At 56.7% G+C, this 461,373-nt stretch carries 381 protein-coding genes, 4 tRNA genes, 4 pseudogenes and 1 riboswitch (1 of these 390 only partly in view); of the genes and pseudogenes, 187 read left to right on the forward strand and 202 right to left on the reverse strand.

Annotated features, from left to right (window positions below):
• The first annotated feature begins 211 nt into the window (after nt 1-211).
• From JF535_RS11020 to JF535_RS11040, 5 genes are all read left to right on the forward strand, one after another.
• Nucleotides 212-862: a YiaD family glycine zipper/OmpA-like lipoprotein gene (locus tag JF535_RS11020; RefSeq protein ID WP_066964819.1), complete on the forward strand. Its 651-nt coding sequence runs from the start codon at nt 212-214 to the stop codon at nt 860-862.
• A 185-nt stretch (nt 863-1,047) separates the two neighbouring features.
• Complete coding sequence (locus JF535_RS11025) at nt 1,048-1,458, forward strand: hypothetical protein (RefSeq protein WP_207002038.1); 411 nt, start codon at nt 1,048-1,050, stop codon at nt 1,456-1,458.
• Between the two features lie 351 nt (nt 1,459-1,809).
• Nucleotides 1,810-2,235, forward strand: coding sequence for a hypothetical protein (locus JF535_RS11030; protein WP_207002040.1), 426 nt, complete (start codon nt 1,810-1,812; stop codon nt 2,233-2,235).
• 104 nt (nt 2,236-2,339) lie between these two features.
• Nucleotides 2,340-2,708, forward strand: coding sequence for a SpoIIAA family protein (locus JF535_RS11035; RefSeq protein WP_207002042.1), 369 nt, complete (start codon nt 2,340-2,342; stop codon nt 2,706-2,708).
• Between the two features lie 35 nt (nt 2,709-2,743).
• Nucleotides 2,744-3,559: a class I SAM-dependent methyltransferase gene (locus tag JF535_RS11040; protein ID WP_207003744.1), complete on the forward strand. Its 816-nt coding sequence runs from the start codon at nt 2,744-2,746 to the stop codon at nt 3,557-3,559.
• Between the two features lie 30 nt (nt 3,560-3,589).
• Here the strand turns inward: JF535_RS11040 and JF535_RS11045 are convergent, their stop codons facing one another.
• From JF535_RS11045 to JF535_RS11060, 4 genes are all read right to left on the reverse strand, one after another.
• Nucleotides 3,590-4,975, reverse strand: a complete 1,386-nt coding sequence (locus JF535_RS11045; RefSeq protein ID WP_207002045.1) for an L-serine ammonia-lyase — start codon at nt 4,973-4,975, stop codon at nt 3,590-3,592.
• A 318-nt stretch (nt 4,976-5,293) separates the two neighbouring features.
• Entirely contained in the window at nt 5,294-6,271 is a 978-nt protein-coding gene (gene cmoB, locus JF535_RS11050; protein WP_207002054.1) for a tRNA 5-methoxyuridine(34)/uridine 5-oxyacetic acid(34) synthase CmoB, read from the reverse strand.
• A gap of 12 nt (nt 6,272-6,283) precedes the next feature.
• Nucleotides 6,284-7,024 carry a carboxy-S-adenosyl-L-methionine synthase CmoA gene (cmoA, locus tag JF535_RS11055; protein WP_207002056.1) on the reverse strand — a complete coding sequence of 247 codons (741 nt, stop codon included), beginning with the start codon at nt 7,022-7,024 and terminating at the stop codon, nt 6,284-6,286.
• A gap of 23 nt (nt 7,025-7,047) precedes the next feature.
• Complete coding sequence (locus JF535_RS11060; RefSeq protein ID WP_207002058.1) at nt 7,048-9,960, reverse strand: insulinase family protein; 2,913 nt, start codon at nt 9,958-9,960, stop codon at nt 7,048-7,050.
• 96 nt (nt 9,961-10,056) lie between these two features.
• On the opposite strand from JF535_RS11060, the gene JF535_RS16875 reads away from it, so the two are divergent.
• The 3 genes from JF535_RS16875 to JF535_RS11070 are packed head-to-tail and all read left to right on the forward strand — an operon-like array spanning nt 10,057 to nt 11,743.
• Nucleotides 10,057-10,188 (forward strand): hypothetical protein, encoded by a 132-nt coding sequence (locus JF535_RS16875; RefSeq protein WP_277987242.1) that lies wholly within the window; start codon nt 10,057-10,059, stop codon nt 10,186-10,188.
• A gap of 33 nt (nt 10,189-10,221) precedes the next feature.
• Nucleotides 10,222-10,926, forward strand: coding sequence for a DUF599 domain-containing protein (locus tag JF535_RS11065; protein ID WP_207003745.1), 705 nt, complete (start codon nt 10,222-10,224; stop codon nt 10,924-10,926).
• 34 nt (nt 10,927-10,960) lie between these two features.
• Nucleotides 10,961-11,743, forward strand: a complete 783-nt coding sequence (locus tag JF535_RS11070; protein ID WP_207002061.1) for a methyltransferase — start codon at nt 10,961-10,963, stop codon at nt 11,741-11,743.
• 6 nt (nt 11,744-11,749) lie between these two features.
• Here the strand turns inward: JF535_RS11070 and JF535_RS11075 are convergent, their stop codons facing one another.
• On the reverse strand, nt 11,750-12,280 hold the full coding sequence (locus tag JF535_RS11075; protein WP_242523965.1) for a J domain-containing protein: 531 nt from the start codon (nt 12,278-12,280) through the stop codon (nt 11,750-11,752).
• 49 nt (nt 12,281-12,329) lie between these two features.
• Nucleotides 12,330-13,595 carry a porin gene (locus JF535_RS11080; RefSeq protein WP_207002065.1) on the reverse strand — a complete coding sequence of 422 codons (1,266 nt, stop codon included), beginning with the start codon at nt 13,593-13,595 and terminating at the stop codon, nt 12,330-12,332.
• Nucleotides 13,596-13,879: 284 nt separating this feature from the next.
• Here JF535_RS11080 and JF535_RS11085 point away from each other — a divergent pair, with 284 nt between their 5' ends.
• Together JF535_RS11085 and msrA are read left to right on the forward strand one after the other, a co-directional pair.
• Complete coding sequence (locus tag JF535_RS11085) at nt 13,880-14,497, forward strand: class I SAM-dependent methyltransferase (protein WP_207002067.1); 618 nt, start codon at nt 13,880-13,882, stop codon at nt 14,495-14,497.
• Nucleotides 14,498-14,529: 32 nt separating this feature from the next.
• A complete protein-coding gene (msrA, locus tag JF535_RS11090) occupies nt 14,530-15,159 on the forward strand; it encodes a peptide-methionine (S)-S-oxide reductase MsrA (protein WP_207002069.1) in 630 nt (209 codons plus the stop codon).
• A gap of 21 nt (nt 15,160-15,180) precedes the next feature.
• Here the strand turns inward: msrA and JF535_RS11095 are convergent, their stop codons facing one another.
• The 4 genes from JF535_RS11095 to JF535_RS11110 all read right to left on the reverse strand — a co-directional run bounded on the left by JF535_RS11095 (nt 15,181) and on the right by JF535_RS11110 (nt 19,737).
• Nucleotides 15,181-16,035 (reverse strand): sulfurtransferase, encoded by an 855-nt coding sequence (locus tag JF535_RS11095; RefSeq protein WP_207002071.1) that lies wholly within the window; start codon nt 16,033-16,035, stop codon nt 15,181-15,183.
• A gap of 64 nt (nt 16,036-16,099) precedes the next feature.
• Nucleotides 16,100-17,812 (reverse strand): alpha/beta fold hydrolase, encoded by a 1,713-nt coding sequence (locus tag JF535_RS11100; protein WP_242523799.1) that lies wholly within the window; start codon nt 17,810-17,812, stop codon nt 16,100-16,102.
• 33 nt (nt 17,813-17,845) lie between these two features.
• Complete coding sequence (locus JF535_RS11105) at nt 17,846-18,466, reverse strand: trimeric intracellular cation channel family protein (RefSeq protein WP_207002073.1); 621 nt, start codon at nt 18,464-18,466, stop codon at nt 17,846-17,848.
• Nucleotides 18,467-18,549: 83 nt separating this feature from the next.
• Complete coding sequence (locus JF535_RS11110; RefSeq protein ID WP_207002075.1) at nt 18,550-19,737, reverse strand: acyl-CoA dehydrogenase; 1,188 nt, start codon at nt 19,735-19,737, stop codon at nt 18,550-18,552.
• Between the two features lie 969 nt (nt 19,738-20,706).
• On the opposite strand from JF535_RS11110, the gene JF535_RS11115 reads away from it, so the two are divergent.
• The gene (locus JF535_RS11115; RefSeq protein ID WP_207002078.1) at nt 20,707-21,195 is read left to right on the forward strand and encodes a hypothetical protein; all 489 of its coding nucleotides are present in this window, start codon (nt 20,707-20,709) and stop codon (nt 21,193-21,195) included.
• Between the two features lie 389 nt (nt 21,196-21,584).
• A complete protein-coding gene (locus JF535_RS11120) occupies nt 21,585-22,418 on the forward strand; it encodes a LytTR family transcriptional regulator DNA-binding domain-containing protein (RefSeq protein ID WP_207002080.1) in 834 nt (277 codons plus the stop codon).
• A 107-nt stretch (nt 22,419-22,525) separates the two neighbouring features.
• Here the strand turns inward: JF535_RS11120 and JF535_RS11125 are convergent, their stop codons facing one another.
• On the reverse strand, nt 22,526-23,263 hold the full coding sequence (locus JF535_RS11125) for a CPBP family intramembrane glutamic endopeptidase (protein ID WP_207002082.1): 738 nt from the start codon (nt 23,261-23,263) through the stop codon (nt 22,526-22,528).
• Nucleotides 23,264-23,821: 558 nt separating this feature from the next.
• Between JF535_RS11125 and JF535_RS16990 the strand changes: the two are divergent.
• The 3 genes and pseudogenes from JF535_RS16990 to JF535_RS11140 all read left to right on the forward strand — a co-directional run bounded on the left by JF535_RS16990 (nt 23,822) and on the right by JF535_RS11140 (nt 25,572).
• Nucleotides 23,822-24,222 (forward strand): annotated as a pseudogene (locus JF535_RS16990) (GFA family protein).
• A 130-nt stretch (nt 24,223-24,352) separates the two neighbouring features.
• On the forward strand, nt 24,353-24,799 hold the full coding sequence (locus JF535_RS11135) for a DUF2846 domain-containing protein (RefSeq protein ID WP_207002086.1): 447 nt from the start codon (nt 24,353-24,355) through the stop codon (nt 24,797-24,799).
• 188 nt (nt 24,800-24,987) lie between these two features.
• Nucleotides 24,988-25,572: a hypothetical protein gene (locus JF535_RS11140; RefSeq protein ID WP_207002088.1), complete on the forward strand. Its 585-nt coding sequence runs from the start codon at nt 24,988-24,990 to the stop codon at nt 25,570-25,572.
• Nucleotides 25,573-25,651: 79 nt separating this feature from the next.
• Here JF535_RS11140 and JF535_RS11145 read toward each other — a convergent pair whose 3' ends face one another.
• The 4 genes from JF535_RS11145 to phhA all read right to left on the reverse strand — a co-directional run bounded on the left by JF535_RS11145 (nt 25,652) and on the right by phhA (nt 30,242).
• Nucleotides 25,652-26,821: a cation:proton antiporter domain-containing protein gene (locus JF535_RS11145; protein WP_207002090.1), complete on the reverse strand. Its 1,170-nt coding sequence runs from the start codon at nt 26,819-26,821 to the stop codon at nt 25,652-25,654.
• A gap of 117 nt (nt 26,822-26,938) precedes the next feature.
• On the reverse strand, nt 26,939-28,606 hold the full coding sequence (locus JF535_RS11150) for an aminotransferase class V-fold PLP-dependent enzyme (protein ID WP_207002092.1): 1,668 nt from the start codon (nt 28,604-28,606) through the stop codon (nt 26,939-26,941).
• A gap of 70 nt (nt 28,607-28,676) precedes the next feature.
• Complete coding sequence (locus tag JF535_RS11155) at nt 28,677-29,147, reverse strand: Lrp/AsnC family transcriptional regulator (RefSeq protein WP_066964756.1); 471 nt, start codon at nt 29,145-29,147, stop codon at nt 28,677-28,679.
• 294 nt (nt 29,148-29,441) lie between these two features.
• Complete coding sequence (phhA, locus tag JF535_RS11160) at nt 29,442-30,242, reverse strand: phenylalanine 4-monooxygenase (protein ID WP_207002094.1); 801 nt, start codon at nt 30,240-30,242, stop codon at nt 29,442-29,444.
• A 218-nt stretch (nt 30,243-30,460) separates the two neighbouring features.
• On the opposite strand from phhA, the gene JF535_RS11165 reads away from it, so the two are divergent.
• The gene (locus tag JF535_RS11165; RefSeq protein WP_207002096.1) at nt 30,461-31,846 is read left to right on the forward strand and encodes a TyrR/PhhR family helix-turn-helix DNA-binding protein; all 1,386 of its coding nucleotides are present in this window, start codon (nt 30,461-30,463) and stop codon (nt 31,844-31,846) included.
• Here the strand turns inward: JF535_RS11165 and JF535_RS11170 are convergent.
• Nucleotides 31,843-32,178, reverse strand: coding sequence for an Mpo1-like protein (locus JF535_RS11170; protein WP_207002099.1), 336 nt, complete (start codon nt 32,176-32,178; stop codon nt 31,843-31,845). The two genes, JF535_RS11165 and JF535_RS11170, sit on opposite strands and share 4 nt — an antisense overlap.
• A gap of 195 nt (nt 32,179-32,373) precedes the next feature.
• Here JF535_RS11170 and JF535_RS11175 point away from each other — a divergent pair, with 195 nt between their 5' ends.
• Nucleotides 32,374-33,597 (forward strand): CaiB/BaiF CoA transferase family protein, encoded by a 1,224-nt coding sequence (locus tag JF535_RS11175; protein WP_207002101.1) that lies wholly within the window; start codon nt 32,374-32,376, stop codon nt 33,595-33,597.
• A 264-nt stretch (nt 33,598-33,861) separates the two neighbouring features.
• Here the strand turns inward: JF535_RS11175 and JF535_RS11180 are convergent, their stop codons facing one another.
• Together JF535_RS11180 and JF535_RS11185 are read right to left on the reverse strand one after the other, a co-directional pair.
• On the reverse strand, nt 33,862-34,431 hold the full coding sequence (locus JF535_RS11180) for a DUF934 domain-containing protein (protein ID WP_207002104.1): 570 nt from the start codon (nt 34,429-34,431) through the stop codon (nt 33,862-33,864).
• Complete coding sequence (locus tag JF535_RS11185; RefSeq protein WP_207002106.1) at nt 34,415-36,079, reverse strand: nitrite/sulfite reductase; 1,665 nt, start codon at nt 36,077-36,079, stop codon at nt 34,415-34,417. The genes JF535_RS11180 and JF535_RS11185 overlap by 17 nt, the downstream gene beginning before the upstream one ends.
• A gap of 293 nt (nt 36,080-36,372) precedes the next feature.
• On the opposite strand from JF535_RS11185, the gene JF535_RS16880 reads away from it, so the two are divergent.
• Nucleotides 36,373-36,507, forward strand: coding sequence for a hypothetical protein (locus JF535_RS16880; protein WP_277987243.1), 135 nt, complete (start codon nt 36,373-36,375; stop codon nt 36,505-36,507).
• A gap of 73 nt (nt 36,508-36,580) precedes the next feature.
• Here the strand turns inward: JF535_RS16880 and JF535_RS11190 are convergent, their stop codons facing one another.
• Together JF535_RS11190 and metH are read right to left on the reverse strand one after the other, a co-directional pair.
• On the reverse strand, nt 36,581-36,793 hold the full coding sequence (locus JF535_RS11190) for a DUF2970 domain-containing protein (protein ID WP_066967939.1): 213 nt from the start codon (nt 36,791-36,793) through the stop codon (nt 36,581-36,583).
• 114 nt (nt 36,794-36,907) lie between these two features.
• Entirely contained in the window at nt 36,908-40,615 is a 3,708-nt protein-coding gene (metH, locus tag JF535_RS11195; RefSeq protein WP_422880009.1) for a methionine synthase, read from the reverse strand.
• Between the two features lie 322 nt (nt 40,616-40,937).
• On the opposite strand from metH, the gene JF535_RS11200 reads away from it, so the two are divergent.
• The gene (locus JF535_RS11200) at nt 40,938-41,615 is read left to right on the forward strand and encodes a type 1 glutamine amidotransferase domain-containing protein (protein WP_207002108.1); all 678 of its coding nucleotides are present in this window, start codon (nt 40,938-40,940) and stop codon (nt 41,613-41,615) included.
• Nucleotides 41,616-41,729: 114 nt separating this feature from the next.
• Nucleotides 41,730-42,332, forward strand: a complete 603-nt coding sequence (gene nfuA / locus JF535_RS11205) for a Fe-S biogenesis protein NfuA (protein WP_066964704.1) — start codon at nt 41,730-41,732, stop codon at nt 42,330-42,332.
• Between the two features lie 52 nt (nt 42,333-42,384).
• Here nfuA and hrpB read toward each other — a convergent pair whose 3' ends face one another.
• Nucleotides 42,385-44,943: an ATP-dependent helicase HrpB gene (hrpB, locus tag JF535_RS11210; RefSeq protein WP_207002110.1), complete on the reverse strand. Its 2,559-nt coding sequence runs from the start codon at nt 44,941-44,943 to the stop codon at nt 42,385-42,387.
• Nucleotides 44,944-45,112: 169 nt separating this feature from the next.
• Between hrpB and tmpT the strand changes: the two genes are divergently transcribed.
• On the forward strand, nt 45,113-45,760 hold the full coding sequence (gene tmpT / locus JF535_RS11215) for a thiopurine S-methyltransferase (protein ID WP_207002112.1): 648 nt from the start codon (nt 45,113-45,115) through the stop codon (nt 45,758-45,760).
• A 15-nt stretch (nt 45,761-45,775) separates the two neighbouring features.
• Here the strand turns inward: tmpT and trxC are convergent, their stop codons facing one another.
• Nucleotides 45,776-46,225, reverse strand: coding sequence for a thioredoxin TrxC (gene trxC / locus JF535_RS11220; RefSeq protein WP_207002114.1), 450 nt, complete (start codon nt 46,223-46,225; stop codon nt 45,776-45,778).
• A gap of 200 nt (nt 46,226-46,425) precedes the next feature.
• On the opposite strand from trxC, the gene JF535_RS11225 reads away from it, so the two are divergent.
• Nucleotides 46,426-46,575 carry a hypothetical protein gene (locus JF535_RS11225; RefSeq protein WP_207002116.1) on the forward strand — a complete coding sequence of 50 codons (150 nt, stop codon included), beginning with the start codon at nt 46,426-46,428 and terminating at the stop codon, nt 46,573-46,575.
• 28 nt (nt 46,576-46,603) lie between these two features.
• Here the strand turns inward: JF535_RS11225 and JF535_RS11230 are convergent, their stop codons facing one another.
• Entirely contained in the window at nt 46,604-46,990 is a 387-nt protein-coding gene (locus tag JF535_RS11230; protein ID WP_207002118.1) for a DUF6632 domain-containing protein, read from the reverse strand.
• 123 nt (nt 46,991-47,113) lie between these two features.
• Between JF535_RS11230 and JF535_RS11235 the strand changes: the two genes are divergently transcribed.
• Entirely contained in the window at nt 47,114-47,623 is a 510-nt protein-coding gene (locus JF535_RS11235) for a nuclear transport factor 2 family protein (protein WP_207002120.1), read from the forward strand.
• Nucleotides 47,624-47,801: 178 nt separating this feature from the next.
• Here JF535_RS11235 and JF535_RS11240 read toward each other — a convergent pair whose 3' ends face one another.
• The 10 genes from JF535_RS11240 to murI all read right to left on the reverse strand — a co-directional run bounded on the left by JF535_RS11240 (nt 47,802) and on the right by murI (nt 64,778).
• On the reverse strand, nt 47,802-48,275 hold the full coding sequence (locus JF535_RS11240; protein ID WP_207002121.1) for a DUF2269 family protein: 474 nt from the start codon (nt 48,273-48,275) through the stop codon (nt 47,802-47,804).
• Between the two features lie 202 nt (nt 48,276-48,477).
• Complete coding sequence (locus JF535_RS11245; RefSeq protein WP_207002123.1) at nt 48,478-48,681, reverse strand: hypothetical protein; 204 nt, start codon at nt 48,679-48,681, stop codon at nt 48,478-48,480.
• 154 nt (nt 48,682-48,835) lie between these two features.
• Complete coding sequence (locus tag JF535_RS11250) at nt 48,836-50,923, reverse strand: extracellular catalytic domain type 1 short-chain-length polyhydroxyalkanoate depolymerase (RefSeq protein WP_242523800.1); 2,088 nt, start codon at nt 50,921-50,923, stop codon at nt 48,836-48,838.
• Between the two features lie 257 nt (nt 50,924-51,180).
• On the reverse strand, nt 51,181-53,598 hold the full coding sequence (locus tag JF535_RS11255; RefSeq protein WP_207002126.1) for a YbcC family protein: 2,418 nt from the start codon (nt 53,596-53,598) through the stop codon (nt 51,181-51,183).
• Nucleotides 53,598-55,178 (reverse strand): NADH-quinone oxidoreductase subunit L, encoded by a 1,581-nt coding sequence (locus JF535_RS11260; RefSeq protein WP_207002129.1) that lies wholly within the window; start codon nt 55,176-55,178, stop codon nt 53,598-53,600. Before JF535_RS11260 ends, JF535_RS11255 begins: the two co-directional genes overlap by 1 nt.
• A 192-nt stretch (nt 55,179-55,370) precedes the next feature.
• Complete coding sequence (locus JF535_RS11265) at nt 55,371-56,258, reverse strand: LysR family transcriptional regulator (protein WP_207002131.1); 888 nt, start codon at nt 56,256-56,258, stop codon at nt 55,371-55,373.
• Nucleotides 56,259-56,390: 132 nt separating this feature from the next.
• A complete protein-coding gene (locus tag JF535_RS11270) occupies nt 56,391-57,464 on the reverse strand; it encodes a 3-deoxy-7-phosphoheptulonate synthase (protein WP_207002133.1) in 1,074 nt (357 codons plus the stop codon).
• Between the two features lie 278 nt (nt 57,465-57,742).
• Nucleotides 57,743-61,183 carry a UvrD-helicase domain-containing protein gene (locus tag JF535_RS11275; protein WP_207002134.1) on the reverse strand — a complete coding sequence of 1,147 codons (3,441 nt, stop codon included), beginning with the start codon at nt 61,181-61,183 and terminating at the stop codon, nt 57,743-57,745.
• A gap of 4 nt (nt 61,184-61,187) precedes the next feature.
• A complete protein-coding gene (locus JF535_RS11280; RefSeq protein ID WP_207002136.1) occupies nt 61,188-63,890 on the reverse strand; it encodes a PD-(D/E)XK nuclease family protein in 2,703 nt (900 codons plus the stop codon).
• A 51-nt stretch (nt 63,891-63,941) separates the two neighbouring features.
• On the reverse strand, nt 63,942-64,778 hold the full coding sequence (murI, locus tag JF535_RS11285) for a glutamate racemase (RefSeq protein WP_207002138.1): 837 nt from the start codon (nt 64,776-64,778) through the stop codon (nt 63,942-63,944).
• Nucleotides 64,779-64,861: 83 nt separating this feature from the next.
• Here murI and JF535_RS11290 point away from each other — a divergent pair, with 83 nt between their 5' ends.
• Genes JF535_RS11290 through JF535_RS11300 form a run of 3 tightly spaced genes read left to right on the forward strand, consistent with a single transcriptional unit; the run spans nt 64,862 to nt 67,677 of the window.
• Nucleotides 64,862-66,268, forward strand: a complete 1,407-nt coding sequence (locus tag JF535_RS11290) for a DNA recombination protein RmuC (RefSeq protein WP_207002140.1) — start codon at nt 64,862-64,864, stop codon at nt 66,266-66,268.
• A 3-nt stretch (nt 66,269-66,271) separates the two neighbouring features.
• On the forward strand, nt 66,272-67,216 hold the full coding sequence (locus JF535_RS11295; protein WP_207002142.1) for an AEC family transporter: 945 nt from the start codon (nt 66,272-66,274) through the stop codon (nt 67,214-67,216).
• Nucleotides 67,213-67,677, forward strand: coding sequence for a DUF2489 domain-containing protein (locus tag JF535_RS11300; protein WP_207002144.1), 465 nt, complete (start codon nt 67,213-67,215; stop codon nt 67,675-67,677). The genes JF535_RS11295 and JF535_RS11300 overlap by 4 nt, the downstream gene beginning before the upstream one ends.
• Before the next feature lie 9 nt (nt 67,678-67,686).
• Here the strand turns inward: JF535_RS11300 and trmA are convergent, their stop codons facing one another.
• Nucleotides 67,687-68,775: a tRNA (uridine(54)-C5)-methyltransferase TrmA gene (gene trmA, locus JF535_RS11305; RefSeq protein WP_207002146.1), complete on the reverse strand. Its 1,089-nt coding sequence runs from the start codon at nt 68,773-68,775 to the stop codon at nt 67,687-67,689.
• Nucleotides 68,776-68,845: 70 nt separating this feature from the next.
• Between trmA and JF535_RS11310 the strand changes: the two genes are divergently transcribed.
• From JF535_RS11310 to JF535_RS11325, 4 genes are all read left to right on the forward strand, one after another.
• Entirely contained in the window at nt 68,846-69,229 is a 384-nt protein-coding gene (locus JF535_RS11310; protein WP_207002148.1) for a secondary thiamine-phosphate synthase enzyme YjbQ, read from the forward strand.
• Between the two features lie 39 nt (nt 69,230-69,268).
• Complete coding sequence (locus tag JF535_RS11315) at nt 69,269-70,498, forward strand: tyrosine-type recombinase/integrase (RefSeq protein WP_207002150.1); 1,230 nt, start codon at nt 69,269-69,271, stop codon at nt 70,496-70,498.
• Nucleotides 70,491-72,101, forward strand: coding sequence for a phage integrase SAM-like domain-containing protein (locus JF535_RS11320; protein WP_207002152.1), 1,611 nt, complete (start codon nt 70,491-70,493; stop codon nt 72,099-72,101). The genes JF535_RS11315 and JF535_RS11320 overlap by 8 nt, the downstream gene beginning before the upstream one ends.
• A gap of 451 nt (nt 72,102-72,552) precedes the next feature.
• Complete coding sequence (locus tag JF535_RS11325) at nt 72,553-73,932, forward strand: tyrosine-type recombinase/integrase (RefSeq protein ID WP_207002154.1); 1,380 nt, start codon at nt 72,553-72,555, stop codon at nt 73,930-73,932.
• Between the two features lie 102 nt (nt 73,933-74,034).
• On the opposite strand, the gene JF535_RS11330 is transcribed toward JF535_RS11325, so the two are convergent.
• Nucleotides 74,035-74,295, reverse strand: coding sequence for a helix-turn-helix domain-containing protein (locus JF535_RS11330; RefSeq protein ID WP_207002156.1), 261 nt, complete (start codon nt 74,293-74,295; stop codon nt 74,035-74,037).
• 58 nt (nt 74,296-74,353) lie between these two features.
• Here JF535_RS11330 and JF535_RS11335 point away from each other — a divergent pair, with 58 nt between their 5' ends.
• Complete coding sequence (locus JF535_RS11335) at nt 74,354-74,890, forward strand: hypothetical protein (protein WP_207002158.1); 537 nt, start codon at nt 74,354-74,356, stop codon at nt 74,888-74,890.
• 5 nt (nt 74,891-74,895) lie between these two features.
• On the forward strand, nt 74,896-76,344 hold the full coding sequence (locus tag JF535_RS11340) for a DEAD/DEAH box helicase (RefSeq protein WP_207002159.1): 1,449 nt from the start codon (nt 74,896-74,898) through the stop codon (nt 76,342-76,344).
• Between the two features lie 334 nt (nt 76,345-76,678).
• Here the strand turns inward: JF535_RS11340 and JF535_RS11345 are convergent, their stop codons facing one another.
• The 4 genes from JF535_RS11345 to JF535_RS11360 form a co-directional block, all read right to left on the reverse strand.
• Nucleotides 76,679-77,176 carry an RES family NAD+ phosphorylase gene (locus JF535_RS11345; protein WP_207002161.1) on the reverse strand — a complete coding sequence of 166 codons (498 nt, stop codon included), beginning with the start codon at nt 77,174-77,176 and terminating at the stop codon, nt 76,679-76,681.
• Between the two features lie 63 nt (nt 77,177-77,239).
• Nucleotides 77,240-77,638, reverse strand: a complete 399-nt coding sequence (locus JF535_RS11350; protein ID WP_207002163.1) for a hypothetical protein — start codon at nt 77,636-77,638, stop codon at nt 77,240-77,242.
• Between the two features lie 427 nt (nt 77,639-78,065).
• Complete coding sequence (locus JF535_RS11355) at nt 78,066-79,334, reverse strand: hypothetical protein (RefSeq protein ID WP_207002165.1); 1,269 nt, start codon at nt 79,332-79,334, stop codon at nt 78,066-78,068.
• A gap of 77 nt (nt 79,335-79,411) precedes the next feature.
• Nucleotides 79,412-79,987: a HEPN domain-containing protein gene (locus JF535_RS11360; protein WP_207002167.1), complete on the reverse strand. Its 576-nt coding sequence runs from the start codon at nt 79,985-79,987 to the stop codon at nt 79,412-79,414.
• A 712-nt stretch (nt 79,988-80,699) separates the two neighbouring features.
• Between JF535_RS11360 and JF535_RS11365 the strand changes: the two genes are divergently transcribed.
• The 10 genes from JF535_RS11365 to JF535_RS11410 all read left to right on the forward strand — a co-directional run bounded on the left by JF535_RS11365 (nt 80,700) and on the right by JF535_RS11410 (nt 102,480).
• Nucleotides 80,700-80,912, forward strand: coding sequence for a helix-turn-helix domain-containing protein (locus JF535_RS11365; protein ID WP_207002168.1), 213 nt, complete (start codon nt 80,700-80,702; stop codon nt 80,910-80,912).
• Nucleotides 80,912-85,090, forward strand: coding sequence for a BREX system serine/threonine kinase PglW (gene pglW, locus JF535_RS11370; RefSeq protein ID WP_207002170.1), 4,179 nt, complete (start codon nt 80,912-80,914; stop codon nt 85,088-85,090). Before JF535_RS11365 ends, pglW begins: the two co-directional genes overlap by 1 nt.
• Before the next feature lie 68 nt (nt 85,091-85,158).
• A complete protein-coding gene (gene pglX, locus JF535_RS11375; RefSeq protein WP_207002180.1) occupies nt 85,159-88,848 on the forward strand; it encodes a BREX-2 system adenine-specific DNA-methyltransferase PglX in 3,690 nt (1,229 codons plus the stop codon).
• A gap of 24 nt (nt 88,849-88,872) precedes the next feature.
• A complete protein-coding gene (locus tag JF535_RS11380) occupies nt 88,873-92,544 on the forward strand; it encodes a BREX-2 system ATPase PglY family protein (protein WP_207002182.1) in 3,672 nt (1,223 codons plus the stop codon).
• Nucleotides 92,545-92,548: 4 nt separating this feature from the next.
• Complete coding sequence (gene pglZ / locus JF535_RS11385; RefSeq protein ID WP_207002184.1) at nt 92,549-95,323, forward strand: BREX-2 system phosphatase PglZ; 2,775 nt, start codon at nt 92,549-92,551, stop codon at nt 95,321-95,323.
• Between the two features lie 43 nt (nt 95,324-95,366).
• The gene (gene brxD / locus JF535_RS11390) at nt 95,367-96,686 is read left to right on the forward strand and encodes a BREX system ATP-binding protein BrxD (RefSeq protein WP_207002186.1); all 1,320 of its coding nucleotides are present in this window, start codon (nt 95,367-95,369) and stop codon (nt 96,684-96,686) included.
• Between the two features lie 23 nt (nt 96,687-96,709).
• Nucleotides 96,710-98,815, forward strand: coding sequence for a DEAD/DEAH box helicase (locus tag JF535_RS11395; protein WP_207002188.1), 2,106 nt, complete (start codon nt 96,710-96,712; stop codon nt 98,813-98,815).
• Nucleotides 98,816-99,335: 520 nt separating this feature from the next.
• A complete protein-coding gene (locus tag JF535_RS11400; RefSeq protein ID WP_207002190.1) occupies nt 99,336-100,922 on the forward strand; it encodes an AAA family ATPase in 1,587 nt (528 codons plus the stop codon).
• Nucleotides 100,919-101,779, forward strand: coding sequence for an HNH endonuclease (locus tag JF535_RS11405; protein WP_207002192.1), 861 nt, complete (start codon nt 100,919-100,921; stop codon nt 101,777-101,779). Before JF535_RS11400 ends, JF535_RS11405 begins: the two co-directional genes overlap by 4 nt.
• A gap of 431 nt (nt 101,780-102,210) precedes the next feature.
• The gene (locus JF535_RS11410) at nt 102,211-102,480 is read left to right on the forward strand and encodes a hypothetical protein (RefSeq protein ID WP_207002193.1); all 270 of its coding nucleotides are present in this window, start codon (nt 102,211-102,213) and stop codon (nt 102,478-102,480) included.
• A 193-nt stretch (nt 102,481-102,673) separates the two neighbouring features.
• Here the strand turns inward: JF535_RS11410 and JF535_RS11415 are convergent, their stop codons facing one another.
• The 5 genes from JF535_RS11415 to JF535_RS11435 form a co-directional block, all read right to left on the reverse strand.
• On the reverse strand, nt 102,674-103,009 hold the full coding sequence (locus tag JF535_RS11415; RefSeq protein WP_207002195.1) for a TusE/DsrC/DsvC family sulfur relay protein: 336 nt from the start codon (nt 103,007-103,009) through the stop codon (nt 102,674-102,676).
• A gap of 18 nt (nt 103,010-103,027) precedes the next feature.
• Nucleotides 103,028-103,303 carry a sulfurtransferase complex subunit TusB gene (gene tusB, locus JF535_RS11420; RefSeq protein WP_207002197.1) on the reverse strand — a complete coding sequence of 92 codons (276 nt, stop codon included), beginning with the start codon at nt 103,301-103,303 and terminating at the stop codon, nt 103,028-103,030.
• Between the two features lies 1 nt (nt 103,304).
• A complete protein-coding gene (gene tusC / locus JF535_RS11425) occupies nt 103,305-103,670 on the reverse strand; it encodes a sulfurtransferase complex subunit TusC (protein ID WP_207002199.1) in 366 nt (121 codons plus the stop codon).
• Nucleotides 103,671-103,674: 4 nt separating this feature from the next.
• Complete coding sequence (gene tusD / locus JF535_RS11430; protein WP_207002201.1) at nt 103,675-104,067, reverse strand: sulfurtransferase complex subunit TusD; 393 nt, start codon at nt 104,065-104,067, stop codon at nt 103,675-103,677.
• A 65-nt stretch (nt 104,068-104,132) separates the two neighbouring features.
• Complete coding sequence (locus JF535_RS11435; protein WP_207002203.1) at nt 104,133-104,816, reverse strand: Bax inhibitor-1/YccA family protein; 684 nt, start codon at nt 104,814-104,816, stop codon at nt 104,133-104,135.
• Between the two features lie 132 nt (nt 104,817-104,948).
• Here JF535_RS11435 and JF535_RS11440 point away from each other — a divergent pair, with 132 nt between their 5' ends.
• A complete protein-coding gene (locus JF535_RS11440; protein ID WP_207002205.1) occupies nt 104,949-105,479 on the forward strand; it encodes a protein tyrosine phosphatase family protein in 531 nt (176 codons plus the stop codon).
• A gap of 19 nt (nt 105,480-105,498) precedes the next feature.
• On the opposite strand, the gene JF535_RS11445 is transcribed toward JF535_RS11440, so the two are convergent.
• The 7 genes from JF535_RS11445 to rne all read right to left on the reverse strand — a co-directional run bounded on the left by JF535_RS11445 (nt 105,499) and on the right by rne (nt 117,411).
• Nucleotides 105,499-108,072: an endonuclease/exonuclease/phosphatase family protein gene (locus tag JF535_RS11445; RefSeq protein WP_207002208.1), complete on the reverse strand. Its 2,574-nt coding sequence runs from the start codon at nt 108,070-108,072 to the stop codon at nt 105,499-105,501.
• A 38-nt stretch (nt 108,073-108,110) separates the two neighbouring features.
• On the reverse strand, nt 108,111-109,397 hold the full coding sequence (locus tag JF535_RS11450; protein ID WP_207002210.1) for a glycosyltransferase: 1,287 nt from the start codon (nt 109,395-109,397) through the stop codon (nt 108,111-108,113).
• Nucleotides 109,394-111,637 (reverse strand): hypothetical protein, encoded by a 2,244-nt coding sequence (locus JF535_RS11455; protein ID WP_207002212.1) that lies wholly within the window; start codon nt 111,635-111,637, stop codon nt 109,394-109,396. The genes JF535_RS11450 and JF535_RS11455 overlap by 4 nt, the downstream gene beginning before the upstream one ends.
• Nucleotides 111,637-112,341 carry a TVP38/TMEM64 family protein gene (locus JF535_RS11460; RefSeq protein ID WP_340674167.1) on the reverse strand — a complete coding sequence of 235 codons (705 nt, stop codon included), beginning with the start codon at nt 112,339-112,341 and terminating at the stop codon, nt 111,637-111,639. The genes JF535_RS11455 and JF535_RS11460 overlap by 1 nt, the downstream gene beginning before the upstream one ends.
• Nucleotides 112,342-112,514: 173 nt before the next feature.
• On the reverse strand, nt 112,515-113,798 hold the full coding sequence (locus JF535_RS11465) for an MgtC/SapB family protein (protein WP_207002214.1): 1,284 nt from the start codon (nt 113,796-113,798) through the stop codon (nt 112,515-112,517).
• Between the two features lie 216 nt (nt 113,799-114,014).
• Nucleotides 114,015-114,102, reverse strand: a tRNA-Ser gene (locus JF535_RS11470).
• 123 nt (nt 114,103-114,225) lie between these two features.
• Entirely contained in the window at nt 114,226-117,411 is a 3,186-nt protein-coding gene (rne, locus tag JF535_RS11475) for a ribonuclease E (RefSeq protein WP_207002216.1), read from the reverse strand.
• A gap of 861 nt (nt 117,412-118,272) precedes the next feature.
• Here rne and rluC point away from each other — a divergent pair.
• Both rluC and JF535_RS11485 read left to right on the forward strand, forming a co-directional pair.
• Entirely contained in the window at nt 118,273-119,208 is a 936-nt protein-coding gene (gene rluC, locus JF535_RS11480) for a 23S rRNA pseudouridine(955/2504/2580) synthase RluC (protein ID WP_242523970.1), read from the forward strand.
• A 47-nt stretch (nt 119,209-119,255) separates the two neighbouring features.
• Nucleotides 119,256-119,900 carry an HAD-IA family hydrolase gene (locus tag JF535_RS11485; protein ID WP_207002220.1) on the forward strand — a complete coding sequence of 215 codons (645 nt, stop codon included), beginning with the start codon at nt 119,256-119,258 and terminating at the stop codon, nt 119,898-119,900.
• A 24-nt stretch (nt 119,901-119,924) separates the two neighbouring features.
• Here the strand turns inward: JF535_RS11485 and JF535_RS11490 are convergent, their stop codons facing one another.
• Entirely contained in the window at nt 119,925-120,512 is a 588-nt protein-coding gene (locus tag JF535_RS11490) for a Maf family protein (protein ID WP_207002222.1), read from the reverse strand.
• A gap of 112 nt (nt 120,513-120,624) precedes the next feature.
• Here JF535_RS11490 and JF535_RS11495 point away from each other — a divergent pair, with 112 nt between their 5' ends.
• The 15 genes from JF535_RS11495 to JF535_RS11565 all read left to right on the forward strand — a co-directional run bounded on the left by JF535_RS11495 (nt 120,625) and on the right by JF535_RS11565 (nt 133,287).
• Nucleotides 120,625-121,167 carry a YceD family protein gene (locus JF535_RS11495; RefSeq protein ID WP_207002224.1) on the forward strand — a complete coding sequence of 181 codons (543 nt, stop codon included), beginning with the start codon at nt 120,625-120,627 and terminating at the stop codon, nt 121,165-121,167.
• A gap of 79 nt (nt 121,168-121,246) precedes the next feature.
• Nucleotides 121,247-121,438 carry a 50S ribosomal protein L32 gene (gene rpmF / locus JF535_RS11500; protein WP_066964610.1) on the forward strand — a complete coding sequence of 64 codons (192 nt, stop codon included), beginning with the start codon at nt 121,247-121,249 and terminating at the stop codon, nt 121,436-121,438.
• Nucleotides 121,439-121,441: 3 nt separating this feature from the next.
• Nucleotides 121,442-122,476 carry a phosphate acyltransferase PlsX gene (plsX, locus tag JF535_RS11505; RefSeq protein WP_207002227.1) on the forward strand — a complete coding sequence of 345 codons (1,035 nt, stop codon included), beginning with the start codon at nt 121,442-121,444 and terminating at the stop codon, nt 122,474-122,476.
• Nucleotides 122,477-122,561: 85 nt separating this feature from the next.
• Nucleotides 122,562-123,506: an ACP S-malonyltransferase gene (fabD, locus tag JF535_RS11510; RefSeq protein WP_207002229.1), complete on the forward strand. Its 945-nt coding sequence runs from the start codon at nt 122,562-122,564 to the stop codon at nt 123,504-123,506.
• Between the two features lie 52 nt (nt 123,507-123,558).
• Nucleotides 123,559-124,314 carry a 3-oxoacyl-ACP reductase FabG gene (fabG, locus tag JF535_RS11515; RefSeq protein ID WP_207002231.1) on the forward strand — a complete coding sequence of 252 codons (756 nt, stop codon included), beginning with the start codon at nt 123,559-123,561 and terminating at the stop codon, nt 124,312-124,314.
• Between the two features lie 224 nt (nt 124,315-124,538).
• Nucleotides 124,539-124,775 carry an acyl carrier protein gene (gene acpP / locus JF535_RS11520; RefSeq protein WP_010130751.1) on the forward strand — a complete coding sequence of 79 codons (237 nt, stop codon included), beginning with the start codon at nt 124,539-124,541 and terminating at the stop codon, nt 124,773-124,775.
• Between the two features lie 170 nt (nt 124,776-124,945).
• A complete protein-coding gene (gene fabF / locus JF535_RS11525; RefSeq protein WP_207002233.1) occupies nt 124,946-126,187 on the forward strand; it encodes a beta-ketoacyl-ACP synthase II in 1,242 nt (413 codons plus the stop codon).
• Between the two features lie 63 nt (nt 126,188-126,250).
• The gene (locus tag JF535_RS11530) at nt 126,251-127,156 is read left to right on the forward strand and encodes an aminotransferase class IV (RefSeq protein WP_340674168.1); all 906 of its coding nucleotides are present in this window, start codon (nt 126,251-126,253) and stop codon (nt 127,154-127,156) included.
• A 78-nt stretch (nt 127,157-127,234) separates the two neighbouring features.
• Nucleotides 127,235-128,350: an endolytic transglycosylase MltG gene (gene mltG, locus JF535_RS11535; protein WP_340674169.1), complete on the forward strand. Its 1,116-nt coding sequence runs from the start codon at nt 127,235-127,237 to the stop codon at nt 128,348-128,350.
• 60 nt (nt 128,351-128,410) lie between these two features.
• Nucleotides 128,411-129,049 carry a dTMP kinase gene (tmk, locus tag JF535_RS11540; protein WP_207002237.1) on the forward strand — a complete coding sequence of 213 codons (639 nt, stop codon included), beginning with the start codon at nt 128,411-128,413 and terminating at the stop codon, nt 129,047-129,049.
• Nucleotides 129,046-130,089 (forward strand): DNA polymerase III subunit delta', encoded by a 1,044-nt coding sequence (locus JF535_RS11545; protein WP_207002239.1) that lies wholly within the window; start codon nt 129,046-129,048, stop codon nt 130,087-130,089. Before tmk ends, JF535_RS11545 begins: the two co-directional genes overlap by 4 nt.
• A 173-nt stretch (nt 130,090-130,262) precedes the next feature.
• The gene (locus tag JF535_RS11550; protein ID WP_181253231.1) at nt 130,263-130,616 is read left to right on the forward strand and encodes a PilZ domain-containing protein; all 354 of its coding nucleotides are present in this window, start codon (nt 130,263-130,265) and stop codon (nt 130,614-130,616) included.
• A 174-nt stretch (nt 130,617-130,790) separates the two neighbouring features.
• A complete protein-coding gene (locus tag JF535_RS11555; protein ID WP_207002241.1) occupies nt 130,791-131,567 on the forward strand; it encodes a TatD family hydrolase in 777 nt (258 codons plus the stop codon).
• Between the two features lie 28 nt (nt 131,568-131,595).
• Entirely contained in the window at nt 131,596-132,228 is a 633-nt protein-coding gene (locus JF535_RS11560) for a dUTP diphosphatase (protein WP_193754325.1), read from the forward strand.
• Nucleotides 132,229-132,306: 78 nt separating this feature from the next.
• On the forward strand, nt 132,307-133,287 hold the full coding sequence (locus JF535_RS11565) for a malate dehydrogenase (protein ID WP_207002243.1): 981 nt from the start codon (nt 132,307-132,309) through the stop codon (nt 133,285-133,287).
• A gap of 183 nt (nt 133,288-133,470) precedes the next feature.
• On the opposite strand, the gene asnS is transcribed toward JF535_RS11565, so the two are convergent.
• Complete coding sequence (gene asnS, locus JF535_RS11570; protein ID WP_153039208.1) at nt 133,471-134,871, reverse strand: asparagine--tRNA ligase; 1,401 nt, start codon at nt 134,869-134,871, stop codon at nt 133,471-133,473.
• 306 nt (nt 134,872-135,177) lie between these two features.
• Between asnS and JF535_RS11575 the strand changes: the two genes are divergently transcribed.
• The 6 genes from JF535_RS11575 (at nt 135,178) to JF535_RS11600 (ending at nt 140,968) form a co-directional block, all read left to right on the forward strand.
• Nucleotides 135,178-135,744, forward strand: a complete 567-nt coding sequence (locus tag JF535_RS11575) for a DUF2244 domain-containing protein (RefSeq protein WP_340674170.1) — start codon at nt 135,178-135,180, stop codon at nt 135,742-135,744.
• Between the two features lie 164 nt (nt 135,745-135,908).
• Nucleotides 135,909-136,385, forward strand: coding sequence for a thioredoxin-dependent thiol peroxidase (gene bcp / locus JF535_RS11580; RefSeq protein WP_207002245.1), 477 nt, complete (start codon nt 135,909-135,911; stop codon nt 136,383-136,385).
• A gap of 478 nt (nt 136,386-136,863) precedes the next feature.
• Nucleotides 136,864-137,310 carry a helix-turn-helix domain-containing protein gene (locus JF535_RS11585; protein WP_066964560.1) on the forward strand — a complete coding sequence of 149 codons (447 nt, stop codon included), beginning with the start codon at nt 136,864-136,866 and terminating at the stop codon, nt 137,308-137,310.
• A 134-nt stretch (nt 137,311-137,444) separates the two neighbouring features.
• A complete protein-coding gene (gene yajC / locus JF535_RS11590) occupies nt 137,445-137,777 on the forward strand; it encodes a preprotein translocase subunit YajC (protein ID WP_207002247.1) in 333 nt (110 codons plus the stop codon).
• A 132-nt stretch (nt 137,778-137,909) separates the two neighbouring features.
• Entirely contained in the window at nt 137,910-138,965 is a 1,056-nt protein-coding gene (locus JF535_RS11595; RefSeq protein WP_207002249.1) for a D-cysteine desulfhydrase family protein, read from the forward strand.
• A 341-nt stretch (nt 138,966-139,306) separates the two neighbouring features.
• Nucleotides 139,307-140,968, forward strand: a complete 1,662-nt coding sequence (locus tag JF535_RS11600) for an alanine/glycine:cation symporter family protein (protein ID WP_242523802.1) — start codon at nt 139,307-139,309, stop codon at nt 140,966-140,968.
• A 67-nt stretch (nt 140,969-141,035) separates the two neighbouring features.
• Here JF535_RS11600 and JF535_RS11605 read toward each other — a convergent pair whose 3' ends face one another.
• On the reverse strand, nt 141,036-142,370 hold the full coding sequence (locus JF535_RS11605) for a glutamine synthetase family protein (protein WP_207002252.1): 1,335 nt from the start codon (nt 142,368-142,370) through the stop codon (nt 141,036-141,038).
• Between the two features lie 276 nt (nt 142,371-142,646).
• Here JF535_RS11605 and JF535_RS11610 point away from each other — a divergent pair, with 276 nt between their 5' ends.
• From JF535_RS11610 to cysB, 5 genes are all read left to right on the forward strand, one after another.
• Entirely contained in the window at nt 142,647-143,954 is a 1,308-nt protein-coding gene (locus tag JF535_RS11610; RefSeq protein WP_207002254.1) for an NAD(P)/FAD-dependent oxidoreductase, read from the forward strand.
• Between the two features lie 170 nt (nt 143,955-144,124).
• Nucleotides 144,125-146,491 carry a TonB-dependent receptor gene (locus tag JF535_RS11615; protein WP_207002256.1) on the forward strand — a complete coding sequence of 789 codons (2,367 nt, stop codon included), beginning with the start codon at nt 144,125-144,127 and terminating at the stop codon, nt 146,489-146,491.
• A gap of 119 nt (nt 146,492-146,610) precedes the next feature.
• Nucleotides 146,611-147,291: a TetR family transcriptional regulator gene (locus JF535_RS11620; protein ID WP_207002258.1), complete on the forward strand. Its 681-nt coding sequence runs from the start codon at nt 146,611-146,613 to the stop codon at nt 147,289-147,291.
• A gap of 14 nt (nt 147,292-147,305) precedes the next feature.
• Entirely contained in the window at nt 147,306-148,223 is a 918-nt protein-coding gene (locus JF535_RS11625) for a 5'-nucleotidase (protein ID WP_207002260.1), read from the forward strand.
• Nucleotides 148,224-148,451: 228 nt separating this feature from the next.
• On the forward strand, nt 148,452-149,426 hold the full coding sequence (cysB, locus tag JF535_RS11630; RefSeq protein ID WP_207002271.1) for an HTH-type transcriptional regulator CysB: 975 nt from the start codon (nt 148,452-148,454) through the stop codon (nt 149,424-149,426).
• Between the two features lie 93 nt (nt 149,427-149,519).
• Here the strand turns inward: cysB and JF535_RS11635 are convergent, their stop codons facing one another.
• The 3 genes from JF535_RS11635 to ppsR form a co-directional block, all read right to left on the reverse strand.
• Nucleotides 149,520-149,798, reverse strand: coding sequence for a hypothetical protein (locus tag JF535_RS11635; protein ID WP_207002273.1), 279 nt, complete (start codon nt 149,796-149,798; stop codon nt 149,520-149,522).
• Between the two features lie 160 nt (nt 149,799-149,958).
• Nucleotides 149,959-151,290, reverse strand: a complete 1,332-nt coding sequence (pabB, locus tag JF535_RS11640; RefSeq protein WP_242523803.1) for an aminodeoxychorismate synthase component I — start codon at nt 151,288-151,290, stop codon at nt 149,959-149,961.
• 184 nt (nt 151,291-151,474) lie between these two features.
• Nucleotides 151,475-152,338: a posphoenolpyruvate synthetase regulatory kinase/phosphorylase PpsR gene (ppsR, locus tag JF535_RS11645; RefSeq protein WP_242523804.1), complete on the reverse strand. Its 864-nt coding sequence runs from the start codon at nt 152,336-152,338 to the stop codon at nt 151,475-151,477.
• Nucleotides 152,339-152,563: 225 nt separating this feature from the next.
• On the opposite strand from ppsR, the gene ppsA reads away from it, so the two are divergent.
• The 6 genes from ppsA (at nt 152,564) to JF535_RS11675 (ending at nt 162,281) form a co-directional block, all read left to right on the forward strand.
• On the forward strand, nt 152,564-154,927 hold the full coding sequence (ppsA, locus tag JF535_RS11650; RefSeq protein WP_207002277.1) for a phosphoenolpyruvate synthase: 2,364 nt from the start codon (nt 152,564-152,566) through the stop codon (nt 154,925-154,927).
• A 531-nt stretch (nt 154,928-155,458) separates the two neighbouring features.
• Nucleotides 155,459-156,031 carry a L,D-transpeptidase gene (locus tag JF535_RS11655; RefSeq protein WP_242523805.1) on the forward strand — a complete coding sequence of 191 codons (573 nt, stop codon included), beginning with the start codon at nt 155,459-155,461 and terminating at the stop codon, nt 156,029-156,031.
• A gap of 210 nt (nt 156,032-156,241) precedes the next feature.
• Nucleotides 156,242-156,730, forward strand: a complete 489-nt coding sequence (gene rraA, locus JF535_RS11660) for a ribonuclease E activity regulator RraA (RefSeq protein WP_207002279.1) — start codon at nt 156,242-156,244, stop codon at nt 156,728-156,730.
• A gap of 73 nt (nt 156,731-156,803) precedes the next feature.
• Entirely contained in the window at nt 156,804-157,574 is a 771-nt protein-coding gene (locus JF535_RS16960; RefSeq protein WP_207002281.1) for a DMT family transporter, read from the forward strand.
• 124 nt (nt 157,575-157,698) lie between these two features.
• Nucleotides 157,699-159,951, forward strand: coding sequence for an acyl-CoA dehydrogenase (locus JF535_RS11670; RefSeq protein WP_207002283.1), 2,253 nt, complete (start codon nt 157,699-157,701; stop codon nt 159,949-159,951).
• A gap of 98 nt (nt 159,952-160,049) precedes the next feature.
• Nucleotides 160,050-162,281: an acetyl-CoA hydrolase/transferase C-terminal domain-containing protein gene (locus tag JF535_RS11675; protein ID WP_207002285.1), complete on the forward strand. Its 2,232-nt coding sequence runs from the start codon at nt 160,050-160,052 to the stop codon at nt 162,279-162,281.
• 13 nt (nt 162,282-162,294) lie between these two features.
• Here the strand turns inward: JF535_RS11675 and pta are convergent, their stop codons facing one another.
• The 3 genes from pta to JF535_RS11690 all read right to left on the reverse strand — a co-directional run bounded on the left by pta (nt 162,295) and on the right by JF535_RS11690 (nt 167,465).
• On the reverse strand, nt 162,295-164,433 hold the full coding sequence (gene pta / locus JF535_RS11680) for a phosphate acetyltransferase (protein ID WP_207002287.1): 2,139 nt from the start codon (nt 164,431-164,433) through the stop codon (nt 162,295-162,297).
• 3 nt (nt 164,434-164,436) lie between these two features.
• On the reverse strand, nt 164,437-165,702 hold the full coding sequence (locus tag JF535_RS11685) for an acetate kinase (protein WP_340674173.1): 1,266 nt from the start codon (nt 165,700-165,702) through the stop codon (nt 164,437-164,439).
• Nucleotides 165,703-165,866: 164 nt separating this feature from the next.
• Nucleotides 165,867-167,465, reverse strand: a complete 1,599-nt coding sequence (locus tag JF535_RS11690) for an isocitrate lyase (protein WP_207002290.1) — start codon at nt 167,463-167,465, stop codon at nt 165,867-165,869.
• A gap of 206 nt (nt 167,466-167,671) precedes the next feature.
• Here JF535_RS11690 and JF535_RS11695 point away from each other — a divergent pair, with 206 nt between their 5' ends.
• From JF535_RS11695 to JF535_RS11715, 5 genes are all read left to right on the forward strand, one after another.
• Nucleotides 167,672-168,607, forward strand: coding sequence for a LysR family transcriptional regulator (locus tag JF535_RS11695; RefSeq protein WP_207002292.1), 936 nt, complete (start codon nt 167,672-167,674; stop codon nt 168,605-168,607).
• 159 nt (nt 168,608-168,766) lie between these two features.
• Nucleotides 168,767-170,941: a malate synthase G gene (locus tag JF535_RS11700; protein ID WP_207002294.1), complete on the forward strand. Its 2,175-nt coding sequence runs from the start codon at nt 168,767-168,769 to the stop codon at nt 170,939-170,941.
• 116 nt (nt 170,942-171,057) lie between these two features.
• Nucleotides 171,058-171,378 carry a heavy metal-binding domain-containing protein gene (locus JF535_RS11705; RefSeq protein WP_066964503.1) on the forward strand — a complete coding sequence of 107 codons (321 nt, stop codon included), beginning with the start codon at nt 171,058-171,060 and terminating at the stop codon, nt 171,376-171,378.
• Nucleotides 171,379-171,414: 36 nt separating this feature from the next.
• Nucleotides 171,415-172,347, forward strand: coding sequence for a formate dehydrogenase accessory sulfurtransferase FdhD (locus JF535_RS11710; RefSeq protein ID WP_207002296.1), 933 nt, complete (start codon nt 171,415-171,417; stop codon nt 172,345-172,347).
• Complete coding sequence (locus JF535_RS11715; protein ID WP_207002298.1) at nt 172,344-174,683, forward strand: FdhF/YdeP family oxidoreductase; 2,340 nt, start codon at nt 172,344-172,346, stop codon at nt 174,681-174,683. The genes JF535_RS11710 and JF535_RS11715 overlap by 4 nt, the downstream gene beginning before the upstream one ends.
• Before the next feature lie 35 nt (nt 174,684-174,718).
• Here JF535_RS11715 and JF535_RS11720 read toward each other — a convergent pair whose 3' ends face one another.
• The 7 genes from JF535_RS11720 to JF535_RS11750 all read right to left on the reverse strand — a co-directional run bounded on the left by JF535_RS11720 (nt 174,719) and on the right by JF535_RS11750 (nt 181,139).
• Nucleotides 174,719-175,234: a DUF7931 domain-containing protein gene (locus tag JF535_RS11720; RefSeq protein ID WP_207002300.1), complete on the reverse strand. Its 516-nt coding sequence runs from the start codon at nt 175,232-175,234 to the stop codon at nt 174,719-174,721.
• On the reverse strand, nt 175,212-175,673 hold the full coding sequence (locus JF535_RS11725) for a GNAT family N-acetyltransferase (RefSeq protein ID WP_066964493.1): 462 nt from the start codon (nt 175,671-175,673) through the stop codon (nt 175,212-175,214). The genes JF535_RS11720 and JF535_RS11725 overlap by 23 nt, the downstream gene beginning before the upstream one ends.
• Before the next feature lie 18 nt (nt 175,674-175,691).
• On the reverse strand, nt 175,692-176,900 hold the full coding sequence (locus tag JF535_RS11730; protein ID WP_207002302.1) for a cupin domain-containing protein: 1,209 nt from the start codon (nt 176,898-176,900) through the stop codon (nt 175,692-175,694).
• Between the two features lie 37 nt (nt 176,901-176,937).
• The gene (purB, locus tag JF535_RS11735) at nt 176,938-178,311 is read right to left on the reverse strand and encodes an adenylosuccinate lyase (RefSeq protein ID WP_207002304.1); all 1,374 of its coding nucleotides are present in this window, start codon (nt 178,309-178,311) and stop codon (nt 176,938-176,940) included.
• 68 nt (nt 178,312-178,379) lie between these two features.
• Nucleotides 178,380-179,015, reverse strand: coding sequence for a high frequency lysogenization protein HflD (gene hflD, locus JF535_RS11740; RefSeq protein ID WP_207002306.1), 636 nt, complete (start codon nt 179,013-179,015; stop codon nt 178,380-178,382).
• Nucleotides 179,012-180,229, reverse strand: a complete 1,218-nt coding sequence (gene mnmA / locus JF535_RS11745) for a tRNA 2-thiouridine(34) synthase MnmA (protein WP_422880010.1) — start codon at nt 180,227-180,229, stop codon at nt 179,012-179,014. Before mnmA ends, hflD begins: the two co-directional genes overlap by 4 nt.
• Before the next feature lie 247 nt (nt 180,230-180,476).
• On the reverse strand, nt 180,477-181,139 hold the full coding sequence (locus JF535_RS11750; protein WP_207002308.1) for a pseudouridine synthase: 663 nt from the start codon (nt 181,137-181,139) through the stop codon (nt 180,477-180,479).
• Between the two features lie 220 nt (nt 181,140-181,359).
• Here JF535_RS11750 and icd point away from each other — a divergent pair, with 220 nt between their 5' ends.
• Nucleotides 181,360-182,610 carry an NADP-dependent isocitrate dehydrogenase gene (gene icd, locus JF535_RS11755; protein WP_207002310.1) on the forward strand — a complete coding sequence of 417 codons (1,251 nt, stop codon included), beginning with the start codon at nt 181,360-181,362 and terminating at the stop codon, nt 182,608-182,610.
• Between the two features lie 261 nt (nt 182,611-182,871).
• Here icd and cspD read toward each other — a convergent pair whose 3' ends face one another.
• Nucleotides 182,872-183,174 carry a cold shock domain-containing protein CspD gene (gene cspD / locus JF535_RS16885; protein ID WP_207002312.1) on the reverse strand — a complete coding sequence of 101 codons (303 nt, stop codon included), beginning with the start codon at nt 183,172-183,174 and terminating at the stop codon, nt 182,872-182,874.
• Between the two features lie 352 nt (nt 183,175-183,526).
• Between cspD and clpS the strand changes: the two genes are divergently transcribed.
• Nucleotides 183,527-183,922: an ATP-dependent Clp protease adapter ClpS gene (gene clpS, locus JF535_RS11765; protein WP_207002314.1), complete on the forward strand. Its 396-nt coding sequence runs from the start codon at nt 183,527-183,529 to the stop codon at nt 183,920-183,922.
• Between the two features lie 131 nt (nt 183,923-184,053).
• Nucleotides 184,054-186,336 (forward strand): ATP-dependent Clp protease ATP-binding subunit ClpA, encoded by a 2,283-nt coding sequence (gene clpA, locus JF535_RS11770; protein ID WP_207002315.1) that lies wholly within the window; start codon nt 184,054-184,056, stop codon nt 186,334-186,336.
• A gap of 126 nt (nt 186,337-186,462) precedes the next feature.
• Here the strand turns inward: clpA and infA are convergent, their stop codons facing one another.
• The 4 genes from infA to trxB form a co-directional block, all read right to left on the reverse strand.
• Nucleotides 186,463-186,681, reverse strand: coding sequence for a translation initiation factor IF-1 (gene infA, locus JF535_RS11775; protein ID WP_010130378.1), 219 nt, complete (start codon nt 186,679-186,681; stop codon nt 186,463-186,465).
• Nucleotides 186,682-186,868: 187 nt separating this feature from the next.
• A complete protein-coding gene (locus JF535_RS11780) occupies nt 186,869-187,588 on the reverse strand; it encodes an arginyltransferase (RefSeq protein ID WP_207002317.1) in 720 nt (239 codons plus the stop codon).
• Between the two features lie 225 nt (nt 187,589-187,813).
• Nucleotides 187,814-188,548 (reverse strand): leucyl/phenylalanyl-tRNA--protein transferase, encoded by a 735-nt coding sequence (aat, locus tag JF535_RS11785; protein WP_242523806.1) that lies wholly within the window; start codon nt 188,546-188,548, stop codon nt 187,814-187,816.
• Between the two features lie 89 nt (nt 188,549-188,637).
• Complete coding sequence (gene trxB / locus JF535_RS11790) at nt 188,638-189,579, reverse strand: thioredoxin-disulfide reductase (RefSeq protein ID WP_207002320.1); 942 nt, start codon at nt 189,577-189,579, stop codon at nt 188,638-188,640.
• A gap of 569 nt (nt 189,580-190,148) precedes the next feature.
• On the opposite strand from trxB, the gene JF535_RS11795 reads away from it, so the two are divergent.
• The 7 genes from JF535_RS11795 (at nt 190,149) to JF535_RS11825 (ending at nt 198,024) form a co-directional block, all read left to right on the forward strand.
• The gene (locus JF535_RS11795) at nt 190,149-192,473 is read left to right on the forward strand and encodes a DNA translocase FtsK (RefSeq protein WP_207002328.1); all 2,325 of its coding nucleotides are present in this window, start codon (nt 190,149-190,151) and stop codon (nt 192,471-192,473) included.
• A gap of 104 nt (nt 192,474-192,577) precedes the next feature.
• A complete protein-coding gene (gene lolA / locus JF535_RS11800; RefSeq protein ID WP_066964476.1) occupies nt 192,578-193,195 on the forward strand; it encodes an outer membrane lipoprotein periplasmic chaperone LolA in 618 nt (205 codons plus the stop codon).
• Nucleotides 193,188-194,552: a replication-associated recombination protein A gene (locus JF535_RS11805; protein ID WP_207002330.1), complete on the forward strand. Its 1,365-nt coding sequence runs from the start codon at nt 193,188-193,190 to the stop codon at nt 194,550-194,552. Before lolA ends, JF535_RS11805 begins: the two co-directional genes overlap by 8 nt.
• 41 nt (nt 194,553-194,593) lie before the next feature.
• Nucleotides 194,594-194,968, forward strand: coding sequence for a fluoride efflux transporter CrcB (gene crcB, locus JF535_RS11810; protein ID WP_207002332.1), 375 nt, complete (start codon nt 194,594-194,596; stop codon nt 194,966-194,968).
• 18 nt (nt 194,969-194,986) lie between these two features.
• Nucleotides 194,987-196,264: a serine--tRNA ligase gene (gene serS, locus JF535_RS11815; protein WP_207002334.1), complete on the forward strand. Its 1,278-nt coding sequence runs from the start codon at nt 194,987-194,989 to the stop codon at nt 196,262-196,264.
• An 18-nt stretch (nt 196,265-196,282) separates the two neighbouring features.
• Nucleotides 196,283-197,662: a siroheme synthase CysG gene (cysG, locus tag JF535_RS11820; protein ID WP_207002336.1), complete on the forward strand. Its 1,380-nt coding sequence runs from the start codon at nt 196,283-196,285 to the stop codon at nt 197,660-197,662.
• Nucleotides 197,663-197,760: 98 nt separating this feature from the next.
• Nucleotides 197,761-198,024, forward strand: coding sequence for a hypothetical protein (locus tag JF535_RS11825; protein ID WP_207002338.1), 264 nt, complete (start codon nt 197,761-197,763; stop codon nt 198,022-198,024).
• A gap of 142 nt (nt 198,025-198,166) precedes the next feature.
• Here JF535_RS11825 and JF535_RS11830 read toward each other — a convergent pair whose 3' ends face one another.
• The gene (locus tag JF535_RS11830; protein WP_207002340.1) at nt 198,167-198,772 is read right to left on the reverse strand and encodes an FMN-dependent NADH-azoreductase; all 606 of its coding nucleotides are present in this window, start codon (nt 198,770-198,772) and stop codon (nt 198,167-198,169) included.
• Between the two features lie 266 nt (nt 198,773-199,038).
• Complete coding sequence (locus JF535_RS11835; protein WP_242523807.1) at nt 199,039-201,396, reverse strand: penicillin acylase family protein; 2,358 nt, start codon at nt 201,394-201,396, stop codon at nt 199,039-199,041.
• A gap of 332 nt (nt 201,397-201,728) precedes the next feature.
• On the opposite strand from JF535_RS11835, the gene JF535_RS11840 reads away from it, so the two are divergent.
• From JF535_RS11840 to JF535_RS11910, 15 genes are all read left to right on the forward strand, one after another.
• The gene (locus JF535_RS11840; protein ID WP_242523808.1) at nt 201,729-204,338 is read left to right on the forward strand and encodes a TonB-dependent receptor; all 2,610 of its coding nucleotides are present in this window, start codon (nt 201,729-201,731) and stop codon (nt 204,336-204,338) included.
• 182 nt (nt 204,339-204,520) lie between these two features.
• Complete coding sequence (egtB, locus tag JF535_RS11845; RefSeq protein ID WP_207002342.1) at nt 204,521-205,933, forward strand: ergothioneine biosynthesis protein EgtB; 1,413 nt, start codon at nt 204,521-204,523, stop codon at nt 205,931-205,933.
• A gap of 5 nt (nt 205,934-205,938) precedes the next feature.
• Entirely contained in the window at nt 205,939-206,925 is a 987-nt protein-coding gene (egtD, locus tag JF535_RS11850) for an L-histidine N(alpha)-methyltransferase (protein WP_207003771.1), read from the forward strand.
• On the forward strand, nt 206,909-207,424 hold the full coding sequence (locus tag JF535_RS11855) for a DUF411 domain-containing protein (protein ID WP_207002344.1): 516 nt from the start codon (nt 206,909-206,911) through the stop codon (nt 207,422-207,424). Before egtD ends, JF535_RS11855 begins: the two co-directional genes overlap by 17 nt.
• Nucleotides 207,425-207,507: 83 nt before the next feature.
• A complete protein-coding gene (locus tag JF535_RS11860) occupies nt 207,508-208,515 on the forward strand; it encodes a hydrolase (protein WP_242523809.1) in 1,008 nt (335 codons plus the stop codon).
• A riboswitch (cobalamin riboswitch) is annotated at nt 208,516-208,689 on the forward strand.
• Between the two features lie 103 nt (nt 208,690-208,792).
• A complete protein-coding gene (locus JF535_RS11865) occupies nt 208,793-210,652 on the forward strand; it encodes a TonB-dependent receptor plug domain-containing protein (protein WP_207002346.1) in 1,860 nt (619 codons plus the stop codon).
• Between the two features lie 36 nt (nt 210,653-210,688).
• Complete coding sequence (cobO, locus tag JF535_RS11870; RefSeq protein WP_207002348.1) at nt 210,689-211,303, forward strand: cob(I)yrinic acid a,c-diamide adenosyltransferase; 615 nt, start codon at nt 210,689-210,691, stop codon at nt 211,301-211,303.
• A gap of 15 nt (nt 211,304-211,318) precedes the next feature.
• A complete protein-coding gene (locus JF535_RS11875) occupies nt 211,319-212,806 on the forward strand; it encodes a cobyric acid synthase (RefSeq protein WP_207002349.1) in 1,488 nt (495 codons plus the stop codon).
• Nucleotides 212,803-213,825 (forward strand): FecCD family ABC transporter permease, encoded by a 1,023-nt coding sequence (locus tag JF535_RS11880; protein ID WP_066964448.1) that lies wholly within the window; start codon nt 212,803-212,805, stop codon nt 213,823-213,825. The genes JF535_RS11875 and JF535_RS11880 overlap by 4 nt, the downstream gene beginning before the upstream one ends.
• Nucleotides 213,825-214,607, forward strand: coding sequence for a heme ABC transporter ATP-binding protein (locus JF535_RS11885; RefSeq protein ID WP_207002352.1), 783 nt, complete (start codon nt 213,825-213,827; stop codon nt 214,605-214,607). Before JF535_RS11880 ends, JF535_RS11885 begins: the two co-directional genes overlap by 1 nt.
• Complete coding sequence (gene cobU, locus JF535_RS11890; protein WP_207002354.1) at nt 214,600-215,175, forward strand: bifunctional adenosylcobinamide kinase/adenosylcobinamide-phosphate guanylyltransferase; 576 nt, start codon at nt 214,600-214,602, stop codon at nt 215,173-215,175. Before JF535_RS11885 ends, cobU begins: the two co-directional genes overlap by 8 nt.
• Nucleotides 215,176-215,199: 24 nt before the next feature.
• On the forward strand, nt 215,200-216,240 hold the full coding sequence (cobT, locus tag JF535_RS11895; RefSeq protein WP_207002355.1) for a nicotinate-nucleotide--dimethylbenzimidazole phosphoribosyltransferase: 1,041 nt from the start codon (nt 215,200-215,202) through the stop codon (nt 216,238-216,240).
• On the forward strand, nt 216,230-216,835 hold the full coding sequence (locus JF535_RS11900; protein WP_207002357.1) for a histidine phosphatase family protein: 606 nt from the start codon (nt 216,230-216,232) through the stop codon (nt 216,833-216,835). The genes cobT and JF535_RS11900 overlap by 11 nt, the downstream gene beginning before the upstream one ends.
• Entirely contained in the window at nt 216,819-217,658 is an 840-nt protein-coding gene (cobS, locus tag JF535_RS11905; RefSeq protein WP_207002359.1) for an adenosylcobinamide-GDP ribazoletransferase, read from the forward strand. Before JF535_RS11900 ends, cobS begins: the two co-directional genes overlap by 17 nt.
• 61 nt (nt 217,659-217,719) lie before the next feature.
• Nucleotides 217,720-218,643, forward strand: a complete 924-nt coding sequence (locus JF535_RS11910; protein WP_207002361.1) for a cobalamin-binding protein — start codon at nt 217,720-217,722, stop codon at nt 218,641-218,643.
• 474 nt (nt 218,644-219,117) lie between these two features.
• Here the strand turns inward: JF535_RS11910 and JF535_RS11915 are convergent, their stop codons facing one another.
• A complete protein-coding gene (locus JF535_RS11915; RefSeq protein WP_207002363.1) occupies nt 219,118-219,342 on the reverse strand; it encodes a hypothetical protein in 225 nt (74 codons plus the stop codon).
• A gap of 444 nt (nt 219,343-219,786) precedes the next feature.
• Here JF535_RS11915 and JF535_RS11920 point away from each other — a divergent pair, with 444 nt between their 5' ends.
• From JF535_RS11920 to JF535_RS11940, 5 genes are all read left to right on the forward strand, one after another.
• A complete protein-coding gene (locus tag JF535_RS11920) occupies nt 219,787-220,893 on the forward strand; it encodes an ATP-binding protein (RefSeq protein ID WP_207002365.1) in 1,107 nt (368 codons plus the stop codon).
• 44 nt (nt 220,894-220,937) lie between these two features.
• Nucleotides 220,938-221,486, forward strand: coding sequence for a MarR family transcriptional regulator (locus JF535_RS11925; protein ID WP_207002367.1), 549 nt, complete (start codon nt 220,938-220,940; stop codon nt 221,484-221,486).
• Nucleotides 221,487-221,902: 416 nt separating this feature from the next.
• A complete protein-coding gene (locus JF535_RS11930) occupies nt 221,903-222,370 on the forward strand; it encodes a TIR domain-containing protein (RefSeq protein ID WP_207002369.1) in 468 nt (155 codons plus the stop codon).
• Nucleotides 222,334-223,794, forward strand: coding sequence for an SIR2 family protein (locus JF535_RS11935; protein WP_207002371.1), 1,461 nt, complete (start codon nt 222,334-222,336; stop codon nt 223,792-223,794). The genes JF535_RS11930 and JF535_RS11935 overlap by 37 nt, the downstream gene beginning before the upstream one ends.
• A gap of 8 nt (nt 223,795-223,802) precedes the next feature.
• On the forward strand, nt 223,803-224,387 hold the full coding sequence (locus tag JF535_RS11940; RefSeq protein WP_207002372.1) for a toll/interleukin-1 receptor domain-containing protein: 585 nt from the start codon (nt 223,803-223,805) through the stop codon (nt 224,385-224,387).
• Between the two features lie 1,405 nt (nt 224,388-225,792).
• Here JF535_RS11940 and JF535_RS16890 read toward each other — a convergent pair.
• Complete coding sequence (locus JF535_RS16890) at nt 225,793-226,074, reverse strand: ATP-binding protein (RefSeq protein ID WP_277987244.1); 282 nt, start codon at nt 226,072-226,074, stop codon at nt 225,793-225,795.
• A gap of 711 nt (nt 226,075-226,785) precedes the next feature.
• Here JF535_RS16890 and JF535_RS11950 point away from each other — a divergent pair.
• The 3 genes from JF535_RS11950 (at nt 226,786) to JF535_RS17005 (ending at nt 229,550) form a co-directional block, all read left to right on the forward strand.
• On the forward strand, nt 226,786-228,501 hold the full coding sequence (locus tag JF535_RS11950) for a DUF8213 domain-containing protein (RefSeq protein ID WP_207002374.1): 1,716 nt from the start codon (nt 226,786-226,788) through the stop codon (nt 228,499-228,501).
• 32 nt (nt 228,502-228,533) lie between these two features.
• A complete protein-coding gene (locus JF535_RS17000; RefSeq protein ID WP_207002376.1) occupies nt 228,534-228,854 on the forward strand; it encodes a YceK/YidQ family lipoprotein in 321 nt (106 codons plus the stop codon).
• Nucleotides 228,855-229,064: 210 nt separating this feature from the next.
• The gene (locus tag JF535_RS17005; RefSeq protein WP_207002378.1) at nt 229,065-229,550 is read left to right on the forward strand and encodes an MbcA/ParS/Xre antitoxin family protein; all 486 of its coding nucleotides are present in this window, start codon (nt 229,065-229,067) and stop codon (nt 229,548-229,550) included.
• A gap of 154 nt (nt 229,551-229,704) precedes the next feature.
• Here JF535_RS17005 and JF535_RS11965 read toward each other — a convergent pair whose 3' ends face one another.
• The 3 genes from JF535_RS11965 to JF535_RS11975 form a co-directional block, all read right to left on the reverse strand.
• Entirely contained in the window at nt 229,705-230,529 is an 825-nt protein-coding gene (locus JF535_RS11965) for a metallophosphoesterase (protein ID WP_207002380.1), read from the reverse strand.
• Between the two features lie 117 nt (nt 230,530-230,646).
• Nucleotides 230,647-232,092, reverse strand: a complete 1,446-nt coding sequence (locus JF535_RS11970; RefSeq protein WP_207002382.1) for a DEAD/DEAH box helicase — start codon at nt 232,090-232,092, stop codon at nt 230,647-230,649.
• Between the two features lie 3 nt (nt 232,093-232,095).
• On the reverse strand, nt 232,096-232,623 hold the full coding sequence (locus JF535_RS11975; protein ID WP_207002384.1) for a hypothetical protein: 528 nt from the start codon (nt 232,621-232,623) through the stop codon (nt 232,096-232,098).
• Nucleotides 232,624-232,748: 125 nt separating this feature from the next.
• On the opposite strand from JF535_RS11975, the gene JF535_RS11980 reads away from it, so the two are divergent.
• A complete protein-coding gene (locus JF535_RS11980) occupies nt 232,749-233,069 on the forward strand; it encodes a helix-turn-helix domain-containing protein (protein WP_207002386.1) in 321 nt (106 codons plus the stop codon).
• 85 nt (nt 233,070-233,154) lie between these two features.
• On the opposite strand, the gene JF535_RS11985 is transcribed toward JF535_RS11980, so the two are convergent.
• On the reverse strand, nt 233,155-234,117 hold the full coding sequence (locus tag JF535_RS11985) for a site-specific integrase (protein WP_207002388.1): 963 nt from the start codon (nt 234,115-234,117) through the stop codon (nt 233,155-233,157).
• A 221-nt stretch (nt 234,118-234,338) separates the two neighbouring features.
• Here JF535_RS11985 and JF535_RS11990 point away from each other — a divergent pair, with 221 nt between their 5' ends.
• The 11 genes from JF535_RS11990 to JF535_RS12040 all read left to right on the forward strand — a co-directional run bounded on the left by JF535_RS11990 (nt 234,339) and on the right by JF535_RS12040 (nt 247,725).
• On the forward strand, nt 234,339-235,367 hold the full coding sequence (locus tag JF535_RS11990; protein ID WP_207002390.1) for a DNA-binding protein: 1,029 nt from the start codon (nt 234,339-234,341) through the stop codon (nt 235,365-235,367).
• Between the two features lie 264 nt (nt 235,368-235,631).
• Nucleotides 235,632-236,018, forward strand: coding sequence for a BlaI/MecI/CopY family transcriptional regulator (locus JF535_RS11995; protein ID WP_207002392.1), 387 nt, complete (start codon nt 235,632-235,634; stop codon nt 236,016-236,018).
• A complete protein-coding gene (locus JF535_RS12000) occupies nt 236,015-236,980 on the forward strand; it encodes a M56 family metallopeptidase (protein ID WP_207002394.1) in 966 nt (321 codons plus the stop codon). Before JF535_RS11995 ends, JF535_RS12000 begins: the two co-directional genes overlap by 4 nt.
• 87 nt (nt 236,981-237,067) lie before the next feature.
• A complete protein-coding gene (locus JF535_RS12005; protein WP_207002396.1) occupies nt 237,068-238,315 on the forward strand; it encodes a TolC family protein in 1,248 nt (415 codons plus the stop codon).
• The gene (locus tag JF535_RS12010; RefSeq protein ID WP_207002398.1) at nt 238,312-239,550 is read left to right on the forward strand and encodes an efflux RND transporter periplasmic adaptor subunit; all 1,239 of its coding nucleotides are present in this window, start codon (nt 238,312-238,314) and stop codon (nt 239,548-239,550) included. Before JF535_RS12005 ends, JF535_RS12010 begins: the two co-directional genes overlap by 4 nt.
• Nucleotides 239,551-239,559: 9 nt before the next feature.
• A complete protein-coding gene (locus JF535_RS12015; RefSeq protein ID WP_207002400.1) occupies nt 239,560-242,715 on the forward strand; it encodes an efflux RND transporter permease subunit in 3,156 nt (1,051 codons plus the stop codon).
• Nucleotides 242,716-242,753: 38 nt separating this feature from the next.
• A complete protein-coding gene (locus JF535_RS12020; protein WP_207002402.1) occupies nt 242,754-243,464 on the forward strand; it encodes a HupE/UreJ family protein in 711 nt (236 codons plus the stop codon).
• A 46-nt stretch (nt 243,465-243,510) separates the two neighbouring features.
• Nucleotides 243,511-244,059, forward strand: a complete 549-nt coding sequence (locus tag JF535_RS12025; protein WP_207002404.1) for a hypothetical protein — start codon at nt 243,511-243,513, stop codon at nt 244,057-244,059.
• Between the two features lie 46 nt (nt 244,060-244,105).
• Complete coding sequence (locus tag JF535_RS12030) at nt 244,106-244,438, forward strand: DUF6488 family protein (protein WP_207002406.1); 333 nt, start codon at nt 244,106-244,108, stop codon at nt 244,436-244,438.
• A 696-nt stretch (nt 244,439-245,134) separates the two neighbouring features.
• Nucleotides 245,135-247,369: a heavy metal translocating P-type ATPase gene (locus JF535_RS12035; protein ID WP_207002408.1), complete on the forward strand. Its 2,235-nt coding sequence runs from the start codon at nt 245,135-245,137 to the stop codon at nt 247,367-247,369.
• Nucleotides 247,366-247,725, forward strand: coding sequence for a cupredoxin domain-containing protein (locus tag JF535_RS12040; protein ID WP_207002410.1), 360 nt, complete (start codon nt 247,366-247,368; stop codon nt 247,723-247,725). Before JF535_RS12035 ends, JF535_RS12040 begins: the two co-directional genes overlap by 4 nt.
• A gap of 299 nt (nt 247,726-248,024) precedes the next feature.
• On the opposite strand, the gene JF535_RS12045 is transcribed toward JF535_RS12040, so the two are convergent.
• The 10 genes from JF535_RS12045 to JF535_RS12090 all read right to left on the reverse strand — a co-directional run bounded on the left by JF535_RS12045 (nt 248,025) and on the right by JF535_RS12090 (nt 259,496).
• Nucleotides 248,025-248,558, reverse strand: a complete 534-nt coding sequence (locus JF535_RS12045) for a c-type cytochrome (protein WP_242523810.1) — start codon at nt 248,556-248,558, stop codon at nt 248,025-248,027.
• A 42-nt stretch (nt 248,559-248,600) separates the two neighbouring features.
• Nucleotides 248,601-248,894, reverse strand: a complete 294-nt coding sequence (locus JF535_RS12050; RefSeq protein WP_207002412.1) for a hypothetical protein — start codon at nt 248,892-248,894, stop codon at nt 248,601-248,603.
• Nucleotides 248,895-249,014: 120 nt separating this feature from the next.
• Entirely contained in the window at nt 249,015-249,854 is an 840-nt protein-coding gene (locus tag JF535_RS12055; protein WP_242523811.1) for a copper resistance protein B, read from the reverse strand.
• 11 nt (nt 249,855-249,865) lie between these two features.
• Complete coding sequence (locus tag JF535_RS12060; protein ID WP_207002414.1) at nt 249,866-251,827, reverse strand: copper resistance system multicopper oxidase; 1,962 nt, start codon at nt 251,825-251,827, stop codon at nt 249,866-249,868.
• 7 nt (nt 251,828-251,834) lie between these two features.
• Nucleotides 251,835-252,374: a DUF411 domain-containing protein gene (locus JF535_RS12065; protein ID WP_207002415.1), complete on the reverse strand. Its 540-nt coding sequence runs from the start codon at nt 252,372-252,374 to the stop codon at nt 251,835-251,837.
• A gap of 190 nt (nt 252,375-252,564) precedes the next feature.
• Nucleotides 252,565-252,975: a hypothetical protein gene (locus JF535_RS12070; RefSeq protein WP_207002417.1), complete on the reverse strand. Its 411-nt coding sequence runs from the start codon at nt 252,973-252,975 to the stop codon at nt 252,565-252,567.
• Nucleotides 252,976-253,117: 142 nt separating this feature from the next.
• Nucleotides 253,118-254,980: an NADH:ubiquinone reductase (Na(+)-transporting) subunit F gene (gene nqrF / locus JF535_RS12075; protein ID WP_207002419.1), complete on the reverse strand. Its 1,863-nt coding sequence runs from the start codon at nt 254,978-254,980 to the stop codon at nt 253,118-253,120.
• Nucleotides 254,977-255,708, reverse strand: coding sequence for a hypothetical protein (locus tag JF535_RS12080; RefSeq protein ID WP_207002421.1), 732 nt, complete (start codon nt 255,706-255,708; stop codon nt 254,977-254,979). The genes nqrF (JF535_RS12075) and JF535_RS12080 overlap by 4 nt, the downstream gene beginning before the upstream one ends.
• Before the next feature lie 96 nt (nt 255,709-255,804).
• Nucleotides 255,805-258,528: a TonB-dependent receptor domain-containing protein gene (locus JF535_RS12085; protein ID WP_207002424.1), complete on the reverse strand. Its 2,724-nt coding sequence runs from the start codon at nt 258,526-258,528 to the stop codon at nt 255,805-255,807.
• Nucleotides 258,529-259,349: 821 nt separating this feature from the next.
• Nucleotides 259,350-259,496 carry a hypothetical protein gene (locus JF535_RS12090; RefSeq protein ID WP_207002426.1) on the reverse strand — a complete coding sequence of 49 codons (147 nt, stop codon included), beginning with the start codon at nt 259,494-259,496 and terminating at the stop codon, nt 259,350-259,352.
• Between the two features lie 135 nt (nt 259,497-259,631).
• On the opposite strand from JF535_RS12090, the pseudogene JF535_RS16765 reads away from it, so the two are divergent.
• Nucleotides 259,632-260,060: pseudogene (locus JF535_RS16765) on the forward strand (DDE-type integrase/transposase/recombinase); the annotation flags it as partial.
• A gap of 179 nt (nt 260,061-260,239) precedes the next feature.
• On the opposite strand, the gene JF535_RS12100 reads toward JF535_RS16765, so the two are convergent.
• Nucleotides 260,240-260,575 (reverse strand): YnfA family protein, encoded by a 336-nt coding sequence (locus tag JF535_RS12100; RefSeq protein ID WP_422880015.1) that lies wholly within the window; start codon nt 260,573-260,575, stop codon nt 260,240-260,242.
• Between the two features lie 248 nt (nt 260,576-260,823).
• On the opposite strand from JF535_RS12100, the gene JF535_RS12105 reads away from it, so the two are divergent.
• The gene (locus tag JF535_RS12105) at nt 260,824-261,399 is read left to right on the forward strand and encodes a DUF6351 family protein (RefSeq protein WP_242523980.1); all 576 of its coding nucleotides are present in this window, start codon (nt 260,824-260,826) and stop codon (nt 261,397-261,399) included.
• Nucleotides 261,400-261,673: 274 nt separating this feature from the next.
• Nucleotides 261,674-262,705 (forward strand): annotated as a pseudogene (locus JF535_RS12110) (IS481 family transposase).
• 93 nt (nt 262,706-262,798) lie between these two features.
• On the opposite strand, the gene JF535_RS12115 reads toward JF535_RS12110, so the two are convergent.
• Nucleotides 262,799-264,982 (reverse strand): heavy metal translocating P-type ATPase, encoded by a 2,184-nt coding sequence (locus JF535_RS12115; RefSeq protein WP_207002430.1) that lies wholly within the window; start codon nt 264,980-264,982, stop codon nt 262,799-262,801.
• A 73-nt stretch (nt 264,983-265,055) separates the two neighbouring features.
• Between JF535_RS12115 and cadR the strand changes: the two genes are divergently transcribed.
• The 6 genes from cadR (at nt 265,056) to JF535_RS12145 (ending at nt 273,844) form a co-directional block, all read left to right on the forward strand.
• Entirely contained in the window at nt 265,056-265,478 is a 423-nt protein-coding gene (gene cadR / locus JF535_RS12120) for a Cd(II)/Pb(II)-responsive transcriptional regulator (protein ID WP_207002432.1), read from the forward strand.
• A gap of 71 nt (nt 265,479-265,549) precedes the next feature.
• Nucleotides 265,550-265,921, forward strand: a complete 372-nt coding sequence (locus tag JF535_RS12125) for a hypothetical protein (RefSeq protein ID WP_207002434.1) — start codon at nt 265,550-265,552, stop codon at nt 265,919-265,921.
• Between the two features lie 75 nt (nt 265,922-265,996).
• Nucleotides 265,997-267,295 (forward strand): TolC family protein, encoded by a 1,299-nt coding sequence (locus JF535_RS12130; RefSeq protein WP_242523813.1) that lies wholly within the window; start codon nt 265,997-265,999, stop codon nt 267,293-267,295.
• Nucleotides 267,296-267,312: 17 nt separating this feature from the next.
• Nucleotides 267,313-268,578: an efflux RND transporter periplasmic adaptor subunit gene (locus JF535_RS12135; protein WP_207002436.1), complete on the forward strand. Its 1,266-nt coding sequence runs from the start codon at nt 267,313-267,315 to the stop codon at nt 268,576-268,578.
• A 12-nt stretch (nt 268,579-268,590) separates the two neighbouring features.
• Nucleotides 268,591-271,740: an efflux RND transporter permease subunit gene (locus JF535_RS12140; RefSeq protein WP_207002438.1), complete on the forward strand. Its 3,150-nt coding sequence runs from the start codon at nt 268,591-268,593 to the stop codon at nt 271,738-271,740.
• A gap of 859 nt (nt 271,741-272,599) precedes the next feature.
• Nucleotides 272,600-273,844, forward strand: coding sequence for a tyrosine-type recombinase/integrase (locus JF535_RS12145; RefSeq protein WP_207002440.1), 1,245 nt, complete (start codon nt 272,600-272,602; stop codon nt 273,842-273,844).
• Nucleotides 273,845-273,988: 144 nt separating this feature from the next.
• On the opposite strand, the gene JF535_RS12150 is transcribed toward JF535_RS12145, so the two are convergent.
• The 17 genes from JF535_RS12150 to JF535_RS12230 all read right to left on the reverse strand — a co-directional run bounded on the left by JF535_RS12150 (nt 273,989) and on the right by JF535_RS12230 (nt 294,340).
• Complete coding sequence (locus JF535_RS12150) at nt 273,989-274,441, reverse strand: hypothetical protein (RefSeq protein WP_207002442.1); 453 nt, start codon at nt 274,439-274,441, stop codon at nt 273,989-273,991.
• A complete protein-coding gene (locus JF535_RS12155; protein WP_207002444.1) occupies nt 274,438-276,783 on the reverse strand; it encodes a hypothetical protein in 2,346 nt (781 codons plus the stop codon). Before JF535_RS12155 ends, JF535_RS12150 begins: the two co-directional genes overlap by 4 nt.
• On the reverse strand, nt 276,780-278,294 hold the full coding sequence (locus JF535_RS12160; protein WP_207002446.1) for a tyrosine-type recombinase/integrase: 1,515 nt from the start codon (nt 278,292-278,294) through the stop codon (nt 276,780-276,782). Before JF535_RS12160 ends, JF535_RS12155 begins: the two co-directional genes overlap by 4 nt.
• Nucleotides 278,291-279,292, reverse strand: coding sequence for a tyrosine-type recombinase/integrase (locus JF535_RS12165; protein ID WP_207002448.1), 1,002 nt, complete (start codon nt 279,290-279,292; stop codon nt 278,291-278,293). Before JF535_RS12165 ends, JF535_RS12160 begins: the two co-directional genes overlap by 4 nt.
• Nucleotides 279,293-279,779: 487 nt before the next feature.
• Nucleotides 279,780-280,058 (reverse strand): hypothetical protein, encoded by a 279-nt coding sequence (locus tag JF535_RS16770; protein WP_340674198.1) that lies wholly within the window; start codon nt 280,056-280,058, stop codon nt 279,780-279,782.
• Between the two features lie 1,268 nt (nt 280,059-281,326).
• The gene (gene hypE, locus JF535_RS12175) at nt 281,327-282,391 is read right to left on the reverse strand and encodes a hydrogenase expression/formation protein HypE (protein WP_242523814.1); all 1,065 of its coding nucleotides are present in this window, start codon (nt 282,389-282,391) and stop codon (nt 281,327-281,329) included.
• Nucleotides 282,381-283,538, reverse strand: a complete 1,158-nt coding sequence (gene hypD / locus JF535_RS12180; protein WP_207002450.1) for a hydrogenase formation protein HypD — start codon at nt 283,536-283,538, stop codon at nt 282,381-282,383. Before hypD ends, hypE begins: the two co-directional genes overlap by 11 nt.
• A 13-nt stretch (nt 283,539-283,551) precedes the next feature.
• The gene (locus tag JF535_RS12185) at nt 283,552-283,827 is read right to left on the reverse strand and encodes a HypC/HybG/HupF family hydrogenase formation chaperone (protein WP_207002452.1); all 276 of its coding nucleotides are present in this window, start codon (nt 283,825-283,827) and stop codon (nt 283,552-283,554) included.
• A 34-nt stretch (nt 283,828-283,861) separates the two neighbouring features.
• Nucleotides 283,862-286,273, reverse strand: a complete 2,412-nt coding sequence (gene hypF, locus JF535_RS12190) for a carbamoyltransferase HypF (RefSeq protein WP_207002454.1) — start codon at nt 286,271-286,273, stop codon at nt 283,862-283,864.
• A complete protein-coding gene (locus JF535_RS12195; protein ID WP_207002456.1) occupies nt 286,254-286,535 on the reverse strand; it encodes a hydrogenase/urease maturation nickel metallochaperone HypA in 282 nt (93 codons plus the stop codon). The genes hypF and JF535_RS12195 overlap by 20 nt, the downstream gene beginning before the upstream one ends.
• Nucleotides 286,535-287,002: a hydrogenase maturation protease gene (locus JF535_RS12200; RefSeq protein WP_207002458.1), complete on the reverse strand. Its 468-nt coding sequence runs from the start codon at nt 287,000-287,002 to the stop codon at nt 286,535-286,537. The genes JF535_RS12195 and JF535_RS12200 overlap by 1 nt, the downstream gene beginning before the upstream one ends.
• Nucleotides 286,999-288,315, reverse strand: coding sequence for a Ni/Fe hydrogenase subunit alpha (locus tag JF535_RS12205; protein WP_207002460.1), 1,317 nt, complete (start codon nt 288,313-288,315; stop codon nt 286,999-287,001). Before JF535_RS12205 ends, JF535_RS12200 begins: the two co-directional genes overlap by 4 nt.
• On the reverse strand, nt 288,308-289,123 hold the full coding sequence (locus JF535_RS12210) for an NADH-quinone oxidoreductase subunit B family protein (RefSeq protein ID WP_207002463.1): 816 nt from the start codon (nt 289,121-289,123) through the stop codon (nt 288,308-288,310). The genes JF535_RS12205 and JF535_RS12210 overlap by 8 nt, the downstream gene beginning before the upstream one ends.
• Nucleotides 289,099-289,908 (reverse strand): FAD/NAD(P)-binding protein, encoded by an 810-nt coding sequence (locus tag JF535_RS12215; RefSeq protein WP_207002465.1) that lies wholly within the window; start codon nt 289,906-289,908, stop codon nt 289,099-289,101. The genes JF535_RS12210 and JF535_RS12215 overlap by 25 nt, the downstream gene beginning before the upstream one ends.
• Entirely contained in the window at nt 289,905-290,387 is a 483-nt protein-coding gene (locus JF535_RS12220) for a cyclic nucleotide-binding domain-containing protein (RefSeq protein WP_207002467.1), read from the reverse strand. The genes JF535_RS12215 and JF535_RS12220 overlap by 4 nt, the downstream gene beginning before the upstream one ends.
• Complete coding sequence (locus JF535_RS12225; RefSeq protein ID WP_207002469.1) at nt 290,384-291,511, reverse strand: 4Fe-4S dicluster domain-containing protein; 1,128 nt, start codon at nt 291,509-291,511, stop codon at nt 290,384-290,386. The genes JF535_RS12220 and JF535_RS12225 overlap by 4 nt, the downstream gene beginning before the upstream one ends.
• A gap of 141 nt (nt 291,512-291,652) precedes the next feature.
• A complete protein-coding gene (locus JF535_RS12230) occupies nt 291,653-294,340 on the reverse strand; it encodes a cation-translocating P-type ATPase (protein ID WP_207002471.1) in 2,688 nt (895 codons plus the stop codon).
• 236 nt (nt 294,341-294,576) lie between these two features.
• Between JF535_RS12230 and JF535_RS12235 the strand changes: the two genes are divergently transcribed.
• The 5 genes from JF535_RS12235 (at nt 294,577) to JF535_RS12255 (ending at nt 301,320) form a co-directional block, all read left to right on the forward strand.
• Entirely contained in the window at nt 294,577-295,716 is a 1,140-nt protein-coding gene (locus JF535_RS12235; RefSeq protein ID WP_207002473.1) for a glutaredoxin family protein, read from the forward strand.
• A 44-nt stretch (nt 295,717-295,760) separates the two neighbouring features.
• A complete protein-coding gene (locus JF535_RS12240) occupies nt 295,761-296,477 on the forward strand; it encodes an ABC transporter ATP-binding protein (protein ID WP_207002475.1) in 717 nt (238 codons plus the stop codon).
• A 6-nt stretch (nt 296,478-296,483) separates the two neighbouring features.
• Nucleotides 296,484-298,880 (forward strand): FtsX-like permease family protein, encoded by a 2,397-nt coding sequence (locus JF535_RS12245; RefSeq protein WP_207002477.1) that lies wholly within the window; start codon nt 296,484-296,486, stop codon nt 298,878-298,880.
• An 83-nt stretch (nt 298,881-298,963) separates the two neighbouring features.
• On the forward strand, nt 298,964-300,190 hold the full coding sequence (locus JF535_RS12250) for an efflux RND transporter periplasmic adaptor subunit (RefSeq protein ID WP_207002479.1): 1,227 nt from the start codon (nt 298,964-298,966) through the stop codon (nt 300,188-300,190).
• A 266-nt stretch (nt 300,191-300,456) separates the two neighbouring features.
• Nucleotides 300,457-301,320, forward strand: coding sequence for a mechanosensitive ion channel family protein (locus tag JF535_RS12255; RefSeq protein WP_207002481.1), 864 nt, complete (start codon nt 300,457-300,459; stop codon nt 301,318-301,320).
• Nucleotides 301,321-301,342: 22 nt separating this feature from the next.
• Here JF535_RS12255 and JF535_RS12260 read toward each other — a convergent pair whose 3' ends face one another.
• Complete coding sequence (locus JF535_RS12260; protein WP_242523815.1) at nt 301,343-301,546, reverse strand: zf-HC2 domain-containing protein; 204 nt, start codon at nt 301,544-301,546, stop codon at nt 301,343-301,345.
• The gene (locus JF535_RS12265; protein ID WP_207002485.1) at nt 301,546-302,271 is read right to left on the reverse strand and encodes an RNA polymerase factor sigma-70; all 726 of its coding nucleotides are present in this window, start codon (nt 302,269-302,271) and stop codon (nt 301,546-301,548) included. The genes JF535_RS12260 and JF535_RS12265 overlap by 1 nt, the downstream gene beginning before the upstream one ends.
• A 301-nt stretch (nt 302,272-302,572) precedes the next feature.
• Between JF535_RS12265 and modA the strand changes: the two genes are divergently transcribed.
• The 9 genes from modA to arsH all read left to right on the forward strand — a co-directional run bounded on the left by modA (nt 302,573) and on the right by arsH (nt 311,475).
• Nucleotides 302,573-303,427, forward strand: a complete 855-nt coding sequence (modA, locus tag JF535_RS12270; protein ID WP_242523816.1) for a molybdate ABC transporter substrate-binding protein — start codon at nt 302,573-302,575, stop codon at nt 303,425-303,427.
• Nucleotides 303,417-304,109, forward strand: a complete 693-nt coding sequence (gene modB, locus JF535_RS12275; protein ID WP_207002488.1) for a molybdate ABC transporter permease subunit — start codon at nt 303,417-303,419, stop codon at nt 304,107-304,109. The genes modA and modB overlap by 11 nt, the downstream gene beginning before the upstream one ends.
• Complete coding sequence (gene modC / locus JF535_RS12280; RefSeq protein WP_207002489.1) at nt 304,099-305,250, forward strand: molybdenum ABC transporter ATP-binding protein; 1,152 nt, start codon at nt 304,099-304,101, stop codon at nt 305,248-305,250. Before modB ends, modC begins: the two co-directional genes overlap by 11 nt.
• Before the next feature lie 386 nt (nt 305,251-305,636).
• Nucleotides 305,637-307,739, forward strand: coding sequence for a carboxy terminal-processing peptidase (locus tag JF535_RS12285; RefSeq protein WP_207002490.1), 2,103 nt, complete (start codon nt 305,637-305,639; stop codon nt 307,737-307,739).
• A gap of 118 nt (nt 307,740-307,857) precedes the next feature.
• Entirely contained in the window at nt 307,858-308,673 is an 816-nt protein-coding gene (gene xthA / locus JF535_RS12290) for an exodeoxyribonuclease III (protein ID WP_207002499.1), read from the forward strand.
• A gap of 194 nt (nt 308,674-308,867) precedes the next feature.
• A complete protein-coding gene (locus tag JF535_RS12295) occupies nt 308,868-309,233 on the forward strand; it encodes a metalloregulator ArsR/SmtB family transcription factor (protein WP_207002503.1) in 366 nt (121 codons plus the stop codon).
• A gap of 13 nt (nt 309,234-309,246) precedes the next feature.
• Nucleotides 309,247-309,723 carry an arsenate reductase ArsC gene (locus JF535_RS12300; protein ID WP_207002504.1) on the forward strand — a complete coding sequence of 159 codons (477 nt, stop codon included), beginning with the start codon at nt 309,247-309,249 and terminating at the stop codon, nt 309,721-309,723.
• 2 nt (nt 309,724-309,725) lie between these two features.
• Nucleotides 309,726-310,766 (forward strand): ACR3 family arsenite efflux transporter, encoded by a 1,041-nt coding sequence (gene arsB / locus JF535_RS12305; protein WP_207002505.1) that lies wholly within the window; start codon nt 309,726-309,728, stop codon nt 310,764-310,766.
• Nucleotides 310,756-311,475: an arsenical resistance protein ArsH gene (gene arsH / locus JF535_RS12310; RefSeq protein ID WP_277987245.1), complete on the forward strand. Its 720-nt coding sequence runs from the start codon at nt 310,756-310,758 to the stop codon at nt 311,473-311,475. Before arsB ends, arsH begins: the two co-directional genes overlap by 11 nt.
• 67 nt (nt 311,476-311,542) lie before the next feature.
• Here arsH and JF535_RS12315 read toward each other — a convergent pair whose 3' ends face one another.
• From JF535_RS12315 to JF535_RS12390, 16 genes are all read right to left on the reverse strand, one after another.
• Nucleotides 311,543-313,747, reverse strand: a complete 2,205-nt coding sequence (locus JF535_RS12315) for a hybrid sensor histidine kinase/response regulator (protein WP_207002506.1) — start codon at nt 313,745-313,747, stop codon at nt 311,543-311,545.
• A gap of 56 nt (nt 313,748-313,803) precedes the next feature.
• Nucleotides 313,804-314,010, reverse strand: coding sequence for a DUF2788 domain-containing protein (locus JF535_RS12320; protein ID WP_066964366.1), 207 nt, complete (start codon nt 314,008-314,010; stop codon nt 313,804-313,806).
• A gap of 191 nt (nt 314,011-314,201) precedes the next feature.
• Nucleotides 314,202-314,471: an acetyltransferase gene (locus JF535_RS12325; RefSeq protein ID WP_066964363.1), complete on the reverse strand. Its 270-nt coding sequence runs from the start codon at nt 314,469-314,471 to the stop codon at nt 314,202-314,204.
• A gap of 267 nt (nt 314,472-314,738) precedes the next feature.
• A complete protein-coding gene (gene gspM, locus JF535_RS12330; protein WP_207002507.1) occupies nt 314,739-315,227 on the reverse strand; it encodes a type II secretion system protein GspM in 489 nt (162 codons plus the stop codon).
• Between the two features lie 56 nt (nt 315,228-315,283).
• On the reverse strand, nt 315,284-316,633 hold the full coding sequence (gene gspL, locus JF535_RS12335; RefSeq protein ID WP_207002508.1) for a type II secretion system protein GspL: 1,350 nt from the start codon (nt 316,631-316,633) through the stop codon (nt 315,284-315,286).
• Nucleotides 316,634-317,599, reverse strand: a complete 966-nt coding sequence (gene gspK / locus JF535_RS12340) for a type II secretion system minor pseudopilin GspK (RefSeq protein WP_340674175.1) — start codon at nt 317,597-317,599, stop codon at nt 316,634-316,636.
• A 29-nt stretch (nt 317,600-317,628) separates the two neighbouring features.
• Entirely contained in the window at nt 317,629-318,450 is an 822-nt protein-coding gene (gene gspJ, locus JF535_RS12345) for a type II secretion system minor pseudopilin GspJ (protein ID WP_207002511.1), read from the reverse strand.
• On the reverse strand, nt 318,447-318,872 hold the full coding sequence (gene gspI, locus JF535_RS12350) for a type II secretion system minor pseudopilin GspI (RefSeq protein ID WP_207002513.1): 426 nt from the start codon (nt 318,870-318,872) through the stop codon (nt 318,447-318,449). The genes gspJ and gspI overlap by 4 nt, the downstream gene beginning before the upstream one ends.
• Nucleotides 318,862-319,491 carry a type II secretion system protein gene (locus JF535_RS12355; protein WP_207002514.1) on the reverse strand — a complete coding sequence of 210 codons (630 nt, stop codon included), beginning with the start codon at nt 319,489-319,491 and terminating at the stop codon, nt 318,862-318,864. The genes gspI and JF535_RS12355 overlap by 11 nt, the downstream gene beginning before the upstream one ends.
• Before the next feature lie 23 nt (nt 319,492-319,514).
• On the reverse strand, nt 319,515-319,943 hold the full coding sequence (gspG, locus tag JF535_RS12360; protein ID WP_066964344.1) for a type II secretion system major pseudopilin GspG: 429 nt from the start codon (nt 319,941-319,943) through the stop codon (nt 319,515-319,517).
• Between the two features lie 60 nt (nt 319,944-320,003).
• Nucleotides 320,004-321,221 carry a type II secretion system inner membrane protein GspF gene (gene gspF / locus JF535_RS12365; RefSeq protein ID WP_207002516.1) on the reverse strand — a complete coding sequence of 406 codons (1,218 nt, stop codon included), beginning with the start codon at nt 321,219-321,221 and terminating at the stop codon, nt 320,004-320,006.
• Nucleotide 321,222: 1 nt separating this feature from the next.
• Nucleotides 321,223-322,701, reverse strand: a complete 1,479-nt coding sequence (gene gspE / locus JF535_RS12370) for a type II secretion system ATPase GspE (RefSeq protein ID WP_207003791.1) — start codon at nt 322,699-322,701, stop codon at nt 321,223-321,225.
• Nucleotides 322,701-324,665, reverse strand: coding sequence for a type II secretion system secretin GspD (gene gspD, locus JF535_RS12375; RefSeq protein WP_207002518.1), 1,965 nt, complete (start codon nt 324,663-324,665; stop codon nt 322,701-322,703). Before gspD ends, gspE begins: the two co-directional genes overlap by 1 nt.
• 88 nt (nt 324,666-324,753) lie before the next feature.
• A complete protein-coding gene (locus JF535_RS12380) occupies nt 324,754-325,437 on the reverse strand; it encodes a type II secretion system protein N (RefSeq protein WP_207002520.1) in 684 nt (227 codons plus the stop codon).
• Nucleotides 325,438-325,653: 216 nt separating this feature from the next.
• Nucleotides 325,654-326,583: an electron transfer flavoprotein subunit alpha/FixB family protein gene (locus tag JF535_RS12385; RefSeq protein WP_207002522.1), complete on the reverse strand. Its 930-nt coding sequence runs from the start codon at nt 326,581-326,583 to the stop codon at nt 325,654-325,656.
• Nucleotides 326,583-327,332: an electron transfer flavoprotein subunit beta/FixA family protein gene (locus tag JF535_RS12390; RefSeq protein ID WP_207002524.1), complete on the reverse strand. Its 750-nt coding sequence runs from the start codon at nt 327,330-327,332 to the stop codon at nt 326,583-326,585. Before JF535_RS12390 ends, JF535_RS12385 begins: the two co-directional genes overlap by 1 nt.
• Before the next feature lie 221 nt (nt 327,333-327,553).
• Here JF535_RS12390 and JF535_RS12395 point away from each other — a divergent pair, with 221 nt between their 5' ends.
• On the forward strand, nt 327,554-327,733 hold the full coding sequence (locus JF535_RS12395; protein ID WP_207002526.1) for a hypothetical protein: 180 nt from the start codon (nt 327,554-327,556) through the stop codon (nt 327,731-327,733).
• A 56-nt stretch (nt 327,734-327,789) separates the two neighbouring features.
• Nucleotides 327,790-329,412, forward strand: coding sequence for an electron transfer flavoprotein-ubiquinone oxidoreductase (locus tag JF535_RS12400; RefSeq protein ID WP_207003793.1), 1,623 nt, complete (start codon nt 327,790-327,792; stop codon nt 329,410-329,412).
• 166 nt (nt 329,413-329,578) lie between these two features.
• Here JF535_RS12400 and JF535_RS12405 read toward each other — a convergent pair whose 3' ends face one another.
• The 4 genes from JF535_RS12405 to JF535_RS12420 form a co-directional block, all read right to left on the reverse strand.
• On the reverse strand, nt 329,579-332,302 hold the full coding sequence (locus JF535_RS12405) for a TonB-dependent receptor domain-containing protein (protein ID WP_207002529.1): 2,724 nt from the start codon (nt 332,300-332,302) through the stop codon (nt 329,579-329,581).
• Between the two features lie 110 nt (nt 332,303-332,412).
• Complete coding sequence (locus tag JF535_RS12410; protein WP_207002532.1) at nt 332,413-334,065, reverse strand: serine/threonine protein kinase; 1,653 nt, start codon at nt 334,063-334,065, stop codon at nt 332,413-332,415.
• Between the two features lie 341 nt (nt 334,066-334,406).
• Nucleotides 334,407-334,961 (reverse strand): DUF1285 domain-containing protein, encoded by a 555-nt coding sequence (locus JF535_RS12415; RefSeq protein WP_207002534.1) that lies wholly within the window; start codon nt 334,959-334,961, stop codon nt 334,407-334,409.
• Nucleotides 334,954-335,652 carry a TetR/AcrR family transcriptional regulator gene (locus JF535_RS12420; protein WP_242523817.1) on the reverse strand — a complete coding sequence of 233 codons (699 nt, stop codon included), beginning with the start codon at nt 335,650-335,652 and terminating at the stop codon, nt 334,954-334,956. Before JF535_RS12420 ends, JF535_RS12415 begins: the two co-directional genes overlap by 8 nt.
• 723 nt (nt 335,653-336,375) lie before the next feature.
• On the opposite strand from JF535_RS12420, the gene JF535_RS12425 reads away from it, so the two are divergent.
• Together JF535_RS12425 and JF535_RS12430 are read left to right on the forward strand one after the other, a co-directional pair.
• Nucleotides 336,376-338,676: a M9 family metallopeptidase gene (locus tag JF535_RS12425; protein ID WP_207002545.1), complete on the forward strand. Its 2,301-nt coding sequence runs from the start codon at nt 336,376-336,378 to the stop codon at nt 338,674-338,676.
• 156 nt (nt 338,677-338,832) lie between these two features.
• On the forward strand, nt 338,833-340,638 hold the full coding sequence (locus JF535_RS12430) for a collagenase (RefSeq protein WP_207002556.1): 1,806 nt from the start codon (nt 338,833-338,835) through the stop codon (nt 340,636-340,638).
• A 94-nt stretch (nt 340,639-340,732) separates the two neighbouring features.
• Here the strand turns inward: JF535_RS12430 and JF535_RS12435 are convergent, their stop codons facing one another.
• Entirely contained in the window at nt 340,733-343,687 is a 2,955-nt protein-coding gene (locus tag JF535_RS12435; protein ID WP_207002559.1) for a TonB-dependent receptor, read from the reverse strand.
• Between the two features lie 142 nt (nt 343,688-343,829).
• Between JF535_RS12435 and JF535_RS12440 the strand changes: the two genes are divergently transcribed.
• Both JF535_RS12440 and JF535_RS12445 read left to right on the forward strand, forming a co-directional pair.
• Nucleotides 343,830-345,260 (forward strand): MFS transporter, encoded by a 1,431-nt coding sequence (locus tag JF535_RS12440; RefSeq protein ID WP_207002561.1) that lies wholly within the window; start codon nt 343,830-343,832, stop codon nt 345,258-345,260.
• A 27-nt stretch (nt 345,261-345,287) separates the two neighbouring features.
• On the forward strand, nt 345,288-346,385 hold the full coding sequence (locus JF535_RS12445; protein WP_207002563.1) for a M24 family metallopeptidase: 1,098 nt from the start codon (nt 345,288-345,290) through the stop codon (nt 346,383-346,385).
• Here JF535_RS12445 and JF535_RS12450 read toward each other — a convergent pair.
• Both JF535_RS12450 and pepQ read right to left on the reverse strand, forming a co-directional pair.
• Complete coding sequence (locus tag JF535_RS12450) at nt 346,369-347,634, reverse strand: NAD(P)/FAD-dependent oxidoreductase (protein ID WP_207002565.1); 1,266 nt, start codon at nt 347,632-347,634, stop codon at nt 346,369-346,371. The two genes, JF535_RS12445 and JF535_RS12450, sit on opposite strands and share 17 nt — an antisense overlap.
• A 102-nt stretch (nt 347,635-347,736) precedes the next feature.
• Nucleotides 347,737-349,119 carry a Xaa-Pro dipeptidase gene (pepQ, locus tag JF535_RS12455; protein ID WP_207002567.1) on the reverse strand — a complete coding sequence of 461 codons (1,383 nt, stop codon included), beginning with the start codon at nt 349,117-349,119 and terminating at the stop codon, nt 347,737-347,739.
• Nucleotides 349,120-349,323: 204 nt separating this feature from the next.
• On the opposite strand from pepQ, the gene JF535_RS12460 reads away from it, so the two are divergent.
• The 3 genes from JF535_RS12460 to JF535_RS12470 all read left to right on the forward strand — a co-directional run bounded on the left by JF535_RS12460 (nt 349,324) and on the right by JF535_RS12470 (nt 352,864).
• Entirely contained in the window at nt 349,324-350,223 is a 900-nt protein-coding gene (locus JF535_RS12460) for a dihydrodipicolinate synthase family protein (protein ID WP_066964294.1), read from the forward strand.
• A gap of 4 nt (nt 350,224-350,227) precedes the next feature.
• Nucleotides 350,228-351,823 carry an aldehyde dehydrogenase (NADP(+)) gene (locus JF535_RS12465; RefSeq protein WP_207002569.1) on the forward strand — a complete coding sequence of 532 codons (1,596 nt, stop codon included), beginning with the start codon at nt 350,228-350,230 and terminating at the stop codon, nt 351,821-351,823.
• Nucleotides 351,824-351,892: 69 nt separating this feature from the next.
• Nucleotides 351,893-352,864 (forward strand): proline racemase family protein, encoded by a 972-nt coding sequence (locus JF535_RS12470; RefSeq protein ID WP_207002580.1) that lies wholly within the window; start codon nt 351,893-351,895, stop codon nt 352,862-352,864.
• Between the two features lie 55 nt (nt 352,865-352,919).
• Here the strand turns inward: JF535_RS12470 and JF535_RS12475 are convergent, their stop codons facing one another.
• Complete coding sequence (locus JF535_RS12475) at nt 352,920-353,792, reverse strand: GntR family transcriptional regulator (RefSeq protein WP_207002582.1); 873 nt, start codon at nt 353,790-353,792, stop codon at nt 352,920-352,922.
• A 103-nt stretch (nt 353,793-353,895) separates the two neighbouring features.
• On the opposite strand from JF535_RS12475, the gene JF535_RS12480 reads away from it, so the two are divergent.
• Complete coding sequence (locus JF535_RS12480) at nt 353,896-354,744, forward strand: acyl-CoA thioesterase (protein WP_207002584.1); 849 nt, start codon at nt 353,896-353,898, stop codon at nt 354,742-354,744.
• Nucleotides 354,745-354,899: 155 nt separating this feature from the next.
• Nucleotides 354,900-354,976: transfer RNA gene (locus tag JF535_RS12485), tRNA-Pro, on the forward strand.
• A 72-nt stretch (nt 354,977-355,048) separates the two neighbouring features.
• On the opposite strand, the gene JF535_RS12490 is transcribed toward JF535_RS12485, so the two are convergent.
• Both JF535_RS12490 and JF535_RS12495 read right to left on the reverse strand, forming a co-directional pair.
• Nucleotides 355,049-356,623 (reverse strand): DUF1254 domain-containing protein, encoded by a 1,575-nt coding sequence (locus JF535_RS12490; protein WP_207002586.1) that lies wholly within the window; start codon nt 356,621-356,623, stop codon nt 355,049-355,051.
• Between the two features lie 39 nt (nt 356,624-356,662).
• Complete coding sequence (locus JF535_RS12495; protein ID WP_207002588.1) at nt 356,663-358,033, reverse strand: DUF1254 domain-containing protein; 1,371 nt, start codon at nt 358,031-358,033, stop codon at nt 356,663-356,665.
• 179 nt (nt 358,034-358,212) lie between these two features.
• Here JF535_RS12495 and JF535_RS12500 point away from each other — a divergent pair, with 179 nt between their 5' ends.
• The 6 genes and pseudogenes from JF535_RS12500 (at nt 358,213) to JF535_RS12520 (ending at nt 362,790) form a co-directional block, all read left to right on the forward strand.
• Nucleotides 358,213-359,142: an HAD family hydrolase gene (locus JF535_RS12500; RefSeq protein WP_207002590.1), complete on the forward strand. Its 930-nt coding sequence runs from the start codon at nt 358,213-358,215 to the stop codon at nt 359,140-359,142.
• Nucleotides 359,143-359,180: 38 nt separating this feature from the next.
• A pseudogene (locus JF535_RS16775) lies at nt 359,181-359,418 on the forward strand (IS3 family transposase); the annotation flags it as partial.
• A 313-nt stretch (nt 359,419-359,731) separates the two neighbouring features.
• Nucleotides 359,732-360,709, forward strand: a complete 978-nt coding sequence (gene lhpI / locus JF535_RS12505; RefSeq protein ID WP_207002592.1) for a bifunctional Delta(1)-pyrroline-2-carboxylate/Delta(1)-piperideine-2-carboxylate reductase — start codon at nt 359,732-359,734, stop codon at nt 360,707-360,709.
• A gap of 125 nt (nt 360,710-360,834) precedes the next feature.
• Complete coding sequence (locus JF535_RS12510) at nt 360,835-362,103, forward strand: hypothetical protein (RefSeq protein WP_207002594.1); 1,269 nt, start codon at nt 360,835-360,837, stop codon at nt 362,101-362,103.
• A 454-nt stretch (nt 362,104-362,557) separates the two neighbouring features.
• Nucleotides 362,558-362,631: transfer RNA gene (locus tag JF535_RS12515), tRNA-Cys, on the forward strand.
• Between the two features lie 72 nt (nt 362,632-362,703).
• A tRNA-Leu gene (locus JF535_RS12520) sits at nt 362,704-362,790 on the forward strand.
• 148 nt (nt 362,791-362,938) lie between these two features.
• Here the strand turns inward: JF535_RS12520 and JF535_RS16780 are convergent.
• Nucleotides 362,939-363,535, reverse strand: a complete 597-nt coding sequence (locus tag JF535_RS16780) for an HNH endonuclease family protein (RefSeq protein WP_340674176.1) — start codon at nt 363,533-363,535, stop codon at nt 362,939-362,941.
• Between the two features lie 433 nt (nt 363,536-363,968).
• Here JF535_RS16780 and JF535_RS12530 point away from each other — a divergent pair, with 433 nt between their 5' ends.
• Nucleotides 363,969-365,297: a S8 family peptidase gene (locus tag JF535_RS12530; protein ID WP_207002596.1), complete on the forward strand. Its 1,329-nt coding sequence runs from the start codon at nt 363,969-363,971 to the stop codon at nt 365,295-365,297.
• Between the two features lie 125 nt (nt 365,298-365,422).
• Here JF535_RS12530 and pgsA read toward each other — a convergent pair whose 3' ends face one another.
• The 12 genes from pgsA to JF535_RS12590 all read right to left on the reverse strand — a co-directional run bounded on the left by pgsA (nt 365,423) and on the right by JF535_RS12590 (nt 379,764).
• Complete coding sequence (pgsA, locus tag JF535_RS12535) at nt 365,423-365,995, reverse strand: CDP-diacylglycerol--glycerol-3-phosphate 3-phosphatidyltransferase (protein WP_207002598.1); 573 nt, start codon at nt 365,993-365,995, stop codon at nt 365,423-365,425.
• Nucleotides 365,996-366,093: 98 nt separating this feature from the next.
• Nucleotides 366,094-367,908 (reverse strand): excinuclease ABC subunit UvrC, encoded by a 1,815-nt coding sequence (gene uvrC / locus JF535_RS12540; protein WP_207002601.1) that lies wholly within the window; start codon nt 367,906-367,908, stop codon nt 366,094-366,096.
• A gap of 126 nt (nt 367,909-368,034) precedes the next feature.
• Nucleotides 368,035-368,694, reverse strand: a complete 660-nt coding sequence (locus JF535_RS12545) for a response regulator (protein WP_479724306.1) — start codon at nt 368,692-368,694, stop codon at nt 368,035-368,037.
• 412 nt (nt 368,695-369,106) lie between these two features.
• Nucleotides 369,107-370,123, reverse strand: a complete 1,017-nt coding sequence (gene murB / locus JF535_RS12550) for a UDP-N-acetylmuramate dehydrogenase (RefSeq protein ID WP_207002613.1) — start codon at nt 370,121-370,123, stop codon at nt 369,107-369,109.
• A 93-nt stretch (nt 370,124-370,216) separates the two neighbouring features.
• Nucleotides 370,217-370,972: a 3-deoxy-manno-octulosonate cytidylyltransferase gene (gene kdsB / locus JF535_RS12555; protein WP_207003797.1), complete on the reverse strand. Its 756-nt coding sequence runs from the start codon at nt 370,970-370,972 to the stop codon at nt 370,217-370,219.
• Nucleotides 370,973-370,986: 14 nt separating this feature from the next.
• The gene (gene lpxK, locus JF535_RS12560; protein ID WP_207002615.1) at nt 370,987-372,018 is read right to left on the reverse strand and encodes a tetraacyldisaccharide 4'-kinase; all 1,032 of its coding nucleotides are present in this window, start codon (nt 372,016-372,018) and stop codon (nt 370,987-370,989) included.
• 50 nt (nt 372,019-372,068) lie between these two features.
• Nucleotides 372,069-373,907, reverse strand: coding sequence for a lipid A export permease/ATP-binding protein MsbA (msbA, locus tag JF535_RS12565; protein ID WP_207002618.1), 1,839 nt, complete (start codon nt 373,905-373,907; stop codon nt 372,069-372,071).
• Nucleotides 373,908-374,021: 114 nt separating this feature from the next.
• Nucleotides 374,022-374,441 (reverse strand): ExbD/TolR family protein, encoded by a 420-nt coding sequence (locus JF535_RS12570; protein ID WP_207002620.1) that lies wholly within the window; start codon nt 374,439-374,441, stop codon nt 374,022-374,024.
• A gap of 31 nt (nt 374,442-374,472) precedes the next feature.
• Nucleotides 374,473-375,096, reverse strand: a complete 624-nt coding sequence (locus JF535_RS12575; protein ID WP_207002622.1) for a MotA/TolQ/ExbB proton channel family protein — start codon at nt 375,094-375,096, stop codon at nt 374,473-374,475.
• 238 nt (nt 375,097-375,334) lie between these two features.
• A complete protein-coding gene (locus tag JF535_RS12580) occupies nt 375,335-376,066 on the reverse strand; it encodes a hypothetical protein (protein WP_207002623.1) in 732 nt (243 codons plus the stop codon).
• An 89-nt stretch (nt 376,067-376,155) separates the two neighbouring features.
• Nucleotides 376,156-376,986 (reverse strand): hypothetical protein, encoded by an 831-nt coding sequence (locus tag JF535_RS12585; protein ID WP_207002641.1) that lies wholly within the window; start codon nt 376,984-376,986, stop codon nt 376,156-376,158.
• Nucleotides 376,987-377,160: 174 nt separating this feature from the next.
• Nucleotides 377,161-379,764, reverse strand: coding sequence for a DNA internalization-related competence protein ComEC/Rec2 (locus JF535_RS12590; protein WP_207002643.1), 2,604 nt, complete (start codon nt 379,762-379,764; stop codon nt 377,161-377,163).
• 230 nt (nt 379,765-379,994) lie between these two features.
• Here JF535_RS12590 and JF535_RS12595 point away from each other — a divergent pair, with 230 nt between their 5' ends.
• Nucleotides 379,995-380,927: a porin gene (locus tag JF535_RS12595; protein ID WP_207002645.1), complete on the forward strand. Its 933-nt coding sequence runs from the start codon at nt 379,995-379,997 to the stop codon at nt 380,925-380,927.
• Nucleotides 380,928-381,116: 189 nt separating this feature from the next.
• Nucleotides 381,117-384,053: a M16 family metallopeptidase gene (locus JF535_RS12600; protein ID WP_207002647.1), complete on the forward strand. Its 2,937-nt coding sequence runs from the start codon at nt 381,117-381,119 to the stop codon at nt 384,051-384,053.
• A gap of 84 nt (nt 384,054-384,137) precedes the next feature.
• Here JF535_RS12600 and JF535_RS12605 read toward each other — a convergent pair whose 3' ends face one another.
• On the reverse strand, nt 384,138-386,372 hold the full coding sequence (locus tag JF535_RS12605) for an OsmC domain/YcaO domain-containing protein (RefSeq protein WP_207002649.1): 2,235 nt from the start codon (nt 386,370-386,372) through the stop codon (nt 384,138-384,140).
• Between the two features lie 229 nt (nt 386,373-386,601).
• On the opposite strand from JF535_RS12605, the gene JF535_RS12610 reads away from it, so the two are divergent.
• Complete coding sequence (locus tag JF535_RS12610) at nt 386,602-388,785, forward strand: S9 family peptidase (RefSeq protein WP_242523819.1); 2,184 nt, start codon at nt 386,602-386,604, stop codon at nt 388,783-388,785.
• 135 nt (nt 388,786-388,920) lie between these two features.
• Nucleotides 388,921-389,361, forward strand: a complete 441-nt coding sequence (locus JF535_RS12615) for a hypothetical protein (protein ID WP_207002651.1) — start codon at nt 388,921-388,923, stop codon at nt 389,359-389,361.
• Between the two features lie 67 nt (nt 389,362-389,428).
• Here the strand turns inward: JF535_RS12615 and JF535_RS12620 are convergent, their stop codons facing one another.
• From JF535_RS12620 to JF535_RS12650, 7 genes are all read right to left on the reverse strand, one after another.
• Nucleotides 389,429-390,517, reverse strand: coding sequence for a lipocalin-like domain-containing protein (locus JF535_RS12620; RefSeq protein WP_207002653.1), 1,089 nt, complete (start codon nt 390,515-390,517; stop codon nt 389,429-389,431).
• Entirely contained in the window at nt 390,510-392,903 is a 2,394-nt protein-coding gene (locus tag JF535_RS12625) for an FtsX-like permease family protein (RefSeq protein WP_207002655.1), read from the reverse strand. The genes JF535_RS12620 and JF535_RS12625 overlap by 8 nt, the downstream gene beginning before the upstream one ends.
• Nucleotides 392,879-393,604: an ABC transporter ATP-binding protein gene (locus JF535_RS12630; protein WP_242523820.1), complete on the reverse strand. Its 726-nt coding sequence runs from the start codon at nt 393,602-393,604 to the stop codon at nt 392,879-392,881. The genes JF535_RS12625 and JF535_RS12630 overlap by 25 nt, the downstream gene beginning before the upstream one ends.
• Nucleotides 393,605-393,697: 93 nt before the next feature.
• Nucleotides 393,698-395,209, reverse strand: coding sequence for a dipeptidase (locus JF535_RS12635; RefSeq protein ID WP_340674177.1), 1,512 nt, complete (start codon nt 395,207-395,209; stop codon nt 393,698-393,700).
• 56 nt (nt 395,210-395,265) lie between these two features.
• Complete coding sequence (gene dbpA / locus JF535_RS12640) at nt 395,266-396,669, reverse strand: ATP-dependent RNA helicase DbpA (protein ID WP_340674178.1); 1,404 nt, start codon at nt 396,667-396,669, stop codon at nt 395,266-395,268.
• Nucleotides 396,670-396,797: 128 nt separating this feature from the next.
• Complete coding sequence (locus tag JF535_RS12645) at nt 396,798-397,277, reverse strand: GNAT family N-acetyltransferase (protein WP_207002659.1); 480 nt, start codon at nt 397,275-397,277, stop codon at nt 396,798-396,800.
• A gap of 34 nt (nt 397,278-397,311) precedes the next feature.
• Nucleotides 397,312-397,884, reverse strand: a complete 573-nt coding sequence (locus JF535_RS12650) for a tRNA-uridine aminocarboxypropyltransferase (protein WP_207002661.1) — start codon at nt 397,882-397,884, stop codon at nt 397,312-397,314.
• A gap of 9 nt (nt 397,885-397,893) precedes the next feature.
• Between JF535_RS12650 and JF535_RS12655 the strand changes: the two genes are divergently transcribed.
• From JF535_RS12655 to JF535_RS12670, 4 genes are all read left to right on the forward strand, one after another.
• Nucleotides 397,894-398,343 (forward strand): GNAT family N-acetyltransferase, encoded by a 450-nt coding sequence (locus tag JF535_RS12655; RefSeq protein ID WP_066964219.1) that lies wholly within the window; start codon nt 397,894-397,896, stop codon nt 398,341-398,343.
• A gap of 152 nt (nt 398,344-398,495) precedes the next feature.
• Nucleotides 398,496-398,930, forward strand: a complete 435-nt coding sequence (locus JF535_RS12660) for an OsmC family protein (RefSeq protein ID WP_207002663.1) — start codon at nt 398,496-398,498, stop codon at nt 398,928-398,930.
• A gap of 139 nt (nt 398,931-399,069) precedes the next feature.
• Nucleotides 399,070-400,023 (forward strand): MlaD family protein, encoded by a 954-nt coding sequence (locus JF535_RS12665; protein ID WP_207002671.1) that lies wholly within the window; start codon nt 399,070-399,072, stop codon nt 400,021-400,023.
• Nucleotides 400,020-400,658 carry an ABC-type transport auxiliary lipoprotein family protein gene (locus JF535_RS12670; RefSeq protein ID WP_207002673.1) on the forward strand — a complete coding sequence of 213 codons (639 nt, stop codon included), beginning with the start codon at nt 400,020-400,022 and terminating at the stop codon, nt 400,656-400,658. The genes JF535_RS12665 and JF535_RS12670 overlap by 4 nt, the downstream gene beginning before the upstream one ends.
• An 8-nt stretch (nt 400,659-400,666) precedes the next feature.
• Here JF535_RS12670 and JF535_RS12675 read toward each other — a convergent pair whose 3' ends face one another.
• From JF535_RS12675 to JF535_RS12705, 7 genes are all read right to left on the reverse strand, one after another.
• Nucleotides 400,667-401,215: a cytochrome b gene (locus JF535_RS12675; protein ID WP_207002676.1), complete on the reverse strand. Its 549-nt coding sequence runs from the start codon at nt 401,213-401,215 to the stop codon at nt 400,667-400,669.
• A gap of 60 nt (nt 401,216-401,275) precedes the next feature.
• Entirely contained in the window at nt 401,276-402,304 is a 1,029-nt protein-coding gene (locus JF535_RS12680; protein WP_207002678.1) for a DUF1254 domain-containing protein, read from the reverse strand.
• A gap of 139 nt (nt 402,305-402,443) precedes the next feature.
• Complete coding sequence (locus JF535_RS12685) at nt 402,444-402,590, reverse strand: hypothetical protein (RefSeq protein WP_207002680.1); 147 nt, start codon at nt 402,588-402,590, stop codon at nt 402,444-402,446.
• Between the two features lie 81 nt (nt 402,591-402,671).
• Entirely contained in the window at nt 402,672-403,517 is an 846-nt protein-coding gene (locus JF535_RS12690) for a PA4780 family RIO1-like protein kinase (RefSeq protein ID WP_207002682.1), read from the reverse strand.
• Between the two features lie 65 nt (nt 403,518-403,582).
• Complete coding sequence (locus JF535_RS12695) at nt 403,583-404,506, reverse strand: M14 family metallopeptidase (protein WP_207002684.1); 924 nt, start codon at nt 404,504-404,506, stop codon at nt 403,583-403,585.
• 82 nt (nt 404,507-404,588) lie between these two features.
• Nucleotides 404,589-405,167, reverse strand: coding sequence for a cation efflux transmembrane domain-containing protein (locus tag JF535_RS12700; RefSeq protein WP_207003805.1), 579 nt, complete (start codon nt 405,165-405,167; stop codon nt 404,589-404,591).
• Nucleotides 405,167-407,557 (reverse strand): DNA polymerase II, encoded by a 2,391-nt coding sequence (locus tag JF535_RS12705; protein ID WP_207002686.1) that lies wholly within the window; start codon nt 407,555-407,557, stop codon nt 405,167-405,169. Before JF535_RS12705 ends, JF535_RS12700 begins: the two co-directional genes overlap by 1 nt.
• 731 nt (nt 407,558-408,288) lie before the next feature.
• On the opposite strand from JF535_RS12705, the gene JF535_RS12710 reads away from it, so the two are divergent.
• Complete coding sequence (locus tag JF535_RS12710) at nt 408,289-409,536, forward strand: hypothetical protein (protein ID WP_207002688.1); 1,248 nt, start codon at nt 408,289-408,291, stop codon at nt 409,534-409,536.
• A gap of 336 nt (nt 409,537-409,872) precedes the next feature.
• Here JF535_RS12710 and crtB read toward each other — a convergent pair whose 3' ends face one another.
• Genes crtB through JF535_RS12750 form a run of 8 tightly spaced genes read right to left on the reverse strand, consistent with a single transcriptional unit; the run spans nt 409,873 to nt 418,241 of the window.
• On the reverse strand, nt 409,873-410,835 hold the full coding sequence (gene crtB / locus JF535_RS12715) for a 15-cis-phytoene synthase CrtB (protein WP_207002690.1): 963 nt from the start codon (nt 410,833-410,835) through the stop codon (nt 409,873-409,875).
• Nucleotides 410,825-412,330, reverse strand: coding sequence for a phytoene desaturase (locus JF535_RS12720; RefSeq protein ID WP_207002692.1), 1,506 nt, complete (start codon nt 412,328-412,330; stop codon nt 410,825-410,827). Before JF535_RS12720 ends, crtB begins: the two co-directional genes overlap by 11 nt.
• Nucleotides 412,327-413,517 carry a lycopene beta-cyclase CrtY gene (crtY, locus tag JF535_RS12725; protein ID WP_207002700.1) on the reverse strand — a complete coding sequence of 397 codons (1,191 nt, stop codon included), beginning with the start codon at nt 413,515-413,517 and terminating at the stop codon, nt 412,327-412,329. Before crtY ends, JF535_RS12720 begins: the two co-directional genes overlap by 4 nt.
• Nucleotides 413,518-413,541: 24 nt before the next feature.
• Entirely contained in the window at nt 413,542-414,603 is a 1,062-nt protein-coding gene (gene fni, locus JF535_RS12730) for a type 2 isopentenyl-diphosphate Delta-isomerase (protein WP_207002702.1), read from the reverse strand.
• Nucleotides 414,593-415,117 carry a sterol desaturase family protein gene (locus JF535_RS12735; protein WP_207002710.1) on the reverse strand — a complete coding sequence of 175 codons (525 nt, stop codon included), beginning with the start codon at nt 415,115-415,117 and terminating at the stop codon, nt 414,593-414,595. Before JF535_RS12735 ends, fni begins: the two co-directional genes overlap by 11 nt.
• Before the next feature lie 14 nt (nt 415,118-415,131).
• The gene (locus JF535_RS12740) at nt 415,132-416,340 is read right to left on the reverse strand and encodes an ABC transporter permease (RefSeq protein WP_207002712.1); all 1,209 of its coding nucleotides are present in this window, start codon (nt 416,338-416,340) and stop codon (nt 415,132-415,134) included.
• Complete coding sequence (locus JF535_RS12745; RefSeq protein WP_207002714.1) at nt 416,337-417,350, reverse strand: ABC transporter ATP-binding protein; 1,014 nt, start codon at nt 417,348-417,350, stop codon at nt 416,337-416,339. Before JF535_RS12745 ends, JF535_RS12740 begins: the two co-directional genes overlap by 4 nt.
• A gap of 9 nt (nt 417,351-417,359) precedes the next feature.
• Nucleotides 417,360-418,241 (reverse strand): polyprenyl synthetase family protein, encoded by an 882-nt coding sequence (locus tag JF535_RS12750; protein WP_207002717.1) that lies wholly within the window; start codon nt 418,239-418,241, stop codon nt 417,360-417,362.
• Nucleotides 418,242-418,724: 483 nt separating this feature from the next.
• On the opposite strand from JF535_RS12750, the gene JF535_RS12755 reads away from it, so the two are divergent.
• Nucleotides 418,725-419,507, forward strand: coding sequence for an OmpW/AlkL family protein (locus JF535_RS12755; protein ID WP_207002718.1), 783 nt, complete (start codon nt 418,725-418,727; stop codon nt 419,505-419,507).
• 57 nt (nt 419,508-419,564) lie between these two features.
• On the opposite strand, the gene JF535_RS12760 is transcribed toward JF535_RS12755, so the two are convergent.
• On the reverse strand, nt 419,565-420,596 hold the full coding sequence (locus JF535_RS12760; protein ID WP_207002720.1) for a hypothetical protein: 1,032 nt from the start codon (nt 420,594-420,596) through the stop codon (nt 419,565-419,567).
• Between the two features lie 126 nt (nt 420,597-420,722).
• Nucleotides 420,723-421,391 (reverse strand): DUF998 domain-containing protein, encoded by a 669-nt coding sequence (locus JF535_RS12765; protein WP_207002722.1) that lies wholly within the window; start codon nt 421,389-421,391, stop codon nt 420,723-420,725.
• A gap of 373 nt (nt 421,392-421,764) precedes the next feature.
• On the opposite strand from JF535_RS12765, the gene JF535_RS12770 reads away from it, so the two are divergent.
• A complete protein-coding gene (locus JF535_RS12770) occupies nt 421,765-422,364 on the forward strand; it encodes a hypothetical protein (RefSeq protein ID WP_207002724.1) in 600 nt (199 codons plus the stop codon).
• Nucleotides 422,365-422,663: 299 nt separating this feature from the next.
• Here JF535_RS12770 and JF535_RS12775 read toward each other — a convergent pair whose 3' ends face one another.
• The gene (locus JF535_RS12775; protein WP_207002726.1) at nt 422,664-423,131 is read right to left on the reverse strand and encodes an Lrp/AsnC family transcriptional regulator; all 468 of its coding nucleotides are present in this window, start codon (nt 423,129-423,131) and stop codon (nt 422,664-422,666) included.
• A gap of 135 nt (nt 423,132-423,266) precedes the next feature.
• Here JF535_RS12775 and JF535_RS12780 point away from each other — a divergent pair, with 135 nt between their 5' ends.
• Entirely contained in the window at nt 423,267-423,863 is a 597-nt protein-coding gene (locus JF535_RS12780) for an OsmC family protein (RefSeq protein WP_207002728.1), read from the forward strand.
• Nucleotides 423,864-424,021: 158 nt separating this feature from the next.
• Here JF535_RS12780 and prpF read toward each other — a convergent pair whose 3' ends face one another.
• The 5 genes from prpF to JF535_RS12805 all read right to left on the reverse strand — a co-directional run bounded on the left by prpF (nt 424,022) and on the right by JF535_RS12805 (nt 431,122).
• A complete protein-coding gene (gene prpF / locus JF535_RS12785; RefSeq protein ID WP_207002730.1) occupies nt 424,022-425,215 on the reverse strand; it encodes a 2-methylaconitate cis-trans isomerase PrpF in 1,194 nt (397 codons plus the stop codon).
• Between the two features lie 145 nt (nt 425,216-425,360).
• Nucleotides 425,361-427,970, reverse strand: a complete 2,610-nt coding sequence (acnD, locus tag JF535_RS12790) for a Fe/S-dependent 2-methylisocitrate dehydratase AcnD (RefSeq protein WP_207002731.1) — start codon at nt 427,968-427,970, stop codon at nt 425,361-425,363.
• A 194-nt stretch (nt 427,971-428,164) separates the two neighbouring features.
• Nucleotides 428,165-429,292 carry a bifunctional 2-methylcitrate synthase/citrate synthase gene (prpC, locus tag JF535_RS12795; protein WP_207002733.1) on the reverse strand — a complete coding sequence of 376 codons (1,128 nt, stop codon included), beginning with the start codon at nt 429,290-429,292 and terminating at the stop codon, nt 428,165-428,167.
• Between the two features lie 174 nt (nt 429,293-429,466).
• Nucleotides 429,467-430,345 (reverse strand): methylisocitrate lyase, encoded by an 879-nt coding sequence (gene prpB, locus JF535_RS12800; RefSeq protein WP_207002735.1) that lies wholly within the window; start codon nt 430,343-430,345, stop codon nt 429,467-429,469.
• Nucleotides 430,346-430,366: 21 nt separating this feature from the next.
• Nucleotides 430,367-431,122 carry a GntR family transcriptional regulator gene (locus JF535_RS12805; RefSeq protein ID WP_207002737.1) on the reverse strand — a complete coding sequence of 252 codons (756 nt, stop codon included), beginning with the start codon at nt 431,120-431,122 and terminating at the stop codon, nt 430,367-430,369.
• Nucleotides 431,123-431,546: 424 nt separating this feature from the next.
• On the opposite strand from JF535_RS12805, the gene JF535_RS12810 reads away from it, so the two are divergent.
• Entirely contained in the window at nt 431,547-432,083 is a 537-nt protein-coding gene (locus JF535_RS12810; RefSeq protein WP_207002739.1) for a DUF2062 domain-containing protein, read from the forward strand.
• Nucleotides 432,084-432,103: 20 nt separating this feature from the next.
• On the opposite strand, the gene JF535_RS12815 is transcribed toward JF535_RS12810, so the two are convergent.
• The 4 genes from JF535_RS12815 to JF535_RS12830 form a co-directional block, all read right to left on the reverse strand.
• The gene (locus JF535_RS12815; protein ID WP_207002747.1) at nt 432,104-433,372 is read right to left on the reverse strand and encodes a lipoprotein-releasing ABC transporter permease subunit; all 1,269 of its coding nucleotides are present in this window, start codon (nt 433,370-433,372) and stop codon (nt 432,104-432,106) included.
• 8 nt (nt 433,373-433,380) lie between these two features.
• On the reverse strand, nt 433,381-434,130 hold the full coding sequence (lolD, locus tag JF535_RS12820) for a lipoprotein-releasing ABC transporter ATP-binding protein LolD (RefSeq protein WP_207002750.1): 750 nt from the start codon (nt 434,128-434,130) through the stop codon (nt 433,381-433,383).
• Nucleotides 434,131-434,188: 58 nt separating this feature from the next.
• Nucleotides 434,189-435,430 (reverse strand): lipoprotein-releasing ABC transporter permease subunit, encoded by a 1,242-nt coding sequence (locus JF535_RS12825; protein WP_207002760.1) that lies wholly within the window; start codon nt 435,428-435,430, stop codon nt 434,189-434,191.
• An 84-nt stretch (nt 435,431-435,514) separates the two neighbouring features.
• Nucleotides 435,515-437,146 (reverse strand): alpha/beta hydrolase, encoded by a 1,632-nt coding sequence (locus JF535_RS12830; protein WP_207002762.1) that lies wholly within the window; start codon nt 437,144-437,146, stop codon nt 435,515-435,517.
• A gap of 198 nt (nt 437,147-437,344) precedes the next feature.
• Here JF535_RS12830 and JF535_RS12835 point away from each other — a divergent pair, with 198 nt between their 5' ends.
• On the forward strand, nt 437,345-437,653 hold the full coding sequence (locus tag JF535_RS12835) for a hypothetical protein (protein WP_207002764.1): 309 nt from the start codon (nt 437,345-437,347) through the stop codon (nt 437,651-437,653).
• 74 nt (nt 437,654-437,727) lie between these two features.
• Here JF535_RS12835 and JF535_RS12840 read toward each other — a convergent pair whose 3' ends face one another.
• The 11 genes from JF535_RS12840 to JF535_RS12890 form a co-directional block, all read right to left on the reverse strand.
• Nucleotides 437,728-438,195: a thioesterase family protein gene (locus JF535_RS12840; protein WP_207002766.1), complete on the reverse strand. Its 468-nt coding sequence runs from the start codon at nt 438,193-438,195 to the stop codon at nt 437,728-437,730.
• Nucleotides 438,192-439,589, reverse strand: a complete 1,398-nt coding sequence (sthA, locus tag JF535_RS12845) for a Si-specific NAD(P)(+) transhydrogenase (RefSeq protein ID WP_207002768.1) — start codon at nt 439,587-439,589, stop codon at nt 438,192-438,194. Before sthA ends, JF535_RS12840 begins: the two co-directional genes overlap by 4 nt.
• Nucleotides 439,590-439,634: 45 nt before the next feature.
• On the reverse strand, nt 439,635-439,901 hold the full coding sequence (gene nqrM / locus JF535_RS12850; RefSeq protein ID WP_207002770.1) for a (Na+)-NQR maturation NqrM: 267 nt from the start codon (nt 439,899-439,901) through the stop codon (nt 439,635-439,637).
• 2 nt (nt 439,902-439,903) lie between these two features.
• Nucleotides 439,904-440,920, reverse strand: a complete 1,017-nt coding sequence (locus tag JF535_RS12855) for an FAD:protein FMN transferase (RefSeq protein ID WP_242523822.1) — start codon at nt 440,918-440,920, stop codon at nt 439,904-439,906.
• Nucleotides 440,921-441,010: 90 nt separating this feature from the next.
• Complete coding sequence (nqrF, locus tag JF535_RS12860; RefSeq protein ID WP_207002774.1) at nt 441,011-442,234, reverse strand: NADH:ubiquinone reductase (Na(+)-transporting) subunit F; 1,224 nt, start codon at nt 442,232-442,234, stop codon at nt 441,011-441,013.
• Nucleotides 442,235-442,251: 17 nt separating this feature from the next.
• On the reverse strand, nt 442,252-442,860 hold the full coding sequence (gene nqrE, locus JF535_RS12865) for an NADH:ubiquinone reductase (Na(+)-transporting) subunit E (protein WP_066964100.1): 609 nt from the start codon (nt 442,858-442,860) through the stop codon (nt 442,252-442,254).
• A gap of 3 nt (nt 442,861-442,863) precedes the next feature.
• Nucleotides 442,864-443,532, reverse strand: coding sequence for an NADH:ubiquinone reductase (Na(+)-transporting) subunit D (locus tag JF535_RS12870; protein ID WP_066964097.1), 669 nt, complete (start codon nt 443,530-443,532; stop codon nt 442,864-442,866).
• 4 nt (nt 443,533-443,536) lie between these two features.
• A complete protein-coding gene (locus tag JF535_RS12875; protein WP_207002776.1) occupies nt 443,537-444,319 on the reverse strand; it encodes a Na(+)-translocating NADH-quinone reductase subunit C in 783 nt (260 codons plus the stop codon).
• Nucleotides 444,312-445,523 (reverse strand): NADH:ubiquinone reductase (Na(+)-transporting) subunit B, encoded by a 1,212-nt coding sequence (locus tag JF535_RS12880; protein ID WP_207002778.1) that lies wholly within the window; start codon nt 445,521-445,523, stop codon nt 444,312-444,314. Before JF535_RS12880 ends, JF535_RS12875 begins: the two co-directional genes overlap by 8 nt.
• Nucleotides 445,524-445,525: 2 nt before the next feature.
• Entirely contained in the window at nt 445,526-446,866 is a 1,341-nt protein-coding gene (locus tag JF535_RS12885) for a Na(+)-translocating NADH-quinone reductase subunit A (protein ID WP_207002780.1), read from the reverse strand.
• Nucleotides 446,867-447,375: 509 nt separating this feature from the next.
• The gene (locus JF535_RS12890) at nt 447,376-448,833 is read right to left on the reverse strand and encodes a glyceraldehyde-3-phosphate dehydrogenase (protein WP_207002783.1); all 1,458 of its coding nucleotides are present in this window, start codon (nt 448,831-448,833) and stop codon (nt 447,376-447,378) included.
• A 331-nt stretch (nt 448,834-449,164) separates the two neighbouring features.
• Between JF535_RS12890 and mfd the strand changes: the two genes are divergently transcribed.
• The 3 genes from mfd (at nt 449,165) to JF535_RS12905 (ending at nt 455,128) form a co-directional block, all read left to right on the forward strand.
• Nucleotides 449,165-452,650 carry a transcription-repair coupling factor gene (gene mfd, locus JF535_RS12895; protein WP_207002785.1) on the forward strand — a complete coding sequence of 1,162 codons (3,486 nt, stop codon included), beginning with the start codon at nt 449,165-449,167 and terminating at the stop codon, nt 452,648-452,650.
• Between the two features lie 172 nt (nt 452,651-452,822).
• A complete protein-coding gene (locus JF535_RS12900; protein WP_207002787.1) occupies nt 452,823-453,794 on the forward strand; it encodes a CsiV family protein in 972 nt (323 codons plus the stop codon).
• A 98-nt stretch (nt 453,795-453,892) separates the two neighbouring features.
• Nucleotides 453,893-455,128, forward strand: coding sequence for a DUF819 family protein (locus JF535_RS12905; protein ID WP_242523823.1), 1,236 nt, complete (start codon nt 453,893-453,895; stop codon nt 455,126-455,128).
• A 252-nt stretch (nt 455,129-455,380) separates the two neighbouring features.
• On the opposite strand, the gene JF535_RS12910 is transcribed toward JF535_RS12905, so the two are convergent.
• The 4 genes from JF535_RS12910 to JF535_RS12925 form a co-directional block, all read right to left on the reverse strand.
• Nucleotides 455,381-455,596 carry a cold-shock protein gene (locus tag JF535_RS12910; protein ID WP_066964075.1) on the reverse strand — a complete coding sequence of 72 codons (216 nt, stop codon included), beginning with the start codon at nt 455,594-455,596 and terminating at the stop codon, nt 455,381-455,383.
• A 290-nt stretch (nt 455,597-455,886) separates the two neighbouring features.
• The gene (locus JF535_RS12915; RefSeq protein WP_207002789.1) at nt 455,887-457,005 is read right to left on the reverse strand and encodes a mechanosensitive ion channel domain-containing protein; all 1,119 of its coding nucleotides are present in this window, start codon (nt 457,003-457,005) and stop codon (nt 455,887-455,889) included.
• A gap of 98 nt (nt 457,006-457,103) precedes the next feature.
• The gene (nagZ, locus tag JF535_RS12920; protein WP_207002791.1) at nt 457,104-458,117 is read right to left on the reverse strand and encodes a beta-N-acetylhexosaminidase; all 1,014 of its coding nucleotides are present in this window, start codon (nt 458,115-458,117) and stop codon (nt 457,104-457,106) included.
• Nucleotides 458,118-458,219: 102 nt separating this feature from the next.
• On the reverse strand, nt 458,220-458,876 hold the full coding sequence (locus JF535_RS12925) for a TetR/AcrR family transcriptional regulator (protein ID WP_207002794.1): 657 nt from the start codon (nt 458,874-458,876) through the stop codon (nt 458,220-458,222).
• 270 nt (nt 458,877-459,146) lie between these two features.
• Here JF535_RS12925 and JF535_RS12930 point away from each other — a divergent pair, with 270 nt between their 5' ends.
• Nucleotides 459,147-459,479, forward strand: coding sequence for a DUF6763 family protein (locus JF535_RS12930; RefSeq protein ID WP_207002796.1), 333 nt, complete (start codon nt 459,147-459,149; stop codon nt 459,477-459,479).
• A gap of 93 nt (nt 459,480-459,572) precedes the next feature.
• Here JF535_RS12930 and JF535_RS12935 read toward each other — a convergent pair whose 3' ends face one another.
• Nucleotides 459,573-460,223, reverse strand: a complete 651-nt coding sequence (locus JF535_RS12935; protein ID WP_207002798.1) for an LOG family protein — start codon at nt 460,221-460,223, stop codon at nt 459,573-459,575.
• A 215-nt stretch (nt 460,224-460,438) separates the two neighbouring features.
• Between JF535_RS12935 and lexA the strand changes: the two genes are divergently transcribed.
• Nucleotides 460,439-461,047 (forward strand): transcriptional repressor LexA, encoded by a 609-nt coding sequence (lexA, locus tag JF535_RS12940; protein WP_066964056.1) that lies wholly within the window; start codon nt 460,439-460,441, stop codon nt 461,045-461,047.
• An 86-nt stretch (nt 461,048-461,133) separates the two neighbouring features.
• On the opposite strand, the gene JF535_RS12945 is transcribed toward lexA, so the two are convergent.
• A protein-coding gene (locus JF535_RS12945; RefSeq protein WP_066964054.1) for a hypothetical protein crosses the window boundary here: on the reverse strand, nt 461,134-461,373 show its 3' portion. Its footprint extends 15 nt past the window's final position; the window shows 240 of its 255 coding nt (coding positions 16-255); the start codon falls outside the window, past its right edge; the stop codon is at nt 461,134-461,136.

Raw genomic sequence — 461,373 nt, forward strand, 5'->3', positions numbered from 1 at the left:
CGTCACTGGCGGTCATCTCTGCACAGAAAATCGACGCTAAATGTCGTTAGCGTCAATTTTGGGAAATCGGCGGTAGACCTGTAGTGACTTTGCGCATAGTCTTCGTGGCCATGACGCCTGTGGTTCAGCTTGCAGTCAGCTGCTGAGAGCGATACTGCACGGGTTCGTCGATTTTCACTCGTGATGATTAAAAGCGTTAGGAGAAGCGTAAATGAAAAAATGGGTAGCAATTCTTGCCCTCGGTTCACTGGTTGGTTGTACCACCCTGGATCCTTACACCCAGGAAAGCAAAACCAGCAACGCGGCCAAAGGTGCCGGTGCAGGTGCTGTCGCTGGTGCGATCATCGGTGCTGCCACTGCGAGCAAGAATGACCGCAAAAAGGGCGTGATTACCGGTGCACTGGGTGGCGCGGCCATCGGCGGCGGTGTTGGCTACTACATGGACCGCCAGGAAATGGCGCTGCGCCAGCGTCTGGAAGGCTCGGGCGTGCGTGTGCAGCGTGAAGGTGACAATATTCGCCTGATCATGCCGGGCAACATTACCTTTGCGACCAACCGCTTTGAGATTCGCAGCGATTTCTACGACACCCTGGACTCTGTTGTCCTGGTACTGAAGGAATTCGATAAAACGGCGATTCGTGTCAGTGGCCATACCGACAGCACGGGCTCGGATGTTACCAACCAGACCCTGAGTGAGCGCCGCGCGGAATCCGTTGCCGGTTTCTTCACCACTCGTGGCGTGGCTGCCGGTCGCGTGCAGGCGGTGGGTTACGGTGAGCGTTATCCGATCGCGAGCAACGACTCCGACGCGGGGCGTCAGGCCAACCGTCGCGTAGAGCTGGAATTACTTCCGCTCCAGTAGCAAGATAAGAGGGCGCTTCGGCGCCCTTTTTTGTTGCCGATAATAATGATGACAGGTACAGAGATATGGCAGGGATGTCTGCTCAAGCACCAACGGCCCGGGATACTGGGTTTGTCCAAAAGGTTGTCGTTCTTTTTACACTACTTTGTTTGCCCGCCTTGGCGGCCCATGGCGCAGAGGAGCCGATGGCCGCGGTACCCATTCCTCCCCACAGTCCTGTGCACAGCCCTCCCCACAGCCTGGACAAGGCAACCCATCAGCGTATTCAGCGTGCAGAACTTGTCGCCAGGGTAAAGATTTCCAGTGTGCACCGGTTAATCGATAGTGCGTTGTCCGAACCGGGCATGTCCGCAATTCTCGGATACGTATACACCGGCGTTGCGGAAAATGTCTGGAAGGGTAAGCCCGGTGGTTTGGTGGCGTTCCGGTTGAACCTGAAAGACTGCGAGCAAAAACTGAAGCGGGGTGCCCAGTACCTGATTTTTGCCGAGTCCGACGCTCTGGGCCGCTTGCAGCTGGCGGATTGTGATGCCGCCATTGAAGAGGCCGATGCGAGCACCCTGCTGGCGCAACTTGACCAGTTCTACCAGGGGTAAGCGGCCAGCACCGATCCGCGGTCACGGCGTGATGGTGGACCAGTTTTCGGCGCGCGTATGTCCCTTTAGATGCTGCCCTAATATATGTGTGCGTTTTTATAATCAATAAGCCTTGAAAGCTGGAACATTGTTCCTTGAAGTGTGCGGATTGGGGATTATTCTTATCAGTATTGGCGCCGTCTTCTTCCGTTGATTGTGGGCTTGCGAGCCAGGTGATGGGGCCAACCGGTTACGACAGAACCAACGAATGGCTGGGCCGGGCATGTGGAGTGCCAAAGTATTTTACAGCCAGGCAACCAGTTGCTCTGATCGTTCTGAATTCTCTAACGTTGACCAGGGGTCATTAGGTTTATGACGAAGCTACTACTGCCACTGATTATTTTGCTGTTGATCATCGGTTATTTCATGGCGCAGCGCTCGGACGACTCCGTGGGCGATGCCTACGACAAGATGGAGACACCGCCGGCGGAAAGCACCACGCCACCGGATATGGACTCCGACCCGACGATGCCGCAAGAGAGTGATGATGTTGCGCCCACCACGGACGATCCGCAGTCCTCGGGCCGCACTCTCCTGGATGATACCGAGGAGGCCGCCCGTGACGCGGGCGAAGCGATAAAGGACACTGCAGAAGATGCAGGTGATGCTATCAAAGATGCCGCAGAAGACGCGGGTGATGCGCTGAAGGACGCCGGTGAGGCGACCAAAGACGCGGCAGACGATGCCATGGATAAACTCCGTGGCGAGGACGAAAAAAAGGAAGGCGAGCCGCAATAACGGCTGGCTGAGTGTCTTTGGCACTACTGTGAGAAAGGCTGCGACTGGTTCGCGGCCTTTTTCTTTTCTACGCTATATAGGTAGTTACGGAATTGTGTCAGGCCATGATCGAGCACTGTTGGCATCACGACCACGATATTCTGGAAATCCGCCCTGTGGCAGAGCTCCGGCCAGCGGAGTTCCGTGCATTGGCGGCACAGGTTGACCCGGTTATCTGTGAGCACGGCTACTTGCAGGGGTTGTTGATTGACGCCCGCCACTATCGCGGCTGGCAGAATTTCGCCGCACAGGTGCCAAACTGTGTGTTTACCCGCAATCAGCATCGCCATTTCCACCGCATAGCGGTGCTTTCCGACAATGCATTACTGGGCTTTATGCCCCAGTTGCTGAATCACTTTGTTGCGGCCGAGGTGCGCCCGTTTCCTCTCGATGAGGAGGACGCGGCACTGGAATGGTTGCGCTATCCCGGTTAAATTCCCTCGCTTTACGCGACGGATAATCCTTGAACATGCCTTCCACCCAGCAGCTCGCGGTGACCGCGGCGGCATCCGAATTCTGTGTGTCAGCGGAAGCTCTGGCGGAGCGTCTGGCATTGCCGTGCCTCGGTGAAGCCCAGGAAAAATTGATCGACCGTGATGCCGTGCCCTTCGTCCTGAAGTGCGGCGAACGCTTGCAGCTGTGTGCCACCGGGCGCAAGGCGCCGGGCTCTGTGGAAGTGGACTTTGTCACCGGTGCCGTGGCGCATCGGCGCAAGTTTGGCGGCGGCAAGGGGCAGCAGATTGCCAAGGCCGTGGGCGTGCGCAGCGGTTTTTATCCGCAGGTGCTCGATGCCACCGCAGGCCTGGGGCGGGATGCGTTCGTGCTGGCCTCATTGGGCTGTGCAGTGCGTATGCTGGAGCGAAACCCGGTGGTGTATGCCTTGCTGGAAGATGGTGTCAAACGGCTGCGGGAGGCTGCGCTCAGTGATCGGGAACTGGCCGCCATTGCCGCGCGCCTGCACCTGGAGCCGGCGGTGACCAGTGCTGCGGGCTGGCTGGCGGAGCAGGGCGCAGAGTCCATTCCGGTGATTTATCTGGACCCAATGTTTCCCAGCCGCGACAAAAGCGCGAAAGTGAAAAAAGAGATGGTGGCGTTTCACCAGATAGTGGGCAGCGACGAAGATGCGGACAGCCTGCTGCCGCCTGCACTGGAAGCATGCTACTACCGAACCGTGGTCAAGCGCCCGCGGCTGGCGCCCCATTTGAACGGGGTAAAGCCGAGCCTGTGCTTCGAAGGTAAATCGGGTCGATTTGATGTGTACACCCGGCACGGGGTACCGGGATGATTGTGTGCGGCCTTCCTGAACGGTGGCCGTTCAGCAGTTCACTGCGTTAACCGCCAGCCCGCCGAGCGAGGTTTCCTTGTATTTGCTCTGCATGTCGATGCCGGTCTGGCGCATGGTCTCAATCACGCTGTCGAGAGGCACGATATGCGCGCCAGTGCCGCGCAGGGCCAGGCGTGCGGCATTGATGGCTTTTACGGCACCCATGGTATTGCGCTCGATACAGGGCACCTGTACCAGGCCGCCGATGGGATCGCAGGTCAGCCCCAGGTTGTGCTCCATGCCGATTTCTGCGGCATTCTCGATCTGCTGATTGGTGCCACCCTGAACCGCAGCCAGCCCCGCGGATGCCATAGAGCAGGCCACGCCAATTTCGCCCTGGCAGCCCACTTCGGCGGCGGAAATGGATGCGTTTTTCTTGAACAGCATGCCGATCGCGCCCGCGGTGAGCATGAATTCCACCACCTGGTCTTTCAGGTCTCCGTGCTCCACCGGGTCGTGGACGAAGTGCACGTAATACGCAATGGTAGCTGGAATCACGCCAGCGGCACCATTGGTGGGGGCGGTAACAATCCGGCCGCGGGCCGCGTTTTCCTCATTCACTGCCAACGCAAACAGGCTCACCCAGTCGAGAATTGACAGCCCCTTGCGGCGCTCTTCATCGCTTTGTTTGGAGAGTTCCCGGTAGTGTTCGTCGGCGCGTCGACGCACACCGAGTCCACCTGGCAGCACACCACTCTGGTGACAGCCTCGCTGGATGGAGGCATCCATGACTTCCCAGATGTGCCACAGGGCATCTTTTACTTCCTGCTCACTGCGAAAGGCTTTTTCGTTTTCCATCGCCAGCTCGGCAATGGTCCAGCCGTGACGTTCGCACAGTGCCATGAGTTCTTCTGCGGAGCTGAAGTCATAAGGGAGCAGGGTGGCGATCTGCTCGCGATGGCGGAAGTCTTCCTCGGACAATACGAAGCCGCCGCCGATAGAGAAGTAGCTGCGTTCAAACAGGCAGTCATCACCCGCGAACGCCTTGCAGGTCATGCCGTTGGAGTGCTGGGGTAAAAACTCTTCTTTGTGGAACAGCAGGTCCCGCGCGCGCTCGAAGTGAATGGCGCGCAGACCGTTGAGGATGAGTTGCTGGTGTTTCTCGATACCTGCCAGCCGCCCGTCGATGGCGTCGACATCAATACTGTCGGGGGCTTCACCTTCGAGCCCCATCAGAACGGCCATGTCGGTACCGTGGCCGATACCGGTGAGCGCCAGCGAGCCGTACAGGTGCACTTCCACTCGCTCGGTCTTGCTCAGTAGCCCCTGTTGCTCCAGGTCGCAGACAAACTGGCGTGCAGCAACCATGGGGCCCACGGTGTGCGAGCTGGATGGGCCTACGCCGATTTTGAACAGTTCGAAAACGCTGATGCTCATGGGGTTCCTGAGGCTATCTCGTCATAGGTACCGGCGGCGCAACATCGCCTGCCGATCATGCGGTTAAGTGTAGTTAGGGTGCCTGATGATCCCTGTGGGATCTGCAGGGCAAACGGCGGCATACACATTCGCTGAATGGGTTTTTACACGCAATACAGGTGACTGAAATCGAGAGGAAATTTGGCGATTGCCGCGCGCCATGCGACAAACCACTGGTTTGCCCCGGCCCAACGTGGGAAAAATTGGGAATCCGGGGGTGCTATCGGTCGCGAAAGCTCTCAGTGGCGATGTGCGGGTAGCCGGGCGGGTAAACCGGGTTCAGGGCGCTGTGGCGGTCAGGGTGGCACGGAGTGGCGCGGGGTGCCCCTCGATGGTCTTGTGCGGGTTGTCCGGATCCAGGAAGTCGGCCAGGGATTCAAACGTCATCCAGTCGGTGCTGCGTTGTTCTTCCACGGTGGTGCGATCGATATCGACGGTTTTTACGTCCGTAAAACCGGTTTTGCGCAGCCAGCCTTCCAGTGTCGCGGTGCTGGGGAAGAACCACACATTGCGCATTTTTGCGTAGCGCCCTTCGGGTACCAGGCACTCCCCAGGGCCGCCATGGATAACCAGGGTCTCCAGCAGCAGCTGGCCGCCCGGGCGCAGGGTTTCCCGGAGTTCGCGCAGGTGATCCAGCGGCGAGCGCCGGTGGTACAGCACCCCCATGGAAAGCGTGGTGTCGAAGGCTCGCAGGCTTTCTGGCAGCGCTTCGATACCCAGCGGCAGCACATCGACGGGCCGGTTAAGGCCCAGATACTTTTTCAGCGCGTAAAACTGCGCAACAAACTTTGCCGAAGGATCGATACCGATCACGCGCCGCGCGCCGGCGCCATACTGCCGCCAGCAGTGGTAGCCACTGCCGCAGCCTACATCCAGCACCAGTCGGTTGTTCAGGTCGTCCAGGTGGGGGGCAACCCGGTCCCATTTCCAGTCAGAGCGCCACTCGGTGTCGATGAATGTATCGAATACGGTCCATGGCCCCTTGCGCCAGGGGTGAAGTTTGCGCAGCTGGTTTTCCAGCAGTGCGCTTTGCGCGTCGGTGATATCTTCGGCGCAGCCGATACGCACCCCGGTGCCAGTCTCGATGGAGGAGGGCGTGATGTCGGGCAGTGCCGCCAGAGCGGCTTCCCATTCTGGTAAATCGCCCCAGCGCGCGGGGCTAAGCCCATCGGCGATTTGCTGGGGGAGTGTGGCGAGCCAGCCGCGCAGCTCCGGGATATGCTGCAGGCCTGTGTAGAGCGGGGTGTAATCAATCATCGTGGTTGCCGCTCAGCCATCTCGCTGTTTGATGGCGATCAGTGAGGCGAAATTGAAGCATTGGAACCACACATCCACGCTGTGGAAACCGACGTTTTTCAAGCGTGTGCGGTGGTCGTACAGGGTTTCAGGTAACAGCACATTTTCCAGCGCGCTGCGTTTCTGGGCGATTTCCAGTGCGCTGTAGCCGTTGGCGGCCTTGAAGGAGTGGTGCAGGTCGATCATCAGTTCCTGGTGATCGTGATCGGAAAACGCGACTTTTTCGGAAAGAATCAGCACGCCACCGGGGCGCAGGCCGCGGTAAATTTTTTGCAGAATCGTTTCCCGCTCCTGTGTGGCAATAAACTGCAGGGTAAAGTTGAGTACCACCACAGACGCGTTTTCGATAGTGACGTTCTGCAAATCATCGCACACCAGCTGCACCGGAATCTGGCCGCTGTCGGCGGCCAGGACTGTGCGCGCGCGCTCCACCATGGCCGGGGAATTGTCCACGGCGATAATCTCGCAATCCGCGGCGGGAATGCGGTGACGCATGGCCAGGGTCGCTGCGCACAGGGAGCTGCCGAGGTCGTAGCAACGGCTCCCCGCCTGGGCATAGCGCTCGGCGAGGGTGCCGATCATGGCCACGATGGTGGTATAGCCCGGCACCGACCGCTGGATCATATCCGGAAAGACTTCCACCACCGACTGGTCAAAACTGAAGCCTGCCACTTCGCCCAGGGGCTGGGAGAAAATCGTGTCTTTCTTGTTCACCGCGCGTTACCCACCCGTTTCCGTTACAACGTTTCTTCGTGCAGGTCTAACGCCAGCCCGGCTTCAAGCCCCTGGCTGCCGGTCACTACAGCTGTACTGGCTTTTTCCGGTTGCAGGTAGGTTCTGCCCACCCGCTGCAGGTCGTCCAGTGTCACCTCGGTGACCTTGCGTCGGAACTCCTGGCGCACCGCGTGCGTGCGGCCGTACAGGTTGGAGTGGAAGGCTTTTTTCGCTTCCCCCGCCGGTGATCCCGGCTTGTCCATGCCGCCGACCACACCGAGCACCGCTTCTTCCACCTGAGCGTCCTCGTGGGATTCGTTCAGCAGCCAGTCCACGGATGCATCGAAATCCTTGAGAGTCTCTGCCATGCGCGGGTCGCGGTAGGAGTAAAAGCGGAACGCGCCGATGTTCACATCGTGGCTGGCACCGCCGCCATAAGCGCCGCCCTGTTCACGGATAGTGCGGTGCAGGAATCCGTTGCGCAGGAAGCCGCCGAGCACGGCCAGGGCCGGCGCATCGGGGTGAGACATGGGGACGGTGGGGTAGGCTTTTGCACAGAAGTTCACCTGGCTATTGGCCACCCAGACCTCTTCCACTTTGCGTGGGGTGAAGGGTGCCTCCGGCTGTGCCAGTGTCTGCTCCGCGTTATTGGCAAGCTGGCCCAGCGTCGCGGTGAAATCCGACAACCGCTCTTCCTCGCCCACTACCAGGAACTGGCGTTTGGCATTGAGTATTTTCTGGTGGATGCCACTGAACTTACCGGCGAGGGTTTCCAGTCCCGCGTCGCTGTCGAGGGTTTGCATGAGGGCCTTGAGTTGGCGCAGGCCGAGCAGGCCGCCGGATTCGTGGCCCTCTGCTGCCGCACGGTTAAAGCCGGCGCTGGCAGCTGCCATGGCCAGTGCGTGGCCACTGCCGACCACGGATTGTTCCCGTCGTGCCAGTGTCTGCAGCAGTAATTCCTTGATGCGTGGCAGCTCATCAAAGCGCACCTGCTCCATGGTGGCCTGCATCAGTTCGGTGAGCGCCGCCTGGTTGGCCGCCAGCGCCTTGCCGGAAAGTATGAAGTGCCCGCTCTGGCTGCTCAGGTCGTCCAGTCGCGTGCGATGACTGGTGAATCCGTGCAGGGAACCCGCCACCGCCGCTTGCCACTGCTGTACCTCAAGATAGTTTTTGTCGCCGAGCCCCAGCTCGCTCAAAACCTGGCAGTAGTAGGGCACCAGAATGCGTTCTTCATCGGTGAAGTCGGGCAGCGTGGCGACCAGTTGCTGGTAGACCAGGCCGTTGGTGCCGGCGCTGTAGCGGGTCACCTTGGCGTTATTGACATTTACTTCCTCGCCCTCGACCTTGGGGAGCTCCGGCGGAATATCCTCGACGCCTACTTTGGGCAGGATGGACTCGTCATCCTTGCGCACCTGGCGCTCTGCCAGCGCCTTGGCGGTCTGCACGATCTGCTGCTTTTCGCCGTCGGTGAGGCGCTGTTTGATCTGTGCCAGGCGCGACTTTTCCGCCTGCTCCGCGCGGTTCGCCATGTCGGCATCCGGCGACAGTACCAGGCGTACCCGGTGCGAATTATCCAGCAGCAATTGGCGGGCGGCATTGGCGATGAATTTCGGGTCCTGTATCTGTGCGCGCAGTTTTTCCAGCGCGGCGTCGATATTGAGCAGGCCAATGGCATCACCGCGGTGGGTGGCGCCGGTGAGGGCGGTCAGGATCAGTTGCAGGCCGTAGGGATAGCCGTCACCGCCGATTTCTCGCTGTTGCAGCTCCAGCTGGTGCAGAGCGGCGGAAACCTGCTCGTAGGGGACGCCGTTTTCCGCCACATCCTGAATCACATCCAGCACCTGTTTTTCCAGGGCATCTGCGCGGTCGCGCTCGCTGCCCTCGATACCGCATACGAAAACCAGCTCGCGCTGCGAGTCGTCAAGGCCGCACAGTGGCGAAGGGGATTGGCCCAGCTCGGTGGTTTCCAGCAGGTGCATCAGGGGCGAGGCACTGTTGTCGAGCAGCACACCAGACAGCAGGTGGGCGGTCAGCGCCTGCTCCAGATCGGTAACGTCACCGAGCAGCCAGCCCAGTACGATATGGGTTTTCTCATCCAGGTTTTTTTCGCCTGAGAGTGGGTATTGTTCTTCCACCCGCACCGGTGCCACGTACAGTTTTTCGCGGCCTACCTCAATGGTCTTGTACTCTTGTTCGAATTTATGCAGGGCTTTTTCTTCGAACACCGCCTGATGTTCTGCCGCTTCGATATCACCGAAGGTCATGAAGATGGCGTTACTGGGGTGGTAGTGGCTGCGGTAGAAGCTCACCAGCTGCTCATAGGTGAGGTCGGGAATATCCGCGGGCTCACCGCCAGAATTGAAGTGGTAGGTGGTGGTGGGGAAAAGATATTTACTCAGTGTCTGCCACAATTGGGAGGTGACCGAGCTCATTGCGCCCTTCATTTCATTGAAGACCACGCCCTTGAACACCAGTTCGCTCTCGGGGTTTTCGGCTTCCGCAAACTCCAGGCGGTGGCCTTCCTGGGCGAAATCCAGCGGGTCCAGCTTGGCGAAGAACACCGCGTCGAGGTACACGTCCAGCAGGTTGTCGAAATCCTTGCGGTTCTGGCTGGCAAACGGGTAGGCGGTCCAGTCGGAGCTGGTGAAGGCATTCATGAAGGTGTTCAGCGAGCGCCGTATCATCATGAAGAAGGGGTCGCGCACCGGGTATTTGTCACTGCCGCACAGGGCAGTGTGTTCGAGAATGTGCGCAACGCCGGTGGAGTCTTCCGGCACGGTACGCAGGGCCACGAGGAAAACGTTTTCCGGGTTATCGGCGGCAATGTGCAGGTGCTGGGCGCCGGTACGGCGGTGGCGATACTCTTCCACGCGAACGCCGAGGGATTCGATTTCGGCACTGGTTACAGGTTCGAATGCGGGATGTGCGTTGCTCAAAAGACAGCTCCAATGGGTAGTTTGCGGTTGCCGGGGCGGATCAATCCTCCGGGCCCGACAAAATCGGCGGCCATTTTAGCGCTCCGGGCGGTGAAAATGACAGGGTTGACAGGCACCTGTGGCGTTACTGGTGCACTGTCGGTGCCGGTCATTGATGCGATACGCCACGTCGGTGTTGACACCCGCGTCACCGGTGCGAAACTTCAGCCTTATTATCTAGCGCCATAAATGTAGTAGATGGGGGACCGTGCGTTGAACTGGATGGATTTTGCGAGCCTTGCCGGCTTTGGCCTGACGTGGGCCGGGTATACGGTGTTCGCGCGCAGGAAAGCGAAAACCGCCTGGTGCCTGGCGTCCTCTATGCAGTGGTACCGGGTTGAATGGATGCTGCGGATGCTGGAGCGGGATATGCGCATGCCGGATGCGGCCATTCTCAGCAACCTGGAACGGGTGATCGGCTTTTTCGCTTCCACCAGCATCCTGATTCTGGCGGGTTTGGTAACGGCGATGTCTGCAAATACGGCGGCAGTGGAGGTACTGAGCAGCCTGCCATTTGCACAGACGACCACTGTCGAGCAATTCGAGATCAAGGTCATGGTACTGATCGTGATCTATATCTTCGCCTTCTTTAACTTTACCTGGTCGTTGCGCCAGTACTCGTTCGCCAATGTATTGCTCGGCGCCGCGCCGGCTGTGGATGAGGAAGAGGTCACCCGCGAGGAGCGTCGACGCTATGCCATCAGCGCCGCCAAGGTGATCGACCAGGCGGGGCACAGCTACAACTATGGCCTGCGTTCTTTCTACTTCTCGATGGCGGTCATGGGCTGGTTTGTGCACCCGGTACTGTTTGTAGGCGGGTACCTGGCGGTGATCTGGGTGTTGTATATGCGGGAGTTCCGCTCGCGCACCCTGCAGGTGATTCTGGCCGCCGAGGGCCGTTCCCTCGATCAGGTCAGGGACAAGTAAGTGATCGACACACTGGAAATCGGGCGCTACCGCCGTGGCTGACCGCAATTTTGACGATCTGGCGCAACGCTTCCGCAAGCGGATTTACGGCGGTTTGAAGGGCGATATCCGTCTGGCGGTGCTGAACCGGGACCTTGCGCCGGTGCTGGCTACCGCAGACGCCCGCACGCTCAAGGTGGTGGATGCCGGCGGCGGGCAGGGGCAGTTTGCGCTGGATCTTGCCGGGGCCGGGCACCGTGTCTGGATTACGGATATTTCCGAGGCCATGTTGGCGCTGGCCCGGGAGCAGGTTACCGCACTGGGGGTTGCAGACCGCGTGCAGGCACTGCAGCTGCCATTGCAGGCATTGTCCGCGGATGCTCGTATTCCCCAGGCTGACCTGCTGCTCTGCCATGCGGTGCTCGAATGGCTGGATCAGCCACAGCAGGCGCTGGTGCACCTCGCCGAAACCCTTGCCCCGGGTGGCTATCTTTCCCTGACCTTTTACAACCGGCGTGCGCTGGAGTTCCGCCTGCTGCAGCGTGGCAGTTTGCGGCAGCTTGATCGCAACCGCAGCAGTGGTGACTGGGGCGGGCACCCGGGCAGTCTGACACCGCGCAACCCGCTGCTACCGGAAGAGGTGATGGGGTGGATACCCCAGGCGGGGCTCTCGGTGATTGCCCACAGCGGTATTCGCTGCTTTCATGATTTCATGACGCCGGAGATGCGTGACAAGCTACCGGCGGCGGCGATTGTAGAGAAAGAGCTCGACTACTCGCGCATCGACCCCTATCGACAATTGGCCCGCTACGTACATCTGTTGTGCCGACGGGCCTGAGCGGGCTTACTGATCGAACTGCTTGAGCAGCAGGGCCTTGGCCGCATTGATGCGGGAGGCGAGGTAGTCGTTGCCTCCGCGGTCCGGGTGGAATTTCTGGATGAGTTTGCGGTGAGCGCCAATGATTTCTTCTTTGCTGGCATCGGCGGAAACACACAATATCTTGCGCGCTTCGGCCACCGTCAGCGGCGGCTCGCTGGGGCGCTGCGCTTTGTGCCCAGACGCCTGCTCCTCAGTATTGGCCTTTTTGGCTCTCTCTTTTTCCGCCTTTGCCTGGGCGTGTTTGGCGATCAGTGGCGCAATCCACGGCAGGTGCCGGCCAAAGGTTCGCCACAGGCGGTTGATCAGGGGCAGCACCACGGCCACCGCGGCCCCCACCCAGTGCAGTCGCCCGGTCACCGCCAGCAGAACCGCGGCCAGTGCCAGTGCGATCAGCAGGTATTGCAATATCAGTTTGCGCCGGCGCTCTGGCGGGGTGTATTTGAACTGTTGGACTGCCAGCCAGGCAAAAATGCCCACGGCAATCAGCAAAATCATGCGGCCCAAGGTGCGGTGCTCCCGGTAAAAGTGCGAGTCCGGAAGAGTATCAGATGTCGATGCGAATGCCGATGGCGTTAAAGTTGTCGTAATCCGGCGCAGCCACCACATTGCTGCTATCAAACGCATTTTCGAAGTAAATGCGCACCCGCTCGTTCCAGCGGTACTGGAAGCCTAGATAGTACTGCTCCAGCCGGTATTTATCGCCATCGACGAGTGCCGCATCGAATTCGGGGTCGTCGGATTCCAGGTAGTTGTGTCCGCCGTAAAAGGAGTAGCAGTTGTCGGCACCCCAGGTGTAACTGAGGAAAGACTCCGAGCCACGCGCATCAAAAAAATTGGTGATTCCCTGTACTGAGCCGATCGGCGCCAACTGGTTGTTCTGGGAGCGTTGGTACACAAAGGCACCGTAGAAGCCCTTGGCAAACGCCTCCTTGCCGTAATAGGTGCCGACGGCGGTGCTCCAGGTGTTGCTGCTGGCATTGAATGCGAAGTCGTCCTGAATCAGCACAGGTTCCCTACCGGACGTGTCGAAAATCAGACCGTCCTGGCTGGCGATATCCAGTTTCACGCGGTTGTACGCAGCGCCGATAAAAAATCCGTCGCCAATATCGGCCCGGTACACCGCAGAGATACCGTGACTGATGCCGTATTCGCAATCGCCCCGGGGGCATACCAGGCGGGTGTCGGGGCCGGCAATATCATCGACGCTGATCGCGAGGTCGGCCACATGGGAGGCGTATTGCAGGCCAATTTTGAATTCCCCCGCGTCAAATTCCCACTTCTTGCGCCAGGCCAGGGCGCTGTCGGCACGGCCCGTACCCGTTGGGCCGCCATCGGTGTTGAGGCCGTAGGTGCCACTGGCGAGACCGCCGGAGACGTTGTACCAATCGGTGATATAGGTTACTTCGTAATACACCCCCCACTGTTTACCGGCGGAAAAGTCGCCCCACGTGGGATGCTTGGCAAACGCGTGTCCCTGGCGCAGGTAGAAAGACTGATTGCGCTCGGAGGGGGAGACTTGCTGGTCACCTTGTATCAGAAGGTCTTGCGCCGAAGAAATGGCGGCGATGCCCCATTCGACATTGAAACCGGTATCCCACAGATCGTAGGCGGGAACGTTCAGGCCAAATCGTATGCGCGAGGCGCCGTCTTGCATCTGCGTGTCGCCAAAGGTGTTGACCATGTGCGCGGTAAAATAGCCCTCCATGTAGAGGGTGACCTGATTGGACTGATATATCGGTACCGCATAGGCACTGGACGTTGCGGCCGCAGTGACAGCCAGTAACAGTGATTTGCGGAGTTTCTTATTCATGCTCTGCTCTCTTGTCTGCAAGAACGATTTCATCGGACAGCGAAATCTGTCGTCGGCGGATAAAGCTGGCAACGGCTCCTTTGCAAAAGTAGACCAGATGGATGAACAGGCCGGTTTGAAGGGGCAGGCCTCGCATAAATGGCAGCAACTGCGTTATTTTTGTGGAAGCCGCCGCACATGGGATGGTGCAGGCACGGTGGCGCATTGGTTGAAACCTGCCCTCGGGCCACCATATAACCTACGACCTGGTCGGAGCATAACGGTGAATACGAAAGGGGAGTTCCTTGTCTGAAAGTCATTCTCTCAGCCGCATGATGTTTGGTTTGACCGTGCGCAAGAACGCGCACCCGGATATGCGCAGGTTGCGCCGGGAAGCGGGAGACGCAAGCCTGCACGGAAACAAGTTCTGGAAAAGCTCCTGCCTGACGATGGATTACCTGAAAAAGCATCCGCTGAAAAAAGGTGCACGGGTGCTGGACCTTGGTTGTGGTTGGGGGCTGGGCGGAATTTTTTGTGCCAAGACGTTCGATGCGCGGGTGACCTCCCTGGATGCGGACCCCAGTGTATTTCCGTTTGCGGAATATCACGCGGCGCTGAACAGCGTAGAGATCAAAACCTGGCGCTGCCGCTATGAGAAGGTCACGCAGGCAGCGCTTACAGAGTTTGATGCGGTGATCGGCACAGATATCTGCTTCTGGGATCAGCTGGAAGCACCACTGTTCAATTTAACCCGCCGTGCCCTGCGCGCTGGTGTGGGGCGGGTAATGCTGGTTGACCCAGGGCGCTCGCCATTTCGGCGCCTGGCGGAGCGGGCAGAGGAAAAACTCGACGCCCGGTATTTCGAATGGCAGACTCAGCGCCCGATGAAAGCCACCGGCTGTATTATGCTTGCGGGCGAATAGCGCGGCCGTTTCAGTGACAAGAGGTCAATCCCATGGATTACGATAAAACCCAGATGCCTTCGCGCGACCAGGCGCTTCCTGGCCGCTCTGAAGCCATGCCGATCAGCGGGAAACATTTTGTATCGGGTCATGCCATGCGGCCGCCATTCCCGGAAGGCCTGCAACAGGCTGTTTTCGGAATGGGCTGTTTCTGGGGCGCGGAGCGATTGTTCTGGGAAATCGACGGTGTTTATGTCACCGCGGTCGGCTACGCCGGGGGGCATACACCCAACCCCAATTATCAGGAAGTGTGCAGCGGCGGTACCGGGCACGCGGAAGTGGTGCTGGTGGTATTTGACCCGGAGAAGGTCAGTTACGAGGAGTTGCTTCGCCGTTTCTGGGAAGAGCATGACCCCACTCAGGGCATGCGCCAGGGCAACGACCTGGGCACCCAGTATCGTTCTTGTATCTACACCTACGGGGATGAGCAGTTGGCGCAGGCCAAGGCCTCCGAGCGCGATTTCCAGCGGGCGCTGGCGGACAAGGGCTTTGGTGCCATTACCACCGAAATCGAGCCTGCGCCCACGTTCTACTACGCCGAAGAAGATCACCAGCAATACCTGGCGAAGAATCCCGGTGGCTATTGCGGTCTTGCCGGAACCGGCGCCTGCCTGTTGCGCTAGTGCGCCTGGATTGGTGGCCGGTTACGCCGGCTCGGTGCGCGGATGCAGAATGTGCGCGCACCAGTCGCTCCAGCTGCCGGGGTAGAGCTGTGCCTTGCGCCCGATCAGGTGCAGGGACAATAGATTCACGCACGCGGTAACGCCCGATCCGCAATAACACACAATATCGTCATCGGCAGGAATGGTCTGCCAATGCTCGCGCAGCGTGGCGATGGGCTTGATCATGCCCTGGTCGTCGGTAATGTCCTGCCAGGGTTTGTTGACCGCGCCGGGGATGTGCCCCGCGACGGGGTCGATGGGCTCCTCGTTACCGAGAAAGCGTTTGGGTTCGCGTGCATCCACCAGCTGCCAGGGCGGGGTTTGCAGATGCGGGTAGAGGTCATCGTAGTGCACTAGCTCGGCGGCATTGGCCGAGGCCGTGAAGCTGCCCGCAGCGGGGGCGCTGGTACGATCCGCCGTAGTCGGCAGGCCGGCCTTTTTCCAGGCCTGCAGGCCGCCGTTCAGAACAGCAACCTGCGCGTGCCCGAAATGGCGAAACAGCCACCAGGCGCGCGCGGCAAAGGCAAAGCGCTGGTCATCGTAGACCACCACTTGTGTCTCTTCAGATACGCCCACTGAGCGGGCGAATTCGGAAAACGGATGGGCTGAGGGTAGGGGGTGGCGGCCACCGTAGCGTTCGCAGGCACCCGAGAGATCCTGATGCAGGCTGGCGTAGTGGGCGCCCGGGATATGCTCGCTGAGATACGCCTGCTCGCCGGCCTGCTTGTCGGCCAGATTGTAGCGGCAATCCAGAATCACCAGTTGACCAGCGTTGCGATCCCGTTGATCCACAAGTTCGGCCAGCTCGGTAACTTCAATCACACCCTGATATGTCATAGCTACTGCGTTTTATAGTCGTTATTGACACCAAATTAAGCCTGATCGGCTGATTTGTCCAGCGTCAGTGTGCTTCCGAATAGCGGTTGCCGGCGGGTAGGGTATGGCTGCGTTGTTTTTCCACCTCGCCAGCGCCACGCGCGCTCTCGCCGTCGGGTTTTGCCGCAGCTCCGTTCGCGGGTTCCTGCGTCGGTTCCCGCTCCATATCGGCTATTTTTTTCTCCAGCTCTGCCATCCGCGCCAGTTCCTCTTTACGACAGCTGGCGGCTACTTCAGTAACGGGCTGTTGCGGGTCGTCCAGGAAGCGGGCGGCAGCCTGCTCGGCGCATTCACTGGCGGAAATCACATCGTGCGCCAGTTGTGGGAACAGTAACCACTGGTGATTCGGCAGCTTCTTGCGAGCCCGGTCTGCATCCCTGGCAGCAAGCACCGGGTCCAGAGCACCGTGCATGACCAGCGTGGGCAGTGGTGTTTTGACCGCCCGAGATTCCAGCACGGGCGCGGAGGGGATGGCCCATATGCGGCATTGCAGCTGCATCATGCTGATGTCAGAGCGTACCGATCCGCCGAGAATGCCGCTGTTCGATGCCGATAGCCGGGCCTTGTCGAAATCCACAAAGGGCGCTTCCTCGTAACAGAAATGGCTGATGCCTGCCGCATCGCCGAAATTGGGGTCGAGCACCAGTCCCATAAAGCTGGCGATGGCGGGCTTTAGCTGTTCCGCTTGATCGGACTCGAGTTCCTCAATGATCGCGGGCAGCTCCTTGTAAAAGCGCTCGTCATACAGCGCCTGAAACAGTACGCGCAGCAGGCGCTGGCCGGTCAGCAGGAAAGGGTAACGCTCGCCCGGATGAATGTTGCCGGTTTCCACGGTGAGTGGCGCTTCGTCGAGCTCCTCCACCAGGGCTTCCAGGCGGCGTTTGAGATCGGGATACTGTTTTTTGCACGCCGCATCCTGGCTGCAGTAATCCAGCCCACGCTGGTAGGCGGCAATGACATCCTCCGGCAGTTGCTGGGTGTAGATGATTTCCGGGAAGACCGCGCTGTTGAGCACCAGGGCGCGTACAGATTCTGGAAAATCCCGCGCAATGGTCAGCGCATAGCGGCTTGCATAGGAGACCCCGTACAGGTTCAGCTTGGGAATGCCCAGCGCCTGGCGCAGCGCCTCAACATCGCGGGCGACGGTGGCGCTGTTGTAGTGGGCCAGATCGGCGGTGGCGCTCAGGCGGGTATAGCAGCGCTCCATGCTGTAGGTGAAAACACGGGACTCTTCGTCGGTGCTCAGGTTGCGGGTAAAGGCGAGGTTCGCATCCTTGATGAATTCATCGCACGCGAGTTTCGGGCGGGCCATACCGGTACCGCGAGGGTCGATGACAATCAAGTCGCGCCCGTTCTCGACGGTCATGCCTGCGTAGTTGACCCACAGCCAGTCGCTGGCGTTTTCGGGCTCAAGGCCCATGCTGGCCCCGGGGCCACCGGCGCCGAGGTGGAGCAGGGGCTCCTTGTCGGGGTCGCGGATTTCCGCAAAAAAGCGCACCACCGGAAACTGGATTTTCCTGCCCGCCGGTTTGTCGTGGTTTTCCGGCACTTCCATCATGTAACACTGGGTGGTGGGCCAGCTTGCTTCTGTGGCAAACCAGCACGGCTTGGCAATCAAGCGGCTGGCCGGGGCCGCTTCCGTGGGCTCGTTCTTTGTGCAGCCGACGGTAACCAGTGCGAGTATTGGCACCACCAGCAGCCTGCGGATGCCGGTGAGAGAAATACGTAAGGACATCATGTTTCCGTCTTCAGTCAAATTTTGGCGCGAGTGTCAGGTTTCCGGGCGAATACGTGCAATGGGCGCGGACAGGTTCCAGCGCAGGGCAGCGAGTCGAATCCCGAGGGTCACCAGTATTGCAATGGCCACGACCACCTCGCCGGGCAAACCCTGAATGTCGTCCAGTATCACCAGAGCGGCGGCGCCACTCAAGGCCGCGGTGGCATATATTTCCCGTCGCAGGAGCAGTGGTATATCGCCGCAAAGAACATCCCGGATAAGGCCGCCGAAGGTGCCGGTGATCACACCCATCACAATGGCGATGGCGGGGGTATGTCCGAGACTGAGCACTTTCTGGGTGCCAATCACCACAAATACCGCCAACCCGGCGGCATCGGCGATCATCAGCAGGCGCATTGGGACTTGCAGGTAACGGATAAGGTAGAAGCTGATGACGCCAGTGGCGGCGGCGATCCACAGGTAGTAGCTGTCAGCGAGCCAGAATACGGGGACGTTGAGGATCATGTCCCGGGTGGTGCCGCCGCCAGTGGCTGTCACGCAGGCCAGGACGACCGCGCCGAACAGATCCATTTGCTTGTGACCGGCGGCCAAAACCCCGGTAAAGGCGAAGACGACGATGCCGATCAGGTCGCACCAGAAAAGCAGTTGTTCCATGGATTCCCGTCTGCCGCGTTGTGTTGGGGGAGGCGGGAATTATGGAGCCCCGCAGGGCTCCGGTACAACCTGAATAACCGAGGTTAGAAAAACGCCTGCAGGCCGGTTTGGGCGCGGCCGAGGATCAGTGCGTGCACGTCGTGGGTACCTTCATAGGTATTGACGGCCTCCAGGTTCATCACATGGCGAATGACATGGAACTCGTCAGCGACGCCATTACCGCCGTGCATGTCCCGCGCGGTGCGTGCGATGTCCAGGGCCTTGCCGCAGTTGTTGCGTTTGACCAGAGAGATCATGGTCGGGTCAAAATGGCTCTTCTGCTCATCCATCAAACGACCCACGCGCAACGATCCCTGCAGGCCGAGGGTGATTTCGGTCTGCATGTCAGCGAGCTTTTTCTGGAACAGCTGAGTCTGGGCCAGGGGCTTGTTGAACTGTTTGCGGTCGAGGCCGTACTGACGGGCCGCGTGCCAGCAGAATTCCGCCGCGCCCATGGCGCCCCAGGAAATGCCGTAGCGGGCGCGGTTCAGGCAGCCGAAGGGGCCGCTCAGGCCTTTGATATTGGGGAATCGGTTTTCTTCCGGCACAAACACATTGTCCATCACGATCTCGCCGGTGATGGACGCGCGCAGGGAGAATTTACCCTCGATTTTCGGTGCGCTGAGGCCTTCCATCCCCTTTTCCAGCACAAAGCCGCGGATATCACCTTCATCGTCTTTGGCCCAAACCACAAAGACATCAGCGATTGGGCTGTTGGTGATCCACATCTTGGCACCGCTGATGCGGTAGCCGCCGTCCACTTTCTTCGCGCGGGTTTTCATGCCGCCCGGGTCGGAGCCTGCATCGGGCTCGGTGAGGCCGAAACAGCCCACCCATTCGCCGCTGGCGAGCTTGGGCAGGTACTTCTCTTTCTGCGCTTCGCTGCCGTAGGCATATATAGGGTGCATGACCAGGCTGGACTGCACACTCATGGCGGAGCGGTAGCCGGAATCGACGCGTTCTACTTCGCGTGCCACCAGTCCGTAGGAGACGTAGTTCAGGCCGGCACAGTCATAGCCCTCAATGGTGGAACCGAGCAGACCCAGTTCGCCCATTTCACGCATGATATCGCGGTCGAAAATTTCGTTGCGGTTGGCTTCAAGTACCCGCGGCATCAATTTTGACTGGCAGTATTCACGGGCGGCGTCGCGGATCATCCGCTCTTCATCGGTCAGCTGGCGGTCCAGCAGGAGAATGTCGTCCCAGTGTGCCAAAGGCTGGTTTTTGCTCATGGTATGGTCCGTGCGATAGGTGGTTCCGGTATTCGGTGTCAGACTTCGCATTCCGCGCAGAGGGGCTTGCTACAAACCGCCTGCTGATTGGCCCGAGGTGCATTCCTCGCTGGGCTCAAGTGGTGCGAATCTATACCGCCAATGATAACGAACCTCCGTTGAGACTTCACTATTTGTGATCACATTTTTCGACGGAATGGTCAAAGGATCTTCGCGTAGCCGCGATTCAGCCGTTTCTGTATGACAGACGTTTCGATTTTGCTCGGGAGCAGGGGTGTCGGGCCGAGCGATTGCCGGCTTTGTGCTAAGAATGGAAACTCACCGGTCGCGGCGCTCGGTTAAAAGACCGTAACCGCCGATGCAGAGCCCGCCGACCAGGCGGCTCTGGTGATGATCGAATGCCGCAAACGCCTGCGCGCTCACGGCATGCCCATGCCTGCCTCCCATCAAGACGGCCGCCGCAGGGCGATTCCGCCCGCTTGTACTCATGTACGGTGGCCTCGTTTTGTGGCCTGATGCCGCTGGCAATCTCACCGGGCTATGGAATTCTGCCTGTGACGACGATTTCCCTTTAACTGGTGCCGTGCCTTTATTGGGATAGTGCATCACTGAGCGGAATGCTAAGGAGCCGGACAGCTGCGCGGCTCCGAGCCTGGTATAGACCCACGTATTTACGCGGAAAGCACCGAAACCCTCTCGATAATTCGGTCGCGAAGACTGTTATCTATTTACAAGATGCATAATTTCGGGAAATTTTTATTTAAAACAAAGATTTAGGGCGTTAGGGATAAACCGGGGATAGCAGTCGCGATGAATGTATCGTTGGCGTTCAAAAAAATAATCGAATCTGCTAAGCCTTTGAATTACCTAAAGCTTTCGCATATCCCGAGACACTTTTCTATCGCAATAGAAACGCAGTGATAGTAGTCTTTGGGGCTACGATATAAATGTTATGGTTCCCAAGAGCCCATGAAGAATTTCATACTTTTGCTTGCTGTCTTCCCAATGTTTGCAGCAGCTTATGACACAACCAAATTGCATTCTCATCATGTCTATGTAGAGGGAGTTCTTCCTGAGCCATATAAAAATGTTTCTGTGAAGATAGATCTAGATCCGGAAAATGATGATCTAAGAAATATTTCTATGTATATAGATGGAAAGCCCGTCAGCTTCTCTGAGTCGGAGAAGGCAAAGCTTACTGATCTTGATTTGCAAACAATGGAAATTGAGCACGGCATATTTAGTGCCCATGATATCGAGATGGGTGATGTTCTTTATATCAAAATTGCAAAAGGAAAGAGAAAGTCAATGAAATGCAATTTTGATAAAGAGGAACTAAACCACGGGATCTACGATGTTGCATTAATCCAGTATAACTTCGAAGACTCACCGATTGTGCGGTTGGACAATCCCTACAAGTACTATCGGAACCGTTACCTGTGGTGCTTCGAGGGGTGAAAAACCATAACAAGCAGCGGCAGAGCGACAGCCAACGCTACGCGCCTTTTGTGTTACTCGCTGTCGCTCAAACATTAACAAAAAGGCGCTCCGCGTTGGCTGCGCCTGTGCTGGGCGTTAGGCAAAAGGTCTTCGTGAGCATGCTGGTTACTCGTTTTTGTTGATGGTTGTTATTATTTTAGCAATAGTGATTTCTTGTCCGGCCTTTCTATCTTAAAGAAGATATTAAAAAGTTTGGATTGTCTCGGTGTGTGTACACCAATCTGGGCAATATAGGCATATCCCTATATCATTGCTCCTCATAAGAACGAACATATAGCGCTGGTAGCTACTGTTTCGTCAGTCGTGACTAAACCTTTATAAATGAGTCTATAAAAGTAGGTTTCCCATTGATCTATCAAAAAGTGACAACCATAAGCCCATCTAAGCTGCTGACCCACAATACTCCTCTCCTAAAAAATATGCTGACAATCGCTTTCATTGGGGTTGTCTTAGGGCTATTAGGACCTTTTGGAAGTCATGAAATTCCCCGCATCACATCCATCGGTTATTGGGTGACGAGCTGCTTTGTTGGTTTTGCGATTTATTCACCTATGATCACCTTATGTCATCAAAAGCTCTCTTTCCGCGTGACACGGGAATGGCAAAGGGTCGCATTGGCGTGTATTCCGGCCGGCTTGCTTATGTCTGGCGTAGTTATGATGCTCGGCCAGTTATTTTTCGGAAGCCATGTGCTTAACGGAGTAAGTTTCCGGGTCATCTTGGTTAATACAGGGTGTCTTGGGCTAGTGATTACCGCTATTGCTTTGTATAGAGAGGCATTTGAGGAGAGAGGGCATCAACTGGAGCAGGCCACAAGAAATTTAGATGCCCTCACCGAGCAAAAAAAAGCAGAACTGAATCAAGGTTATCAAGAGTTTATGGCCAATCTTCCCGTTGAAAAGCGCGGCGCGTTACTGTGTTTGGAAATGGCCGATCATTATTTGACGGTGCATACCGATAAAGGGTTTCATATGATGTTGATGCGCTTAAAAGATGCGACGGCCCTGTTGAGTCGGTATCCTGGGCTGCAAACACATCGTTCTTGGTGGGTCGCTCACGACGCGGTGGTTAAGGTGGTGAAAGACGGTCGAAAACTGCACCTGCAGCTTAGTAATGATGTAAACGTTCCAGTGTCGCGAAGTTTTATCGATAATGTTAAAGCTGCAGGATTTGGTGGGTAAGCGAGCGAGTCGGCGTTACCACCTGCTCTGAGAAACAATCCGATGGCAATCGGCACCCGTGTTTGGTTCGGGTGCCTTATACATTTCCGGCTGGAGCTGGTTATCGCTTAGGGTGCCAACGCTAAACTAGCGTTGATGAAAAAATGTACCACAATCAACAGTTCAAGGCGTTTAAGTTTAAACAAAATAAACGATATCCCAAAGGCACATCCACCGATGATGTAATGCAACGATCTCCCCAGATTGTCAGGCTGACCATGGATCAGTAAAAAAGACACCAAGGTGATGGGCAAAATCAACCATGGGTTATTAATTAACCGTTTTAAGCGTGTAAAAGCAAAGCCTCGAAATAACACTTCTTCTGTGACGCCGGTTGTAATCGCCATAACGATCATGAAGAGGCGCTCATTCGTCGATATCGGTGCGAAGTATATGGTTTGTGAATGCTGTGGTAGGTTGTCGCCATAGTAGATATCCGGAAGAACAAACGCAGCCACAACCAGCGCTACAATCACCCCAGTGATCGAATATTTCCGCTTGGCATACCAAGCTAGGCTAACCCCGATACTCTCCCAGGTTTCCTTGTTCTTATATAAGCAGAGCCAGACAAACAGAGCGGGAACCCAGTGATAAAAGAAGTTGCCCGTCCAAAACCACCACCACCCCGACCGAGCGTCCTCCTCAAAGACGTTGTAAGGCCAACCTTCTGCCGCCAGGGGGAAAATAAATTCCGAAAAAAAATCTAGGCTATACAGTAGTGGATAAAGAATAAGCGATACGACCAGCGCCAACACCGTGTACTTATCCAATTTAGTTTTAACTCCAATTATCGTTTCTTGTGTCATGGCCTCTTCACAACCTCACATCAAATCAACTTGTTAAAGTGATCAACGACCCCTCAGCCAAGTGACTGTCCGGCCGCCTCCGTTTGATGGTTACCAGTAAAACGTATGGAGTTAATCCAGGCTATCGTGGCTTCGTAACCCGTGGCAGAATCTTCGTGAATGAGCCCGTTGAGGCCGACGCCCTGTTGGCGAATCGTGAAATGACAACGATAAATCAATTGCTTACGGAGCAAAGGGGCAAGTTGTTATTTGCGTATTCACTCCCTGCGCTGCTTGGTAAACTCATCTTTAGCGAAAGAAATGACCTGCCCCCATTCTTTTAATTTATTGGGTAGTCAGGGTAAGCTCACCTTTGTTGTGTTGATTTGCCTCGTAATTTTTACGGATTTGGTTGGGTAAGCTGTTGCAGTTTCAAGCCTTTCGTCTGGCTGTTTGTTTGGCGATGCTTCGGTGGTACCGGGTTCTCGCCTAAGAAGCAAAGGCAGCATCGCCCTGCAGGCTGGACGCGCTAACGCGCGCTGCTGCTTTGGGCGCTAGGCAACCAGTGGAAAATTCAGAATGACAAACGGTGAATGTAACTGCGGTGAAGTTGCCTACGAAGTTCAGAAAGAGCTATCGGATGTTTACATCTGTCATTGTTCTATCTGTCGCCGCGCAACTGGAAGTGGTGGAATTGTAGTGGCAATAGTGTCAAAAGATAAATTTCGCTGGACTAAGGCGAGACGAATGTCAAGTACTGGGCAAAGCCCGGCCATGATTGGCACACAAATTTTTGCGGTAATTGCGGATCTACCTTGCCAGGAGAGAATGATCCTTCAAATATTTATGTTCCAGTAGGTACTCTAAGCAATGGGCATGAAAGATTGAAGGTGGCTCACCATATGTGGGTAGATTCAAAAGGTAGTTGGGAGGAGATCGGAGATTTGGGCAAGCCGCATACCGAGGGTTGTGGCTCGTAGATTTGCCTAACAAAGCGCAGCAAAGGGACAGTGATCTTCCCCCGCTTTAACGGACACCAAGAAATGTGACTTCGCCACTGGCTGCCAGTTATTGGCACCTTATGTGATTTTATTACGAGATGGTACAAAAATGAGAAATTTTATTATTTTATTTGGGTTGGTCTTATTCATCTCTGGCTGCGCAAACGTACCGCAATATCAAGAGAATTCGGATTGGAGCCACTCTGAGGTTGCTCATTTGCATTTTTATAGGACTAAGAGGATGTTTCATGCGCTTAATCCCGAGAAACCATTCTTTTTCGTAGATGACAAGATGGCAGGAAGCCTGGGTACAGGTGAAACTTTCACCGTGCGAGTTTTACCCGGAACACATACGCTTTCGGTACGTGAGCCATTTATGTTCTCACCTGGCTATGAAAGTGGGCGCTTCGAAATTGAAGTAGAGGCTTCAAAGCACTATTACATTCGTTACTCTATGGACGCATCCGGGGTTTACGCTTATGGATCAACCGCGGGTGTCTATGGAACTGCAAAGTTTGGCACCGCCGACAAAGAATCGTTCGACAATCGTGAGTAGTGATATAACATCGCCCTGTAGTGGCACACTGAATTTGGCCGCCTGGGTTTGAGTGATATTGTCTTGCTCAACGCTTTGCTTCACTTTTATGTTGCTCTCCGGGCTCGCAAATTAATACAAAAGTGTGCGTGCTCGCCTGGTGCGCCTTATCCGGCGCTAGAAGCGCCTTTCAAAATGCTGGGGGAAAAATGAAAAAATTTAAAGCTCTACTTGCGTCTGTGTTCGCGTTGCTTCTTGGTGGTTGTGTCAATAATGTCACTTATGACTTGTCCTCTTATATGCCTGAAGATTCCGTTGGGGTACGTGATGCCAGGGAGATTAAGCGGCTAGAAACAACAGAAGTAGATGGCATAAAGCATGCACTGTATATCGGGGAAAATAACCTAGTTCCGGGCCCGGAGGTTCTGGTGGGCTCTAAGCTAGGATCTATAAAGGAGCGCGCAGGAATCAACGACCTCCAGGAGGTAGCTCTTCTTGAGTTTGATTTAGTTTTGTGGTTTCCCCGGCACAGAGCTCTTCTTGCCGGCGCGGCCATGGCGGGTGGAGGTTACGCGCTTGGGATTGCGGGTCAGGCTATGTTATCGGACGGTGAGCTCAATTCAGACGGTGTTATAGCCAAAATATCTTTAGAAGCAGCAGGATCTCAATATAGCTGTTCTGCATTTGTTGACGACTATGATGCGGTCGGTGCGTTAATGGGTTATCGGGTGAGTGGTGTGGAGTTACAGTCAACCTTCAATCGGGCAATTGAAGAATGCATCAAAAAGCTGTGAGTATCGAACTCCGATTTTGCCGTTTCTAACACATGAATGAAGGGCGGCGGGAACCTAACCGTCGCGCCTCTGTGGCAATTTAGTCCCGTCGCAGCTCGTCTTTAATTGCAATCGGGTTCGGGAAGTTCAGCACCACGATATAGGAAGACACCAGGAAGGTCAGAATCGCGGTGGCCTGGATCAGGTGTGAGGCTTTACTGCCGATCAGCTGCTGGCTGACCGCCAGGAATGCGATCAGCAGCGAGAACTCGCTGATTTGCCCGAGGCGGAAGCCGATATCCCACGCCAATATCTTGCGCTCACTCTGCTGCCCGAGCAGGTAGCGAAAAATCACTGGTTTGATGGTCAGTACCGCAATCGCGGCCACCACTGCGGGTAGGGCGATTTCCGGCACCATATCCAGGTGGAACTGGGCCCCAAGGCTGAAGAAAAACAGAATCAGGAAGAAATCCCGCAGCGGTTTCAGGCTGATGGCAATGTATTGGGCGATGGGGCTGGTGGCGAGGGTAATCCCAGCGATAAAGGCACCGATTTCCCGCGACAGACCGACGACTTCCGCGAGCTCGGCAAGGCCCATGCACCAGCCCAGGGCGAGCAGAAAGACGTATTCGTGGAAGCGGTCAAACTTGCTGAGCAGCGGCTGCAGAACGTAGCGCACGGCAGCCCAGGCAAAACCGATGAGCAGTGGCAGGGCGGCGAAGGAAGTGCCCAGCTGCGCAAAGTCGACGGAGCCGGTGCTGCCGCTCAGCAGGATCATCAGGCAGGTGATGGCGACGAAGTCCTGGAACAACAGTAGGCCGACCATCATCTCGCCGAGATGTTTGTGGTGCAGCACGGTGGTGGGCAGTAACTTGATGCCGATAATGGTGCTGGAGAACATCATCGCCATACCAATGACCCAGCTTTCCGTGTCGGTAAAGCCGAACAGCCGGCCAATGCCGTAGCCCATGGCGAGGAATACGCCGCAACTGATGACGCCCACAAAGGTCGCTTTGCGCAGTACCGCAATGAGTGCCTTGGGCTGCATATCGAGCCCCAGCAGGAACAGCAGGAAGATGATGCCGATGCTGGACATTTCCGCCATCAGGTTGACGTTGTCGATTACGGCCAGGCCGGAGGGACCGAGTAGGCAACCGAGCGCAATGTAGGCGACGAGTAGAGGCTGGCGGCCCCAAAGTGCCAGTGACGCAACGATGGCGGCACCGGTAAAGATCAGGAAGAACGACTGGAATAGCGAGGCTTCAGGCACTGCGCATCCTTGTAGCAGACTAAGCGGTTCGGGTTGTGTGCATTATCGGCTCTGAATGCGCACGTTTTCAATGGCTGTGATGACGCAGCGACGTCCCTGTCGCCGATAGGTCGCGTCTCAGAGTTTGAACCAGCGCAAGTTTTCTCCCTCCGGGGAGAGCACCGGCTGCGCGCATTTTTCCCCTGGCGGGTTCGCCAAAATGGAGCGCGCCTGCTGGATAAATTCCTGCAGGGGCATCGCCAGCACTTGTGGCGCTGCGTCTTCACCATCGAATGTCAGGGTAAGCGGTGCGTCACCCTCGATGCCCTGGTAACGCCAGACGCCGTTTCCGGTATCGTACTGATAATAGGGCAGCATACGCGCGCCATATTCCGCGATCAGTTCAATGGCGTCGATCAGGTAATCGACGGTTTCCTCGTCGAGGAAATAATTGAAGTTCAGGCGAACCCAACCGGGCTTGAGAATGCTTTCGCCCTCACTCACCAGCTTTTCAATGGCGGTGCTCTGCGCGTCGGTGAGATGCAGCAGGTGGTGGCCATAGGGGCCGGCACAGGAGCAGCCACCGCGCACCTGAATACCGAACAGATCGTTCAGCAGGGCGACCACGAAGCCGTGATGCAGCGGTTTGCCGTCGTGCAGCAGGTGCAGCGATACGATGCTGACCCGTTCTGCCGCGGTTCCGCCGAGTATCTCGATGTTTTCGTTAGTCGACCAGCGCGCGAAGGCGCGTGTAATCCAGGCCGCCTCGCGGGCTTCGATGGTGTCTGCGCCCACCTGGTCCTTGAGCGCAAAGGCCATGCCTGCGCGCACGGATTCAACGATGGCGGGGGTGCCCGCTTCCTCGCGGCGTTCGCCGGCGGGCAGGTAGGTGTGGCGTCCGGGGCTTACCCAGGACACAGTGCCGCCGCCGGTCACCGCCGGTTGAGATTCCGGCAGCAGGTTTTTGCGCACCACGAGGATGCCCGGCGTACCGGGGCCGCCCACAAATTTATGCGGAGAGAGGAACAGTGCGTCTTTACTGGCGAGATCGTCCTCGCCCTGCACATTGATGCCCACGTAGGGGCCGGCGGCGGCGTAATCCCAGAAAGACAGGGCGCCGTTCTGGTGGAGCAGTCGGGTCACCGCTTCGACGTCGGTGCGTATGCCGGTCACGTTGGAGGCAGCGGAAAAACTGCCGATTTTCATGGGGCGCGCCGCGTACTTATCGAGTGCGGCCTGCAGGGCTTGCAGGTCGACGCCCCCCGCGTCGTTTTGCGGAATGGTCACCACCTCGGCGACGGATTCCCGCCACGGCAGGTCATTGGAGTGGTGCTCGTAGGGGCCGATAAACACCACCGGGCGCTTTTCTTCGGGGATACTGCCCGGCTCGCCGCCCAGGCGCTGGTAACTGTCTGCACGGAGGCCCAGGCAATCCACCAGACGGTTGACGGCGGCGGTGGCACCGGCGCCGCAGAAGATGATGGCGTGGTCGTCGCCGGCGTTCACGGATTTGCGAATCGCAGCCCGCGCCTGCTCGCGGAACGCGGTGGTCTGGCGGCCAGTGGCGGAGGTTTCGGTGTGGGTGTTGGCGTACCACGGCAGCACACGGTTGCGGATCGCATCCTCAATAAAGCGCAGTGCGCGGCCGGAGGCGGTGTAATCGGCATAAATCAGCGGGCGCTGTCCGAAGGGTGTTTCCATTGGCATGCGTTCGCCAATGACATTGTTGCGGATGCGTTGCAGCAGGGATTCAGTGTCGGTGTCAGGTGCGTCGGGAACAGACGCGGCTTGTGCATGGCTGTGCATGGCTACCTCAATATACTGCGCCCGCGGGGATCGCCCGCAGGCTTTACGTTAAACAGTAATTGAGCTGGGGTTATTCTCCCGGCGGTATGGGCAGCTGCGTGGTGCTCTTGATCTGCTCCATGGCGAAATTGGAGGCGACATCGGAGATCCCCGAGTGCGCGATCAGCTTTTTATAAAAGCGATCATAGGCGGCCACATCGCTGACCACGATTCTCAGAATGTAGTCGTAGTCTCCCGCCATGCGGTAGCAATCGACTACCTCGGGCAAGTCCGCCATCGCGTCGGAAAAAGACTCCGCCCACTCTGCGCTGTGCTGGTTGGTTTTTACCTGGGCAAAAACCGAGACCGGCAGGCCGAGTACCTCGGCGTCCAGCAGTGCCACCTTGCGGCGAATGATGCCGCTTTTCTCCAGTTTCTGTATCCGGCGCCAGCACGGGGTTTTGGTAAGCCCTACGCGCTCGGCCAGCTCTTCGATGGAGAGACTAACATCAGATTGAAGGATGGCAAGAAGTTGTCGATCAATCGCGTCGAGTGAGGACATAGTGCTACATATCTCCCTAAAACGCGGGGGTGTGTTTCATGTGGGGCGCCCAGAAAGCGGCCTTTAGCAACAAAATACCCCGGTGGTTTTGGTGGGCTCAGCGAGATCCGACGTCAGTTACCTGCAGAAGAACCCTTTGCTGTGCCCCTTGTCTTGCCGATAACGATAATCTCAGTTCCGGGGTGTCAGTAGTGGAATTTTTCTCAGCGTGCGGAGCCGCCGGCGGGAAATACAAAAAAGCCGGGCAATGCCCGGCCAAACAACAGGAATTTGTTGGAAAATTGTGCTGAAGCGTTATGCGGCTTCCTTGGGTGGGAACAACGGCTCGAAGAGTCCTGCAGCCATCGCTTCGCGCACCCGCGCCATCAGGTCGATCTCAGTGAGCTGCTGCAGGGTTTCCAGGCTGTCCAGCACATAGTAGATGGGTTGCACGATGTCGATGCGGTAAGGGGTGCGCAGAGCATCGACCACTTCAAAGTCGGCGCGCGCGGGGGCGTTGCTCAGTGCGTACAGGGTTTCCTTGGGCGATGACAGGATGCCGCCGCCGTAGATGCGCAGGCCGTCGTCGGTCTTCATCAGGCCGAATTCCACCGTGAACCAGTACAGTCGCGCCAGGTACGCGCGCTCCTTGGGGGAGGCATTGAGGCCCAGTTCGCCGTATTTCTGCGTGAAATTCGCAAACGCCGGGTTGGTGAGCATGGCGCAGTGGCCAAAGATCTCGTGGAAAATATCCGGTTCCTGCAGGTAGTCGAATTCTTCCGGGGTGCGAATAAAGGTGGCCACCGGAAACTTGCGTTCGGACAGCAGGCGGAAGAAGGTTTCGAATCCGATCAGGGCGGGCACTCGAGCGCATTCCCAGCCGGTCTCGCGGCGCAGCACGTCGCTGACCTCGGCCAGCTGGGGAATGCGGTCGTGGGGCAGGTCAAGCAGATCCAGCCCGTGCAGGTACTCGTCACACGCACGGCCGGGAATCACGGCCAACTGGCGCTCGATCAATTGCCGCCAGGTGTCGTGCTCCAGTGCCGTGTACTCGATGAAGCCGTTGGCGTCTGGCTCCCGGGCAACGTACTTGCTGGGTTTTTTGCCACTGCTCATGCTGATCTCCTGAGTGTGCGCGCGGTCGGTTGCCGCTGCGTCTGTTGTTATCGTCTCTCTATTCTTAGACAGCCGATGACCGCGAGGGCAGGGGAGGGGGTGTTGAAAATGCGCTAAAGCCGGTGCGCGGACTACACTTTTTGTAAACTAATGTTTACAGTTGGGCCATGAGAATCGAAATAACCTGTTCCGATCGCGTGGGTATATTGCAAGAAATAATGTCAATATTCTCCGATTATCGGGTGAATGTCCGGTCTGGTGAAATTGGTGGTGACAGTGGAGACAAGGTCTACCTGTCGGCGCCGGGTCTGCTGGTAGCCCAGTACCAGTCCATTGAAAAGTCCCTGCACCGGGTACGCGGTGTGCGCCAGGTGCGGCGCATCGAGCTGATTCCCTCGGAGCGGCGTCATTTTGAGCTGGATACCCTGCTGCGCCATGTAAAGGACCCGGTTCTGTCGGTGGATCGTGAGGGGCGCATCGTGGCGGCCAACCAGGCGGCCGCGCGCGCCTTCGGCATCAGTCATAGCCAGGTTGCCGGTATGTCGCTACAGCGGTTTTTACCCAGGTTGCAGTTGGCGGAGCTGCTGCGCGGGATTACGGCGCCACGCTACGGCTTTCCCGTCACCGTGCGCGGCCAGGCGTTCACACTGGATTGGTCGCCGATTGCGCTGGCGGAAGCGCCCGGTGCGGTGGCGTCTCTGGCCGGTGCGGTGCTTACTCTGCAGCCGCGTGAAGGGGCGCAGGAACTAGCGGTGCCATTGCCGCAGGTACTGTGGGACCTCGACAAGCGCCGCGAGAGCTGTTTGCGCCTGCAGCAGATGGCGCCACTGCGGGAGCCGCTGTTGATCTGCGGTGAGCGAGGAACCGGCAAATCCACGTTCATGCGGGCGGCTTACTACCTCAGCCCGCTGGCGGAGCAGGGACAGGTGCGCGTGTTCTCCGGCGCGGTCTTTGGCGAACCACAGCTGGCGGAAGTGAAGGGCCTGTTCAGTGACACCATGGTGTTGCTGGACGACGCGGATACCGTTGCGATGCGCGTGCAGCAGGCACTGGCGGAGGCGCTGTTAAAAGGTTCTATCCGCGCTCGGCTGGTGCTGTCTGCGCATGCGCTTGAAACTCTGGCAGTCCCTCTGCAGCAGCTACTGGAGCCGCAGTGTGTTTATTTGCCGCCGCTTCGGGCCATGCGTCCGGCGCTGGGCGGATTTGCGGAAAAATTGCTTGAAAACACCGCTGCCGAGCTTTCCGCCAGCGCCAGGGAGGCACTGATGCTGCGCGATTGGCCGACAAACCTGTCAGGCTTGAGCGACTGCCTGATGGCGGCCGCAGCCCACACTGCGGCGCGCGGTGCACCGGTGGTGGAGCTGGCTGATTTGCCGAGCGTTAACGCGCGCGAAATCTTGCCCTGGCAGGAGTGGGGGCGAGGGCTGACACTGAAGCAGCAGATGGAAAAGGTGGAGCGTTCGATTCTGCAGGAGCAGCTCGCCTCACACAGTGGCGGCAGCCACTCCACCCGGGACCTGGCTGGGCGGCTGGGTATCTCTCATACTGCGATTGCCAACAAGTTGCGCAAGTACGGCCTGGTGCCTGAAGCGTCGGGCGATTAACGCTGGATGTTGCCCAGCAGAATGTCCTTGAACATGACGAAGTCCCCCCACAGGGAGTAGAGCGGGTTCTTGAAGGTGGCCGGGCGGTTGTGCTCGAAAAAGAAGTGCCCCGCCCAGGCAAATCCGTAACCGGCGACCGGCAGCGCAGCGAGCAGCTTCCAGTTTTGTGTGGCCAGCGCGGCGATGAACAGGCCGATGACCAGTGCGGTACCCACAAAATGCAGCCGGCGACAGGTCAGGTTGCGGTGCTCGCTCAGGTAGTAGGGATAAAACTCCCTGAACGAGTTAAAGCGGGGTGCGGGTTTGTCTTGGTTGACAGGGGTTCCAGCCATTGCGCGAATCTCTTTTCGGTCGTCTTATTGTTTGATTGCCGTGATTTTACGGGGTCCGGTGGGCCAGCACTGGTTTACTCAGGACAGCCTTGTTCCCCAGTGTATGGCGGTGCGGGATTTAGACCAATCGATTCCAAATCTGTTAATGTTCACGCCTTCAAAATTGTGATCACGTTTTAATTCCAGGGTAAATCTATGGCCGGCCCACTCGCTCACCTCAAAGTTCTTGATCTCAGCCGGATTCTGGCGGGCCCTTGGGCCAGCCAGGTTTTGGCGGACTTCGGTGCCGAAGTTATCAAGGTGGAGCGGCCGGGCAAGGGCGACGATACCCGACAGTGGGGGCCTCCGTACCTGCAGGATGCAGCAGGGCAGGACACTGCCGATGCGGCCTACTATCTGAGCGCCAACCGCGGCAAGAAGTCCATTACCGTGGATATCACTCACCCGCGTGGCCAGGCGTTGCTCAGGGAGCTGGTCAAACAGTGCGACATCGTGCTGGAAAATTACAAAGTGGGTGGTTTGGAAAAGTACGGCCTCGATTACGCATCCATCAAGGCCATTCACCCGGGCATCATTTACTGCTCCATTACCGGATTCGGGCAGACCGGGCCCTACGCACAGCGTGCGGGGTACGATGCCATGATTCAGGGCATGGGGGGCTTGATGAGCCTCACCGGGGTGCCAGAAGGGCAGCCCGGGGCCGGGCCACAGAAAGTGGGCGTGGCGGTGGCGGACCTGATGACGGGCATGTACGCGGTGGCCGGCGTACTGGCGGCCGTGATTCACCGGGACCGAACGGGCGAAGGGCAGCAGATCGACCTCGCGCTGCTGGATACCCAGGTGGCCTGGCTCGCCAATCAGGCACAAAACTTCCTCACCTCCGGCAAGAGCCCTGAGCGCCAGGGCACGGCGCACCCGAATATCGTGCCGTACCAGGCGGTGCCCGCCAGCGATGGCTACTTCATGCTTGCCGTGGGCAATGACAGTCAGTTTAAAAAGTTTTGCGAAATCGCCGGCTTGTCCGCGCTGGCCACCGATCCGGCCTACGCCACCAACAGTGCCCGGGTGCAGGCCCGCGACCAGCTGATACCGGTGATCGAGCGTGCAACCCGCGAGCGGGCGTCGTCGTGGTGGCTGGAGAAACTGAGCGCCGCACATGTGCCCTGTGGCCCAATCAATACGCTTGAGCAGGTGTTTGCCGACCCTCAGGTGCAGGCGCGTGGCATGGTGTTGGAGCAGGATCATCCCGCTGCGGGCAAGGTGAAGACTGTGCGCAACCCGCTGGGCTTTTCCGCGTCGCCGCTGGATTACTCCCAGGCACCGCCGACCCTGGGGCAGCACACCGACGAAGTTCTGTCGCAACAGCTTTGCCTCGACGATGATGAGATCGCCGCTCTGCACAGTGACGGCGTGGTGTAATCGGCGGTGAGTGGGCCCGGAAGTGAATTCGGCGTCAATTGTGTAGAAACACACGCAGCACGCCACGAAGAATACGGTGACTACGCTAGTATCAATGCCTAGTATCAATACAGGGCTTTGAGGATGAGGGGATGGAACCTGCTCAGAAACGACGTTTGCCAAAAAATCTGCAGCTGGTCTTTCGTCGCATAGGCGAGCAATTACAGGCCCGTTACCAAGCTCGCTCTCGTTGTGCGCTGGCAGCTTCCCTCAGCGAGCGCCAGATCAGTCCAGCGCACGGCGGCGGAATATTGGCAGAGGCTGATCCACTGCCGCCTGATAGCTGTCGTTGAAGTCGCGCATGGAGCCCAGCAGGTTTTCGAGCGGTTCATCGCCCTGGTAGGCAAAGGCATTGAAGCCGCAGCGGGTCAGGTAAGTGAGCTGGTCGCGAATGAAGTTGCCCACTGCCCGCAGTTCACCCGTGTATCCGTAGCGCTCGCGCAACAGGCGGCCCAAGGTGAAGCCGCGGCCGTCTGTGAACGCGGGGAAGTGTGCCGCGATCAGTGGCAGCGCCTTGGCGTCGTCACCGAGCAGGTCCGCGGTCTCGTCGCTGTCCAGCCAGACCCCAATTTCCTCACGACGATCGTGCAGTTGTTCGCGCAACTCGAGCCACAGGCTGAGCGGCAGAATCACCTTACCGGGTGCCAGGCTGTCGGCGGTGATCTGTGCTTCACCGCCCAGTGGCAGCAGGTTCCATTGGTTGGATGCCACGGCACCATCCAGGATCAGCTGGGCAGGGTTTTCCGGTTGTTCTCCCACGGGCTTTTTCACGGCGGGCTCAGCTGGCTTTGGCATACACGCGCTCCTTGAATGGCTGCAGCCCAATACGGTTGTAGGTGTCGATGAAAAACTCTTCCGGCTGACGATTCTCGACAAACACATCGAGAATTTTTTCGATGGTTTCAGGCATTTCGTCGCGGGAGAAGCTGGGGCCCAGGACTTTGCCAAGGCTGGCTTTCTTGGTCGAATTACCGCCCAGCTGGATCTGGTAAAACTCTTCGCCTTTTTTGTCCACACCGAGGATGCCGATATGGCCGATGTGGTGATGGCCACAGGCGTTCATGCACCCGGAGATGTTCAGATCCAGGTCCCCCAAGTCATAGAGGTAATCCAGGTCGTCAAACTTGCGCTGGATTGCCTCCGCCACCGGAATGGATTTGGCGTTGGCCAGTGAGCAGTAATCGCCGCCGGGGCAGCAGATCATATCGGTGAGGGTCCCAATGTTCGGGGTGGCGAAGCCATGCTTGCGGGCCTCCTGCCACAGTGCGAACAGTTGTTCCTGCTCCACGTCGGCGAGCACCACGTTCTGTTCGTGGGTGACACGAACTTCGCCAAAGCTGTATTTATCGGCCAGCTCAGCGATGGCCTCCAGCTGGCGGTCGGTTACGTCACCGGGTGGAATACCGGTGGGCTTGGTGCTCAGGGTCACGGACTGATAGCCATTTACCCGGTGGGGGAAGGTATTGCGCTCCAGCCAGCGGGCGAAGGCTTTGTCTTCACCAGCCTGGTCGCGCAGCACCGCGTCACCGTGGCCATCGGTAAACGACTTGTATGCGGGTTCGGGGAAGAACCGCTTGGCCCACGTAATGGCTTCTGGCGTCAGTTGGTCGGCACCGTCCTTTATCTGTTCCCACTCGGCTTCAACGTGGCGAGCGAAGGCTTCCGACCCCATCGCTTTTACCAGGATCTTGATGCGCGCCTTGAACTTGTTGTCGCGACGGCCCAGCTGGTTGTAGACACGCACGATGGCTTCCAGATAGGACAGCAGGTCGGTCTCGGGCAGGAAGTCGCGAATCGCAGCGCCGAGGATGGGTGTGCGGCCGAGGCCACCACCGACAAACACCTGAAAACCGGTCTCTCCCTGCGCGTTTTTCACGATCTGAAGGCCAATATCGTGCGCGCGGATGGCGGCGCGGTCTTCATTGGCGCCGCAGACTGCGATTTTGAATTTCCGTGGCAGGAAGGCAAATTCCGGGTGGAAGGTGGACCACTGGCGGATCAGTTCGCAGTAGGGGCGTGGATCTACCAACTCATCCCGGGCAACGCCGGCAAACTGGTCGGTGGTGGTGTTGCGGATACAGTTGCCGCTGGTTTGTACCGCGTGCATCTCAACCTCGGCCAGTTCGGCGAGGATGTCCGGTACATCTTCCAGGTTCGGCCAGTTCAGCTGTACGTTCTGACGGGTGGTGAAATGGGCATAGCCCTTGTCGTACTTGCGGGTTATATGGGCCAGGCGGCGCAGCTGCGCGCTGTTCATCAGGCCATAAGGCACGGCAATACGCAGCATCGGCGCCAACCGCTGTACATACAGGCCGTTCTGCAGGCGCAGCGGCAAAAATTCTTCTTCTTTCAGCTCACCGGCGAGATAACGTTCGGTCTGCCCGCGAAACTGGGCCACCCGTTGCCGGACCAACGCGTGGTCCTGTTCGTCGTATCGATACATAAGAGCTTGATTCCATTACTTTTTTACGCCTGTGCCCGGCGCCCGTAGGGTATTGCGGACCCTACCTGTGAGCCTGAGTGGCGCATAACATACCAGCCGCCTTATACAAAAAATAACAATTTTTTTCGCTACCTTAGTAACCGGAGGTTATAAGAGGCAGGTCGAGGCGGTAGCGGCGCGCAGTACACTGGTTGCGCCGCCTGCGGGGATTTGATCTACTTGAGAAACCGCGTTGCACGCGGTGCTGCTACCTTAAAAAACAATAATGATTTCTTGAGTGACGGAGTATTCCGATGAACGATCAAGTGGCACGAGAAGTAGTAGTTGTATCCGATGATAGCGATAACGTAGTGGACGCCATTGCGGCGGTTGCCTTGGTGGGCATTTTCGTTGCCACCTGCATTTACTGGGTAGCCTCTCAGGGCTAAAGACTGGCCTCCGGGCCAAAGCGGAGAGGGTTGTCGAAAGTGCGTTTGCCCGGGTTCTTGCGGAAGCCGGGCACTATCCCATATTGCTCAACACCATCTTCACCACCAGCACCAGGGTGAGCACAAACAGGGCGGTGAAAATCAGCCCAGCGGCCACGTACGCCTTGATGCTGCCACCTTTGAAATCCCTCTCGCGGTTTTTGTCTGACTGAACGCCGATTGCTGCGGCGAGAGTACTCAATACCACCTGCCCGAACGACGGTTTTTGCCCGTTGTCTTGTCGCATGACCAAATTCTCCTCGAGAAGCCTGCACTGCAAACGCACACCTTGGACATTGAGTGAACCCGATTCGGGGTTTGGCCGCAAGGTGCGTTTGTCAGGTGGAGCAAGGGCCGGGGATCAGTCTTCCAGGTTGGGGCGCAACCAGCGCTCCAGTGCCTGCTCCGTCATTCCCTTGCGCTCGGCCAGGCTGGCGAGCTGATCGCGGCTGATTTTGCCTACATTAAAGTACTTCGACTCCGGGTGCGCGAAATACCAGCCACTTACCGCCGCGGCCGGCATCATGGCAAAACTGGAGGTCAGTTGGATACCCGCATTCTGTTCGGCATTGAGCAGCTTGAACAGCGTGGCCTTTTCGGTGTGATCGGGGCAGGCAGGGTAGCCGGGTGCCGGCCGAATGCCGGTGTAGGCCTCTTTGATCAGGTCTTCGTTGCTCAGGGTCTCGTCCGGCTGATAGCCCCAGTAGTCTTTGCGGACTTCTCTGTGCAGGTGCTCCGCAAATGACTCCGCGAGGCGATCGGCGAGCGCCTTGACCATGATCGCACTGTAGTCATCGTGCTTTGCTTCATACTCCGCCGCCAGTTCGTCCGCGCCGATACCGGTGGTTACCGCAAAACCACCGATATAGTCCGCCACACCGGAGCCCACCGGGGCGATAAAGTCCGCAAGAGAGCGGCAGTAACCGTCACCACCGCGTTTTTGTATTTGCTGGCGCATCTGGTGCAAGCGCGCCAGTTCTTCGCTGCGGCTTTCGTCGCTGTACACGATGATGTCGTCGCCGTCGGAATTGGCCGGCCACAGTCCCAATACCGCCCGCGCGGTCAGGCGCTTGTTGTCGATGATGTCCGCGAGCATGGCCTGGGCATTCTTGAACAGGTCGGTGGCCGCTTCGCCCACGACTTCATCATTGAGAATGGCCGGGTATTTACCCGCGAGATCCCAGGAGATGAAGAAGGGCGTCCAGTCGATGGTGTCGACGAGCTTTTCCAGCGGGAAGTCGTCCAGAACCGTCAGGCCCGGATGATTCGGCACTTTGGGCTGGAATTGTTCCCAGTCCAGTTTTGGCCCGGCCTGCAGGGCCTGTTCATAGCTGAGGCGGGGGTCATTGCGCTTGCGATTGGCGGTGCGCACCCGCACCTTTTCGTACTCTTCCTGAATGCCTTTTACGAAGGCGGGGCGCAGCTCGTCTGACAGCAGATTGCTCGCCACGCCCACTGCGCGCGAGGCATCGGCGACGTACACGGTCTGGTTGCGGTTGAACTGCGGATCAATTTTGACCGCGGTGTGTGCCTTGGAGGTGGTGGCGCCGCCGATCATCAGCGGGATATCAAAACCTTGTCGCTCCATTTCTGCAGCGACATGCACCATTTCATCCAGGGAGGGGGTGATCAGGCCGGAAAGGCCGATGATATCGCAGTCGTTGTCTTTCGCTGCCTGCAGAATGGTTTCCGCCGGCACCATCACGCCGAGGTCGATCACCTCAAAGTTGTTACACGCCAGTACCACGCCGACAATGTTCTTGCCGATGTCGTGGACATCGCCTTTTACCGTAGCCATCAGGATGCGGCCGTTCGGTTTGCTGTCGACGGTTTTCTCCGCCTCGATATACGGCTGCAGGTAAGCCACGGCCTGTTTCATCACGCGCGCGGACTTCACCACCTGCGGCAGGAACATTTTGCCTTCGCCAAACAGGTCGCCGACGATATTCATACCGTCCATCAACGGGCCTTCGATGACATCCAGCGGACGTTTCGACGCTGCACGGGCCTCCTCGGTATCCTGCTCGATGTAGTTGTTGATGCCCTTCACCAGCGAGTGTGCCAGGCGCTCCCGGATGGGCAGCTGGCGCCAGGCCAGGTCTTCCTTGCGCTCGGCAGCGGCGCCATCACCGCGGTATTTCTCGGCAATATCCAGCAGCGCTTCGGTGGCGTCGTCGCTGCGGTTGAGGATGACGTCCTCGACTTTCTCCCGCAGTTCTTCCGGCAGGTCATCGTAAACCGCGAGCTGGCCCGCGTTGACGATCCCCATGTTCAACCCCGCCTTGATGGCGTAGTACAGGAAAACCGAGTGAATGGCCTCGCGCACCGGGTTGTTGCCGCGGAACGAGAAAGAAACGTTGGAAACACCACCGGAGACATTCGCCCCTGGCAGGTTCTGACGAATCCACTGGGTGGCCTCGATAAAGTCCACCGCGTAGTTGTTGTGTTCTTCGATGCCGGTGGCAACCGCGAAAATATTCGGGTCAAAAATGATATCGGAGGGGTTGAAACCGACCTTGTCGACAAGGATATCGTAACTGCGTTTACAGATTTCCGTCTTGCGCGCGAAGGTGTCCGCCTGACCCTTTTCGTCAAAGGCCATCACCACAACCGCCGCGCCATACATCAGGCAGGAGCGCGCCTTATCAACAAAATCCTCTTCGCCTTCCTTGAGGCTGATGGAATTCACGATGGGCTTGCCCTGGATGCACTGCAGGCCCGCCTCGATCACCTCCCACTTGGAGGAGTCCACCATGAAAGGCACTTTTGAAATGTCTGGCTCGGTGGCGCAGAGGTTGAGAAAGCGGCGCATGGCGGCGACGGAATCCAGCATCGCCTCGTCCATGTTGAAGTCGATGACCTGGGCACCGTCTTCTACCTGGGCAGCGGCTACCTGCAGCGCGGTGTCGTAGTCCTCTTCCATGATCAGGCGCTTGAAGCGCGCAGAACCGGTGACATTGCAGCGCTCGCCCACATTCACGAACAGGGCATGTTCATCCACTACGTAGGGCTCGAGGCCGGACAGACGCAGGGCGGGTTTCAGTTCCGGCAACTTGCGTGGCGGGATATCGGCCACCGCATCGGCGATCGCGCGGATATGTTCCGGGGTGGTACCACAGCAGCCACCGAGGATGTTGAGGAAGCCACTCTGGGCAAACTCCGCCACGATGGCGGCGGTCTGCTGCGGGGTTTCATCGTATTCGCCAAACTCGTTTGGCAGGCCCGCATTAGGGTGTGCCGAGACGTGGGAGCTGCACACGCTGGAAAGTGCTTCCACGTAAGGGCGCAGCTCGGTTGCACCCAGGGCGCAGTTGAGGCCGACAGAGATGGGGTTGGCGTGCGCGACGGAATAGTAAAACGCTTCCGTGGTCTGGCCCGACAGGGTGCGGCCGGAGGCATCGGTAATGGTGCCGGAAATCATGATCGGCAGCTCGTAGCCGCGCGCCTGGAATACCTTTTTCAGCGCATAAATCGCCGCCTTGGCGTTCAGCGTATCGAAAATGGTCTCAATCAGGATCAGGTCGGAACCGCCGTCGATCAGGGCATTGGCGGATTCGACATAGTTGTCCACCAGCTGCTCGAAGGTGACGTTGCGTGCGCCCGGGTCATTCACGTCCGGCGAGATACTCGCGGTGCGGGATGTTGGGCCCAAAACCCCGGCGACAAAGCGGGGCTTTTCCGGTGTGGACAGGGCGTCGGCCGCGCGCCGGGCCACCTGTGCGGCAACCAGATTCAGCTCCGGCACCAGGTCTTCCAGGTCGTAGTCTGACTGGGACAGGCGGGTGGCATTGAAGGTATTGGTTTCGATGATGTCGGCGCCGGCTTCCAGGTACTCCCGGTGCAGGCGTTCGATCAGCTCCGGTTGGGTCAGCACCAGCAGGTCATTGTTGCCCTTGAGGTCGGAGGGGTAGTCGGCAAAGCGCGCGCCCCGGTAATCCGCTTCCCCCAGCTTCTCCTGTTGAATCATGGTGCCCATGCCGCCGTCGAGAATCACAATACGCTCGGCGAGCGCGTCGTGAAGCTGTTGCAGACGCTGGTCACGAGACTGCTGAGACCGATTTTCCGACATGGTCATTTCCTTGTTACCGACTGGCATGTTACCGACTGAATAGTTCCGACTGGTCCGGACTGGCCGGACTGATCCCGACTAAATGGTACCGGGTGATCAAAAAAGGTCGGCAATCTTAGCACAAACAGGCGCCACGGCAGGCCCTCTGCGGGGTACGGCAGGGCACCGGAAAGATCGTGTGCGCATATCCATGTAACCAATCGTTCTACCGGCATTCGCCCGCGCGGGGTGGAAATTTGCCTAACCGATCACCAGTGTGGAGCCTAGAGTTATGGCGTTGCCATATGACCGAGCTATTGCTGACCAATGTTAAGGAGGTCCGATGAAGATCCTGATGGTACTGACATCCCACGACGAACTGGGGGATACGGGCGAGAAAACCGGCTTCTGGCTGGAAGAGTTTGCCGCCCCGTATTACGTATTCGTGGACGCCGGTGCAGAAGTGACCCTGGCATCGCCCAAGGGTGGCCAGCCGCCCCTGGACCCCAAAAGTGACAGCGACGATGCGCAGACGCCGGCGACACACCGCTTTCGCAGCGACCCTCTTGCACAGCAGGCCCTCGCCAACACCAAGACACTGGATGATGTGGACACTGAAGGGTTCGACGCGCTGTTTTACCCCGGGGGCCACGGCCCGCTGTGGGATCTGGCCGAAGATCAGCGGTCTATCGCCCTTATCCACGGGTTCTATCGGTCCGAGAAACCGGTCGCGGCGGTGTGTCACGCGCCGGGGGTTTTCCGCCACACCGTGGATGAAAACGGGGAGCCACTGGTGCAGGGCCGCCAGGTCACTGGCTTCAGCAACAGTGAGGAGGAGGCGGTGCAACTGACCGACGTGGTGCCGTTTCTGGTGGAAGATATGCTCAAGGAGCGCGGCGGCAAATACTCCAAGGGGGACGACTGGCAGAGCCATGTTTGCACCGACGGTTTATTGATCACCGGCCAGAATCCGGCCTCATCCGAAGCGACGGCCCGGGCACTGCTGGGCGCCTTGTCCTGACTGCCGGTTTTACTTGGGCGCGGTTGCGCGTAAAATACCCGACCACACAACTAGGTTATTTGCAGCCCGGTTGCGCCAACCCGGTACGATCGCCCGGTAAATCAGAGAAGGTTTATGTCAGAACAACCGCAAGAATTGAACGTCACAATCACCGACTCCGCCCAGGAGTACCTGCGCGACCTGCTGGCCAAGCAGGACTGCGAGGGCATCGCCATCCGCATGTTCGTCTCCAACCCGGGGACGCCGAATGCGGAAACCTGTATCGCCTACAGCCGTCCCGGCGAGGAGAAAGAGGGTGATCTGGAGATGCAGCTGAACGGCTTCAAAGCCTACTTTGAAGGCCGCAGTATCCCGTATCTGGACGAAGCGCGGGTGGATTACTCCTCAGACAAAATGGGCGGCCAGCTCACTATCCGTGCGCCCAATTCGCGGATGCCCAAGGTCACCGATGACAGCCCGATTGAAGACCGCATCAACTACGTCCTGTACAGCGATGTTAATCCCGGCCTTGCGTCCCACGGTGGCCAGGTGAGCCTGGTGGAAGTCACCGAGGATCACTATGCGGTGCTGAAGTTTGGCGGTGGCTGCCAGGGCTGCGGCATGGTGGACATGACCCTGAAAGAGGGTGTGGAGAAAACCCTGAAAGAAAAGATTCCGGAACTGGCTGGAGTCAAAGACATTACCGACCACTCGGATAAGTCTCAAGCCTACTACTGAGGTGGGCTGGTGCAGAAAACGCGGCAATGCCGCGTTTTTTTATGCCTGCGATTCAATCATTCATGCGCTTCTTGGTCTTGCTGGTGGCCTGTGCCGTCGCCGGGTCGTCGGGCCAAAAATGCTTCTGGTATTTGATGCGCAATTCTTTTTTCACCTCGTGGTAGGTGTTTGCCCAGAAACTGGCCAGATCGCGAGTGACCTGCACCGGGCGTCGCGCCGGTGACAGCAGGTGGATCATCAGCGGGTAGCGGCCATTCAGTATGCTGGGGGTCTGGGCGAGGCCGAACATCTCCTGCAGGCGCACGGCGAGCACCGGGGGGCACTCGTTGTAGTGGATGGCAATGCGTGAGCCGCTGGGCACCTGAATCGTTGCAGGGGCCAGGGCATCCAGCCGTTGCTGTGTGGGCCAGTCGAGCTGGGTGAGCAACAGGCTTTTGAGATCCAGCTGCCTGAGTTGCTCGAGTTTGTTCAGGCCGTGCAGGTGTGGCAGCAACCATGCCTCCATCGATGCCAGCAGCGCGTCCTCGCTCCAGTCCGGTAGCATGACGTCATCGAGCAGGTCGGCAAATTCCGTTTTGTGCGCAGCCAGAAAGCGCACCCGCTCGATCAGGGTTTCCGCTTCCCGGGTCCACGGCAGGGTGCGCAATCCTCGCTGGCGGATGGCGTCGAGCAGGGCCTGGCTGAGCAACTGGGGGGAAAGATCCCTGGCCGGTTGCTCGTCCAGCACCAGCTTGCCGAGCAGAGTCTGCTGGCTGGCGACCGCGCGACCGGCAGCATCATCCCAGCGCACGGTGGTTTGCCGAGCGATCTGTTGGTCGAAGTATTCGTACAGTGCATCCCTGGAGATGCGCGCGGCCAGCTGGATACGGGCATCGCGCCCCTGGCCATCGAGGTCGGCGACAACCAGGTAATCGACATGGGCCAGTTCGTCGTCGTGGGAGAAATGCGCACCGCGACCGTTGGACAGCAGGAAGCGCCGCTCGCGGTCGTGGCGATTTTTTCCGATACGGTCGGGATAGGCGTACCCCAGCAGTACCCCGGTGATGTCGAACGGGTCTGGTGTCTGCGGCCGGGGGCTGTCGATCTGCGGCAGCTGGGCCCGCCAGATTTTGGCCTGCTGGCGAATACGGTGTACCGCACCCTGATCAACGCCGCTGCCCTTGTGGCTTCCGCCGAGGGCTTCCAGACGCTTGTGGAGATCTCTGTCCCAGCGCAGGTCACCGCGGAAAATATCCCGTTCGGAAAGCAGGGCAGCCAGCCTGCAGGCCTGCTCCGCCAGACCAAGGCGGTTGCCCAGCAGCATCATGTGCGCCAGCCGCGGGTGACAGCCCAGGCGCAGCATGGCGTGCCCGTGGTCCGTGATACGGTTTTCCCTATCCAGGGCGCCCAGCGACTGTAACAGCGCCCGCGCCTGCGCCGTCGGCCCAGGAGGCGGAAGGTCCAGCCAGCGCAGTTCATCGACTTCGGTCACACCCCACTGGGCCAAATCCAGCATCACGGGCGCCAAATCACTCAGAAGAATTTCCGGCGTGTTTTTCGCGGCCATACCTCGCTGTGTGGCCTCACTCCACAAACGCAGGCAGCGCCCCGGGCTGAGGCGTCCGGCGCGTCCGGTGCGTTGAGTGGCGGATGCCTGGGAGATCTGCGTGGTGACCAGACGATTCATTCCGCTATTCGGATCAAACCGGGACTCGCGCATCAGGCCAGCGTCTACCACCAGCCGAATACCCTCAATGGTGATAGAGGTTTCGGCCACGTTGGTGGCGAGCACGACTTTGCGCCTGCCATGGGCACAGGGTGCGATGGCGGCTTCCTGTTGCTGCTTGTTGAGGTCGCCATAAAGTGGCGCAATGACGATATCGGTGCGGCCGCCAAGTCGTTCCCGCAAGCTGGTTTCCACCGCGCGTATCTCGCGCACACCCGGCAAAAACGCCAGTAGGCTGCCTTCCTCGTTCGTCATTAATGCTTCAATTTTGCGGCTGACCAGTGCCGTGAGCTGGCGAGTGTCTTCCGGCACCTCCCGGTGGGGTAGATAGTCCACTTCCACCGGAAAGGCGCGGCCCTCGCTGGTGACGACGGGGGCATCGCCCAGCAGGGTGGCGACGGTGTCCGCATCCAGTGTCGCTGACATGACGAGCAGCTTCAGATCGTCTCGTAACACCTCCTGCGACTGCAGGCACAACGCCAGTGCGAGATCCCCCTGCAGGTTGCGCTCATGGAACTCATCAAAGATCACCAGGGCGGTTGCGGCGAGCTCCGGATCTGACTGCAGCAGGCGGGTCAGGATGCCCTCGGTCACCACAAGAATGCGGGTTTGCGCGCTCGACTTGCGCTCGGCCCGGATCTGGTAACCCACGGTTTTTCCTACCGGCTCCCCCAGCAGGTCGGCCATACGCGCGGCCGCTGAACGGGCAGCAAGGCGGCGTGGTTCCAGCATGATGATGTTGCGCTTTCCCAACCAGGGGCTATCGAGCAGCGCCAGCGGCACCGTCGTGGTTTTACCGGCACCCGGCGGTGCCTGCAGTACCACGTTGTTACCCTGCTGCAATGCATCGCACAGTTCGGGCAGGGTTGGGGTGATGGGAAGAGGGGGGAGGGTGAAATCTGGCATGGCGGGGATTATAGCGATGCGCGCCAATAACAGACAGGGGAGCGACCGGTGAGAGAGGGCAGCAAAGCCCGGGTGCAGCCTTGCCAAGGGGGCGTGTGTCTCTGATGATATTCGCTGGGCAATCTCCATAATGGCCCAGTGAAAGTACAAATAGTCAGAAGGAAAACACATGGAACCTGAGTTCTGGCACGACAAGTGGCGTCGCAACGAGATTGGCTTCCACAATAGCGAGCCACACCCGCTACTGGTTCAGCATTTTGGCGCGTTGGTGCTGGAGAAGAATTCGCGCATATTTCTGCCGCTGTGTGGCAAAACGCTGGATATTCCCTGGCTGGGACAGCAGGGGTTTCAGGTTGCCGGTGTTGAGCTCAGCGAGCTGGCGGTGCAACAACTGTTCGCGAATCTGGCGCTCGAGCCGGAGGTCGAGGACCTGGGGCCAGTGAAACTCTACCGCACAGAAGGCATTGATATTTTCGTGGGGGATGTGTTCGAGTTGACCCGGGAGGTGCTGGGAACTGTGGCCGCCATCTACGACCGCGCCGCGCTGGTCGCACTGCCCGAAGATGTGCGCAGGCGATACACCGCGCATTTACAGAACATCACCGGTTGCGTGCCGCAGCTGCTGATTACCTTCGAATACGATCAGCGCCTTTTGCCCGGACCACCGTTCTGTGTCAGTAGTGACGAGGTGGCGCAGCACTATCAAGGTCAATACAGGTTGACCCTGCTGGATCGCGTGCCTGTTCCGGGCGGGTTGAAAGGGAAGTGTGCGGCGGACGAGCTGGTGTGGCTGCTCGGTACGCCCTCTGCTGCCTGATTGAGCACCGCAGGCTCAGTTTGAAGGAAGGTTCTGCTGCAACCACTGCACAAACTGTGATCGCGGCAGCGCGCCGGAAAGGCGGGCGACTTCCCGGCCGCGATGAAACAGCATCAGCGTCGGGATGGAGCGAATCTGGTAGCTGGATGCCGTCTGCTGGTTGGCCTCAGTGTCCAGTTTTACAAACATCGCCTGTGTGGCCAGTTCCGCGGCTACCTGGCTGAACACGGGGGCAAATTGCTGGCAGGGGCCGCACCAGCTCGCCCAGAAATCCACCACCACAGGCAGGTCGCTTTTTTGGATCATGCGCTGGAAGTTGCGGTCTGTACCGTTGATCGGCTGGCCGGTAATCAGGGGCTCGCGGCATTTTCCACACCGGGGCCCATCCCCCAGCCGGTGCCCTGGAACCCGGTTAACGGCTGCACAGGCGGGACACAGGATTTGTATCGGATTGGAATTTGTCATTTTGATCTCAGGAAGCAACTCACAATTTAGAAACCGGCACTTATTGTTCTGACCAGGCATTTTAGATACATAGGTTTCAAAGTAGCAGCGGGAGTAACAAAATAATATTCAACAACGGTGTGTAATCTCTGTCAGTACCTGTAGCCACGGTCTATCGAGGCGCGCTACCGCTGGCCGGGCTGTCGGGTGTGGGCCCTGCCGTGGCGTCAGTGCTGAATGCAGACCTCTACGCGAGTGCCATTCGCCATCGCTCGCGCGAGGCAGCCCGGTGTAACTGGTACCGGCGCAGTATCTGGCTCCTGCTTTGGTTCCTGGCTCTGCTGGTACTGCTGGTGCTCATCGGTAGCTAACGAAAAAGCGCTGTTGAGCGACTTTACATCATGCGTGCCGAGCGGAACGCGGCATCAGGCACCAGAGCACCGCCGCCACCAGGAACAGGGCGGGGACATCACCGAGCAGGTTGGCCCGTTCAGTTTCGTCGACAATCGCCTGCACCAGCATAATCCCGCCGTGAACAATACTCGACCATACCGTAAACCAGATAAGGCTGGCATTGGCCATGGGGTCTTTTGCTGCGCGGATTAAAAATACACCGAGGGTCGCATACATCCCCATAATCATCTGCTCGTATTCCGGTTGGCGCGGTGTCCAGCCCCAGCCGGACGGCCACACCCACATCATCATGGCGTAGATCCCGAAGATAAAAAAGATCCCGAAGGCGACAAGGGCCACTTTCAGGTACTGGAGTTTCTGTGCATCGTTCACGGCAGGGTCCTCACGCAGCACCGTTGATGTCGTCCTCGGTATAGCATTGATGACCTGACTAAGTATTAAATATGGCGACGAAGACACGACATATGCGGTGATTAATTAGTGAGAGGGTTTTTTATGACAAGCAAAGCAGCATGGTGGCTGAAGGCTTGGGTATTGTGCTGGGCGGTTTTCGCCCAGGCAGTGTGGGCCAGCTCGGGTTCAGCCGTCGAGCAGGCAGAGAAGGTAGTTGGGGCGCAACTGGATGCATTTCACCGGGCTGCTGCGGAAGCGGACTTTGATACCTACTTCAATATCTTGAGTAGCGACGGTGTATTTATCGGTACCGATGCGACAGAGCGCTGGCCCGCAGCCGAATTCAAGAAATTTGTCCGGCCCTATTTCAGTCAGGGCAAGGGCTGGACCTATGTGCCCAGGGACAGAACCATTGTGCTGCACAACGACGTTGCCTGGTTTGACGAGCTGCTCGATAGTGAAGCCTACGGAGAGTGCCGTGGGAGTGGTGTCCTGGTGAAAAAGGACGGGCAGTGGAAGATAGCCCAGTACAATTTACATTTTCCGGTACCCAATGATCTCGCCAAATCGATTACCCAAATGATCAAGGCACATCAATCGAAAGATGGGTAGAAAGCCCGGAATCGCAATATGCATTAATAATGCGCCAGACCTGTGCCCGATAACCTGGAGGCAACAGGGGGTTCGCTTCAGTATTCCTGCGGCGAATCCTGATTCGGCTTGGCCGGGCTTACAGAGAAAACTGAGACTAAGTCTTGCGGCAGTTGGTGGTGGGAGGGCATGGGGAAATCTAAACAACCGGAAGCGGCTTGAACACCATCAGCCAAAAAATAACCAAAATTGCGGTGAATGCCGGTACGCCCAATACAACCCAATACTGCATTAACTTCTTGAAGTCTTGATGTAGCTTGCCAGAGGCCAGTGATGTCTCTGCAAGTGACTTCAGCGTATATTGAATCTTGAGCACCGGAAGCCAGCAGATGCCAACAAACAAAAACAACGTAATAACCGCATAAAACCACGTGGATGAAAATGAGTATCCAAGTTTGTGCATCAGTAATACGCCGGTCACAAATTGGATGATCACAGCCGGTGCGGTAAATAACCAGTCAGCTATTACAACATGCCGCGCCGTAACTGCAATTGCAGCAATGTTTGAGGAGCGGTTTGCCATATACATGAAAAAGGCAATCCCGGTGCCTGTCCCCGCGATGACTACAGCACTGAGAATATGTACCATTTTCAGCAAAAAATAATTTTCCAATTTTATCTTTCCAGCTTATGCAGAGTACCGGAGGGCGAGCTTCTCTGTGCAGATGGTACAACGATTCGAGTTCCAGGCAGGGCGCGGTGGTCAACTGTCTTGAAGCACGGGGTACTCACGCGTGATGTTAATTGTATTAGATCAACTCAAATACACCGGGCGAGCAAACTTCTATTGCGGAGCAAGGCTTCGCTATTTGATGTTACTCCGAAACTGGCTTGTGGCCCAGTACGCGCGCGGGCAGCATCAGCACTGCGCGCAAGAAGGCAAAAAGGGCCTCGAAGGTAATACCGATAAGCCGGAAGGGGAGCGAAATAAGCCACACGAATGGCCAGATTAGAAGTGCGAGTAACGCGAGTGGCCAGCAGAGCACAAAGAGCAGCAGCCAGAGCAGAAATTGAAGCATTGGATGTCCTTATCGGCAGTAGCAGTGCGAAGCAGGCTTTTCTGACGTTCCGTCACTTGTGTTGTGCCCGCCCGGCAATCGCATGGGGCGAGAGCTGGGCGGGCCAATAGTTTACGGCCGATTGGGTTTTACTGCACCTCAATCAGGGATAGAGCTAGGGGCAGTTACCCTGCACATAGTAACCCGCAGCCGTTTCCGCAAGTGTGCTGGTCACAAACAGATTGTACAGACCCAGGTTGTCACCGGAGCCGACCGCGTAGGCGTAACTGCCGTCGGTGGTGGCACGGCCTGCCTGTACGTGGTTGTAGTTGTTGGCGGTGTATTCGGTGCACGCTACATCGCCGTCCGGGGTGCTGTCGCAGGCGTTGCCGATACCGTCATTGTCGTTATCCAGCTGGTCCGCATTGGCGATAGCGGGGCAGTTGTCCACGGCATCGGTTACGCCGTCGCCATCCGTATCCACTGGCTCGCCGTCCGGGGTGCTGTCACAGGCATTACCGATACCATCGTTGTCGTTGTCTGCCTGATCGGCGTTGGCGGTGTTGGGGCAGTTGTCCAGTGTGTCTTCCACACCATCTCCATCGGTGTCGGTCGTCGGCTCGCCGCCGCCAGTAGAGCAGGCTTGCACCGGGCCGGCGCAACTGCTGTCGCCATCGGCAATCCACTGGCAGTCGCTGCCGGAAGGATACTCGCGCATGGTGAACGGGCTGGTGCCAAATGCCAGGTAGCAGGCCGAGTAACCCACGCCCCAGGTGATATGGCCGGCACTGATGTGGAAGTTGTAGTCACCGGTCTGGCCTGCATCGATGGTGAAACTCACGCTGTCCTGACTGGAGAGTGGGGTGGTGTCAGTGGCGGTTACGGTGGCCGTGTTTTCGCCCCCGGGGAGGTTGCAGCCCTCGGCCGAGTAACTGTTGCCAGAGATGCTGGCGTTGACGCTACCGCTGGCAAATGCGACCACCACGGTGTCCAGGTTCTGGTTTGCGTCTACCACGGTGCCGGTGACCGTGGCGCACTGCCCGCTAACACTGGCAGCTGTGTCGCTGAGTACCGGTGCTGTTGCCGGGGGTTCCGGGCCTATGCGGGAGGTAATGCTCACCGCATCACCCTCTGCGCCTTCATTGTCGGTGGCAACGGCGCGTACTTCGTAGAGCCCGTCCGCCAGTGTGGAACTGGTTGCGGTGAAGAAGCCCGCAGCATCCACGGACGGGACACTCAGTGTTTCGACCAGCACCGGGGAGCCACCGTCGATATTGCTGACGGTGATGACGACACTTGCCACGCTACCCTCTGCATCCAGTGCATTGCCACTGATGGTGAGCAGGCCGTTGTTGTCGCTGGTCGCCAGGTTTTCGATGACAGGGCCGGTATTGCGGTCTACCCGCTGGTTGTTGGCGCTGAAGTACTGGCCAAGGTAGGCGGCGTAGTTGATGCTGTTCGGTGAAATGTAACCACCGGAGGCACCTTCGCCGCCCGACCAGGCATGATCCACATCGTTCAGCCACAGCATGGAAACCCGTCCGTCTTTCCACAGGGTTTCCTCCGCGGTCCGGCTGCTGCCCTCACTCACGGTATTGGTACCGGATAATTTTTCGACCCCGTACACCCCGGCCATGCCGTCGGAGTTCTGCTGGTTGTAGCACTGGTTGACCGTGGTGTCCGCATCGCCGTGGGCGATGGAGGCGATTTGCGTAGCAAAGTGACTTTTATAGCTACCCGCGTAGCTGTTACAGCGTGCGGTGACGTCTGCCTGCTCGCAGGGGCCCAGGGCGCCATTGGAGGAGGTGCCGATGCTCGGTCCCGCGCTGATCCCCATACCGGCAAACACATCCGGCGCCAGGCAGGCGGTGGTATTGGCAAAGGCGGCACCGGAAGACAGGCCGGCGATATACACCTGGTCCGGATCGATATTGCGGGCTGAATCGCCACTCATGGCGTTGGCCAGTGAAATCAGGTTTTTGTAATCGCCCGACGAGCGCGACTTGGTACCCTGCCAGTACGACCAGCAGCTAAATCCGGCCTTGTTCATGGCGTCCGGTACGGCGATCACCATACCGTACTGCTCCGCCGCCACTTCCAGATTCGCGGTGAGAAAGTTGTTGATCGGCTGCGAGCATCCGTGCAGCACAATCAGCAGCGCCCGGCCGTTGCCAATCCCGGAGACCGAGTCCGGCGTATATACGTGCACCGCATTAAAGCCGCCGATAGACTGGTTTTGTTGCCAGCTGCCTGCGCTGCTCATGGCAGCGGATAGCGCGCAAAATAAAAAAACAATTAGGCTAAGGACGCCCGCATTGGACGCTCGTTTATGATTCATCGCTAGTACCTTCTTTATTGGAATTATGTTCTGACTGCACAAACGATATACGCGAGCGTGAGTGAGCAAATCGCGCAGAAGACGTTTGCTCACCCAGCTTAGGCGACCATTTCGCGATGGCCACTAGACCAAGGTCGTAGAGTGGTTACAGGGCGATCCGGTCGCGGAGGGGCTGTAAGGTTTTACATGCAATGCCCTGCAGACTGATGCCAGGCACCTTGGTAGTAGCGATCAATGGTGCCGTGTTGTTTCCAGCTGAACAGGTACAGCCAGTCGTTGTCGATCAGGTTTCTCAGCATGTCATGTTTGGCGACCACCTCGGCAATGGCCTGGCGTGGCGCAGCGATGTAGACACTCAACCGCTCCGGGATGTGCATCCACTGTTCGCCGTTATGCAGAGACTGTTTGGAAAGCCCGATGCGCAGGTCTCCGCTGTTTCCTTCAAATACACCAATGTTGTTGCCTACGGCGTTGTGCAGGACTTTATTGCCACTACCAAACTTGGTGTTGTCGGTCACCGAGGCGTTGTATTGCATATTGATCCAGTTGGTGACGATCATCGGCGCCGTCATCAGCTGCTCCAGCACCTTGCGCTCATCATCTTGTTGCCAGATGTAGTCGTGCAGGAAGCAGCGCCCATCCAGGTCGATACCCCGTGTCCACGCGCGCGGTGCCATGATCAGCGCGCGGTTGCCGGCCAAACCCCATTCGGGCTGAACCTGCGACCAGTCTCTGCCGCGACGCTTGAACAGGCGGTTGCGTTTTTTATCGGACTCCAGCGCAAGGCCCCCGGGAAAGTGTCGCGCACGCTCGCTTTGCGCCGCGCTGCGGGCACTGGTCAGCCAGTGCTGGAGTTTGCCCGGCAGTGTGTCGTCAAAGCAGGTCACATCGTCGGTAGTGGTGTTGTGCAATCCAGGAATGAAGCGTGTGTTGGCGGGAATATTGAAGCCCTGATCATTCAGCTGTACGCGGATGTCCTCGCGGTTCAACAGTGTGGCCAATACCCGCACATTCACTTCACCGGACTGGCCGCCACAGGCCCCACATTCCAGCCCGGCTGCGTGCAGATTGTTGGCCGTTTCACTGGTGTGCCCGATCAACAGTACCGTCGGCGCAAAGTGTTTGATGCCGATGGTGCGCAAAGCGCCGGCGGCCAGCGCCGTGCAGTGGTCGAGGTCGAGCGGGTTGCCATTCTCGTTCAGTACCCAGTCGTGGTGGTGGCTAAGGCGATTCATGGGCTGTTCCGAGGGGGAGGGTAGCCACATGTTTTTCAGCATCTTGAAGGCATACCACCAGCCGGCGGACTCCACCATGGAGAAACCGCCAATAGGGGACTGGCTCCAGCTTTTCCACGCCGCGCCCTGCTGGTAGGGGCGGATGCGGGTCGGCGACGTTTGACGTTCGCTGACAGTAATACCCGTGGTAATCAGGCCTGGCATTTGTGGCCGCTGGACGCTTGTGTGCTCAGGCTGGTAATGGATGGGCATGCCGAAGAAGCCCGCATAGCCCAGAGTCTGGATGGTCGGGCTCTGTGACTCCAGTGCCCGGCGGACAACTTCCGAACGCACATCGATACAAAACAGCGCCTGCACCTCCACCTCTGAAGTGACCGGGGTGGTCTTGCCTTGCAGCAGCAGGGATTGCATGCGCTGTTGCTGCTTGTATTCAAATGCCTCGAAGCAAATCCACAGCAGGGTTTCATGGTCGTAATGTTGCTGGATTTTTTGCTCGAGCTGCAGGCGCTCGGTTTGCCACCGCAAGCGCACTTGCGCGGCGATGTCCGGTTGATGCTTTTCCGCGTACTGCCAGATGATCCATTCCCACGCCAGCGTGATCGCCAGCAGCCCCTGCATTTCATCGGTCGCCTGATGCCAGGATCGGTACGCGAGATAAGACGCCCAGCCGTTGATGCCAAATAGCAGAGACTGGAAATAGCACTCCGCATTGTCGGCCTCGATGCCCAGCGCGTCCGTGGCCTGCTCGATCAACGCTTCCATGGAGTCGGGGAGAGCCTGCAAGATGGGTTTCAGGCTCCGCGTACCCATGAGAATGCCGATACCGGCATCGCGATTAATTGCCAGCCGCCAGCTGCGAAACAGCGCTTCGCCTGCACTGGCATTCTCGACGCGCTCAACCGGACTGTCGGACTGAAAATAGGCCGCGCAGAACTGGCTGGCTTGATACAGCAGCTCGTCACGCCAGCACATTTGGGATTCGTCGCGGTGCTGATCGAACAGCGCGGCCAGTGTTTGCCACTGCGCCGGCCGCGCAGGCGGGTCCTCCAGGAGTGCCACACATTGCGCTGGCGACATTGCCAGTTTGCGTCGCTGAATAACCGCTTTCAGTGCCTGATCGGTGATCTCCCCTTTGCGGTAGAGCGTCAGCCAGTGCGTGTGGGGCATCACCGAGCGGATACCCGACAGGGCGGCAAGTTTGGCCGAGGTTTCGCTAAATGGCGCGTGTATCTGTTGCCAGTATGGATTGACCGCGATCATCTGATCGAGGGGCCAGCTGGGTGCCACGGATGCACAGGCACTTTTGACGGCCTGTGCAACCGGATTCGTAGAAGAGGTTCGAGAAATGAGACTGACAACGGACATTATCGGCTCCCGATAGTAGTGACGGAGGCTTTCGCGGCATTGGTTGGTGTGCTTTCACGCAGGTAGACGGGCCAGAGCTTCAGGGTTGCCCGGGTAAACCATTCATCAAGATATAAGCCCGCAAACAGTGTTTGCTTGAGTTTCTGTACCCATGACCGGTGGGCCTGCAGTTTGAGCAGCCAGGATACGGCGAACAACAGAACAAACAGGGCGGAGATCCAGAGATCCATTGCGGACAGGCCGGCTACGGGCGCGGGGAGTTCTTCCACCAGATAGGTGCCTGCAAGGGTCTTGGCAATGACATAGCTGGCGGCGAGGCCCAGCGTGACCGTGATTGCGGACATGAGCGCGGAACGAGAGGGTTGCACGGTGCCGATTGCGAGCAGCGATACCAGAGACAGGGTCAGGAGCACCCAGGGGGCGATGGGGGACTGCCAGTCGATCAGCCAGATCGCCGCGCCGGCACCGAGTGCGGTGACTAGTGCGCTCGCCAGTAGCATCTTGCCCCGTGGCAATTCCATCCCGGCAATGCTGGAGGCAACCTGCTCGCTGACGGCGCTGCCACTGTTCAGGAAGGCGAAGGCCTTGTACAGCGCGTGTGCGACGAGGTGGACCAGCGCCAGTGCGTAAAGCCCCAGTGCGCACTCGATTAACATGAGCCCCATCTGCGACGATGTAGACCAGGCGAGCCGAACTTTAACGCTGACCCGGGTGCTCATGATGAGCGCGGCAAAAATTGTGCTGAGTCCGGCACAAACGAGGATCAGCCACTGCGCGCTGGGGAACAGGGCAATCAGCGGGGCAAAAGCCAGCAGCAGGTAGCCCCCCAGGTTGATCACACCAGCATGCAGCAGGGCGCTGACCGGAGTCGGCGCCTCCACCACGTTGATCAGCCAGCCGTGAAAAGGCAGTTGCGCACACTTCAGGATGGCTGCGCTCGCCAGCAGGATTGCGGCGGCCTCAACCAGCTGGCGCTGCTGCTGCGGCAGCGTATCAATTTGTGCGAGGGAAACGAGTAGATCGTCAATGTAGGGGGTCTGGAAAACCCAGTAGAGCAGGGCAAATCCTGCGAGCATGAGCGTTTCGGACAGGCGCGCGACGAAAAACTTTTTGTGCGCACCCAGCACCGCCCGCGGTCGATCCGGGTAGAGCACCAGTAAACGGTGTAGCGACAAACTCACGCAGAGCCAGCCCAGCCAGAAGACGGCGAGATGATTGGCCATCAACGTGACGACCACGGCGGCCAATGTGAGCTTCATCCAGCGAAAAAATGCCGGGTAACATGCCTCACCCGTCATGTAGTTCCGCGAATAGCGCACGATAACGCCACCAATCAACACCACGACCGTGATTACCGCCGTGTTGATGGGTGTGAGCTTGAACAGGAGCTCTCCGGTAAGCGGCGGTTGCACCCAGAAAATCGCCAGCAGCAGTGCCAGCAGGGTTAACGATCCGACGATGGAAAGCCGAGACAACAGCCAGTTCCGTTTTGCGAAGGATGTTTTATTGCCAAAACGGGCAAGAACCAGCCAGAACAGTGGTAGCGAGATAAGTGACAGTGTGAATGGCAAAGATGACATGGCGTCCCCCTGAGTGAGTGGGCGCAAGTAGATCACCTTTGGAAAAATCTATAAAATCGAAAAAATATTAAGTTAGCTTAAATAAAATAGATGATTGCGGAATATCTTGGCTTGTTTTCGCCGATCGTTCTATTTTTGTTAAGTTGATGTTCAAAAATATGCAGTAAACATCGGTTTGGCGCGCAGCGCCGGTCAGCGTTGTGTGCGCACCTTTTCGATCAAATTCTGCACGTTTTCCGGAATCGCCTTGCTGGCCAGGGTCACTGCGTAAAAGTGTTCATAGGCATCCGGGAGGCTCTGATGGACATGCAGGGTGCCCTGGGCGATTTCATCGCGGACCACAACTTCAGGCAGCACCGAGTAGGCGCCGCTATCCCGGGCCAGCAGGCGCAGCATGGCCATATCGTCTGTTTCTGCCTTTATGCTGGGGTGGTACTGGTGCTTGGCACAGAGCACCGTAAATGCGGAACGGACTTCGCTGTTTTTGGAGGGCAAAACCCAGTGGGCATTGCGATAACTGTCGGGAAAGCTGCGCCGGCGGGGTGGCTTGGAGGAGGAAACCACCGCGATGGCCTGGCGCGAGAGCAGCTCACTGCGCCACATGGGCTCCTGTAACCCCACCTCTACATTGTGGTTGGTGAGAATCACATTGTACTGGTAGTTTTCGAGCCCGTTCAACAGATTGGGCATGGTGCTGGTGTGCAGCGAAAACGTGGTTTCTGCATCCTCCAGCAGGGGCAGGATAAAACTCTCGACAAAATTCCGCGAAAGGTTGTTCAGAACACCGATTGAGACATGTTGCCCGGTGGGTGCGAAGCCCTGTGCGATGAGCTGCTCCAGCTCCTCGCCCTTGGCGAAAATCTGATTTGCATAGTCGAGTACTTTCCGGCCCTCGCCGGTGAGCACCAGCTTCCGGCCCTGGCGCTCGAACAGGTCCACCCCCAGATTGTGCTGAAATTGCTTGAGCTGTGCAGAGATCGCCGATTGCGACAGGTGGATGTCCTTGGCTACTTGTGTGAGATTTTCTGCACACGCAACCCGCCAGAAGTAATACAGGTGGTGATAGTTGATTCTGGACATGCTGGTAGCCCGCACCTTGTGTCAAACGCGATAGTCAGAATCTTACAGCATATCCAACGGCGGGGAAGCGCTACGGCGGAAACACAAAGGGCCAGCATTGCTGGCCCTTTGTTGGATGGCAAATTCTGCGGCTTAGCCTTGTCTGGCCTTGAGGGGAGCACGCAGCTGTTCCGCCATTTTCAGCAGCAGCGCTTCCGTGGTTTCCCAATCGATGCATTTGTCGGTGACCGAAACGCCGTATTCCATCTGGCTGCGGTCGCTGCTGATTTTCTGGTTGCCGGCCTTCAGGTTGCTCTCAACCATGATGCCAATAATGGAATTGTTGCCGTCGAGAATCTGGTGAGTGACGTTGTCGACCACCAGCGGCTGCAGCTCGTGATTTTTATTGGAGTTGGCATGGCTGCAATCCACCATGATGTTGGGTACCAGTCCGGCCGCCTCCAGTTCTTTCTCACACATGGCCACACTGACGGAGTCGTAATTGGGCTTTTCGTTGCCGCCACGCAATACCACATGGCCGTACTTGTTGCCGGCGGTGTGGATAATGGCCACCTGGCCTTTTTTGTTGATTCCCAGGAAGCGGTGCGGGTTCGCGGTGGACTGAAGCGCGTTGATGGCGACTTCCAGGCTGCCGTCGGTGCCGTTCTTGAAGCCCACGGCAGAGGACAGGCCGCTGGCCATTTCCCGGTGGGTCTGGGATTCGGTGGTGCGTGCGCCGATGGCGGACCAGGAGATCAGGTCCTGCAGATACTGGGGCGAAATGGGGTCCAGTGCTTCCGTGGAGGTGGGCAGGCCCAGCTCGGCAATATCCAGCAGCAATTTGCGGCCGATGTGCAGTCCGTCTTCGATCTTGAAGGAGTCGTCTAGATGCGGGTCGTTGATCAGGCCTTTCCAGCCTACGGTGGTGCGGGGCTTTTCAAAGTACACGCGCATGACGATCAGCAGGGTATCGGACACCTTGTCGGCCAGCGTCTTGAGGCGCTTGGCATAATCAATGGCCGCGTCCACATCGTGAACGGAGCATGGGCCGATCACCACCATCAGGCGGTGGTCTTTGCGGTCCAGAATATCGCGCACCGCGGCGCGACCGGCGGCGACCGAGGCTTCGGCAACCTCGCTGACGGGCAGTTCCGATTTCAGCGCTTCCGGTGTGATCAGGACATCCTGGGAGACGACATTCAGGTCGTCGAACTGCTGCGTGGTCATGGTTGAATCACTACTTTTCAAAAATTTAATGGCTTCCGTGCCCACAGCCCTTGTGCTGCGGGGGGCTAATGCTAACCAGTGGCGGGGGAGAGGGCTAGGGTTTCATTTGAAACAGTTTTAGGTGTCACCGGTTTGTTGTTGGCGCGAAACATTTGTCCGTGGAAAAGGTGTCTCGCAGGGATGTTATTGCGCACTGGTAGTGCAATGAGGCTCGGCGGGGGATGGGCAGTTTCCTGCTTGCCCATCCCCGGGGCTGTCAAACGGGCGGTGTTTCGCGGTCAGTTGGGCAGTTCCGCCATGTGCTGCAATAGCGGGAAGTAGAGCGCACAGCGTACAGACTTTTCGCCGCGCTGGTAAAACAGCCGGCGGTAGTTTTCCAGCTGATGGCGGTATTGCTCCAGCTGGTTGGCCAAAAACGTCTCCACAGACTCGGCAGCGGCGGGTTCTGCCGTTTTGTAATCGATGATCCAGCGGCTGCCCTTTGCATCGATAAACGTACGGTCGATGATGCTGCGCCTGAGCTCGCGTCCACCACTGTGTAGTTCGAGTTCTGCGGCGCTATCAGCGTGCTTGGAATCCAGTAGCCAGCGCCCGGTTTCGCAGTCCAGCGTACGCACAATGGCCTGTTCCACTTTCTCCTGTGCCTTTTCCAGGCTCCTGCCATTCAGCCCGAGTTGGCCAAGGCGCAGTTGCCACAGCGGGCGCAATTCCTCGATGAGCTGCTGCGCGGGTGTCGCAAGGCGCGCGGGAGATTCGGTGAGCGTGGCCAGGGTTTCGTGGGCGACGGTACCCGCGTGGCGGAACCAGCGTTGTTGCACCTGTCCGAGTTCCGGCAGGTTGGCCTCTTCACTGTCATCGCGCTGGAAGTCGCCCATGCGGTAGCGGGCGAGATAGTCCTCGCGCGGGAGAGCGGACGGCTGCCAGTCCTCGGGCAGGTGCAGCAGATAGCTGTGATCCCGGTATTCCGGTTGTTGGGTCGGGGCCTCGTTCTCCAGCCAGTGGCACCAGGGGCTGTCCTGGTTGTCGCTTAGCGTCGGCCAGATACAGGCCAGCAGTGAAGCGGCGCTGGGTGCCTTGTAGTCTTCGTTTTTCTTGTCAGAGGATTTTACGCAGGCCAGCAGGTGCAGGCTGTGAATGGCGCGGGTGCAGCCTACATAAAGCAGGCGTGTGCCCTCCAGACGTTCGCGTTCACTGTTGTCGTGCTTGACGTAGCTATACAGCGGATCTTTGCCGCTGTGCGGGCTTTTCGGCGCGAGCAGGAAGCGGGTGTGGGCCTCGCTGTTGAGCCAGCTGCACCAGCGCAGCAGCTGGTCGCTGCCACCCGCACCACCGGACTTGTCCAGCCCGGGAATCAGCACATGCTCGAACTCCAGCCCCTTGGATTTGTGAATGGTCATAACCTGCACCCGCGCTTCCTGTGCCGGGCGGGCGAAGAGTTTTTCCAGCGCCTGCTCGAACGCGGGCCAGTCGGCGATACCGCCGCCGTGGTCATGCTTCTCAAGCAGCTGGAAGAAGTCGGCGGCGTTACTCAGCTCACGCCGGTCGGCAACAGTAGCGGGACCCCCGAGGGAGAGCCACAGGCCTTCTAGCCACACGCGCAGCGGCTTGCGCCCCCGTTGCTGCCAGCTTTCCTGCAACTGCGGCAGGCAGCGCTCCAGCCGTGCGCGGCCCTCGCTGCTCAGTGCCGCAAGGGCTTGCGGATTACTGAGCGTATTGATAATGGGGGTTACCCGGGGATCGCGGGGGCCCATTTCGCCCGCATCGAAATTGGCGAGTGTAAACAGGTCCGGTAATGCCAGCCCGCACCAGGGCGCGCGCAGTACGGCCAACCAGCTGGTGCGGTCGCTGGGATCCTGTAGCGCGCGCGTGAGGCTCAGGAGGTCGAGTACGACCATTTTACTGGCGAGGGGGGCCAGGTCCTGGGCCTGATAGGCGATGCCGGCGCGGGTCAGTGCGGGCAGAATCTGTTGCAGGTGTTTTTTATTGCGCACCAGTATTGCTATGCGATCTTCCGGTGCCCGGGACTGCAGGTCTTGCACAATAGCAACCGCCTGTTCGGCTTCCTGCAAGCGGTCTTCGTCGTCCACGCAACCGTAGAAGTTTACCGGTTCGTCTTCCCATACCCGGGGTTTGAAGGCCACCGAATCCAGGTAGCGCACCGCGCCGCGGCTGATATTGTCCTGAGGGGGGAACGCGCGGACAAACGTGCGGTTGACCCAGTCCACCACCGCATTGCTGGAGCGGAAGTTCACCTGCAGGTTGAGTGGCGTCAACGGCAATTCGCCGATGCCGTCATTGCGCGCATCGAGAAAAATACCCACGTTGGCATTGCGGAATCCGTAACAGGACTGCATGCCGTCGCCCACGATAAACAGGCTGCGGCCGTCGTCGGGTTCCCAGCCGGCGGTGAGTTTCTGCAGCAGTTCCAGCTGCAGCTGCGAGGTATCCTGAAACTCGTCCACCAGAATGTGGCGGATCTGTACGTCCAGTTTCAGCGCGACATCGGTGGGGGAATCACTGTCGCCCAGCGCTGCCAGTGCCGCCTGCGCCACCTCGGTAAAGTCGGTGCTCCCCAGTTGTTGAAATACCAGCTTGAGTTCCGCCACCAGCAGCGGCAGCACCCGCGCCATGGCGCGCAGTATCTGCCACTGGCTGTCGTCCATGCCGGCGGGCAGGGTGCGCACTTCGGTGATGACATTGAGTACTTCGGGCACATCCCGCATGGCTTCCAGCAGGGCAGTCATGCGTTCTTTGTACGCTTTCGCCCGCTCGGGGTCGGGAGACTTTTTGTCGGCGGTGGGGAAGCCGATGGTCTTGTTCACGGACTTGCGCAGGGTGCCCGTGCCTGTTGCCAGTAGCTCTGCCAGTGCCAGCCACTGTGTCAGGCCAGTGTCGTCGCAGGGGGGCAGCGCGCTGATACCGGCGAGGTTGCCGACAATATGCCCGGGCTTCTCTTGCTGCAGGTTGCTGCCGGCGTAATCCGCCAGCTGCAGCAGCTCGCCGGCGAAGCTGCCAAGGCAGTTCTTGAAAGCAACCAGTTGCCCGTTGATCAGCTCCTTGATCACCTGGGTGAAATAATCTTCGGCGACTTCATCGTGTACCGAGAGCAACGGCTCCAGCCATTGTTCCCGTTTCTCCAGCAGGGTTTTCAGCATATCGCTGACTTGCGGAAGGTTATTGTCCAGATGCAGTAACAGTCGGCCCAGGTCCTCGTCGAGTTCTTCCCGTTCGAGTTTTTTGAGCAGGTTGGCGATGGCCATCTCGTAGGCGATCGCCGGCTGATCCAGTGGTTCACCGGGCGCGCCGAGGCCGCTGTCGATAGGCAGCTGGCTGGCAATATTGCGGCACAGGCCGTCGATGGTCTGGATGCGCAGGCGCTGCGGGCTTTGCAGCAGGTGCCACCCCTGTTGCTGGTCGTGGGCCAGGAGGTTCCGCGCCAGTTGCCAGGTGATTTTGCCGTGGGGGTTTTCCGGTTCCGGATTGTCACGGGCATCCAGCAGTGCGTCCAGCAGGCGCTCGCGCATTTCGCCGGCGGCTTTGCGGGTGAAGGTGATGGCGAGCACTTCTTCGGGCTGCTGACAGGCGCCGAGCAGTTTCAGCAGGCGCTGGGTGAGCAGGCCGGTCTTGCCGGAGCCGGCGGGCGCCGACACCGCAAAGCTCTCGGTGATCTCGAGGGCTTGCGCGCGCTCGTGGGCATCTACGGGTACAGGCGTTGTCATGGTGTTATTGCTGTCGTTCCGGCCAGCGATTCAGTGGCCACAGGGATTTCTGGTTGTCGTTGTCTGCCGGGCGATCGAACGCGAGGATCGCGTGGCCGGTTTTGTATTCTTCCGCGAGGCCTTCCAGCGCCTGTTGCCAGTGTTGCTTGAGCTGGTCCCAGTGGATCAGATCGGGCTCTTTTTCCATTTGGCTATCCGCTACGGATTTGATGCCGTTGATGGGATGGGTGAGCTCGCCACAGCCCTGATATTTGCAACTGCCATTTTTCACCGCGCCGAAGGCGACGGCTTTGGCCTGCGGGTGGAACAGGGCGTAGAGCGGCAGCTGGGGCTCTCGTACACGCTCCTGCAGCCAGTCGCTCACGGAGGTCTGCCCGGTTTTGTAGTCGATCACCAGTTGCTCGCCGTCAACGAGGCTGTCCAGACGATCCAGGCGCAGGGTAAACGTGAGGCCCTGCAGGGTCACCGTGAGGGCGGTCTCCACCTGTTCCACGGTAAAAACCGGCCGCTCCTGTTCGAGGGGCAGCCACTGCTCAAAAATATCCTGCAGGCGGACCTGCTCCAGCTCCCAGAACTTGGGCGGCAGTTCCGGGTGCTTGCGGTTCAGGCGAGCGATGGCGGTGTCGATACTGGATCGGATCTGCAGCGCCAGCTGCTCCGGCGTCATGGCCGCGAGCTGCTGTGAACTTTTACACTGAATCCAGAAGGCGGCGAGCATTTCGTGGATCAGGTTGCCGCGCTCAGCAGCGCTCAGCCCGAGCCCGGGTTCCGCGTATTCCTCGGCACCCAGTCGATAGCGCAACTGGGCGTTCAGCGGGCAGAGTGCCTGGGCCTTGAGCACCCCGGCACCGCCGCGCACCTGGGCGCAGTCTTCCGCGCTCAGGGGAGGCAGGGCGGCATCCGGCATTTTTGCCAGCGCGGGAGCCCCTTCGAGAGTCTGGTAGTGGGCAGCGAGTGAATCCTGCGCGAAGGATTCTGCCGGTTGTGGAGACCCGAACAGGGCGCTGAGCGATTGGCCCACGCCGTCTTCCTCGCAGGCGTAGCTGACCACGATATCGTCACTGCCGTTGAGCAGGTCGGCGGTCAGCTGCTGGGCAAGTTCCAACTCGCGCTCGGCACTGGCGCGCGGCATTTTCCATTCTTTCTGCCAGAGGACCGGCAGCATCGGGTTGGGAGAGGGGGGCGGCGGCCACTGCTGCTGGCCGAAGCCCACCAGCCGCAAATGATCGAACGCGAGACCGCCGGCTTCGAGAACGCCGAGAATCTGCAGCGGACCATCGCGGGTTTCTGCCTGGAAGGGCGTGCGGCTGGCAATTTGCCGCAACAGTTGCAGCGCTTTGCTGAGCGGCTGGGCTCCGCCGAATTCGGTAAGGCCGGCGAAATTTTCCAGCGCCTGTTCCCACAGCATCAGCTGCTGGTACTCCTGGCTGTTGGGGTTGCGGTTTCCCGGCCACTGCAGGCGGGTGAGAAGTTCAGAAAACCGCTGTGCCCACACTTCGGCGGGGGCGCGCTGCCAGCGGCGGGCCCACTCCCCCAGCTGGTTCAGCTGGGCCGGCAGCAGGCTCTCTGGGGCCAGTTCAGCGGCGAGCTTTTCTGCCCAGGTGCGCAGCACATTGCCCGGTATCTCGCGCAGCTCCAGTTTCTGCAGTCGCCGGAACAGGGTGCTGCGCAGATGCAGTTCTACGGGGTCTTGCGCACCCCAGAATGGTGAGAACAAAAGGTTGCGCAGCGCGCTGTAATCAAAAGTGTCGCGCAGGGTTTCCAGCAGCTGCAGGGTGGCTGCGCCGACCGGTGTTTTTGCCAGTGGTGTACCGGCAGAAAAGTTGAACGGCAGGGTGTAGGCGGGTTGCGCGGGATCGAGCCACTGGGGCTCAAGCACGCGGGCAAACACCCGCTCCACCAGCGGGCGACACTGGCCGAGATTGTTGACCACGACCCCGATACTGCTGTCCGGATTCTGGCGCAACTTTTCCGCGGACCAGCGGGCGGCCTGCACCAGTTCTTCTTCCAGGTTGTGGCACTGCGCCACCCGCACGCTGGCATCGGTGTTGTCGGGGATCGGGAAATTCTGCCGCGTGTCACTGGCGCGCTGGAAGAGCTGCTCCACCAGCGGTGAGTGCTGGACGAATCCGGCGAGAGAAATCTGCGGCAGTTTCGGCAGCTGATTCTCCGCGAAGGCGCGGCTGATCCGCTGGTCCCGTTGATCCGGCGTAATGGCATTGCGCTGCTGCAACTGCTGGTGAAACAGCGGCAGTACCTTGAACAGCGCGTAATCATCCGGCAACAGCCCGGTCTTTTCCCAGTGCGGTGCCAGTGCCGATTCGATTGCGTCGAGCGTATCGATGCGTTGCCACTGGATCAGCTGGGCGAGGGCGGTATCGCAGTTGGCCGCCAGTTGCTGGGTGTTGATCAGCCCCTTGTCGAGGGTCTGCTCCACACACTGCTGCCACAGCAGTTGGCGCTGTTCCTTATTGAGCACCCGGCACATGGCGGGCGGCCACTGCATTTGCTGCAGTTGAAACCAGAGTTTGTCGAGCCAGCCTTGCAGCGACTCGACGGCGGGCGGTGCCCAGTTTTTACTGGCCTGCTGGCCGATACCGTACACCTGCTGGCAGCGGTTGCGCAGGCGGTTGGTCGGAGTGAGCAGCAGGCCACCTTCGGGCAGCTGATCCAGGATCTGCAGCAGGGGGAATGCGGGTTGCAGCATGAAAAACGCTTATTGATTTATCGAATTTGAGGTTGCCGCGGGTGCGCGGACTTACAGTCTAACCGGGATGGCGGTAGCGCGGTATTCCGGGGCGAACTCGGCGAAGGCGCGCAGCATGGCGCTCTGGTTGTCGGCGCTGGTAGTGAGCAGCAGGCTGGGCGCCGGTGTTTCCGGCAGGGGAATGTTGAGTTCCTCCAGCCACCAGCGCACGCGCCGGGCGATGGCGTCCCCGGAATCCAGCCAGGTCAGGGGGCGCGGCGCGGCCGCGGCGAGTTCATCCCGGAGCAGGGGAAAGTGGGTACAGGCGAGTACCGCGGTGTCGACGGTGTCGCCATCCGGCCCGGCAAAGATGCGCTCGATCACGGGCGCCAGGTCGGCCGCCGCAATCGGCTCGCCGCGCAGCTTGGCCTCGGCCAGGGCCACGAGTTCCGGTGCGGGTACATTGATGACCCGGTTGCTGGGGGCAAATTCCTCGATCAGTTCGCGGGTGTAGTGGCGGTTGACCGTGCCCTCGGTCGCAATGAGGGCAATGGTGCCGGAGCGGCTGGCGGCAGCGGCGGGCTTGATCGCGGGCACAACGCCCACCACAGGCTGCGCCAGAACGTCGCGCAGGGAGGGCAGGGCCAGGGTGCTGGCGGTATTGCAGCCCACCACGAGGATGTCCGCGTTGCAGGCGGCCATCATATGGCTGGCGACCTCGACGATGCGCGGCCGAAGCACTTCTTCTGACTTGTTGCCGTAGGGGTAGAACGCATTGTCGATCCCGAAATGCAGGGTCAGGCCGGGTATCTGGCGACGGATCTCCCGCGCGATACTGATGGCGCCGACGCCGGAATCGAATATCAATGCACTGGGCGCCTTGTTAGAATGGCCGCTTCCTTTAGGCATGTAAAAACCTGTCTCCCGATACGGACTGCTGGCCGGCAAGAATACCTCAGCCGGTGCCCTGTAATAAGTTTAAGTGATTTTCTATGACCTGGTTTCCCCTGCAACTCTCCCTCGAACAGGCCATTCTCGCCGGTGTGGCCGTGCTGGTACTGGTGTTGCTGGTGTTCTGGGCGGGCAGGTCCCGTCTGCTCAGTCAGCTGCATCAGTTGCGCAGTGAGCAGCAGGTGCTGGCCGCCCAACACGTGGCGGGCCGTGAGCGCGAGACCCAGCAGGGCTTGGAAATCCAGCAACTGCGAGACGAGCTGGCGAGCAAATCCCAGCAACTGGCGCGCTACCAGGTACTGGTGGAGAGAAGCGAGGTGGCGCTGGCGGAACAGAAACAGCAGCTGGAGCAGACCCGCGCATCCATGACCCAGCAGTTCGAAAACCTGGCGAACCGCATTTTCGAAGAAAAGCAGCAGATGTTCGTGCGCCGCAGTGAAGACAGCCTGCGCAAGAGCCTCGACCCGCTGGAGCGCCAGCTGGGTGACTTCCGCAAGCGGGTGGAGCATGTCTACGACCGTGAGAACGCCGAGCGCAACAGCCTGCTGGGCCAGATCAAGGCGCTGCGGGAGCAGACCCAGCGCATCAGCGACGAGGCCCTGAACCTGACCTCCGCACTCAAGGGCGACCGCAAGATCCAGGGCAACTGGGGCGAAGTGGTGCTGGAGCGCCTGCTGGAGGAATCCGGCCTGCAGAAAGGGCGCGAATACGAAACCCAGGTTTCCCTGAAAGACAGTACCGCCGATGGCCGCCGTCGCCAGCCCGACGTGATTGTGCGCCTGCCGGAAAACAAGGACCTGATCATCGATTCCAAGGTCTCCCTGGTGGATTACGAGCGCTACGCGTCTGCAGAAACCGACGAGGAGCGGAGTCAGGCGCTCAAGCAGCACGTCAACTCCCTGCGCGCGCACATTACCGGCCTGAACAAGAAGGCCTATGAACAGCTCGAAGGTGTGCGCACCCTCGATTTTGTTTTTATCTTCGTGCCCATTGAGGCGGCCTACATGCTGGCCATGCAGGCCGACCCGGAAATGTTCCGCTTTGCCTACGAGCGCCAGATCGTGTTGGTGAGCCCCACCAGCCTGATGGCCACCCTGCGCACGGTAGAGAACATCTGGCGTTACGAGAAACAAAACAAGAATGCGGAAAAAATTGCCGACGAGGCGGGCAAACTGCACGACCAGTTTGCGCTGGTGCTCGAGTCCCTCGACAACCTGGGCGGACGTATCCGCCAGGCCGACGAGGCGTTCCAGGAAACTTACAAGCGGCTGGCCACGGGCCGCGGCAACGCGGTGAAGCGTATCGATAGCCTGCGCAAGCTGGGGGCCAAGACCCGCAAGCAGATTGCCGCTGACCTGCGAGAGAAAGCGGAGGACAGCCACAAGCTGCCAGCCCCGCAGCCAGAACCAGCGGAAGATTCCGCCGTTGTGGAAACGGAAGCGGAATAACCCTTGGATACCATCGCCACAACCTTCTCCTTTGCGCTTTCCGTCACCGCGCCGATTTTTCTGACATTGCTGGTGGGTTACGGGCTGGCGCGGGTGAAGCTGCTGAGTGAATCCTTTGTCGATGACGCCTCCAGGCTGGTGTTTCTGGTAACGCTGCCGGCGCTATTGTTTTTTAATATTTTCGGCTCGGATGCCCGCCTCGGCGATGAGTGGCCCCTGTTGCTGGCAGGGTTGATCGGCACCGTATTAACGGTGCCGTTGGCGTGGCTTGCGGCGCGCTCGCTGGCGCACGGCGACCGCAGCGCGTTTATCCAGGGCGCCTTTCGTGGCAACCTCGGGATTATCGGCCTGGCTTGGGCGGCAAATGCCTACGGTGCTTCTGGTCTGGCGCAGGCAGCGTTGTTGATGGCCGTGATCACCATCTTCTACAACATCGCCGCGGTGGCCTTGTTTGCGGTGTACAGCCAGAAAGCGAAGTTCAGCTGGATAAAACTGGGCAAGGATATTCTGCGCAACCCGCTCATTGTGGCCATTGTGCTGGCCCTGCTGGCAAAGTCTGTGGGGCTCAGGTTGCCCGAGATGATTGTGCAGACCGGTGATTATCTTGCGTCTGTCACCTTGCCGCTGGCGCTGTTGTGCATTGGCGCGAGCCTGGATTTGAGCATGTTGCGGCGCAGTTCGTTCGGCGCGTTTGCGGCCAGTGGATTCAAGTTGCTGGTGGTCCCGGTGATACTGGTGGGTGTCGGCTTATTGTTTGGCCTGCACGGACAGGGTCTGGCGATCCTGTTTCTGCTCGCGGCCGCGCCTACTGCTTCGGCGTCTTTTATTATGGCCCGCGCGCTCGGCGGCAATAGCCAGCTGGCGGCGAATATTATTGCGATCAGTACATTATTTTCTGTGGTTACCGCGAGCCTCGGGCTTGCGCTTTTGAAGGTATATCTCCCATGACTGAAGTACCTGTATGGATACTGGTAATTGCCGGCTTGATCATTTTCGGTTTGTCGGCGGTGGCTACCTATTACTGTCTGGAATTGCGCAAGGCGCGTAAACGCCAGACCCAACAGCTGCAGGAGATTGAAGCCGCCGCAGAGGCGCAGCGCGACCGGGTCAATACCAGCATCCAGATTATCGCCAAAACGCTGCTCGACGAGGGGGTGGGTCTGACGGAGGCATCGCTGCGTATCCGGGTTTTACTGGATTCCTTGCAAGTGGAGCCAGCGGTGAAAGAGGAGTTTGTGGCGTTTTATCAGGTGTCTGACCAGACCAGCCACATCCCGATTCTGGAAGACTGGAAGAAGCTTTCCCGCAAGGAAAAATTTGCTTTTGAGAAAGAGATGGCGCGGGTGGAATCCGAGTACCGCGATTTCGCACTGGACGCGGCCAAGCGTATTCTTGGCCGCAATTTCTAATACCCGACTCTATTTCTTGACCAGAAGTACACCGGACTCGGTGTGATCGGTATAGGGGAACTGGTCGAAAATCGCAAAGCGCGCAACCTTGTGGGTTTTGCTCAGTGCCTTGAGGTTTTCCAGCTGGGTTTCCGGGTTGCATGAGATGTACAGGATGCGCGGATAGCGGGCGACCATCGCACAGGTATCCGCATCCAGCCCGGCGCGAGGTGGGTCCACCAGCACCGTTGAGAAGTCGTAGCTGTCCAGATCAAAGTCCTTCAGGCGACGGAAGGGGCGCACCTTGTCGATGGCCTGGGTGAATTCCTCGCTGGACAGGCGCACGATATCCAGATTCTCTACTCCGTTCGCGGCAATGTTTTCCTGAGCAGCGTTTACGGACACTTTGGAAATTTCAGTCGCCAGTACCTTGCGGAACTTTTCTGCCAGGGGAATGGTGAAGTTGCCATTGCCACAGTAGAGCTCCAGAAGATCGCCGCTGTTGTCGTCACAGCAGCTTCTCGCCCAATGGATCATGGCGCGGCAGATGTCACCATTGGGTTGCGTGAAGCTGCCCTCGACTTGCTTGTACTGATATGTGCGCCCATCGATCTCCAACTGTTCGATTACGTAGTCCCGCTCCAATACCAGCTTTTGCTTGCGTGATCGCCCCAGGATGGGAACACCGAGGGAGGCCTGCAACGCGCGCGCCTCTTGCTCCCACACTTCATCCAGCGGCTTGTGATAGATCAGGGTGATCAGGGCATCGCCGCTCAGGGTGGTGAGGAATTCAGTGCAGAACAACCGTTTGCGCAGAATCTCGCTCTGGTTAATGGCCTCGAGCAGTGGCGGCATCAATGCGTTGATCCGGCGGGAGCCGACGGTAAACTCGTCGATCACAAACGGCTTTTTGTATTCACCTTGCTTGTACATGGCGTAGTCGACACGGCCGCCTTCCTGCCACATTTTGAACTCCGCGCGCAGACGGTAGTGGCTGGGCGGCGACGGAAATACCTCGGGTTCCAGATCGGTGAACGGGGCGAAATCCGCCCGCAGGCGGTCCACCTTCTGGTCCAGTTGCTGCTGGTAGTTGTCAGTATTTACGCGGTGAAGAGCCATGAAAAAGAGCCGTATCTGGTGAAATCAATCGGGCGCGGATTATACGCGAAAGTGATACAGGAGTAGGACAATGGCCGTGGGGCAGTTGGAAATTGTAGTGCGCGGGCAGGGGCTGCACGAGTTTACCGCCGATGTGGCCCATTGGCTGGCGGGTCAAAGCTATGGTGGTGATGGGCTGTGCACGCTGTTCATCCAGCACACGTCCGCCAGCCTGTTGATTCAGGAAAACGCCGATCCCAGCGCCCGAGTGGACCTGGAGCGCTGGCTGAACCGGTTGGTGCCGGAAAATGATCCGCTGTATACGCACACGCTGGAGGGGCCGGACGATATGCCCGCGCATATCAAGTCGGCGCTCACCGCCAGCAGCCTGAGTATCCCGGTGATCGGCGGGCGCCTCGCGCTGGGCACCTGGCAGGGGATTTACCTGTGTTTAATTGGGGGCTTTTTCGTATAAAAGGATTGACCGCCCAGGTTTCCGCAGTAATGTGGTGGTATGAAGAAGATCATTTCCACCAAAGAATTTCTGATCAACGGGACCCCATATCCTGGATTCCCCTTGTTCTACGATAATGAACATAGGCTTGTTAAAGACGTTCACAGGTACTTGGTTAAGCGGTGCATCATTAATGGTAGAGTTAAAGAGACTTCATGGGGGCAATACGGCCATAGCCTTTATGATTACTTCGATTGGCTAGAGGCAAACTTCGTAGAAGTCGAGGGTGGTATATCAATAGGTGATGCCTGGAAGCTAGGTTGTGGTTCTGACGACAGTCCGGAACGCTCTGTTTTGGCGCAGTACCGAGATTGGTTGCTTAGACCACTGAATCATCCAACTCATCCTGGCTGTGGTCTTGCTATTTCTACTGTTAATGATCGCTTGGGCGAAGTTATCCGGTTCTATAGATACGCTTTGCGTGAGCGTTTAATCGGCCGACCGCCGTTTGATCTTGACGAAATCAAAGTCAGAAGGCCGACTGGGTTTCTAGGCCATACTGATGCATCACAAGGGGTTGTCCATTCGCCTAACGTTCTTCTTCGCAATCGTCGAGCACTAATCAAGGTTCTCTCGAAACACCAAATTAGAGAGTTTTTAGAATGCATTACGAATAATAAACACAAGATCTTTGCGCGCCTTGCACTGGGCTCAGGAATGCGTAGAGAAGAGCTTAATACGTTTCCTCTAAAGTACGTTGTCAATACTGCGTATCTACCAAAAGAAAAACATTGGGTACGTGTGTATCTTGATCCTAGGGACATGCGTATCAAAGGAGAGCAGCCACGAAGTATCCTGATTAGTCGTGCGCTTATGGCCGATCTTTGGCTGTACGTAATTCACGAACGACCAGTGGAGGAAGTGCGCTCAGGTAAGAAACAATTAGTGTTGTTTCTGAATCAGCAAGGTAAGCCATATGATGTCGACCATTCAAGTATTGCTGAAGGATGGAAGAAATTTGGTCTAACTTACCCGGTAAACCTTCACACACACAGACACACCTACGCGACACACACGCTGTATAGTCTGAACAGACTCAAGGCTATGGGGAAGTACAAAGGTGATCCCATACTTTTTGTCAAGAATCGATTGGGGCATGCTTCAATTCATACAACGATGAAATATCTACATGTGCTGGATGATTTGGATGTGGAGGACTTGCAGTTTAACCATGATCTGGATCTAGAAGAGCTTACCATGGACGATGAGATAGTGGGGGAAGATGGCTAAACGAAAGAGTCGAAAAGATTCCTCGGTTATCGATGTAGCTACTTTCCAAGAGAGAGATAACTCGACAACTAACACTCAAGAAACATTGCCTATCGCTACGGCAATTGAGCTTCCCAAAAGCACAAGCGTATCTTTGAGACAGCTCAAATTCGATGATTTATATGGAATTGGCTGTGACGATATTATCGCTCGCGCTCAATGCAAGCTTAAGAAGCTAGTGGATGAACATGTTGATACACGAGGAAAGTCACTATCACTCAAGACTATCCGCAGCTATCACAGCGCTCTTAGGGTATTTGGGAGATTTTGCCAGATAGAAGCTAAATCTAGAGATGCAGAGTTATTATTCAGTGATATTAACGAAATTCTCATACAGCATTTTTTAAATTATCTTTATGAGCTCGGAGTAGGAAGGACTCACTTTAGCAACGTCAAACAACTGCTCGTTCGATGCGGGATTGGCAAGTCTTTTTTTCCAAAGAATCCGTATCCGAATAGTAATCGGAAAATGAAGGGTCAAAAAAAGCTGTCCAAAGACGAACGTGCCCTGGTTGCGCGCGCCGTAAAAAAAGATTGGAGCGCTATTCGGCAGAGCAGTGGCGAATTGACTACCCAACAATTGGTCTCCTGCATTGTAGGAATTGCCCTGCGTACCGGCATGAATCCGACGCCTCTAGTTGAGTTGCGGACAGATTGCCTTCTGCCACACCCTCTGAAGGATGATCGTATGGTGATCGTGTCTTACAAACGTCGGGGTAATCAGATCAATGTGACTCCGGCCAAGAAGCACCTAAATGGCGCTACGTTTAAAACGGCGCTACCTGACGTAATAGAAATTGTTAAGCTAATTGAGGAGCGCAATGCGAAGGTTCGATCAAATTCTGAGTATCCAGACCGTCTGTTTGTTGGTTCCGCCAGAAAAAGTAACCACCAGCATCAGTTAGGCGATCCGATAGTTGTGACGGCAGATATGCTAAATCAACGGAATGGCTTAGCCGGATTTGTGAGGCGGAATGAGCTTTATGACGGATTTGATAATCTGCTACAACTGAACACCATGCGGCTCAGGAAGAGTTTTGAGAATCGTATCTGGGAGCTTTCAGGAGGAGACCCGTTTATGACGGCAGCAGCAGGGAATCACTCGGTGAGAGTGTCTGATACTCACTACTTAGAAGTACCTGAAGATGCCGATGAGAGATTGCAATTTATCGGTGAAACTTTCGTGAATAAATTGTTGGCCTCTGACGCAGAGTCCACGCCGGTTGCGCACTGTAAAGATTCTCTAGATGGCCACCGAGCGCCAAAAAACGGAAATTACTGTGATGCGTTCCTAGCGTGCTTTCGATGTAAAAGTTTTGTTGTTACCGAGGATGATTTACATAAGCTATTTAGCCTTTATTGGATGCTGGTGCGGGAGCGAGATGTCATGAGTACGCGTGCTTGGTCAAGGCACTTTCGTCATATTCTACGTACTATCGACGATAATATTGCCCCTCAGTTTGATATTTCGAAAGTGCAGTCGATGCGCGAACATGCGAAACATAATCCTCATCCTTATTGGCAAACTCTCGACCAACTTGGAGGCCTCGAAAGTGTCTACTAAGCCGAGGCATGTCATCCAGTTGAACGAGGCAGTGCAAGCGATTAGAGAGCGTCAAGAGGTCGATCGTACGCTGTTTATCACGACACACAGTAGGTACGGTGACGAAGTTATTAAATTGCCGCTTAGCTGGTTCCCGGTAGATACAAGAAAAAACAATCAACAACTTAATTTCTTGACCGTGCCCGAGTGCTGGCGCGAGCCAATCCGCCAAGCGGTTACTCGTTTGCTGTCGCGTGTTGGCCCAAAAGGCACCAATAAACGAGGGGGTACTATTGTAAGCCTTTTTCGGCATATGCGCTCATTCGCAAAGTGGTGTTCAGGTGTGGGGTATGGTCCTGAGTCGTTGAGTGAAGATGCATACTCATCTTATTACCATCGTTGCAAGGTACTCCCTGGGCAAAAGCCTGGCACTAGGCTGGGCGCTGGAGCGATAAAGCATCGACTTTCCGCAGTGGAATCCCTTTTTAGCCTTCTCAAGGGAACGAGTTTTGAAGTTCCTGAGCCTTGGCCTGAGACCAGCGCGTATGCATTATCTGGCGTAGCGAAGGAAAGAGGCGCAATCCTGGCCGGAAAAACGATATTAATGACAGAGGACGTCGTAACGAAGATTTTCCAAGCGGCGGTGTCAGTGATGGACGGTGCGGATAACTTGTTTACGGTTGAGGCAAAGCTAACTAATGTTGTGCGCACAGCTCCAGAGGGGGTTACTCGAAAAGCTTTAGAGAAGAGGCTGGCGCAAGTTTCGCGTAATGCCGGCTTTAAACGTAAGCGAGAAGTTAATGAAGCGCGTTCTCGCTTGCGCGATGCTTGCGCTATCGTGATCTTGATCACTGTGGGTATGCGTATCAGTGAATTGGTGAGCATTAAGGCCGGAGGCTACCGACATGAAAGCCGCGAAGACATCACACTTTACTTTATTGAAGCCCATGTAGCCAAAACAGGAGATGGTCTATCTGAATTTGTCGCCCCAGAGATCGCTATACGTGCCTTTAGAGTCCTGGAACAATTGTCTGTCGATCTGAGAGCTAGGCATATGGAATTACTCGACGCGACACGAATCTCTGGTGATTCGCATAAATACGCAGAATTAATAGCTCACGAACAAGGGTTATTCCTCGCCAAGAGCAATAAGAATGGCACGATTTCGACTCACACCGGTATGAATGTTAGGCTGAAAGCTTTCGTTGCTGGGTTAGGGATTGATTGGGATTTTAATAGCCACCAGGCTCGCCGAACTTTTGCAGTCAACGTAGCAAGGTCCAGTCGTGGAGATCTGATGCTACTGAAAGAGCATTTTAAGCATTGGTCATTAGATATGACGGTATTGTATGCCGCGCATGAATCAGCTGATGAGGAATTATGGGACTGCGTATATGACGCAGTAAGTAATTTGCGAGTGGAAACAATTGGGCGCTGGTTAGGTGGAAATGCTTTACTCGCTGGCGGGCTAGCTCACAGAATGATGACCTTAAGAGCTAATGATGAAGATGTGAAGGTTTATGGTTCACGCGAGAAGCTGATCGAAGTCGTGTCCGAGACCGTCAATATCCGTAGTACAGGTGTGGCCTGGTGCACTGCAGCTGACATCAATTGCGGTGGCGGCTATGGAATGGAAAGAACGCGATGCGCTGATTGCTCTAGCTCAGTGATTGAGGCTAGTCCACACCAGGCGAAGTGGGAAGCAATGCTGATTCAACAGTTGGAGCTGAAGGAATTGAGCGATATTGGTGTTGCGGCGAAAGAAAGAGCAGAGAGAGACTACCAGCACTGCAGGCAGGTTTTGACTGACTTGGGTTGCGATGTCGATGCATTAGAGGCTGAGCCTATTTAGTGAAAGCACTTGAATAAAGTTTGCACACTGTGGGTAATTTGTGCGTGACTGATTCTCGAAGAAACCGCCAGTAGTGTTTAGTAGACAAGGATAGAAGTCGGACTATTTTCCTCTTTTGCTTCGTTGCAGAGCATTAATCAGCACGTCTAATCCTTCATGGGGGTCTGCCTGCAGGGTTTCGCAGTACTCTACAAACTCTGCAATGTCAATACGCTTTCGCTCCTGCTCGATCTTACCAATAATCGAGTGATGCCGACCAAACAGTTCGGCTGCTGCACGAATAGACAAGCCGCGCTCCTCCCGCTTCTGTTTAAGCCATTGGCGGAGCTTTTCGTGTTCGTATGAGTATGGGGTTCGCTTCATTGTCTCGATGTTAGAGACGAAGTACAATGGCGCGAAATTCGAGACAAGCAGATGTACTATGAAGCCGTTAAAGGTGAAGCCTGAGTTGGCCTCCTTATTGAAGAGTGGCCAATTTGAGACCTTTTCTGTACCCCGTATTAGAGATGCATATCAGAGCCTGACAGGTACTGGTGATAAGCCCAAAAAGGTAGTCAGTCAGTTAGTTAAGAGACACCTGCGTAAGCTTGAAGAGTGTGGTGTCTTGAGGAGGAGAAATACTGATAGGCTTCATCCAATTGAGTATCAGTTGGTTGACGTATCTCGATTACATCGATCAGGAACGGTTGATCTTGAACTTTCTGCAGTAGCTGAAGTGGGATCAGAGCCATTTCCCGCTGAGGTCATTCAAGGCCTTAAGGCGAAATTGAATAAATATCGAACAGAAATGCTCTCTGCTATGGGGGCCCTCGAAGAGTACGAGGCAATAGTCCAAGCCAGCCCCTATCTCAAAAATACTATTCAATCAAAGTATGACCAAACACGAGAGGACTACGCCAAAACCCTAGGAAAGGTAAAGGCTCTAGAGTCTCTTATTGTTCTCACTCCAAACGCATAACCTATATGAACTTACGCCTTTGGCAGGCCGAATGCATCTCATTGGCCTACGAGCAGTATTGCTCAAATATTCGCCATTTTATGTGTCTTGCGACCCCAGGTGCTGGAAAGACAGTAATGGCTTCAGTACTTGCAAAACGCCTGTTCGATATGGGCATGATCGATATGGTGATGTGTTTCTCGCCCTCAATCTTGGTGGCAGACGACTTCCGTAAAGAGCTTGAAGCTCAGACTGGGAGGCGATTGACCGGCCAATTAGGTGCTCATGGTTTCTCAATTACATATCAATCTATGAGTTCAATGAGCCCAGATTTCTGGGAAATCTTAGAAAATTTTCGTGTATTTGTAATATTTGATGAAATTCACCATTGCGCTGCCACCGAAGTGGGTAAAAGCAACAGTTGGGGGGAAACCATTCATCGCTACATCCGTGGCAAGACAGCCTACACGCTTGCCTTGACGGGCACGCCATGGAGATCGGACAGTATTCCCATAGTGCTTGCTGACTACTGTAAAAATTCGGGGAGTGTGCAATGTGATTTCCGCTATGGCCTCGCTGCAGCAATTGCTGATGAAGTCTGCAGAACACCAAGAATTACCGCGGTCGACAATTCCCAAATTTGCGTCACGGCAGGTCAAGAGTCTTATCGTTACTCTTCTTTTCGAGAATTGCTCTCGCAGTCGGATTGTAGTTATCAGGATCTATTAGATGATGAGGTTCTAATCATTGAGATCTTGCGTCTAGCTGCCGCTAAGTTGGACAGCTTGAGAAGAAAAACCCCAAATGCTGGCGGACTCATTGTTGCAACTTCTGTTAGTCATGCACGCAAAATCGCCCGCCTCTTGTACGGTGAACTAAACGAAACAGCGGAAATAGCCACTTATGTGGACGAAAAGCCAATGGCGACCATTCGTAAGTTCCGTAATAGCTCCAGAAAATGGATTATTTCCGTTGGTATGATCAGTGAGGGCACTAACCTCCCGCGGCTGAAGGTTTGCTGTTATCTGACTCGTGTCAAGACAGAACTCTATTTTCGACAAGTTTTGGGTAGAATCCTTCGCTCTACGGGCCAGTTAGGTGAGAGCGGTTACTTATTTATGCCCGCGGAACCGACATTAGTCGAGTATGGACAGCGAGTCTCAGAAGATATTCCAGAATCTAACATTCTAACTTTCGAAAAGGCTGTTTCGAGTGTCCGAGTTGATATTTCTCAGGATTCTTTATGTTGCGGGGATGAGGGGGAAGGGAACACCACAGCGACAGAGCACGAAATGTTCACCTTTGATGAGGCACTAGTAGTATCTTTAGAGCCTTCCGATTCGCTGTTGACGCTAGCAGAATCCTATGAGGCTTGCGTCAAGATTTCCGGAGATTTCGTTCAGAGACTGCTAGAGATAAGTGGAGCTGAGTTTGAAATTTCTGGTAATCCTCCTGCCGGCCAATTGCCTCAATAGTGAAACTACAAATTCAGTTTTTTCCGGTGTATCAAAATCGAGTACCAACATATGATTGCAGATCTTAACTGGCTGCCAGTTTGAAATCACTATCATCCTCTTCCTGAATACAGGAAACACCCCTGACACGATGGTAACGAAGTGAATCTGGCACATAAAATATGGACACGGTTGATGAGTGCTCCTCAGAAAATACATCATTATCTATTAGCGCGCACATTGGTTCCTCAGAAACCTTGCTTGCCTCAGGGAATAGTGCAAAACAGGAGCCGGCTTGATCCTGCTGAACAGAACTATAGAGTATTCCATCCGCAAAATCCCTAAACTTGACCCTTCAATATTCAAAGATAAACTGAGTTGATAGATATGGGTTGCTCTCTGCACGCCGTGCAGGTCTCGACATACTGAAAACCAATTCTTTAAAGAAGGATCTTGCATGGGAATGTCGGAGAACGTCATCGTGGTAAATGTCATCTACAGCAGAGCAGTCTGGTAGCTTATTTAGATCTATTAGATTCAATTTCGACAGCGCACGGAACTCCGCTGAAACCGCAAGGTCGCCCACAATTGGACGAATTTCACTAATGCATGTGCTCCTATTAAAAGCACCATAAAACACTGATATTCCTGACGGGCTCATTCGCTGATCTGATGCCAACTGGGGTGGTGTCGGCCCTAGCTCACTACACGGCTCAGCCTGCATTTTCTTTAGAGCATTTATTGATGAGGCTATTCTTGCTCTATATAGTGGAATTTGATAGTCAATTACTTTGATAACGTTCTTGCTTTCTAAATCAAGATCATCAGTTAGGATATGAAAAAGATCATCCAAGAACTCCTTCGCGTCTCGATTGAAAAACCGATGACCACTTGCAATACTTCGAAGAAAATCTCTCTATCCAACAGTAAACTCGTTATCGGTTAAATTTACATCATTTATCATAAAGCATTGATCAATCAATTGCAGGGCATTTGGATCAACAAACTCCAGTTCCAGGGCCTCACATAATTGACTATTAAATCTCTCTGACTTTGAGGGTGGGTGGAAGTCGAGGCGATCGAAAATTTCTCGGATAGGAAGATCGGCACCACAATCAATGTCCACCTTGGTCATCTGCGGCAAAGCATCAAAAGGAACAAGAGTGCTTTCAAATAGCGCAACAATATGCTCCACTACTATCATTTCATCGACACCTGTCGCCTCATTACCGCAGTGCGCACATTGCTCCAATAAACCGCGCCCGATTACAAAGTGCTTCAAAGCTGGGCTAATCATACATTCTTCGTAAATCATAGAATAAGTCTCAATTTCCCGTCAGCTTCCCATGCCTAATATGGATCATAACTTATGCGCGCTTACTAAATAGCAGTCCCAGCGAGTTTTCACTCTTCACTGGACAAGAATACCGGTGTTGGGTGTTTCGGTCGACAGGAGACAGTAGGCATTCGGACAAAGCTTCTGCGCCAAGCCGAACGGGTGATACTTGGGCGGGGGAGGCGGAACCTTCGATTTTCATGGCAAAGGTTCAACACTGCCAATTGCGAGATGGCCGTGCAATTGTGGGTCGCGTTAGCCACTTGCAGAAGCGTGATATGTTGACAGGAATTGGTCTGGTAAAGTTCGAGGTGCCGACGAGCGTGCACAAAATGAATTGCTGTTACATTGCTAGCTATTGAATTGGGGGTATCCCCCGCTCTCATTAAAAGAGCGGGGGAAGGGTTTAGTATCTACATTTAGTAACAACGCCTGCTTCGACGCACGTGATCTGATTGTTGCCAGAGGGGGTCAGCGGAACAATTTGTGGAGCAGGCTGGTTCATTATGCTCTGCTGCATCTGCCAATTAAACTGACTTAAGCTATTTATAGTTTGTTGTAAAGCGTGCTGGGATTGTTGTTGATGCTGCAACTGCTGTTGACGAGCCAGCTGTTGCTGTAATTGTCGTTGCTGTTCTGCCGTTTCTGCCTGTTGCATCAAATTCTCAAGGTTCTCCTTGTATGCCGCAAGTGCGCGTTGATAGGGTTCATTAAATTGATCGCGCCAATTACAAATCTTAGTTGCAACTTCCTCATCAAGGCCGTCGATATGATGCTTTCCATTGCATGCCATATATAAATACTCACGCTCTATTTTTCTAGCTTTTTCAATATTTGCATTTGCAATAGCTTGAGCGCTTAAGATCGATTTATATTTCTCGTTCAAATGTGACAAGTATTCTTCAGGCAGCACTATCGGCTCTGGTTGGACTCCATCCAGTTTAAGATGTCGCACCTGTCCGTTTCCGTAGCGGGCAACTGCGACTCCTCCTGGCTGGCCCGTCATAGGATCCAAAATTTCAGCGGAAAAGGTTATTGCTGAAGGGTTTATGACTGGACTAGTTGAGTTGTCTATAAATCTGTAGACGATATTTTTTTCATTATTGATGAATGCTCGAGTGGGGTTAAATGGGGAGGTTTGTACATATTGTGATTTCCCATCGACTTCTTCTATGCCCATAATATAGGTAATGTTGAATCCATTAATATCGTTAGCTATTTGCTCGCTATAACGGCTATAGCTAAGATCCCCCTGATTGGCTACGCGGTAATGGATAGCATTATTTACAAAATCATAGAGGATGGCCGGGGATTTTGAGTTATCTCCAGTACCATCGTGAATGGTAATTTCCTCTAGATGGTGAGTGTCGGACATTGCGATATCGCGTCCGATTCCATATGCGTATCCATTTTTACACTGACCATCCCAGTAGGTACGAAAGTTGTTGCGTATCATTTGGTCGCGGGATGTTGGTAGCTGGCAAGGCTCCATTTTATTCACAGGTTGGATATAGAGCTTTTCATGCTCTAGCTGAGTGGGCGTTTCTCTTGACCGTAAGGCTTGTTCAAAAGCGGATGCATCGCTATAGCTGAGAGAATTGAGTTGTTGTGTACTGGAGCAGCCAGCGATAAAAGTGACAAGTGAAATTCCAGTTATTAATGTTTTTTTATCCATTGTATTATTTCTTATTCCTATAGATTATTTGGTTGTTTGTGGCAGAGTGCGCTCTTTACGTTATATGTATTATGTATCTAGCAGGGTTCGGTCTCGAAGTGGACGTTAGATTTACTTTCGATAAAAATATCTGTGGCTTTCACGAGCTCTTTGATAAAGTGAATATGTTTTCGAAGGTCATCTCTTGTGACGGCGTGCTGCGTCGGCTGCCCAGGTAGGGGACGTTGCGACCGATGCGCTATATCTCCTCGCTTTTTTGCGAGTCGATTAAGTTCAGTTTTCGCCTTTTTGGAATCGTAATGGTTCCACACCCATCCTTCAGTTACATCGTAGCCAAGAAATTTCTTGAAAATTGGTTTTACACGGTCGGTGCTGGGCGTGTGGAAGGTTTTCAATTCTGTCTCTAAAGATGCTCTGAAAAACTCGGATAATGTGTCTTTAGCCTCCTTGCGCTTACAGATGGCATTCACCGACTCAGTGAGTCGTTCTTCAAAGTAGGTTTCCAGTGCGGTTAACGCCATAACAAGACTTGCGCGTTTTAGGACCTCTATCTCTGGGGGAGGTGGCGCTGTATTGAGTGCATCAAAGTGCTTCAAAAGATCAACCGCATCCTGAATCGCATGGTCAAATGTCAGCAGTGCTTGTGAGGGCATTTCAATCCTTGATTAAGTCTTACCAGATGATTCGCTATAGCCCGGCGGAATGTCCAAGCGAGTATCGCCTCCAGGAGGCTCAAAAGACTGATAGTAAACCTTTCGTTTGGCAAATCAATTAGTTAGCTCTGCCTGTGCTGTTCAGAGTTTTCACAATTCAATGTTAAATGCCATTACTGTCAATACGCGATTTTGACTCGTCATCAGGGTTCAGTTGGGATGCCAAACAACTAAACCTGTTTGTTTTCCAACCAAGTATCTACCGATGGTGTGTATACGCACTTTCCAGAATTGGCAGGCCGAGAGTAAGAATAGAAGGAAATGGCTCAGAGACTGGCAACGGGAAGCTAAGCCTCATTTCCACCGACGCGGGTCATTCCAGTAGCTCTGATCGAGGGGGCGTTTCCACGTGGTTTCCGTATCTACTCCCTAAAAGGCGTGGCCTTCCCACAGCCAATACCAAGTGCATGCGCTGAGGAACCAGAGTGGACTGGCTGGGCCTCATGGCAAAGCCTTGGTTTACTAGCTCCTATCCTGGGTTTTCCCTCATCGTGTGGTTGTTTTTTGATCAGTGGAGCGCGGGGCCACCTCTGTATCCTACAGATTCCATCGCTTTTTCTTGCTATCCAGCACAGCAAGATGCAATCTAGCGTATCAATGTGCCGCTCCCGGCAGGGAAGTGGCTGGCCATAACATTCCAAGTGTCGATGCCATGATCAGATGCCATCTCTCCCGGTATATGGGTGAGCAAAAAATGAACATCTCTGATGTAGCTAGGTTAAGCGGTCTCAACCGCAGCACCATCTCGCTGCTGTACCACGAGACCGCTACGCGGGTAGAGCTGGAGGCAGTGGAGAAGCTCTGTCGGCTGTTCAGCTGCGATGTTGGCGATATGTTTGAGCTGGGCGATAAGGATGTTACGTAATGGATAACTTCTGGAAGCAGATAACCCCGTCCGATTATGCTTGGGAACGTGAGGCCTTAGCCTATGCGAAGGAGCTGTTGCCCGATCACGACCCCTATCGTGCCTGGGCCAACTTTGAGTTTATCGCGCTCGACGGGTCGATCAATGAAGTCGATTTGATGGTGCTGACTCCGAAGGGTATGTACGTCATTGAGATCAAGTCCCATCCCGGCGTGATTGGTGGCGATGCATCCAACTGGGTTTGGGAAAAGCCTGAAGGTGGCCGGCCCAAAATCTTTGATAACCCGCGCCTTCTGACCCGTCGAAAGGCTCAGAAACTAGCGTCGTTGCTGAAGACTCAGCCTTCATTCCGTCGCAGCAAAGAATCAGTGCCTTTCATCGAGGCTCTGGTATTTCTCTCTGCCGAGAACCTGATCATTCGCCTTGAAGGCAATGCCAGGCAGGGTGTGGTTAACCGCGAAGAGCTGATCCCCGCAATCACTGAAATCGACGAGAACTGGAACCACAAGCAGATATCCGCTTACGCAGCGAAAACCGTTTCTCGCGCGGTGGAAGAGGCTGGAATAAAAGAATCGGTCCGTATGCGAAGGGTCGGTAGCTATGAGCTGACCAAGTTACTGGATGAATCAGACCACTTCCAGGAATGGCAGGCCTCTAACCCTGAATTAGGTGTCGAGCGTAAAGTCCGCATCTATCTGACTCAGGGGAAGCCAGCAGAAGAAGTAAAGCGCCTCGAAAAGGCAGCCAGGCTCGAGTTCCGGATGCTCGAAGGTATTGAGCACCCGGGTATCCTGCGGGCTAAAGAGTACCAGCACCACGATAATGGCCCGGCTCTCGTATACGAGTACGATTCCACAGCCTTCCGGCTCGATCATCTATTGATGAACCTGGGGCAGTCCCGTCGGCTAGATACGGATAGTGCACTACAACTGCTTCGGCTAATTGCGGAAACGGTGCAATATGCCCATGGACAAAAGCTGTATCACCGGGCTCTGAGCCCGCTGAGTGTTTGGGTGAAAGCGCAGGGCGACGAGAAATTCGCCATCAAAATTAGTAACTGGGCTACAGCTGAGCGGATTTACGAAAACGAAACTCGGCATATCAGTGCGCTCAGCCACATGAGTCGCTTGATCCAGGAAGAAGCGGGTCCATACGTCGCGCTAGAAGCCCACAGCGGAGAAGCAGATGGCGTGCACATGGATGTCTTCTCGCTTGGAGCCATTGCGTATCATCTGTTTACCGGAAAAAGGCCGTCGGAAAGTGATATAGAACTCCTCGATAAGCTCCGTCGTGGCAATGGTCTTCAGGTAACCGACGAGATCAATGGTGCCAGCGAAACCATGCAATACCTGGTGCAGTATGCGACGCATCCAGATGTAGGCAATCGACTGGAGTCTGTTTCCGAATTCATCCGTTATTTGGATGAACTGGAAGATGAAATTAGCCAGCCCGAAAATCTCCGGAGTTCCAACCCCACTGAAGCCCGTAAGGGCGATACATTCCCCGGCGGTATAACGGTTGTTCGGCCGCTTGGTAAAGGAGCGTGTTCGGTTGTGTTTCTGGTGGACTATCAGGGCCAGGAGCGCGTGCTCAAGGTGGCATCTAGCCCGGATCACAATAACCGCCTAATTAAAGAGGGTGAGGTACTTAAAGCTCTACGGCACCAGGCCATTGTTGGGTATCACAGCTCGCTGGAAATCGGCGGCCATACTGCGCTTATGATCGACTTTGCTTCTGAGGGCACATTGTCACAGCGGCTGCGTCAAGTAGGTGCGATTCAGCTGGAACTGTTAGAGCGATTCGGTGACGATCTGCTTAGCGCCGTCGTACATCTCGAAGACAAAACGCTCGTCCATCGAGATATCAAACCGGAAAATATCGGTCTGATGATGCAAGGAAGTAGCCTGCATCTGGTGCTGTTCGATTTCTCTCTGTCCAATGTTGCGCCGGAGAATATAACCGCGGGTACATTGGCCTATATGGACCCCTTCATCCGTGACCCAGGTCGGCGTCGCTGGGATGACCATGCGGAGCGTTTTTCCGCAGCCCTCACACTCTATGAAATGGCCGCTGGCGCACTGCCTAACTGGGCATCGGCCGAAGGCCTGCCAGTACAGATTGAGGGCGAGCTAGAGATCGATCGCACGGTGTTCGACCCCAGTGTTCGCGATCGTATGGTGGCTTTTTTCCGTCGGGCGCTCATACGTGATGTGGGGCAACGATTTGCCAGTGCAGGTGAAATGCTGCGCGAATGGCGAAAGGTCTTCCACGAGGCGCGTACAGACACTCAACACTCCACGCTGCACCCAGCGGAACGCACCTGCCCGGTGGCCGAAGCTCAGCTGGATACCCAGATCGGCCTGCTGGAATTGAGCCCCCAGGCTCTGGATACCCTGAGCCGCCGCAATATCAACACTGTCGCCGATCTAATCAAGCTTAACCGTGCACGAGTTCGTGTATGGACCGGTGTGGGGGTAAAAACGCGTAATGAGCTGTCCGAGATTATTGGCCAATTGCAGGCGCGCCTGCTGGAAGGACAGCAGGTGCAGCAACTTCAAACTGGTGACACTAGTGTTGTTAGTGTCGACCGTTTGTTCCAGCAAATCATGCCGAAATCCATAAAGGCGACGGATCCAACCAAGGTGCGCTTCCTGAACGAATACTTAGGTAGGCTGGATGACGATGCACCAAAAGGCACTCACAACGTTCATTGGCCGACTCCAGCTGCAATCAGTGGCCATTTAGGTATTGAAACCCTGTTGGTTCGAGAGCTAATTGATAAGGTCCTTGCGCAGTGGAGTAAAACCAAGGTTGTTACCGATCTAAGAGACGAGATCGTGACCCTGCTTGAGGACAACGGTGGGGTGATGACCGCGGTTGAGCTGGCAGATGCTACATTGCTTCGCCGTGGCTCAGTACAAGACAGTCCAATACGTGAGCGTTGGTCCTACGCGGTGGTGCGCTCAGCAGTCGAAACCGAGCTTAGTAAGCAAGAGCCGCGTTGGCTATTACGTCGCTCTGGCAATGGTTTTTTGATCGCAGATAACCGTCAGTCCCAAGGTGAGGAGCTGGCTGATTACGCCTGTGACCTGGGTGCATTGGCCGACGAATGTGCTCAGGCTAGCCCATTGCTCTCACCTGTTCGTACCCTCGAACGCGTACGAGCTGTACCCGCACCAGACTCGTTTGCGGGCCTCAGCAATCACCGATTGTTGCGCCTTGCGGCCGCAGCATCACAGACCGCGGCGTTGTCGAGTCGAGCAGAGTTTTATCCCCGTGGTATGCCGGCAAAGCAGGCGCTAGAACTCGCACAGGGTGCGCTGTTGGGCAGTAAGGCGCTGACGGTTAAAGATATACAGTCTCGCGTGTCTGGGCGTTATCCGGCAGCACAAGAGTTACCTGGCCGCCCTCAACTGGATGAGTTGATTTCGTCCCTTGATATTGGGTTTCGCTGGGATGGTGTCTTCGAGTTCGCCAATGGCAGCAAAGGCGGATATTGCCTCCCCACTGCCGGGCTGACCAGCTTGGCCAGCACTACAACGAGCATAATGCAGAGCACTCATTTGGGAGAGGATGACACTGCATTACTGCGAGACGTTCAACACCTGCAAAAGAGATTGGATCAGGTGGCGAAAGACTCTCATTTCCTGGCTTTAACAGTAAGACCATCACTGTGGCATAGAGCCCAAGAAAAGCTTTGTAGTCAATTCCCATTCGAGCGTATCAGTTTTGATGACCTGCTTCTGCGGCATGTCAACCAAGTTTGTGAAGCTATGCCCAAGGCGCCTGATTGGCAAGTGATTCTGCGGGCCGATGCCGCAGACAAAAATTCACGAGATTGGCAGAACTTACAACGTTTAGTGCATCGGGCGCTACCTTCGATGGCTCGAGAAATCTTAGCGACTGAGCAATCTGTGCTGCTTACCGACCCAGGGTTGCTAGCCCGTTATGAGCTTGTTTCCAGCTGGTTATCGGATTTGCGCCGACAACTTATGGAAACCAGTAATCGAGATGGTGGGAAACTACATGGTTTAGCCCTATTGATCGCCGCAGATGCACAGCATAGCGCGGCCATGATTGACAAAACACTGGTCCCGACTGGGGCAGGCAGTAAGGAGTTTGCGCGAATTCCAGCATGTTGGCTCGAAATAGATGAGCAGAATATCGGCGCCGCATAAGGTGCTTGAAAATAAATATTATAAAGCCCCAAAAGAAACTGGGGCTGAATAGAGTAGAGTACATTACCTTGATTAATCGCACCGAATTGCTGAAAAACCTTCAGGGCCTTTTGCCACATATCGAAAAGGACATTCTCGCTTACAGCGAGGAAAATCAAGATCTGAATCAGCATCTCAAAGAAGAGTACCAGGCGGCATTGGAGGCCGAGCGCACGGCGGAGCACTTCGTTGCATGGCGTGAAGCCCAGATCACCCAAGCAGCCGTTGCCTGGGTGTTGACCTGTGTGTTTGTACGATTTCTTGAAGACAATGGACTGTTGGCCGAGCCGGTGTTGGCAGGCCCAGTAAAAAATGCCAAAGGAGAGAATGCTCTTCAGCAGGCCAAAGAACGGATGGTCGCATACTTTAACGAGCACCCAACACACGAAGAGCGCCATTATCTTCTCGACTTGTTTGATGAGCTCGAGCGATTCCCTGTAATTGCAGAACTGCTCGACCACCGCCATAACCCGCTGTGGCTGATTCCAGTTTCTGCCGATGGTGCTAAGCGTCTAATTGACTTTTTTCAAAGGCTTAATCCGGGCACAGGAGATATTCAGCACGATTTTACTGATACCGATTGGGATACTCGTTTCCTTGGCGACCTGTACCAGGACCTATCGGAATCCGTGCGTAAACGCTATGCACTACTGCAGACCCCGGAGTTTGTGGAAAGTTTTATTCTCGATTACACATTGGAACCTGCTATCAGTGAGTTTGGCCTACCGGGCTTGCGTTTGATTGATCCGACATGTGGTTCTGGCCACTTTCTGCTGACTACATTTGAGCGAGTTTTTGAACGGTGGCTGAAGCGTGAGCCAGGTATCAATACGCGAGTATTGGCGCAGCGCGCGCTTGATGTGGTGCATGGCACCGATATCAACCCATATGCCATTGCCATCTGTCGTTTCCGCCTGTTGATTGCGGCGATGAAAGCGGCTGGTGCAGATAAGATAAATCAAGCACCAGATTTTCACTTCAATCTTGCCTGTGGCGACTCTTTATTACATGGTCGTCGATTTGAGTGGGAGGGGCAGGGAATTCAAACTGAGCTTTTAGAGGTTGAAAAGCAGCATGCATATGAAGTAGAGGACCAGAAAAGACTAAATGAAATCCTTGGCCAGCGCTATCACGTGGTAGTGGGTAATCCACCTTACATCACGGTAAGTGATAAAGCCTTAAATCAGGCTTATCGGGACAAATATCCGACTTGTTACCGAAAGTATTCACTGGGTGCTCCTTTTACCGAGCGCTTCTTTGATTTAACCCTGTGGCCGGAGGGAAATAAATCGGCGGGATATCTGGGCATGATAACTGCGAATAGTTTTATGAAGCGTGAGTTTGGGAAAAAGCTAATTGAGGACTACCTTCCGCGCAAAGATTTAACTCATGTAATTGATACCTCCGTGGCGTATATCCCGGGGCATGGAACTCCAACGGTAATAATTTTCGCACGTAATCAGGCGCCTAATCCAGGGGCTATCCGTGCCGTAATGGGGATTCGTGGTGAGTCGGCTGTGCCAGATGTCCCGGCTCAGGGAAGGGCGTGGACATCGATCGTTTCTATGACACCCAAGGCAGGCTCTGAGAATGAATATATAAGTGTTTCAGATAAAGAGCGATCGATTTTCTCAAAGCATCCCTGGAGTATCTCCGGTGGTGGTGCTTCAGAACTGAAGGACTTGATCGAGCGAGGGCGTGAGCGACTCCTTTCAAGAATAGATATAAATGGATTTGGAGCAATCCTCGGTGAAGATGAAGCTTTTGCCGTGCCCAGCAATAAGCTGTCGTCATGCAGGTTTCCCAAGAAATATCGTCTCTTGGTTGAAGGCGATCAGGTTCGAGATTGGTCTCTGAACGCATCAAAAGCAGTATTCTTTCCATATGACTCAGAGATCTTATTTTCGATTTCCAGAGAACAGGAGAGGTATGCCTGGCCTTTGCGAACAATATTGTGGGCGAGGAATACTTTTGGCAAAAAAACTTACAAAGCGTCAGGGCGTCATTTTGCGGAATATCACCAAATACCAAGAGAGAGAAACAAAACTTCTTTGTGTATTACGTTTGCGCACGTAGCTACACACAATCATTTTGTTCTTGCTCGTGGTGGCAAAATTTTTAACCGTTCAGCTCCAATCATTACTTTGCCGAAAGGGAGTTCCGAAGCAGACCACTTCCCCTTGCTTGGCCTCCTTAATAGTTCAACAGGATGTTTTTGGATGAAGCAAGTGTTCTATCCAAAAGGTGGGGATCATGTTGGTAGTGAAGGTGCTAGGGTTAGGAAGACGCTTTGGGATGAACGATATGATCATGCTGGGACTGGGCTAATGGAGTTCCCCATTCCGAATGACTCCAGTTTAAAAGCAAGCACATTTGCGAAACGTCTCGATTCTCTTGCTATGAGATTGAAAGAAGTTTCACCAAAAGCAGTTGTCGAGAATGAAAACAAATTAATGACCGAAGGTCTCGAAAGGGCCAAAAAGGAGGAGGCTGATATATGGTCGAAAATGATTTCGCTACAGGAAGAGCTGGATTGGCATGTTTACTTCCTTTACAACCTTACTGATGAGCCCGTTTGCTACGATGGGGAGGTTCCTGAAGTGCAATTGGGTGAGCGTGCTTTTGAAATACTGCTTGCCCGAAAGTTAGCTTCAGGTGAGGTTGAATCTACATGGTTTGATCGTCACGGAAGTATTCCGACGGTTGAGTTGCCATCTCATTGGCCCGACGACTACCGTGCGTTGGTGCAGCGTCGATTAAGAATAATGGAAGAAAATCGAAGCCTGAAGCTTATTGAGCAGCCCGAATACAAGCGCCGCTGGAATCGTGACAGTTGGGAAGATCGATTGAAGAGCGAGGCCAAGGAATGGCTACTCAATAGGCTTGTGAGAAATAGCCAATCTGTTGAGCTGCAGACCTGTGCTCAATTAGCCGATCGCATGCGTAAAGAGGCCATTTTTTTGCGAGTCGCTGAAGTGTATTGCGATAGCGATCTAGTGGATCTCCAAGCGTTAGTCTGTGAGCTCGTGGATGGTGAAAGCGTTCCGCAAATGGCTGCTGCGCGCTTGAAATCAACTTCAATGCCGAAGTTTAGAGCCTGGCAAGAAGTATGGGGTAAGCAGCGAGAAGAGGATGCCATTGATGCTAAATACGGTGTTGATGAAGATTTACCTGCAAAGGATAGGGAAGATTCTGATAAACGTGCATCATATGATTTAGCTCGCGAAGCAGCTGCACGCGAAAAGGAACGTCAAGTGGGTGAGATCCCTGCGCCACCTCAATACAAGCAGGCAGATTTCCTCAAAGTCAGCTACTGGAGGCTTCGTGGTAAGTTGGATGTCCAGAAAGAGCGATTCTTTTCCCTACCAGGCTGTGAAAAAGATGGTGATGGCACCCTAGTAATCGGCTGGGCAGGTCTAGATCATTTGCAGCGAGCAACAGCTATCGCATCCTGGTACCTAGAACGGAAGGAGAGTGAAGGATGGAGCGCTAATCGTCTTATTCCAATTTTGGTGGCTTTGGACGAGTTGATCCCTTGGTTGAAGCAATGGCATAACGAAATTGATCCAGAGTTCGGCGAGCGCATGGGTGACTACTACGAGGCTTTCCTGATGGAGGAGTTACGATTGCTGGATATACCACACTCGTCTCTATTCGAATGGGCGCCGCCTGCTGTCGCATCAAGGCGCAGTGGACGTAAGAAAAAGTCACCCATGTAAAATGGATTCCAACAGGATACAAAGATGACTCTAATCAAAGATCTGATCGAAATTCCAGAGAAAGTTCAGCGTGGGGATTTTGTATTAAATCTATCCTCTGGCCTCGCCGATGAATCCATCAACCAGACACTGTCGCAATACGTGGTGACCCCACAGTTGCAGAAGTCTTTTGATGATGCATTGAGCTTTATAAAAAGTACCGTGGTAGGTACTCAGAACCGCCAAAAGGGCGCCTATTTGCACGGCAGTTTTGGTAGCGGTAAGTCACACTTTATGGCGGTACTCAATCTTTTGCTGCAGGGCAATGCTCAGGCTCGCGCCATTAACGAACTGGCACCCGCGGTGGCCAAGCACGATGAGTGGCTTCAACAAGCCAATATTTTACTGGTTCCATATCACATGATCGGTGCAGCGAGTATTGAGGCGGGTGTGTTAGGCGGGTACGCCCGTCACATAAAACACCTGCATCCGGAAGCACCTATCCCCGGATTCTACCTGAGTGATCGTCTTTTCCGCGATGCTCGCCAAATGCGCAGCAATATGGGTGATGAGCTATTTTTTGATTCGCTCAATAAGAAGGCGGCTGCGGCGGAAGACGATGGTTGGGGAGATCTGTCTGCAGGATGGGACGGAGCCAGTTTCGATGCTGTATTAAATGACCAGGCCAGTGGCGATGATAAGTCACGTCTCGTCGGTGACCTTATAGGAGCTTTCTTCAGCTCCATGCAGGATATGGCCAATACCGAGTCCGGTGGTTACGTCGATTTCGACGAAGGTTTGCGCATCATGACTGAGCACGCCAAAGCGCTTGGTTATGATGCCATTATCCTCTTCCTTGATGAGCTGATCCTGTGGTTGGCCAGCCATTTATCGGATCAGCGATTTATCGGCAATAACATTCAAAAAGTGGTCAAACTGGTGGAGGCTAGTGAGGCCCGCGCATTACCTGTGGCGAGCTTTATTGCCCGCCAGCGGGATTTGCGGGAATTTGTGGGTGATCAATACACAGGAGCCCAGCAGGAGGCCTTGAGTGATTCGCTGAAATACTGGGAAGGACGCTTCCACACCATAACCCTGGAAGACCGAAACCTGCCGGTTATTGCTGAACGTCGGGTATTGAAGCCTATCAATGCGGCGGCAAAAGAGGAGATTGATTCATCTTTCGGGCGTATGGATCAGAGTTTGCGTGCTGAAGTCCAGGATATTTTGCTCACCAACAGCGGTGATCGTGAAATGTTCCGCTCGCTCTATCCATTTAGCCCAGCTCTGGTGCAGGCCTTGGTGGCCCTGTCGTCTGCTCTGCAAAGAGAGCGTACAGCGCTGAAGGTTATGTTGATGCTGCTGGTTGATCAGCGAGAGACCCTGGAGCTTGGCAATTGTATCCCAGTTGGGGATTTATACGATGTGATTGCCTCTGATGCCGAACCCTTTTCGGAGGCAATGCGCTTACATTTCGACAATGCAAAACAACTATTCGCTCGTAAATTGCTACCGCTGCTTGAGGAAGAACACAGCCTTAAGTACGAACAGTTGGAGTCCTTGGATTATAGTGATCCTAAACGCAAAGCATTCAATAATGATCTAAGGCTTATTAAAACACTGCTTCTCTCTGCATTGGTGCCTGAAGTGGACTGTTTCAAGCAGCTCACGGCTAATAAACTAGCGGCTTTAAATCATGGAACGATCAAAGCACCAATTCCAGGGCGTGAAGCGCAGACCGTATTGCAGAAATGCCGCAAGTGGGCCGGTCGCGTAGGTGAAATCAAGATCAGTGATGACACTAATCCACTGATTGCGATTCAGCTTTCTGGAGTCGATACGGAGAGTATTCTCGATCAAGCTAAGATCAACGATACGGATGGCGCCCGTCGCCTATTGATCAAGGATTTACTTTTTGAAGCATTCGGAGTGCAGGACGAAAGTCAGCTGTATATTGAACGAGTATTCCTCTGGCGTGGTACGCGCCGAACAGTAGAGGTCGACTTCCAGAATATTCGCGAGATTACCGACAATACTCGCTTTGAAGCTCGAGGCGAAGATTGGAAAGTTATTGTGGACTTCCCTTTCGACCAGGGAAACCACTCTCCAGCTGACGATAAAGCAAGAATCCAAGAGTTTGAGGCTAACGGAAGTAGTACTCGGACTTTGTGCTGGCTACCGTATTTTTTTAGTCAAAATGCGCAAAAAGACTTGGGCACATTGGTTGTATTGGAGTATGTGCTTAAGACCGAAGATCGGTTCACCTCATTCACACGACATCTACAGCCGCAGGAGCGAGGTCAGGCTCGCACGCTGCTCGGGAACCAGCGGAGCCAGTTGCGTCAACGAATGAGAGAATATTTGATGGGTGCTTATGGAGCTGCCGCGCCCATACCTGGATCTCTGGATGATTCGACGTCCCTAGATACTCAAGTGTACTCGCTGGAGACTGGGTTCACGCCAAATGTTCCCATAGGCACGAACCTGAAAGATGCGTTTGAGCAGTTACTTGATCAAGCTTTAAGGTTTCAATATCCGGATCATCCGGAGTTTGAGGGTGAGGTCAAACTGGCTGATTTAGGTAAGGTGATGGAGCAATTGCGTCGAGCGATTCACGCTACTAACGGTCGAATAGATATTGATAGCCCATTGCGACCATTGATGCGGACGATAGCGCAGCCATTGAAGCTAGGCGAGATGCATGAACGCCACTTCATTTTCAAAGATGATTGGCCCAACCACCTGACGCGTGAACTCGCAAAGGATGAGTTTGTCGGTGATCCTGTGAGTGTAAAACGTCTCCGCAGTGCTATGGATTTGCCCGCGCCAAGAGGGTTGCCCGAAATAGTGCAAAACCTCCTGGTTATGGTGTTTGCCGAGCATGGCCAGTATGCATTTACCTTGCATGGCAATGACTATGATCCAACACTGAAAGATATGCCGGATAATTTGGTATTGGTGAAGCACGATCTTGCTGAACCGGCAACCTGGAAACGCGGGGTCGATCATGCCGCCACGATTTTCGGTTTGACGATCAATTCGCTGAGGACAGCCAATCACCAAAATACTCTGGAGAAGGAGGTTCAAGCAGAGGTCAAACGCTACCTATCTGCCTGTGATGGCCTGGTGGGCACACTCAAGAAAGCGCTGGACAGAATGAACCTCCCAATGCACTGCAACCGGTTGTCGAATGCGGAGTACGCTGCAAAGCTCTTATTAGAGCTTCAAGGAAAGCAGGGTGCTGCGCTGGTCGAGGCACTGGCGAATGCGCATTGGGTGACGAGTGCCAATGCATTGGCCAAGAGTATCAGTAGTGCTGCTAGCGTGGTCCAAGCGATTGAAAGCAATAACTGGGATCTTTTGGATTTGGCGTGGAAGAAACCGGGTGCTGAGGCTGAGGCTATTCGTAACCGGCTGAATAGTGCTCTGCAGGCGGATGAGCTCGTAACATCCCTGCAGGAAGCATTACGTCAAGGGCAACTTGATGCCACAGCACTCCTGAGTGAAAAGCCGTCACAAATTGAACCGCCGCATACTGAGCCTCACAAGAAGCCTACTCCTGGCAGCCGTGTAGTTGTCGAATCGCAGAAAACTGGGTTAACGCGGCAGCAGGCGAAAAGCTTGTTTGCAGATATAGAGAGTAAGTTAGAAGAAGGATGTGTATTGGATGTGACTTATACCATTACTCAACCTGATTTCGAGGGCGACGGGGAGTAAAGGCATGAGAAACTCGCAAAGTGGTGCTGTGTTGCCGATGCCCGTTGTTACTCAAATTCAGGCTGTGTTTCAGCGCGATGGTGCTGCCGACTGCATTGCTTTCGTATGGCCAGATCCACTTCCAGTTTCCGAATTTGAAGCTGAGATTGAAGGCAATACACTGCAAGTGGTGTACTGTGTGTCAGAGCTCGCTATCCGGGAGGCGTTGGTTAAACATGGTGTTCAGCGTGAAACTGGTCGACGCCTAGTTCTTTTATCGGCACTGGATATATTGAGGCTTGGACAAGATGTACTTGCTCGTCTCTGGCGTAACGAGCCGCAGCGCATCAGTCCGTGGAAAACACTCCAACAACTCATTAAGGTGCGAGATATCGATCCTCGGCTGATTCGTAAGCATGGTCGTTGGATGGCGGAAGCTATGCTGAGCGGCTTTGATAGGTTTGATAAAAAGCTCAGTTTTGGTGAAGTCTTGGATCTGGAAGGGGCCTGGCGTGCTATTGCGATCGGGCACTTGCAGTACGCCGACGCTGATATCGACCTAGAGTCATTGCTGGATTGGAGCACTAGGCTGGATGTCAGTAGCGTAATTGAACAAGCACCTAAAGACGTGCGTGATAACCTTTCGGATTGGCTTGCGCCAGGTCTTCCAGATACCCATGAGATAATTTCCACCATCTTGCTAAATGGGCAAGGTAGTGACCTTCTACCTTTGGCGCTCGCATGCTCTGTTTTGTTTTCCGGAGATGTTGAACGCGCGAATGGAATAGACATGTCTCAGTTGTACGTGAGCAGAGGCATATTCACAGAGCGCTATTTAAGTGCGAAAAAGTTTCCGAGCACATCATTTTGGGCGATTGGTGATGCTGCAGTTTCACTAATCAAGCGTTGGGTCGGATCTCAACCCTATCAAAGATATGCAGGTTGCTTAGCCAAGGCCGAGCAGGTTCTCGCAAGCGTGGACATGACCCTGGCTGCGGAATTGTCTGATTTGATGCCTTGTGCGGTACAGGCCAGGCTTACCCATTTTTCTGGTGCGCTGGACGTTGCCCTGAAGAATGCTGATCTTGAGCAAGCTGAGATTGCATTTAAACACCTGTCTAGTCATGCACTTAGTGGATTGCCCCTCTATCGAGAAGCGGTAGAACGAGCTCAGATGGCATTGCGGCTTACCCGCTGGCTGGCTAAAAGTTCTCGAAGTCCCGGCACAGCAGCTGAATTAATGCTGGACTATGCGGCTGAGGGGGGATTTTGTGATTGGGCTCGCACGGAAATCTGGGCGGGAGATGCGCACGACACTCTTAATCAGGTCTACCAGAAGTTATCAGCAAAGGTTAGGCAGGTCAGAGAAAATCAAAATCAGGCCTTTGGTCAGCAGCTGATGAGTGTCGCTAGAGGTGACAAGCTGCCGAGCGATATTGTTCCGGTGGAAAGAGCTATCGACGAACTGGTTGTTCCATTGGCTGAAAATCAGCCAGTATTGCTACTAGTTCTAGACGGCATGAGCGAGGCAGTGTATCGCCAGCTGGGCGAGGATCTCAGCCACCACAATTGGCTGGAGCTTCAGCCAGAAGGCCAGGATAGCAGTAGTTGCCTGATGGCAGCACTGCCAACGGTCACTCAGGTAAGCCGTTGTTCACTATTATCGGGTGGCCTCAGTGAGGGTAGTGCAGCGGACGAGAAACGAGCATTTTCAGCGCATCCTGCGTTGAAGAAAATTGCTTCAACCAAGTTCCCACCTCAAGTATTCCATAAGCAAGATCTGTCTCAGCCAGGCTCGGGAAGCCTTCACAGTCACATTCGCGGGGTTATTGCTGGCAAAGAACACCGAGTACTTGCGGTGGTAATCAATGCCATTGATGACCAGCTTTCAAGCAGTTCTCAAGTTGCTGTGGACTGGTCCTTTGAGTCGATTGCACTGTTACGACAAGTCATGGAGGCCGCCCGAGAGGCAGGCCGAATCATTATCATGACTAGTGATCATGGTCATGTACTCGATCATGATTCAGTTTTTCAGCAGTCAGCAGAGGAAAATGGTGAACGCTATCAACCGGCGGGTAAAGAAAGTGAACCTTCAGACCTTGAAGTAAAGGTGGTGGGTGATCGAGTCATTACGGACAATAACGTAGTCATTTTACCTTGGTCAGAACGGTTGCGTTATGTCCGCAAAAAAAATCATGGCTACCATGGTGGCGGATCCTTACAGGAGGTTGTAATTCCTCTGGGTATCTACTCGAGTGCTAGTAATCATCAACTACCGAATGGATGGCGGGAAGTACCCAGACGGTTCCCCGATTGGTGGTTTTCGGCATCGGAAGCAGACAAGGTGGCCGACAGCGCAGCAGCCTACAGTTCAGAGCCTAGTGTAAAACCGGCAAAGAAAGTAACCCGCGGGAAGCGTGCTGCGGTTGCGGAAGTAGTGGAGGACATGTTTGCCACTCCCGCGCCAAGTTCAATTCCCGAGCAATCGAGCGGCGATTGGATTAGCGACCTGTTTGCCTCAGACGTATACCTTAAGTTGCGTGATCGTGCAGGGCGGACTGCAGTTTCAGATAAGGATCTTTCTGCATTGTTACGCCTTCTTCAAAAGCATCAATGGCAGGTGATGGAAGCAACTCTTTGTCGCGAGCTTCTCATCCCAAAATTGCGCTTGCGAGGCTTTTTGTCTAATGCTCAGCGATTACTAAACGTGGATGGTTACTCCATTCTATCTGCGGATCGTGAATCTCAGACCATCCGCTTAAGTGTTTCTGATCTCAAGAAGCAGTTTGAAATAGAGTAAACAGCTTTATTGTTCGTATTTATTGGCATTGCAAGGTAAGTCTATGACTATTAGCCAACAGCGGCGTCAGGATATTTTAGACGCACTTCGCCGGGGCACGGTACCTCAGTATGGTTTGGATGCCCTTGCAGTGGGCCTTCAGCCATTTGAAGCCGCACTTGATGAGGAGCTGGATAAAGTTCGCCGAAGTGGTGCTGTATTTAAAGCGATTCGCGGTGAGTACGGTAGTGGTAAGACCTTCGCATCTCGGTGGTTGCGAGAAAAGGCCCATCGACTTGGGTTCGCATGCTCTGAAGTTCAGATATCAGAAACCGAAACACCCCTACACCGGCTTGAAACGGTGTATCGCCGGTTGATGGAGCGGCTGACTACACCTAATACCCCCTCAGGGGCGTTTCAGAATGTCGTTGAGTCTTGGTTCTACACGCTTGAAGAAGATGTCCTGGCACAGCAATCCATTGATCCAGACGATGCCGAAGCACTTGTTAATGCGACTGACATATTGATGGAGAAGAGGCTCGGGGAAGTTGTAAGGTCTGCCCCTGCATTCGCATTGACTTTAAGAGCGTATCGTAAGGCTTTGTTGGAGGGAGAGGATGAGATTGCTGACGGTCTACTGGCCTGGATGGCGGGGCAGCCGAATATATCAGCGGCGGTCAAGCGCTATGCCAAGATCAAGGGCGATATCGACCATTTTGGGGCACTGAGCTTTCTCCAGGGCGTACTGACGATTTTAAAAGATTCAGGTCACCCTGGATTATTACTCGTACTCGACGAGGTCGAGACGCTGCAACGGATGCGCGGAGATGTACGTGATAAAAGTCTAAATGCCTTGCGCCAATTGATGGATGAAGTGGATTCCGGTCGCTTTCCAGGTTTGTACTTGGTGATCACTGGAACCCCAGCCTTTTATGATGGGCCAATGGGAGTTCAAAGGCTCCCGCCACTGGCTCAACGGCTGGCAGTCGACTTTACAACCGATGCACGATTCGATAACCCTAGGGCAGTGCAGATTCGGCTCCGGGGATTCGATATGGAATCCTTGAAGGAAGTCGGTTGTAAGGTTCGCGATCTATTTGCACAAAACAGTAAGGCTTCCGCACGTATCACTGCCATGGCAGATGATGCCTACATCGCTGACCTGTCGCAGGCAGTCACGGGTAAACTTGGTGGAAAAGTTGGGATTGCGCCCAGAATCTTTCTGAAAAAACTGGTTGGCGAGGTTTTGGACCGAATCGACCAATTCGATGATTTCGACCCTCGCCAGCACTATGCCTTAACGATCTCAGATATGGAACTTAGCCCAGTGGAACGTGCCAGTACTTCGGCGGGATCTGTGAATGATATTGAATTGGATCTTTAACTGGGACTAAGGGAGTTTTGTTGATGAGTGAGTTCGACAAGCTCCATCCAGCAGTTCAACACCATATCGTGAATAGCCTTGGCTGGTCTGGTTTACGCCCATTGCAAGAGGCTACTATTGGGCCAGTGTTGAATGGTGAGCACGCCATTCTATTAGCGCCTACGGCCGGTGGAAAAACAGAGGCTGCCAGCTTTCCTATTTTTTCACGTATGCTTTCTGAGAATTGGCAAGGGCTGTCAGTCCTTTACATCTGTCCTATCAAAGCGCTTCTTAACAACCTTGAACAGCGACTTAGTCATTACGGTCATCTACTTGGGCGCACCGTCGCGCTGTGGCACGGAGATATCAGAACATCAAGAAAAGAGAAGATCATTTCGTCCCCGCCGGACATATTGCTGACGACACCTGAATCATTAGAAGTCATGCTCGTGTCGAGCAAAGTCGATCACCAACAGCTATTTGCGGATGTCCGTAGCGTTATTATTGATGAAGTGCACGCATTTGCTGGCGATGACCGAGGCTGGCACCTGTTGGCGGTGTTGGAGCGTATATGCGTGTTGGCTGGGCGTGAACTACAACGGCTAGGTCTGTCAGCTACTGTCGGGAATCCCGAACTACTGTGTGATTGGCTTGCAGGTAATTGCGAGGCGCATTGCAGTGTCATCAATCCTCCGGCTGAAAGCAACATCATTCCAGATGTACAAGTGGACTGGGTCGGATCTCTGCGAAATGCTGCCATAGTGATTTCTCGACTTCACAAAGGTGAAAAGAGACTGGTATTTGTAGATAGCCGCTCCAAAGTGGAGGAGTTGGCCGTTGAACTACGGAGCCTTGGAGTTTCGACGTTTATCTCTCATAGCTCGTTGAGCTTAGAGGAACGACGTTCCGCTGAAGAAGCGTTCTCCCAAAGCCGGGACTGTGTAATCGTTGCGACGTCGACACTTGAGCTAGGAATCGATGTGGGTGATTTGGATCGAGTGATACAGATAGACGCACCCTATACGGTGGCGTCATTTCTACAGCGAATCGGTAGAACGGGACGACGACACGGGTCTTCTCGAAATTGTCTGTTCTTGGCAACGAAAGAAGACGCATTTCTTCGGGCGGTTGCACTCTTGAATCTGTGGCGGGATGGATATGTTGAGCCAATAGAGCCGCCGCCACGGCCTTCCCATATATACGCACAGCAGATTATGGCTCTGAGTCTGCAACAGGGCGGAATAGTAGCTCCAGAGATAGATGGCTGGGTCTCTCGGATGCCTGGCTTTTCAACGATTTCGGAGAATGATCGGGCCGAGATTGTTAGATTCATGCTGGATGCCGGAATCCTCCATTCGGACCAAGGTGTGATTGGAATCGGAAGTACAGGTGAACGTAGTTTCGGCCCGAAGAACTTCATGGAACTGTTTTCTGTATTTACAACACCTCCTATGGTGAAAGTATTCTGGGGTAAGCAAGAGCTTGGTGAAGTACATCAGCTGACCTTCGCCGTCCGTGATGAAGGCCCATCACTACTTACTCTGGGTGGGCGCTCCTGGCAGACAAAATATGTGGACTGGGGACGTAAGAAAGCTTACGTAGAACCTTCTGAGGTTCGGGGGCGCTCGCAGTGGGTGAGTGATGTTCAACCAATGCAATACGAACTGTGCAGAGCGTTGGCAGATGTGTTGATGCGAGAAGATATTCCTGAGGGAATATCCTCCAGAGGGCAGTCTCTCCTATCTGAAATGCGCGAGTCTTACGATTGGCTTGAGCTGGGAAAGACTACCCTGATAATGGACGAGGATAAAAATGCAAGCTGGTGGAATTTTTCAGGAAAACTGCTGAATTCTGCTATCCAGCAATCGCTTGCCGATCAGGCTGATAAAGTTATTGCGGGCAATATGTGTGTCGAATTTAAGCATGTTTACTCTATGGACGAGTTAGTCAGAGCGATTACAGAGATCCTTGCTGGTGATGGCAAGTCGCTTTCTGTTGCTATTGATGAGGATTTTGTTCAAGAGTTGAAGTTCAGCGAGTGCTTGTCCCAACTTGAAGTTAATCGAGAGCTTGCTTGTCGCTTTAGTATCGAGAAGGACTTTTCAAGAGTTAGTGAAATGGGGCTAAGTGTTATAAAGATTGTAGAGTAGTGGCCCATGATTTAATTTTTGCAATTGAGTCGGCACCTGGTTGAGGATACGCGCATTTCAATTATTGGTAGAGTAACGTGATAACGAGCGTGAACATTTTATTTCTTTGTACCGCCAACGAAAATCGCTCCCGTACTGCAGAATTCTACTTTCAGCAGCAATATCAGTTGTGCACAATTCGATCAGCGGGTTTGAATGCCAGATTATGCCGACGTATTGGTAGCCGCCTGTGTACTAACGAATTGTTAGATTGGGCTGATCATGTTTTTGTCATGGAGGAACATCATAAGGTAAGGATACAGCGATATAGTGGCGATAATCATCTTGATAAGATCAAAGTGCTTGACATTGAAGATAAGTATAAGTTTATGCAGGAAGATTTGGTGAAAAAATTAATAACCGCCACTCGTGAGTTTTTCAGAATCTGTAATTGTGAATGATCAATTTCACCTAACGTATTCATTTAATCGGGCTGCGCGTAAGCGAAAGTAATGACGATAGATTTATTCGGAGAATTATAATGGCTCTAACATTGCACGTGCTCCCACCTGGCCATCACTGTCCAAGTCAAGGTAATTCTGTTGCGTACCTCGAATACGACAATTGGGATGATTATGGCCATAAAACACTGTTTAGCTTAACGGTCTTTGATGAGCACGGAGAGCAGCATGAGATTGGTAATGTCAAAATTACCTTTTTGGGACAGGAGTACGGTAAGACAATTGAGCGTATCCCTGCTGACGTAAGGAACTCACTACCTGAAGAGTTTTACTCGCTGGGGCAAGACGCCGATTACTATATAAACCTAGTAGAGAAACTATCAAGTGAAGATAGGGTTTTCCTATTGAATGCGCTCGGTGATGTTGTATTCGATGAGTCAAAGTTGCAAACGGCTCGCGATGAGGAGGCCTTTCGAACATCGCTTCTACGAAGCGTAAGCAATTCATCTATCGAGCAGCAGTTTTCTAGGATTTTAAGGGGTGAGGCGCCGCTTACGGAGTATGATTTCTTTTATGAGAGGGCTAAGGGAGACCAATACTCAGGTATCAAAGTGGAATTTTCTGTGGCGCCAAATAGAAAGCCATCATCAAATATCCATATTTTGATCGGTCGTAATGGTGTCGGCAAGACGACATTGCTCAATAATATGGTAGATGCCCTTCTCCCTGGCAGAGGTACCGTTGAAGAAACTGGCCGTTTTGCTACAAATACTGGCTGGGGGGATGCTTTTGATTTGGAAGCCGACTATTTCGCTGGTGTCGTATCAGTTTCATTTAGTTCTTTTGATCCCTTCAAACCACCTCGTGATCAGCTAGATGCTAATGTCGGAATGAAGTTTTCATATGTTGGTCTTAAAAAAAGGCTGATTCATGAAGGGGAAGAGATTTGGGTTCAAAAAGATGATGAGGGCCTGTGTGAAGATTTGGTCCTAAGTCTGAATACTTGTTTTTCATTAGTAGCCAAAAAAGATAGATGGATTTCTGCGGTTAAAACTCTAGAGTCTGACCATAATTTTGCTGAAATGGACCTGTGTTATCTTGTCCGTATTTACGAGCAGGATTTACATGATGGCAAGCAGAACTTTTCTAACGTCGTTTCATCTTTGTTTTCTCGTATGAGTTCTGGGCATGGAATTGTCTTGTTGACAATTACAAAATTAATCGAGACTGTCGAAGAAAAAACGCTTGTGCTATTGGATGAACCTGAAAGTCACCTTCATCCGCCTTTATTGTCGGCTTTTACTAGAGCTCTATCGGATCTACTTGTCAACCGAAATGGTGTGGCAATTATTGCCACTCATTCGCCGGTTGTTTTACAGGAAGTTCCCATGTCCTGTGTTTCAATTATTCGAAGAACAAGACTGGATGCTGTAGTTGATAGGCCTGAAATCGAGACTTTTGCAGAAAATGTTGGCATCTTAACCAGGGAGGTCTTCGGTCTAGAAGTTACAAAGTCGGGATTCCATAAGCTTTTGGCAGCGTCCGTAGCGACAGGTAAAAGCTATGAAGAAATTGAGCGCGATTATGGTCACCGACTTGGCTTTGAGGGTAAGACCATTTTGCGGTCTATGATTACGGTTCGTGATTTAAGTGGGGTGGGTGAATGAGAGCTATGACTGCCCCGGGTTACTGTCCCCGGGAGGTGTATCAGGCATGTACCAATAGTGTTTCTGATCCTGGCTTACGTTTTCGATTGAATGCAGTTGTCGAAAGTATCGTGCAATCGGGGGAAGAGTATCTGGATAAAGGGCCGACTGGTCAACTATATAGCATTGCTTCAAATGAATGCGATAACGATACTGTTGTAACCGGTCATGTTACAAAGAAGGAACTTAAAGATGTTTATAGTTTTCACATGGTTCCCAGAACTAAGCCGGCACGATCGATTTATGATTCACTAGTAGCTAGTGCGCCATTCGGGCGCTGTCCGTTTTGTGGTTTCGGTCATGCAACGACACTGGATCATTATCTCCCTAAGTCAAAGTTTCCCAAATTATCGGTTATGCCTTTAAATTTAGTTCCGAGCTGCAAGGACTGCAACTCTGGAAAACAAGCGCGCACACCAACGACCGAGGAGGAGCAGAGTCTTCATCCATATTTTGACCAATCCCACTTTGTTGAGTGCCAATGGTTGTTCGCTAGGGTTCTCCAAACATCCCCTGTAACGTTGCAGTTTTTTGTTAGTCCACCTAATGACTGGAGTGAAACATCAAAAAGTAGAGTACATGCACATTTTGATGAATTTAGGTTGGCTGCGCGCTATGCAGTCGAGTCGAGTAGTCAGTTGGCATGTCTTAGGGATACGTTGGCAATACATCGGGAAATTAATGGTGCTGAGGCTGTGAAGCAGCATTTGAATATTGAGGCTCGATCAAGCTCTTTGCAGTATAGGAATTCATGGCAAACTGCAATGTTTCAAGCTTTAGCAAATAGCGATTGGTATTGCAATGGTGGATTCTTGTAGGTAAGTAATCTGGTTGATTACGTACTTGCACTCATAACTTGAATAGTTGTTGGGCGCTCGTTGCTGTCAAGTTACTTTTTTTTAATACGTAAAATCCAATGTTTATCTTGTTGATGGTGCCAGTAAAACTTTGTTACTGGAGTCTTCTCACATCCGCCTGTTGTTCTAGGTCGCATGGTTTCTTGGCCTCGACTCTTGCAGATTTACTATCTGTTAGGACTTTGAGAGAGGTTTTCTGAGTAGCAACAGTTTGGCACCAATTCGTTTGAGGCTATGCCGTGAACAAAAATGTATCTAAACGAACTCGACGCACCTACGAGCAAGGGGCAAAGGAGATTAGACAAGCGAGGCTTCGAATCCAAAAGGGTAGGCCCAGGATTGTTGAAAAGGGTCGCAAGCTTTCCATAGCCTCCGTTGCTGAAGAAGCTGGGATGTCTGAAGCCAATATCCGCAATAACTACCCGGAGGAAGCAGACAAAATCAGGGGCGAAAACAAGAAAGACCTAAAGCAGCAGCGAGACAGTAAGCAGCAACTTGTTGCGAAGCTAAGGGCGCAATTAAAAGAGGCGCGTGAAGAGATCAAGGATCTTGAAAGACGACTTCAGATAGCTACATCTCACAACGCTACTCTAGAGGGGCTAGTTGAATCACTAAAGAAAGGGGCTGCGAGGTCTAATGTTCGGTCTTTTCCTGAAAAATAGCCCAGAAAACGTACTAAGTATTGCAAAAAAGTTCGAAACCCGTACTAAGTAATTTCTATATATAAATCAATCATTTACGTTAATATACGCCGTATGAACCCAATTAAATTTCTGGGAACACCGCCATCACTCGGGTAAGCGCCGGGTGATCGCGCATCTCGGTAACTGACGACAGGCTGATGTCCAGGTGGGGCTACAGGCAGTTGGTGGGCTTGGGCAATCCGGCGATCTTACTGCCTATTTTAGCCGGGCTCGGCGGGAACAGTTGCATCAGGAAAATGCTGCGTCCCTTGTCTGGCCCCAGGTGTTGGCCGACATACTTTACTAGCGGGCGCATGGCGGGGGAGAGTTCAAACTCCCGGTAAAATGCCTGAAGCAGGCGTATTACATCCCAGTGATCGTCGGTTAATACGATGTTTTCCTGGCTTGCCAGTGCTTCCGCCACCGCCGGGCTCCAGTCGTCCAGATTGCGCAGGAAGCCTTCCTTATCCAGCGCGATTTCTTTTCCGTCGATGATCAGATCAGGCATCAGCGTGACTCACCTCTACTACTTGAACCAGCTCACGATGGGCGTGTGCTCGGTACACAGCGATACCCAGTGTGCTTCATCGACTGCCTGGATTGTCCCGGCGATAGTGACACCACGCGCGGCGGCGTCTGCACTCAGGCAATAGGTGTTTTTTTCCGGCAGTCCATGCTGGCCGGTTGCCCCGTATACACCATCTTCGATGAGTAATACCGCATCGCCTTCGGCAAATGCATCGAGACAGTCGCGCAAAGCGCTACCGGCGTGGGGCGATTGACTGACAATATGCAGGGTCATGCTAAAAACTCAGCACATGCTGGAAGTTACGGATAAAAGCGCCGGTGTCGGTTACCAGCTTCAGCTCTGCCCCGGGGATGTCAAGTTGCTCGGCAGAGAGGCCACGCTGCGCGAGACTTTCACTGCAGACATGTAATGCCTCGACGCCAAACATCGGCAGTGCCTGCAGGTTGCGGCGCAGGTTCTTTTCGCCGATGACTTCAGGGTTCTGCTCGAGTAGCTGGAACACCCCATCGTTGATAAACAGCACCTCTGGCACCTGGTCCATGGCGGCGCAGGCAAGAATGGCTTCCAGCCCCTCGCGGGCGAGACTGCTGCCGTAGGGCGCATGCCGGCACAGGGCGAGTACCGTGTTGCGTGAGACCATAGTGTCAGCCTCCAAAGGTCACAATGCGGTCGCTGATCGCCGTGGCCTCAGCCAGCTGGCCTAGCCCCGCCAGTTCAAACCCGGTGGCCAGATTGGCGGAGGGCCTTTCCAGGCGCGACGCTTCACTGCTGCTGAGTACACCGCGGCGTTGGGCAGCGGCGATACAGATGCACAGGTCCAGCTTGTGGCAACTTTGCAGTTCCTGCCACTGAGACAGCAGGTCCTGTTCATCCTGTGGCGGCGCCGCCAGCGCACTGCCGTTTTGGACGCCGTCGTTATAAAAAAACACCCGGTAGAGGCTATGGCCAGACTGCAACAGTGCACGGGCGAAGCGCAGGGCGGTGGCGGCCCCTTCAGACGCATGGGGCGCACCGTAAACGACAAGGGTGAATTGCATCTTATACACCGATAAAAAAATGCCCCGCAGAGCGGGGCACCGTTTGATTCTGGCGAGCGCGCTGATCAATCGTCGGAGGCGAAGCCGAAGATGTGCAGCAGGCTGGTGAACAGGTTCAGGATGTTCAGGTACAGCGAGGTGGTGGCCATGATGTAGTTGGTCTCACCACCATTTACGATGCGGCTGGTGTCATACAGGATGAACCCGGAGAACAGCAGGGCAATCGCGCCGCTCAGCGCAACGCTGGCCAGCGGCAGGTGTACGCCGAAGAAGCTGGCAACGATGAGGCCCAGGGCACACACCAGTACCGCGATCAGGCCAACGAACAGGAAGCCACCCATGAAGCTGAAATCCTTGCGGGTCGTCAGCACGTAGGCGGACAGCGCGAAGAAGATCAGGGCGGTGGTGCCCAGCGCCTGCATGACGATCTGGCTACCACCGGACAGGCTCAGGTAGTGGTTCAGCATGGGGCCGATGGAGGCACCCAGCAGGCCGGTAAACGCAAATACAACACCGATACCCTTGGCGGAGTTGGCGGTGCGCGGAAGAACAAACCAGACCAGCACGATCGCCGCGATTGAGCAGAGCAGGCTCATGCCGCGGCCCATGCCAATCGCCATGGATACACCGGCGGTGACTGCACTAAACAATACAGTCATTGCCAGCAGCGCATAGGTGTTGCGCAGCACTTTGGCAGATTCTGAGCGATCCAGCGCTCCGGCGGACTGTGTATAGACTTCTTGGCGCATTAGCGTCTCCTGGAAGTGAATATGAAATCTGTCGGGATCATATAACCAGCGCCTTTGACCTTCAAGTGGGCACTGAGTTCGACGATCTTACGTTGTTTGGTGCAAAATAGCGTAAAAACTGGAGAACAGAAAATGAAATTGCCGAATTTACTGCTCGCACTGTCCTTGCTGACCATCACTGTGGTATCGCCCGTGGCGCTGGCGGAAGAGCCGGCGCAGGTTCCCTTTGGAGACAAGATGGGGGCAGAGGTGGTGAATTACAATCGCCTTCGCCCGCATCTCGCTACCGGTGGCAGTATTGATCTCACCGCGGTGGATTCCCTTAAGGCGAAGGGCTTCCGCACAATCATCGATTTGCGCACCCCGGAAGAGGGTACCGCCGAGGAGCGTGCGGCGGTAGAGGCGACCGGTATGACCTACGTGAACCTGCCGATCGCCAAGGGCGCGCCCAGTGACGCGCAGATTGCACGGTTGACGGAGTTGCTCGAGGACGCGAGCGCCGCGCCAGTGTTACTGCATTGTGGCAGCGGCAATCGCGTGGGTGCCGCCTGGGCGATCTATCGTGCGCGCAAGGGCATCCCGTTGGAGATTGCCATCGAAGAAGGGCGCACCGCCGGCATGCGCCCGTCCAGAGAGGCCCAGGTGCGCGCGCTGTTCGAGTAAGCTTTTTTTGAGTAAGTAGTCAGCGATTGCCGGGGCGCGGAATCTTCAGGTCAGCGATCAGCGGCAGGTGATCCGAGGCCAGCCGGGTAAGCTCACTGCGCGGCACGTGGATGTCGTTCACCTGCACCGCCTGGTCGACAAATATGTAATCGATGCGGGCCTTGGGCAGGCGGCTGAAAAAGGTGCCGCGGGGCTTGTGACCGGGCAGTTTTATCTGGGTGTCATCCAGGATGCCGGTCAGTTGCTTGATTTCGGCGGAGCCCGGTAGCGCATTGAAGTCCCCCACCAGAATGCGTGGACGCGGGCAGTGCGGGCTGCCCATCCATTCTTCGCCCATCAGCGCGTCGATCTGGCGCAGGCGCTCGCCCTTGGACAGGCCAAGGTGGGTGTTGAATATCTGCACGGCAATCCCGTGAAAGTCCACTTCCATCCATAGTGCACCCCGCGGTTCCGCGCTCTGATAGTGGCGGGAGCTTTCCTCTGGGCCAGGCAGGATACCCTTGTGAATCAGGCGCAGTGGGTGTGGCGACAGGATGGCATCGCCGTAGCGCTCGTCCTCGACATGCATGGCCGGCTGGAAGTGGCAGTCCATCGATAATAATTGGGATATTTGATGGGCCTGATCGATGCCGCCCGTGCGCTTGCGACGCACATCGACCTCTTGCAGGGCGACGATGTCCGGTGAATACCGTGCGATCACGCGCGCAATGCGCTCCGGTGAGATTTTGCCATCCATCCCTTTGCAGATATGCACGTTGTAGGTCATGACCCGCATGTTGATGCCGGCCTCATGGCCGGTCTCGGATGCCGGCGGGTGGTCGTGTGCGGGTTGCCTGGGTTCCGCTGGCGGCGGGGCACTTGCCTGGGTAGGAGCGGGGCATTCATCGGACATACCGCCCGCAACGGAGACCGCCGGTGGTGATTTCAGTTGCTGCGCGGGTTGCGCCTCCAGGAACGCGAGGGCGGCGTTGCGTATATCTTTTGGCCGCCAGTGCGGGCGGCCGTCGTCGGGAAAATGAATATCCCCCGGCATCAGGGCGAAGGCGTGGGTCTCGTTGGGACCCGCGCCGCCATGGCTGCCAGATTCAATGGCGAAGGACAGACTCTGGTGGCCGGCGCACCAACCACTGACCACAAAATCGCCCGCATCCGGGTGGCGGCACAAGTTTGCCAGGTCTTCTACTGCCTCATCCACAAAAGGGTGATCGTCCCCCATAACCTTGTGGCCATCTTCTGGCAGCGCGAAAGCGCCATGTCGCCACCAGCCGCGGACTTTGGTTTGCTTTTCGCCGTCTGGCCCCACCTCGAAACTGTGCTTGTCTTCGTAAAGCACCATCGGAGCCTGGGTCTTTTCCACAATCAGCCGTGCGATGACGTCGGCCGCGGTACCCTTGCAATGAATGTTATAGAGCAGCGCCAGTGGCCCCATGGCTGAAAGCGCCATGGGCGTTTCGCCTTCGCGTCGCTTTTCCGGGTTTTCGATGGGGAAAAGTTTCTGCACCCACTGTCCGCCAAACAGACGTACCCGCTGCAGTTGTACGCCACCATTACTGTTGGAGCGGTATCCCTTCGGGTTTTCCGGTAGTTCCGACAGAGCATCGCTGACGGCATCGGCAAAGCTGCGTCCGTGCAGCACCTCATACGGCGTGCTGTCTTCCTGACCGTGGTCTGAATAAATCCACACATCGTAGTGACGGCGTGACGAGCGGTGTGCGGCCCGCCAGATACGGGCGATCGCGTCGTCGATACCCTTGAGTGTCCAGTGCGCAAACTTGGAGCTGGGCCCGCGCCGATGGGCCTGTTCGTCGTAGCCGAGCAAATTGATGTAAATGACCGGGAGACCGCGGGCAATATCGATTTTGACGCCCACGGTGGAGAGTTCCCGCATCAATATCGTGATGGCAATACGGGTCGGGATGAACATCAGCTCGCGCAGAAGATCCTGACCGCTGACCAGGCCGCGAAAAAAATCCACCAGGGACAACACAAATTCAAGTAACAGCAGACCGAGTGTGCGTATCACGCTCCACAGGTTTGCCAGTAACATCACGATCAGCGCCAGCGGCCCGGCTTCTTTCAGGGATGGCCCCCAGCCTTGTGACGCCGGGCAAAAATGCGCTTCGTCATGCTCCGCACCGGCGCGGAACACGCTGACATAGCAGCTGCCGTGTTTCAGCAGCGGTTCGTGGCCGGCATCGGTGAGGCGCTTTTCGATTTTGTTGGCGGCGTTGGACTCGTACATACGCAGCATTTCCTGCGAGTCCGTTGACATAAAGCCAAACGCGGGCACCGCAGCCTTCACGCCGTAAAAAATCTCTGCCTGTACCGCGGGTGTGGTGGCGGGGACGCCGGAGTACATATGGTCGAGGTGATAGTGCTCGTGCTCGATCAGCCTTTTCAGGAATGGCATTTTGCCGTCTGCCAGCGCCTTGTCGAGTTGCGGGCGCGCGAGGCCATCAATTTGGACCAACACCAGTGCAGGCGCATCCGGCTCCCGCTCGTTGATCTGTAGCTTGAGCATCCGCGCCAGCCACTCGCTGCGGCTGATACGGCGGCGCCAGCGGCGCAGCGTGCTCTCGATACGGGTCATCATGGGCCTGGATCCCTTTCGGTTCTAGCGCTCGGCATCATTCACGAGCTGCTCTTTCCGGAGTGGTCCGGGTCGAAGGCGGCGGTGGCAGCACTGGTGACGCCCTCGAGGATTTCCCACTGCGCGCCGATGGTGTTGCGCAAGCGCATCCACTGGGCGTAGAGGGAATCGTCCAGTGGCCAGTGCTGATGCACCAGGGATTCGTAGTGGCTGATGGCGGACGCCGCGCAGTTCTCCATCGAAAAGCGCTCCGCCGTTGCCAGGGCGGCTTCGCTGAGTGCCTTGTATTCTGCAGGCGGAAGCTCGTACAGCCACTGCAGGGCGGCGATCAGGTCCCGTTCGCTGTGCTTGAGGACCAGGCGCCCGTTGATTCTGTCTTCTACGACTTCCCGGCAGCCGCTGGCATCCAGCGCGACAACCGGCACGCCGGCGGCCATCGCTTCCGTTAGCACCATACCCTGGGTTTCGCTGGTTGAGGAGAAGGCAAACACCTGCATTGCGCTGTAGGCATCGCGCTGGGCTTCGCCCTGTAGCGTGCCAGTCAGGTGCAGGCGCTCTCCGAGGTTGTGATCATCGAACAGCTGTTTTATTTGCGCCTGCATGGGCCCGGCGCCAACGACCAGGAAGTGGACATCGGCATTGCGCGCCATGAATTCCAGAACCGCCTGCGACAGAAAGCCCAGGTTTTTTTCTTCTGCCAGGCGCCCCAGGTGGCCAACCACAAAAGCCTGTTCGGGAATGCCGTACAGGGCGCGCGCGGCGTGACCATCCCCGTCCCGATAATTTTCCAGTTTAACGCCAGTAGGCACTATGCGAATCGGTGATTTGACGCCGCGATCCTGCAACAGCGCGGCAACACTTTCGCTGGGGGCAAACACCATGCTGGCGAGGTTGGCGTAGCGGGTGGCCAACTCGATCACAAACCGTTTAAGTGCCTCGGAGTCTGCGGGCACATAGTGGGTGTAGCGTTCGTACAGTGTGTGATGGGTAAATACCAGTGGCAGTTCGCGGCTGCGCGCAATGCGCAGGGCGCTCATTCCCAGTAAAAAGGGGTGGTGGGAATGTACGATATCCGGCTCGAAAAAGTCGAGTTGCTCGGTCAGTTCACCGGAAAGCGGGAGCGCGACCGAAAAATCACTGCCGTTGAAATTCTGAATGGCCGGAATACGCACCACATCTTTTTCATTCTCAATTTTTTCGGAAAATTCCGGTGCGACGATCAACACCTGGTGCCCACGCTTGCGGTATTCCTGGCAGAAGGCATCTACCGAGCGCGCCACCCCTCCCACGTGTGGGAGGTAGGTGTTGGTGAGCATGACGATGTTCACGTGGGTTGTAACTCCAGCATTTCGACTCCGGGCTCCGCCACCACAGGCTGGTAACCGAATGCGCGAATCTCAATCGGTGGTGCGGCATCGTGCCACTTGCCAGACCAGGATACACGGGGCTTTGCCCCGGGGGTAATCTCCAGTGAAATGGTGCCAAAGAGTGTGGGCGCGGGGCCGAATCGAATCGGCTTCTGGGCACTTTCGTTGCTGAGCCATTCCGGCGGCAACCCGGACGCGAGTATCAGGGTGTCGCCTTCCTCCCGTACAAAGCAATTGCGCTGCATGGTTACCCATTCTGCCGCTGCCCACGCGTGTTGGCCATCCCCCATGCAGCCTCCGAACGAGTGCGGGTGAATGGCTTCAGGCCACTGACCCGTGGGGGACGCGAGCTTGGCCACGTTGCGCATCAGGTCAATGCAGCGTGGATCGCCCGCACGCAGTAATACCTGGGCAACATGGATGGTGAGATAGGCGTTGATACCGGAGTGGATCATATCCTGGAAAAAGCCGCCGGATACAAAACAGTTTTCCAGCAGAAACTCCACAAGATCGAGCAGGCGAGGGTCGTCTTCGGGGTAAAGCTTGAGCGGGTAGCCCGCGGCAATCGAGCCGATGGCGCCGGCATCCAGACGCCGCTTGGGCGATGCCGGCATCGCGGGCCGGTTGAGTCGTTCCGCGCATTTGGCGAGCGCGGCGTCCACGGTCAACATGAAGTCGTCGGCCTGGCGCTGGAAGGTGTCGGCATCCTGCGTGTGGCCTTCCCGTCGGCACATGGCGACGGCTGCGCGCTGCCCACCAATGCCCCAGAAGTCATCCCAGAAATAGCAGTCATTTGGCCCCAGGTGCTCAGCACTGAATCCTGCCGGCAGCAGGCCGCCGGTGAGGCTGCCATCTTTGGGGAGTCGCTTGTTATCGATCCATTGGGTGCCGCGCAGAACCGGGTCCAGCCACTCCGGTTTGAGTTTGGTGCCGGTGATCTGGCAGTACTGGTCGATAATCCAAAGCGCCTCGCCGTTGGAGTCCCACTCGCCGTCCTGGGAGTGGAAATAGCCGTTGCTCTTCTGACGCGATGGGAAGCGCTCCAGCGCGCGTGCGGCGCGATCCAGCAGCCCGGCGTGCAGCAGCGACTGGATCATGAACGCGGCATCGCGAAACCAGAAGCGCTTGTAGGTGTACGGGCCTGGATACACATCGTGGGGAGAATGCAGAATCAGGGTGCGAATTGCGGAGTCGTACAGAAACTGCATTTCTTCGTCGGGTACCGACATGGTGCAGTGGCGGTCAAGGTTCTCTTGCCAGGTGGATGTGGCGTTGCGTTTGTTCAGTTTGCACGCTTGTGGAATCGTCAGTAGCGTGTCGACCGTTTCGCCCGGATCGAGACGGAAGAGGGCGGCCGCGGTCGCCATGCCCACATCGCACTCCGCGTGGCTTTCATTGCCTTCATCGCGCAGGTACAGCGCGATATCCCCGCGGTGATAATCGGAGGCGTGGTGGCGGTCCACCGGCCGGTCAAACAGGATTTTGTGTTTGCCATCGACCAGCCAGCGATCGCGGTTGGTGTGCAGGGTGACCTTGTTAATGAAGGCAACCCCTTCCGGGTTACAGGGGCGCAAGGCAACCACCAGCCAGCCGCCGGTGTTGTGTCGCGCCCGCACCCGCATGTGGCAGTTGTTGTGGGCATCGTCGAGTTCTGCCCAGACCCGGTTGTGCAGTTCCGCCTGGTCATCGCGGGACTCGGTCTCAATGGCAATGCCGCCCTTCAGATCCAGCTTTTGTATGACATCGTCGTGCTGGGAGGGGTAGAGGTCCTGGCCGTCGTCGCCGATGATCCAGCTATCGATCGACCAGCCGTCGTAATGCGGTGTGAGCAGCCCACGGGGGTCGACAATGGGCATTTCCTCGCTGCCCGGCACCCCAACGGCCGTCCAGTTGCGGTGACTCAGGTTGCAGTGGGTAATGGAGAATGCACGCGGAATGAACGAGACGTCCGCTGGGTCGAACTGCCGCTCGATCCAGTAGGGCCAGACCCAGTCGAGGTTGTGCTGGATGACCTTGCTGTTCATCAGCGCCCGCGCGTGGAATATGACCCCCGCACGCAGCAGCTCGATGGGCTCGCTCACTTCGGAAGGTTCGGCGAAACGTTGCAGTCGCGCCATCACCGCCAGAGGGTCGAGAAATCCGTGGGCGGTGGCGAACTTGCGTACGAAGAACCGCCAGGGAAGCCATTTCATCCAGGGCATCAGAGTTCTCCTTGATCGATTTTCTGATTGAGTGCCCGCCGCGCCATGCGGGTCAGACCAATGATTGCGATGATGGCCAGGCAAAAGCCCAGGCCGTACAGGGTCCACTCGGTGGGCGTGCGGGTGCTGCGTTCGGTGCCGATACTGGCAAGGTCCGCGGCAATGGAGCCCACGTACACATTGTTGACGGTGATGGGGATAACGCCGAAGAAGTTCCCGATGCAGAAATCGCGAAACCGGAGCGGCGTCAGACCAAAAAAGTAATTCGACAGCTTGAACGGGAACAGCGGCACCATGCGCGTGAACATAACCATGCGCCAGCCTTCATCGCGCAGGATTTCACCCAGATTGGCCGGCTTGACCTTCGACATCAGCCAGTTGGACGGGCGCTCCCCAAGCAGGTAACGGGAGATCAGGAAGGCAATCGCCGCACCCAGCACCGTGCCCAGCACCACATAGATGGTGCCTTTTACCACCCCAAACACAAAGCCTGCGCCCATGGTGAACACCACGCCGGGAAACAGCAGGACGATGGCCAGCGCAATCACCAGTGTGAACCAGACGCCCGCCTGCCAGCCCAGCGTGTCCATCCACTGCATCAGCTCGATGAGGCGGTCATCCAGGTCAAAATAATGCAGGATGGAGAGCATCGCCCCCACCGTGAGGGTGCAGATGATAATCAGCCAGATAGGTGAAAACTTCACGCCATAGTGTTCCGCTGGATCCGCGCGCTTGTTGGCCGGCTTGCATCAAGCCGATGGGGATCGATTGGTTTTTACTCTTTATAGACTAGCCAACCCCGCGGCGGAGGTGTCTACCCGATACACCGGTTATCTCCGAGCGTGATGAGCGACAGCAGGCGCTATCAGAAATCCTGCTAAGGCCACCACCAGAGCACCGCCAGTCCGGTGAAAAAAGGCATTGCAAACAGCGGCAGCACTCTGCGCAGCAGGGCCTGGCCACCGAGAAAACCAGCGACACAGCCCTTGAAAGCCAGGTTTGCCAGGCTGGCGATCACCATTGCGCGCCAGGCCGTACTGACCGCCATGGATCCCGAGCCCGCGAGACTGGCGCTGGACAGGGTGATGGCATCCACATCGGTAAACCCCGAAATCAGCGCGACCACATAAATGCCGCGGCTTCCGAAATAGTCGCTGGCAGCAGCGATGGCCAATAGAATCAGCGCATACAGCGCGCCAAAAACAAGTGCCGGCTTCAACTCCGCCGGGTTCCCGGGTTCCGGCATGGTGTTTTCGCGGTGCTGAATACGTAAATAGGCAAGAGCGCAGACGACCAGGCTGACGGCAAACGGAATCAGCAATGGCGGTAGAAACGCAGCGAGTTTTCGCGGCGCGACCACCGCGATCTCCACAAACATGCGGATATACATGCTGGTAGACGCGATCAGGATTACCAGAGCCGCGAGCCCGGCTGCTTTCTGCTGCGTACGCGCCATACGCGCATAGGTCACGGTTGTGGCGGTGGATGAGATGAGGCCGCCGATGAGCCCGCTCAGCAGTGTCCCGGCCCTGGCGCCAACGATCTTGTACGCGGCGTAACCTCCGAGACCAATCCCCACAATCAATACGACCAGTAGCCAGATCGCGAAGGGGTTCAGCACATCGTAGGGGCCGAAGGTACGGTTGGGCAGAACCGGCAGAATAATCAGCGACAGCACCGCAAACTGCATGATCGACCGGAGATCTTTGTCGGACAGTTTTTCCGCGAAGGCATGCATGCCGGGCTTGAAGTGCAACAGCACCGCGATGGTGCCGCCGACGGCAACGGCGACGGCTTTATCACCCAGGACCAAATAGGCCCCGAGCAGAAAAACAAGCAGCGCACTTACCTCGGTTGTCACGCCAATGTGATCGCTCTTGCCGCGCAATCGGTAGAGGTTGCCGAGCAGAATCAGCACGGTCATCGCCAGCAGCCCGGTCAGCATCAGCCATTCCATTCGAGGATTGCGGCTCAGTTGCGCAGTGAGGGCACCAAACAGGGCGATCAGGGGGAAGGTGCGGATACCACCGAGGCGATCGGTGGTGCGCTCACGTTGCAGGCCGATCAGCAAGCCGAGGCCGAGGGCGATGGCGAACGCGATGATGCTTTCTGCGTCGAGCAGGGGAGCGGTTGTGGCGGTGGCTTCCTCAGGCGCTGGCATAGGGGATGTGATTTCGGGCGATCACATCAGTCTAGCTGAGGGATTGGTTTTGTTGTGCGGGCAGGCTTGGGTGGATGGCAGCGGTGGGGAAGGGATGAGCTTCGCTGCGCTCGTTGGTCTCCGCGGGCTCTGTCCGCGTTGGATCGAACGGGGTTCTCATTCAAATGACCCCCAACGCCAAACAAAAAAGCCCGGCATAAGCCGGGCTCTTTTATATGGCGGTGGGGCAGGGATTTGAACCCTGGGACCTGTTACAGTCAACGGTTTTCAAGACCGCCGCTTTCGACCACTCAGCCACCCCACCAAATTGTGCTGCGCATTATACCGAGCTGTTTTGCGGGTACAAGTGCGCAGGAACTTTTTTTAGGAACTTCAATGGGTTAGCTGCATTTTTGAGCAGCTAACCCGTTGGTTTCCTGGTTGCAGCTCAGCTCACTTCCGCGGAATCTGAGTTGCTTTCTGCGCTTGCGCCGCCTTTTACCCGCGGGTCGTTGGCGGGGCGTGGCAGGGCGCGAGGGCTGTGCTCGATATTGGCCGGCTGGGCGGTATCGAGCGGACGCAGTTCGCCAACTTCCGGGCGCGCCGTGACGACTTTGAAATCAACCACCGGCTTCGGGTTGATACGTGGGTCGTTGCTGGCTCGACCAGGGGTGCGAGGCTTGGCTGCTTGCGCCGAAGCTACCGCTTCTGCCGCTTCCTCAGACTCTTCCGTCGCAGCCGACGTGTCTTCCACAGTCGCGGTTTCTTGCTCGGCAGTGACGCTGGCGTCTGCCTTCGTGGCGGATTCTTCCGCTGGGGCTGAAGCCGCCGCTATATTGGCCGGCGTTTCTTCCGCAGACGCTGCGAGGAGGTCGCCTTCCGCGTGAGTCGTCGGCACCGCTGGGTCCTGTTCCGCTTTCTCCGGTTCAGGCGCTTCGACGGCAGCGGTCTCTGCAGCTGCTGCGGGCTCCTTGCGCTCCTCTGGCAACTCAGGGGCCTGCTTGGCGGCCTGCGTTTCGCTGGCGTCTGCAGGTGTCGATCCCGCTACGGTTTCCGACTGGCTTGCGGCAGGCGCAGGCTTGCCGGCAGCGGGCGTCGCAGTTTGCTGCTCGGCTTCGGCGGGTGCGTCGGAAACCTTGGCCTCTGTGCGGACCTGAGCATCGGCCCAGGGCTGCTTCACTTCAGGCTCGGCTTGCGGTGTGTCAGCGTGCTGTTCCGCTTGTCTTTCTGCGCGCTCTTCGGTTTTCGCCGGCTTGTCTTCACGCTTGGCGCGGGGTTTGCGCTGTTGCGGTTCGGCAGCTTGCTCGGCTTTTGCGGTTACTTCGTTTGTGTCGCTGTCCTGGGCCTTGCGGGCTTCCTGCTGCTCGGTCGCGCTGGTGTTTTCCTCAGCGTTGTCGCCACCGCGGCGTCCGCGACGTCGGGGCTGCGGGCGTCCACGTACATTGCTGGGGCGACGCGCGGGGCGCTGTTGGTCGTCATCGTTGCCGGAGGCTTCCACGGTCGTGTCGAGGTTGGTGCTTTCAACGTCTGCCGGAGTGCTTTGCGGCTCGTTGCGGCGGTCGCCTCCACGGCGTCTGCGACTGCGGCGCTGGCCTTCACGCTGACCTTCGCGTTGTCCTTCACGATTGCTGTCGCGAGCGCTATCACGGTTGTTGTCGCGCGCACTTTCACGGGTGGCGTCGCGGCCACTGCTGCGATTGTCGCTGCGGCGGTCGGCGCTGTCGCTGTCGTCGCGGCGCTTGTCGCCACGCTTGGAGCGGGTGTCTTCCTTGCGGTCATCGCCGCGCTGGTCGTCACGACGGCCACCGCGATTACCGCGGGCGCGTCCGCGACCGCCGCGCTGGTTGCGATTGCGCTGCTGGTAGTTTTTGCCGCGGCCACCGGATTTCTTGTGTTTCTTGTCGCTTTCTTCTTCCTCACCGCTGAACAGGGCGGAAATCGCACCGATCAGGCGGCTGAAGAGTCCGGGCTTAGGTTCTTCCTTTGTCTTGGATTTAGCCTTGGCTTTGGGCTTGGCCACCGGTGTCGGCGCGGGCGCGGTGTGGGCGATCTGCTGCACAGCGGGCTGGGCCGGCGCGCGCATGGGCTCATCTTCCTTGCTTTTCTCGACGGTCTCTTCAATGGTGCCGGAGATCTTGTAGGAGGTCTCCAGGGTGGTCTCGTCGTCGCGCAGGCGCAGTACTTCGAAGTGCGGAGTTTCCAGGTCGGCATTAGGCACCACGACCACACGGGTGTTGTTGCGGGCCTCGATGTTGGAAATCGCCTTGCGCTTTTCATTGAGCAGATAGGTGGCGACATTCACCGGGGTGATTGCGCGAATCTCTGCACTGCGCTCTTTCTTCGCTTCTTCTTCCACCAGACGCAGGATGGAGAGGGAGAGGGACTTGGTGCCGCGAATGGTGCCCTGGCCACTACAGCGGGGGCAGACGCGGAAGGTCGTTTCCCCCAACGACGGACGCAGGCGCTGGCGGGACATTTCCAGCAGGCCAAAGCGGGAGATGCGTCCCACCTGTACCCGGGCGCGGTCCATGCCAAGTGCCTTTTCCATGCGCTTTTCAACTTCGCGCTGGCTGGACTTGTTCTGCATGTCGATGAAGTCGATGACTACCAGGCCACCCATATCGCGCAGGCGCAGCTGACGAGCGATCTCGTCCGCGGCTTCCAGGTTAATGGTGCGCGCGGTTTCTTCGATGTCGCCGCCCTTGGTGGCGCGAGAGGAGTTGATGTCGATGGACACCAGTGCTTCGGTAACATCGATCACGATGGAGCCGCCGGATGGCAGTTTCACTTCGCGTTCGAAGGCGGTCTCGATCTGGCTTTCAATCTGGTAGCGATTGAACAGGGGAATGTTGTCGTCGTAGAACTTCACCTTGTTGGCGTAGTTCGGCATCACCTGGCGGGCAAACTCGGCCGCTAGCTGGTATGCACCATTCTCGTCAACAATGACTTCGCCGATATCGTCGCGCATGTAGTCGCGAATCGCGCGGATGATGACGTTACTTTCCTGGAACAGGAAGTGGGGGGCTCTGGAGTCGTCCGCCTCTTTTTTGATGGCGTCCCATAGTTGCATCAGGTAGTTCAGGTCCCACTGCAGCTCTTCGCCGCTGCGGCCGACGCCCGCGGTGCGCACGATGATGCCCATACCGGAGGGGACTTCGACGCTGGAGAGTGCGTCGCGCAGTTCGCTGCGCTCATCGCCTTCAATGCGACGGGAGATGCCGCCCGCACGGGGATTGTTCGGCATGAGTACCAGATAGCGGCCCGCCAAGCTGATGAAGGTGGTGAGGGCGGCGCCTTTGTTGCCGCGCTCTTCCTTATCGACCTGCACGATAACTTCCATGCCTTCTTTCACCACATCCTTGATCTTGATGCGGCCTTCGAGTTCTTTCGGCTGTTTCAGAAAGTATTCGCGGGAAATTTCTTTCAGGGGCAGGAAGCCGTGGCGATCAGCGCCGTAATCGACAAAAGCGGCTTCAAGAGAGGGTTCTACGCGGGTGATTTTGCCTTTGTAGATGTTGGCTTTTTTCTGTTCGCGGGTGCGATTTTCGATGTCCAGGTCGTACAGCCATTGGCCGTCGACCAGTGCAACACGCAGCTCTTCGGGCTGGGTCGCATTGATCAGCATTCTCTTCATGCGTCTGTTTTTTCCTTGCGTTGCGCAAAAGTAAAAACACCGCTGAAGCTCGCAGGCTTTGGGTGGAAACGGGGCAGAAGAGGGCGTGGCCTGATATCTGTCGCCGTTTTGTAGGCACTCTCCACAGGGGCGCCAGTCGCACCTGTGTCGTACCTACATTATTAACTCTGGATACCACTTCTCAGTTCAGGTATCCGATTCCTGTCAGGCCGGCTCCGCAAAGATCCCGGGCGGGTCCTGACTGCCACCCGTTTTGGGGTGGCATGGGTTACATCTCATTCGGCTCCGGGGCCGGCTCGTGGCTGGGCCCTCGTGTCGTGTCTAGTTGTTACCGGCGGTGCGAGCGTGCCATTTTGCATCACTCTCAGGGGCCGGGGGCCAGTTCGGTCGCTGGCGAAAAATCACGGAGCGAGATGTAACGAGTAGAGTCTGTTCCAAGCGCTGCGAGCATCAGCCCGTCTTACCTTCGCAAAAATCCCGTTGGTACGGGGTCAGGTCGGCGAGAGCTTCGGGACTGACCTTTGGTCTGTATCCCTGGGCACCATCTTGCGACGCGCTCTTGAAGAGTCTCACCGACAAAGTTTTGTTGATAACGCGGCCATTGCGCGCACCGTCCTGACTGGCGGTATTTTCTCAAGAGTGGCACCTGGGTTTTTGTATAGCAGAAAAACCGTGCACCACCGAAAACCAGCCCCAATTCAGGCGGGCCGAATATACCACGGTGCATGTGGAGCATCAATCAATCGCTTCAAATGGCCCGCCCTTGGGGCTATTATGCGCTCCATGCGAAGTAGCCCCCCAAACAATCCCCCCAAGTCTGCCGATTCCCGCCGCGATGGTGCCTCTGGTGCCTCCGAGCGACTGGGAAGTGGCGTGCAATTTCTTACTGTGCCCGAGGAGTTGGCCGGTCAGCGGATCGACAACTTTCTGCAGGCGCGCCTCAAGGGTGTGCCGCGCTCCAGAATTTACCGGATTCTGCGCAAAGGCGAGGTGCGGGTGAACAAGGGGCGGGTGAAGGCCGAGTATCGCCTGAAAGGCGGTGACCAGGTGCGCGTGCCGCCTATTCGGGTGTCCGAGGAGTCTACGCCGCCGGTGGCGGGAGAGTCTCTGCGGCGGACGCTTGAGGCGGCCATACTCTATGACGAGGGCGGCCTGCTGGTGGTGAATAAGCCCGCGGGGCTCGCGGTGCACGGCGGCAGCGGCGTTCGCCTCGGCCTGATTGAGGCGCTCCGCCAGATGTACCCGAACAGCCCCTTTATGGAATTGGTGCACCGGCTGGATCGCGATACCAGCGGCGCCATCCTGGTGGCGCGCAAGCGCGCCGTGCTGCTGCATGTTCAGTCGGAGCTGCGTGCCGGCAAGCTTGGGAAGTCTTATCTGGCGCTGGCGGCGGGGAAGTGGCCTCGCGGTCAAAAAGTGGTGGAGGCGCCGCTGCGCAAGAACACCCTGAAGAGTGGTGAGCGGATTGTGACGGTAGAGGGTGATGGCAAGCCCTCCACGACGCGTTTTCGCGTTGAGGAGCGCTTCAAGGGGGCAACCCTGCTGGCGGCAGAGCCGGTTACTGGTCGAACTCATCAGATTCGTGTGCACGCCCAGTTTGTCGGGTGTCCACTGGCGGGTGACCCCAAGTACGCCACTGATGAAATCAATGGCGCCTTTCGCGGGTATGGCCTCAAGCGCCTGTTTCTGCATTCCGCCGGTGTGCGCTGCACCTTGCCAGACGGTGTGCGCGTGGACGTGAAGGCGCCGCTTCCCGCAGAGCTGGAATCGGTATTGAGTGCCCTGAGGGGCGAGTGATTCAACGCCCTGCGTGCTGGACCGGGTAAAGAGGGAGAAGGTTGGTCATGCTGGTGATCCTCGATTGGGACGGGACCCTGTGCAATTCCCAGGCGCGCATCATTTCCTGCATGCAGCGGGCGGCGGATCGAGTTGGTCTGCCTGTGCTGGAGCCTGCTGCCATCGGTAATTATATCGGGCTGGGTTTGCCTGAGGTCATTGGTGCGCTGTTTCCTGAGGCCCATAGTGAGCAGCGCGCCCGGCTGGGGACTTATTATTCCGAGGAGTGGCTGGCCGCGCGCAATGAGCCGCTGCCCCTGTTCGATGGTGTGCTGGAGACGCTGGATCAGCTATTGGGAGCGGGGCACCAGCTGGCGGTGGCGACCGGTAAGAGTCGTCGAGGGCTGGATCGCGAATTTGAAGATCACGGCTTGGGGCATCTTTTCCCGGTAAGCCGCTGCGCGGACGAAACCGCCTCCAAGCCGAACCCCGTCATGTTGCGTGAAATCCTGGCTGAAACCGGGGTTGATGTGACGGACGCGGTGATGGTGGGAGATACCGAGTACGACCTCAAGATGGCGTCCGCAATCAGCATGCCGTCGGTTGGCGTGAGTTACGGCGTGCACAGCCGCGAGCGTCTGGATCGGTGCGGGCCGCACCGGATTATCGACCACTTCACTGAGTTGCTGCAGTGGCCGCCGCTGGTTCCCTGATGCAGTAATCGCGTGCGGGGTGGATTATTTCCGGCGAAGGGGGTCGAGGCCGAGAGGCTTTAGAAGTTCGATTAGCCGGATTAATGGGAGTCCAATGAGCGTATTGTGGTCATTCCCTTCCATTTTTTCGAACAAGGCGATCCCCAAGCCTTCGGCTTTGAAGGATCCTGCACAGTCGAGCGGCTGATCCAGTTCTACGTAGCGGCTGGCTGCCGCCGCATCCAGTGGCCGAAAGTGCACACGGAATGGCTCGCAGATTGTTGTGTGCGTGCCCGCGCCACTATCCATGACACACAGTCCTGTGTGGAATGTGACTGTTTGCCCGGCACAAAACAGGAGCTGCTCAATCGCGTTTTCCTGTGATCCCGGCTTGCCTAATTGCTTCCCCCTGCATTCGGCTACCTGATCTGAGCCGATAATGATGGCGTCCGGGTACTGCGCACACAGGGCCCGCGCTTTTTCCGTGGCGAGCCGGCTGGCCAGGTCGGGCGCTGATTCACCGGGCAATGCTTCTTCATTTATATGGGGGCTTGCGGATTCGAACGGCAGTTGCAGTTTCTCGAGAATGCTGCGGCGGTAGGGTGAGCTGGAGGCTAGAATCAGTTGACGCATGGGTCCTGGCTTCCTGGTTTGAAGGGTTGCCCCGGTGGGGCTGGGGTCGCTGATCATGCGGCGGTTGAATTGTTTTGACAAGGCTCAGGTGAGTCCATAGAATTGCGCGCTTATGTCGATACCCCCCCAGAAATCCGCGCTTCCGCGACGCATTGATGCACGAAAATTGGTGCAGCGCGAGCAGCAACTGGACGGTACCGTGCCGCAAAGCGAGCTTTTGCGGCTGGTAGCGTCTACCGAGTCGGTACATGGTGATGTGGCAGTGACTCTGGCCTTTGCCAGAGATCTGCAGCGACACCAGGTGGCGACCGGGCATTTCCAGTTGGAGGTGGAGCTGTTGTGTCAGCGCTGCCTGCAGCCGGTCAGCGAGCAGATTGAAGCTGACATTGCTTGGGGCTTTGTGTGGTCGGAAGAGCAGGGCAAGTCATTGCCGAAATCTCTCGACCCGGTGATACAGGACGGCGATGAGCTGGATCTGTATCAGGTATTGGAAGATGAGATTTTGCTCAATCTGCCAATGGTGGCTTTCCACGATGAGGAGTGTGTCTCCAGAGAGACATTCCAGAGTGGGGGAAAGGAGCCGGAAGCGGTAGAGCAACAGGAAAACCCCTTTAAAGTACTGGAACAGTTGAAGGGTTCGTCAAACAAGTCTTGAGAATTGTTTGAAGGGTTTGGGCTCGCCGGTAGGCGCCCCGGTTCCGGTGTTAACTGTTAGTTATGTTTAGGAGCACCAAATGGCTGTTCAGCAGAACAAAAAAACCCGTTCCCGTCGCGGTATGCGTCGTTCTCACGACGCTCTGAGCGGACCGACTCTGTCCGTTGACCCGACTACCGGTGAGAAGCACCACCGTCACCACGTGACCAAAGACGGTTTCTACCGCGGTCGCAAAGTGATTGACGTTGGTACCTCTTCCGAAGAAGAGTAAGTTTTGTCCAGCCAATTACGATTGGCCGTGGATGCGATGGGCGGGGACTTAGGTCCCCGCTCTGTCGTTCCGGCCTGTGCAAGATTTCTTTTCCGCTATCCCCAGGCAGAACTCAAACTGTTCGGCCCTCGCTCTCAACTGCAATCCCTTCTGATCAAACAGCCTCCCTCGGTGCGTGAGCGTATCGAACTGGTGGACTGTGCCCAGGTGATTACCCAGGGCTGTAATCCCGTGCAGGCGTTGCGACGCAAGCGGGAGTCCTCCATGGCGCTTGCTCTGAAAGCGGTCAAGGATGGCGAGTGTGACGCAATGGTTACCTCCGGTAATACCGGCGCTTTGCTGGCGCTCAGTCGCAGCATCCTGGGAACCGTTGAGGGGGTTCGGCGCCCGGCGCTCGGCAAATCCTTGCCCACGGCGGACGGTTCCTGTTTTCTGTTGGATCTGGGGGCGAACATCGACTGCAGCGCCGAAGACCTGGTCCTGTTTGCCCGTCTGGGGCAGGAGGCGCAGCGTGTGTTTTCGGGTAAATCCGATCTTGCCGTCGCGCTGCTCAATATCGGCGCTGAAGAGCACAAGGGGACCGAGGAAATTCGCCGTGCTGGCAAGATGCTGCAGGCGGATCCGCTGGTGCACTATGTGGGATTTGTAGAAGGGCACGACATTTTCACCGGCATCGTGGATGTGGTGGTGTGCAATGGCCTGATGGGCAATGTGGCCATGAAATCTGCAGAAGGTGTGATTCGACTCATAGGTCAAAAGACGTTTACGATTGATAAGAAGGCGCCGATAAAGCGCTTTTTTGGCCAATTAGCCATAAATCTGTTGCGAAAATGGCGCGCACAGCTAGAACCCGGTCGCTATAATGGCGCCAGCTTTTTGGGGCTGAAAGGCAACGTCATCAAGAGCCATGGCGGTGCCAGTAGCGAAGCGTTTTACCGCGCGATGCTGACCGCAAAAGAATGTGCCGAAGCCGACCTGTCCCTTCAATTGGGCAGGGCTATGGCTTTGCAGGCGCAACCGCCGACAGGGTGCGATTAGCCGGCCCCTGATCCGGCAGCGGTCTACGACGTTCAGCCAGGCCCTTATTTCCTAAGGCTTCACCCACTTGGTTAAAGGATGTTCCATGACCAACCCAGTTTTGGCGTTTGTGTTTCCCGGCCAGGGCTCCCAGCAGATTGGTATGCTGGCTGAAGCCGCTCAGGCATTCCCGGAAATCAGCGCAACGTTTTCGCAGGCCTCTGCCGTGCTTGGCTACGACCTTTGGGAGCTTTGCCAAAATGGCGCTCAAGAGGATATCAACCTTACCGAGAGAACCCAGCCGCTGTTGCTGACCGCCAGCGTTGCCCTTTACCGCGCCTGGCAGGCGCAGGGCGGGGTTGCTCCTGCGCGCATGGCCGGTCACAGCCTTGGTGAATGGTCGGCACTGGTATGTGCGGGTGTGCTGCGGTTCGAAGATGCGGTGCGCCTGGTGCGTGAGCGCGGTCGACTCATGCAGGAAGCGGTTCCCGCGGGCGAGGGTGCGATGGCCGCTGTCATCGGACTCGACGATGACGCTGTAGAAGCCGCCTGTGCTGCTGCGGCGGAAGGCGCTGTGGTGAATGCGGTCAATTACAATTCGCCGGGTCAGGTGGTGATTGCCGGCAGTGCACCAGCGGTGGCGCGGGCGATCGAGGCCTGTAAAGCAGCGGGTGCAAAACGCGCGCTGCCATTGCCGGTGAGTGCACCCTTCCATACCGAGCTGATGCGCCCTGCGGCGGAAAAGCTGGCGCCACAAATTGAGGCGACGGAGTTTTCTGCGCCCCAGGTGCCGGTTATCCATAATGTGCATGCCCAGGCGGAGACCGACCCGGCTGCCATCAAGGCGCTCATGGTTGAGCAGATCTACAGTCCGGTGCGCTGGACGGAGTGTGTTCAGGCGATGGCCGCAGCGGGTACCCAGCAGCTGGTCGAGTGTGGCCCGGGGAAAGTGCTCGCGGGGCTTGCCAAGCGCATTGATCGTGGCCTGACAGCGCACAATATTGAAACGCCGGCACAATTGTCGGACGCCGTTAAATCCACCGCACAATAAATACGAAGCCTCGACCCTGGTGTTGTGCGCAGGCGAGGTATCGGGAGAAATTATGACTGTTTCAACTTCACTGGAAGGGAAGGTGGCGCTGGTTACCGGCGCGAGCCGCGGCATTGGCGCGGCTATTGCAGATTTACTGGGCGCCCAGGGCGCCATTGTTATTGGCACCGCGACTAGCGCTGCAGGCGCAGAAAAAATTTCAGCGCGTTTTGCTGAAAAAGGCATCCAGGGGGCGGGTAAAGAGCTGAATGTTACCAGCCTGGAGAGCATCGCTGCGGTGCTTGAGGCGGTCAAGGCGGAGTTTGGCGCGCCCACCATTTTGGTGAACAACGCCGGCATCACCAAAGACAATCTTCTGATGCGTATGAAAGATGACGAATGGGAAGATGTGCTGAATACCAACCTGACGGCGGTCTACCGTGTGAGCAAAAGCTGTCTGCGCGATATGACCAAAGCCCGTTGGGGTCGCATTATCAATATCAGCTCCGTTGTGGGTAGCATGGGTAACGCGGGTCAGAGCAACTATGCGGCCACCAAGGCTGGTGTTGGCGGCTTTGCGCGTGCACTGGCTGCCGAGGTCGGTTCCCGTGGTATCACCGTGAATACCGTCGCTCCCGGCTTTATCGATACCGACATGACCAAGGTGTTGCCAGAGGCGCAGCGCGAGGCGTTGATGAGTAAAATTCCCCTGGGTCGCCTGGGTGCGCCCGAAGAGATTGCGTCCGTCGTCGCATTTTTGGCCAGTGATGCTGGCGGTTATGTGACCGGAGAGACCATTCATGTGAACGGCGGCATGTATATGGGCTGATTTTCTTTCGAGAGAATCACCGTAAGTGATTGATTGGTAAGTTAATTTTTATCATTCATCGGTTGCTGAGAGGCGGTGCATTACATCCCGAAAAAATCAGGGTACAATGCCGCCTCGCATTAACCACAAGCTGTGTTAGCCGGTTACTGAAACACCACATATCGTGGGCAAAATTTAAACAGTGACCAAAACAGATTTTTATCCACTAGGAGTTAAATTGAATCATGAGCAGCATTGAAGAGCGCGTAAAAAAGATCGTTGCTGAACAACTGGGCGTGAAGGAAGAAGATGTAAAACCTGAAGCATCCTTTGTTGAAGATCTGGGCGCTGACTCCCTCGACACAGTTGAGCTGGTAATGGCTTTGGAAGAGGAATTCGAAACTGAGATTCCTGACGAAGAAGCAGAAAAAATTACCACTGTTCAGCTGGCCATCGATTACATCAACCAGAACCTCGGTTGATTCCTGCTGGATAGTTTAAGTAAAGGGTAAGTGTTGCCCCTTACTGTTGTACTGCGAGAGCCGTTCTATGTTGCATAGCGCGGCTCTCCGTCTATTTGAACCTTGTGAAAAGCGACCGGTTGACGTTATCTGGTTACCGGCGTGTGAGATTGATTTCGGGGGAGGCGCAAGTGACGCGTAGAAGAGTCGTTATTACCGGAATGGGCACAGTGAGCCCGCTGGGAAATACCCTGGAAGATACCTGGCCTGCACTGTTGGCGGGGAAAAGTGGTGTCGTTCCAATCGAGTCATTCGATGTCTCGGCTTTTAGCACCCGCTTCGCCGCGACCGTGAAAAATTTTGACCCCGAGCCCCACATTGCGCAAAAAGAAGCGCGCAAGATGGATGTCTTCCTGCAGTATGGCCTGAGCGCTGGTATCCAGGCAGTGGAAGACAGTGGCCTCGAGGTCACCGAAGAAAACGCACCGCGTGTTGGCGCCTGCATCGGCTCTGGTATGGGTGGCATCGCTGCCATCGAAAACAATGCCATGCTGATCGCAGAAAAGGGCCCGCGCCGGGTTTCACCTTTCTTTGTTCCCGGTGCCATCATCAATATGGTCTCCGGCAACCTGTCGATTAAGTACGGCATGAAAGGCCCGAACCTTTCCACGACCACGGCGTGTACCACCGGCACCCATGCCATTGGCCTCGGTATGCGCACTATTCAATATGGCGATGCCGACGTAATGGTGTGCGGTGGTGCGGAAATGGTGACCACGCCGGTTGGTCTTGGTGGTTTCTGTGCGGCACGTGCGCTGTCGACACGCAATGATGATCCGCAGGCAGCCAGTCGCCCGTGGGACAAAGACCGTGACGGTTTTGTGCTGGGTGAAGGTGCCGGTGTGCTGGTGCTGGAAGAGTACGAACACGCCAAGGCTCGCGGTGCAAAAATATACGCCGAACTCAGCGGTTTTGGCATGAGCGGTGACGCGCACCATATGACTTCTCCGCCCGAAGACGGCGCCGGCGCGGCGCTGTCCATGCAAAATGCGCTGAAGGATGCGGGTCTTGAAGCGTCTGCGGTTCAGTACATTAACGCGCACGGCACCTCCACACCTCTGGGTGATAAAGCAGAAATTGCCGCGGTACGTACGATCTTTGGCGGCAGCCTGGATCAGATTGCCGTCAGCTCTACCAAGTCCATGACCGGGCACCTGCTGGGTGCTGCCGGCGCCATTGAAGCCATTTTCTCCGTTATGGCGATCCGCGACCAGGTGGCTCCGCCCACGGTCAACCTCGACAATGTGGATGAAAACTGTACCGGTGTTAACCTGGTGCCACACAAGGCGCAGGAAATGAACATCGACGCGGTATTGTCCAATTCGTTTGGCTTTGGCGGCACCAACGGCTCGCTGATATTTCAGCGGGTTTAATGCCGTGGAAAGCACTGGTCGTGAAGTATGTGCATTCTTCGCGACCGGTGCTGATCGCTCCCTGTGAATTCTCCTGACCCCTTTTTTTATTCCTCTTCCGGCCTCTGTGCCTCCTTGCCCGCGGACGAGGCCTTTTCCTATGGCGTACTGGAGACTATGCGTGCGGTTGGTGGCAGGATTCCGCTGCTGGCACAGCACCTTGCTCGTCTCGCTCGTGCCGCCCACCCCGCCTCAGCAATAATCGCGTGTATCGAAACTGCAGCCGTGGCGATTGCCCGGGAAACTGCGCACTGGCCATCTGGCGCCAGAGTTCGGCTCCGCTATGGCGCCCTGTATGGCGAGCGGACGTGGGACTTTTCTGCGGTGCCGCTGGATGCAAATTCTCCGTGGGAGAATGGGGTGGCACTGGTTCGCTGCAGGACCAGGATCACACCGGAGGCCTCGCACTCGCCATTTTCTCCCGAGAGGGTGCGCTATTCGTCAGACGCCAACGATGTTTTGCAAGATGATCACCCGCAGGGCTGTAAGCTGTTGCGTCGGGATACCTACCGACGCGGAGAAGCCGAGCTGGGACAATATACGGCGTGGCTGCGCCCGGATCTGTTTTGCGAAGGCCTGATGCTGGATGCGTGCGGACACGTGGTGGAAGGATTGCACAGTAACCTGTTGGTCTGCCAGAACGGCCACTGGCGTACCCCCAGCCTGCGTACTTGTGGCGTGCGGGGGGTGATGCTGGGGTGGCTGGCGAGTCACGCCGAAATCAGGGAAGATGAGCTCTCGCTTGCGGATCTCGAGGACGCTGATGAGATAGCGGTTTGCAATGCAGTGCGCGGCGTTGTGCCGGTAGCACAGATGCTTCTCGGCGGAGCAGGAAGTGATGGGCCAGAAACCGCAGTAGACGTGCGCAATTTAACGCGCGGGGAATCCACAGCAGCGCTTCAGGCGTTGGTTGCCAGCGCGCTCAGGTGACGGTATTTCGCGGGGGTAAATCTCGGCGTTCATGTTTAAAGTATACTGCCGCGGCAGTATTTACGGGTTGTAGTTAACGTGGCAAAAAATAACGGCAAAGCCGGCAATAAAAAAACACTGAAGCGCACACCGGCAAGTCGCGGCAGCCGCTTCGGCATGTGGTTGCGTGGATTGCTGCTGCTGTTCGTGGTGGCTGTGGTCTCCGGTGGGGTAGCTTTCTGGTCTGCGCAGAATGCGTTGGTAAAGCCGCTCACACTGCCAGTGGACGGATTGCGCATGGATGTCGAAAGTGGCAGCAATCTCTCACGGATACTCTTGCGCCTTGAATCCGAGGGGGTACTGCGCTCGCCCCGCTGGGTGCGCTTGTACGCACGGATCAAAAGCCAGAGCAGTATTCATCCCGGTGAATATTTGATCCCTGCCGGCAGCAACGCGATGGACCTGGTGGGCAGGCTCAATCGTGGGGATGTTACACGCTACCGGGTGACCCTGGTCGAAGGCTGGACCTTTCAGCAGGCGCTGTCACAAATACGCCATTCCAATAAAATTCGGCAGACGGCAGCGGGAGAATCGATTGCCGCTGCGGCGCAGGCACTGGGTATCGAGGGTAACCCTGAGGGCCGAATTTTTCCCGATACCTATGTCTATCGCTCCGGTGCCTCCGATCTGGATCTTTTGCGGCAGGCGTTTGAGCGCATGGACACTGTACTGGCCGAGGAGTGGCAGCAGCGAGGGGAAAACCTGCCCTATAAAGACGCCTATGAGGCGCTGATCATGGCGTCGATTGTCGAGAAGGAAACCGGGGTACCCTGGGAGCGCGATGAGATTGCCGGTGTGTTTGTACGGAGACTGCAGCGCGGTATGCGTTTGCAGACGGATCCCACGGTAATTTACGGGCTTGGCGATCAATACGATGGCAATCTGCGCCGAGCAGACCTGCGCAATGCGACCCCGTACAATACCTATGTGATTGGTGGCATGCCGCCCACGCCGATTGCGTTGCCGGGCCGTGAAGCCATCCATGCCGCGCTGCACCCGAAAGATGGAAACAGCCTTTACTTTGTAGCGAAGGGCGATGGTTCCCATCACTTTTCCTCGACGCTGAATGAACACAACCGCGCAGTGCGGGAGTACCAATTGAAGCGTCGTTCCGATTACCGCTCCAGTCCGGCAAACAATACAAAAAACGATTAACGCCTTTGGCAATATTGGCAATCAAGGTACTGGGCGCAGCTCCGAGTCAGCAGAGAATTCATGTCACAACAATCTTCAGGCAAGTTTATTACCCTTGAGGGGGGAGAGGGGGTCGGCAAGTCGACCAACCTCCAATTTATCACCGGTTGGCTGGAACATCGCGGCATCGATTACGTGCAGACGCGGGAGCCCGGGGGGACACCCCTCGCGGAGCAGTTGCGAACGCTATTGCTGGAAAAGCGAGAGGAGGCCGTCGATCCCACCGCAGAACTCTTGATGGTGTTTGCTGCGCGTGCGCAACATTTAAACACCGTCATCAAGCCTGCACTCGCCGCCGGCAAGTGGGTGGTGTGTGACCGTTTTACCGATGCCACTTACGCATATCAGGGGGGAGGCCGCGGGCTCGATCGTGCGCTGATTGCACAGCTGGAGCAAACCGTGCAGGGCGCACTGCGTCCGGACCGGGTTCTCCTGCTCGATCTCGACCCTGAGATCGGCCTGCAGCGCGCGGCCTCCACGGGCGCCGCGGACCGTTTTGAAAGTGAGCAGGCGGCATTTTTTCGCAAGGTGCGCGCGGCTTACCGGGCGCGCGCGGATGTCGCTCCCGAGCGCTACGCGGTGATAGATGCTGCACAGCCTCTGGCAGGTGTGCAGGCTCAGCTGGCGCGTGAGCTGGAAACCATTGCGAGCAACCAATGAGCAAAGCATCCGCTAAACCGGAAGTCCAGCCCGTGACGCCAGTTGCGATACCGTCGCCGCTGCCGTGGCAGGCGGCGCAATGGCAGCGCCTTGGCGCCCAGTGGACGGCAGGACGTTGCCCGCATGCATTGCTAGTGAGCGGCCAGCCTGGACTGGGCAAACGGCGGTTTGCCGATGCCTTTGCCGCCTTGCTGTTGTGCGATCAACCACGGCACGGGCTGGCCTGTGGCGAGTGCCGTGGCTGCCAGCTGCGTATCGCCGGTTCTCATCCTGACTTCATTCGAGTGGTGCCGGAGAAAGCGCAGGGGCCGCTCAAGGTTGAGCAGATCCGCGAGCTGGGGGAGTTCGTCGGCCGCACGAGTGCACGGGAAGGGGCGCGCGTGGTGTGGCTGGCGCCCGCCGAGTCGATGAATATCAATGCGGCGAACGCGCTGCTAAAAAACCTGGAAGAGCCCTCCGCTTCAGTGATTTTCCTGCTCGTCACCGATAACCCCTCCGGTCTGCTGCCCACGATTCGCAGCCGCTGCCAGACCATCGCGTTCCCGGTGCCCCCGCAACAGTCTGCGTTGCGCTGGTTGAGTGATAGCGGAGTAGAGGGGGAGCTTGCCAGTAGCGCGCTGACACTTGCCGGAGGGGCGCCTTTGTTGGCCGCGAGGCTGATGGAGCCGGAGGCCAAGGAAGTGCGTGATCAGTTTCTCGCCGATATAACAGCGCTCACACGCGGCGATGAAAACCCGGTCACCCTCGCTGCACGCTGGGAGTCACCGGGGGAGGGGGCCGACCTCAATCTGCTCCTGCAATTCTGGCAGAGCTGGATCGGTCAGATGTTGAGAGTACGTAGCACCGATCAGGCGGCGGATGCGCCGGTGATGGCCTTGCTGCAGCGATTGCCGGGCGCCGGGCCGGAGAGTCAGCGTCCCCTGTTTGCCTTCTACGACCATCTTCTGAAGGCCCGAGGATTGCTCTCGGGTAGTGGAAACCCGAACAAGCGCCTGCTGATGGAAGAGTTGTTGATCCGTTGGGCTGGGCTTTTTCGCTAGTATCGCTTACAGGGTGCTGTGCTAGCATCTCGCTAGACAGGCTGTGCATTGGCGGGTAAGTTAGCCGACGGGGTGAGCGGTGAGGTTGCGCTCTTTTCGGGATGCTGGCTTTGCATGAAAACGACAGTGCTGAACCAGAATAAAGAACGGATGTTTTCTAAACGGGGTTAGTTATGAAAGGTATGGGGGGCGGTGCCCGCAACGGTATCCTGTCACTGAAGATTCAGGACAAATCCGTGTTGTATGCGGCCTATATGCCATTCGTCAAAAATGGTGGCCTGTTCATTAATACCGACAAAAGTTATAGCCTCGGCGATGAGGTTTTCCTGCTGTTGAGCCTGATGGATGAACCAGAAAAACTACCGGTGGCCGGAAAAGTAGTATGGATTACCCCGGGTGGCGCCCAGGGCAACCGAACACCGGGTATCGGCATCCAATTCAGTGACAAGGAAAACACCGCGCAAAGCAAAATAGAAACACTGCTTGCCGGCTCCCTGGAATCCAGTCGACCGACGCACACCCTGTAATCCGCGCCCTTTGGGGCGGTGGCGCCCCATAAAGCCTGGTGTCGAACCGCGCACGCCGGGCGGTGTGTCTGTATAATTCCCCTCGTTCATTTTCTGGCCGTTTTATTCGCGCCCTCGTGGCCCGGACCAACAGGCCGAATACCAACTGAACCGAACACCAACTGAAAAAGTATCATGCTGGTAGATTCTCACTGTCACCTCGACAGGCTCAAACTGGATAAATTTGACGGCGACCTGGACGACGTGCTGGCGCTCGCGCGCAGTCGTGGCGTGGGCAAGTTCCTCTGTGTCGGTATCAGCCTCGACAATGTGGACGATGTGGTCGATATCGCGGCGCGGTATGACGATGTGGTCTGCTCTGTGGGCGTGCACCCACTGGATGTGGACTCCGGGCTGGCGGATGTCGAAAAGTTGAAGTCGCTTGCCTCTCGCCCGCATGTGGTGGCACTGGGGGAGACCGGGCTGGATTACTATTACAGTACCGAGACCAAAGAGGTGCAGCAGCAGAGCTTCATCGCGCACCTGCAGGCCGCTGCGGAGGTGTCGTTGCCGGTGATTGTGCATACCCGGGATGCGCGCCAAGATACCATTGACCTGATTCGCGAACACGGTAGCCGGGAGCATGCGGGTGTACTGCACTGTTTTACCGAAAGCTGGGATATGGCGAAGGCCGCCCTGGATCTGAATTACTACATTTCCCTGTCGGGCATCGTTACCTTCAAGAATGCAGAAGAGCTGCGCGAGGTAGCCAGGCAGGTGCCTCTGGATCGGTTACTCGTGGAAACCGACTCGCCCTACCTGGCGCCGGTGCCGTATCGGGGCAAGCCAAACATTCCCGCCTACGTGCGCGAGGTGGCCGAGTTTATTGCCGAGCAGCGTGGCATTTCCTATGAGGAGCTTGCTGCGGCCACTACCGAGAACTTTTTCCGACTCTTTCCCCGCGCCGCCTGAAAAGGCGCGGCTTAATCAGGAAGTATTTATGTTGCAACAGCAATTGCAGACCATGCTGGCGCTGCAGGACGAGATCAATACGCTGGTGAATGATCGCTGGCGGGAGCAGAATTTTGCGTGGTATCGGGCGATCTGGGTCGAAAGTGCAGAGCTACTGGATCACTACGGCTGGAAGTGGTGGAAAAAGCAACAGCCTGAGATGGAGCAGGTCAAACTGGAGCTGGTGGACATCTGGCACTTTGGGCTGAGTCTCGAGCTTCAACAGGGCAGCCCGGAGGCCGTTGCCGAGAAGATGCAGCAGCAACTCTCTGCCGAGCAACCGGTTGCCGGTGACTTCCGCGAGAATCTGGAAGCCTTCACGCTGAATACCCTCTCCAGTAAGCAATTTGATCTGGTGGGCTTTGCACAACTGCTGGCCGATTGCGCAATGCCGTTTGAGGATTTGTATCGCCGCTATGTGGGCAAGAATGTACTTAACCGGTTCCGCCAGGATCACGGTTACAAAGAGGGAACTTACGAGAAGCTGTGGGCGGGCAGGGAAGACAATGAGCACCTGGCGGAGATTGCCGAATCTTTAGACAGTGCAGAAGAAAATTTCAGCAGTCAGCTCTATTCAGCGCTGAAACAGCGTTATCCGGGTCCGCAGAAAGATTTGGCCTGACAACTTGCGACCAAAGGATAATGAAATTAATTTGTCAGGCCCTATAATGCGGGCGCCTGAAAACAACGGAGATACATCGTGAAAGCACCTGTTCGTGTTGCAGTTACCGGCGCTGCCGGTCAGATCAGCTACTCGCTGCTGTTCCGCATCGCTTCCGGCGAAATGCTGGGCAAGGATCAACCAGTTATTCTTCAGCTGCTGGAAATCACTCCCGCACTGGAAGCGCTGAAGGGCGTTGCCATGGAGCTCGAAGACTGTGCCTTCCCGCTGCTGGCAGGAATCGTGCAGAGCGACGACGCGACCGTTGCCTTCAAAGACGCCGAATACGCCCTGCTGGTTGGCGCGCGTCCGCGTGGCCCGGGCATGGAGCGTAAAGACCTGCTGGAAGCCAATGCGGCTATTTTCTCCGCTCAGGGTAAAGCCCTGAACGATGTTGCTGCGCGCAACGTCAAGGTGCTGGTTGTCGGCAACCCCGCCAACACCAACGCGCTGATCGCCCAGCGCAATGCGCCGGACCTGGATCCGCGTAACTTCACCGCCATGACCCGCCTGGACCACAATCGCGCGCTGACCCAGCTGGCGAACAAGACTGGTTCTACCGTAAATGACATCACCCACATGACCATCTGGGGCAACCACTCGGCGACCCAGTACCCGGACCTGCACCAGGCCAAGGTCAATGGTGAAGATGCCATGGGCAAAGTCGAGCAGGAGTGGTACGAGAGCGACTTCATCCCGACCGTTCAGCAGCGCGGCGCGGCCATCATCAAGGCTCGTGGTGCTTCTTCTGCGGCGTCTGCTGCCAATGCGGCCATCGATCACATGCGTGACTGGGCGCTGGGTTCCGCCGAAGGCGACTGGACCAGCATGGGCGTCTACAGCGACGGCTCTTACGGCATCCAGAAAGGTCTGATCTACTCCTTCCCGGTTGTGTGCAAGAACGGCGACTGGCAAATCGTTCAGGGCGTCGACATCAATGATTTCTCTCGCGAGAAGATGACGGCGACCGAGACTGAGCTGGCCGAAGAGCGCGACGCGGTTGCGCACCTGCTGCCATAAGCTTTTTACTTTTTAATAAGTTAAAAGCCAAAAAAACCCGCATCTGGTTTCAGGTGCGGGTTTTTTGCATTTTGGGTCGGTTGTATCTGGTGGATGCGCCTTCGGCTTATCTACCCTACGGGTATGTGGTTGCCCGTTGCGCGTAGGGTGGATAAGCGCAGCGCATCCACCAACAACCGAACCTCAGAACCTCACATTGCGCGGTGTGCGCGGGAAGGGGATCACATCGCGGATGTTGCCCATGCCGGTGACGTAAGACACGATGCGGTCGAACCCGAGACCGAATCCACCGTGAGGCACGGTGCCGTAGCGACGCAGGTCGCGGTACCAGTCAAGGTGCTCTTTGGGGATATCCATTTCGTCCATGCGCGCATCCAGCTTGTCGAGGCGCTCTTCACGCTGGGATCCACCAATGATTTCGCCAATGCCCGGTGCCAGTACATCCATTGCTGCCACGGTCTTGCCGTCGTCGTTCATGCGCATGTAGAACGCCTTGATGTCCTTCGGGTAGTTGAGCACGATCACGGGCTTCTTGAAGTGCTTCTCCGCCAGGTAGCGCTCGTGCTCCGAGGCCAGGTCGATGCCCCAGGATACCGGGAATTCGAATTTCTCTTTGCAGTTCTCCAGAATCTCGATGGCTTCGCAGTAATTGATGCGCGCGAAGTCGTTGTCGATGATGTTTTCCAGGCGGCTGATGGCTTCTTTGTCGATGCGCTGAGCGAAGAACGCCATGTCATCCGGGCGCTCCTCAAGCACCGCGCGGAATACATACTTCAGCATTTCTTCCGCCAGGTTGGCGCAATCCGCCAGGTCGGCGAAGGCGATCTCCGGCTCCACCATCCAGAACTCTGCCAGGTGGCGCGTGGTATTGGAGTTTTCTGCACGGAAGGTGGGACCAAAGGTGTACACCTTGGACAGTGCCAGGCAATAGCTTTCCACGTTGAGCTGGCCGGACACGGTCAGGAAGGTCTCTTCGCCGAAGAAGTCTTCGCTGTAGTCCACTTCACCCTTGTCCGTCAGGGGCAGGTTGGCCTGATCCAGGGTGCTGACGCGGAACATTTCACCGGCGCCCTCACAGTCGGAAGCAGTGATGATTGGGGTATGCACGTAGTTGAAGCCGCGCTCGTGGAAGAAGCGGTGGACGGCCTGGGCGATGCAGTTGCGCACACGTGCCACGGCACCACTGACATTGGTGCGCGGGCGCAGATGGGCATGCTCGCGCAGATGCTCCATGGTGTGGCGCTTGGGGGACATGGGGTAAGTGTCGGGGTCCTCGACCCATCCCACTACAGTGACACTGCTGGCGAGCAGTTCAATGGCCTGCCCCTTGCCCTCGGAAGGCTTGATGGTGCCCTCGATATCCACCGCGCAGCCGGTAGTCAGGCGCAATATTTCCGACTGGTAGTTATTGATGGACGACTCCACCACCACCTGAATCGGGTCAAAGCAGCTGCCGTCGTGAACGGCGAGGAACGACAGGCCCGCCTTGGAATCGCGACGGGTACGAATCCAGCCCTGGACGCGGGCGGTCTCGCCCTCGCGCTGGCTGGACTTGAGGAGGGTATCAATGGATTCAACGTGCATGATGGTGCTCTTGTTGTTCGCGTTTGCTGGTGTGGCCTTCCCCAGGGCGCCCGTTGGGTGGCCTGGGTACTTACACGCGGCTATTTATGCAGGTCGTAAACGCGGCTTGTGGTCGCGTACGTCAATGAACGCCGGCATCTTGCCCCCTGTGCGCGGGAAAATCCAGTCCCAGGAGCGGTGCAACGGCGGGGCTGTTGTGACCGGTGAGTACGCAATTCGCCTCTGATTGTAGCTGAACACCGCCGGAGGCGGGACAGGGTCTGGGGGCCACAAACCGCATAAAACCGTGACGCTTGGTTCCGTGAAGTGCTGTCCTACACTAAAAACATCACAGTGATGGATGAAGTACTCATGGTCAAAGAAGTTGGCGGCGCGCGCGGGCGCCGGGCCTGTATCCTCCTCGCACCCAATCAATCCCTGTCGATGGCCGGGAATCTGTGGGTGTTCATTTCCCTTGTCGCGGTATCGCTCGGCATCAGCGTGGCGTTTGCACTGGCCGGTGCGTGGATGGTCATCCCCTTTGCCGGGCTTGAGGTGCTGCTGCTCGGCGTGTTGTTCGGGTACGTGTACATGGAAGGCACTCGCCGCGAAGTGATCCAGATCAGCGACGAGCGCGTAGTGCTGGACACGAGCCGAGGCAGCCTCAAACGACCGGTTTACCATACAGAATTTGACCGAGATAGCCTTTCGGTATTGGTGCGTATGGGCCCGACCCCGACAGAGCCGTCGAGCGTGACGTTCGCGGGGCCTGAAGGTTGCCTGGAAGTCGGTGAATTTCTCACCGATGCGGAAAAGGCGGCGCTGGTGGAAAAGCTTGGCCATTGTGGTCTGCGCGCGCGCAAGGAGCAGAGTTTTACACTTCAGGATTTTTGACCGGGATTTCTGATCCGCCGGTTGAAAATATCCGTCGCAATGCGCTGCTGCGGTTGCACATCAATTGGATATAATGTGCGGGGCTCGCTTCGGCTTTGGTTGAAGCGAGCCTTTTCATTAACACGCTTTAATCAGAACGCTGAATTCTTAGCAGGGGAGAGACCATGGCGCATCCTAAAATCGGCAACCTGGCACCGGTATTTACGCTCAATAACCAGAACGGTGAGAAGGTGGCCCTGAAGGATTTCCGGGGCGAGAAAAATGTTGTGCTGTACTTTTATCCCAAAGCGCTGACGCCCGGTTGTACTACACAGGCGTGTGGCATTCGAGATATTGCCGATGAACTCGCCAAGCGCGATACCGTCGTATTTGGTTTGAGCCCGGACCCGGAAGCCAAACTGCAAAAGTTCATGGAGAAGCATGCGCTCAACTTTGACCTTTTGGCCGATGAGGATCACAAGGTAGCCGATAAATACGGTTGTTGGGGCCTTAAAAAATTCATGGGCAAAGAATACATGGGGCTGATCCGTACCACCTTTATTGTCGATAAAGAGGGGCGCCTGCAGCATGTTATGGACAAATTCAAAACCAAGACCCACCACGAAGACCTGCTGAACTGGTTGGATGAACACCTGGTGTAAAGCCGTTCGTTTTTCTGGACTGTGTCGGTTCGGCCCGGGTTCGCCCGCAGTGCCATGACCAGTGGCGTGTTTTTGACCACACGGAGGTGGAAGGTCTTAAGAGAAAAGTCGCGCCCCGTGACAGTATTGGCAGGATGGGCATAAATGCCGAGCTGGCGGCGATCTCTTTTTGTACGAGGCTTAAAAAAATTTTGTTGTCGTCCCTTGCATTATCCCGATATGGTCTATACTGGCTTGTGTAAAGGAGCGCCGCTCAACCGTTTGGCCCAGAGCGATTGGGTGTGGTGCGAGGAAGTAGTACATAAAACACTCAATCTGGGTAGGCTTCGATGCCTGTTTTCAGGTGCGCCCCCGCACTCAGGTAGTAGTCAGTAGTAACGTGCACGCATGGTATTGCTGGCAGTGGTAAATAGGGACTCGCAGGAAGCGGGCGTAGAACAATAACCGCGGCTCAAGGAACCCATCAAGGAGCAGCTCAATGAACCATATTCAGCCAGACCCGGCTTCGCTCTCAGAAGACAAACCCCTGCAGCAGGCAAGACTGTCCGGAGATCCGAACATTCTCGACCAGCTGCTGGCGCCACCGGAAGCAACCAGCTTCGGTATCGCCGCTCGCGTCATTGATGTGCTGGAACAACGGATTGGAAAGGCATCTCTGGCAATTCGCCCGGTGGCATCTGATCTCAGTATGTCGACTCGTACCCTGCAGCGCCGGTTGCAGGAACATAACCTGAGCTTTGCCTCATTACGCGATCACGTGCGTTTCCGTCACGCGGTACACTTTTTGAAAGATACTGCGTTGAGCGTAGATGGCATTTCCCGCATTCTCGACTTCTCTGACAGAACCAGCTTCACCAGTGCGTTCAAGCGCTGGACCGGCATGTCCCCAACGGGCTACCGGCGGCAGGTTCGCCAGCGTTACTAAGAAGTCTTCACAACACCCCTCGCATCACGTAATCCAGAGTTCCGGTTAACACCGGTGCTCTGGATTGCCTCATCCTGACAAAGCCGTTAGAGTTGGCCACAGAATTTTTTGTTGACTCTATCGAGGTTTAGATCATGGATTTCTTTATTCCTGCTGCAATGGCGCAAGAGGCTGCCCCGGCTCCTCAGGGCAACCCGCTGATTACCCTGTTGATGTTTGGTGGCCTGTTTGTATTCATGTGGCTGTTTATTATTCGTCCGCAGCGCAAGCGTCAGAAAGAGCACCAGGAACTGGTGGGCGGCCTGAAAAAGGGTGATGAAGTGGTAATGACCAGCGGTATGCTGGGCCGTGTAGAAAAAGTAGACGACGACTACCTGATCCTGGAAGTGGCTGACAACATGAAGCTTAAGTTCCAGAAGGTTGCTGTACACGCTGTCTTGCCCAAAGGCACCATCAAGAACATTTGATTCTGCATCAGTGCGAACCCGCGGTGCGTGGTTTACTGGTTGTGCAGCTGGCGGCTTGCCTGAACAGGCAGGTGCGACCAGACGCGAAACCCGGCAATTGCCGGGTTTTTTGTTGAGAGAATAGCTGACCCCATGGCGGGGCAATCGGGAGGCAGAGTGAAGATTCAATATCCAGCGCGTGTGCGGTTAGCGCAACTTCCCACACCGCTACAGCCATTGGATAACATCACTGCGCACTATTCTGTGCCTTACGGTGGCCCCAAGATCTGGATCAAGCGGGATGATCTCACCGAGAGTGCCATGTCTGGCAACAAGCTGCGGAAGCTTGAGTTTATCCTCGCAGAGGCCCGTGCCCGCGGCTGCAACACATTGATTACCTGTGGCGGCGAGCAGTCGAACCATTGCCGTGCGACGGCACTGGCGGCGGCCAAGGCCGGACTACAGGCGCACTTGATCTTGCGCAAGGAAACCGCTGGCAAGCCCGAGGCGGATGCGGTGCCCGATGGGAATCTCCTGGTGGACTATCTGGCCGGAGCCAGGGTGTCGCGCTACCCACTGCGGGAGTATCTGAATAATCTTTCACAGTTGTTTGAATATTGGTCAGAGCATTACCAGCAGCAGGGCGATCGCGCACTGTGCATCCCTACCGGTGGCAGTGATGGACTGGGAATCTGGGGTTATCTGCTGGCCACGGAGGAGTTGCTCGAGGATTGCGATGCTGCGGGGTTTCGGCCAGAGCGTATCGTGTGTGCCAGTGGCAGTGGTGGTACCCAGGGCGGGCTTACCTTGGGATGTCAATTACTAGAGAGCGCGGCGGAAGTTGTTGGTTATGCGGTGTGTGATGATGCCGCCTATTTTGTGAGCAAAGTGGCGGAAGATGTTCGAGACTGGCAGAGCCGCTATCCGCACTCCTTTACCTTTGACGAAAGTCGCATACACGTGGTTGATGATTATATTGGCCCCGGCTATGCGATTGCGACGGAAGAAATCTACGAGACCATTGCACTTGCTGCACAACTGGAAGGAATATTGCTGGATCCGGTGTATACCGGAAAAGCCTTTTACGGAATGTTGCAGGATATCAAGCGCGGACAATTCGCCCACTGCGAAAACCTGGTGTTTGTACACACGGGTGGGCAGTTTGGTGTGTTTCCCCAGCGCAGTGGTTTTCGCAACAGCTGGTCCTAGTGCCCGCGCGTAAACCGGCCCCGCAGGCAGCCTCGTTTTATGGAGAGCGGGGCGGGGAGGAAATGCGCGATAGGTTTTGCGACAGAATTGCCTTTTTTGGCAAAATTAATAGTGAATTGTTCAAAGCGTGGCAGAAATAAGGACTATGCTGCTGATAATTGGCGGATTACTGTTCTCACAGGGATGAAGCTGCTAATCTGCGCGGCACTGAGTGGCGCCCGCTATCTCAATGGATGCCTGCACGCGAGTGAAAAACTGGCTGGCACGGCGGCGCGGGTGTAACTGCGACTACGCCATTCTGGTGGTAATTTAATCAAAAATAATAGGCAGTGGGGGTTGGTTTGGAATCATTCAATCAGTTGTTGTTGTCCCTGGACGGGATGCTGGGCTCGGCGGCCTGGTTTCCATGGGTGCTGTTGGGGGTAGGTTTCTTCTTTACCCTGTACCTTGGGTTTCCGCAGGTACGCTATTTCGGTCACGCGATCAAAATTGTGCGAGGCAAGTATGACAAGCCGAGCGATCCCGGTGACACGTCACACTTCCAGGCGCTGGCCACTGCGCTTTCCGGCACCGTAGGTACCGGTAATATCGGTGGGGTAGGCCTCGCCATTTTCCTGGGGGGGCCGGCGGCACTCTTCTGGATGTGGGTCACTGCTTTTCTTGGTATGACCACCAAGTTTGTCGAGGTAACCCTCTCGCACAAATACCGGATTAAAGCAGCCGATGGCTTCTATGCGGGTGGCCCCATGTTCTACATGGAGCGGCGCCTGAACATGAAGTGGCTTGCGGTAACGTTTGCCATCGCCACGGTTATCTGCTCTTTTGGTACCGGCAGCCTTCCACAGGTGAACAATATTGCGCAAGCCATGCACGACACATTCGGCCTGAGTAAAATGCTTACCGGTGGTGTTCTGGCTGTCTTGCTCGGCCTTGTCATCATTGGCGGCATCACTCGCATCGCGAAAGTCACATCGACCATCGTTCCGGTAATGGCGGTGCTGTACATTATAGGTGCGCTGGCGGTTATCCTTTATAACTACGAAAACATCATTCCTTCCTTTTCTGCCGTATTCGCCGGTGCCTTCAACGGAAGTGCTGCCGTTGGCGGATTCCTGGGGGCAAGCTTTGCTTACGCGTTTAACCGGGGTGTAAACCGCGGGCTGTTTTCGAACGAGGCGGGGCAGGGTTCTGCACCGATTGCGCACGCCGCGGCGCGTGCGGACGAGCCGGTGTCCGAGGGTATGGTTTCCCTGCTGGAGCCTTTCATCGACACCCTGATCATCTGTACCCTTACCGGTCTTGTGATCCTGTCGTCTGGTGTGTGGACAGAAAAGCACATGAACCGTTTTGAGCGCGCGGACATGCGTGTGCTGGCCGGGACCTATACGGATAAAGACGAGGCACACGTGAAGCAGCTGTTCGGCTTCCTCAGTGGGCTCGACAGTGACGTGAAAACCTATACCGGGACGATCGTGGTGGCCGACGGTCAGCCGCTGAACAATAACGAGTTCACGCTGATCAACTCCCGCTCGGTGGCAGAAGGGGTGGAGTTCCGCGTTGGGGAAGACAACTACTCCGGTGTACTGAACGTGAACGATGGCCGGCTGGTAAATCCCAATGTCGAGGTGTGGGGTAACTCACTGTTGCACTCGGTGGCGTTGACCAACCGTGCCTTCCAGAAAGGCTTCTTCGGCGAGTACGGTAGTTATATCGTGACGCTGGGTATTTTGTTGTTTGCATTCTCCACGGCCATTGCCTGGTCGTATTACGGAGACCGCTCGATGATTTACCTGTTCGGTCCCAAGGCGGTCATGCCCTACCGTCTGGTGTATGTGGTGGCGTTCTTCTGGGCGGCCATTGAAGACACAACGATCATCTGGAATCTGTCAGCGGTGGCGATTGTCCTGATGACACTACCCAACCTGTTCGGTATCTCGATTCTGGCGCGGGAAATGAAAGACACCGTGAAGGACTACTGGAAAGACCCCGAGCATCGTAAATAGCGCTTATCCGTCCAAATAAAAAACCCGGCAGTAGCCGGGTTTTTTTATTGCCTGTCGGACCAGTGCATTACACGTTAAGCAGCAAGTACTCTCTTTCCCAAGAACTGATCACCCGGTTGAACTCCTCATACTCGTCGCGCTTGATTGCGGCCCAGGCGCGCACGAAGGTATCGCCAAACATCTCAACCGCCTCCGGACACTCGGCCAGCAGGCTCAGGGCGTGCTCCTGTGTACGCGGCAGCGTGATGGGTTCGGAAGAGCAGTCACCGGTATAGGGCTCACTGGGCATGACTTTGTTCATCATGCCGAGATAGCCGCAGGCCAGTGAAGTGGCGATGGCCAGGTACGGGTTGCAGTCGGCGCCCGGGAAACGGTTCTCCAGTCGCTTCGCCTGGGGTGAACTGTCGGGAACCCGCAGCCCGGTTGTGCGGTTGTCGTAACCCCAGTGCAGGCTGGTGGGTGCGGCCATTTCCGGGGTAAAGCGCCGATAGGAATTCACATTGGGCGCGAAAAAGGTAATGAAGCCCGGTGTGTATTTCTGCATGCCGCCGATAAAGTGCAGGAAGCGCTCGTTTTCTTTGCCGTCGTCATCAACGAAGACATTTTTTCCGGTCTTGGTGTCGATAATGCTCTGGTGCAAGTGCAGGGCGCTGCCCGGTTCATCTTCCATGGGCTTTGCCATGAACGTGGCATATATACCGTGGCGCAGGGCGGTCTCCCGTACCGTACGCTTGAAGGTAAATACCTGGTCCGCAAGCTTCAGCGGGTCCCCGTGCAGGAAGTTGATTTCCATCTGGGCAGTGCCGGACTCGTGGATCAATGTGTCTACATCCAGGCCCTGTGCTTCACAGAAGTCGTACATGTCTTCGATGATTGATTCGTATTCGTTGGCCGCATCGATACTGTATGACTGACGTGTTTTCTCGGTGCGACCGGAGCGACCGACGGGTGCCGATAGCTTTTCGTCCGGGTCCAGATTCCGTTTGATCAGGTAGAACTCGACTTCCGGAGCAACCACAGGCTGCCAGCCCTGCTCGGCGTATTTATCCAATACGAACTTCAGGATGTTCCTGGTGCTGATGGGGTGGGGCTTGCCATCGCGGGTATAACAGTCGTGAATGATCTGGGCCGTGGGCTCATTGGCCCAGGGGTTCAGGCGAATGGAGTCCGGGTCGGGCACCAGCAGCATGTCGGTATCTGCGGGGTCGACCAGCTCATTGTGTTCGTCGACGTAGTCGCCGGTAACCGTCTGCACCAGAATACTCTCGGGCAGGCGACTGTCTTCCGTTAGAAATTTATCGGTAGGGGTAAATTTGCCCCGTGCGTTTCCGGACATGTCCGGTACCAGGCACTCGACCTCAGAAATGGAATGTTCTGCGAGCCACTGGGTAATCTTATCCATGGTACACCTTGTTTATAGAAGGCCTTTGCCCCGGATGGGGTTATTAGTATATATCCCGCCTAAACAACCTAGAGACCGGTTGATGGTGGGCGCAGGGCGAGAAACTGAAGGTTTTCGTCCCGCGGGCTTTGATTATGGCAAAAAACCGAATTATCATTCAAGAAAAATTGAATTATGCTTCGGTTTTTACTTTGAAGGCAGAATCATGGCACCGGGGATCGGCCTGAAAACAAACGGCCGCCCTGGTTTTTTACCGGTTTGTTTTGGAGAACGTCCATGTCTGAGAGCGGAACAGTCACCAAGCTGCTCGGCCACACTGATTCTTATTACGCGGCAAGCGCAACGGAATCGCCCCTATATGAGGCGCTGACGGGGGAGGTTGAGGCCGATGTGTGCATTATTGGTGCGGGCTACACCGGCTTGTCCTCGGCACTGCACCTCGCCGAGCGCGGTTACAAGGTGGTGGTGCTGGAGGCCGAGCGTATTGGCTGGGGAGCTTCCGGGCGCAATGGCGGCCACGTGGGGGTCGGGCAGCGCAAGGGACAGGAAGACCTGGAAAAGATGCTGGGTCTGGACGTGGCCAAGTCCCTGTGGGAAATGAGTGTCGAGGCGGTGCAGCTGGTGGAGGACCTTATCGGAAAGCACGACATCCAGTGCGACCTGAAGCGGGGCATCATGCATCTAGCGGCAAAGCCCAGCCACGACCGAGGGTTACAGGAGGAGGTTGAGCTGCTCAATACCCGCTATGGCTATGACCAGATACGCTATGCCGACAAGGACGAGGTGCGATCACTGGTCGGGTCCGAGCGCTTCTCCGGTGGGCAGATCGATGACGGCTCGCTGCACCTTCACCCGCTCAATTATGCGCTGGGCCTGGCCCGGGCAGCAGCCAGTGCCGGAGTGCAGTTCTATGAACACAGCCGGGTCACCAACTATAGCGGTGGTAGTCCCTGCATAGTCAACACGGCAAAGGGCAAAGTGCGTGCGCGCAACGTCGTGCTCGCCTGCAACGGTTACCTGGGTAACCTGGAGCCGCGGATGGCCGGTCGCATTATGCCGATCAACAACTTCGTGTTGGCCACCGAACCCTTGCCGGAGGAGCTGGCACGGGAATTGATAGCGAACGATTACGCGCTTCAAGACACGCTGTTTGTGATCAACTATTGGAAACTGTCCGGTGACAACCGGCTGGTTTTCGGCGGGGGAGAGAACTACACCTCCCGTTTCCCTCAGGATATTCGCGCTTTCGTGCGCAAATACATGCTGGAAGTCTATCCGCAGTTGGCCGACACCCGCATCGATTATGGATGGGGCGGGACGCTGGCGATCACCCTGAACCGAATGCCGAGCATTGGTCGCCTGGAGCCCAATGTGTATTACAGCCAGGGCTACTCCGGACACGGGGTGCCCACGGCAACCTTTGCCGGCAAAATTATTTCGGAAGTGGTTGCAGGCACCGAAGAAAGGTTTGATATATTGTCGCGCATTCCAACGCGCAGTTTCCCCGGGGGAACACTGCTGCGTTGGCCTGGGCTGGTAGCGGGAATGCTCTATTACAGCTTGAAGGACAAGCTGGGCCACTAGTGAGTGTCATAAAAATCAACGGCTTGCACAGTTTGCGATTTTTATTGATGTTGGAAATTGAATAATTGTTCGGTTTGTGGGATAACAGATCGGTCGCTTTAATCCCGGGTCCGTCCTGAGTGGTAATGAATGGGCAGCAACCCGATAAAAATAACCCACGGGGAGTAACGATGACGCTATCAGACCAGCCATTTGTGGCTAAAAAGAACCTGCTCGCTACAACTATTGGCGCGGCCGTAATGGCTGTCAGTAGCGTAGCGCTGGCGGCAGACCAGATTGAAGAGGTGACGGTTACCGCGCAGATGCGTGCCGAGTCACTGAAAGACGTACCTGCGGCGGTCACCGCGTTCACCGGCGATACGGTCAAGAACAGCAACTTGAGTGACTTCAAGGACCTGTTTGCGCTGACCCCGGGTGTGTCTGGTGAGACCAACGACTCCTACTTCGACTCCGTGTCAGTGCGCGGTGTGAACAACAACAGCTTCGGCAGCGGCAGTGACCCGGCCCTGGGTATTTTCCTGGACGGCGTCTACCAGAGCCGCACCGGTGCCACCCCGAGCATGTACGATCTGGAGCGCGTGGAAGTGATCAAGGGCCCGCAGGGCACCCTGTTCGGCCGCAACACCGCCTCCGGTGCCATCTCCATGGTCTCCAAGAAGCCAGGTGAAGTATTTGCCGGTGACATCTCCGTCGGCGCCGGCCAGTACGGCCGCACCGAACTTGAAGGCGGTGTGGATGTTCCGGTCAGTGAAGATTTCTCCGTGCGTATTGCCGGTAAGCACTTCTCTGAGGACGGTCACGTCAAGAACCTCACCACCGGACGCGACCTGGGCGCCAGCGAGCTGAACGCCGCGCGTATTACCGCGGTGTACGACGTGTCTGAAGCCACCACCGTTACCCTGTTGGCACAGTACGAAGATCGCGAGAGCGACGGCACTATTTACCGCGCCTTCGACAACGATGCCGGTTACAACTACGACATTCCGGAAGGCGCCTACGACGAGGTGTACAACGACGAGGAAGGCCTCGATCAGTCCGAAATCGCTGACGTTGTTCTGACCGTGGAGCACGAGTTCGCCGGTGGCAACACCCTGACCTCCATTACCGGCTACAAGTCCCACAAGTATTCCTACCGCGAAGACTTCGATGGCACTCCGCAGCCGATCGACACCTACACCCGCGAGCAGACCGGTGATTTCTTCAGCCAGGAATTCCGCATCGCTTCCAACAGCAGCGGCCCGTTCAACTATGTCCTGGGTGCGTCTTACTACCAGGAAGAGCTGAACGCGGATTTTGCCGGTATCGATAACGAAGACTTCATCTGTGACGGTATCTACGCGGATGAGTGGGAAGAGGGCCTCGACAGCTTTGTAACCTGTGATGCTCTGCCGCAGGACGTGCTCGACGAAGCCTTCGGCTTCGAAGGTGAGCCGTGGGAATACGCCACTGACAAGCTGTCCATCGAAGCCGCTGACACCCTCGGCGACTACAAGGGCTGGGGTGTGTTCGCCAACACCACCTTTGACATCACCGAAGCCACTACTCTGGGCCTGGGTGTGCGCTACACCGAAGACCAGAAGACCTACCACGTAGTTTCTCCGTGGCCGGAAACCTGGACGGGTGGCTGGAACTACCAGGCCATGTATACCGATGAAGACGGTATCACCGGCGACAACACCTGGAGCAATGTGTCTGGGCGCGCAACCCTGACCCACGTGCTCAGTGACGAACTGACCACCTACGCCAGCGTTGCGACCGGCTACAAGTCCGGTGGTTTCGACTACCTGTCCTACAACATTACCGATCCGGCTTACGGCGACACCTACGAGAGCCAGGCTGACTGGCTGTGGGAGCAGGGTTACGAGGTCAACGCCAGCAACGCTGAGCCCAGCAAGTTCGACGAAGAAACCGTGCTGTCCTACGAGCTGGGTGTGAAAGCCCGACTGCTGGACAACCGTCTGGCCCTGAACGCCGCCGCGTTCCAGTACACCTACGAAGACATGCAGCAGGCATTCTGGGTAGGTGCAGCGGCGATCACCCGCAACGTGGGCGAATCCGAAGGCCGCGGCCTGGAAGTGGACGCGCGCTGGCTGATTACCGACAACCTGGACCTGTACTTCGGTGCGGCGCTGCTGGATACAGAGTTCAATGGCGCTCCAGAAGAGCTGTGTGACAGCTGTAACGGTAACGAGATGGCCTTCTCTCCGAAGTTCTCCTCTGCCACCGTACTGACGTACACCCAGAACACCAGCTTTGGTGAACTGTCTTACTCTGGTGAATACACCTATACCGGTGAGCAGTGGTCCGAACTGGAAAACACCGAGGCGGTTAAACTGGACGCCCGCAATGTGGTGAACCTGCGCGTTGCCCTGACTTCTCCGGAAGACAGCTGGACCGCAGGTATCTACGCCGAGAACGTGACCGGCGAAGAGTACTACCACTGGGGTTACGCAGATGCGCTGTACAACCTTCCGGCCACCAAAACCGATCCATCGCGCGGTCGTGTAGTAGGGGTCAATCTGGATTACCGCTTCTGATCCTTTCCTTTCATCTCACAGGATGAGCAAAAAGGCCGGCTTTTATAGCCGGCCTTTTTGTTAATGAGCGGGCGGTCCATTTATGTTAAAAATGACGCTCGGACTAAAAGGATGACCACGTGTCGAGTGCAGAACAGAACCGCCGAAAAAGTCAGCTTGCTCCGCGACGGGAGCCTGTGCAGGCGCGCGCCCGGGAACGGGCCCGCCAGATACTGGATACCACTGGCCGCCTGCTGGAGCAGGTGGGCCTCAACGACCTGACCACAATCCTCATTGCCAAGGAACTCGGTGTTTCCGTCGGCTCGGTATATCACTACTTTCCCAACAAGCACGCGATCCTTTATGCGATGGGTGAGCAGTGGCTTGCGAGCCTCACCGAGCGCCTGGATGACCTAGCCGCGAGTGACCTTGAGCAGTTGAGCCTGAAAGATTTTCTCGACGAGCTGCTGGAACGCTGGGTGTCGGTTTATCGCGAGCAGCGGGGCTTGCTGCCACTGGTTCAGGCCATGTGGGGGATTCCTGAATTACACGAACTGGATGAGCGTCACGACGAGCTGGTCATTAATCACCTGGTGGACATGTTCCGTCGCCTGGGCTTCACCACGCCGCCCAATGAGACCAACCGCCTGGCGCGGGCAACCCTGGAAACCTGCCACGCGATGCTCCTCGTGGTGGTCAATCAGCAGGGCGTGCGTTCAGGGCGCACACGTGCCGACCTGCTCAATATGTTGCTGGTGCTCCTCGAGCCGCACCGCAACGATGTGCAACCCTCCGGCCTGGAGGACGTAGAGGCGCCTTAAGCGCGGAAATGACTATGAGTGACAACCGCCTGCCACCTGCCAGTAACCGACTGATCATCGCGATTTCCTCGCGTGCGCTGTTTGACCTGCGGGAAAGCCATCAGGTGTACGAGGAGCAGGGGGTAGAGGCATTTTCCGCGTACCAGGTCGAGCGCGAGAACGACGTGTTGCCCAAAGGCGAGGCCTTCTCGCTGGTGGAAAAATTCCTACAAATTAACGAGCGCCTGGGCGGTGCACCGCGGGTCGAGGTGATCCTTCTTTCCCGCAACAGTGCCGATACTGGCCTGCGGGTCTTCAATTCCATCGAGTACTACGGGCTGAATATCAGCCGTGCGGCGTTTTGCAATGGCGGTAGTCCGTACCGCTATATTGCGCCTTTTGGTTGCCATCTGTTTCTCTCGACCGATGGCAGTGATGTTCGACGGGCACTGGAGCAGGGGATTGCCGCGGCGACGCTGATTCCGGGCGGTGCCCGCCAGCGTGGTGACGAAGTCCTGCGCTTTGCCTTCGATGGCGATGCGGTACTCTTTTCGGACGAAGCTGAGCAAATTTTCAAGCGGGAAGGGCTGGCCGCGTTTACCACCGCGGAGCGCGCCTCCGCCAAGCAGCCCCTGCAGGGTGGCCCCTTCAAGGGATTCCTTGAGGCCCTGCAACAGCTGCAGGCGGAGTTCAACGCAGACGATTGCCCCATCAGAACCGCGCTGGTTACCGCACGCTCTGCGCCGGCCCACGAGCGGGTCATCCGCACCCTGCGGGCGTGGAATATCCGTATCGATGAATCCATCTTTCTCGGCGGGCTGCCGAAGGGCGAGTTCCTGCGCGCGTTTGGCGCCGACGTGTTTTTCGATGACCAGCCAAATCACTGTGCTTCTGCTGCAGAGCATGTGGCAACGGGGCACGTACCCCACGGAATAGCGAACGTAGAAGAATAGTCATTCGCCGGATGGCGCTGGTTGGCGCAGCAAGCTTTCTCGTTGGCCACTTTTAGTAACATTTTTTTCGTTTTTACCTCTCCTTTATAGCCAGATGTTGGCCCGCTGGTCATTTCGCTGCTATGCTTTTCCCGCATAAACTCGTCTAGGTTTATAACTAATTGCTGGCGTATAAGTAGGCGTTTCGCTGTTTGTTCAACCATTGCCAGCCGTCGACAGGGAGAGATTATGAAGCTGCAGCAGTTGCGTTATATCTGGGAGGTAGCCCACCATGACCTCAACGTCTCGGCGACGGCGCAGAGCCTGTTCACCTCGCAGCCGGGGATCAGCAAGCAGATTCGTTTGCTCGAGGATGAGCTGGGTGTGGAGATCTTTGCCCGCAGTGGTAAACATCTCACCCGGGTGACGCCGGCAGGGGAGGCAATCCTTAAAACCGCCGGCGAAATCATGCGCAAGGTGGAGAACATCAAGCAGGTTGCGCAGGAGTTCAGTAACGACAAGCGCGGCAGCCTCGCCATCGCCACTACGCACACCCAGGCGCGTTATGCGCTTCCCACCGTCATCAAGGGGTTCATCGCCCGCTACCCGGAAGTCTCCCTGCATATGCATCAGGGAACGCCCATGCAGATCTCGGAAATGGCGGCAGACGGCACCGCGGACTTCGCGATTGCCACCGAGGCGCTGGAGTTGTTCAGCGACCTGGTGATGATGCCCGTATACCGCTGGAACCGCTGCATCCTTGTACCCAAGGGCCATGAGCTGGCCCAGCTTTCCAAGCTGACACTGGAAGACGTTGCCAAGTATCCCATCGTTACCTATGTGTTCGGTTTTACCGGCCGCTCCAAGCTCGACGAGGCATTCCTGGAAAAAGGCTTGTCACCCAAAGTCGTTTTCACCGCAGCCGATGCGGATGTCATCAAAACCTATGTGCGCCTGGGGCTCGGAATTGGCATTGTGGCGGATATGGCAGCGGTCGAGGATGAAGATAACGACCTGGTGGCGTTGGATGCGAGCGAGCTATTTGAAAGCAGTGTGACCAAGATTGGTTTCCGCAAGGGCATTTTCCTGCGCGGATTCATGTACGAATTTATCCAGCAGTTTGCGCCACACCTGACCCGCGAGCTGGTGGACCAGGCTGCGCAGGCGTCATCCCGGGCAGAAGTGGACGAGCTGTTCTCCCATATCGATCTTCCCGTTTATTGACGTTCTGTTGCATGTAGTCAGAAGCAAAAAGCCCGGCGTTTGCCGGGCTTTTTGCTTTGTTGTGCGGTCCATTCAGTGCTTGGCAGCATCAGGCTAGTGCAGCGTATTCAGCACTTCTTTTACAAATTTGAAGTACACGGTGTACACCTCAGGTTCCTGACCTTCCTTCTCCACCACAAAAAATGGTGCTCGCTGCACATTCAGGCGCTGTGCCAGCTGCATGCCGGCGCTCTGTGGGTCCCGTTCGTCGGCGACCAGTGTTTCGGTGAGGAATTTTTCCTGATCGTTTTCCCGGAGCTTTTCCAGGACATCGTTGCACTTGGCGCACAGTGAGCCGTCTGCCAGCACCTTTTTGACCAGAGTGATTCGCATGAGACAACGCCTTGTGTTGCTCGCCCGCAGGTAATGCAGGCGGTACTGGAATTATGGTTGGCGCGCAATCTAGCAGAGTGGTGGCTGCGGTGGAAATACCGTTGGGAAATAGCACTATAACCCCGCGTCTCCTCCTGCACACGGCCGGGCCTTTGGCGACTCAGGAAAATTGCTGTTCCAGTGTATCCAGCAGCACGCGTACTTTATCGAGGCATTCGCGGTGCTCAGCCGCAGGATCAGAATCCGCCACAATGCCGCCGCCCGCGGCACAGGTAATGCGGCCCTTGCTCGCGGTCAGCGAGCGTATGGCGATGTTGGTGTCGGCGCGCCCACAGCTGCTGATATAGCCGATACTACCGCAATAGATGCCGCGGGGGCTGCGCTCCAGCTCGCGGATAATTTGCATGGCGCGTCGCTTGGGTGCGCCGGTAATGGAACCTCCGGGGAAGGTGGCCTCCAAGACCTGCGCAAATTGCAGGTCTTCGGGAATTTGGCCGGTGATGGTGCTTACCAGGTGATGTACGTTGGCAAAGCTCTGAAGCTCAAACAGATTGGGAACCCGCACGCTGCCGCGCTGGCAGATTTTCCCGAAATCATTGCGCAACAGGTCGACAATCATCAGGTTCTCGGCGCGGTCCTTGCGGCTGGCCGCCAGCGCGCTTGCCTGAGCCTGATCCTGTGATGGCTCCGGGCTTCTCGGTGCAGTGCCCTTGATGGGTTCTGTTTGCAGAAAGGTGCCATCCGCAAGGATAAACCGCTCCGGCGACAGGCTCAGAACCTCCCCCTGTGGGAGTGACAGGAATGCAGAGAAGGGCCCTGCCGCCGCCTCGCGAAGCGCCAGATAGGCTGTCAGAGGCGACCCGGTGTACTCAGCAAAGAAGCGCTGGGTAAAGTTGGCCTGGTAAATGTCGCCGGCACGGATGTAATCGAGAATGCGCTGAATGCGCGCGTGATACTCGTCCGGTGTGAATTCGTGGCGGAAGCCCGCTGTGAGCTCGAAACGTTCGGTGCGGGGTGCGGTATTCCAGTCCAGCGCGCGGAAGCGGGCCTGCAGGTCACGCTTCTGCATTTCCGTGCTGGCGGGGTGGAAAATCAGGTGTGTGGCCTGCAGCTGGTGGTCGACGATCAGCGCCCAGGTATACAGCCCAAAGAAGCCGGCAGGCAATGGCGTCTCCCGATTATCCAGCGGAAGAAAATTTCCATGGCTCCCGAGTTCGTAACCGGCATAGCCGATTGCGCCCCCGCAAAAGGGCAATTGCTGGTCGACTTCCTGCGGGGCCAGTTCGCACAGCAGGTCGTCGAGTGCATCGAAGGGCGCTTGATCCGCCGCATCAAGGGAGAGGCTATTGATGGGGTCTGCGCTGAGGATGTCAAAGCGCCCGCCACGGGCGCGTGGTTGTCCGGAGTCCAGCCAGACCGGGCAGGGCAAATCCGCGAGCGCTGCATACGCGACGGCAGAATTGGGGGAATAAGGCAGAGAAATTATTTGCAAAACGTCAACCAAACCTCTGTGCGGGTTGTCCGCACTGCAACCACGACCGGCAGCGGGCGGCTGCCAGGTGAAAGGGACCTTCAGGCCCGGTTGAGGCCCTTGGCGCGGCCCAGATGGTATGGGCCAGTGAGCCCACGCACTCGGGCGGCGCTACTTTACTGCAAAACGCACACGTATAGAAAATTTAGCTGATTCTGCGCTCAATCCCCGCCTGTGACATCAGGCGCGTGGCGAGTTCTTCCACCGACAGCTCGGTGGCATCCAGGTAGGGAATTTGAGCGCGCCGCAGCATTTGCTCTACCTGCCGTACTTCGAACTCGCATTGCTCCGGGGATGCGTAGCGGCTATTGGCGCGGCGCTCCTGACGGATGCTCATGAGTCGGCGGGGGTCGATGGTCAGGCCGAACAGCTTGTGCTGGAAGGGGCGCAAGATCTTGGGGAGCGCCGTGGAGTCCATGTCCTCTTCGGTAATGGGGTAGTTGGCGGCCCGCAAGCCGAACTGTAGTGCCAGATACAGGCAGGTGGGGGTTTTGCCGGAGCGTGACACACCGACCAGTATGATGTCAGCGCTCTCAAACTCACGGGTGCGGCGCCCGTCGTCGTTATCCATGGCGAAATGTACGGCATCGATGCGGGCGCTGTAACGTGGGTTGTCTGCGATGCCATGGGATACGCCCACGGTGCGCGCGGGGTCGGTGCCGAACAGGTTGGCCAGTGGCGCCAGGTAGCTCTCAAAAACATCCAGCATGAGTGCGGAGCTCTCGTGCAGTCTTTTGCGAATCTGGTCGGAGACAATACTCGTGATGATGATCGGTTGTAGGCCGGATTCCTGAGCCGCATGCTCAATCCGCTGCAGTACTTGATTGACGCGTGCATCAGAATCCACGTAGGGCAGGGTGACCTGTTCTACCTGTTGATCGCGAAATTGCGCCAGCAGGCTGTGGCCAATGCCCTCCACGGTCAGCCCGGTGCCATCGGAAATAAAAAATGCGGTGCGTTTTTTGCTGGGCGGGTGGGCCGGCATCGTGGCGTCTTGCTGCTTTTCCATGGTTTGCTCTCTCGGTTGCTTGGGCATGGTATCCCAAACCAGGGCCTTCCCGGAATGCTCTTCGATCCTCGTTGCGCGCGCCCCGTGGCGGCATGGTGGTCATTCCAGGTTTTGTAGAAAAATTACAACAGAAATAGGCCAATTTTGCGTAATTTTGCGGGGTATTATTTACAAAACCCTTCCTTATAATCGTCCGCCACTAATGCAGTTGCAGAGGGCAATCCATTGACCACTTACACTCTCGAATTTTCGAAGCTGGGCATGGCGGACGTCGACAAGGTCGGCGGGAAAAATGCTTCACTGGGGGAAATGATTTCCTCCCTGTCTGGCGTTGGTGTCAGTGTCCCCGGTGGCTTTGCCACGACTGCCGACGCATTCCGTGAATTTCTCGCCAGTGCGGATCTTGATACCCGTATCGCCGATCGCTTGAAAGACCTGGATGTGGACGACGTTACCGCGCTGGCGGCGGCCGGCGAAGAGATCCGTCAGTGGTTGCTGGATGCGCCTTTCCCGAGCCAGCTCGAAGCCGAGATTCGAGCCGGCTACGAGGCGCTCGGTGGCGGTGAGACCGCGGTTGCGGTGCGCTCCTCCGCTACCGCCGAAGACCTCCCCGACGCCTCGTTTGCGGGCCAGCAAGAGACGTTTCTGAATATCCGCGGCATCGACACCGTACTGCAGGCGGTCAAAGAGGTGTTTGCGTCGCTCTACAACGACCGGGCCATTGCCTACCGGGTGCACACCGGCTACGCGGATGTTGGCGTCGCCCTTTCGGCGGGTATCCAGCACATGGTGCGCAGTGAAACCGGCGCGTCCGGGGTAATGTTCACCCTGGACACTGAAAGCGGCTTCCGCGATGTGATTTTTGTGACCGCTGCCTATGGTCTCGGCGAAACCGTGGTGCAGGGTGCGGTCAACCCGGACGAGTTTTATCTGTACAAGCCCGCGCTGGAAGCGGGACGCCCGGCGATTTTGCGCCGCAACCGCGGTAGCAAAGCGATCAAAATGATCTACGACCAGGGCGGCGAATGTGGCCGCTCGGTCAAGACAGTGCCGGTGGCAGAAGAAGACCGCCAGCGCTTTGCGCTGAGTGACGAGGAACTCACCGAGCTCGCCAATCAGGCGCGCAAGATCGAGGCCCATTATCAGCGTCCGATGGACATTGAGTGGGCGAAAGACGGTGATACCGGCGAACTGTTCATCGTCCAGGCGCGTCCGGAAACGGTGCGCTCCCGCGACACTGGTACCAGTATCGAGCGCTACAAGCTGCACGAGCGCAGCGACGTTCTGTGCGAGGGCCGCGCCATCGGTCAGCGTATCGGCGCCGGCAAGGTGCGGGTGCTCGACAGCGTGGAAGACATGGCGAAGATGCAGGACGGTGAGGTCCTGGTCACCGATATGACCGACCCGGACTGGGAGCCGGTGCTGAAAAAAGCCAGTGCGATTGTGACCAATCGCGGCGGACGTACCTGTCACGCGGCGATCATCGCCCGCGAGCTGGGCATTCCGGCAGTGGTTGGCTGTGGTGATGCGACCGAAAAACTTACCACTGGCACCCCGGTTACCGTCACCTGTGCGGAAGGGGATGCCGGATTCGTAATGGCCGGCGAGCTGGATTTCGAGCGTTCTCTCACCGAAGTTCAGGACATGCCGGAGTTGCCGTTCAAGATCATGCTCAACGTCGGCAACCCGGATCGCGCTTTTGCGTTCAGTCATTTGCCGAACCAGGGCGTTGGCCTGGCACGCCTGGAGTTCATTCTGAACCGGATGATCGGTATCCACCCAAAGGCGCTGCTGGAGCTGGATAGCCTGCCGCTGGATCTGCAGCGCACCATCCGCGGCCGCATCGGTGGTTACGCTTCGCCCGAAGATTTTATCGTAGAGAAACTGGTGGAAGGGATTGCGACCCTGGCTGCGGCCTTTGCGCCCAACCGGACCATCGTACGTCTGTCGGACTTCAAGTCGAATGAATACGCACACCTGCTGGGTGGGCAGATGTACGAGCCGAGCGAGGAAAACCCGATGCTCGGGTTCCGCGGCGCGGCGCGTTACCGCTCCAAGGACTTCCGGCAGTGTTTTGCGCTGGAGTGTAAGGCCCTGAAAAAAGTGCGCGATGAAATGGGGCTCACCAATGTAGAAATCATGGTGCCGTTTGTACGCACACCCGACGAAGCCCGCCAGGTGGTTGAGCTGCTGGAGCAGAATGGTCTCAAGCGTGGAGAAAACGGGCTCAAGGTCATTATGATGTGCGAGCTGCCTTCCAACGCGCTGCTGGCCGAGGATTTCCTGCAGTACTTCGACGGATTTTCAATCGGGTCCAATGACCTTACCCAGCTCACACTCGGCCTGGATCGAGACTCGGGTCTGGTGGCGGAGCTGTTTGATGAACGCGATCCAGCGGTGAAAATGCTGCTTTCCCGCGCTATCCAGGCGTGTAAAAAAGCCGGTAAATATGTCGGCATCTGTGGCCAGGGACCATCCGATCACAAAGACTTCGCCCAGTGGCTGATGGATGAGGGTATCGACAGCGTATCCCTGAACCCGGATACTGCGGTGGATACCTGGTTGTACCTGGCGAATCAGGAGGTGTAGCTGCGCCGTTCACGGGCAACTCACAGAAAATTTACACCGGCTACGGCTTGACTCAGAAAAAAGCGACCATTTTGGTCGCTTTTTTTCGTTTGCTAGCAGAAATAACGTTCTATTTTCGAGGGGAATACTGCGAACCCGGTACTGGCGGCCCGGCGTCCACCCCCTTGTGAGCGCGAATGACACACCTTAAGGCGATTGCCAATTTCCATAAAAGGGCGAATACCTCAACTAAATCAATCTAAGCATGCGCCCCCCGGTCAATAGAATCGAACAGACTTCCCGTGTTTGGATCGGTTTCGGGAAGTTTCTGGATTAATCCGGAAAGATAAGCCGTGTTCTCACAAGCTTCCCTATAGGTTTCTGACAATGCGGTTTTGAAAAAAACGGATCTTCGATTGAAGTACTGATTGAGGTACCGCCATGCAACGTCCATTGTCATCCTCTCGAGAAATTCCCACTCACCATTTTCCTGCCACTGCCGATCACCGAAGTTTGGGCCATACGGATATTGGCGCGGGGAGCGCGACTGCAATGCCAACGCATTCCGGGCTCCGGTACTTTATGGCTTCGGTGATGTTATTTGTCGGTGCCCTGGTGGGAAGCCTGTGGCCATCACTTGCTGACGCGCACAATAGTGCCAACTGGTTCGATGACCAGGCTGCCATGAGCTCGTCCGGCGCGCCATCAATTCGAATTAACCTGTCCGAGCAAAAAGCGTATTTCTACAAGGGTGGGCGCCTTGTCGGCGTTTCACTGATCTCTTCGGGCAAGCAGGGTTTTCGTACCAGCCCGGGGAAATTCCGGGTACTGGCTAAACGCCCTAACCACCGCTCGAGCATCTACGGTAGCTATGTAGACCGCAACACGGGTCGTGTGGTGAAAGCGGATGTGGACACCCGCAAGCATCGTCGCCCGGCCGGCACTTACTATCGCGGAGCAAAAATGAATCACTATATTCGTTTTAATGGCGGTATCGGTCTGCACGCCTCTGGGCATGTACCGCGTTATCCCGCATCGCACGGTTGCGTGCGTATGCCGCCGCACATGGCGCGCAAATTTTACCAGTATGCTCGGGTAGGGATGCCGGTACACGTGAGCTATTGAGGTCGCGCGCTCGAATCAGCCTTGAGTTAGGCAAGCCCGCTTGTCCGCAGTTTGCATAGGGGCAAGCCATTTACCGGGTATTATCCATTGGGGTGATACCCGGTATTTTTATGTCTGGGCTGATGTTGGGAACCGCGCTGGTTACCATGTGGATTGGTATACGTTTGCCAATCTTTTTGTTGATCGATTAAAACAAGGCGCAGGAACATTATGACCGATCTCATCATTTCCACCCCCGATCTCTGTGATGAACACCCTGAACTTGTCAGCGTGGTTGAGCCAATGTTTGTGAACTACGGCGGGCGTGAGCAGTTTGGCGGTGAGATAGTCACCATCAAGTGCTTTGAGGATAACTCGCTGGTTCGGGATCTTGTGGCAGAACCCGGGCGCGGCAAAGTGCTGGTGGTCGATGCTGGAGGCTCGATGCGCAGGGCGTGCCTGGGGGATATGCTGGCGGAAAAGGCCACCGCAAACGGCTGGGAAGGCATCCTGATGTACGGGTGCATTCGCGATGTGGATGCGATTTCTGAACTAGAGTTAGGGGTACAGGCGCTGGGAAGCCACCCCATGAAAACCGACAAAAAGGGACTTGGGGAACGCAATGTTGCGGTGACTTTTGGCGGCGTCACCTTTAAACCTGGAGAGTATTTGTACGCTGATAATAACGGCGTGATAGTTTCTCCCCAACCGCTTATGTAAATTGGTAATATCGGAATCTGTTCTTTTCGCGCTGGTCCTGCTGTCTGCGCTTGCTCATGCCGTTTGGAATGCGGTGGTCAAACACAGTAAAGAAGGTTTCCTGCAGCTGGCAATGATCCGCAGCGTAGGCCTGCTGGTGGGGGCGGCGCTCGCCACCCAGCTACCATTGCCCGGCAAGGGCGCCCTGGCGTTTCTGGCCGGAGGTGCCTTCTTCCAATATCTCTATTTTTTCCTGCTGTCGCGCTCCTACCGGGCTCTGGACTATGGCACCGCATACCCCATCGCCCGCGGCGTAACCCCGTTGATGGTGGCAATGGCCGCGCTGCTGTTCCTGGATGAATCCCTTGCGCCACTGCAAATTACCGGCATCCTCCTGGTGACCTGCGGAATCTTTTCTTTGATCATGAAAGAGCTGCGCGTCAGTGGTCCCGGCATCCTCTATTCACTCGGCACCGGCATTGCCATTACCGGCTACACGATTGTTGGCGCCGCCGGCGTGCGCAATGTGGCCAACCCCCTCAGTTATGTGGCCTGGCTTGAAATTCTGTCCGGGGGCGGGGTGATTTTGGCGGTACTGTTGACCCGGCCACTGAAGGGCCTGGCGTTCGCACGTGCCAATTTCATCCGTAGTTCACTGTCCGGCGTACTGGCCACTGGGGGCTTTGGTATCGCCCTTTGGGCAACCTCAATGATGCCAGTGGCCGCGGTTGCGGCCACCCGCGAGGTGAGCATTCTTTTTGCCTCGGTTATTTCTGTCGTTTTACTGAATGAACGATTTTCTTCGCGCAGGATCATTGCCGCATTGATAATTTTCTGTGGCGTTGGCACTCTGGCATTCGCATAAACACAATTTCGACTATCAATTGCCTATAGTTGCTGGCACATCTGTCAATTTTTCAGTCTGGGCTCGTTCTGCCGCGAGCACAGGCATGTTCTTCAGCCAAATTTTCAATGCAAAAGGATAAGTAATGAGTAGCCTGCGCCAGAAGTGGATTACTGCGCCGCTGTTGAAATGGATCAAGAAAGTTTTGCCGCCAATTTCCGATACCGAGCGGGAAGCGATGGAGGCGGGCGAAGTGTGGTGGGATGCCCAGTTACTGTCGGGGAAGCCGGACTGGGACCAGTTGCTCAGCATGGGCGCGCCGGAGCTGACGGAGGCCGAGCAGGCGTTTATTGACGGCCCGGTAGAAGAGCTCTGCCAGATGGTGGACGATTGGAAAGTCTCCTATGAGGATCACGATATTTCCCCGGAGATCTGGGACTTCCTCAAGAAAAAAGGCTTTTTTGGCATCATCATTCCCGAGGAGTTTGGCGGCCTGGGATTCTCACCGTCGGCGCACGCACAGATCGTCACCAAGATTTCCACTCGCAGCACCAGTGTCGGTGTCACGGTTATGGTGCCCAACTCCCTCGGGCCGGGCGAGCTGTTAATGGCGCACGGGACTGACGCGCAAAAGAAACACTACCTGCCCAGACTCGCTGATGGCCGTGACATTCCGTGTTTCGGCCTCACCAGCCCGGAGGCGGGATCGGACGCCGCGGCGATGGTGGACAGCGGCGTAGTCTGCTACCAAGAGTACAAAGGCGAAAAGACCCTGGGCATGCGGGTAAACTGGCACAAACGCTATATCACCCTGGGGCCGGTGGCGACCGTGCTGGGACTGGCGTTCAAGCTCTACGATCCTGAGCATATCCTCGGCGAAGAGGAAGAGCTGGGGATCACCGTGGCGCTGGTGCCTACGGATACCCCCGGGGTCACTATCGGGCAGCGTCACATACCCGCCATGCAGGCGTTTATGAATGGTCCCAACTGGGGTAAAGACGTCTTTATCCCGATGGATTGGATTATCGGTGGTCAGGAAAATATCGGTCATGGCTGGCACATGCTGATGAGCGCGCTTGCCGCCGGTCGTGGTATCTCGTTGCCGTCGCTGTCGACCGGCGGTGCCAAACTGGCCGCACAGACCACCGGTGCCTACGCCCACATTCGCGAACAGTTCGGGATTCCCATCGGCAAGTTCGAAGGTGTGCAGCGTCGCCTGGCCGAAATCGCCGCGATTGCCTATGTGCTCGATTCTGCGCACAAGACCACCACCAGAGCCCTAGATCAGGGGCGCAAGCCAGCGGTCATCTCGGCCATCATGAAGGCACACGCGACCTTTGGGCTCCGTCAGGCCATCAACGATGCCATGGACATTCATGCGGGCAAGGCCATTATTGACGGACCGCTGAACTATCTGGGTAACGTGTATCGTGCAGTACCGGTGGCAATTACCGTGGAAGGCGCCAATATCCTGACCCGCAGCCTGATGATCTTTGGTCAGGGGGCAATCCGCTGCCACCCGTATCTCCTGCAGGTGATGGAAGCGGCCACCAATCCGGATGAAAAGGCCGGGCTCAAGGAGCTCGATGCGATCCTGCCCAAACACTTCTTTTTCCAGGTGAAAACCTTCTGCCGCGCGGTACTGCATGGTTGGACCGGCGGCTTGTTTGCCAGCAGCCCGCGGGGTGTGGGTGATGCCGCGAAATACTATCGACAGATGAACCGCTATTCCGCGGTACTGACTCTGGTAACGGAAATCTCGCTCATGTCGCTCGGTGGCGAACTCAAGCGCAAGGAGATGATATCCGCACGGCTTGGGGATGTGTTGAGCGAGTTGTTCCTGATGAGTGCCACCCTGAAGCGCTTCTATGACGACGGTAGCCCGGCAGAAGATCGCCCACTACTGGAATTTGCGATGCGCGCCGGCTTCCACAATATCGAAGTCAGCCTGATCGAGGTGTTCCATAACTTCCCCATTCGGTTTGTCGGGCAGATCATGCACTTCCTGACCATGCCCTGGGGGCACAGCATCCGCGCGGCCTCAGACCGCCAGGCGCGTGCCTGCGCCAATCTGATCATGGCGCCATCGGAGACTCGGGACCGGCTTACCAAGGGTGTATTCATGGGCAACAGCGGTGACGGTATCGACATTGTTGAGCAGGCTTTCCTGAGTACACACAAAACCGAGGCCATCCGTGAAAAAATGAAGTCGGGTGGTTTGCGCGCACTCAACGATGACACCATCGATGAAGCCCTGGCGAAAAACCTGATTTCAGAAGAGGAAGCAAAGCAGATTCGAGTGACCTACGACCTGGTCAACAAGGCGATCCAGGTGGATCACTTTGAGTCGTTGCCCAATACATCGCTCGAACATGGATCCAGTGAAACGCTCCAATAACCTTCCTGTAGCCCCAGTGACCCGCAGCCTGATAATGCGGTATGTGAAAAGGGAAAACAGGTTCCCGGCGTTTTTTTGAAGCAGGTGGAGTAGGTGCGATGACACAACCGGAAGTGTTCGCCGCTGCGGAGCAGTGCGTGGATGCGGTTCTCGACAGAGTGGGTAAGCGTATTGTGCTTGGCCTGCCGCTGGGCATTGGCAAAGCCAACCAATTCGCCAATGCCCTGTACACGCGCGCCGAACAGGATGAGGAGATTTCCCTCACCATTTACACTGCGCTGACGCTGGAGCGCCCCTCGGGTGGTAGTGAGCTACAGCGGCGATTTGTGCAACCGCTGCTGGATCGCCTGTACAGCGACTACCAGGACCTTGCCTACAACCAGGCGCGGCGCAAGGGCTTACTGCCGAAGAATGTCGAGGTGTGTGAATTCTTCATGCAGCCCGGGAGCTTCCTGTCGAACCCGACCGCCCAGCAAAGTTACGTCAGTGCCAATTACACCCATGTTCCCAGAGACCTGCTGGATCGCGGGGTCAACGTGATTGCGCAAATGGTGTCCCCGGCCGGGGACGACAGCGGGGACCTGAGTTTAAGTTCCAATCCGGATCTCACCCTGCCACTGCTGGCGCAGGCCAGAGAGCGGGATTATTCCCACATCGTCATGGTGGGGGAGGTTAATCCGCGGCTGCCTTTTGTAGGTGGCGATGCGCGCGTGCGAGACAGCCTGTTCGATTTTCTGCTGCGCGGCGAGTCCTGCGAGCGGGAAATTTTCCCGGCGCCCAACCCACCGGTGCGATTGACGGATTACGCCCTGGCTTTTCATATCGCTGGTGTGATCAAGGATGGCGGCACCTTGCAGATTGGCATTGGCGCCCTCGGTGATGCGATCTGCCATGTGCTCAATTTGCGACAGGTGGAAAATGCAGATTACCGGGATATCTTGCAGTCACTGCACGAAGATCGGGACCACCAATTAAGTCAGCTCCCGCTCGAACTGGATCGATTCGAAAAAGGTCTCTACGGCGCAAGCGAGATGGTGCCGGAAGGTTTTCTGCATCTTCGCCGCTCAGGAGTTATGACCCGCGAGGTGTTCGCGGATGCCACTTTGCAGAAACTCCTGAATGAAAATGCGTGTGCACCGGTGGTGACCGAGGAATTGCTGTTGGCACTGCGTGACGCTGGGCGGATCCAGTGCCCCCTGACAGAAGCGGATACCGGTTTCCTGCAGCGCGCCGGTATTGTCGACCCCAGTTACAGCTGGCGCGGCCACCGCTTTCTCGACAAGCACGGGGAATTGGAAGAGTGCGATCTCCATAGCCGTGCCGGCCGCCAGAAACTGCTCGGCAGTCAGGAGGGTAAAAAACTGCCCGGCGGCACCTGGCTGCACGGTGGTTTTTATCTGGGTTCCAGCGCGATGTATGAAGCCCTGCGACAGATGCCTGAGTCGGAAATGGCCGGCATCAACATGACGGCGATTGACTATATCAATGAGCTGCAGAAAGGCCGCGCACTCAAAATCGCTCAGCGGCAGTACGCCAGATTTGTTAACTCGGCCATGATGGTGACCCTCAATGGTGCCGTCGTTTCCGATGGCCTTGAAGACGCACAGGTGGTCAGTGGTGTAGGAGGGCAGTATAACTTTGTTGCCCAGGCACACGAGCTGCCGGGCGCTCGCTCCGTTATTGCGGTGGCGAGCACACGGCACACCGGTGGACGGGTGCGCAGCAACATCGTGTGGCAATACCCCCATTGCACCATCCCCCGTCACCTGCGGGACATGGTGGTTACCGAGTATGGCATTGCCGATCTGCGCGGCAAGACGGATCGGGATGTGATCGTGGCCATGCTATGTATTGCAGACTCACGCTTCCAGGCGGAGTTACTGGACAAAGCCAAGTCGGCTGGCAAGGTGGAGTCCGATTACACAATCCCCGAGGCGTTTTGCAACAACACTCCCGAACGCATTCACGCGGTATTCGCCCAGGGGCACCGCCGGCGGCTGTTACCCTATTATCCGTTAGGTACCGATCTCACCCGGGAGGAGGCACAGCTGGCGGTGGCATTGAAGGCGGTGAAGGAAGAGGGGCGCAAAATCTGGGAGCTGTGGCCGATTTTGCGCAAGGGCCTGATGGCCTGTAAAAGCAGCGCACCGGAATACCGTGACGTGCACGCCTGTCTGGAGCGTATGGCCTTCGGTACCAGTGATACGTTTGAGCACCGACTGGAAGCGTATGTGGTCGCCGGTGCCCTTGTGCGGTTTGTGGACACGAATCGTCCACTGGGCGAAGTTGCTGATGCCCGAGGTATTCGTGCAAACCTGCCCGAGGCGTGACCACGAGCAACGACTATTGCAACTGACTCGCCTGGATCGCGGTTAACGCAATGGTGTAGACGATGTCGTCCACCAGCGCCCCCCGTGACAGGTCGTTCACCGGTTTGCGCATCCCCTGCAGCATCGGCCCGATGCTGATCAAATCTGCACTGCGTTGTACGGCCTTGTAGGTGGTATTGCCGGTGTTCAGGTCGGGAAAAATAAACACCGTGGCACGCCCGGCAACCGGGCTACCCGGAGCTTTTTTCTCGGCGACATTCTCCATGATGGCCGCGTCGTATTGCAGTGGCCCATCGATGATTAGGTCGGGGCGTTTTTGCTGGGCAATTCGGGTGGCCTCTCGCACCTTCTCGACATCCGAGCCGGTTCCAGATCGGCCTGTGGAATAGCTGATCATCGCGACCCGCGGTTCGATTCCGAAGGCCGCCGCTGAATCCGCCGACTGAATGGCGATGTCGGCCAGCTCTTCAGCGTTGGGGTCCGGGTTGATGGCGCAGTCACCGTACACCAGAACCTGGTCCGGCAGCAGCATGAAAAATACCGATGACACCAGGCTGGCACCCGGTGCCGTCTTGATCAGCTGCAGGGCAGGGCGAATGGTATTGGCGGTGGTGTGTACCGCCCCGGAAACCAGTCCATCCACTTCGTCTTCGGCCAGCATCATGGTGCCGAGCACCACATTGTCCTGTAACTGCTCTTTGGCGACGATTTCGGTGAGCCCCTTGTTTTTTCGCAGCTGAACCATCGGCTCCACGTATTTGTTACGCGCGGTTTTGGGGTCAATGATTTCCACCTTGTCTCCGAGCGACAGGCCCTGTTGCTCGGCCACCCGATGAATTTCCTTTGGGTCTCCGAGTAGCACTGGCCGCGCAATACCGCGCTCTGCACAGACGAGGGCGGCCTTCACGGTGCGGGGTTCGTCACCTTCCGGTAGCACGATACGCTTGTTGGCGCGGCGCGCGAGCTCGGTGAGGTGAAAGCGAAAGGCGGGGGGCGACAGTCGTTTGGGGCGATTCGATTCACTGCCAAGGGATTCGACCCAGTGGTTGTCCAGATGGCCGGCAATGAAGTCCTGTACTTTTTCAATGCGGTCCAGATCGTCGCTTGGCGTTTCCGTATTGAAGGTCTGCAGCTGCAGTGCGGTTTGCCAGGTATTGGTGTTGACCAGCACCACCGGCAAACCTGTTTCCATTGCCGGTGCGCAGAGTTTGCGCACCAAGGGTTCGATGTTGAAGCCTCCGGTCAACAGCAGGCAGCCGATCTTTACCCCATTCATGGCGGCGAGACAGGCGGCGACAATCACATCAGGGCGGTCGCCGGAGGTGACCAGCATGGCCCCGGGCTCGAACCGGTAAATCATATTGCCGAGGGAGCGTGAACAGAAGGTGACACTGTGCAGTCGTCGTGAATCCAGCTCGCCATAATTGATGATCTCCGCCTGAAAATGATCCGCCAGATCCTTCGCCCGGGGCGCGACGAGTTCGGCATTCCAGGGAATACAGCCGATAATCGGCAGCGGGCTCTTTCCAAACAGAGCAAGAATTTCAAGGTTGCCGCGGCGCACGCCGGGGCCTTCGAAGACTCCGGTAATATCAGCCCCGGGCGCATCGGGTACCTGTGAAGGTGCCCCGACTTTGTTGACGATACAGCCCACCACGCGCCCGGATCGCGCACCGCCAAAGGTGGCCATGGCGACTTCCAGGCGGTCTTTCAGTTGCTGGGTGGAATCCAGGTCGGGACACACCACCAGCACAATCTCCGCATCCAGCGTCTTGGCGATCTGCAGGTTGAGCTGACTGGCGAACTGGTTCTCGGCATTCGGCACCAGTCCTTCCACGATGGCGACATCCGCCTTGCTCGCGGCCTCCTGAAAGCGTGCGAGGATTTCTTCCAGCAGGTCCGGCAGGTCGCCGCGCCCGATCAGGGATTCGGCGTGCAGCATGGTGAAGGATTCCGGTACTTTGAGGCTGGCCGCGCGGCGCAGGATTTCATTGCTGCGATCGCGGTTTTTTTCGTGCTTTACCGTCTCCGAGATGGGCTTGTAAAAACTGACGCTCACCCCGTCGCGCTCCAGTGCCCGCAGGGTGCCGAGGCTGACCGAGGTAATGCCGACACCGGCGCTGATGGGTACAAGCATGATGGTCCGCGACATCGCTTACTCCCTCGTGCTCGGATCGTGGTTCGGCGTAGTGGGTGGCACCAGTGCCGCCGCGTCCCGTGCGATGACCCATTCTTCATTGGTCGGGATCACCAGGGTCACGGCGGATTGGGCGCTGGAGATCGGGCCTTCGGTGCCGAAGCGGGTTGCCGTGTTCTTTGCAGGGTCTACCCCATAGCCGAGCCCCTGTAGCTGCCGCAGAACACTTTCCCGCACCAGCGCGGAGTTTTCGCCAATGCCGCCGGTGAATACCAGCGCATCGACTTGTGGCAATACCGCGTGATAGCTGCCGATGTACTTGGCCAGCCGATAGCAGAAAATATGCAGTGCCAGCCGCGCGCCCTCGTGGCCATCCGCGGCCGCCTGCTCCAGTGCGCGGCAGTCGTTGCTGAGCCCCGAAATTCCCAGCAGGCCACTTTTCTTGTTGAGCAGGTCGTTGATCTGCTTCAGCCCGTAGTCCATGCGGCTTCCCAGATGCATCAACAGGCCCGGATCAACGTCACCGCTGCGTGTACCCATCACCAGCCCTTCGAGCGGCGTCAAGCCCATACTGGTGTCCACGCTGCGCCCATTGTGCACGGCGGTAATCGAGGCGCCGTTCCCCAGGTGGGCGGAAATAATGTTGACCTCGTTCACCGCCAGGTTGAGCAGGCTTGCGGCGCGTTCGGTTACGAAGCGGTGGCTGGTCCCGTGCATCCCGTAGCGGCGAATACCATGATCCTGATACAGGGCATAGGGGAGCGCGTAGATGTAGGCATGCCGCGGCATGGACTGGTGGAACGCGGTATCAAACACGGCCACCTGCGGAAGTGTCGGAAAAGCAGCCCTGGCCGCTTCGATGCCGGCAAGATGGGCCGGGTTATGTAGCGGCGCGAGGGCAATACAGTCGTGGATAGACTGGATCACTGCATCGTCTACCAACACCGAATGAGAAAACTTTTCTCCGCCATGTACCACCCGGTGCCCGATGGCAATCAGCTGGTCGCGCAATACAGATTGCCCACTGAGGATTTCCTCAACCAGAACACGAATGGCCTCGGTGTGGCGGGCCGCTTTTGGCAGTGGTTTGGTGTGTCGCTCGCCATTTTGTTTCCAGCTGACCCGGGGTTCATCTTCGCCCAGGGCTTCACCCAGACCACTCAGGGCCACGGTGCCATCATGGGGATCCAACACCGCAAACTTCAGCGATGAGCTACCGCAGTTCAGCACAAGGACTTGGCAGGTGGATGACATAAGCAGGCCGATTTGTTGCAGGCTTGCCATAAGCCTAGTTCAGATTGGCGCCACAGCGAACAGGTCGCGGAATGAGATGGGGAAGACTGAAATGCCCGGTCGGCGGGATGGCTCGGGGCCGGAAATAAAAAAGGGCCGCATAATGCGGCCCAAGATGAGTGAAGCGATTTCTCAGGGACACTCGTTGAAAGGGATCAGCCAAACTGGTTCATGGTGTTGTCTTTACCGGCGGCTTTCAGAGCGGCTTCGCCAGCGAAGTACTCTTTATGGTCGTCGCCCATGTCGGAGCCCGCCATGTTCTGGTGCTTCACGCAGGCGATACCCTGACGGATTTCTTTGCGCTGTACACCTTCCACGTAACCCAGCATGCCTTTCTCACCGAAGTACTCTTTGGCCAGGTTGTCGGTAGACAGGGCCGCAGTGTGGTACGTGGGCAGAGTGATGAGGTGGTGGAAGATACCGGCCTCGCGGGCAGCGTCTGCCTGGAAGGTACGGATCTTGTCGTCCGCGGCCTTGGACAGCTCGGTGTCGTCGTACTCGGCGCTCATCAGGTTGTCGCGGTCGTAGGCGGATACGTCTTTGCCTTCCTCCTTCCAGGCATCGAATACCTGCTGACGGAAGTTCAGGGTCCAGTTGAAAGACGGGCTGTTGTTGTACACCAGCTTGGCGTCCGGTACCTGCTTGCGGATCTCGTCCATCATGGCGCCGATCTGGCGAACATGAGGCTTTTCGGTTTCGATCCAGATCAGGTCTGCACCGTTTTGCAGGGAGGTCACGCTGTCCAGAATGCAGCGGGCTTCGCCGGTGCCTTTCTTGAACTGGAACAGGTTGGATGCCAGGCGTTTCGGGCGCAGCAGCTTGCCGTTGCGGTTGATGATGACGTCACCGTTGGCCAGGTCGCCCGGCGCCACTTCTTCACAGTCGAGGAACGAGTTGTACTGGTCGCCCAGATCACCGGGTTCTTTGGTCACGGCGATCTGCTTGGTCAGGCCAGCGCCAAGGGAGTCGGTACGGGCCACGATCACACCGTTGTCCACACCCAGCTCGAGGAAGGCGTAGCGCACAGCGCGGATCTTCGCCAGGAAGTCTTCGTGCGGCACTGTTACCTTACCGTCCTGGTGGCCGCACTGCTTCTCGTCGGAAACCTGGTTTTCGATCTGGATACAGCAGGCACCCGCTTCGATCATTTTCTTCGCCAGCAGGTAGGTGGCTTCTGCGTTACCGAAACCGGCATCGATATCGGCGATGATCGGCACCACGTGGGTCACATGGTTGTCGATTTTGTTTTGCACGGCCTTGGCCGCCACTTCGTCACCGGCTTCGCGCGCTGCGTCCAGTTCGCGGAACAGGCCGCCCAGTTCGCGGGCATCGGCCTGACGCAGGAAGGTGTACAGCTCCTCGATCAGTGCGGCAACGGAGGTCTTTTCATGCATGGACTGGTCGGGCAGGGGGCCGAACTCACTGCGCAGGGCGGCAACCATCCAGCCAGAAAGGTAGAGGTAGCGACGGTCGGTTTTGCCTTCGAAATGCTTCTTGATGGAAATCATCTTCTGCTGGCCGATAAAGCCGTGCCAGCAACCCAGGGACTGGGTGTATTTTGAGGTGTCCTGGTCGTAGGCCGCCATGTCCTTGCGCATGATATCGGCGGTGTACTTGGCGATGTCCAGGCCGTTCTTGAATTTGTTTTGCAGGCGCATGCGTGCCACAGATTCCGGGTTGATGGCATCCCAGGCGCTGCCGTTCTTGTCACAGAGCTTCGCTGCCGCTTCGATTTCTTTAGAGTAATTGGACATGGCTATGTTTCCTCAATTTTCCTCGAATTTCTTCGGAAAGGTGACTGCGGTTAGGTTGTGCGTATCGTAGGAGTGCTGGCATAATTTGGCTAATTTATTGTCATGATTTCCGCTATACAAATTGTGAATGTGGCTGCGAGGCCCGGAAATCGTGACCTGCCATCAACCTGAAACCGGCGCTACTGTGCCGGTTGAGAGCCTGACGCATGAATCTCGAAAGAGCCGATCTGAACCTGCTGGTGTATCTGGATGTACTCCTCCGCGAGCGTAATGTGACCCGCGCCGCCAACCAGCTGGGGCTGTCCCAGCCGGCCATGAGTAATGGCCTGAAACGCCTGCGCGAGCTGTTTGGCGACCCGTTACTGGTGCGCACCCGGGAGGGCATGATGCCCACCGAGCGTGCACTGGAGCTGCAGCCCATGGTGCGGGAAGCCCTCGCTGCGATTGACCAGGTGATCCAGCCCAACCGGGACTTCGCGCCGGCGGATGCCCGCCGCACCTTCCGTATCATGGCCAGTGACTACGCAGAATCCACACTCATTCCGCCGCTGCTGAAGCAATTACGCGTCAGTGCTCCTGGTATCAGTCTAGACATCATGACGCCCAGTGACGTGAGCTTTGTGGATGTGGAGCAGGGCAAGGTGGACATGGTGATCAACCGGTTTGACTCCATGCCGCAGAGCTTTCACCAGGCGACCATTTGGAGTGACACCTTCTCCTGCGTCATGCGTGCGGATAACCCCATCCTGCAGGACTACAATCTGGACAGTTATCTGGCCGCACAGCATATCTGGGTGAGTAAAACCGGGATGGGCGTCGGTGTCGGGGTCAACCCGGAGGACGTACAGCGCCTGGGCTGGGTGGATGAGGCCATCGGGCGTCTGGGTCAGAAGCGGGATATTTCCGTGTTTACCCGCCATTACCAGGTGGCCATGCTGCTCGCAGAACAAAGTGACCTGATCGTTACCGTGCCCACACGCCTCGCGCAGCTCGCCACCAGCAACCCGCGTGTGGCACTGCGGGAGCCACCGCTGCGCATTCCACCGCTGGAGCTGAAGATGGCCTGGAGCCCCCTGTTACAGCAGAGTGCTCCCCACCGGTGGATGCGCCGTCTGATCCTGGATGTCGGCCGCCAGCTCTGATTTCTTACGGTCAATAATTCATTTAAGGAATAGTGAAGATATTGGCTATAAATTGGCGATATGGGTTTGCCGGTGTTTAGAATGCCGCAATTCTCTCTCGAGACAATTACCCGCTCCAATAACAACAGCAGTACCCATCACAAGTACAAGAGGTCAGATATGACGGAAAGAGTCCGTATTGGCGGTCTGCAGATCGCCACAGAACTCCAGGCATTGATTGCACAGGAAGTCATCCCGGGTACCGGGGTGGACGTCGATGTGTTCTGGGCGGAATTTGAGAAAATCGTCAACGATCTGGCCCCGGTAAATCGCGCACTGCTGAAAAAGCGCGATGAGATCCAGGCGCGCATGGATCAGTGGTACAGCGAAAATCCCCAGGGCTACAAAAACCTCGACAGCTATAAAGCCTTTCTCCACGACATCGGTTATCTCGTGGAGGAACCCGCGGACTTCCAGGTAAAAACCGAGGGCGTCGATGCAGAAATCGCCACCATGGCCGGGCCACAGCTGGTCGTGCCGGTGATGAACGCCCGCTATGCGCTGAATGCCGCCAATGCCCGCTGGGGTAGTCTGTACGACGCGCTCTACGGTACTGATGTGATCAGTGAAGAAGGGGGCGCGGAAAAAACCGGCGCATACAACCCGGTGCGCGGTGACAAGGTCATCGCGTACGGGCGTGAATTTCTCGACCAGGCCGCGCCACTCAATGGTGCCAGCCATACCGACGTGCGGGAATATCGCATCAATGGCTCCCTGTTCGAAGTCGTGCTGAAAAGTGGCAAGGTTGCAGCGCTCAAGAATAGTCGCCAGTTTGTTGGCTACCGCGGGCCGCAGGAGGCGCCGGAGGCTCTGCTGCTGGCACACAACGGCCTGCATTTTGAAATCCAGATTGACCGCGAGAGCCCCATCGGCAAAACCGACAAGGCCGGCGTCAAGGATATTCTGGTGGAATCGGCCCTGACCACCATCATGGATTGCGAAGATTCGGTCGCCGCGGTCGATGCGGAAGACAAGGTGGTGGTGTATCGCAACTGGCTGGGCCTGATGAAGGGCGATCTGCAGGAAGCGGTCAAAAAGGGCGACAAGGAAATTTTGCGTACCCTGAACCCGGATCGGGAATACACCGGTGCCGAGGGCGGCGTAGTGACATTGCCGGGGCGCAGCCTGATGTTCGTGCGCAACGTGGGCCACCTGATGACCAACGACGCGGTGCTGGACAAAGACGGTAACGAAGTACCGGAAGGTATGCTCGACGGCATGATCACCAGCCTGATCGCCATGCACGATCTTCGCGGTAACGGTAACCTGCACAATTCGCGCAGTGGCAGCGTGTATATCGTCAAACCAAAAATGCACGGACCGGAGGAAGTCGCCTTTGCCAATACGCTGTTTGATCGTATTGAAGATGCGCTCGGTCTTGCGCGCAATACCCTGAAGATGGGGATTATGGACGAAGAGCGCCGCACCACGGTTAACCTCAAGGCCTGTATCGCGGCCGCGCAGGATCGGGTGGTATTCATCAATACCGGCTTCCTCGATCGCACCGGGGACGAAATTCACACCTCCATGCTGGCCGGCCCGATGATCCGCAAGGGCGACATGAAACAGTCCAAGTGGATTGCGGCCTATGAAGACTGGAACGTGGACACAGGCCTTGCCACAGGCCTGCAAGGCCGCGCACAGATCGGCAAGGGCATGTGGCCGATACCGGATCAGATGGCGGCCATGATGCAGGCCAAAATTGCGCATCCCCTGGCCGGCGCCAATACCGCCTGGGTGCCTTCACCCACTGCGGCAACGCTGCACGCGCTGCATTACCACGAGGTGGATGTTGCCGCCGTGCAGGAGGAGCTTGCCGCACGCAAACCCGCGAGTCTCGACGATATCCTCACCGTACCCGTAGCGGAAAACCCCCAGTGGAGCGCCGAGGAAATCCAGCGGGAGCTGGACAACAATGCCCAGGGTATTCTCGGCTATGTGGTGCGCTGGGTGGATCAGGGCGTCGGCTGCTCCAAGGTTCCGGATATCAATGATGTGGGACTGATGGAAGACCGTGCCACCTTGCGGATTTCCTCGCAGCATATTGCCAATTGGCTGAAGCAGGGCATCTGCACCCGTGCCCAGGTGGAGGAAACCATGCAGCGTATGGCAGCGGTGGTTGACCGCCAGAATGCGGGCGACCCGGCCTACTGCGACATGGCGCCGAATTTTGACCAGAGTATCGCTTTCCAGGCGGCGTGCGAGTTGGTATTCGAGGGCTGCGAACAGCCCAATGGTTATACCGAGCCCGTGTTGCATCGCCGACGCCGCGAGTTCAAGGCCCGCCAACGCTGAGCCTGAGTTGGTTGTAAAAAAATGAACAAGCCCCGCCGCGCGCGGGGCTTTTTATTTGTGTAAGCTGGACAGTGTTTGTTTGATTGCGTTTTGTATCCCAACAAAAGGAAGTGATGATGCTTAAAACAACAACCCCGACCGTGGAAGGTCGGCCGATTCAGGAATATCTTGGTGTTGTGGTCGGTGAGGCGATCCTTGGCGCAAATATTTTCAAGGATATTTTCGGCTCCATCACTGACATCATCGGCGGCCGCTCCGGTTCCTACGAGCGGGAAATGGGCAAGGCGCGCAAGATTGCCATTGCCGAAATTGAAGCCCAGACCCGCGCCCTGGGTGGCAATGCGATTGTCGGCATTGACCTCGACTACGAAGTGGTCGGTGAGAAGGGCGGCATGATGATGGTCAGCGTCAGTGGCACCGCGGTCCGACTTGGCTGAAGCCATGGGTTGCCGGCTTTTTCGAGCGCGCCTGCAATGAGCGTGCGGCATCCACGGCCACCCGCTGAGGTCGCCTACCTGACGCTCTCTGGTAGCGAGGAGGCGCCCCTGTTGTCCGCGGCCCGTGACGCTTCCCAGTACCAACTTTGCCACCAGTTGCTCGCACAGGAAGTGGCGGTGGCGTTCTGCTACAACGGAATCAGTCACGCGGTAATGATGGCAAGCCCCGACGGCCTGGAAGACTTCGCCTACGGCTTCAGTTTTTGCGCCGGCGTCATCGAACACTGCGATCAGATTCTGGATCTGGAATTGACGCGGGATGCGTATCCGGGTCCAGACCTTACCCACTATCCAGAGGGTCGCGAAGACGCCGTTCAACTCAACATAACCCTCAGCCAGCGCGCGGCCAGTGCGTTGCGCGCGTTGCGCCGGTCATTGGCCGGCGGCAGCGGTTGCGGCGTGTGTGGTAGCGAAGCGCTGGCGCAGGTGCTCGCCCCGCCCGCAGGCCAGACTGACGGCCGTTTCGCCCCGTTACCACCGACCGCTTTTCTCTGCAATGTGCGACAACGCTTCCGCCAGGTTCAGCAATCTCGCCGTGCCAGTGGGGCCATGCACAGCGCCATCTATGTGGATGCCGACGGCACAACCCGCCTGTGCCGCGAGGACATTGGTCGTCACAACGCACTGGACAAGTTGATCGGTGCCTGCCTGCGCGAGGGACTGGATGTGAGCGCGGGCTTTGTGGCGCTGACCAGCCGCTGCAGCCACGAACTGATTCAGAAAGCGCTGCGCGCCCGTATCGGTACGCTGGTGAGCCTCGCTTCGCCATCGGATATGGCGGTGCGCTGGGCACGCCGCCATGGGCTCAACCTGGTGCACCTGCCGGTGCAGGGGCCTGCACGCCTGTACAGTGGGGCCGGCCTGGAGTACCCGCGGGGTGCGCCTGTAGAACAGGGGGCAAAAACATGAAAACACCTGTGGATCGCTTTCGTTTTCGCCCGTACCAGCGGCCTGCGGCGGGGTGGGGTGCATTGCGCAGTGTTGCCCATGCCTGGCTCGACAGCCGCCAGCCGTTCAAAAACCTGCGTGCGATGTTGCAGACCAATCAGCACGGCGGGTTTGACTGTCCCGGGTGTGCCTGGGGCGAGGCGCCGCAAGAAGGCCGTATACGATTCTGTGAAAACGGCGCCAAAGCCGTGAACTGGGAGGCTTCGGGAAGAGGCGTGGATCGCGCGTTTTTTGCCCGTCATTCCGTCGATGACCTGGCTGCCCATGACGACTACTGGCTCGAGTATCAGGGGCGACTGGTCGAACCCATGTTTCTCGACGGTACCAGTGACCATTACCGGCCTATCTCCTGGGATGAGGCCTTTGCCCTGATCGCCCGGCACCTGAAATCGCTGGATTCCCCGGATCAGGCCGCGTTTTATACCTCCGGGCGGGCCAGTAATGAGGCGGCCTTCCTGTACCAGCTTTTTGCGCGCGCGTTCGGCACCAATAACCTGCCGGACTGCTCGAATATGTGCCACGAGGCCAGCGGCGTCGCACTCAAGCAAAGTATCGGTACCGGCAAAGGCACTGTCACCTACGACGACTTCGCGAAAGCGGAAGCCATTTTTGTTATTGGCCAGAACCCAGGCACCAATCACCCGAGAATGCTCGAGCCGTTGCGTGAGGCGGTTGCCCGAGGGGCACAGGTGGTGGTACTGAATCCTCTACGAGAGAGGGGCCTCGAGCGTTTCCAGGCACCGCAGGATCCGGTGCAGATGTTGACCGGCGGTGAATCGCCCATGAACACGGCCTATCTGCGCCCGGCTCTGGGTGGTGACATGGCCGCCATACGCGGGATCGCCAAGTTTCTGCTGCGCTGGCAGGCGGAGGCTGAAGACCGCGGAAGAGAAGAGGAAGGCCCCCTTGATCGGGCATTCATCGCCGAGCATTGCGCGGGCTTTGACGATTATCGCGCAACGGTAGATGCCACCACCTGGGCGGAAATCAGTGCGTTCAGCGGTCTGGAAAAAGATGCGCTTGAGCGGGCCGCGCATATTTTCTGCCGCAGTAACGCGACCATAATTTGCTGGGCCATGGGGATCACCCAGCATCGTCACTCGGTGGCAACCATACAGGAGATCACCAACCTGCAACTCATGCGCGGCCAGATCGGTCGACCGGGCGCGGGCCTGTGTCCGGTGCGCGGGCACAGTAATGTGCAGGGTGACCGCACTATGGGAATCAATGACCGCCCGCCGCCGCAGCTGCTTGATGCCCTGGAGTCCCGCTTCGGTTTTACGGTACCCCGCAAGCCTGGCTACAACGTGGTACAAGCCATTGAAGCGATGGTGGCTGGCAACATCAAGGTGTTTATCGGCCTGGGTGGTAACTTCGCGCAGGCGACCCCGGATAGCGGGCGTACCCATCGCGGGTTACGCAACTGTGAGCTGAGCGTGCAGATCAGCACCAAACTGAACCGCAGTCACCTGGTGACCGGCAAGAAAGCCCTGATATTGCCATGCCTTGGGCGCTCCGACGTAGATGTGCAATCGGCAGGGCCACAGGCCGTCACCGTGGAAGACTCTTTCAGCATGGTGCATGCCTCCTATGGACAGCTGAAGCCACTGTCACGGGAGATGCGCTCGGAACCTGCCATTGTTGCAGGCATTGCCCAGGCGACACTGGGCGATACTCCTGTGCCCTGGTGCACCCTCACTGAGGATTACCGGCGCATCCGGGCGCTCATCGGGGATGTCATCCCCGGCTTCGAACACTTCGAGGAAAAGTTGCAACAACCCGGCGGGTTTTATCTGCAGAATCCCGCAGGGCAGCGCCGCTGGCATACCGACAGCGGCAAGGCTAATTTCGTCAGCCACAGCCTGCCAGCGCCGCTGCCGCCGGAAGTGCTGGAAAAAATTGGCAGGAAGGGTGCGCGTAAAGCGGACCTGGTGCTGCAGACGTTGCGCTCTCACGATCAGTACAACACAACGGTGTACGGGCTGGACGATCGCTACCGCGGTGTGAAAGGTGAGCGCCACGTACTGTTCGCGCATCTGGAGGATATTCGCCGACTGGGATTTGCCGACCGCGACCGGGTAGATATTGTTTCCCTGTGGAGCGACGAGGTTGAACGTCGTGTGGTGGGCTTTACCCTGATCGCATTTGATATTCCCAGGGGCCAGGCCGCGGCTTACTACCCCGAAGCCAATCCGCTGGTACCGCTGGAGAGTTACGGGGTCGGTAGTTTTACACCGACCTCAAAATATATCGCCATCCGCCTGGAGCCAAGCTCGGCACCGCAACGAATCGTGTAACAGAGGGTTGCTGGTAGGCAAACGCCGGGAACCCGCTAAAGCACAAATTGCCGTAATTCGGGGTCCGGGCGCGCGTGTAGCCAGGCTTGTGCAAATACTTCCTGAAGCTGCCGTACCCGCACCGGATTGTCGGAATGGTAGTGGCCCTGCCATTTGTCGTGATCGGCACGTTGCAGTACCTGTGTGGTGTCGCCCAGTGCGAATTCCCAGTCGGAGGGCTCGGTGGAAGGCTGAATTTTCTTGAGTGCAATCCGGCTACCGAGGCGCTGCAGCAACGGCAGCAGCGGGTGGGGGCGACGCAATAATGGTTCGCTGTCGGCAATCAGTATTTGCACACGCGCATAACGGCTGCTGCGTGCGAAATCCGAGAGTTTCTGCACGATTGCGGGCTCACCGTAGAGGGCGTGCGGGAGATTTTGAGAGTAGATGTGCAGGTGGCGGCGGGTACTGCCGACCAACTGCGTCAGCGCGTCGCGAAAGCGGTCGATATCCGCGAGTGGGGCGCCCGTGGCGCCCGGCGAAGGTCGCTTACCGCTCGCAGTCGTCGGCATTTTCACTGGGTTCTTTATCGCTCAGGGTCAGGTCCATGCGCACATGGGGAATACCCGCTTCCATAAACTCGTCGCCAGATTTGGCGAACCCCGCTTTTTCATAAAAGGGAACGGCTTGCACCTGGGCGTTAAGGTAGACGTTTTTCTGGCCGGAAACACGCGCAAACTTACAGATTCGTTGCAGCAGCTCCAGGCCGGCCCCCAGTCCTCGCGCCTCTTTCAGAATGGCCATGCGCCCGATTTTTCCGCCGCCGGTGAGGCGACCGGTACCGATGGGCTTATTGTCATGGTAGATGAGGAAGTGCTGGGCACTTTCTTCAAATTCATCCCACTCCAGCTCGGGTGGAACCTGTTGCTCTTCAACGAATACCTTCTGACGGACGCTGCGAATGGCATCCCGGTCGCTCTGCCAGTCGGCAAGACGTACAAACAGACTCATGAACCGCGCTCCTACCTATTATTCGTCCTGATCGTCTTCCTGATCGTAATCAGTCAGGGCCTCAGGGTAAATGAGGCTGCCCTGGGATACCAGCAGGTCGAGTAATCCACCGGACGCGGCGAGCTCCGGGTAGGCGTCGATGTCGTGTTGATCCAGGGTTCGGTTTTGACAAAAACCCTCGGCGAACAGCAGTGGTGCGGGGAAGGATTCGCCATCCACGAACAGGCTGGCCGGTTCCCTCGCGAAAGCGCAGCGGGAGCCCGGGTTCAAAATCAGGCTGCCGCCGGCGGCAAGTTGCTCACGCCAGTCGTCGGCGCTGCCCGCATCCAGTGCCACCGTATCGGGATATTTAGCCTCGGTCATGATGGCCCCGAACCACTGGGCGATGTTCTGCGGTTGCTGCAGCCAGTCAGCCAGATGGCGCTGCACCCGGGCAACAGTCGCGGCATCGATCTCGGACGGGTTGGCCGGTAACGCAAGGTCAGGATCGGTGTAGCGGTAGTGATCTGGCAGGCCCGCGGCCAGTTCCGCTGCCAGGTCTTCCAGCATGGTACTGGCCGAAGGCGCACGGAACCCGATCGAAATCGTGGTACAGCCGCCTTCGGCTATACCCCAGTGGCTGTATTGCGGGGGCAGGTACAGCATATCGCCTGGCTCAAGCAGCCAGCTGGCCTGGGCTTCAAATTCCTTCAGGATATTGAGTGGGGTGCCCTCAACACGCGGACTGCTGGCATCCGCCTTGGCGCCCAGGTGCCAACGGCGCTTGCCCTCCGCCTGTAGCAGAAACACATCGTAAAAATCGTAATGGGGGCCGACGCTGCCCTGATCAGCGGCGTAGCTGATCATGATGTCGTCGAGCCGCCAGTCGGGGAGAAAGCGGAAGTGCTCCTTGAGCGCTGCCACTTCGGGGATCCATTGGTCGACCGCCTGCACCAGCAGGGTCCAGTGGCTGTTTGGCAGCGAGAAGAAATCTTGTTCGGTAAACGGGCCCGTGCGCAATTGCCACGGGCCCTCAATACCGTTTTCTTCGATCAGGCGGGACTCAATCTGCTCTTCCAGCGCCATGCCGGCGAGCTCTTCGCCGGTAATGGGTGTTTCAAAACCTGGAAACGCGTTGCGAATCAGCAGCGGCTTTTTCTGCCAGTAGTCCCGCAAGAAGGTTTCCACCGGGATATCGCCGAGGTGGGTCAAAGGTTCAACCGTGTGGTGTTGGCCCGGCTCGGTCATGGCGAAATCTCCCGGTGTATGGCGTGGTGGGGCGCGCTCAGATTTTATTGGCTTGCGCGACGGCGTTGCCAATGTAGCTGGCGGGCGTCATCTCACGCAGGGCTTGCTTGGCTTCCTCCGGCATATCGAGGCCATCGATAAATACCGCCAGGGTTTCCTTGGTGATTCCCTGGCCGCGGGTCAAGGCCTTGAGCTTCTCGTAGGGCTCTTCGATGTTGTAGCGACGCATCACGGTCTGGATTGGTTCCGCGAGTACTTCCCAGGCGTTGTTCAGGTCTTCTTCCAGGCGCGCCCGGTTGATTTCCAGTTTACCGAGGCCTTTCTGGGTGGCGGCATACGCAATCACGGAGTAACCGGCGCCCACGCCCATATTGCGCAACACGGTGGAGTCGGTGAGGTCACGCTGCCAGCGTGAAACGGGCAGTTTGGCTGCCAGGTGCTGGAATACTGCGTTGGCGATGCCGAGGTTACCTTCGGAATTTTCGAAATCGATCGGATTCACCTTGTGCGGCATGGTGGAGGAGCCCACTTCGCCGGCCACCACTTTCTGCTTGAAGTAGCCGAGGGAGATATAACCCCAGATATCGCGGTCGAAATCGATCAGGATGGTGTTGAAGCGCGCGATGGCGTCGAACAGTTCGGCGATGTAATCGTGCGGCTCGATCTGCGTGGTATAGGGATTCCAGGCCAGGCCCAGGGATGTAACGAATTCTTCAGCGTTCTTTTCCCAGTCTACGTCCGGGTAGGCGGACAGGTGCGCATTGTAATTGCCCACCGCGCCGTTGATTTTGCCGAGCAGTTCCACTTCGTGAATCTGCTTCACCTGCCGGCGCAAGCGCGCCACCACATTGGCCAGTTCCTTGCCGACCGTCGTTGGGCTGGCGGTCTGGCCGTGGGTGCGGGACAGCATCGGTACGTCGGCGAACTCTTTTGCGAGGGTGGCGATTTCATTGACGATCTGGTTCATCGCCGGCAGCAGCACCTGATCGCGCCCCGCGCGCAGCATCAGCGCATGGGAAAGATTGTTGATGTCTTCGGAGGTGCAGGCAAAGTGAATGAATTCACTGACCGCGGCCAGCTGCTCGTTGCCTTGCACTTTTTCCTTGAGGAAGTACTCCACCGCTTTTACGTCGTGGTTGGTGGTGCGCTCGATTTCCTTGATGCGCTCGGCATCTTGCACTGAAAACTGGGCAACAATATCGTCGAGGACCTGGTTGCTGTCTCCGGTGAATGGCTTTACTTCGGCGATTTTTTCATGGCGCGCCAGCTGCTGCAGCCAGCGTACTTCCACTTCCACGCGGGCGCGAATCAGGCCGTATTCACTGAAAATATCCCGCAGGCCTGCGGTTTTGCTTTCGTAGCGTCCATCAATGGGGGAAACCGCAGTCAGTGCGGATAGCTCGACGGTCATTGTATCTCTCCGAGGGTTAAATTCGGCCGCGATACCCGACGGGCGTGCGGCAGAAAATTAGAAATCAGTCAGTGTTCCAGTGATTCGTACTTGGATATCAAAGCATCCATGGCCGCAATCAGTTTCTTGCGGTGAAACAGCAGGTGCAGTCGGCGTCCGCCCAATTGCCGCCAAAGCATGGCGGAGCGAACGCCCGCGAACAGCATGCTGCGAATCTGGTTAGCGATGCGCTGCTGCTGCAGATAATTGAAGTCGCCAAGCACCTGTATACGGAACCGGAAGGTGCTCAGGGTATCGCTATAGATGCTCGCCAGATTGGCGTACACATTTTCGTGGCCGACACCGAAGTGATCGGTTTGCAGTTGCGCTTTTTCCAGGCGGTTACCGATGATCGACAGCAGATCCGGCTTCTTCGCCAGTTGGCGCTGAAGGTAAAGAATGGAGAGCACATAGCGCAGACAGTCGGTGTATTCCGGGTGGTTGCGGGTGGCAATCAGCTGGCGCGCGGCACGCAGGCCGGGCAGCAGTTTCTCCACGCCGCCGAACACGTCTTCAGTGGTCTCCGGGTTTTGCTGAAACAGGCTGTAGACCGCAGTCTCCAGCTGTTCCGCTGGGGCGGTGCCGGTCTTGGCCAGTCGCTCTACCAGAATCGCTGCCTGAAAAACCCCGGCCAGCGCCAGGGCCTGATCTCGCCAATTGCTCAAGAGTGACTCCCTTTGGCGCTGTGCTTGTTGGCGCTGTGCTTGAGATAGTTATCCGGGTCGACTTCGCCTACACCGGTGGCCGCGTCGATGACTGCACCGCCCAGGCACACATCGCCCTGATAGATCACCACCGACTGCCCGGGGGTGACCGCGCGCTGTGGCTCGTCGAAGGTGATGGTGAGCTGTCCGCCGTCGCCAACGGTGATTTCGCAGGCCTGGTCCGCCTGGCGATAGCGCGTCTTGGCTGCCGCGCGGAAGTGCGTCGCCGGCGGGGCACCATTGATCCAGTGCGCCTGGGTGGCCGTTAATCCGGTGGAGTAGAGCAGGGGGTGGTGCTTGCCCTGGGCCACAAGTAATACGTTGCGTGCCAGGTCCTTGCCCACGACATACCACGGCTGGTCGCCGGCACCTTTTACGCCGCCGATACCCAGCCCCTGACGCTGGCCGATGGTGTGGTACATGAGGCCGCTGTGCTGGCCCATCACTTCCCCTTCGGGTGTTTGCATCTCGCCCGGCTGCGCGGGCAAATACTGCTCAAGAAAATCCTTGAAGCGTCGCTCGCCAATAAAGCAGATGCCGGTGCTGTCTTTCTTGCCGGAAGTGATAAAGCCATTTTCTTCCGCGATGTGGCGCACCTCGGGCTTTTCCAGTTCGCCCAGTGGGAACAGTGAGCGGGCAAATTCCGCTTCGCCGACGGCGTGCAGGAAGTAGCTCTGGTCCTTGTTGCCGTCGAGGCCTTTCAGCAGGAAGGTGCGGCCGTCTTTGTCGCAGCGCCGTGCATAGTGGCCGGTGGCAATAGCATCGGCACCGAGCATTTCTGCATACTCGAGAAACACTTTGAACTTGATTTCGCGGTTACACAGAATATCGGGATTCGGGGTGCGGCCAGCCTTGTACTCGGCAAGGAAGTATTCGAACACATTGTCCCAGTACTCCGCGGCAAAATTGGCGGTGTGGAGCTTGATACCCAGACGCTGGCATACGGACTCTGCGTCGGCGAGATCCTGTTTTGCGGTGCAATATTCTGTGCCGTCGTCTTCGTCCCAGTTCTTCATGAACAGGCCTTCGACCTGATACCCCTGCTGAATCAACAGGTGGGCTGCGACCGAGGAGTCGACGCCGCCAGACATGCCGACAATGACACGGGTGGGTGCGGCCGCTGAGCGACTGGCATCGTTGGGTGTTGGGGGCACAGGCAAATCCGAAGCTGACATGAAATACCGGTTGTAGAGTGAGGGGCGTCCGCGGGTTTTCAACCCCTGGCCGCGCCACAGTTCCGCCCGGGGGCGGGAAAATGGGGGCGCATTTTACCCGCGATTGGTGTTGGTGACCAATTTCCGGGCTTTTACCCGGAATTTCGATCACATTCTGTCGCCGGCGAATTCCGCCGCCAGCCTGTCTTTCAGACTAGCTGTGTTGGGTCAAGCTTTCCTGCCCGGGGCGGAAGTCTGGGCCGGCAGGTCAGCGCCCCGGTCGCCGGGGGCCGGTCTTGCGTCTACGCCCGGCGCCTGCCGCGGGCTTTTTGTCCGGGTGTCGGCTGCGAGTATTGCGCGGCTTTTGTTTGGGGCTCGCCCCTCGCGGCAGGAACACTTCCTCAGAGCGATGCTCGCCGGGTGCAAGACCGTCGAGGGTCCAGTTACCGATGGCTTGACGCACAAGGCGCAGGGTAGGGTGCCCCACGGCGGCGGTCATACGCCGTACCTGGCGATTGCGGCCCTCGGTGATGGTGAGCTCGATCCAGCTGGTGGGGATCGACTTTCGCTCCCGGATTGGGGGCACGCGCGGCCACAGGTCGGGCTCATCGAGGATGCGGGCACGGGCCGGCGCAGTGCGGCCATCTTTCAGTTGTACGCCCTGCCGCAGACAAGACAGGGCTTCTTCTGACACCTCCCCCTCGACTTGCGTCCAGTACACCTTGGGGAGCTTGTTGGTGGGATGGGCAATCTGGTGTTGCAGCTGCCCGTCATCGGTCAGCAGAAGCAGCCCCTCCGAGTCAAAATCCAGGCGACCGGCCGCGTAGATCCCCGGCTTCCTGATGTAGTCGGCAAGGGTGGGGCGCCCCTCTTGGTCCGTAAACTGGCAGAGGACGCCGTAGGGTTTGTTGAACAAGATCAATTGGCTCATGGAAACGGCTGCCGCAAAGTCCTCGTGCTTTAGTTGTAATCAAACTACAAAATTGGGCGGATGCTGATATAATCCCGCCGATTTTTAGCCGCCGCCGTGGTTACGACGGCGTAAACAACGGGCGGCAACCATGACCGGCAGTGGAGTTTTCGGCGCATTATGCCGGTTTTCCACCCATAAAGCCGGACGTTTAGTCAAAGAGTTACGGGAGTCAACTTACATGGGTCATATCCAAGTGCCGGCCAACGGCGAAAAAGTCACAGTCAACGCAGATGGTTCTCTGAACGTACCGAACACCCCGATCATTCCGTTCATCGAAGGTGACGGCATCGGCGTGGATATCACCCCGGTAATGCGCAAAGTGATCGACGCTGCTGTCAGCAATGCGTACGGCGGCGAGAAGGCGATTGCCTGGATGGAAATCTTCTGTGGCGAGAAAGCGGCTGAGACCTACAGCGGCGACTGGTTCCCGGCAGAGACCCTGGAAGCGATCAAAGAATACGTTGTGAGCATCAAAGGCCCGCTGACCACCCCGGTTGGCGGTGGCTTCCGCTCCCTGAACGTTGCCCTGCGTCAGGAGCTGGACCTGTACGTATGTCAGCGCCCGGTGCGCTGGTTCAGCGGTGTGCCTTCTCCGGTGAAAGAACCGAACAAGGTCGACATGGTGATCTTCCGCGAGAACTCTGAAGACATCTACGCCGGTATCGAGTGGAAAGCCGGTACTGACGAAGCCAATAAAGTAGTTAAGTTCCTGCAGGACGAAATGGGTGTTAAGAAAATCCGCTTCCCGCAGAACGTAGGTATCGGTGTCAAGCCGGTTTCCGAAGAAGGCACCAAGCGCCTGGTGCGCAAAGCCCTGCAGTACACCATTGATCAGGATCGCGACTCCCTGACCCTGGTGCACAAAGGCAACATCATGAAGTTCACTGAAGGCGCCTTCGCCGACTGGGGCTACGAGCTGGCCCGCGAAGAATTCGGTGCACAGCCGATCGACGGCGGCCCCTGGTGCAGCTTCAAGAACCCGAATACCGGCAAGGAAATCGTGGTCAAGGACGTGATCGCCGACGCCATGCTGCAGCAGATCCTGCTGCGTCCGGCGGAGTACGATGTAATCGCCACCCTGAACCTGAATGGTGACTACCTGTCCGACGCACTGGCGGCACAGGTAGGTGGTATTGGTATCGCACCGGGCGCCAACCTGTCAGACGACGTTGCCCTGTTCGAAGCCACCCACGGCACCGCCCCGAAATACGCGGGTCAGGACAAGGTCAACCCGGGCTCCCTGATTCTGTCGGCGGAAATGATGCTGCGTCACCTGGGCTGGAACGAAGCGGCCGAGCTGGTTGTTAAGGGTGTGGAAGGCGCGATCGAAGCCAAAACCGTCACCTACGACTTCGAGCGTCTGATGGACGGTGCTGAACTGAAGTCCTGTTCCGAGTTTGGCGAGGAAGTCATCAAGCACATGGCTTGATTGCTTTAACCCAAGCGAAGAGCGTAAAAAGCCCCGCATCCGAGAGGATGCGGGGCTTTTTTATTCCTGGGCGCATGATCGACGTTGGGGAGTATTCGTCAGGTGGCACGATCGTCCCAGCTGGGATGCGGCCGGCTATCGAGTAGGTGGTCAGGTCGCTATACCGGGGCAAAGCGACAGCGTGCTCCGAATGGGGCCCGATGGGCTTGCGGGTGGCTCTAGCACCCGCCAGATCCGATCACCCCGGCTGGGGTGCGCGCGTCAATCGAGCGCTTCTTCGGTCTCTTTTTCCCGCACGGGTGCGGCGGGCTCCTGGGCGGCGGGTGCTGCTGCCTTTGCGTTGTCCGCGGCATTGTCTGCGGAGGCGACGCTGATATTGGCGGCGTGGTAGCCCTTATCACCCTGAATAATGTCGAAATTGACCTGCTGTCCGGCTTTCAGGGTTCGGTAACCCTCCATCTGAATCGCCGAGTAATGTGCAAACAGGTCTTCTCCACCCTCATCTGCAAGAATGAATCCATATCCCTTGGCATTATTGAACCACTTAACGGTACCGGTAGGCATGGCGAAATCCCTCTAAATTGCCGGGGCGACTGCTGGCCGCCTAGAACTGTCGTAGTTATTGTTATCGCGCTTCATGCGCTTGGACTTTCGTACAACATCATATGCACGATTTTTTAGCTAGTGCCTTTTCACCGCTTGGCGCGGTTAATACCTCTTGTAGCCAAGACGCTCGCCCTTGTCAAGAGAGTAGGCTCCGACCGACTGTGCCGGATGCCGTTTACGGTTACAATGCGCGTTCACTTAATTCACTGCAGTGACTGGTATCGGTGATTCGTACCTGCATTACACCAGGGAATAACCGTGGGTACGTCAGCACTGTGAACTGATTACTGAATTCTGATTGATTAGCGCTATGGGAAAATCACAAATCATTAAACTACACTCCAACGAAGGTGAAGATGGTGATGGGTACCATTTTCATGGCGCCGCAGGGGATACCGCGCTGGCGGAAGCAAAACCCCGTCTCAAGCGTCCGCCGATGTACAAAGTGGTCATGCTGAACGATGACTACACCCCGATGGAGTTTGTCGTAGAGGCTCTTGAGTTGTTTTTCTACGTCAACCGGGAGCGCGCCACTCAGTTGATGCTGCAGGTGCACACTAAGGGAAAAGCGATCTGTGGTGTCTATACTCGAGATATAGCGGAAACAAAGGCCGCGCAGGTGAACCAGTTTGCGCGGGACAACGAACACCCACTGCTTTGTGAAATCGAGGCAGACGAAGAAGATGAAAATGGCGAGGAGGGTTGAGGTTAGCGGTTCTGGCACCTATATGGACGTAGGTGTGGCTTTGGCGGCCGGATTTCCGGCAAAAAATCAGGAATACCGGGTGCTGTTCACGACAACCCGGATGACATTGGCCAGTAAGGTTTGAGGTTTAAATGCTCAGCAAGGATTTAGAAGTAACGCTGAATCTAGCGTTCAAAGGTGCACGGGCGAAACGCCATGAGTTTATGACCGTGGAGCACCTGTTGCTGGCGCTGCTGGACAATGAATCGGCGGCCGATGTTCTACATGCCTGTGGTGCTGACCTCAGTGCCCTGCGTCGCGAGTTGCTCGAATTCGTTGACTCGACCACTCCCCTGATACCGGAAAATGACAGTGAGCGTGAAACCCAGCCTACCCTGGGCTTCCAGCGCGTGTTGCAGCGTGCGGTGTTCCATGTGCAGTCATCCGGAAAAAAAGAAGTCACTGGAGCCAATGTGCTGGTGGCCATTTTCTGTGAACAGGAAAGCCAGGCGGTTTACTACCTGAAGCAGCAAAGTGTCGCCCGCATCGATGTGGTGAATTACATCACCCACGGTATCTCGCGGGTGAGTTCCGGTGGCAACAACGCCCACAACAGTACAGATCCATCGCCGGAACAGGTCGATGAGGATCTTGGCAGTGCCGCCGAACCCGGCGGTTCCGATCCCCTGGAGAGTTACGCGACCAACCTGAATCAGGAGGCCATTCTTGGCCGTATAGACCCGCTGGTGGGCCGCGCACCGGAGGTGGAGCGCGTCACCCAGGTCCTGGCGCGTCGCCGTAAAAACAATCCGTTGCTGGTTGGTGAGTCCGGTGTCGGTAAAACCGCAATCGCCGAGGGGCTTGCACGCCGCATTGTGGATGGCGAAGTCCCCGAGCCGCTCAGGGAAAGCACCATCTATTCGCTGGATCTCGGCTCTTTGCTGGCGGGCACCAAATACCGCGGCGACTTTGAAAAGCGCTTCAAGGCGCTGCTCGCCGAGCTTAGAAAGCGTGAGCACGCGGTACTGTTTATCGATGAAATCCACACGATCATCGGTGCCGGGGCGGCATCCGGTGGTGTAATGGATGCCTCCAACCTGCTCAAGCCGCTGCTTTCCAGTGGGCAGTTGCGCTGTATTGGCTCCACAACATTCAATGAATATCGCGGCATCTTCGAGAAAGATCGCGCTCTTTCTCGCCGTTTCCAGAAAATCGATGTGCACGAGCCCTCGGTGGAGGAGACGGTGCAGATTCTTCAGGGGCTGAAGACCTGCTTTGAAGATCACCACAAGGTACGTTTTACCGACTCGGCCCTGGAAGCTGCAGCACACCTGGCCAACCGGCATATCACCGAGCGTTTTCTGCCGGACAAGGCTATTGATGTGATCGATGAGGCGGGTGCGTATCAGGCACTGCTGCCCGCAGACCAGCGTACCGATACCATCTCCGTCACAGAGATCGAAAACATTGTGGCGAAAATGGCTCGAATCCCCGCGAAAAGCGTGTCGGCCTCCGACAAGGCTGCGCTGGCGAAGCTCGATGAAAACCTCAAAATGGTCGTGTTCGGTCAGGACAACGCGATTGAAGCCCTCAGCACCTCGATCAAGCTGGCGCGCGCTGGCCTCGGCGCAGAGGAAAAGCCCATCGGTTCCTTCCTGTTTGCTGGTCCTACCGGCGTGGGCAAGACCGAGCTGTGCCGTCAGTTGGCGCAGGTAATGGGGATTGAGCTGATTCGCTTCGATATGTCGGAATACATGGAGCGTCACACGGTTTCCCGTCTGATCGGTGCGCCGCCGGGGTATGTCGGTTTTGACCAGGGTGGCCTGCTGACCGACGCGGTCACCAAGCACCCGCACAGCGTTGTACTGCTCGACGAGATCGAGAAGGCCCACCCGGAAGTATTCAACCTGCTGCTGCAGGTGATGGATCACGGCACGCTGACGGACAACAATGGCCGCAAGGCGGACTTCCGCAACGTGATTCTTATTATGACGACCAATGCCGGTGCCGAATTGATGAGCCGCCGCTCCATCGGCTTTTCCAGCCAGGATCACAGCAGTGACGGGATGGAAGAGATCAAGAAAATGTTCACACCCGAATTCCGCAACCGTCTCGACAGCATCATTCAGTTTGGTGCGCTGGATATCGCGGTGGTTAAAACCGTGGTGGACAAGTTTGTGGTGGAGTTGCAAGCCCAGCTGGATGAGTCCCGCGTGACCCTGGAGGTCGATGACGAAGCACGCGAGTGGCTAGCGGTGAATGGCTACGACGAGAAGATGGGAGCCCGACCCATGGCGCGGCTGATTCGTGAAAAGCTGCGCAAGCCGCTGGCGGAAGCGGTTCTGTTCGGCGATCTTTCGGAAGAGGGTGGCCGGGTCGAGGTGACCGTAGAAAACGATCAGCTCAAGATCAATACAGCGGTCCCCGTGCACTGAGACGTGCACGTTCGGTAGAGCTGCGGGCGACCGCAGCCGCAACGAAAAAAGCCACCTTCAGGGTGGCTTTTTTCATGCGTCCGGTAATGTCGGGCGCCGATGCCGGCAATTCGCCGGCTGAAGCACTTAGCGGGCGCGGTACGTGATGCGGCCCTTGCTCAGGTCGTAAGGGGTGAGTTCCACCTTGACCTTATCGCCGGTGAGGATACGAATGTAGTTTTTGCGCATCTTGCCGGAAATATGTGCGATTACCACATGTCCATTTTCCAATTTCACGCGGAATGTAGTGTTGGGCAGGGTGTCGATCACCTCACCTTCCATTTCAATGTAATCGTCTTTTGCCATGCGGCAGCAACCTTTGATTAATGTGTACTAGCTTGTCCGCCACGTTTGTATGGCCCCTTCATTGTCATTTTAGGGGACCCGGCGGTACGACGGGCGTGCATTTTGCACGAAAAGTGGGGCAAGGCCAAGTGGAAGCACGGCCTGAGCGGACTTTTCCGCTGGCCGCGTGGCAAGTGACGGGGGGACGTCAGTCCGAGCGGAGAACCCAGCGATTGCCCTGAAGGGTTTCCAGCGGCTGGAACTGGCTTTTGTAGGCCATTTTCTGGGACTGGGCAATCCAGTAGCCCAGGTACAAACTGGGCAGCCCAAGGCGACGGGCCCACTCTACCTGATACAGGATCGAGTATGTGCCCAGGCTGCGCTTGACTTCATCCGGATCGAAAAATGTATAGATCGCAGAAACACCGGCAGAGAGTACATCGGTGACCGCGATGCCCAGCAGGCGGCCCCGTGCGCGGAACTCCAGGTAGCGTGTGCTGCCCCAGGCCCGGTTCAGGAAGCTGCGAAATTGCTCGCGGTTGGGCGGGTACATCTCTCCGTCCTGATGTCGCTCCTCGATGTAGCGCGCGTAGAGCGCGTAGTGCTCGTCAGTATCGATAGTGCGCTGGTGGAATACATCGAGGTCGCGATTGCGGCGCCAGCAGCGGCGCTGGTTACGGTTGGGCTTAAACAGCTCAACCGGAATTCGCGCAGGGATGCAGGCCTGGCAGTGGGTACACTGTGGGCGGTACAGGTAGCTGCCGCTGCGGCGGAAACCGAGCTCCGAAAGGCGGCTGTACAGGCGTTGATCTACCTGAGTTTGGGGGTCGACAAAGACGGTGGTGGCCTCCTGCTCTGCCAGGTAGCCGCAGGGGTGGGGCAGGGTGGCGAGCAGGCGGACTGTATCCAGAGGAGAATGCTGGCTCATCTTGCCTGCGCCTGCCATCGCCAATACGTGGTTTCCCCGGCAGCCCGCCCAGCGAACTCTGTAGTTAATGTTTTCATGGCAAATGCCTGTTGCACCGTGGCCCGGGAGTGAAGGAATTCTATTCCGAGGGTAATTTGTGCTTCCGCAAAACACAATCTTCACTAATCGAGTGAGCGCGGGTCGGGAGAAAAGCGCGCACAGCGTCGGTTCGGTATTGGTGGGGAATCACGGCTGGGCAAGCAGTTCCGGCGCCGGTGCTGCAGGCCAGGGCGAGGGGAAGGCGGGTGCGGCTATCCCGGCGTTTAAAAGGCGCTCGAAGACTTCGCGGCTGACCTCGATTGCCCCCAGGCTGGAAAGGTGCGGGTTGCTGACCTGGCAGTCAATCAGCTCACAGCCCCAGCTGGCGAGCTGCCGCACCAGACCCGCAAATGCGACTTTTGAGGCATCTGTGGCGCGGTGAAACATGGATTCGCCGAAAAACACGCGGCCCATCGCCAGCCCGTAGAGCCCGCCCACCAGCTTGCCATCCAGCCAGGCCTCCACGGAATGCGCGTGCCCCAGGTGGTGCATGGCCAGGTAAGCGTCATGCATTTCGTCGGTGATCCAGGTGCCGGACTCCTGGGCGCGCGGCCCGGCACATCCCTCGAGCACCTGCTCAAACGCCTGGTCGAATGTCAGCTGGTAGCGCCCCTGGCGGATGACCTTTCTAAGGCTGCGACTGAACCGGACGGTATCCGGGCGCACGATACAGCGGGGGGAGGGAGACCACCAGAGGATTGGCTGGTCGTCTGAAAACCACGGAAATATACCCCGCCGATAGGCGGCGATAAGCCATTCCGGCGTGAGATCGCCGCCAATCGCCAGCAAGCCGTTGGGGTCGCGCAGCGCGGCGGATGTGTCCGGAAAGGCGATGGTGTCCGGGTCCAGCAGTGACAGGGTCTCATCCGTATCGTTGCTCAATCTTGCGCCTCATTCCTGGCTCGAGTTATCCAGATTCTGAACGAAAAAAGGCGGCTCTGCAGCCGCCTTTTTCGGGGATTCGACGGGCCTTACTGCGCGTCGAGGAAGCGCTCTGCGTCCAGTGCCGCCATACAGCCGGTGCCCGCCGAGGTTACCGCCTGACGGTAGATGTGGTCAGACACGTCACCGGCGGCAAAGACGCCGGGGATGGACGTCTGGGTGGCGTTACCGTGCAGGCCGCTTTCCACGATGATGTAACCACCGTTCATTTCCAGCTGGCCGGCAAAGATGTCGGTGTTGGGCTTGTGACCGATCGCGATAAACACGCCGGATACGTCCAGTTCCTTGGTGGTGTCGTCCTGCACATTCTTCAGGCGCACCCCGGTAACACCGTTGTCGTCACCCAGCACTTCGTCCAGGGTGTGGTGCCAGCACAGGTTGATGTTGCCGTTCTCGGCCTTGTCCAGCAGTCGGTCCTGAAGGATTTTTTCCGCGCGCAGTTCGTCGCGACGGTGTACCAGGGTGACTTCACTGGCGATGTTGGAAAGGTACAGGGCCTCCTCCACAGCGGTGTTGCCGCCGCCCACCACAACCACTTTCTGGTCGCGGTAGAAGAATCCGTCACAGGTGGCACAGGCGCTCACGCCGCGTCCCTGGAAGGCTTCTTCCGATGGCAGTCCCAGGTACTGAGCCGATGCGCCGGTGGCGATAATCAGTGCATCGCAGGTGTAGGTTTCGTTGCCTGTCAGGGTGAAGGGGCGCTGCTTCAGGTCCACTTCATGGATGTGGTCGAAAATGATGTTGGTGTCAAAGCGCTCAGCGTGCTGCTGCATCTGCACCATCAGATCCGGCCCTTGCAGGTCGTGTACACCGCCCGGCCAGTTCTCTACTTCGGTCGTTGTCGTCAGCTGACCACCTTGCTGCATGCCGGTAATAACGACAGGGTTCAGGTTGGCGCGCGCCGCGTAAATGGCGGCGGTATAACCGGCAGGGCCGGAGCCGAGGATAATCAGGCGGTGGTGGTTACTCATGGCTGGACTCACAATACTTCGATGTTGAAATTGGGTGTTTCTTTAGCGGCTTGCAGCACCTGTGGCTGCAAGCGGTGAATGTTGCCTGCGCGGATCATGGCCTCCTCACCGTGAATGTTCAAGTTGCGCCTGCCGACGACGGGGTGTTTCGCCGCTCTTAGCCGCTCTGCGCAGGGTTTGCACCGTCAAGGAGCGACTGTCGCGCGTCGGAGTGTGACCCGGTGGTGCAAAAATTGACGCAATGATAGGAGATGCGAGTCAGGCGACCAAATAGTTTGACCTTATTTATTCCATTGTCCGCGTTTATAGGTTTACCAAATGAAGGGGCGCGTGGGGAGTGTTCGCGCGCGGACTGTGAGGATGCATCTACACGGTTGATGAAGACCTCAAGATTATGTGAGAAACATCCTGCAACCTATTGATAATTAACATAAAGTTAACTCCTAAAGTAAATTCTACTATGCGCCTGCGGTAGCATTTGCCCGACGGCTGTAGTACACAGAAGCCTGAAAACGTCGTCACATCTATATAAGAGGCGACTCTACAGAACTTGTTGCCGAGGTAAGCCATTGAAGGCTGATAGCGAAACCGAATCATCACCGGCCATTCCCGACTCCCTGATCGCGAGAATCGTCCGAGAGGGCGCTTTGATCACGCTGCTGGCTGGCGCCTTGCTCGCTGGGATCAGCTTGCTGAGCTATAGCCCGAGTGATCCTGGCTGGTCACATACCGGCAGTGGTGGCGGTGTGGACAATGCCATCGGGCCAACTGGTGCCTGGCTGGCGGACGTCGGCCTGTCTCTGCTTGGCTGGATGGCCTACCTGTTCCCGGTTTTGATTGGCTGGCGGGCATACCGGATTCTGCGGGACAAAAATGCCCGATTTCATGGCCCACTGTTTGCGCTGCGGGTCGGGGGGCTGCTGCTATTGCTGGTGGCCGGCGCTGCGATCGCAACCCTGTGCTTCAGTGAAGCGTCACCGCCGTTGCCATTCTCCAATGGTGGGATTGTCGGTGCGGCGATCTCCAGCTTTATGGAGAAAGGGCTGGGCTACGTAGGTGCGACCATCCTGCTGCTGGCGATGTTTGCGATTGGCGTGACTGTATTTACCGGCATGTCCTGGCTCAAACTGTTTGAAGACATCGGCCGTAGTGTGCTGTTCGTATTCAGCTGGATTGGTACGCGCATGGCGCGGGCACGCAAGCAGCGGGAAGAGCAGCGGGTCGCCCGTGAAGCAGTGGTGGTACGCAAGGCAGCCATTGAAGAGGAAAAGCAGCGTACCGCCAAGCGCCAGCCGCCCCAGATTGCGCAAGCCGCGCCGCCGCCCAAACAGAGCCCGCGTGCAGTGAAAGAAAAACAGGGCGAACTGTTCAAGGGGCCGGTCACCGGTACCTTGCCAGCGCTCTCCCTGCTGGATGCGGCAGACACTAACAAGAAAGCGGGTTTCAGCCGCGAGGCGCTGGAGGCGCTGTCGCGCCTGCTGGAGCTGAAACTCAAGGATTTCGGTGTGGTAGCCGAAGTTGTGTCGGTGCTGCCAGGTCCTGTGGTCACCCGCTTTGAGATTCAGCCCGCGCCCGGGGTGAAAGTCAGCCGTATCACAAACCTGGCCAAGGACCTGGCGCGCTCGCTCGCGGTGATCAGCGTGCGCGTGGTGGAAGTCATTCCCGGCAAGTCGGTGGTGGGTATCGAGATACCCAATGAAAACCGCCAGATCGTGCGACTTTCCGAAGTGATCGGCGCCGAAGTGTACGACAGGGCCAACTCTGCGCTGACCCTGGCGCTGGGCCACGATATCTCCGGTCAGCCGGTGGTGGCGGATCTCGCCAAGATGCCGCACCTGTTGGTGGCCGGTACCACTGGCTCCGGTAAGTCGGTGGGTATCAACGTGATGTTGTTGAGCCTGCTGTACAAGTCCACGCCGGACGAAGTGCGCCTGATCCTGGTGGACCCCAAAATGCTCGAGCTCTCGGTGTATGAGGGCATTCCGCACCTGCTGACGCCGGTCATTACCGATATGAACGATGCGGCCAATGGCTTGCGCTGGTGTGTGGGAGAGATGGAGCGCCGCTACAAACTGATGGCCGCGATGGGTGTGCGGAACCTCGCCGGCTTCAACCGCAAGGTAAAAGAGGCCATTGCCGCGGGTGAGCCGCTGATCGATCCCACCTGGCAGCCAGACCCCATGTCCAGTGTGCCGGAGGCGGAGCAGACCGCGCCGCACCTGAAGCACTTGCCGGCCATCGTGGTGGTCATTGATGAATTTGCCGACATGATGATGATCGTCGGTAAAAAAGTGGAGCAGTTGATCGCGCGGATTGCTCAGAAGGCCCGCGCCGCCGGGATTCACTTGCTGCTGGCCACCCAGCGCCCATCTGTGGACGTGATTACCGGCCTGATCAAGGCCAACGTGCCCACGCGTATGGCGTTCCAGGTCTCGTCGAAAGTGGATTCCCGCACGATTCTCGATCAGGGCGGTGCCGAGCAGCTGCTTGGGCACGGCGATATGCTGTACCTGCCGCCGGGGACCGCGGTGCCTATCCGGGTACACGGGGCCTTTGTGGACGACCATGAGGTGCATCAGGTTGTGGCGGACTGGTGTCGTCGCGGTGAGCCCGAATACATCGACGGTATTGTCGACGACGCCAATAACAGTATCCCGGTACCGGGCATGGCCACCGAGGGCGGCGAGGATGACCCGGAAACGGATGCGCTGTACGACGAGGCCGTTGCCTTTGTGACCAAGTCCCGTAAGGCGTCCATTTCATCTGTGCAACGACAGCTCCGCATCGGCTACAATCGCGCCGCGCGCATGATCGAGGCCATGGAGGCGGCGGGCGTTGTTTCGGCGCAGCAGGCCAATGGCAACCGGGAAGTGCTGGCGCCACCGCCGGCGTGATCCATAGCAACAGTCGGCCAATTTGGGCCCGGTTCAGGCCGGGTTCACCTGTCGCCGACTAGGCTTTAAGTACATTCCCCGGAATCGCAAACTGGAAGGCACATATGAAGCGCACACTGAGTATTTTTCTTCTCGCATTCGGGCTCGGCGCGGGCTCAGCTGGTGTCCAGGCGGATGCCAGTGACGAGCTGAGCCGACTGCTGCAGCCGCTGGGCGCCATCTCGGGCAACTTTCGCCAGACCCTGAAAGACCAGAAGGGAAAAACCCTGCAGAAAAGCAGCGGTAATTTTTCCGTACAGCGCCCGGGCAAACTGCGCTGGCAGACCGGGGAGCCGTTTCCCCAGTTACTGGTGACCAACAACAAGAAGCTGTGGTTGTACGATCCGGATCTGGAGCAGGTCACCATTCGCCCGGTAGACAACCGCATGAAGGAAACCCCGGCGCTGCTGCTTGGTGGCAAGGTCGAGGATATTCGCGGTTCCTTCAGCGTTGAGAGCAAGAAGGGCGCTTATTACCTGACACCAAAACGCGCGTCTGCACCGTTCAAGTCCATGGTCATCCGTTTCGACAAGCGCGGGCTACCGGCGGCCATGACCGTGCGCGATGGCATGGGGCAGACCACCGATATCCGCTTCAATGGGCTGCAGGCGAACCCGAAGTTGTCTTCGCGTATTTTCGACTTCAAGCCACCCAAAGGTACCGACGTTATTCGCGATGAGTGATCTGTTCCAGTCGCCCCCAAGGCATCAGCCACTGGCCGCGCGTATGCGGCCCCAGACTCTGGCCCACTATGTGGGCCAGACGCATTTATTGGGGCCGGGCAAGCCCCTGCGTGAAGCGGTGGAGCGCGGACAACTGCACTCGATGGTGCTGTGGGGGCCGCCGGGAGTCGGCAAAACCACCTTTGCGCGATTGCTGGCGGAAGAGTGCGACGTGCGCTTTGCGACCTTGTCGGCGGTGCTGGCCGGGGTCAAGGAAATTCGCCAGGCCGTGGCCGAAGCCGAGCAGCATGCGGCCCAGTTCGGCCGTGGCACCATCCTGTTCGTCGATGAGGTACACCGCTTCAACAAAGCCCAGCAGGATGCTTTTCTGCCGTACGTGGAGGAGGGTACTGTCACCTTTGTAGGTGCCACCACGGAAAATCCGTCGTTTGAGCTCAACAACGCGCTGCTTTCCCGCTGTCGCGTGTATCTGCTACGCAGTCTTTCCCAGGCTGAGCTGCACGGCCTGTTGCGTCGCGCCTTGTCCGAGGACGAGGAGCTCAAGGCGCGCCGCATCCAATTGACCGACGCGGTGCTCGATAAAATTACCTTGAGTGCAGACGGTGACGCCCGCAGCGCGCTCAACCTGCTGGAAATTGCCTGCGACCTGTCCCGGGAAGAAGATGGAAAGCAGGTGATCGACGAGGCGGTGCTGGCCGAGGTGCTCACCGCCGACGTGCGCCGTTTCGACAAGGGCGGCGACTATTTTTACGACCAGATTTCGGCACTGCACAAAGCCGTACGGGGATCGGACCCGGATGCCGCCCTCTACTGGTTCGCGCGTATGATCGACGGTGGCTGTGACCCGTTATATGTGGCCCGGCGTGTGGTGCGCATGGCCAGTGAAGACATCGGCAACGCGGACCCTCGGGCTTTGCAAATCGCACTGAATGCCTGGGATGTACAGGAGCGGCTTGGCAGCCCGGAAGGAGAGCTGGCGATTGCGCAGGCGGTGGCGTATCTCGCCGTTGCGGCCAAGAGCAACGCGGTGTACAGCGCGTACAAGCGTGTGCTGGCGGATATCCGCCGCGAGCCCAGTTATGAGGTGCCGACGCATCTGCGCAATGCGCCCACCAAATTAGCGAAAGAAATGGCGCATGGTGCCGACTATCGCTATGCCCACGATGAGCCTGACGGCTTTGCGGCGGGTGAGAATTACTTTCCCGAGGCCATTGCCAACCGCCGCTATTACTATCCGGTAACCCGCGGTCTTGAGCTGAAGATCCACGAGAAGCTGGAGCGCTTGCGTGCGCTCAATCAGGCCAGTGACGTTCAGCGCTACACGACCAGCCAACACGCCGCCCCCGAAAAACGCTAGAATCCCCCGCAGTTCATAGTCAGACTTTTCTGGGAGCTCCCATGCAATGGATAGCGATAGCAATTGGCGGTGCCATTGGCGCCATCCTGCGGCATCTGGTCGGGGTCTGGGCCTATCCGGTGTTTGAGAACCGAATCCCCCTGGGTACCTTTATCGTCAATGTGGTGGGCTCCCTGCTCATCGGTTTCGCCTATGTGCTGATTGTCGAGCGGGGCTTGCTGGGGCACGAATGGCGACTGATGATCATGACCGGGTTGTTTGGCGCTCTCACCACCTTCTCTACTTTTTCGCTGGAAACCGTGCTGTTGTGGCACAATGGCCAGCCTTTGACGGCGCTGGCCTATGTGGTTGCCAGCCTCCTGGTCTGTCTGGCTGCTACCGCAGCCGCCATCAGCCTGGGAATGAAATATCTGTAACGCGGTAATTGAAGACACATGCTCGATCCAAAACTGATTCGTAACCACCTCGACGACGTAGCGGCGGCGCTCACCAAGCGCGGCGTGCAACTGGACAAGGCCAAGCTGGAGCAGCTCGAAGAGCAGCGCAAGCAACTGCAGACACGCACTGAATCCCTGCAGAATGAGCGCAACAGCAAATCCAAGAACATCGGCCGCGCTAAGGCCAGCGGCGAGGATATTGCCCCGCTGCTCAAGGAAGTGGAGTCACTCGGTGGCCAGCTGTCCGAAGCCAAGCAGGCGCTCGGTGAGCTGCAGGCGCAGCTGGACGATCTGCTGCTGGCGATCCCCAATCTGCCGGACGAATCGGTACCGGAAGGCAAGGACGAAGACGATAACGTCGAGGTGCGCCAGTGGGGCACCCCGCGCAGTTTCGACTTCACCGTGCGCGACCACGTGGACCTTGGGGGCAGCCTGAATGGCCTTGACTTCGAAGTGGCCAGCAAGATCACCGGCTCCCGCTTTGCGGTCATGACCGGCAAGGTCGCCAAGCTGCACCGTGCTTTGGCACAATTCATGCTGGATCAACACGTAGATGAGCACGGCTATCAGGAAGCCAATGTACCGGTCATCGTGAACAGCGATTCCCTATACGGTACTTCGCAGCTGCCCAAGTTTGCCGAGGATCTGTTCAAGCTGGAGGATGAGCGCGGTTTTTACCTCATTCCCACGGCGGAGGTACCGCTGACCAATCTGTATCGCGATGAGATCGTCGAAGACGCCGCGTCGCTGCCACACAAATTTGTCAGCCACACCAACTGCTTCCGATCAGAGGCCGGCTCCCACGGGCGCGATACTCGCGGGATGATTCGACAGCACCAGTTCGAGAAGGTGGAACTGGTATGGTTCGCACGCCCGGATCAGTCCATGGAAGCGCTTGAAACGCTCACCAGCCATGCAGAAAACATTCTGCAAAAGCTGAACCTGCCATTCCGCACCGTCGTGCTGTGTGGTGGCGATATGGGTTTCGGTGCAACCAAAACCTATGACCTGGAAGTGTGGATCCCGTCGCAGGAGAAATACCGGGAAATTTCATCCTGCTCGCTGATGGGCGATTTCCAGGCGCGGCGTATGAAGGCCCGCTGGCGCAACCCGGAAACCGGAAAGCCAGAGCTGCTGCACACCCTGAATGGATCCGGGTTGGCGGTAGGGCGCACCCTTATCGCGGTGCTCGAGAACTACCAACAGGCCGATGGTAGTATTGAAGTGCCGGAAGTATTGCGCCCCTATATGGGAGGCGCGTCAAAGATCGGCTAAGCAGTATGGAACAAGAACTTGCGTTACCTGCCTCTCGCGTTTGATTTAAGAAATCGCCCCTGCCTGATTGTCGGGGGCGGTACCATCGCCACGCGCAAAGCGCGGCTACTGAGCAAAGCGGAGGCACGGCTGCTTGTTGTGGCTCCGGACATCACCGATGAGCTGCGCCAGCTTGTGATGGGGAGCGGCGGTGAATATATCGTCGGCACTTATCGCAAGGAGCTTCTCGATCGAGCAGAAATCGTCGTTGCCGCAACGGCCGACGAGAACGTCAATGCGCAGGTATCCAAGGATGCCCGCGCGCGCCGTTTGCCGGTCAATGTCGTGGACTCGCCTGCGCTCTGTACCTTCACCTTTCCCTCCATCGTCGAGCGCGGTCCGCTCTCGGTCGGTATTTCCAGTGGCGGCTCCGCCCCGGTGCTTACCCGTATGCTGCGCGCGCAAATCGAGACATTGTTGTCGCCGGGTCTGGGCCTTATTGCCGAGCTTGCCGGCCGCATGCGCGACAAAGTGAAAGCAGCATTGCCGGAAGCCCAGCGCAAGGATTTCTGGCACTGGGTTTTTAACGGCCCGATCGTCGGCGAGATTGAGCGCGGACACAAAAACGAAGCGGAACGGCTGTTGTTGGATGAGCTGCAGCGTTGGGAGCACAGGCCTGCACCGAGCGGTGAAGTGTATCTGGTGGGCGGTGGCCCGGGAGACCCGGACCTGCTCACATTTCGCGCCCTGCGCCTGATGCAGCAAGCGGACGTGGTGTTGTATGACAGGCTGGTTTCCACGGATGTTCTAGAGCTGGTGCGCCGGGACGCCGAGCGCATTTACGTGGGCAAGATGAAGCAGTTCCACTCTGTGCCCCAGGACGACATCAACCAGCTACTGGTGGACCTGGCGAAGGAAGGAAAAAAAGTCCTGCGCCTGAAGGGCGGTGACCCGTTTATGTTTGGGCGCGGTGGTGAGGAGATCGACAAGCTGGCAGAGGCGGGCATCCCGTTCCAGGTTGTGCCCGGTATCACGGCGGCCATTGGCTGTTCGGCGTATTCCGGTATACCGCTTACCCATCGCGACCACGCCCAGTCGGTGCGTTTTATCACTGGCCATCTGAAGCAGGGTGAGCTGGTGCTGCCCTGGCAAGAGTTGATCGTCAAAAGCCAGACCCTGGTGTTTTATATGGGCCTGACGGGCCTGCCCACCATTTCCGAAAAACTGATTGCCCATGGTATGGACGCCGACACGCCCGCCGCATTGGTGGAGAAGGGCACCACACGGGATCAGCGGGTGATTGTTGGCACCCTCGGCACCTTGCCGGCGCTGGCGGAGACCCACAAAGTAGAAGCTCCCGCCCTTACCATCATTGGTGGTGTTGTGAAGCTGCGCGAAAGCCTGGGCTGGTACCAGTAGCTCGAGTACATACTGCAGAAATAACCTTCGGCATCCCGGACCCCTCGACTGGCAAACCCCTATCTATACTGAACAAGGTGTTTGCCAGTGGTGGTTCTATGTTGTGGATGTTGCTTCGTTTTTATTGCACTCTTCTGGTGCGCAGTTTTCTGCCCCGGGAAAGCGAAATCCTGTTGCCGGATGAAAACGACAGTCATCTGCGCCGTTATACACGTAGTTATCGCGTCAAGCGCAACTGGGTCAAAAACCTCTGGATTGGCGCGTCGCTGCTGATGATCTGTTTTCCGCTGCTGCCTTTTGTGCTTGGGCTGGGGCTGCTCACTTCTTTCCTTTCTTTCGCCATCCTCGACGAAACCGCCTGAGCGACCATGGTGCATTCGCTGCAAAGCGAGTACCGCGGGGGGTATCCATTCGTGTGCCAGCGCGGTGCACAAATCCGGGGCACAAAAAAGGGTGACCGCGGTCACCCAAAGCTTACAGGTTTAAACGTCGTAACCGCTGGCATCATGCGAGCTGGGCAAGTTGTTCCCGCGCTGTATTCAGTGCTGCATCCCTGGACTGGTCGCCCATCGCCAAACCTTCCGCGTGGATAAACTCCACCTCTTCAATACCGATAAACCCAAGGAACTGGCGGATGAAGCGGGTTTGCGCATGGTCCTCACCGTACAAGCCACCGCGGGTGATGATGACAGTCGCTCGCTTGCCGGTGAGCAAACCCTGCGGGCCATTTTCTGTGTATCGGAATGTCACTCCAGCCCGGGCAATATGATCAAAATAGGTGTGGAGGCTGGAAGGTACGCTGAAGTTGTACATCGGAATACCGAGTACCAGTGTGTCAGCGGCCTTGATCTCCTCGATCAGGTTGTCTGAAAAATCGACCACGGCTTGCTGCTCGGGGGTGCGTTCTGCGGGGTCGCTGGTAAACGCCTGGAAACGTGCGAGATCCAGGTGGGGAACCGGGTTCGCCGCGAGGTCACGGGTGACAACCTCACCGCCCGGATTGGCGGTGAGCCAACGATCGGCAAACTGATTGATCAGCTGGGTGGATTGACCATCGTTCTGAAACAGGCTGGTCTGAATTTTGAGAAGTTTTCTGGTGGTATTGGTCATCTGTGAGTCTCCAATGAGCGGCTGTTAACCTGATGTGCCCATTGAAGCATTGATGAATTAGACAGAAAATTATAAAAAAACGCTCAAACCTATCTATAAAACCGAAATTTTGTATGCCGAGGCGGTAGATTCATGATTCGAGCGTCCATTGCTACTGCCCTGGGCACCGCGCCATCTGCAACCGCACAAGCAAACAGGAAGTCGGTATAAAAAAACGCGCTCTATGAGCGCGTTTTTCAGTTCCTGCTTGATTGGCAAGTTCCGGCTTAACGCAAGGTCAGCGTGTAACTGGTTGCCTGCTTTTTAAGCGGCGAGGGATTTCCCTCCACCCAGTCTCTGTGGCCATTGCCGAAAAAAGGCGACAACGGGTGGGCGCTCTGTCCCGTCGCCATATGAAAAATCCCGAACTCTTCCCGACCGGGCGCCACCACCATACGCTGGGAAGCCCCATTGGTGGACGACTGGAAGCGGGGCATATGGGAATCCCCGGGCAGGGGGTCCGCCGGCATGGCGGTAAACCAGTTCACGGCGGCGACCGCGCGGCCAAGCGGGTGCTGGATTTTTGCAGCATTTTGTACGCCCCATGTCTGTTGCGAACGGGGCAGGCCGTCTTCCGCCATGTCCTTCAGCACCTTATCCAAGGCGGCAAGCTTGAGGGCATTCCAGGATTCGAATTCTGGATTGAGGAGGTGTGCTGGCTCGTTGGCCAGCATTTCCCAGGCCGGGTACTCGATCTGGCGATTTACCCGGCCGAACTTGAAGTCCGGGTGCTGGCGCTGCATGTAGGTCAGTACCGGCGCAACTGTGAGGTCGATAAAGCGCAGGCGGAAATTGCGCACGATGCGGTAGCCAACGGAATCGGCGCTGGCATGCCCACCCCAGTTGACCACCTGATCGCGGACGTCGTCATAGCCCTGGGTATTGGCGAGTAATTCTTGCAGCTGTGCCTGCCAGCGCTCGAGGAATATGGCGCGGTCGTCGAGCTGCAGGTCCAGCAGATCCTGCTCATTAAAGCGCTGGCGTGCAAACAGCGCATCGCGGATTTGTTGCTGGCGGGCACCGAGTGCGTAGCCGCCATCGCCCATTACACGCAGGAACTCTCCGTCCATGGTGCGCGAGTTGGCGGTCCAGATACGGTGGGAAGGAGGGTTGTAGATGCTGGGGTGTTGCTCGAGAGGCAGGTAGCCGTCCCAGTAGGCGGTGCCATCCGCCCAGCTGACCGAGCGGCTGCCATCGAGCCCCACGCGGCGGGGGATGGGGCCCGCTACCGTCCAGCCAATATTGCCCTCACTGTCACCCAGTACAAAATTCTGGTGGGGAATACCGAATTTCGGGGCCAGATCCATCGCCGCGCGCGTATTGGCCGTAGTTTCCAGCTTGATGATATTGAGGTTGGCGCCGCGCACATCGTGGGCGACCCAGCGGTAGGCGAGGGGGGTGCCTGCGTGGTTTTCACCGATCACGGGCCCCCAAATCGTCTTGCGCACCTCGAGTATTTCCGCAGGCTGTCCGCTGATCGCAATCTCTTCGCGCTCCACCTCAAATGCCATCCAGCCATCGGGCGTACGATATTGTTCGCCGCTGTCGGACACCTCCAGAGGAATCAGGTCTCCCCAGTCTGCGGTGGTGTTGGTAAAGCCCCAGGCCAGCTTGCCATTGCTGCCGGCGACAATGATCGGCCCACCGGGTAATGTGGCGCCGCGCATCTCAAAGTCTGTGCCGGGGACGTTCCAGCCGGCTCGAAACCAGATGTTGGGCACGGTGATTGCCAGGTGCATATCGTCCGCCACGATCGCCGCGCCGTGTTCGGTCAGGGCGCCCCCGACCACCCAGTTGTTGCTGCCGAAGATCATGTCTTCGCTTTCCATCTTGCCGTAAGCCAGTGGCTCCTGAGAATCCACCAGCGCCGCAATATCGGTTTGTGGCAGCGACAACGGCCCACGGGCATCACCCATCAGCGGCGCATCCCACATGCCTCCTTTTGGCACAAAGAACTGATACAGGTCCCCGGGCAGCAATTCCGCCAGTGCGTTGTCTCTGGCTTCAAATTCGCCGGTGTCACTCTGCAGCGTGAGGTACATGCTGAAGATGGTGAGCAGGCTGTCTGCTGGCTCCCAGGGGCGCGGGGTCTGGCGGAGGAGGGTGTACTCCCAGGGGGCGCTGCCCAGTTGTGACAGGCCAAAGTTCACCCCATCCGTATAGCGCTCCACCACCTGTCGGTGCGGCTCTGGCATCGCCGCAATATTGCGTTCGGCACGTGCGCGGAACTGGTGGCGGCGCACGCGGCGGTCGTGGGGCAGGGCCGCAGCCCCAACCAGTGCGGCAAGCTCGCCGGCCGAGTTGCGGCGCAACAGGTCCATCTGGAAGAAGCGCTCCTGAGCATGCAGGAAGCCGAGGGCAAACGCGGAGTCGGTACGGGATTCGGCGTGAATAAAGGCAATCCCCTGGGCATCGCGCTCGATCGTCACCGGTCGTTCGAGTTGACCGGTGGTGAGCTCACCGCTCAACACGGGCAGGCTCTGGCGCAACCAGACCCAGGTGGCCAGTGCCACTAGTGATAAGAGGACAATCACGGCACTGAAGCCGTACAAGGTGCGTTTTGCCCAGGGCGTGCTGTTCATCATCGAGCCACTCTCAACTGCAAAGGGAGGTTGTTATTAAGGGACGCGTCGCCCGCATTGGCCGACCGCTGCAAGCGGCCAGTGTACCAGTCTGACGGGGCTTCAAATGGTTACCGAAGGACTTTATCTGGTCACAAAGCACTACCTAAGGATGATCATCGTGCCATTTTGGCGCACCACTTCACATTAGCGGCCCCCGAAACTGACCGGTCACAATAAAAAGGTCACAACAAGCTTTTCTTGGGCCAAGCGTCCCCGTAAGATGGCCGAACTTGACTATGAATAACGATTCTTTTCCATCACGCTTTTCATATAACTAAAAACGCGAGGACGCGATGATGTACAACGCAGATCTGTCCGGTAAAAACCGGGCCTTCACCCTGTCCACCCTGTCCGCTGCTATAGCGGTAACCACTGCACTCAGCGGCGCCGCCTCTGCGGCAGAGATCGAAGAGGTTGTGGTAACCGCGCAGAAGCGCGCGGAAAACCTGCAGGACGTGCCGATTGCCATTTCTGCCTTTACCGGCGACAGCATGAAGGCCATGGGTGTCAAAAACCTGACCGACCTGGGTAAATTTACCCCGGGCGTTGAAATGAACAATGATACCCCGCTGCAGCCGACCTACAGTGTGCGTGGCATTGAAACCGGCGACTTCACCGTGGGTTCTGACCCCGCGGTAGCGGTTTATGTGGACGGTGTGTACACCGGCCGTGGCGCTGGTGCTGAGATTCCGCTGGCGGACATTGAGCGTGTGGAAGTATTGAAGGGCCCGCAGGGGACCCTGTTTGGCCGCAACGCTACAGGCGGCGCCATCCATATTATTTCCAAGAAGCCGCAGGCCGACGACACTACCGAGCTGAACCTGACCGCGGGTAACTATGGTCGCCAGTCCACCGATCTGCTGCTGAATCGCCAACTGGCCGACAACGTTTACGGTCGCTTCACGGCATCGACCAACCGCCGCGATTCCTTCGCTGATAACCTGGCCAACGACTTCGAAGTCGGCAATATCGACACCCAGACTTATCGCGCGTCGCTGCTGTGGGAACCAACCGCGAATACCGAAGTTCTGGTCCGTGCAGAGTACGGCATCATGGACCAGGGCAGCGCCCTGCGTAGCTCGATTGTGCCTACCCTGCAGGCCGCTGATGGCGGCAGTGACGTGTTTGGTGACTACGCCCTGGACACTCCGACCATCGAGGATCGCGACTCCTGGGGAACCTCCGTCTCCATCGTGCACGACTTCGAAAATGTTACCTTCACCTCCATCACCGCATACCGTGGCTTTGAAGCGCACCTGCAACAGGATGAAGACGGTACCGCCAACCCGGATTACATGTTCGGTTCTGCCAACCTGGATGACCAGACGCAGTTCAGTCAGGAATTCCGCCTGAACGGCGCCACCGATACCCTCAAGTGGACCCTGGGTGCATCCTACTCGCGCGAGCAGCTGGAGCACACCACCGAAGCCTACTTCACCGGTGGCTCTCTCGAGTCTTTTGCGGTGTACAAAGGGCTGCAGTCTGATTCCATGGGTCTTCTGGGCATCCCGCAAGACGTGTTTGACGCCATGCCCACTACCCAGCAGGAAGAGCTGGCCGTGGCTGCCCGTAAGGCTCTGAAGGACTCCGGTCAGGAAGGTGCGGCGGTCACCCAGTTCATGTACGACCTGTTCGTGGCACCGGGCGGCGTTGAAGATCAGCTGTTCACCAGTGTTGGCCTGCCCACTGCATACCAGCTGCAGCGACAGCAGCTGTTGGGCTCCATTTACATGGGCGTAGCGCCGTTTGTTGCCGCTGACACGCCATGGACTGAAACGGTATTCAACGAAGGCGACTACCGCTCTACCGCAATTTACGGCGATGCCACCTGGAGCCTGACGGACAAGTTGGACCTGACGGTGGGCGCGCGCTACACCGCGGATGAAAAAGACTTCTCCATCGTCAGCAGCTATCAGAACACCTTGCCGGTTGCGGATATGGACATTAACGTCATGGACGATAGTGGCAACCCGGTAATCGTACCGGATGGTATGGGCGGTTTCGTTCCATTGACCATCAACCTCTCCCAGATCCCTCTGCGTTTTGGCCTGGCGTTTAACAACAGCGGTAACCCGGACCTGAATGAGCAGCTGAATGACACCTGGAATGATCTGTCCGGACGTGTGGTTCTGGATTACCGTTGGAACGATGACGTAATGACGTTCATCTCCCTGTCTGACGGCTTCAAGGCGGGTGGTTTCAACAGCTTTACCGTTGCCGAAGGTATCGACCCGTCGTTTGACCAGGAGGGTGTGACCAACCTGGAAATCGGCATGAAGAGCAGCCTGTTCGACAACGCCGTACGTTTCAATGCGTCTGTATTCGCATACGACTACAAGAACCTGCAGCAGCTGGACCTGGTGGGCGACCCGATCCCGAATTACTACCTGCGTAACGCCGATGCAAAAGGTAACGGCGCCGAGATGGAGCTGCAGTGGGCGGCTACCGATAGCCTGTTTATTGCCGGCAACTACTCTTACCTGAAGACAGAGTACACTCGCTACCAGATCATCGAATCCATTGGTGAGACCGTCGAGAGAAACTCCCGCGTCGGCCAGCCCCGTGTCGGCACACCGGAGAACAAGTTCAACCTGATGGCCGAGTACACCTTTGATCTGGCCGATGGCGGTGACGTGGTGTTGCGTGGCGATTACAACTGGACCGACGAGCGCGTTGGCTCCATCAGTGATCCCGCACGTGTTATCCCGGATTACCAGCTGATGAACCTGCGTGCTGGCTGGAACAGCGGCTCTGACCGTTACTCTGCCGCCCTGTGGGTGCAGAATGTTACCGATGAGGAGATCGCTGGTGGTTACGGCGGTACCGGTGCAGCAATCGGCGCCAGCCCCGCCTGGCGCTACATGCCGCGCATGTACGGAGCGGACTTCACCGTTCGCTTCTGATCGCGTTAACCATGTGATCACCGGAAAGGGTCGGCAGTTGCCGGCCCTTTTTTTATGTGCGCAAAACCCGAGCACGGGGAAATTGTTGGCGTCAAGTTCAACCGCAAGCCGTCCAGATACATAGGAACGCACCACAATGCATGTATGATCATTAACAGCCAATGCAGTCGACGGACCAGAGAATGATTCTGACTTCAGACACGGATTCGCCGATCTCGCCACATCGACGAGAGGCGCAAGGGGTATCCGACGGGGCAGCCGCAGGTAACGTCGCGGCGGGGATTTCTGAGCACAGTTACTGGCATGAGCCGGAGCGCGAATTATCGATCGATGAGCGCGCCGGACTACTTGGGCGCTATCAAGCCGTGCGCAGCCAGACACTGGTGCTCGCTGACCCACTCAGTGCCGAGGATATGCAGCTCCAGTCGATGCCGGATGCGAGCCCCAGCAAGTGGCACCTGGCCCACACCAGCTGGTTTTTTGAAACCTTCATCCTGCAATCCTCGCTCTCCGATTACCAGCCGTTCCACCCCGCCTATCACACCCTGTTCAATTCCTATTACAACTCCCTGGGAAAACCCTTCTCGCGGCCGCACCGTGGGCTGCTGTCCCGGCCGTCTATTGAAGAGATCTTCAGCTACCGCAGCCGTGTTGATCGGGCCATTGAACAGTGGCTGTGTGAGGAAGAGGTTTCCACTGAGCAGGCAAAATTGCTGATACTGGGGTTGAACCACGAACAGCAGCATCAGGAGCTGCTGCTGACCGATATCAAGCATGCATTTTCCATCAACCCGCTGCTGCCCGCCTACCAGGAGGATGCTGAGGGCGACCGTGCGTCTGAAGACATACCGCCACAGGCGTGGCTCACGGTGCCCGAGGACAACTACACCGTGGGCAGTGATGGGGAAATTTTCTGCTTTGACAACGAGGGGCCGGCCCATCAGCGATTCCAGTCGGCATTCCGTCTGTCATCGCGTCTGGTTACCAACGGCGAATATCTCGAGTTTCTTCAGGAGGGTGGCTATCAAGAGCCACGCCTGTGGCTGTCGGATGGCTGGAGCCGGGTACAGCAAGAGAACGCCCGGGCACCGATCTACTGGACGCAACGGGATGGGGAATGGTTCCAGTTTACCCTCGCCGGTTTACAGCCACTGGATTTGTCTGCACCCGTGTGCCACGTGAACTATTACGAGGCCGATGCCTTTGCCAGTTGGGCCGGGCAACGCCTGCCGACCGAGTTTGAATGGGAGATCGCCGCCTGGCTACATTGTCACAAGGATTCGGCAGGCAATGCCAATATGCTGGAGTCGCAGCAATTCCAGCCTGTTGCCGAATGGGAGGCGGGGGCTGGTGAGGCACAGTTGCTCGGTAACCTCTGGCAGTGGACCTCCAGTGCGTATCTTCCGTATCCGGGCTTTCGTGCGAGCAAAGACGCGGTAGGCGAATACAACGGAAAGTTCATGTGCAATCAGATGGTGTTGCGTGGTGGTTCCTGTGTGACGCCCCGCGATCATATCCGCATCAGCTATCGCAATTTCTTTTATCCGCACCAGGCATGGCAATTCACCGGTGTTCGACTGGCAGGAGATCTATAGTGAACATGGCAGTTCAGGCATCAATCAAGGGAAGGGGCGGGGATCATAGCGCTTTTCAAAATGATCACCGGGAGGCATTCCAGGCTGATGTTCTGGCGGGGCTGTCGGGCAAACAGAAAACCCTGCCGTGCAAATACCTGTACGACGAAGCCGGCTCAAAACTGTTCGAGGCGATTTGCGAGCTGGAGGATTACTACCTGACACGCACCGAGGCGGATATTTTCCACTCCAACCTCGATAGCATGGCGGCATTGTTGGGGCCGTCTGCTGTGCTGGTGGAGCCGGGTGCGGGGAACTGCGAAAAGGCAGAGCCACTGTTGACGGCCATGGATACCCCCCACGCCTTTTACCCACTGGATATCTCTCCGGAAATTCTGCTGAATGCACAGCAACGCATTCAGGCCCGGCTGCCGGATCTCACGGTCACGCCGGTGGTGGGCGACTTTACCTGCGCGCAACCCTGGGGGGAAATCCCTCCGTCGTCGCATAGAAAAGTGATCTTTTTCCCGGGATCGACTATCGGGAATTTTTCGCCCGATAAGGCCAGCACTCTGCTTGCGCAGTTTCGCAGTTACCTGTCTACCGGAGATGGGCTGTTGATTGGCGTTGACCTGGTGAAGGACTCCGTGGTGCTGGAGCGCGCTTATGCCGACAGTGATCATGTCACGGAACGGTTCAACAAGAATCTGTTGTCGCGCATCAATAGTGAGCTGGATGGAAATTTCGACACCGAGGCGTTTGCACATCGCGCCTTCTACCATCCGCATCGGCAGCGGGTGGAGATGCATCTCGTCAGTCTGTGTGACCAGAAAGTACAGGTAGCCGGGCAGACGTTTGACTTCGAGGAAGGCGAGACCATCCATACGGAGAACAGCCACAAATATACCCGGGCAGGGCTGGAGGCTCTGCTGCGGGAGAGCGGTTTCAATCCAACGCAATTCTGGACCGATAATAAACAACACTATGCGATCTATTATGCTGAAACTCTTTGAGCGAAACGGCTCCTATACATTCTGGCGTATTGCAGCCTCGCTCTGCGTCGTCGCTGCGCTGGCGGCCTGCAGTACAACCGATACCCGCCAGGAGCAGGGCGCGGACAGCGAAATCGTGGTTTACAAGTCCCCGTTTTGCCTGTGTTGCAATGACTGGATTACCCATCTGGAGCAGAATGCCTTCACTGTGAGCAGCGAAAATGGCCTGGATACCGCTGCCGTCAAACAGCAGTGGGGCATTCATCCAAGCATGCAGGGCTGCCATACCGGGGTGTGGAATCGGCAGTACGTATTTGAAGGGCATGTGCCGGCGCGCCTGATACGTAAATTCCTTGCCAATCCTCCCGCAAACAGTATTGGCCTCGCTGTACCCGGGATGCCTCAGGGCAGCCCCGGCATGTACCGTGGCAAAAACTTTGCGCCTTATGTGGTGTATGCCATACAGGCCAATGGTGAATACCGTTTCTACGAAAAAGTGACCGCGCCAGAGGCTTCCTGAGCGGCGTTTTTTGTAACTGGTAAAGCGCATAGAGCGCGGTTAGTCTTAACGCCTTTGTGAATCATGCGAAGGGCGTTCCTCCATTGATTATTCCAGCGTTCGAGCCCGCCATCGGGCTCGGCAACTGCCACCTGCAGACCCTGTTTCCCCGATACCACCGACCCAAGCCCTGGATCAAAACGCAGCGCCAGTGGCTGGCTACCCCGGATGGCGACCGCCTGGCTTTGCACACACCGGCACCGTTGCAAAACGATCCACACCGCCCAATCGTCCTGATACTGCACGGCCTTGAAGGGTCGGTGGAGTCTCCGTATGTGCAGGGGCTGATGCAGGCACTTGTGGCAAAGCGCTTCCAGGTTGCGGTCATGCATTTTCGTGGGTGCGGTGGCATCCCCAACCTGCTGCCCAGGGCCTACCACAGCGGCGACACGGGCGATGCCCGCTGGCTCGCCGGCCACCTGCGAGCGCATTTTCCGGCGTCGCTGCTGATGGCGGTGGGGTATTCGCTCGGTGGCAATGTCCTATTGAAGTGGTTGGGGGAAGACGGTACAGGCAGTCCTCTCAGCGCCGCCGTTTCTGTTTCCGCGCCACTTGATCTGCACCTGTCCAGCCGGCGGATGGATACCGGCTTTTCCAAGGTGTACCAGAAGCACCTGTTGACCAGTCTGCGCGAAAGCCTCGGGCGCAAAGCGAAGGACCCGGCGTTGGCCGCCGCAATGCCGCCACTGGGCAATGCCCGTTATTTCGAGAATTTTCGCACCTTCGACCACCACTTTACCGCGCCTCTGCACGGGTTTCGTGGCGTTGACGACTACTACACCCGGGCTTCCAGTCGGCCGTATCTCGCCAGCGTAACCCAACCCACATTATTGATTCATGCAATGGACGATCCTTTTGTGTGCCCGAACGCGGTGCCCACGCCATCGGATGTGAGCGGCGCGGTGACACTCAAGTTAAGCAAGCGGGGCGGGCATGTGGGCTTTGTTGCCGGCAGCCTGTGGCGGCCGGAGTACTGGCTGGAGCAGGCGATCCCGGCGTTCCTGATGGCCCATCGCAACAGCGCTGTTGACTTTCCAGTATCGTTCCCCTAAGTTCGCTGCGCGATCCGAGGTGCCCTCTGCGCGATTCCACTGCTTCGCGGAATCACGCTGAGAGGGTTAAACGGGAAGTCCGGAAATCCGGCGCTGCCCCCGCAACGGTGATCTGCTCCCCCTGGCAACAGGTGGCGCAGTAAGCCCGATACCGGCCTGTGATCGAATCATGATGGAGCGGAGGGCTACCATCCTGCAATACGACCTCTCGCGCCCCGGGCGCGCCGCATTGCTATTCCTCCCTCGATCCCATCCGAATTTTCCGAGGGGTTGAAACTTGAATAAAATTCTATTGAGCTGCGCTGTTGCATCGGCGGTCAGCGTTCCGGCGTTTGCCAACACCATTACCACCAGCACCAGTAGCGAATCCGAACCTGGGATTCCCGATCTGGAAACGATCATTGTCGTGAGCGCCCGACAGGGCGAGCCCCTGCGCCGTGTGGCTACCTCGGTGACGGTCCTGGACGAAGCCGACATCAAGGCCCGCGGCCTTGCCTCGCTGGCCGATGTGTTGCGCAGCGCACCTTCCGTCTCCGTCTCCAACTCCGGAGGAATGGGCAGGGCAACGACTCTGCGCGTACGCGGTGAAGACGGCTTCCGCACCCTGGTGCGTATCGACGGGGTCGAAATCTCCGATCCCACCGGCACCCAGGGCGGTGCCCCAATCCAGCATATTCTGAGCAACGGCCTGGCGCGTGTCGAACTGCTGCGCGGTCCTCAGGGCATGCTCTATGGCGCCGACGCGGGTGGCGTACTGGATATTTCCACGCGCCGTGATGACACCGGGCACAGGATCGATATCGGGGCTGAGGGCGGTAGTTTCGACACCAGACGCTACAATGCGAGCGCCGGCGGTGCTGCCGGAGCGCTGGATTACTTTGTTACCGCCAGCAAAGCCCATACCCGCGGCTTTAACACCAGCACCTTCGATACCGAGCTTCAGGACGACGACGGCTATAACAATACGACCCTGCACGGTCGTGCTGGCTGGAATCTGTCGGAAGAATGGCGCGCTGAAGCCATTGTGCGGGACACCAAAGCCAGCGGCGAATTTGATCGCTGCGGTTGGCCGGTTACCCAGGATGTCTGTACCGAAGACTTCCGCCAGCAAAACACACGGGTCAGCCTCGCTCGGGATAGCGAAGGTGGCCAGCAAACCTTGTCCTATTCCCGTGCCGATTTGAGCCGCACCAACTATGCAGCCGGTGCCGTCTCGTACGATACCGAGGGCGACATACAGACGCTGAACCTGAACGGCTCCGCAGGCCTGGCTGAATCGCAGGCGTTCATTTATGGTCTGGAGCGCCGCGAAGATACTGTGCGCGACCTCAATCGTGATCGCTGGGCGGCATACTCGGAGTATCAGGGCGCTTACGCGGAACAGGTGTTTTTCACCCTGGGCCTGCGCCACGACGATAATTCAGACTTTGGCGGCCACAACAGTTTTCGGGCCAGTACGGCGTACCTGCTCGATTCTTTTGCCCATGGCTCCCTGAAACTGAAGGCGAGCTATGGCACCGGCTTCCGTGCGCCGAGCCTTTTCGAGATCAACTACAACCGCTCGCAAAATAATCCCGATCTGCCACTGCTGGCCCCGGAAGAAAGCCGCGGTGTGGAGTGGGGGATCGAATATTTTGGCGATAACGCGCTGCATCTTGAGTTCGTGCAGTTCGATCAGATCATCGAAAATGAAATCGGTTTTGATCTCGTCGACTATACCGGCTATCTGCAAAGCGGCGGCCGCAGCCATTCCCGCGGTGTGGAACTGATTGCGAACGCCCAGCTGAGTGACACGCTGCGGGTTTCTGCCAATTACACCTACACCGACAGCCAGACCACCAGCGATACGCCGCGGGTGCGACGCCCGAAACAGCTGGCAAACTTTGGGGTTAGCTACCAGCCATCCAGTGCGCTGAGTGTGGCGCTGAACATCCGCTCCAGTGCCGATGCGGTGGATATCGATGGGTCGGCGATGGACGATTACCAGGTGCTGGATGCGAGCCTGCGCTACCGTGTGAGCGCGGCAACGACCGTGTTCTTTCGCGGGGAAAACCTTGCCGACAAGGCGTATTACGAGGTGCCCGGCTATAACACCGCGGGTGCGGCAGGATACGCCGGTGTAGAATTCACGTTTTAACCAGCCCGAAGCACGCTATCCACTGATGAGGTGATCATGTCGGACGACCAGCAGAAAAAAAATACGCGGCACAAAGAAGTCATGCAAAAGCAGAAAGCCAAGGTGGATGCCAATATCGCCGCGGCGGATACCGAGCGTGGTGTCGCAGTTCTGCTCACCGGTAACGGCAAGGGGAAGTCCAGTTCGGCGTTCGGCATGGTCATCCGTGCACTGGGATACGGTCACAAGGTGGGAGTCGTGCAGTTTATCAAAGGGGCGCAGCTCTCCGGTGAGGAACTCTATATCAGGAACCAGTGCCCACAGGTTACGCTTTACCAGATGGGCACCGGCTTTACCTGGGACACCCAGGACCGCACTGGCGACATCGCGGCAGCGGAAAAAACCTGGGCTGAAGCGCGCAAAATGCTCACCGATCCCGGCTACGACCTGGTGGTGCTGGACGAGCTCACTTACATGCTCGCGTACAAATACCTCGATGAACAAATGGTGCTTGATGCAATCGCGCAGCGACCAATGGAGCAGAGTGTGGTCGTCACCGGACGTGGTGGCGGCAGTGCGTTGCAGGCAGTGATGGATACGGTGTCTGAAGTGAAAGACATCAAGCATGCGTTCAAGGCCGGCATCAAAGCCCGAAAAGGCGTGGACTACTAAAAGGTTGAACCCACCATGTCGGTATTGATGGTTCAGGGCACCACATCGGATGCGGGTAAAAGTACGCTGGTGGCGGGGCTCGGGCGCTATTTCGCCCGTCGCGGTGTGCGGGTAGCGCCGTTCAAACCACAAAACATGGCTCTGAACAGCGCGGTCACAGCCGATGGTGGCGAAATCGGCCGCGCCCAGGCACTGCAGGCGTTGGCCTGTGGGTTAGCACCGCACACGGATATGAACCCGGTGCTGCTCAAGCCGGCGTCGGATACGGGCGCGCAAGTAATTATCCAGGGCAGGGCGATTGGCAATATGCAGGCGCTGGATTACCACCATTACAAAGTGACTGCGCAGAATGCGGTGCTCGATTCGTTCACCCGCTTGCAAGGTCAGTATGACCTGGTACTGGTCGAAGGCGCCGGCAGCCCGGCGGAAATCAATCTGCGCGAAAACGATATCGCCAACATGGGGTTCGCCGAGGCGGTGGATTGCCCGGTCATTCTGATAGCCGATATTGATCGCGGCGGGGTCTTCGCACACCTGGTCGGTACCCTTGAATTACTTTCCGCGAGCGAACGTGCCCGTGTGGTGGGTTTTGTGATTAACCGATTTCGCGGCGACCTGAAGCTGCTGCAGTCCGGGCTCGATTGGCTGGAGGACTACACCGGCAAACCCGTACTCGGTGTGCTGCCGTACCTGCACGATCTGTATCTCGATGCGGAAGACGCCATCAGCAGTCAGCAGCTAGCACCCGTGAATGCTAGCGATCGCGGGCTGAAAATTGTTGTGCCCGTTTTGCCCCGGATCAGCAATCACACGGATTTCGATGCGTTGCGGTTGCTTCCCAACGTCGACCTGCAGTTTGTCAGTGTGCGAGCGCCAGTCCCACCCTGTGACCTGATCATTCTCCCCGGCAGCAAAAATGTCCGTGCGGATCTCGCTTTCCTGAAAGAGCACCACTGGCCTGCGCAACTGGAGCGGCACCTTCGCTATGGTGGCAAACTCATCGGTATCTGCGGCGGGATGCAGATGCTTGGGCGCGTGCTGCATGATCCCGAGGGTATTGAAGATACCGCCGGGAGTGAAGCGGGCCTCGGTTATCTTGATTTCTCCACCACGTTGCAGCCGGTCAAGGCGTTGGAAAATGTTGCCGGTACACTGCGGCTCACCGAGGGCGGGTCGCCGGTTGCAGTCAGCGGCTACGAAATTCACTGTGGCACGAGCGAAGGGCCGGCGCTGGAAAATCCGGCGCTGTGTCTGCGCGACGGCAATGGTGCTGCGAGACCTGATGGCGCCATCAGCGGCGATGGGCAGGTACTCGCTACCTACGTGCACGGCCTGTTCGACGACCCGTCGGCACAGAGCGCGCTACTTCAGTGGTGTGGTGTTGTGGACGCCACGGCGGTGGATCTCGATGCACATCGGCAACAGCAACTCGACCGTCTGGCGGATACCGTGGAAGCGTATCTCGACAAATCCTGGCTGGCACAGTTTGAGGCCACGCCGTGACCACGGCACGTCTTCGCGCGCTGCGCGCTGCCTGGTCGCTGCTGCCACTACTGCTGGTGGCCAGCTTTCTGGTCGCGATCGCCATTGGGGCCGTTTCGCTGTCGCTGTCTGACGTGGTCAGTGCGCTCACTGGATTGGGGGAGGCCGGCCTGGCTACGGATATCGTCCAGGCCATACGCCTGCCGCGTGCCATATTGGCGGCGACCGTAGGCGCAACACTGGCGATCTGTGGTGCCCTGTTGCAAGGACTATTTCGCAATCCGCTCGCGGATCCCTCGTTAATTGGTGTTACCGCCGGCGCGTCTTTCGGTGCGAGTCTCGCCATCCTGCTCGGCGCATCCGTGGCGGCTGCATTCGGTAGTTTACCGGTGGTTTCCATCGCCGCCTTTTGTGGTGGCCTGATTGCCGTAGCGTTGGTCTACCAGGTGGCGCGGGGCATCAATGGGACTTCGGTGGCGACCATGCTGCTGATGGGCATCGCCGTGTCCGCGTTTTCGGCCAGCCTCACCGGGCTGATGGAGTACTTCGCGGATAATGAAATGCTGCGGCGTATCAGTTTGTGGCGGATGGGCGGGCTGGATGCGGCCAGCTACCCGCGCGCGTTGCTGATGCTACTGGTGCTGTGCGGCCTGCTTGCGACCATGTTTCGTTTTGGCCCCGCGCTCAATGTTCTGCTGCTGGGCGAGTCCCAGGCCCGGCATCTTGGGGTTGATGTGGAGCGGGTGAAAACGGGCCTCATTGTGCTGGTCGCCGCAGGTGTCGGCACCTCCGTGGCGGTGGCGGGTAGTATCGCCTTCGTCGGCCTGGTCGTGCCGCACATGGTGCGCCTGTGGGTAGGACCCGATCATCGCCAGCTGTTACCACTGTCGGCGCTGGCCGGCGCCGGGCTGCTGCTGGTGTCTGACACCCTGGCGCGTACCGTCATCGCGCCGGTGGAAATCCCGGTGGGCCTGATTACCGCATTGATTGGTGTCCCGTTCTTTGTGTCGCTACTGCGCAAGAGCAGGGAGTCCCTGTAATGTCCATGTTGCAGGCAAATGGTGTGACCGTCTGCGTCGACCGGCGTGCGCTGATCAGCGCTATCGACTTTGAAATCGCGGCCGGGGAACTGGTGTGTATCATTGGCCCCAACGGTGCCGGTAAATCGACCTTGCTCAGGGCACTGTGTGGCGAGGCATCCCTGGCGGCGGGACAGGTGTCCTTCAAGGGCGAGCCCATCAGCGGTTATTCGCCCCAGCGCCGTGCCCGCCAACTGGCCGTTCTCCCGCAGCACAATCCACTTTCGTTCGCATTCACCGGTTTTGAACTGGTGGCCCTTGCGCGCAATCCGCACGGCACCGGCATTGTCCGCGACCGGGAAATTTGCCAGCAAGCCATGGCTGCGCTGGATGTCACCCATCTGGCCGAACGACTGTACCCGACACTCTCCGGCGGTGAGCAGCAACGCTTGCAGCTCGCGCGGGTAATGGCCCAGATCTGGAGCGGGGAGGAAGAGGGCGACCGACTGCTGTTGCTGGATGAGCCGGCAACCAGCCTCGATATTGCCCACCAGTACGAAATGATGAAAGCGGTGCGCGCCTTTGCGCGCAGTGGTGTGGCGGTGGTGATGACGGTGCACGACCTCGCTCTGGCCAGTGGCTATAGCGATCGGATTCTCGCACTCAAGGACGGGCACAGTATGGCTTACGGCGATGCGCATTCCGTATTGACCGCGGAAAACATGCAAGCGCTCTACGGCTACGGTGTCACCGTGGTGCCACACCCGGTTACCGGTAAACCTCTGGTGTTGGCAGATGAATAAGACCCATGCAGGCTTGCACCTCGTACTTGGTGGCGCGCGCAGCGGCAAAAGCCGGCTGGCCCAGCAGCACGCGGAGCAATGGTTACAGCAGGCGCAGGGATTGGCGCAAACGCAGGTTTTGCCAGCGAAGCCGCCATCAACCCGACTGGTTTATGTGGCAACGGCCACCGCCGGCGACGATGAAATGTCGTCCCGTATCGCGCAGCACCGCGCCGACCGCGATGAGCGCTGGCAGACCATTGAAGTACCCATCGCACTGGCGGAGACGCTCGCCAGTATCGCCGACAGCCGTTGTGTGCTCGTAGACTGCCTGACGCTATGGCTGAGTAATTGTCTGCATCAGGGCGCCTGGGCACGTGAGCGCCAGGCACTGCTGCAGTATCTCGATACGCGATCGCGCAGCGCGCCACTGATCATGGTCAGCAATGAAGTAGGCTCGGGCATCGTGCCTCTCGGGCAGCTCTCCCGCGAATTTGTCGATGCCGCCGGCTGGCTGCATCAGGCACTGGCTGCGCGGGCCGAAAGCGTCACCCTTGCCATTGCCGGGTTGCCGCTAAAAGTAAAATGACGTGAGCTGGAGAAGTACATCGCAATGTCACAAGAATTGAAATGGCTCCATGAACCGGCGCCGGTGCCTGATGAGGCCGCACGCCGTGCAGCGTTGGCACGGCAGGCGCAACTGATCAAGCCACCGGGTGCGCTGGGCCGGCTAGAAACCCTTGCCGTGGATTTTGCCGGATATCAGGGCAGGGCACAGCCGCAGCTGAACCATCTGGCTGTGCGCGTGTTCGGCGCCGACCACGGCATCGCCCAGCGCGGTACGTCGCGGTTCCCACAAGCGGTAACGTCGGTGATGTTGCGCATGTTCTGTGAGGGCGGTGCCGCCATCAATGTATTGAGCCGTGAACATGATGCGGACTTTGCCGCGATCAATCTGGGTTGTGTGGTTCCCGCGCACCACCCGGATCTTATTGATGAGGTCATTGCCCCCTCTACCGCAGATTTTTCCCGCGAATCCGCCATGACCGAGTCGCAATTACAGCGCGCCTTGCTGGCCGGGCAGCGTCAGGCGGTCGAGTGCGACTGCTTCGTGGGTGGTGACATGGGCATCGGCAACACCGCCTCTGCCGCGGCGATGTTCGCGGCGCTGTTCACGCTCGATGTTGCGGACATTACCGGGCGCGGTACGGGTATTGATGATGCGGCGCTGAAGCACAAAATCGAGTTGATCGAATCGGCGCTGGAACTGCACCGCGAAGCACTGCATTCGCCGTTGGAAATCCTGCGCACTCTGGGCGGCTTTGAAATCGCAGCGCTCACGGGTGCTTTTATTGCCAGTGCGCAGCGGGGCACACCGGTACTGGTAGACGGTTTTATGGCAACCGCGGCGGCGGCCATCGCTGTGGCGGTGAACCCCAGCGTGAAGGCCTGGTTGCTGTTCGCGCATCGGTCGGATGAATCCGGGCATCAACTGGCCCTGGAGTGTCTGGGTGTGAAACCGTTGCTCAGCCTGAATATGCGGCTGGGGGAGGGCACCGGTGCGGTACTCGCTGTGAGTGTCATCAAGCAGGCACTCGCGTTGCACAACAGCATGCTTACCTTCAGCGAAGCGGGTATCCCGGTTGAGGATTGATCTGCTGCGCCACGGCGCCTGCGTCGGCGGCCACATATTTCGCGGGCATGTTGATGTGCCATTGAGCGATGCGGGTTGGGAGCAAATGGAAACGGGTCTGCTAATTTTCACCGCACCCTGGACCCGGATCATCAGCTCACCGCTGCAGCGCTGCCACAAATTTGCCGCGCAGGTGGGGCGCGACCGTGGCCTGCCGGTGCATACCGAGGCAGGCATCCGCGAGATCGGTTTTGGCGATTGGGAGAGGCAGCCTGTGGATCGTATCTGGCACGAGCAACGCGCGCTGTGCGAAGCCTGGAGCCGCGACCCGGAGCGCCATTCACCGCCGGGGGGAGAGCCTTTTGCGTCCTTCCGCACACGGGTGCTCGCTAGTATTGATGGACTGGCGAAACGCTATGGCGATGAACCCCTGTTGCTGGTGACTCACGGCGGCGTGATCAAACTGCTGCTCACTACCGCGCACCAGTGGCAACCCGCTCGGATGATTGCCCTGACCGTGGGGTACGGCTTCGGTGCATCGCTGGAGTACAATCCATCGACTCGAAAATTTTCTATCCTTCATCCCCCGCAGAGCGCCTATGTCTACCCCGCGTAATAGTGTTGTACACAGCGTAACTGGTTTCACGCAGCCGTTTCTGTATGCGCTGGTGTTCCTAACGCGCCTGCCCGTGGCCGGTCTGTTGCGGAACGTGGACGCGGAAACGGCGAAGAGATCCGTGTATTACTATCCGCTGGTAGGGCTGGTTGTCGGCGCCCTGTTGTGTGCGGCAACGTATTTTTTTTCGCCATTGCCCGCTCAATTGCAGGCGGCATTACTGCTGGGTTTCTGGGTATTAGTCACCGGTGCACTGCATCTTGATGGTCTCGCCGACTGCGCCGATGCCTACTTTGCCGGGCATAAATGCATGGACCCGGAGGAACGCCGCACGCGGATACTTGCCGTAATGCACGACCCCCATTGCGGTGCCATGGCAGTGATCGCACTGGTGATTTTTTTGTTGGTGAAATTCGCGGTATTGAGCGCACTGCTTGAGTGGCTTGCCGCCACAGAGCAGGGGACTTGGATCTACCTGCCACTGCTACTGGCCCCGGTACTGGCCCGGACCGCGGCACTTTTTTTAATGAGTCTTTCCAGTTACGCACGCGCACAAGGCCTGGTGCCGCCCTCCAACTCCCAACGCAACCGCGAGCTGTTACCCGTCGCATTATTAGTAGCGGTTGCGGGCATTGCCCTGGCACCACTGCCGGTTGCAATCGGCTTGGCCGCTGTACTGCCTGCAGTCATTTTGCTGTGGCGCCAGCTATGGCAAAAACAAATCGGTGGCTACACCGGCGATTGCCTGGGTGGCCTGGTGGAAATCACCGAGTTGTCAGTGCTGCTGCTGTGGGTAGCACTAGCGGCCAACGGAATAGTCTGAGTAACACACCATGTATCACGCCATATCTAACACCATGCACCGCGCACAAAAACAGTCGGATATGCAGACCCTATACGCTCGAATCTTCACTCTCCTGACAACGGTTGTCGCACTGGTCTGGGCCACAGCGGTAACCGCAGACAATCCTGTGCGCGTACAGGATGCGCAGGGGCACTGGGTGGAGCTGGCGGCGCCGGCAGAGCGCGTTGTGGCGCTGGCCCCGCATATCGTGGAAAACTTTTACAGCGCGGGAGCAGGGCACACGTTAATCGCTGCGGTTAGCTACAGCAATTACCCGGAACAGGCCAAAGCGCTGCCACAGATCGGTAACTACAAGTCCGTCAGTTACGAGCGCCTGCTGGCATTAAAGCCGGACCTGATTGTTGCCTGGGGTTCCGGCAACGGCGATCAGATGGTGCAAAAGCTCCGGCGTTTGGGGTTTCAGGTATTTGTTACTGAATCCCGCACTCTTGAAGATATCCCGCGCAATGTGCGCCTGTTCGGTCAGCTGGCCGGTACCAGCGCGATCGCCGACCAGGCAGCGGCCCAGTGGTTTGCCCGGTTGAGCACGCTCAAGCGTGACCATGAGCAACAGGCGCCACTGAGCGTCTTTTACCAGGTATGGAACGATCCACTGCAAACCCTGAATGGCGAGCACCTGATCAGCGATGTGATCCGAGCCTGTGGCGGCCGCAATACCTTTGCCGATGCTCTGGTGCTTGCGCCCAAAATCAGTATTGAGTCGGTGCTCGAGCGCAATCCCGACGTCATCATCGCCAGTGGCATGGGCGAAACCCGCCCGGATTGGCTCAATGACTGGAAAGCGTATCCAGGCCTGAAAGCGGTCAGCAACGGCCATCTGTTCTTTGTGCCACCAGACCTTATCCAACGCCACACATTCCGTGTGCTCGATGGTATGGAGATAATCTGTGACGATTTACGCAGGGTGCGGGCCAAATCGGCGCGTAGCGGTGCGCGGAGATGATGTAGATGGTGCAGACGGAGAGACACCGTAAACGCCTGCAATCTTTGTGGGCCGGCACCGCAGGCTCAAACCAGGAGGCGCTGGCCACACTGGGGAGTAGCCAGCACATACGAAACATCCGGATGTCTCAATATTATTAATTTAACAATGTATGCCGTTTCGAAAAGTGTTGCATTCTAACTTCGCAGCTAAAGCTCAAATATCCTGTGCTTATCCCGCTTAGAAACAGTCTTTATTAACTGCTCGTATGTTGCACTAAGAATTCCAATGTCTGTTGCAAATTTGGCTATTTGACGAAGTTGAGAGAAATGTTGCGTAACAACTCGCTAACTTATTGATTTCTATGAACAAGTTCGGCTCGGATGTTTAAGCATGGCTGTAGGCTTCAGCCAATGCCAATCGCAACGCCCGCTCACAGCGCATCACCGTCGCTAAGACAGAAGGGTAGAACTGGCTATCACGAGTCTACGGCACTTACAACTCCAGATCTCCCACTCGGGTAGGCATGCACCTGGGCTTGAATCCGTTGGCGTGGCCTCTATGCCCCCCTGAGCGCTTGTAGGCGGCGGCACCCAGGTACTCTATCAGCATCAGCTCGCTATGCAGCACTTCGAACGCTGACCCTAGGTCATCAAATCCCTGCTCGGACAGGATTTCAGCCATAGCGGTAATTGCGGTATTCTCATTGTCGCAAGTCACGGTTATTTCCTTTAGGGTTTTACTTTGTTTGTCGACAATCAGTCTAACGGTGGCCTGCTCCTAAATCATTGTGCAGGCGAATTTACAGAATGGATGGTGCACTACCCAATACGTTCTGAGCGCACAGTTATTAAAGCATTGTGTGGTTTTATGGAAGTATTTGCATGCTATTAATTTGTTGGCGCAACTGCCTCCTGAAGAATAGCGAAATAGTGATATTTGAACAGGCTCGATTGGGGTAAATGTTAGCCGGGGGCATGTTATTTTTTCTGGATAGTTCGCTTTGCGGAAGAGAAAATGTTCCTCTGATTTCTTTCGATATGCCCCTCCTGAAAAGATTGCAATTTGATTCGAACTCATATGTTCTTTGGATAAATAGCAGTCATAATTTAATGCCGATTTTGATTCTAATTTACTACACCACGAATCTAAGGATTTTATTGAGTGATGCTTGATAAGGAAAAAATAAAAAACATCCTTCGTAAGTCTCCGGGGCTTACTGGAAGACAAATTTCGAAGATTCTTGGAGTCGAAGATAAGTCTGCATTAAATAAAATTCTCTACGCAAATTCTGACGGGCTAATACAGAAGGGGTGGAAATGGTATGTACCTGATGAATGCCATATTTTTGACTTGACTGGAAAGTCGAATTGGGTTAGTGAGCATGACTTTGAGAATAGCCTGAAGATAGCTGGATGTTTGCTATCCTCGGAAGAGGATAGGTGTGTAATACGATTCCCTAAAAATTGTAAAATACTTTTAATTGCTGGGGCCAGAGTAATTGCTCTGGCAAACCAAGCCGCCTATCTAGGTAAGTCTATCGAACTGGACTTTACAAATTGTCAAAGTACAAAGAACTACCTTGATCGACTGGGATTCTTCGATCACTTGAATTCCGATGTTGCAGTATTGCCAGCGAGACCTGCCGGTTCTAAAGCGAAACAGTATCGAGGTAACAGTGAAAGTTTGGTTGAAATTGCTTCAATCAATTTGGAAAAATTTGACTATTCCTTACCTAAAAATCTCACCAAACGCTTTGCCTTTCACGCAGGTGAAAACTATTACCAATCTGCCTTTACTATCTTTTCGGAGTTGATTGGCAATGTACAGGAGCATAGTGAGACTCCCACGCCTGGCTTTGTCGCACTGCAGCTATATAAGGGTAAGCGACGTCATATCCAAACAGTGATTTCTGATAGCGGACTTAGCATAGCCTTGACGCTAAAGCGCAATTTGCAAATGCACTATCCAAACCTTTTCAAGGAGCTTGAACTGTCAAGCGTTGACGCGGATATTTACTTGGTTTCACGGGCATTGACACAAGGGGGCCTAAGTCAGTTCGGCTCCCATCCTGATGAAGCGGCCAGAGGATTGGGTCTTAAGCGGACGCAAAGCCATGCCGCCAAGTACAATGCGATCGTAGTTGTGCGACAGCCAGAGTTCGAGTTGAAAATTAAATATAGAGATGGGGAGCTAGTCGACATTTCTCAGAAAAAAGGACTATGTCGGATCGATGGAACTCAAGTTTGCTTTGATTTTTACCTAGACTAAGATTAGTATGTTCTCCTTAAATTAATCCTGTTAAGCAGAACCGTATGTTAGTTAAACTGCTCGAACTTACAGATAATAATGACCATCCATTCGGCAATATATTAGGCCGAGAAGTGTTTAAGCGGCTGCAATGTGTTGTAGATATGAATCCTCTAAGCAAGTCGTTTGAAATATCTCTGGAGGGTATTGTGGCAACGGACTCTTCCTTTCCGCGAGAGAGCGTTATCGCATTATCAAAGCAGCTTCGTGGCGAAAAGTGGTTTTACATTACTCACGTCAGCTCCTTGGATCTCATTGATAACTGGGACTATGCGGCTATTGCCAAGCAACAGTCTTTGGTACTGATATCGGATAAAGAAACTCGGGTCATAGGGCCAGATGCAAAAACATCCACTAGAGAGCTGTTGAACTTTGTATTGAGCCAAGAAGGAGCAAGTACCGCGAATGTTGCTAAAGCTCTAGGAATCTCAGTGCAGAATGCAAGTACCAGGCTAAAAAACCTTACAAATCAAGGGCTTATCATGAGGCGTGAGGTCTCTTCACCAACCGGTGGGATTGAGTTTCTTTATGCTGGACCTCAATTTTCTGGTTAAACAGGTTGATTTAAGGGGATGTTGGGTATAGAGTCTATCGCATGGGTACGGGATACCCATTTTTAATGCTCTCAGGTTAAACTGCTTTATTTAAGGAGATTCAAAATGGCTACAAATCCCCCCAAAGGTGATGGTCGTCGCAATGGTGCCGTACGCGATCGCTCTCAAACTCGGACTACTAGTGGTCACTGGGTAAAACGGGACGCTAGTACCGGGCGTTTTATGGATGTTAAGACCTCTGACAAGGCACCGTTTAAGGGTGTCCGGAAAGAGAAGTAACAATGGCGATGTGTGCTGGAGTGAGACGAGATGGGGCACGCTGTTCAATCCTATGTTCCGGTGGCCACAAATACTGCAAGCATCATCTGTCACAAGGAACATGGGAGAAAGCAGCCAGCTTCGGCACCGGCGCTCTATTGGGCCAACTAATTGCTCCAGGATTGGGGGCGGCGCTCGTTGGTGGTGCATCCTACTTGTTGGGAAAAAATATCATCGGAGAAACAGTAATGTTTACGAAAAGAAGAGTATTTGTGAGTTTCGACTTTGATGAAGACCGAGCCTTGAAAGATTTCATCATCCAGCAAGCGAGAAACCCTGATTCACCATTTAATGTAATTGATCATAGTTTGAAAGAAGCTGCTCCTGAGCGGTCCTGGAAAGATAAGGCACGGTCAGCAATCAAACGATCCGATATCGTACTTGTTATGGTCGGCCCAAAAACTTATAGAGCCCCAGGTGTCTTGGCTGAGGTATCGATGGCCAGGGAGGAGCGTATCCCTATAGTTCAGGTTATTGGCTATAAAAATGGGGCGTACACGCCAGTTCCCAATGCCGGAAGGTTGTATCGTTGGAATTGGGAAAATCTAAAAAATTTATTGGGGTGATGTCATTGGTTTCTATTGAGAACTTCATTAAGAAATTTTCTCGTGAGATTGACGAAAATAATGCAGCTATTTTTGCGGGAGCAGGGCTGTCAGTTGGTGCTGGGTTCGTAAACTGGTCTGATTTACTGCGAGAAATAGCTGAAGAATTGAATTTGGATGTCGATAAAGAGACTGATTTAGTATCGCTAGCCCAATACCATCTAAATGATAGAGGCGCGAATCGAGATGGGTTGAATCGGGCGATAATCGATCATTTTTTGAATGAAAATTCTGTAACAGAGAACCACCGTATTTTAGCTAGATTACCAATAGCGACATACTGGACAACAAATTATGACTGTCTAATCGAAAGGGCTTTGAGCGAGGCCGGAAAGATCCCAGATGTTAAGCACGCGAAGGCTGATCTTCCACGAACAATTCGTAATCGTGATGCGGTCGTATATAAAATGCATGGCGATGCCCAGTACCCTAACGATGCAGTTATAGCTAAAGATGACTATCAAACTTACATGCAAAAGAGGGGGCCGTTTGTCACTGCTTTAGCTGGTGAGTTGGTTTCTAAAACATTCTTATTTCTAGGCTTCAGTTTTAGTGATCCAAATTTAGATCATGTCTTAGGTCGGATACGGTCAGAGGTAGGTATATGTCAGAGAACTCATTACTGCATACTTAGAAAAGAGCAGCAACAAGAGTCAGATAGCCCCGGTGATTTCGAGTATCGACAGATAAAACAGAACCATTTTGTTAATGATCTTAAGCACCGATATAACATCCAGACTGTTTTGATAGACTCATATGATCAAGTTACAGAAATACTCAAGAAAATTGAATGTGTTCATAAGCGAAAAACTATTTTCATTAGTGGTGCAGCAGACGACTATTCACCATGGAGCGACGCTGATGCGATGAATTTATGTGCGGATATTTCAGCATTGGTAGTGCAAAAAGGTTTTCGTATAGTTAACGGTCTCGGCCTGGGCGTCGGTAGCGCGATTGTAGAAGGTGCATTACGAGAAATATACAGAAACCAAAGAGGAAAGTTGACTGATCAACTGCAAATTCGTCCTTTCCCACAGTCAGACGACGCTAAAAAAATATGGCGGCGATACAGAGAAGATATGTTGGATTACTCTGGAGTGGCGATATTTATCTTTGGGAACAAAGCCATTGAAAATGGTTTGGCTAGTTCAGCTGGCATGAGGGAAGAGTTTGACATCTCTTTGGCGAAAGGTGTTTTGCCCCTTCCGCTAGGTTTCACGGGAAGCATTTCCGAGGAGTTGTGGCGTGAAGTTGTGTCTAATTTCGAAAATATTTTTCCGAAAAACCTTAAAAATATTAAACCTTACCTGTTGTCCTTAGGGGACAAGACAAGGTTAGATAAAGATCATTTGAAAACTCTTGAGAGTATATTGAATAATTTATAGGTCCTTTAATGGCATTCTTCACAAAAGACGAAGTACGGCAAGCTGCCCGCGCGAAGGTAAATAATAGTTACAAAATCAATGCCAAAGCTATTTTGGAGTCAGAGATAAGATCTGCGACTTCCTACGATAGCTTTGATGTCTTTCTATCTCACTCCTCAAAAGATGCTGAATTAGTTTTGGGCGTAAAGGAAATTCTCACGCGTAAAGGAATCAAAGTATACGTTGACTGGCAAGACGATCCTCAGGCCAATCGGGAGAGCGTATCTGCTGAGACCGCTGAACTTTTGCGCGCTAGAATGAAGCAGTCGAAGTCTTTGATTTTTCTCGCTACGGACAACGCTTCAGGATCAAAATGGATGCCTTGGGAGCTGGGCTACTTTGATGGGTTTAGTGGCGGCTCAGTTGCAGTATTACCTGTTTTAGACTATGCCTCTTCATCTTTTAGAGGGCAAGAGTACCTAGGGCTATACCCAACTGTTGATAAAGGCCAATATTCCAATGGCCAACCTGAAACCTTTGTTAGAAAGCCGGGTGCATGGTTAACTCTCGATTCGTTTCGAAAAGGAAATACTTCTTGGAACAGCTATAGATAATTTGTTGTATTTCAGACTTTCTCTACCGGGTGGCGGTGTTTCAGAAAGCTTTCTGTCAGTTCAGGTTCAGTTTACAAGCTTTTAAATCTCGGCCTTTAGGTAATCCTTGACGCAATACTTCGGAATTCGACGTGGCATCGGATTCACAAAAATACTATTACACTTAATTCTTCGGTTGACTGGTCGAAATCGACTCATTTTTCACTTTTTCAAGGCTATCTATAGCGTGCTCGAGCTGTCAGCAAGGACTGAATACTGCCCCCTATCGGACAAAAAATTTCGAAGTACACTTGCCCACTGCGCCCAAATCACTATTCGGTCGTTGTGGCTAGTGAGCGGATTGCGCCAGCAGTGAGTTGGTACTTCAATTGATAGTTCTTTAACGATATCGAAAGAAAAATCGCGTAAAGCTCAATACTTCGTTGATTTATATGGACTAGTCTAGGTGCATGGTTGACGCATGACACTTAAATGGGTGATGGACTGATTTCGGGTAAATCGCTCGTCTCTTGATCCCTAATCCATGGATTTTATTAGCTATTCTTCTATGGGGTTTGACCAGAATTGGGCATTTGGATGGTCCACGGGAGCGAGAGTGTGACTAGTCAAATACAAATACTGCGATCTTTACCAGTAATAAGCCTGCTGGAAAAAGTATCGTCCGAGAGCTGGACGACACGCAATCGGCGCTGGCGCAATCCTATGTAGCCTGTACCAATATTTCTGGTCACTTCCCACAGAAACTGCTAGAGATAAGTGGAGCCGACCTAGGTGCTCATGGCGCTCCATCTTTCCGGGTGCAGGTTTCGTTAGAATTGGCGATGGTACGATTTGAGGTTGAGAGCTGGGGGATGGGGTAGTTGAGGGCGTTTGATCCTGGAAAGCGCTTCATAACATGTAACGAGCGCTTGCCGATATCGCTCACCGGCTCCTTAAGTGTCCCGCCGCAAGCCTTTACCTGACCACATTGGCCTTCATGGTATACCAGTGTCAATGGCTACTCATTTTGAACCACCTTCGGCCAATGACATTGACCGCACCCAGTGCGGTAGAACCGGTAGTTTTCTGCTTCAGTCGACAGCTCTCTCCTCCCAGCATGAAGATATGTTAGTGGTGGATGACCGGGTTGCTGATGGGCACCGCCACGTTGTAGTCGTGTAAGAATCCTCCCCAGGCAGTGAAGTCTTTGTTGGTGGTCTCAGGATGATTGAGCGGTACTCGTACAGCTTGTTGATCAACTGGAGCAGGTTGCAGCGGGCCTGGCGTGTCATCGCTGTTCATCAATGATGAGTACGTCTTATTTACCCAGTTGGGTAAGCCGCTTTTTGAGCTCGCCCTTCATCTCCGCCAGTTCCAGGTCTTCGATCAACGCTAGCGCGGTGCGGAACAGGACTTTGTAGTCGGCCTAGACCGCTTTCTGGCCGCTGCCAATGGCCAAGTGGGTCTTGCCCGCGCCGGGCGATCCAATGAACACGAGATTCTCCCGCTGGTCAATAAAGCCGAAGTCCAGCAGTGCATTCGCCTGGCGCTTGGTCATGCTGGTTTGGCGACGGTAGTCGAAGCTTTCCAGTGGTTTCTCGGCCAGACGCTGAGCAAAGACTAGGTAGGACAGCTCCTGGCTTTCCGCTTCGGCGAGCAGATTCTGCAGGGACCGGTACTGCGCGGTGGTGAGATCAAGCTGGCTCATGGGTCACCTCCTGGCCGCTGGGTCGGTTAAATTGGACCTAGGTACTCAGCCACTGGTGTCAGCTGGCTGTCTCGCGGTGAGCTGCGGGTGTTACAACAACACCTACGGCGATCCCGGGCGTCCGGTGCGTGGGCCTTCAGCGGGTCATGGGCGCCTGTCAATTGGTCTTTGTAGATCCGCGGCGAGGCGCTTTGAGCGGCTCGCAGGGGTCCGAGGCCTAGCCTGTTGGTAGCAATCCGCCGATGGCGGCTTTCTGGTCGGCGATGCGCTGGGCTAGGTCGCGGTAGTGATTGTTGTTCTTGATGATGCGGCCCTTTTCCCGGCAGAGGGTATGGTGGGCGATCTATTCCCCGGTTTCCAGGTCGTGGAGTTGATATCATCAAAAATATGAGATGACTATATTGTGTTTATATGGTAGGACTGCGCAATGCCCTCTGTCGACGTCTAGTGGAACCAGAAAGTCTTCAGGTTTGATCGAGAACAGTCAATATTTGCCCATCAATACTCACCTTCGCTTTAACTAAGAAGTATTTAACGATGTGAAAACCGGCGATCAGCTGACCGGGTATTTACAGAAGAAAAGTTGCTTTATCAAACTCACTTCTGCGTCACATAATGTCTAAATTGCCATAAATTGGCGCGCATAACTGCACTGATGCTGGCTTCTTTTATATATAGTACCGCTGAACGTCATAAAACAGGGATGTCAATATGGTTATACTGCGTAGTTTACGTCTAATAGCATATGTTATTCTTTTAAGTTCATTTTCATTTTTCGCTATTTCACAAGAAAGTATTCCTGATTCAGATTCGAAATCAGTTCATTCAATTACGAAAGAAGCTATCGGTAAGTCAAAGAAGAAAATTACTAGAGAAGACCTAACTCAGCTAAGTGAACGAGGAAAGCTAACAGTAACAAAATCTAAAAAGAGACTACGTTCAATCTATCATCTAGATGGAATTAACATACAAATAGTCAGCGAATCGAAAGATGGCGATATTATTGATCTAAGTTTCAAAGTTGGATCTCTGGTTGTTGACTTTAGTTACGGGGTTAGTACGAACGACTTCTCCATAAATGGTTATGGTACATCACTGACATCCGTAGAAAAGGTGGCATTTCAGTCCCTGTCCTATAAGTTAGACTCTGAAGGTTGGGCGAAAAGCCGAAACTTGCAAAAGCAGTTGATATATAAAGCTACAGGATGGCTGTCAGGTACACCCGTAGGGGAACCGATCAGCGAAATATCAGGAAAGATTCAAATTGATGCGAGCGCATCAACGGGTAACGGAGAAGCTAAAGATGATGCTAGTAATGATTATGCTAAAAGTGAAGTAATTGATGAAATAATATATCCGAGTGCGCCTTGTGAAAATCCAGATTCAGCTTTAGCGCCGAGTGCTAGCTGTCCACCGCCTCCCCCTCCATGCTACAACCTCTCAGATAATGACAATGTGACATATTTTACATGTGGATGGGCTTATAGAACTACTTCACATGACGCATGTCCTTCGCATGGCTTGAGAAGTTATACGCACCTAATTGGATGTACGACACAAAATGACTGTGTTGGTCGGTGTGGTCCGGGATGTGGCGGGACTGATGGTACTGGGGTTTACTCCCAAGATTGCGCTGATCACGATATGTGCTGTGATGTGCACGGGCATTGTTTAAGCGCAGTGGGAAATCTTTGCAGCGATGAGTGGCGAGAAGCCGCAGACGATTTTTTGTCGTTTTCCAACTGTCATGACTGTTTGAATCCCGAGCCTCCAGTTTGTGGAGGATCTCTTGCTTCCACTACAACGCTATTGTTGGGGGATGGAACGAATGGTATTCAAATTAGCGAACTCAATTTTGATCTTTATAGATCAAAAATCAATCCTGGCAAACCGACATTTGTTGAAGAGTGGGGCATCTTGGAAAAAACCGGGATGGGTAAGTTAGCTTTAAAGGGAGCATCTACTGAACAGTTTTCAGATAAGCTCGACTCAATATATGGCTCTCTTGAGTTCGAAATGACGGGCGCTGAGAGAGAGGTGCTAATAATAGAGGCTGCTGATGGAGCACACGACCCTTCAATGATGGGGCGGCTTCCGACAATTAGATTTGAGGAGAAATTTCCACCTGGTTTGCTTAAGAAAAGTGAGTCCATTTGGTTTCGCTCTGAAATAGATGAAAACGGAGCTGTTGAGAGCGTGCAAATTTTGAATGAGAAATTTAGCGATTCTAGGAAATTAAAAGAGGCTATTTCTAACGGAGTAGGTAGTTCGATATCATCTGCTATGCCTCATCGCATGGTTGTTTTCGGAAGAGCTGAGGCTGCCGATCGGGGTTACATCAAGTCTGATGAAAGTCTTGTTTTGGTCCCTCAGTGTTGTGGTGGCGGTGGTGGGTGTAGTTCAGATCCCAATATTCAGTGCCCATGACATTAGGTTTTTAGTGTTAAGGGGCTGTATAAGTGAAATCTTATTTATTGAAGACTTTTCTGGTCGCATTTATTGGGTTCAACGTAGTTGGTTGTGGAACAATAGTTAGGACTGGATTTGATAACACCCCGAATCCTTGTAAAAAAGAATTAAGCTATGTTTTCGGAGGTGTAAAACTGGATAGCATGCATATATGTACAGCCGCTGCTTCACACTCAAATTTTCGTAAAATAATTATACCGTTTGCTCTGGTTGATTTACCACTCAGCGCCATAGCAGATACTGTTATACTTCCATATTCTGCATATTTAGACCACAGAACAGATAGTGAGTGCGCAATGAAAGGTAAGTAGATTTTGCAGCCCGATAACCCGTGAGGTTATCGGGTTAGTAGTTAGGGAAATTCTGAATAAAACCGTGAATTGGATTAGTTCAGACCAGATCTGACACATCTCCTTGAGAAGAAGGGGTTTGAACGAATCTTGGACAAAGTGTGGATTGCTTCATTCTGTGGTTCGGCTTGTATACTGGCTTGATCACCAGCTCGGGTATACGGGAAAATCATGAGTCAGGATGGGGTGTGCCGCCGGCTGGATGCCGAACTGCGATCTCAACTCAGCACTCAAATCATCGCTCTTTTCACCCACTGGGAGTTGCCTAAGTCTCAGCAATACACCCTGCTTGGCCTTCTCCTGGATAGGCCTGTGATCCCGGAAGGGCTCCGTCAGGGAGAGCCCTTGGCGGATGACACCGATACGCTAGACCGGGTGCGGATTCTTCTCCGAACACACAAAAGCCTACGGATACTTTTTCCAAGAAATCAGGATCTAGCGTACTGTTGGATGTCCACACCGAACAGGGCCTTCCGTAACCATTCTCCGGTGGAGGTTGTTGAACAGCGCGGCATGCTAGGTCTCCACCAAGTCCGACCCTATCGACACAGGCAGGTAGGGCATTGTAGTGGGCTACCAACAGAAGCACCTGATTGCACATCAGATACTCCTATTTCGCGTAGCTGTTATGTGCCCCAAATTGAAAATACGTCTTAATGGCAAGCCAACTTTCGGGCTCATTGTGGGTATAGCGGGGTGCACCGGTGTCTTACCGGTAATAATTCCGCTCATATTTGTTGTCCACTTGTTGATAGGTGGATACCTAAATTACACGGCGGAATTAGGTTGGGACCGCAGGTGTACCGGATGGCTACCTTGAAAACTCACTAACGCATATCAAAGCCAACTGCTCGCCTCCCTCGCCACGATAGGTGTCCAAAAAGTAGCAGTTGCCCACGGAGACTGGCCTGGGTACGAAATTGTGGCCAAGGTAGAGTGCATCGATGCCGCTGATCTGAAATGGGGCAAGCGCTTCCGGTTGGGCATGGTCAATTGTGTCCAGGTGCTCCAGGAATAATCGTTTGTATTCGGCCAAAGTACGCTTTGCATTGCCCAGGCCGAGCAGATGCCTATACAGCTGGCTCGCTAGGGAACGATCCCACAAGAACTGCTCCGCAGCGCTAGCCATTCGCTCGTCGTTTTCGAGTGATATGTCTGCTGACCAGGCCTCTTCGATAGCGGTTAAGGCGAGCTGAGTCCGTGGCCAGCTACCGCCGATAACATTGGCGTGGACTAGCCCGATACACTGGCGGCCGGTATCCAGCTCAATGGCCCAAGGCCAGCGTCTGACCTGGCTCACTAAGTGCTGCCTCTGAGCCCGCGGCAGCATGTAGAACCATTCACCGCCGTTAGCGCGATGCCTGGCAGCGGTCTCGGGGTTCTCGAACCCGGCGATCATCATCGCTTCATGATTGCCAGCAACACTGAAAAAGGTTTGTTGATCAATCATTGCGAGGAGGGCTTCGCTATCCGGACCTCGGTCGACCAGATCCCCAAGAAAGAACAGGCGGTCAAGAGATGTGTCGAAGGTGACCTCCTGCAATTGCGTAAGCAGTTGCTGCAAGTGGCCGTGCACATCGCCGACGACAAAGTCCCGACCCGTAAGATTCCTGTCAATTTTGAGAAATAGACTCATGAGAAATTCGCGCGGTTGATTGAAGGCTGAGAGTTTCCGCTTTCGATACCTCTCAAACGAGCGACACTGAGACGAATAATGACAGTTTACCGCATTGATATGTCGTAGTTGAGGTTATCAATAGCTTTTGGCCAACTGTGGCGATAACCGTTTGCGAATGAAATTTCCAGATATGTTTATTGATCTCAAGTAGTTTCTTGATAAGTCTGAATCTTGGTATGTGGCGTCAATCGGCAGTTCCAAATCTTGCCTTTTGTCGTTAACTCTTACCGTCGAGTAGACAACCTCCGGCTCTTGAGGGGAAAAGCTGATAGTTCCCGATTTCTGACTATTTACATTTGATCTGGGCAGAATCTCGACTGAACTTACTTGGTCATGATTTTTTGAAAGAAATGATTTTATAGTGGCGGTATTTGGGATGTCACTTTCAATTCTTTCTGCGTAATCCATTAGCGTTGGTTCTGCGGGAAAATACATATACCCAATTTCATTAGGGCCGCCACCGGAACGCAGAATTCTGCCAAGGATTTGGCGGAAGTACAGTTCGGTTTTTACTCGGGTTAAATGACAGCATACCTGAAGGCGGGGGATATTCGTTCCTTCACTGATCATGCCAACCGATATGATCCATTTCCTATCTGATTTCTTGAAGTTGTGGATCGTAGATATGGAATTTTCATTTTTGTGCGTTACGATATCGGCATGTTCACCTAATTCACCAGCAAGAATTGCATGTATCTTCTCGGCATGGGCAATTGATGTGGCGACTATTAATCCACCAGAATTAAGCTTTTTCGTCCGTAATGAATCCAATTTCTGATTGGCTTGATTCAAGCAGTAGAGAATTAGGTCTCGGCTTTCCAATAGCTCCTGATAGGTGCAGTCAGATTCGGTAAGCAAACTTCTGAAAGATCGATACAGTTTACTATCATCGTCGCGCTGAAACTGAACTTGATTGTTGTCAATAGCAATCATAACTGGCGTTCGGCACACACTATCTAATATCGCTTCATTGAGGCCGTATTGGTAATCACAGTGAACCATATGATTTTCATCGCAATAGTTTGCCAGGACTACGGGTAGTAGGTCTGATCGCCAGGGCGTTCCGGTGAGTGCCAATGTATAAGATGCGCGTCCTTGTATATGGGTGATAATTTTTTCACCCCAGGCGTTTGAGTACTCAATACTGTTGCCCGCGCAATGATGGATCTCATCAAAGATTACGAAGACTCTGTATTGCTCAAAAAGGGCCCAAAATCGCTCTCCGAGATTACGCAATGACTGGTATGTCAGCGAAGATCCGGAAGACCCAAGCAATCCGTCAATGCGATTGCCGGTAATTTGCTCCAACTCATATCTAAAATCCTCAGCCACTACAACAGAAGGAGAAAAGCAAATTACTAAGTCTATTAGATTTGAGTCAAATAATTGATTGGCTAGGGTGGATGCCATTACTGTTTTCCCTGCACCAGGAGTTGCTAGACACATGAAATGTGTTTTTCCCGTACTGTAATACTCAAGCGCTTGTGATATGCACTCGGACTGCCATTTTCGTAATTGCATTGATTAAGATCGCTTTACTTCAGCGAGTACGGCCTCGATAGCCTTGACTCGTCCCTGCGTTCTAGAAAATTGATCACGCGCACGATCGTAGAGCACTTGGATTTGGCTCCTTTTCTCCGGCGCTGTTTTACTTAGCTCTTCATACTCTTCGACTTCCCCGATCGCCTCCAAAAGCTCGATTTTGTATTCATGTAACTTTCCCTCAAGTATCGCGAGAAAGCTTTCATTTGGGGCGTTGGGCTCTTGTGTCGATAAAGGAGCAACGCGCGCCACAGAGAAGATTCGATAGAAATCTTCAGTAAGTTGATACTGCTTAGCTCTGCCGGATGTTGAGGAGGTGCCCACAATTAACTGATCGCCTTCCAGGGCTTTGACCGCCCGGGCAACAATCTGGCTTGCCGCGCGCTTGGTGGGGCTGGTGCAGCGAGGAGACGCAAAGTAGGCCTGAGTAAGCGCAGGACAAGTGAAACTGTCAAACTTTCCCGAAACCAGCAAGTCGAGTAGTTCCGGCTTAATTTTCGATGGAGTCATGGGGGAGCGCAATCGAGTAGAACATAAATATACAGCTTGGAGGTGGCGCTTAGGATTCCTAAGTATACCGGATGCCCATATACTTAGACAATCTAAGTCCCTGAGAACTCGAAGATGCTTATATTTTGCCCAACTCTTCTCCCATCCCGTTGCGTCTGCTCCAAGCGCGCACCGCGAAAGGCATCAGCCAGAAGGAGCTGGGCATCCGCTTGGGTATTGAGCCTGGCTCGGCCAGTAGTCGCATGACGCATTATGAAAAGGGGCGTCATAGCCCTGATTACCAAATGCTCAAAAGAATCGGCAAAGAGCTGGGTGTGCCCGTAGCGTACTTTTTCTGTGAGTCGGATGTCTTGGCGGAGCTGATTTGTAAAATCGATAAGCTTTCTAAAAAGCGGCAACTAGAGCTTCTTAGGCAGTTAAATGCATCACCAAGCCACGTAGAGTGATCTCTTCGGCCCGGCGAGGGAAGGGGATCCAGCTAGCCTTAATTGTTCAAAATGTAGCTATTTGATCGGAACCGGGTTGCTTCATTTATTCTGGCAGATTGTGAATAGGCTTTCTCGTCGAGATGTTTTGTTCGATGCGCTGTTGTGAGAACGGATCCGCAGCATCGACATACCGCATTGCCGATTGAACATCCTTCCACCCCACATATTCCATCAACGTTTTCGTATCCCAGCCATTAGCATTTGCCCAATTTGCAAATCCACGGCGCAACGAGTGGCTGCTGACATTCTTGTGGTGCAATCCCGCTTGCTCAATCATGTGTCGAAGTAGGGGGGATATGCTGTTTGAGGCAAGTTCAGTTTCAGAAAGGTGTCCCCAGCGGTTAATGGCTCGAAATACGGGCCCCTCGGCGATATCTGCATTCTTTATCCATTCTTCGTAAGCCGACACCGGGCATAGGTGGCTCAACGCCGGCACCTTGAGTTCACGACCGAGGCTTTGTCTGTCACCTTTGCTTCTCGGGAGATAGATCGTCATTCCTTCTCCTGGTCTAACTGTCACCAACTCCACCCGTAGCCGACAAATCTCATCGCTGCGGAATCCACGCCAGAACCCCAGCAGAAGCAGGGCGCGGTTGCGAGCGTGCACGATGGAGGCCTTTCTGTCACCTTTTTCCACTGCAATGGATAGCGCCAACTCTAGCTGGCCGGCAATAGTAGTCAGCTCCTCTAACTGTATCGGGCGTGCACGCTTTTCTCTGGTCGGGTGTAGCTCCCTAATACCCTTGAGTACTTTTTTTACTATCGGTGCCTTGGTTGGATCTGGAAAGCCTTGATCTCGATGCCATTGGGCCAGGCCTGAAAGGCGTAACTTCAGCGTATTGATGGCCAGTGTTTCAGCGTGATCTGCCAGATACCGAGCGACACTATCTGCTGTTGCTGGCAGGAATCCGCCCCAGCTGACTTCAAAGTGTTGAACTGCTGCCTGGTAGCTGCGTCGCGTGTTTTCACGGGTAGCCGCGTGAATATATTGGTCGATGTTGCTCATGCGATTCTTGTCCGCGCCCTGGGTTGAGTTGCCAGGTGGATGTTGGAGTGAAAGAGGGTTTCGTACCGGCTGAGGTTAGTTTATGACAAATATGGCAGCTAACAATGGATAATTCATTATTATCTCTTGTCATTATTTGTACACCATTGCCAAACTGATAGAGTGGTTTTAGTATGTATATACATAGTACATACCATGGTACGAAAAAATAGGAGACTCAGATGGCACGCACGGGAATCAACAAAGTCCTCGTTCAGCAGGCTCGTGATGCCGTGCTAGCTCGGGGCGAGAACCCCTCGTTGGATGCGATACGTATAGAGCTCGGCAATACCGGCTCCAAGACCACCATCCACCGCTACCTCAAGGAAATTGAAGAGGCCGAAGGTGCCCGGCTGGACGACGAGCAGCTTCTCAGCAAGACGCTTCAGGAAATGGTGGCTCGCCTAGCCTCTCGATTGCGTGAGGAAGCCAAGGAGTTGGTGTCCGAGGCGGAAACACGAAACCAAGACCGGGAGACACTCTGGAAGCGAGAGCGAGAAAGCTTGCAGGCCGCGCTGAAAACCAGCAATGAAATGACCGAAGCACTTGAGGAGCGACTGAGTGACACTCAGGGATCGCTGGACGAAAAAACGTCTGAACTACAATCTGAGCGTCTTAGGTCGGAACGACTTCAGCAACAGGTCGAGGATATTCAGGCGCGCCTTGCAGACAAGGACGTCCACCTGAAATCTCTGGAAGACAAGCATCAGCACGCGCGAGATGCTCTCGAACACTACCGCCAGGCCAGCAAAGAGCAACGAGACCAAGATATCCGCCGCCACGAACAGCAGGTACAGCAACTTCAGGCAGAGCAGCGTCAACTCAATCAAACAATCATCGTGAATCAAGGAGAACTGACGCAGCTCAACAAGGACAATGCTCGCTTGGCCTCTGAGCTGGCTGCAGCACGCAAGCAGGTGGGCAGCCAGGAAGATTCTCTACGACAGTCAGAGCAGCGGTCTACTTCTATGCAAGAACAGCTGAATCAAGTGAACGCCCAGCTTAAATTAAAAACGCACGAGGGGGATTTGCTTCAGAGACAGTTGGATCACACTCAGGCGGAGCTGAAAGAAAACATACAGAAACAAACGAGCCTGGAGATTGCGCTTGCCCAGACCCGGACCAGTTTGGGCCACTACAAATTGATCTCAAAGGCTGGACTCGACACCCCCGCGAATCCCCTGGCGCAAACCGCAGAAGGCTCCAAGTAAAAAGTGGCGGACGATTTTATTCGCGAAGACAAACAGTTAATGGTGGGAATCGCGAATTGGAGAGAATCTGGAAAGGAAGAGTTCAGAAAAAGCCTTTAGAAACAACAAGTTGATTTATTTTTGGCGAAAATTTCCAGAATCCCTGCCGACCCTCGGCTTTGATGACTCCCCATACTGGCTCTGGCTCAAAAAACCCATTGACGATCGGTTTTTTGCGGAATAGCATGTTGCCAAATTGGACATATTCTCAATTGGCGAGTAGACATGCGGCTGGGTGATCTCGAAAAGCAGGTTTTGCACTATCTCTGGGACGAAGGTTCTGCAGATGCCAAGCAGGTGCATGCCCACCTCAGTAAGGCTCGTGGCGGCTCGCTAAATACCATTCAAAGCACCCTAGACCGACTGTTCAAAAAAGGGCTCCTGGCCCGCGAGAAGCTGGGGCATGCTTTCCAGTACCGCCCCGCTGTAGAACGGTATGCTTTCGTCGGTCAGCTTATTCAAGACGTTACCCGAGAGTTCGTCGATGACGACGATGGTCTTGTCGCCGCATTCACATCCATTTCTTCTGATCTTAGTGAGTCCCAGCTGGAGCAGCTTGAGCAGCTGATTGAGCAGCAAAAGGCCAGGCGCCAAAAAGGTGGTGACGCGTGATTCTTGGGCAAGCAGCCCTGTGGCTGAACCTGCTCACCATTGCGGCACTCTGCCTTTTTGTGGGAGTTCTCGCGGTCTCTGCCGTGTGCTTGGTGGTCAGCCGATTCCCATCATTTTCCATGCGCCTTTCTACCGGTGCACGGCGACCGTTGTTGTGGAGCGCCGTAGTGCTGCCCTGGTTGGCGGCGGGCTCTGCAGCGACACTGCTGGTATTCCCTGACGCTCTTGGTGAGCGGACTGCGAGCCTGGCTCACTGGCACCATATCTACGCGTTCAATATCTATAGCTGGCACGGCTTATCAGCACTCGGATTCCTGGCTTTGACCGGTGTCATGTTGGCTCGGAGCTGTGTCCGCGCGTATAGGCACCTGGCCCAACTCCAGTTGTTGCTTCAGGTTTGTGAACATGAAACGGACGATACATCCATTATTCATTCGCCGCGCGCTCAGGCATTCACTAGCGGGTTGTTACGGCCGCAGGTTTTTTTTACGAGCGGTTTGCGTGATGGCGTAAGCGATGACGAGTTCGCGGTGGTACGTATGCACGAAGAGGCGCATGTTCGGCGTCTCGACCCGCTTCAGAAGCTGCTATTTGCACTGCTCGCTGGATTCTTTCCTGGTAGCCAGCGGAATTATCTCAACCGGCAGATGATGCTGTGCATGGAGCAGTGTGCTGACGAGCAGGTGTGTCGCAGTGGCTGGAGTGAGACTTTTGTGGCTCAAACGCTGGTCAAAGTGACTCGCTTGTCGAATGGTATGCCGGCTGCCAAGGCGTCATCTGCTCTTTGTTGCCATTTCGCGGCGGATCAGTTGAACGCCCGAATCCATTACCTGTTAGCGGATGACAAGGGACGTTCTTTCTCGCCTCTGCTGGTGGGCATCCTGTTTATTTTTCTTTCTGGCTGTTGCCTGTTTTCGGTGGATGCGCTCCACCACGCCATAGAAACCCTGTTCTCTCACTAAGGAAGCAAAGTGCGCGATAACTTGCGGAGATCTATATATAAAAAACCGATTTTGAGTCGGTTTTTTCGGGTGACAGTAGGGGCTGCCTTGTCCCTGTCTCTTTGCCTGGACACCTCCATCAGCTGGGCTCAGGAAAGCCCGGTATACCGCGGCCTTACATTCGAGCAGGCGGTGATGCAGAGCTTGCAGAGCCATCTCGAACTGGCTGGTTACAGCTACCAACTGGAATCCGCGAATGCGCAGGCAGCGCAAGCCGCGGTCGGACCGCGGCCGGAGCTGCGCCTGCAGGTAGAAGACGTGGCCGGTACCGGAGATTTCAACGGGGTCGAGAGCGCGCAGACCACGTTGGGTATCACTTGGCTGTTCCAGAGTAATGTGATCGACAAGCGGGTGGAGGCGGCCCGCATTCAGACTTCGGTAATCGAGACGCAGCGGCAGGTACTGGAGCTGGACGTTGCAGCGAATACCGCGCGCTATTTTCTCCAGGCGATGGCACAGCAGGAGCGAATGGTGCTGGCCATGGATGCCGTAGAGCAGGCACAGGAGGCCCTGGTTGATATCAGGCGCCAGGTCAGCGTTGGTAAAGTGCCGCAGGCCGACGCTTCCAGGGCAGAAGCGGAACTCGAACGCCGGCGATTGGCGGTGGAGGATATTGGGCACGAACTGCAAGTCTCACGTCACCGGTTGGCCGCGCAATGGGGGGAAAGAACGCCCGGGTTTGGCGCGGTAGACGGCTCACTTTCTGCGCCGGTACCAGCCATCGATATTGCCCGGCTGCGCTCCGAAGTTTCCGGTAATCCGAACTTGGCGGTATTCCTTAGCCGAGAGCGGGTGGCAGAGGCGGAAATCGCCTTGGCCCGTGCCGAGGCGGGTATCCAGTGGAAAATTGATGCTGGTATCCGGCGCCTTGAATCTGTCGATGACTACAGCCTCGTCGCCGGCGTTTCCATCCCACTTGGTCGACGCGATCGCAACAAGAACAAAGTAGCCGCACTGATGGCAGAGCAGAACCGTTACCGCGCAGAAAGAGATGCGAAAGCGCTCGAAATGGAAACCCAAGTGTATGTGATGGCGCAAGAGCTACTTCACAGTCGGCACGTTGCAGAAGCGCTCGAGGTGAAGATCATTCCCAGCCTGCAACGTGCGCTCACGGATACCCGTAGTGCATACCGCCAGGGTAAGTACAGCTATTACGAACTGGCAGCGGCTCAGCAAGACCTGATAGAGGCGCGTCTTTCCTATCTGGAAACCCAGTACCGTGCCCACCTGAACCTGATTGAAATTGAGAAGCTCACCGGCCTGTCCCTGGCGGCGATAAGCGAGAACGTGAAATGAAACCTGTGATTTTTTCCAGCCTGATCCTGGCTTTCGTACTTTCCTTTGGGATGGGCTACAGCATAGAGGTACAGGCCGCCGGCGCTGCAGCAGAAGGTGGTGAGCCAGAACCAGAGAAAGGTCCGAACCGTGGCCGTATGTTGCGCGATGACGATTTCGCCCTGGAGCTGAGCATTTTTGAAACCGGTGTACCGCCCGAGTTTCGCGTTTGGGTTACCGATGATGGTAAGGCGGTAGATCCAAATAAAGTGGACCTCAAGGTTGTGTTGACCCGTCTCGGCGGTGTGGAGGATCACATCCGTTTTGCCGCGCAAGGTGACTTTCTGCGTGGCGACACGGTGATTTACGAGCCGCACTCTTTCATGGTCACGATTACCGCGAACTACAACGGCAAAGATCATCGCTGGCAGTACGACAATTTCGAAGGCCGTACCCGGATTGAGCCGAGCATCGCAGAAGCGATGGATATTGGCACCGGTATCGCTGGCTCGGCAGTGCTGAAGGAAACCAGCAAGGCCTACGGACGACTGACAATGAACCCGGAGCGGGTGCGCCTGATCAGTGCTCGATTTGATGGCACTGTGGAGTCGGTGAAGGTGGGGCTTGGTGAGCGCGTTGGCAAAGGCCAACCCCTGATCGCAATTAACAGTAACGAAAACCTGAAGACCTACACCATCAACTCCCCGATTGAAGGTGTGGTGCTGCAGCGCCAGGCAAACCCTGGGGAGCAGACGGAAGGGCGCACCTTGTTGACGATTGCAGACAGTAACGCGCTGCTGGCGGAATTGGATGTATTCCCGGCACTGCGTACGCGCATCAAATACGGCGCACCGGTTGCGCTGAATGTGCGCGGCATTGATGGGCAGCTCGAAGGCGAAGTACGCCAGATCGACACCATCATTCGCCCCAATCAATCCAGTGTCGTACGTGTCGCGCTTAAAAACCCTCCGGCTACACTCGCCCCTGGTGCATTTGTCTCCGGTGATATCCAGGTCGCTGAATACGAGGTGCCACTGGCAGTGAAGCGATCCGGACTGCAGGCGTTCCGCGATTTTACCGTGGTCTACGCCAAAGTGGGTGACGAGTACGAAGTGCGCATGCTGGATCTTGGGCGCGAGGCCGGAGAATGGGTTGAGGTACTCGGAGGGTTGGAGCCCGGCACAGAGTATGTAACTGAGAACAGCTACATCATCAAAGCCGATATTGAAAAATCCGGCGCCTCCCACGATCACTAAGGATTCGACATGCTTGAGTACCTGATTCGGACTTCGATCCACAACCGCGTGCTGGTGCTGGCCGTCGTCGCTTTGCTATGTGGGTTGGGCATTTGGAACTTTACCCGGTTGCCGATCGACGCGGTACCCGATATTACCAATGTGCAAGTGGTCATCAATACCGAAGCACCGGGCTACACACCGCTTGAAGTCGAACAGCGGGTGACCTTCCCGGTGGAAAATGCGATGGCCGGGCTCCCGAGCCTGGCGTATACCCGCTCGGTGTCACGTTACGGTCTTTCCCAGGTCACCGTGATTTTTGAAGACGGAACCGACATCTATTTCGCACGCCAGCTGGTCAACGAGCGCTTGGCCAGTGCGCGTAGTGCACTTCCTTCGGGGCTTGAACCGGAACTAGGGCCTATTGCTACCGGCCTCGGTGAGATTTTCATGTTCACCGTGGATGCGGAACCTGGCGCGACTAATGAAGATGGTTCTGAAGTGACACCCACGGATCTTCGCACGGTGCACGACTGGATTATTCGTCCTCAGTTGTTACGTGTTCCCGGTGTGGTCGAGGTCAATCCGATTGGAGGCTTCAAGCGCGAAATTCTTGTCGCGATCGAGCCTGAAAGCCTGCTGGCGTTCGGCCTGACTCAGGAAGATCTGATCCGCGCGATTGAGGCGAACAACCAGAATCGCGGTGTCGGCTTTATTGAGCACAGTGGTGCTCAGTGGCTGCTGCGTGTTCCCGGCCAGGCCGAGACCGTAGAGACCCTGAAAGACTTTCTGGTGGCGGAAGTTGACGGTGTGCCGGTACGTCTAGGCGACGTTGCCGAGATCGGTGAGGGTCGTGAAATGCGCACCGGTGCCGCTACCCAGAACGGTCGTGAAGTGGTCATGAGTACCATCTTCATGCTGGTGGGGGAAAATAGTCGTACTGTCGCACACGCCGTGGGTAAAAAGCTTGATGAGGTGAAGGCGAGCCTGCCACCGGGTATTACTGCAACTGCTGTTTACGACCGCACTGGCCTGGTCGATAAAACCCTGCGCACTGTGCGGACCAACCTGCTTGAGGGCGCGTTGCTGGTCATCGTCATCCTATTCCTTTTGCTGGGCAATGTGCGCGCGGCTGTTCTTACGGCACTGGTGATCCCCATCGCCATGCTGATGACTGTTACGGGAATGGTACAGACGCGGGTCAGTGCCAATTTGATGAGCCTGGGTGCACTGGACTTCGGGTTGCTGGTGGATGGAGCCATCATCATTGTCGAGAACTGCCTGCGGCGCTTGAGCCAGTCCAGTCGGGAGAATGGTGCGCTGGATGTAAAAGAGCGCCTGGAGCTGGTTTATCAGGCCACCCGAGAGGTGATTCGTCCGGCCATGTTCGGGGTGTTCATCATTACCGCGGTGTATCTGCCGATCTTTGCGCTGTCCGGCGTGGAAGGAAAAATGTTTCACCCGATGGCGACCACGGTAGTTATTGCACTGCTGTCAGCGATGTTGTTGTCCGTGACGTTTGTTCCCGCTTGCATTGCGTTGTTGTTCCGCAAGCCAGTGGAAGAGAAGGAAAACCGGGCACTCAATAAGCTGAGCGACTGGTATCGCCCGGTGCTGGAGTTTGCGATTCGCGCCCGTTTTCTCGTGGTAGCGGTGGCTGCCGCACTGGTGCTGGTGTTTGGCTATGCCGCCACGCGTCTGGGCAGTGAGTTTGTGCCGAACCTGGACGAAGGCGATATCGCTATGCATGCATTGCGGATTCCCGGCACTTCCCTGGATCAGGCGGTTTCCCTGCAGGAATCCCTTGAATCGCGCATTCGGGAACTGCCCGAAGTCGAGCGGGTATTTGCCAAAATCGGTACTGCAGAAGTGGCCACCGATGCGGTACCGCCGAGTGTTGCGGACAACTTCATCATTCTCAAGCCGCGCGATCAGTGGCCCGACCCGGACAAGCCCAAAGAAGAGTTCGTCAATGAGCTGGCGGAGCTTGTAGAACCCGTGCCGGGCAACCGCTACGAATTCCTGCAGCCCATTCAGATGCGTTTTAACGAGTTACTCGCGGGGGTTCGTGCGGAGCTGGCGATCAAGGTCTTTGGCGATGACTTTGCACAGCTCGAAGAGCTGGGCAATGCGATTGAGGCAGCGATCGGGAACGTGGAAGGCATTGCCGATATCCAGCTGGAGCAGACCACCGGCTTGCCGCTGCTCACCATCGTGCCGGATCGTGCGGCATTGGCGCAGTACGGCCTGGATGTGAATGCTGTGCAGGACCAGCTGGCGACGGCGATGGGCGGTACCGTGGCCGGGCGCTTCTACGAGGGCGACCGCAGGACCGATATCGTGGTGCGCTTGCCGGAAGCCCTGCGCGGTGATGTCGACGGTCTGGCCAGGTTACCCATCCATCGTGCGAATAGCGATTATGTCCCGCTCGAAGAAGTAGCGTCGCTGGAGCTGGTTACCGGTATCAATCAGGTGTTCCGTGAGAACGGGAAGCGCCGCGTGGTGGTCACGGCCAATGTTCGGGGCAGGGATCTTGGTAGCTTTGTTGCGGATGTGCAGCGGGCGATTTCCGACAATGTTGAAATGCCTGCTGGTTACTGGATTGAATACGGCGGCACCTACCAGACACTGCAGTCAGCGGCACAGCGCCTGTCCGTTGTGGTACCGGTGACTCTGGCTTTGATTATGGGATTGCTGCTACTGGCTCTGGGCTCATTCAAAGATGCCGGAATCATCTTTACCGGTGTGCCCCTGGCTCTGACCGGCGGTGTGCTGTCGTTGATGTTGCGTGATATCCCGTTCTCTATTTCTGCCGCGGTAGGTTTTATCGCGCTATCGGGTGTCGCCATTCTTAACGGGCTGGTCATGGTTTCGTTTATCCGTGACCTTCGCCACCAAGGCTACAGCGTCGATAAAGCAATTGTCGAAGGTGCCCTGATCCGGTTACGGCCGGTTATCACGACTGCGCTTGTGGCGTCGCTGGGGTTCGTGCCCATGGCGCTCAACACGGGAATCGGCTCAGAGGTGCAGCGTCCGTTGGCGACAGTGGTGATCGGCGGCATCATTTCCTCAACGATATTGACACTGGTCGTGCTACCGGCGCTTTACCGGATACTGCATGGTAACGAGGCGGCACAGGAATCATCGGAGGCCGATAAAGCGGTCAGTCCAGCAGGGAACGCGTGATAGCAAATGCAACGAATAATTAACCGGAGGTATCAATAATGTTCAACAGGTCATTACTCGACCGCGGTAAGTGGGTGCTGGGATTACTGGCAGTCGGAATCAGCATGCTGGTTTCGATGCCACTATTCGCGCATGGCATCGACGACGCTACAAAAGTATTTTTGGAAGGCAATGAAGGTGTATCCATCATTCCGTTCCTCTACATCGGTGCCAAACACATGGTAACGGGGTATGACCACCTACTGTTTCTGGTGGGGGTTATCTTCTTCCTGTATCGCTCCAAAGATGTACTGATTTATGTCAGTTTCTTCACCCTGGGCCACAGCCTGACGCTGCTGTTTGGCGTATTGAATGACACCCATGTCAACGCCTATCTGATCGACGCGATCATAGGTCTGTCCATTGTCTATAAAGGTTTTGACAATCTGGGTGGTTTCAAGCGGATGTTGGGATACCAGCCGAATACCAAAGCCGCCGTGCTGATTTTCGGTCTGTTCCACGGCTTTGGTCTGGCGACCAAGCTGCAGGAGTTCGAGTTTTCTCAAGACGGCTTGGTGGCCAATATTCTCGCATTCAATGCGGGCGTTGAGCTTGGTCAGTTCCTGGCACTTGCCTTCATCCTCCTCGCGATCAATTACTGGCGCCGGTTTGACAGCTTCCTGCGCTTCTCCACGGCAACTAATGCGCTGTTGATGAGCGGCGGCATGATGCTGGTGGGCTTTCAGATGACCGGCTACTTCGTTGGCTGATCAACGAATCAAGAAGAATACAGACGAATATTAGAGAGGTAATACCATGCAACAGACTGATTTGCCGGTGCAATCGGCCAGAACTTTGATCAAGGCTACCCTGGGTGCCGCCATACTGGCCGCCATCACCTTGACTACCATTATCCTGCCAGCGGAATACAACATCGACCCCACTGGTATTGGCGGAGCCCTTGGTCTGACAGAGTTGAATACGGAAGCAGTAGCAACTGCAGTCCCGGAGCAGGTTGAGCGTGAGGGGCAGGAATTTGAATACCGTTCCGACAGCGTCATCATCGAAGTACCTGCAGGCAAAGGCCTGGAGTACAAACTCCACCTTGCCAAGCATGGTCACATGGAATACGAATGGACCGCAGAAAACGGCCAACTCTACCTCGATTTTCACGGTGAGCCTACTGGTGATACCACTGGCTACTTCGAAAGCTTCGCGATCGCCACGGCCACTGAGATGAGCGGCTCCCTGACCACCCCGTTTGACGGGTCTCATGGGTGGTACTGGAAAAATCAGAGCGACCAAGCTGTCACCATTACCCTAAAAACCAAAGGCTTTTACAGCGTAATAGGCCTGAAGCAATAACCCTTTTAACAACCGAGAAAATCTCAAAATTTCCCAGGAGAACGACATGAAAAAACTCTTTTGCATTGTTAGCATTTTGGCTTCCCTACTTTTTTCCATGCAGCTTTTCGCCCATGGCACACATAGTCACGACAAGACGACCGTGTCCATGATGGAAGCGGAAGGGTTGGCCAGTAAGGAAATTGATCGTCTGATCAAAGAAGGGAAGGTTGACAATGTCTTCGCTGGTAAACCCGTCAATGCATCAATGTCGCGGGTTAACAACCAGCGTCAATGGGTCGTGACTACGAAAGCTGACACCGCTGATGGTGAGCAGGAGTTACAGGTGTTCCTTAGCACAGAAGGTTACTTCCTTTCTTTCGGTGTTGTAGAACACTAAAAAAGCTAGTGTTGACTTGGAGGCGCTTCGTACAGCTAGTGCTGAGGCCCTTCAGGCATACAATCTACAATATGAACTTTCATCATGATTGCAGGATGCACAACGGTGTTTATGTTCGCGAAGGTTATCATTGCCGCATGTGTTATCGCTTTCACGTCTTGGCTCTCAGAGAAGCGACCTGAGCTCGCTGGGTTCATTGTCGCACTGCCGCTGGTTTCTATGTTGGCTCTCATTTTTTCATTTGTGGAGCACAGGGACTCTGGAACCTCGATCCAATTTGCAAGAAGTATTATCGTGGGTGTCCCTATTTCCTACCTGTTTTTTCTCCCTTTCTTCCTCGCAGAAAAGTTGAATTACGGATTTGCAATATCATATCTATTTGGTCTTCTTCTTTTGGTTGCTGGATTCTTCATTCATCAATTATTGATGAGAAGTTTTTTCACTTAGTCTGATGGGATCTGTATGTATCAATCAATGTTAGAAAGAGGTCGAAGATGCCAGGCCAAATTTCAATCATTCTATGGCGAAGTGTTACTTTATCGCGGATCTGCAGTAGATTGCTCCCTGTATATCCTCGGCTCGCATACTTTTGACGTATTGGGTGGGAGAATGTCGGGTAAGTAGTGTTTGAGCTTGCCTTTTCATTACCGCAAGCACCTAGAGTGCCATTCACTGATCACGAACTAGGATGGGAAAATGATTGAGAGCAAAAAGGTGTTTACCCTGCACGGCGCCTCATGTGCCAGCTGCGTGAACAAGATTGAAACGGCGTTGAACCAAGTGCCAGGTGTGATACAGGCGAGGGTCAACCTGGCCGAGAAAATTGCCTCAGTAAATGGCCGCGTTGATGCGGATGCCTGCGTGTTGGCGATCGAGCAAGCCGGCTACGGCGCTGAGCTGGCGACTGTCAGTGATCGTGAGCTGCGCGAGCAGCAACGCGAGGCGGACCAAAAACATTACCGAGACTTACTGTGGCGCGCTGGGTTGGCTCTGGCTTTAGGGCTGCCACTGATGGCATGGGGGCTGATCACTGGCGAGATGTCAGTGCATGCGCCGGCGCAACAGATTGCCTGGGGACTTGTGGGGCTTGCCACTCTTGCGGTGCTCATATATTGCGGCGGTCACTTCTTCACCGGTGCCTGGAAGGCTTTTCGCCACCACAATGCAAGCATGGACACGTTGATCGCACTGGGCACCGGCACAGCCTGGCTGTTTTCCATGCTGGTGGTAGTGGCGCCGCAGCTGCTGCCGGAGATGGCACGCCACGTGTATTTCGAAGCCAGTGCCATGATCATCGGACTGATCAACCTGGGTCAGGCACTGGAGGTGCGAGCCCGAGGCCGCACCAGCGCGGCAGTTGAAAAACTACTGCAACTTCAAGACGTCAGTGCGCGAGTGCTACATAACGGTGAAGAGGTGGATGTGCCGGTGGGTGAGGTACAGCTGGGCGACCGGTTGCGGGTGCGCCCTGGGGAGAAGATTCCGGTGGACGGCACAGTGCTTGAGGGCAGCAGCCTGGTGGACGAGTCCATGCTCACTGGTGAACCGGTACCGGTGAAGAAGGCACAGGGCGATTTCCTCTCCGCCGGCACCCTAAACAAGAATGGCAGCCTGCTGTTCACTGCGGAAAAAGTCGGCTCCGAGACCCGACTGGCACAGATCATTGAGATGGTGAAGAACGCGCAGAACTCACGCGTCCCGATAGCCCGGCTGGCGGACAGGATTTCCGCGGTCTTCGTGCCGGTAGTGATGGTGATCGCCGTGCTGGCGGCACTGGTCTGGTTTAACTGGGGGCCGGAGCCCAAGGTCGCGCATATGCTTGTGGTGGCCACCTCAGTGTTGATTATCGCTTGCCCTTGCGCACTGGGGTTGGCCACACCCATGTCGGTAATGGTCGGCGTTGGTAAGGGTGCAGAACACGGCGTGCTGGTACGTAACGGGAAGGCTCTGCAGCAGGCGAGTAAACTGACCACGCTGGTGGTAGACAAGACCGGCACACTGACCGAGGGCGCCCCCAAAGTTACCGACCTCGAAACCGAAGGCGACAAAGACGAGTTGCTGCGCCTCGTGGCTAGTCTGGAGCAGGCCTCGGAACACCCGCTAGCGGAGGCCATAGTGGATGCGGCGCAAGAGCGGGGTATACGCCTGAGCACGGTGCAGCACTTTGAGGCCATTATTGCACACGGCGTGCGCGGAGAGGTGGATGGTCACAAGCTGCTGCTCGGTAACCGCAAACTGATGCTGCGCGAAAATGTTGATGTCGACCATTGGCAGGCGGCCGTCGAAGCACTGGCTGGCAAGGGACGCACCGCCATGTATGCGGCGATCGACGGCAAAGCTGCCGGCCTGATCGCGGTGGCGGATCCGCTGCGCTCAGACGCAAGATCCGCCATTCAGCGCTTGAAAAACCTCGGCCTTGAAATCCAGATGCTCACCGGTGATAACGGAGCCACAGCAGAAGCGGTGGCGACGCAGTTGGGCATAGACTGCGTGCATGCGGAACTGCTGCCAGAGGACAAAGAGAACATTGTCGCCGATCTGCAGGCGAAGGGCGGGCACGTAGGTATGGCCGGTGATGGCATCAACGATGCTCCGGCGCTGGCGCGTGCGGAAGTCGGCTTTGCGATTGGTGCGGGCACCGACGTAGCCATCGAGACCGCCGACGTTACACTGATGCGTTCATCGCTGCACGGCGTGGCTGACGCGATCGAGCTTTCGCGAGCGACGTTACGCAACATTAAACAGAACCTGTTTGGTGCCTTTATCTATAACATCCTAGGTATTCCTATCGCCGCTGGACTTTTGTATCCGATCACTGGAAGCCTGCTGAGCCCGGTAATCGCTGGTGCGGCCATGGCGCTCTCGTCAGTGACCGTGGTCAGCAATGCCAACCGGCTGCGCCTATTCAAACCTTCGGAGATAAACGCATGAATTTGTTGATCAATCTGCTGGGTTTGGCACTGATCGTTGGCATCGTCTGGTGGTTCTGGTTGAGTAAAAGGGCGGCGCCGGCGGCCGTGGCTCCCGCCGCATCCGTGATTATGGTCAAGGATGGGGTCTATGAGCCGGAGCGAATTCAAGTACCCGCCCATGAGGAAACTACGTTGCACTTCCTTCGAGAGGATCCTAGTCCCTGTGCCGAATATGTGGTGTTCGCAGATCTGGATGTAAGCGCGCAGCTAGCGGTGGGCGAGGAGACCGAGGTAAAACTGCCGGCGATGGAAGCGGGGGAATACCCCTTTGCCTGTCAGATGCAGATGTATCGCGGGACTTTGGTGGTGGCATAGAGGGTATTCTGGTGTAGGCGAAGGTCTAGGTCATGGGCTGCTCCTACAGCTTTTGCAGGAGTGGTCCACGACCGCGAAAAAAACCTTCTTCTTATTTTCTGGACCAGTGCACATGCACGATCTTCCCGTCGTCACCCATGCGAGTGAGCCCCATGGTTTCCAGTCAGGAAAACAGTGCCGGATCTAAATCCGCGAGCGGCTCAGCGCTGTGTGCCATGGCGGGCGCACAGCGCTGAGCAGGATGCAGGATCCTGATGTGTGAATGGATTTGAACAGTTCTTGCAGTTCAATTTTTCCTGTCAGTGATGACCTGAATCTTCTTCATCGCGTGCAGTAATGATCTGGTATTGCTGTGGCGTCAAGTCAGGAAGCTTCTGCAAGAATGCCACCATAGCCCAGATGCGCCCGTCGTCGTGCGTGGGGCCCCAGGCGGGCATACCGGAGGCCTTGATGCCGTGCTTGATGATCCAGAATTGTCGGCGCACGCGTTGTTGCGGGTCGCCGCTTCCCGGCTTGGTGAGGTCAGGCGGTGCCGGGTAGAGACCGAGACTGAAATCACTCTCTGTCACACCCGGTTTCAGGTGGCAGCCCGCACACATGTCGTTGTAGTCGGCGCCGCCTGAAAGCAGCAGTTCCGGGTCCTTGAGTTCCGGTAGCTGCACGTTCCGTGATGCGCGTGCGATGGACTTCTCGCGCAGAGTCTCCAGCAGCCAGTGGGTGAATTTGGTGTGCGGTACGTCGGCGCCCATGGGGTAGCTGCCGGAGTAGACGAACGTTAGTAGTCCAGCGGCTACAATTAGAATTGTGAGTAGCAGTGTCTTTAGTGCTGTCAAAATATTCCTCCAATAGGAAAGGGGGCTGTCGCCCCCCAATTCTTATTTCTCTTCAAGCTTTTGCGGTTTCGGCGTGTCTTCGTGGTCATGGCCTTCACCGTGATGAGCATGCTCAGAGTGACTGTCTCGCTCCGCATGTTGCATCTGCTCTGCGCACTTTTTCATCATCGCCTGCATGACTGGATCATCGGCATCCATTGTCGAGTGATCCATCTCCTTCATCGCAGCACAGTTTGCCTTTTCTGTGTTTTCCTTATGCATGCTAGGGTCATGGGCCTGAGCGGTGCTCGCGGCGATGAGGGTGAAAGTGCAGAGCAGCTTGTTGAAGGTGTTCATGATTATCTCCAAGTTTTTTAAAAGATCCGCGGTCCATTCTCCGAGCTTGAGTTCTGCCTGGATTAGAGGAAAGTCCGCGGATCCTTTTAGTGCGATAAATTACAAGTCCCGATTACCTGACTAAAACCAGGCGTGCAGCCCGATTACCCAGGTCATTTCACTGGTGGCCTCGCCGTCGTCACGGGCGAAGTCCGCGGTGTTACCGAATTTCTTCTCATAATTGACACCAATATAAGGCGCGAACTGCGGAGTGAATTCGTAGCGTAAGCGTAGGCCGGCTTCAACGTCGGAAAGTCCGGACCCAGTATGGGTTTCAGGTGTGTTCTGGCCGAAGAAATTCACTTCAATTTCCGGACTTAAAATCCACTGCTGAGTGAATAGGAGCTCGTACTCGGCCTCCACACGTAGGGCGGTCTCCCCGTCCTCGCCGACAAACAGCGATGTGTCGACCTCGAAGAAGTAGGGCGCGAGCCCGTTCAGGGCAAGGACGCCCCAGTTGCGACTGTCGCTTTCCAGTTCGAAGTCGTGGCGCACGCCCATCTGGATATCCCAGTAGGGGGCAATGGCGCGGCTGTACAGTGCCTGCAATTCGGCTTTTTCCGTTTCGCCTTCCGCCCGTTCGACTTCCGTCTTGAACCATGCCTTGTGCTTGTCGCCGCCGAACCACACGCTGCCTTCCAGCGCGCTGCCATCGTCCTCGCGTGCCTCCAGCTGGTCGATGGTGACCTTGGTCAGTAGCACCTCGTGGTCCATCACGTGATCGGGTTCGTTGGGGGCGTGACGGAGGTTTGGTGCAGCGGCTGCGCTGGCCTCTTGCGGTGCCGGATAGCCGTGCCCCATGTGCTGATGGGCCGCGTGTTCATCGTCCTGCATCGAATGGGTGTGCTGTGTGTGCGATTCTTCCGCGGCGTGCGCCAGCGGCGCCGCCAGGGTTAATGCCAGTAGGGTTTTTCTGTTCATTTGCATTGTCCTCATACCACTCTTACTTCGCGGAACATGCCGGGCATGTGGTACAGCAGGTGGCAGTGGTAGGCCCAGCGGCCGTAGGCATCGGCAGTCACCAGATAACTGATCTGGGAGCCCGGCTGCACAATGATTGTATGCTTGCGCGGGATGTACTCGCTGTCGCCGGTTTCCAGTTCACTCCACATGCCGTGCAGGTGAATGGGGTGCGTCATCATGGTGTCGTTCACCAGGGTGATGCGGATACGCTCGCCGTATTTCAGCATCAGGGGTTCGGCATCGTTGAACTTGATCCCATCCATCGACCACATGTAGCGGTGCATATTGCCGGTCAGATGCAGTTGCAGCTCGCGGGTGGGCTCGCGCCTGTCGAGGGTGGGGGTAAGGTTGCGGATATCCGCATAGGTAAGTACCCGGCGACCGTAGCGGGTATCGTGATCGCGCAGGCCGATACCGGGATCATTCAGTCCGTTGCCGGGCATCTCTGAGCGCATATCCACGCCGTAGCGGTATTCGCTAGGCAGGTGCACGATGGGGCTGTTGCTACCGTGTCCGGCGCGGCCCAGGCCATCGGTAAACCAGACGCCCTGCATGCCGCCGAGCTCGGGGCGTCCACCGTGCAGGCTGTACTGCCCGGCGTTACCGGATTGCATGCCGGCGTGCTGGGAGTGATCCATGCCGCTCATGCTGCCCATATCGTGGCCACTGTGGTCCATGCCACCCATGCTACTCATGTCGTGGCCGCTGTGGTCCATGCCGTTCATACTGCCCATGTCGTGGCCGCTGTGGTCCATGCCACTCATGCCGCCCATATTGTGGCCGGAATGATCCATGCCCATATCGCGGTGGGTGAGGACCGGGGCGTAATCCATCGCCGGGACTTCGGCGCGCAGTTCCGGATGCGGTGTCAGGGTGCCGCGGGCAAAACCGCTGCGGTCGATGGTCTGGGCGAAGAGGGTATAGGCGCGGTCGTCCACCGGCTCAACTACGACGTCGTAAGTTTCCGCTACGCCGATGCGGAACTCATCCACGGTAACCGGCTCGATGTTCTGACCGTCGCTCGCCACCACCGTCATCTTCAGCCCCGGAATCCGGATATCGAAAATCGACATGGCGGAGCCGTTGATAAAGCGCAAGCGGACCTTCTCTCCCCGCTTGAATTGCGCCATCCAGTTGCCATCCGGGGTCTGGCCATTCATCAGGTAGGTATAGGTGTAACCGGTGACGTCGGAGATATCGCGGTCGGACATGCGCATCTCGTTCCACATCTTGCGGTCCTGCCATGTCTGGGCGACCCCTTTCTGGCGGATCTCATCCCACAGATCGCCGGCGGTGCGACGTCGGCGATTGTAGTAGTGCCCCTCTTTTTTGAGCTTGGCGTAAATGTCGTGGGGGGATTCGTCACTCCAGTCGGAGAGCATTACCACGTAATCGCGATCATAGGCGACTGGGTCGGGCTCTGCCGGGTCGATAACGATGGAGCCGTAATGTCCCTGTTGCTCCTGGAAGTCCGAGTGGCTGTGGTACCAGTAGGTGCCGCTCTGGTTCAGTTCAAACTGATAGGTAAAGGTTTCACCGGGGCGGATACCGTTGAAGCTGAGCCCGGGCACACCGTCCATACCCGTGGGAAGGATGATGCCGTGCCAGTGGATGGAAGTATCATGTGCTAGATGGTTGGTGACATTGAGGGTCACCGTTTCACCTTCTTTCCAGCGCAAGATCGGGGCGGGCACCGAGCCGTTAGTGGCGACTGCGGTGCGCTCGCGGCCGGTGAAATTCACCGGCAGATAATTCACGTGCAGATCAAACTGGTTGCCGCGCAGCGTTTGCGGTGTTGGGTTAGCACGGGGTGTGGCGCTGCTTGCACCCGCGGGTAGGCCCAATAGTGCCGCGCCCGCGGCGATCCCGGTGACAAAGCGCCGCCGTGACAGGGCCGGTAGTGCAATCTGGGGTTCTCGGATTTTGTTCATCGGTACCTCAGTGTTGTTGTTCAAAACGATCGATGCTCGCATATACAGTGGTGCTGCCATCTTTATTGAGCTGTAGCACCTTGTAGGGGGTGAAGCGGTCGCCCATTTCCATGCCGGGGCTGCCTAGTGGCATGGCGGGTACCGCCAGGCCACGGGCACCCGCGGGCGGGTTTTGCAGGAATTGGCGAATCAGTTTCGCCGGGATATGCCCTTCGAAAACATAGCCGTTCGGCGACACACTGGTGTGGCAGGATTGGAACTCCGCGGCAATCTGGTACTTGTCCTTGACGGCATTCAGGTCAGAAACGTTCTGTGCGTCGACTTCGAAGCTGTTGTCGGCGGCGTGTTCCACCCACAATTTACAGCAGCCGCAAGTGGCACTTTTATAGGTGGTCAGTGTAGAGACGATGGGGGCGACGGCCGCGACATCAGCGCTATCTTCGCTCATATCGTGGTCGTGGTCGTGGTCGTGATCGGCTTTGGCGCAGGCGGTCAATGCGAGCAGTGCGGAAATGGCCAGGCTGCGCAGAAAAATATTCTGTTTCATAAATCAATTCCAACCTTGTAGTGGTCACGTTTGCGTGACGGCACTGTTTTGGTAACGGTGCTGGGCCCGGTTTCGACAGTGGGAGTGCGGGCGACAGCGAAACGCGTGCGATGACAAAGCTCGGAGCGCGGTTATCGCAACAGTTTGGAATGAGGAAAAGTGCGCCAGTCGGCGCGCAGGGATCCCCGGGTCAGGCAGACCGGGGTGGTTTGATCAGGGATTCGGGCTCGGCAGACGAGGCGAGATCCCGGTAGGTTACTTGCAGGGAAGTGCGAGGCATGGGGATGCCGGCCGTTTCCACTGGCGGCAAAATGGTGGCGCAGTGGCTGGGGCAACAAGTACAGCTTGCGCTGCAGGGGTCACCCGTGGTGTTCACACCGGTATCGGATGACTGCGTACAGCGATCAGTACCGCTGGGCGACGGAGCGGCAGGCATATCTCCACAATGTGCGGATGTCTGCGCGCTATCCACCGCCTGGTGGTGACCTGCTTGGATGTCGATATCGGAATCAATATCCATGACCGTGGCTTTGGCCATCGCCGGCGCTGACATTTCCGCGCACGGCTGTGCGGCCGCCTGTCCGAAGACAGACAGCAACATAAGCGTTGCCATGATCCGTGCGATAAATCTTTGCATATCAGCTGGTTTTTGATGGAAGCCCGAAGGTTAGGGGTTTCTAGTCACTATGGCAAGTGGACAACGGCGCGTACCGAAAGGTTTCCGGTGCGCGCCGTTTTTCCTGTTAATTGCCGAAATCATCAAACGCGATCTGTTCTTCGCGCACGCCGAGTCGCTTCAGCATGGCGATGCTTGCGCGCAGCATGGCGGGCGGTCCGCACAGATAAAATTCGCAATTGCCGAGATCCGAATGCTGGCGCAGATAGCTGTCCGCGGCGATATCGCTGATAAAGCCGGTCGCACCCTGCCAGGTGTCTTGCGGACGCGGATCCGACAGGCCCAGTTGCCACTGGAAGTTGTCGTGCTGCTGCGCCAGTTCATCGAACAGTTCGGCGTAAAACACCTCGCGCAGATTGCGCGCGCCATACCAGAAACGCATTGGCCGCTGGGTGCCGTGATTGCGTAACTGGTCGACAATCATCGAGCGCAGCGGCGCCATACCCGCACCACCGCCAATCAGGATGATCTCGCGCTCGCTGTCCTGCACATGGAAGCTGCCGAATGGGCCGCTCAGCTGGACCTGGTCGCCCGGCTGCAGATTGAACATGTAGCTGGAGCCGGCACCTGCGGGCAGGGTTTCCTGTCCTGCGGGGGGGGGCTGTATCCGCACATTGAGCAGGATGGATTCACTCGCGCTGGTGCTTTCCTGTGGCGCATTCGCCATGGAATAGGAGCGACGCAGGGGTGCTGCGTGGTTGCTGCCGGCGGCACCCAGCCAGGGCTGCCAGTCATTGCTGTACTGCGTATCCAGTGGCGTGTCGACGAGGCGCAGCTGGTGCGGCGGAATCTCCACCTGTACAAAGCCGCCGGCGCGGAAGCCGAACGGGCGCTGCCCTTGCGGCGTCAACCGGATTTCCTTGATGAAGGGCGTCAGGAAGCGGGTCTCCTGTACCTCGGCGGTGAAGGCACCGGCCTGCAATACACTGTCATCCAGTGTCAGGCGGGTGGCGGCCACGGCACGCTGTTGGCAGGCGAGGCGCTGGCCGGCCGCCAGTTGCGCCGCGGACAGCAGGGCTTTCTCACTGCTGGTGATCGGCGCATCGGCATCGAGCTGTACCAGGCACAGGCCACAGCTGCCGCCACCGCCACAGTTGGACGGCAGCTGCACGCCACTGGCCGCGAGGCCGTCAAACAGGTTGACGCCGCTCGGCAAGGCCAGTTCCTGTACCGGGGTGGCGGCCTGATCGAGCAGGGTTACTGCCACTTTGCTGCCGCGCAGTTTCGCCAGCAGGTTGAAGTCGTGGCGGGAGAAGCTGGAGAACAACATCACACAGCCGGAAATTGACAGCAGCAGGGCGCCGATACCGAAGATCACAACGAACGGATTGTTGAAATCCTGGCGTTCGGTGTAATCCATGATGTGCAGCATCCAGAAAATATCGAACAGCCGCCAGGTGTCGTTGCGGCGCTCGAGTACGCGGCCGTCCGCCGCCGAGATATACAGGCTGGTATTGCCTTCGTCTGCGATATCGACACGCCATACGGGCCCATCGTGACGGCGGGACTCCATGTTCGGCTGCGACAGACGCTGCGGGGCACCGATCAGGTTGTCGTCACCGGCGTAGTCGTGCGCTGCAATGGTGGCCGCCATCGCCGCGTCAATCACTAGCGGGTTGCCGCTGCGGGCATCGCGCAATTCAATGCCTGCAGTGGTCTGTACCCGGTATACCGGACGGTCAAAGCCCGGCTGCAGGCGAATATCGACTACGGCACTACCGGCGTCGTGATACAGGCCGGCGATTTCTGCGTGGGCGCGCAGAGGCTCTCTCTGGGAAAGGGGCGCTGCCTCGTGGCGCTCGGCCAGATGGCGGCCGCTGACCACACTGGAGTCGAGCAGTGCGAAGGCGAGGCCGCTGGCCAGCCACAGTGCCAGCTGAACGCCAATGACCAGGCTCAGCCATTTGTGTGCGATCTTGATGAAATTCATTGTGCACCTCCCGCTGCGGCCGCGTTGTCGGACCTTTTTTCCCTGCGCGCAAAGCTGTAGAACAGCAGGATCAGGCCGGCCAGTACACCGGTCAGGCTCACGAGGGTGACGATCAGCAGCAGCGGGTTGTGGATATCGGCCCGCTCCTCGTAATCCATGATGTGCAGCATCCAGAAGAAATCAAACGCGCGCCAGTAGTTGTGGCGGCGAGTGACGAGGGCGCCGGTATTCGGGCTGATATAGAGACTGGTGCCGTAGCGGTCGTCAAAATTGACCCGCCACAGGGGTAGTGCGCGGGACTGCAGCTCGGTGGGCGGGTTGTCGGTAATCAGTTCGGCGGATGCCGCCGGTAGGCTGCCGGAATAGTAGTGCTCCGCCAGGGCGCGGGCGCGGTCGCCATCGATGGGCGAGACTTCGCTACCGCTGCGGGCGTCGACCAGGTGTGCGCCGTCTGCGGCCTGGATCACGTAGTAGGGGGATGCCTGCAGCGCTTTCAGCTGGATGGATTTCACCCCGCTATAGCGTTCGAGTAATGCCTGGGTGGGCGCCAGGGTGCCTTGCTCCATCGGCAGCGGCTCGCGCAGGTTTTTGACCAGGTGATCGCCGTGGATAAAGTCCAGGTCCATCACCACCATGTAAACGCCGCTCAGGGTCCACAAAAGGGCCTGGACGCCGACAAACAGAAACAGCCACTTGTGGATCTTTCTGGAAAGGGATGCCGTTTGCATTGGTTTTATTCTCGAGTGTTTTCTCAGGTACAGCTGGTGAGAAAATACACAGCTGGCGGGAGTGTACCCCCCGCCGCTGTGAACGTCTCAGGGGACTCAGTCGAACCGGTAGGTCATACGCAGGTAGCTGCGCATGCCGGCCAGGTCGTAGGTCATGGTGTCGGTGTTGCCATCGGTCCAGCTGGCTACCCGCGGTGCCTCCTGGTCGAACAGGTTGTCGATGCCCACACTCATCCGCAGCGCGTCGTTCATGTCGTAGTTGAACTGCACGTTGTGGTAGAAGATGTTGGGCATGCTGGAGCCGATACCACTGTCCGCATTGAAGTCATCCCCCTCACCGATCATGCGTACCGAGTAGGTGCTGCTCCACTGGTTGCCGCGGGTGGTCAGTGACGCGTTGGCGCGCCAGTGCGGGAAGCCCCCGTTGCCGCTGCCGATGAATCCGTCGAGCACGAAGGGCTCGTCGCCATCGAACGCGGTGGTTTCATATTCCTTTAGATAGGACGCCTTGAAGTCAGCAGTGTGCGACAGGCCAAACATGTCGAAGTCGTACAGGGCGCCGAAGTCGATACCCTGCATCATCTCGTTACCGGTGTTGAATTTCTGTGTGGACAGGTAATTCACGTCACCGTTGACCGGGTTGCGGGTGTGCTGGTTCGGTGCGCAGAAGGCGTGGCTCAGGCCCGCAGACTCGTAACACATGGCCAGTTTGGTGGAACCGGACACCTCCCGAATGGCGTCATCGATCTCGATATCGAAGTAGTCCACGGTGAGCGATAGGCCGTCCAGCGGTTGCAGTACCACACCCAGAGTGAAGGTCTCTGCACTCTCCGGGGTGAGGTCGGGGTTGCCGCCACGGTCAGTGAGGATGGTGGTACCGAGCTGGGAGTAGTTCAGCGGTACACCGGCTGCCCGACAGTTCTGGTGCAGGGTGCTGGACGGATCCAGGGAGGCATAGTCGGAACAGGGATCGGTGGTGGTGAGGTTGCCCTCGGACACGCCGCCGAACAGCTCCGGGATATTCGGCACACGGAAGGCGGTGGTCATGGTGCCGCGCACTTTCAGCATGTCGTTCACCTGCCAGTTCAGGCCGGCCTTGTAGGTGTCCTCACCCTCGAACAGGTCATAGTCGGAGTAGCGCACGGCCAGGTCCATATCCAGCGACTGCACCAGCGGCATGTCCGCCAGCAGCGGTACCAATATCTCGGCGTAGACCTCGCGGGATTCGGTAGAACCGCTGATCGGATCTTCTTGGTTCCCCAGCGCGTAGCCCGCTTGAACCAGGGAGTCCGGCTGGCGCCAGCCGCTGTCTTCACGCCACTCTACACCCGCGGCAAAACCCAGGGTGCCTGCGGGCAATTCCATCAGCGAACCGTTGATGTTGGCACTCACGCTCTTCTGCTCGTTGCCGCCGGTGCCTTCCTGACTGAATACGATGTAGTCCAGCACTTCTTGCGTGACATCACCGTAACCCAGGTAGTCGCCACAGGGGATGCCGTTCATGCCGCACAGGTTGGTATCCAGGGTTTCGCCCACGCGCTGCATGTTGATGTTGTTGGCGATGCCGTCGGTGGCAGTGTTGCGGCCCCAGTTCAGCGCCACGTCGTAGCCCCAGTTGTCGTTGATATCACCTTCGATACCGGTGACCACGCGCCAGGTATCCACTTCCTGGTAGAAATCGCGGGCGCCGTTCTCTAATAGGCGCCGGCGTTCCAGCACGAAATCGCTACCGGTGGGGTTGGTGGGGTGGTCCGCGCTGTAGGCGATGTCGGCCAGGCTGCCGGGAGAGGCCGGCTGGCCGGACTGGCGGTTGGTGTACATCAGCTCGGTGAACAGGGTGGCGGATTCCGAAATCTCGTAGTTGCCGAGGGTGGTAAAGCTGAAGCGCTTGATCGGCTGCACGGCATTGAAGTAGGGGTTGTAGTTGAAACCGTGCTTCAGCCCGTCGTAGCGCTCGTAGAAATCGCCGTCGCCATTCGGATCCTGGTTGAAGTTGATACGGGTGTTTTCGGTCAGCACGGTGCCGTCTGCCAGCACTGCGCCTGCGGGCAGGGTGGCGCGGCCGCCGATGGTGGAGGAGCTGCCGCTGCACTCGCTGTCGTCATTCAGGGGACAGGGGACGCGGGCGTCCAGTGGTGAGGCCTGGTTGTCCTGATAGCTCATGTTTACCATCAGGTTGCCGCGGTCGCCGGACACGCCCCAGGTAAGGTCGAGAACAGTTTCCTCGCCGTCACCCAGTGCGGTCTGGCCGTATTTGCCCTCGATTTCCAGACCGTCGAATTCTTTCTTGGTGATCAGGTTGACCACCCCAGCCACGGCGTCGGCACCGTAGGTGGCCGACGCGCCGTCTTTCAGCACCTCAATACTGGAAACCAGAGACATCGGGATCATCGACAGATCGACGCTGCTGTTGGCGCCGGTACCGCCATTTACCACGCGGCGGCCGTTGACCATCACTAGGGTGCGGTTGGTGCCGAGGCCGCGCAGGTTGATCTGGGCAGTGCCGTAACCGTTGGAGGTCCAGTAGGCGTTGGTCTGGTTGCCGCCGAAGCCCGCTGCGGACGGCAGCGATTGCAGCAGCACTTCCAGGGAGCTGGAGCCGGTGGCTTCAATTGAGGCTTCATCGAGTACGGTGACCGGGCCCACGCCTTCAATGTCGGCGCGCTTGATGCGGGTACCGGTGACATTCACTTCTTCAATTTGTTTTTGCGCGGTTTCACCCGCTTGCTGGGCAGAAGCCGTGGAGGTGAAACCCGCGGCCACCGTGGCGAGGGCGATAAAAAGCGGGGTTCTGGTCAGTCTGAAGCTTGTTGCGTTCATGTTGTTGTCCTTCTCTGGGAGACTTTTCGTTCTCGTCGCGTCCGCTGCTACGATGCGCTATTTGGCTCGAGGCGTCGCGGAGGCTGATGGAAATGGAGTCGACAGTCGGGAGTACGCGGTGGCGCAGAAATTTGGCGCTTGTGCGGATGACCCGGACATTTATGCCGGGCACACTGATCCCGTGTCAGAGAAGAATGGGTGGACGCAGGGTGGTTTCGGGCAGCGGGGCGCTGTGGGAAATTTTGTAAAGCGTGATACTGGTGATGAGGGGACGGGCGGGCTCTGTGTGTTCAGCGGCGGGAATGGCACTAGCGCAGTGGCCGGGGCAGCAGCTGCAGGCCTGCTCGCAGCTGCTTGCCGGCGAGGGCTCAGCGGCCTCTGTGTCACCGCCCTGGTGACAGTGATGCTGGTGAGCGCCCTCGGCGCATTGTTCTATCCGGGCCGATGTGGCGGTCTGGTGATGCTCTCCGCTTCCTGCATCCCGGGATCCGCAGGGCGCCGCAAACGCCTGACCGTTCAAGGTCAGCGTCATTAACAGCAGCAGTATGCGGGTCAGGTCAAAGGGCATGGGCGTCAGAGACTTATGTGTTATTTCATCTGATTGCCTTCGAGATTAAGTGGAATCACTTGTATGTACAAGTTGTCCGCACCGAAGTGAGGGGCCGGGAGGGGGAGTGGTTAAATGAAAATGACGACACATCTAATATGGCTCGCCCAAATTACCCGGCTTTCGAGGACGTTCTTCCTAAGGAATAGTTAATTTTTGGTTGGGCTTGGCTATTTGGAGCCTCTGAACGGGCCACCTGCTCGCAGCACTGATCTCAATCAATGCCGCGGTGGATGTCCGCATTACCCTTTTCGATAAGCGCCACATGCAGTTGCGTGGTATCCGGTAGCGGGTGCATGGCGTAGTAGAGAAGCCCGGGGGCGTCCCCGTCGGCCAGGGTTTCGTCGAAAGAGACACCCATTTACAGGTGGTAGCCCTCCAGGTTGATCCGGCCCTGCCCTTAGGAGATACCAGTGCCGCGGGGCAGGGCAAGGTGCAGAAGCTGTCTGAGCTCGATCTCGGCGAGCTGCCCGCATTCCCACCAATGCCAGCGAGCTGGATCGGCGCTCGATGGGCGTATCTGGCGGTAGTAATAGATCTCTTTGCACGTAAGCCAGTTGGTTGGGCGCTAACGATGGCCTATGAATCACGAGGACAACCTGAAGGTATCGTGTTTCCCTCGGACCAGGGATGCCAGTACACAAGCCTCGCATTCCGACAGCTGCTGTGGCGCAACAGAATGACACATAGTCTGAGCCGCCGCGGAAACTGCTAGGACAACGCACCGACTGAGCGCTTCTTCCTGAGTCTCAATACAGAGTGGGTGCCGGAAACCGGCTACAAGTCCTTCCCTGCGGCTAAACAGAGAATCACAAGTAACATCATTGGCCATTACAGCCAGATACGACCCCACCAGAAAAACGATGGTATGCCGCCGAATATGGTGGAAGAAAAATATTGGAATGCTCAGAGTTCAGTGGCGTAAAAGAGTTGACCACTACAGGCAGGCAGTCCATCGCCGAAGCCCGAACTAGTCTGGTCCATTTCGAAGCAGCTGCAGAAGCACAACGTGACTTCCCTGCGGGGCGTCAATCGGGTGATAAGTCCAGGAAGGTCTATAGGTGGGCGATGTCGCACTCAGTTGAGGAGGCTGGCAGTGGTCCACTATCCTTTGCTTTGCCAACCCAAAACTATGATTGACATGCCGAGCAATGCAACGCTGGCGCCTATCCAGTCGAAGGCGGACAGCTTTACTCCATCTACGACTCGAAGCCAGACCAGCGCAGTAGCCACATAGATGCCACCATAGGCTGCGTAGACGCGACCACTCGCGGCCGGGTGTAATGTGAGCAACCAAACGAAGATTGCCAGACTCATCGCTGCCGGAATCAGCAGCCACACTGACCCGCCTTTCCGCAGCCAAAGGTAGGGCAGAAAGCAGCCGACGATCTCTGCGAGGGCTGTTACTCCGTAAATTCCCGTTGTTTTCAGAATCAAGATCGATAGCTCCACTGTTGATTGACCTCAAAAAAAAGGTTGGCCGCGTCGTCTGCCGGGAGTATCTATTATGATGACATATGTCGTCTTAGGTCTAATTAATGTGCTCCCATCCCAACGGTGGGAAATGGGGTGTCGGAGAACTTTTTGCTAGCACCTTCATGATGATCCTGAACTTCCATCACTCCTCGAGTTTGCTTGCTCCACTTTTTCAGCGGTTTAATGCAGTGTCCCTTGTAAACCCGTGTCTAATGGTTCGTTCAGAGTGCAGCCTGTCAGTCGCGGGGTTGTTTAGGAACTACTCCCCCATTGCTGAAGCGCTAGATGTGATTGATCGCTGGATCCTGAGTATAAAAAAACGCCCGGAAAATGGAGTTGTGAAGAATCGTCCTAGTGACGCTAGTGATATGTGTTTTGACAAAGACGGAGTTGTCATCGCATCAGGTATGGACGTATGGAACCGTGCTTCCGGTAGTCAACCCACTGGCGAGTGTAGAAAGAAATATCCTGTTTATAGCAATTCACGACAAGTCGCAGGCGCACCGCTGTCAGACAGTATTTTTAAATGCACGCTGCAGTCGATCGATACTGCGTTAAATGAAGGGCTATATGGCCAGTTAACTACAGATGTACTTGAACGCCTGAGGGTGATGAAGAGAGTGTTCCCAAGCGGTATTTGTGACTATACGGCACCCGATGTAGGGCGCCCAAAGGAGATTTTGGTCGACAAGCATGTCCCTGTCACTATCGCGGGGAGACTAATAGAGCCTGATTACCGCGATTCCCGTGAAATTGCCGCTGAAAATGAGAGTAACGAAGAACCATAGCGTTATATATTTATACGCTTTTAGGGGATCCAAGCTGGGCTGCTGGCTATCGATTGGCACATCGCTGCTTGCTCAATAGACGCTGTTACGGGAACACTAAAGGCGTAATAGTGTAGAAATCTCATTTACATTTTTTCACAGACTGACTGTTACTGTGCGAAGTCTCTGATTTGGTTTCGTTCAGACCAAATCTGACACACCTCCTTGAAAAGAAGGGGTTTACCGGTTTTGATGAAGGTGCGTAAACCCGAAGTCAAAACCAAGGATAAACCCCATGATCCATACTAACGATCGCATCATTAAACACAAGACCGGGCTGCTTAATCTGGCGGCAGAGCTTGGTAACATCTCCAAAGTCTGTAAGATGCTCGGTGTGTCTCGAGACACTTTCTACCGGTACAAAGAGGCAGTTTCCATTGGTGGAGTTGATGCACTGCTGGAGAATAACTGATGGGTACCAAATCACAAGAATCGTGTTGATTCCGCTATCGAGAAAGCGGTGCTGGCATATGCCGTTGCGGAACCCGCTCATGGCCTGGTGCGGGCGTCCAATGAGCTGCGCAAACGCGGTGTATTTTCTCACCGAGCGGGGTTCGCAGTATCTGGCTAAGACGCGACTTGGCCAACTTCAAACTTCGCTTGAAAGCGCTGGAAGCCAAAGTTGGCGAGGAGGGTCTGATCCTAACGGAGTCCCTGATGCAGGCGCTAGAACGCTAACGTACTGATGACAAATCCTGCGGAGAGATCGAAACCCAGCATCCGGGCTACCTGGGATCGCAAGACACCTTCTACGTCGGGACATTCAAGGGTGTTGGCCGTGTATATCAGCAGACCTACGTGGACACCTACGCAAAGGTGGCGCACTGCAAGCTGTACACGACCAAGACGCCAATCACGGCTACGGACCTGTTGAATGATCGGGTGCTGCCGTTCAATGCAGCTCAAAAGCTGCCTGTACTACGCACCCTGACCGATCGTGGTACCGAGCACTGCGGTAAGCTGGAGCAGCACGATTACTAATTGTACTTGAGCGTGAATGAAATCGAGCATACGAAAACGAAGCCGCCATCCACAGGCCAACGGCACTTGCGAGCGTTTCCACAAAACGATTCTGCAAGAATTCTACTAGCCATCGTTGCGGCACAGGATATACGGGTCAGTCGAGGTACTACAGGAAGATCTGGACGAATGGTTGGCGTATTATAATAATGAGCGCACGCACCAAGGCAAGATGAGCTGCGCCCAAACACCGATGCAAACGCTCGAGGATGGCAAAAAGATCTGGATGGAAAAGTTCGTAAACTGAACTTGACCTGACAGAGCACCTTCTGGAAAACCGATAAGTGTGAGATCAAGTCTGAACTACTACAGATAAACGCATATATCAGTACTGCACCCTTTATCGGTGCATTAACCTCAACCCGTTAAATACTACCAACAGGCTGGTCCCCATGTCGGCAAAAACGGCCATCCACATGGACGCCAGTCCGGCAAATGCGAGCGCCAAGAATACGGCTTTGATCCCCAATGCCATTACGATGTTCTGTCGTAGAATACGCGAAGTACTACGAGACAACCGAATAAAGGTGGCGATCTTGCTTAGGTTGTCATCCATTAGTGCGACGTCGGCTGTTTCTATTGCGGTATCTGTGCCCGCAACACCCATCGCAAAGCCGATGTCGGCACGAGCGAGTGCCGGTGCATCGTTAATTCCATCGCCGACCATGCCGGTATGGTTTTGCTCGGTCAGAACTTCAATTTCTCGGAGCTTGTCCTCTGGCAACAAATTGCCCTCAGCACGGTCAATGCCCACCTGTTTGGCAATGGCCCTCGCCGTATGTGGGTTGTCACCAGTCAACATCAGGGTTTTTACGCCCAAATCATGCAGCTCTGCTATCGCTTCGCGACTGGTGTCTTTAACTGTGTCAGCCACGGCGAATAGTGCCAGGACACCGGCTTTACCCACCAGCATGATGACCGTTTTACCTTGGGACTCCAGGTTGTTTAGGCGTTGCTCCAATTCCCTCGAGCACACCCCTAGCTCTTCTACAAGTCGATGGTTCCCGAGGTGTAAATCCTCGCCATCGATTTCGCCCTTGACGCCGCGACCCGCTAATGCTGAAAACGCTTTTACTTGACGCAGTGCGATGCTGTCGTCTTGTGCCGCTTGGGCTACCGCCATGGATACTGGGTGATCGGAGCGCGCGGCCAGGCTAGCCGCGAGTGAGCGTACTGTATTGACGTCATTGTTGGCCCAAGGTTCGAAGTCGGTTTGTGCGGGCTTGCCGCGAGTGATGGTGCCTGTTTTATCCAGTGCCAACCAGCGCAGGCGTCGACCATCCTCGAGGTAAACGCCACCCTTGATCAGGATGCCGTGCCGGGCCGCAGCCGCGAGTCCGCTGACGATGGTAACCGGCGTGGCAATCACCAGTGCGCATGGGCAGGCGATAACCAGTAATACCAAGGCTCGGTAGACCCACTCTAGCCAGGCGCCACCGAATAGCAGGGGTGGCAGCACTGCTGTTGCCAGAGCGACCACGAAAACTAATGGTGTATACCAGCGCGCAAATGAGTCTACGAAACGCTGGGTCGGCGCTCGGCTACCTTGAGCGGCTTCTACTGCGTGAATTATCCGCGCAAGTGTAGAGTTATCGGCCGCAGCCGTGACCCGATATTCAAGCCCACTGGACTCATTGATACTGCCGGCAAACAACGAATCACCTGGGGCCTTGTCCACTGGTAAGCTTTCGCCGGTGATTGGGGCCTGATTTACAGCGGATAGGCCTTCAATGACTTCGCCGTCGAGGGCGATTCGCTCGCCTGGTCGCACACGCACGCGGCTGCCGATATCAACCTGTTTTGCGCTTATTTCCTCCCAGCGTCCGTCGTCCATTTGCACGGTTGCTGTTTCCGGAGCCAGGGCCAATAGTTCACGGATCGCGTTGCGCGCCCGATCCAGGGATTTGGCTTCGATCAGTTCCGCTAGGGTGAAGAGCACCATCACCATCGCGGCCTCTGGCCAATGGCCAATCAAGAGGGCACCGGTCACTGCAATGGACATCAGTGCATTCATGTTCAGGTTGCGATTCTTGAGCGCTATCCAACCTTTCTTGTAGGTTTTCAGGCCTCCACCTGCAATGGCCGTGAGGGCTAGCAGCATCACGAGCCAGTTGTTGCCTCCTTGCTGCCAATAAACCACTTCTGAGGCCAGAGCGGCAGCAGCAGCAACCCCGAGCACCCACCAGTTGGCGGTTGCAGGTGGTGGCGCGGTATCCCTGTCGACGGCATTCGCTAACCGTGCATCCAGGTCCAATGTCCCCAGCACCGCAAGTAGCTCACCTTGCATTCCCTTGGCATGGTGCACTTGTAGCGTACGCTGAACCAGATTGAAGTCGAGGTGGTAGATTCCCTCCATGCCAGACAGCTTGCTACGGATCAGAGCCTCCTCGGTCGGGCAGTCCATTTTGGTAATCGACAGGTTTGTCGTCTCAACGTCTTTGTCCGGCCTAGAGTAGGACTTCTGAGTCAGCTCTTCGGTTGATTTTGTGCCGCTACAACAATTGTCTGATTCGGGCCTATTCATGTGCGTCTCGATAGCCAATGGGTACTACTGGGATTAGAATCCCTATAGCCACTATAGAGTCAAGAGGGTAGTCATGAGTTATAAGATCGGAGAGGCGGCGAGGCTGGCGGGGTGTAAGGTAGAGACTGTGCGTTACTACGAGCAGATGGGGTTGTTACCCGCGCCAGCACGCTCTGAGGGGAATTTTCGGCTATATAGTGATTCCCAAGTGGAGCAGCTGAGCTTCATCCGTCATTGCCGGTCCCTCGATATGTCGCTGGAAAATATTCGCGAGTTACTTCAGTTTCGCGAGATGCCCAGCAAAAGCTGTGCCGGGATTAACCAGTTGATTGACGAGCACATCGACTGTGTGGAATCTCGAATGGATGCGCTACAGCAACTGCGGCAACAGCTTCGGAACCTGCGGAACCGATGCTCAGGAGAGCGGTCCATAGAGTCCTGTAAAATTCTGCATGGATTGACCGGGTGTCCCTGTCATTCAACGGAGGCGGGATAATCGAAATTGGAATTTATCCTTACATGTTGTTAAATTGTCGCTAACCACAAGATAACCACAGATTTTCTGCAATGAACTACGCTCGTGTCTGCTTTCTACTGATCGCACTGCTGGTCTTCCAGACCGCAGTAGCGTTCTATGATAGCCATGAAGCGTTGCAGGATATTGCTACGCACGTACCGCCTCATCACCTGGACGCTCAAGAGGAAGTGACGTTTACTCCCAAACGACAAAACGTAGACGTTGAGTTGGGATCTGGTTCACATCCAGGTGGACCGGACTTTTGTCACCACTGCTGTCATTGCCATGGTGTTGGTGTGTTAGGTCTTCTTGGTCAAGTATCGCGCTTTGTCGTTGTTCGCAGCATCGCTTTGCGTGAAACAATTAACCCTTCTTTCCCCTCTGGTTATTTTTCCTCACTTTTTCGCCCTCCCAAAGCCTGAGTTACGCCCTGAATCCGCGCACGCCTTGTAGTTTGGCGGGCGCGTACTTTTCATGACATAACTTGGGAATACCCTATGTTGTTTATTTTTACGCATGTCGTTCGTGCGTACTTTCGGCTTGCTGTGATTTTATCATTGCTGCCGTTTTTGTGGACGCCACTTGCGCAGGCCCAGGGGGCTGAGCAATTACCCCAGATCACCTTGGCGGAAGCGATTGACCGCACGCTTTCTCAAAACCCAGAGTTGGCGATTTACCGCCTTCGTGAACAAGCACTTGCCGGTAAGGTAGCAACTGCAGCTCTACGGCCACCTGTAGGCCTTGGGGCTGAACTTGAAAACTTTGCTGGCGAAGGCGGTGCTGATAACGCGGAGCTCACGGTATCACTTTCATCTGTCATCGAATTGGGCGGCAAGCGTTCAGCGCGAGTCGGTGCGGTGTATGCCCAGCAGGATCTGTTACTGGCCGAGGAGCAGGCTACAGCGCTCGATCTGTTGGGGAGCGTAATCCGTCGCTATGTCGAGGTATTGGCAGCACAACAGCGGCTGGCATTGGCTCGGGAGTCGGCAGCACTTGCTGACGACACCCTTGAAACCGTCGATCGTCGTGTAAAAGCTGCAGCATCGCCAAAAGCCGAGAGTCTAAGAGCCCGGGCCGCGGTTTCCCGTGCTCGCCTAGCGATTGATTCGGAAGAACGGCTGGTTAAATACCATAAATTGGCGCTGGCCTCTTTGTGGGGTGGCGATGCTACTTCCTTCCGCCTGGACTCCAATGAGCTCTACCGTTTTCCGGCATCTGATAGCTTTGCGGTGCTCTTCAGCCGCGCCCAACAAAATCCAGCCATCGCCCGTTTCGCTTCCGAGGAGCGGCTGCAAGATGCAGAGCTGCGTTTAGCCGAGGCGCAATCAAGCCTGGATGTTGGTTGGTCTGCTGGCATTCGGCACTCCCGTGAAATCGGTGAGACCACATTGGTCGCCGGGTTTGAGTTACCTCTATTTCCTGCGCGCCGGAACGCCGGCGCTATCACGACGGCTATCGCAGAACGAGAGCGCGTTGCGGTAGAGCGAGAAGCTGCGCTACTGCGGCTGAAGAGCCGGCTGTTTCGTGCGGTCAGCGGGCGTGAACAGGCATTGACGACAGTAGAGACGCTGAGGGGTGAGGTTATCCCAACTTTGCGCGATGCCCTGGCAGAAGTGGAGCGTGCTTACCGTCGTGGCCGTTACTCCTACTTGGAGTGGGCGTCCGCGCGTGAGGAGTTGATAGGAGCCCGTCAGGCTGAAATTGAAGCAGCTAGCGCTGCGCTGCGCTTTGGCGCTGAAATAGAACAAATGACCGCCGCACCGCTATTGTCTGCGGGCGCTGAGCCAACCAAATGAAAAAGATTTGAACACCCATGAAATACAGAAATAAATTGCGAAGCATATTCGCAGCAGTGCCATTGGCTGCGCTACTGGCGTGTACGGCCGCTCTCGTGGTGCCCACTTTGGTCGTCGCCTCCGCTGAAGAAGAACACGGAGAAGAGCACGGCGAGCATGAGGAAGAAAGGGGGCCAAACGGGGGGCGCCTGCTAGAGGAGGGCGACCTCGAAGTGGAGTTACTGATATCTGAGCGCGGCGGGACAGCAGAACTCCGAGCCTGGATTAGTGAACGTGGAAAGGCACTCACGAAAGCAGGCGATGCGCGACTGGCTGTCGAGTTAACGCGGCTGGGTGGCAAGGTAGATCGTTTCAATTTTGCACCAGCAGATGGCTTCTGGCTTGGCAAAGGCGCAGTGGAGGAACCGCACTCGTTCGATGTAAAGGTTTTGCTGGCGCGGAATGCTGAACGTGCTGAGTGGCACTATGAATCGTACGAGGGGCGGGTGGAGATTGCCTCCGAGATGGCCGCCAAAGTAGGCATAAAAACGGCAGCTACCGGTCCAGGGGAAATTAGCCAATCGCTCACCCTGTACGGAAAAACTGCACTGGCGCACGGCAGCTTGAGTCACGTCCGCGCACGGTTTCCGGGGCCAATCAAAACAGTTTTGGCGGAGATCGGCGATCGGGTACGCAAGGGGCAGAAGCTGGCTGAAGTAGAGTCCAATGATAGTCTTCAAGTCTACCCGATAACGTCACCCATCGATGGGTTGGTCATCGACAAGCAGGCTAGCAGTGGTGAATACAGTGGGGAGCGAGAGCTGTTCACAATTGCCAATTATGATCAGTTGTGGGCGGAGCTACGGCTGTTTCCTTCGCAGCGTGGTCAGGTTGCCCGCGGCCAAAAGGTCACCTTGCAAGCCGACGGTCAAGTCGTGGACACGCAGGTAGCGAATCTGGTCCCGGGCACTCCGGGTCAGCCGTTCGTTCTGGTTAGGACGCCTATCGACAACCGAAAAATCAGCTGGCCACCTGATTTGATGCTAGAAGGTCAGGTGCTTGTTGATCATGTAAGGGTGCCGCTGCTTGTGGAGAGTCGCGCTCTGCAGCCTCTGGGGGATGGCATGGTTGTCTTTGTGAAGGTTGGCGATAGCTACGAAGCCCGACCGGTAGAGCTGGGGCGCTCAGATGGGCGTGTAACTGAGGTGTTGAGTGGATTGGAGGTAGGGCAGCGCTACGTCACTGCCAATAGCTACCTGATCAAAGCCGACATCGAAAAATCTGGCGCGGCCCACGCTCACTGAAGGAAATCATTCATGATTGAAGCAATACTGCGTTTCTCAATTGAGCGACGTTATCTAATGCTCTCCCTGGTGCTGCTACTTATTGGCGCCGGAGTCTGGAGTTACCAAACATTACCGATTGATGCAGTGCCAGATATCACCAATGTCCAGGTGCAAATCAATACGGAGGCACCCGGTTACTCGCCACTTGAGGCGGAACAACGTATTACATATCCGGTTGAGACCGCTTTAGCAGGCCTACCTAATTTGTCTTATACGCGCTCACTTTCCCGCTACGGACTGTCGCAGGTGACGGTGGTTTTCGAAGAGGGCACAGACATCTATTTTGCCCGCAATTTGATTGATGCACGACTCGGCTCGATCAAGGGAGCGCTTCCGCCCGGATTGGAACCGGAAATGGGACCCATTGCCACCGGGCTCGGCGAAATTTTTATGTACACGGTAGAGGCATTACCTGGTGCAACACAGGAGGATGGGAGCCCCCTGGATGCAACAGCCTTGAGAGAAATACAAGACTGGATCATTAAGCCACAGCTCGCGCTTGTACCGGGTGTCATTGAGATTAACACGATCGGTGGCTACGACAAGCAGTACCACGTGATGCCAAACCCTCGCAAGATACTCGCCTTTGGTTTGACCATGGATGATGTCATCGAGGCGTTGAGGCGCAACAACGATAACCGTGGTGCAGGATTCGTCGAGACGAATGGCCGTCGCCTGCTGGTGCGCTCTCCGGGCCAGCTTCAGGATATCGCTGATATCGAGAATGTTGTGGTGGCTAACCGAGATGGGGTACCGGTCAAAATTTCCGATATTGCCGAAGTCGCCATTGGGAAGGAACTTCGGACAGGCGCCGCTACACGAGATGGCAAGGAAACCGTACTTGGTACGGCAATGATGCTCGTTGGTGAGAATTCTCGAGCTGTTGCTCAGGACGTGGCAGCAGCCATAGAGAGAATCAAACCCTCACTTCCCGAAGGTGTACGCCTGGAGGCCGTTTACGATCGCACGACCCTGGTGGACAAAGCCATACGCACAGTGCAAAAGAACCTGGTAGAAGGCGCTTTACTGGTCATCGCTGTATTGTTCCTTTTGCTGGGAAACCTACGCGCCGCATTCATTACAGCCGCGGTGATTCCACTCTCTATGCTAGCCACAATTGCTGGTATGGTGAAAACGGGCGTATCCGCGAATTTAATGAGCCTGGGAGCGTTGGACTTTGGCCTGATTGTCGACGGCGCAGTAATTATTGTTGAAAACGCTATTCGCCGACTATCGGAGGCACAGCGTCGCAATGGCGCCATCCTGCCCCTCCAGGAGCGCTTGGAGCTTGTATTCCATGCGACTAACGAGGTCATACGCCCCAGCCTGTTTGGCGTGCTGATCATTACTGTGGTCTATATCCCGCTATTTTCACTTACCGGTGTGGAAGGAAAAATGTTCCACCCGATGGCGGCCACGGTGGTAATGGCATTGCTGGCGGCACTTGTGTTGGCACTGACCGTGGTTCCGGCAGCGGTAGCAGTCTTCCTGAGTGGCAAGATCAGTGAAAAAGAAAATCCACTGATTGTAGCGGCTAAATCTCTATATCGACCACTACTGCTGACCGCAATGCGTGTGCGTTGGCTGGTACTGTCCGCAGCCGCGGGGCTGGTTATCGTCTGTGCCTGGCTGGCCACCACGCTGGGGTCAGAATTTATTCCACAGCTTAACGAAGGTGATATTGCCCTTCATGCAATGCGAATTCCTGGCACCAGCCTTGAGCAGTCATTGGAAATGCAGGAATCCCTGGAGCAGCGCATTAAAGCCTTTCCGCAGGTAGACAAAGTGTTTGCCAAAACCGGTACCCCAGAGGTGGCTACCGATCCTATGCCGCCCAATGTAGCTGACAATTTTGTGATTCTGAAACCGCGTGATGAGTGGCCCAATCCCGACAAGCCCCGCGATGAACTTATCGAGGAAATCGAAGCTGCATTGAGCGAGCTTCCAGGCAATAACTACGAGTTTACGCAACCTATTGAGATGCGCTTCAACGAGCTGATTTCCGGAGTGCGTGCAGATCTGGGTATTAAAGTGTTTGGCGACGACCTGGATCAGCTGGTGGTATCCGCGAATGAAATACTGAACGTATTGCAGGGCATAGAAGGCGCTGCCGACGCTCGGGTAGAACAAGTTGAGGGGCTGCCAGTAATGTCGGTCATGCCCAAGCGAATCCAGCTTGCTCGTTACGGACTCGATCTGCAGACATTGCAGGATCTGGTCGCTACTGCGGTCGGTGGCGAAAACGCGGGTTTAATTTACGAGGGCGACCGACGCTTTCAGTTGGTGGTGCGCTTGCCAGAACATATACGACGCGATCTGGATCGCCTCGGTGAGCTGCCAGTGCCACTTCCAGCGGGCGGCTTTGTGCCGCTCATGGAGGTCGCCGATCTGGCAATGGCGCCAGCTCCCAATCAGATTAGCCGTGAGAACGGCAAGCGCCGGGTGGTGGTGACTGCGAATGTGCGAGATCGCGACTTAGGATCTTTTGTCACAGAGGTAAAGCAACGGGTGAGCAATGAAGTCCAGTTGCCCGCTGGATACTGGCTGAAATACGGTGGAACTTTTGAGCAACTGGAATCCGCCAGCCGCCGCCTATCGATCGTAGTTCCGGTGACCCTGCTAATTATTCTAGGATTGCTGGTGACAGCCTTCGGCTCTTTGCGGGATGCGCTCATTATCTTCACGGGCGTGCCGTTGGCATTGACCGGTGGTGTACTGGCGCTTTGGTTACGAGATATGCCACTTTCGATTTCGGCCGGGGTAGGTTTCATCGCTCTTTCCGGTGTGGCCGTGCTTAATGGCTTAGTGATGCTGTCGTTTATTCGTGAGCTATGGCGGGAGCGGGGTGACCTTGTGTCATCGATCATTGACGGTGCCATGATACGGTTACGACCCGTGCTCATGACTGCATTGGTCGCCAGTTTGGGGTTTGTACCAATGGCGCTGAATACAGGTACTGGTGCGGAAGTTCAACGCCCGTTGGCGACCGTAGTAATTGGTGGAATTATCTCTTCTACGCTTCTAACGTTACTCGTGTTGCCTTTGCTCTATCGAATAGTGCATGGCGAGGACCGACCTCTAACAGCGCGTACCGAAGAAATAAACCCCGATATTGTTTGACATTGTGTAGCGGAGGAAGCTTTTTACTGCGCATGCTTTAAAATATATGAGGGTCTAGCGCAAATAATACTGGGCTGGCCTTCTTTCTTTTTAGTTTTATTTCAATCTCAAACTCCCGTTCATTTACATCGCTCGCTACACTCGGGATCTCATTGACTAACGGGCTGGTTTGGTATCATCCACTGGCATTCCTACTCGCATCGACCAATCTCGTAATTGAGCTCGAAATTGTACCTGCCAATTTCCTGAGTCAGAAGTTTGCGGCTCAAGAACACTTGCGCGGGATTTATCGGATACTGCTTATGTCGTTGATTGTGCGGTTCACTTGCAATGCAATATGGCCTTAAATTCATAGAGCGCGGAAAACAGAGGTGAATGATTGTGCTGAGAGTGAGCCAACAATCTGGAAAGAGCTGGACCATATCGGCAAGCGCTACCATCCACCTCGAAACCCGTCCTGCAAATTCGCGCGGTAGGAAGTCAGCTTTGATACCTAATTGAATCGAAAATGAGTGGCATCGTGCTCGCGACATCGCTCAACTGTGTTACGCCCCCAAGTCTCCTGCAAAGTCCCGTGATAGATGCCGCTAATTCTTCCTTCTTAGGAGCAGCATCGTTTACATACCTGATGGGTGCCGGCGGTGGTCAGGATACAACCAACAACCTTTCTAATAACTCTCTATCGGACAACGACATCCTGAAGTTCCTGCCCGAAATTTGTCTCAGGGCGTACGTGTAACGAGGGAATACCCGCTACCCCTGCAAATTTCATATACGCTTTCGTATTCGACATAGCATGCTAAGGCCAGTAGAATGGGTAACCAACTAAAAACCCGGACTTCGTCTTCAGGCTTTACTCATGGCAACTCCAAAACCCGTCGCTTTGTACTCAGCCTATAGCGACCTCAAGAACTTCGACTTTCGCGACTATCCAGATCTCAACGAATTCCTCGAATCCGGCGAATCCTGGTGGATGTCTCATTGGCGCTGGGGTCAAGAGTTCCTGAGTTATACGGGCCGAAATAAGTCCGAGCACACCTTTACACGCTTTCGCAATGAAACCGAGCGCTTTCTGTTATGGGTATTCCTATTCAAAGGCACACCCATGGAACGATTACGCAAGGCCGATATCCTCGAGTACGCGGATTTTTGCTGGCAGCCACCAGTATCTTGGATCTGCCTGGCAAACCACGAAAAGTTTCTGTTTAACAATGGCCGGTACGTACAGAATCCGTCCTGGGCTCCATTCAAGCTCAAGCTGCCCAAAAACAGCGAGTCCTCAGATTCCAAACCAGATAAGAAGAAATACAAACCCTCGCAGGAGACCTTAGCTTCCATCTTCACTGGGATTATTGCTTTCTATAAGTATTTAATGAACGAGGAACATCTATATGGCAATCCTGCACAAATTGCTAAGCCAGATTGTCGCCATTTCATTAAAGATGCCCAAGTAAAAGAAGCTCGCAGGCTTACCGAAGTCCAGTGGCAATATGTGTTTGATGTAGCACTGGCCATGGCCGACGAAGACCCTATCTATGAACGAAGTCTGTTTATTATTTGTGCGCTGAAGACCTTGTTTCTGCGAATTTCAGAACTTTCTGAACGTCCTCAGTGGACACCTATCATGAGCCACTTTTGGCAAGATTCGGATGGAAACTGGTGGCTAAAAATCTTCGGTAAAGGCCGAAAATTGCGAGACACAACGGTCCCCGACAGCTTTATTCCATTCCTTAAACGCTACCGCGCTTATAGAGGTCTAAGTCCGTTGCCGGCTTCAAGAGAGAATCACCCTCTCGTAGAGAAAATTCGAGGGCAAGGCGGCATGACATCCCGTCAGCTTACTCGGGTCGTTCAACAAGTTTTCGACCGTGCCTATAACGAAATGCGTCAGGCTGAGGGTGACGATAGCGCGCATAAGTTAAAAGAAGCATCTACACACTGGCTGAGACATACAGGAGCGAGTATGGAAATTGAGCGCGGCCGCTCCTTAAAGGACTTATCTGAGGATTTAGGGCACTCCAGTATGGCCACAACCGATACTGTTTATGTCCACACAGAAAGCAAAGTTCGGGCTAAAAGCGGGAAGCAACGCGGCGTGAAGTGATGCTGATCCCTGTACTTGCCACTTCAAGAACTGAAATTTAATTTCTTTATATTTCAATTTGTTTGATAGATCAGCGGAAAAAGATAAGCGTATTCCGCTGGATCTCCAGCATACAAAAACAGCAACAAATTGGCTTATTGTGATTTATTCCAGGGAATCGTGGTTGCCATTCTCCACCCCCGGCAGTGCTTGCATTTCTGCTAGTTGAAGCCTGGTATTTTCCCATGCTGGGAAGAACTTACGCCATGCTGCCAAACCTCCTATTTCACCAACTGCAAGAAGCATGGCTTTATGGGATGCAATGAGTAAGTCACGCTCTGATTTTAGTGCCTCAATTTCTTGTGTTAAATGAGCCACTCGCGCCTGTAGGTTAGAACGAGACTGCTTGTCGGTTTTTTCAATAAGTGCCTTAAGTTCAGCTTGGCGTGCGCAGTATCGATCGAATACTGCCTTACGATCGGGCTGACGGGTAATATCGCTAGCGTGTTTGAAAGGACTGTCTTTATCTCGAGCTACCGAGCGGGCGGTAATTCGAATGTTGTCGTTAAGCATGCGTTGGAGGATCGCTTCAAGCGCTTGAATCTTCTGAATCTTCACTCAGGCCTCCTGGTCTTGGGAGCATCAATTACGCTGGTACCGTACTTATTCTCTACGGCGCTGTATAGGTCTTTGCCGTCTGGGAAAGGATGCTCCAGCGGAGCTGTTTCAATAATTTTCTCAAGGCTTTCCAGTCGGGACTGGGCGTGCTTTAACTGGTTTTGCCACCCAATATTTCTGTGGGCTATTGGTTTGGCCTCAATGACATTTACTACGTCAACCATACGCTGCTTCAATTTTTCTAGCCGCTGTTGTTCTTCTGGTATGCCCGAACGGGTCAGATGGCGGCAATCGTAGCATTCAAGATGCTTGGGGCAAGGGTCAATGGTAAAGCTATTTACACAAAATCCAAAAGGGGTTGCATGTAGGCCGTCGGCCTCGGCAGAGAGATACTTAAAAGCCTCGTCATCTCCCATTTCTTCCTGAATCTTGAGAAACTCATCTACGATCGGGCCGCGAATTCTTTTTGCCATAATCATCTGTAGGGTTTCTTGAGCTCTAGGAGCCATAGAGTCGGCGCCTTTAGGTAGGTCGATGTGCGCAAGATCTTCCGCCAAGCTACGATGATCATATATGTAGCTTTGGGCGACGCTTCGCCGATTAAATCGCTTGGTAATAATTGTGTCAGCCACGCCGAGTCGGAAGAGCTCCGCATTTTGGAGGTGACGGAGTGAATGCGTGTTCAGCCTGAGAGATCGATCTTCGTCGGAATGGCCATAGCGGGAAAAAATGTTGTTCGCTTGTGCTCCTAGTTGCAAATGCAGGTCTGCGGTAGAGGCGCGCCCGACAGAAAAATACCTATTCACGTCCAGTATCCCTCCAGATCGCTCTTCGACAATGGCACGAATAGGCATCAAAAACATTAGTGCTTCAGGGCTCAGCCGGCCACCTTCATTTATTAAAAAACTTTTCGTTTCAGGTAGTTTCGTAGGCATACTGGATCTTATTAGAGATTCGGCATCACTCACATGAATAAACGCGTTCTTCCAGTCGATATTCCCAGTGAACGGCTCACCGCTTTCCCTCCGGATCGTAACTGGGAGGCGATTAAAGTATTTCGCGCAATTTTTAGATACACCGCTTATAGAAATTTCACGGATCTGATACTCGCGTATTTTATCTAGGTAAGACGGGTCAAATGTTTCTTTGTATTTGCTGACTAAGTTCTGGGGTAGTGATGAGTTGGATATCGAGAGGGCACCGGATAATCGGCTATATATATCCCATGCGGGAGCCAGTGCGTCAGGTAGGAGCTCTGGCAGTAGCCGTCCAGTTGCAACCTGCAATCGCAATTTTTCTCGTAGGGGTTTAGTGAGTCTTTCCGCTTCACTCAAAGTTTCTAGTACTACGTCTTCGAATATAAGAGGCACATTTTGAATACTTTCGAAAAGAGTTACTCCCATCACATTTACATCGACAGCTTGTTTCTCCGCAAAATGCCTAATGTATAGAGAGCGAGCAATACCTCCTTTTTCGGCCAGGACTTCACGATCCCCCGTTAAATGTTCGACCCAACGACACCAGTCAACAGGAAGCAATACATTCTCGCCAACCCGAAATCCACTGATGATGGCAAGTTTTATTTGCAAAAACCGAATCGAATCCACAAACGTATTGGGTTTTTCAGTAAAAACAATACGAACCAACTCCCAAAATGCTTTCTCTTCTGGAAGTTTAGCTGAGCCTTTTCGTTCAGAAAGTTCGAATCTAACCTTGCTGGTGTTTCTGTAATTATTGTTACCTTGCTTTAGTTCTGAAACATTAATAGCGGAGTCTTCTTGGCCTTCGTATGCAGTACAAAACTTCTCTAAAGGCGATCGGTTAGAAATGTGTAAACTATCAATCAACGTTCGAATAACCATGATGATATTAGCGGCGACTTTACCCGACGACCCAAGTAAAAGCGCGACGTTATATGCACTTTGTACCGTTTTAGGAGTAAGTTCCCAGGGTGCTTCGCTCCCAGCGCAGGTAGCTATTATTCTTAACGATCTTCCGATATTTACTAGTGCATGGTTTGGTTTGTTCCGCTTGATGAGGAGCTCGTTAAGCAAGGCAGCTTGGTAAAAATCGCGCCAATGGTCTGACATCGGTCCTGGTGAAATTGATGATTCACCCCCCACCCCGCAAAGGAAATTAAAGATTTTTAAAGCCTTTGCATCATTCCCTAATGTCGAAAGCCAGAAGTAAGGTGGCGTTGCTAACCCGCAAATATCGGCCAAATCCCATCGCTCGGATTTCGGTACTCTCCCCTCAAGATCGAATGATAAATCCCAGCGAAGATCTTTAGATTTTGCTAGAGACTTTCCTTTATTAACGAATTTTCGATAGAAATTGTTCATTCCAGGTTACCAAGAATCGTAATGTTACTTGATCTTATCTCTTGCGCAATTTGCAATGCCGCCTCAAACATCCGTCTTAATTGGGTATAGGCAGGGCTTTCTTCATTGAAGCGAGACGAGTTAGCGAACTCTTTGACAACCGGCCGCAAACTATCTACTACCGACTCATGCACGGTCGCGTCCGATAATGGCAGGAATTTCCTGCATGTATAACAACTCATAACAGGGTTTTTCGAGCACATTGACTGTCCAATAGAGCAACTCCCGATACCAGAAATAGGGACACCATGAGGGATCCCACCTATTTGCTCGTCTGGAGGGCGGCGCAGGAGGCTATTTTTATCAATAGTTCGAGTTCTAGCTACTTCTGCAACAGCGGAATAGACACTAGATATAGCAAGAGCCTGATTAACTCGCTCTGCTTGTGTTGGCGAGGTATCAAAGTAGACGTTGGCTGACAGTGTGGTAGCGTGCCCCATGAACTCAGATAGCGCAATGTGAGATATTCCGGCGTCCGCCAAGCGCTGTGCTGAAGTGTGCCGTAAATCAGTAGGACTCCAGCGTGTACCGGTAATTTTTTCAGCAAGATCTCTTAGTGTTACCGACAGTCTCTTCGGAGGGAGATCGAAATATTTGTCTGTCGACTTAGTGCTCCCAGCTTTGTTTTGAAGGCGCCGAGCAGTGTACTCGATAAAAATTGGGCACCATTCGTATTTCACTCGCCGGGTTACCCTACGTTGTGCCTCACTGCCCCTTTGTTTGAGTAGAGGTATTGACAAATGTACCGTGCCATTTTCATATAAGCGGACATCAGTTGTCTTAATGCGCGCGATTTGCCCCGGCCTACACCCATATTGATGAGCAATGATCAATATACAAGCGTCTCGAAGCTGCCTAGTTTTTTGACTCGCTGGCGCCGTTCCGACGGAGTCAGTAAGCTCATCTAAATAATCTATCAGCAATGACTGATGATCCAGGGGCAGAAAACACTCGCCCGATCGCACGTTTTTATAGATGTCGCGGGCGGGTGATTTTAATTGTGTGACATAAGGCCGCATTTCTGGCCGCCAGAATCCGGCGGACAAATTGCAAAGCGAATGAATCATTGTTCGAAGGCTGAGCGCGTAACCCCACGTCTGAGATGGTTGCACCTCATTAATCCAAAGATCACGAAATTCTTCCGGACGTAATATTAACGCCTTAAGGAAATGTTCGGAATTTTTCAAAACCCCATTGCATACGGATGTTGCCCCAGAAGGGTCTAATCTCGAAAAAACATCTACTGCAACGTGCTTAAATATGGACTTCAGATCATAAGTAAGATCTTTGAATTCAAGGCGAACTTTCTCGCCATCAAACTGAATTTCCCAGCGATCAGAATACTCGGGGCCTTGGATCGAATGGAATTGTTCATAAAAATCATCGTAATATCGAAATGAACTGGGCAACCGTCCCAATTCAGTCGCAATGACTGCAATTTTATCAGTAAATTCTGATGTCGAATGGATCACAGCTCTTTCCCTGAAATCGATCTGAGAGTCGCAAGCAGACGGTCGTAGTTTTCGTCCCACATATCTGCAGAATTCGACTCAAAATATGCTCGAGCGTAATGTCGTGGCATTGATGAAGCGGGTGACCATCCAAAAAACACCCGAAGCTTTTCGATTGCGACATCAAGATCGTCGCCAAGTAAAATATATCGACCTAATCGGTTTACTGCGCACGTATGTCGAAGGTCGTGTGCGCAAACGCCTGACAAACTTCGTGCTGCCAATGCATTCTTCGCTGAAGGTGACAAGTTTTTAGTAACCACTTCAAATACACGGTGAATTGATCGAAGGGAGAGTGGTTTATCTTGTTGTGAGCCAAACAAATAACCATGTGTTGTACCACGGCGGTAGTTGGCCAGAAAAATGTCCGAAACTAAAACGATTTCCTCACTAAGTGGTAACTGGCGCCGGGAGTGGGCGGTCTTCAGGCTAGGGGCATTGAAGCGACTATCCTCATCATCATAGGGGTTTTCGGCAATGTTCAACCAGTATTTTTCGCCTCCAGTGTCGACATCAAAATCAGACTTGATAGCGTCCGCTGGCAGAATAGCAATCTCACCACGTCGCAGGCCAAGGTGCAGCATCAGGAGAAAAATCAGGAAATTCCGCCACTTCAGCGCTTCATTTCGAAATGGGTTCCGTGAGGATGTCGGGGAGAAAATTTCATAGACTTCCTCTACTACCGCTACAGGTAATGCTCGAATAGGAGCTGGGGGTTTTGGTCGCGTAGGTGTCACCAAGGAATACAAGCGATCAAGTCTTATTAACCGGCTATGGATTTTTTCATAATCGTTCGCAGATGAAGCACTGAGGTGGCGCATAATATCGCGTACGAATGATTTCGCTGAATCCCATGTACGGTTGTTATTGATCTCACGTAGGTGTCCGTCATTTCTGAGGCTAGCTAGAAAACTACTCAGCGCCGATTCGAGCGCGGGCATATCTAGTTCAGAGAGCATTCGATCCAGAGCTCCTGATCCGTAGAGTCGATCAGTTACCTGATAGAACTTTTCCACGGCATAAAGATAATGGCCTCGCGTTGTGGAACCTATTTGAGCTTTCAAGACATCAGCCCACACAGTTGCCCAGAATCTAGGTAGGCCTAGCTCATCGACCAGTAGCCAACCTTTGGTCGACTTAGGAATATAGGACGTTCGAAGTTTAATGCATGCCATAGGCGGTGATGCTAGAGACCAAGACCAGGCGTTGGCAAGTGTTAGATTATATATCTACTAGGAGATATTCAGGTGCTGAACAATTAGAATGCAACAATTCTAAAACGGCATTCACTTAACATAATCTATATTATGCGAACTAAAGGGTATAGCCGAGCGCTGGAGGTAAATCTGCTGTACGCCCAACCAAATGAGGAAAATTCTTCAAGTAAATCGGTAAAATTCCAAGTAAATCGGTAAATTGGGAATACACACACTATTTGTGATGATACTACGCCTCCTGCTCGTTATGGCCGCTAATTCGGCTTAACGCGTCCGAGATCTCTTCCTCAGGGGGCTCTTCATAGATAATTGTCGTAGAAGGACTTACATGGCCCGCAATCTTCTGGGCCACCTTTACTGACTTCTTTTGATTATGAATCACATTGGTAATCAGTGCCCGTCTACCACTATGAGAACTAGCCTTCTCAATCCCAGCCCAGTCTCTCAACATCAGTGCTATATGTTCCTGGAGCGTATTTGGTGAATAGGCTCCACCTTTTTGACTCACGAACAACGGATCAGTGGGTTTGGCTGCAGGATTCTTTTCGAGGCGCAATGTCAGATTTTGCTTCGGAGATCCCTCAATTCGGTATCAACTAGGGGCAAGTCTCGTGATTTACCACGATGCGTCTTTACTGGTGGGTAAAAGGCTTCAGGATCAACTTGGGCACCAGCCTTAGCCAATGCCACGATTTGAGCCACTACCTGATCAAAAGCCTTTCTATCAAAACTGATAGTTTTGCGCTGGTATTTGGTGTTCGAGCGCCCATTGGATCGGCACCTTTTGTGTAGGCTGCTGGCAACGCCATCACATCGTAAAGCTGGAATTCCCTTGCTAGCGCGCTTCATTGCGATTTCAAATCTTCAATCATCTTGTTTGCAGGATGATTAATGCTCTGTGAAAAAGACCCATATGAGACAAATAGAAACACTGAAAACATGAAAATGCGAAACAGTTTTATTGCACTCATTTCAGCTCCAAATTTATTAGTCATTTAAAAATACAGTGAAAATATTATTTTTTGCTATTTGCTATTTGCTATTTGCTATTTGCTTTACGGATATCAATTCAAAGGTATCCTGATTGAAATCTAAAATGGTCATGTTGAGCATTATGAGTCTTTTTGCTTTCCTGTCGGCGAATGTCTGGCAGTATATGTAAACTCTGCATGTCTCCCCTGACAGGAATGGCCCTTCAACTCTTATTGGCCCATTATTGGTTAGGCAATAGCTTTCGCCCGTAGAATCTAGCTCTGCTACCGTCAAACGAACTTGTTTAAAAATCTTTTCGGTCTCTACTTCACTCGCATTACATTTTGATAACCGTGAGAGATCCGGTATCTGAGCTATTGCAAGCACGCTAAAAAGAAGTAGAAGCAAAGCACCTACCGGCCACAAAAGATTAACCCTTACTAAATCGCAATTGATCAATTGTCTCATCGGAATCACATTGTTACTACGCTGAGCGACAAGCTTACATATCTATCCTGTCACACAGCAGCTCCCCTGATGTTTTAGAGCCTTTCGGGTATGCATAGATGACGTGTCGCACATTTACGCAAAAACGTGTCGCACATTTACGCAAAAACATGTACACCCAATTTCCACTTTTTATTGAAATACCTGCCACAGTGATTGAACCACAACTTTGCGTATCCATTTTCCAGATTTCCTTGAAAAGAGATTTAATTTTCCTATGCAAATCAATAGATTAGCTGGAACCTGTTTTCCAATTCTTCTTGAGCGGCCAGGCGCCCACACCTAGTTTGTCCTGGCTCAGCAGATTCTTGGCAGCTGCTCACCGGGTAACCGGCACAGTAGCCGTTCGCTGCCTAGCGCGTTGCTGAGTATGACGTCCGCGGTGCCTGCGTCGTCAACGAGACCAATGACCTCACCAATGACCCGACTCCCGGCGGATACATCAAAGGCCTGCAGAATCTCAAGCGCGGCCTGTTGTTGATTTGCCGGTACAAACAGCAGAAAGCGACCTTCATTAGCCACGTACATAGGGTCAAGGCCAAGCAATTCGCAGGCGCCTTGCACACACTCGGTAACCGGGATCTGGTCTTCGTGTACCTGCATCTGCATATGGGATGACTCGGCCAGTTCCACCAGCGCCGTTGCCAATCCACCGCGCGTCAGGTCGCGCAGGCAATGCACATCGATTGCAGCGGCCAAAAGTGCCATGACGGGATCGCACAGTGGCGCGCAGTCACTGTGCAGCGGGTTTTCAAAGTCGAGACCTTCCCGTGCTGCCATCACCGCCATGCCGTGTCGGCCAATATCACCGGACAGAATGATCGCATCCGATGCCGCGATCTGACGGGGGTGGATTGGCTGTGGTGCCGCGAGCACACCGATTCCTGAGGTATTGATGTACACGCCATCGCCCTTGCCTTTCTCCACCACTTTGGTGTCACCGGTGACCAGTTGTACGCCGACTTCCGCTGCCGCTCGGCCCATGGACTGCATGATGCGCGCAAGCTGTTTTAGCGGCAGCCCCTCCTCCAGAATCAGCCCGCAACTGAGGTACTTTGGTCGGGCGCCGCTCATGGCCAGATCGTTGACGGTGCCGTACACCGCCAGCGTTCCAATATTGCCGCCGGGAAAAAACAGGGGAGACACCACAAAAGAGTCGGTGGTAAATACCAGCCTGGAACCATCCAAGGGCAGGGTCGCGCTGTCGTGGCCCTGCTGAATCCAGCGATTATCAATGTACGGGAATACAAAGTTCTGCAGTAAACGCTCGGTCAGCTCTCCACCACTGCCGTGACCAAGGCGGACCATCTCTTCCGAGTCCGTGGCCAGTGTCTCCATTGGCAACGGGCACTCAATGTTCATTGGGCAGCTCCTGTTTTTCATACTGTGACCGGGCTGGCTTTCGATTTGCGTATCGACTTGCATATCGACTTGCATATCGATAATAGGCCGCACACGGGCCTTCGCTGGACACCATGGGGGCACCGAGCGGACTTTGCGGGCGACAGGCCTTGCCAAAGTGCGGGCAATCATCCGGTTTGCTTCGCCCCTGCATGATCTGCCCGCTGATACAGCCACGGGAATCGTCCCGACCCGTTGTCACGCGGGGAAATCGTTGGTTCGCATCAAACGCGGAATATTGCGGGCGCAGGCGCAAGCCGCTGCCGGCGATTTCCCCCACACCGCGCCAGTGCTGGGGCGAGATTTCGAAGACCCGCTGCAGCATTTCCCGCGCGGGCCTGTTGCCCTCACGGGGTACGGCGCGGGCGTATTGGTTTTGTACGTCACAAGTGCCCTGCTCCAGCTGGCGCACACACATAAGAACACCCTCGAGAATATCCAGCGGCTCAAATCCGGTAACCACAATGGGGCGACGGATGCGCTGTGCCAGTGGCTGGTAGGCTTCAAAACCGGTAATTGCACACACGTGTCCGGCGGCGAGAAACCCCTGCACACGGGTGTCCCCATCGGCGCAGATCGTTTCGATGGCCGGCGGCACCAGAAACTGGGAGACGAGTAGCGAAAAGTTACCGAGCCCTTTTCGCTGCGCCTGAAACACGGCCATGGCGTTTGCCGGTGCGGTGGTTTCAAAGCCGATGGCAAAAAACACCACCTGGCGGTCCGGGTGTACCTGCGCCAGTGCCAGGGCATCCATGGGTGAATATACGGTGCGCACGTCACCGCCGGCGGCTTTCACGCTCAGCAGGTCACTGTGGCTGCCGGGCACCCGCAACATATCGCCGAATGAGCAGAAGATTACTTCCGGTCGTGCAGCAATGGCGATGGCCTGATCAATAATCGCCAGTGAGGTGACGCACACCGGGCAACCGGGGCCATGCAACAGTTCAATTTCAGGGGGCAGCAGCTGTTGCAGCCCGTATTTGGCGATCGCGTGGGTCTGGCCGCCGCACACTTCCATAAGCGCCCAGGGCCGCGTGGTAATACGCTGTATTTCCGCAGAAATCTTCTCAACACTGGCGCGCTCGCGATATTCCGTCAAATACTGCATTGCACCCTCCGAATTACACAGGTTTCCATGGGGACGCCTCGCGGTTTGACTCAAGATCCTGGAGATCGCCGAGCTCTTCAAGATAGCGAAATATCCGGCGGGCTTCCTGTTCGTTTACCACGCTGATGGCAAAGCCCACGTGCACAATTACGTAGTCGCCAACATTTGCTGAGGGCACATAGGCGAGGTTGATTTCCTTGCGGATACCGCCAAATCGGACCCGCGCGCTGCGCTCAAGCGGTGCGCCGTTCAGTATTTCTTCGACGAGGCCCGGGATTCCCAGACACATGGTCAGGTGCCCTCTTGTTGTTCGCGGCGCATGGTCACGTTTCCTGGCCGGCGTGTTCACTGTGCGCCGTACGCTGCTGCCCGACCTGCTGCATGCAGCGCGCATAGTAGATTTGCCCCACCGCGATGCCGCCATCATTGGGCGGGATCTTGTGATGGCAATGCACGTCAAATCCAGCCGCACGCAATAGCCGGGTTGTGGTCTCCAGCAGACGTTTATTTTGAAAAGCGCCCCCGGACAAAAACACGCACTGCTCGCCAAGGGCTGTGGCTACCGATACGGCCATCTGCGCCAGCGTATTGTGAAAGGCGGTGGCCATCCAGGGGACGGGCCGCCCTTCCCTCAAATCTTTTTGTAATGCGCTTAACAATGGCTCCCAGTCCAGTGTCCAGTGACTCTGCGCCTGCCGCAGCACAAACGGATAGCCCGCGCGGTGATGGCAGTCCTGCGCTGCGTGTTCCACCGCCATTGCCCCCTGCCCTTCAAACGTCGACCGTTGCACCAAACCGAAAAGTGCCGATACCGCATCAAACAAACGACCAATACTGGAGCACACCGGGGTATTGAGTTTTCGTACAAGAATACGTTCGAGGTTGAATAGCGAACCGGGGCTGAATGTTGCCGTCAGCCTTGCCCGGGACTCGCTGACCGGCCACAGCGCGCTGCTACCGAAACACGCAAATAACAGCCCGGCCAAGGCAAGTCGTGGCTGGCGCATGGCTTGCTCGCCACCGGGCAGCGGAAATTCCCGCAGGCTGGCCACGCGCCTGACCTGCGCGCCACCGTCCCAGTGCAGAAACTCACTGCCGCGCAGTACGCCGTCGTCACCGTATCCGGTGCCATCCCAGCAGATGCCCAGTGCGGCACCCTTGTGCCCATGCTCTGCCAGACAGGAAAAAAAATGGGCGACATGATGTGGCACACGCCGGAGCTCGCTGTGGTGTCTCTTATTGTTTTGATTTTTGTTGTGTTGGCTCTCGTTGTGTTGGCTCTCGCACCAGCGCGTCGAGAAAAAGCCCGGGTGCTGGTCACAGATGATTTGTCCCCACGGGCGAGTATTCCCATTGCCCAGGTACAGCTCGGCCAACTCAGCAATAGTCCGTGTAAAGTGCCCCATGGTGACACGGTCTTCGAGGTCGCCGATATGCTGGCTGGTGAGCACCGTATTCCCCCGAGTGATGGCCACGCTGTTTTTCAGGTCGGCGCCCACGGCGAGCAGCGTTGTCGCGTTCGCCGGTGAACCCGGCAGTACCAGCGGACGCGGCACGTAGCCGCGCGCGCGGCGCAACAATACCGGCTGGCTATCCATTACTCGGGTGACGGAGTCATCCAGTGGCCGCAGTATGCGTCGATTGTGTAGTAGAAGTCCGTCTGCGATTTGTCCCAGCCTTTGCAACGCCTCTGTATCGTCGATACAGATGGGTTCTCCGGCGAGATTGCCGCTGGTGGCAACCAGTGGCTGCTGCAGATCGTGCATCAGCAGGTGATGTAACGGCGAGCTGGGCAACATCACGCCCAGGTTGGGATTGTCCGGTGAGACTTGAGGTGCAATCTTGCCCCGTGCCGCCCCTCTGCTGCGCAAAATAACGATGGGGCGCTCCGCAGCGAGCAACAGCCTTTCTTCCTGCGCTGATACAAAGCAATCCCGGTGTACGCTTGCCAGATCGGGATACAGCAGGGCAAAAGGTTTGTGTGGGCGCTGCTTCCTCTGGCGCAGCAGCGCAATGGCTGCATCGCCAGCGGCGCGGGCCATCAACTGGAAACCCCCGATGTTCTTGATGGCAATGATCTTGCCACCGCGAATGTCCTCCGCTGCGCGGCGCAATGCCGCCTCCCCATGGGCAAGCCCTGTACCATCGGCAGCACAGAAGTGAAGCTGTGGACCACAGCTTGGGCAGGCCGTGGGTTCCGCGTGAAAACGCCGGTTGTCAGGGTCTTTGTATTCCGCCAGGCAGTCTGCACAGAGTGGAAAAGCCTGCATGGCTGTGTGCGCGCGATCGTATGGTAATCGCTCGACGATACTGAAACGGGGGCCGCACTGGGTGCAATTAATAAACGGGTAGCGGTAACGGCGATTGCCCGGCTCAAACAATTCCTGCACACACGATTCGCACGGGGCCAGGTCCGGCAAGATGAGTGCGGATTGCGCACCGCCAGCATCGCTCTCGCGGATTATAAAACCGCGTGCGTTTTGCACTGGAATGGCTTCGCAGGTCAGCGAGTGGATTTCCGCATGCGCGGGCAATGTGTGGGAAAGAAGCTTCTGAAACTGGTGCAACAGGTGTGCCGGGCCCTGCACTTCCACGCACACCCCTGCGCGGTCATTGGCCACCCAACCGCTTAGCGCAAAACGCTGCGCGAGACGAAACACAAACGGCCGGAAGCCGACTCCCTGAACAATGCCAGTGAGTTGCAGCCTGTGTCGCTCAGGGCGCGCTTTGTTCATCGTTTGCCCGGAATTCGAGGCTCTCGAGGATGATGTCCTGCGCCTCGGGGTGGTGAATATCAGACTGCTCTTCAATAACGAGCCGCAAACCTTGCAGCGCCGTGCCCTGGGTTTCCTGGGTAAAGTGGTCGCGCAGGTGGTCTGCCGAAATATGCGCAAGAGCGCCTAATCTGAGCTTGGCTGCCAGCACCGTGGCATTCTCTTCCGCCGCCAGCCCTTGAATCTTGTCCACCAGATTGCGGATAAGGGATTGTTCGTGCATTACACACCTCCTGTGTGCAGACTCAGTTTTTCAAGAATTTCACGCTCCACCTGCCGCGCGGCATCCTCCACCGCCGCCGAAAGGCTGGCGTTCGGGGAAAAGTCCTCGCCACAAATGGCATAGAGGTCCAGTCGTTCCGGCAGCGCATCCAGCGCCCCTGCCAATGCCAGGGCTTCGCCCAGATTCAGGCCGTGGCTGGAGGTGCGGCACAGTGTGGGGGGAATCTCTTCGGCCAGGCCGTTCAAACGCAGTATGGCACCGGTGGCTTGATCTTCAGCCTGAAGCGCGTCGATCAGACATACCCGCCGCTGGCGCCATTCATCGAGAAGGCTGGTCATATCGCCGTTGTTTTCGATACAGGGCGTGCTGGATGGAAGCCGGCTGCGCAGGCGGTCGATCACATAGGGGCCGACGCTGTCGTCCCCGCGGAAGCGATTGCCGACGCCGATAATGGTCCAGCCGCTCATGGCGCTGCCCCCACAGGATCCAGGTGCAGTTTGAGGAAGTGGGTGGAGCAGGAGATACACGGGTCGTAGTTGCGGATCGCCTGTTCACAGTGCGCCTGCAGGTCGTCCGCGGCCAGATGCATGAACTGCGGCAGCATCAGGCGCAGGTCGTCCTCAATGGTTTTCTGGTTTTGCGATGTAGGAGCGACGATTTTGGCATTGCTGATCTTGCCGGCGGCATCGATCTGGTAACGATGGTAAAGGAGACCGCGCGGGGCCTCGGTAACCGCGCAGCCCTCAGCGGGACGGGGTTCTGTTTCTTCAAACGGGCGCTCAGGTGCGCAATAGTGGTCGATGATGCGCAAGGCCTCATCAAACGCATAGAGCACTTCCAGGCTGCGCACCACAATGCTCTGAAACGGGTTCGCACAAAACGGCGGGAAGCCCACCTCTCGAGCCACCTGCTGCACCAGTGGAGACAGCCGTGAGTAATTCAGGTTGTAGCGCGCCATAGGCCCAACGAAATAGGCCCCACGCCCTACGCGCTCGCTGTGCAGCGCGGTACTGTGTTTCACATGGGTTTCACGAAAATGCTGATCGTAGTCGCTGACGGGTATATCCAGGCCCTGCGTAGAGCGAATACGTCCGCGATTCATGGGATATTCATCCGGGTCTGACAGCGCAACAAACTCATAGGCGTCGTCCGCAGATCGTTCAAACTGCGGAAAGCACAGCGCTGCCGCCCAGCGTACGGTGGCAATGGCGATGTCGCGTGCCGGCAGCAAAGTTTCCCGCAGCGCGGCCAACTCGGTGGCGGTGGGCAACCGATAGAATCCCCCCACCCGTACATTGATCGGGTGGACTTCACGTCCGCCCAGTAGCCGCACGATTGCGTTGCCTGCCTTTTTCATTTGCAGGCCATCCTGCACCCGTTGCGGATGGTCCTTGGCCATGGCCACACCACTGGGGTAGCCGAGAAAATCCGGCGCGTGCAGCATGTAGATATGCAGTGTATGGCTCTCGATCCATTCTCCGCAGTACATCAAGCGGCGCAGGGCATGTAATTCTGCCGACAGAACCAGCTCAAGAGCATTCTCCATCGCGTGTACCGCACTCATCTGATAGGCGACGGGACAGATCCCGCAGATACGCGCGGTAATGTCCGGTGCCTCCCGGTAATCCCGTCCACACATGAACCCTTCAAAAAAGCGCGGTGGCTCAAATATCTTGAGCTGTACATCGTGCACATGCTGGTCGTCGTAGCGGATGTACAGTGCGCCCTCCCCTTCGACCCGGGCGAGGTAGTCAACCTTGACGGTCTTATGCTTACTCATCCCGGGGCTCCCGGCTGCGGCTCGCGGCCTCGAAATCCGGTGCCGCCGCGTTGAAGTTGCGCAGGTTCTCGATCACCGTGACCCTGTCCGCCCCCAGCTCGGTCTCCCACCAGTGGCACAGGGAGGTGGTGTTGCTGTTTTCCTTCGGGCCGTAGCAGCCATAGCAGCTGCGGTGGTAGCTGGGGCAGATTGCACCACAGCCCGCCTGAGTCACCGGCCCCATGCAGGGAGTGCCGTGGGCCACCCAAACACAGACGTTGCCGCGCTGTTTGCACTCGATACACACCGAGTGTGCCGGGACCTGCGGCGGACGACGGTGTAGAAACGCGCTGATAACCTCGAGCAACTGGTGTTTATTGATCGGGCAGCCATTCAGCTCAAAATCCACCGGCACATGGCTGCTCACCGGGGTCGATGTTTTGAGGGTGTCGATATACTCGGGCTGGGCATACACCGCAGAAATAAAATTGTCGACGTTGGCGAAATTGCGCAGCGCCTGGATTCCGCCCGCGGTGGCACAGGCGCCAATGGCGATCAGTGCGCGAGATTGGGCACGAATGTCGCGAATACGTCGCTGCTCTTCCGGCGTGGTAATGGAACCCTCGACCAGGGAAAGGTCGTAGGGGCCAGGCAGCTGGGTGCTGGAGGCCTCCATGAAATAGGCAATTTCGATGGTGTCCGCGAGGGCCAGCAGCTCGTCCTCGCAATCGAGCAGACTCAACTGGCAACCATCGCAGGAAGTAAACTTCCAGACCGCCAGCGTTGGCTTGCGTGTGCCCTTCCCTAAAGTGCGCGAATCTTGAACCAAGGTCTCACACTCCCGTAATTGAATACCGGCCCATCCTTGCACACGAACTGCGGGCCCCACTGGCAGTGGCCGCAGTGTCCGGTGGCACACTTCATATTACGCTCCATCGACAGGTAAATGCGCGATTCCGGCAGGCCCTTGGCCAGCAGGGTCTGCACGCAGAAACGCATCATGACCTCGGGTCCGCAGAGGAAGACGATGGTGTTGTCAGCATCGATGCTACTGGCCGCCAGCGGCCCGGTAATCACCCCGACCGCGCCATGCCATTCGTCATCTGCCTGGTCTACGGTGAGTACTGCCGCGATTTGTGTTTGCCAATGGCGCAGTTCGTCGGTGTAGAGCATTTCCTGTGGCCCCCGGGCACCATAAAACAGGCGCAGGCTGCGGCAGGGCTGAGCGCCCGAGAGCAGGCTGTAGATCGCCGGGCGCAGTGGCGCCAGACCCAGGCCGCCGGCGATGATCAGCACATGTTTGTCTGCGACTTCCTGCATCGGCCACCCCTGGCCGAATGGGCCACGAACCCCCAGTTCATCTCCCGCGCGCAGGCGCTCCAGCGACTGCGTTGCCAATCCATGGGCGCGTATCGTATGCACGTAAGTGCCGGAATCTTCCACCTTGCCGCTCATGGATATCGGCACTTCCCCGCTGCCAAAGGCATACAGCATGTTGAATTGGCCGGGCGCAAAACTCGCCAGCGGTTTGCCCCCCTTGTGCTCAATGTGCAGGGTAAAAGTGCCCGCATACTCTTCACTGCGGCGCACCACCCGGAATGCCTCCGGAATCATTGGTCGCCTGCGAGGGGCGGACGTTGCTGCCCGTAGACGTCCATCAACTGTACCCGCGTTGCCCGTACACGGTCGCTGATGATCTGGGCGAAGCGCTTCATCAGCTGATACCCCAGAGCAGGATCGGCCTCGCATTTTTCCCGCAGGCATTTCCCATCGAGCCGTATCGCATGTACTTCGTCCATGGCCTTGGCATCAAACGTCCACAGATAGGGAGGGAACAGCCATGACCAGCCGAAGATGTCGCCGCTGTTCAAGGTTTGCAGACAGAGCGCGCCGTGGTTCGGCACAAAGCATTCCACCGCGACCTGCCCGTCCCGTATCACATAAAACTGATCCGCCGGCGCATTTTCACGGGCAATGTATTCACCGGCGTTGTAAATATGGTTTGCGCCGCAGTTGGCAACAATATCAAGCTGGTTCGCATCCATGCCGCTAAAGAATGGGTGCTCGTGCAACAGTTGGGACATACTTTTCATGGTTTTTCCATCTCCCGTAGCGTGTGTATCTCTTCCGTGAAATCGATGCCCACCGGGCACCAGGTGATACAACGGCCGCAACCCACACAGCCCGAAGTGCCAAATTGATCGTGCCAGGTGGCCAGCTTGTGGGTCATCCACTGGCGGTATCGGCTTTTTGTATCCGGTCGCACGGAGCCACCACTGATATAGCTGAACTCCCCGGTAAAGCAGGAATCCCAGCGCTCCCAGCGCTCTGCGTGCTCACCACTGAGGTCTGTGCTGTCTTCAACCGTGGAGCAGAAGCAGGTGGGGCAAGCCATGGTGCAGTTGGCACAGGACAGACAGCGGTCTGCAACTTGCTCCCACAGCGGACTGTCATAGTTGCGATACAGCAGGTCCTTGACGTCAGCGCTATTAAACTGGCGAGGCCCGCTCTCCATCTTTTGTACAGCACCGCGCACAGCGCTCTCTTCTGCGTTGCGTTGTGCTTCCGTGGCGGGTGTCAGCGGCAGGTCGCCGAGAATGTCGCGGCCTTGTTGCGAGCCGCTCCCGATGAGGAAGTAGTGTTCGCCATCACCGATCACCTCGGTCATGGTGAGATCCGCGGGTAACGTCACCCTCGGGCCGGTGTTCATCGCGGTGCAGAAACAGGTGGCCGCGGGCGCAGTGCAATTGACGGCGATCAGCAGCGCGTTGTCCCGTCGTTCGCTGTAACTTTCGTTTTGGAATGATCCGCCGGAGAATACTCGGTCCTGAATTTCGATGGCGTGCAGTTCACAGCTGCGCACGCCAAGAAAGGCCACGCGCGGTGCGACGTCTATGACTTCCACAAAGTTCAGGTCGCCATCCGATTGCCGGGCCTGCCACACCTGGCGTCGCGGCAACTGCAGGAACTGTTTCCATGCGCCCGCGCCTACGGCATAGGCGAAATAGGCTGGCGTGTTATTGCGCAACAGGCGGTAGTGGCCTTTTTCCTGCTGGTCCGAGCAACCCTGCGGTAGATCCGCGCTGGTGTGAATTTCTCCATAGGTGATGGCCCCGTCTTTGACGGTTGGACCGATTACCTTGTGCCCGCGCGCGCGGATGGCCTGGATAAGTAACTCCAGATCCTCTGCCCGTAGTACGTGATCTTGTACCGTCACATGGCCCCCAGCGGAAAGGTCTGCGCGCGTAGTCCGCCGTTTGCGTGGCTGGACTAATGTAGGCACACCAATTATTTACTCAGAGTGTAGGAACCATCGGTCACTCTTGAGAGGAAATAGATGACAATGTGCCTGCGATGGCTAACGCCAGCTGCGGGTAAAACGTAGCAGCAGCTCCATCGCCAGCACTTGCAGTAGCGCAATCGCCAGCAATGCGGTCCACTGCACGGCACTGACCGGTGATACACCGAGCACTTCCTGCATCAAGGGTGAATACAGGCAAAGGATGTGGATGCCCTGCGCAGCCAGGGTGCCCAGCAACAAAATCGGGTTCGAAAAAAATGGCTGACGAAAAATTGAACGGTGCTCTGACCGGCTATTGAATACCTGTACATTTTCAAACAGCACCATTAACAACAGGACACTGTTGCGCGCCGCCTCCACCTCCCAACCGTGCTGTAGCAGCCAGTAAAAACTGGTGAACGCAAGCCCGCCCATCACTACGCCCGACACCAGCACACGACGTAGCATCACGGGATTGAACAGGGGTTCCTGCGGCGGCCGTGGCGGTCGTCGCATTTCATCGCCTTCACCCGGCTCCAGGGCGAGCCCCACATTCTGAATACTGTTGGTGACCAGGTTCAGCCACAGCAGTTGCACCGCCGTCAGCGGCAGTGGCATGCCGAAAATCGTGCTGAGAATAAACAACACCACTTCGGCTGCGCCGGTAGAAATCAGGAAGAAGATCACCTTGCGGATATTTCGGTAGGCAATCCGCCCCTCCTCGATACCCGCCACCACCGAGGCGAAGTTATCATCGGTCAACAGAACGTCAGCGGATTCTTTCGCCACTTCCGTGCCCTGCTCCCCCATGGCCACACCCACGTGCGCGCTGCTTAGTGCCGGTGCGTCATTCACGCCGTCGCCGGTCACTGCCACAAACTGCCCCTGATGCTGTAGCGACTGGACGATGGTGAGTTTCTGTTCCGGCGACACCCGCGCGTAAACCCGCGTATCTGCGGTGAGCGCATCCAGTGCCCCTGCTCCCTGTGCCTCCGCCCGCGCCAGCTCTACGCCGGTCACTGGTTTGTCTTCGCTGTCCGCCAGGCTCAATTCCTGCGCGATGGAGAGCGCCGTGCGCGGATGATCGCCGGTGACCATACACACATGAATACCGGCGGCCCGGCACTGGGCGATTGCGGCCGCAGCCTCCGGGCGCAAGGGATCGAACATGCCTACCAGTCCCAGCAGACATAGCCCGCGCAGGTTTTCCGGGACAAAGTGATCGGCCGCGCCGCCCTCCCCATCGGCAAATGCCAGCACCCGTGCGCCCTGCTCGGCAAGGCGTGCCATCGCCGATAGCGCCAGGTCTGTATCCAATGGTCGATCACCATCGATTGTGGCCATGCGCTCGCACATGGGCAGCAGTTTCTCCAGCGCGCCTTTGACGCAAATCAACGTACCTTGCCCCTGAGCTTTGGAATGCAGTGTCGCGGCAAAGCCGAGCGCGGGTTCGTAGTGTATCTGTGCCTGCTGCGGCCACTGCGCTTCGAGCGCGCGGCGCGTCAAACCCACCTTGTGCGCCATCACCAACAGGGCCTGATCCACCGCATCGCCACTGCTGTGCCACTCCCCATTGTCGAGTGGGCGTAACTCCGCTTCGTTACACAGCGCCGCCACCGTGGCAAGGCGTGTCACACGGGTATCGCCATGCTCGGGTAACTCCGCGGCTGAGGGCAATTTACCGCCATCAAGGGTGACGCTCACATCGTCACAGAACGCAATTTTGCGTGCCGTCAGGTGGTTCTCGGTCAGGGTGCCGGTCTTGTCCGTTGCGATCACGGTACAGGAGCCCAGGCTCTCAATCGCGACCAGCTTGCGCACAATCACATGGCGCTTGACCATGCGCCGTGTGCCGACCGAGAGCACCAGTGTCAGGGCCATCGGCAGGCCCTCGGGAATTGCCGACACCGCGAGGGCCACGGCCGTCATAAAGATCACCATTGGATCCGTGTTGCGGGCAATCTCTATCGCCGCCAAAACGGCGATGGCCACCAGTAGTGCAATGGTCAGCTTTTTACTGAAACGATCAATACGCTGGAACAGGGGTGGCGTGGCTGCCTGTGCGACTTCCATGGTCTGGCTGAGCTTGCCCATTTCGGTATGCAACCCCGTAGCGGTGACCAGCGCGCGGCCACGGCCGGCGGCAACCAGGGTGCCCGCATAGCAGAGGTTGATCCGCTCGGCGATCGGTGAGCGCGGGTCGCAGAGCAATTCGCTATTTTTGAACACCGGCAGGGACTCGCCGGTAAGTACCGATTCGTCCACTTCCAGGCCATCGGATTCCAGCAAGCGCATATCCGCGGGGACCCGGTCCCCCGAGCTGAGTAAAACCTGATCACCCGGTACCAGATTCTCCGCGGAGATTTCCGAAACCTCGCCATCGCGTACCACCCGTGTACGAATGACCATCAACCTGCGCAGGGCCTGGGCGCTGCGGTTGGCATGGCTTTCCTGCAGCGCGCCGATCAGTGCATTCAGCAGCAGAATCAACCCAATGAAAGAGGCATCCGCATACTTTCCGGCCACCAGTGATACCACCATCGCCGCCAGTAACACATAAATCAGTGGGCTGATGAATTGGCGGACGAACAGACGCAGGAATCCCGTCAGCCGCGGATGAGGCAGTGTGTTGGCACCGTATTGATCGAGGCGCAGGGAAGCTTCGGTATCACTCAACCCCGACCGTCCACTGTGCAGGCGAGTTGTGGCCTCCTCTGCGGTCAGGTGATGCCACGGATCCATGTGGTCGGAAGCGGAATTGCGCATTCTTTTGTTGTTAGCTGCGAGTGAAGGGCGGCAGAAACCATCCATTACCTGCAAAAATAGCAGCACCCGGGTCAACCATATTGTTTTGCGGCTTGAACAGGTGCCACTCCAACGTACATATCGGCAGGAGCTGCCACACCCCAGGCACGGAAATACCCTCCGTCACGGTGGCTCGCCCAGGGCGGCTATGGTTTGAATTTAACACTACATCGAATGATTCAAGTACAAGCCTGCCGATGAAAACCGTGACAATTGGATGGTTGTGGATCCTGGCAATCTTTCCGCTGCTGTTGGCAGAAGCGCGACTACCCCCAACGGTACCCGGAGATGCAACTGCATCGCCGACGAAGACGCTCGAGGTATTTGTGCGCGATGGCTGCCCCCACTGCGCTGATGCGAAAGCGTATCTGCCGCAATTGCAAACACGCTATCCAGACCTGCAGATCGTGTATCGCTCATTGGATACAGATCCGCGCGCGGCAGAAGATCTTGCCCGGCACTCCCGCCTTGTGGGTGAATGGCCACCGGGCGTACCCACCTTTGTGATTGAGGGGCGCGTTCTGGTGGGTTTTGTCAGTGGGGCACACACCGGGCCGGAACTGGACCGCCTGATCACGGGCGGTACTGCACGGCCGGAAGCGACTGCAAAAACCGGATTTCGCGGCCTCAGTGCAGAGCGGCTCGGGCTACCACTTTTCACCATCGCGCTCGGCCTCGTCGATGGTTTCAACCCCTGTGCAATGTGGGTGCTGTTATTTCTGCTATCTCTTCTGGTGCGACTAAGGGACCGACGTCGCATGGCATTGATTGCGGGGACATTTGTGTTCGTCAGTGGTGCCATCTACTACGCGTTTATGGCCGCCTGGCTCAACCTGTTTTTACTGGTAGGGTTCTCACACTGGCTGCGCTGGTTGCTGGCTGGCATTGCCGTGGTGATCGGTATCGTGAACTTGCGGGATTCTTTTGCTGGTAACCACGGCTATACCCTGGCCATTCCATCGTCCGCGAAACCGGGGATTTACGCGCGGGCACGCAAGGTGCTGCGCGCAGACAGGCTCATCGCTTCGATGATCGGTGTGGCGTTACTGGCGGTACTGGTGAATGTGATTGAATTGCTGTGTACCGCCGGCCTGCCGGCCATTTACACCGCGGTTCTCGCCCAGCAGGATCTTAGCGGCTCGGCCTATTATGGTTATCTGGGGCTGTATATTCTGGCCTACATTGCCGATGATGCGCTGATGGTCACTCTTGCAGTCATGGCCCTCGGTAGCGGCAAGTTATCCGCGCGCGGGGGACGCTGGCTTAAATGTATCAGCGGTGTGGTAATGCTGTTACTGGGCCTGACGATGCTGTTTTTCCCGCAAATACTGGTATAACTGTCGGGTAGTGCACTGGAATATTCCGAGAATCGGAGCCCTTAATGACCGACGACAAGTATCCAGCGATTCGCGCGGAAGGCCTCACCAAAACCTATGGGAGTGGCGAGTCCACGGTATACGCGCTGCGGGGGGTGAGCCTTTCCGTGTTGCGCGGCGAGATGGTCGTGCTGCTGGGCCCTTCGGGCAGTGGCAAATCCACCCTGCTGAATATCCTCGGGGGCCTCGACTCACCTTCTGCGGGCCAGGTATTTTTCGACCAGGACGAGTTGACCGGGTTCGATGATCGTCATCTGACGCAGTTCCGCCGCGAATATGTAGGCTTCGTCTTCCAGTTTTACAACCTGATCCCGAGCCTCACGGCACGGGAAAACGTCGCGCTGGTGACGGAAATCGCGCGGGAGCCGATGACGCCGGAGCAGGCCCTGGAACTGGTGGGGCTGGGCAAACGAATGGATCATTTCCCCGCGCAGCTGTCCGGTGGTGAGCAACAGCGAGTTGCCATTGCTCGCGCAATCGCAAAGCAGCCGCGCGTACTGTTGTGCGACGAGCCCACCGGTGCGTTGGACAGTAAAACCGGCATTGTCGTGCTTGAGGCCATCGCGCGGGTCAACCGCGAACTGGGCACCACCACTATGGTGATCACCCATAACGCGGCCATCGCGAACATGGCGGATCGAATCCTGACCATGGGAGACGGCCAGATACAGCGCACCGAACTCAATGCGCACCCCTGCGCGCCGGCAGAGCTCAGCTGGTAACGGTCGGTGATCGAGTTTCTGCAACCACTGGACCGCAAGCTCGCGCGCGACCTCTGGGCCATTAAGGGCCAGGCGTTGGCCATTGCGGTTGTGATTGGCTGCGGGATCGGCATGTACCTGATGTCGAAAGGTATGCTGGCGTCATTGGCCGATACCCGCGCGGCCTACTACGAACGCTACCGCTTTGCCGACGTGTGGGCGCCGGTGAAGCGTGCGCCGAATGCACAGCTGGCCCATATCACCGAGCTGCCCGGTGTACGGCGTGCGGAAACCCGTATCCGCGCCGGTGTGATTCTCGATGTCGCGGGCGCCGCCGCACCGATCATCGGCGAAATACAGTCCCTGCCCGTCATCCGCGGGCCCCATATCAACGACTTTGTGTTGCGTCGCGGGCGCTATCCCGATCCGGTACGCGAAGAAGAAGTGCTCGCGCTGGAGGCCTTTGCGGAGGCCCACAATCTGCAACCCGGTGATCACGTCCATGCGATCCTCAATGGTACCAAAAAACAACTGACCATCAGCGGTATTGCCCTGTCCCCGGAGTACGTCTACGCGATTTCGCCCGGTGAAATAGTGCCAGACAAGAAACGCTTCGGGGTGTTGTGGATGAACCGGGAGGCGCTCGCCAATGCCTTTGATCTGGACGGCGCATTCAATGAAGTGGTGCTGCTGACCTCGACCGGAGAACAGCAGGACGCACTGCTCGACCAGCTCGACTTGCTACTCAAACGCTATGGCGCCACCGGAGCCTACGGGCGGGATCAGCAGATTTCCGACCAGTTCCTCACCAATGAGATCGACCAGCTGGAAACCATGGGGCGCCTGTTGCCGCCCATCTTTTTATTGGTGGCCGCCTTTCTTCTGAATGTGGTCATTGGCCGGCTGGTAGATACCGAGCGGGAGCAGATCGGGCTGCTCAAGGCCTTCGGCTACAGCAACCGCACCGTTGCCCTGCACTACCTGAAAATGATCGGGGCCATTACCGCTCTGGGTATCGTGATCGGCATCGCGCTGGGCTTGTGGCTCGGGCACGGTCTGGCGCGCATGTACATGGATTACTTCAAGTTCCCGTTTCTTCTGTTTCGCGCGCCGCCCGATGTCTATCTGGCAGGTATCGGTTTCAGCGTGCTGGTTTCTGCCGCCGGTACCTTTACCGCCGTACGTAAGGTGGTGCGCCTGGACCCGGCGGTGGCGATGGTGCCGCCGCCGCCACCGGATTACAGCCGTTCCGGCCACTGGTTTGGCGCGCTCACCCACCGTCTCGAACGGGCGGCCCGCGGTATCGACCAGCCTTCGCGGATGATTCTGCGGCACCTTTATCGCTGGCCAAAGCGCGCGGCCATGACCTGTATCGGCATCGCTATGTCGATGGGGCTACTGATCGGCTCCAGCTTTTCCCTCGACGCGATGATGGTGATGGTGGACGTCAGCTTTAACGTGATTGATCGCCAGGATGTGACGGTCAACTTCGTCGAGCCGCGCAATATCCGCGCGGTCCAGGATGTGCTGCACGCCCCGGGGGCTCTGAGTGCTGAGCCCTTCCGTGCAATTCCCGCGGTATTGCGCAATGGCCCCCGCAACCGTCGCGAAGCGGTTATCGGGCTCACACCAGACGCGGAGTTGAGCCGCGTGGTGGATACCAATTTGAACCCTGTCCCGCTGCCGGACTTTGGCATCGTGCTGTCAGACAAACTGGCGGAGCTGCTGGATATCACGACCGGTGAGACCCTGCGGCTGGAGGTGCGTACCGGGCGGCGCCCCGAGGTCGATGTGGTAGTGAGCGGGATCGTGAAGACTTATATGGGCACCACCGCCTACATGGACCTTGCAGAAATGAACCGGATGATGCGCGACGACGCAGTAATTTCCGGCACCTACCTGCTTATTGACCCTGAACAGACCGATGCGTTTTACCGCGCACTCAAGAACACCCCGGTGGTCGCCGGGGTCAGTTTGCAGGAACAGGCGCAGGATGCGTTTTACGAAACACTGCAGGAAAGCCTCGGCACCTTTGTGTTTTTCAATACCCTGTTTGCAGGTCTGATCGCGCTTGGGGTGGTGTACAACAGCGCACGGATATCGCTCTCGGAACGGGGGCGGGAGCTCGCCAGCTTACGGGTGCTTGGACTGACCCGCGGGGAGGTTTCGTATATTCTGCTGGGAGAACTGGCATTACTTACGGTGTGCGCCCTGCCGTTGGGGGCGCTGCTGGGCTACCTGCTCGCCTGGACGCTGGTGCAGTCGTTCAGCACCGAACTGTTCCGAATTCCGTTGATCATCAGCCCTTCTACCTATGGGTATGCCGCGCTGGTGGTGCTGCTTTCGGCGCTGGCCTCGAGTCTGCTGGTGCACCGACGTATTCAGCAGCTTGACCTGATCGCGGTACTGAAAACCCGGGAGTAAGCTAGCGGTGCTTTGTAGCGGGACGGTAAAGAATCAGGCACCCGGCAAAAAAGTAGGACCAAGGGGGAAAACACAGAAGCGCTATGGGCCACAAACTGTTCAAACGTATCACCGGTCTGCTGATTGTACTCGGCCTGCTGGCGTTCTTTATCTACGCATTTTCCCCCAAACCGGTACCGGTCGATATGACCGAGGTCTCCCGCGGGCCCATGCAGGTTGCCGTTTCCGATGAGGGCTACACCCGGGTGCACGATGTGTTTGTGGTGTCGGCACCGGTCACCGGCTACCTGCTGCGCATACAGCGCGAAGTGGGCGATGCAGTAGAAACCGGCGCTACACCACTGGTGGAATTACTGCCCACACATCCGCAGTTCCTCGACGAGCGTGGGCGCAGCCAGGCGCAGGCGGCAATCCGCAGTGCCGAGGCGGCTCTGAAGCTTTCCAGTGCGGAGCGCCGAGATGCGGAAGCCCGGCTTAATTTTGCCCGCGCTGACGCCAGGCGCGCGCGCAAGCTGGGGACCAAGGGTCACATTTCTCAAGTGGAAGTCGAGCGCATTGAGCTGGCACTGGACAGCGCCGAGGCTGCCCGGGATACCGCCCGCGCCGCCGAAGGGGTAAGTCAGAGCGAGCTCGAAAATGCCCGTGCGGCCTTGATCGAGCCCCAGCCGGGGGCACCCTTGATGCGCAAGGAAAAGCTCGTCCAGGTTACCGCCCCGGTTTCCGGGCGTGTACTGCGGCTGCTGCAGGAAAGTGAGCGCGTGGTACCGGTGGGCACACCGCTGCTGGAAATCGGCAACCCCGCTGAACTGGAAATTGTCATCGATCTGCTCTCCCGGGATGCCGTGCGGGTGCAGCCGAGCGCACCGGTCAAGATCACCAACTGGGGGGGCGATGCGCCACTGCATGGGCGGGTGCGGCTTATCGAGCCCTTTGGGTTTACCAAGATCTCGGCACTAGGTATTGAAGAGCAGCGGGTCAATGTGATCGTGGATTTTGTGGACCCGAAAGACACCTGGTCGCGGCTGGGGCACGGTTACCGGGTGGACGCTGCCATTGAAACCTGGCGCGCTGACGATGTGGTACAGGTACCGACTGGCGCCCTCTTCCGCCACCAGAAATCCTGGGCATTGTTTCGGGTCATGGGTGGCCGCGCGGTGCGCACGGAAATAGAGGTTGGCCACAATAACGGGCAAATGGCCGAAGTACTGTCGGGGGTGACCCCCGGCGAAGTCGTCGTCCTCCACCCCAGTGAACGGATTGCGGACGGTGTGAAGGTGGTACGGCGCACGCAGCTAGGGTCGGCGTTGTAATATCAGGATAGTACCGCTCAGGATAGTACCGCTGTAGTATCGCGCCGCCGCTTCCGTTGGGTCCCCTGCCCCGGGGTTGATGCACAAAACAGGTCGCTCCCGGTTGCGGCAATTTCATCGACTCGGATACACTCCCGCCAAATTCCACCCGGGCCTGGTTCCGGCACGCCATAATTTTCAAACAGTCCGCCGTTCGGGATACCCTCACGCCAGCGCTAGGCGCGGGCGATAACGGCCACCACCTGCACCGCATTACCGAGCCCCCGATGAACACTGAAGTCTTGCACCAATTCCTCGAAAACAAACTGGCCTGGAGCCTGCTCCTCCTTGTGGTGGTGCTGGTGGTTCGTTACCTGCTGGCGACCCTGTTTCGCCGCTCCAGCTGGCAGCGGCAGGACATTCGCCGCCGGGTGCATATGGTGCACAACTTTGCCAACCTGGCCATCGTTATCGGCCTGTTTGCCATCTGGGTTTCCGAGCTGCGCGACTTTGCCTTGTCGATCGCTGCATTTTCCGTGGCGATTGTGATTGCTCTGCGGGATGTGGTGGCGTGTCTGGTGGGTGGGCTTTACCAGGCGAGCATGCGGTCGTTTACCATCGGCGACTGGGTGCGCATCGGCGACCAGTTCGGGGAGGTCATCGACAACAACTGGCTGAGTACCACGCTGTTGGAAATCGACCCGCACGGTCTCGGTAACGGATACACCGGCACCACCCTGTATGTGCCCAACAATGTGTTCTTTACCCAGCCGGTGAAGAACCTGAACTTTATGCGGCGCTATATCGAGCACACGTTTTCCATCGTGCGCGAGAGCAAGGGCAAAAATCCGTTCGACATCAAACCGTTTATTACCGAGCGGGTGCTGGAGCACTGCGAATCGTTCAAAGAGGTTGCCGAGCGCTACTGCAAATTGATCGAAAGCCGCATGGGGGTCGACCTGGCCGGCACCGAGCCCAAGATCAAAGTCAGCACCAGTGAGTTGGGCCACGATGTACTGACCATTACCCTGTTCTGTCCGCGAGAAGAGGCCTCAGAAATCGAACAGAAGGTTACCGAGGACTACTACCGGTTCTGGTACGGGGATGCCGACCAAAGCCTGACGCCCGCCGACGGTGCCAAGGCCGGGTGAAAATGCGGTTGCCTGTGTCGGTTCAGTGCGATTCTCGATCATCGGATGCGGGGTGCTCGCCTTTGGCGTAGTGCCTGGAAATCGTGCGCAGGGAATCCATCTGTGTCGAGAAGTTCCTGCAGGCTTTGCACATCATCAGGTGAAACCGCAGGCTGAACCTTTCTCGGCGACTCAGTGGGCGCTCCTGCTGCAGGGACAGTAGCTGCGTCGCCTGTTTACAATTCATCACTGGCGCTCTCCTTCTTTCGTTAGGCCGGTGTCGCTTTCTTTCCCGCTGGCCGGCGCCTGGAACCAGCTGTTTTCCAGGCACGCCCGCAAACGCAGCCGCGCGCGATACAGCAATACGTGAAGATTGCTGGTGGAAAGTTCCAACTGATTGCAGATCTCGTGGGACTCCAGCTCGATGAACTCGCGCATCATAAATACCCGTGCCTGTTTCTCGGGTAGCCCGTTCAGGCAAGCATCAAACACTCGCCAGAAGTGATCACTCTGGACACCACCTTGCGGACCACTCCAGCTGCTGGGGCGCTCGGCCCGGTGCCAGTGCCCATTGGCGTTGAACAGGCCATCCATCATTGCCTGATCCTGCTGCTCGGTGTCGCCCAGCTCGCTGGTGGCGATAACCCGCTGACGGTAGCGCAAGATGTCGGCAATCTTGTACTTGAGAATCGAGAAAACCCAGGTACGCAGGGCCGACTGGCGAGCGAACGAATCCGCATTCTTGAGCGCACCCGCGAGCGCCTCCTGTACCGCATCTTCCGCCTGGTGCTCATCGCGCAGCTGGAGCGTGGCGAAGCGGATCATCTGATTGCGTAACGCCTCCAGAAATTGCGGATCGGTAAGCGACTGGGCATCGGCAGCCTGGGCAACCCTGCCGGCAGAGTTTGCTGAACGGTCGGGCGCGGAACTACCGGGCGCAGAAGAACCGGGCACAGAAGAGTTGTCGGGCATCGTTTGTTGGCTCAGTCAATACGCAGCAATATCAATGCACGGCTCTAAGGCCGCATAGAGATGGCGACGATAAGGATGAGTCGATCGACTCGCGGGTTTCTTACAACCGGCTTGCCGTGGCTTACCTCATCGGATGCGGGCCATTAAAACCCAGACACTTTCCCACTGTAAACCGCGCAGGCAGCTGCGCCACCGAGCGTGCAAACAGCGGGCGCGCAGAGGTTGCGAACTGCCGGCACATCGTCAACCATAGAGCCAATACCGGATGCACCGGCTTCTCTTGGGGTCAATAAGTAGATCGATGGATAGGCAGCTCCACACTCACCGCCGACGTCCCTTGTGCGCCGGGCGCAACCTGAAAGCGCGAGCGGCGGCCTTGGTTACCGGCGTATTAACCATGATGGCCGCGGCTGCAGGCCACTCGCGGGAAGTAACCATCGCGGTCGCCTCCAATTTCACCGTACCCATGCAGGCCATCGTCGCGCGCTATGAGGCGCGCAGCCAGCAACGGATACAACTGGTGTTTGGCTCGTCCGGCAAAATCTACGCGCAGATCCGAAATGGTGCACCCTTCGATGCGTTTTTCTCCGCGGATCAGGAGAAGCCTGCGCGTCTCATCGACGAGGGGCTGGCCGAGCCCGATTCCCGCATCACCTACGCGGAGGGAAGACTGGCGTTGTGGTCGCGGCATAACAACCTGCCTGAAAACATCCAGGTACTGCTGAAAACCTCGCAATTCGACAAGCTCGCCCTCGCCAACCCGAAACTCGCGCCCTACGGAACCGCAGCCCAGCAAGTGCTGCACAACCTGCAGCTGGACGCGCGCACTCGCACCCGTTGGGTACAGGGGGAGAATATTTCCCAGACCTATCAATTCGTCGCCAGCGGCAATGCCGACCTGGGGTTTGTCGCACTGTCCCAGATCATGCGCGATGGTGAGATCGTCGCGGGCTCCGCCTGGGTAGTGCCACAATCGCTGCATACACCGGTCAGGCAGGACGCGGTCATTCTCACGCGCGCGGTAGACAACACCGTACTGGCGGATTTCTGGCGCTATATGCAGGAGGCAGAGGTGGCGACCCTGCTGGCTTCTTACGGATATGCGAGGAGCCAGGCGGTAACGCCTTCTCGAGAGGAAGGCCCCCATGCTGAGTGAATCTGACCTGGGTGCGATCTGGTTAACCCTGCGTCTCGCCACCACCGTCACTGTCCTGTTACTGCTGCTCGGCACACCGCTGGCGTTATGGCTGGCCCGAACCCGTTCAGTGATGCGAGGGCCGGTGAGTGCGCTGGTGGCATTACCCCTGGTGCTGCCGCCCACGGTACTGGGTTTTTATCTGCTGGTTTTTATGGGCCCCGATGGGCCCATGGGAAAACTGACCGAAGCGCTCGGGCTGGGCACCCTGCCATTCACGTTCTGGGGGCTCGTTATTGCTTCCCTGCTCTACTCACTGCCATTCGTTGTGCAGCCCATCCAAAACGCCATTGAGGCACAGGGGCAACAGCACGCTGAGGTGGCGGCAACACTGCGTGCCGGGCCATGGGATACCTTCTGGCATGTCACCCTGCCCCTGGCAAGGCCGGGCATTATTACCGCAGCCGTCCTGGGCTTCGCGCACACGGTGGGGGAGTTTGGTGTAGTGTTGATGATCGGCGGTAATATTCCCGGTGAGACCCGGGTGGTTTCGGTACAGATTTACGATCACGTGGAAGCGCTGGAATATACCCAGGCACACTGGCTATCGGCTGCCATGGTCGGATTTTCCTTTGCGGTGTTACTCCTGCTGTATCTGCTGCAGCACCGCAACGCTGCCCGGGGATTGCGCTATGGCGTTTGAACCGGTTTCGGGCGGTGGTATCCAGGGTCACTTCCACCTGTCGCGGGATGGTGGCGACACCCACGCGCCCTTTTCCCTGAAGGTGCGGTTGAATCTACCGGGAAGTGGGGTGACCGGCATTTTCGGCCCCTCCGGTTGCGGCAAAACCACCCTGCTCCGCTGTATTGCAGGTCTGCAACCCTGCGCGAGTGGCAGTCTTGCCGTTAATGGTGCGGTATGGCAATCCGCGGGCAAACCGAAAGAGGCACTGCCGGTGCACCGTCGGCCACTGGGGTTTGTGTTTCAGCAGCCGAGCCTGCTCCCACATTTGAATGCAGCACAAAACCTGCGGTTTGCGCGCAAGCGCGCCTGGCAACCGGTGTCCGACGCCGAGTACCGCAGCATTATTGATTTATTGGGGATCGGGCACCTGTTGTCGAAGCGACCGGGCGCGCTCTCTGGCGGCGAGCAGCAAAGAGTCGCCATTGCCCGCGCGCTGTTGATCAAACCCCGCGTACTGTTGATGGATGAGCCGCTCGCTTCCCTCGACCAGATGCGCAAGCGGGAAATTCTCCCCTATCTCGAGAAACTGCACCGCGCGCTGGACATTCCGATTCTGTATGTAAGCCACTCGATCGAGGAAATCGCGCGGCTTGCCGACCACCTGGTACTGATGGATAACGGAAGCATCACTAACGAAGGCCCGGCCACCGCCCTGCTCTCCCGCGAGGACTTTCCGGTACCGCTCGGAGACGATCTGGGTGTGCTGCTGGAAGCCAACATCGCGCAGCGGGATAGCCAGTGGAATCTGCTGAGAGCGGATTTTGACGGGGGTAGCCTGTGGCTGCGGGATAGTGGCGAAGCCGTCGGCGACTCGATTCGGGTGCGCGTGCTCGCACGGGACATCAGCCTGACCCGGGGCGAGGATACGCAATCCAGCATCCTCAACCGCCTGCCGGTCGAGGTAGAAGAGATCTCTGCCGACCGCGATCCAGCCATGGTGTTGCTTCGTCTGAAACCTCAAGCCACCGCCACACATCCCAGTGACGCGGTGGGATCGCGACTGATCGCACGCATCACCCGCCGCTCCGCCCATCAGCTGTCCGTAAACACCGGAAGTAGATTGTGGGCGCAGATCAAATCTGTGGCCATCGTGCGTTAATCAGTCATACACGGAAGCCAGCCTCACCTCGATTGGTCCATGATGACGGGTGCTGACGCGCGCCAGAACGGGGCTATTGAGCGCAAAATCGGGGCAATTTACCCCGATAAACGTTAATTGGCCGTTTTATGACCGATTTTTTGTTTCACTCGTTGTGCAGATTTGGCAACCGGTGATTCGGTTATCCTGCCTTGACGGGTAAAGCATTCTTAAAGTCACCGCATTGAGGGCACCTTTCGCCTTGTTAATGAAGCAATTCATGCCTTTCGGAGCTTTCAGCCTTTATACTTGTCCTAAGCTATAAGTCGCCACTGCTCCGGAAGACCACGTCCGGCCGAGAATAAACAGTGGGACGCCTTGATGTAGGACGTATAAAGAGACTCCTTATGCTTAGCAATCGAATAGCCGCACTGATTTCCGGCCTTTCCTTCTCTCTCCTGGTACTGGTTTCGCCAGTTTCCCTGGCCGACAACGAAGATCTCAAGCCGCACGAAGACCAGGGTGCCACGGCCCGTGAGATAGTCAGCAAGCTCGAGATGCTGCACTACAACAAGCTCAAGGTGGGCGACGAAATGTCCACCGGGCTGTGGGACGAGTACATCGATGGTTTGGATCCGACCAAAAGTTATTTTCTGGCATCCGATATCAGCGAGTTCCGTCAGTGGCGCAACAAGCTGGATGACGATCTCAAGGCCGGCAACGTGGACCGCGGTTTCGAGATCTATAACCGCTACCGCCTGCGCATATCTGACCGCCTGAACAACATTCTCTCCCAGCTGGAAAACGGGCTGCCGAAGTTCGACTTCACCAAGGATGAGTTTCTGGAGCTCGATCGCGAAAAGAGCGAATGGCCCCAGTCCATCAGCGCCGCGGACGACCTGTGGCGCAAGCGCCTCAAGTCAAGCGTGCTGAACCTGCGCCTGACCGGCAAGAGTGATGATGAGATCGCTGACTTGCTGAAGCGCCGCTACAAAGGTCAGCTCAAGCGCCTCAGCCAGCAGAATTCAGACGACGTGTTTGAGCTGTATATGAACTCCCTCACCCGCCTGTACGATCCGCACAGCAATTATCTTTCTCCGCGCTCGCTGGAAAACTTCAACATGAGTATGTCGCTGTCCCTTGAGGGCATTGGCGCTGTGTTGCAGATGGAAGATGAATACACCAAGGTTGCGCGCCTGGTGGCCGGCGGTCCGGCGGATCGCACCGGCAAGATCAAGCCGAACGACAAAATCGTGGCCGTTGGCCAGGATGAAGAAGGCGAGATGGTCGATGTTGTGGGCTGGCGCCTCGACGACGTGGTCGACCTGATTCGCGGCTCGGCGGGCACCTTTGTACGCCTTGAAACCATCCCAACCGGTGGCGACGGTACCCATCGCACCATCCTGATCAAGCGCAGCAAGGTAAAACTCGAAGACCAGGCGGCAAAGAAAGCCATCTTTGAGTTCTCCGACGGCGAGGAAAACTTCAAGGTGGGGGTGATCAACCTGCCGACCTTCTACATCGACTTTGAAGCCTACCGACGCAGAGACCCGAATTACAAAAGCACCACCCGCGACGTGGCGCGTTTGCTGGACGAACTGCAGAAAGAAGGCGTCGACGGCATTATTCTTGACCTGCGCAACAACGGCGGCGGCTCCCTGCAGGAAGCCACCATGCTTACCGACCTGTTTATCGACCAGGGTCCGGTGGTGCAGATCCGGCATGCCAACGAGCAGATTTCCCGCCACAACCGCTCGCGCTCGCGCGCCATGTACCGCGGCCCGCTGGTTGTCCTGATCAACCGCCTCTCGGCGTCGGCCTCGGAGATTTTTGCCGGTGCCATTCAGGACTACAACCGTGGTCTGGTGGTGGGCAATCAGTCTTTCGGTAAAGGTACGGTGCAGACCATGGCCCCCCTCAAAGACGGCCAGCTGAAAATTACCCAATCCAAGTTCTATCGTGTATCCGGCGACAGCACCCAGCACGCGGGTGTATCACCGGACATCAGCATGCCTCAGCTGATCGATAGCGACAGCGTTGGCGAGAGTGCGTACGACACCGCCCTGCCCTGGGATCGTATTCACGCCGTTCGCCACGCGAAGTATTTCAACCTGAAAGAAATGGTGCCTGACCTGATACGCAAGCATGACAAGCGCACCGAATCCGACCCGGACTTCATTTACCTGCGGGCACAATTCGATCATCAGACCGAGCGCGCCAATCGCAAGTCCGTGTCCCTGAATGAACAGGCTCGTATTCAGGAGCGCGAACAAATGAATCAGGAAATGCTCGCGCTGGAAAATCGTCGCCGTGAGGCCAAGGGGCTCGAACCCTATGAGAGCTTTGAGGCGCTGGAGAAGAGCGAGTCGGAAGATGTCGAGCCCGTGGGCGGTCCCGTGGAAATCACCCTGGAGGACGACCCGGTGTTGAATGAAGCGGGCTACATCATGGCGGACTTTATCGGCCTAAAAAAGCGCGCTAGCTCACCGCAGGTCGCCAACTTCGACTGATCGCCTGCGCTGAGCAAACCACAGGCCGGTTACGCTACCGGCCAATAATGATTGCAAACCGAGCCCGTTATTTCCTGGAATAGCGGGCTTCGGTTTTTATGATTTCCGGGGAGGGAAAATGAAAGTAGTATCCTTTAACGTCAATAGTATTCGCGCGCGCCTGCACCAGATGGAGGCGCTGGTCGAAAGCCAGTCCCCCGATATTATCGGGCTGCAGGAAACCAAAGTGACCGACGAAGACTTCCCTGTCGACGTCATTCGCGACCTGGGCTACGAAGTCATTTACTTCGGCCAGAAGACCCACTACGGCGTTGCCCTGCTCTCCCGCTTCCCGTTCATCAAGAAACAATATGGATTCCCCACTGATCCGGAAGATGCACAGCGTCGCATGGTGGTCGGGCAGTTTGATATCGGTGCAGATCAGCCTCTCACCGTGTTGAACGGCTACTTTCCCCAGGGGGAAAACCGCGAGCATCCATTAAAGTTTCCAGCCAAGCGAAAGTACTACGCGGACCTCGAGAGCTACCTGAATACCGAGTGCGACAATCAGGCACCCGTGCTGTTGATTGGCGACATGAATATCTCCCCTACGGATCTCGACATTGGTATCGGGGAAGCCAATCGCAAACGCTGGCTGCGCGATGGCAAGTGCAGCTTCCTGCCGGAAGAGCGTGAGTGGCTGCAAAAAATCCACGACTGGGGGCTGGTGGATACCTTCCGTGCCCAGAACCCGGAGACTGACGACCTGTTTAGCTGGTTCGACTACCGCAGCCGCGGGTTTGACCGGGAGCCGCGCCGCGGCCTGCGTATTGACCTGATTATGGCCTCGAAAGTACTGGCCGATAAGTGCGTTGCCACCGGGATCGATTACGATATCCGCGGTATGGAACGCCCTTCGGACCACGCACCGGTATGGGCAGAGTTCGACATCTGACTCCTTTCGGGTCCCTGTTGAGGCGGATCGTCGATCCGCCTCGGCGCCTTCTCTCAACACCAGCCTCACGTCCCGCCTAACCTGCGCCCCCCTCCAATAAGCCTCAGCGTTCCGGGCCAGACACAAAATACATACGATATTCCATATATTCGTTTTTTCGAATATCATGCCGCCGGACCAACCGGAGCCATGCTTTGAACCCTGTCGCCTTTTACAAATGTCTCGCAGATGACACCCGTCTACGCAGCCTGCTACTGATCGCCCATGAAGGGGAGCTGTGCGTTTGCGAGTTGATGGAAGCGCTTTCACTAAGCCAGCCAAAGATCTCGCGGCACCTGGCGCAGATGCGGCAATGCGCACTGTTGAACGACCGACGGCAGGGCCAGTGGGTGTTCTACAGCCTCAACCCATCACTACCAGAATGGGCCCGGCAGGTTCTGGACACCACCCTTGCGGAAAACTTGCCCTTTATCTCCGACAATCTGCAAGCCCTGGCACAGCTACAGCAACGCCCTGCGCGGGAAGAGCGCTGCTGCCCATCGAGAGCGACCAACGAATGAACACGGAAAATCCATGAAGCTTTTGTTTATCTGCACCCACAACCGTTGCCGCAGTATTCTGAGTGAGGCCATCACCAATCACTATGGACAGGGGCGACTGGAAGCGCGCAGTGCGGGCAGCCAGCCCTCCGGTGCGGTACACCCCCTGTCCCTGCAGTTTCTCGCCGAGCAAGGCATTCCTACCGACGGTCTTGCCAGCAAGTCGTGGGACGACCTCGATGGCTGGACGCCCGACGCCGTCATTACCGTGTGCGACAGCGCTGCGGGCGAGGCCTGCCCGATCTGGCTCAACGATACCGTTAAAGTGCATTGGGGATTGTCCGACCCTTCCAAGCTCGAAGGCAGTGATGCGCACAAGGCCGAGGCGTTTCGCCAAACCATTGGAAAAATTAAGCACCGTGTAGAACGGATGCTGGACGCACGCGTCGATGAGCAACGAGGTAATACGTTGCGTGAAGCGCTGACCGGACTGTCTACAGAGGAAGAGTGATCGTGGGTATTTTTGAACGCTATCTTTCTCTTTGGGTTGGCCTTTGTATTCTCGCAGGGCTTCTGCTCGGCAATCTTGCGCCTGAGGTATTCCAGGCCATTGCGGGCCTCGAAGTTGCCCACGTCAATCTGCCCGTGGCTATTTTTATCTGGCTGATGATCTACCCCATGATGGTACAGGTGGATTTTTCCTCAATCCGCCATGTGGGGGATAAGCCGAAGGGCCTCGCGCTTACCCTGGTGGTGAACTGGCTGATCAAGCCGTTCACCATGGCCGCGTTGGGCTGGCTGTTCTTTCGCGTGATTTTTGCCGACCTTGTGGATCCACAAACGGCACAAGAGTATATCGCCGGCATGATTCTTCTGGGAGTCGCCCCCTGCACGGCCATGGTGTTCGTGTGGAGCCAGCTTACCCGGGGTGATGCGAACTATACGCTGGTGCAGGTCTCGGTCAACGATGTGATCATGATCTTCGCGTTTGCTCCCATCGCAGCACTACTACTGGGCGTCAGCGACATCACCGTGCCGTGGGATACCTTACTGCTGTCGGTCGTGCTGTATGTTCTGCTTCCGCTGATTGCGGGTGTGCTCACCCGCCGTGCACTGGATTCGGCGAATGATCACAGCAGGTTGAATGCATTTTTGGCGAAGGTAAAGCCGCTCTCCATTGGCGGGTTGTTAGCGACGGTTGTACTCCTGTTCGGGTTTCAGGCTCAGACCATCATTGAAAACCCACTCGCCATCGTGCTGATTGCCATTCCATTATTGATCCAGACGTATGGCATTTTTGCCATCAGCTATGCGGCAGCCCGTAGCATGCAGCTGCCGCATAACATTGCGGCACCCGCCTGCATGATTGGTACATCCAATTTCTTTGAGCTCGCGGTCGCTGTCGCCATTTCCCTGTTTGGCCTGCACTCGGGTGCGGCGCTGGCGACGGTGGTTGGGGTGCTCGTCGAGGTTCCGGTCATGTTGTCGCTGGTCGCTTTTGCCAATCGCACCCGCCACTGGTTTAGAGAGAATGAGGAATCCTATGAGCACTGACCCGATGCCAAATCTCGATAACACCTGTTTCCACCTGACGGATCACGCGCAGTTGCAGGCACCCATTGACGACGCGCGGCCGAAAATCCTGCTGCTGTATGGATCCTTGCGAAAACGCTCGTTCAGCCGCCTGGCGGCGGAAGAGGCACAGAGAATTCTCGAAGCACTCGGCGCGGAAACCAAAATTTTCAATCCGTCCGGATTGCCACTACCGGATGACGCCGATGCGGAACACCCGAAGGTAAAAGAGCTGCGTGAGCTCGCCAGCTGGAGCGATGGTATGGTGTGGTCATCCCCGGAGCGGCACGGCGCCATGACCGGGATCATGAAAACGCAGATTGACTGGATCCCACTGGCGCTGGAAGGTGTAAGGCCCACCCAGGGAAAGACACTCGCGGTCATGCAGGTGTGCGGTGGCTCCCAGTCGTTCAATGCAGTTAACCAGATGCGCATCCTCGGTCGCTGGATGCGGATGGTTACCATCCCCAACCAGTCATCCGTGCCCAAGGCGTGGCTGGAGTTTGATGATGATGACCGAATGAAGCCGTCTTCCTTCTATGATCGTATCGTGGACGTCATGGAGGAGCTGATGAAGTTCACCCTGCTTTTGAAAGACAAGCGAGACTACTTCACTGATCGGTATTCCGAGCGAAAGGAAACCAGTGACGAATTCCGTAAACGCATCGACCAGCGTGCGCAAGGGAAATAAGAAAAAAGGCCTGTCAGTTGAAAGGCCTTTTGTATTCACGTCGCAAGCATATCTTCAATAGTGCACCCTACTCTCCCAGCCACCGCTCCAGGGTTTCCGCGAGACTGTCTTTACTCAACGGCTTGGTGAGATAGTCGTCCATACCGGCCGCCAGGCAGCGCCCTTCAAACTGTTCTTCCGTGGTACTGGTCAGGGCCACAATCGGCAAGCGGTCGTCTGGGGAAAACTCGCTTTCCCAGTGCCGCAGCTGCTCAATAATTTCTGCACTGTGTACGGTATTCTGCTGGCAGTCTACCAGCAGCAGGTCATAGTTGTTGTCCGGCATACGCGCCAGCGCATCTTCTACCGCCGCAACAACTTCCACCTGATAACCCAGTGTCTGCAGCATTTCTTCCGTCACCCCTAGATGCTGTCGGGATTCCTCAATCAGCAGGAGCTTGCGCTTTCGGTTGACCTCCGCGTTGGAGCCCACAATTCGGCGACTGGCCTTCTTGATACCGCCGAACAAGCGGATTACCACCGCGTCATGGAATTCCTTGCGGGTTACCGGGCGTGCCAGATACTGCGCTTCAGGCTCGATCGCCGCCAGTGGGCCGAACTCGAGTTTGTGGCCGTAACCACCCAGACACAGCAGCGGGAATTTTTTGGGCGCCGCTCCGGTTGATTTGATCACCTGGGTAACGCCACTGAGCATACGGCCGTCACCCATCGCGGGTGCCAGCACCACAAGCTGTCCCCGATCCATCGCTTGCAGGAGGTGGTCCATGGGCTCGGTACTGCCATCATCCCAGTGCTTGCTGACCACTTCCATACCGAAGGACTGGAGTATCTGCACGATACCGCTGACAAACAGTCCCTTCTGGTGAAGAACCAGAACATCCGTATCCTGCAGCCGGCGATCCGGTTGCAGGTAAATACGCTGGTTGGGTTCTATCGCGAATTTAATCACCACCTGATAGCGGTTGCCGTCCGCAGAAGAGTGCAGTTGCAGATAACCGCCCATTGCTTCTGCCAGCCCCTTTGCGATGTTCAGCCCGAGTCCGGTTGTGACCTGCGTGGTATCCATGCGCGAGAAAGCCCCAAACAGTTCGGACTCATCCGGCAAAATCTCGCCATCACCGCTGTCCAGGAGCTTCAACGTGAGCTGCCCTTCTTCCGCACTGAGCGGCTCAAAACTGGCCTCGCCCCAGAGCTCGCCACTCTGTGCGATAACCGTGGCGGAATCCACCAGATTGCGGATCAGCTGCGCGGTTTTCCGGTTGTCACCGGTAACCATTACCGGCAGATCGTCACTGATCTGGAAATTGAATTCCAGACGCTGACGCTGGGCCGAACGCGCCGCAAATTTGAACGCTTTCTCCATGGTGCGCACCAGATTGAATGGCGCGCGGCGCAATTGAATGTCCTTGCGGGCAACCCGGGTGAACATCCCCACATTATCGACCAGCTTCAACTGCTGGTTGCTGGCATTCTTCGCCAACCGCACCCATTCCCGCTGACGATCAGACAGCCGGTCACCCTCCAGCAGTGCCAACGCACCCAGGGTATCGGACAACTGACTGCGAAATTCCTGACCGACATTGGCCAGAAACTCGTTCGTTACCTCAACGGCAGCGTCTGAGTGCTTGCGCGCAGCCGCCAGGTTGCTGGCCTTTTGCTGTAACGCCTGCATCGCCGCCACCCGGTCCCAGTAGTTTTCCGACTCCCGTCGCGCCTGGTGGGCCATCAACCAGACAAACGCCAGCGTCAGTACACCGTAAATGGCACCGAGCATGTCAGCGGCCAGGAAACCCTGTATGGCAGCGGGCACCAGTGATCCGGCAAGGAACCAGGTGAGAAAACGGTGATAAGGGGAAAACACGGAAGCCACACTTGCGCAAAAAACCACCGTGTAGATCCACAGGAACTGTGTCGCCGGCGTAAAGCCGAGCAGGAAAACGTGACAGAGTACAATCAGACCCCACCACACTGCCCCCAGGGTGGAGGCCAGAAAATAGCGATGACGCCAACGCTTGGGGCCAGTCGCATACAGGTTCTCAAAGCGGAAAACGTAGTAACCCCGGATCATGGTCAGGAGCACCAGCACAATCGCCAGCACCAGCACCAATTTTGGGTGCGTAGTACGGAGGTCGCTGATCGCGATCGCTACCGCGAAGGCTACCAGGCTGAACAACATCCCGCGGCGCGAATACTTGGCGATACGCGTATCCGTGTTACGACAGACCCGCCGATCCTTCTGGACCTTGAGTTCGGGGTGATCAAATAACGGCATAAGAAATTCCGGCAAACGCTCCCTGTGACCGATGGGTTTGAGGAGGCGCTACGGGCTTACTGGCCCAATCCCATGATTTCGACCAGAACGGTTTTAAACACGAAGCCCAGTAAACCTAGACCTAGCGCGATAAACAGAATGAAGGTACCAAAGCGGCCGGCCTTGGACTCTTTCGCCAGATCCCACACGATAAACACCATGAACAGGATCAGGCCGCCAATACCAAGGACCAGGGAATACTCTTCAAACGTCTCAAAACTCATGACACAAGTCTTCCACTACTGCACCTACCGGCGCCCCGGCGCAGGTTGCCCCTGCCCCGGCACTTCCGGTGAAAAATTGGCGCGTATTGTATAGGAGGTATTGGTACGAAACCACGAGTTAGACGGTGGGTTGGCCTGCGGCCCGGAATGGGCAGTAGTAATATTGGCGGGTTTGCCCCAGCCGCTCGCTCTCAGGCGCCCTGGTAGTAGTCGCTGTCCTCGATGCGCGTTCCGCATTTGATACGGCGAACTTCCCGGTCACGGTAACGGCTGTCATGCCAGCAGCGTGGCAGCGCTTCGCCAGACAGGAATTCCAGTTGCGCCTTGTCGAACACTTCCGGGTCCTGAACTTCCTCACCCCAGAGAAATCGTCCGACCACTGTCAGTTCGTAAGGGTTGGCAAGGGTGACGATGTCGGCGACATCAATCAGGTGTTTACTCTCGGCATCGCGAAGCAGCATGTTATCGCCCCTGTTTCTTCTCAATACCCTTGAGTATAGGGAGAAAATCACGCCATTCATGGGCAGATTTTGCTGCCGGGAGGCTGCCAGGAAGGTGCCTTGACCGAACTCATTCGCAAAAACATTCGATATTCCGCCTCTTTTCCCATCGATTATCCCCACAAAATAGCGAAAAATCAGAACAAAAGTGCGAAATTCAGCCAGAAAATATCAACCGGTTGCCCCTGGAGGTCGCTGCACGCCTTCGCCCGGCCGCAGCCACATCCTTCAACGTTCCAGGGTCAGCCTGGCCGAAACCATCCCCTCTTCACCCAGCGCGTCAACACTGACCGAACGGATAACAAAGCGCTGCTGCAGCAGGGTGTTCAACCAGGGCTGCAAGTCCTGGTAGCGCGCCTCGTCGATCCACAGACGGATACGACCATCACCCTCCGGCTCGAAGCGCTTGATGGTCACCTTGTGATTATTCGCCGCGGCAGTGACCCGCTGCAAGAGGGTGCCCTGTGCCTGCGACTGCCCCCCCATATTGCGCTGCACACGCTCCAGCTGGGGACGCTGCTGTTCGATCCAGGCGACGAGTTCCCGGGACTGTTTCGCTTCTGCGCGGGCGTTGTCGAAATAGGCCTGCGCCGGCTTGAACAGCCCGAAGACGATAAAGATCGCGCCGAGAAACAGGGCCAGCAGTGCCAGTGCACGCTGGTCGCTGGAGGGGAGCGCCACCCACTTCTGACGCCACTGTTCAATCGTTTGCTTCATAGTATTGGGTGCATTTTCTCTGATTGTGCCGCTGCTGGATTGCAATTGGAGACCACTCATCGCAGCCGAATCCGCCCGGACACGCCGTCTTCGAGCTCATTGGCCGCCAACAGCTCTGCCTTGAACTGGCCGCTGCCCAGTTTTCCCACCACCGCATCGAGCTGACCGAGGTTGGCAGCACGTAGCTGCAACACCAGTTCGCCCCGATTACCGTCAAAGCGCAGGGACTGCAGCTTGAGTTCACCCGGCTTTGCGGTCGCCCAGACCTGGCTCAGTTGCTGTAACTGGCCGGCAAATTCGCCGCCGCCACCGGATGCTTGATTGAGGTAGCCCATGATCTGGCGCCGCAAATCAGCACTGGGGCGATCGCCAGGGAAAATCTCGGTAAACAGGGCGCGGGCGGACTCGTCGGCCTGCCCTGCCTGTATCTGGTAATAGGTGCCGGCTCCGATATAGAACAGCAGCTGCAGCACAAAGCACGCCGCTACAGCAATGGCCGGCTTCTTCCACCACGGGCCCGCGTCGGACGCGAGGGTGATCTGATAATCCCCGGTGAGCAGGTTGCCCGGCGTCTTCGCTACCAGCGATGGGTTGAACAAAGCCTCCGGCGCATCATTGACGGGCGCGAGCTCGGTCAACTGCTCCAATGTGGCCAGTTCCAGCTCAGAGGGGTCGCCGTACACACGCAGCGGTGCCAGCTCATCCGGCTGTGCCTCCCCTGCTTCTTCCGGTTCCGCCACACCCTCGGCAAACAGACTCTCTGCGATGACCCCGGCCAGTGGCCGTGCCACCGAGAGGCCCTTCCCCGCGGACAGCCAGAAATGCGCGCGCTCGCCCTCAAACCAGACGGCCGAAGTCGCTCCGGTATCCCCAAGAATCCGATACTCCGGCACGGCGGCAACCACCGGCCAGCCGAGGCGATCGATCTGCCCCTTGAGTGCGGCGAGCTTGTCGGTGGCGATTGCCATCACGCTGCACAGATCACCGGCAACAGGCTCACAAATAAAGTGCAACTCGTCCACGTCATCCGCGAGCTGCTCCTCTACCATGTACCCAACCGCACTGCTCTGACGGCGCGCAGCACGGGGTACGTTCTCAAGTCCGTTCCACACCCAGCTTCCGGGCAGCAGCAATATCACACGATCTTCCGGCGCGAAGGTCAGCGCATCTGAGTCCGGACTGCCTGCCACCGCTGGACGCTGGCCGTCGCCAGTGTGCGGCGTGCAGCCAGACTCGGAGACACCGTTGCGAAATGCTGCCTGGAAACCCGCATCCGTGGCCACCGCATGCCAGGCGTTGTCTCGCCAGCATTGCAGCAACAGGCTGCCCGCCACCTGCACCTGATCGCCACTATGGGACCCGGCGACGGGCTCACGCAGCCTTAGTAATTTCAGTTCCTGGCTCAATTAATCCCCCAGTAATTCCTGCAAATATTGCCCGGAAAATTCGCGACGCTGACGCTGAATGACCTCTACCGCACCGGTAGTGGTGTCGAGCTTGAGCGTCGATTCCCAGTACTGCCGATTCTCGAGGCCCAGTTGTACCGCAATATGCGCCACATAATACGCGCTGTTGAAATCCAATTCTGCACCCGCAGTGATGCCGAATGCGGAGAGGTCGCCCATCTGGACAAAAGGCGTACTCTCACGCTGGCTGATAAGCCCCGGAATATTCGCCGAGGGGTACATTGCCGAGAGTAGCTCCTGGGAAGCCGTATTCACGTTGATTCTGGTTCCCGACTCCGGCAGCGCACAAAGCTCCGGTGCAATTGCGCTCCACTCCTGGGGCTCGATACCCTGCCCTGCACTGAGCTCGGAAATGTCGGTGATAAAGGTATCCGGCGTGCGGTGGGCAACGTCCTGGCCCAGGTAGCCCGTGTCTTCGGTACCGGATGAAAGTGGTGTATCACCCGGGTCTACCCAATCCTCGATCGCCAGCGCGGTTTCCCGGCGGCCCCCAAGATTGCGCACCAGACGCTGCAGCACCTTGCTATCCGTGGTATCCGCGCCGGCGGAGGCCCCACCCGAATCGCCCCCGGATCTGCGCGTGACGGCCAAATTATTTACATTAAAGCAGGAGTTTAAGTCTTTGATTTGAATGCGAATTTTTCCGTTATCCGGATTAAACTCCACCAGCTTTTGCGCCCAGGGCTCGAGCAGGTTGTCACTGGCTGAAGTCGCGGTACGATCTTCCTCGAAATCTTTCTCCAGCGCGATAATGGCCCAGGCCTCGGCACCGTGTACGAATTCCGCGAGCTGGGTGTTGGCCAGGATGGCACTGGTCCGGGAAATGGCCAGGCGATTGCGGGTAACCGCATGGGTTACGGCAGCCACGGCGATGACCATGACCAGCAGCACCGTGATCAAGGCCACCCCTCGCTGCTGTGGCAAACCCACCATGCTCATCGGTCACCGCCCTGGCTGCGCCCATCAGAGCCGCTGCTGCTGCCACCTCGACCGTCACCGCTGCCGTCGTCGCCACCCCCGTCATTCCCGGAGCCGTCGTCCTGGCCCCCGCCGCTGCTGCTCGAACTGCCACCACCGGCAACCACGGTATATTCGGGTAGCGAAAACACTCGGCGTATCTCGCCACCAGTGCGGGTTACCAGAGTTACCTCGAGTGCCTGAGGCAGGCGCAGGTCTATCGCGCCAGGTGTGGTGGTTGACGAGGCCGGAGGCCACTGGGCGAGCCAGGCCTTGGTATCCCGGTCGTAATAGCGAAAATTGAGATCAATGACCCCGTCAAGAATCGGCTCCGCGATGGGTTCGGAATCCGGCCCCCGGTCCAGCACTTGCCAGCGGCTGCGCAGTAACAGGGCAGTATCGTCGTCCATAGCAGGGGCAAACCGGCTGTCTGAATCCTCGTCGGCGTAGCCAATTCCATAGCGCAGACGTTGCACATTGCCACGGGGCTCGCCCGTCAGATTTGCCGCGCCCAGGCGGGTAAACTCAAACTCGCTGGTTACCCCGAGGAAAGCGGGCTCGTAGCCGCTGTAGGCATTTTTGACCGGCCGCACCGTGAGCTGACGCAAATCATCGTCCATGCGATACATGGCCATGGAAAGGCGGCGCATCTCATCCGCTCGTGCTGTGAGCACCCGATCGGTGGTAAAGAAGGTTTCGAGCAGCGAATAGGAGCCGATGCCAATGATCGAGACGATCACCAGCACCACCATGATTTCGATCAGGGTAAAGCCCGCATTGGGTTTTTGCGGCCGCCTCATGACCGCCCTCCCTCGGTGCGGGCACTGGCAGACTGTGCCATCCAGGAGTCGATGGTGAGAATTGGCTGCTCCGCTTCCGGCCACCCTACCTGCACGATAATGTGCCGCATCTTCGGCTCATTGGTGCTCTTCACTTCAGCGGTGACCTGCCACTCACGGTCACCCAGCAGAATTTTTTCGGTCTTTTTGCCCAGCGGCGGCCAATCCGTGCGCAAACGGATTTCGGCCAGTGCCTGCTGCGCGACCCAATTTGCGGTAAGGCGCTCTTCCAGGGCGACCTGCTGGCGAACGCTGTCTTGCAGGGTTTTCAGCACACTGGCGGCAATAACCCCGAAAATCACCAGCGCCACCAGCACTTCCACCAGGGTAAATCCGTGCTGGCGGCGCAGGCTTGCGTGGTGCGCGCGAGTATCAGTACTCATCGCTCTGCCACTCCAGCTGCATTCCGTAGAGGCTGCTGTAAGAAATGATGGCGGCGCGTGCGATGTCGCCGTTTTTCATCAGGAAGAAGCCAATCTCTACCGGTAATACCTCGCCACTGGAGAGCGCGGCAAACTGGGGAAGGATTTCTTTATCACCACCTTTACCCGCCGTACCCGAGCGGGCGCGATCACGCTCGTCGCCGCGACCAGAACCGCCGAAACTGTTCTGGTCGCTATTGGCACCGGGCAATTCGGTCTGCGAGAGGACCTCAAGACGCATGATCGGGGGAAGCTCGTGGGCAGTGAAGCGACGTGCGTTAGCCGCCGCGGGTTGGCCGGAAAAATCCATCTCCTGCCACTTCATACTGCCGGAATCGTAGCGCACTACCTGGTAGCGACTCTCCTCGAACACCACCCCATAGTGGGCCTTGTCGATCAGGGCGCGGTCCGCTACCAGCTGTAACAGGTTCGCCAGCCGCTGCACCTCACCGGTCCAGTTGCGCCCATCGGTGTTGCGCAGGGACAACGTCGCCATACCTGCCAGTGAGGCGATGATAACCATCACCACCAGCAGTTCGATCAGGGTAAACCCCCGTTGGCGGTGCGCGGCGATACGCATAGCAGCGGTGACCTGAGCCGGCCTCAGAGCTCAGAAGCGAAAAGATCGGCGGCTTCGCCTTCACCACCCGGCTTGCCATCGGCACCCAGGCTGAACAGGTCATACGGGCCGGAGCTGCCCGGGCTGATGTACTGGTACGCATTGCCCCAGGGGTCTTTCGGCGCTTTTTTCAGGTAGGGCTCATTCCAGTTCTTGGCTTCCGGGAAGCCGGAGGGCTTGGTCACCAGCGCCTCCAGCCCCTGATCGGAACTGGGGTAAACAAAATTATCCATGCGGTACATATCCAGGGCAGTGGAAATCGCACGCAGGTCCACGGTTGCCGCTTTCACGCGCGCCTCACCGGTGCGGCCCATGATGTTGGGAACCACCAGTGCGCCCAGCACACCCAGAATCACGATGACCACCATGATTTCGATCAGGGTAAAGCCCCGACTGTTATGTAGTTTTTTCATCTTGCAACCTCACAAAAGAGTTTGGGGCCACTGCCCCCAGTCATTTACCAGCCGGTGCGATCAAACAACCAGCTGGTTCATATTCATAATTGGCATCATGATGGCCATTACGATAAACAGCACAATACCGGCCATCACCAGCAGCATGATGGGTTCAAACAGGCTGACAAACGCGGTGACGGCGCCTTGCAGATCCCGCTCCTGATTTTCTGCTGCCCGCACCAGCATCTGGTCAAGGGTGCCAGAGGATTCGCCGCTGGCCACCATATACGTCATCATCGGCGGGAAGTATTCAACATCTTCCAGCGCCCGCCGCAGGCTGCCCCCCTCACGCACAAACTTCTGTGCAATCTGCAGGCGCTCTTTCAGGTAATCGTTGCTCATTACACCACTGGCAATACCCATTGCCTGCACCAGTGGCACACTGCTGCCGGTGAGAATCGCCAGGGTTCCCACGTAGCGGGCACTCTGCCCGCCCCGCACCAGCCAGCCGATGGCGGGCATGTCCAGCAGGCGGTGGTGGAATCGATAACGAAAACCGGGCCTGCGCAGCAACAGAATCCAGCCAATCACCAGCGCCAGGATCGCCGGCGGGATCAACCAGCCCCACGCTGCAATAAAATCACTGATAGAGACCAGTATCCGGGTAGCCAGTGGCAACTGCTGCCCGGTTCCGGTAAAGACCTCGATCACATCCGGCACCACATACACCATCAGGCCGGTGACCACGAGCACACAGATCACCACCAGCACCAGCGGATAGATCAGGGCCAGCTGGACCTTTTGCCGAAAGACCTGCTGGTTTTCGGTGTAATCCGCCAGGCGCTCCAGCACATCATCCAGGTGCCCCGAGTGTTCGCCGGCTTCCACGGTGGCGCGATAAAGCTTCGGAAACGCGCGCGGAAAACTGGCCAGGGCCTGCGCAAAGCTGTGCCCTTCCAGCACTTTGGCGCGCACCGCCAGAACGATGCGTCGGACTTTCTGGTTGCGGGATTGATTAGCAATAGCGCCGAGGGTTTCCTCCAGGGGAATACCGGCGCGCAACAGGGTGGCAATTTGCCGGGTCAGCAAGGCAAGTGCCTTTACGCTGAGCCCCGGGCTACCGGACAGGATACTGGCACTGCCGGCACTGCTCGATTCGGAGGCGGCAGTGACTTCCAGCGGGATCAGCCCGCGGGCGCGCAGTTGCTGGCGGGCCGCTTTGGCGCTGTCGGCTTCGAGCGTTCCCCGATTCTTGCGCCCGCCGCTGTTGAGCGCGGTGTACTCGAATGCACCCATCTCAAGACTCCTGGGTTACCCGAAGCACTTCTTCCAGCGAAGTGATACCGGCAAGGACCTTGGCCATACCGTCGTCGCGAATACTGGGGCCGAGCGTGCGCGCCTCCTGCACCAGCGCGCTCTCCGATGCGCGATCGTGAATCAACTGACGCAGTTTCTCGTTCACGGGCACCAGTTCATAGATGCCGACACGCCCGAGATAGCCGCTGTGATTACACTTCTCGCAGCCACCGGGCCGGTAGATGGTTGCGCCTTCGCGCTCGTCCACGCCCAGCATCCGGCACTCGAAGCTGTCGGCCGCATGGGGCTGGCGGCAGTCCGGGCACAATACCCGCACCAGACGCTGGGCGAGCACACCAATCACACTGGACGACAGCAGGAAGGGTTCAATCCCCATATCCACAAGACGCGTGACGGCGCCGAGGGCGGTATTTGTGTGCAGGGTGGAAAGCACCAGGTGGCCGGTCAAACTTGCCTGAATGGCAATTTGCATGGTTTCCAGGTCGCGGATCTCACCCACCATGACCACATCCGGGTCCTGCCGGAGAATGGCCCGCAGGCCGCGCGCGAACGTCATGTCCGCTTTCGTATTCACCTGGGTCTGGCCGACGCCTTCCAGGTTGTATTCCACCGGGTCTTCGACGGTGAGAATGTTCTTTTCGCGGTTGTTGATGCTGGCGAGGCCCGCGTACAGGGTGGTGGTTTTACCGGAGCCTGTCGGCCCGGTGACCAGCAAAATACCGTGTGGGCGGCCGAGCAGTTCAGTCATGACCTTCAGGTCGCTTTCGGCCATCCCCAGTTGCCGCATATCCATCTTGCCCGCCTGCTTGTCCAGCAGACGCATAACCACCCGCTCGCCGGCGGAAGATGGCATGGTTGATACACGTACATCCACTTCACGGCCGCCCATCAGCAGGGAAATACGCCCGTCCTGCGGCACGCGCTTCTCGGCGATGTCAAGCTTGGCCATGACCTTGATACGGGAAACCAGCAGTGGGGCCAGCGCCCGACGCGGCTGCAGCACCTCGCGCAGTACACCGTCCACGCGGAAGCGCACCACGAGGCGCTTTTCAAAGGTTTCGATATGAATATCCGAGGCGCCCTGCTTGAGCGATTCGGCAAAGATGGCGTTGATCAGGCGGACGATGGGTGCGTCGTCTTCCTGTTCGAGCAGATCCTCGGTTTCCGGCAGGGAGTCTGCTACGGCGGCCAGATCCAGATCATCGCCGAGCCCTTCCACATCGGAAAGGTTGCCGCCCTCGCGGTTTTCGTACTGGCGCTGCAAGGCCTCCTGAAAGGCTTCCGCTTCAACAGCGGCAACCCCCAGCGGCATTTCACATAGCCGCTGCACTTCCGCCAGCACCGTAGGGTTCAACGGTGCCACGTACTGACATACCGGCGTGCCATCGACTTCCGCCAGCAGTACCTGATGGCGCTTGGCGAATGCGTACGGCAAACGTTTAACCGCGAGATCCGTCATCACTTGACGTCCTCAGGCTCCATGGGCAGAGGCTCTTCCTCTGCCTCGAGGCCAGTGGCTGGCGGCAGAAGGTCGGGCAGAGTTTCACCGCGGTTCCAGTCCCAAATCCGGCTTGTGTTATCACGCAGATGCAGTTGCTTTTCCTGCATGTCGCGGTAGCGCTTGCGGGTCTCTTCATAACCAGCGATCTGGTTACTGAGGATACGCGGGCGCAGGAAGACCATCAGGTTGGTCTTGTCGACGTCTTTCTTGGAATTGCGGAACAGGCGACCGATACCGGGGATGTCACCCAGCAGCGGCACCTTGTCGTTAATCTCGGTGACCTTGTCTTCAATCAGGCCGCCCAGCACTAAAATGGCGCCGTCATCGATCAACACCTTGGTGCGGATCTCGCGCTTGCTGGTAATGATGTCCGCGGCCTGGCCGGTAACGGGCAACACGTTTTCCACTTTCTGTTCGATTTCCAGCGTCACCGAGTTGTTATTATTGACCCGCGGGGTGACCTTCAGGGTGGTGCCCACGTCCTGGCGCTGGATGGTGGTGAATGGATCATTGTTACTGCCGGAAAGCAGCTGTTCACCGGTAATAAACGGCACGTTCTGGCCGACGAGGATTTCCGCCTCTTCATTGTCGAGCGCCATGATGGTCGGCGTCGACAGAATATTCGCATTGTTTTCACTGGCCATGGCATTGACCGCCACACGCACATCCGTGCCACTGAGAAAACCAAGATTCAGGCCAGAGCGGACCAGGTTGGCAGGGTTCAGGGAAAACGGGTTGACTTCGGACAGCACGTTGCCGTCCTCGTCGATGATCGGTGTTTCCGCAAAATCGTTATCAAAACCCGCAAAGACATTGTCGTCATTGCCGGCAATCCACTTAACACCGAGGTTGTTGCCGGTGCCTTCGGTAACTTCAACAATGATCGCCTCAATCAGCACCTGGGCGCGGCGCACATCGAGCTTGGCAATTACACCCTTCATGGTCTCCAGCAGGGACGGCGGAGCGGTAAGCACGAGGGCGTTCAGCTCCTCGTTGACCTGGATGCTGACCTCAACATCGGCGATCTGCTGGTCTTTTTCCGTTTTTTGGATGCTGCCGCTCATACCCTCGAGAATCGGTTTCAGATCCGTGGCACTGGCGTACTGCACGTAAACAACCGCGGTATTGCCCTCACCGGCCAGAGGCTGGTCAAGTCGCTCGATTACTTTCTTGAGTTGCTGGCGGGTAACCGGGTCTCCGGTCAGCAGGATACTGTTGGAGCGCTCGTCTACCGCGATACGCAGCGGTTGAACATCGTTCCCCGCTTGCTTGCCACCGCCCTGCAGCAGCTCGTTGATGACCTGCTTGACCTCTTTTGCCGACGCAAATTCCAGCGGCACCAGTTCAATGTCAATCGCACCGGCGCGATCCAGCTGCTTGATCAGCAGCACGATCTGGTCAATGTTGGCGGCGCGATCTGCCACGATGAGGGTGTTGGTGTCCGCATAGGCGGCAAGGTGGCCGGTCTGCGGAATGAGCGGGCGCAACATCGCAATCAGCTGGGCCGCAGAGATATTTTCGACACGAACGGTGCGGACCACGAGTGCTTCGCCGGGAGCCCGGGTCTGGTCATCAATCACCGGGATCGCCTGCTGCTTGGCCAGCGCGTCCGGAACCACTTTCCACGCATCGCCCTGCTCAACCAGGCTGAAGCCGTTCACCTGCAGCACCGACATGAAAACGTCGAAGGCCTGTGCATGGCTCATCGGGTCGCCGGCGACAACCGTGACCTTACCTTTGACATTCGGGTGGACAATGATGTTTTTGCCGGTGAAATCCGCAGCCCAGTTAATCAGGTCGCGAATATCGGCATTATCCAGAGACAGAGTAACCCTCTCCGGAGACGACTGAGCCAGCACCGAAAACGACAACAAAAAACCCAGGGCGGCTGCTACCAGCCGTCGGTGAAACACGCTCATCATTATGTAATTGGCTCTAATTCTTATTTGGTCAGTAACTGTTAGGTCTTGAAAGCGCACCCTTCCCCTGGTGCACAAATATATCCCCGCGTCAGCGCTGGTTACCCCCCTGGCGCTGACGTGCCATTTCACGTAGCTGCTCGAGGCGCTCGCGAATCGATTCCTGCTTATCAGCGCGGCTGGCGCCCGAATTGGCGCCGATGACCTTGGCTGCCTGCCGTGCATAATTCGCATACTGCTTGGGAACCGTTGGGCGCCCATCGGCGTCCGGATAGGTCAGTTTTTCCATCTGACCGTTGCGTCGAAGGATAATATGATCCACCTCGACGGAATAGACCTCTGCGCCACCCGGTAGCTTTTGACCGACAAAAACGCGCTCTGCCGGTTTGCCGCGCTCGGCCACCAGCGCGCTGGCTTTATCATCCACGCTGCTGCTCAGTACACCGGACAGGACGAGATTCAATTGTGTAATGGGGATATTGGCGAGATCGATTTCAGGCTCCGCCGTTGATTTGACCGCGGCCACACCAAAAAATGCAGTAGATGGAAGCGATACCGCCTGACTGTTGCCTGCGGTGTTGCGGCTGCTCCGTTCGGCGAGCAGGCCACCATCGGGCTCCGCAGGAGCGATTAGCGGCCCGTAGGCCATCACGTTCACCGCCAGCCAGCCAGCCACAACCGCAACCGTCGCCATCAGGCTACGTCGTGCCGCAGTACCACCCGGCGCGGCCGGGCTCTGCAGAGCGGTAGATAAGGTGCGCTTTACCAAAGACATGATGAAATCCCGTCCCGGCTGTACCACAGACAGCATGATTCAACTTATTGGGCGCCTATTCTCGGGGCTCGCAACGGGAAAGGCAATGTTATCGGCCGGAAAGGTCAAAATTTGACCGGCCGGACAGTGAAATCGAGCGCCTACCTCCGCACCCAAAGCACAAAAAAGGCGGCTTGCGCCGCCTGTTTTGTGTTCCCGCAGTTTACTACCTGCAAGTTACAGCTTTGCGTCCAGCTCCGGAACGGCATCAAACAGATCGGCCACCAGGCCGTAATCCGCCACCGAGAAGATCGGTGCTTCCTCATCCTTGTTGATGGCCACGATGACCTTGGAGTCCTTCATGCCCGCCAGGTGCTGGATTGCACCGGAGATGCCAACAGCAATATACAGATCGGGGGCCACGATCTTGCCAGTCTGACCAACCTGCATGTCATTGGGAACAAAGCCAGCATCCACCGCAGCGCGGGATGCACCAACCGCAGCCCCCAGCTTGTCCGCGACCTTGTTCAGCATCTCGAAGTTTTCGCCATTTTGCATGCCGCGACCACCAGAAATGACCACGCGCGCTGCGGTCAGCTCCGGGCGGTCAGACTCTGCCAGCTCCTCGCCCACAAACTTGGACAGTGCCGCATCGTCCACAATGTCGACAGCCTCAACAGCGGCGCTGCCACCTTCGGCCGCTACCGGATCGAACGCAGTGGTACGCACAGACGCCACCTTGATGGCATCCGAGCTCTGAACCGTGGCGATCACGTTGCCGGCATAGATTGGGCGCTTGAAGGTATCTGCGCTTTCGACCGTGATAATGTCGGAAATCGGCTGCACGTCCAGTAACGCCGCGGCACGCGGCAGCATGTTTTTACCGGTGGTGGTCGCCGGCGCCAGAATATGGCTATAGCTTTTGCCGAGGTCAGCAACCAGTTTGGCCACATTCTCTGCCAGCTGGTGCTCGTAAGCGGCATTATCAGCCAGCAGTACCTTGTTGACACCCTCCGCCTTGGCTGCGGCTTCTGCAGCTGCGGCACAGCCACTGCCAGCGACCAGCACATCAATGTCGCCGCCGATGGCCTTGGCCGCGGCGATGGTATTCAGGGTTGCGCCTTTCAGCTCGGCGTTATCGTGCTCTGCAATTACAAGAATACTCATCAGATTACTTTCGCCTCGTTTTTCAGTTTTTCGACCAGTTCCGCAACGTCAGACACCTTGATACCCGCCTGGCGCTCGGCTGGCGGCTCTACTTTCAGGGTCTTGGTGCGCGGTGCGATGTCGACACCCAGCTCTTCCGGGGTGGTGGTATCCAGCGGCTTTTTCTTGGCCTTCATGATGTTGGGCAGGGAGGCGTAACGCGGCTCGTTCAGGCGCAGGTCGGTGGTGACTACGGCCGGCAGCTGAAGCTCGACGGTCTGCAGGCCGCCGTCAATCTCGCGGGTAACCTTTACGGCACCGTCTTCAACGGCAACTTCGGAAGCGAAGGTACCCTGCCCCATGCCAGTCAGTGCGGCCAGCATCTGCCCGGTCTGGTTGTTATCACCGTCGATGGACTGTTTGCCGAGGATGACCATTTGTGGCTCTTCCTTCTCGACGATCGCCTTCAGGCACTTGGCGACCGCCAGCGGCTGGAGTTCTGCATCCGTCTGAACCTGGATGCCGCGGTCGGCACCCAGCGCCAGCGCGGTACGGATCTGTTCCTGGCACTGTTTCGGGCCCATGGATACAGCGATGATTTCACTGACCACACCCTTTTCTTTCAGGCGCACCGCTTCTTCTACAGCGATTTCACAGAAGGGGTTGATGGACATTTTGACGTTGGCAGTGTCCACGTCTGAACCGTCCGCTTTTGGGCGAACTTTCACGTTGTAGTCAACAACGCGCTTCACAGCTACAAGAACTTTCATGAAAATCCCGTCTCAGTAGTCTATTTGTAAGTCGCTGCCCTATCGCCAGAGTGGCTCTGGGGCGCCATGGGTAACTCGGGCAGCCTCCCAGCCGAGTACTGTGGCGGCTCTGCCAACCCCGCGCCTGGCGGGCGTTTGTCAGCAGCGGTATACCGGCCACAAGTTCAAACAGTTGTTTGAGCGGCGTGTATGTTGGCCCTTTCACTAAGCAAAATCAATAGTTGAATAGCAAGCGTAGCAGCCATTCACAGGATCAATTTCAGGCCATAAGCGCGCCCTATTCCGCCGGCAAAAAACCGGCGATTTACGCCGCTTTTGCCAGCGGAAATGAAAACTTCCGCAATTGGTTCGGTCACGCAATGCCCGATATAATCGAGAAATCAAAAAATTACCTGCCATAATTCGGCCGGTGAATAATCAAACACACTTTGAGGAGAGACCTGTGGAACGCGAGTCAATGGAGTACGACGTAGTCATCGTCGGCGCGGGCCCTGCCGGACTTAGCGCGGCGATCAAACTGCGCCAGATCAATGAAGACATTAGTGTATGTGTCGTCGAAAAAGGCTCCGAAGTCGGCGCACATATTCTCTCCGGCGCGGTGTTCGAACCCACCGCACTGAACGAGCTGTTCCCGGACTGGAAGGAACGTGGTGCGCCGCTGCAGACCCCGGTTGAAGGCGATGACATCTACGTCATGCGCGGCCCGGAAAGTGCCCTCAAGGTCCCCAATATGCTGGTCCCCAGTACCATGCATAATGAAGGCAACTACATCATCAGCCTCGGCAATCTGTGCCGCTGGCTGGCCGAGCAGGCCGAAGCCCTGGGTGTCGAGATTTTCCCAGGGTTCGCCGCGGCAGAAGTGCTGTACAACGAAGACGGCTCCGTCAAAGGTATCGCCACCGGTGATATGGGCGTCGGCATGAACGGCGAACACAAAGACAGCTACATGCAGGGCATGGAGCTGCACGCCAAGTACACCCTGTTTGCTGAAGGCTGCCGTGGCCACCTGGGCAAGCAGCTGATTGCCAAGTTCTCCCTCGATGCCGACCGCGACCCACAGCACTACGGTATCGGCATCAAGGAAATATGGAAGGTCGACAGCGCCAAGCACAAGCAGGGCCTGGTGGTACACACCGCAGGGTGGCCACTGGACGAATCCGGCTCGTTCGGCGGCGGCTTCCTGTATCACCTGGAAGACGACCAGGTCGTGGTCGGCCTGATCACCGACCTGTCTTACAGCAACCCCCACGTGAGCCCGTTCGATGAGTTCCAGCGCTACAAGCACCACCCGGTGATCAAGCAATACCTCGAAGGCGGACAACGTGTGGCCTATGGCGCGCGCGCAATTACCAAGGGTGGCCTACAGTCCCAGCCGAAGATGACCTTCCCCGGCGGCCTGCTGATCGGCGACGACGCCGGCACCCTGAACTTTGCCAAGATCAAGGGTAACCACACCGCGATGAAGTCGGGCATGGTGGCGGCGGAGTCTGTGGCGGAAGCCCTCTCCGGTGAACGCGCCAGTGACGAGCTGACGGATTACAGCGAACGCTACAAGAACAGCTGGGCCTGGAAAGAGCTGCACACGCAGCGCAACTTTGGACCGGCGCAACACAAGTGGGGCAACATCCTTGGCTCCGCCTACGCGTTTATCGATATCAACCTGTTCAAGGGCAAGCTGCCCTGGACCCTGAGCGACAGCAAGGCGGATCACGCGCAGCTGAAGCCCGCGGCGGACTGCAAGAAGATCAACTATCCGAAACCAGACGGTGTGCTGAGCTTCGATAAGCTTTCCTCGGTGTTCATCTCCAACACCAATCACGAGGAAGATCAGCCCTGTCACCTGACCCTGAAAGACAGTGACATTCCGCTGAACCACAACCTGCCGATTTACGACGAACCCGCGCAGCGCTACTGCCCTGCCGGGGTCTATGAGGTAGTTGGCGAAGGCGACAGTAAACGCTTCCAGATCAACGCACAGAACTGTGTGCACTGTAAGACCTGCGATATCAAGGATCCCACCCAGAATATCGTCTGGGTCACGCCGGAAGGTGGCGGCGGCCCCAATTACCCGAACATGTAATCGGGAACAGTCAGTTTTCAAGGGCACCTGCGGTGCCCTTTTTAGTTTCCCAAACACCAGAACGAAAAAAACCGGACACTGATTCCAGTGCCCGGCTGATCACGTAATGCCCTGCTGGTTCGGTCGCTCTGCTACCTCGAGGGTGCTTACGTTGTATGACAACAGATTAGAACGTGTATTGGGCACTCAGCGCAAAGGACTGACCGGGCTTTTCCTCAAACACGATCACATTCGCGCGCTCGATTTCAATCGCCTCATCCAACAGGTTCTGCATCTTCGCCTTGATGGTAATCTCCTCGGTCGGATACCAGGCGTAGGTCAGATCCAGAGAATGGAACGGAAGCTCGTAAGCATCCGGCGCGCCGTTGCGGCCAGCCAGGTACAGCCGATCGCCGAAAACGTTGTAGCCGAGCGTTGCAGAATGCGCACCATCCGGTGAGTCAAACCCAACCAGCATGTTCACGACATAATCAGAAGCGCCAGACATATTCCGTACCGGGTTGGTTGGCGCGTCTGCTTCAGTGCCTGCGACCAGCTCGGTTTCCTGAACGGTCAGATTGCCCTGTACAAAAAAGCTATCCATGAATTCACCCAAGAAACCCAGCGCCTTCAGTGCTTCGAGTTCAACACCGGTTATCTCACCAGACTCCGCATTGATGATTTCGCGGGCTGTATTGGTATCACTGGAGGCCAATTCAAAAAACTCGATCGGATCCATGATGTCCTTGTAGTACGCCGTTAGCGTCAAGCTGTCGCCATTGTCGAAGTACCACTCACCGCGAACATCGAAGTTGGTGATTTCAGATGGGCGTGCGTTGGGGTTACCCTTGATCTGTTCATCCGTAATCGGATCGATATAGATTGCGTCAGTAATCTCACGCAAATCCGGGCGTACAGCGGTTTTACTCGCGCCTAAACGCAGCTGGAACGTTTCCGCCCACAAAGACCCCATATAGGTCAGAGACAGAGACGGATAAACCGCGTCATCCGTATAGGTCGCGTCCAGTAGTTCGTCGGCATCACTGGTAATCTGCGGATCATCCAGAGTATATCCGTAGGGGTTCCAATCCAGAGCCACCTGGTTGTACTCCTCCCAACGAGCACCGGCAGACACACGCCAAGTCTCATTCAGGGTCCAGTCCACCTTACCGAAAGCCGCATCCGTCAGCGTTGCTGCAATATAGCTCTGGTTGTTTGCGCCAGCACGGTCAAATACATAGTCGTTGTCCGGGTTGGTGACTTGGCTATCGCCGAAAACGTCGCCCAGACTTCCCTCCAGGCTGCCAGCGTCGTCCGCAGACAGCACGCCAAGGCGGAATTCTGTCTGCTTGTAGGTGCGCGCCTTCTCGGTGCGTGCGAAGCCACCACTCAACTCGAGCGTCGACCGGCTGAATACCAGAGGCAGCGTGGTGCCCCAACCGTAATTGAGCACCTGATCTTCAAGCGCGGTAAAACGGAACCCGGAGCTGTTAACGCCCGTGCTGACACTGGACGCAACGGTTTCTCCCTGCGCGTTGGTCACTGTATCCGCGTTAACTGTCACCTCATTCGGAATATCAGTCTGCGCAGTAGCATCCGAGTAGAACCAGTCAATAGTCAGCGCTTCAGGTGCCCAATTGAGCAGGCCACCCGGAATCAGTGCTTTGGTGGCGGGACCAACAGAATGGCGGCCCTTGGCCTGGTGCACCAGCAGATCGCGCTCTTCGTATTTAATCGTGTATTCACGGAAGCCGCGGCCATCGGATACCTGACGGTTCTCGTTGAAGAAATCCCGTATAGCGGTGTCGTCGTCCGTATTACGCAGGTACAGGTTGGTGAACGAGACCTCCTGCTCATCCGCAAACCGGATTCCCACATTGACGTTACCGCTCAAATCAACGGAGTAAGTAGAGGTGCTTTCTACGTCAACAACCTCTTCTGGCAAACCGTAGGAGCGCTTGGTGGTCTCTTCTTCACGCCAGCGATTCTTGTAAGAAGCACCCGCCAGAAAACCAATTTCCCAATCATCCCGCATGTAGAAGCGGTTACCGACACTAGCTTTCGCATCCAGGTCAGGGGTACTGGATTCTTCCTCGATGGCAATGTCACGATTGAGATTTAATGCCAGCTCGCGATTCAGCCGTTGTGCAGCGGCAATTGCTTCGGCCGCAGACCCGTATTCATTTCCCTCCAGCTCCAGCACGTTACGAATATCCTGTACGCCGAGACGGCCCTTGAAGCGCTGCAGCGCTTGCTGCAGTTCCGTGGGTAACGCACGCGTACCGTCGTCGGTGCCGAAGCTGTCGTCGCCACCGCCGTCATAAGACAGAACCTCACCTTCGGTTTCCGAGTTCATGCCGCTGCCAATTTCGATGGAATAGGTCAGCGCGTCAGGGATACCCTTGGTGCGAATATTTACATTGCCGCCACCAAAGGTCGCAGCCTGGTCGGCGGAATAGGATTTCTGCACCGCGAGGGAGTCCACCACAGACGTCGGGAAAATGTCCAGCGGAATCACATTGCGCGTTAAATCCGGTGACGGCACGGTAGCACCATTCAATGTGGTGCTCGAATAGCGTTCGCCCAGGCCACGCACGTAAACAAATTTATCGCTGATCAGGGAAAGGCCAGACACACGCCGCAGTGCGGCAGCAACGGTGGAGTCCCCTACCCGGCCAATCATTTCGGAACCGAGGATGTCGGTGACCACTTCTTCTTCCAGGCGCTCGCTCACCAGCATTTCTGCTGCGTCCTTCAGGCGGCCCTGAACCAATACTTCCTCAAGCTGCTGAGCCTGTGGCCCAGCAATCGTATCCATTTCTACCTGTGCAATCGCGTTAGGAGCAATGACGGAGGCCGTGGCGATAGCCAGTACCAGCGGCGCTCTCTGAAACACTTCATTCTTTTTCATTCCCCAGGCCTCATATCGTTCCTGAACTCAAAATCAAGCAGGGCGCCGACTCCAGATTGTGAAGGCGGCGCCCCTCAGGTCAGGTGCTAAGCCCCTGACCAGCCAAGCACTTACTGCTGTTCGAACCAGAGTGGCTGCGCACGGCTGCCTTCATGCAGGCCATAGGTCCAGCCAACCGTCCAGTCGGTGTCACCGGCACTCAGGGCACCGAGGTAAGCGCGCTCGATCGGGGAAATGCCAACCGCAGCATCGTTCACCATCATGCTGGCGGTATCAATTGAGAACACAGCCGGAGTGCCTTCCAGCAGCTGCAGGCCGGTATCAGCGACAGCAGTCGGGTTCAAGGCAACGTCACCGGGAACATTAGCGAAAAGGTTGCCATTGGCAGTTGCCCAGGTTTCCAGATCATCTGCGCCGATCGGACCGCCCTTGGTCTTGTCGGCACAAGCGAAGATGTTGGAAGTAATGGCGGCTTCGGTACCGGCCTCCAGTGCTGCAGCAGTTTCTGCACTGTCAACGCGCAGGCAGTAGTTGCTGCCTTCCGCACCATTTTCATCGGCGGCGAAGGAACCAATAACCATGGAATTGGTGATCATCGGGAAGATGCCTTCACGGAAGCGCCAGCCAGCGCCGGGATCGTGGGTACCCTCGGACTGGGCAGAGATGATGCAGGTCAGGCCGTCAATGACCGGGCGGCTGTTCAGGCCAGCGGCGATGAGCGCCGTGTAATCGTTGGAATCTTTGTAGGAGCCAATACCGTCAGATTCGATACAGTGGTTGCCATCGGTTTCGCTCTGGATCACCAGGGCATTGGTGATGGAGCCACTCCAGCCTTCATCGATATCAATGGAGTCGTCACGGACGTACATAGCCAGGTAATTTTCGAAGCTGACCGCACCACCAAACATTTCAATGCCGTCGTCATACGTCGAGTAAACCTGCAGGTTCTTCACAATGGTACCGGCACCAACGGAGCTGAAGGTGATACCGTTCAACTCGTCACCGTTAGCGACTTCCGCGCCGGTGTGCTTAACACGCACGTATTCAAGATGGCCAGAGCTATCGTCGTTGTTGTCACCACCGTAGTTGGACTGATCTTTACCAGCGGCGCCTTCAGCCAGTACGTGACATTCTGAGGTTTTCATTTCAGCGTCGTAGGCACACTTGTTGGTGATGCCGAAGCCATTGATCACCATGCCGCCCCACTGCTGAACGTCTTCGGGGCCAACAGTGCCTTCTACGTCGGATAGAGAGGTAAAAGTAATTGGGTCCTGGGCCGTGCCTACCGCATTCAGCTGAGAACCACGGTTTACAACCATGAACTTGGTGCTGTTAGGGAACGCAACAGTTGCGCCAGCCTGCACGGTCAGCTTCGCACCGTCACCACCTTCGACGATGCCAGCGGCGGCCATAGTAATGTCGTCGTCGTAGTTGTTACCTACGAACAGGCTGCCTTCAAAAATGTGAGAGCCACCGTTATCCAGCTTGGAGATTACCAGGTCAACAGTCAGCGGGTTGCCGGAATCAACGAATGCAGCGTTGTAAGTACAGTTTCCTGTAGCGGAGTCGAACTCACCCTGCTTAACGGAACCCGCCTTTTCGTAGGAAGCACAAGGATTGTTGGTACTACCACCGTTGGTGCCGCCGTTATTTACAGAGTTGTCGTTATTTTCCGGAGCAATGTTGATACCACCGCTGTCACAACCAGCCAGTACCGCAGAGATCGCAGCTGCGAGCAGCAGCTTGTTGGATGCAAGTTTCATGAATCCCCCTAACAAGGATGAAGTAATGTATTTCGCAATTTAAAAATTCTTATGCGCCAAGGTGTTTCCGCGAGGGGGAGTCTAGGAAGGGACTATTTCGAATGTGTTACAAAATATTTTAAGGTGCGCGAATGGCAGGGAAATCAACCGGCGAGCTTGCTGTATGAAGAATATATTTCTGAATCGCTACAGGTTTATTGCAATGTGTCAGTGGTTTTTTGTGGCTACAGGTGTATGACATAAATGTTACCCCGCACGAAAGCAGGACAGATGACATCAATTTCTGAAGCTGAATCTGAGACAGGGATTTTAACGGACAAATAGGCGGCGCCAAACGGCGATCAATACTCGCCGAGTAAAAACTCTTCCCCATCACTCTTCAACCACATTTGGCACAGGCGTGCAGGTGGTTCTTGCGGGGATCGGGGATCCGCCCAATCGATCAGCTGGTAGTACACATCGCGAGACATGCGCGCGAGCAAACCGTCGCGCACTTCAATATACGGAATTGGTTGGGGAGGATCGCCGAAGGGTTTGAGTATCAGCGGGTGCGCCTGATTAAGCGCGACAATATCACCGGTATTGGTCGTAAACAGGATTTTGTCGTCGTCACGAGCGGCCTGGGTAATCAAAAACGGCACATCCTCGACACGGATGCGCCACTTCTCCACTGGGGTGACCAGGTAATAGTGGCGCCCTTCCCGCTTGAGGATACTGGCGAACAGATTCACCAGCGGCTGGCGCTTGATCTCTGTGCCCTCATGGATCCAGTGGCCATCGGCCTGAATGACCAAGTCCATGTCACCACAAAGGTCAGGATTCCACTGGGCCACCGGCGGGTGGCCACGGAATTGCTGCTGCAACTGTTCAAGCTGTTTGAAGAGTGGTTCAGCCAAAGCTGCTACCCGGTGTATTGGATGGTGCCGGCGCCTGTTCTTCTACAGGGGATGAGCCCGTTGCCCGGCGCCCGGACATATCGCCGATATGTACACCCACATCCATGATGAACTCCATCAATCCTTCGCGATCTTCAATGACATCGGCGAAAGACTTGGAGTGATATAGCTCAACAGCCCCCTGAACCAGGGCCCAGTAGGTGGAATAGTAATAGTAGGCTGGTACTTTCTTCAGTACCCCCTGCTCCATCCGTCGCTCAAACACGCGGTTCAGCGCCGACGCATTGGAGTTTCGCAGTGCGTGCAGCTCGGCAATCATCTCCGGCGCCAGGTTCAGGGCAATGATCTTCTCCTCAAGGCGCTGGAACAGCCGGTCCCGTGCCGGGTCAGCCATGCGCGACTCAAAATAGGCCCGCGCTGGCGCGGTAATATCGCCTTGTTCCGCGGTGGCCACCGCACTCTTGAGGCGCTCGGTGAGGGACTTTTCGTAATCCATCAGCAGGCGCATATAGATCTCGGTCTTGGAGATAAAATGCTTGTAGATGGTGCCTTTACCGATATCCACCCGTTCAGCGATCTGTTCCACGGTAACCTTTTCTTCACCGTGTTCCAGCAGTAGCTCCAGTGCCGCATCCAGAATACGCTGTTCTCTGGCGCGAAAACGCTGAACCTTCTCTTTTGCCTTATCCATACTTCCGACCTTAGCTGTCCGTGAATTTGTAGACTGAAATTGACCGTTCATTCATGAATGATAGGCAATTCCCCCGGAATGGAAAAGGAATTCCATAAATCAACAAGGCACCCTGCGCCTAAATAATATGCAGATTTGGCGGGTTTTCCCCTGCCTATGCTGGCTGGCGGGAGGAATATCGACTTTTGACGGGCATGCTTGCGCCCGTTATCCCTGCCGCGTCCGCTCCACTCCGCTCACTCCCTGTGCACCTCCTACTCGCTTGCACTACATCCGCGACGGGCTCCGGCACACACGGGGCTTAACACGCCAGTCATCGGCGAAACTGTGCGCTGCGCCATAAATCTTATTGGTCTCAATGATATGTTTTTGCGTGCCAAATAAAACTTATTCGGCAAGATAACGAGATGGGCCCAGGTGCTCAACACCATGCGTTGAGCAATAACAGACACGCCCAGACGCAGAAAATTCTGATAACAAAGGGAAAACATGAAAAATAATCACCCGAGATCATCGATACACCGTATCGCTACCGCATTTACGGTCGCACTATTCGCGACTGCCGCACAGGCAAATGCTTCACCCATGCCGGCCACCCCCGCCCTCAGCACGGCTGACAGGGCCCCGGTAATCGCGCCGGTTGAACCGAAATACAACCCACAAGACAACCCACAAGACAACACCCAGGAAAATACTCAGACTTCCCCCTTACTGGTCTCGCCCATGGCTATCGAGCCACTGGCCACCTGTGACACGGAAGGATATGCACAGAAAAGCGGCCAGGCCCTGGTTGATCATATATTGACCCTGGAGGGCAGTTGTATCAACGACCTCTACGAGGGCAACAGCACAAGTTTTGCAAGCTTTACCGCACAAAAAATGGTGACCGTAGCCAACGCAGCGCAGCAGATGGCGGCGAATTACCGCGCTGCGGATGGTGATAGCCGCATCAACAAGCTGTTCTACTTTCTGCGCACGGGCTATTACCTTGAATACAACTATCCAAACGACGTGAGCATTCCCGCCAGTACGCACGCTTCTGTGGTGAGCGCGCTGGACACCTTCGTCGCCAATCCGGATTTCTATGCAATATCCAGCAGTAACGGAAGTGCCACCGTGGATGCGATCGTGCTGATCGATAGTGCGGAAGAAAACGCGCGCTACCTGCCCGTGGTCAAGGAGTGGCTACAGCGATGGAATCAGCAGGCGGCAGCCATCTCGAGCATGCGTGCGTCCGTCAACGGGATTTTTACCGTGCTGTTTCGCGGTCACTATGCCAACAGCTTTATCGAGGCCACCAAAAATGATACTCAGCTGATGCAGCTACTGGGCAATTTTGCCCGCTCTGACTGGATGCTGGGTACCGAAGCGCTCTTCATGCAAGAAAATGCCGCCCGCGAGCTCACACGGTTCCTTCAGCACACCTCCAGCCCGAGCTACAACACCGTTGTTGCGGAAACACAACTGGTACTTGATCGCTATGACATGCAAAGCACCGGGCAAAGTGTGTGGATTGCGGCCGCGCAAAATGCGGACTACTACGGTGATTGTGCCGAGTTTGGAATCTGCGGATTCAAGGAAGACCTGCAACAACGAGTGCTCGCCAATCAGCATACGTGCAGCAGTACCGTGAAGATCCTCGCCCAGGATATGAACTCTGTGGAGTTTGCCGACTCCTGCAGCCAGCTTGCCAGCCAGGAAACCTACTTTCACCAGCTACTCAACACCAACTATAACCCCGTCGCGGACGACCTGAATGCGGATCTGGAGGTGGTGGTGTTCGATGACTGGAATGAATACAACACCTACGGGTCCCTGTTTTACGGTATTGATACCAATAATGGCGGTATGTATCTGGAGGGCAGCCCGGCCGTCGAGGGTAACCAGGCACGCTTTATCGCGCACGAGGCGGATTGGTTACGCCCGGACTTTGAAGTGTGGAACCTGACCCACGAATACGTGCACTATCTCGATGGCCGTTTCAATCTGTATGGCGGCTTCGGCGATGCCAGAACGAGCACCCACAAAACCGTGTGGTGGATCGAGGGGCTTGCCGAGTACGTCTCCAAGAAGAATGACAACAACACCGCAGTTGAAATCGCGCGCACAGGTGCGTTCAACCTCAGTGAGATATTCGGGAATACCTACAGCAGTGGACAAGATCGTGTCTATCGTTGGGGTTATCTGGCAGTGCGCTTCATGTTTGAAAAGCATCACGGCGACGTGGTACAGATTCTGGCTTACCTGCGTGCCGGCGACTACGACGCCTACCTGAATTACATCAACAGTATCGGCACCAGTTATGACAGCGAATGGCAATCCTGGCTACAAACCGTGGAAAGCAATACTGACGGTGGCGGTGACACCACCCCAGTCATTCTCAACAACCAGGAAATTAGCGGAATCGGAGTCGCTACCCAAGGAGATGACACTCTTTACTATATCGACGTTCCTGCGAATACCGACAGCCTCAGTTTTGCTATTGAGGGTGGTACCGGTGATGCAGATCTGTACGTACGCCACAACGAAGCGCCGACCGATAGCGCGTACGATTGCCGGCCCTACATCGGCGGGAACGTGGAGCTCTGTGATATCGCTAACCCGCAACCGGGTCGCTGGTATGTTCGCCTCAAGGCCTATCGCCCATTCTCCGGCGTAAGCCTGCTCGCCCGCTATACCGTAGCGAATACGCCAAGCTGCACAGGGGCACCCGTGGACTATGGAAACCTGGAGCTCAACGCAAGCACCTGTATCACGGTCGGCGGCACGATCAGCTATTTCTACACCTACATTCCAGCAGAGACCAGCACACTGACGGTCACACTGTTTGGTGAAGAGGGCAATGGGGACCTGTATGTCAATGACGCGACCTGGGCCACCGAGAGCGATTTTGATCAGCGTTCAACGAACGCCGGCAACAATGAAAGCATCACGGTCAGCACACCCGAAAGTGGCTGGTACTATATTTCCGTCGTCAACAGCGATGGATTTACCGGCGGCGGGATTCAGCTGACCACCAACTGATCCGGCCTGTCACTCCATCCCGGCCCACAGGGCCGGGATCCAGCGCCGGCTCCTGGGTTCGCTCACATGTGGCGGGTCGAGATTCCCATATCGTCCGGCTACACGCAGGGTCAAACTTTTGTTATTGTGTACACAATAACAAAAGGAGCATTGCGAATGCCAAACAACTACCGACCCAAAACCCGCGCACTCACACTCTCTATCGCCGCGGCGATTACCAGTCTTACACTCACCAGCGGGTGTATGCAGAAACCCGAAACCACATTACTTGCCCAGCTGAGCATCCCGGATACCGAACTCTGGGCGACCGGTGACCTGCATCAGCCACAGGTGTTCATGGACGCCCTGGACCAGCTCCTGATGCTGTCGGCCGATCAAACGACGGACGCCCGCGACCTGGATGCCCTGCTCTACTACCTGCGCGCCTACAGCTATTTTGGCCCCCTGCAAGGTATTGACGACTTGCACTGGTTTAAACTCGACACTGCCCTGACCCAGCTGCGACAGCACCGGCTGTTTGCGCAGCAAGGCGATGACGCCGCGCGCTTGCAAGAACACTTTGTAGTGACGCTCTACCGTTATTACAACCGAGCGCCGCTGTCGGCAAGGGTCACACCCCACCTCGACTCACTGTACGCCATCCTGAATCGCCACGGTGCCTCTGAGACCGTCATGGAATTGAGCCAGCAGGCGCAATACACGCTCTGGGAAAGCTACCGGGCCGTTGGCTTTCTTGCTTACGAGGCACGCCACAAGCCCCTGATAAAACAAGCGCTGTTTGCGAACAGGCCTTCGAGCGAGGTACTTGTTCGCAATGCCCAGGCCACACCAGCGGATGCCGATACCGGCGAATGGCGGTTACAACATGCGCTTTGGGCGCTGGGGAATCTTCATGTGCTTGAAGAGGATGACGAAGCACGCGCAGGACTGGACGAAACCGTTTGGGACCTCTTGTCAAAAGACCTTCCATTTCTCTCTCCAGAAGACCAACGAAAGCTTTACACCCGTCCTTACCTCGTTACCTCTTTCCGTGGTAAAAGCGCCTGTGAGGAAACCTTCCCGGGAAGATGTCACTTTCCCGCGGAGGAAATGGCACTGCCTGTAGAACACAGTTGCTCGCCTTCGCTGCTCATTCGCGCCAACAGCATGAGTGAGCCCGCCCTGCACAAAGCATGTAAAACCCTGCTCGCCCAAGAGGGAGACTTCCATCTCAAGCTACAGAGCGGGCAAGAGCCGGTCGCGCAGGATTATAACGATCAGCTGGAGGTGGTGGTCTTCGACAACTATAGCCAGTACAACGAATACGCAGCACTATTGTTTGACATCAACACCAATAATGGAGGTATGTTCCTCGAGGGTGACCCCGGAGAGCAAGGCAACCAGGCCCGCTTTATCGCTTTTGAGGCCTTCTGGAAAGATCCGGATTTCAGCATCTGGAACCTCGAGCACGAATACGTGCATTATCTCGATGGCCGCTTCAATAAGTGGGGAGGCTTCGGCCACTTCCCCAGCCATATGGTGTGGTGGTCTGAAGGTCTTGCCAATTACATCGCCCAGGGTGAGCGCTATGACAGCGCCGAGCGCGACCTCAACAAAACCCGCCCTTCAGAATACCCCACCCTGGAACAAATCTTCGCGACCACCTACGACGACGGTGGTGCGCGGGTGTACTCCTGGAGCTATCTGGCGATTCGCTTCCTGTATCAACAAGATCCTGACAGCCTCGCACAGCTGGCATCCCACTTGCGAAAGAATGACTTTGATGGGTATCGCAAGCAACTCGATCAGTTCGCCGAGCGGTGGCAAGAAGCTTTCTTTATCTGGCTGAGCGACATCGCATCATCGGTAGATAGCGCGCCGGTGGAACAAACAATCCCTCGCACGCTGTATCGCTACCTGTATCGGGACTACCTGCAACCAGCGGATCTGCCAGAAACAGCGCGCCACCGCCACTGGCACTGACGCTGCCGCCAGTGCGTCGAAGACGCTACCTCCCATAAAAAATCCCGGCTTGTGGCCGGGATTTTTTGTATTGCCTGAGCGATATGGGCAGGCTTTAGAAATCGTAGCGCGCCACGAGGCTAAAGTAGCGCGCCCGGCTGCGCATTTCCGTCAAACCATAATCCGGGTTCACCACCAGTCCATCGGTACCCTGAGTAGAACGGATCTCGTTCACGTCCAGGGCCGCATCATCATTCAATGCGTTATAAATGGTGCCTTTCAATACCAGGTCGCCCTCAAACAGCGGCATCCGATACGCCAGGGAAAGATCGAGCTGCTTCGTCCACGGCAGGTTGCCAACAGATCCCCGTGGTGTGGGATTACCCTGCTCATCGTAGAAGGAAACCTCACCATAGTACTGACTGATACAGTCGCTCCATGGGCTACCCTCGGCACAACTGTCTACACCAACCGGATGAATACTGAAGTAGTTTTGCGGGCGACCGGATACGATCGAGGTCACAAAGCCAAATGTCAGGTCATCAGTAAGGTCGTAGTAGCCGTTGAGCTTGAAAGCGTGGCGGTGGTCGTTGGGCAAATCGCCGTAGGAGTGATCCATCAGATCCGCATAGTCGTAGGAGGTCGTCCAACCGGGATCCGCCTGATTGTTATCGGTTCTTACCAGACCTTCGGTATTGCCGTAACTGTGCGACCAGGTGTACGAGGCATCGAGGAATAAGCGATCGGTATACTGACCGCGCAGTGATGTCTCCAGTGCGAGATAACGTCGCGACGCCCTGGGCAGGGCAAGCTCTTCGCTCGACAGGCGCGCGTCATCCACCTGACCATCACCGTCGAAATCGTAGCGAATGTTAACGTCTTCACCCGGGTTAAGCAGTACGTAATAGCTGCTCTGCCCCACGTTGTCCTCGATACCATTGGCTTCCAGGTAATTCTGCAATACTGGCCCGATATCCGTGTCTTCCACCGAGCGCTTCAAATCGCGGAATACACCGCGAACACCGAACACCATTCCGTCCAGCACCAGTGTTTCCATACCCAGGGTGAACTCGTCCGAATACATGCCCTCCAGATTACTGCTGGCAATCAATTCCGGCTCAACAATGCCCTGCTGGCGCACCCAGCTATGCAGTAATTCACCGCGGCTGGGGGATCCATCGTCGTTTAGCAGCACCCGGTCATTGGCATCCATGGCACCCGGTGCATAGTAGTCGAAGGTTTCCCGCGAGTAGGACCCCTGGGTGATATTCATATTCGCGGACACCGGCTGGTAGTAGCGACCGAAGGTCGCAAACAGCTTGCTGTTGCCGTCGCCATTGAAATCCCAGATGGCCTGAATACGGGGTGAGAGCCCACCGTTTTCAACAAACGCCTCGCCGCCAGTGACGGTATTCTCAAACTGCTCATACCGGGCACCCAGGTTGAGCGTAAAGTCATCGGTCACGGACCAGGAATCCTGCAGGTAGAGCGCCGTTGCACTGACCGTAGAATCGGTGCCGCGCACACGGATCCTGCGCTGTACCAGATTCGTGCCTTCCGGCTGCAGGGACGGGTCGTTTACTGACGCCAGGCGCTGCTGCCACCACCCGCGGGCATCCCCTTCACCATTCTGGTTTTCCTGGTAGAACACATCCACTTCACTGTAATCCACCCCAACCTTGATGGCATGGTCAAGCAGGTCATAGCTCACATCGAGGCGGACCTGATCCCGTACGTAATCCTCATCATAGATCGTTGAATCACTGTGATTACTGAAGCTCACACAGGTCGCACGGCAATCGTACACCGAGGGCAAGCTATTCAGCGCGGAGTTGTACACCGTTTCCTGGGTACGGCCCGCCGTAATGTCCAGCATCAGATCGTCAGTCAGGCGACCGTTATAGTGGGCACCAAAAACCTGCCCACCTTCACGACTTTTGGTTTTTCCGAGTCCACTGCCGACTGCGTTGCTGCTGGGATCATAGGCAAAGCTGTTGTACTGGCCGTTTTCTTCGTTATTGATCGCGGTAAAATCGACTGCGTGATTCTCGTTGATAAACCAGTCGAGCTTGACCAACCAGCGGTCTTCTTCGCGGGTGCGGTCATAAAAGCTTGAGCCGCTGGCCCAGGTATCATCTGTTTTTCTTGGGCTGTACAGTGCATAGAAGAACGCCTTGTCGGGCACAATGGGGCCGCTTGCCCAGACCTGAGCCTCCTGGAAATCCATGGCACTTTGACGGGTATTGATTGTGTACTCGCCCGCTGCATTGGTTACTGAATCGTGCTGACTACGGAGCGAGTCGGGATCCATTCGTAGCTGAGAGCCGAAATTGAATTCATTGCCGCCCGATTTTGATACGGCATTGATAATCCCCCCCAGTGCCCCGCCAAACTCCGGGTCAATTGCGCCGGTTTTGACCTGCGTCTGGCTGATGGCCTCCCACGGCAGGGCGATTGAACCCAGACCCGTCTTGATATTGGAGACATTCAATCCATTCAGGTAGTAGCCGTTCTCCGCAGAAGAAGCTCCACCGAAACTGGAGGCTCCATTAAAGTTACTGCCACCCGGCGTAACCACACCCGGCGCCAGTTGTGCCATCGCCTCAAATCCGGTGTTTACGGGGAGCAACTCCAGTTTATCCTGGGTAATTACCACTCCCGCGGTTGAGGATCCGGTATCTACCGGACGTTGCATGCTACCGGTGACTTCCACAACCTCCAGCACCTCTCCCGGTACCCCCAGTGTGGTGTCATACACCACGGCCTGGCCGACCTGCACGAGAACTTCAGGTGCCATAGCGCGGCTATACCCGTCTTTCTCAAAGCTCAACGCATATTCACCCACCGGAAGATTGCGCAGGTTATATTCGCCCTTCTCATTACTGGTGACCGTTCTGGTAAACCCCTTGTCGAGGTGCGTGACCGTAATCTCCGCACCGGCAAGTGCTTTGCCGGTTGCGCTCACAACCTGTCCTTTTAGTGTCCCGCCTGAAGTATCTGCAGCCAGAACGCTGGTGCTGGCCAGCGCTGCACTCACGGCGAGTGCCAGCAGCTTTTTCTTGATTTCCATGGTCTCTTAGCCCTTTTCCTAGTTGGCATTATTATTACGCGCCAAATATTATTGCACGCAATATCAACTTAAACATATTGTGTGTACAATAACAATATTGCCAAAGGGCGAGATTGATCAAAACAACAATAAGAGGAAAAAGATGGCGCACGTATCAACAGCACCCAGAGAAGGCGACGGCGTAGATTCCAACTGTCGGCCCAATAAGACGACGCCTCGGAGTCATTATTTTCCATCCGGGTTTTATGTCGCTAACGTGATGGAAATATTCGAGCGTCTGGCCTGGTATGGATTCTTCACGCTCTCTTCACTGTATATGACCAACAGTGTGAGCCAAGGTGGGCTCGGCTTGAGTGATGCCGAACGGGGCACCATTCAGGGAGTAATCCCTTTTCTGTTATACCTGCTTCCGGTATTCACCGGCGCACTGGGCGACCGGCACGGCTACAAGCGGATGTTCTTTATTGCCTTTGCGTTGATGACGCCAGGCTATTATCTGCTCGGCCAGGTGTCCGGCTTCTGGCCATTTTTTGCCACACTGCTACTGGTCGCAGTAGGCGCAGCGATTTTCAAACCGCTTGTGGTCGCCACGGTCAGTAGAACGACCAACGACCGCAACCGGGCGATGGGTTTCGGTATTTTCTACACAATGATCAACGTGGGCGGCTTTGTTGGTCCGATCGTGGCCGGGGTAGTCAAGGGAATCAGCTGGGACTGGGTTTTTACCATTGCGGCATGCTGGATTGCGGTGAACTTCCTGTTGCTGCTGTTCTACCGTGAGCCCACCGTAGCCACACCGACCGCGGCACCCACAGCGCACAAATCAGGCAATGCATCGGCCGGACCACAGGGCAGTGTTTTAGCTGATATTACGCGCGTGCTGAGAAACCGCCGCTTTGTTACCTACCTGTTGATCATGTCCAGCTTCTGGGCCTGCTACAACCAACTGTTTTTAACCCTGCCGCTTTATATCCGAGATTTCGTCGACACTGGGCCATTACTAGCCACGGTCGCGTCATTCAGCCCGGGAATCGCCAGTGCCATCAGCGAAGGCAGCCCGGGCCAGATCAGCCCAGAGTTCATCACCGCCTTTAACTTCTTCAGCATTCTGGTGTTACAGATTGCCATCAGCCACCTGAGCAGACAGTTTGTATCGCTACACATACTCATCGCGGGAACCTGCGTCATGGCAGCCAGCTTTTTATGGATTGGGTTCGGCCCCGTGTTCGGTGGCATTGGCATCGTGCTCGCCGTAGTGGCGTTTTCCATCGGAGAAATGCTCACCTCCCCGAAAAGCCAGGAGTATGTGGCCGAGTCCATGCCAGCGTCACAGGCGGCACTCTTTATGGGCTACTACTTCCTGTCGATGGCACTCGGCTTTCTGCTCGCCGGGCTGCTATCGGGGTGGGGCTATGGTTACCTGGCTAAAACCCTGGGGAGGCCCGACTGGATGTGGGCGGGTTTCGCCGCTTTGTCTATTGGTTGCGCCGTTGTCCTGAGCCTGTATCACAGAACCCTCTCCCGTTTTGATAAACGCGCAAGCACCGCCAACACCAAGAAAATCGCTTCTTAATTTGTCCTCGTTTCGGAAGAACACACCATGACTCGTTTGAACCAACTGCAAACGTCCTTTCCTGACTTCGGCATTGACGGCATCCTGATAACCAGTATGCCAAATATCCGCTACTTATCCGGATTCGCCAGTGATGAGCCCGGGGTTGCGAGCCTGCTGGTGACAGACACCGCTGCCTTTCTCATTACCGATTACCGGTTTGATGAGCAGGCGCAGGAGCAATGTGCCGCGAGCGGTACGGAAGTCGTGGTCAGGGATCGTGCCCACGAAACTCTCGGCCAAACCATTCGACGACTGACCAGTGATGCCGGCACAACACGGTTGGGCTTTGAGCAGGACCGGCTAAGCTACACCCAATGGCAATCGATTACTCAAGACCTCAATTCGGGCACAGAGGGTTTTCAGCCGCTCAGCGGTATCGTGGAGAGACTGCGTCGGAAGAAGGACCCGACCGAACTCCAGCACATGCGCAAGGCCGCGGCCCTTGCCGATGCCTCTCTCGATCAGCTGATTGGCTTACTTCGCCCCGGCATGTCTGAGCGGGAAGCCGCCGTTGAGCTTGAGTACGCCCTGATGAAGCGCGGTTCCGAAGGGTTTGCGTTTCCAACTATCTTCGCATCCGGCCCACGCAGTTCCCTACCCCACGGCATGCCCAGCAACCGGGTCCTGCAAGCGGGTGATATGGTCACCATTGATTTTGGCGCAGTGGTTGAAGGATATCGCTCCGACATGACCCGCACCCTTGTGATCGGCAAGGCGAGCGCCCAGCAAAGAGAAGTCTATGCACTGGTACAGGAAGCGCAGCGGTTGGGCGTGGAGTCCGTGGCCGCCGGCATCCCCTGCTCCGAGCCAGCGCAAATTGTGGCCCGCTTCCTGGGCCAGAGCCCGTATGCACGTTTCGCCGGCGATGGTCTGGGGCATGCCATCGGGCTGGAAACCCATGAGCGCCCCTACTTCACCGACACGGAGGCAACCCTGCTGGAAGCTGGCTTTGTGATGACCGTTGAGCCCGGAATTTATATTCCGGGCTGGGGGGGAGTACGGATCGAAGACGATATCCTGGTGCAGGCGCAGGGCAGCGAAAGCCTGACAACCTTCACCCGCGAGCTTATTGAAATCGCGTGATGGCGTATGGGGAAAGGTCAACTTCGGGGGCCTTTCCCTGCAGCTGATCCGCAAGCAATTCGGCAGTGATGGCCGCCTGTGTCAGCCCCAGGTGCTGGTGGCCAAAGGCAAACGCCACGCTCGGATTATCCGCCGCAACCCCGATTACCGGCAGTGAATCCGGCAGGGACGGCCGAAACCCCATCCAGCGGGTAGCCCCCTGCTGCGAGATACCCGGCAGCAGGGATTTCGCATGGTCAAACAGCACGTCGGCGCGTGCGTAGTTGGGCTTCGCCTCAAGTCCGCCGAGTTCCACTGTGCCCGCAAGGCGCAGCCCCTCTTCCATTGGCGTCATGACGAATGAACGTTCGAAAGACACCATCGGCCGGGTCAAGTCACACCCCGCCTCGGGCAGCATCAAGTGATAACCGCGTTCGGTATCCAGCGGAACGCGGTACCCCAGCTGGCCTGCCAGTGTCTTTGACCATGCCCCGGCAGCAATCACCAGCTGCTCCGCTGATAGGACCCGGCCACTGGAAAACCGGACATTTATCTTGGACCCTGCGGGTTGGAGGCCCACAACCTCCCCTCGCAGCATGCCACCACCAGACTGCACGAATCTCTCAGCCAGTGCAGTAACCAGGCGGTAGGGGTTGGCGGTATGTGCAGTGCGGGGAAAGAATAGCCCCCCGGCGACGTTCGGGCCCAGCGCGGGCTCGAGCGCGCGCAGCTCATCGCCCGATAGGGTTTCGATTTCAATGCCGTACCCCTTGAGGAGATCGACGGTGGACTGGTTTTTACGGACGGAATCCAATCGCTCGTAAATAGTCAGGGCGCCGCGATTGGTCATCAGATCACCCAGCCCCGTGCGCCCCAGCAGGCGCTGATAACTTTCAATGGAGCGACTATTGAGCGCCCGTAAATGTTGGCAGGATTTTTCTACATTCCGCGGCAGTGCCGCCACGCCAAATCGCATCAGCCAGGGCAATATCTTGAGTAGATAACCCCAGCGTAGCGACAAGGGACCGAGAGGATCCATGAGCACCCGGGGCACTGAAAGGATCGTTTTCATATTCGCCAGCGGCAGCACAACATCCGTTGCGAAATGCCCGGCATTGCCAAACGAACAGCCCTGACCTGGTGACTCACGATCAATCAGCGTGACGCGGCGCCCGCGGTGCTGCAATTGCTCGGCGACTGCGACACCGACAATCCCAGCTCCGATCACAACCACTTCATGTGCTCGTTCTTGTGCGGAGTCTGTTGACATACCTTATACCCGTTGGATTAATTTCTGCGGCGAATGCATCGGGGCCTGCAGTCGGCCCCATTGCTATTACCAGCTACCACCATCACCAATCACATCAATTACTCAGAGAATGGTGTCTGTGGGGTTTACCACCAGTCGACTCGCATCGGCAGCGTTTGCCGCGAGGGCAGCAAACGCGTCTCGCGACTGGTTTTCCACACGGTTTTGGTGGACCAAAATACAGTCTTCCACTCTCACGCCGCCATATTTTTTGAATGCATCAATTTTATCCCAATTGACTTTATAGCTGTGCTTACTTCGCGAAAGTTCGCGTAACAGCATATCCATAAAATAAATACCGGGTTCAATCGTCAGTGCCTGCCCCGCTTCTACCCTTCTCGCCAGACGCAAATAGGGAGCCCGGGGATCACGCAATTGTGGTCGCTCCCGCGGGGCCATCAGATACCCACCAACGTCATGCACCTGCAGCCCGATAAAATGGCCAAGTCCGCAGGGGAAGAACACTTGGGTAATGCCCTCGGACACCATATCTTTCGGCGACATCATGACGAAGTCGAAATCCTGCAGAATTCCCGCAATCAGCGCATGGGCGCGCCAGTGTAAATCCGAGAATTTTTGGCCAATGGTGACCTCGCTCACCAGGGTCTGCTGCGCCGCGTCCAGCGTCCCGAGCAGCTCAGCGTACTCACCGCGACGAAAAGCGTAGCTGCGCGTGATATCACTGGCATAGCCCAGGTAGTCCGCACCTGCGTCAATCACCAGCGAGTGTACATCTGCCGGTGACATACGAGTCCGGTCTGCGCCGTGGTAATGCAGTACCGAGCTGTGTTCATTAACGGCGACGATATTGGCATAAGGGAGTTCGGCCTCCAGCACACCTGCTCCCCTGAGGTAGGCATGATGGATATCAAGCTCCGTACCGCCCGCAAGAAAAGCCGTTTCTGCCTCGAGGTGGCCAGCCGCACTCCGTCGGTTGGCCCGGCGCAGGCACTCTGCTTCGTAGTCGGTCTTGAAGGCGCGGTGGTAGTGCAGTTCGTCAATCAGCCCCTGCGGATTTACCTGCGATTTTGGGAGCGACGGCAGGCAGCTGGACTCGTCACCAATGAGTGCGCAGCCACTGATATCGCCATCGAGTGCGCGCACGACGTCTTCAAACGAGGTGGCCAACTCAATGTCGAACGCCGCCGTCCAGTACCCTTCGGGATCCGCCGGGGGCTTGTGCCAATAATCTTCAGGCTGGAAATAGATCAGGCGAGGTTTCTCGCCAATACGGAAATCGATCGCACACTGGGGATGCTCCAGCAGCGGCACCCAGTGCTTGAAATGCGGGTTCACCTTGAAGGTGTAGTGATTGTCATCGAGAAACGGCAGCTTGAGCGCGCCGGAATAGACCACCAGCCGGCGGTAGCCATGGAACTCCATAGCGCGCGTGTGCCGCTGGATGATTTCCTCAATATGCTGTTCGTACAGGTTTGACAGTGCCATCAGTCGCTCTCCCATGTCATCGTTCTTGTGTACTGGTGTCACCGCCGTGCATCTCGCGCCCCACGGGGGCAAAAAACAAAATTACGGTTGACAGCCCGTGAAAACTTTATTTATTGTACACAATAACAACTAAACGCAAAGGGCTTTCTGCATAAATTGGAAATTGCTCCCCCCTTTGCCCCAAGACCATGATGAGGAAGTCACATGCAAATCAACTGGAGCGGCGTATTCCCCGCAGCAACCACGCAGTTCAACGCCGATGAAAGTCTGAACATCCCGGATACCCTCAAGCATCTGGATGTGATGCTTGATGCGGGAATCAATGGGCTCGTCATGTTGGGTACGGTGGGAGAAAACTGCTCACTGAGCCAGGAAGAGAAAATTGAAGTGCTTGCCGCAACGGTCAAGCACGTCAACGGCCGTGTACCGGTACTTACCGGCGTGTCTGAATACACCACCACCCAGGCCTGTAATTTTGCGCGCGCCGCCAAGGAAGCCGGTGTGGATGGCCTGATGGTGCTGCCGCCCATGTCCTACAAGGCGGATGCCGATGAGATCGTCACCCACATCCGCGGTGTCGCCGCAGCCACTGACCTGCCGGTGATGGTGTACAACAACCCGGCCTGCTACGGAGTGGATGTCTCTGCGGAAGCCGTTGCCGAGCTGGCGCAGGTGCCAAATATCGTTGCGGTAAAGGAAGCCTCCGACGACCCCCGCCGTCTGACCGACATCGCCAATCTCGTGAGTGATGATTTCGTACTCTTCTGCGGAGTTGACGACCTGGCCCTGGAAAGCATCGCCCTGGGCGCACATGGCTGGATCTCGGGCCTGGTCAATGCGTTCCCACAAGAGAACCGCCTGATGTGGGACCTCGCCACCAGCGGCAACTATGAAGAGGCCCGCAAGGTCTACCGCTGGTACACCCCCCTGCTCCACCTGGACACAAAGCCCAAGCTGGTCCAATACATCAAGCTCGCCGTGCAGGAGTGCGGGTTTGGCAGTGAACTGTGCCGCAATCCGCGCCTGTCACTGACCGGGGCTGAGCGAGAGTCCGTGCTCGACATCATTCGCACTGCGATTGCCAACCGCCCGACCATCCGGTAATACCATGAGTGGAGAATTCGCCATGTACACAGCTCCCGTACTGATCGCGGGCGAGTGGCGACAAGCGGCCGAATCCGGCCGCTTTCAGCCCACCAACCCAACCACTGCCACCGGGATTGATCGTTGGTACCCGACTTCCAGCTGGCGCGATTGCGAAGCCGCACTGGAGGCGGCCGCCACCGCAGCCGACGCATTACGGCTCGCCCCAGCTGAGGCCCGGGCACGCTTCCTGGAACTATTTGCGGATGCGATCGAAGCGTCTGCCGAAGAAATATGCAGCCTTGCCCATGAGGAAACCGGGCTTCCCCTCAGCCCGCGCCTGTTGGACGTTGAGCTCCCGCGTACCACCGGCCAGCTCCGCGCCGCGGCAACAGCGGCCCGAACGTTCAGCTGGGCCCGCGCCACCATCGACACCGCCAACAATATTCGCAGCATGCACGCGCCGATTGGACCGGTTTTGATCTTTGGTCCAAACAATTTCCCACTGGCTTTCAATGGCGTTGCCGGAGGCGATTTTGCCGCTGCCATCGCTGCGGGCAACCCGGTCATCGCCAAAGCACATTCTGCCCACCCAGGGACCTGCCAGCAGCTGGCGGCATTGGCTGCGGAGGCACTAGCCGATGCCGGGCTCCCCGCCGCGACCCTGCAAATGATCTATGCAACCAGCCGTGAAGATGGCTATCGCATGGTGAGTGACCAGCGCCTCGGCGCAGCGACCTTTACCGGCTCCCGCACCGCAGGTCTCGCCCTGAAGCAAGCGGCCGACGAAGCCGGAATTCCGTTCTATGCAGAACTTTCCAGTATCAATCCGGTGGTGCTTCTACCCGGGGCATTGCGCGAACGCGGTAGTGAACTCGCCGAAGAGTTTGCCGGAAGCTGCCTGATGGGGAGCGGCCAGTTCTGCACCAACCCGGGCCTGGTGATTGTGCCCGCCAGTACCGAGGGCGAGCTGTTTATCGAGCGCACCGGGGAGCTATTTGATAGCGCAGTACCTGGCACGCTGCTGAGCGCAGGCACCCTGCAGGGATTGCAGCAAGCGGTCGCCCAGCTGGAAGACGCCGGTGCTACGCGGGTCACGCACAATATCGAATGTGATGACAACCGCCTCTGCCTTCCCAACACACTACTGCATGTCTCCGGTGATACATTCCTGCAGCATCCCGCCGCCTTCCAGACAGAGGCATTCGGTAACGCAGCGCTGGTCGTATCCAGCCAAAGCACGGAACAAACCGCCGAAATTCTCGCGCAACTCGAAGGCAACCTGACCGGCTGTATCTATTCCTCATTGGCCGATGACGACGATGAAGACTATGCCCGTCTTGCACCGGTGCTGCGTGCAAAGGTGGGCCGGCTGCTGAACGACAAAATGCCGACCGGGGTGGCCGTATCACCGGCAATGAACCACGGCGGCCCATTCCCGGCTTCGGGCCACCCGGGGTTCACCGCCGTAGGTGTGCCGGCATCCATGATCCGCTTCAGCAAACTCGACTGCTACGACAACGTCCGCCCACAGCGGCTGCCCCCGTTATTGAGTGACGCCAACCCACTGGGTGCCTGGCGGTGTGTCGACGGGAACTGGACCCGGGAACCGATCTGTTGATGTGAACGCGCACCCTTCGCACACGGACAACATTGCCCGTAAACTATAAAAAGAATCTGGAGAATAACTGTGCACGGCGATAATAACGATCAACAGATACAGGTCGTAGACTCCCACACTGGCGGTGAACCCACCCGGGTCATCGTCCGTGGTGGCCCCGACCTCGGCTCGGGCAGCATGGCCGAGCGGGTCAAGGTCTTTCGCGAGAAGTTCGACTATCTGCGTGCCGCGCTGATCCGCGAACCCCGCGGTTCCGACGTGATGGTCGGCGCGCTCCTGTGCGCCCCACAAAACCCTGACAACGCCGCCGGGGTGATCTTTTTCAATAACGTGGGCTACCTCGGCATGTGTGGTCACGGCACCATCGGCCTCGCCGCCACCCTGGCGCGTATGGGCAAGATCGCACCGGGCGAGCACCGCCTGGAGTCGCCGGTGGGAGACGTCAGCTTTGTGTTGCACAACAACCACCGGGTGAGCGTGGAGAACGTACCCAGCTATCGTTATCGTAAGAGCGTGCCGGTCTATGTCGACGGAATTGGCGGCTTCAGCGGTGACATCGCCTGGGGGGGCAACTGGTTCTTCCTGATCTCCAATCACGGCCAGCATATCAGCCCGGACAACACTGACCATCTGACCGAGTTTTGCTGGCAGGTCCGCCAGGCACTACGCGAGCAGGGTATTACCGGGGCCAATGGTGAAGAAATCGATCATATCGAGCTCTTCGCGAAGCCCTCAAACCCGGAGACCGCCGATAGCAGGAACTTTGTGCTGTGCCCGGGAAAAGCGTACGACCGATCCCCCTGCGGCACCGGCACCAGCGCAAAGCTGGCCTGCTTATACGACGATGGCGTGATCAAGCCAGGCCAGACCTGGCGGCAGGAAAGTATTATCGGAAGTATTTTCGAGGGCAGCGTTCAGCCCGCGACAGACACGAAAGCCGGACTGAACGCCGTGATACCTACCATCACCGGCAGTGCCTATATCAGTGCCGAATCCACGATTATCTTCGACCCTGAAGACCCCTTTGCACACGGCTTCTGAAAAAAACTTGTGATAAAAAAGGCTTGCCGGGATGGCAAGCCTTTTTAGCAATCGGTTACGCGTATTTTTTCTCATTCAGGTATTCGATCATGCGCGATACGGCCTCTCGCTGATCCCGGATATGATGACTGAGCGCCTTGCGCGCACCCTTCCAGTCTTTCGCCAGAAGGCACTCCACAATTTCGCAGTGCTCTTTTGCCATTTCACGCTTCACACGTTCATCAATCACCGCGTAATTGAACAGAGCATTGTAAAACGGACTGTAGCGTTTAAAGAATTCGGAAATGTACCGATTGCCGCAGCGCTCGATCCAGTAATCGTGCAAATCGAAGTCGAGTTCTGATTTGGCGTCACCGCGCCCCGGCTTGTTTGCCTTGAGCAGCTTTTGCAACTCGTCATCGGTGAAGTGTCCCCGCGCGAGATCCAGTGCCTTCAGCTCGAGCATTTCCCGAATATCCAGGTAATCGTGCATATCCTGCTCACTGAACGGGTGTACGCGCCAGCCGCAGCGGGGAACATGCTCGATCAGTCCCGCTCCCGCCAGACGAGAAAAAATCTGGCGTACAACGGTGCGCCCGGCGCCATACTGCTCAGCGGTCGCGTGTTCACGAAGGTATTCGGTATCTTGCTGCAAACTCCGCACGATGACATCCTGGCGGATGGTTTCGTACAGTTTTCTCTCGGTGGCATCTTCCTTGGGTGGCTCAAGCTTCATGCCCTTGAGTACTTCCGGCTGCGCCTCCAGCCGCCCGTTGTCTTTGCGGCGGATGACACCTTCGTCCACCAACTCGTCGACCGCGTGGCGAACCGGCGTCAAGCTGACCTTATAGTGCTCAGACATAGCACCCAGTGTGAGCTTGTACGGTAGACGACCCTCCGCCTGGAGAACGGCTTTTACATCGGATTTGATAAATTCAGTAATGGTCATTTAGCCAGCGCTTGCTATTATTTTGTGCCCACCTGGCAGCCTTGGGCCCCCAGGTAATACAGGTATCACGTAAAAATTTTACATAAGATAGGCAGTATCGCCCATGTTGGAAAAGTTGAGCAAGCTTCTCGATGTCGAAGAGTTGGATACCCATCTGTTCCGTAGCCAGGCTCATGTCGAGAACTATCGCAAAGTCCTCTTTGGTGGGCAGGTACTCGGCCAGGCACTCATGGCCGCAGCGCGCACGGTCGAGGATCGGCTCCCCCACTCCCTGCACGCCTACTTCCTGCGCCCCGGCAGCAGCGAGAAACCGGTGATCTATGATGTAGACCCCATCCGCGACGGAGGCAGCTTCACCACTCGGCGCGTAGTGGCCAAACAGAATGGCAAGGCAATATTCAACATGTCTGCGTCGTTTCAGATCGACGAGCCCGGCTTTGATCATCAGGCCGACATGCCGACCGAGGGTGTCGTCGAGCCGGAAAACCTGAAGAACACCCAGCAACTGGCGGAAGAAGCCGGCATGGAAGGCGCGGCACAAAACCAGCGGCGCTATATGATCGATTTTCGCCCAATTGACCCCATGAGTTATTTTGATAGCGCGGTCCGTGAACCCCGCTGCATGTTCTGGTTCAAGGTTGAAGGCAAGCTCTCTGACAATCCGATCGAGCACCGCAGCGCCCTGTGCTACGCATCCGATATGGCACTGCTTGGCACCGCCCTGCAACCGCACCCCATCAGCCTGTTCGACCCACACCTGATGCCTGCCAGCCTAGATCACGCCATGTGGTTCCACCGCCCATTTCGGGCCGATGACTGGCTGCTTTACGTGACCGATAGTCCATCGGCCAGCGGCGCGCGGGGCTACTGCCGCGGGCAGATTTTCTCCCGCGATGGCCGGCTGGTCGCCTCAACCACCCAGGAAGGCCTGATCCGCCAGATCAATGGCTAAACCGGCACCCGGTTGCACCTCTAGTGCAAAGTGCTAAATTTAATGAAATCAGTGGTTTACAGAGGCGGTGCGGCTGCTATAATGCCGCCCGCTTCAGCACGAAGCACCGAGCAAAATGCCTTGTGGCAATCACAGGATTCACACGCTCAAACAGTCGGTGAGTAGCGCAGCCTGGTAGCGCACTTCGTTCGGGACGAAGGGGTCGGAGGTTCGAATCCTCTCTCACCGACCATATTCCAAAGCCCCTGAATTTTCAGGGGCTTTTCGTTTCTTCCTCCATCTTCCACACGCGACCTCTTCTGGTTTACCAGCTAGCCTTGTCTATATCAGGCAGAAGCCAAGACTTGTCGAAATATGCTTCCGTAGGCGAGTAGAAGCGGAAATAGGTAAACCAGGCCCGCCCAGGCACAGTGGGAATCCAGTTCTTCTCTTTCCCCGGCGGCGAGGTCGGCCCGAAGTAGATATCAATTGAACCATCATCATTTTTGATCAGGTCCATGCGCGAGGACTTGTCCGCGAGTCTCTGCTTGTTGTCGATCGGAGCACGGGTGGACACATCGTAAACGGTGGTTGACCAGAACTCCGCAGCAGGGGCATTTGGGGGGATATGCAATCTGTACTGATTGGCACCATCCAGCCAGTCGTTATCACTATCTTTGTAGGCAGCCAGGTAAATCTGATCTTTACCAGGTGTTTTCGACTGCATCGCCGGGTCATTGGTGACTGCCTCGTAAAACCACGCGGCGCGGCCATCTAGGGAATCGTAGTGTTCCCAGCGCTGATCGGGCGGAGAAACAGTGGCAATTTCCCAGTGGCTGCCCTTTTTGTAAATGGACTGCTCCAGACGGGGATTTTCAAAGTCATTAGCCTTGGCCATCGCCTCCCCAACCAGCGCCGCCTCGGTCAGTATTTCCTTCTGGCGGGCATCAGGCTTGAACGGTTTGCCCTTCTCAATGCCCAGCGGCTTTAACATGGCGTGGAAAAAGCGGTCGCGCTCATCCACGGGTTCACGATTGAGGATATCTGCCAACCGTTCAAAGTAGGTAATACCACGCGGCTGCCAGCCCGCCCATCGTGTGTCGCCCGCTTCAATCACCGTGGTATCCGCTGCCGAGCCCTCATTTGCCAACGGGTAGATCTCAATTTTTGACAGGGCATCCCGACGCTCTTCCTCATCCTTGCTCATCAGCCGAATGCCAAAGAAGACGCTGTTGGTGGGTGACTCGAACACCTTATAGTCAGCGGGCACGTCGGGCTTCTCAGTGCCGGGAGCATAAAAGACGTACTTACCGGGCTCTGTCATCGGTGCGATCGCGATTTGCCACATACTGTGCACAGCGCCGCGTACCTTCGCCTCCGGCATTTCCACCACGATAGGGCCAGTTTCGTTCAGCCGGATAAAGCTGAGCGCATAGGGCGTCGTCGTGTTGGCGGTCAACAAGCCCAGCTTGGAGACGTAGTCGGGATAGTGGACGATGTCCCCAGACTTGGCTTTGAACACATTTTCGTGCTCATGTTGCCACTGGGCGAAGGAGACAATCGGTATCGCCCAGATGTAGGCCTGGGTGGCACGCTGAAAGTCCATCTCGTCGAAAAGTTTTTCCTTGGTCTCATCCGTGGGGTAACCGTTGGCAAAATCGTGCGTGAACGAGAGCTTGCCGATGCGGGTTTCGATGGTCACACCACCTTCCGGGGCCTCCCCTTCACCCGTCGTGGCGCCCTGCGAACCGGCACCAACACTTTCACCGCCGCTGCCGGCCGCTTGCCCTGTATCAGTGGCCGCCACCTGTTGCTCTGCCCGCTCCTCCTTACCACCGCCACAACCGGCGGCGAGCAGGAGAGCCAGGATTACTACTGTCCAGTTGCTGTAGCGCATCATCGCTATACCTCATTGAAACTTTTGCAATCATTTCCTGCGCTATTTGAGCGGCTGCGGCATATAGTCGGGCTGCTTGTAGGTGCCGTCGATGATCGCCTTGCTCGGCCCGTAGGTCCGCAGCACCAGCCAGAAAGGACCGTCTGGGGCAGGAAGCCAGTTACTCTCTTTGTCCTTGCCCGGTGATTTGTGGGAGAAATACAGCGTCAGAGAGCCGTCAGGGTTACGTTTCAGGCCCTTGGTGCTGGAACCGATGGAATAGCGGTCGATGGGGTTTTCCACCAAATAGCGCTCCGGCAGGCGGTACATGGTGTAGGACCAGAAGTAGTCAACCGGGGGCTCCTCCCCCTTGGGGAAAGTCACCGTGTAGCTGGCCTTGCTGCCATCGGTTTCCTTACCGTTTACGTCATTCGGGTTGGTCAGATAGATCGACTGCTGCGGTACGTTGCCGAAGATACCGAGGTATACGCCCTGGGCACGGCTCGCGTAATCGGTGCCGATCCGTTCGCGGGGACCAAAGAAGTCCGCCGGATCGTATTTGCCTCGCCCGACGCGATCGAGATGCTCGCGGGCGTCCTTCGCACCTGCGCGCAGGGCCTTCTGGATCTCGGCGGGCAGCTCACTGAACTTCCACCCACCCTTGGGATCGAGGCCAAGCTTTTCCAGCTTGGCATACATGGCGCTATCGGCGTCATTACGTGAGGATAAGGGCAACATGAAGCTGACGTAATCCCAGTATTTGTCTGTGGTCTCCGCACCCTCTTCCCAGTTTGGCCAGTCGATCTTCGGTGCGGCTGCCGGCGCCTTGGTGCCTAGGTAAGCACTCAGCGGCTCCAGCTTGTACCCTTGCTGGATTTCCTTGACCCGCGGCAAGTCATCCTTACCGCCGATCAGTTGCGTGCGCGTCAGTGAGCCGAGGAAGTCACTCTCGCCGCGAATAATGCGGTCGATGCCCTTGGGTTTCTCACCCTGCCAGTCTGGTGCCGCCAGCAATACCTTGATGCCGTCGTTGCCGTCGTTAACTGATCCGGGGTTATCCAGTACGTAGCCCCACAGGTCGTCCCACTGGCTGGTATAGAAGCGCTCTTTCTCGATCTTTGGCAATGTCAGCACCCACGGCTCTGCGCGCAGGTCTACCCACGCATACGAATACGGGGTGTCGTTGTTGGGCGTGACAATATCGGTATCCTCCGGACCGGAAACACCGAGGTGCACCCACTTGCCGAAGTCCCGGTCCCCCTCAATTGCCTGCCTGTACATGGTGCGGTAGTTCATGACCAGCGGGTAAGTGAAAAAGTAAGCTTCCTTCGCCATCTCCCGTGCGGCCTTTGTATCCGGCTGAGACTGGGCCAGAGCGTAAACCGCCAGCCCGGCGAGCAGCACGCTGGCCGTTGCAGTGCGAAACCACTTCATTGATCATCTCCTAGCTTTGCTATGTGGGACCGGAAGGTCATCAAGGTGCACCCACCCGATCTGCAACCAATTCATCAGAATAAGAGTAGCTGAAGGAAAATATGTGTGATTAATTGAACTGCCAGCCACGAAGTCACCACGATCTACACTTGTTTTGCTACAGGCTTTTTCGAAGGGCAATGAAGATGAAGTGGAGAATGGCGTTGGCGTTGGCACTGGCAATATGCATGCCTGCGCTTTATCAGGGTGCGAGTGCGGAGGAAGCCCATGCTGATCAGGTGATCTCGCACATCCTGGGGGCTAAGAGTGCCATAATCGACAATGCGGAGGGGGCCGCGTCCGACCAATTCGTCTTTCTGGCTTTCTGGGATTTTGACGACACGATCCTGAAGGGGGATTGCGCAGGTGGCCTGCGTATCGACGACAAGACGGTTTACAGAGGTTTGACTGAGCTGGCCATCGAGTCCGGTTACTCACAGATTTACGACCGCGATGAAGGCCTTGCTCGCTTCTGGAAAGATTATGTCGTTTTAGAAGAAAACATCGGACCGTGGATTTCCTATCCCTTCCTGCCTCAGATGCTGCGTGGCAGCAAAGCGAAGGACGTTTCATCACTGGCACGCAACCACTTTGAAGATGTCTTGCAAAACTACTTCTTCAAGTCCTCGATCAAAATACTGAATGCCCTTGAGAAGAACGGCATCCAGAACCATGTAATTTCCGCCAGCCCCGATATTTTCGTCGATGCCGCGGCTTCACCCCTTGGCTTGCCGAAAGAGCGGTTCAACGGGGTTGAGGTAAAGATAGAAGATGGCCGCCTGACGGAAGAAATCGTCTACCCCGTTACCTGGGCTAAGGGCAAGGTCGAGAAGCTGACCTCCATCGTTGCGGCGATCAAACGGCAACACCCCGGCAAACAGGTGATCGTACTCGCTGCTTTTGGAAACAGCTATGGCAGTGATGGTCCCTTCATGAAATACGTAGTCACAAGAAGATTGCCTGCAGGGAAGCCTATCGGGGTGATGATCAACGGTGGTGCCCCCCTGGAGTCCTACCAAAATATTTTTCTCAAAGTGGAACAATCTGAAGTTCTGTCTTCCGGGCAGTAAAGCTCGGAATTCTGCATGAAATAACCTCCAGACTGCTAAGCCGGAGCACAAGCCTGGCATTTCGTCAGCTACTGTGGCGCTGCAGAATGACGCAGAGCCTGTGCCTTCGCGGAAACCGCTGGGACAAGGCACCGACAGAGCGCATCTTCCTGAGCCTCAAAACAGAGTGGGTTCCGGAAACCGGCTACAAGACCTTCCTAGCGGCTAAACAGCGAATCACGAGTTGATATCATTGGCAACAACAGCCAGATACGACCTCATCAGAAAAATGGTGGATGCCGCTGAATGGGCATAGGAAGAATACCGGAATGCTCAGAATTTGTTGGCCATAAAGAGTTGACCACTACAGTACGTGCTATCGACGCCCATCTGCAGCAGCCTCTTATAACAACCGCCCACTCATAATTTGACATTGCACGCAAAACGAATAGTATTCCCTTTTTTGCGACAGATAACCTGCCGTGGAACTTTAAACTCCGAATGCAACCAGCTACCCGCGTTTTGATAAAGGCTCCTCTTAACCGAGCTCCCACTGCGCTTCCGCCACTCTCCATAAACCAACAGATACCTGGCTCCGAACATAAGCACAATGAAATTTATTACCGCCGAGACTATCCGTAGCACCATTGAGTATCCGCAGTTAATCACCGCCCTGCGTGATGCTTTTCGCAGTCAATCCGTCGAGGTACCCCAGCGGCACCACCATCATTACCGGTATTCCGCTGCACATGACAACGAGAACACACTACTGCTCATGCCCGCGTGGCAGGCGAATGGGTTCCTGGGTGTCAAAACGGTGGTGGTTGCGCCCGATAACCGGGAGCAGCCATCTATTCAAGGGCAGTACGCATTGTTTGACGCTGCCACCGGTACGCCTCGGGCGATTATGGACGCAGCAAGTATTACCGCCATGCGCACTGCGGCCGCGTCGGCGCTGGCTGCGGACTACCTTGCACCGACGGATGCGAGCGTGCTCTTGATGGTGGGCACAGGAACACTCGCGCCCGAGCTGATTCGGGCTCACGCCAGTGTTCGTCCCATAAAGGAGGTACTGGTGTGGGGGCGCTCCGCCGCCAAGGCGCAGCGGGTTGTGGATTCCGTCTCGGAGCTGCCCTGTGTGGCCAAAGTGTGCGAAGACATCGAGCAAGGTATGGCACAGGCAGACATCGTGAGCTGCGCAACGCTGAGCAAGACGCCGCTCATTCAGGGGAGTTGGCTGCGACCAAACCAGCACATTGACCTGGTCGGCGCCTACCGGCCGGATATGCGGGAAGCCGATGACGACCTGATCCGGCAGGTAGCGCTATATGTCGATGTAATGCCACATGCGCTGGCGGAAACCGGCGATCTTTGCATCCCTCTGAGCAATGGTGTGATCAGCGAATCTTCCGTGCTCGGGCACCTGCCCTCCCTGTGTCAATCTCCCGCGCCGATTGCCCGCCAAGGTGTTACCTGCTTCAAGTCTGTGGGACACGCACTGGAGGACCTGGTGGCGGCGACACTGGTTCATGCCGTGGAGCGGGCGCGGGAAGACTGTTCGCTGGCACCCTTGCTGAATAATTTGTGACGGGCGAACAACTTGGCGCAGATCGGGGTCGCACCCCGGCCACTTGAGCGGTAATCTCTGGCACTGATACCACGATACGTTGTCATATCAACACTGCATGACACCAAATCAGAGCCAGAAGTTTTATGCTGCATATTTTGAAGGCTTGGCCCCTCTGTAAGCTTGCCATCCTTGGTTTATTTTTAGCGTCGTTCAATAGTTGGTCGCCGTCTGTCTACGCGGCCAAAAACGAGAGTCTCTACGAGATCGACTACCGGGTTCAGCTTGACCCGGCCGACGATTTCGCCCGAGTGGCCATTGTCCTGTCTGGAAGCACCCTCCCCAGCCAGTTGACACTACACGTCAATCCCGCGCGGCATCTGGATATCACTGGCGAACATCTTGCTCTGGAAGGCAACCGCGCCGTCTGGCAACCAAAGCCCGGGCGCGCACAAATCACGTATCGCTTTAAAATTGATGAAAAGCGGTCGTCCGGAAGGTACGACTCGCTGATGACGGAACGTTGGGCAATTCTGCGCACCGACAAGCTGATCCCCCCAATCTCCACACGAGCCCCCAAATCCCTCCGATCCCGGGCGACCCTGCAGGTCAATACACCGGAAAACTGGAACACCCTCGCCCCGTATGCAAAAGATGAGCACGGGGTTTTCCAGCTCAACGATCCGGGCCGACGCTTTGTTCGGCCCAAAGGCTGGATGATTTCCGGGCGTATCGGCAGTCGCCAGGATGTTATCGACGGTACGGATACGGTGGTAGCAGCCCCTTTGGGTAAAGGCGTGCGCCGGCAGGACACCCTCGCGTTTCTGGGGTGGACGCTGCCCGAGCTGAAAAAAGTGTTTCCAGAATTTCCAGAAAAACTACTGATCGTGATGGCAGGCGATCCTATGTGGCGCGGTGGACTTTCCGGTACCCGCTCCCTGTTCATGCACGCCGACCGGCCTCTTATTTCCGGTAACAGGACCAGCAGCATGTTGCACGAACTGGTGCACGTTGGAACGGGCATTCGCGGTGATAAGGAAAGTGACTGGATCGTAGAGGGGATCGCGGAATACTACTCTTTGAAAATCCTGCGACGCACCGGTGGGATTAGTGAGCGCCGTTTCCAGGGTGCGCTGGAAGGTCTGGCGAAGTGGGGAGAGGAATCACCCAACCTGCTCGTGAGACGGTCTTCCGGGCCGGTCACGGCACGTGCGACGGTGGTTCTGCATCAAGTCGATGAGCAGATTCAGGTATTGAGCAACGGAAAACGCAGCCTCGATGATGTGGTAACCGCACTGGCAAAAGAGCGCGGCGAGGTAACACTGAAGAAGTTTCGCGCACTGGCCGAAGAGGCCGCCGGTGCACCCTTGCCGCAGCTGGAAAGAACATTTCTTACAGGCAAAAAAAAGCCCTGACGACGGGGGGGGGGGAGAGCGTCAGGGCCAAGACCATTAGGAGTGAAACTTGGAGGATTTCATCCTTACAACACACTGGGCGTCCGTATGGAGGAAGACGCCCGGCCGGCACTACTAAACACGACTTGGGGGGAGATGTGTGCTAGCCAGCTACTTTCAGTATTAGCCACACTCGGAGGATTGCCAGTGGAAGCCGAAAAAACTTTAGAACGATTGGCAATAGAAACGTCCGCTGCAATACCCCAAGGTATTAGCCGGCGCGGAAAGTCTCCCCTTGCTCAAAATAGCAGCAACAACCCAATCAACAAGAATGCCTCTTGACTAATCTCCGGCAAACCCTAGAATAGCGCCCTCTTACATGCCTGACGGCGCGTAAGTATCAGAAAATGCTAGGATTTTTTCAGCTTATCCGCTAGAATCCGCGGCGTTTTCACCGCTATCACAGCGGCACCTTGGCTAGGTGGCAGAGTGGTCATGCAGCGGACTGCAACTCCGTGTACGCCGGTTCGATTCCGACCCTAGCCTCCATTTTCCCTCCCAGTCTCAATAGCAGGCTGGCTCAGTCGACGGATCACACTGAAACCGTCGACCGCCCTATCCGCCCGGATGGTGGAATTGGTAGACACAGGAGACTTAAAATCTCCCGTCCTTTGGGACGTGCCGGTTCAAGTCCGGCTCTGGGCACCACCTTCCGGTTTATTCCACGCTTGTCAGCGACATCAATCATCGGCGCATCGGCTTTGCGGTACCAGTTGGTACAGCGGGACTTGCCTCTTACCCCCTACCCGATCGCGCAACATTTTTGCGAGGCGCCCAACACCCTGCCCGACCGAGTTCAACCCCGATGCGGACTTTCCAGCATCGCCAGAAAAATCCGGGACTCTGCCGGCGTCGCCTGTAGCCCATATTTTTCAGCCACCGCTATAAACCGTCGCAAGTAATATTGCTGCACCGGACCATACGGGGGCATCCATTCATCCGGGCCTCGGTGGCCTTTGCTTTGATTGCGCCCATCATCCACCAGCCATAGATTATCCGGGTCTTCCGCAAATGCCCGCTTCTTCGCTCGCGACCAGTGCGCGCCACCACGCTCGTGGGCCCATTTCAGTGGCACGATATGCTCGACATCAAGATCCGATGCCAACTCGTAGAAGTTCCCCGTATATGGATCCATCCACAATCCACTCGCCACTTTGCAACTACGGTGGTCGGTGTAAGTGACCGGCGCCAGTGAGTAACGGATCAACAGCTCGTGGCGTGTATCCTGACAATCACGGTCGGTATCCGACCAACGTGGCAGCCACTCGCTGCGGCGATATTTATCGCCCTCACTCGCGAGCGCACTTTCGATTGACGCCGCCAGGACCAGTACAGAAAGAAGAAGGAAAACAGGCGCGGAAACAAAATGCAGGGAAGGTTTTAGACGCGGCACGACAGCTCCATTGGCGCGATAAATCTCAAGTGGGACTATCGTACCGGAACCGGCTGGACGTGCAAATCCTCAGTTTGTCGAAATCATGAGAAGCACAGCAGTCACTGGCAAAGAAAAAAACCGTCACTGTCGAGACCAGCAACTCACGATGCCCGCTGCACTGAAATATTGTTCTCCACAGCGATGAGGTGAGCGCCAAGTGTGCACAGATTTCAGCAAAATCGCCTGTATACAGAGGATACGTTGCTTTTGTCGGTAGCCCCTTTACTCCCCTGCCGTGTCGGCGTTTATATTGTCCCTTCGCCAGGATTGGCGAACACAATAACCGGCAACCGGTCGCGCTTCCCTTCGGGGATTTTTTACGCGGTTGAGTTGCTTTCGCTTCCCAGATTTAGCCGTAGGGAAATAGGCATTTAGACCAAGGGGGCAATTCATGCTTCTCAGTTGTATTCGTAACTTCTTCGCTGTCATTACCGTTGCATTCTGCTTTTCTGCCGGGGCCGTCGCCGAGTCCTGGGTGCTGGTGGTACACGGCAACAAAATTCACCAGAAAACGCTGGACGATATTGCCGCTGCGGGCGGAAAGATTACCCGCACAGTGCCTGAGATCGGCGTATTGTTGGTAGAGGGTGACAGCAGCTTCGGCGAGACCGTCAACACTCTTTCCGGTGTTAAACACGCGGGCGTCAACGCATCCTTCCAGTTCTACGAGCCGATTGTCGCTGAGGGCATGTCTCTCGACGACGCCGCGAACCCACCGCTCAGTGGCAATGATGATTTCTTCTTCGACCTTCAGTGGGGGCATGTCGCCGTGAATGCGGTGGAATCCTGGAACGCTGGAAACACAGGCAAAGGCGTACGGGTAGCCATTATCGATGGCGGCTATGATCTGGATCACCCGGACCTGGCCCCCAATATCGACTACAACGCCAGCATGGATTTCACCGGTGAAGGGCTGGCCTACACCCTGCCCGACACCTTCAGCCACGGCTCCCATGTAGCGGGCACCGTTGCCGCTGCCGACAACGGCCTTGGCACTATCGGCGTGGCGCCCGACGCGACGCTGATCCTGCTTAAAGCCCTGGGTGATGCGGGCTCTGGCTCGTTTGGCGCTGTGGCTGCAGCGATTGTGCATGCGGCTAACCAGGACGCCGATGTCATCAACATGAGCCTGGGTGCTGCGTTCCCCGCGAGCGAGCCCGGTGCAGCGGCACTGCGCACCATGATGTCCCGGGCCACCAACTACGCCTATCAGGCCGGGGTAACCATCATCACTTCCGCGGGCAACGATTCAACCGATGGTGACAAAGACGGTAACAACCTGACTCTGCCGGCCGACTCACCCCATGCCATTTCCATTTCCGCCACTGGTCCGCAGGGCTGGGCTGCGGGGAACGGCAACCTCGACAATCTGGCGATTTACTCCAACTATGGTCAGTCCCTGATTGACTTCGCGGCGCCGGGTGGCGACTACACCTATTACCTGAGCAACAACGACCTGTGCACCGTTGGCCCCATCACCAATCTCTGCGGTGTGTTTGACTTTGTGTTCAGTACCGGTAACGGTGGCTGGTACTGGTCGGTTGGCACCAGCATGGCATCGCCGCATGCGGCGGGTGTTGCGGCGCTGATCATCGGTGCGAACGGCGGCGACATGCATCCCGCCCAGGTGGAGGCGGCCCTCGCCCAAACGTCACTGGATCTGGGCAAGCCCGGCAATGACGATGTGTATGGTGCAGGCCTGGTTCAGTCTCCCAAATAACGAGAGAATCGATAAACGCCTTGCATCAGAAATAGCAAAGCCCCCTGACGGGGGCTTTTTTGTGGGCTGGCGATTAGATAACGACCTACCAGCGCGAGCCCGGAAATCTGAGGCTCGGTTACCAGTCAGTCTTTCGGGGCATCGCCTGGATCAGCGGTAAGCGCCGGCCAGGCGGCGCGGATGTACAGCACCATGGTCCAGAGCGTCAGCGCAGCGGCGATGTACAGCAACACATAACCGATGGTTTCCATGATCGGGAACTCCCGAACATCAAACGCCAGAAGTACGATGATTGCCGCCATCTGGGCGGTTGTCTTGATCTTACCGACAAACGAGACCGCAACACTATTGCGCTGCCCCAGCTCAGCCATCCACTCGCGCAGCGCCGAGACCGCTATCTCGCGACCGATAATCACTGCCGCCGCAATGGTGAACAGGCGATGGTCGTGCAAATGAACCAGTAACACCAGTGCCGTCGCCACCATTAATTTGTCAGCGACAGGATCAAGGAATGCCCCGAAAGGCGTACTTTGGTTCAACTTGCGAGCAATGTACCCATCCAGCCAGTCTGTCGCCGCGGCTACGGAGAAGATCAGCGCAGAGGCAATATAGCTCCACTTGTACGGCAGATAAAATACCAGCACGAAAACCGGAATCAGCGCTACGCGCAGCAAGGTCAATTGATTGGCTAGGTTCATGCTGGTCCTTCTACTGTCGCGGAACACACATCGTCGGCAGTGCGTAACTTAGCAACCTGAGATAAAAAAATAAACGTCGGTAAGGTATTTCCACTGCTCTATTCGTTATGCAGGGTCGAGTATATATCCTGAGCAAGTTTGCGGCTCACCCCCTCAACACTGGAGAGCTCATTCACGGAAGCGCGCATAATCTCTTGCAGCCCCCCAAAATGGCGCAGTAGCGCCCGCCGCCGCGCTGGACCGACACCCGGTATGCCTTCCAGCGGAGATTCGCGACGCTTTTTGTCTCGGCGCTGCCGGTGCCCGGTGATCGCAAACCGGTGAGCTTCATCCCGCACCTGCTGAATCAGGTGCAAAGCGGGAGAATCGGCCCCCAGTACCAGCTCACGGCCTTCGGCGACCACATGCAGGGTCTCAAAGCCGGCTTTACGGGTGGTCCCCTTGGACACACCGATAATCTGCACACCCGTGACACCAAGCTCGTTCAGGGCATCCACTGCCTGGGTCACCTGCCCTTTACCCCCGTCGATAAGCAGGATATTCGGAAAGCGCCCCTCACCATTCGACAAGCGGGTATAGCGGCGCTTCAGAGCCTGCCCCATTGCCGCATAATCATCGCCGGCGGTAATACCCTCGATATTGAAACGGCGATAATCCGACTTCACCGGGCCACCGGTGTCAAACACCACGCAGGATGCCACCGTCGCTTCACCACTGGAGTGACTGATATCGAAGCATTCCAGGCGCTCCGGCAAACCATCGAGCCGCAGTACTTCCTGCAGATTTTCAAATCGGTCCTGGAGCTTTTGCTGAGACGCGGTGCGACTCTGCAGGTTCTGGCTGGCCGCCTGCTGCGCCATCTCCACCCAAGTGGCGCGATTGCCCCGCAGGCGATGCACGACCTGGATGTCTTTCCCGGCCTGCTCGGTCAGAGCCAGCTGCAAGGCTTCTGCGTCATCCAATGGCTCCGACACCAGAATCTGGCGCGGAAGCTCCCTGCTAGTGCCCAGATAGAATTGGGGAATGAAGGCCGATAGCAGAGCGGCATCATCCAAGCCGAGCTTCTCACTCGGGTAGTAACTTCGGCTGCCCAGTATTCTCCCCTGACGCACAAACAGCACATGCACACAGCAGATCCCGCCGGAGGTCGCGACCCCAAGCACATCCACATCCGCGCCGCCGCTCTCGGCAACCTGGTCGGACTGCAACCGTCGCAGCGCAACGATCTGGTCACGCAGCCGCGCCGCCTTCTCAAATGCCAGCTCCATGGACGCCTTATCCATCTCATCGGCCAACTCGCGGATAATGCTGTCACTTTTACCGGCAAGAAACATCTGCGCGTGGCGCACATCCGCCTGATAGTCTTCAGGATCAATAAAGTCCACACAGGGCGCGGTGCAACGCTCGATCTGATATTGCAGGCAGGGTCTGGAACGGTTGGCAAAAACGCTGTCTTCGCAGGTACGAATACGAAAGGTTTTCTGCAGAAAATTGAGACTGTCTCTCACCGAGGATGCGTTGGGAAACGGACCAAAATAATCGCCCTTCTTGCGTTTGGCGCCGCGATGAAAGGCAATACGCGGAAATGTATCTTTACTGGACAGGAATATATAAGGGTAGCCCTTGTCATCTTTCAACATGACATTGTAGGGCGGGCGCTGGGATTTTATCAGGCTCTGCTCAAGTACCAGCGCCTCTGTTTCACTGCGCGTTACAGTAACCTCAATGTCCGCAATCTTTTCCACCAGTGCCATGGTTTTTGCGGTCAGGCCGCTGGCCCGGAAATAACTGCCGAGACGATTGCGCAGGTTTTTGGCCTTGCCCACGTACAGCACCTTGCCCTGATCGTCAAACATCTGATACACGCCAGGTTTGCGGGTAACGGTTGTGAGAAAGCGTTTGCTGTCGAACATTCGGTGTACTTGTGCCAAAACAAAACAGGGGCCATTCAGGCCCCTGTTAGAAAAAACGGTCGTGTAGTCTGGGTTAGGGGCGATTATGCCACGATTGCCACTTGCCCAATTACTGCTCAAGCCAAATTAAACGGCCTCTTCCGGATCCAATACGTTGTGTTTGACCGCAAGAAGCGTGAGCTCCACATCAGAATGTAAACCGAGTTTTTCAAAAATACGGTATCGGTAGGTGTTGACCGTTTTCGGGCTCACCGAAAGTGTCTCGGCAATCTCCGCAACCTTGTTGCCGTTCACAATCATCACCGCGGTCTGTAGCTCGCGCTCGGAAAGATCCTCAAATGGGGAGCCGCCACCATTCATGCCGCGCAGGGCCAGCTTGGTCGCCATGGAGCTACTGATGTAGGTCTCTCCGGCGACCACCGAGTGAATTGCCCTGACCATTTCCTCGAGATCAGCACCCTTGGTCACATAGCCGGATGCACCAGCCTGAATGAGACGGCCCGGGAAGAGGTCGTCATCAAGCGCGCTTACCGCAATGACCTTTGCCTGAGGAAAGCGAGGAATCAGCTTGCGGGTCGCTTCGAGCCCACCCATACCCGGCATTCGAACGTCCATGAGAATGACGTCTACCGCTGTCTCCCGGACGAAGGCAATGGCGTCTTCGCCACTCTTGGCCTCGCCAACCACCTGGATATCGTCGACGTCACCCAGCATGCGCGAAATACCCATTCGCACAAGGTCATGGTCGTCTACCACTAAGACTTTTATCAATTTAGCCCCAACCACGGATTCTCAGTCAGCCTTGCGCAAGAATTTCCTACAAAACCTGTCCTGCACAAAACCGTGTTTTTTGTTCTTGCTCAGCGGGTCAAGCCCGCAAAGTTCCATCCACAGAGCCCTCATTGAACATACCAGACAACGGTCTTGGTGCAAAGCGGGTTCGCGTACGGAATAAGGAGAGGAAACCGGGAATTTTTGCGCATTCTGCAAAACAAAATAACGCCATCAAACCAGAGCCAGTTGAATTATCCGGATAGCCCAAGCTTGCCGCCTGCGGCACCGGCTTCAGCGGCGAATTTTTTTGGGAAAATAAAGGCGACGTCACTATTCACGGTAATCGGGCGCATTTTCACTCGAGAAGAAATTTGGAAAAATAGTCCAAAAGAGTCATTCAGCCGGAGATACGGGAGAAACCTGTTCAGGGATAGAACCTCGGTTCAGGTTCCAGTGTTACGCCAAACTTTTTTTGCACATCCGTGGCGATCTCGCCAGCCAGCTGAATCACTTCGCTGCCACAGCGGTGCCCGGGATTGACCAGCACCAGCGCCTGCCGATCATGCACCCCTACCCCATTTCTGGAAAAGCCCCGCCACCCCGCCTGGTCAATCAGCCAGCCGGCGGCCAGCTTCCAACCGTCTGCGGTGGAGAAAGCTACAAGTTCTGGATACTTAGTCTTGAGAGCGCTGTAGAGGCGTTCATCCACGACGGGGTTCTTGAAGAAGCTACCAGTGTTGGGTATCTCCACCGGATTGGGAAGTTTGCTGTTGCGGATATCGATCACCGCGGCGGCAACCTGCGCCGGTGTCAGTTGATCGACCGGGTAACCATGCTCGGAAAAGTACTGCTGCAGCGCGGGGTAGGCAATGTGACGCTGCCAATCACCGGGTAGCTTGAGCACCACCTCGCAGATCAAATACTGGTCTTTCGCCGCCCCCTTGAAAATACTGTCGCGATAACCGAACTGGCACTGTTCCGCCGTAAACGGGACAAGCTCGCCGGTGCGCATGTCCATCGCTGTCAGCTGCTCAAAGGTATCCTTCAGTTCGACGCCGTATGCACCAATATTTTGAATGGGAGCGGCACCGATATTGCCGGGAATCAGTGCGAGGTTCTCCAGCCCGCCGTAGCCGAGCTCGACGCTTTTCATGACCAGCTGATGCCAGTTTTCGCCCGCGGATGCCCGGATTCGGACGCCGTCATCGAGCGGCTCAAAATCCAGCCCCTGCATACCAAGATGCAGTGCCAGGCCGGGAAAGTCAGCCGTCAACACGATGTTGCTGCCACCACCCAAGGGCAATATTGGAAGCCCCTTTTCCTGGGCAAACCGCAGCGCTTCGCGCACCTCAGCCAATGAAGTCGCCGCACAGAAGTACTTCGCGCGCGCGGCAATCGTCATGGTGTTGTAGGGCTGTAAATCTACATCAGGCTCAATCATGGTTTACCGGTCTAGTCCCCTGGGCTCATTGGCGGCGGCGCTAAGGGCGCTGGCACACGGCAGCGAATGACAGGGCATACTGCCGTTAAGCGCTCAGCCAAAGTAGGCCTGCATCCGCTCGAGATCCTGCGCGGTGTCCACACCGCCAGGAACCTCTTCGCAGGCATCATCCACATGAATCCCATGGCCGTTGTACAGGAACCGCAGTTGCTCGAGAGCCTCGAACTGCTCAATGGGCGCCATCGGCCAACCGACAAACAGGTCCAGCAACCCCGCCCGGTAAGCATAGATGCCAATATGACGACGCGGATTGAGCCCTGCAGGCAGTGACTGCTGATTCAGCGCAAACGCATCTCTTGGCCAGGGAATGGGCGCACGGGAGAAATAGCGTGCAAGGCCGGAACCTTCGGTCACTACCTTGACGATGTTCGGGTTTAAAAAATCATCCGCAGACGAAATAGGTTCCGCTAATGTGGCAACGCCCGCGGCGGTGTTTTCTGCCAGGTTGTGCGCCACCTGATTGATTACGGCGGGCGGGATCAAAGGTTCATCCCCCTGCACATTCACCAGAATACGATCCTCGCTCACCCCGAGACTGGCCGCCACCTCCTGCAGCCGGTCAGTACCTGAGGCGTGGTCGGGGCTGGTCATGCACACCTCACCACCAAATCCCCGCACGGCATCCGCAACACGCGCATCGTCCGTCGCCACAATCACTCGCTGAGCGTCGCTGGCCTGGGCACGCTCAAATACACGCTGCACCATCGTCTTTCCGGCAATGTCTGCCAACGGCTTGCCCGGCAGGCGGCTCGACCCAAACCGGGCCGGAATGATGACGTCAAATTCAATATTGCTGGAATCGGTCATGCGGGCTGAAAACTCTCCAGGTGTTGGTGAATGCGCTGATAAAACAGGTCTGGCAACTGTGCCCTGGCCTCCAGGGCCCACCAGTGGCTTTGCCAGAAGTCACGGCATTTGACCGCGTCTTTCATGGTCATGATGACCGGGGTTTCCCCATCCAGTTGCAATTCCTGCTGGGAGTACTGGTGGTGATCAGGAAACGGCATTTCCATTACCGAGTAACCAAGCCCCCTGAGCGCATTAAAGAAGCGTTGGGGATTTCCGATAGCGGCGACGCCATGGCAGGGTCCCACCTCTGGCCCGGACGCCAGCTTGAGTGTCGACGTCTGATCGAGATTGAATTGGTGCCACAAGGCGGGCTCCAACTCCATGACGAAGTCCGCCCTCTCCCCGCATTGCGCTTCCGTCACTGGGAGCGGCGCTCCATTGATGACGACCATGTCGACACTGTCGAGTCTTTCGGGAGATTCACGCAGAGGCCCTCGAGGCAGCAGATGTTCGTTGCCAAGCCCGCGTTGGCCGTCCACCACGCAAATTTCCATGCTGCGCCAAAGGCCATAGTGCTGAAGACCGTCATCCGACAGGATCACGTCGCAACCGTGCTGGTCGATCAGCGCCCTCGCCGCCTCCGCCCGCTTGGGCGAAACCATCACCGGCAGGCCCGTCATGAGGTGCAGCATCAGCGGCTCATCACCAGACTCCAGGGGGTGCGACTGCGCGGTAACGTTGTAGGGATAATATTTGGCGCGCCCGCCGTAACCACGGCTGATAATGCCGGGCTTGTGTCCGCGCTCCTGCAGCCAGCGGCCGAGCTCGGCGACCAGCGGAGTCTTGCCGGCACCACCCACGGTGATATTGCCCACCACGATCACCGGCACCGGCAGTGGCTCCGGCGGGTTGCGCAGCTTGCGCAGGCGGCTGCCGTGGCGAAATACCAACTCCAGAGGCGCGAGCAGGGGCAGCGGGATACTGCTATCACTGTCGCCGTCTACGGCGGGATACCAACGTTTGTTTAACCAGTTTTCAAGCGACATTGCTTGATGCGCTCCTGTCCCTGTTTTGAGTTATGTCATCCACCAAGGCGCTATTCGAGCAAACCGCCCGACTGCTGCTGCAGCAGCGCCGCATAGCGGCCACGCTGTGCCAGCAGCTCGCTGTGAGAGCCGCTTTCCACAATGCGCCCCTGATCCATCACCAGGATGCAATCCGCATTCTCGATCGTACTCAACCGATGCGCGATCACAAAGGTGGTCCGGTTCTTCATCACTTCCGCAAGCGCCGCCTGGATATGCCGCTCCGACGCGTTATCCAGGGCAGAGGTGGCCTCATCCAGAATCAGGAGCGGGGAATCTTTGAGCAGGGCCCGCGCAATCGCCAGGCGTTGGCGCTGGCCGCCCGACAGAATCTGCGCATTATCACCCAACACCGTGTTGAGCCCCTCGGGCAGCTCATCGATGAAGTCCCGCGCGTGGGCCAGATCGACCGCGCGCTGCACTTCCGCTTCCGGTTTGCCTTCCAGCTCCCCATACGCGATGTTGCGATAGACCGTATCGTTGAACAGGACAATGTTTTGCGAAACCAGGCTGATCTGCGCCCGCAGCTCGGATACCGGCACCTGAGTAATGTCGACACCGTCGAGCAAAATCCGCCCCGCCGTGGGCTCATAAAAACGCGACAGCAGGCTCACCAGCGTGCTCTTGCCCGAACCAGACGCGCCCACCAGTGCCACTGTCTGCCCCGCCTGCACGGTAAAGTCGATATCGGAGAGTACATCCGGGCCGTCCTCGTTGTAGCGGAAGACCAGGTGCTCAAAAGTCACATTTCCAGACACGGGCTTGGGCAGTGCCAGCTGGCCACCCGCCGGCTCCTTGGGAGCATCAAACACTTCAAAGATGCTTTCTGCGGCCGCGATGCCTTTCTGGATTTCCGCGTACACCTCTGACAGGTTGCGAATAGGCTTCGCCAGCGACGCCGCCGCCCCGATATACGACGCGAACACCCCCGCGGTCATGGACTCCACCATGCCCGGTGCCAGTGCAAACCAGACCAGTACTGCGGTGGCCAGGCCCACCAGGGTCTGGATGACCGAAACACTCGCGTTGTCGGCCACCACCAGTTTCATGAACTGTTGGCGGTTGGCGTTACTCGCCGACTGAAAGCGTGCGTTCTCGTACTTGCGGCCGCCGTACATCCGCACCACTTCGTAGCCATTGATGGCTTCCTGGGTGACATGGGTAACGTCACCCATCGTGTTCTGAATCCGGTGGCTGAGCTTGCGGAATCGCCGCCCGACAATGCCGACGATGACGGCGATGATAGGTACGAACAGAAAGAAGGTCAGCGTCAGTTTCCAGTTCACCATCAGCAGGTAGGTCAACAGACCAATGGCCGTGAACGACGAGCGGATCAGGGTCCGCAGCGCCTTGGTGATCGAGTTGGTCACCTGCTCCACGTTGTAGGCAACCTTGGAAATCAGGAAAGCACCGGTGTAGCGGTCAAAGTAGCTGCTGGGCAACTGCCCGATATGCTCGAACAGCTCGGAGCGAAGCTGGTGAATGACCGCCCGGGCCACATAGGCAAGCCCGTAGCTGCCAATGAAGTTACCAATGGCCCGCAGAATGATAATGACCAGCATGGCTGAAGGCACCAGCCAGCGGGCCGTTTCCTGCGGCATGATGCCGCCGGGGAAGAACCCGGCCACATAGCGGGAGAGGAACCCCTTGCCCTGCTCAATGCCGGCACCCACTGCATCGAGCAGCAGCTCGGTGACCGCAATCAGCACCACTTCCATACTGGAAAACAGCAGGAACCCGAATACGGCGACCACAAACAGCGGCCACTGGGGAACGGCGTAAGAGAGGAGACGGCGATAGGTCTTGGCACCGTGCCGGGGCTTCAGCACCGGCTGGGAAGATTTATCCATAAATATCTTGGCAGCGTGTTCTCTGCAAAATGCGATGGAGAGCGGCCTGTCCGCCGCCCCAAATGCACCGCACACGCAGCATGTGCCACGCCCGGCAGTTAAACACTTTATAGATTACTGTTCGTCTGGCTGCCGGGTAGTAATGCTGAGGTGTACAAATCCCAGCTGCCCCGCGGCATCCATAGCACGAACCACCGCCTGATGTTGAGCGGTGGCATCTGCGGTAATGATCAGCGGGCGATTGTACTCGCCGCCGGACACTTCCGACAGTGCAGATTTGAGTGTGGCCAACCGCTTGTTAATCAGGGCCCGGCCATCCACGGAGTATGAGCCGTCGGCATTGATCAGCACTTCGATGGTGGAAGGCGGGGTTTCTGCCTGCGGACCTGCGGCCTCCGGTAGATTCAGCTTGAGATGGCTTTCCTTGGTAAAGGTGGTAGACACCATAAAGAAGATCAGCAGCAGGAACACCACATCAATCAGTGGCGTGAGATTTACCCCGTCCTGCTCGGTATTCTGGCGACGAAATTGCATTGAGCGCTCCTGAATCTGTCGTCGAGCGCCCTCAGGCCGCCGCTTCGATGCGGCGGTCGCTGTGCAGAGCATCCACCAGTTTGACGGCTTCCTGCTCCATGGTCACCACAATGGAGTCCACGCGGCGCTGGAAGTAACGGTGCGCCATCAGGGCCGGAATCGCCACACTGAGCCCCGCGGCAGTGGTAATCAGGGCCTGGGAGATACCGCCAGCCAATACCCCGGCATTACCGGTGCCCTCGAGCATAATTGCGGTAAACACCTGGATCATGCCGACGACAGTGCCCAGCAGCCCGATCAGCGGCGCAACCGCCGCGATGGTGCCGAGCACGTTCAGAAAACGCTCGAGCTCGTGGACCACCTGGCTGGCGGCCTCTTCGATACTGTCTTTCATCACATCCCGGCCGTGTTTGGAATTCGCCAGACCGGCGGCAAAAATACGGCCCAGAGGGCTGGAGTCACGCAGTTCCTTGATCTTTTCCGTGGTGAGCTGATTGCTCTTCAGACTGGTCCAGACATCGCCGAGCAGCGCGCGTGGCGCGATCTTGCGCTCGTTGAGCGTCCACAGGCGCTCGATGAAAATGGCGATGACAGCGACAGAACAAAGCAGGATTGGCAGCATCAGCCAGCCGCCGGATTTAATGATTTCTAACACGTTTGTGCCCCAGACTGCGTACGGGATTTTTATGGTTTCTTAGTGTGTTCGGCAACCGCATCAATAACAGCGGGCACCGTGGCCTGAAACTCTACCACAGCTCTGGTCGGCAGCTAAGTGCCTGATTGTTATCTTTTTTTGTGGCTGTGAACCCGGTGGCACAATGGTGTGCGGATGTACACCGCCCAAAACGCAGACAGCCGCCCGGAGGCGGCTGTGCAGACAACACGTGCGCGGCTTACTTGCCGGGACGCTCCGGGCGCTGGGGCTTCTCCGGGCGCTCCGGCTTCTCGGGACGCTCGGCCTTTTCCGGGCGAGCCGGTTTCTCGGGGCGATCCATCTTGGCCACACGGTCGGCACGGGCCATTTCACGCATTTCCTTCTTCTCTGCACGCGCGGTGTCACGACGTTCTAGCTCTGCGGTGCGATCAGGACGGTTGGAATGGATACCGCTCATGATCTCACCCAGGTTTACGCCCATGGACTTGGCGATCTGACCCCAGCCCATCCCATCCACCTGGCGCATTCTCAGCACTTCATTCAGGGACTCCTGGGCCGTCAGCCCCTCCTCGCCCTCAGCCGCGTCGGCCTGCGAGATACCAGCCAGCTGCTCTGCGAGCGCCATGGTGATCAGTACATTGCCATAGCCCATGCCGGTGTTGGCTTCCGCACCCTCTTCCACTTCCGGTACTTCATCCGTACCGGCGTCAGTGTCAGTGCCGTCACCCTCGGGGAGCGGCTCCACATACTGGATGCTGCCGTCGCGCAGGCCGGACACGATGCTCTGGGATTCCTCGCCAAAAAAATCCGTGAAGATGCCAGCGATACGCTCGGCAGGGACTGTTTCAGCCACTTCGACCACTTCAACATCGCCGGTGTCCGGCATGTCATCATCGGCCCATACCAGGGGTACGGTCGCCATCGCGGCAAGTGCTGCCGCCAGCGCCGTGGACTTGAATGGAATTTTCATTGCTTATTCTCCTTGATGGAAGATTGTTTCGGGATCGCGAGAAGCCGGCCCTTTGGGCTTACCACCAACCCGCGAAACCTGGGAACCACTTAATTTGCCGGGCGGTAACTGACCTGGATACCGAAGCCCTGATCCGGACTGCCGTCCGCAAGCCCGATGTAGCCATACAGCATGCCCGTCCACTGGTTACTGAGCTTATGACTGTAGTAACCAAAAATTTCCGTTTGCGGGTCACTGGTGTCGGTAGCGGCCTGCTGGTAGTCGAGCGAAGCGCCGACGCTGGCGGCATCGCTGAGGCGGTAACCGGAGCCAATGGAGGTGTACCAGACATTGCGTAGCTCAACGTCGGGCAGATCACCCTTGATCTTTCTTGCGACGGTCACGAAAGGGGTGAAATTGTCGATCGCGGTGAACACCTCCGCCTGCAGGGTGTAATCGGTCTCTCCCGTACCCAGCCCCTGGTCCTCATCGGCGAGAGGCACCTTGTACTTGCCGGAAAGATCAACGAAATAGCGGTTAGCAATGGGTTCAAGGCTATAGGTGCCGGTCAGCCAGAGGTCACCCAGCCCGGTTTGCTTGGTACGCAGCGGCGCGTCCGGGGCCTGGTTGCCACCATTGCCATTTCCATTACCAGGGCCAACCACAAAGCCGCCGTCTCCGCCCGGAATCACGCCACCCGGACCCTCCACAGAAATCCAGGGAAGCGACGCCTTGAACGTCCAGCTGGCTGAAGGGGAATAACTGGCGGTAAAGGGCACAGATACAATATCGGTGTCCGCCGTATCGCCGTAATCACCGCTGCTCACATCGGTGCCCAGGGAGTACTTCCACTCTGTCGCAGTCGCGGCACCGCTCACACCAATACTCACAGAAACGCCACTGGCAATGACCAGTGCCTTTGTGAATCGACTAATTTTCATACAATACGCCATACATCGAGGGTTCATCATTGGTAGAACCGTACCAGTTTATGCCTATGGCACAGTGCGCAATCTCTCAAAAGTCAGCAGCAACCACTCGCGCGCCGAAATTCTAGACTCCGTCCGCATTTGTTCTGCGCATTCGGCGACAAATCTGACGTGTGCTGGGGCAGGCTAATCTTGCCGAGGGTGCACCGGCGACAGCATACAAGCCGAAGCCCCACCATCGCTGGCCCGCCAGAACTTTGCCACGCCGCGGGCACACTGCACGCTTGGGGCGTCGTCTTGCTCGCGCCACTGGAATTCCACGGCCCCTAACTCCGCCGTATTGAATAGCTGGGCGCCCAGTGCGCGGTATCTGGACACCACTTGCGGATGCGGGTGGCCAAAGTGGTGCCGGTAGCCCGCGCTGAACACCACCCTCTGCGGGGCAGCCCACGCCAGCAGTGCCGGCGAGGAAGAAGTACGCGAGCCGTGATGAGGCGCCACCAGCACGTCCACCGGGGCAAAATCGGGATAGAGTGCGGCGAGCCGGGCTTCCACCCGACGGGAAATATCTCCGGTCAGCAGCACCCGGGTATCGCGCCAGGTCAGCAGACCAACGCAGCTGTGGTCATTCTCCTCACCGTTGAGCGCAGGAGACAGCGGCCACATCCAGCGGACGGCGAGCTCGCCAAACTGTACCGAACTGCCCGCCACACAAGGTTGCGTGCCGATAACAAGTGGAGGCGGTCCCGTCGCATCAGCCGCTGCTTGAGCTGAAAGCCGCTGACCGAGGCGCCCCGGCGCAAACAGCTGGTCTACGGCCAGCATTGCCATTACCCCGGCGGCACCACCGGCGTGATCACGATCCCCGTGGCTGACAATCAAACCGTCGACACTGGGCCGCCCCCGGGCCCGCAAATACGGTGCAACAATACCGGCGCCGGCGCTCCAGCCACGTGCGGTACTGGCGCCGGTATCAAAGATCACGGTGTGCTGAGCGGTGGTGGCTGTCACCGCGAGTCCCTGCCCCACATCCAGCACCGACAGCTCGAACGTGGCCGGCGCTGGCCGCTGCCAGGGTGTGGCGCCAACCGCGATCACCGGAAAGCACAGCAAGCCAAGTCCCCTGCCCGGCACCCCCTTAGGCAGTAGCAATGCCAACGCACTCAGCACCAGCAACACCGTCACCCAGGGACCCGGCACTGGCAGCACCTGCCAGCCGGGCGCGAGCCCATCCAGCCATCCAAACAACGCGAGCAGCCAGGAAAGCTGTAGATCGGCCAATGTCCACAGCAGCGTCTTCAGCGGTAGCAGGGGACACAGGGCACCCAGCAGGATAAGCGGCAGTATCGACAATCCCACCCAGGGAATCGCCACCAGATTGATCAGCAGGCCACTCAGGCTGATCCCATGGAAGATCAATACCGATGGCACCAGCAAACCGAGGAAAATGGCCCACTGGCTACGCACCCCATTCACCAACCAGGTGCACAGCACTTGCGCTAGTCTGCGCGCGCCCCCCTTCCCAGCACCTGCTGGACGCGCGCTTGTCTCCACCGGGGTGCCGCCCACTCCCGCATTCAGCCGACCCTGGAAACGCAGCAACAAGGCCCCAACGGCGATAAACGACAGCCAGAACCCGGCATTCAACACCGCCAGAGGCTGCCACAACAGTACGCCACAAACTGCCAGGGCAAGGGTCAGCTGCCCATCCATTCTCCGTCGGCAAAGCAGCGCAACCATCGCCACCGCCGTCATCAGCAGCGCGCGCTGGGCAGACAGGGGGGCTCCGCTAATCAGGGTGTAGCCGAGCGCCCCTGAGAGCGCCGCAAACCCGGCAATGGTCAACGGGCTGCACCATCGTCCACCGGTAAAGGCACCGAACAGTCGCCCGAAAAACCAGCCAAACAGGAAGAAAGCACCCGCCACCATGCCCACATGGAGCCCGGAAATCGCCAGCAAATGGGCCGTGCCGGTACGCTGCAACAAGGTTTTTGTTGGGGTGTCGATGCCACTGCGGTCGCCAAGCAACAGTGCGCGGATAAGCGACGCCTGAGTGTATCCCGCGCCCTCCGCAGTCTGATGCGAGAGCTGGCGACGCAAGGCATCGCGCAGCGCCCCCACCCCGGACCCCGCAGCGATATGTACGGGCAATTGATCCCGGTCGCGCACATAGCCAGTGGCAAACAGCCCCTGCTCCAGCAGCCACGCCTCGTAATCAAAGGTGTGTGGATTGACGCTGCCCCGTGGCTCCTTCAACCGCACGCGCATCTGCCAGCGGCTGCCAGTGGTCAGGCGCGCGGCATCCGCAGGCGCCACCCGGTACCAGCCCAGTTGCAACGTGCGGTTGTGTAAACGCGGGTCATCGGTATGGATAATTCGCGCACGGAAGCGCGCATCCTGATAGCCGCTGGGCAGCGCGGCCGGTGGACCAAACCGGGAGGCTGCCGGAGAGCGGTGTACCAGGGACATGAGCTCAACTCGCACGTCGTGATCGGTACCGTGCAGTTCCGGCGGCAAGCGCTGCTCAAGGGCCCGGTGGTTCCATTGCAGGCCCCAGCAGGTACCCAGCAAGAACGGCAGTAAAATCCCGACCACGGGTATTTGCCACCTGCCGCGATGGGCCCTGTTGCGGGAGGTCAGGGCCAGCAGGCTCATAGCGCCCAGCGCCAGTAACGCGCCGCCCGCCAGATCCGCCGTGCCCGGCAACCGGGGCCAGAAAGCCACCTGCCCGATACCCACGGCACAGGCCCAGAGTGCCCCGGGAACCCTTGTGCGAACAGCCGGATTCATCCCTGTCACTGTCGATTGCCCATGTCGCTCAATCCCCCTATCCCTGTGGATTTTTGCTGATTCAACCGCGCCAAACAGCCATTACTGACTATTTTTCGACCCTTTCGTCACAAAAGATTCAAATCTTTTTCATCTTTCACATCTTTGTAACATTCGTCCAGCAAACTGCGCCGCATCTGAAGAACACACAACGTCAATTCTTTTTTCAACCCTTGGTTACGAGAGCAATCATGAAAAAAACCGCGATTTCCCTGGCTATGGCTGCAGCACTTCCGACCTTCGCCCAAGCCGAAGTCTTCGATTATTACGGCAAGGCCAATGTGTCTTTCCAGTCCGAAGACGAGGGTAACGGCACCGTTACTGACGTATCCAGCAACGCATCCCGCCTGGGTGTGAAAGGTGAGCTGCCGCTGGAGAGCGGTATCAAAGGCATCTACAAAATGGAATACCAGGTCAACATGGACGGCGAAGGCGACACCTTCAGCCAGCGTAACATTTACGCCGGTCTGGAAGGCGGCTTCGGCCAGATCATCGGCGGCAAGTTCGACTCCCCGCTGAAAGTTGCACAGAAGAAAGTCGACCTGTTCAACGATCTGGAAGGCGATATCAAGAGCATGGTATCCAAGAGCGACAACCGTCCTTCCAATGCCATGCAGTACACCACCCCTTCGTTCGGTGGTTTCAAGATCGCCGCTGCCTACATCAGTAACAAAGAAGCCGAGCTGCTGGATGACGAAGGCAATGTAATCGATACCCGTGACAACGGTACCTCCATCTCCTTCGCCTACGACAACAACGGCGTTTACCTGGCCTACGCCTACGACCAGGACGTTGAAGGTAACGACTGGAGTGTTAACCGCGTAGTTGCACAGTACAACTTCGGCAACCTGCAGGTTGGCGGTCTGTACGAAGAGCAGGAAAAAGCGGACAACAGCACACAAGACGGCTGGGTAACTTCCGTCGCCTACAAAATCGACAGCTGGACCGCCAAGGCACAGTATGGCCAGTCCGACATCGTGAAAACCGATGGCGAAACCTTCAGCCTGGGCCTGGATTACAAACTGTCCAGCGCCACTAAGGTATTCGGTTTCTACACCGACGAAACCGCGGCTGACGATTACGAGCGCAGCTACTTCGGCGTAGGTACCGAGCTCAAGTTCTAATTCAGGCTTGACGCAGCCAACCCGCGAAAAGGGCGCACCGTTCGGTGCGCCCTTTTCTGTTTTCGGATGCCGATCTTCCAACGAAGAATCTTTCCCCCGTGTGACTGCGTGTAATCGAAGCAGTGCCGCGTTGCCCGTTTAGCTGTGATAGCATCGGGGCGTTTTCACAGCACATGGAGTCACCCAATAATGGATCGAACAAAATTCGCCCTCATTTTCGCCGCCGCACTACTGGTCGCTTGCGGCAAGGACGCGGGTACCACCCAGTCCTCTGCGGAAACGTCCGCATCGGCCACCGCCGAGACACTTCCCGCAGGTATCACCCTGGTTGAAACCTTCGACGGCGAAGGTGCCGAGATCGCCATTCCCTACAGCAAGTACAAGCTGGCCAACGGCCTCACCGTCGTTCTTCACGAAGACAAATCCGACCCGCTGGTACATGTGGATGTCACCTACCACGTGGGTTCCAACCGTGAAGATCCCGGCCGCTCCGGCTTTGCCCACTTCTTCGAACACATGATGTTCCAGGGATCGGTGAATGTGGCCGACGAAGAACACTTCCGTATTATTCAGGAAGCCGGCGGCACTCTGAACGGCACCACCAATACCGACCGCACCAACTACTACGAAACCGTGCCCGCCAACCAGCTCGAAACCGTGCTGTGGCTCGAGGCCGACCGCATGGGTGTTTTCCTGGATGCGGTGACGGAAGAGAAATTCGAAGTACAGCGGGAAACCGTAAAGAATGAACGCGGCCAGCGCGTGGACAACCGCCCCTACGGGCGCGCCCTTGAAACCATGTACGCAGCCACCTACCCCGATGGACACCCCTACTCCTGGCCGGTCATTGGCTGGATGGAAGATCTCAACCGCGCAGACCTCAACGACCTGAAGCGGTTCTTCCTGCGCTGGTACGGCCCCAACAATGCGGTGCTGACCATCGGCGGTGACGTCGACAAGGCGAAAACCCTGGAATGGGTGGCCAAGTATTTCGGTCCAATCCCCGCAGGCCCCGAGGTGGAAAACCTGCCCAAGCAACCGGCCACGCTGGATAAAGACCGCTATGTCACCCTGGAAGACAACATTCACCTGCCCGCACTGGCGATGATGATTCCGACGGTGTATCGCAACCACGCGGATGAACCCGCACTGGATGCCGCCGCCGAAATTCTCGGCCAGGGCCAGGACTCCATGCTGTACCAGCGACTGGTGCAGACCGGCCGCGCTGTCCAGGCCTCTGTAAATCATTCCTGTAAAGAACTCGCCTGCGAAATGTGGTTCATCGTCATCCAGAACCCGGCCTCCGGCGAAAGTCTGGCGGAGATGGAACAGGCCGTGCGCGATACGCTGGTGGAATTCGCCGAGCGTGGCGTGAAGGAAGATGACCTGTTGAAATTCAAGGCGGGCTACGAATCCAACCGCGTATTTGGCCTGCAGTCTGTTGCCGGCAAGGTATCCACCCTGGCGGCCTTCGAAACCTTCACTGGCAGCCCCAAAGGTATCGACGATGAGATCAATGCGTATCTGGCGGTAGAGACGGACGATGTGACCCGCGTATTTGACCAGTACATCGCAGCCAAACCTGCCGTATTGCTGAGCATTGTTCCCAACGGCAAACCCGAACTCGCTGCCGCGGAACATAACTATGAATGGAAACGCACCATTCCGGAAAGCTATGGCGATGACGACGAAGCACTGGCCCTGCGCCCGGTAAAAGACAGCTTTGACCGCTCTGTTCAGCCTACCCCCGGCGTCAACCCACAGGTAGAGCTGCCCAAGATTGCCGACGGCAAGCTGAAAAACGGCGTGCGAATGCTGGCAGTACAAAACGATGAGACACCGACCGTCACCGTGCAGGCGGTATTCGGTGTGGGCCAACGGGATGAGCCCCAAGGCAAAGCCGGCCTGACCTCACTGATGACTTCTCTCATGACAGAAGCCACCACCGAGCGCAGCGCCGCGGAATTCGCCGAGGAGTTGAAGCGACTGGGTGCGTCCATCAGTGTCAGCGCCGGTGATTACGACACCACCGTGACCCTCAGCGTGCTGGCCAAGCACCTGGACAAAGCGGTACCGCTGATGATGGAGCGCATCCTCAAGCCCGCGTTTACCGAGGAAGATTTCGCCCGCATCAAGCAGCAGACCATTGAAGGCCTGCAGCAGGCACGCAAGACTCCGCAAGGTCTGGCAACCCGCGCCGTAGGCGCAGTGATGCGCGGCCCCGAGCACCCGCTCAGCTTCCCCGCCGGCGGCCTGCCAGGCACTGTTGCCAGCATCACCCTGGACGACGTCAAGGCCCACTACAAAGCGCACTTCCCCGCACACTTTGGTGGCGTAACGGTCAGCACCAGCCTGCCCCATGAAGCCATTGTGAAGTCGCTGGACGGTCTGGCGCAGCTCAAGGTATCTGAACCAGTACGCCCGGCTATTGCGATGGAAACGCCGGAAATCAAAGGCCGCACTGTGTACCTGGTCAACAAGGATGGCGCCGCCCAATCCAGCGTCCGCGTTGCCCAGCACGGCCTGCCCTACGATGCGCTGGGTGATTACTACCTGGCCTATCTCGGCAATTTCCCCCTGGGTGGCAACTTCAACAGCCGCATCAACCTGAACCTGCGTGAAGACAAGGGCTACACCTACGGCGCACGTACCTACTTGCTGGGTGAACCCCAGGAAGGCATGTACATGTTCAGTTCCGAGGTGAAGAAGGAAGCCACCGCAGACGCGTTGAACGAAGTGCTCACCGAACTGGAAACCTTCGACCGCGAAGGCATGACGGAAACCGAGTTCAACTATCTGCGCTCGGCGATCGGCCAGCAGGAAGCGCGTAGCTATGAGACACCCAGCGCCAAGCTGGGCCTGCTCAACCGCATCCTGCGCTACGATCTGCCGCTGGATTATCGCAGCCAGCAAAATGCGATTTTGCAGGAAACCGACCGCAACAAACTCAACAAGGTTATTACCGAACTGCTGACGCCGAAGGACATGTCCATCGTCGTGGTCGGTGATGCCGCGAATATCCGTGAAAGCGTCGAGGCGCTGGGTATGCCGATTGTTGAGCTGGACGAAGACGGTTACGTCATCGAAGACAAGGAGCCGGCGCAACCGGAGGCAGCGAGCCTGTAAACGGGCTTGGTCCCAAACAAAAAAAGCGGCCTCGGCCGCTTTTTTTGTGTCTGTCCGCGCAGCATAGCGCGCGCCTGATCAGTGTCAGCCGGCGTGGGCGCGCGCCGCTCGGGCGGCGTGCAGCTTCTTGTAGCTGTCGATCAGGCGCAGGTGCTTGTCCAGACCTTCCAGTTGCATGTTGGTGGGTGTGAGGCCGTGGAAGCGCACGGTTCCGTCCACCGACCCAATGACGGCCTGCAAGACATCCTCGCCGTACATACGGCCGAGGTTGAACGTGAAGTCTTCCAGCTCGAGTTCATCATCCAGGGTTATTTCCAGCACCGCCTGCACCGCGCGGTAGAACAGCCCCCGCTCCACGGTGTTGTCGTTGTACTGCAGGAAGGCTTCCACCAGTTCCAGCGCTTCTTCGTGGCGTTGCAGCACGAGATAAACCAGTATTTTCAGTTCGAGTACGGTTAGCTGACCCCAAACAGTGTTCTCATCGAACTCCACGCCGATCAATGTGATGATGGTTTCGTAGTTGTCGATCTGGCTCTCTTCCAGACGCTCAACCAGGTCTTCCAGCTGCGCGTCGTCCAGGCGATGCAGGTTCAGAATATCCTCGCGGTAATCCAGTGCCTTGTTGGTGTTGTCCCAGATCAGGTCTTCTACCGGGTACACCTCGGAATAGCCCGGCACCAGAATCCGGCAGGCTGGTGCGCCCAGTTCGTCATAGGTCGCTATATAAACCTCTTTACCCATCTCCTCGAGAATCCGGAATAGACGGTCGGCCTCGCTCTTATTGATATGAGTATTGGTATTGATATCGACAGGGTTCCCGGACGTCGTTTCCGGGGTAAAGTCCCATTCGACGAATTCGAAATCCGCGCTGGCACTGAAGAAACGCCAGGAAACCACACCAGTCGAGTCGATAAAGTGTTCGACAAAATTCTGCGGCTCTGTGACTTCAAGACTGTTAAACGTGGGCGGCGGTACATCGTTGAGGCCTTCAAAACTGCGCCCCTGCATCAGTTCGGTCAGGCTGCGCTCCAGCGCCACGTGCAGGCTCGGGTGCGCACCGAAGGATGCAAACACACCGCCGGTGCGCGGGTTCATCAGGGTCACGCACATCACCGGGAACTGGCCACCGAGCGACGCGTCCTTCACCAGAATCGGAAAGCCCTGCTTTTCCAGCTCGTCGATGCCCTCGACAATATCCGGGTATTTTGCAAGCACCTCGGCCGGCACGTCGGGCAGTGCCAGCTCCTGCTCCAGAATCTGTTTTTTAACCGCCCGCTCGAAGATTTCTGAAAGACACTGTACCTCCGCTTCCGGCAAGGTATTACCCGCGCTCATGCCGTTGCTGAGAAAAAGGTTTTCAATCAGGTTGGAGGGGAAATACACCACCTCGCCGTCGGATTTGCGCACGAATGGCAGAGAGCAGATACCGCGGTCCGCGCGGCCGGAATTGGTGTCAATCAGGTTGGAACCGGCCAACTCCCCTTCGGGATTGTAAATCGCCCGCGTGTAGTCATCGAGAATGCCTTCGGGCAGCGCATCGTCCTCCGGCACCGCAAACCATCGCTCGTTCGGGTAATGCACGAATGCCGCATTCGCAATTTCTTCACCAAAAAACTGATCGTTGTAGAAGAAGTTGCAGTTCAGGCGCTCGATAAACTCTCCCAGTGCCGAGCACAGCGCACTTTCCTTGGTGGCGCCCTTGCCGTTGGTAAAGCACATGGGCGAAGCCGCATCGCGAATATGCAACGACCACACATGCGGCACGATATTGCGCCAGGAGGCAATCTCGATCTTCATCCCCAGATCCGCAAGGATCCTGGTCATATTGGCAATGGTCTGTTCGAGCGGCAGGTCCTTGCCCTCGATAAATGTCTGCTGCCCGGCTTCCGGTGTCGCCATCAGCAGTGCCTGGGCATCCTCCGCCAGGTTTTCCACGGTCTCGATCTGGAAGTCCGGCCCGGTCTGGATCACTTTTTTCACAGTACAGCGGTCGATGGCGCGCAGAATCCCCTGGCGATCCTTCTCGGAAATATCCTCCGGCAGCTCTACCTGAATCTTGAAGATCTGGTTGTAACGGTTTTCCGGATCCACGATGTTGTTCTGCGACAGGCGGATATTGTGGGTAGGGATATCCCGCGCCAGGCAATAGACCCGCACAAAATACGCCGCACACAAGGCCGAAGATGCCAGGAAGTAGTCAAACGGGCTCGGCGCCGAACCGTCGCCCTTATAGCGGATCGGCTGGTCAGTAATGACCGTGAAGTCGTCAAACTTGGCTTCAAGGCGCAGGTTTTCAAGGAAGTTGACGTTAATTTCCATGGGAACTACCGGATTTGGAGAATGTGTGGTGGCCGGCCGTCTCGGTCAGGCGACGGCGCGGCATTATGCAGAATTTAGGGTAGCTCGTCTGCCGCAAACTCGATCATCAGTACTCACAGGCGCGTTTTCACGAGGATCGCGGCTCGTCGCACTGAATATCCTTGGGATGAAGATCTGGTATAGGATATCGCCAGTCACGGAATAACGATAAACATCACCCGGAGCTGCCATGAAGCCTCATATTGCCTTCCTCGCATTCACCATCTTCGCCACCGGCTGCGGCAAGCCTGCCGACGAGAGTAAACCCACCTCCCCGGATAGCAGCGCACTTGCGCCCGAAGTCGCCCCTCCAGTGGCCAAGAAAGTCCCATACAAGATGGTAATGCACGGCCACGAGCGCATCGACCCCTACTACTGGATGCGTGATGATTCTCGTAGCGACCCTGAAATACTGGGGCACCTGGAGGCGGAGAACCACTATGTCGACCAGGTAATGGCCCACACAGAGTCGCTACAAGACGGCCTGTACCAGGAAATGGTCGGACGACTGGAGAAAGACAAATCTTCCGTCCCGGTCAAGGTACGTGGCTACTGGTACTACACCCGCTATGAATCCGATGGTGAATACCCGATACATGCACGCAAGAAACGCAGCCTGGAAGCAGCAGAAGAAATTTTGCTGGACGTCAATGCACTCGCAGAAGGCCACGCCTATTACAATGTGGCACGCACTGCGGTCTCCCCAGACAACACCCTCCTCGCTTATCCCGAGGACAGGGTGGGCCGGAGAATTTACAGTATTCGCTTCAAGGATCTAAGCACCGGCAAGCTACTGCAGGACAAACTGGAGAACGCCGAGGGCACAGTGGTCTGGGCAAATGATAACCAGACGGTGTTCTACATCAACAAAGACCCGCAAACCCTGCTCGGCTATCAGGTCATGCGACACAAACTGGGTACGCCGCAAAGCGAAGACCAGGTTGTGTACGAAGAAAAAGACAGTAGCTTTTACACCTCTATCTCCAAGTCACGTGATGATTCGATGATTTACATCCATCACTACTCGACCTTGGTAAAAGGGGTTTCCGCACTGGATGCCGACACACCGAATGGTGAATTTCTGCCACTCCATCCACTCGAGCCCAAGCATGAGTATTTTGTGCAAAAACTCGATGACGAATATTTCATCCAGACCAACTGGCAGGCCGAGAACTTCCGCCTGATGAAGGCCACCGCTGAGGCGGTCAACGATAAATCCCAGTGGCAGGAAGTCATCCCGCACCGGGAAGATGTATTGCTGGAGGAGTTCGTGACATTTGATGGCCGGCTGGCGGTTGTCGAGCGAGCCAACGGCCAGTCCGCTCTGCGGATTATCGGGTTGGAAAACGAAGATGATTTCGAGATTGGGTTCAACGATCCGGTGTACCAGCTCTCCCTGAGCAACAATCCAGAGGTATCGTCCGGCACCGTCCGAATCTCCTACTCGAGCCTGACCACACCGAACACCATTTATGATGCGGACCTGCGCTCTGGCGATCTTAAATTGATGAAGCAGGACAAGGTCCTGGGGGACTTCGACCGCACCCGCTACAAGGCTGAGGGCATTCGCATTACTGCTCGAGATGGCAAGCAGATCCCCGTGTCACTGGTTTACCGCAAGGATCTGTTCAAGAAAGACGGTTCCCATCCCCTATTGCAATACGGCTATGGCTCGTATGGCAACACCATCGACCCGGTGTTTATCCCCAGTGTCTTTTCACTTCTGGACCGGGGCTTTGTGTTCGCCATTGCGCATATCCGCGGTGGTCAGAAACTGGGGCGGGCCTGGTATGAAGACGGAAAGATGTTCAACAAAAAGAACACCTTTACGGACTTTATCGACGTCACCAAAGGGTTGGTTCAGCAGAAATACGCCGCTCCTGACAAGGTTTTCGCTTCCGGAGGCAGCGCGGGAGGCCTGCTGATGGGCGCGGTAATCAATATGGAACCGGATCTGTATCGCGGAATTACGGCGAAAGTACCTTTCGTGGATGTGGTGACCACCATGCTGGATGAGTCCATTCCGCTGACCGTGAACGAGTACGACGAGTGGGGCAACCCCAACAACCAGGATAGCTACGAGTATATGCTGTCCTATTCTCCCTACGATCAGGTCACAGCACAGGACTACCCGAACATTCTGGTGACGACCGGGCTTCACGATTCGCAGGTACAGTACTTCGAACCTATGAAGTGGGTGGCAAAACTGCGCGAACTTAAAACCGATCAGAACCAGCTGCTGTTCTACACCAATATAGAAGCGGGTCATGGTGGCGCCTCGGGCCGCTTCCGTCGGAACAAGGAGCGGGCGCTGGAGTACGCCTTCTACCTGGACCTCCTCGGCAAAGGGCACCTGGAAGATACCAATCAGTGAGCGCACTGATTGAACTGGCAACAAGGGCGCGAAACCTGCGCCCTTTGACACTTTTCCCAATTGTGACCTACCGCAAAGCACAGTAGACAAGCCTATCTATACTCGCGCCCCGTCCTGATTTACTGAGATGTACCCATGAAACTGTCTACAAAACTGAACAAGTATGCCCTGGCCCTGCTGGTCGCGGCATGCAGCACGCCGGCCCTCGCTAAAACCAACAACGGTGTGGGCCTGGGCGTGGCCTACGATCTGGGCCTGGGTGTGACTGCGCAATTCCGCGGTACGTCCGTATTCGTCAACAGTGATTCGCTGGCAGTCGATATGCGCATCGAGAACTTCAGCAATGACCTGCGCACCGTACACGCCTATATCGATGCCGGTGGTTTTTATGAAGACGGCGGCAATATTGCCGACAACGACCGGGCCGGTGTTCGCCTGCCTTTGGGACTGACCTTTGGCATCGCCCCCAGCCTGCAGGCCTATATCCAGGCCGTGCCCCATTTCGCATTCAGTGATAACGAGAGCAAAGAAGGCTTCGGCATCGACGGTGCGCTCGGTGTTCGCCTGCGCTTCTGATGCGCGTCTGATACTTAAAAGGCCCGGGCGGCAGCAATACACACACACTGCTGCCGCCCCTGCCCGCTCAACCCCCGTAGCCGGTCATCTCCAGGTATCCCTCACCCCCGTGGCTGCCCGACACTTCCACCGGCCCCTCCCAGTAGCGCAAGCTGCCCGGATTCCAGTAATCGCCCGGCCACGACTGCACCTGTAGTTTGAGCGCCGCCGAGGGAACCTCGATGTCCCACACAACCGGCACCCGGCCAAACCGGCTGTTGCGAAACCCGGTGGGTACCAGCTGGAACTCGTCCGTGGTAAGGGTGCGCGCGCTGCCTTGTGCAGACACGAGCGTGCCGGAATAGAAGTCTTCTTCGCCGCGCACGCGGAACAACATCAGGTGGCGACCATCGTCGAGGTGCAAGGCCATCCAGTCCCATCCCTGCTGATCCGCTTTCAGGTACTGGCTACTCCACTCGCGGTCGAACCAGCCCTGCCCGGTTACGGCAAACGTTTCCCCGTTAAACTCGACTGCACCACCGGTAATTGCCAGCGGATAACTGAAGTACATGGAGCCTCCACCCCCGGCCGATTTGGCACTGAAGCCCTGCTCCCCATTGAGCACCGGCGGTTGCTGTGGCTGAAGCTGCAGGCGATAACGAAAGTCTTCTCCTTTTACATCCAGCTCCCAAGCATTCTCGCCGGTGGCGGAGAGCTGCCAGTGATCAATCCACGCGTTGAACGGCACTGCCGTCACCCTCGCCTGGCCGGTACCGCCACGTCCGGCGCGGTCTTCAAAATGGTGGGTGCCGGGGCCGCTTAACGCCGCGTGAGCCAGCCACAGCTCGTCGCGATGCCAGCCGGGCTCCGCAGAGTTGAACGAACCCGGGCGCACCCCATTGCGAAACAGTGTCCACTGCACACCAAACCGCTGGCCGTTGGCGGTTTTCAGGTTGGCGGTGAGATACCACCACTCCAGACGGTACTGCGGGTGCGGCCCCATGTCCTGGGGCAGCTGCACCGTCATCCCGCGGGCCGCCTGTGCGAACCCGGCCGGAGGCTGGTTGAGTGCCGAGAAGCCCGCATCGGTCTCGGTCTCTCTCTCCCCCTGGCAAGCACACAGGGTCATCAGAGCGATAAAACACGATGCCAGTCTCACGGTGAGCCGGTTACTCATTTTTCAACCCCTCCAGCCGCACCGGATTACCCGCCATCACGCCCACAAGCGCTCCGATGCCGAGACACGCGGCCCACACCTGCAGCCAGTAAGCGGGGTAAAGATGCAGAGACAAAGCCCAGCCAAATGCCGCCGGGTTCACTTTTGCCACCAGCACCCAACCGAGAAACACGCCCAGCGGAATCGCCAGTGCCGCCAGCAGCCCCGTGACCAGCATGCTGTGCGCAATCAACCGCCGGCGCAGGCTCGGGCGGCTGACACCGTACACATGCAGCAGCGTATAACTTCCGTGCCGCAGGCGGAAAATAACCAGCCCCATCAACGCCAGTGCCACCCCGGCAAGGGTCAGGGTGAGCAGATTCAGAAGCCGAGTCATGCGGAAGGTCCGATCAAACGCGTCGTTGGCGGCCTGTTTGAGCCATGCCTGATCCCGCACGCGGCTACCGGCCAGCCAGGAATATTTTTCTGGCCAGTCGCGCCAGGCAGTATCGGCGGGTGCCCGCATGGCCAGTACGAAAGTGGTGTATTGGGACGGTATGGAAGCGGGCAAGGCAGCCAGGGCTAACACGATTTCACCCTCTGGCCGGCCATAGTCCGCATAAATCCCCACGATCTCGCGGGTCTGCTGCACGGTGCCGAGCTGGAAAGTCACCGTGTCGCCGAGCGTGAGCCCTCGGCGTCGGGCGAGCTGTTCATTGACCATAACGCCGTGCAGGTCGAGCCCCCGCCAGTACGCAGGTGCTGCCTGTAAAAATGGCCATTCCTGAACCAGTGGCGAGGCGGGATCAACTGCCATCACATCCACCGGTAAAGCGCCCAGCACGCCGCGCCCGCGCACCATCGGTAATACGCTGGCGACACCGGGCAATGCAGATAATTGCTCCGCGAAGTCTTCCGGCGCCACCGACTCGCCCGGGTCAAGGTAGAGATCGCCCTGCAGGCGCTGATCGAGCCAGCGGTCAAAAGTTGTTTCAAAGCCCGTCACCATGGATTGCACAGCAATCGCCGTGGCAATCGCAAACGCCAGCGCAATCAGAGGTAATTGCAGCAGATGGCACAGTGCGCGCATTTCCGCGCAGGACCACTCCAGCAGTGGCCGCTGGCGCCCCATCCATGGCTGCCGGCACCGACGTTCCAACCAGCCAAGAATGCGCGCCAGCATATCCGGCAACAAAAGCCCTGCCCCGACCAGACAACCCAGAGTGGCAGCAAAAATGAGCCACAGGGTTTCGGTGAACAACAAGCACGTCACCGAGCCGGCCAACACCGCCAATGCCAGCGGCCACCGCCAGGCCGGGTTGCCGTGCCATTCCCACTGCGCGTCCGTGCGCGCGGTCATCAGTAGATCCGCGCCGGCCCAGGCCACCACCAAAACGAGGATCAGGACCATGCCGAGCCAGGTTGCCGCGCCTGGAGAGCGCTGGGCATAGAATTCGACGCTGAACAGTCCCTGCAGCGTGCCCTGGAAACCCGACGCCATCGACCCGGCCAAGAGCTCGCCCAGCCAAAGGCCCAGCGTACCGCCCACCAGCGCTACCACAACCACCTCAACCAGCAGCGCGCGGTTAAGCTGACCCTTAGGCACGCCAACTCGCGCCAGTATTTGCAAGCTGCGGCGACGCTGTTCCAGTGCGAAGCGATACACCGCACGTACCAGCAGTCCCGCCACTAATAGCGCGAGCACGCCCAGCGCGTTCAGGCTAAGTAGAAAGGCATCCACCAGGGGATCTGGCTCCACCCCATATTCCTGAACCTCACTGCGGTACTCCGATGGCAAACCCGCGTCCTGCAGCTCGGCCGCGGGTGTCAAAATCGCAAGAGACTTGCGCCCCGTGCGCGCCAGTTCGGCTGCAACCGAAATGTCCGTAAGCAATTCCCCGCGCGGCAACCCCGATGCTTCTCGCAACGAATAACGGACGGAGGTTGTCACTGTGTGCTGTTCCCAGCGCGCCAGATCTGCGGCATTGCCGAGCAAGGTGGGCTGGTCAAATTCCTCGATCAGCCGCCCCACCGCTTGCGCAGCCCCGGCCGCGTTGCCGTCGCGCGCTCGGTACTGGCGCAGGCAACCGGCACTGAATGGATCGATACCCACCACCACCGGTGCATCCTCCGCCGCAACACGCACTTCCAGTCTTGGGGAGACGCAAATGCCGAGCCTGCGCAGGCGCACAAAATCCTCTACCGTCAGCGGCTCGCCGTCCTCGCGCACCACACTCAACAAGGGTTCCAGCGCCGCCCGGGATTCATTCACGGCATCCGCCGCAGACCCGGTTAGCGCGCGCACGCCACTCCACAGCATGGCCGCGCAGACGAGAATCAGCAGCAGGCTCACCAGTTGCCCCGGGTGGCGGCGATAGTGGCTCAGGAAGACGCCGGCGAGACCCATGGGCTCAGGACTCCTTCCCGCAGTTCAAGAATTCGGTCGCAGCGCTGGGCCAGCTCCGGGTTATGGGTGACGATGAGTGCGCCAAGCTGGCGCTCACGCATGGCATCGAAAAACAGCGGCACCACACGTTCCGCCGTCGCATAATCCAGGCTGCCGGTTGGCTCGTCCGCGAGCATCAGTTCCGGTTGCATGGCAAAGGCACAAGCAAGCGCGGCCCGTTGTCGCTGACCGCCAGAGAGTTGGTCGGGGTAACGGTGTGCTGTGTCGGCAATGCCGAGCTGGTCGAGCAGCGCCTCGCCATCATGCGCTTGCAAGCCCGCAAGCCCGGCGCGAAAGGCAATATTACGGGAAACGGTGAGAGTGGGGATCAGGTTGCCATCCTGAAACAGGGTGGCGATACGGGTGCGCCGAAGCTCGGCCCAGTCGCGTTCGCTCAGCTCAGAATACGCCCGGCCAAATACACACAATTCACCACTATCGGGCTGTAACAGGCCGTTGAGCAAGTTCAGTAGCGTGCTCTTGCCCGAGCCTGAGGGGCCAATGACCGCCACCGCTTCCCCCCGCCGCAATTCCAGCGACAGTCCGTGTAACACGCTGATCTGCTCACGGCCGTTGCGGTAGCAGCGGTGGAGATTCTGTGCCTGTATCAGGGCATCGTTCATAGTGTGGCGGACATGGCTGGTGGCTAGAGGTACCAGCAAGTCTATCGCACCGTTGACCGCGCATAAAAAAGGGACTGAATTTTCAGTCCCTTTTTCGCCGTAGGCATTAATCCCTAGCCCCTAATCCCTCGCTTAGAGATTAGCGATCTCGATCATCATCGCCGTATACATTTTCAGATTCAGGCGCAGCTGATCCACGGTGATGAACTCGTGCTCTGAATGACCGGTGTAGGCCTTGTCCGGCATCGACGGGCCGAAGCTCACGGCATTGGGCAACAGTTTGGCATTGGTCGAACCACCAATAGCCACCGGGCCCGCGTCCTCGATCCCGGTAAAGTGGCGAAACACTTCCAGCAGTGGTTCCACATGGGGAGCATCATCTGCTCGGTACGGCTCACCCAGGCTCACGTCCACATCGGCCATCTGGATGCCGGTCTCCTTCTGCCAGCGGTCGATGGTACTGTGGATCTGCTTGTCGAGGAGCTCAGCGGTCTTGCCGGTAGGGCGACGCAGGTTCAGGTAGCTGGTAAGCCCCTTGTCGTCGGCCTTCACCATGGTCAGGGCGCCGGTCATCGGCCCCATAAAGTCATCGCGGTAGGCGATATCGCCAAACTGCTCGGCGAGGATTCCGGTGCCGATCAGGTCGTTGATATAGCGCACGGTGGCGCCGGCGGCATTGGCAGGCCAGTCGTAATCGCCCAGCACATCTGCCAGGAAGGCAATGGCATTGATGCCGTGTTCCGGCTCGGAGCTATGGGTGGCCACACCGCGTGCGGTGATTGCCAGTGCACCGTCTTTTTCCGCGAATTCAAACTTCACCCGCGGGTGTGTCGCGGCGCGGGCGCGGATTGCCTTCTCCAGTTCGGGAGTCGGGTTGGCGATACTGGCGTGGGCCTCGTCCGGCACCTGACTGCGGAAGTAGCCGCCGTGAAAATCACGCAGGTAGGGTCTGTTCTTGTCCGCCACGACGGAGCCCGCAAAGGTGGCGCGGACTTCGCTCCAACCCTTCTCTGCGGTCACCACCGGGTATTGGGCGTCGATGGTGATGTTATACGCGGGCATATCGTAATCTTTCAGGAATACCTTGAGCGGCTCCCAGTCCGATTCCTCGGCCATATAAACGATCAGTTCCACGCGCCGCTTCATCGGCACGCCTTTGTCCTTGATCGCTTTCATCGCATAGAGGGCAGTGGCAATTGGCCCCTTGTCGTCCTCGCTGCCGCGGGCGATGAGCTTGCCCGGTTCGCTGGTGCGGTCCAGCTCAAACGGGCTCTTTTTCCACTTGGCCGGGTTGGCGGGCTGCACATCACCGTGGGTGACGATACCGACCTTCTCCTCGCCCTGCCCCATGGCAACGATGATCACATAGCCGTGGTCCTCGCATTCCAGACCCAGCGCCTTGGCCTTGCCGCACAGGGTGCGTTTGAAGCCGGAAAATTCCGGGTTCTTTTCCAGCGGCAGGTCTTCCCGCGCGACAGTTTCGAATTGCACCAGCTCGGCGAGGGTGTCAGTCATCGCCGCTTCGTATTTGTTCACCGCATAGTCTGCAGTCTTTTGCGCTACGGACGATACATCCGCGGCCGCAGCCAGCGGCAACAGCAGCAGCGACACCGCCACTCGTGCAATTTGAGTTCGGAAATTCACAAGTCACTCCGTTGGTAAGGGAAAGGCGCAGTATACCGTTCACGCGGTAGACAAATTCAAACACCCACGATGCGAGCGCGGAACTTGCGCCCCTTGAGCTTGCCACTGGCGAGCTTGTTCAGGGCCTTTTTGGCCACCGGGCGCTCTACTGCGACAAACGTGGAGAAATCGAACAGCTGGATTTTACCGATCTGCTTGCCGTCGATGCCGCCCTCGCCGGTGAGGGCGCCAACCACATCGCCGGCGCGTACTTTCTGCTTTTTACCGCCGTCGATTTGCAGCGTCGCCATGATCGGGCGCGTCGGGGCAAAGCCGCGAGGCAGTTCCGGCACTTCCTGCAGAGTGATTTTCTGTTGCATCTGCTCCTCCAGACGCTCCAGTTTGTATATCTCCTTCTTGCTCACCAACGAGAGGGCTACGCCCTTCTGCCCTGCCCGCCCGGTGCGACCGACCCGGTGCACATGCACTTCCGGGTCGCGGGACAGGTGATAATTCACCACCACCGGCAGTTCTTCGATGTCGAGTCCACGGGCGGCAACGTCGGTCGCGACCAGAATCGACGCGCTGCCGTTGGCGAAGAGCGTCAGCGTACGGTCACGATCCTTCTGCTCCATATCACCGTGCAGTGCCAGCGCCGCAAAACCCGCACGTTTTAGTGTCTCCGCCGCTTCGTCGGTTTCTTTTTTGGTATTGCAGAACACCAGTGCTGAAGACGCATCGTAATTGGCGAGCAGCTGATACAGGGCCGCGGGCCGTGCCTCATTGTTTTCTACCCGGTAGTAATGCTGCTGGATGGAACTCTGGGTGTGCCCTGCGGCCACCTCTACTTTTACCGGATCGCGCAGTACGCGGGTTGCCAGGGCATCAATGGTTTTGGGGTAAGTGGCGGAGAACAGCAGCGTCTGCCGTTGCTGTGGCAACTCTGCCAGGATCTGGTCGAGCACTGCCTGGAAGCCCATATCCAGCATGCGGTCGGCCTCGTCCAGTACCAGGGTGTCCACATTGCTGAGGTCGAGATTGCCCTTGCGCAAATGGTCTTCGATGCGTCCCGGCGTACCCACCACGATATGGGCCCCGTGCTTGAGCGAGCCAATCTGCGGCCCGAAGGGCATACCGCCACACAGGGTCAGGATCTTGATGTTGTGAATCGCCCGCGCCAGCTTGCGCAGTTCCCGCGCCACCTGGTCCGCCAGCTCGCGGGTGGGACACAGTACCAGCGACTGCACCCGAAACTGCTCTACCCGTAGTTTATGCAGCAGCCCCAGGCCGAAGGCCACGGTCTTGCCCGAGCCGGTCTTGGCTTGGCCGATCACGTCTTTGCCATCCACGATCGCCGGCAGCGCGGCGGCCTGGATTTCCGTCAGGCGCTCGTAACCCAGGTCTTCGAGGTTCTTGAGGAGAGAAGGCTGCAGCGGCAGGGACTGGAATTCGCGGGGATGATTGGTATCAGCGGTGGTCACAACGGAGGCTCGGTTAGAGAAATAGCCGCGTATTGTAGGGAAGCCGGGAGCCATTTCCTATGGGAAACGGCATAACCCCACATTAAGCGCCAAAAGCTGGTTTGGCCGGCTGTGCTGCAGGCAACCCGCTACAGCGGGCGACACATAATATCGACGGTTTCTCCGTAGTATTCGCAAGACCGGATGGTCTGCCATCCCAGGCGCTCGTAATACGCCCGCGTCTCTGGGGTAAACAGATACAGATTGGGAATGGCGTGCGCTGCACAGTGCTCCAGCAGCGCCTCGATCAGTTGCCTGCCCACCCCGACACTGCGGTATTCAGGCAACACATAAAAGTTGGCCAGCCACGGCCCCCAGGGCTCTTCGATCTCCATGTCCCGTGGCAACACGCTGATCGAGCCCACCGGTATCTTGCCGACGAGCGCGACGAACGTCGTCGGCACCGGCTGCGCGCCGACGCAGCTTTCGAGTTCAGCGGCAAAATCCTGCAGCGACTGCTCCGGATACAAATGACTCCACTCGGCAAAATGCCACGCCGCGAGCACGGCAACCGCATCGGGCCTTTCGGACAGATTCACGACTTCTATCGCTTTCAACGCTTCAACCACGGTAATACTCCGCTCATGCGCTCCACGTTGCTCGTTAACCCTGCTGAGCTTGCAGTGCAATCATTTTTTCAAAGGGCTGCAGAATCATCTGAAAATCGGTATCTGGCTCCAGCTCCTGCATCGCCTTCGCGATACTCTCAATCGTCGACAGGCTGTTCTCCAGCGAGGAATGCCGCACCTGGTAGTTGGAGTGCAGCGCACCCTCGAAACTGACCCGGGGCAATTGCTGTAACACCGGGTGCAGATGGAGCATTTTTTTGGACTTCCGCCAGGTCGCGTCGATCACCACCAGCTGTTCCAGCGCCTGTGCCTGCGGCGTACCGGGCTCTACCTGAGGTACTTCCGGCAACCAGCTCAGGGAAGGATATAGCAGCGCCGAGTGAGGCTTTAGCAGTTCCGCCAATGCAGCGTCCGACAGGCTCTCCGCCACGACCAAATTACTGTGATCCAGGCAGAGGTGCGCCATACGCCCGGTATTGAACGGGTGCTTCTGTTCTTGCGGGTGCTGTATGATCAGCACCTGAATTCGATTGGGAATACGCACCAGCGCGCTGCAATAGCAGACTTTGGGGGGGCGCTGGCACGTTGGGCAGATTTCGCGTGGCATGAGAGAGTTATGGACCCGGATTTTTCGACTGATTCATTGACTGCCCAGTGGCTCTCCGATGCGGAGATGCCATTAGCCAACAAATTCTACCGCACCCACAAATTCCGCGGCAAAGCACGGCGGCACGACCCGTGTATGGTGATCCGCGATAGCAAGAACCAGATAATCGCCTGTGGCTCCCTGCGTAAACTCACCGACAGTCAGCTGCTGGCCGGCGTTGCGGTGGCGGAGGAATTCCAGGGCCGGGGTGTGGCGCGACTATTACTTGGCCGTATGGCAGAAGCCTACGACGACCACACCTTCACTTTTCCCTACCGCCACCTGGTGCCGTTTTACCAGTCCCTTGGATATGCAGAGGTCACGGAAGCGGGGCTACCGTCCGCCATTATCGACCGGTTTCACACCTACCAGAAACAGGGACGCGATATTGTGCTGATGCACTATCAGTCGAAACAATAGCGAGTTTTGCGTCCTGAAAATCTGGTCGGCGGCGCCATTATTCACCCGTAACCGGTGATTGCCGTAGAGCAGTGACCACACTACCCTGATGTAATTTCTATAACCTTTCCAGCCTACTTTTTCAGACTCGACTTAGACTCGACGGAGGCCCCATGGACGCTTTTCCCCATCACTACAAAGTCACCGCACGTGCGCCCACTGAAGGCAATGTGACGCTCAGCGCAGAGGGCGTGCCCGATCTGCCATCGGCGGCACCCACCCAGTTTGATGGGCCTGGCGATCAGTGGTCTCCGGAGGATTTGCTGGTCGCGGCGGTGTCGGACTGCTTCATCCTCACCTTCCGTGCCATCGCCAAACACTCGAAGCTCGACTGGACGTCACTCGAGTGCACAACCACCGGCACCCTGGACAAAGACGGTCGCACCACCTGCTTCACTGCGTTTGCCATCGAGGCCACCCTTGTGGTGCCCGAGGGCACCGACACTGATAAAGCACAGCGCCTGCTGGAAAAGTCGGAACAGGGTTGCCTGGTGACCAATTCACTGAAAGCGGAGGTTTCCTTGAGCGCGGAAGTCACAACCGGCTAAAGCCAATGACAGCTTTAGACACCGGGTTATACCCCTCCCTCTGCCCCACTTAAGGCGCTAGCCCCTTAGCCGCGAATAATTTGATCTAGACTTGGACTGGCCGCAGTTCGGGCCGATCTCACCGTCGGAGGGGCCCCTTATGACGACCAGCACAGCGAGCCAGGCACGATGGGTCTTTAATGCCATGGTGCTTGCAGGCGTCATCGCGGTTGCGATCTGGTACTACCAGACAGCCGGCCGCTTCACGACCTATCAGATCCTCACCGAAGATTCCGTGTCCGGCCTGATTGCAGGTGCCCCGGTGGAGTTTCATGGGGTGGACGTGGGCAGGGTCAGCGAGGTGGAACTCATCGGGCCTAGCTCCGTGCGAATTCTGCTGGATGTCGAAAACGACGCGCCCGTATCCAGGGCAACCGTTGCCACCATCACCGCCCGCGGACTCGCGACCCGGGGGTTCACCGGCTATGTGTACGTGCTGCTGGAGAACACGGGTACCGATAAGGGCCCTCTTACCGCGACCCCGGGTGCGCGCTATCCGCGCATACCCAACGCCCCTTCCCGCTCGGTCAATTTGGATACCGCCATCAGCCAGGTCAACGAGAACGTGCAATCGCTGACCGAACTGCTGCGTACCATGCTGGATAAAGACACCATCGCTGCCTTCCAGCAGGCGGTCGGCAATCTGCAGCAAGTCACCCAGATGCTTGCGGAGAACCAGCAGCGGCTCAGTACAATCATCGCCAATACCGAACACGCCAGTGGCCGACTCGGGCCGCTGCTGGATTCGAGCAGCGATACCGTCCAAGCGCTGCAGCAGGTCAGCCAGATGCTCGCGGGAAATCAGCAGCGGCTCAACACGATCATCACCAATACCGAACAGGCGAGCGGCCAGCTCGGTCCGTTGCTGGATGCAAGCAGCCAGTCCGTCAATGCACTCCAGCTGCAGGTGTTGCCCGAGGCCTACCGCACCATGGCCACCCTGAATCAGCTGACCTCCTCCATGACGCGATTGACAGACAAGATCAATCACAACCCGTCCGTTCTCCTGCGCGGCAGTACGCCCCCACCCCTTGGCCCGGGCGAAACCGAATGAATGAACGGGGCTATGGGCGTGCGCTATCTCATGCAGGAAAAGCCCTACGGCTTGTGATGGCGGCTGCCGCAATATTGATTTCCGGGTGCTCACTGTTTTCCCCGGTGGAAAGTGACATACGGGTATCTGTCGTCGACAAAGTTCCCCGTGAAGTGCCCCAGCGACAAAAGCATCCGGCAACGCTGCTGCTACTACCTCCCAGCATCAACCCCATTTACGACACCATCCGCATGGCCTATCGCACTGCGCCACATCAGGTCGGTTTTTACCGCCATCACCAATGGGGGGCAACACCGGCACAGATGCTCCTCCCGTTACTGGCGCGGACACTGGAACACACAAACTACTTTGATGCAGTAGCAACCCCACCCTACTTCGGCCCCCACAGCTACGCGCTGCAAACGACGATCTTAGACTTCGTACAGGACTACACTTCCACACCAGCGACCTTCCAGCTTTCCCTGCGGGTGCAGCTTATCGAGGGCACTTCAAACCGGATTGTTGCAAGCAGAACCATTTCACTACGCGAACCCATACTGCTGGAATCACCTGCTGCAGGCGTAGTAGCAGCCAATCAAGCCGCCGCAAGCGCTTTACAACAGGCAACGCAGTTTGTACTGAAAAGAATGCCGTAGGCCGGACTTTAAAGACGGGAGCCCGGGAGGATTTTCTTCAGGGTGTTATCTCGGGAAATGAAGTGGTGCCGCAGTGCGGCACCGGCATGTAGCAGAATAAAACCGATCAGGGCATACCCAAGCCACTTGTGCACCTCGACCAGTAACTGGAAGCGATACTCGTTATGCGGGATCAGATCCGGTAGCCTGAAGCCAAAGAAATACACCGGAATACTCGCGGCAGAAGACATCAACCAGCCGCTGATCGGTAAGGCAAACATCAAGGCGTAAAAGCACAGGTGCACAAACCGCGCCGTCACCTTCTGCCAATCGGGCAGTTCTTTTACCAGTGCCGGTAACGCGTTACCTACACGCCACGCGAGCCGCAACAGCGCCAGTCCCAACGCCAGTATGCCGTATTCCTTGTGATACACGATCAGCGTCAATTTTATCTTGTCGAACCCGACATCCGGAAGACCGCTCATATACACACCGAGCACGGTGAGCGCGACAAGCAATACCGCCATCAGCCAGTGGAGGAGTATGGCGACGGTGCCATAATCCTGCTCCGTGTTCATCAGTCTCGCCATGTTTTGCCACAGCCGGTCAGGTGCAGCTCTCCACCCGACCGACCAGCCCTATCCATTGTTCCTGCCTACCTCTTTCACGTCAGGCAGGGTATACGAGCCATCAAGCACAGATTTTCCAGGCCGATATATACGAAACAGGAAATTCCAGCCATCGCTGGTATCGACACGATTGGCGACTTTCCCACAGGCCGCTTCGGAACCGAAATAGGCTGTAAAAGTACCATCGTCATTCAGCTCGGTGTTCGCCGCATTGAAAACGTTGTGATCACTCTTCATGAAACCGTCTTTGCCGTAGACGGTGATGGACCAAAACCCTTCGTTTTCAGGCACCTGATAGCGTGCGGAATAACACTTGTCGGCACTCGCTGAAGGAGGCATATAGTTCAGGTATGTGGCTTCATATTCAGGAAGCAATCCCCAGGCCGCTGCCGCCGCATAGTGGCGGGTTTCCTCGTTTACCTCCCCGCGCTTACCCATCATTCCGGCCCAGCTATCGAACTTTTTGCTGCCCTCTTCGTATTCGCTGCGCAATGCATCAAGTGACTTCCGGTCCCATAGAAACCCGGGAAAGTCTCCACCGGTTTTGGAAGTCACCTTGAACTGGTCTTGCAGGCTATTCACCAGTGCGACGTCCTGCTCGCTGGCAGGGTCTTTTAACTGAATCCGGACGATCACGTACAGGAACCGGGTATCGCCCTTTACGGTATGCGTGCCGGGCTCATGGATGATGTCCACTACATAGTGATCATTATCGATAATGTAGACGGAGGCATACCGATCGTCCGGAAGCTGTGGAAAATTGATAGTGATACCATCCTTGGCATCGAATACACCACCAGAATAGAGCACATCGCGGTTCATACGCACCACCGTCTGTTTATCGAGCGGTGTAGGCTCCCGAAAATGAAAAAACGTGTTCGTCCCGCCGGCGTTCTCAATCATTGCCGCATACATGTTGTCCGTTTCCGCGCGGATGAAAGTATCCGGTGTTACCACTTTGGAACCGCCCGACTGCGCCTGTGCCGCAGATAAAGCCAATACCAGTAAGCCTGCAAAGGTCAGTGCTTTCACGTTCATCAGACGCTCCTACTCAGGGACAAATACGCAGCTAAAAGTCTAGTGATACGTGTATGAGTAAGGTGCCAGTTCCTTATAACTATTCGAGCGTAAAGCCACCGCGCATAGAACTACCTTCCATAGAAAAAGGCTAGCTGGCTTACATCCTCGGCAACCACATACCCATGGTGGCAGCAAAAATACCAATGGCCATAAACAGGGTGAGCGGCACCAAAGTGGCTACAAAGGCAAGCTGCATGCCCTGCCCGGCTTCGCGTTCCTGGCAATGAAAATACCATTGCAGCATGGCCAGAGGGAGCAGGTACTGCCCAACGCCCAGCGCGTTTCGCTGTGCTGTTCCCTCTCAACGATGCGCCAGCACCTGGCCCTATTCCTCCCAGGCCGGCGCCATGCGTTCGGCCTGTTCTTCGCGGACATCCTCGATGACGGCCATCAGATCCCCGACGTCGACGCTGCCCGCGTCCTGTTCGAACAACCCGGTCAGGGTAATTTCCGGGTGCAGTTCACCCGCTTCATACAGGGCCCAGATTTCCTTGCCGTAATCGGTCGTTAATAATTCCGGGGCGAAGCGCCCGAAATAGGCACGCATGTTGTCGACGTCGCGTTGCAGCATCATCGCGGCGTTGTTGTTGCCGGCCGCATCCACCGCCTGGGGCAAGTCGATGATTACCGGGCCGTCAGGGTCCAGTAGTACGTTGAACTCGGACAGGTCGCCGTGAACCAGGCCTGCACACAACATCCGCACCACATCGCCCATTACCTGGTCGTGATACTCGCTGGCCTGCTCCGCGGTCAGCGTGACGTCATCCAGTCGCGGGGCCGCGTAGCCATCTTCATCCGCCACCAATTCCATCAACAGTACACCGTCGACGAAGCCGTAGGGCTCGGGGACGCGCACGCCGGCTGCCGCCAGCCGGTACAGTGCATCGACCTCGGCACTCAGCCAGGCCTGCTCCTGCTCTTTCTGGCCGTAGCGGGTCTTCTTCGACATCGCCCGCGCGCGGCGGCTGTTGCGCATCTTGCGGCCTTCCTGGTACTGCACCGCCTGCTTGAAGCTTCGCTTGCTGGCCTCTTTGAAGACCTTGGCACAACGCAAGCTGTCGCCGCAGCGCACCACATACACCTGTGCTTCCTTACCGCTCATCAACTGCGCCATGACCTCATCGATCATGCCGTCATCGACCAGTGGTTGTAATCTCTTGGGTACTTTCATAGATCTACTTTTGATTATCGGCGGAGGCGACTTGCTACTGCACCACCGCCGATTTGTTGTGCCTGCTAGCCATGCGCCAGCGCGTAGTCGACGGCCGCACACACGGCAACCGCCTGCGCGGTATTGCACTGCTCGGGCGTGGCGCGGGGGCTATCGGGGTAGACTTCGGTAGTGGTCTTGTAGGTGGCATTGGTGACGCTGGCGCAGAGGCCCAGCTTCTTGAGCGGATACTCGATAACACCGCGCGCAACCACCGGCGAACCGATGATTTCGTTGTTGTCATCGGCCGGGGCGATATGGGTGACCTGCTCTACTGCCGCTATGACGGCCTGCTGGAACTCCGGCTGCGGGTGCTCGCTGTCATCCACCAGATAGAAGCCATCGGGAATGCCGCCCGGCGTGTAGGGCTTGCCATCGCGGGCGGCCAGTGCCGGGCGGAACTCGGTCTCGTCGGTATCGGTGGTCTCGTGCAGGTCGATATGCATTACTACGCGATCAACCAACGGTGCCACCAGTCGCATCAACGCCGCCGACTCTTGCGCCGGACTGTTCTCGTAGAACGAACGATTGGGGTCGATCGCGTTCGCATTCCAGCGGTGGATGCGCTCATAGCCCCAGGGGCTGATACAGGGGGCCACCAGCAGGTTAGCGCGGCCGACGTAGCCCGCCGCATGCTGATCCACGAACTCCAGCGCACCGTGTACGCCACTGGATTCGTAGCCGTGTACCCCACCCGTCACCAGCATCACCGGCAGGTCGTCATTCCAGTTGCGGCTGCGGATCGCCAGCAGCGGAAAGCGCTCATCGCCGTACTCCAGACGACCGTACTCCTCCACGTCGAAGCGATCACGCAAGCGCTCGATCTTGCTGACCACCTCAGACTCATAGCTGCGGTGACGGGTCTGTCGCGACAGCCATTCGGTGCGCTCCGCCTCACCCCACGGGGTGCCAGAGCTACCGATTGGATAGAAATCGAGGGACGTGTTCATAGCGCGTGTTCTCCCGTGAAGTGCCAGATAGGCCGGCATTCTAACACTCGCACAGGGGCGCCCAGGCCATTTATCGGTGGTTTTACGGGGACTTCTCGGTCTCGTTCGCCTCGCGCACGATTTGGAGCCCACCCCGCACAACCAGCACAGAAATGATGGTACCGATCAATAGATCCGGGTACCGACTGCCCAGTATCGCCACCAGGACACCAGACAAGATAACCCCCAAATTTGCGAGAACATCATTGACGGAAAAAATCCACGATGCCCGCATATGCACACCGCCATCTCGGTGCCTGGAGATCAGCGCAAGACAAACGACATTGGCCAGCAGCGCCACGATGCCCACCACAACCATCAAAATACTTTGCGGCTCGCTGCCAAAAGACAAACGCCTGAGCACCTCGAACAGCACGCCGATACCTAACAGAATTTGCAGAAAACCGCTGACTCTGGCTGCCGTGGCCTTCTTCGCCACCACCTTGCCAACCGCGTACAGCGATAGCCCGTAAACAAAAGCATCGGCCAGCATATCCAGAGAATCTGCGAGCAATCCGGTTGAATGCGCGATCAAACCCAACACAAGCTCAAGCAAAAACATGCATGCATTGATCGACAACAGCACAACCAGAGTGTTTCTTTCCAACCGCTTTTCCTGCATCACTCAGTGCCTCCGAACAAACCCAGCTGGCCATCCACCAAGCCGTCAAAATCCAGATCAATAAACGGCAATATGGCATCGGCCACAGGCTTGAGCTGCTTGTCGATATAGTGCTGGTAATCGACTGGTGACTGACGGTAATCCACGGGCTCGGGACCGTTGAGGGTGATCACGTAACGAATCCAGCCCTTGTTCTGGTAGCGGGGTGCCAGCCCCTGCTGCTGGCGAATTTCATCGGCCAGTCGCGCGGCACGCACCTGGGGCGGGACGTTTTTTATGTATTGTTCCAGTTTGCGCCGGAGTCGCTTGCGGTACACCAGCTGCTCGTCCATCTCCCCTGCCCGGGTTTTCTCGACCGTCTCGCGGATATAGTCGGACGGGTCTTCACCCTTAAACACCATTTCGTAGAGCTTGGTCTGGAACTGCTTGGCGAGCGGCGTCCAGTCGCTGCGCACGGTTTCCAGACCCTTGAAGACGAGCTTTTCCTCATCCCCACTCACCACCAGGCCCGCATAGCGTTTCTTGGAGCCGGCCTCCGAGCCGCGAATGGTGGGCATTAAAAAGCGCTGGTAGTGGGTTTCAAATTCGATCTCCAGTTCGCACTCCAATGCCAGCTCGTCTTTGAGCTTGTTCTGCCAGCGCGTGTTGATCTCGCTGGCCAGGCGCTTGCCGATCGCATCTGCCTCGTCCTGGCTGGGTTGGCCGCTCAGCCAGACAAAGGTGGAATCGGTATCGCCGTAGATGACCTGGTGATTCCCTTCATCCATCTCCTCAATCCAGCGGGCCGTCTGCTGCATGATCTCGTGACCGCGCAGGGTGATGGAGCTGGCCAGGCGCGTATCGTAAAAACGGCAGCCGCCACTTCCGAGTACTCCATAGAAGGAGTTCATGATGATCTTGATGGCCTGAGAGCGGGCGGCATCCTGCTCCCGCTTGGCGATGTCACGCTCGGCCCAGAGGCTGGTAATGATGTCCGGGAGGAAATGCTTGTCACGAGAAAATCGCGCGCCGCGAAAACCGGGGATGGTGTTGTTGTCCGTCCCACCCTCTTCTGATTCCTCTTGCGCCTCCTCAGCCAATCCCTCAATCAACCCCATAGGATCGATCTTGAAGGTGCGGATAATGCTGGGATACAGGCTCTTGAAGTCCAGCACCAGCACGTTGTCGTACAGGCCCGGCCGGGAATCCATCACATAGCCGCCGGGGCTCGCGAGACCACCGTCGGCCGGCAGGTTGGGCGCCACATAGCGGCTACGGTGGAGCTTGGGCAGGTAGAGGTTGGTAAAGGCCGCCACCGAGCCGCCGCTGCGGTCGAGCTCCAGGCCCGTGAGCTGGGCCCGCAGGCGCAGGTAATCCAATAAACGGGTGTGCTGGTATATGTCCCACACCAGGCGGCAGTCTTCCAGGTTGTAGGCGGCCAGTTTCGGTTTGTTATGCCGAAAGTCATGCTCAATCGCCGCCAGGCGGTTGTCCACGTGTTCGGTGTCCTTGCCCCTACCCAGCAGTGTCTGGGCCACGAACTCCAGGCTGAAGCTTTCAAAGCTGTAGGTAGCATTTTTCAGTCCGTCAATGCCGTCCAGTACGACCCGGCCCGGTAGCGTTACGAAGCCTTGGTTACCTTCCCGGCCATCCCGCCAGCGGGCATCGGTGCCACCGCGCCCCAGCTTCAGGCGCAGGCCATGACGCCCTGCCCGCTTCAGCAGCAGCCGAAAATCAAAGTCCACCACGGCCCAGCCGATGATGATATCCGGGTCCAGGCGTTGGATTCTGGCCTCAAGGGCCTTGAGTAGCGCCCGCTCGTCCTCTACCCAATGGATGCTGGTGTCAGCGGCCTCCGGTTTGCCGACCATCAACACCTCTTCCACCCCATGCCCGTAGAGACCGACCGAATACAGCTCACCCTGGCCGGAGCACTCCACGTCCAGGGAGACCACCTTGAAATCGGGCTGCACCTCGGCGCCCTTGAGCCGCACCTTGCGATATTCCGTGTAGCCCTCTTTGGCCCGGGCCACACCTTCAAAGTAGAGGCCACCGCGGGCAAAGCGCTCCATCAGGTAACGATCGTGAAGCCGAAAATCTGCCTCGAATACCTCGATGCCTCGATCTTTCAACAGGGTCTGAGCCCGGCGGTGGGCGTCGATGGTTGGGAAATACAGCATGGCCGCTTCCTCACGGCCAAAGGTCTGGAAGCCCAGCTGTTGCCAATCGAAAGGCACGCCGGCCAGCGCCTCAGTCACCTGGGCGCGGTCCGCGACCTTCACCATAAAAACCGGGCGCTCACCTTCAATAACCAGCTTGACCGGGCCCTCAGGCGTGGCCAGCCAGTAGTGGATGCAGGTGCTGCCGCGCTGGTCAAAGCTGTGGCGGGTGAGGAGAAATCCTTGAGGCAAGAGACTGTACTGCGTTGAGGCTTGGGTTGGGGCTTTTGCCGAAAATGGGCATTATTCTACTGGATAAATACACAGATATCAGCAATCGACAAAACTTTAAGAGGAAGTTCTGGCTGCCTGCCCATGTAGAAAGTAGGTAGGGAGAGCGCACCGGGGAACTGTAAGTTATCCGCAGACAGAAGGGGGCACTGTCAGGTGAACACATTCACGAACAGGGCAAGAAGTACGTTCAGATCTCAATTATGGCACCAAAAGCGCTCAACTCGATTAATGCCACGATGCTTCTCTGACCTTATTTATTAACTCTGTATCTGATTCATAGGAAGCCGCCGTGGCATTCTAAGCGCACGAGTAAGCTCATAGGCTTTTATGTACATGAAAATTTAGGCCTTTTGGCTTCTAAATAATTTTTTTCAATTGATACCATGCCAATTTTATAAATATGAACGACATTTCGATTTGACTGCAGGATACTATCCCCCGAGCCCAACAAACTCGATATCGATTAACCAAGGTTATAACTCTAATAACCGGCACTCAGGCTACCTTTCCTGGAAGCCGGAAGCAGACTGTTTCAGATCCCGCACCATCTATCGAAGCTATCACTAGTCCAGAAGTACGTTTCCGACAACAGAGCCCACTGAAAAATAGGAAATTCATCAGATGCACCCATAGCCATGCATGTGGCCAGCTTTGGAACACTTAAAACTCTTCGAAAAGGACATTTCTCAATGAAACTGATAAACAGAACCGGGCAAGTCGTCACCATAAAAACCTTTAACTGGAAAGACGGCGTGAAATCTTATGAAAAAAGCTATGAATATCTGCATAAGGATCAACACTGGAATAGTGGACAGGGGTTTGCTAATGCTTCCGTGTCCGTTTGGCATGGAAGGGTATCCCCTGCTGACTTCTTCTGGATGACGAAGAACTCACTCGACCCAAATCGCTTGATTAACGCAGGTCCATGCTCCAATACAGAAGTCCACATAATCCGTACCAGCGGCAAAGGCTTTAAGATTATTCACTGGAGTCAGGTGGCAAAAAAATGGCAGGGTATCTCACAGGAACTGGGTGCCGATAACGACGGAAATAATGCAAATATTGAAAAAGGCCTTCAGGGTGGAATGATCTTGTTAAGCGGCCTGGCAACGGGTATCGCTGCTCTTGGACCTGTTGGCGCGGCGCCCTCAGGAATGATAATGGGCTTAGGCAACCTGATTTTATTTGCTCTCATGCCCGACGATCAGCAACCTCCACCTCCGCCCAATCTGGACGAAATTCAAGATGCAGTACGGAAGGTTGTAAAAGAAGAAATTGACACCAATGAAGCCGAAAAGGCAGCCACAAGTTTTGAGCAGACCTCCAACTGGCTTTACAACCTCGGCAATCTAGCTCACTCACAGCTCGAAGGAACGAGCGTAGGCGAAGTTCTAACTGAACTATCACCTCACGACCAAGAGGATGCTATTAATAAGATTGAAAATATCACCAGCGGCCTTGATCTCTTCGAAAGCAACCTGGCACATATGAACAACCACCCAGAAATCGCTCGCTCTATCCTTCCCGCCTACATTAGTGGTATCGCTAGCAGTTTGCACATTCGCCGCTTGCATGAGTGGTTGCGTAGAAAAGACGGCTCTCGAATCACCGACGAAACGTTAACTGGCTATCTGGATCATTTAAAGAGATGCCGTAACGGACTTGATGCTGCACGCAATACTTTTGTGGAACATTGCAACTCACTAATTACAGCCGACGGGCTGGACGGCGTAGCCGAAGCAGAAGAGCTAAAGAAACTGTACAACAAGACTCGCTGTGGCGAAGAAAGCTTGGATTTCGTAGATAAAGCAATCGGTTTACTGGACGGTATCCGACAGGATATTCAGTCGGACATCGAAAATCTAAAACTCGGCCGAAATCCCATACATTTCTGGAAAGAAGAATGGTTCAAGACAACCGAAGCTGAGCCTGCGTAATGCTTTGATATAGAAATAAGTGGGGTCAGATCATACTTTTAGCACTACATACCGCAGTATGATTAATACCATAAAGTTGGTCTGGTCCCATTAATTTTTCCACACCAATGGAAACCATGTTGAAATCCGGCTGTACCTCGGCGTCTTTGAGACGAGCCTTCCGATAGTCCGTGTAGCCGTTGAATGCCCACGGGCTATGGGTTTTGATTGTGGCTTTCATTTCGAATGTCGCGCGCCTCATAAGTGACTGAACGGGTAAAGTATCTCTACCTGTCAACAAGTGCGCTGATACGCTCAAGAGTTCTCTCAAAGCACGGACGTCCCATGAAGGAGGCACTAAGCTGGACGCTGCCAGAGACCGCCAGATCTTGGCACCGGCCGGTACCAGCGGGATGCCACCGCCTGAGCAAGTCCCTGCCCTAGCAAGCGCGCCTTGTCCAACCTGGTGGTCGAGATACGCGAGTCCCAGGCCCGGGCGCCGTGCGCTTTCACCTTTATCCCGATTTCCCGATAGACGCCGCGGGCGGTGGCGATGGCCCAGGCGCAGCGAGGCGGCAAGGCCGACAAGCCACCTTGTGCGGAGTCATAGTAGGGTTCCGCCAGATCGATCAGTTGTCGGGCCATACGGGCCAGAGCCTCACGATGCTGTGGCGCTGTGATCTCCTGGCGTGCAATGCCGGCTTCTTCCAACCATTGTTCGGGCAAATAGCAGCGACCGATCTGTGCATCCTCGATGATGTCGCGGGCGATATTGGTCAGCTGGAAGGCCAGCCCCAGGTCACAGGCGCGATCCAGGGTGGCCTCATCTCTCGCACCCATGATCCAGGCCATCATGACGCCCACCACGCCGGCCACGTGATAGCAGTAGTCCACGGTATCGTCGATGGTGACATAGCGTCGCTGTGCCACGTCCATGGCGAAGCCGTCCAAGTGGGCCTGGGGATAGCACTCGGGAATCCCATGGCGGAGCGCGACTTCCTGAAAGGCGGCGAAGGCCGGACTTTGCATGGGCTCGCCCGCATAAGCGCGACGTGTTAAGTCTCGCAGCTCGTTCAGGCGCGCCTCGCTGCTTTCGCTCCGAGCTTCGTGAGCTTCGTGAGCTTCGTGAGCGTCATAAGTTTCCTGCGCGGGAAAGCCCAGCTGCTGGTCGTCGATCACGTCGTCGCAATGGCGGCACCAGGCGTACAGCATCATGGCACTGCGCCGAGTGGCAGGGTCGAACAGCTTGGCGGCGGTGGCGAAACTCTTGGAGCCCGCGGCGATCGTCTGCGCGGCGTGCTGTCCCAGCTTATCCCTCATTGAGTCCCTCCAGCATCAGGCCCGCAGTGGCCTTGGCGGAACCGATCACTCCCGGCACTCCGGCGCCGGGATGGGTGCCGGCTCCCACCAGATAGAAATTGTCGATCCTGGCGTCCCGGTTGTGGGGCCGGAACCAGGCGCTCTGGGTGAGCGTCGGCTCAAGGGAGAAAGCAGACCCCAGGTGGGCGTTGAGCTCCTCGCGAAAATCCACAGGCGTGAAGTGCCGGCAGGTCAACAGATGCGCCCGAAGCCCTGGAATATAGTGACGCTCGAGATAGTCGAGAATGCGGTCGCGGTAGATCGGACCCTGGGTTTCCCAGTCGATGTTCGCCTTGCCAAGATGTGGCACCGGCGCCAGCACATAGTGCGCGCTGCAGCCTTCCGGCGCCAAGCTCGGATCGGTGACGCAGGGTGAATGCAGATAGAGGGAAAAATCCTCGGCCAGGGTGTCCGCGTTGAAGATTTCGTGGATCAATTCCCGGTAGCGCGGGCCAAAGCACACTGTATGGTGCTCGAGGCCTTGCGGTGGACGGTCCAGACCGAAATAGATCACGAACAGCGACATACTGTAGCGCTTGCGGCCCAGGGCCCGGCTTTTGCGGGCGCCGCGGGAGTGCCCGCTCAAAAGCTTGCTGTAGGTATGCATCACGTCCGCGTTGGAGGCCAGTGCATCCGTCGGCACAAGCCGGCCATCCGTCAGGGTGACGCCGTTCACCCGATCCCCCGTGGTCTCGATGCGCTCCACTTCCGCGTTCAGTTCGAGGGTGCCGCCGAGGTCCTCGAACAACTGGACCAGGCCCCGCACCAGAGCACCGGTGCCGCCCCGCGGAAACCATACGCCCCACTCCCGCTCCAGCGCGTGGATCAGCGTATAGATCGAGGACGTAGCGAAAGGATTCCCCCCGACTAGCAGGGAGTGAAAGGAAAAGGCCTGACGTAGGTGCGGGTCTTCAATGAATTTCGACACCATGGCATAGACGCTGCTCCAGGCCTGAAGGCGAGCCAGCTGCGGCCCGGCGGCGAGCATGTCGCGAAACGAGAGAAACGGCACGGCACCGAGCTTGCGATAGCCCTCCTCGAACACCGCCCTGGAGTAACTCAGAAACCGTCGATAGCCCTCCACGTCTCGTGGGTTACGCTCGGCGATCTGTCGATCCAGTGCGGCCTGATCGTTGACGTAGTCAAAGGCCGGGGCATCTTCCCAGCAGAGACGGTAAAAGGGCTCGACCGGCAACAGTTCGGCATAATCCGCCAGGTCCTTACCCGCCAGTTTAAAAAGCTCTTCCAGGGCGGAGGGATCGGTAATTACCGTGGGACCGGCATCGAAGGTGAACCCTTTGTCCTCATAGACATAGGCGCGGCCGCCGGGCTTGTCGCGCTTTTCTAGCAGAGTGGTCTGATAGCCACCCGCCTGCAGGCGAATCGCCAGGGCCAGGCCGCCGAAGCCGGCACCGATCACCAGGGCACGCTGGGGTTGGGATACGGGTCGTGTCATGTGCGTATTCCGAAAGAAGTGGATGCGATCTTTTGTGGTGAATTCAGCCACACCGCCTTGAGCGCTTCGCCAAGGGGCACCGGCGGTTTGCCGATCAATATGCGCGCCTTGTCGGCCGGGGTCAGGCGTCCGGCGTAGAAGCGTTCGATGAGCGGTTCCGACAGGCCATAAAAGCGCTGCATGACCTGCCAGCGTCGCTCCGGGCGGCCAGCCAGAAACAGCATGCGATTGAGCAGGCGAAAGTAGCCCTGTCGCCGCCATTCACAGGCGGCGAACGCATGGATAGTCTGGAACAACGACGCCGCATCGAGATCTCCAAGCTCAGCGATGCACTCCGCCAGTGCCATGGCCTGGGGCAACGAGTAACCGGTGGTGGGATGGAACAGACCGGCGCGCAGGCCACTTCGCGGTTGGCCCTGGGCGCTCTGCCAGAAGCTATCGAAATCGCCCGCCAGGGTGATGGGCAGCACGCCGCTCTCCTCCCGCAGGGTATCGACGATGTGCCAGTCGCGATCCCGCGCATAGGCCTCGATATGCGCACGCAAGTGGGATGCGTCCACCTCCGGGCGGTCCACATAGTGGGTATCCTCGATCAGCAGGGTATCGTGGCTGAACGGCAGCACGTAGACGAACCGGTAGCCGTCCTGTTGAGGCACGCTGGCGTCCATGAGGATCGGCTCTTCCAGGCCATGGGGCTTGTCCAGGCGCACTTCGCGACCGAGAAATGCCTGATAGCCCAGGGTCAGATGCGCGCTGTCGATGGGCCCCCGGCCGTCGATCACCGCGTTCGCGCGCAACACTCGGCCATCCTCGAGCTCCACGCTGTCCGCAGAAAGCTGGGCCACGCGCGTGTCGGTCCACAACCTGTCTCCCAGGGCTTCCTCAAGCACGCGGGCGAAATCCCGGGAAAAGATGCTCGCATAGCCTCCGTTCAACAGGCGCTCGCGGTCCGGAAAAATCACCCGGTGCCGCGACCAGCGACGACCTACCAAGGGCGCCAGCCAGGCATGTTGGGCTGCAGAGAGATCACCCTCGTGAAACGACCAGGTGTGCTCACCACCGGGGCGACGCTCGCTTTCCAACATCAGCAGACGCAACCCCGGTTGCGCCTGTATCAGGCGTAGGGCGATCAGGCCGTTGGCCAGGCCGCCGCCCACCAGTATCAGGTCATGGTCCGGCGCATTCACGGGCAATACCCCTTGGCGACAAACCTAGTCATGGGGCTCTCCCAGAGGAACACCGCGATCATCCAGCAATACCGCCGCGCGCAAGGCATGCAGATCCGCACTGCCGCTACAGAAACAGGCGATACGCAGCTGCTGGATGACCACCTCAAAGTGCTCGACCACTGCCTGACTGGAATCGGTGGCACTCTCGAGCACTGCAGCGGCCTGCCCCACCAGATCCGCGCCCAGGCGGATTGCCTTGGCCGCGTCCACTCCATCTCGAATACCGCCGGAAGCAATCAGCGGCGTATCCGGCAAGGTCTTGCGTACCGCCCGAATGGCCTGAGCGGTGGGGATACCCCAGCCAGCGAAGGCCATGGCGACCCGGCGCTGGGTCTCATCTGTCGCGCGCTCCGCCTCCACCGCCGCCCAGCTGGTGCCGCCGGCGCCGGCCACGTCGATCATCGCTACCCCCTCTTCCACCAGCGCCCGCGCCACTTCGGGGGAGATACCCGCACCCACTTCCTTAACCACCAACGGCACCCCGAGGGACGCAACCAGCGTACCGATGGCCTGAAGCACGCCACGCCAGTCGCGGTCGCCGCCCTCTTGCACCGCCTCCTGCAGGGGGTTGAGATGGACGATCAATGCATCCGCCTCGATCATCTCCACTGCCCGCAGTGCCCATTCGATCCCCCGGGGTTCCCGCAGCTGACCTGCGCCGATATTCCCAAGCAGGGGGATATCCGGGGCGATGCGTCGCAATTGCCTGGTCAGGCCGTGATCGCTGCCAGACTGCAGCGCAACGCGCTGGGAACCGATGGCCAAAGCGATACCCAGGTGTTGGGCGGCTTCTGCCAGATGATGATTGATATCTTTGGCCCGCGCGGCACCGCCGGTCATTGAACTGATCAACAGCGGCGCGTTTAAGGGTTTATGGAAAAATCGTGTACTGAGATCGATATCATCCAGGTGCAACTGTGGCAAGGCACAATGGGCGAAGCGATAATCGGCGAATCCGGTAAGGGCCGAAGTCTTGGCCCGACGCGCGTCCAACACGATATCGAGATGATCATTCTTGCGTTTCACCAAATCGTTATCGGTCATGCCGCGCTCCCGCTAGAGATGCAGCCTGTTGCTGCTTTAGGCGTTTCTTGAGTTTTCTGACATCTGGTGCATAGAGAAATCCGAAGGACACCGTACCCTCTCGGGTGCGTACCGCATGATGTATTCGGTGCGCCTGGACCAGACGCTTCAAGTAGCCACTCTTCGGCTGCCAGCGAATCGGCCAGCGCCGGTGAACCATTCCGTCGTGAAACAATGAGTACACTACGCCGTACAGCGTAATGCCGGATGCGATTGCCATGAGTGGCTTCCAATAAAGGTCACCCACCGCAAACAGTCCGATCACGACCAGTGAAAACACAACCACATACAGATCGTTTTTCTCGAACACGCCGCCAGTGTTTTTAAGATGGGGTTGGTGATGGGATTCGTGATGGGACTTGTGCCAACCCCAGCCCCAACCGTGCATGATGTACTTGTGGGCGTACCAGGCGAACACCTCCATGCCCAGGAAAGCCACGACCACAAGTACAAGCGTCCACAACCATTCCATCATGGATTAGGCCTCCCTTATGCCGGCGTCTTGAATAGGGGTACGGCCGCTAACAGCAGGCACACCAGGCCAACCGCAGCCAGGATGCCGCCGGGCTGAGCCAGCTGAGCCCAGCTGTCGCCGCGAATCAACGCTCCGTAAAAACCTTCGATCGCCCACGCATTGGGTGTGAACAAGCTCAGGGTCTGCAACCAGTCAGGCATCATGAAACGTGGCACCATTGAACCGCCGATGGCGGAAATGATGAGCACAAAAAATGACGAAAAGGTCGTCGCTTGCTGGGTTGTTCGACACAGCGACAGAAGTAACAGCGCCAGCCCGGCACTCGCGGCGGCGCAGGCGAATGCCATCACAACAACTTGCGCCAGCACGCGCTCTATCTCCAAACCGAATCCGAACCTTGCGACCAGAAAAATAGCGCTGGCCTGCAAAAATCCCACGGTTAGCAAAAACAGAAACCGTCCCAACAGCAGCCGAGCGTGTGCCGCTTTGCTCAGCAGCAGGCGTTCGGAGATACCGTTTTGCCGCTCTTCCAAACTGACCATGCCGGCATTCACGGCGGACAATAACAAGAACAGAATCGTGGTGGCGCCGGCATAGTAAGCAATGCCACTCAGCCCAGAGACTGAAGCTGGCGCCTGGCCATAAACCGGCTGGAACTCGATAAGCGCGTCATCGGTGATTGCACTGCCCGGCTCGCTCGCCATCGAGTCTAAAGCGGCATCCAGGCGCGCCTGTTGTTCCGGGGTGAAACCATCAACTAATGCTTCTGTGCTTTGCGCAAGACGTTGCGCAAGCACCTGTGGTTGTTGGGCGGCGAGGCTTTTTCGCAGCCAGCCCTGTAAAGACAGCGCTGCAATTTCACGGGTCGGCTCGCTGACGATGGTAAACAGCGGCCCCCTGTTAGCGCCTGCCTGTCCGTGGATGATTACCGCTGTATCGAAATTGCCCTGTCGCACCTCTTCCAGCAGTTGAGCACGGTTTGAATCCGGCAGTGCCGTAATCTCCACTTCTTTGCTTTGTGTCAGGTACTGCGCGAAGTCTTGCATTACCGGATCTTCCGACTCCAACGCGAGCCCTACCCGCAAGTGCAAGTCGCCTTCCGCGGCGCCAGAGAAGATACTGGCAAAGATAGCAAATACCAGGCTGGGCAAAGCAAAGGCCAAAAGTAACGCACCGCGGTCACGCCACAAGCCCAGCGCCATCACCCGGAAAATTGCCCTCATGACTCCTGCTCCGACTCAGACGCCACCACAGAATCGGTGCGGGCACCGGTAACGTGCTGCATCACGTGTTTCAATCCGGGCCGGCGTACCGAGACCTCGGCAATGGCATCACGGGCTCCCGCAAGGTCGCGATAGAGGTGATCGATCAGCTTATCCAGCGGCAGGTCACTTTCCAGACACCATTCACTGATCTTTTTATTACGCTCATCATTACTGTCATCAATACCGTCATCACTGCGACGGCGGAAACCGATTTCCCGCAGCCGATCACCGAGCGCTGGGGGAACCATGTGCACCGTGCGCACAACGAAGAGCTGACGGTTACCGAAAGTTTCGTGTACCAGTGCCTGGGGCTCGTCCAGGGCTCTCAGCTGGCCTTGGTGAAGTAGCGCTACGCGATGGGATAGCACTTCCGCTTCATCTAATTCGTGGGTAACCACGACCACGGTCGCACCCTGCTCGGCGCGGCGGCGAATAAGGTCGTGGATTGACATGCGCACGCCCAGGTCGACCCCGGCGGTGGGTTCGTCCAGCACAAGTAGAGCGGGCTGCGAGACCAGGGTGGCTGCCAGGTGTAAGCGCCGTTGCATACCACCGGACAGCTGGTCTACCCGCACATCGGCCTTATCTGTTAACTCGATTTCTTCCAGCGCCTGACTAACCCGTGCGCATATTTGCTGGCGACGGACACCGGTGCAGCGCGCAAAAAACGCCAGGTTCTCACGCCCCGTCAGGTGCCGGTATAAACCCAGGAACTGAGGGGTGAAGCCGATCGAATGCTGATAAGCCTTGCCCGGAAAAAGCGCCTTCCCTGCGATAAATATTTTCCCAGAGGTAGGACGCAACTTGCCGGTGATGGCGCGCAACAACGTCGATTTTCCTGCACCATTCGGTCCGAGGATGCCGAGTATTTCACCTGGTTCCACCTGCAATGAAACATCGTCCAAGGCGCGGTGGCTGCCGTAAACGACCCGCAGTCGGTCAATGGTGAGTGCTGCCGTCGCCGTCATTCGCCCGGTTCAACTCCAGAGCCTTTGCGCCGCACCGTTGAAGGTAACGAACTGTTGCTCCACGAGCGCTGCGAGTGACGATTCCTCGTGCCCTGCTCTGCGCAATTGCTCTCTTGCCAACGCTTGTGCGTCGTTCAATGCGCCTCGAGCTTCCTCCGGTGTGTAAAGAGAAAGCAAAGTGGTTTTCCCCACATCCTGCTGCGTGTCCTTACCGGTCTCTTGTGCAAAGGTACTGTGGTCCAACATATCGTCGTACAGCTGAAACAGCAGACCAAAGGCACGGGAAAAACGCGTGAATGCCTCGATCGCGTCTGCGTCCATTCCCCTGAGCCGCGCACCGGTGACGACAGCAAACTCAATCAAACACCCTGTTTTCTGGTGATAGTGCTGCTCAATTTCGCTCTTGGCGCCCACAGGCTGATCCTGCAAATCAGCGATCTGCCCGCCAACCAATCCCATAGAACCAATAACATGACTGAGATGCGCGCTGATGGCGACTTTGGTGGAAGCATCCACGTTGGGGCAATTCGCGACAACGCCGTACGCAAGATTAAGGAAGTTTATTGATGCAAGAATGGCGGTGCTTTCGGAAAAACGTATGTGTGTGCAGGGGCGACCACGGCGCATCGTCGCATCGTCCATACAGGGCAGATCATCGAGAATCAGCGAAGCGGTATGCACCATTTCCGATACGCAGGCCATATGGAGGAAGTGACTGTCACTGGCGCCGTTCGCAGCCAGAAGCGTAAGAAGCGGTCGCAAGCGTTTGCCGGGACCCAGCAAAGCGTAATGCATGGCTTGATGCAGATGCGTGGGCGATGCTTCTTGCGCTGGCAGAAGTTCCAGCAAGGTTGCATTTATCAGGCTCTTTAAATGGACCACTTCCATCATTGGCGCCGATACAGCAACTGGAGCCTGTCTCTTACAGGCTGAAGACGCGACAATCGCGGGATCTGCGACGGACGCTTGCGGATTGTGTGTAAAAGTCACCCTATTCCCTCGGTTGACTAGTGATGCGACAGCAATAAAGCCAGGACTGACTCCATCGAACCGCAATTTGAGAAATTATATTGTCGTTGCCTATTTTGTAGGCCAGGACGCCGGCGATATTGGAGGTCAGAACCTCCTCTCTTATAAGTACGCCGATGTAACGAGCCAACTACACGTGACAGCATAGACTACGAACGGCGTGCCAACCCCTGACTGGGCTGCGCATATTGCGATCCCCGTTTGTTCTCCCCACAGCCATCCGCATTTCCACGAAGAAAGCGCCTATACCTGCCATTTGGCACATAAAGTAAGTTGTGCACGCCTTAAGCCGAAAATGCGTGTATTACACTTTTTGTTCCATGGGTATAAAAGGAGTTACCTTAAATGAAACGGATTTTGAAATTTTCGCCTATCCTGGCGCCATTGGCTTTGGCGCTGAGCAGCACCGCCTCGGCCAACCCACTTGGCCTGACCGGACCGCAGGACTTTATTGTCCGTGCCGGCGGATACTATATTTCCGCAGGCGATGACGAGGTTAGCTTTGTCGACGATTCATTCCGGTATTTCGATGCATTTCGCGCAAACGTTGATCCAGGCTCCGAGTGGGGCTGGTATTTCAACCTTGAGTGGAAACCGGTAGAGCACTGGGGTATCGAGCTTGGCTATATGGACGGCGACTCGCACACCAGCAGTCACGGTGACGAGTTCTTTACACTGGGTTTCGGCGATGTCGAATATCGCGATGTAGTCAGCTTTGATGCCAACATCAGCACCTTGAGCCTGAAATTCTACCCACTGGATGAAACCTGTATGGTTCAGCCCTATATCGGTGGTGGAATTAGCTATACCGACTTCGGTGATACTGGCCTTAGCCGTGCAGTGCGGAACGACCTCGCTGACGTAGGCCTGCGGGGCAACTTCGATCTGGGCTCCTCCTGGGGCTACACCTGGCAAGCGGGCGTCGATTTCAATTTCGGACGGGACAGTTCCTGGCTGGTAAATTTCGCCGCGGTGTACGCGGAGTCCTCCACCGAGATGCGGATGCAGGTTTTGGATGACGTTGCGCCACCCCCTGGTGTAGACCGGTTTTTTGAGTCCTATTCCGGGGACTACCTCTATGACCCCTGGATGCTGAATCTGTCAGTAGGCTACAAGTTCTCCTTCTGATACTCCGAATTCGGCAGGTTATATCGGGCGCTTCGGCGCCCGTTTTTCTGGACAGGATCAATCGATCTGACGGCGGCCGCCATCGGTCCGGCGCGGCAGCGGCTCACGCGCCCAGCGTTCCTGATCGCGCTTATCCGCTTTCTTTTTGGACTTCTTTTCCTTTTGCTTTGGTTGCTCGCGCTTTGGTTGCTCACGTTCCTTGCGCGGAGCTGGCTTCGCAACAGGAGCGCGCTGCTCATTTGGCGCATTGCGCTGGCGCTGGGGCTTGCCGCGGTGGTTTTCTGGTTTGGACCTGTCGCGCACCGCGCGGCGATCGATTACCGGGCGTTCCACTGCAGGAACAACGCGTGGGTCGCGAATGCCGACCGGCTTGCCCGTAACTTTCACTACCCGCTCGTCCTTGGTTAATTTTCGGTCTGGATTCCGGCGCTCACTACCGCGGTCATTACGGCGATCCCCACTCCGGTTATCCGCCTGAAACGCCCCCCCCTTTGGTTTGGCGACACCTGCAAACCCATGTGCGCCGTCTCGGCCACGATTCGGGCGCTCCTCACGACGATCCTGGCGTTCCTCACGACGATCCTGGCGTTCCTCACGACGCTCCCAGTCCTTCTCACGACGATCATGCCGATACGCCTTGCTGTCATACCGATCCCGCTGCTTGTATCCGTGGTCATCACCGTGCCGGCGCGGCGGTCTGTGGTGGTGCCCTCCGGCATAGTAATGGCCGTGGCGGCGCAAGCGCGTATGCCACCGATCATTGAAGTGTACCGAGAACGTCAGATTCCGGGCCGGATACCAGGGGCCACGCCAGTCACTGGCACTGATCCAATGGTCCTGATACCACCGATAGTAATGCCCGTGTCGATAGAAAACGTCACTGCGGTCGTAGAACACATAAACGCCTAGGTTATCGTCGTAGTAGCGATAACCGGGATCGGTGATCACAGAATAGGAGTAGACCGGAGGAGCCTCGCGGACATAGGTGCTCCCGCCGATCACCGGCGGCGCAGATGGGTAGGTAACACAGCCACCGAGCGTCAAAGTGATGGTGAGAGCGGCGAGTAAACGGTATGGGATCTGGCGCATGGTGCGTTTTCCTTGGATTCACACCTGCTTTTTAACCCGGCGCAACTGAATCAACCCTGAATCAGCGCACAAAAGAACAGAAAACAACCAATAACGGGAAATGCGTACAACCCCATAAATCAATTATCATCCAGAGAGCTCAATTTTTATACGCTCATCCTCATTGGTAATAAATGGCAACATACGGCTCGCTGTCATCCATGCCACACCAAATGCCATCAATCCTGTCGCCTCGACATAGTAAGTCAGCCGCTGGGTAATACCGCTAAAATCTACCCATTCCAGAAAATCGAGCAACTGCACGGCCATAGCGCCAACCATGACCACTGCGCAGATCCTATAGATCCAACACCTAATTTCCGACTGCTTGGAACTTTTGACTTTAGCTCTCAGGGAAAACAGCCAACAAAAAATTGCAAGAATAACGAACATTAATACTGCCGAGGCCGTGTGGAGAATCCCGGTCATCGTCGCCTCTCCGTCAATCCCCCGACCTGTAAAACAATCGCATGGAAAAAATGCCACTGCTGCGACAGCGACGGCGCCGACTTTACTTAAGACAGCTTGAAACAAAGAGTAGCCATTATACGACCAGAGAAAAGCCGAGATAACACAGAGAGACCCAACGAGTACATCTCGGGCATTATCCGTTAAATGATATGACAGACTAATTGAGCTGATACTGACCCCGGGTGTCAGACAGTCCGTAAAAAACGCCAGCGACAAAGCTATAGCGCCCACGATCAATTTGGCAGTGTGGTGATCAATTTCCGTGTCTAGTAGTTCCCTATCCATGAACTCAACCTCATATATGCGGCGTTATTAGCAGTTGGATGTGGTTTGCCATCCACACCCAAGCACGCACCTGAATATCGAACTCGCCCTTTCTTATTGTTATGGTCATAGACTACTGGATGCAAATCTCAGTGGGTGCCAATGAGTGTCATAATGTTCAGCTACCCCCTTACTTTCAATGAAAATCCTCAACACCACGTGAGTTCTACAGAGAGTACAACGGCCACAGCTATCTGAGCTTTTCGATAAATGCTCAGTGGCTAATTTAGTTTAGAATCCACGCTTTCAACCAAGAAAAAATGGAAGGTGGTACGTCAGTCTCAAATCAAAGAAGCTGAATACACTCCATGCGACTGAACAAGGATAAAAGGATATGTCTGTTAACGAACACGCGACCAAGGAACAGGTGAACCGACTGGTTAACACCGCTCTGGCAGCGATTAAGAACAAGGATAAAACCCCGAACTGGAATCAGACTCTGACTCAGACCCTGGATCAACTCTCGTTAATCGGCCGAAATCTGAATACCGCCAAACATGGCGTGCAGCACTTTGGTAGAGTGATGGCGAGCGACACTAATCGACACAACACCTACCGAGCCAACCAATCCGTGAATTCGAAGCTAGAGACGCTCTCATCGCTTGAATCCTTCCTCGCCAAAGAATGGAAAAAAATTGGTGATGCGCTTAACGCAGACTTGAGAAAGATACCAACGGAAGGCAAGAATGAAATGGAACTCCTGGATATGCTTGCGGGAGAAATTGAGTCATTCGACAAATTACTTCGCCAAAACGTCAGCAAGGTTTCAAAGCACAACTCTAATCCACATCAAACGATGATCATTCAAAGAGAAATCACCCAATTGAATGCAATGCCTGCTCTTACAGCACCAAGCATGCTTGTTTTGATTTCTATAGGCATTCGGTTATTCGCGATGTTCGTTGGTGCTAAAAAGGTGAGCAGCAATAAATAGCCGCGATTTCCCGTTTGGCAGCCAACTAGCCGCTGTATGTTTTTATCCGACAGGCTCAATACCTGTCGGAAATATATAATTCTTTTGCATACTGTTTTAGCCAATCGGCATAGGTGATTATAACCTGCCATAAAAAGGAGCAAAAATGCCACTAATTATCCAGTTTAATAACATGTTGCTGAACCACTGCAGGTCCGAGGCGCGACAACCTAGCCATCGAGCTTTCCCTTCTCTCTTCTCTCTTCTCTACGGCAATAGACTAATGGATGAAAAAATCAGTGGGGACTTAACCCGCTTTGTTATTCAGGCAGCTCCACCGGCAAGCAGGTCGTGTGTTTCACTTGATCCAAAACAAAGAGGGTTTGCGCATCCTTTATTTCGGGAAACCCTCGTAGCGTTTTTAAAATAAATTGTGACAATTCTTTGTTATTTCTCGCCACCACCTTCATTAAGTGATCATACTGTCCGGACAATGAATAACACTCCAAAATGAGCGGATGGGCTTGCACAGCCGCTTTAAAGCCGTCAAATTCCGCTTCATTATTCTGATTAATACTCACTTGAACAAATGCGACCACCCCAAACCCCGCCTTTTCATCATCTAAAATCGCGCTATAACGTTTAATGATACCCCGCTCTTCCAGACTTTTAGTGCGTCTCAGGCAAGTAGACTCAGACATATGAATTTTTTTTGCCAATTCCGCGATCGGTAAGCGACCGTTGTCTTGCAGGGTTGTTAGCACCTTTTTGTCTTGCTTGGTAAGCATGGCGTCATCCTTCAAAAATTGCATATATTTGAAGGATACCACCACAATATGGACAGAAAAAGAATGTTTTGACGAAATCGCCCACCAGTTTTCCCATAAAATTTACGTACAAATCAACGGCCACGAGCACACCCTATGACCGAAAAAACGAATTACCATGTTGGGGAATTCAGCAATCAACAACCGTTAATCACGCAATATCAACCATCTAAATTCGCAAAGGCCAAACACCCTGAGCCCTACCGATTTGAGGTGAATTTGAGCGCAGAGGCAGGTAAAAAACAAAGAAAACAGGGGGTTGTTTCGGTCAACATCCCAGGCTTTAGTCCTGTAAAATTGTATTGCGATGAACAGCCACCTGTCGGGGACGACACCGCGCCGCCACCTTTAGCATTTTTTGCCGCCGGTATAGGCTTCTGCCTAATGACGCACCTTACCGACATCCTTACCGCGCGTAAAATTCAGGTGGACAATTTAAAGCTCGAGCAGCGCATTGTGTTTAGGACAAACCTTGGCCATATGCGCGAACATGGATACATGACAAATGGTGGTTGTGACGTGGTAGAAACGCACGTGATTATCGATAGCCCCGAGTCAGAGCATAAGATAAAAGATCTACTTGATGAGGCAGAAAATGGTTGCATGGCACACTATGCCCTAAGAAATCCAATCCCCTGGTCAACCCGCCTTATCTACAATGGCAACGAGGTTATCAGCAGACAGGGCGCTTAAAACGACACACGCTCTGCTCCCTTGCAGTGACGATATATCAGTGTCCCCCCAGCCAAAAAAAGAAAAAAGCGAGCCCCTCTTCAGGTTCGCTTTTTCGACTTCCCAAATTAACCCAAACTGTATTTATCACTATTCGAGGGTCCTTCCCCAAAGTGACGCTAGAGGCAGCCTCTAGGCACCCGCACCCAACCCTCCATCAATATCCGCGCACTGCGGCTCATGATGGCCTTAGTTGCCGTCCACTGCCCATTTACGACTTCCGCTTCCGCACCAACCCGCAAGGTGCCGGACGGATGCCCGAAAGTTACGGCATTGCGCTCCCCTCCCCCAGCAGCCAGATTGACCAGGGTACCGGGAATGGCGGCGGCAGTGCCGATGGCGACGGCGGCGGTTCCCATCATGGCGTGGTGCAGTTTCCCCATGGACAGGGCGCGCACCAGCAGGTCGATTTCACCTGCGTCCACTTGCTTGCCACTGGAGGCCGCATAGCCTTTGGCCGGCGCGACAAACGCGATCTTGGGGGTATGCTGGCGAGCGGCGGCCTCTTCCACCTTTTCGATCAGGCCCATCTTGACCGCGCCGTAGGCTCGGATGGTTTCAAACATGGCCAGGGCCTTGTCGTCACCGTTGATGGCTTCCTGCAGTTCGGTGCCGGTGTAACCGATATCCGCCGCATTGACGAAGATGGTCGGGATGCCGGCGTTGATCATGGTGGCTTTCAGGGTGCCGACGCCCCGCACCTCTAAATCGTCCACCAGGTTGCCGGTGGGGAACATCGCCCCTTCGCCATCCGCCGGGTCCATGAATTCGATCTGCACTTCGGCCGCCGGGAAGGTGACGCCGTCCAGTTCGAAATTACCGGTCTCCTGCACTTCCCCATTGGTGATGGGTACGTGGGCGATGATGGTTTTTTTGATGTTGGCCTGCCAGATGCGCACGGTGCAGATGCCGTTTTGCGGAATACGCTCGGCATCCACAAAACCGCTGTTGATGGCGAAGGCACCGACGGCGGCGGTGAGGTTGCCGCAGTTGCCGGACCAGTCTACGAATGGCTTGTCGATGGAGACCTGGCCGAACAGGTAATCAACGTCATGATTTGGCTGCTCGCTCTTCGACAGGATGACGGTTTTGCTGGTGCTGGAGGTGGCGCCGCCCATGCCGTCGGTGTGTTTGCCGTAGGGGTCGGGGCTGCCGATTACGCGGAGTAGCAGGTTGTCTCTGGCTTGGCCTGGGGTTTGGGCGGGTTCTGGGAGGTCTTGTAGGCGGAAGAAGACGCCTTTGCTGGTGCCGCCGCGCATGTAGGTGGCTGGGATTTTGATTTGGGGGGGAAAGATTTGGGGTGCGGAGGTCATTGATGAGTCTCGCGGGTTTGTTTTTTGGGTTGTAGGAGCCTGCTTGCAGGCGAACAGGTTAGTGCTTTGTAGCTGTTCGCTTGCAAGCAAGCTCCTACGAGGAGCTTCGTAGGGGGTGTTCGCCTGCAGGGCAGGCTCCTACAAGTTAGGCTCTTGCTTCGGACTCCAGGAAGTCGTTGGCGAAGCGTTGTAGGACGCCGCCGGCTTCGTAGATGGAGACTTCTTCCTGGGTGTCGAGGCGGCACTTTACTGGGGCTTCTACGGTTTCGCCGTCTTTGCGGTGAATCAGAAGTGTCAGGGTTGTGCCTGGGGTGCGGTCGCCGATGACGTCGTAGGTTTCGGTTCCGTCCAATCGCAAGGTCTCGCGGGTGGTGCCGGGCTGGAATTCCAGCGGCAGCACGCCCATGCCGATCAGGTTGGTGCGGTGAATGCGTTCGAAGCCTTCGGCCACGATTGCTTCGACACCGGCTAGGCGCACGCCCTTCGCGGCCCAGTCGCGGGAGGAGCCCTGGCCGTAGTCGGCGCCGGCAATGATGATCAGCGGCTGCTTGCGGTCCATGTAAGTTTCGATGGCTTCCCACATGCGGGTGACCTTGCCTTCTGGCTCGATGCGGGCGAGAGAGCCCTGCTTCACTGCACCGTTGTCGTCGCGCACCATCTCGTTCAACAGTTTCGGGTTGGCGAAGGTGGCGCGCTGGGCGGTGAGGTGATCGCCGCGGTGCGTCGCATACGAGTTGAAGTCCTCTTCCGGCAGGCCCATTTTCGCCAGGTATTCACCGGCGGCACTGCTGGCCAGGATCGCGTTGGACGGCGAGAGGTGGTCAGTGGTGATGTTGTCACCCAGCACCGCCAGCGGGCGCATGCCTTTCAGGCTGCGCTCACCTGCCATCGCTCCTTCCCCCTCTTCATCCCAATAGGGCGGGCGGCGGATGTAGGTGCTCATCGGGCGCCAGTTGTACAGCGGCTCGCCCTTCTCTGCTTCCGCTTTGCTCAGGTCAAACATCGGGATGTAGACCTCGCGGAACTGCTCGGGCTTCACGCTCTGTTTGACGATCGCGTCGATCTCCTCGTCGCTCGGCCAGATGTCTTTCAGGGTCACCGGGTTGCCGTCTTTGTCGTGGCCCAGTACATCTTTTTCGATATCGAAGCGGATGGTGCCGGCGATGGCGTAGGCAACGACCAACGGCGGTGAAGCCAAAAAGGCCTGCTTGGCGTAGGGATGGATACGGCCATCGAAGTTGCGGTTGCCGGACAGTACGGCAGTGGCGTACAGGTCGCGGTCGATGACTTCTTGCTGGATTTTCGGGTCCAGCGCGCCGCTCATGCCGTTACAGGTGGTGCAGGCAAAGGCAACCACATCGAAGCCCTGTTGCTGCAGCTCCGGCAGCAGGTCGGCTTCTTCCAGGTACATTTTTACGGTTTTGGAACCGGGTGCCAGGGAGGTTTTCACCCAGGGCTTGCGGGTGAGGCCGAGTTTGTTGGCGTTGCGCGCGATCAGGCCCGCGGCAATCATGTTACGCGGGTTGCTGGTGTTGGTGCAGCTGGTGATCGCGGCGATGATCACTGCGCCGTCCGGCATCTCGCCTTCTTTCTCTTCCCATTCCTTGGCAATACCACGGTTGGCCAGTTCGGACACCGGCAGCAGTGCGTGTGGGTTGGATGGGCCGGCAAGGTTGCGGCCTACGGTGGAGAGGTCGAACTTGAGTACGCGCTCGTATTCGGCTCCCTTTAAAGTGTCTGCCCAGAGGCCGGTTTCCTTCGCGAACTTTTCTACCAGGGCTACCTGCTCGTCGTCGCGGCCGGTGAGCTTCAGATAGTCGATGGTCTGCTCGTCGATGGCGAACATACCGGCGGTGGCGCCGTACTCGGGCGTCATGTTGGCGATGGTGGCGCGGTCGCCCAGGCTCAGGCTGGAGGCGCCTTCGCCGAAGAATTCGAGATACGCACCCACTACGCGCTCGCGGCGCAGGAATTCGGTCAGCGCCAGTACCATGTCGGTGCCGGTGATACCGGGCTGCAGTTTGCCGGTCAGCTCGACGCCGACGATGTCGGGCAGGCGCATGTAGGAGGCGCGGCCGAGCATGACGCTTTCGGCCTCTAAACCGCCCACGCCCACGGAGATGACGCCGAGCGCATCCACCATCGGGGTGTGGCTGTCGGTGCCGACGCAGGTATCCGGGAAGGCGACACCCTCTTTCACCTGCACCACCGGAGACATTTTCTCCAGGTTGATCTGGTGCATGATGCCGTTGCCGGGAGGGATGACGTCGACGTTTTCAAATGCGGTTTTGGTCCAGTTGATGAAGTGGAAGCGGTCTTCGTTGCGGCGCTCTTCCACGGCGCGGTTCTTTTCGAACGCGTCTTTTTCAAAACCGGGGTGCTCGACGGCCAGGGAGTGGTCGACGATCAGCTGGGTGGGCACGACCGGGTTTACCTTGGCGGGGTCACCGCCCTTCTCGGCGATGGCGTCGCGCAGGCCGGCGAGGTCCACCAGTGCGGTCTGGCCGAGAATATCGTGGCAGACGACGCGCGCGGGGAACCAGGGGAAGTCGAGGTCGCGCTTGCGTTCGATGATCTGCTTGAGGGCATCGGTGAGTTTTTCTGGCTCGCAGCGACGCACGAGGTTTTCTGCCAGGATACGGGAGGTATACGGCAGTTTTTCATAGCTACCCGGCTGAATGTTTTCGACCGCTTCTCTTGTGTCGAAATAATCCAGGTCTGTGCCGGGGAGTTTTTTGCGGAATTCGGTGTTCATGTCAATCACGCTCGGATTGGAATCAGGCTCGCCGTAGGGCGGATAAGCGAATGCGCATCCGCCGCGATGGTTGGTGGATGCGCTTTGCTTATCCACCCTACTGCTGTGTGCGCTGCAAAAGCCTGCCTTACAGGCGAACAGTCTTGTGCTTTGTAGCTGTTCGCTTGCGCGGCAAGCTCCTGCATGTGCGCGGTTTAGCCGCGTTCTGAAATCGGCGTTACTTTACGCGGCTCTGGGCCGACGTACTCGGCACTCGGGCGGATGATGCGGTTGTCGGCGCGCTGTTCGAATACGTGGGCGGCCCAGCCGGTTACGCGGGACATTACGAAGATCGGCGTAAACAGTTTGGTGGGGATGCCCATGAAGTGGTACGCGGAGGCGTGGAAAAAGTCGGCGTTACAGAACAGCTTCTTCTCGCGCCACATGACTTGTTCGCAGCGTACGGATACCGGGTACAGCACGTCGTCGCCGACGTCGGCAGCCAGCTTCTCGGACCACTGCTTGATGATGGCGTTGCGCGGGTCGGATTCGGTGTAGACCGCGTGGCCGAAGCCCATGATTTTTTCCTTGCGCTCCAGCATGCCCAGCAGTTCTTTTTCGGCTTCGTCGGCAGAGGAGAAACGCTCGATCAGTTCCATCGCCGCTTCGTTGGCGCCACCGTGCAGCGGGCCGCGCAGGGAACCGATGGCGCCGGTGATGCAGCTGAACAGGTCAGACAGGGTGGAGGCACAGACGCGCGCGGTGAAGGTGGAGGCGTTGAACTCGTGCTCTGCATAGAGGATCAGGGAGACGTTCATTACCTGTGCGTGCAGGTCGTTGGGCTTTTCGCCGCGCAGCATATGCAGGAAGTGGCCGCCGATGGAGTCGTCATCGGTTTCGGTTTCGATGCGCACGCCGTCGTGGGTGAAGCGATACCAGTAACAGATGATGGACGGGAATGCGGCCAGCAGGCGGTTGGCGCGGTCCTGTTGCTGTTCAAACGATTCTTCGCCTTCCAGGTTGCCCAGCATGGAGCAGCCGGTGCGCATGACGTCCATGGGGTGTGCGTCGGCGGGGATGCGCTCCAGCACTTCGCGCAGGGCCTGCGGCAGGCCGCGCATGGTTTTCAGGGTGCCTTTGTAGTCCGCCAGCTGGGCGACGGTGGGCAATTCGCCGTTAAAGATCAGGTAGGCAACTTCTTCGAACTCGCAGTGTTCTGCCAGGTCTTTGACGTCGTAGCCGCAGTAGGTCAGGCCGGAGCCGGATACGCCTACGGTGGACAGTGCGGTTTTACCAGCGACCTGGCCGCGAAGGCCTGCTCCGCCAACTTTTTTCTCTGCCATCGTTATTTCCCCTTTATCTCTTTGTGAATGGTGGATGCGCTTTGCTTATCCACCCTACGGGTTTGGATTCGTGTCTCTTGCCTGGTGGATGCGCTGCGCTTATCCAACCTACGGGTTCGGGGTTTCCGATTTTGTAGGGGGGATAAGCGCAGCGCATCCACCAATATTTACCGCTTACTTTTTGAAGAGCGCGTCGAGCTTGTCTTCGAACTCGTGGTAGTTCAGGTAGTCGTACAGTTCGGCGCGGGTCTGCATGGTGTCGACCACCGCTTGCTGGTCGCCATTGGCCAGGATGCTGGTGTAGACGTTTTCCGCGGCCTTGTTCATGGCGCGGAAGGCGGACAGCGGGTACAGCACCATGTCGGCACCGGATTCGCCCAGCTCGGCCTTGTTGTACAGCTTGGTTTTGCCGAACTCGGTGATGTTGGCGAGGATCGGTACGTTCAGTGCGTCTTTGAACGCGCGGTAGTGTTCCAGTTCGGTCACGGCTTCGGCGAAGATGCCGTCGGCGCCGGCTTCGATGCAGGCCTGGGCGCGTTCGATAGCGGCTTCCAGGCCTTCCTGCGCGAAGGCGTCGGTGCGGGCCATGATGAAGAAGTCGTCGTCGGTGCGCGCGTCAACGGCGGCCTTGATGCGGTCGACCATTTCCGCTTTGGAGACAATCTCTTTGTTCGGGCGGTGGCCGCAACGCTTCTGCGCAACCTGGTCTTCGATATGTACCGCGGCAGCGCCGGCGCGGATCATTTCCTTGATGGTGCGGGCAATGTTGAACGCCCCACCCCAGCCGGTATCGATATCCACCAGCAGCGGCAGGCTGGAGGCGGCGGTAATGCGGCGTACGTCTTCCAGTACGTTTTCGAGGCTGGTCATACCCAGGTCCGGCAGGCCGTAGGAGGCATTCGCCACACCGGCACCGGACAGGTAGATGGCCTGGTGGCCGATGCGCTCGGCCATGATGGCGGTGTAGGCGTTGATGGTGCCCACGACCTGCAGTGGCTGCTTGTCTTTCAGGGCCTGGCGAAAGCGTGCGCCGGCGGATTCTGTTCTGCTCATAGGCTGCCCCTGTTCTCTCATTTAATCGGTTTGGGAAAGTTTCTTTTCGATGTTGCTGCGCGACGCCCGAATGTGGCGGCGCATCAGGATTTCGGCCAGTTCGCCGTCGCCGGCTTCGATGGCTTCAATGATGTGGCTGTGTTCGCGGAAGGCGCGGTGCGCGCGCGGGCTGGCCATGCCCAGCTGGTAGCGGTACATGCGCACGCGGTAGTAAAGCTTGTTGCACAGGGTGTCGATCAGCAGGTCGTTGTGGGAGGCCTGCACGATGCGGAAGTGGAAGTCGAAGTCCCCTTCTGGCTGGAAATAGGCGGTCCCCTTTTGCAGTTCTTCCTGCTGTTCGTGGCGGGCGAGCATCTGGCGCAGTTCGGCGAGGTCTTCCTGCGAGCGGTTTTCTGCCGCCAGGCGACAGGCCATGCCTTCAAGCGCCTCACGCACGTCGTAAATTTCCAGCAGGCCGCGTTCGGTGAGGTCGACGACCCGTGCGCCCACATTGACGCGGCGCTCGATCAGGCTGAGTGATTCCAGGCGCATCAACGCTTCGCGCAGGCTGCCGCGGCTGGCATCAAACCGACGCGCCAGTTCTGGCTCGCTGATTTTGCTGCCCGCGGCGATCTGGCCCTCGACAATCTCACTGCGCAGGGTGAGGAACAGGCGGTCGGCAAGGCTCTGGGAGCCACGGGCCGCCTTGGTGCTGCCAGTAGTGCTGTCCGCGTGACCCGCGATATCACTGCTGGCCACGGCACCCTCGGCCGATGTTTTTTGCCCTTGCCCATCCATTCTCTACCACCCCGGTCGCGAGACCGCTCGTCCAATGCTTGCCGGTGTTGTGCAAATCACACCAGATTGTCGACACTTTATAGGAACGAAGAGCTTAAATAGCCAGTTTTTATGCGTCAACCCTAAATTTTGTCAACACATTGCCATTTTCATGCTGACTTACTGGTCAGACTGGGGCACGGGAGCAATTTATTGCCCCGCGGGGGCCGTTGGCGAGAATAGTAGTCTTGAAAAAGTGATATAGGCATAATAGCGCCCGCATTGGCTGCATTGGCCGCCGCGAGGCATCAAGCAGCGCTGATCACTCTATTCTTAATAGGGTAACCGGGGTGCGAACTGCCAGGGTCGAGCGTTCCCGGTCGAGAAGATGAGTCGCGATTCTCATTCGCGGAGATTAATCGAGAGTATCGAGCAGATTTGAATCATGCCTAAGAGTGTTATCAGGCGCTGGCTGCCAACTCCCGAACAAGTGCGTGCAAATAACGGCCTGAAGATACTCGGCACCCTGCTGCACGACCCCAACCTGTTTCACCTCAACCGCCATTCTGTGTCTGTCGCGTTTGCGGTGGGCATCTTTACCGCCTTCCTTCCCCTGCCCGGCCAGATGCTGATTGCCGCCCTGCTGGCACTGTGGTTCCGCTGCAACCTGCCGCTGTCGATGGCGCTGGTATGGATCAGCAACCCGGTGACCATGCCGGCCATTTTTTACAGTACCTACAAGCTCGGTGCCTGGTTGCTCGGCACGCCACCCATGCCGTTCAAAATAGAATTGTCTTGGGAGTGGTTGACGGAGGAAGTGGGAAGAATCTGGCTGCCGCTGTTTTCCGGCTCGCTGATCGCCGGCATCTTTTTTGCTGCCGTGGCCTACTTTGTGATGCAGGCGATCTGGCGCTGGCAGGTGGTCAAACGCTGGAAGGCTCGGCTGGCGCAGCGCAAGACGCAGCTCAGCGAAAACAACTGAGCCCGCGCCACGCCCTGCCGTTAGAAATCCTGACGCAATGCCGCAGCCGGCTGTACGCGGCTCGCCTGAAAGGCGGGATACAGCGTGGCAATCAGACTGAGCAGGAAGCCTGCACCCACCACCAGGGCGACATCGCCCCACTCCAGTTCGGAGGGCAGGTAATCGACCGGATAGACGTCGGACTTGAGGAACTGGATACCGAATAACGATTCCAATCCCGCCACCGCATCGGTGACCACCAGCGAGCCAAGCACACCCAGTGCGCCCCCCACCAGTACACCGACCAACCCAACCAGCGCCCCCTGGCTAACAAATGTCAGCAAAATCTCACGGGTACTCGCCCCCATGGTGCGCAAAATGGCAATGTCACCGTGTTTGTCGATGACCACCATGACGAGGGTGGAAACCACGTTGAATGCAGCAATCGCAATAATCAGAAATACCAGCAGGCTCACCAGGTTGCGCGACATCTGTATCGCCTGGTACAGGTTGCCGTGGGTGCCGGTCCAGTCATTGCCGTAAAAACCTTCCACCGGCAACTGGCGCAACAGCTGCTGGAATACGGCAAACGAGCGCAGCATGTCGTCCACACGCACCTGCACGCCAGCGCCACCCGCGCCACCGGCCAGCGCTTTCGCCTGCGCCCAGTCTACCAGTGCGAGGGAGTGATCCAGTGCGGTACCGGAGTGGAAAATATCCACCACGCGGAAGCCCGCGAGCTGCGCCGCGGTACGCCCGCTGCTTTGCGGTGTGCCGCTCTGGGGAACGATGACGGAGAGCTGCTCACCCACCACGATACCCAGCTTGTCCGCGATCCCTTTACCGAGAATGATGCCGGGTTCTGCCGGGTCGCTGGTCAGCGCGGTGAAACTTCCCGGCTGCAAAAAATCGCCAATGGACGATACATCGACAATAGTTTCCGGATTCACGCCCTGTACCAGCAGCGGCGTTACCTCAAGTCCGTTACGGGCCAGGCCGTTGACCTGCCACACTTCTGCGGCAGCGGTGACACCCGGCGCTGTAGCGATTTCGTCGCGCACCTGTGTCCAATTGATATCGGGGCTCGCGTTGTACACCGTGGCGTGGGGCATGATGCCCAGAATGCGCTCGCGCAATTCGCGGTCGAAGCCATTCATCACCGACATCACGACGATCATCAGCGCCACGCCGAGGATCAGCCCGATCATGGACAGCCCGGAGATAAACGACACCAGCCCGGCGGAGTCCTCGCCGCTGCGTTGCGCGCCCGCGTAGCGCAGGCCGATAAAAGCGGGTAATGGTCTAAACATGCTTTACCTCAGGCGCCGCCGCTGTGCTGCCCGTCGGGAACCAGGTCCCCGTCGACCAGATGCAGGCAGCGGTCGAGCGCGCCGGCGAGGTCGGGGTCGTGGGTGACGATGACAAAGCTGATGCCGGTTTCACTATTCAAACGGTCCATCAGCTTGTGAATGTCCCGGGCGGTGGCGCGATCCAGGTTGCCGGTCGGCTCATCCATCAACACGCAGGCCGGCCGCGCGACCAAGGCGCGGGCAATGGCCACCCGCTGACGCTCGCCACCGGAGAGCTGTGCCGGCTTGTGTGTAAGGCGCTGGCCAAGGCCCACCGCCTCGAGCATTTCCTGTGCCGCAGCGCGGGATTCCGCAATCGACTGCTTGCCAATCAACAGCGGCATGGCCACGTTTTCCAGCGCGCTAAATTCGTTCAGCAGGTGGTGGAACTGGTACACGAAGCCCAGGCTGCGATTGCGCAACCAGCCGCGTTCGTTCGCGTTCAGGGCGGCAAGGTTTTTGCCTTCCACCCAGACCTCCCCGGAGGTGGGTGTATCCAGCCCGCCCAACAGGTTAAGCAGTGTGGACTTACCCGAACCCGAGGCGCCAACAATCGCCAGCCGCTCGCCTTTGGGCACCTGTAACTCAACGCCACGCAATACGTCCAGCTGGTTAGCGCCCTGCCGGTAGGTTTTGGTGAGTTGATGGCAGGCCAGCACCACATCGGCGGCCGCCTGCGGGCGGGATTCTTCCGGGTGAATTTCCACTTGGCTGTTCATCTTATGCTTCATTTACCTTGTGGCGTGCAGACGTATCGGCACGCCGAATTATTGGGGTTTATTCGTAGCGCAGTGCTTCTGCCGGGGCAATTTGTGCGGCGCGCCAGGCGGGGAACAGGGTCGCCAGCAGGCTCATGATGACCGCGGCACTCAATACCATCACCGCATCCCCGACGCGAAATTCCGAGGGTAAAAAGCTCACGAAAAATACCCGCGGGTCGAAAATCTGTGCGCCCACCACCCCTTCAATCCAGGAAACCAGATCGGTGAGGTTGAGCGCAATCAGGGTGCCTAACAAGCCGCCTATCAGTGCGCCGATAATGCCAATGGCACTGCCCTGCACCACAAACACCGCCATAATCTGCCGCGAGGTCAGGCCGAGTGTGCGCAGCACCGCGATATCCGAGCGCTTGTCCGCCACCATCAACACCAGTGCCGAGACAATATTAAAGGCGGCCACGGCGACAATGATCATCAGCATCAGGGTCACTACGGTCTTTTCCATTTTCACGGCCTGGAACAGGCTGCCCTGGGAGTGGCTCCAGTCTTCGCCGGTAAACCCTTCTCCCAGGGACTGGGCGTAACCTTCCACGCGCCCCAGTGCGTTGTTCATGTCATCAAACTTGAGCTGCAGGCCCTGCACCTTGCCGCGCATGCGCAGCAGGCGCGCGGCATCGTCCAGATGCATCAGCGCCATATTCTGGTCCACCTGCGCACCGACAGAGAACACGCCGGCAACGGTGAAGCGTTTGGTGCGGGGAAAGATACCGGCGGGCGTGATGACCACTTCCGGCAGGGTGAGAATGACACTGTCGCCGGGAATCACGCCCAGCTGACGGGCGAGAATACGCCCGAGCACGATGTTGTAACTGCGCGACTGCAGGGCATCCAGACTGCCCATCAGCATGTGTTCGCCCACTTTGGAAACTTCGCGCAGGGCGACTGGGTCCACGCCCTGAAACTCAACACCCTGGGACTGGTTGTTGGCACCGAGTAGCGCAAAGCCGCGCACAAACGGGCTGGCGGCAATCACGTGGGGTTTCTGGCGCAGCGACTCCGCCGCGGTGGCCCAGTCTTCCAGGCCGCCTTTTTGTTCCACAAACCCGTGCGGCACCACGGACAGAATACGGGTTTTCAATTCCCGGTCAAAGCCGTTCATCACCGAGGTCACCACGATCAGCGCCAGCACGCCCAGTGCCATGCCCAGTAGGGAGAACCCATTAATGAAGGAAATAAACTGCTGCCGACGGCGGGCAGCCACGTAGCGCAGGCCGATATAAAGAGGAACTGGTTTTATCATGGGTTGATTTAAGCGGAAAAACGCCAAGAAATCCAAGTATTTACGCACATCCGGTGCAGGGTCTGGCTACTTGGACCACAGCGGTCACTTGGGATTCCACTTGAGCAACTTTTCATTCAACCGCTCGATCCCGGCTTCGTCCCAGCCCTCGGGCTCGGTCAGTCGTTGCCAGGCGCGCACATAGTCCGCCGGCGCGTAGCTGTGCCCAAACCCCATGGGCGCAATACCGGCGTGCATATCCATCGCCAGCTGCAACATGGTGACAATGGGATACCACTGGAGGTCCGGTGAAACATCCTGCGCCCGCGGCTGATTCATCCACGCCGGCCGGCGCCAGGCTGCGGCGGGGTCAAAGAACACGATGGGATCGCTACCGTGCTGCAGGTAGGCAATGCGGAACCGCCCCCAGGGTACGCTTCCCTTGTCATACCCACCGAAGTGGTTGCCAAAGCGCACCATCGCGCCGCCACGAAATTCCGGCAACCAGGCGGGCGAGCCTTCATCCCGGTTGGCGGTCACCTGGCGCCAGGTATCGCTGCGAAACGGTGGGCCGGTCCACAGGGCGCCGTGAAAGGGATCGTCGAGGATGTCGTAGAAATCGAAGGAACGATCCGAGTTGAGCGCGCCCAGGCTGAGGCCGAAGAGATACAGCTTCGGCCGTGTGGCACGCGGCAAGGTGCGCCAGTAGCCGTAGATGCTGCGAAACAACGCCTGGGCCGTTTCGCGACCGTAGGCGTCTTCGGTCATCAGCGCGATCGGGCTTGGCAGATAAGAATATTGCGCGGCCACACTGGCGATATCACCGGCAAACAGGTATTCCACGGAGTTGATGGCTCCCGGGTCCACCCAGCCGGTACCCGTGGGTGTGATCAGTATGAGCACCGAGCGCTCGAAGCCCCCCACCCGCTTGAGCTCTTCCAGCGCTAGGCGCGCACGCTCATCCGGTGCATCGGCGGCGTTCAGCCCCGCGTATACCCGGATGGGATCTTTTGCCTCACCGGTGACCTCCGCGATGTCCTTGGCCGTGGGCCCCAGCGCGAGATAGCGCCGCCCCTGATGCCCCATATCCTGCCAGCGCAACAGGGAGCCCGGCCCACCGGCTTTCAACCTCCCTTCCGGCGCCTTCATGTCGGGCACAATCCGGGCGTCGAGACGCTGGTATATACCATCCACCTGGTGGAGCGCTGCCGTCAGCAGCACATCATTGATTACCGCCCAGAACAGCCAGAAGGCGGCGAACAGGCCGAGGATACCCGCAATGCGCCGGGGCACGCGGCGTGCCAGCTTGCCGAAGACAAAAGAAAACAGGCGCTTGAACAGTTTGCCCAGTAACAGAAACAGCAGGAACACCAGGCCAGCGACGAGCGCGATGGTCAGCGGCCGCACCCCGGAGACGGTTTCCAGGCCCATCAGAGAGCGCACGGAATTCTGCCACTGCGTGGCCTGCCAGAGAAAACTGATCGCCAGCAACACACAGAATCCAGCTGCCAGCCAGCGCAACAGACGCGCGGTTTTCGCACTGACGGAAGGCAGCTCGAAAAAGCGCCACAGCGACACCAGCAGCACGCCTACCCCGTAACCCGCTGCCAGTGACGCACCGGAGATCACGCCCTGCACCATGCCTTCACGGGGAATCAGCGAGGGGGTGAGCGAGAGTGCAAAAAAGAGTGTGCCGACCAGCAGGCCCGCTGTAGAGAAAAAGTGCCGCCATTCCATGCGTGGCTGTCCAAAGCATCAAACTCCTAGCAGCCTAGCACAACCCGGTTTGCCGGCCCCCGCTCACGTTTGACCGCCATCAGGCCGGCGCGGCCAGCAGCACTGTGCAGCAGGAAAAACGTGAAGAATTCCGCATGTTTGGGCACAATATCTGCTTTAATGTCTGACACTTAGAACAACATAATTCGGAGAAGGACCATGCTCAGCAGACTCCGCAAACAGATTCCCGCACTGGCCGGCGCCGCCTGCCTTGCCCTGTCTGCAACGGCCACCACCAGCATCCACGCGGAGACGCTCGAAGTACCGGTGGGCAGCCAAAGCAGCGACACCTATGTGGAGCAATTGCGTGGGCTCAAGAAAGACGAGGTCACCGCGCGGCTGGGCGAGCCACTGGGGATTCAGGGGCCGGTGGGCGAACCCGCCATCACCCGTTGGGAGTACCCGGAGTTCTATGTGTATTTTGAGAAGGATGTTGCCCTGCATACGGTGAAAAAACACCGGGGCTGAAGGCAGTTCGGGCGGATCACGTCATGGATCCGCCCTCTTCCGCGCTCGAATCAGGGTTCGACGCCGATTGATAATCAATAAAGGAAGGTAGCGGTTCCGGTAGAGATCAGCTCTTCACTATCGTTGTGCAGCTCCATACGTGTCACGACCAGCTTATTTCCCACCCGAAGAATCGACCCACTACACACAAAGTGCTGCCCTCTGCCGGGCTTCAGATAGTCCACCCGCATATCCACGGTACCCAATCGGGTTAGCCGCTGAACTTTCTCTTGCCAGTCGATCGCCCCGCCCATCCGGTGATAGGCGGCCACCATGGCGGTAAGGCCGCCAACACTGTCCAGCGCCGTCGCAATCACACCGCCATGCAGAATGTTCTGGAAGTGGTTGCCAATCAGCTGTGGCCGCAGATCAAACGCCGCCGACAGGGTCTGGCTCTCCAGGTCAAACTCGTGCAGCCGGAGCCCGATCTCGCGAACGAAGGGGATATCCCCAAATATCCCCTCAACCAGTGAGCGAAACTCTGCAGGAGACGGCTCGCTCATAAACGGGTAATCCGGTTAAGACCATCCAGTGCCGCACTGCGGTAGGCTTCCGCCATGGTCGGGTAGTTGAAGGTGGTATTCACGAAGAAATCGATCGAATTGTTCGGCGCCGGCTGTTTCATAATGGCCTGCCCGATGTGCACGATCTCCGCCGCCTCAGCACCGAAGCAGTGGATGCCGAGAATCTCGCGGGTTTCGATGTGGAACAGAATCTTCAGCATGCCCACACGCTCGCCGGAAATCTGCGCCCGTGCAGTGTGCTTGAACAACGCGCGACCGACTTCGTAAGGCACCTTGGCGTTGGTCAGTTCCGTTTCGGTTTTACCTACGGAAGAGATTTCCGGCAGCGTATAAATACCAGTCGGGGCATCTTCAATCACACGATGACCGCGACCGACAATGGCGGCCGCCACTGCCCGACCCTGGTCGTAGGAGGCGCTGGCCAGGCTCGGCCAGCCGATGACGTCACCGGCCGCATAGATGTTTTCCACTCCGGTGCAGTAATGATCGTCCACTGCCAGCTGGCCCCGGTGGTTGGCCTCGAGGCCAATATTTTCCAGCCCCAGTGAGCCGGTGTTACCGGAACGGCCGTTACACCACAGCAACGCATCCGCGGAAATCCGCTTGCCGGACTGCATTTCCATGGTCACACCACGGTCGGTGCCGATCACTTTGGCATACTCCTCGCGGTGACGCACGGTAACGCCCATATCGCGCAGGTGATAGCTCAGGGCATCGGAGATTTCGTCGTCGAGAAATTCCAGCAGGTGGTTACGGCTGTTGATCAGGTCCACCTTCATACCGAGAGCCGCAAAAATAGAGGCGTACTCACAGCCAATCACGCCGGCACCGTAGATGATGATCGCCTGCGGCGTGTGCTCCATATCCAAAATGGTATCGCTGTCGTATACCCGCGGGTGGTCAAAATCCACATCCGCCGGACGGTAAGGACGCGAGCCCGTGGCAATGACAAATTTTTCGGCGGTAACAATTTCCTTGGCGCCGTCGGTCAGCTGCACTTCAACACTGTTGGCATCGCGGAAGCTGGCTTCGCCGACAATCAGGTCGACCCGGTTGCGCGCATAGCAGCTGGTGTGCATTTCCACCTGGTAGGAAATGACTTTGTTCACCGTCTGCATGACCTGCGGGAAGGTCAGGCGACGCGGTTCACCGAGGGCGCGGAACACACTGTGGGTGTTGTAGCGCATCAGCTGCTTCACGGAATGCCGCAGCGCCTTGGAGGGAATGGTGCCCTTGTGGGTACAGTTGCCGCCCACTGCGGAACGCCGCTCAATTACCGCCGCACGCAGGCCCTTCTTGGCCGCGCTCATGGCCGCGGCTTCCCCCGCCGGACCGGAACCAATTACTACCAGATCGTACTTGGAATCTGCCATTGATTTACTGTCTTTGCATTTTTAGTGGAATCAGGCTTGGATAACTCAAGACTGTTTGTTGTGCTTTTGGGTTGCATCGTACGCGAGGTCAGACGGCGCAGCGGCTTTTGCCAGTGCGGCCTGGCGCTGACGCTCCTGCTCTTTTTCGCACTCGTCGTCGTCACCACCACAAACTTCGCAGTCTTTCTTCATACCCAGGGTGTTCAGACCACCGCAAGTGCCTTTTATCGGCTTGTTTTGCAGGATGGCACCAATAGCCATACCGGCCACCAGCAGCACCATGAGAAAGAATGCAAAAATATAAATAGTCACGGTTACCTCCCCTGACTTTCTAGATAGGGCTGAAACGCACTACTGGCGCGCTCTTCGAACCCGGAATCGGTTTTTACCAGCAGGAACACCGCCAATTGCCGCTGCTCTGCCAATTTTAACGCTTTATCGGCGCCGATCACATTCAGTGCTGTGGCGTAGCCATCCGCCTCCGCACAGGTGTCGGCGATCACCGTGACCGAAGCCAGGCGGTGCTCTACCGGTCGCCCGGTGCGCGGATCTATGGTATGCGCATAGCGCTTGCCGTCGCGCTCGTAGTAATTGCGGTAATCACCGGACGTCGCCACGGCCTTGCCACTCACCACAATCGGTTTCTGCACCACCTGCCCTGCCGACGGACGTTCCACACCAATGCGCCAGGGATTGCCATCGGGGTTTACCCCCGCGGTGCGCAGTTCACCGCCCACCTCCACCAGGTAATTGACGATACCGCGCGAGGACAGCAGCTCGGCCACACGGTCAACGCCGTGGCCTTTGGCGATGGCCGACAGGTCAATCTGCACCGGGCGGGTTTTGGTGAGCGTCGAGCCTGCCACGCGCAACGCATCCGATCCGATCACATCCAGCAACGTCGCAATCTCGCCATCGCTGGGAATGGTTTCCGGCTCCGGCTGCGGGCCAAAGCCCCACAGGTTCACCAGCGGGCCCACGGTGACATCGAATGCGCCGTCGCTGTGCTGATAGATCTCCAGGGCGCGCTGCACCACCTGCGCAAGGTGCGGCGACACGGCCACTGCATCGCCCACTGGTGCGCGGTTGAAGCGCATCAGCTCCGAGTCGGGGATGTAGGTCGACATCTCCTGATTGACCGCAACCAGCTCCGCATCAATGGCACCCTGCAATTCTGCACGCTGCACCCCTGCGGGCACATCCACCACGGTGACGTGGTAGACGGTTCCCATGGTGGGGCCGGTGAGCTTCCAGGTCTGCTTCTGCGGACTACAGGCGGTCAGGCTAACGGCAAGCAGCAGCGCCAGGCCGAGCCCAAGCAGCCCGGCCAAGGAAGAAAACCCGCGCGGCACAAACAAAAACAGGGCCGAAATCATCGGCCCTGTTTTTGTGGATGTGTTGTCACGTCCAATCATACGTGATCAGCCACCGAAGTCGTCGAGCAGGATGTTTTCATCCTCAACGCCCAGATCTTTCAGCATATTGATCACCGCCGCGTTCATCATGGGCGGCCCACACATGTAGTACTCACAATCTTCCGGCGCCGGGTGGTCCTTCAGATAGTTTTCGTACACCACATTGTGGATGAAACCGGTGTAGCCTTCCCAGTTGTCTTCCGGCTGCGGATCAGACAACGCAATATGCCACTGGAAGTTATCGAACTCTTCCTGCAGGCCGTTGTAGTCATCCTCGTAGAACATCTCGCGCAGGGAGCGCGCACCGTACCAGAAGCTGATCTTGCGGCTGGAGTGCAGACGCTTCAGCTGGTCAAAGATGTGCGAACGCATGGGCGCCATGCCGGCACCACCACCGATGAAGACCATTTCGTTGTCGGTATCCTTGGCGAAGAACTCACCGAAGGGACCGTAAACGCGCATCTTGTCGCCCGGCTTCAGGTTGAAGACGTAAGAAGACATCTGGCCCGGGGGAATACCCTCGGTGCGCGGCGGCGGAGTGGCGATACGGATGTTGAACTTAACAACACCCTTCTCTTCCGGATAGTTGGCCATGGAGTAGGCGCGAACTACCGGCTCGGTTACCTTGGACTCCAGCTTGAAGAAGCCAAAGTGCTCCCAGTCACCGCGATACTCTTCTTCGATGTCGAAATCGGAGAATTTCACATGGTGGGGTGGCGCTTCCAGCTGAACGTAACCGCCTGCACGGAAGTCGACGTTCTCGCCTTCCGGCAGCTTCAGGGTCAGCTCTTTAATGAAGGTGGCCACGTTGGGGTTGGATTCCACAGTGCATTCCCACTGCTTCACACCAAACACCTCTTCAGGCACTTCGATCTTCATGTCCTGCTTTACAGCAACCTGACAGGACAGACGCTTGCCTTCTTTGGCTTCACGCGGGGTGAAGTGTGCCGCTTCGGTCGGCAGCATGTCGCCACCGCCCTCTTCAATCACACACACACACTGTGCGCAGGAGCCACCGCCACCACAAGCCGAAGCCAGGAACAGGTTGTTGGCTGCCAAAGTCTGCAGCAGTTTACCGCCGGCCGGTACGGTGAGCGTTTTCTCACCGTTGACCACGATATTGACGTCACCGGTGTTTACCAGGCGAGAACGGGCAACGAGGATAACCGCCACCAGTGCCAGCACAATCACGGTAAACATCGCAACGCCGAGAATAATTTCCAGATTCATCGTATTGCGCTCCCCGATTAGATATCGATACCACCGAAGGACATGAAGCCAAGCGACATCAGACCAACGGTGATAAAGGTGATACCCAGACCTTTCAGGCCATCGGGTACATCACTGTACTTAAGTTTTTCGCGGATACCGGCCAGTGCGGTAATCGCCAGTGCCCAGCCGATACCAGCACCAAAGCCGTAGGCAACACTCTCACCGAAGTTGTATTCGCGCTCGACCATGAACAGTGACGCACCCAGGATGGCGCAGTTCACGGTAATCAGAGGCAGGAATACACCCAGGGCGTTGTAGAGCGCCGGTACATACTTATCCAGGAACATTTCCAGGATCTGCACCAGAGCCGCGATTACGCCGATGTAAGACAGCAGCCCGAGGAAGCTGAGGTCAACGTCGGGATAACCCGCCCAGGCAAGCGCACCATCTTTCAGCAGGTAGGCGTAAATCAGGTTGTTGACCGGTACCGTAATGGTCAGCACCACAACAACTGCAACACCCAGACCGATCGCCGCATCTACCTTCTTGGATACCGCCAGGAAGGTACACATCCCGAGGAAGAAGGCCAGCGCCATGTTTTCAACGAAAATGGCGCGGATAATTAGAGAAATATAATGTTCCATCTATCAGGCCTCCTGCTGCGCCAGCGGCACTTTGGAATTGGACGTAATCTTGAATTCGTCCTCTTCCACCTGCGCAGGCTTCCAGGTACGGATCGCCCAGATGAACAGACCGATCAGGAAGAATGCGCTCGGCGGCAACAGCAGCATGCCGTTGGGGACATACCAGCCACCGTTATTAATGGTTTCGAGAATCGGATAACCAAACAGGGTGCCGGCACCAAAGAGTTCACGAATAACCGCGAGACCGATCAGGATCACGCTGTAACCCAGTCCGTTGCCGAGGCCGTCGAAGAAGCTCTCTTTCGGGCCATGTTTCATGGCGAAAGCTTCCGCGCGGCCCATCACGATACAGTTGGTAATAATCAGACCAACAAATACCGACAGCTGCTTGGAAATATCATAGGCAAGCGCCTTGATCACCTGGTCCACCAGAATTACCAGCGAGGCAATCACGGTCATCTGCACGATGATACGGATGCTGTTGGGGATCTGGGTACGGATCAGGGACACCAGTACGTTGGAGCAGCAGACCACTACGGTCAGTGCCACACACATTACCAGGGTCACCTTCAGGGAGCTGGTTACCGCCAGCGCGGAACAGATACCGAGGATCTGCAACGCGATGGGGTTATTGGTAAAGATCGGCTCCAGCAGAGTATCTTTCAATTTCATGATGTTACGCCTCCCCTGCTTTCAGGTTTTTCAGGAAGGGGCCGTAACCTTCGCTGCCGAGCCAGAACTCGACCAGGTTATCGACACCCTTACTGGTCAGGGTTGCGCCGGACAGGCCATCGACCTTGTGCTCGGCATTCGGAGTGTTTTGATCAACACTGCCCTTGATCACGCTCAACGCCACGTCACCATCTTCGGCATAGGCTTTTTTGCCTTCCCAGATAGCTTTCCAGTTGGGGTTGTCAACTTCGCCACCCAGTCCCGGTGTTTCCTTGTGCTCGTAAAAGCCCAGGCCGGCAACGGTATTGAGGTCGTTTTGCAGCGCGAGGAAGCCGTAAAGCTGGCCCCACAGGCCGTAACCGCGCACCGGCAGAATCACCTTCTGCAGCTCGCCGTTCTCTTCCACCAGATACACTTCTTTGATGTGCTCGCGGCGGATGATTTTGGCAACGTCCTGCTCCGGAGTCAGCTTGTCGCTGGCGGAGGGGATTTTCGCAGCGGCGCGACCGCTGCCGCCTGCCGGCGCCTCATCGGTGAACTTGCCAGTGCGCAGGTCCACATACTTGATGGTGACATTGGCAAATGCGGACTCAACCGCATCCTTACCAGCCTGGTTCGGATCGATCAGGTCGCCAGCCAGCAGCACGTTGCGCTTGAGGTCCAATGCAGCATTGGCCTGCTGCATGGGCTTCAGCATCACCGCGGCGGTGGAAACAATGACGGAACAGACGATACACAGCACCAGGGCTACGATCAGTGTTCCCTTGACGGAATCTTTATTAGCCACGTGCCAACCTCCGTTTGATATTGGACTGCACCACGAAGTGGTCAAACAGCGGCGCGAACAGGTTGGCGAACAGGATCGCCAGCATGATGCCTTCCGGGAAGGCCGGGTTCACGACACGGATCAGGACGGTCATCACACCAATCAGGATGCCGTAGTACCAGCGACCCATATTGGTCATGGCTGCGGACACCGGGTCGGTGGTCATAAAGATCAGACCGAACGCGAAGCCGCCTACAACCAGGTGCCAGTACCAGGGCACATTGAAGAAGACGTTGGTCTCGGAGCCGATAAAGTTGAACAGCGTCGAGGTAGCCATCATACCCAGCAGGGTACCGGCCACGATGCGCCAGCTGGCAATCTTCATGCCCATCAGGATGACGCCGGCGATCAGGATCACAAAGGTGGAGGTCTCACCGATGGAGCCGTGCATGTTGCCGAAGAACGCATCCCACCAGGTCAGCGGGCCCGCTGCGGCATTCACCACACCGTTTACGACACCTTCGCTCGCCAGAACGGACAGCGCGGTCGCGCCGGTGTAGCCGTCAACCGCGGTCCACACCATGTCGCCAGACATGGAAGCCGGGTAGGCAAAGTACAGGAACGCACGACCAGTCAGCGCCGGGTTGAGGAAGTTTTTGCCGGTACCACCGAACACTTCCTTACCGATCACCACACCGAAGCTGATGCCCATACCCACCAGCCACAGGGGCAGGTCCGGCGGACAGGTCAGCGCGAACAGGATCGAGGTCACGAAGAAGCCTTCGTTGACTTCGTGGCCGCGTACCGCTGCGAACAGCACTTCCCAGATACCGCCGACGATAAACGTCACCAGGTAGATTGGCAGGAAGTACATGGCACCGTACACCAGGTTGTCCCAGATGCTGCCGGCGTTATAGCTGGTCAGCGCGCCGATGATGGCGTGGCGCCAGCCGGCAAACTCGGTAACCCCAGTATTGGCAATGATGGTATTGGCCTGGTAGCCGATATTCCACATGCCGAAGAAGGCCGCCAGCATGGCACAGGCCCAAACGGTGATCATGATGCGCTTCAGATCGATACCGTCACGTACGTGAGCGGTAGTCTTGGTGCGATCGGCCGGCTGAAACAGGCCGGTATCAATCGCTTCGTACAGCGCGTAGAACTTTTCGTATTTGCCGCCCTTGTGGAAATGCGGCTCGATGGAATCGAGGAACTTGCGCAACATCCTTAACCCTCCTTCTCAATACGGGTCAGGTTATCCCGCAAAATGGGACCGTACTCGTACTTGCCTGGACACACGAAGGTGCACAGGGCCAGATCTTCCTCGTCCAGCTCCAGCGCGCCCAGCTGTTGGGCGGTCGCGGTGTCACCGACAATCAGTGCACGCAACAGTTGCGTCGGCAACACGTCGAGGGGAACCACGCGCTCATAGGCGCCGATCGGCACCATGGCACGCTCGGAGCCATTGGCACTGGTGGTGAAATCGTACAAACGATTCTTGAACAGGCGCGACAGGTAAATCGGCAATGCAGAGAAACGCTTGTTGCCCGCCCGCAGATAGTGCAGGAACGGACGCTCTTTGCCTTCCACCAGCACGCTCACCTGATTGGCGTAGCGGCCGAGATAGGCCAGCGGGCCGGTAGCAGTAAGCCCACCGAACACAGAACCGGAAATGAGACGGTTGTCGCCGTCTTTCAGTTCACCCGCAGTCAGCGCTGTCAGGTCGGCGCCCAGACGGGTGCGGATCAGACGCGGATTGTTGACCTGAGGGCCACCCAGGGCAATGACACGGTCGGTGAACAACTTGCCGGTTTCGAACAGTTTGCCCACGGCAATCACGTCCTGGTAACCGATGGTCCATACCTGACGGCCGGGCTTGACCGGGTGCAGGAAGTGGATATGGGTTCCAGTGAGACCTGCCGGGTGCGGGCCTGCAAAGGCTTCACGCTGCACGGTGGCAACGCTGGGCACCGGAATATCGGCGTCAGGCGCGGTGCAGACAAAGGTCTTGTCAGCCAGCTTGGAAAGGATCTCAACACCCTGAGCGAACGCATCGCGCTGCTCGGCGATGACCACAACCGGGTCAGCGGCCAGCGGATTGGTATCCATGGCATTGATGAAGAGCGCGGATGGCTGGGCATCGAGTGCCGGCACCTTGCTGAAAGGGCGGGTACGCAGAGCCGTCCACAGGCCGGACTCCACCAGGTTTTCACGCACCTGCTCCGCAGTCAGGCTGCCCAGCTGGTCAGCGCTGTAGCTGGCAAACTGTTCGGCCTCATCACCTTCGACTTCGATGACCACAGACTGCAGCACGCGACGGGCGCCACGGTTGATGGCAACCACGCGACCGGCGGCCGGTGCGGTGTAACGCACGCCTTCGGTTTTCTTATCGGTGAACAGCAGCTGTCCGAGTTTGACGCTATCCCCTTCCGCAACCGCCATGGTGGGCTTCATCCCGTTGTAATCGGGACCGACCACCGCAACAGTTTTGGCAGCAGGGCCATCGTGGATGACCTGCTCGGGCGCGCCGGATATGGGTAAATCCAATCCCCGACGGATCTTTCTCATACGCCTATGCCTAAGTTCTAAGTTGGTAGGTTTATAAAAATCTAGAGTTAGAAAACACTAAAAATGAAAAGCAGAAACCCATGGCGGGGACTTAGGCCGTGGTACTCCTGAGGATAGCCCCGAACTACCGGCGCTATGGCTCCCGCTCGCCTGGCGACCTCTGTGGCGCTGCAGGCAGCGGCTGCTGCACTCCGGGGAGCGTAAAGTCTCGCGTTGCGACCGCAACACGCGGCCTTCACGCAAACACACTCCCGGCGCACGGCGGCCCCGCAAAATCGCGCGCATTATAAGGATGGGGCCGTGGCTTTACCAGAGCAGATAGAGCCAAATCGACTCAGGATGAGGAAAATTTTGCTGAAAAAACAACGACTTTAGTTGGAGGCGCCGCCCGGGGAACCGGCTCGGCTGGCGGGAATGGCGTGGCGCGGAATTGATCTGCCTGACCAATCGACCGCGCCACGGGCACCGCAGAGAGGAGCCAGCGCCCTCCCCTGCGGCATCAGGACCAGTTAGTCCTTCTTCGGGAACAGCTCGTAGCGTACGCCAGCCATGTCTTCCAGGCAGCGCACCACCTGGCAGCTGTAGCCGAATTCATTGTCGTACCAGCAGTAGAGAACCGCATTGTCCTCTTCCACGATGGTGGCAATGGAGTCGAATACACAGGCGCGACGGGAGCCCACGAAGTCACTGGATACCACTTCCGGGGAATTGGTAAAGTCGATCTGCTGACGCAGCGGTGAGTGCAACGCCACCTCGCGCATGTACTCGTTCAACTCTTCCTTGGTGGTGTGCTTGCCCAGGCGCAGGTTCAGGATCGCCATGGACACGTTCGGGGTCGGTACGCGGATCGCGTTACCGGTGAGCTTGCCTTTCAGCTCCGGCAGGGCCTTGGACACCGCTTTGGCCGCGCCAGTTTCGGTCAGTACCATGTTCAGCGCAGCGGAACGGCCGCGACGCTCGCCCTTGTGGTAGTTGTCGATCAGGTTCTGGTCATTGGTGTAGGCGTGTACCGTCTCCACGTGACCGTGCTCAACGCCGTACTTGTCCATCATGGCCTTCAGCACCGGCACAATCGCGTTGGTGGTACAGGAGGCCGCCGACAGGATCTTGTCTTCCGGCTTGATCTCGCCGTTGTTGATGCCGTACACGATGTTCTTCAGGTCGCCCTTGCCCGGTGCGGTCAGCAGCACCTTGGCAGCACCCTTGCTTTCGAGGTGCTGGGACAGGCCTTCTTCATCGCGCCATACGCCGGTACTGTCGACGATCAGCGCATTGTTGATGCCGTGCTCGGTGTAATCCACTTCCTGCGGGGAGTTGGCGTAGATCACCTTCACTTCGTTGCCGTTGCAGATCAGGGAGCTGGTCTCCTCGTCTACACGGATGGTGCCGTTGAAGGCGCCGTGTACGGAGTCGCGACGCAGCAGGGAGGCGCGCTTGACCAGATCGTTGTCGGCCTTGCCCTTGCGCAGCACGATGGCGCGCAGGCGCAGTACATCACCACTACCCGCCTTCTCGATCAGCAGGCGGGCAACCAGACGACCGATACGTCCGAAACCGTAGATAACGACGTCCTGGGTTTGCGGCAGCGGCTTGCCCGCGCCCCCGGCGTCGGCGAGCTCTTCACGCACGAACTCTTCAATGGAGAGACCGCGCTGGTCGCGCATGTACTTGTTGGTCAGCGTACCCAGGTCGATATGTACGGGACCCAGATCCAGCTTGCAGATGGCCTCGAGTACCGGATAGGTTTCAAACTCAGACAGCTCGTTCTCTTCCACCTGACGCACAAAACGGTGAGCTTTCATAATGCTGAGTACGGAGCGGTTCACCAGGTTTTGGCCGTACATATAAATGCCGACGTTGCTTTCCCGGTTGAGCTTGCCAATCATCGGAATCATCGATTCCGCCAGCGCTTCACGCGCTTTCCAGTCCTTGAAGAAGTCAGCGGGCTTCGGTCGCTTCTGAGTCACAGTCGGACACCTCTGCAGAGTGATAATGGGGGTCGCGCCTTCGCCCGGCTCGGGTGATCAGAACGCCTCTGAACATCGCCTCATGGGCGAAGGCCGGCGCATTATGTGTATTCACCCGAGGCCGCGCAACCGCGTAAAAAATAGGCTAAAAACTGTAGTTAAACTACATTTCCCCGACATTGGACGCGCCGGAAAATCCGCTCTCTGCGCTGCGCCCGCAACGCCAGAATTTGCCCCGCGTGGAGCCCAAACCTGCACCGGCCACGTTTCACCGCTACAATAGCCGCCCCCGGGCCGCCAGCGGTCAGAAAGCACGGAATTATAAGGAAACATGAGTCAATTCCCCCCTTTGTCCCCCCCCGCCTTTCGCGCACCCAATGACCGCCAATTCTGGGGCCAGCTGCACGGCGCCAGTGCTGCCCTGGCCGTCCTGACAGCCGCAAGAAACAGCAGCGCACCTACCCTGCTGATCGCGCGCAACAGCCAGGAAGCACAGCAACTGGAACTGCAGCTGAAATTTTTTAACAAGGCCGGGCGAGATGGCGATGCCGAGGCCGCGCATTCCGGGTTGCCCATTTTCCAGTTTCCGGACTGGGAAATTTTGCCCTACGACACCTTCTCTCCGCACCAGGACATCATTTCCGATCGGCTCGCTACGCTCTACCGGCTGCCACAGATGCAGAGCGGGATCGTCATCGCACCGGTGAGCACCCTGCTGCACCGGCTGGCCCCCAAGGACTACGTTGCGGGCAATGCCCTGATTCTGCAGGAAGGGCAGAAGTTCGACCTTAACAAGCAGCGTCGACTGCTCGAGCAGGCCGGTTACCACTGTGTCGATACCGTTTACGAGCACGGCGAGTTTGCGGTGCGCGGATCGCTCATGGACATATTTCCCATGGGCAGCAACCTGCCCTACCGGATCGACCTGTTCGATGACGAAATCGAATCCCTGCGCACCTTTGACCCGGAAGACCAGCGCACCATCGACACGGTGGAACGCATTCACCTGTTGCCCGCACGGGAATTCCCGATGCACAAGCCAGGCCTGGCAAAATTCCTCGAGCGGTGGCACGAGCAGTTCGAGGTAGACCCGGGCCCTGTCTCCATCTACCAGGACATCAGTGCCGGCATTGCACCAGCGGGTATCGAATATTACCTGCCACTGTTCTTCGACCAGTGCGCGAGCCTGTTCGATTACCTGCCCGAGGGCAGCCAGGCGTTTATTCAGGGCGATCTGCAGCAACCGGTCGAATCGTTCTGGCGGGAAACCGATAACCGCTACCAGAGCCGCCGCGGCGACCTGACTCGGCCGATTCTGGAACCCCGCCAGGTGTTGCTGGACATCGACGAGTTCTACGCTGCATTAAAGTCGCTACCGCGCGCCTTCTTTTCTCCGGAAACACTCCCGGACGCAGCCGGTAACTACAACTTTGCCAGTGCGGTGCCGCCCAACCTGCCCGTCGACGGAAAGTCCGAGCAGCCGCTGAAAGCGCTGGAAGCCTACCTGATGGAATACAGCGGCCGCGTACTGTTCTGCGCAGAAAGCGGGGGTCGCCGCGAAGCGCTACTGGACCTGCTGAGCGGCATCCGCCTGGCTCCCAAAACCTTCGACAGCTGGCAAGGCTTCCTCGCAAGCGACGCCCAGTACGGCATTACCGTCGCCGCCATCGACAAGGGGCTGTTACTGGAAGAGCCGCCGCTGAACCTGATCGCCGAGCCGCAGCTGTTCGGCGAACGGGTACTGCAACAACGCCGCCGTAAAAAGGCCAAAGACGATGCCGACAACGCGGTAAAAAACCTGGCCGAGTTGCGTGTGGGCGCACCGGTTGTACATATCGATCACGGGGTCGGGCGCTATAAAGGCTTGCAGAGTCTCGACATCGACGGCCAGCAGGCGGAGTTCCTGACACTGGAATACGGCGATGGCGCCAAGCTCTATGTGCCGGTGGCCAGCCTGCACCTGATCAGCCGCTACTCTGGCGCGGACGAAGAGCTGGCGCCGCTGCACAAGCTCGGCAGCGAGACCTGGCAGAAGGCAAAACGCAAGGCCGCCGAAAAAGTGCGCGATGCCGCGGCCGAGCTGCTCGACATATACGCCCGCAGGGAGGCCCGCGTTGGGCACGCCTTTGGCGACCCGGGCCTCGCTTACCGCGAATTCACCGCCGGCTTCCCCTTCGAGGAGACACCGGATCAGCAGCTGGCCATCGAATCGGTGGTTGGCGACATGCTGTCGGACAAGCCGATGGACCGCCTGGTGTGCGGCGATGTCGGTTTCGGTAAAACCGAAGTTGCCATGCGCGCGGCCTTTGTCGCGGCACATGGCGGCAAACAGGTGGCCATGCTGGTGCCCACTACTCTGCTCGCCCAGCAGCATTTCCAGTCGTTGCAGGACCGCTTCGCGGACTGGCCCATCACCATCGAAGTTGTCTCCCGCTTCCGCAGCAACAAGGAAGTGGATGCGATCAAGGACCGCGTCGCAGCAGGCAAGGTAGACATTCTTGTGGGCACCCACAAATTGCTGCAGAGCGACCTGAAGTTCAAAAACCTGGGCCTGCTGATTATTGACGAGGAGCACCGCTTTGGCGTGCGCCAGAAAGAAAAGCTGAAGAGCCTGCGCGCCGAAGTGGATATTCTCAACCTCACGGCAACGCCAATTCCGCGCACGCTCAATATGGCTATGGCGGGGATTCGCGATCTGTCCGTCATTGCCACACCGCCCGCGCGCCGGCTCTCGGTAAAAACGTTTGTGCGCGAGCGCGACGAAGCCCTGATCAAGGAAGCCATCCTGCGTGAAATCCTGCGCGGCGGTCAGGTGTACTTCCTGCACAACGAAGTAAAAAGTATCGAGCGTCTTGCCCGCGAACTCGAGGCTCTGGTTCCGGAAGCCCGCATCGGCATCGGCCACGGGCAGATGCGCGAGCGCGAGCTGGAACAGGTGATGAGCGACTTTTACCACAAGCGCTTCAATGTGCTGGTGTGCACCACCATCATCGAAACCGGCATCGACATTCCCAATGCCAACACCATTCTGATCGAGCGCGCGGACAAGTTCGGCCTCGCCCAGCTGCACCAGTTGCGTGGCCGTGTGGGGCGCTCTCACCACCAGGCCTATGCCTACCTGCTCACGCCCAACAAGCGCGCCATGACGGCGGATGCGGTGAAGCGCCTGGAAGCCATCAGCGAGGCCCAGGATCTGGGTGCCGGTTTTACCCTGGCCACCCACGATCTGGAAATCCGCGGCGCGGGTGAACTCCTCGGGGAGGAACAGAGCGGCCAGATCCAGAGCGTTGGCTTCAACCTGTATATGGAAATGCTGGATCACGCGGTAAAGGCCATTCGCGAGGGACGCACCCCGAATATCGATGAGCCCCTGGAATCTCCCGCGGTCGACGTCAACCTGCGGGTGCCGGCGCTGATCCCGGAAGACTACCTGCCGGACGTGCACAGCCGCCTGATCATGTACAAGCGGATCGCCAATGCGGAGGACAAGGCGGCCCTGAAAGAGCTGCAGGTGGAGATGATCGACCGCTTCGGACTGCTGCCAGAGCCGGTGAAGCACCTGTTCCGCATTACCGAGATCAAGCTACAGGCCAACAGGATGGGCATTCGCAAGCTGGAGGCCTCGGCCACCGGTGGGCGCATCGAGTTTTCCGAAAATGCCAAGGTCGATCCACTGACCCTGGTGAAGATGGTGCAGACACGCCCCACAACCTACCGACTGCAGGGCGCCAACCAGTTGAACTTTACCCTGGACGAGAGCGGCCCGGAGCAGCGCTTGCAGCAGGTCAATGAGGTTTTGCAACAGCTGTCCCAGTAACCACAATCCCGCGGCCGGTGCGCCCCGCCAGCGGTGGCGCAGTCGACACATTCGCCAATCAATCAATGCTAAGATGGGCAAATTCGTCGCCAATCACGCGGCTCGGACAGCCCGGTACCAGACCGGGCGTCCACACCTATGTACATCGGCATAATGAATAAGCGGTATCAACATGACCCTTAACCACAAGCAGGTCACAGCTCGCCTGAAACAGCTGACCGGAACGGCCCTCCTTGCCCTGTGCGCGGCAGGCGCAGAGGCGGCGGGCTACGCGGGCACCCAGTTCGAAATTGAAATGGTGGTGTTCAGTCGCGAGAACGGTATGAGCCAGTCGCGCGAGACCTGGCCCGCGGCCCCCCAGCTTGCCTATGACAGCCACTGGGTGGACTTTGACACCCCCTCCCAGGCTGATCCGATGATCCCCGCCCTGCAGCCAGCACCCAACCAGCTGGACAACAAGGTGGCGGCATTGGCGCGCAGCGCGGGCTATGAGGTTCTGTTCCACAAGACATGGCGCCAGGTATTACAGACCGAGCGCAATGCGCCGGCCATCCTGATAAACGGCGGCCCGGTGGACGGCAACCACCACCAGCTGGAGGGCAGCGTTACCCTGAGCGTATCCCGCTATCTGCACCTGAGTACGGATCTGTGGCTGAGCGAATGGCTGCCAAACCAGATCGACATGTCCAGCTACGGTGCGGTCAACTCTGGCACCAACACCAACACCGACACCGATATCCCGGCACTCGCCGCACCAAGGGGCATTTCTGTCCCCACGCGACCACGTGCGCCCGTGACACAAGCTGCTACGACGCTCGCCGGTGACGAGCCCATGGATCTTGGCAATCTGGGGGGCGCTACGGCACAAACGAATGACTACGAATACAGCACCACCAGCGGTTACAGCACTGCAGCCGATGCCGCTGTTTTTCATGGGGAAAACACCCCGCAAGATGCCGCAACGGCCGAGCCCGCCGTAAAATTAGCCGAGCGAGTCGCGGTGCTCAATGAGGAGCGCCGCCTGCGCAGCGGCGAGCTCCATTATATTGACCACCCCAAGCTGGGCGTGTTGATTGAGGTGCGCACGATTGAGCAGATCGAGGAGCCCACAGCCCAGGAAGGCGCTATCGGCGTAACGCCCTGAGCCTGTAAAAATATATTCTCCACAGCGGCCCGCAAGGGCCGTTTTCCGTTGTAATCAGCAATACGTTCAGACACACACTAATAACAATCGGATTCAGCATGATAACGAATGACGCAATTATTCTGGGGATGCTCGCGGCCATCCTCGGCCTGGTGTTTTATACGGCAAGCAGCGAGCAACGCTTCTGGAAGCGCTTCTACCGTTTTGTACCCGCCCTGCTACTGTGTTATTTCCTGCCTTCCCTGCTCACCACCTTCCACATTATCGACGCGCATAATTCCAATCTTTACTTTGTGGCATCGCGCTATTTACTGCCTGCCAGCCTGGTGTTGCTCACACTCAGCATCGACCTGAGAGGCATAATCAATCTTGGCCCCAAAGCGTTGATCATGTTTTTAACCGGTACGGTCGGTATCGTCATTGGTGGGCCGCTCGCTCTGCTGATCATGTCGGCGATCGACCCAGGCCTGCTGAACGGTAACGGCCCTGATGCCATCTGGCGCGGTATGACCACGGTTGCCGGCAGCTGGATCGGTGGCGGTGCAAATCAGGCGGCAATGAAGGAGATCTTCGATGTCGGCGGCAACGTCTTTTCCGCGATGGTGGCGGTAGATGTCATCGTCGCCAACCTGTGGATGGCCGTGCTGCTGATTATGGCCGGTAACGCAAAGCAGCTGGATGCGCGCCGGGGCGCAGACACCTCCAGCATCAATGCTCTGCGTGAGCGCGTGGAAACCATGCAGCGCAAGCACTCGCGCAACCCCACCCTGCAGGACCTCATGCTGATTGCGGCGGTGGGCTTCGGTATTACCGCCATTGCCCATGCCTGTGCGGACTTCCTGGCCCCGTGGTTCCAGACCCACGCGCCGCACATGGCCCGCTTCAGTTTCACCAGCCCGTTTTTCTGGCTCATCGTTGTGGCCACCACCCTGGGGATTGCCATGGCGTTTACCCCGGCGAAAAAGCTGGAGGGCGCTGGCGCGGCCAAGGTCGGGTCGGTATTTATTTACTTCCTGGTAGCCACCATTGGCACCCACATGGATATTACGGCACTGAAAAACAGCCCGGAGCTGTTTGTGCTGGGCGCAATCTGGATGAGTATCCATGCCGGACTGATATTGCTGGTTTCCAAGCTGATCAAGGCGCCCACCTTCTTTATGGCTGTGGGCAGTCAGGCAAACGTGGGCGGCGCCGCTTCCGCGCCGGTGGTGGCGGCCGCTTTCCACCCCTCACTGGCACCCGTGGGGGTACTCCTTGCGGTGATGGGTTACGCCCTGGGCACCTATGCGGCCTGGTTCTGCGGGCAGCTGTTACGCATCGTTGGTGCCGGTTGATCGACACCGGCGATAGTGGAAAAAAGACACCCACAAGAAAATCGCCATAAAAAAAGCCCAGGCGGCTTCGGGATCTCCCCGAGCCGCCTGGGCTTTTTTATTGCCGATGTTACTCGACTATCGCTGTCGTGCGCTGTCGTGCGCTGTCGTGGCGCAAAGTGCGCACTTTGGCTAACGACGTAGCAAGCAATATTCCATCGATACAAACACGGCCAAACTGTCTACGGAATCGAGTGCGCGTTGAATCGCGAATTACTCGCAGGGCACTACATCTTCCGCGAGCAGGCCTTTATCCCCCTGCTGCATTTCAAATTCGACGGCCTGCCCTTCGTTGAGGGTTTTGTAGCCGTCACCGCGAATGCTGCGGTAGTGAACGAAGATATCCTCGGAACCTTCAGCGCAGGTGATAAAACCATAACCCCGGGCATTGTTAAACCACTTCACTGTACCCGTAACGCGATCACTCATTAAGCCAACCTCATTTATTGTTATTGCGCTCACCCCGGTTGCGGGCAATACGCCTACCCCAATTGCCGAAAGCCACCGGACAACGGCAGCCTGCAGTCTCGAAGCGCCTGTGCGGTCATCCGCAGAGGTCGTTACCGATTCTTAGATAAAACAGCGCCACTGTCTAGGTTTCCGCGTGAAATTAATGTTACTTCCTGCCTGCGATGCGCAATAAATCACCAGATATGCATCAAAAGGGTCACATGATTTGACAATGTATGCCGTTGCGGAAAATGTCACTTAACTGTCATTCAGGACCCAGCCGGCACTTCCCGCGCTCCGCCAATTGCCAGCTCCGGCAGATCGGCAATATGCAGGGTGGAGGTCGGGAAGGCACAGGACGCGCCGTGCTGCTCAATAATCTTCAGAATCTGCAACAGCACATCCTGCTTGATCTCGTGATAGCGCACCCACTCGGTGGTTTTGGTAAATGTGTAGATAAAGAAGTCGAGCGACGACGGCGCGAAGGAATTGAAATTCACAATCAGCGTCTGGTTGGTATCGATTTCCGGATGCTGTTCAAGCATCGCACGCACATCTTTCACAATGGGCGCCATAAGGTGTGCATCGTCGTAACGGATACCAACCGTTTCGTAGATCCGACGGTTCAGCATGCGCGAGGGGTTTTCCACCGAAATCTGGGTAAAGATCCCGTTGGGAATGTACAGCGGACGCTTGTCAAAGGTGCGGATGCGGGTCAGGCGCCAACCAATATCTTCCACCGTGCCTTCGATCTCCTTGTCAGGAGAGCGCACCCAATCTCCAACCTTAAACGGGCGGTCCAGGTAGATCATCAGCCCACCAAAAAAGTTGGCCAGCAAATCTTTTGCCGCAAAACCAATCGCCAGGCCACCAATACCGCCGAACGCCAGCACACCGCTGATGCTGTACCCGAAGTGCTGCATGATCACCATCGCCGCGGTAATGATGATGGAAGCACGCACCAGTTTGCCTACGGCGCGCACGGTTGTGGCATCCATCGGCTTTCCCATGAAGCGCGGGTCGGCAAGATTGGTTTCTACCGCCTTGGCAAACCGCAGGGCAAACCAGGTAATCAGTACAATGAAGCCGATCTCACGCACGGTACCGGCGTAATTGAAAATTTCTGCGCTCGTTGCCTTGCCGGCACGCGCCGCTGCCAGCGACAGCCCCACCAGCCACACCACAATGGATGCGGGTGGATTGATGGCCCCGCACAGCGCGTCATCCCATGGGTTGACAGTGCGTTCCGCCCTCGCCTGCAAGCGCGCCACAAACAGCGCCAGTATCCACGCCGCAAAGGCGGTGGCGAGCACAATTAGAAAAACCTCGGCAATCCAGAAACGGTCTTCCCCCACCAGGGAGCGTATAAACGCCTTAGCCTGCTCCACAAATCACTCCATACGTCGACGATGTTCAAGATTAAAAAGTCTCTGCCGATTTATCGTTGTCTGGCAGAGTCAGTAATACAGTTGTTTATTCTGCGGATTTACATCCAGGATGCCAGCCACGCGCGGGTAGCCTGCCAGCGGGATGACTGTTCGAGCGAAGCCCAGTTTTCTATAACTGGCTTACCCCGCATACGTTCGAGGCGGCGGCTGGATAGCGGGTTGGGTTCGTAACCTTCCAGTGCCGAGAGCACTTCCAGCGCACCCTCGCGGTTATTGCACACGACCCCCATATCGCAGCCCGCCTGCATCGCCGCCCGAATTCTCTCGGCATAACCACCGGCCGCGCCGGCGCCTTCCATAGTGAGGTCATCGCTGAAGATCACTCCGTCAAAGCCAAGCCGCTTGCGCAGGATCTCCTGTAACCAGAAGCGAGAAAAACCCACCGGGTTCTCGTCCACTTTCTCAAACCGGATGTGCGCTGGCATAACGGCTTCCAGCTCCCCGGCGGCAATACAGTCGGCAAATGGCTGGCCATCGGCCGCCAGTACTTCTTCCAGCGTGCGATGATCCACCGGCAGCTCTTCATGACTATCTTCGAGCACCTGCCCGTGCCCCGGGAAATGCTTGCCGGTGGTCGCCATACCCGCCTCATGCATACCCGCCATAAACGGGCGCGCTTTGGCCGCGAGCGCCAGCGGGTCGCAGGCGAAACTGCGGTCGCCAACAATACGACAGAAGTTATCATCGGCATCCAGTACCGGTGCGAAACTGAAGTCGATGCCCACCGCCAGCAGCTCGGCGGCGAGCAGCCACCCCACGTCTTTCAGCTGTTGGCGATCCGCCTGCGCGCTGAGCGCCTGCATGGACGGTAAACGGGTAAAGGAATCCCGGAAGCGCTGCACCCGCCCACCTTCCTGGTCCACGGCCAGTAGGATGCCTGGCCGCTCACTGCGGATGTCCGCCACCAGCGCTTCCAGCTGTGGACGGTCGCGGTAGTTGCGCGCGAAAAAAATCAAACCGCCAACCTGCGGGTGACGCAGCAGTTCGCGGTCTTCCGTCGTGAGTTCCGTACCCTCGACATCAATCATCACCGGACCAATCTGATCGGACATGAATTCCAGCTCCCACTCTCTGTCACTGTTGTTGCAGCGAAGTTGTTGCAGCGAAGGCGCGCAATATCGGCTCCGTTGACGTCCATAACTCGCAGTGAAGGATCAAGTATCTTTGGGCTCCGCAGCCGTCAGCATTGCCGCTGCGGCAGGCGCAAGTCGCGCCAGGGTCTCGTCAAGGCTGCTCTCGGCACCGAAGTCTTCCCGAAGGATAGCTTCGATTGCGTCGAAGCTCGACAGGGAAAAGATGGTCGCACCCAACATAAAATACAGCCGCCAGTAGAAGGTAACCGGGTCCACGTGCGGCAACGTATTGGCGAGCAGCCCGGCAAACCGACGGTAGCTGGCCCCATAGCGAGACACAATGAACCTCCGCAGGTGGCCCTGCGACTGGGTGTAGGCGAGGCCCAGCAGCCCCATAAAGCGCTTGGGGTCTCTCCCCTCCTTTGCCAGGCCAGCGAGGGCCACGCGGTAGAGGCTCTCTAGCAAATCATCTACCTGTAACTGCGCACCCGGAGAGGTTTCGAGTTGCGCCTGTCGGCGGCTGAGTTCCTTATCCAGGTTCTCCGTAAATGGGGTCAGAAACCGCTCAAATACCGCCTGTATCAGCTCTTTTTTCGAACCAAAGTGATAATTTACCGCCGCCAGATTAACGCCCGCCGTGCTGGTTATGGTCCGCAGTGAGGTCTCGGTAAATCCGCGTTCGGCAAACAGCACCTCGGCGGCGTCCAGTATACGGTTGACGGTGTCCAGCTGACTCATGTCCTGCTCACAGTTTCAAACTGATAATTAAAACGTTTGTTTAAAGCGAGAGACTAGCATAGTCGCCCCGGCACGGCAGCCCATCTGCATTGCACGGTCGACACAGAATTTGCGCCACTGGTGAAACCGCCCTCGCATCCGCGCGCGCCAAAGTTCCACCGCACGACATTTGCGACCTGCCAGTTACCAAGACCTCCCGCCCCACACTAGATTGAGTTCAGAGGCTCCACTATTGCGAGCCACAGGATATTGACCCGGGAGGGCCACATCATGGCAAGAATTGCTCCTGAAATTGGTAGCTGGTTTGAAAATTTCGACAGTGGCGACTTGTTCGAAGTGGTGGCCGTAGACCACCCATCCCGCACCATTGAAATCCAGTACCTGGACGGTTCACTGGGGGAAATCGACTTCCAGAGCTGGCCAAGATTACCGGTGATCGGCGCCGCGGAACCGGAAAACGCCAATGCCGGCTACGGTATCCTTGCGGAAGAAATGCAGGATGAGGAAGACTCGGGATTCCGCAGCCCGATTCTTTCACCGGTGCAGAGCGCCATCGACCGGCTGGAGGGTGAATCGTATCCGGGAACCGACGATATCTTCTGACGTGAGAACCGGTAACCTCACAACCGACCAGAAACCTGCCCGCCTCGCCCCAGAGAGTTTTCGGCCTTTACAGTGCTGAAAACCGGCGATGAATTACTGAGTCTCCCCGTCACACTCACGGATAAACTCGATAATGATCTGCGCCGCTTCATCGACGGTATCAACCAGTGTGAACAGGCTCAGGTCATCGGCATCAATGCAGCCCCGCGCCAGTACGGTATTGCGCATCCAGTCCACGAGTCCTGCCCAATACTGCTTACCCACCAACACAATGGGGAAGCGCCGCACCTTGCGTGTCTGCACCAGCGTGAGCGCTTCAAACAACTCATCCAGGGTGCCATAGCCCCCGGGCATGGCAATAAAGCCCATCGCGTGTTTGACGAACATAAATTTACGCACAAAGAAATAGCGAAAGTTCAGATTGATATCGAGATAGGCATTGGGCAATTGCTCGTGAGGCAATTCGATACTCAACCCGATGGATTCACCAGACTGGCAAAACGCACCGCGATTACAGGCCTCCATAATCCCCGGCCCACCACCGGTAATCACCGGCACTCCTTCGCAGGCCAGCAATTCCCCGAGGCGTTGCGCCTCCTGATATTCCGCCGCCTGTTCAGGGAACCGCGCACTGCCAAACACGGTGACAGCACCCTTGAGGGTAATCAGCCGCTCGATACCATCCACGAGTTCAGACTGAATACGCAGCACTCGCCATGCTTCGGGCATTTTTGCATCCAGCATATGCCAGCTCCTTATGAATATGCCTGGCGAAGTGCATGGGCGATGTGAGCGATACACACCGAACCCCATACACCAAACCCGCTTACAGTCTAGCAGTTCACGCAATCCACCCAGCGTTTGCGGCCCCGCCAAATCTGTATATAATCACAGCAACTGTATAAAAATACAGACCCCGGGAAATCGGGATGGAAGATCTCGAATAACAGGAACTGCCCATGACAAACCTCACTGCCCGCCAGGCCCAGGTACTTGCGTTGATCAAAACGTATCTGGACGATACCGGTTATCCCCCCACCCGCGCGGAAATTGCCCAGGAACTCGGCTTTCGCTCGCCAAACGCAGCGGAAGAACACCTCAAGGCGCTGGCGCGCAAGGGCGCCATCGAGATGGTGGCCGGTGCCTCCCGTGGTATCCGCATCCCGGACCATCACACCGGCCTGCCCATTGTCGGTCGTGTTGCTGCGGGTAACCCGGTGCTGGCAGAGGAAAATATCGAGGAGTACTGTGAAATTCCCGCCGAGTTTTTCCATCCACCAGCAGATTATCTACTGCGGGTGCACGGCATGAGCATGAAGGATGCAGGTATTCTCGACGGCGACCTGCTGGCGGTGCAGCGGACCGACAACATTCGCAATGGCCAGATCGTGGTGGCGCGCATTGAAGACGAAGTGACGGTGAAGCGATTCAAGCGCCGGGGCAACCAGGCAACGGTTCAGCTGCTGCCGGAAAACGAAGACTTCAATGTGATTGAAGTCGATATGCGCGACCGCAACTTCGCCATTGAGGGGCTGGCGGTGGGTGTGATCCGGCAAAACCCGGTGTGATACGCACGGGGCGGATTACCGCAGACATCCACGCATAAAAAAACAGGGCCTAGGCCCTGTTTTTTATGCGTCTGTATCAACCAGGATCAGTGGATTGTGTGCTCGGTCAAATCCACGTCCTCTTCTTCAAAAGGCTCTGGCTCCAGGGCATTGATCTCCTGCACCGCTTCGATACCCGCCTCCAGCATGGCGCGGGCAATGGTCACTTTGTGCTCACGCAGAAAATCGAGACTCTCGGCAGAAAAATGGATACGCACCAACGGATCATCTTTGTGACCAGCACGCCGCAGCGCCACATCACCATTGGACAACTCGATGATTTCGTA

The organism is Microbulbifer salipaludis (assembly GCF_017303155.1).
GTDB classification, from domain to species: domain Bacteria; phylum Pseudomonadota; class Gammaproteobacteria; order Pseudomonadales; family Cellvibrionaceae; genus Microbulbifer; species Microbulbifer salipaludis.

What these genes read in the sequence shown, in the direction of transcription:
- JF535_RS11020 (WP_066964819.1), top strand. Translation starts at nt 212, where the DNA reads ATGAAAAAATGGGTAGCAATTCTTGCCCTCGGTTCACTGGTTGGTTGT.
- JF535_RS11025 (WP_207002038.1), top strand. Translation starts at nt 1,048, where the DNA reads ATGGCCGCGGTACCCATTCCTCCCCACAGTCCTGTGCACAGCCCTCCC.
- JF535_RS11030 (WP_207002040.1), top strand. Translation starts at nt 1,810, where the DNA reads ATGACGAAGCTACTACTGCCACTGATTATTTTGCTGTTGATCATCGGT.
- JF535_RS11035 (WP_207002042.1), top strand. Translation starts at nt 2,340, where the DNA reads ATGATCGAGCACTGTTGGCATCACGACCACGATATTCTGGAAATCCGC.
- JF535_RS11040 (WP_207003744.1), top strand. Translation starts at nt 2,744, where the DNA reads ATGCCTTCCACCCAGCAGCTCGCGGTGACCGCGGCGGCATCCGAATTC.
- JF535_RS11045 (WP_207002045.1), bottom strand. Translation starts at nt 4,975, where the DNA reads ATGAGCATCAGCGTTTTCGAACTGTTCAAAATCGGCGTAGGCCCATCC.
- cmoB (WP_207002054.1), bottom strand. Translation starts at nt 6,271, where the DNA reads ATGATTGATTACACCCCGCTCTACACAGGCCTGCAGCATATCCCGGAG.
- JF535_RS16875 (WP_277987242.1), top strand. Translation starts at nt 10,057, where the DNA reads ATGACAGGGTTGACAGGCACCTGTGGCGTTACTGGTGCACTGTCGGTG.
- JF535_RS11065 (WP_207003745.1), top strand. Translation starts at nt 10,222, where the DNA reads ATGGATTTTGCGAGCCTTGCCGGCTTTGGCCTGACGTGGGCCGGGTAT.
- JF535_RS11075 (WP_242523965.1), bottom strand. Translation starts at nt 12,280, where the DNA reads ATGATTTTGCTGATTGCCGTGGGCATTTTTGCCTGGCTGGCAGTCCAA.
- JF535_RS11080 (WP_207002065.1), bottom strand. Translation starts at nt 13,595, where the DNA reads ATGAATAAGAAACTCCGCAAATCACTGTTACTGGCTGTCACTGCGGCC.
- msrA (WP_207002069.1), top strand. Translation starts at nt 14,530, where the DNA reads ATGGATTACGATAAAACCCAGATGCCTTCGCGCGACCAGGCGCTTCCT.
- JF535_RS11095 (WP_207002071.1), bottom strand. Translation starts at nt 16,035, where the DNA reads ATGACATATCAGGGTGTGATTGAAGTTACCGAGCTGGCCGAACTTGTG.
- JF535_RS11100 (WP_242523799.1), bottom strand. Translation starts at nt 17,812, where the DNA reads ATGATGTCCTTACGTATTTCTCTCACCGGCATCCGCAGGCTGCTGGTG.
- JF535_RS11105 (WP_207002073.1), bottom strand. Translation starts at nt 18,466, where the DNA reads ATGGAACAACTGCTTTTCTGGTGCGACCTGATCGGCATCGTCGTCTTC.
- JF535_RS11110 (WP_207002075.1), bottom strand. Translation starts at nt 19,737, where the DNA reads ATGAGCAAAAACCAGCCTTTGGCACACTGGGACGACATTCTCCTGCTG.
- JF535_RS11115 (WP_207002078.1), top strand. Translation starts at nt 20,707, where the DNA reads ATGAAGAATTTCATACTTTTGCTTGCTGTCTTCCCAATGTTTGCAGCA.
- JF535_RS11125 (WP_207002082.1), bottom strand. Translation starts at nt 23,263, where the DNA reads ATGACACAAGAAACGATAATTGGAGTTAAAACTAAATTGGATAAGTAC.
- JF535_RS11135 (WP_207002086.1), top strand. Translation starts at nt 24,353, where the DNA reads ATGAGAAATTTTATTATTTTATTTGGGTTGGTCTTATTCATCTCTGGC.
- JF535_RS11140 (WP_207002088.1), top strand. Translation starts at nt 24,988, where the DNA reads ATGAAAAAATTTAAAGCTCTACTTGCGTCTGTGTTCGCGTTGCTTCTT.
- JF535_RS11150 (WP_207002092.1), bottom strand. Translation starts at nt 28,606, where the DNA reads ATGCACAGCCATGCACAAGCCGCGTCTGTTCCCGACGCACCTGACACC.
- JF535_RS11155 (WP_066964756.1), bottom strand. Translation starts at nt 29,147, where the DNA reads ATGTCCTCACTCGACGCGATTGATCGACAACTTCTTGCCATCCTTCAA.
- phhA (WP_207002094.1), bottom strand. Translation starts at nt 30,242, where the DNA reads ATGAGCAGTGGCAAAAAACCCAGCAAGTACGTTGCCCGGGAGCCAGAC.
- JF535_RS11165 (WP_207002096.1), top strand. Translation starts at nt 30,461, where the DNA reads ATGTCAATATTCTCCGATTATCGGGTGAATGTCCGGTCTGGTGAAATT.
- JF535_RS11170 (WP_207002099.1), bottom strand. Translation starts at nt 32,178, where the DNA reads ATGGCTGGAACCCCTGTCAACCAAGACAAACCCGCACCCCGCTTTAAC.
- JF535_RS11175 (WP_207002101.1), top strand. Translation starts at nt 32,374, where the DNA reads ATGGCCGGCCCACTCGCTCACCTCAAAGTTCTTGATCTCAGCCGGATT.
- JF535_RS11180 (WP_207002104.1), bottom strand. Translation starts at nt 34,431, where the DNA reads ATGCCAAAGCCAGCTGAGCCCGCCGTGAAAAAGCCCGTGGGAGAACAA.
- JF535_RS11185 (WP_207002106.1), bottom strand. Translation starts at nt 36,079, where the DNA reads ATGTATCGATACGACGAACAGGACCACGCGTTGGTCCGGCAACGGGTG.
- JF535_RS16880 (WP_277987243.1), top strand. Translation starts at nt 36,373, where the DNA reads ATGAACGATCAAGTGGCACGAGAAGTAGTAGTTGTATCCGATGATAGC.
- JF535_RS11190 (WP_066967939.1), bottom strand. Translation starts at nt 36,793, where the DNA reads ATGCGACAAGACAACGGGCAAAAACCGTCGTTCGGGCAGGTGGTATTG.
- metH (WP_422880009.1), bottom strand. Translation starts at nt 40,615, where the DNA reads ATGTCGGAAAATCGGTCTCAGCAGTCTCGTGACCAGCGTCTGCAACAG.
- JF535_RS11200 (WP_207002108.1), top strand. Translation starts at nt 40,938, where the DNA reads ATGAAGATCCTGATGGTACTGACATCCCACGACGAACTGGGGGATACG.
- nfuA (WP_066964704.1), top strand. Translation starts at nt 41,730, where the DNA reads ATGTCAGAACAACCGCAAGAATTGAACGTCACAATCACCGACTCCGCC.
- hrpB (WP_207002110.1), bottom strand. Translation starts at nt 44,943, where the DNA reads ATGCCAGATTTCACCCTCCCCCCTCTTCCCATCACCCCAACCCTGCCC.
- tmpT (WP_207002112.1), top strand. Translation starts at nt 45,113, where the DNA reads ATGGAACCTGAGTTCTGGCACGACAAGTGGCGTCGCAACGAGATTGGC.
- trxC (WP_207002114.1), bottom strand. Translation starts at nt 46,225, where the DNA reads ATGACAAATTCCAATCCGATACAAATCCTGTGTCCCGCCTGTGCAGCC.
- JF535_RS11235 (WP_207002120.1), top strand. Translation starts at nt 47,114, where the DNA reads ATGACAAGCAAAGCAGCATGGTGGCTGAAGGCTTGGGTATTGTGCTGG.
- JF535_RS11245 (WP_207002123.1), bottom strand. Translation starts at nt 48,681, where the DNA reads ATGCTTCAATTTCTGCTCTGGCTGCTGCTCTTTGTGCTCTGCTGGCCA.
- JF535_RS11250 (WP_242523800.1), bottom strand. Translation starts at nt 50,923, where the DNA reads ATGAGCAGCGCAGGCAGCTGGCAACAAAACCAGTCTATCGGCGGCTTT.
- JF535_RS11255 (WP_207002126.1), bottom strand. Translation starts at nt 53,598, where the DNA reads ATGTCCGTTGTCAGTCTCATTTCTCGAACCTCTTCTACGAATCCGGTT.
- JF535_RS11260 (WP_207002129.1), bottom strand. Translation starts at nt 55,178, where the DNA reads ATGTCATCTTTGCCATTCACACTGTCACTTATCTCGCTACCACTGTTC.
- JF535_RS11265 (WP_207002131.1), bottom strand. Translation starts at nt 56,258, where the DNA reads ATGTCCAGAATCAACTATCACCACCTGTATTACTTCTGGCGGGTTGCG.
- JF535_RS11270 (WP_207002133.1), bottom strand. Translation starts at nt 57,464, where the DNA reads ATGACCACGCAGCAGTTCGACGACCTGAATGTCGTCTCCCAGGATGTC.
- JF535_RS11275 (WP_207002134.1), bottom strand. Translation starts at nt 61,183, where the DNA reads ATGACAACGCCTGTACCCGTAGATGCCCACGAGCGCGCGCAAGCCCTC.
- JF535_RS11280 (WP_207002136.1), bottom strand. Translation starts at nt 63,890, where the DNA reads ATGCTGCAACCCGCATTCCCCCTGCTGCAGATCCTGGATCAGCTGCCC.
- murI (WP_207002138.1), bottom strand. Translation starts at nt 64,778, where the DNA reads ATGCCTAAAGGAAGCGGCCATTCTAACAAGGCGCCCAGTGCATTGATA.
- JF535_RS11290 (WP_207002140.1), top strand. Translation starts at nt 64,862, where the DNA reads ATGACCTGGTTTCCCCTGCAACTCTCCCTCGAACAGGCCATTCTCGCC.
- JF535_RS11300 (WP_207002144.1), top strand. Translation starts at nt 67,213, where the DNA reads ATGACTGAAGTACCTGTATGGATACTGGTAATTGCCGGCTTGATCATT.
- trmA (WP_207002146.1), bottom strand. Translation starts at nt 68,775, where the DNA reads ATGGCTCTTCACCGCGTAAATACTGACAACTACCAGCAGCAACTGGAC.
- JF535_RS11310 (WP_207002148.1), top strand. Translation starts at nt 68,846, where the DNA reads ATGGCCGTGGGGCAGTTGGAAATTGTAGTGCGCGGGCAGGGGCTGCAC.
- JF535_RS11315 (WP_207002150.1), top strand. Translation starts at nt 69,269, where the DNA reads ATGAAGAAGATCATTTCCACCAAAGAATTTCTGATCAACGGGACCCCA.
- JF535_RS11320 (WP_207002152.1), top strand. Translation starts at nt 70,491, where the DNA reads ATGGCTAAACGAAAGAGTCGAAAAGATTCCTCGGTTATCGATGTAGCT.
- JF535_RS11330 (WP_207002156.1), bottom strand. Translation starts at nt 74,295, where the DNA reads ATGAAGCGAACCCCATACTCATACGAACACGAAAAGCTCCGCCAATGG.
- JF535_RS11335 (WP_207002158.1), top strand. Translation starts at nt 74,354, where the DNA reads ATGAAGCCGTTAAAGGTGAAGCCTGAGTTGGCCTCCTTATTGAAGAGT.
- JF535_RS11340 (WP_207002159.1), top strand. Translation starts at nt 74,896, where the DNA reads ATGAACTTACGCCTTTGGCAGGCCGAATGCATCTCATTGGCCTACGAG.
- JF535_RS11350 (WP_207002163.1), bottom strand. Translation starts at nt 77,638, where the DNA reads ATGATTTACGAAGAATGTATGATTAGCCCAGCTTTGAAGCACTTTGTA.
- JF535_RS11355 (WP_207002165.1), bottom strand. Translation starts at nt 79,334, where the DNA reads ATGGATAAAAAAACATTAATAACTGGAATTTCACTTGTCACTTTTATC.
- JF535_RS11360 (WP_207002167.1), bottom strand. Translation starts at nt 79,987, where the DNA reads ATGCCCTCACAAGCACTGCTGACATTTGACCATGCGATTCAGGATGCG.
- JF535_RS11365 (WP_207002168.1), top strand. Translation starts at nt 80,700, where the DNA reads ATGATCAGATGCCATCTCTCCCGGTATATGGGTGAGCAAAAAATGAAC.
- pglW (WP_207002170.1), top strand. Translation starts at nt 80,912, where the DNA reads ATGGATAACTTCTGGAAGCAGATAACCCCGTCCGATTATGCTTGGGAA.
- JF535_RS11380 (WP_207002182.1), top strand. Translation starts at nt 88,873, where the DNA reads ATGACTCTAATCAAAGATCTGATCGAAATTCCAGAGAAAGTTCAGCGT.
- pglZ (WP_207002184.1), top strand. Translation starts at nt 92,549, where the DNA reads ATGAGAAACTCGCAAAGTGGTGCTGTGTTGCCGATGCCCGTTGTTACT.
- brxD (WP_207002186.1), top strand. Translation starts at nt 95,367, where the DNA reads ATGACTATTAGCCAACAGCGGCGTCAGGATATTTTAGACGCACTTCGC.
- JF535_RS11395 (WP_207002188.1), top strand. Translation starts at nt 96,710, where the DNA reads ATGAGTGAGTTCGACAAGCTCCATCCAGCAGTTCAACACCATATCGTG.
- JF535_RS11400 (WP_207002190.1), top strand. Translation starts at nt 99,336, where the DNA reads ATGGCTCTAACATTGCACGTGCTCCCACCTGGCCATCACTGTCCAAGT.
- JF535_RS11405 (WP_207002192.1), top strand. Translation starts at nt 100,919, where the DNA reads ATGAGAGCTATGACTGCCCCGGGTTACTGTCCCCGGGAGGTGTATCAG.
- JF535_RS11410 (WP_207002193.1), top strand. Translation starts at nt 102,211, where the DNA reads ATGTCTGAAGCCAATATCCGCAATAACTACCCGGAGGAAGCAGACAAA.
- JF535_RS11415 (WP_207002195.1), bottom strand. Translation starts at nt 103,009, where the DNA reads ATGCCTGATCTGATCATCGACGGAAAAGAAATCGCGCTGGATAAGGAA.
- tusB (WP_207002197.1), bottom strand. Translation starts at nt 103,303, where the DNA reads ATGACCCTGCATATTGTCAGTCAATCGCCCCACGCCGGTAGCGCTTTG.
- tusC (WP_207002199.1), bottom strand. Translation starts at nt 103,670, where the DNA reads ATGGTCTCACGCAACACGGTACTCGCCCTGTGCCGGCATGCGCCCTAC.
- tusD (WP_207002201.1), bottom strand. Translation starts at nt 104,067, where the DNA reads ATGCAATTCACCCTTGTCGTTTACGGTGCGCCCCATGCGTCTGAAGGG.
- JF535_RS11435 (WP_207002203.1), bottom strand. Translation starts at nt 104,816, where the DNA reads ATGCGCCAAGAAGTCTATACACAGTCCGCCGGAGCGCTGGATCGCTCA.
- JF535_RS11440 (WP_207002205.1), top strand. Translation starts at nt 104,949, where the DNA reads ATGAAATTGCCGAATTTACTGCTCGCACTGTCCTTGCTGACCATCACT.
- JF535_RS11445 (WP_207002208.1), bottom strand. Translation starts at nt 108,072, where the DNA reads ATGATGACCCGTATCGAGAGCACGCTGCGCCGCTGGCGCCGCCGTATC.
- JF535_RS11455 (WP_207002212.1), bottom strand. Translation starts at nt 111,637, where the DNA reads ATGCCCTGGATGAAATGGCTTCCCTGGCGGTTCTTCGTACGCAAGTTC.
- JF535_RS11465 (WP_207002214.1), bottom strand. Translation starts at nt 113,798, where the DNA reads ATGCCAGCGCCTGAGGAAGCCACCGCCACAACCGCTCCCCTGCTCGAC.
- rne (WP_207002216.1), bottom strand. Translation starts at nt 117,411, where the DNA reads ATGAAGAGAATGCTGATCAATGCGACCCAGCCCGAAGAGCTGCGTGTT.
- JF535_RS11485 (WP_207002220.1), top strand. Translation starts at nt 119,256, where the DNA reads ATGCTGGTGATCCTCGATTGGGACGGGACCCTGTGCAATTCCCAGGCG.
- JF535_RS11490 (WP_207002222.1), bottom strand. Translation starts at nt 120,512, where the DNA reads ATGCGTCAACTGATTCTAGCCTCCAGCTCACCCTACCGCCGCAGCATT.
- JF535_RS11495 (WP_207002224.1), top strand. Translation starts at nt 120,625, where the DNA reads ATGTCGATACCCCCCCAGAAATCCGCGCTTCCGCGACGCATTGATGCA.
- rpmF (WP_066964610.1), top strand. Translation starts at nt 121,247, where the DNA reads ATGGCTGTTCAGCAGAACAAAAAAACCCGTTCCCGTCGCGGTATGCGT.
- fabD (WP_207002229.1), top strand. Translation starts at nt 122,562, where the DNA reads ATGACCAACCCAGTTTTGGCGTTTGTGTTTCCCGGCCAGGGCTCCCAG.
- fabG (WP_207002231.1), top strand. Translation starts at nt 123,559, where the DNA reads ATGACTGTTTCAACTTCACTGGAAGGGAAGGTGGCGCTGGTTACCGGC.
- acpP (WP_010130751.1), top strand. Translation starts at nt 124,539, where the DNA reads ATGAGCAGCATTGAAGAGCGCGTAAAAAAGATCGTTGCTGAACAACTG.
- tmk (WP_207002237.1), top strand. Translation starts at nt 128,411, where the DNA reads ATGTCACAACAATCTTCAGGCAAGTTTATTACCCTTGAGGGGGGAGAG.
- JF535_RS11545 (WP_207002239.1), top strand. Translation starts at nt 129,046, where the DNA reads ATGAGCAAAGCATCCGCTAAACCGGAAGTCCAGCCCGTGACGCCAGTT.
- JF535_RS11550 (WP_181253231.1), top strand. Translation starts at nt 130,263, where the DNA reads ATGAAAGGTATGGGGGGCGGTGCCCGCAACGGTATCCTGTCACTGAAG.
- JF535_RS11555 (WP_207002241.1), top strand. Translation starts at nt 130,791, where the DNA reads ATGCTGGTAGATTCTCACTGTCACCTCGACAGGCTCAAACTGGATAAA.
- JF535_RS11560 (WP_193754325.1), top strand. Translation starts at nt 131,596, where the DNA reads ATGTTGCAACAGCAATTGCAGACCATGCTGGCGCTGCAGGACGAGATC.
- asnS (WP_153039208.1), bottom strand. Translation starts at nt 134,871, where the DNA reads ATGCACGTTGAATCCATTGATACCCTCCTCAAGTCCAGCCAGCGCGAG.
- bcp (WP_207002245.1), top strand. Translation starts at nt 135,909, where the DNA reads ATGGCGCATCCTAAAATCGGCAACCTGGCACCGGTATTTACGCTCAAT.
- JF535_RS11585 (WP_066964560.1), top strand. Translation starts at nt 136,864, where the DNA reads ATGAACCATATTCAGCCAGACCCGGCTTCGCTCTCAGAAGACAAACCC.
- yajC (WP_207002247.1), top strand. Translation starts at nt 137,445, where the DNA reads ATGGATTTCTTTATTCCTGCTGCAATGGCGCAAGAGGCTGCCCCGGCT.
- JF535_RS11595 (WP_207002249.1), top strand. Translation starts at nt 137,910, where the DNA reads ATGGCGGGGCAATCGGGAGGCAGAGTGAAGATTCAATATCCAGCGCGT.
- JF535_RS11605 (WP_207002252.1), bottom strand. Translation starts at nt 142,370, where the DNA reads ATGGATAAGATTACCCAGTGGCTCGCAGAACATTCCATTTCTGAGGTC.
- JF535_RS11610 (WP_207002254.1), top strand. Translation starts at nt 142,647, where the DNA reads ATGTCTGAGAGCGGAACAGTCACCAAGCTGCTCGGCCACACTGATTCT.
- JF535_RS11615 (WP_207002256.1), top strand. Translation starts at nt 144,125, where the DNA reads ATGACGCTATCAGACCAGCCATTTGTGGCTAAAAAGAACCTGCTCGCT.
- JF535_RS11625 (WP_207002260.1), top strand. Translation starts at nt 147,306, where the DNA reads ATGAGTGACAACCGCCTGCCACCTGCCAGTAACCGACTGATCATCGCG.
- cysB (WP_207002271.1), top strand. Translation starts at nt 148,452, where the DNA reads ATGAAGCTGCAGCAGTTGCGTTATATCTGGGAGGTAGCCCACCATGAC.
- JF535_RS11635 (WP_207002273.1), bottom strand. Translation starts at nt 149,798, where the DNA reads ATGCGAATCACTCTGGTCAAAAAGGTGCTGGCAGACGGCTCACTGTGC.
- ppsR (WP_242523804.1), bottom strand. Translation starts at nt 152,338, where the DNA reads ATGGAAAAGCAGCAAGACGCCACGATGCCGGCCCACCCGCCCAGCAAA.
- JF535_RS11655 (WP_242523805.1), top strand. Translation starts at nt 155,459, where the DNA reads ATGCCAACGCATTCCGGGCTCCGGTACTTTATGGCTTCGGTGATGTTA.
- rraA (WP_207002279.1), top strand. Translation starts at nt 156,242, where the DNA reads ATGACCGATCTCATCATTTCCACCCCCGATCTCTGTGATGAACACCCT.
- JF535_RS11670 (WP_207002283.1), top strand. Translation starts at nt 157,699, where the DNA reads ATGAGTAGCCTGCGCCAGAAGTGGATTACTGCGCCGCTGTTGAAATGG.
- JF535_RS11675 (WP_207002285.1), top strand. Translation starts at nt 160,050, where the DNA reads ATGACACAACCGGAAGTGTTCGCCGCTGCGGAGCAGTGCGTGGATGCG.
- pta (WP_207002287.1), bottom strand. Translation starts at nt 164,433, where the DNA reads ATGTCGCGGACCATCATGCTTGTACCCATCAGCGCCGGTGTCGGCATT.
- JF535_RS11685 (WP_340674173.1), bottom strand. Translation starts at nt 165,702, where the DNA reads ATGGCAAGCCTGCAACAAATCGGCCTGCTTATGTCATCCACCTGCCAA.
- JF535_RS11690 (WP_207002290.1), bottom strand. Translation starts at nt 167,465, where the DNA reads ATGTCCAATTACTCTAAAGAAATCGAAGCGGCAGCGAAGCTCTGTGAC.
- JF535_RS11695 (WP_207002292.1), top strand. Translation starts at nt 167,672, where the DNA reads ATGAATCTCGAAAGAGCCGATCTGAACCTGCTGGTGTATCTGGATGTA.
- JF535_RS11700 (WP_207002294.1), top strand. Translation starts at nt 168,767, where the DNA reads ATGACGGAAAGAGTCCGTATTGGCGGTCTGCAGATCGCCACAGAACTC.
- JF535_RS11705 (WP_066964503.1), top strand. Translation starts at nt 171,058, where the DNA reads ATGCTTAAAACAACAACCCCGACCGTGGAAGGTCGGCCGATTCAGGAA.
- JF535_RS11710 (WP_207002296.1), top strand. Translation starts at nt 171,415, where the DNA reads ATGAGCGTGCGGCATCCACGGCCACCCGCTGAGGTCGCCTACCTGACG.
- JF535_RS11715 (WP_207002298.1), top strand. Translation starts at nt 172,344, where the DNA reads ATGAAAACACCTGTGGATCGCTTTCGTTTTCGCCCGTACCAGCGGCCT.
- JF535_RS11720 (WP_207002300.1), bottom strand. Translation starts at nt 175,234, where the DNA reads ATGCCGACGACTGCGAGCGGTAAGCGACCTTCGCCGGGCGCCACGGGC.
- JF535_RS11725 (WP_066964493.1), bottom strand. Translation starts at nt 175,673, where the DNA reads ATGAGTCTGTTTGTACGTCTTGCCGACTGGCAGAGCGACCGGGATGCC.
- JF535_RS11730 (WP_207002302.1), bottom strand. Translation starts at nt 176,900, where the DNA reads ATGACCGAGCCGGGCCAACACCACACGGTTGAACCTTTGACCCACCTC.
- purB (WP_207002304.1), bottom strand. Translation starts at nt 178,311, where the DNA reads ATGACCGTCGAGCTATCCGCACTGACTGCGGTTTCCCCCATTGATGGA.
- mnmA (WP_422880010.1), bottom strand. Translation starts at nt 180,229, where the DNA reads ATGTCAGCTTCGGATTTGCCTGTGCCCCCAACACCCAACGATGCCAGT.
- JF535_RS11750 (WP_207002308.1), bottom strand. Translation starts at nt 181,139, where the DNA reads ATGAGCCAATTGATCTTGTTCAACAAACCCTACGGCGTCCTCTGCCAG.
- icd (WP_207002310.1), top strand. Translation starts at nt 181,360, where the DNA reads ATGGGTCATATCCAAGTGCCGGCCAACGGCGAAAAAGTCACAGTCAAC.
- cspD (WP_207002312.1), bottom strand. Translation starts at nt 183,174, where the DNA reads ATGCCTACCGGTACCGTTAAGTGGTTCAATAATGCCAAGGGATATGGA.
- clpS (WP_207002314.1), top strand. Translation starts at nt 183,527, where the DNA reads ATGGGAAAATCACAAATCATTAAACTACACTCCAACGAAGGTGAAGAT.
- clpA (WP_207002315.1), top strand. Translation starts at nt 184,054, where the DNA reads ATGCTCAGCAAGGATTTAGAAGTAACGCTGAATCTAGCGTTCAAAGGT.
- infA (WP_010130378.1), bottom strand. Translation starts at nt 186,681, where the DNA reads ATGGCAAAAGACGATTACATTGAAATGGAAGGTGAGGTGATCGACACC.
- JF535_RS11780 (WP_207002317.1), bottom strand. Translation starts at nt 187,588, where the DNA reads ATGAGCCAGCATTCTCCTCTGGATACAGTCCGCCTGCTCGCCACCCTG.
- trxB (WP_207002320.1), bottom strand. Translation starts at nt 189,579, where the DNA reads ATGAGTAACCACCACCGCCTGATTATCCTCGGCTCCGGCCCTGCCGGT.
- lolA (WP_066964476.1), top strand. Translation starts at nt 192,578, where the DNA reads ATGAAGCGCACACTGAGTATTTTTCTTCTCGCATTCGGGCTCGGCGCG.
- JF535_RS11805 (WP_207002330.1), top strand. Translation starts at nt 193,188, where the DNA reads ATGAGTGATCTGTTCCAGTCGCCCCCAAGGCATCAGCCACTGGCCGCG.
- crcB (WP_207002332.1), top strand. Translation starts at nt 194,594, where the DNA reads ATGCAATGGATAGCGATAGCAATTGGCGGTGCCATTGGCGCCATCCTG.
- serS (WP_207002334.1), top strand. Translation starts at nt 194,987, where the DNA reads ATGCTCGATCCAAAACTGATTCGTAACCACCTCGACGACGTAGCGGCG.
- JF535_RS11825 (WP_207002338.1), top strand. Translation starts at nt 197,761, where the DNA reads ATGTTGTGGATGTTGCTTCGTTTTTATTGCACTCTTCTGGTGCGCAGT.
- JF535_RS11830 (WP_207002340.1), bottom strand. Translation starts at nt 198,772, where the DNA reads ATGACCAATACCACCAGAAAACTTCTCAAAATTCAGACCAGCCTGTTT.
- JF535_RS11835 (WP_242523807.1), bottom strand. Translation starts at nt 201,396, where the DNA reads ATGATGAACAGCACGCCCTGGGCAAAACGCACCTTGTACGGCTTCAGT.
- JF535_RS11840 (WP_242523808.1), top strand. Translation starts at nt 201,729, where the DNA reads ATGATGTACAACGCAGATCTGTCCGGTAAAAACCGGGCCTTCACCCTG.
- egtB (WP_207002342.1), top strand. Translation starts at nt 204,521, where the DNA reads ATGATTCTGACTTCAGACACGGATTCGCCGATCTCGCCACATCGACGA.
- egtD (WP_207003771.1), top strand. Translation starts at nt 205,939, where the DNA reads ATGGCAGTTCAGGCATCAATCAAGGGAAGGGGCGGGGATCATAGCGCT.
- JF535_RS11855 (WP_207002344.1), top strand. Translation starts at nt 206,909, where the DNA reads ATGCTGAAACTCTTTGAGCGAAACGGCTCCTATACATTCTGGCGTATT.
- cobO (WP_207002348.1), top strand. Translation starts at nt 210,689, where the DNA reads ATGTCGGACGACCAGCAGAAAAAAAATACGCGGCACAAAGAAGTCATG.
- JF535_RS11875 (WP_207002349.1), top strand. Translation starts at nt 211,319, where the DNA reads ATGTCGGTATTGATGGTTCAGGGCACCACATCGGATGCGGGTAAAAGT.
- JF535_RS11885 (WP_207002352.1), top strand. Translation starts at nt 213,825, where the DNA reads ATGTCCATGTTGCAGGCAAATGGTGTGACCGTCTGCGTCGACCGGCGT.
- cobU (WP_207002354.1), top strand. Translation starts at nt 214,600, where the DNA reads ATGAATAAGACCCATGCAGGCTTGCACCTCGTACTTGGTGGCGCGCGC.
- cobT (WP_207002355.1), top strand. Translation starts at nt 215,200, where the DNA reads ATGTCACAAGAATTGAAATGGCTCCATGAACCGGCGCCGGTGCCTGAT.
- cobS (WP_207002359.1), top strand. Translation starts at nt 216,819, where the DNA reads ATGTCTACCCCGCGTAATAGTGTTGTACACAGCGTAACTGGTTTCACG.
- JF535_RS11910 (WP_207002361.1), top strand. Translation starts at nt 217,720, where the DNA reads ATGCAGACCCTATACGCTCGAATCTTCACTCTCCTGACAACGGTTGTC.
- JF535_RS11925 (WP_207002367.1), top strand. Translation starts at nt 220,938, where the DNA reads ATGTTAGTTAAACTGCTCGAACTTACAGATAATAATGACCATCCATTC.
- JF535_RS11940 (WP_207002372.1), top strand. Translation starts at nt 223,803, where the DNA reads ATGGCATTCTTCACAAAAGACGAAGTACGGCAAGCTGCCCGCGCGAAG.
- JF535_RS16890 (WP_277987244.1), bottom strand. Translation starts at nt 226,074, where the DNA reads ATGAGCCAGCTTGATCTCACCACCGCGCAGTACCGGTCCCTGCAGAAT.
- JF535_RS11950 (WP_207002374.1), top strand. Translation starts at nt 226,786, where the DNA reads ATGGTTATACTGCGTAGTTTACGTCTAATAGCATATGTTATTCTTTTA.
- JF535_RS17005 (WP_207002378.1), top strand. Translation starts at nt 229,065, where the DNA reads ATGAGTCAGGATGGGGTGTGCCGCCGGCTGGATGCCGAACTGCGATCT.
- JF535_RS11965 (WP_207002380.1), bottom strand. Translation starts at nt 230,529, where the DNA reads ATGAGTCTATTTCTCAAAATTGACAGGAATCTTACGGGTCGGGACTTT.
- JF535_RS11970 (WP_207002382.1), bottom strand. Translation starts at nt 232,092, where the DNA reads ATGCAATTACGAAAATGGCAGTCCGAGTGCATATCACAAGCGCTTGAG.
- JF535_RS11975 (WP_207002384.1), bottom strand. Translation starts at nt 232,623, where the DNA reads ATGACTCCATCGAAAATTAAGCCGGAACTACTCGACTTGCTGGTTTCG.
- JF535_RS11985 (WP_207002388.1), bottom strand. Translation starts at nt 234,117, where the DNA reads ATGAGCAACATCGACCAATATATTCACGCGGCTACCCGTGAAAACACG.
- JF535_RS11990 (WP_207002390.1), top strand. Translation starts at nt 234,339, where the DNA reads ATGGCACGCACGGGAATCAACAAAGTCCTCGTTCAGCAGGCTCGTGAT.
- JF535_RS11995 (WP_207002392.1), top strand. Translation starts at nt 235,632, where the DNA reads ATGCGGCTGGGTGATCTCGAAAAGCAGGTTTTGCACTATCTCTGGGAC.
- JF535_RS12010 (WP_207002398.1), top strand. Translation starts at nt 238,312, where the DNA reads ATGAAACCTGTGATTTTTTCCAGCCTGATCCTGGCTTTCGTACTTTCC.
- JF535_RS12015 (WP_207002400.1), top strand. Translation starts at nt 239,560, where the DNA reads ATGCTTGAGTACCTGATTCGGACTTCGATCCACAACCGCGTGCTGGTG.
- JF535_RS12020 (WP_207002402.1), top strand. Translation starts at nt 242,754, where the DNA reads ATGTTCAACAGGTCATTACTCGACCGCGGTAAGTGGGTGCTGGGATTA.
- JF535_RS12025 (WP_207002404.1), top strand. Translation starts at nt 243,511, where the DNA reads ATGCAACAGACTGATTTGCCGGTGCAATCGGCCAGAACTTTGATCAAG.
- JF535_RS12030 (WP_207002406.1), top strand. Translation starts at nt 244,106, where the DNA reads ATGAAAAAACTCTTTTGCATTGTTAGCATTTTGGCTTCCCTACTTTTT.
- JF535_RS12035 (WP_207002408.1), top strand. Translation starts at nt 245,135, where the DNA reads ATGATTGAGAGCAAAAAGGTGTTTACCCTGCACGGCGCCTCATGTGCC.
- JF535_RS12040 (WP_207002410.1), top strand. Translation starts at nt 247,366, where the DNA reads ATGAATTTGTTGATCAATCTGCTGGGTTTGGCACTGATCGTTGGCATC.
- JF535_RS12050 (WP_207002412.1), bottom strand. Translation starts at nt 248,894, where the DNA reads ATGAACACCTTCAACAAGCTGCTCTGCACTTTCACCCTCATCGCCGCG.
- JF535_RS12055 (WP_242523811.1), bottom strand. Translation starts at nt 249,854, where the DNA reads ATGAACAGAAAAACCCTACTGGCATTAACCCTGGCGGCGCCGCTGGCG.
- JF535_RS12060 (WP_207002414.1), bottom strand. Translation starts at nt 251,827, where the DNA reads ATGAACAAAATCCGAGAACCCCAGATTGCACTACCGGCCCTGTCACGG.
- JF535_RS12065 (WP_207002415.1), bottom strand. Translation starts at nt 252,374, where the DNA reads ATGAAACAGAATATTTTTCTGCGCAGCCTGGCCATTTCCGCACTGCTC.
- JF535_RS12070 (WP_207002417.1), bottom strand. Translation starts at nt 252,975, where the DNA reads ATGTTGCTGTCTGTCTTCGGACAGGCGGCCGCACAGCCGTGCGCGGAA.
- nqrF (WP_207002419.1), bottom strand. Translation starts at nt 254,980, where the DNA reads ATGAATTTCATCAAGATCGCACACAAATGGCTGAGCCTGGTCATTGGC.
- JF535_RS12080 (WP_207002421.1), bottom strand. Translation starts at nt 255,708, where the DNA reads ATGCAAACGGCATCCCTTTCCAGAAAGATCCACAAGTGGCTGTTTCTG.
- JF535_RS12085 (WP_207002424.1), bottom strand. Translation starts at nt 258,528, where the DNA reads ATGAACGCAACAAGCTTCAGACTGACCAGAACCCCGCTTTTTATCGCC.
- JF535_RS12090 (WP_207002426.1), bottom strand. Translation starts at nt 259,496, where the DNA reads ATGGGTGTCTCTTTCGACGAAACCCTGGCCGACGGGGACGCCCCCGGG.
- JF535_RS12105 (WP_242523980.1), top strand. Translation starts at nt 260,824, where the DNA reads ATGGTTCGTTCAGAGTGCAGCCTGTCAGTCGCGGGGTTGTTTAGGAAC.
- JF535_RS12115 (WP_207002430.1), bottom strand. Translation starts at nt 264,982, where the DNA reads ATGAATAGGCCCGAATCAGACAATTGTTGTAGCGGCACAAAATCAACC.
- cadR (WP_207002432.1), top strand. Translation starts at nt 265,056, where the DNA reads ATGAGTTATAAGATCGGAGAGGCGGCGAGGCTGGCGGGGTGTAAGGTA.
- JF535_RS12125 (WP_207002434.1), top strand. Translation starts at nt 265,550, where the DNA reads ATGAACTACGCTCGTGTCTGCTTTCTACTGATCGCACTGCTGGTCTTC.
- JF535_RS12130 (WP_242523813.1), top strand. Translation starts at nt 265,997, where the DNA reads ATGTTGTTTATTTTTACGCATGTCGTTCGTGCGTACTTTCGGCTTGCT.
- JF535_RS12135 (WP_207002436.1), top strand. Translation starts at nt 267,313, where the DNA reads ATGAAATACAGAAATAAATTGCGAAGCATATTCGCAGCAGTGCCATTG.
- JF535_RS12140 (WP_207002438.1), top strand. Translation starts at nt 268,591, where the DNA reads ATGATTGAAGCAATACTGCGTTTCTCAATTGAGCGACGTTATCTAATG.
- JF535_RS12145 (WP_207002440.1), top strand. Translation starts at nt 272,600, where the DNA reads ATGGCAACTCCAAAACCCGTCGCTTTGTACTCAGCCTATAGCGACCTC.
- JF535_RS12155 (WP_207002444.1), bottom strand. Translation starts at nt 276,783, where the DNA reads ATGAACAATTTCTATCGAAAATTCGTTAATAAAGGAAAGTCTCTAGCA.
- JF535_RS12165 (WP_207002448.1), bottom strand. Translation starts at nt 279,292, where the DNA reads ATGCTCTCTGAACTAGATATGCCCGCGCTCGAATCGGCGCTGAGTAGT.
- hypE (WP_242523814.1), bottom strand. Translation starts at nt 282,391, where the DNA reads ATGAACATTGAGTGCCCGTTGCCAATGGAGACACTGGCCACGGACTCG.
- hypD (WP_207002450.1), bottom strand. Translation starts at nt 283,538, where the DNA reads ATGCAGTATTTGACGGAATATCGCGAGCGCGCCAGTGTTGAGAAGATT.
- JF535_RS12185 (WP_207002452.1), bottom strand. Translation starts at nt 283,827, where the DNA reads ATGTGTCTGGGAATCCCGGGCCTCGTCGAAGAAATACTGAACGGCGCA.
- hypF (WP_207002454.1), bottom strand. Translation starts at nt 286,273, where the DNA reads ATGAACAAAGCGCGCCCTGAGCGACACAGGCTGCAACTCACTGGCATT.
- JF535_RS12195 (WP_207002456.1), bottom strand. Translation starts at nt 286,535, where the DNA reads ATGCACGAACAATCCCTTATCCGCAATCTGGTGGACAAGATTCAAGGG.
- JF535_RS12200 (WP_207002458.1), bottom strand. Translation starts at nt 287,002, where the DNA reads ATGAGCGGCTGGACCATTATCGGCGTCGGCAATCGCTTCCGCGGGGAC.
- JF535_RS12205 (WP_207002460.1), bottom strand. Translation starts at nt 288,315, where the DNA reads ATGAGTAAGCATAAGACCGTCAAGGTTGACTACCTCGCCCGGGTCGAA.
- JF535_RS12215 (WP_207002465.1), bottom strand. Translation starts at nt 289,908, where the DNA reads ATGATTCCGGAGGCATTCCGGGTGGTGCGCCGCAGTGAAGAGTATGCG.
- JF535_RS12220 (WP_207002467.1), bottom strand. Translation starts at nt 290,387, where the DNA reads ATGAAAAGTATGTCCCAACTGTTGCACGAGCACCCATTCTTTAGCGGC.
- JF535_RS12230 (WP_207002471.1), bottom strand. Translation starts at nt 294,340, where the DNA reads ATGCGCAATTCCGCTTCCGACCACATGGATCCGTGGCATCACCTGACC.
- JF535_RS12235 (WP_207002473.1), top strand. Translation starts at nt 294,577, where the DNA reads ATGAAAACCGTGACAATTGGATGGTTGTGGATCCTGGCAATCTTTCCG.
- JF535_RS12240 (WP_207002475.1), top strand. Translation starts at nt 295,761, where the DNA reads ATGACCGACGACAAGTATCCAGCGATTCGCGCGGAAGGCCTCACCAAA.
- JF535_RS12250 (WP_207002479.1), top strand. Translation starts at nt 298,964, where the DNA reads ATGGGCCACAAACTGTTCAAACGTATCACCGGTCTGCTGATTGTACTC.
- JF535_RS12255 (WP_207002481.1), top strand. Translation starts at nt 300,457, where the DNA reads ATGAACACTGAAGTCTTGCACCAATTCCTCGAAAACAAACTGGCCTGG.
- JF535_RS12260 (WP_242523815.1), bottom strand. Translation starts at nt 301,546, where the DNA reads ATGAATTGTAAACAGGCGACGCAGCTACTGTCCCTGCAGCAGGAGCGC.
- JF535_RS12265 (WP_207002485.1), bottom strand. Translation starts at nt 302,271, where the DNA reads ATGCCCGACAACTCTTCTGTGCCCGGTTCTTCTGCGCCCGGTAGTTCC.
- modA (WP_242523816.1), top strand. Translation starts at nt 302,573, where the DNA reads ATGGATAGGCAGCTCCACACTCACCGCCGACGTCCCTTGTGCGCCGGG.
- modB (WP_207002488.1), top strand. Translation starts at nt 303,417, where the DNA reads ATGCTGAGTGAATCTGACCTGGGTGCGATCTGGTTAACCCTGCGTCTC.
- modC (WP_207002489.1), top strand. Translation starts at nt 304,099, where the DNA reads ATGGCGTTTGAACCGGTTTCGGGCGGTGGTATCCAGGGTCACTTCCAC.
- JF535_RS12285 (WP_207002490.1), top strand. Translation starts at nt 305,637, where the DNA reads ATGCTTAGCAATCGAATAGCCGCACTGATTTCCGGCCTTTCCTTCTCT.
- xthA (WP_207002499.1), top strand. Translation starts at nt 307,858, where the DNA reads ATGAAAGTAGTATCCTTTAACGTCAATAGTATTCGCGCGCGCCTGCAC.
- JF535_RS12300 (WP_207002504.1), top strand. Translation starts at nt 309,247, where the DNA reads ATGAAGCTTTTGTTTATCTGCACCCACAACCGTTGCCGCAGTATTCTG.
- arsH (WP_277987245.1), top strand. Translation starts at nt 310,756, where the DNA reads ATGAGCACTGACCCGATGCCAAATCTCGATAACACCTGTTTCCACCTG.
- JF535_RS12315 (WP_207002506.1), bottom strand. Translation starts at nt 313,747, where the DNA reads ATGCCGTTATTTGATCACCCCGAACTCAAGGTCCAGAAGGATCGGCGG.
- JF535_RS12320 (WP_066964366.1), bottom strand. Translation starts at nt 314,010, where the DNA reads ATGAGTTTTGAGACGTTTGAAGAGTATTCCCTGGTCCTTGGTATTGGC.
- JF535_RS12325 (WP_066964363.1), bottom strand. Translation starts at nt 314,471, where the DNA reads ATGCTGCTTCGCGATGCCGAGAGTAAACACCTGATTGATGTCGCCGAC.
- gspM (WP_207002507.1), bottom strand. Translation starts at nt 315,227, where the DNA reads ATGAAGCAAACGATTGAACAGTGGCGTCAGAAGTGGGTGGCGCTCCCC.
- gspJ (WP_207002511.1), bottom strand. Translation starts at nt 318,450, where the DNA reads ATGAGGCGGCCGCAAAAACCCAATGCGGGCTTTACCCTGATCGAAATC.
- gspI (WP_207002513.1), bottom strand. Translation starts at nt 318,872, where the DNA reads ATGAGTACTGATACTCGCGCGCACCACGCAAGCCTGCGCCGCCAGCAC.
- JF535_RS12355 (WP_207002514.1), bottom strand. Translation starts at nt 319,491, where the DNA reads ATGCGTATCGCCGCGCACCGCCAACGGGGGTTTACCCTGATCGAACTG.
- gspG (WP_066964344.1), bottom strand. Translation starts at nt 319,943, where the DNA reads ATGAAAAAACTACATAACAGTCGGGGCTTTACCCTGATCGAAATCATG.
- gspF (WP_207002516.1), bottom strand. Translation starts at nt 321,221, where the DNA reads ATGGGTGCATTCGAGTACACCGCGCTCAACAGCGGCGGGCGCAAGAAT.
- gspE (WP_207003791.1), bottom strand. Translation starts at nt 322,701, where the DNA reads ATGACGGATCTCGCGGTTAAACGTTTGCCGTACGCATTCGCCAAGCGC.
- gspD (WP_207002518.1), bottom strand. Translation starts at nt 324,665, where the DNA reads ATGATGAGCGTGTTTCACCGACGGCTGGTAGCAGCCGCCCTGGGTTTT.
- JF535_RS12380 (WP_207002520.1), bottom strand. Translation starts at nt 325,437, where the DNA reads ATGTCTTTGGTAAAGCGCACCTTATCTACCGCTCTGCAGAGCCCGGCC.
- JF535_RS12385 (WP_207002522.1), bottom strand. Translation starts at nt 326,583, where the DNA reads ATGAGTATTCTTGTAATTGCAGAGCACGATAACGCCGAGCTGAAAGGC.
- JF535_RS12390 (WP_207002524.1), bottom strand. Translation starts at nt 327,332, where the DNA reads ATGAAAGTTCTTGTAGCTGTGAAGCGCGTTGTTGACTACAACGTGAAA.
- JF535_RS12400 (WP_207003793.1), top strand. Translation starts at nt 327,790, where the DNA reads ATGGAGTACGACGTAGTCATCGTCGGCGCGGGCCCTGCCGGACTTAGC.
- JF535_RS12405 (WP_207002529.1), bottom strand. Translation starts at nt 332,302, where the DNA reads ATGAAAAAGAATGAAGTGTTTCAGAGAGCGCCGCTGGTACTGGCTATC.
- JF535_RS12410 (WP_207002532.1), bottom strand. Translation starts at nt 334,065, where the DNA reads ATGAAACTTGCATCCAACAAGCTGCTGCTCGCAGCTGCGATCTCTGCG.
- JF535_RS12420 (WP_242523817.1), bottom strand. Translation starts at nt 335,652, where the DNA reads ATGGATAAGGCAAAAGAGAAGGTTCAGCGTTTTCGCGCCAGAGAACAG.
- JF535_RS12425 (WP_207002545.1), top strand. Translation starts at nt 336,376, where the DNA reads ATGGCTATCGAGCCACTGGCCACCTGTGACACGGAAGGATATGCACAG.
- JF535_RS12430 (WP_207002556.1), top strand. Translation starts at nt 338,833, where the DNA reads ATGCCAAACAACTACCGACCCAAAACCCGCGCACTCACACTCTCTATC.
- JF535_RS12435 (WP_207002559.1), bottom strand. Translation starts at nt 343,687, where the DNA reads ATGGAAATCAAGAAAAAGCTGCTGGCACTCGCCGTGAGTGCAGCGCTG.
- JF535_RS12440 (WP_207002561.1), top strand. Translation starts at nt 343,830, where the DNA reads ATGGCGCACGTATCAACAGCACCCAGAGAAGGCGACGGCGTAGATTCC.
- JF535_RS12445 (WP_207002563.1), top strand. Translation starts at nt 345,288, where the DNA reads ATGACTCGTTTGAACCAACTGCAAACGTCCTTTCCTGACTTCGGCATT.
- JF535_RS12450 (WP_207002565.1), bottom strand. Translation starts at nt 347,634, where the DNA reads ATGTCAACAGACTCCGCACAAGAACGAGCACATGAAGTGGTTGTGATC.
- pepQ (WP_207002567.1), bottom strand. Translation starts at nt 349,119, where the DNA reads ATGGCACTGTCAAACCTGTACGAACAGCATATTGAGGAAATCATCCAG.
- JF535_RS12460 (WP_066964294.1), top strand. Translation starts at nt 349,324, where the DNA reads ATGCAAATCAACTGGAGCGGCGTATTCCCCGCAGCAACCACGCAGTTC.
- JF535_RS12465 (WP_207002569.1), top strand. Translation starts at nt 350,228, where the DNA reads ATGAGTGGAGAATTCGCCATGTACACAGCTCCCGTACTGATCGCGGGC.
- JF535_RS12475 (WP_207002582.1), bottom strand. Translation starts at nt 353,792, where the DNA reads ATGACCATTACTGAATTTATCAAATCCGATGTAAAAGCCGTTCTCCAG.
- JF535_RS12480 (WP_207002584.1), top strand. Translation starts at nt 353,896, where the DNA reads ATGTTGGAAAAGTTGAGCAAGCTTCTCGATGTCGAAGAGTTGGATACC.
- JF535_RS12490 (WP_207002586.1), bottom strand. Translation starts at nt 356,623, where the DNA reads ATGATGCGCTACAGCAACTGGACAGTAGTAATCCTGGCTCTCCTGCTC.
- JF535_RS12495 (WP_207002588.1), bottom strand. Translation starts at nt 358,033, where the DNA reads ATGAAGTGGTTTCGCACTGCAACGGCCAGCGTGCTGCTCGCCGGGCTG.
- JF535_RS12500 (WP_207002590.1), top strand. Translation starts at nt 358,213, where the DNA reads ATGAAGATGAAGTGGAGAATGGCGTTGGCGTTGGCACTGGCAATATGC.
- lhpI (WP_207002592.1), top strand. Translation starts at nt 359,732, where the DNA reads ATGAAATTTATTACCGCCGAGACTATCCGTAGCACCATTGAGTATCCG.
- JF535_RS12510 (WP_207002594.1), top strand. Translation starts at nt 360,835, where the DNA reads ATGCTGCATATTTTGAAGGCTTGGCCCCTCTGTAAGCTTGCCATCCTT.
- JF535_RS12530 (WP_207002596.1), top strand. Translation starts at nt 363,969, where the DNA reads ATGCTTCTCAGTTGTATTCGTAACTTCTTCGCTGTCATTACCGTTGCA.
- pgsA (WP_207002598.1), bottom strand. Translation starts at nt 365,995, where the DNA reads ATGAACCTAGCCAATCAATTGACCTTGCTGCGCGTAGCGCTGATTCCG.
- uvrC (WP_207002601.1), bottom strand. Translation starts at nt 367,908, where the DNA reads ATGTTCGACAGCAAACGCTTTCTCACAACCGTTACCCGCAAACCTGGC.
- murB (WP_207002613.1), bottom strand. Translation starts at nt 370,123, where the DNA reads ATGATTGAGCCTGATGTAGATTTACAGCCCTACAACACCATGACGATT.
- lpxK (WP_207002615.1), bottom strand. Translation starts at nt 372,018, where the DNA reads ATGTCGCTTGAAAACTGGTTAAACAAACGTTGGTATCCCGCCGTAGAC.
- msbA (WP_207002618.1), bottom strand. Translation starts at nt 373,907, where the DNA reads ATGGATAAATCTTCCCAGCCGGTGCTGAAGCCCCGGCACGGTGCCAAG.
- JF535_RS12570 (WP_207002620.1), bottom strand. Translation starts at nt 374,441, where the DNA reads ATGCAATTTCGTCGCCAGAATACCGAGCAGGACGGGGTAAATCTCACG.
- JF535_RS12580 (WP_207002623.1), bottom strand. Translation starts at nt 376,066, where the DNA reads ATGAAAATTCCATTCAAGTCCACGGCGCTGGCGGCAGCACTTGCCGCG.
- JF535_RS12585 (WP_207002641.1), bottom strand. Translation starts at nt 376,986, where the DNA reads ATGAAAATTAGTCGATTCACAAAGGCACTGGTCATTGCCAGTGGCGTT.
- JF535_RS12590 (WP_207002643.1), bottom strand. Translation starts at nt 379,764, where the DNA reads ATGAATCCGGCTGTTCGCACAAGGGTTCCCGGGGCACTCTGGGCCTGT.
- JF535_RS12595 (WP_207002645.1), top strand. Translation starts at nt 379,995, where the DNA reads ATGAAAAAAACCGCGATTTCCCTGGCTATGGCTGCAGCACTTCCGACC.
- JF535_RS12600 (WP_207002647.1), top strand. Translation starts at nt 381,117, where the DNA reads ATGGATCGAACAAAATTCGCCCTCATTTTCGCCGCCGCACTACTGGTC.
- JF535_RS12605 (WP_207002649.1), bottom strand. Translation starts at nt 386,372, where the DNA reads ATGGAAATTAACGTCAACTTCCTTGAAAACCTGCGCCTTGAAGCCAAG.
- JF535_RS12610 (WP_242523819.1), top strand. Translation starts at nt 386,602, where the DNA reads ATGAAGCCTCATATTGCCTTCCTCGCATTCACCATCTTCGCCACCGGC.
- JF535_RS12615 (WP_207002651.1), top strand. Translation starts at nt 388,921, where the DNA reads ATGAAACTGTCTACAAAACTGAACAAGTATGCCCTGGCCCTGCTGGTC.
- JF535_RS12620 (WP_207002653.1), bottom strand. Translation starts at nt 390,517, where the DNA reads ATGAGTAACCGGCTCACCGTGAGACTGGCATCGTGTTTTATCGCTCTG.
- JF535_RS12625 (WP_207002655.1), bottom strand. Translation starts at nt 392,903, where the DNA reads ATGGGTCTCGCCGGCGTCTTCCTGAGCCACTATCGCCGCCACCCGGGG.
- JF535_RS12650 (WP_207002661.1), bottom strand. Translation starts at nt 397,884, where the DNA reads ATGCCACGCGAAATCTGCCCAACGTGCCAGCGCCCCCCCAAAGTCTGC.
- JF535_RS12655 (WP_066964219.1), top strand. Translation starts at nt 397,894, where the DNA reads ATGGACCCGGATTTTTCGACTGATTCATTGACTGCCCAGTGGCTCTCC.
- JF535_RS12660 (WP_207002663.1), top strand. Translation starts at nt 398,496, where the DNA reads ATGGACGCTTTTCCCCATCACTACAAAGTCACCGCACGTGCGCCCACT.
- JF535_RS12665 (WP_207002671.1), top strand. Translation starts at nt 399,070, where the DNA reads ATGACGACCAGCACAGCGAGCCAGGCACGATGGGTCTTTAATGCCATG.
- JF535_RS12670 (WP_207002673.1), top strand. Translation starts at nt 400,020, where the DNA reads ATGAATGAACGGGGCTATGGGCGTGCGCTATCTCATGCAGGAAAAGCC.
- JF535_RS12675 (WP_207002676.1), bottom strand. Translation starts at nt 401,215, where the DNA reads ATGAACACGGAGCAGGATTATGGCACCGTCGCCATACTCCTCCACTGG.
- JF535_RS12680 (WP_207002678.1), bottom strand. Translation starts at nt 402,304, where the DNA reads ATGAACGTGAAAGCACTGACCTTTGCAGGCTTACTGGTATTGGCTTTA.
- JF535_RS12685 (WP_207002680.1), bottom strand. Translation starts at nt 402,590, where the DNA reads ATGCTGCAATGGTATTTTCATTGCCAGGAACGCGAAGCCGGGCAGGGC.
- JF535_RS12690 (WP_207002682.1), bottom strand. Translation starts at nt 403,517, where the DNA reads ATGAAAGTACCCAAGAGATTACAACCACTGGTCGATGACGGCATGATC.
- JF535_RS12695 (WP_207002684.1), bottom strand. Translation starts at nt 404,506, where the DNA reads ATGAACACGTCCCTCGATTTCTATCCAATCGGTAGCTCTGGCACCCCG.
- JF535_RS12700 (WP_207003805.1), bottom strand. Translation starts at nt 405,167, where the DNA reads ATGCAGGAAAAGCGGTTGGAAAGAAACACTCTGGTTGTGCTGTTGTCG.
- JF535_RS12710 (WP_207002688.1), top strand. Translation starts at nt 408,289, where the DNA reads ATGAAACTGATAAACAGAACCGGGCAAGTCGTCACCATAAAAACCTTT.
- crtB (WP_207002690.1), bottom strand. Translation starts at nt 410,835, where the DNA reads ATGAGGGATAAGCTGGGACAGCACGCCGCGCAGACGATCGCCGCGGGC.
- JF535_RS12720 (WP_207002692.1), bottom strand. Translation starts at nt 412,330, where the DNA reads ATGACACGACCCGTATCCCAACCCCAGCGTGCCCTGGTGATCGGTGCC.
- fni (WP_207002702.1), bottom strand. Translation starts at nt 414,603, where the DNA reads ATGACCGATAACGATTTGGTGAAACGCAAGAATGATCATCTCGATATC.
- JF535_RS12735 (WP_207002710.1), bottom strand. Translation starts at nt 415,117, where the DNA reads ATGATGGAATGGTTGTGGACGCTTGTACTTGTGGTCGTGGCTTTCCTG.
- JF535_RS12740 (WP_207002712.1), bottom strand. Translation starts at nt 416,340, where the DNA reads ATGAGGGCAATTTTCCGGGTGATGGCGCTGGGCTTGTGGCGTGACCGC.
- JF535_RS12745 (WP_207002714.1), bottom strand. Translation starts at nt 417,350, where the DNA reads ATGACGGCGACGGCAGCACTCACCATTGACCGACTGCGGGTCGTTTAC.
- JF535_RS12750 (WP_207002717.1), bottom strand. Translation starts at nt 418,241, where the DNA reads ATGATGGAAGTGGTCCATTTAAAGAGCCTGATAAATGCAACCTTGCTG.
- JF535_RS12755 (WP_207002718.1), top strand. Translation starts at nt 418,725, where the DNA reads ATGAAACGGATTTTGAAATTTTCGCCTATCCTGGCGCCATTGGCTTTG.
- JF535_RS12760 (WP_207002720.1), bottom strand. Translation starts at nt 420,596, where the DNA reads ATGCGCCAGATCCCATACCGTTTACTCGCCGCTCTCACCATCACTTTG.
- JF535_RS12765 (WP_207002722.1), bottom strand. Translation starts at nt 421,391, where the DNA reads ATGGATAGGGAACTACTAGACACGGAAATTGATCACCACACTGCCAAA.
- JF535_RS12770 (WP_207002724.1), top strand. Translation starts at nt 421,765, where the DNA reads ATGTCTGTTAACGAACACGCGACCAAGGAACAGGTGAACCGACTGGTT.
- JF535_RS12775 (WP_207002726.1), bottom strand. Translation starts at nt 423,131, where the DNA reads ATGCTTACCAAGCAAGACAAAAAGGTGCTAACAACCCTGCAAGACAAC.
- JF535_RS12780 (WP_207002728.1), top strand. Translation starts at nt 423,267, where the DNA reads ATGACCGAAAAAACGAATTACCATGTTGGGGAATTCAGCAATCAACAA.
- prpF (WP_207002730.1), bottom strand. Translation starts at nt 425,215, where the DNA reads ATGACCTCCGCACCCCAAATCTTTCCCCCCCAAATCAAAATCCCAGCC.
- acnD (WP_207002731.1), bottom strand. Translation starts at nt 427,970, where the DNA reads ATGAACACCGAATTCCGCAAAAAACTCCCCGGCACAGACCTGGATTAT.
- prpC (WP_207002733.1), bottom strand. Translation starts at nt 429,292, where the DNA reads ATGGCAGAGAAAAAAGTTGGCGGAGCAGGCCTTCGCGGCCAGGTCGCT.
- prpB (WP_207002735.1), bottom strand. Translation starts at nt 430,345, where the DNA reads ATGAGCAGAACAGAATCCGCCGGCGCACGCTTTCGCCAGGCCCTGAAA.
- JF535_RS12805 (WP_207002737.1), bottom strand. Translation starts at nt 431,122, where the DNA reads ATGGATGGGCAAGGGCAAAAAACATCGGCCGAGGGTGCCGTGGCCAGC.
- JF535_RS12810 (WP_207002739.1), top strand. Translation starts at nt 431,547, where the DNA reads ATGCCTAAGAGTGTTATCAGGCGCTGGCTGCCAACTCCCGAACAAGTG.
- JF535_RS12815 (WP_207002747.1), bottom strand. Translation starts at nt 433,372, where the DNA reads ATGTTTAGACCATTACCCGCTTTTATCGGCCTGCGCTACGCGGGCGCG.
- lolD (WP_207002750.1), bottom strand. Translation starts at nt 434,130, where the DNA reads ATGAACAGCCAAGTGGAAATTCACCCGGAAGAATCCCGCCCGCAGGCG.
- JF535_RS12825 (WP_207002760.1), bottom strand. Translation starts at nt 435,430, where the DNA reads ATGATAAAACCAGTTCCTCTTTATATCGGCCTGCGCTACGTGGCTGCC.
- JF535_RS12830 (WP_207002762.1), bottom strand. Translation starts at nt 437,146, where the DNA reads ATGGAATGGCGGCACTTTTTCTCTACAGCGGGCCTGCTGGTCGGCACA.
- JF535_RS12835 (WP_207002764.1), top strand. Translation starts at nt 437,345, where the DNA reads ATGCTCAGCAGACTCCGCAAACAGATTCCCGCACTGGCCGGCGCCGCC.
- JF535_RS12840 (WP_207002766.1), bottom strand. Translation starts at nt 438,195, where the DNA reads ATGAGCGAGCCGTCTCCTGCAGAGTTTCGCTCACTGGTTGAGGGGATA.
- sthA (WP_207002768.1), bottom strand. Translation starts at nt 439,589, where the DNA reads ATGGCAGATTCCAAGTACGATCTGGTAGTAATTGGTTCCGGTCCGGCG.
- nqrF (WP_207002774.1), bottom strand. Translation starts at nt 442,234, where the DNA reads ATGAATCTGGAAATTATTCTCGGCGTTGCGATGTTTACCGTGATTGTG.
- nqrE (WP_066964100.1), bottom strand. Translation starts at nt 442,860, where the DNA reads ATGGAACATTATATTTCTCTAATTATCCGCGCCATTTTCGTTGAAAAC.
- JF535_RS12870 (WP_066964097.1), bottom strand. Translation starts at nt 443,532, where the DNA reads ATGAAATTGAAAGATACTCTGCTGGAGCCGATCTTTACCAATAACCCC.
- JF535_RS12880 (WP_207002778.1), bottom strand. Translation starts at nt 445,523, where the DNA reads ATGTTGCGCAAGTTCCTCGATTCCATCGAGCCGCATTTCCACAAGGGC.
- JF535_RS12885 (WP_207002780.1), bottom strand. Translation starts at nt 446,866, where the DNA reads ATGAGAAAGATCCGTCGGGGATTGGATTTACCCATATCCGGCGCGCCC.
- mfd (WP_207002785.1), top strand. Translation starts at nt 449,165, where the DNA reads ATGAGTCAATTCCCCCCTTTGTCCCCCCCCGCCTTTCGCGCACCCAAT.
- JF535_RS12900 (WP_207002787.1), top strand. Translation starts at nt 452,823, where the DNA reads ATGACCCTTAACCACAAGCAGGTCACAGCTCGCCTGAAACAGCTGACC.
- JF535_RS12905 (WP_242523823.1), top strand. Translation starts at nt 453,893, where the DNA reads ATGATAACGAATGACGCAATTATTCTGGGGATGCTCGCGGCCATCCTC.
- JF535_RS12910 (WP_066964075.1), bottom strand. Translation starts at nt 455,596, where the DNA reads ATGAGTGATCGCGTTACGGGTACAGTGAAGTGGTTTAACAATGCCCGG.
- nagZ (WP_207002791.1), bottom strand. Translation starts at nt 458,117, where the DNA reads ATGTCCGATCAGATTGGTCCGGTGATGATTGATGTCGAGGGTACGGAA.
- JF535_RS12925 (WP_207002794.1), bottom strand. Translation starts at nt 458,876, where the DNA reads ATGAGTCAGCTGGACACCGTCAACCGTATACTGGACGCCGCCGAGGTG.
- JF535_RS12930 (WP_207002796.1), top strand. Translation starts at nt 459,147, where the DNA reads ATGGCAAGAATTGCTCCTGAAATTGGTAGCTGGTTTGAAAATTTCGAC.
- JF535_RS12935 (WP_207002798.1), bottom strand. Translation starts at nt 460,223, where the DNA reads ATGCTGGATGCAAAAATGCCCGAAGCATGGCGAGTGCTGCGTATTCAG.
- lexA (WP_066964056.1), top strand. Translation starts at nt 460,439, where the DNA reads ATGACAAACCTCACTGCCCGCCAGGCCCAGGTACTTGCGTTGATCAAA.